The sequence below is a fragment of the Natronosporangium hydrolyticum genome (assembly GCF_016925615.1).
GTDB classification, from domain to species: domain Bacteria; phylum Actinomycetota; class Actinomycetes; order Mycobacteriales; family Micromonosporaceae; genus Natronosporangium; species Natronosporangium hydrolyticum.
Genome location: NZ_CP070499.1, coordinates 1,378,579 through 1,839,951, shown reverse-complemented (window position 1 = coordinate 1,839,951; position 461,373 = coordinate 1,378,579). Strand labels below are relative to the sequence as shown.

389 protein-coding genes, 2 tRNA genes and 6 pseudogenes (2 of these 397 cut by a window edge) are annotated in these 461,373 nt (G+C 70.0%); 145 read left to right on the top strand and 252 right to left on the bottom strand.

The annotated features are described in order from the left end of the window. The 5 genes from JQS43_RS08355 to JQS43_RS08335 form a co-directional block, all read right to left on the bottom strand. On the bottom strand, positions 1 to 1,462 hold the 5' portion of the coding sequence (locus JQS43_RS08355; protein ID WP_239678488.1) for a DNA polymerase Y family protein. The gene continues 140 nt to the left of window position 1, outside the view; 1,462 of the gene's 1,602 nt are visible here — the first part of the coding sequence; it begins with the start codon at positions 1,460 to 1,462; its stop codon lies off the left edge, out of view. Continuing rightward, positions 1,459 to 2,313 carry a hypothetical protein gene (locus JQS43_RS08350; protein WP_239678487.1) on the bottom strand — a complete coding sequence of 285 codons (855 nt, stop codon included), beginning with the start codon at positions 2,311 to 2,313 and terminating at the stop codon, positions 1,459 to 1,461. The genes JQS43_RS08355 and JQS43_RS08350 overlap by 4 nt, the downstream gene beginning before the upstream one ends. Positions 2,314 to 2,344: 31 nt before the next feature. After that, the gene (locus JQS43_RS08345; protein ID WP_239678486.1) at positions 2,345 to 2,830 is read right to left on the bottom strand and encodes an SAV_6107 family HEPN domain-containing protein; all 486 of its coding nucleotides are present in this window, start codon (positions 2,828 to 2,830) and stop codon (positions 2,345 to 2,347) included. Positions 2,831 to 3,358: 528 nt separating this feature from the next. Continuing rightward, positions 3,359 to 4,357, bottom strand: coding sequence for a ketopantoate reductase family protein (locus JQS43_RS08340; RefSeq protein ID WP_239678485.1), 999 nt, complete (start codon positions 4,355 to 4,357; stop codon positions 3,359 to 3,361). A gap of 39 nt (positions 4,358 to 4,396) precedes the next feature. After that, positions 4,397 to 5,200: an SDR family NAD(P)-dependent oxidoreductase gene (locus JQS43_RS08335; RefSeq protein ID WP_239678484.1), complete on the bottom strand. Its 804-nt coding sequence runs from the start codon at positions 5,198 to 5,200 to the stop codon at positions 4,397 to 4,399. A gap of 109 nt (positions 5,201 to 5,309) precedes the next feature. Between JQS43_RS08335 and JQS43_RS08330 the strand changes: the two genes are divergently transcribed. Beyond that, a complete protein-coding gene (locus tag JQS43_RS08330; RefSeq protein ID WP_239678483.1) occupies positions 5,310 to 5,801 on the top strand; it encodes a YbaK/EbsC family protein in 492 nt (163 codons plus the stop codon). A 3-nt stretch (positions 5,802 to 5,804) separates the two neighbouring features. Then, positions 5,805 to 6,389 (top strand): GNAT family N-acetyltransferase, encoded by a 585-nt coding sequence (locus JQS43_RS08325; RefSeq protein ID WP_239678482.1) that lies wholly within the window; start codon positions 5,805 to 5,807, stop codon positions 6,387 to 6,389. Positions 6,390 to 6,407: 18 nt separating this feature from the next. Here the strand turns inward: JQS43_RS08325 and JQS43_RS08320 are convergent, their stop codons facing one another. From JQS43_RS08320 to JQS43_RS08285, 8 genes are all read right to left on the bottom strand, one after another. Beyond that, positions 6,408 to 7,085, bottom strand: a complete 678-nt coding sequence (locus JQS43_RS08320; protein WP_239678481.1) for a CDP-alcohol phosphatidyltransferase family protein — start codon at positions 7,083 to 7,085, stop codon at positions 6,408 to 6,410. 86 nt (positions 7,086 to 7,171) lie between these two features. After that, positions 7,172 to 8,089: a methylenetetrahydrofolate reductase [NAD(P)H] gene (metF, locus tag JQS43_RS08315; protein ID WP_239678480.1), complete on the bottom strand. Its 918-nt coding sequence runs from the start codon at positions 8,087 to 8,089 to the stop codon at positions 7,172 to 7,174. Positions 8,090 to 8,220: 131 nt separating this feature from the next. After that, positions 8,221 to 8,985: an ABC transporter permease gene (locus JQS43_RS08310; RefSeq protein ID WP_239678479.1), complete on the bottom strand. Its 765-nt coding sequence runs from the start codon at positions 8,983 to 8,985 to the stop codon at positions 8,221 to 8,223. After that, on the bottom strand, positions 8,982 to 9,794 hold the full coding sequence (locus tag JQS43_RS08305) for a class I SAM-dependent methyltransferase (protein WP_239678478.1): 813 nt from the start codon (positions 9,792 to 9,794) through the stop codon (positions 8,982 to 8,984). The genes JQS43_RS08310 and JQS43_RS08305 overlap by 4 nt, the downstream gene beginning before the upstream one ends. Then, positions 9,791 to 10,906, bottom strand: a complete 1,116-nt coding sequence (locus JQS43_RS08300; protein WP_239678477.1) for an ABC transporter substrate-binding protein — start codon at positions 10,904 to 10,906, stop codon at positions 9,791 to 9,793. The genes JQS43_RS08305 and JQS43_RS08300 overlap by 4 nt, the downstream gene beginning before the upstream one ends. 74 nt (positions 10,907 to 10,980) lie before the next feature. Next, on the bottom strand, positions 10,981 to 12,237 hold the full coding sequence (locus tag JQS43_RS08295; RefSeq protein WP_239678476.1) for an ABC transporter substrate-binding protein: 1,257 nt from the start codon (positions 12,235 to 12,237) through the stop codon (positions 10,981 to 10,983). Between the two features lie 110 nt (positions 12,238 to 12,347). Beyond that, on the bottom strand, positions 12,348 to 12,608 hold the full coding sequence (locus JQS43_RS08290; protein ID WP_239678475.1) for a hypothetical protein: 261 nt from the start codon (positions 12,606 to 12,608) through the stop codon (positions 12,348 to 12,350). Positions 12,609 to 12,620: 12 nt separating this feature from the next. After that, positions 12,621 to 13,946, bottom strand: coding sequence for a helix-turn-helix domain-containing protein (locus JQS43_RS08285; protein ID WP_239678474.1), 1,326 nt, complete (start codon positions 13,944 to 13,946; stop codon positions 12,621 to 12,623). A 380-nt stretch (positions 13,947 to 14,326) separates the two neighbouring features. Here JQS43_RS08285 and JQS43_RS08280 point away from each other — a divergent pair, with 380 nt between their 5' ends. The 3 genes from JQS43_RS08280 (at position 14,327) to JQS43_RS08270 (ending at position 17,735) form a co-directional block, all read left to right on the top strand. Then, on the top strand, positions 14,327 to 15,109 hold the full coding sequence (locus tag JQS43_RS08280) for a glycerophosphodiester phosphodiesterase family protein (RefSeq protein WP_239678473.1): 783 nt from the start codon (positions 14,327 to 14,329) through the stop codon (positions 15,107 to 15,109). 97 nt (positions 15,110 to 15,206) lie between these two features. After that, positions 15,207 to 16,607 (top strand): helix-turn-helix domain-containing protein, encoded by a 1,401-nt coding sequence (locus JQS43_RS08275; protein WP_239678472.1) that lies wholly within the window; start codon positions 15,207 to 15,209, stop codon positions 16,605 to 16,607. Between the two features lie 51 nt (positions 16,608 to 16,658). Beyond that, a complete protein-coding gene (locus JQS43_RS08270; protein WP_239678471.1) occupies positions 16,659 to 17,735 on the top strand; it encodes a polyprenyl synthetase family protein in 1,077 nt (358 codons plus the stop codon). A 24-nt stretch (positions 17,736 to 17,759) separates the two neighbouring features. Here the strand turns inward: JQS43_RS08270 and JQS43_RS08265 are convergent, their stop codons facing one another. Continuing rightward, on the bottom strand, positions 17,760 to 18,113 hold the full coding sequence (locus tag JQS43_RS08265; protein ID WP_239678470.1) for an Rv2175c family DNA-binding protein: 354 nt from the start codon (positions 18,111 to 18,113) through the stop codon (positions 17,760 to 17,762). Between the two features lie 175 nt (positions 18,114 to 18,288). Between JQS43_RS08265 and JQS43_RS08260 the strand changes: the two genes are divergently transcribed. Together JQS43_RS08260 and JQS43_RS08255 are read left to right on the top strand one after the other, a co-directional pair. Beyond that, positions 18,289 to 20,271 carry a Stk1 family PASTA domain-containing Ser/Thr kinase gene (locus tag JQS43_RS08260; protein WP_239678469.1) on the top strand — a complete coding sequence of 661 codons (1,983 nt, stop codon included), beginning with the start codon at positions 18,289 to 18,291 and terminating at the stop codon, positions 20,269 to 20,271. A gap of 20 nt (positions 20,272 to 20,291) precedes the next feature. Then, positions 20,292 to 21,158: a deoxyribonuclease IV gene (locus tag JQS43_RS08255; RefSeq protein WP_239679361.1), complete on the top strand. Its 867-nt coding sequence runs from the start codon at positions 20,292 to 20,294 to the stop codon at positions 21,156 to 21,158. Here JQS43_RS08255 and JQS43_RS08250 read toward each other — a convergent pair. From JQS43_RS08250 to JQS43_RS08240, 3 genes are all read right to left on the bottom strand, one after another. Continuing rightward, a complete protein-coding gene (locus JQS43_RS08250) occupies positions 21,148 to 22,947 on the bottom strand; it encodes an ABC-F family ATP-binding cassette domain-containing protein (protein ID WP_239678468.1) in 1,800 nt (599 codons plus the stop codon). The two genes, JQS43_RS08255 and JQS43_RS08250, sit on opposite strands and share 11 nt — an antisense overlap. A gap of 11 nt (positions 22,948 to 22,958) precedes the next feature. Continuing rightward, positions 22,959 to 23,975, bottom strand: coding sequence for a hypothetical protein (locus JQS43_RS08245; protein WP_239678467.1), 1,017 nt, complete (start codon positions 23,973 to 23,975; stop codon positions 22,959 to 22,961). A 124-nt stretch (positions 23,976 to 24,099) separates the two neighbouring features. Next, positions 24,100 to 24,741, bottom strand: a complete 642-nt coding sequence (locus tag JQS43_RS08240; protein ID WP_239678466.1) for an ABC transporter ATP-binding protein — start codon at positions 24,739 to 24,741, stop codon at positions 24,100 to 24,102. Positions 24,742 to 24,843: 102 nt separating this feature from the next. On the opposite strand from JQS43_RS08240, the gene JQS43_RS08235 reads away from it, so the two are divergent. From JQS43_RS08235 to JQS43_RS08210, 6 genes are all read left to right on the top strand, one after another. After that, complete coding sequence (locus JQS43_RS08235) at positions 24,844 to 25,938, top strand: glucose 1-dehydrogenase (protein ID WP_239678465.1); 1,095 nt, start codon at positions 24,844 to 24,846, stop codon at positions 25,936 to 25,938. Between the two features lie 78 nt (positions 25,939 to 26,016). Continuing rightward, the gene (locus JQS43_RS08230; RefSeq protein WP_239678464.1) at positions 26,017 to 26,538 is read left to right on the top strand and encodes a PadR family transcriptional regulator; all 522 of its coding nucleotides are present in this window, start codon (positions 26,017 to 26,019) and stop codon (positions 26,536 to 26,538) included. 43 nt (positions 26,539 to 26,581) lie between these two features. Beyond that, positions 26,582 to 27,262 (top strand): ABC transporter ATP-binding protein, encoded by a 681-nt coding sequence (locus tag JQS43_RS08225; RefSeq protein WP_239678463.1) that lies wholly within the window; start codon positions 26,582 to 26,584, stop codon positions 27,260 to 27,262. Then, on the top strand, positions 27,259 to 29,580 hold the full coding sequence (locus JQS43_RS08220; protein ID WP_239678462.1) for an FtsX-like permease family protein: 2,322 nt from the start codon (positions 27,259 to 27,261) through the stop codon (positions 29,578 to 29,580). The genes JQS43_RS08225 and JQS43_RS08220 overlap by 4 nt, the downstream gene beginning before the upstream one ends. Positions 29,581 to 29,729: 149 nt before the next feature. Further along, positions 29,730 to 29,942 (top strand): hypothetical protein, encoded by a 213-nt coding sequence (locus JQS43_RS08215; RefSeq protein WP_239678461.1) that lies wholly within the window; start codon positions 29,730 to 29,732, stop codon positions 29,940 to 29,942. A 3-nt stretch (positions 29,943 to 29,945) separates the two neighbouring features. Further along, positions 29,946 to 30,359 carry a type II toxin-antitoxin system VapC family toxin gene (locus tag JQS43_RS08210; RefSeq protein ID WP_239678460.1) on the top strand — a complete coding sequence of 138 codons (414 nt, stop codon included), beginning with the start codon at positions 29,946 to 29,948 and terminating at the stop codon, positions 30,357 to 30,359. A gap of 18 nt (positions 30,360 to 30,377) precedes the next feature. Here the strand turns inward: JQS43_RS08210 and JQS43_RS08205 are convergent, their stop codons facing one another. The 6 genes from JQS43_RS08205 to JQS43_RS08175 all read right to left on the bottom strand — a co-directional run bounded on the left by JQS43_RS08205 (position 30,378) and on the right by JQS43_RS08175 (position 34,164). Continuing rightward, entirely contained in the window at positions 30,378 to 30,791 is a 414-nt protein-coding gene (locus JQS43_RS08205; RefSeq protein ID WP_239678459.1) for an Imm10 family immunity protein, read from the bottom strand. 36 nt (positions 30,792 to 30,827) lie between these two features. Further along, positions 30,828 to 31,220: a TA system VapC family ribonuclease toxin gene (locus tag JQS43_RS08200; protein ID WP_239678458.1), complete on the bottom strand. Its 393-nt coding sequence runs from the start codon at positions 31,218 to 31,220 to the stop codon at positions 30,828 to 30,830. Beyond that, complete coding sequence (locus JQS43_RS08195; protein WP_239678457.1) at positions 31,217 to 31,444, bottom strand: hypothetical protein; 228 nt, start codon at positions 31,442 to 31,444, stop codon at positions 31,217 to 31,219. The genes JQS43_RS08200 and JQS43_RS08195 overlap by 4 nt, the downstream gene beginning before the upstream one ends. Positions 31,445 to 31,543: 99 nt before the next feature. After that, on the bottom strand, positions 31,544 to 31,933 hold the full coding sequence (locus tag JQS43_RS26040; protein ID WP_338037175.1) for an RCC1 domain-containing protein: 390 nt from the start codon (positions 31,931 to 31,933) through the stop codon (positions 31,544 to 31,546). Continuing rightward, a complete protein-coding gene (locus tag JQS43_RS08180; protein WP_239678456.1) occupies positions 31,864 to 32,631 on the bottom strand; it encodes an RCC1 domain-containing protein in 768 nt (255 codons plus the stop codon). Before JQS43_RS08180 ends, JQS43_RS26040 begins: the two co-directional genes overlap by 70 nt. A gap of 486 nt (positions 32,632 to 33,117) precedes the next feature. Beyond that, complete coding sequence (locus tag JQS43_RS08175; protein ID WP_239678455.1) at positions 33,118 to 34,164, bottom strand: alpha/beta fold hydrolase; 1,047 nt, start codon at positions 34,162 to 34,164, stop codon at positions 33,118 to 33,120. 125 nt (positions 34,165 to 34,289) lie between these two features. Here JQS43_RS08175 and JQS43_RS08170 point away from each other — a divergent pair, with 125 nt between their 5' ends. Continuing rightward, the gene (locus tag JQS43_RS08170; protein ID WP_239678454.1) at positions 34,290 to 34,946 is read left to right on the top strand and encodes a winged helix-turn-helix transcriptional regulator; all 657 of its coding nucleotides are present in this window, start codon (positions 34,290 to 34,292) and stop codon (positions 34,944 to 34,946) included. Positions 34,947 to 35,044: 98 nt separating this feature from the next. On the opposite strand, the gene JQS43_RS08165 is transcribed toward JQS43_RS08170, so the two are convergent. Further along, complete coding sequence (locus JQS43_RS08165) at positions 35,045 to 35,677, bottom strand: class I SAM-dependent DNA methyltransferase (protein WP_239678453.1); 633 nt, start codon at positions 35,675 to 35,677, stop codon at positions 35,045 to 35,047. Between the two features lie 125 nt (positions 35,678 to 35,802). Here JQS43_RS08165 and JQS43_RS08160 point away from each other — a divergent pair, with 125 nt between their 5' ends. The 5 genes from JQS43_RS08160 to JQS43_RS08145 all read left to right on the top strand — a co-directional run bounded on the left by JQS43_RS08160 (position 35,803) and on the right by JQS43_RS08145 (position 38,209). Then, positions 35,803 to 36,672, top strand: a complete 870-nt coding sequence (locus tag JQS43_RS08160; protein WP_239678452.1) for a tyrosine-type recombinase/integrase — start codon at positions 35,803 to 35,805, stop codon at positions 36,670 to 36,672. Positions 36,673 to 36,768: 96 nt separating this feature from the next. Next, positions 36,769 to 37,059, top strand: coding sequence for a type II toxin-antitoxin system Phd/YefM family antitoxin (locus JQS43_RS08155; protein ID WP_239678451.1), 291 nt, complete (start codon positions 36,769 to 36,771; stop codon positions 37,057 to 37,059). 124 nt (positions 37,060 to 37,183) lie between these two features. Then, positions 37,184 to 37,351 carry a type II toxin-antitoxin system RelE family toxin gene (locus JQS43_RS26270; RefSeq protein WP_420847687.1) on the top strand — a complete coding sequence of 56 codons (168 nt, stop codon included), beginning with the start codon at positions 37,184 to 37,186 and terminating at the stop codon, positions 37,349 to 37,351. Between the two features lie 75 nt (positions 37,352 to 37,426). Next, on the top strand, positions 37,427 to 37,846 hold the full coding sequence (locus JQS43_RS08150; protein WP_239678450.1) for a GNAT family N-acetyltransferase: 420 nt from the start codon (positions 37,427 to 37,429) through the stop codon (positions 37,844 to 37,846). Between the two features lie 48 nt (positions 37,847 to 37,894). Beyond that, complete coding sequence (locus tag JQS43_RS08145; protein WP_239678449.1) at positions 37,895 to 38,209, top strand: hypothetical protein; 315 nt, start codon at positions 37,895 to 37,897, stop codon at positions 38,207 to 38,209. Positions 38,210 to 38,249: 40 nt separating this feature from the next. Here the strand turns inward: JQS43_RS08145 and JQS43_RS08140 are convergent, their stop codons facing one another. The 3 genes from JQS43_RS08140 to JQS43_RS08130 form a co-directional block, all read right to left on the bottom strand. Further along, positions 38,250 to 38,675, bottom strand: coding sequence for a hypothetical protein (locus JQS43_RS08140; RefSeq protein WP_239678448.1), 426 nt, complete (start codon positions 38,673 to 38,675; stop codon positions 38,250 to 38,252). Positions 38,676 to 38,717: 42 nt separating this feature from the next. After that, the gene (locus JQS43_RS08135) at positions 38,718 to 39,806 is read right to left on the bottom strand and encodes an epoxide hydrolase family protein (RefSeq protein WP_239678447.1); all 1,089 of its coding nucleotides are present in this window, start codon (positions 39,804 to 39,806) and stop codon (positions 38,718 to 38,720) included. A gap of 79 nt (positions 39,807 to 39,885) precedes the next feature. Further along, complete coding sequence (locus tag JQS43_RS08130; protein ID WP_239678446.1) at positions 39,886 to 40,062, bottom strand: hypothetical protein; 177 nt, start codon at positions 40,060 to 40,062, stop codon at positions 39,886 to 39,888. A gap of 2 nt (positions 40,063 to 40,064) precedes the next feature. Here JQS43_RS08130 and JQS43_RS26265 point away from each other — a divergent pair, with 2 nt between their 5' ends. The 9 genes from JQS43_RS26265 (at position 40,065) to JQS43_RS26260 (ending at position 45,726) form a co-directional block, all read left to right on the top strand. Then, positions 40,065 to 40,268 (top strand): DUF6985 domain-containing protein, encoded by a 204-nt coding sequence (locus tag JQS43_RS26265; RefSeq protein ID WP_420847686.1) that lies wholly within the window; start codon positions 40,065 to 40,067, stop codon positions 40,266 to 40,268. Between the two features lie 76 nt (positions 40,269 to 40,344). Continuing rightward, complete coding sequence (locus JQS43_RS08125) at positions 40,345 to 41,175, top strand: SDR family oxidoreductase (RefSeq protein ID WP_239678445.1); 831 nt, start codon at positions 40,345 to 40,347, stop codon at positions 41,173 to 41,175. Positions 41,176 to 41,496: 321 nt separating this feature from the next. Then, on the top strand, positions 41,497 to 41,886 hold the full coding sequence (locus JQS43_RS08120; protein ID WP_239678444.1) for a VOC family protein: 390 nt from the start codon (positions 41,497 to 41,499) through the stop codon (positions 41,884 to 41,886). 486 nt (positions 41,887 to 42,372) lie between these two features. Continuing rightward, positions 42,373 to 42,906, top strand: a complete 534-nt coding sequence (locus tag JQS43_RS08115; RefSeq protein WP_239678443.1) for a DUF6985 domain-containing protein — start codon at positions 42,373 to 42,375, stop codon at positions 42,904 to 42,906. A 94-nt stretch (positions 42,907 to 43,000) separates the two neighbouring features. Next, positions 43,001 to 43,780: a DUF3592 domain-containing protein gene (locus JQS43_RS08110; protein WP_239678442.1), complete on the top strand. Its 780-nt coding sequence runs from the start codon at positions 43,001 to 43,003 to the stop codon at positions 43,778 to 43,780. 94 nt (positions 43,781 to 43,874) lie between these two features. After that, the gene (locus JQS43_RS08105) at positions 43,875 to 44,060 is read left to right on the top strand and encodes a hypothetical protein (RefSeq protein WP_420847665.1); all 186 of its coding nucleotides are present in this window, start codon (positions 43,875 to 43,877) and stop codon (positions 44,058 to 44,060) included. An 82-nt stretch (positions 44,061 to 44,142) separates the two neighbouring features. Continuing rightward, complete coding sequence (locus tag JQS43_RS08100; RefSeq protein ID WP_239678441.1) at positions 44,143 to 44,718, top strand: GNAT family N-acetyltransferase; 576 nt, start codon at positions 44,143 to 44,145, stop codon at positions 44,716 to 44,718. Positions 44,719 to 44,737: 19 nt separating this feature from the next. Further along, positions 44,738 to 45,400 (top strand): class I SAM-dependent methyltransferase, encoded by a 663-nt coding sequence (locus JQS43_RS08095; RefSeq protein WP_239678440.1) that lies wholly within the window; start codon positions 44,738 to 44,740, stop codon positions 45,398 to 45,400. After that, positions 45,400 to 45,726 carry a phosphotransferase-like protein gene (locus tag JQS43_RS26260; protein ID WP_420847664.1) on the top strand — a complete coding sequence of 109 codons (327 nt, stop codon included), beginning with the start codon at positions 45,400 to 45,402 and terminating at the stop codon, positions 45,724 to 45,726. Before JQS43_RS08095 ends, JQS43_RS26260 begins: the two co-directional genes overlap by 1 nt. A 50-nt stretch (positions 45,727 to 45,776) precedes the next feature. On the opposite strand, the pseudogene JQS43_RS08090 reads toward JQS43_RS26260, so the two are convergent. Both JQS43_RS08090 and JQS43_RS08085 read right to left on the bottom strand, forming a co-directional pair. Further along, positions 45,777 to 46,022: pseudogene (locus JQS43_RS08090) on the bottom strand (SDR family oxidoreductase); the annotation flags it as partial. Positions 46,023 to 46,131: 109 nt separating this feature from the next. Further along, a complete protein-coding gene (locus tag JQS43_RS08085) occupies positions 46,132 to 46,866 on the bottom strand; it encodes an SDR family oxidoreductase (RefSeq protein WP_239678439.1) in 735 nt (244 codons plus the stop codon). 89 nt (positions 46,867 to 46,955) lie between these two features. Between JQS43_RS08085 and JQS43_RS08080 the strand changes: the two genes are divergently transcribed. Then, on the top strand, positions 46,956 to 47,807 hold the full coding sequence (locus JQS43_RS08080; protein WP_239679359.1) for a LysR family transcriptional regulator: 852 nt from the start codon (positions 46,956 to 46,958) through the stop codon (positions 47,805 to 47,807). 19 nt (positions 47,808 to 47,826) lie between these two features. Here JQS43_RS08080 and JQS43_RS08075 read toward each other — a convergent pair whose 3' ends face one another. The 3 genes from JQS43_RS08075 to JQS43_RS08065 all read right to left on the bottom strand — a co-directional run bounded on the left by JQS43_RS08075 (position 47,827) and on the right by JQS43_RS08065 (position 51,306). Continuing rightward, positions 47,827 to 48,858, bottom strand: coding sequence for a threonine aldolase family protein (locus JQS43_RS08075; protein ID WP_275581051.1), 1,032 nt, complete (start codon positions 48,856 to 48,858; stop codon positions 47,827 to 47,829). Positions 48,859 to 48,888: 30 nt separating this feature from the next. Then, on the bottom strand, positions 48,889 to 49,539 hold the full coding sequence (locus tag JQS43_RS08070; protein ID WP_239678438.1) for a slipin family protein: 651 nt from the start codon (positions 49,537 to 49,539) through the stop codon (positions 48,889 to 48,891). Between the two features lie 357 nt (positions 49,540 to 49,896). Further along, the gene (locus tag JQS43_RS08065) at positions 49,897 to 51,306 is read right to left on the bottom strand and encodes a class II 3-deoxy-7-phosphoheptulonate synthase (RefSeq protein ID WP_239678437.1); all 1,410 of its coding nucleotides are present in this window, start codon (positions 51,304 to 51,306) and stop codon (positions 49,897 to 49,899) included. Positions 51,307 to 51,433: 127 nt separating this feature from the next. On the opposite strand from JQS43_RS08065, the gene JQS43_RS08060 reads away from it, so the two are divergent. Together JQS43_RS08060 and JQS43_RS08055 are read left to right on the top strand one after the other, a co-directional pair. Then, on the top strand, positions 51,434 to 52,066 hold the full coding sequence (locus JQS43_RS08060; protein ID WP_239678436.1) for a thymidine kinase: 633 nt from the start codon (positions 51,434 to 51,436) through the stop codon (positions 52,064 to 52,066). A gap of 10 nt (positions 52,067 to 52,076) precedes the next feature. Continuing rightward, positions 52,077 to 52,568: a glutathione peroxidase gene (locus tag JQS43_RS08055; RefSeq protein ID WP_239678435.1), complete on the top strand. Its 492-nt coding sequence runs from the start codon at positions 52,077 to 52,079 to the stop codon at positions 52,566 to 52,568. A 45-nt stretch (positions 52,569 to 52,613) separates the two neighbouring features. On the opposite strand, the gene proC is transcribed toward JQS43_RS08055, so the two are convergent. From proC to JQS43_RS08040, 3 genes are all read right to left on the bottom strand, one after another. After that, the gene (gene proC, locus JQS43_RS08050; RefSeq protein WP_239678434.1) at positions 52,614 to 53,435 is read right to left on the bottom strand and encodes a pyrroline-5-carboxylate reductase; all 822 of its coding nucleotides are present in this window, start codon (positions 53,433 to 53,435) and stop codon (positions 52,614 to 52,616) included. A 29-nt stretch (positions 53,436 to 53,464) separates the two neighbouring features. Next, complete coding sequence (locus tag JQS43_RS08045; protein ID WP_239678433.1) at positions 53,465 to 54,490, bottom strand: 6-phosphofructokinase; 1,026 nt, start codon at positions 54,488 to 54,490, stop codon at positions 53,465 to 53,467. Positions 54,491 to 54,624: 134 nt separating this feature from the next. Continuing rightward, positions 54,625 to 55,146, bottom strand: coding sequence for a polyadenylate-specific 3'-exoribonuclease AS (locus tag JQS43_RS08040; RefSeq protein ID WP_239678432.1), 522 nt, complete (start codon positions 55,144 to 55,146; stop codon positions 54,625 to 54,627). A 259-nt stretch (positions 55,147 to 55,405) separates the two neighbouring features. On the opposite strand from JQS43_RS08040, the gene JQS43_RS08035 reads away from it, so the two are divergent. Next, positions 55,406 to 56,047, top strand: coding sequence for a Crp/Fnr family transcriptional regulator (locus JQS43_RS08035; RefSeq protein ID WP_239679357.1), 642 nt, complete (start codon positions 55,406 to 55,408; stop codon positions 56,045 to 56,047). A gap of 22 nt (positions 56,048 to 56,069) precedes the next feature. On the opposite strand, the gene JQS43_RS08030 is transcribed toward JQS43_RS08035, so the two are convergent. Then, the gene (locus tag JQS43_RS08030) at positions 56,070 to 56,267 is read right to left on the bottom strand and encodes a hypothetical protein (protein WP_239678431.1); all 198 of its coding nucleotides are present in this window, start codon (positions 56,265 to 56,267) and stop codon (positions 56,070 to 56,072) included. A 168-nt stretch (positions 56,268 to 56,435) separates the two neighbouring features. Here JQS43_RS08030 and JQS43_RS08025 point away from each other — a divergent pair, with 168 nt between their 5' ends. After that, positions 56,436 to 59,960 (top strand): adenylate/guanylate cyclase domain-containing protein, encoded by a 3,525-nt coding sequence (locus JQS43_RS08025; RefSeq protein WP_239678430.1) that lies wholly within the window; start codon positions 56,436 to 56,438, stop codon positions 59,958 to 59,960. A 32-nt stretch (positions 59,961 to 59,992) separates the two neighbouring features. Here JQS43_RS08025 and JQS43_RS08020 read toward each other — a convergent pair whose 3' ends face one another. After that, on the bottom strand, positions 59,993 to 60,751 hold the full coding sequence (locus JQS43_RS08020) for a lysophospholipid acyltransferase family protein (protein WP_239678429.1): 759 nt from the start codon (positions 60,749 to 60,751) through the stop codon (positions 59,993 to 59,995). A 167-nt stretch (positions 60,752 to 60,918) separates the two neighbouring features. Between JQS43_RS08020 and JQS43_RS08015 the strand changes: the two genes are divergently transcribed. Next, entirely contained in the window at positions 60,919 to 61,926 is a 1,008-nt protein-coding gene (locus tag JQS43_RS08015) for a chromosomal replication initiator protein DnaA (RefSeq protein WP_239678428.1), read from the top strand. A 16-nt stretch (positions 61,927 to 61,942) separates the two neighbouring features. Here JQS43_RS08015 and JQS43_RS08010 read toward each other — a convergent pair whose 3' ends face one another. From JQS43_RS08010 to JQS43_RS07985, 6 genes are read right to left on the bottom strand one after another with little or no spacing between them, the layout of a single operon-like run. Then, the gene (locus JQS43_RS08010; protein WP_239678427.1) at positions 61,943 to 62,749 is read right to left on the bottom strand and encodes an alpha/beta hydrolase; all 807 of its coding nucleotides are present in this window, start codon (positions 62,747 to 62,749) and stop codon (positions 61,943 to 61,945) included. Next, the gene (locus JQS43_RS08005; RefSeq protein ID WP_420847663.1) at positions 62,746 to 64,104 is read right to left on the bottom strand and encodes a flavin-containing monooxygenase; all 1,359 of its coding nucleotides are present in this window, start codon (positions 64,102 to 64,104) and stop codon (positions 62,746 to 62,748) included. Before JQS43_RS08005 ends, JQS43_RS08010 begins: the two co-directional genes overlap by 4 nt. 46 nt (positions 64,105 to 64,150) lie before the next feature. Beyond that, entirely contained in the window at positions 64,151 to 64,843 is a 693-nt protein-coding gene (locus tag JQS43_RS08000; RefSeq protein ID WP_420847685.1) for an endonuclease/exonuclease/phosphatase family protein, read from the bottom strand. After that, positions 64,840 to 65,802, bottom strand: coding sequence for an ROK family glucokinase (locus tag JQS43_RS07995; RefSeq protein ID WP_239678424.1), 963 nt, complete (start codon positions 65,800 to 65,802; stop codon positions 64,840 to 64,842). Before JQS43_RS07995 ends, JQS43_RS08000 begins: the two co-directional genes overlap by 4 nt. Beyond that, a complete protein-coding gene (locus JQS43_RS07990) occupies positions 65,799 to 66,350 on the bottom strand; it encodes a hypothetical protein (RefSeq protein WP_239678423.1) in 552 nt (183 codons plus the stop codon). Before JQS43_RS07990 ends, JQS43_RS07995 begins: the two co-directional genes overlap by 4 nt. Continuing rightward, positions 66,350 to 66,820: an SRPBCC family protein gene (locus JQS43_RS07985; RefSeq protein WP_239678422.1), complete on the bottom strand. Its 471-nt coding sequence runs from the start codon at positions 66,818 to 66,820 to the stop codon at positions 66,350 to 66,352. Before JQS43_RS07985 ends, JQS43_RS07990 begins: the two co-directional genes overlap by 1 nt. Positions 66,821 to 66,891: 71 nt before the next feature. Here JQS43_RS07985 and JQS43_RS07980 point away from each other — a divergent pair, with 71 nt between their 5' ends. The 3 genes from JQS43_RS07980 to JQS43_RS07970 are packed head-to-tail and all read left to right on the top strand — an operon-like array spanning position 66,892 to position 69,786. Beyond that, positions 66,892 to 68,541 (top strand): GAF domain-containing sensor histidine kinase, encoded by a 1,650-nt coding sequence (locus JQS43_RS07980; RefSeq protein WP_420847684.1) that lies wholly within the window; start codon positions 66,892 to 66,894, stop codon positions 68,539 to 68,541. Positions 68,542 to 68,590: 49 nt separating this feature from the next. Further along, on the top strand, positions 68,591 to 69,262 hold the full coding sequence (locus JQS43_RS07975) for a response regulator transcription factor (RefSeq protein ID WP_239678420.1): 672 nt from the start codon (positions 68,591 to 68,593) through the stop codon (positions 69,260 to 69,262). A gap of 11 nt (positions 69,263 to 69,273) precedes the next feature. Then, complete coding sequence (locus tag JQS43_RS07970) at positions 69,274 to 69,786, top strand: HIT family protein (RefSeq protein WP_239678419.1); 513 nt, start codon at positions 69,274 to 69,276, stop codon at positions 69,784 to 69,786. A 25-nt stretch (positions 69,787 to 69,811) separates the two neighbouring features. On the opposite strand, the gene JQS43_RS07965 is transcribed toward JQS43_RS07970, so the two are convergent. Beyond that, complete coding sequence (locus tag JQS43_RS07965; protein WP_239678418.1) at positions 69,812 to 70,237, bottom strand: DUF4395 domain-containing protein; 426 nt, start codon at positions 70,235 to 70,237, stop codon at positions 69,812 to 69,814. Continuing rightward, on the bottom strand, positions 70,234 to 70,764 hold the full coding sequence (locus JQS43_RS07960) for a TlpA family protein disulfide reductase (protein ID WP_239678417.1): 531 nt from the start codon (positions 70,762 to 70,764) through the stop codon (positions 70,234 to 70,236). Before JQS43_RS07960 ends, JQS43_RS07965 begins: the two co-directional genes overlap by 4 nt. Positions 70,765 to 70,875: 111 nt before the next feature. Here JQS43_RS07960 and JQS43_RS07955 point away from each other — a divergent pair, with 111 nt between their 5' ends. After that, positions 70,876 to 73,845, top strand: coding sequence for an AfsR/SARP family transcriptional regulator (locus JQS43_RS07955; RefSeq protein ID WP_239678416.1), 2,970 nt, complete (start codon positions 70,876 to 70,878; stop codon positions 73,843 to 73,845). A gap of 80 nt (positions 73,846 to 73,925) precedes the next feature. On the opposite strand, the gene JQS43_RS07950 is transcribed toward JQS43_RS07955, so the two are convergent. From JQS43_RS07950 to JQS43_RS07935, 4 genes are all read right to left on the bottom strand, one after another. Further along, positions 73,926 to 74,930: a hypothetical protein gene (locus JQS43_RS07950; protein ID WP_239678415.1), complete on the bottom strand. Its 1,005-nt coding sequence runs from the start codon at positions 74,928 to 74,930 to the stop codon at positions 73,926 to 73,928. Between the two features lie 107 nt (positions 74,931 to 75,037). Continuing rightward, positions 75,038 to 76,042, bottom strand: coding sequence for a Fic family protein (locus JQS43_RS07945; protein ID WP_239678414.1), 1,005 nt, complete (start codon positions 76,040 to 76,042; stop codon positions 75,038 to 75,040). Between the two features lie 137 nt (positions 76,043 to 76,179). After that, entirely contained in the window at positions 76,180 to 77,307 is a 1,128-nt protein-coding gene (locus JQS43_RS07940) for a glycosyltransferase family 4 protein (protein WP_239678413.1), read from the bottom strand. 81 nt (positions 77,308 to 77,388) lie between these two features. Continuing rightward, positions 77,389 to 78,681, bottom strand: a complete 1,293-nt coding sequence (locus JQS43_RS07935; protein ID WP_239679356.1) for an NYN domain-containing protein — start codon at positions 78,679 to 78,681, stop codon at positions 77,389 to 77,391. Positions 78,682 to 78,956: 275 nt separating this feature from the next. Between JQS43_RS07935 and JQS43_RS07930 the strand changes: the two genes are divergently transcribed. After that, on the top strand, positions 78,957 to 79,541 hold the full coding sequence (locus JQS43_RS07930; RefSeq protein WP_239678412.1) for an NUDIX hydrolase: 585 nt from the start codon (positions 78,957 to 78,959) through the stop codon (positions 79,539 to 79,541). Further along, positions 79,538 to 80,374 carry a nucleotidyltransferase family protein gene (locus tag JQS43_RS07925; protein ID WP_239678411.1) on the top strand — a complete coding sequence of 279 codons (837 nt, stop codon included), beginning with the start codon at positions 79,538 to 79,540 and terminating at the stop codon, positions 80,372 to 80,374. Before JQS43_RS07930 ends, JQS43_RS07925 begins: the two co-directional genes overlap by 4 nt. Before the next feature lie 88 nt (positions 80,375 to 80,462). Here JQS43_RS07925 and JQS43_RS07920 read toward each other — a convergent pair whose 3' ends face one another. Next, positions 80,463 to 82,382 carry a S9 family peptidase gene (locus JQS43_RS07920; protein ID WP_239678410.1) on the bottom strand — a complete coding sequence of 640 codons (1,920 nt, stop codon included), beginning with the start codon at positions 82,380 to 82,382 and terminating at the stop codon, positions 80,463 to 80,465. 63 nt (positions 82,383 to 82,445) lie between these two features. Between JQS43_RS07920 and JQS43_RS07915 the strand changes: the two genes are divergently transcribed. Further along, positions 82,446 to 83,288, top strand: coding sequence for an alpha/beta hydrolase family protein (locus tag JQS43_RS07915; protein WP_239678409.1), 843 nt, complete (start codon positions 82,446 to 82,448; stop codon positions 83,286 to 83,288). A 22-nt stretch (positions 83,289 to 83,310) separates the two neighbouring features. On the opposite strand, the gene trpD is transcribed toward JQS43_RS07915, so the two are convergent. The 3 genes from trpD to JQS43_RS07900 form a co-directional block, all read right to left on the bottom strand. Further along, positions 83,311 to 84,360 carry an anthranilate phosphoribosyltransferase gene (gene trpD, locus JQS43_RS07910; RefSeq protein ID WP_239678408.1) on the bottom strand — a complete coding sequence of 350 codons (1,050 nt, stop codon included), beginning with the start codon at positions 84,358 to 84,360 and terminating at the stop codon, positions 83,311 to 83,313. A 39-nt stretch (positions 84,361 to 84,399) separates the two neighbouring features. Further along, positions 84,400 to 84,747 carry a response regulator transcription factor gene (locus JQS43_RS07905; protein ID WP_239679355.1) on the bottom strand — a complete coding sequence of 116 codons (348 nt, stop codon included), beginning with the start codon at positions 84,745 to 84,747 and terminating at the stop codon, positions 84,400 to 84,402. Between the two features lie 181 nt (positions 84,748 to 84,928). Then, positions 84,929 to 85,879, bottom strand: a complete 951-nt coding sequence (locus tag JQS43_RS07900; RefSeq protein WP_239678407.1) for a cytochrome c oxidase assembly protein — start codon at positions 85,877 to 85,879, stop codon at positions 84,929 to 84,931. Between the two features lie 86 nt (positions 85,880 to 85,965). On the opposite strand from JQS43_RS07900, the gene ctaE reads away from it, so the two are divergent. The 4 genes and pseudogenes from ctaE to qcrB form a co-directional block, all read left to right on the top strand. Beyond that, positions 85,966 to 86,568: an aa3-type cytochrome oxidase subunit III gene (ctaE, locus tag JQS43_RS07895; RefSeq protein WP_239678406.1), complete on the top strand. Its 603-nt coding sequence runs from the start codon at positions 85,966 to 85,968 to the stop codon at positions 86,566 to 86,568. Between the two features lie 15 nt (positions 86,569 to 86,583). Beyond that, positions 86,584 to 87,453 carry a cytochrome bc1 complex diheme cytochrome c subunit gene (gene qcrC / locus JQS43_RS07890; protein WP_239678405.1) on the top strand — a complete coding sequence of 290 codons (870 nt, stop codon included), beginning with the start codon at positions 86,584 to 86,586 and terminating at the stop codon, positions 87,451 to 87,453. Beyond that, positions 87,450 to 88,598, top strand: coding sequence for a cytochrome bc1 complex Rieske iron-sulfur subunit (gene qcrA / locus JQS43_RS07885; RefSeq protein ID WP_239678404.1), 1,149 nt, complete (start codon positions 87,450 to 87,452; stop codon positions 88,596 to 88,598). Before qcrC ends, qcrA begins: the two co-directional genes overlap by 4 nt. Before the next feature lie 31 nt (positions 88,599 to 88,629). Next, positions 88,630 to 90,195, top strand: a pseudogene (gene qcrB / locus JQS43_RS07880) (cytochrome bc1 complex cytochrome b subunit); the annotation flags it as partial. A 313-nt stretch (positions 90,196 to 90,508) separates the two neighbouring features. On the opposite strand, the gene gcvT reads toward qcrB, so the two are convergent. After that, positions 90,509 to 91,678, bottom strand: coding sequence for a glycine cleavage system aminomethyltransferase GcvT (gcvT, locus tag JQS43_RS07875; RefSeq protein WP_239678403.1), 1,170 nt, complete (start codon positions 91,676 to 91,678; stop codon positions 90,509 to 90,511). A 44-nt stretch (positions 91,679 to 91,722) separates the two neighbouring features. Between gcvT and JQS43_RS07870 the strand changes: the two genes are divergently transcribed. Continuing rightward, positions 91,723 to 93,303, top strand: coding sequence for a leucyl aminopeptidase (locus JQS43_RS07870; protein ID WP_239678402.1), 1,581 nt, complete (start codon positions 91,723 to 91,725; stop codon positions 93,301 to 93,303). Between the two features lie 251 nt (positions 93,304 to 93,554). On the opposite strand, the gene JQS43_RS07865 is transcribed toward JQS43_RS07870, so the two are convergent. After that, positions 93,555 to 93,917 (bottom strand): hypothetical protein, encoded by a 363-nt coding sequence (locus JQS43_RS07865; RefSeq protein ID WP_420847662.1) that lies wholly within the window; start codon positions 93,915 to 93,917, stop codon positions 93,555 to 93,557. A gap of 169 nt (positions 93,918 to 94,086) precedes the next feature. Between JQS43_RS07865 and lpdA the strand changes: the two genes are divergently transcribed. The 9 genes from lpdA (at position 94,087) to JQS43_RS07820 (ending at position 103,690) form a co-directional block, all read left to right on the top strand. Beyond that, on the top strand, positions 94,087 to 95,472 hold the full coding sequence (lpdA, locus tag JQS43_RS07860) for a dihydrolipoyl dehydrogenase (RefSeq protein WP_239678401.1): 1,386 nt from the start codon (positions 94,087 to 94,089) through the stop codon (positions 95,470 to 95,472). A 43-nt stretch (positions 95,473 to 95,515) separates the two neighbouring features. Beyond that, on the top strand, positions 95,516 to 97,333 hold the full coding sequence (gene sucB / locus JQS43_RS07855; RefSeq protein WP_239678400.1) for a 2-oxoglutarate dehydrogenase, E2 component, dihydrolipoamide succinyltransferase: 1,818 nt from the start codon (positions 95,516 to 95,518) through the stop codon (positions 97,331 to 97,333). A 76-nt stretch (positions 97,334 to 97,409) separates the two neighbouring features. Continuing rightward, positions 97,410 to 98,330 carry a DNA-3-methyladenine glycosylase family protein gene (locus JQS43_RS07850; RefSeq protein WP_239678399.1) on the top strand — a complete coding sequence of 307 codons (921 nt, stop codon included), beginning with the start codon at positions 97,410 to 97,412 and terminating at the stop codon, positions 98,328 to 98,330. 107 nt (positions 98,331 to 98,437) lie between these two features. Beyond that, positions 98,438 to 99,064, top strand: a complete 627-nt coding sequence (locus JQS43_RS07845; protein ID WP_420847661.1) for a sigma-70 family RNA polymerase sigma factor — start codon at positions 98,438 to 98,440, stop codon at positions 99,062 to 99,064. Beyond that, positions 99,064 to 99,807, top strand: coding sequence for an anti-sigma factor family protein (locus JQS43_RS07840; protein WP_239678397.1), 744 nt, complete (start codon positions 99,064 to 99,066; stop codon positions 99,805 to 99,807). Before JQS43_RS07845 ends, JQS43_RS07840 begins: the two co-directional genes overlap by 1 nt. A gap of 94 nt (positions 99,808 to 99,901) precedes the next feature. Then, complete coding sequence (locus JQS43_RS07835) at positions 99,902 to 100,993, top strand: LacI family DNA-binding transcriptional regulator (RefSeq protein WP_239678396.1); 1,092 nt, start codon at positions 99,902 to 99,904, stop codon at positions 100,991 to 100,993. Beyond that, a complete protein-coding gene (locus JQS43_RS07830) occupies positions 100,990 to 101,232 on the top strand; it encodes a hypothetical protein (RefSeq protein ID WP_239678395.1) in 243 nt (80 codons plus the stop codon). The genes JQS43_RS07835 and JQS43_RS07830 overlap by 4 nt, the downstream gene beginning before the upstream one ends. Before the next feature lie 85 nt (positions 101,233 to 101,317). Further along, complete coding sequence (locus tag JQS43_RS07825) at positions 101,318 to 102,301, top strand: hypothetical protein (RefSeq protein WP_239678394.1); 984 nt, start codon at positions 101,318 to 101,320, stop codon at positions 102,299 to 102,301. 108 nt (positions 102,302 to 102,409) lie between these two features. After that, complete coding sequence (locus JQS43_RS07820; protein WP_239678393.1) at positions 102,410 to 103,690, top strand: multidrug effflux MFS transporter; 1,281 nt, start codon at positions 102,410 to 102,412, stop codon at positions 103,688 to 103,690. Between the two features lie 144 nt (positions 103,691 to 103,834). Here JQS43_RS07820 and JQS43_RS07815 read toward each other — a convergent pair whose 3' ends face one another. The 3 genes from JQS43_RS07815 to JQS43_RS07805 all read right to left on the bottom strand — a co-directional run bounded on the left by JQS43_RS07815 (position 103,835) and on the right by JQS43_RS07805 (position 108,922). Further along, positions 103,835 to 104,866, bottom strand: coding sequence for a hypothetical protein (locus JQS43_RS07815; RefSeq protein ID WP_239678392.1), 1,032 nt, complete (start codon positions 104,864 to 104,866; stop codon positions 103,835 to 103,837). A gap of 609 nt (positions 104,867 to 105,475) precedes the next feature. Then, positions 105,476 to 107,893, bottom strand: a complete 2,418-nt coding sequence (locus JQS43_RS07810) for an NAD(P)/FAD-dependent oxidoreductase (RefSeq protein WP_239678391.1) — start codon at positions 107,891 to 107,893, stop codon at positions 105,476 to 105,478. 123 nt (positions 107,894 to 108,016) lie between these two features. Next, positions 108,017 to 108,922 carry a ferredoxin gene (locus JQS43_RS07805; RefSeq protein WP_239678390.1) on the bottom strand — a complete coding sequence of 302 codons (906 nt, stop codon included), beginning with the start codon at positions 108,920 to 108,922 and terminating at the stop codon, positions 108,017 to 108,019. Between the two features lie 265 nt (positions 108,923 to 109,187). Here JQS43_RS07805 and JQS43_RS07800 point away from each other — a divergent pair, with 265 nt between their 5' ends. Beyond that, on the top strand, positions 109,188 to 109,922 hold the full coding sequence (locus tag JQS43_RS07800) for a DUF4142 domain-containing protein (protein ID WP_239678389.1): 735 nt from the start codon (positions 109,188 to 109,190) through the stop codon (positions 109,920 to 109,922). 109 nt (positions 109,923 to 110,031) lie between these two features. On the opposite strand, the gene JQS43_RS07795 is transcribed toward JQS43_RS07800, so the two are convergent. Then, positions 110,032 to 111,015, bottom strand: a complete 984-nt coding sequence (locus JQS43_RS07795) for a hypothetical protein (protein WP_239678388.1) — start codon at positions 111,013 to 111,015, stop codon at positions 110,032 to 110,034. Between the two features lie 184 nt (positions 111,016 to 111,199). On the opposite strand from JQS43_RS07795, the gene JQS43_RS07790 reads away from it, so the two are divergent. Both JQS43_RS07790 and JQS43_RS07785 read left to right on the top strand, forming a co-directional pair. Further along, positions 111,200 to 112,279 carry an ATP-dependent DNA ligase gene (locus JQS43_RS07790; RefSeq protein WP_239678387.1) on the top strand — a complete coding sequence of 360 codons (1,080 nt, stop codon included), beginning with the start codon at positions 111,200 to 111,202 and terminating at the stop codon, positions 112,277 to 112,279. A 10-nt stretch (positions 112,280 to 112,289) separates the two neighbouring features. Continuing rightward, positions 112,290 to 113,870: an alpha/beta hydrolase gene (locus tag JQS43_RS07785; protein ID WP_239678386.1), complete on the top strand. Its 1,581-nt coding sequence runs from the start codon at positions 112,290 to 112,292 to the stop codon at positions 113,868 to 113,870. A 24-nt stretch (positions 113,871 to 113,894) separates the two neighbouring features. On the opposite strand, the gene JQS43_RS07780 is transcribed toward JQS43_RS07785, so the two are convergent. From JQS43_RS07780 to JQS43_RS07760, 5 genes are all read right to left on the bottom strand, one after another. Next, positions 113,895 to 114,902 carry a GNAT family N-acetyltransferase gene (locus JQS43_RS07780; RefSeq protein WP_239678385.1) on the bottom strand — a complete coding sequence of 336 codons (1,008 nt, stop codon included), beginning with the start codon at positions 114,900 to 114,902 and terminating at the stop codon, positions 113,895 to 113,897. A gap of 64 nt (positions 114,903 to 114,966) precedes the next feature. Continuing rightward, a complete protein-coding gene (gene ligD / locus JQS43_RS07775) occupies positions 114,967 to 116,019 on the bottom strand; it encodes a non-homologous end-joining DNA ligase (protein WP_239678384.1) in 1,053 nt (350 codons plus the stop codon). Between the two features lie 104 nt (positions 116,020 to 116,123). Then, a complete protein-coding gene (locus JQS43_RS07770; protein WP_239678383.1) occupies positions 116,124 to 116,864 on the bottom strand; it encodes an SDR family oxidoreductase in 741 nt (246 codons plus the stop codon). 15 nt (positions 116,865 to 116,879) lie between these two features. Further along, complete coding sequence (locus JQS43_RS07765; protein WP_239678382.1) at positions 116,880 to 117,995, bottom strand: MFS transporter; 1,116 nt, start codon at positions 117,993 to 117,995, stop codon at positions 116,880 to 116,882. Positions 117,996 to 118,156: 161 nt separating this feature from the next. After that, positions 118,157 to 118,315: a hypothetical protein gene (locus JQS43_RS07760; RefSeq protein ID WP_239678381.1), complete on the bottom strand. Its 159-nt coding sequence runs from the start codon at positions 118,313 to 118,315 to the stop codon at positions 118,157 to 118,159. A gap of 50 nt (positions 118,316 to 118,365) precedes the next feature. On the opposite strand from JQS43_RS07760, the gene JQS43_RS07755 reads away from it, so the two are divergent. From JQS43_RS07755 to JQS43_RS07730, 6 genes are all read left to right on the top strand, one after another. Continuing rightward, positions 118,366 to 119,532 (top strand): ROK family transcriptional regulator, encoded by a 1,167-nt coding sequence (locus JQS43_RS07755; protein ID WP_239678380.1) that lies wholly within the window; start codon positions 118,366 to 118,368, stop codon positions 119,530 to 119,532. Between the two features lie 133 nt (positions 119,533 to 119,665). Continuing rightward, on the top strand, positions 119,666 to 119,962 hold the full coding sequence (locus tag JQS43_RS07750) for a type II toxin-antitoxin system Phd/YefM family antitoxin (protein ID WP_239678379.1): 297 nt from the start codon (positions 119,666 to 119,668) through the stop codon (positions 119,960 to 119,962). Further along, a complete protein-coding gene (locus JQS43_RS07745; RefSeq protein WP_239678378.1) occupies positions 119,959 to 120,360 on the top strand; it encodes a type II toxin-antitoxin system VapC family toxin in 402 nt (133 codons plus the stop codon). The genes JQS43_RS07750 and JQS43_RS07745 overlap by 4 nt, the downstream gene beginning before the upstream one ends. 126 nt (positions 120,361 to 120,486) lie before the next feature. After that, entirely contained in the window at positions 120,487 to 120,870 is a 384-nt protein-coding gene (gene msrB, locus JQS43_RS07740; protein WP_239678377.1) for a peptide-methionine (R)-S-oxide reductase MsrB, read from the top strand. A 164-nt stretch (positions 120,871 to 121,034) separates the two neighbouring features. After that, a complete protein-coding gene (locus tag JQS43_RS07735) occupies positions 121,035 to 121,292 on the top strand; it encodes a Prokaryotic metallothionein (RefSeq protein ID WP_239678376.1) in 258 nt (85 codons plus the stop codon). A 20-nt stretch (positions 121,293 to 121,312) separates the two neighbouring features. Next, complete coding sequence (locus JQS43_RS07730; protein ID WP_239678375.1) at positions 121,313 to 121,771, top strand: GNAT family N-acetyltransferase; 459 nt, start codon at positions 121,313 to 121,315, stop codon at positions 121,769 to 121,771. Between the two features lie 25 nt (positions 121,772 to 121,796). On the opposite strand, the gene hemQ is transcribed toward JQS43_RS07730, so the two are convergent. The 4 genes from hemQ to JQS43_RS07710 are packed head-to-tail and all read right to left on the bottom strand — an operon-like array spanning position 121,797 to position 125,593. Continuing rightward, positions 121,797 to 122,519 (bottom strand): hydrogen peroxide-dependent heme synthase, encoded by a 723-nt coding sequence (hemQ, locus tag JQS43_RS07725; protein WP_239678374.1) that lies wholly within the window; start codon positions 122,517 to 122,519, stop codon positions 121,797 to 121,799. After that, positions 122,516 to 123,907, bottom strand: a complete 1,392-nt coding sequence (gene hemG, locus JQS43_RS07720) for a protoporphyrinogen oxidase (RefSeq protein WP_239678373.1) — start codon at positions 123,905 to 123,907, stop codon at positions 122,516 to 122,518. The genes hemQ and hemG overlap by 4 nt, the downstream gene beginning before the upstream one ends. Beyond that, on the bottom strand, positions 123,904 to 124,944 hold the full coding sequence (gene hemE, locus JQS43_RS07715; RefSeq protein WP_239678372.1) for a uroporphyrinogen decarboxylase: 1,041 nt from the start codon (positions 124,942 to 124,944) through the stop codon (positions 123,904 to 123,906). Before hemE ends, hemG begins: the two co-directional genes overlap by 4 nt. Next, positions 124,916 to 125,593, bottom strand: coding sequence for a hypothetical protein (locus tag JQS43_RS07710; RefSeq protein ID WP_239678371.1), 678 nt, complete (start codon positions 125,591 to 125,593; stop codon positions 124,916 to 124,918). The genes hemE and JQS43_RS07710 overlap by 29 nt, the downstream gene beginning before the upstream one ends. A gap of 128 nt (positions 125,594 to 125,721) precedes the next feature. Here JQS43_RS07710 and JQS43_RS07705 point away from each other — a divergent pair, with 128 nt between their 5' ends. Continuing rightward, entirely contained in the window at positions 125,722 to 126,300 is a 579-nt protein-coding gene (locus tag JQS43_RS07705) for a DUF3000 domain-containing protein (protein ID WP_239678370.1), read from the top strand. Positions 126,301 to 126,307: 7 nt separating this feature from the next. Here the strand turns inward: JQS43_RS07705 and JQS43_RS07700 are convergent, their stop codons facing one another. After that, positions 126,308 to 126,946, bottom strand: coding sequence for a hypothetical protein (locus JQS43_RS07700; RefSeq protein WP_239678369.1), 639 nt, complete (start codon positions 126,944 to 126,946; stop codon positions 126,308 to 126,310). A 389-nt stretch (positions 126,947 to 127,335) separates the two neighbouring features. Further along, positions 127,336 to 128,334, bottom strand: coding sequence for a S1C family serine protease (locus tag JQS43_RS07695; RefSeq protein WP_239678368.1), 999 nt, complete (start codon positions 128,332 to 128,334; stop codon positions 127,336 to 127,338). Between the two features lie 106 nt (positions 128,335 to 128,440). On the opposite strand from JQS43_RS07695, the gene JQS43_RS07690 reads away from it, so the two are divergent. The 3 genes from JQS43_RS07690 to JQS43_RS07680 all read left to right on the top strand — a co-directional run bounded on the left by JQS43_RS07690 (position 128,441) and on the right by JQS43_RS07680 (position 130,865). Further along, positions 128,441 to 129,637 (top strand): HRDC domain-containing protein, encoded by a 1,197-nt coding sequence (locus JQS43_RS07690; protein WP_239678367.1) that lies wholly within the window; start codon positions 128,441 to 128,443, stop codon positions 129,635 to 129,637. A gap of 64 nt (positions 129,638 to 129,701) precedes the next feature. Further along, the gene (locus JQS43_RS07685) at positions 129,702 to 130,205 is read left to right on the top strand and encodes an NUDIX hydrolase (protein WP_239678366.1); all 504 of its coding nucleotides are present in this window, start codon (positions 129,702 to 129,704) and stop codon (positions 130,203 to 130,205) included. Between the two features lie 42 nt (positions 130,206 to 130,247). After that, positions 130,248 to 130,865 (top strand): CueP family metal-binding protein, encoded by a 618-nt coding sequence (locus JQS43_RS07680; protein ID WP_239678365.1) that lies wholly within the window; start codon positions 130,248 to 130,250, stop codon positions 130,863 to 130,865. Positions 130,866 to 130,907: 42 nt separating this feature from the next. Here the strand turns inward: JQS43_RS07680 and JQS43_RS07675 are convergent, their stop codons facing one another. From JQS43_RS07675 to JQS43_RS07665, 3 genes are all read right to left on the bottom strand, one after another. After that, entirely contained in the window at positions 130,908 to 131,879 is a 972-nt protein-coding gene (locus tag JQS43_RS07675; RefSeq protein WP_239678364.1) for a hypothetical protein, read from the bottom strand. A 33-nt stretch (positions 131,880 to 131,912) separates the two neighbouring features. Continuing rightward, positions 131,913 to 132,344 carry a large conductance mechanosensitive channel protein MscL gene (gene mscL / locus JQS43_RS07670; protein WP_239678363.1) on the bottom strand — a complete coding sequence of 144 codons (432 nt, stop codon included), beginning with the start codon at positions 132,342 to 132,344 and terminating at the stop codon, positions 131,913 to 131,915. 124 nt (positions 132,345 to 132,468) lie between these two features. After that, the gene (locus tag JQS43_RS07665; RefSeq protein WP_239678362.1) at positions 132,469 to 132,921 is read right to left on the bottom strand and encodes a hypothetical protein; all 453 of its coding nucleotides are present in this window, start codon (positions 132,919 to 132,921) and stop codon (positions 132,469 to 132,471) included. 375 nt (positions 132,922 to 133,296) lie between these two features. Here JQS43_RS07665 and JQS43_RS07660 point away from each other — a divergent pair, with 375 nt between their 5' ends. After that, complete coding sequence (locus JQS43_RS07660; protein ID WP_239678361.1) at positions 133,297 to 133,878, top strand: NUDIX hydrolase; 582 nt, start codon at positions 133,297 to 133,299, stop codon at positions 133,876 to 133,878. Here the strand turns inward: JQS43_RS07660 and JQS43_RS07655 are convergent. The 10 genes from JQS43_RS07655 to JQS43_RS07615 form a co-directional block, all read right to left on the bottom strand. After that, positions 133,860 to 134,951 carry an ABC transporter ATP-binding protein gene (locus tag JQS43_RS07655; protein WP_239678360.1) on the bottom strand — a complete coding sequence of 364 codons (1,092 nt, stop codon included), beginning with the start codon at positions 134,949 to 134,951 and terminating at the stop codon, positions 133,860 to 133,862. The two genes, JQS43_RS07660 and JQS43_RS07655, sit on opposite strands and share 19 nt — an antisense overlap. Next, positions 134,948 to 135,802, bottom strand: coding sequence for an ABC transporter permease (locus JQS43_RS07650; RefSeq protein WP_239678359.1), 855 nt, complete (start codon positions 135,800 to 135,802; stop codon positions 134,948 to 134,950). Before JQS43_RS07650 ends, JQS43_RS07655 begins: the two co-directional genes overlap by 4 nt. A gap of 19 nt (positions 135,803 to 135,821) precedes the next feature. After that, entirely contained in the window at positions 135,822 to 136,565 is a 744-nt protein-coding gene (gene modA, locus JQS43_RS07645) for a molybdate ABC transporter substrate-binding protein (RefSeq protein WP_239679353.1), read from the bottom strand. A 53-nt stretch (positions 136,566 to 136,618) separates the two neighbouring features. Further along, positions 136,619 to 137,041 (bottom strand): TOBE domain-containing protein, encoded by a 423-nt coding sequence (locus JQS43_RS07640; protein WP_239678358.1) that lies wholly within the window; start codon positions 137,039 to 137,041, stop codon positions 136,619 to 136,621. Positions 137,042 to 137,146: 105 nt separating this feature from the next. Then, the gene (locus tag JQS43_RS07635; protein ID WP_239678357.1) at positions 137,147 to 138,283 is read right to left on the bottom strand and encodes an NAD(P)/FAD-dependent oxidoreductase; all 1,137 of its coding nucleotides are present in this window, start codon (positions 138,281 to 138,283) and stop codon (positions 137,147 to 137,149) included. A 78-nt stretch (positions 138,284 to 138,361) separates the two neighbouring features. After that, entirely contained in the window at positions 138,362 to 139,240 is an 879-nt protein-coding gene (locus tag JQS43_RS07630; RefSeq protein ID WP_239678356.1) for an RNA polymerase sigma-70 factor, read from the bottom strand. A gap of 349 nt (positions 139,241 to 139,589) precedes the next feature. Beyond that, positions 139,590 to 140,330 carry a hypothetical protein gene (locus JQS43_RS07625; protein WP_239678355.1) on the bottom strand — a complete coding sequence of 247 codons (741 nt, stop codon included), beginning with the start codon at positions 140,328 to 140,330 and terminating at the stop codon, positions 139,590 to 139,592. A gap of 847 nt (positions 140,331 to 141,177) precedes the next feature. After that, positions 141,178 to 142,035 carry a hypothetical protein gene (locus JQS43_RS07620; RefSeq protein ID WP_239678354.1) on the bottom strand — a complete coding sequence of 286 codons (858 nt, stop codon included), beginning with the start codon at positions 142,033 to 142,035 and terminating at the stop codon, positions 141,178 to 141,180. An 11-nt stretch (positions 142,036 to 142,046) separates the two neighbouring features. Further along, entirely contained in the window at positions 142,047 to 142,154 is a 108-nt protein-coding gene (locus JQS43_RS26175) for a DUF2399 domain-containing protein (RefSeq protein WP_338037159.1), read from the bottom strand. A gap of 11 nt (positions 142,155 to 142,165) precedes the next feature. Then, the gene (locus tag JQS43_RS07615; RefSeq protein WP_239678353.1) at positions 142,166 to 143,122 is read right to left on the bottom strand and encodes an Rpn family recombination-promoting nuclease/putative transposase; all 957 of its coding nucleotides are present in this window, start codon (positions 143,120 to 143,122) and stop codon (positions 142,166 to 142,168) included. A gap of 91 nt (positions 143,123 to 143,213) precedes the next feature. Between JQS43_RS07615 and JQS43_RS07610 the strand changes: the two genes are divergently transcribed. From JQS43_RS07610 to JQS43_RS07600, 3 genes are all read left to right on the top strand, one after another. Beyond that, positions 143,214 to 144,032, top strand: coding sequence for an alpha/beta fold hydrolase (locus JQS43_RS07610; RefSeq protein WP_239678352.1), 819 nt, complete (start codon positions 143,214 to 143,216; stop codon positions 144,030 to 144,032). A gap of 88 nt (positions 144,033 to 144,120) precedes the next feature. Beyond that, the gene (locus JQS43_RS07605) at positions 144,121 to 145,311 is read left to right on the top strand and encodes a thiolase family protein (protein ID WP_239678351.1); all 1,191 of its coding nucleotides are present in this window, start codon (positions 144,121 to 144,123) and stop codon (positions 145,309 to 145,311) included. 64 nt (positions 145,312 to 145,375) lie between these two features. Next, positions 145,376 to 147,445: a 3-hydroxyacyl-CoA dehydrogenase NAD-binding domain-containing protein gene (locus tag JQS43_RS07600; protein WP_239679352.1), complete on the top strand. Its 2,070-nt coding sequence runs from the start codon at positions 145,376 to 145,378 to the stop codon at positions 147,443 to 147,445. A gap of 112 nt (positions 147,446 to 147,557) precedes the next feature. On the opposite strand, the gene JQS43_RS07595 is transcribed toward JQS43_RS07600, so the two are convergent. Genes JQS43_RS07595 through JQS43_RS07580 form a run of 4 tightly spaced genes read right to left on the bottom strand, consistent with a single transcriptional unit; the run spans position 147,558 to position 151,553 of the window. Beyond that, the gene (locus JQS43_RS07595; protein ID WP_239678350.1) at positions 147,558 to 148,613 is read right to left on the bottom strand and encodes a sensor histidine kinase; all 1,056 of its coding nucleotides are present in this window, start codon (positions 148,611 to 148,613) and stop codon (positions 147,558 to 147,560) included. Further along, positions 148,610 to 149,281, bottom strand: a complete 672-nt coding sequence (locus JQS43_RS07590; protein ID WP_239678349.1) for a response regulator transcription factor — start codon at positions 149,279 to 149,281, stop codon at positions 148,610 to 148,612. The genes JQS43_RS07595 and JQS43_RS07590 overlap by 4 nt, the downstream gene beginning before the upstream one ends. A gap of 59 nt (positions 149,282 to 149,340) precedes the next feature. Next, positions 149,341 to 150,726 (bottom strand): PQQ-like beta-propeller repeat protein, encoded by a 1,386-nt coding sequence (locus JQS43_RS07585; RefSeq protein ID WP_239678348.1) that lies wholly within the window; start codon positions 150,724 to 150,726, stop codon positions 149,341 to 149,343. Between the two features lie 59 nt (positions 150,727 to 150,785). Continuing rightward, positions 150,786 to 151,553, bottom strand: a complete 768-nt coding sequence (locus JQS43_RS07580; protein WP_239678347.1) for an aldo/keto reductase — start codon at positions 151,551 to 151,553, stop codon at positions 150,786 to 150,788. 82 nt (positions 151,554 to 151,635) lie between these two features. Here JQS43_RS07580 and JQS43_RS07575 point away from each other — a divergent pair, with 82 nt between their 5' ends. Continuing rightward, a complete protein-coding gene (locus JQS43_RS07575; protein ID WP_239678346.1) occupies positions 151,636 to 152,112 on the top strand; it encodes a VOC family protein in 477 nt (158 codons plus the stop codon). 49 nt (positions 152,113 to 152,161) lie between these two features. On the opposite strand, the gene JQS43_RS26255 is transcribed toward JQS43_RS07575, so the two are convergent. From JQS43_RS26255 to JQS43_RS07565, 3 genes are all read right to left on the bottom strand, one after another. After that, positions 152,162 to 152,419 (bottom strand): DUF4276 family protein, encoded by a 258-nt coding sequence (locus JQS43_RS26255; protein ID WP_420847683.1) that lies wholly within the window; start codon positions 152,417 to 152,419, stop codon positions 152,162 to 152,164. Between the two features lie 31 nt (positions 152,420 to 152,450). Next, complete coding sequence (locus tag JQS43_RS07570) at positions 152,451 to 153,404, bottom strand: sulfite exporter TauE/SafE family protein (RefSeq protein WP_239678345.1); 954 nt, start codon at positions 153,402 to 153,404, stop codon at positions 152,451 to 152,453. 104 nt (positions 153,405 to 153,508) lie between these two features. Next, positions 153,509 to 154,012, bottom strand: a complete 504-nt coding sequence (locus tag JQS43_RS07565; protein WP_239678344.1) for a DUF6328 family protein — start codon at positions 154,010 to 154,012, stop codon at positions 153,509 to 153,511. A 120-nt stretch (positions 154,013 to 154,132) separates the two neighbouring features. Here JQS43_RS07565 and JQS43_RS07560 point away from each other — a divergent pair, with 120 nt between their 5' ends. Next, entirely contained in the window at positions 154,133 to 154,744 is a 612-nt protein-coding gene (locus tag JQS43_RS07560) for a hypothetical protein (protein WP_239678343.1), read from the top strand. A gap of 68 nt (positions 154,745 to 154,812) precedes the next feature. Here the strand turns inward: JQS43_RS07560 and JQS43_RS07555 are convergent, their stop codons facing one another. Then, entirely contained in the window at positions 154,813 to 156,300 is a 1,488-nt protein-coding gene (locus JQS43_RS07555) for an alanine/glycine:cation symporter family protein (RefSeq protein ID WP_239678342.1), read from the bottom strand. A 232-nt stretch (positions 156,301 to 156,532) separates the two neighbouring features. Here JQS43_RS07555 and hypF point away from each other — a divergent pair, with 232 nt between their 5' ends. Next, positions 156,533 to 158,833 (top strand): carbamoyltransferase HypF, encoded by a 2,301-nt coding sequence (gene hypF / locus JQS43_RS07550; RefSeq protein ID WP_239678341.1) that lies wholly within the window; start codon positions 156,533 to 156,535, stop codon positions 158,831 to 158,833. A gap of 11 nt (positions 158,834 to 158,844) precedes the next feature. On the opposite strand, the gene JQS43_RS07545 is transcribed toward hypF, so the two are convergent. The 23 genes from JQS43_RS07545 to JQS43_RS07440 all read right to left on the bottom strand — a co-directional run bounded on the left by JQS43_RS07545 (position 158,845) and on the right by JQS43_RS07440 (position 181,014). Further along, complete coding sequence (locus JQS43_RS07545; RefSeq protein ID WP_239678340.1) at positions 158,845 to 159,090, bottom strand: hypothetical protein; 246 nt, start codon at positions 159,088 to 159,090, stop codon at positions 158,845 to 158,847. 93 nt (positions 159,091 to 159,183) lie between these two features. Beyond that, positions 159,184 to 160,386 (bottom strand): hydrogenase expression/formation protein HypE, encoded by a 1,203-nt coding sequence (gene hypE, locus JQS43_RS07540; RefSeq protein WP_275581049.1) that lies wholly within the window; start codon positions 160,384 to 160,386, stop codon positions 159,184 to 159,186. Further along, complete coding sequence (gene hypD, locus JQS43_RS07535) at positions 160,383 to 161,525, bottom strand: hydrogenase formation protein HypD (protein ID WP_239678339.1); 1,143 nt, start codon at positions 161,523 to 161,525, stop codon at positions 160,383 to 160,385. The genes hypE and hypD overlap by 4 nt, the downstream gene beginning before the upstream one ends. A 35-nt stretch (positions 161,526 to 161,560) precedes the next feature. Next, the gene (locus JQS43_RS07530; protein ID WP_239678338.1) at positions 161,561 to 161,830 is read right to left on the bottom strand and encodes a HypC/HybG/HupF family hydrogenase formation chaperone; all 270 of its coding nucleotides are present in this window, start codon (positions 161,828 to 161,830) and stop codon (positions 161,561 to 161,563) included. Between the two features lie 6 nt (positions 161,831 to 161,836). Continuing rightward, on the bottom strand, positions 161,837 to 162,205 hold the full coding sequence (locus JQS43_RS07525) for a hydrogenase maturation nickel metallochaperone HypA/HybF (protein WP_239678337.1): 369 nt from the start codon (positions 162,203 to 162,205) through the stop codon (positions 161,837 to 161,839). Positions 162,206 to 162,243: 38 nt separating this feature from the next. Beyond that, positions 162,244 to 162,348 carry a DUF6893 family small protein gene (locus tag JQS43_RS26250; protein WP_420847659.1) on the bottom strand — a complete coding sequence of 35 codons (105 nt, stop codon included), beginning with the start codon at positions 162,346 to 162,348 and terminating at the stop codon, positions 162,244 to 162,246. Beyond that, complete coding sequence (locus JQS43_RS07520) at positions 162,345 to 164,252, bottom strand: hydrogenase maturation protease (protein ID WP_239678336.1); 1,908 nt, start codon at positions 164,250 to 164,252, stop codon at positions 162,345 to 162,347. Before JQS43_RS07520 ends, JQS43_RS26250 begins: the two co-directional genes overlap by 4 nt. Next, the gene (locus JQS43_RS07515) at positions 164,249 to 164,890 is read right to left on the bottom strand and encodes a DUF6084 family protein (RefSeq protein ID WP_239678335.1); all 642 of its coding nucleotides are present in this window, start codon (positions 164,888 to 164,890) and stop codon (positions 164,249 to 164,251) included. Before JQS43_RS07515 ends, JQS43_RS07520 begins: the two co-directional genes overlap by 4 nt. Next, complete coding sequence (locus JQS43_RS07510) at positions 164,877 to 165,581, bottom strand: DUF5947 family protein (protein ID WP_239678334.1); 705 nt, start codon at positions 165,579 to 165,581, stop codon at positions 164,877 to 164,879. The genes JQS43_RS07515 and JQS43_RS07510 overlap by 14 nt, the downstream gene beginning before the upstream one ends. Beyond that, positions 165,578 to 166,153, bottom strand: a complete 576-nt coding sequence (locus tag JQS43_RS07505) for a NifU family protein (protein ID WP_239678333.1) — start codon at positions 166,151 to 166,153, stop codon at positions 165,578 to 165,580. Before JQS43_RS07505 ends, JQS43_RS07510 begins: the two co-directional genes overlap by 4 nt. Positions 166,154 to 166,161: 8 nt before the next feature. Continuing rightward, the gene (locus tag JQS43_RS07500; protein WP_239678332.1) at positions 166,162 to 167,973 is read right to left on the bottom strand and encodes a nickel-dependent hydrogenase large subunit; all 1,812 of its coding nucleotides are present in this window, start codon (positions 167,971 to 167,973) and stop codon (positions 166,162 to 166,164) included. Between the two features lie 28 nt (positions 167,974 to 168,001). Next, a complete protein-coding gene (locus tag JQS43_RS07495; protein WP_239678331.1) occupies positions 168,002 to 169,072 on the bottom strand; it encodes an NADH-quinone oxidoreductase subunit B family protein in 1,071 nt (356 codons plus the stop codon). Between the two features lie 33 nt (positions 169,073 to 169,105). Beyond that, positions 169,106 to 169,786, bottom strand: coding sequence for a D-sedoheptulose-7-phosphate isomerase (locus JQS43_RS07490; protein ID WP_239678330.1), 681 nt, complete (start codon positions 169,784 to 169,786; stop codon positions 169,106 to 169,108). Further along, entirely contained in the window at positions 169,783 to 170,016 is a 234-nt protein-coding gene (locus JQS43_RS07485) for a HypC/HybG/HupF family hydrogenase formation chaperone (RefSeq protein WP_239678329.1), read from the bottom strand. The genes JQS43_RS07490 and JQS43_RS07485 overlap by 4 nt, the downstream gene beginning before the upstream one ends. Beyond that, positions 170,000 to 170,626: a D-sedoheptulose-7-phosphate isomerase gene (locus JQS43_RS07480; protein WP_239678328.1), complete on the bottom strand. Its 627-nt coding sequence runs from the start codon at positions 170,624 to 170,626 to the stop codon at positions 170,000 to 170,002. The genes JQS43_RS07485 and JQS43_RS07480 overlap by 17 nt, the downstream gene beginning before the upstream one ends. 112 nt (positions 170,627 to 170,738) lie before the next feature. After that, positions 170,739 to 171,116, bottom strand: a complete 378-nt coding sequence (locus JQS43_RS07475; protein WP_239678327.1) for a nuclear transport factor 2 family protein — start codon at positions 171,114 to 171,116, stop codon at positions 170,739 to 170,741. A gap of 51 nt (positions 171,117 to 171,167) precedes the next feature. Then, entirely contained in the window at positions 171,168 to 171,920 is a 753-nt protein-coding gene (locus JQS43_RS07470; RefSeq protein WP_239678326.1) for a sirohydrochlorin chelatase, read from the bottom strand. Beyond that, a complete protein-coding gene (locus tag JQS43_RS07465) occupies positions 171,917 to 173,092 on the bottom strand; it encodes a uroporphyrinogen-III synthase (protein ID WP_239678325.1) in 1,176 nt (391 codons plus the stop codon). The genes JQS43_RS07470 and JQS43_RS07465 overlap by 4 nt, the downstream gene beginning before the upstream one ends. Then, positions 173,089 to 173,484 carry a nitrite reductase small subunit NirD gene (gene nirD / locus JQS43_RS07460; protein ID WP_275581047.1) on the bottom strand — a complete coding sequence of 132 codons (396 nt, stop codon included), beginning with the start codon at positions 173,482 to 173,484 and terminating at the stop codon, positions 173,089 to 173,091. The genes JQS43_RS07465 and nirD overlap by 4 nt, the downstream gene beginning before the upstream one ends. Further along, a complete protein-coding gene (gene nirB, locus JQS43_RS07455) occupies positions 173,481 to 176,057 on the bottom strand; it encodes a nitrite reductase large subunit NirB (protein ID WP_239678324.1) in 2,577 nt (858 codons plus the stop codon). Before nirB ends, nirD begins: the two co-directional genes overlap by 4 nt. Continuing rightward, positions 176,054 to 177,499, bottom strand: a complete 1,446-nt coding sequence (locus tag JQS43_RS07450) for an FAD-dependent oxidoreductase (RefSeq protein WP_239678323.1) — start codon at positions 177,497 to 177,499, stop codon at positions 176,054 to 176,056. Before JQS43_RS07450 ends, nirB begins: the two co-directional genes overlap by 4 nt. Then, the gene (locus JQS43_RS07445) at positions 177,499 to 179,565 is read right to left on the bottom strand and encodes a molybdopterin oxidoreductase family protein (protein WP_275581046.1); all 2,067 of its coding nucleotides are present in this window, start codon (positions 179,563 to 179,565) and stop codon (positions 177,499 to 177,501) included. Before JQS43_RS07445 ends, JQS43_RS07450 begins: the two co-directional genes overlap by 1 nt. A 57-nt stretch (positions 179,566 to 179,622) precedes the next feature. Then, positions 179,623 to 181,014, bottom strand: a complete 1,392-nt coding sequence (locus JQS43_RS07440; protein WP_239679348.1) for a NarK family nitrate/nitrite MFS transporter — start codon at positions 181,012 to 181,014, stop codon at positions 179,623 to 179,625. A 352-nt stretch (positions 181,015 to 181,366) separates the two neighbouring features. On the opposite strand from JQS43_RS07440, the gene JQS43_RS07435 reads away from it, so the two are divergent. Together JQS43_RS07435 and JQS43_RS07430 are read left to right on the top strand one after the other, a co-directional pair. Beyond that, a complete protein-coding gene (locus tag JQS43_RS07435; RefSeq protein ID WP_239678322.1) occupies positions 181,367 to 182,254 on the top strand; it encodes an AAA family ATPase in 888 nt (295 codons plus the stop codon). Further along, on the top strand, positions 182,251 to 182,454 hold the full coding sequence (locus tag JQS43_RS07430) for a hypothetical protein (protein WP_239678321.1): 204 nt from the start codon (positions 182,251 to 182,253) through the stop codon (positions 182,452 to 182,454). Before JQS43_RS07435 ends, JQS43_RS07430 begins: the two co-directional genes overlap by 4 nt. Before the next feature lie 376 nt (positions 182,455 to 182,830). Here JQS43_RS07430 and JQS43_RS07425 read toward each other — a convergent pair whose 3' ends face one another. Together JQS43_RS07425 and recO are read right to left on the bottom strand one after the other, a co-directional pair. Further along, positions 182,831 to 183,601, bottom strand: a complete 771-nt coding sequence (locus JQS43_RS07425) for an isoprenyl transferase (RefSeq protein ID WP_239678320.1) — start codon at positions 183,599 to 183,601, stop codon at positions 182,831 to 182,833. After that, positions 183,598 to 184,371 (bottom strand): DNA repair protein RecO, encoded by a 774-nt coding sequence (recO, locus tag JQS43_RS07420; protein ID WP_239678319.1) that lies wholly within the window; start codon positions 184,369 to 184,371, stop codon positions 183,598 to 183,600. Before recO ends, JQS43_RS07425 begins: the two co-directional genes overlap by 4 nt. Positions 184,372 to 184,454: 83 nt before the next feature. On the opposite strand from recO, the gene JQS43_RS07415 reads away from it, so the two are divergent. Both JQS43_RS07415 and JQS43_RS07410 read left to right on the top strand, forming a co-directional pair. Next, the gene (locus JQS43_RS07415) at positions 184,455 to 184,709 is read left to right on the top strand and encodes a hypothetical protein (RefSeq protein WP_239678318.1); all 255 of its coding nucleotides are present in this window, start codon (positions 184,455 to 184,457) and stop codon (positions 184,707 to 184,709) included. Continuing rightward, the gene (locus JQS43_RS07410; RefSeq protein WP_239678317.1) at positions 184,699 to 185,115 is read left to right on the top strand and encodes a PIN domain-containing protein; all 417 of its coding nucleotides are present in this window, start codon (positions 184,699 to 184,701) and stop codon (positions 185,113 to 185,115) included. Before JQS43_RS07415 ends, JQS43_RS07410 begins: the two co-directional genes overlap by 11 nt. A gap of 28 nt (positions 185,116 to 185,143) precedes the next feature. Here the strand turns inward: JQS43_RS07410 and JQS43_RS07405 are convergent, their stop codons facing one another. The 9 genes from JQS43_RS07405 to JQS43_RS07365 form a co-directional block, all read right to left on the bottom strand. Further along, positions 185,144 to 185,974 carry a hypothetical protein gene (locus JQS43_RS07405; protein ID WP_239678316.1) on the bottom strand — a complete coding sequence of 277 codons (831 nt, stop codon included), beginning with the start codon at positions 185,972 to 185,974 and terminating at the stop codon, positions 185,144 to 185,146. Next, a complete protein-coding gene (locus JQS43_RS07400) occupies positions 185,971 to 186,489 on the bottom strand; it encodes an RNA polymerase sigma factor (protein WP_239678315.1) in 519 nt (172 codons plus the stop codon). The genes JQS43_RS07405 and JQS43_RS07400 overlap by 4 nt, the downstream gene beginning before the upstream one ends. Positions 186,490 to 186,857: 368 nt before the next feature. Continuing rightward, entirely contained in the window at positions 186,858 to 187,463 is a 606-nt protein-coding gene (locus tag JQS43_RS07395; protein WP_239678314.1) for a bifunctional 4-hydroxy-2-oxoglutarate aldolase/2-dehydro-3-deoxy-phosphogluconate aldolase, read from the bottom strand. Beyond that, a complete protein-coding gene (locus JQS43_RS07390; protein WP_239678313.1) occupies positions 187,460 to 188,410 on the bottom strand; it encodes a sugar kinase in 951 nt (316 codons plus the stop codon). The genes JQS43_RS07395 and JQS43_RS07390 overlap by 4 nt, the downstream gene beginning before the upstream one ends. 5 nt (positions 188,411 to 188,415) lie before the next feature. Continuing rightward, complete coding sequence (gene era, locus JQS43_RS07385) at positions 188,416 to 189,336, bottom strand: GTPase Era (protein WP_239678312.1); 921 nt, start codon at positions 189,334 to 189,336, stop codon at positions 188,416 to 188,418. Next, complete coding sequence (locus tag JQS43_RS07380; protein WP_239678311.1) at positions 189,329 to 189,688, bottom strand: cytidine deaminase; 360 nt, start codon at positions 189,686 to 189,688, stop codon at positions 189,329 to 189,331. The genes era and JQS43_RS07380 overlap by 8 nt, the downstream gene beginning before the upstream one ends. Then, complete coding sequence (locus JQS43_RS07375) at positions 189,681 to 191,051, bottom strand: hemolysin family protein (RefSeq protein WP_239678310.1); 1,371 nt, start codon at positions 191,049 to 191,051, stop codon at positions 189,681 to 189,683. The genes JQS43_RS07380 and JQS43_RS07375 overlap by 8 nt, the downstream gene beginning before the upstream one ends. Positions 191,052 to 191,066: 15 nt before the next feature. Beyond that, complete coding sequence (gene ybeY / locus JQS43_RS07370; protein ID WP_239678309.1) at positions 191,067 to 191,531, bottom strand: rRNA maturation RNase YbeY; 465 nt, start codon at positions 191,529 to 191,531, stop codon at positions 191,067 to 191,069. A gap of 56 nt (positions 191,532 to 191,587) precedes the next feature. Continuing rightward, the gene (locus JQS43_RS07365; RefSeq protein WP_239678308.1) at positions 191,588 to 192,646 is read right to left on the bottom strand and encodes a PhoH family protein; all 1,059 of its coding nucleotides are present in this window, start codon (positions 192,644 to 192,646) and stop codon (positions 191,588 to 191,590) included. A gap of 156 nt (positions 192,647 to 192,802) precedes the next feature. Here JQS43_RS07365 and JQS43_RS07360 point away from each other — a divergent pair, with 156 nt between their 5' ends. Next, the gene (locus JQS43_RS07360) at positions 192,803 to 193,156 is read left to right on the top strand and encodes a histidine triad nucleotide-binding protein (protein ID WP_239678307.1); all 354 of its coding nucleotides are present in this window, start codon (positions 192,803 to 192,805) and stop codon (positions 193,154 to 193,156) included. Here the strand turns inward: JQS43_RS07360 and JQS43_RS07355 are convergent. The 8 genes from JQS43_RS07355 to hrcA form a co-directional block, all read right to left on the bottom strand. Beyond that, the gene (locus JQS43_RS07355) at positions 193,146 to 193,577 is read right to left on the bottom strand and encodes a TA system VapC family ribonuclease toxin (protein ID WP_239678306.1); all 432 of its coding nucleotides are present in this window, start codon (positions 193,575 to 193,577) and stop codon (positions 193,146 to 193,148) included. The genes JQS43_RS07360 and JQS43_RS07355 overlap by 11 nt on opposite strands. Beyond that, positions 193,577 to 193,807: a ribbon-helix-helix protein, CopG family gene (locus JQS43_RS07350; protein WP_239678305.1), complete on the bottom strand. Its 231-nt coding sequence runs from the start codon at positions 193,805 to 193,807 to the stop codon at positions 193,577 to 193,579. The genes JQS43_RS07355 and JQS43_RS07350 overlap by 1 nt, the downstream gene beginning before the upstream one ends. Positions 193,808 to 193,859: 52 nt before the next feature. Next, a complete protein-coding gene (locus JQS43_RS07345) occupies positions 193,860 to 194,777 on the bottom strand; it encodes a carbohydrate ABC transporter permease (RefSeq protein WP_239678304.1) in 918 nt (305 codons plus the stop codon). After that, positions 194,777 to 195,712: a carbohydrate ABC transporter permease gene (locus JQS43_RS07340; protein ID WP_239678303.1), complete on the bottom strand. Its 936-nt coding sequence runs from the start codon at positions 195,710 to 195,712 to the stop codon at positions 194,777 to 194,779. Before JQS43_RS07340 ends, JQS43_RS07345 begins: the two co-directional genes overlap by 1 nt. Positions 195,713 to 195,765: 53 nt before the next feature. Beyond that, positions 195,766 to 197,214, bottom strand: a complete 1,449-nt coding sequence (gene ngcE, locus JQS43_RS07335) for an N-acetylglucosamine/diacetylchitobiose ABC transporter substrate-binding protein (RefSeq protein WP_239678302.1) — start codon at positions 197,212 to 197,214, stop codon at positions 195,766 to 195,768. 197 nt (positions 197,215 to 197,411) lie between these two features. After that, entirely contained in the window at positions 197,412 to 198,140 is a 729-nt protein-coding gene (locus JQS43_RS07330) for a 16S rRNA (uracil(1498)-N(3))-methyltransferase (protein ID WP_239678301.1), read from the bottom strand. Positions 198,141 to 198,157: 17 nt separating this feature from the next. Then, the gene (gene dnaJ, locus JQS43_RS07325; protein ID WP_239679347.1) at positions 198,158 to 199,312 is read right to left on the bottom strand and encodes a molecular chaperone DnaJ; all 1,155 of its coding nucleotides are present in this window, start codon (positions 199,310 to 199,312) and stop codon (positions 198,158 to 198,160) included. A 98-nt stretch (positions 199,313 to 199,410) separates the two neighbouring features. Continuing rightward, the gene (gene hrcA, locus JQS43_RS07320; protein WP_239678300.1) at positions 199,411 to 200,445 is read right to left on the bottom strand and encodes a heat-inducible transcriptional repressor HrcA; all 1,035 of its coding nucleotides are present in this window, start codon (positions 200,443 to 200,445) and stop codon (positions 199,411 to 199,413) included. A 178-nt stretch (positions 200,446 to 200,623) separates the two neighbouring features. On the opposite strand from hrcA, the gene JQS43_RS07315 reads away from it, so the two are divergent. After that, positions 200,624 to 201,043 (top strand): DUF4870 domain-containing protein, encoded by a 420-nt coding sequence (locus tag JQS43_RS07315; RefSeq protein ID WP_239678299.1) that lies wholly within the window; start codon positions 200,624 to 200,626, stop codon positions 201,041 to 201,043. Positions 201,044 to 201,080: 37 nt separating this feature from the next. Here the strand turns inward: JQS43_RS07315 and hemW are convergent, their stop codons facing one another. Further along, a complete protein-coding gene (gene hemW / locus JQS43_RS07310; RefSeq protein WP_239678298.1) occupies positions 201,081 to 202,304 on the bottom strand; it encodes a radical SAM family heme chaperone HemW in 1,224 nt (407 codons plus the stop codon). Between the two features lie 35 nt (positions 202,305 to 202,339). Here hemW and JQS43_RS07305 point away from each other — a divergent pair, with 35 nt between their 5' ends. Together JQS43_RS07305 and JQS43_RS07300 are read left to right on the top strand one after the other, a co-directional pair. Continuing rightward, positions 202,340 to 203,128, top strand: coding sequence for an enoyl-CoA hydratase-related protein (locus tag JQS43_RS07305; protein ID WP_239678297.1), 789 nt, complete (start codon positions 202,340 to 202,342; stop codon positions 203,126 to 203,128). Positions 203,129 to 203,139: 11 nt separating this feature from the next. Then, positions 203,140 to 203,988: a hypothetical protein gene (locus tag JQS43_RS07300; protein ID WP_239678296.1), complete on the top strand. Its 849-nt coding sequence runs from the start codon at positions 203,140 to 203,142 to the stop codon at positions 203,986 to 203,988. Positions 203,989 to 204,061: 73 nt separating this feature from the next. Here the strand turns inward: JQS43_RS07300 and lepA are convergent, their stop codons facing one another. Continuing rightward, positions 204,062 to 205,924 carry a translation elongation factor 4 gene (lepA, locus tag JQS43_RS07295; protein WP_239678295.1) on the bottom strand — a complete coding sequence of 621 codons (1,863 nt, stop codon included), beginning with the start codon at positions 205,922 to 205,924 and terminating at the stop codon, positions 204,062 to 204,064. Positions 205,925 to 206,141: 217 nt separating this feature from the next. Here lepA and rpsT point away from each other — a divergent pair, with 217 nt between their 5' ends. Continuing rightward, the gene (rpsT, locus tag JQS43_RS07290; protein ID WP_239678294.1) at positions 206,142 to 206,411 is read left to right on the top strand and encodes a 30S ribosomal protein S20; all 270 of its coding nucleotides are present in this window, start codon (positions 206,142 to 206,144) and stop codon (positions 206,409 to 206,411) included. A 10-nt stretch (positions 206,412 to 206,421) separates the two neighbouring features. Here rpsT and JQS43_RS07285 read toward each other — a convergent pair whose 3' ends face one another. From JQS43_RS07285 to JQS43_RS07270, 4 genes are read right to left on the bottom strand one after another with little or no spacing between them, the layout of a single operon-like run. Then, on the bottom strand, positions 206,422 to 206,931 hold the full coding sequence (locus tag JQS43_RS07285) for a hypothetical protein (RefSeq protein WP_239678293.1): 510 nt from the start codon (positions 206,929 to 206,931) through the stop codon (positions 206,422 to 206,424). Continuing rightward, positions 206,928 to 207,923 (bottom strand): DNA polymerase III subunit delta, encoded by a 996-nt coding sequence (gene holA / locus JQS43_RS07280; protein WP_239678292.1) that lies wholly within the window; start codon positions 207,921 to 207,923, stop codon positions 206,928 to 206,930. The genes JQS43_RS07285 and holA overlap by 4 nt, the downstream gene beginning before the upstream one ends. Beyond that, positions 207,920 to 210,349, bottom strand: a complete 2,430-nt coding sequence (locus JQS43_RS07275) for a ComEC/Rec2 family competence protein (protein WP_239678291.1) — start codon at positions 210,347 to 210,349, stop codon at positions 207,920 to 207,922. Before JQS43_RS07275 ends, holA begins: the two co-directional genes overlap by 4 nt. After that, positions 210,346 to 211,221, bottom strand: coding sequence for a ComEA family DNA-binding protein (locus tag JQS43_RS07270; RefSeq protein WP_239678290.1), 876 nt, complete (start codon positions 211,219 to 211,221; stop codon positions 210,346 to 210,348). Before JQS43_RS07270 ends, JQS43_RS07275 begins: the two co-directional genes overlap by 4 nt. 573 nt (positions 211,222 to 211,794) lie before the next feature. On the opposite strand from JQS43_RS07270, the gene JQS43_RS07265 reads away from it, so the two are divergent. Beyond that, positions 211,795 to 212,964 (top strand): DDE-type integrase/transposase/recombinase, encoded by a 1,170-nt coding sequence (locus JQS43_RS07265; protein WP_239678289.1) that lies wholly within the window; start codon positions 211,795 to 211,797, stop codon positions 212,962 to 212,964. Positions 212,965 to 213,275: 311 nt separating this feature from the next. Here the strand turns inward: JQS43_RS07265 and JQS43_RS07260 are convergent, their stop codons facing one another. The 6 genes from JQS43_RS07260 to pepN (JQS43_RS07235) form a co-directional block, all read right to left on the bottom strand. Beyond that, positions 213,276 to 214,124, bottom strand: coding sequence for a DegV family protein (locus tag JQS43_RS07260; RefSeq protein ID WP_239678288.1), 849 nt, complete (start codon positions 214,122 to 214,124; stop codon positions 213,276 to 213,278). Between the two features lie 26 nt (positions 214,125 to 214,150). Then, the gene (locus JQS43_RS07255) at positions 214,151 to 214,549 is read right to left on the bottom strand and encodes a hypothetical protein (RefSeq protein WP_239678287.1); all 399 of its coding nucleotides are present in this window, start codon (positions 214,547 to 214,549) and stop codon (positions 214,151 to 214,153) included. 67 nt (positions 214,550 to 214,616) lie between these two features. After that, the gene (locus JQS43_RS07250; RefSeq protein ID WP_239678286.1) at positions 214,617 to 215,243 is read right to left on the bottom strand and encodes a histidine phosphatase family protein; all 627 of its coding nucleotides are present in this window, start codon (positions 215,241 to 215,243) and stop codon (positions 214,617 to 214,619) included. Continuing rightward, positions 215,240 to 215,665, bottom strand: a complete 426-nt coding sequence (rsfS, locus tag JQS43_RS07245; RefSeq protein WP_239678285.1) for a ribosome silencing factor — start codon at positions 215,663 to 215,665, stop codon at positions 215,240 to 215,242. The genes JQS43_RS07250 and rsfS overlap by 4 nt, the downstream gene beginning before the upstream one ends. A 71-nt stretch (positions 215,666 to 215,736) precedes the next feature. Beyond that, positions 215,737 to 216,333: a nicotinate-nucleotide adenylyltransferase gene (gene nadD, locus JQS43_RS07240; protein WP_275581044.1), complete on the bottom strand. Its 597-nt coding sequence runs from the start codon at positions 216,331 to 216,333 to the stop codon at positions 215,737 to 215,739. Positions 216,334 to 216,405: 72 nt separating this feature from the next. Next, positions 216,406 to 218,940 (bottom strand): aminopeptidase N, encoded by a 2,535-nt coding sequence (gene pepN, locus JQS43_RS07235; protein WP_239678284.1) that lies wholly within the window; start codon positions 218,938 to 218,940, stop codon positions 216,406 to 216,408. Between the two features lie 110 nt (positions 218,941 to 219,050). On the opposite strand from pepN (JQS43_RS07235), the gene JQS43_RS07230 reads away from it, so the two are divergent. Together JQS43_RS07230 and trpS are read left to right on the top strand one after the other, a co-directional pair. After that, positions 219,051 to 219,848: a RadC family protein gene (locus JQS43_RS07230; protein ID WP_239678283.1), complete on the top strand. Its 798-nt coding sequence runs from the start codon at positions 219,051 to 219,053 to the stop codon at positions 219,846 to 219,848. A 187-nt stretch (positions 219,849 to 220,035) separates the two neighbouring features. Next, positions 220,036 to 221,103, top strand: a complete 1,068-nt coding sequence (gene trpS / locus JQS43_RS07225) for a tryptophan--tRNA ligase (protein WP_239678282.1) — start codon at positions 220,036 to 220,038, stop codon at positions 221,101 to 221,103. Positions 221,104 to 221,150: 47 nt separating this feature from the next. Here the strand turns inward: trpS and JQS43_RS07220 are convergent, their stop codons facing one another. From JQS43_RS07220 to JQS43_RS07180, 9 genes are all read right to left on the bottom strand, one after another. After that, positions 221,151 to 221,555 carry a hypothetical protein gene (locus tag JQS43_RS07220; protein ID WP_239678281.1) on the bottom strand — a complete coding sequence of 135 codons (405 nt, stop codon included), beginning with the start codon at positions 221,553 to 221,555 and terminating at the stop codon, positions 221,151 to 221,153. A gap of 115 nt (positions 221,556 to 221,670) precedes the next feature. Further along, entirely contained in the window at positions 221,671 to 223,161 is a 1,491-nt protein-coding gene (gene obgE, locus JQS43_RS07215; RefSeq protein WP_239678280.1) for a GTPase ObgE, read from the bottom strand. Between the two features lie 45 nt (positions 223,162 to 223,206). Beyond that, positions 223,207 to 223,464: a 50S ribosomal protein L27 gene (gene rpmA / locus JQS43_RS07210; RefSeq protein WP_239678279.1), complete on the bottom strand. Its 258-nt coding sequence runs from the start codon at positions 223,462 to 223,464 to the stop codon at positions 223,207 to 223,209. Positions 223,465 to 223,476: 12 nt separating this feature from the next. Then, a complete protein-coding gene (rplU, locus tag JQS43_RS07205) occupies positions 223,477 to 223,791 on the bottom strand; it encodes a 50S ribosomal protein L21 (RefSeq protein WP_239678278.1) in 315 nt (104 codons plus the stop codon). 187 nt (positions 223,792 to 223,978) lie between these two features. Continuing rightward, positions 223,979 to 224,401: a hypothetical protein gene (locus JQS43_RS07200; protein ID WP_239678277.1), complete on the bottom strand. Its 423-nt coding sequence runs from the start codon at positions 224,399 to 224,401 to the stop codon at positions 223,979 to 223,981. 71 nt (positions 224,402 to 224,472) lie between these two features. Then, complete coding sequence (locus JQS43_RS07195) at positions 224,473 to 224,916, bottom strand: hypothetical protein (RefSeq protein WP_239678276.1); 444 nt, start codon at positions 224,914 to 224,916, stop codon at positions 224,473 to 224,475. A 79-nt stretch (positions 224,917 to 224,995) separates the two neighbouring features. After that, on the bottom strand, positions 224,996 to 227,662 hold the full coding sequence (locus JQS43_RS07190; RefSeq protein WP_239678275.1) for an Rne/Rng family ribonuclease: 2,667 nt from the start codon (positions 227,660 to 227,662) through the stop codon (positions 224,996 to 224,998). Positions 227,663 to 227,807: 145 nt separating this feature from the next. Beyond that, positions 227,808 to 228,548, bottom strand: coding sequence for a TIGR03936 family radical SAM-associated protein (locus JQS43_RS07185; protein ID WP_275581043.1), 741 nt, complete (start codon positions 228,546 to 228,548; stop codon positions 227,808 to 227,810). Positions 228,549 to 228,597: 49 nt separating this feature from the next. Beyond that, on the bottom strand, positions 228,598 to 230,520 hold the full coding sequence (locus tag JQS43_RS07180; RefSeq protein WP_420847658.1) for a TIGR03960 family B12-binding radical SAM protein: 1,923 nt from the start codon (positions 230,518 to 230,520) through the stop codon (positions 228,598 to 228,600). A gap of 418 nt (positions 230,521 to 230,938) precedes the next feature. Between JQS43_RS07180 and JQS43_RS07175 the strand changes: the two genes are divergently transcribed. The 6 genes from JQS43_RS07175 to JQS43_RS07150 all read left to right on the top strand — a co-directional run bounded on the left by JQS43_RS07175 (position 230,939) and on the right by JQS43_RS07150 (position 234,751). Then, positions 230,939 to 232,033 carry a DUF4037 domain-containing protein gene (locus JQS43_RS07175; protein WP_239678273.1) on the top strand — a complete coding sequence of 365 codons (1,095 nt, stop codon included), beginning with the start codon at positions 230,939 to 230,941 and terminating at the stop codon, positions 232,031 to 232,033. 106 nt (positions 232,034 to 232,139) lie between these two features. Then, the gene (locus JQS43_RS07170) at positions 232,140 to 232,481 is read left to right on the top strand and encodes an ArsR/SmtB family transcription factor (protein ID WP_239678272.1); all 342 of its coding nucleotides are present in this window, start codon (positions 232,140 to 232,142) and stop codon (positions 232,479 to 232,481) included. 3 nt (positions 232,482 to 232,484) lie between these two features. Then, on the top strand, positions 232,485 to 232,991 hold the full coding sequence (locus tag JQS43_RS07165) for an SRPBCC family protein (protein WP_239678271.1): 507 nt from the start codon (positions 232,485 to 232,487) through the stop codon (positions 232,989 to 232,991). Continuing rightward, positions 232,991 to 233,611, top strand: a complete 621-nt coding sequence (locus tag JQS43_RS07160; protein ID WP_239678270.1) for a dihydrofolate reductase family protein — start codon at positions 232,991 to 232,993, stop codon at positions 233,609 to 233,611. The genes JQS43_RS07165 and JQS43_RS07160 overlap by 1 nt, the downstream gene beginning before the upstream one ends. A gap of 62 nt (positions 233,612 to 233,673) precedes the next feature. After that, positions 233,674 to 234,210 (top strand): AAA family ATPase, encoded by a 537-nt coding sequence (locus JQS43_RS07155; protein ID WP_239678269.1) that lies wholly within the window; start codon positions 233,674 to 233,676, stop codon positions 234,208 to 234,210. Between the two features lie 16 nt (positions 234,211 to 234,226). Continuing rightward, the gene (locus JQS43_RS07150) at positions 234,227 to 234,751 is read left to right on the top strand and encodes a carboxymuconolactone decarboxylase family protein (protein ID WP_338037156.1); all 525 of its coding nucleotides are present in this window, start codon (positions 234,227 to 234,229) and stop codon (positions 234,749 to 234,751) included. A 39-nt stretch (positions 234,752 to 234,790) separates the two neighbouring features. Here JQS43_RS07150 and ndk read toward each other — a convergent pair whose 3' ends face one another. Further along, positions 234,791 to 235,213 carry a nucleoside-diphosphate kinase gene (gene ndk, locus JQS43_RS07145; RefSeq protein ID WP_239678268.1) on the bottom strand — a complete coding sequence of 141 codons (423 nt, stop codon included), beginning with the start codon at positions 235,211 to 235,213 and terminating at the stop codon, positions 234,791 to 234,793. 223 nt (positions 235,214 to 235,436) lie between these two features. On the opposite strand from ndk, the gene JQS43_RS07140 reads away from it, so the two are divergent. Then, positions 235,437 to 236,828, top strand: a complete 1,392-nt coding sequence (locus JQS43_RS07140; protein ID WP_239678267.1) for a VOC family protein — start codon at positions 235,437 to 235,439, stop codon at positions 236,826 to 236,828. Between the two features lie 155 nt (positions 236,829 to 236,983). Here JQS43_RS07140 and JQS43_RS07135 read toward each other — a convergent pair whose 3' ends face one another. Continuing rightward, positions 236,984 to 238,318 carry a bifunctional folylpolyglutamate synthase/dihydrofolate synthase gene (locus JQS43_RS07135; protein WP_239678266.1) on the bottom strand — a complete coding sequence of 445 codons (1,335 nt, stop codon included), beginning with the start codon at positions 238,316 to 238,318 and terminating at the stop codon, positions 236,984 to 236,986. Between the two features lie 72 nt (positions 238,319 to 238,390). Further along, positions 238,391 to 240,994 carry a valine--tRNA ligase gene (locus tag JQS43_RS07130; RefSeq protein ID WP_239678265.1) on the bottom strand — a complete coding sequence of 868 codons (2,604 nt, stop codon included), beginning with the start codon at positions 240,992 to 240,994 and terminating at the stop codon, positions 238,391 to 238,393. A 67-nt stretch (positions 240,995 to 241,061) separates the two neighbouring features. On the opposite strand from JQS43_RS07130, the gene JQS43_RS07125 reads away from it, so the two are divergent. Both JQS43_RS07125 and JQS43_RS07120 read left to right on the top strand, forming a co-directional pair. Further along, positions 241,062 to 241,280 (top strand): hypothetical protein, encoded by a 219-nt coding sequence (locus JQS43_RS07125; RefSeq protein WP_239678264.1) that lies wholly within the window; start codon positions 241,062 to 241,064, stop codon positions 241,278 to 241,280. A 43-nt stretch (positions 241,281 to 241,323) separates the two neighbouring features. Continuing rightward, a complete protein-coding gene (locus JQS43_RS07120) occupies positions 241,324 to 242,202 on the top strand; it encodes a GNAT family N-acetyltransferase (protein WP_239678263.1) in 879 nt (292 codons plus the stop codon). Positions 242,203 to 242,239: 37 nt separating this feature from the next. Here the strand turns inward: JQS43_RS07120 and JQS43_RS07115 are convergent, their stop codons facing one another. After that, on the bottom strand, positions 242,240 to 243,037 hold the full coding sequence (locus JQS43_RS07115; RefSeq protein WP_239678262.1) for a carbon-nitrogen hydrolase family protein: 798 nt from the start codon (positions 243,035 to 243,037) through the stop codon (positions 242,240 to 242,242). Positions 243,038 to 243,059: 22 nt separating this feature from the next. Further along, positions 243,060 to 243,896 carry a DMT family transporter gene (locus JQS43_RS07110; protein WP_275581042.1) on the bottom strand — a complete coding sequence of 279 codons (837 nt, stop codon included), beginning with the start codon at positions 243,894 to 243,896 and terminating at the stop codon, positions 243,060 to 243,062. A 40-nt stretch (positions 243,897 to 243,936) separates the two neighbouring features. On the opposite strand from JQS43_RS07110, the gene JQS43_RS07105 reads away from it, so the two are divergent. Further along, the gene (locus tag JQS43_RS07105; RefSeq protein ID WP_239678261.1) at positions 243,937 to 244,575 is read left to right on the top strand and encodes a helix-turn-helix domain-containing protein; all 639 of its coding nucleotides are present in this window, start codon (positions 243,937 to 243,939) and stop codon (positions 244,573 to 244,575) included. 569 nt (positions 244,576 to 245,144) lie between these two features. On the opposite strand, the gene JQS43_RS07100 is transcribed toward JQS43_RS07105, so the two are convergent. From JQS43_RS07100 to tig, 5 genes and pseudogenes are all read right to left on the bottom strand, one after another. After that, on the bottom strand, positions 245,145 to 245,822 hold the full coding sequence (locus tag JQS43_RS07100) for a GNAT family N-acetyltransferase (protein ID WP_239678260.1): 678 nt from the start codon (positions 245,820 to 245,822) through the stop codon (positions 245,145 to 245,147). Then, positions 245,819 to 247,093 carry an ATP-dependent Clp protease ATP-binding subunit ClpX gene (gene clpX / locus JQS43_RS07095; protein WP_239678259.1) on the bottom strand — a complete coding sequence of 425 codons (1,275 nt, stop codon included), beginning with the start codon at positions 247,091 to 247,093 and terminating at the stop codon, positions 245,819 to 245,821. The genes JQS43_RS07100 and clpX overlap by 4 nt, the downstream gene beginning before the upstream one ends. Before the next feature lie 159 nt (positions 247,094 to 247,252). Continuing rightward, on the bottom strand, positions 247,253 to 247,921 hold the full coding sequence (locus tag JQS43_RS07090) for an ATP-dependent Clp protease proteolytic subunit (RefSeq protein WP_239678258.1): 669 nt from the start codon (positions 247,919 to 247,921) through the stop codon (positions 247,253 to 247,255). 5 nt (positions 247,922 to 247,926) lie between these two features. Further along, a complete protein-coding gene (locus JQS43_RS07085; RefSeq protein WP_239678257.1) occupies positions 247,927 to 248,553 on the bottom strand; it encodes an ATP-dependent Clp protease proteolytic subunit in 627 nt (208 codons plus the stop codon). A 226-nt stretch (positions 248,554 to 248,779) separates the two neighbouring features. Further along, a pseudogene (tig, locus tag JQS43_RS07080) lies at positions 248,780 to 250,108 on the bottom strand (trigger factor); the annotation flags it as partial. A 243-nt stretch (positions 250,109 to 250,351) separates the two neighbouring features. Between tig and JQS43_RS07075 the strand changes: the two are divergent. The 3 genes from JQS43_RS07075 (at position 250,352) to JQS43_RS07065 (ending at position 254,768) form a co-directional block, all read left to right on the top strand. Continuing rightward, positions 250,352 to 253,045 carry a cation-translocating P-type ATPase gene (locus tag JQS43_RS07075; RefSeq protein WP_239678256.1) on the top strand — a complete coding sequence of 898 codons (2,694 nt, stop codon included), beginning with the start codon at positions 250,352 to 250,354 and terminating at the stop codon, positions 253,043 to 253,045. A gap of 9 nt (positions 253,046 to 253,054) precedes the next feature. Continuing rightward, positions 253,055 to 254,011, top strand: a complete 957-nt coding sequence (locus tag JQS43_RS07070) for a TIGR03885 family FMN-dependent LLM class oxidoreductase (RefSeq protein ID WP_239678255.1) — start codon at positions 253,055 to 253,057, stop codon at positions 254,009 to 254,011. A 76-nt stretch (positions 254,012 to 254,087) separates the two neighbouring features. Continuing rightward, on the top strand, positions 254,088 to 254,768 hold the full coding sequence (locus JQS43_RS07065) for a hypothetical protein (RefSeq protein ID WP_239678254.1): 681 nt from the start codon (positions 254,088 to 254,090) through the stop codon (positions 254,766 to 254,768). Positions 254,769 to 254,840: 72 nt separating this feature from the next. Here the strand turns inward: JQS43_RS07065 and JQS43_RS07060 are convergent, their stop codons facing one another. Together JQS43_RS07060 and JQS43_RS07055 are read right to left on the bottom strand one after the other, a co-directional pair. Continuing rightward, entirely contained in the window at positions 254,841 to 256,091 is a 1,251-nt protein-coding gene (locus JQS43_RS07060; protein ID WP_239678253.1) for an endo-1,4-beta-xylanase, read from the bottom strand. Next, entirely contained in the window at positions 256,081 to 259,035 is a 2,955-nt protein-coding gene (locus tag JQS43_RS07055; protein ID WP_239678252.1) for a helix-turn-helix transcriptional regulator, read from the bottom strand. Before JQS43_RS07055 ends, JQS43_RS07060 begins: the two co-directional genes overlap by 11 nt. Before the next feature lie 198 nt (positions 259,036 to 259,233). On the opposite strand from JQS43_RS07055, the gene JQS43_RS07050 reads away from it, so the two are divergent. Next, positions 259,234 to 260,316 (top strand): golvesin C-terminal-like domain-containing protein, encoded by a 1,083-nt coding sequence (locus tag JQS43_RS07050; protein ID WP_239678251.1) that lies wholly within the window; start codon positions 259,234 to 259,236, stop codon positions 260,314 to 260,316. A gap of 1,088 nt (positions 260,317 to 261,404) precedes the next feature. On the opposite strand, the gene cydB is transcribed toward JQS43_RS07050, so the two are convergent. The 7 genes from cydB to JQS43_RS07015 form a co-directional block, all read right to left on the bottom strand. Continuing rightward, the gene (gene cydB / locus JQS43_RS07045; protein ID WP_239678250.1) at positions 261,405 to 262,403 is read right to left on the bottom strand and encodes a cytochrome d ubiquinol oxidase subunit II; all 999 of its coding nucleotides are present in this window, start codon (positions 262,401 to 262,403) and stop codon (positions 261,405 to 261,407) included. A 9-nt stretch (positions 262,404 to 262,412) separates the two neighbouring features. Then, positions 262,413 to 263,825 (bottom strand): cytochrome ubiquinol oxidase subunit I, encoded by a 1,413-nt coding sequence (locus JQS43_RS07040; RefSeq protein ID WP_239678249.1) that lies wholly within the window; start codon positions 263,823 to 263,825, stop codon positions 262,413 to 262,415. A gap of 130 nt (positions 263,826 to 263,955) precedes the next feature. Further along, positions 263,956 to 265,725, bottom strand: a complete 1,770-nt coding sequence (gene cydC / locus JQS43_RS07035) for a thiol reductant ABC exporter subunit CydC (RefSeq protein ID WP_239678248.1) — start codon at positions 265,723 to 265,725, stop codon at positions 263,956 to 263,958. Then, entirely contained in the window at positions 265,722 to 267,452 is a 1,731-nt protein-coding gene (gene cydD / locus JQS43_RS07030; RefSeq protein WP_239678247.1) for a thiol reductant ABC exporter subunit CydD, read from the bottom strand. Before cydD ends, cydC begins: the two co-directional genes overlap by 4 nt. After that, a complete protein-coding gene (locus tag JQS43_RS07025; protein ID WP_239678246.1) occupies positions 267,449 to 268,357 on the bottom strand; it encodes a M56 family metallopeptidase in 909 nt (302 codons plus the stop codon). Before JQS43_RS07025 ends, cydD begins: the two co-directional genes overlap by 4 nt. Positions 268,358 to 268,362: 5 nt before the next feature. Continuing rightward, the gene (locus tag JQS43_RS07020; RefSeq protein ID WP_239679342.1) at positions 268,363 to 268,773 is read right to left on the bottom strand and encodes a BlaI/MecI/CopY family transcriptional regulator; all 411 of its coding nucleotides are present in this window, start codon (positions 268,771 to 268,773) and stop codon (positions 268,363 to 268,365) included. 91 nt (positions 268,774 to 268,864) lie between these two features. Beyond that, a complete protein-coding gene (locus JQS43_RS07015) occupies positions 268,865 to 269,455 on the bottom strand; it encodes a PH domain-containing protein (RefSeq protein ID WP_239678245.1) in 591 nt (196 codons plus the stop codon). A gap of 401 nt (positions 269,456 to 269,856) precedes the next feature. Here JQS43_RS07015 and JQS43_RS07010 point away from each other — a divergent pair, with 401 nt between their 5' ends. After that, positions 269,857 to 270,645 carry an RICIN domain-containing protein gene (locus JQS43_RS07010; protein ID WP_239678244.1) on the top strand — a complete coding sequence of 263 codons (789 nt, stop codon included), beginning with the start codon at positions 269,857 to 269,859 and terminating at the stop codon, positions 270,643 to 270,645. A 318-nt stretch (positions 270,646 to 270,963) separates the two neighbouring features. Here JQS43_RS07010 and JQS43_RS07005 read toward each other — a convergent pair. Then, positions 270,964 to 271,037 (bottom strand) — tRNA-Gly (locus JQS43_RS07005). A 41-nt stretch (positions 271,038 to 271,078) separates the two neighbouring features. Here JQS43_RS07005 and JQS43_RS07000 point away from each other — a divergent pair. The 3 genes from JQS43_RS07000 to JQS43_RS06990 all read left to right on the top strand — a co-directional run bounded on the left by JQS43_RS07000 (position 271,079) and on the right by JQS43_RS06990 (position 271,827). After that, positions 271,079 to 271,155 (top strand) — tRNA-Pro (locus JQS43_RS07000). Between the two features lie 44 nt (positions 271,156 to 271,199). Beyond that, the gene (locus JQS43_RS06995) at positions 271,200 to 271,373 is read left to right on the top strand and encodes a hypothetical protein (RefSeq protein ID WP_239678243.1); all 174 of its coding nucleotides are present in this window, start codon (positions 271,200 to 271,202) and stop codon (positions 271,371 to 271,373) included. A gap of 10 nt (positions 271,374 to 271,383) precedes the next feature. Next, on the top strand, positions 271,384 to 271,827 hold the full coding sequence (locus JQS43_RS06990) for a VOC family protein (RefSeq protein WP_239678242.1): 444 nt from the start codon (positions 271,384 to 271,386) through the stop codon (positions 271,825 to 271,827). A gap of 131 nt (positions 271,828 to 271,958) precedes the next feature. Here the strand turns inward: JQS43_RS06990 and JQS43_RS06985 are convergent, their stop codons facing one another. Further along, positions 271,959 to 272,471 carry a hypothetical protein gene (locus tag JQS43_RS06985; protein WP_239678241.1) on the bottom strand — a complete coding sequence of 171 codons (513 nt, stop codon included), beginning with the start codon at positions 272,469 to 272,471 and terminating at the stop codon, positions 271,959 to 271,961. A gap of 18 nt (positions 272,472 to 272,489) precedes the next feature. Between JQS43_RS06985 and JQS43_RS06980 the strand changes: the two are divergent. The 3 genes and pseudogenes from JQS43_RS06980 to JQS43_RS06970 form a co-directional block, all read left to right on the top strand. Next, positions 272,490 to 273,578: pseudogene (locus JQS43_RS06980) on the top strand (FtsX-like permease family protein); the annotation flags it as partial. Between the two features lie 351 nt (positions 273,579 to 273,929). After that, positions 273,930 to 274,379 (top strand): cold-shock protein, encoded by a 450-nt coding sequence (locus tag JQS43_RS06975; RefSeq protein ID WP_239678239.1) that lies wholly within the window; start codon positions 273,930 to 273,932, stop codon positions 274,377 to 274,379. Positions 274,380 to 274,415: 36 nt separating this feature from the next. Further along, entirely contained in the window at positions 274,416 to 275,033 is a 618-nt protein-coding gene (locus tag JQS43_RS06970) for a DUF1707 SHOCT-like domain-containing protein (protein ID WP_239678238.1), read from the top strand. Here the strand turns inward: JQS43_RS06970 and JQS43_RS06965 are convergent, their stop codons facing one another. The 9 genes and pseudogenes from JQS43_RS06965 to JQS43_RS06915 form a co-directional block, all read right to left on the bottom strand. Beyond that, positions 275,034 to 275,747, bottom strand: coding sequence for a class I SAM-dependent methyltransferase (locus JQS43_RS06965; protein ID WP_239678237.1), 714 nt, complete (start codon positions 275,745 to 275,747; stop codon positions 275,034 to 275,036). A gap of 31 nt (positions 275,748 to 275,778) precedes the next feature. Next, a complete protein-coding gene (locus tag JQS43_RS06960; protein ID WP_239678236.1) occupies positions 275,779 to 285,792 on the bottom strand; it encodes a type I polyketide synthase in 10,014 nt (3,337 codons plus the stop codon). 7 nt (positions 285,793 to 285,799) lie between these two features. Continuing rightward, positions 285,800 to 296,344 carry a type I polyketide synthase gene (locus tag JQS43_RS06955; RefSeq protein WP_275581041.1) on the bottom strand — a complete coding sequence of 3,515 codons (10,545 nt, stop codon included), beginning with the start codon at positions 296,342 to 296,344 and terminating at the stop codon, positions 285,800 to 285,802. Beyond that, positions 296,344 to 301,260, bottom strand: a complete 4,917-nt coding sequence (locus tag JQS43_RS06940; protein ID WP_239678234.1) for a type I polyketide synthase — start codon at positions 301,258 to 301,260, stop codon at positions 296,344 to 296,346. The genes JQS43_RS06955 and JQS43_RS06940 overlap by 1 nt, the downstream gene beginning before the upstream one ends. Next, a pseudogene (locus JQS43_RS06935) lies at positions 301,261 to 305,514 on the bottom strand (beta-ketoacyl synthase N-terminal-like domain-containing protein); the annotation flags it as partial. It lies immediately after the preceding gene. Between the two features lie 216 nt (positions 305,515 to 305,730). Beyond that, on the bottom strand, positions 305,731 to 306,981 hold the full coding sequence (locus JQS43_RS06930) for a nucleotide disphospho-sugar-binding domain-containing protein (RefSeq protein ID WP_239678232.1): 1,251 nt from the start codon (positions 306,979 to 306,981) through the stop codon (positions 305,731 to 305,733). A gap of 157 nt (positions 306,982 to 307,138) precedes the next feature. After that, positions 307,139 to 308,131, bottom strand: coding sequence for an NAD-dependent epimerase/dehydratase family protein (locus JQS43_RS06925; protein WP_239678231.1), 993 nt, complete (start codon positions 308,129 to 308,131; stop codon positions 307,139 to 307,141). Next, the gene (locus JQS43_RS06920) at positions 308,128 to 309,513 is read right to left on the bottom strand and encodes an activator-dependent family glycosyltransferase (protein WP_239678230.1); all 1,386 of its coding nucleotides are present in this window, start codon (positions 309,511 to 309,513) and stop codon (positions 308,128 to 308,130) included. Before JQS43_RS06920 ends, JQS43_RS06925 begins: the two co-directional genes overlap by 4 nt. 62 nt (positions 309,514 to 309,575) lie before the next feature. After that, positions 309,576 to 310,790 (bottom strand): FAD-dependent oxidoreductase, encoded by a 1,215-nt coding sequence (locus tag JQS43_RS06915; protein ID WP_239678229.1) that lies wholly within the window; start codon positions 310,788 to 310,790, stop codon positions 309,576 to 309,578. 351 nt (positions 310,791 to 311,141) lie between these two features. Here JQS43_RS06915 and JQS43_RS06910 point away from each other — a divergent pair, with 351 nt between their 5' ends. From JQS43_RS06910 to JQS43_RS06890, 5 genes are all read left to right on the top strand, one after another. Next, complete coding sequence (locus JQS43_RS06910; RefSeq protein WP_239678228.1) at positions 311,142 to 312,116, top strand: aldo/keto reductase; 975 nt, start codon at positions 311,142 to 311,144, stop codon at positions 312,114 to 312,116. Between the two features lie 14 nt (positions 312,117 to 312,130). Further along, a complete protein-coding gene (locus JQS43_RS06905; protein WP_239678227.1) occupies positions 312,131 to 313,432 on the top strand; it encodes a cytochrome P450 family protein in 1,302 nt (433 codons plus the stop codon). A 32-nt stretch (positions 313,433 to 313,464) separates the two neighbouring features. Then, complete coding sequence (locus JQS43_RS06900; protein WP_239678226.1) at positions 313,465 to 314,574, top strand: DegT/DnrJ/EryC1/StrS family aminotransferase; 1,110 nt, start codon at positions 313,465 to 313,467, stop codon at positions 314,572 to 314,574. A 166-nt stretch (positions 314,575 to 314,740) separates the two neighbouring features. Further along, a complete protein-coding gene (locus JQS43_RS06895) occupies positions 314,741 to 316,201 on the top strand; it encodes an NDP-hexose 2,3-dehydratase family protein (protein WP_239678225.1) in 1,461 nt (486 codons plus the stop codon). Positions 316,202 to 316,239: 38 nt separating this feature from the next. Continuing rightward, complete coding sequence (locus JQS43_RS06890) at positions 316,240 to 317,436, top strand: class I SAM-dependent methyltransferase (RefSeq protein WP_239678224.1); 1,197 nt, start codon at positions 316,240 to 316,242, stop codon at positions 317,434 to 317,436. A gap of 10 nt (positions 317,437 to 317,446) precedes the next feature. On the opposite strand, the gene JQS43_RS06885 is transcribed toward JQS43_RS06890, so the two are convergent. From JQS43_RS06885 to JQS43_RS06875, 3 genes are all read right to left on the bottom strand, one after another. After that, entirely contained in the window at positions 317,447 to 318,823 is a 1,377-nt protein-coding gene (locus JQS43_RS06885) for a carotenoid oxygenase family protein (RefSeq protein ID WP_239678223.1), read from the bottom strand. Positions 318,824 to 318,975: 152 nt separating this feature from the next. After that, the gene (locus tag JQS43_RS06880) at positions 318,976 to 319,809 is read right to left on the bottom strand and encodes an ABC transporter permease (protein WP_239678222.1); all 834 of its coding nucleotides are present in this window, start codon (positions 319,807 to 319,809) and stop codon (positions 318,976 to 318,978) included. Further along, positions 319,806 to 320,771 carry an ATP-binding cassette domain-containing protein gene (locus tag JQS43_RS06875; RefSeq protein ID WP_239678221.1) on the bottom strand — a complete coding sequence of 322 codons (966 nt, stop codon included), beginning with the start codon at positions 320,769 to 320,771 and terminating at the stop codon, positions 319,806 to 319,808. The genes JQS43_RS06880 and JQS43_RS06875 overlap by 4 nt, the downstream gene beginning before the upstream one ends. Before the next feature lie 175 nt (positions 320,772 to 320,946). Here JQS43_RS06875 and JQS43_RS06870 point away from each other — a divergent pair, with 175 nt between their 5' ends. The 6 genes from JQS43_RS06870 (at position 320,947) to rfbB (ending at position 327,786) form a co-directional block, all read left to right on the top strand. Next, positions 320,947 to 321,711 carry a TetR/AcrR family transcriptional regulator gene (locus JQS43_RS06870; protein ID WP_239678220.1) on the top strand — a complete coding sequence of 255 codons (765 nt, stop codon included), beginning with the start codon at positions 320,947 to 320,949 and terminating at the stop codon, positions 321,709 to 321,711. 84 nt (positions 321,712 to 321,795) lie between these two features. Next, positions 321,796 to 323,130 (top strand): activator-dependent family glycosyltransferase, encoded by a 1,335-nt coding sequence (locus JQS43_RS06865; RefSeq protein WP_239678219.1) that lies wholly within the window; start codon positions 321,796 to 321,798, stop codon positions 323,128 to 323,130. Beyond that, positions 323,118 to 324,413: an activator-dependent family glycosyltransferase gene (locus JQS43_RS06860; protein ID WP_239678218.1), complete on the top strand. Its 1,296-nt coding sequence runs from the start codon at positions 323,118 to 323,120 to the stop codon at positions 324,411 to 324,413. The genes JQS43_RS06865 and JQS43_RS06860 overlap by 13 nt, the downstream gene beginning before the upstream one ends. A 13-nt stretch (positions 324,414 to 324,426) precedes the next feature. Continuing rightward, on the top strand, positions 324,427 to 325,731 hold the full coding sequence (locus tag JQS43_RS06855; protein ID WP_239678217.1) for an activator-dependent family glycosyltransferase: 1,305 nt from the start codon (positions 324,427 to 324,429) through the stop codon (positions 325,729 to 325,731). Positions 325,732 to 325,901: 170 nt separating this feature from the next. Then, positions 325,902 to 326,798, top strand: coding sequence for a glucose-1-phosphate thymidylyltransferase RfbA (gene rfbA, locus JQS43_RS06850; RefSeq protein ID WP_239678216.1), 897 nt, complete (start codon positions 325,902 to 325,904; stop codon positions 326,796 to 326,798). A gap of 1 nt (position 326,799) precedes the next feature. After that, positions 326,800 to 327,786, top strand: a complete 987-nt coding sequence (gene rfbB / locus JQS43_RS06845) for a dTDP-glucose 4,6-dehydratase (RefSeq protein WP_239678215.1) — start codon at positions 326,800 to 326,802, stop codon at positions 327,784 to 327,786. A gap of 66 nt (positions 327,787 to 327,852) precedes the next feature. On the opposite strand, the gene JQS43_RS06840 is transcribed toward rfbB, so the two are convergent. From JQS43_RS06840 to JQS43_RS06750, 10 genes and pseudogenes are all read right to left on the bottom strand, one after another. Beyond that, positions 327,853 to 330,705 carry a helix-turn-helix transcriptional regulator gene (locus JQS43_RS06840; RefSeq protein ID WP_275581040.1) on the bottom strand — a complete coding sequence of 951 codons (2,853 nt, stop codon included), beginning with the start codon at positions 330,703 to 330,705 and terminating at the stop codon, positions 327,853 to 327,855. A gap of 541 nt (positions 330,706 to 331,246) precedes the next feature. Beyond that, positions 331,247 to 339,493 carry a type I polyketide synthase gene (locus tag JQS43_RS26030; RefSeq protein ID WP_420847682.1) on the bottom strand — a complete coding sequence of 2,749 codons (8,247 nt, stop codon included), beginning with the start codon at positions 339,491 to 339,493 and terminating at the stop codon, positions 331,247 to 331,249. A 98-nt stretch (positions 339,494 to 339,591) separates the two neighbouring features. Continuing rightward, a pseudogene (locus tag JQS43_RS26025) lies at positions 339,592 to 342,129 on the bottom strand (type I polyketide synthase); the annotation flags it as partial. A 4-nt stretch (positions 342,130 to 342,133) separates the two neighbouring features. After that, positions 342,134 to 358,237 (bottom strand): type I polyketide synthase, encoded by a 16,104-nt coding sequence (locus JQS43_RS26020; RefSeq protein WP_275581037.1) that lies wholly within the window; start codon positions 358,235 to 358,237, stop codon positions 342,134 to 342,136. A gap of 163 nt (positions 358,238 to 358,400) precedes the next feature. Continuing rightward, entirely contained in the window at positions 358,401 to 359,591 is a 1,191-nt protein-coding gene (locus tag JQS43_RS06775; RefSeq protein WP_239678213.1) for a cytochrome P450, read from the bottom strand. Beyond that, on the bottom strand, positions 359,588 to 360,985 hold the full coding sequence (locus tag JQS43_RS06770; protein ID WP_239678212.1) for a methylaspartate mutase: 1,398 nt from the start codon (positions 360,983 to 360,985) through the stop codon (positions 359,588 to 359,590). Before JQS43_RS06770 ends, JQS43_RS06775 begins: the two co-directional genes overlap by 4 nt. Next, complete coding sequence (locus JQS43_RS06765) at positions 360,982 to 361,440, bottom strand: cobalamin B12-binding domain-containing protein (RefSeq protein WP_239678211.1); 459 nt, start codon at positions 361,438 to 361,440, stop codon at positions 360,982 to 360,984. The genes JQS43_RS06770 and JQS43_RS06765 overlap by 4 nt, the downstream gene beginning before the upstream one ends. After that, positions 361,437 to 362,660, bottom strand: coding sequence for a type III PLP-dependent enzyme domain-containing protein (locus JQS43_RS06760; RefSeq protein WP_239678210.1), 1,224 nt, complete (start codon positions 362,658 to 362,660; stop codon positions 361,437 to 361,439). The genes JQS43_RS06765 and JQS43_RS06760 overlap by 4 nt, the downstream gene beginning before the upstream one ends. Further along, entirely contained in the window at positions 362,653 to 364,170 is a 1,518-nt protein-coding gene (locus JQS43_RS06755; protein ID WP_239678209.1) for an AMP-binding protein, read from the bottom strand. The genes JQS43_RS06760 and JQS43_RS06755 overlap by 8 nt, the downstream gene beginning before the upstream one ends. 120 nt (positions 364,171 to 364,290) lie before the next feature. Then, positions 364,291 to 365,922 (bottom strand): AMP-binding protein, encoded by a 1,632-nt coding sequence (locus tag JQS43_RS06750; protein ID WP_239678208.1) that lies wholly within the window; start codon positions 365,920 to 365,922, stop codon positions 364,291 to 364,293. A gap of 114 nt (positions 365,923 to 366,036) precedes the next feature. On the opposite strand from JQS43_RS06750, the gene JQS43_RS06745 reads away from it, so the two are divergent. After that, on the top strand, positions 366,037 to 366,285 hold the full coding sequence (locus JQS43_RS06745) for an acyl carrier protein (protein ID WP_239678207.1): 249 nt from the start codon (positions 366,037 to 366,039) through the stop codon (positions 366,283 to 366,285). Positions 366,286 to 366,344: 59 nt separating this feature from the next. Here JQS43_RS06745 and JQS43_RS06740 read toward each other — a convergent pair whose 3' ends face one another. Together JQS43_RS06740 and JQS43_RS06735 are read right to left on the bottom strand one after the other, a co-directional pair. Continuing rightward, positions 366,345 to 367,313, bottom strand: coding sequence for an ACP S-malonyltransferase (locus JQS43_RS06740; RefSeq protein WP_239678206.1), 969 nt, complete (start codon positions 367,311 to 367,313; stop codon positions 366,345 to 366,347). A 47-nt stretch (positions 367,314 to 367,360) separates the two neighbouring features. Continuing rightward, on the bottom strand, positions 367,361 to 368,260 hold the full coding sequence (locus JQS43_RS06735; RefSeq protein ID WP_239678205.1) for a proline iminopeptidase-family hydrolase: 900 nt from the start codon (positions 368,258 to 368,260) through the stop codon (positions 367,361 to 367,363). A 201-nt stretch (positions 368,261 to 368,461) separates the two neighbouring features. Between JQS43_RS06735 and JQS43_RS06730 the strand changes: the two genes are divergently transcribed. Continuing rightward, positions 368,462 to 369,220 carry a thioesterase II family protein gene (locus tag JQS43_RS06730; RefSeq protein ID WP_239678204.1) on the top strand — a complete coding sequence of 253 codons (759 nt, stop codon included), beginning with the start codon at positions 368,462 to 368,464 and terminating at the stop codon, positions 369,218 to 369,220. A gap of 45 nt (positions 369,221 to 369,265) precedes the next feature. Here the strand turns inward: JQS43_RS06730 and JQS43_RS06725 are convergent, their stop codons facing one another. Beyond that, a complete protein-coding gene (locus tag JQS43_RS06725; RefSeq protein WP_239678203.1) occupies positions 369,266 to 369,868 on the bottom strand; it encodes a DNA-directed RNA polymerase II in 603 nt (200 codons plus the stop codon). A gap of 341 nt (positions 369,869 to 370,209) precedes the next feature. Between JQS43_RS06725 and JQS43_RS06720 the strand changes: the two genes are divergently transcribed. Further along, positions 370,210 to 370,413 (top strand): hypothetical protein, encoded by a 204-nt coding sequence (locus tag JQS43_RS06720; RefSeq protein ID WP_239678202.1) that lies wholly within the window; start codon positions 370,210 to 370,212, stop codon positions 370,411 to 370,413. A gap of 78 nt (positions 370,414 to 370,491) precedes the next feature. Then, the gene (locus JQS43_RS06715) at positions 370,492 to 371,403 is read left to right on the top strand and encodes a sulfotransferase domain-containing protein (RefSeq protein ID WP_239678201.1); all 912 of its coding nucleotides are present in this window, start codon (positions 370,492 to 370,494) and stop codon (positions 371,401 to 371,403) included. A gap of 16 nt (positions 371,404 to 371,419) precedes the next feature. Here the strand turns inward: JQS43_RS06715 and JQS43_RS06710 are convergent, their stop codons facing one another. Then, a complete protein-coding gene (locus JQS43_RS06710) occupies positions 371,420 to 371,935 on the bottom strand; it encodes a hypothetical protein (RefSeq protein WP_239678200.1) in 516 nt (171 codons plus the stop codon). Positions 371,936 to 372,329: 394 nt separating this feature from the next. Between JQS43_RS06710 and JQS43_RS06705 the strand changes: the two genes are divergently transcribed. Then, positions 372,330 to 373,547 (top strand): GNAT family N-acetyltransferase, encoded by a 1,218-nt coding sequence (locus tag JQS43_RS06705; RefSeq protein ID WP_239678199.1) that lies wholly within the window; start codon positions 372,330 to 372,332, stop codon positions 373,545 to 373,547. Positions 373,548 to 373,551: 4 nt separating this feature from the next. On the opposite strand, the gene JQS43_RS06700 is transcribed toward JQS43_RS06705, so the two are convergent. Together JQS43_RS06700 and JQS43_RS06695 are read right to left on the bottom strand one after the other, a co-directional pair. Next, positions 373,552 to 374,037, bottom strand: a complete 486-nt coding sequence (locus tag JQS43_RS06700) for a ribose-5-phosphate isomerase (RefSeq protein WP_239678198.1) — start codon at positions 374,035 to 374,037, stop codon at positions 373,552 to 373,554. An 18-nt stretch (positions 374,038 to 374,055) separates the two neighbouring features. Then, positions 374,056 to 375,255, bottom strand: coding sequence for a DUF1015 family protein (locus tag JQS43_RS06695; RefSeq protein ID WP_239678197.1), 1,200 nt, complete (start codon positions 375,253 to 375,255; stop codon positions 374,056 to 374,058). A gap of 147 nt (positions 375,256 to 375,402) precedes the next feature. Here JQS43_RS06695 and pepN (JQS43_RS06690) point away from each other — a divergent pair, with 147 nt between their 5' ends. Together pepN (JQS43_RS06690) and JQS43_RS06685 are read left to right on the top strand one after the other, a co-directional pair. Then, a complete protein-coding gene (gene pepN, locus JQS43_RS06690) occupies positions 375,403 to 377,931 on the top strand; it encodes an aminopeptidase N (protein ID WP_239679338.1) in 2,529 nt (842 codons plus the stop codon). A 40-nt stretch (positions 377,932 to 377,971) separates the two neighbouring features. Beyond that, positions 377,972 to 378,556: a Uma2 family endonuclease gene (locus tag JQS43_RS06685; RefSeq protein WP_239678196.1), complete on the top strand. Its 585-nt coding sequence runs from the start codon at positions 377,972 to 377,974 to the stop codon at positions 378,554 to 378,556. Positions 378,557 to 378,625: 69 nt separating this feature from the next. Here JQS43_RS06685 and JQS43_RS06680 read toward each other — a convergent pair whose 3' ends face one another. From JQS43_RS06680 to JQS43_RS06610, 15 genes are all read right to left on the bottom strand, one after another. Continuing rightward, entirely contained in the window at positions 378,626 to 381,784 is a 3,159-nt protein-coding gene (locus JQS43_RS06680) for a S8 family peptidase (protein WP_239678195.1), read from the bottom strand. Positions 381,785 to 382,264: 480 nt separating this feature from the next. After that, a complete protein-coding gene (locus JQS43_RS06675) occupies positions 382,265 to 382,699 on the bottom strand; it encodes a DUF5130 family protein (RefSeq protein ID WP_420847681.1) in 435 nt (144 codons plus the stop codon). 124 nt (positions 382,700 to 382,823) lie between these two features. After that, on the bottom strand, positions 382,824 to 383,129 hold the full coding sequence (locus JQS43_RS06670; RefSeq protein ID WP_239678194.1) for a hypothetical protein: 306 nt from the start codon (positions 383,127 to 383,129) through the stop codon (positions 382,824 to 382,826). 35 nt (positions 383,130 to 383,164) lie between these two features. Beyond that, entirely contained in the window at positions 383,165 to 384,625 is a 1,461-nt protein-coding gene (locus JQS43_RS06665; RefSeq protein ID WP_239678193.1) for an amidase, read from the bottom strand. Positions 384,626 to 384,709: 84 nt separating this feature from the next. Next, on the bottom strand, positions 384,710 to 385,738 hold the full coding sequence (locus JQS43_RS06660) for an amidohydrolase family protein (protein ID WP_239678192.1): 1,029 nt from the start codon (positions 385,736 to 385,738) through the stop codon (positions 384,710 to 384,712). Beyond that, positions 385,738 to 386,262 carry a 3-hydroxyanthranilate 3,4-dioxygenase gene (locus tag JQS43_RS06655; RefSeq protein WP_239678191.1) on the bottom strand — a complete coding sequence of 175 codons (525 nt, stop codon included), beginning with the start codon at positions 386,260 to 386,262 and terminating at the stop codon, positions 385,738 to 385,740. Before JQS43_RS06655 ends, JQS43_RS06660 begins: the two co-directional genes overlap by 1 nt. A gap of 4 nt (positions 386,263 to 386,266) precedes the next feature. Further along, a complete protein-coding gene (locus tag JQS43_RS06650) occupies positions 386,267 to 386,692 on the bottom strand; it encodes a RidA family protein (protein ID WP_239678190.1) in 426 nt (141 codons plus the stop codon). Further along, positions 386,689 to 387,426 carry a 2-keto-4-pentenoate hydratase gene (locus JQS43_RS06645; protein WP_239678189.1) on the bottom strand — a complete coding sequence of 246 codons (738 nt, stop codon included), beginning with the start codon at positions 387,424 to 387,426 and terminating at the stop codon, positions 386,689 to 386,691. The genes JQS43_RS06650 and JQS43_RS06645 overlap by 4 nt, the downstream gene beginning before the upstream one ends. Further along, positions 387,423 to 388,445: a 4-hydroxy-2-oxovalerate aldolase gene (dmpG, locus tag JQS43_RS06640; protein ID WP_239678188.1), complete on the bottom strand. Its 1,023-nt coding sequence runs from the start codon at positions 388,443 to 388,445 to the stop codon at positions 387,423 to 387,425. Before dmpG ends, JQS43_RS06645 begins: the two co-directional genes overlap by 4 nt. Continuing rightward, positions 388,442 to 389,344 (bottom strand): acetaldehyde dehydrogenase (acetylating), encoded by a 903-nt coding sequence (locus JQS43_RS06635; RefSeq protein ID WP_239678187.1) that lies wholly within the window; start codon positions 389,342 to 389,344, stop codon positions 388,442 to 388,444. The genes dmpG and JQS43_RS06635 overlap by 4 nt, the downstream gene beginning before the upstream one ends. After that, on the bottom strand, positions 389,341 to 390,213 hold the full coding sequence (locus JQS43_RS06630; protein ID WP_239678186.1) for a 2-keto-4-pentenoate hydratase: 873 nt from the start codon (positions 390,211 to 390,213) through the stop codon (positions 389,341 to 389,343). The genes JQS43_RS06635 and JQS43_RS06630 overlap by 4 nt, the downstream gene beginning before the upstream one ends. Beyond that, complete coding sequence (locus JQS43_RS06625) at positions 390,210 to 391,715, bottom strand: 2-hydroxymuconic semialdehyde dehydrogenase (RefSeq protein ID WP_239678185.1); 1,506 nt, start codon at positions 391,713 to 391,715, stop codon at positions 390,210 to 390,212. The genes JQS43_RS06630 and JQS43_RS06625 overlap by 4 nt, the downstream gene beginning before the upstream one ends. After that, positions 391,712 to 393,040, bottom strand: coding sequence for an FAD-dependent oxidoreductase (locus tag JQS43_RS06620; protein WP_239678184.1), 1,329 nt, complete (start codon positions 393,038 to 393,040; stop codon positions 391,712 to 391,714). Before JQS43_RS06620 ends, JQS43_RS06625 begins: the two co-directional genes overlap by 4 nt. After that, on the bottom strand, positions 393,037 to 394,293 hold the full coding sequence (gene kynU / locus JQS43_RS06615) for a kynureninase (protein ID WP_239678183.1): 1,257 nt from the start codon (positions 394,291 to 394,293) through the stop codon (positions 393,037 to 393,039). The genes JQS43_RS06620 and kynU overlap by 4 nt, the downstream gene beginning before the upstream one ends. Positions 394,294 to 394,307: 14 nt before the next feature. Next, the gene (locus JQS43_RS06610) at positions 394,308 to 395,138 is read right to left on the bottom strand and encodes a tryptophan 2,3-dioxygenase (protein ID WP_239678182.1); all 831 of its coding nucleotides are present in this window, start codon (positions 395,136 to 395,138) and stop codon (positions 394,308 to 394,310) included. A 119-nt stretch (positions 395,139 to 395,257) separates the two neighbouring features. Between JQS43_RS06610 and JQS43_RS06605 the strand changes: the two genes are divergently transcribed. Both JQS43_RS06605 and JQS43_RS06600 read left to right on the top strand, forming a co-directional pair. Further along, on the top strand, positions 395,258 to 395,725 hold the full coding sequence (locus tag JQS43_RS06605; protein WP_239679336.1) for an Lrp/AsnC family transcriptional regulator: 468 nt from the start codon (positions 395,258 to 395,260) through the stop codon (positions 395,723 to 395,725). A 37-nt stretch (positions 395,726 to 395,762) separates the two neighbouring features. Beyond that, positions 395,763 to 396,419 carry a helix-turn-helix domain-containing protein gene (locus tag JQS43_RS06600; RefSeq protein WP_239678181.1) on the top strand — a complete coding sequence of 219 codons (657 nt, stop codon included), beginning with the start codon at positions 395,763 to 395,765 and terminating at the stop codon, positions 396,417 to 396,419. A 6-nt stretch (positions 396,420 to 396,425) separates the two neighbouring features. Here the strand turns inward: JQS43_RS06600 and JQS43_RS06595 are convergent, their stop codons facing one another. The 11 genes from JQS43_RS06595 to JQS43_RS06545 are packed head-to-tail and all read right to left on the bottom strand — an operon-like array spanning position 396,426 to position 410,418. Beyond that, positions 396,426 to 397,568, bottom strand: coding sequence for an alpha/beta hydrolase (locus tag JQS43_RS06595; protein ID WP_239678180.1), 1,143 nt, complete (start codon positions 397,566 to 397,568; stop codon positions 396,426 to 396,428). A 54-nt stretch (positions 397,569 to 397,622) separates the two neighbouring features. After that, entirely contained in the window at positions 397,623 to 398,618 is a 996-nt protein-coding gene (locus JQS43_RS06590) for an LLM class flavin-dependent oxidoreductase (RefSeq protein ID WP_239678179.1), read from the bottom strand. Further along, positions 398,615 to 398,941 carry a TIGR04076 family protein gene (locus JQS43_RS06585; protein ID WP_239678178.1) on the bottom strand — a complete coding sequence of 109 codons (327 nt, stop codon included), beginning with the start codon at positions 398,939 to 398,941 and terminating at the stop codon, positions 398,615 to 398,617. The genes JQS43_RS06590 and JQS43_RS06585 overlap by 4 nt, the downstream gene beginning before the upstream one ends. Further along, complete coding sequence (locus tag JQS43_RS06580) at positions 398,934 to 399,932, bottom strand: NADPH:quinone oxidoreductase family protein (RefSeq protein ID WP_239678177.1); 999 nt, start codon at positions 399,930 to 399,932, stop codon at positions 398,934 to 398,936. The genes JQS43_RS06585 and JQS43_RS06580 overlap by 8 nt, the downstream gene beginning before the upstream one ends. Then, positions 399,932 to 401,191, bottom strand: a complete 1,260-nt coding sequence (locus JQS43_RS06575) for an amidohydrolase family protein (protein WP_239678176.1) — start codon at positions 401,189 to 401,191, stop codon at positions 399,932 to 399,934. Before JQS43_RS06575 ends, JQS43_RS06580 begins: the two co-directional genes overlap by 1 nt. Further along, complete coding sequence (locus JQS43_RS06570; RefSeq protein WP_239678175.1) at positions 401,188 to 402,870, bottom strand: hydantoinase B/oxoprolinase family protein; 1,683 nt, start codon at positions 402,868 to 402,870, stop codon at positions 401,188 to 401,190. The genes JQS43_RS06575 and JQS43_RS06570 overlap by 4 nt, the downstream gene beginning before the upstream one ends. Beyond that, a complete protein-coding gene (locus JQS43_RS06565; RefSeq protein ID WP_239678174.1) occupies positions 402,867 to 404,915 on the bottom strand; it encodes a hydantoinase/oxoprolinase family protein in 2,049 nt (682 codons plus the stop codon). Before JQS43_RS06565 ends, JQS43_RS06570 begins: the two co-directional genes overlap by 4 nt. Further along, positions 404,908 to 406,941, bottom strand: coding sequence for a dipeptide ABC transporter ATP-binding protein (locus tag JQS43_RS06560; protein WP_239678173.1), 2,034 nt, complete (start codon positions 406,939 to 406,941; stop codon positions 404,908 to 404,910). The genes JQS43_RS06565 and JQS43_RS06560 overlap by 8 nt, the downstream gene beginning before the upstream one ends. Beyond that, positions 406,938 to 407,825, bottom strand: coding sequence for an ABC transporter permease (locus tag JQS43_RS06555; protein WP_239678172.1), 888 nt, complete (start codon positions 407,823 to 407,825; stop codon positions 406,938 to 406,940). The genes JQS43_RS06560 and JQS43_RS06555 overlap by 4 nt, the downstream gene beginning before the upstream one ends. Next, positions 407,818 to 408,834: an ABC transporter permease gene (locus tag JQS43_RS06550; RefSeq protein ID WP_239678171.1), complete on the bottom strand. Its 1,017-nt coding sequence runs from the start codon at positions 408,832 to 408,834 to the stop codon at positions 407,818 to 407,820. The genes JQS43_RS06555 and JQS43_RS06550 overlap by 8 nt, the downstream gene beginning before the upstream one ends. 18 nt (positions 408,835 to 408,852) lie before the next feature. Then, entirely contained in the window at positions 408,853 to 410,418 is a 1,566-nt protein-coding gene (locus tag JQS43_RS06545; protein WP_239678170.1) for an ABC transporter substrate-binding protein, read from the bottom strand. Between the two features lie 355 nt (positions 410,419 to 410,773). On the opposite strand from JQS43_RS06545, the gene JQS43_RS06540 reads away from it, so the two are divergent. Then, positions 410,774 to 411,274 (top strand): hypothetical protein, encoded by a 501-nt coding sequence (locus JQS43_RS06540; protein WP_239678169.1) that lies wholly within the window; start codon positions 410,774 to 410,776, stop codon positions 411,272 to 411,274. A 6-nt stretch (positions 411,275 to 411,280) separates the two neighbouring features. After that, entirely contained in the window at positions 411,281 to 411,862 is a 582-nt protein-coding gene (locus JQS43_RS06535; protein WP_239678168.1) for a class F sortase, read from the top strand. 7 nt (positions 411,863 to 411,869) lie between these two features. Here the strand turns inward: JQS43_RS06535 and JQS43_RS06530 are convergent, their stop codons facing one another. After that, positions 411,870 to 412,400 (bottom strand): HNH endonuclease, encoded by a 531-nt coding sequence (locus JQS43_RS06530; RefSeq protein WP_239678167.1) that lies wholly within the window; start codon positions 412,398 to 412,400, stop codon positions 411,870 to 411,872. A 128-nt stretch (positions 412,401 to 412,528) separates the two neighbouring features. Between JQS43_RS06530 and JQS43_RS06525 the strand changes: the two genes are divergently transcribed. The 3 genes from JQS43_RS06525 (at position 412,529) to JQS43_RS06515 (ending at position 415,561) form a co-directional block, all read left to right on the top strand. Then, positions 412,529 to 413,521 carry a mechanosensitive ion channel family protein gene (locus tag JQS43_RS06525; protein ID WP_239679335.1) on the top strand — a complete coding sequence of 331 codons (993 nt, stop codon included), beginning with the start codon at positions 412,529 to 412,531 and terminating at the stop codon, positions 413,519 to 413,521. A gap of 127 nt (positions 413,522 to 413,648) precedes the next feature. Next, complete coding sequence (locus JQS43_RS06520) at positions 413,649 to 415,133, top strand: MFS transporter (RefSeq protein WP_239678166.1); 1,485 nt, start codon at positions 413,649 to 413,651, stop codon at positions 415,131 to 415,133. Continuing rightward, positions 415,130 to 415,561, top strand: a complete 432-nt coding sequence (locus JQS43_RS06515) for a globin (RefSeq protein WP_239678165.1) — start codon at positions 415,130 to 415,132, stop codon at positions 415,559 to 415,561. The genes JQS43_RS06520 and JQS43_RS06515 overlap by 4 nt, the downstream gene beginning before the upstream one ends. 681 nt (positions 415,562 to 416,242) lie before the next feature. On the opposite strand, the gene JQS43_RS06510 is transcribed toward JQS43_RS06515, so the two are convergent. Continuing rightward, positions 416,243 to 417,454: an alpha/beta hydrolase family protein gene (locus tag JQS43_RS06510; protein ID WP_239678164.1), complete on the bottom strand. Its 1,212-nt coding sequence runs from the start codon at positions 417,452 to 417,454 to the stop codon at positions 416,243 to 416,245. A 169-nt stretch (positions 417,455 to 417,623) separates the two neighbouring features. Next, positions 417,624 to 418,718, bottom strand: a complete 1,095-nt coding sequence (locus tag JQS43_RS06505; protein WP_239678163.1) for a fatty acid desaturase family protein — start codon at positions 418,716 to 418,718, stop codon at positions 417,624 to 417,626. A 165-nt stretch (positions 418,719 to 418,883) separates the two neighbouring features. Between JQS43_RS06505 and JQS43_RS06500 the strand changes: the two genes are divergently transcribed. Then, on the top strand, positions 418,884 to 419,819 hold the full coding sequence (locus tag JQS43_RS06500) for a GntR family transcriptional regulator (RefSeq protein ID WP_239678162.1): 936 nt from the start codon (positions 418,884 to 418,886) through the stop codon (positions 419,817 to 419,819). A 33-nt stretch (positions 419,820 to 419,852) separates the two neighbouring features. Here JQS43_RS06500 and JQS43_RS06495 read toward each other — a convergent pair whose 3' ends face one another. Beyond that, positions 419,853 to 422,273 carry a Tex family protein gene (locus tag JQS43_RS06495; protein WP_275581035.1) on the bottom strand — a complete coding sequence of 807 codons (2,421 nt, stop codon included), beginning with the start codon at positions 422,271 to 422,273 and terminating at the stop codon, positions 419,853 to 419,855. 186 nt (positions 422,274 to 422,459) lie between these two features. On the opposite strand from JQS43_RS06495, the gene JQS43_RS06490 reads away from it, so the two are divergent. After that, the gene (locus JQS43_RS06490) at positions 422,460 to 422,831 is read left to right on the top strand and encodes an ArsR/SmtB family transcription factor (RefSeq protein WP_239678161.1); all 372 of its coding nucleotides are present in this window, start codon (positions 422,460 to 422,462) and stop codon (positions 422,829 to 422,831) included. Next, the gene (locus JQS43_RS06485; protein WP_239678160.1) at positions 422,828 to 423,373 is read left to right on the top strand and encodes a DUF2703 domain-containing protein; all 546 of its coding nucleotides are present in this window, start codon (positions 422,828 to 422,830) and stop codon (positions 423,371 to 423,373) included. The genes JQS43_RS06490 and JQS43_RS06485 overlap by 4 nt, the downstream gene beginning before the upstream one ends. 417 nt (positions 423,374 to 423,790) lie before the next feature. On the opposite strand, the gene JQS43_RS06480 is transcribed toward JQS43_RS06485, so the two are convergent. Next, positions 423,791 to 425,410, bottom strand: a complete 1,620-nt coding sequence (locus tag JQS43_RS06480; RefSeq protein WP_239678159.1) for an acetolactate synthase — start codon at positions 425,408 to 425,410, stop codon at positions 423,791 to 423,793. 135 nt (positions 425,411 to 425,545) lie between these two features. Here JQS43_RS06480 and JQS43_RS06475 point away from each other — a divergent pair, with 135 nt between their 5' ends. Further along, positions 425,546 to 426,511, top strand: a complete 966-nt coding sequence (locus tag JQS43_RS06475) for an endonuclease domain-containing protein (RefSeq protein WP_239678158.1) — start codon at positions 425,546 to 425,548, stop codon at positions 426,509 to 426,511. Here the strand turns inward: JQS43_RS06475 and JQS43_RS06470 are convergent. Beyond that, positions 426,498 to 427,271 (bottom strand): enoyl-CoA hydratase/isomerase family protein, encoded by a 774-nt coding sequence (locus tag JQS43_RS06470; protein WP_239678157.1) that lies wholly within the window; start codon positions 427,269 to 427,271, stop codon positions 426,498 to 426,500. The two genes, JQS43_RS06475 and JQS43_RS06470, sit on opposite strands and share 14 nt — an antisense overlap. Positions 427,272 to 427,375: 104 nt before the next feature. Here JQS43_RS06470 and JQS43_RS06465 point away from each other — a divergent pair, with 104 nt between their 5' ends. After that, positions 427,376 to 427,828, top strand: a complete 453-nt coding sequence (locus JQS43_RS06465) for a DUF6232 family protein (protein WP_239678156.1) — start codon at positions 427,376 to 427,378, stop codon at positions 427,826 to 427,828. On the opposite strand, the gene JQS43_RS06460 is transcribed toward JQS43_RS06465, so the two are convergent. Beyond that, positions 427,807 to 428,685: an RDD family protein gene (locus tag JQS43_RS06460; protein ID WP_239678155.1), complete on the bottom strand. Its 879-nt coding sequence runs from the start codon at positions 428,683 to 428,685 to the stop codon at positions 427,807 to 427,809. The genes JQS43_RS06465 and JQS43_RS06460 overlap by 22 nt on opposite strands. A 125-nt stretch (positions 428,686 to 428,810) precedes the next feature. Here JQS43_RS06460 and JQS43_RS06455 point away from each other — a divergent pair, with 125 nt between their 5' ends. Together JQS43_RS06455 and JQS43_RS06450 are read left to right on the top strand one after the other, a co-directional pair. After that, positions 428,811 to 429,806 carry a stage II sporulation protein M gene (locus tag JQS43_RS06455; RefSeq protein WP_239678154.1) on the top strand — a complete coding sequence of 332 codons (996 nt, stop codon included), beginning with the start codon at positions 428,811 to 428,813 and terminating at the stop codon, positions 429,804 to 429,806. A 294-nt stretch (positions 429,807 to 430,100) separates the two neighbouring features. Next, on the top strand, positions 430,101 to 432,887 hold the full coding sequence (locus tag JQS43_RS06450) for an ATP-binding protein (RefSeq protein ID WP_239678153.1): 2,787 nt from the start codon (positions 430,101 to 430,103) through the stop codon (positions 432,885 to 432,887). Positions 432,888 to 432,915: 28 nt separating this feature from the next. Here the strand turns inward: JQS43_RS06450 and JQS43_RS06445 are convergent, their stop codons facing one another. The 11 genes from JQS43_RS06445 to JQS43_RS06395 all read right to left on the bottom strand — a co-directional run bounded on the left by JQS43_RS06445 (position 432,916) and on the right by JQS43_RS06395 (position 446,188). Then, complete coding sequence (locus JQS43_RS06445; protein ID WP_239678152.1) at positions 432,916 to 434,652, bottom strand: S8 family serine peptidase; 1,737 nt, start codon at positions 434,650 to 434,652, stop codon at positions 432,916 to 432,918. Positions 434,653 to 434,845: 193 nt separating this feature from the next. After that, positions 434,846 to 436,162: a DUF58 domain-containing protein gene (locus tag JQS43_RS06440; protein ID WP_239678151.1), complete on the bottom strand. Its 1,317-nt coding sequence runs from the start codon at positions 436,160 to 436,162 to the stop codon at positions 434,846 to 434,848. Positions 436,163 to 436,169: 7 nt separating this feature from the next. Further along, positions 436,170 to 437,159, bottom strand: coding sequence for an AAA family ATPase (locus JQS43_RS06435; protein WP_239679333.1), 990 nt, complete (start codon positions 437,157 to 437,159; stop codon positions 436,170 to 436,172). 67 nt (positions 437,160 to 437,226) lie between these two features. Then, complete coding sequence (locus JQS43_RS06430; RefSeq protein WP_239678150.1) at positions 437,227 to 438,531, bottom strand: DUF4350 domain-containing protein; 1,305 nt, start codon at positions 438,529 to 438,531, stop codon at positions 437,227 to 437,229. Continuing rightward, positions 438,528 to 439,193 carry a DUF4129 domain-containing protein gene (locus tag JQS43_RS06425; protein ID WP_239678149.1) on the bottom strand — a complete coding sequence of 222 codons (666 nt, stop codon included), beginning with the start codon at positions 439,191 to 439,193 and terminating at the stop codon, positions 438,528 to 438,530. Before JQS43_RS06425 ends, JQS43_RS06430 begins: the two co-directional genes overlap by 4 nt. Beyond that, a complete protein-coding gene (locus tag JQS43_RS06420) occupies positions 439,193 to 440,086 on the bottom strand; it encodes a hypothetical protein (protein ID WP_239678148.1) in 894 nt (297 codons plus the stop codon). Before JQS43_RS06420 ends, JQS43_RS06425 begins: the two co-directional genes overlap by 1 nt. 126 nt (positions 440,087 to 440,212) lie before the next feature. Beyond that, the gene (locus tag JQS43_RS06415) at positions 440,213 to 441,280 is read right to left on the bottom strand and encodes an ABC transporter ATP-binding protein (protein WP_239678147.1); all 1,068 of its coding nucleotides are present in this window, start codon (positions 441,278 to 441,280) and stop codon (positions 440,213 to 440,215) included. Between the two features lies 1 nt (position 441,281). After that, complete coding sequence (locus tag JQS43_RS06410; RefSeq protein WP_239679332.1) at positions 441,282 to 442,811, bottom strand: ABC transporter permease; 1,530 nt, start codon at positions 442,809 to 442,811, stop codon at positions 441,282 to 441,284. A 134-nt stretch (positions 442,812 to 442,945) separates the two neighbouring features. Then, positions 442,946 to 444,004 carry an iron ABC transporter substrate-binding protein gene (locus tag JQS43_RS06405; protein ID WP_239678146.1) on the bottom strand — a complete coding sequence of 353 codons (1,059 nt, stop codon included), beginning with the start codon at positions 444,002 to 444,004 and terminating at the stop codon, positions 442,946 to 442,948. A gap of 112 nt (positions 444,005 to 444,116) precedes the next feature. Then, positions 444,117 to 444,872 (bottom strand): ABC transporter ATP-binding protein, encoded by a 756-nt coding sequence (locus JQS43_RS06400; RefSeq protein WP_476739037.1) that lies wholly within the window; start codon positions 444,870 to 444,872, stop codon positions 444,117 to 444,119. A 92-nt stretch (positions 444,873 to 444,964) separates the two neighbouring features. Beyond that, entirely contained in the window at positions 444,965 to 446,188 is a 1,224-nt protein-coding gene (locus JQS43_RS06395) for an ROK family transcriptional regulator (RefSeq protein WP_239678145.1), read from the bottom strand. A gap of 99 nt (positions 446,189 to 446,287) precedes the next feature. Here JQS43_RS06395 and JQS43_RS06390 point away from each other — a divergent pair, with 99 nt between their 5' ends. Both JQS43_RS06390 and JQS43_RS06385 read left to right on the top strand, forming a co-directional pair. Further along, positions 446,288 to 447,733 (top strand): glycoside hydrolase family 3 protein, encoded by a 1,446-nt coding sequence (locus tag JQS43_RS06390; protein WP_239678144.1) that lies wholly within the window; start codon positions 446,288 to 446,290, stop codon positions 447,731 to 447,733. 83 nt (positions 447,734 to 447,816) lie between these two features. After that, the gene (locus JQS43_RS06385) at positions 447,817 to 448,755 is read left to right on the top strand and encodes a hypothetical protein (RefSeq protein WP_239678143.1); all 939 of its coding nucleotides are present in this window, start codon (positions 447,817 to 447,819) and stop codon (positions 448,753 to 448,755) included. Positions 448,756 to 448,763: 8 nt separating this feature from the next. Here the strand turns inward: JQS43_RS06385 and JQS43_RS06380 are convergent, their stop codons facing one another. Further along, complete coding sequence (locus JQS43_RS06380; RefSeq protein WP_239678142.1) at positions 448,764 to 453,764, bottom strand: NAD-glutamate dehydrogenase; 5,001 nt, start codon at positions 453,762 to 453,764, stop codon at positions 448,764 to 448,766. A gap of 138 nt (positions 453,765 to 453,902) precedes the next feature. Here JQS43_RS06380 and JQS43_RS06375 point away from each other — a divergent pair, with 138 nt between their 5' ends. Continuing rightward, positions 453,903 to 455,801: a penicillin-binding transpeptidase domain-containing protein gene (locus JQS43_RS06375; protein WP_239678141.1), complete on the top strand. Its 1,899-nt coding sequence runs from the start codon at positions 453,903 to 453,905 to the stop codon at positions 455,799 to 455,801. A gap of 6 nt (positions 455,802 to 455,807) precedes the next feature. Here the strand turns inward: JQS43_RS06375 and JQS43_RS06370 are convergent, their stop codons facing one another. Beyond that, complete coding sequence (locus JQS43_RS06370; RefSeq protein ID WP_239678140.1) at positions 455,808 to 456,824, bottom strand: arginase family protein; 1,017 nt, start codon at positions 456,822 to 456,824, stop codon at positions 455,808 to 455,810. A gap of 23 nt (positions 456,825 to 456,847) precedes the next feature. Then, positions 456,848 to 457,771, bottom strand: a complete 924-nt coding sequence (locus tag JQS43_RS06365) for a tetratricopeptide repeat protein (protein WP_239678139.1) — start codon at positions 457,769 to 457,771, stop codon at positions 456,848 to 456,850. 144 nt (positions 457,772 to 457,915) lie between these two features. Between JQS43_RS06365 and JQS43_RS06360 the strand changes: the two genes are divergently transcribed. Beyond that, positions 457,916 to 459,802, top strand: coding sequence for an ABC transporter ATP-binding protein (locus JQS43_RS06360; RefSeq protein WP_420847655.1), 1,887 nt, complete (start codon positions 457,916 to 457,918; stop codon positions 459,800 to 459,802). 74 nt (positions 459,803 to 459,876) lie between these two features. On the opposite strand, the gene JQS43_RS06355 is transcribed toward JQS43_RS06360, so the two are convergent. After that, positions 459,877 to 460,380: a MarR family winged helix-turn-helix transcriptional regulator gene (locus JQS43_RS06355; protein WP_239678138.1), complete on the bottom strand. Its 504-nt coding sequence runs from the start codon at positions 460,378 to 460,380 to the stop codon at positions 459,877 to 459,879. A 77-nt stretch (positions 460,381 to 460,457) separates the two neighbouring features. On the opposite strand from JQS43_RS06355, the gene JQS43_RS06350 reads away from it, so the two are divergent. Continuing rightward, positions 460,458 to 460,823: a DoxX family protein gene (locus JQS43_RS06350; RefSeq protein WP_239678137.1), complete on the top strand. Its 366-nt coding sequence runs from the start codon at positions 460,458 to 460,460 to the stop codon at positions 460,821 to 460,823. A 101-nt stretch (positions 460,824 to 460,924) separates the two neighbouring features. On the opposite strand, the gene JQS43_RS06345 is transcribed toward JQS43_RS06350, so the two are convergent. After that, positions 460,925 to 461,373: the 3' portion of a response regulator transcription factor gene (locus JQS43_RS06345; protein WP_239678136.1), read on the bottom strand. It continues 322 nt past the right edge of the window; the window shows 449 of its 771 coding nt (coding positions 323-771); the start codon falls outside the window, past its right edge; its stop codon occupies positions 460,925 to 460,927.

Sequence of the window (461,373 nt, the reverse complement as noted above, 5' to 3'; positions counted from 1 at the left end):
GACCCGCCCAGGCGGTGATCTCGACCTCCTGCTCGTCGCCCAGTTGCAGCCGCGCCGGCGGGGCGCTGACCAGCAACCGGGCGCTGACCTGAACCGGCCGGCCGGCCCGGTCGCAGACCACAGCCGGGGTCGGGCTCCGGAACACGGTGGCCGGGCTGGGTGTTGGCAGCCGACCGGGCCACGGGGGCGCGGTCTCGGGCTCTTCCCGTTCGTCTCCCCACGGCACCCACCGCACCTGCTCGGCCAGGGAACGGCCGCCCTGCAACACCGCGGTGACCACCCCTTCGGGGCCGAGTAGCCCTTGCACCCGGGCCAGGGCACGGCCCGCGCGTTCCCGCTCCTCCCCCCATTCGCCCCAGAGCCCTGGCTGTAGCCCGGCATGGTCGAGAACACCTTCGGGCAGCAGCCGTAGCCGCCGGATACCGGCGGTTGGCCGCGCCCACTCCGCCGCGTTCCGCGTAGACGCCGCCGCGCCCGGCCCGCCCCGGCCCGCAGCCGCGCCACCTCGGGGGTGCGGTTGCAGCCATCCCGCCAACTGCCACCGCACCCGGTCGGCGATCGCTGCCGCCGTCAGCAACCCGTCGTGCCGCCAACTGCGGTGCAGCTCTTCGCCGTGGGCGGTGACCGCCTCGATGCCCAGTCGGGTGCAGGCCAGCCCGTGCGCGGCGAGCCGATCATGCAGCCGTTCGGCCAGTGCCCGCCCCGCGAAGGCCGCCTGGTCGATCCGTGCCAGTGGCTCTTCGTACTCGTCGGCGACGACCAGCTCCGGCGGTGGGCGCCGGACCGCCAACGGCTGCGGATCCTCCCCAGCGGCGAGCCGGTGCGCCAGCCCGGCGTCGAACCCGAACCGGGTCATCACGTCTCCGGCCGGCAGCGCGGCGAAGTCGCCGAGGGTGGCGATGCCGAGTCGCTGAAGTCGCGAGGTGAGTTCGGGTCGCGCCAACGCGGTCACCTCAACCCCGGCCAGGAACTCCCGGGTAGTGCCCGCGGGGACGATCTGGCCGGCGTGGGCGGCCAGCTCCGCGGCGAAGATCCCTTCGGCGATGCCGACGCGCGCCTCCACCGCACACTCCTGCGCAATCTGCTCCACAATGTGCTCGGCCGCCCGCTCCTCGGATCCGAAGTAGCGGGCCGGTCCCCGAGCGGCGACCGCGCAACTACCTGGGCGCAGCACCGCCACCCCCGCCACCACCTGCTCGACCGCCGCTAGCACTGGTTCGAACGCCCGCATGTCGCGCATCGGATCGTGCGCCAGCACGATCAGCTGCGGACAACGACTCTGCGCCTCGCGGCGCCGCAGCCCTGGCCCGACCCCCTCCGCCCGGGCGGCTACCGAGCAGGCGACCACCCGGTTGGCGTGCATGACCGCCACCGGCCGGCTCGCGGACACTCCGGCGAACTGTTCGGCAGCGATCACCGACCAGTCCGGGCACCAGATCAACAGCGTCCGCGGGGAGGTCATGCCGCCCTGCCTTCCCCGGGCACCGCCCCGGCCTGAACTGCCTGTGGCTGCCCGGGGGGACCAGCTGCCGGCCCGGGCGTCCGGTCCGGCGACGCCGCCACGGCTGCCCCGCTGGCGCCGCCGGGGAGCAGGGCCAGCACCGGCCGGGGCGAGCCGGCGCTCGACGGTGACCCGTTCGACGCTCCGGTGCGGGACGGTAGGGCGGTGACCGGCGCGGTGTCGGGCTGGCCGCTGGCGAGTCGACCAACCTGGTCCGGGAGCCGAACCCGGACCCGGCGGGGTTGACCGCCGCGGCGACGTCCCTGCGCCACCACTGTCACCTCTCGACAACGCAACCGGCCATATCCGGCGCTGATCCCCTCCCACTCGGCCGATTCGGTGGCGAGCACGAAATCCGCGCCGGGCCAGCAGCCGTATGGAAGGAGCACCGAACCCCGCTGCCGAGCCCGAGCCGCCAACCGGCTTGCGAGCCGGTCCGGAACCCCGGCCGGCGGGGCGACCGCCACCAGATCGACCCCGTCGAGCAGCGCCGCGACCACCGATGGCCACTCTGGACCTGGGTAGGGCACCAACGCCAGCCGGTCCAGCGCCAACCCCGCCTGGTGCGCCGCCAGACCATACAAGTCGGGCATCCCCACCACCGCAGCCCAGCTTCCCGCCGCGGAGGCCTCGGCCAACAGCGCCAGTAGCAGCGAAGTCGCGCCGGGGCCCACCGCCACTGTGCTGCCGCGGCGAAGCCCGGGCAGCAGCTGCTGCAACCCCTCGGCAACCGGCAGAAATCGACCCGGCTCACCGGCGGTCGCCAGCGAACTGGCCGACTGTAGCCCTGCCGCGGACAACTCCTGCGCCATCACCCGCAACCGCCCCCCGGTGCCAGCAGTGTCAAGCAGCAGCTAACGCCGCATGTCTGGCGGGCGGCTGGGAGACCGGCGCAGGCTGGGAGACCGGCACAGGCTGGGTGAGGCCGAGCCCCACCTCGACCACCGCGACGAACTGCTCGGCCGCCCGCAAGAGGTCGTCGGCTTCCCGGCCAGTGACCACACGGGGCACTCCCGCCTCCGCCGCCGCCCGTCGGGTAGCACCCGCCGCGAAGTAGGCGGCCCACTCCCCCAGCTCCGGAGCGACCCGGACGAGCAGCGCCCAGACACTGGTCAGCTGGTTACGGCGACGCGGCGCGGGCTGCGCCCGGATAGCCAACACCGCGGCGGCGGCCCGCAACGCCGCGAGGTGCGCCGCGGCGTACCGCAGGCCATCCGGGCGAGTGATCGACGCTTCAGCGAGCCCTTGCCGGGCCAGCCGGAGCAGCTCCGCGGGGCTGCGGTGGGGCAACACATGAGCGGGGATGGTGACCACCGAACTGGCAGGCATGACTCCTCCTCCGAGATCCGAGCGATATGTATGTGACCTACAGACATTCGCTGCGGAGGAAGGCGCAGCTCGGTGCCGGGCGAGGCGATGCTTCCCCTCACCGCCCCGCCCGACGGGGGGTCGCGGCTCGCCGCCCGGGGGTCGGAAGTGGCGAGCCAGCGACTCTCTGAGATTAGCACTGCCGTTCGAACTTGTCGAACACTCGTGCCAACGCGTCGGCAACATTACTCCGATCCACTGACTTCGGAGTCCTCCCGTTGACGTCGCCCGCACAAATCGGCTATATGCCTCTTCATCCACCTGCGGATCTCCGCGCCAGCGAGCATGTACTTCTTGGTTGGCTGGGGAGGGATCTTGCATACGGGAATGTCGGACTTTCCCGGGCACAAGATCCCTCCCTGGCCAACCAAGCCCGAAATGTCCGGACCCGGCGGGGCGCGGGCCGGGCAGGGCGCGGGCCGGACAGGGCGCGGGCCGGGCAGGGCGCGGGCGGGCGGGCGGGGTGGGGTGGGGTGGGGTGGGGTGGGGCTAACTGTCGCTGGCGGCGAGGATGGCCCGGAACTCGGCTACCGGGAACTGGCCGGGGGCGGTTCCGTCGTGGACCGCCCGCCGGACCGCCCGCTGCACCGCAAGGTTGGCCGGGGTCTCGACGCCGTGCCGCCGCCCCAGTAGAACGATCTCACCGTTGAGATAGTCGACCTCCACCGAGCCGGCGCCCCGGGCCAGGCTCTGCCGGGTCGAACTGCCGGCCCGGCGCTGGCCGGCCACCGGCCGCAGCTCCACCCGGTCCCCTCGCTCCGCGGCCTCCTCCGCCCGCGTGGTGTGCGGGGTTCCCGCCGCCCGCAGCACCGCCGCACCCTCATCGCGTACCTGGGTGAGCAGCTCCGGGTCACGTTCGTCGAAGAGGGCGTCGAGCCCGTTCGCCAGGTTCGCCAGCAGTTTGCCGTACTTCCACCGCATCGGGTCGGGCCGGACGCTGGCGGCGACCGCGCTGCCGGTCAGGTCGGCGGCGAGCTGCTCCAGCGCGGGACCGGGCGGGTCGGGTTCCGGATAGCGGCCCAGCTGTAGCTGCCCAGAGTATGGGTGCCCCTGGGCCGCGACCGTGCCCGCCGCCAGGTAGGTGGCCGGCAGCCACACGCAGGCCGCATACACCTGGGCGAAGCGGCGCAGCGCCGCCGGCTCGTTGGCGACCCCGTTCTGGGCGCAGACCAGCGGCAGCCGGTCGCCGGCGACGCCGCCGCCCCGCACCGGGACGTCCGCCCACGTGTCCAGTGCGGCGACGGTGTCTTGCGACTTGACGGTCAGGATCAGCGTGCAGTCGGGGGTCAGCTCGAGCTCCGCCGGTCCGGCGACCACCGGCACGGCCAGCTGGTGCTCCGCCACCGGCGTGGCCAGTCGCAGCCCCGCGTCGCGCAGCGCCGCCAGCTGTGCCCCGCGCGCCACCAGGGTGACTCGGTGTCCGTGCTGGTGGAGCCGTCCGCCGATGGTGCCGCCGACTGCGCCCGCACCGATGATCACGTAATGCATCGCGCCATTCTGCCCGATCGGCCCACGTCCTGGTCGCGATCAGCGGAGCGTGATCAGGTTCCCGGTGATCAGCTTCGCCGCGTCCGAGCAGAGGTACGCGATCACCTCCGCTACCTCCGCCGGGTCTGCCACGTGCACCAGCGCCGGGCTGGCCGCCACCGTTTCGCGGACCGCCTCGGTGACCCAGCCGGTGTCGGTGACCGGCGGGTGGACCATGTTGGCGGTGATGCCTAACGGCGCCAGCTCCACCGCCGCGGACATGGTGTAGTTGAGCTGGGCCGCCTTCGCCGCCCCGTACGAGACCTCCTCCGGGAAGCCGAGTTCGCCGCCGGAGTGCAGGCCGACGATCCGCCCCCAGCCACCGCCGCGGGCCGCGACCCGGCGGGCTAGTTCGGCGATCAACAGCGCTGGCGCCTGCGCGTCCACCGCGAACTGCTGCTGCCATGCGGCGGCAGTGACCGGCTGCAGGCCGCGGCCGAGCCGGTCGACGCTGGCGGGGGCGAAGGTGTCGGCCAACCAGCCGGTGGCGTTGTTGACCAGGATGTCCACCGGGCCGAGTAGGTGCTCCGCCCGATCGAACAGGCGGGCGGGTGCGGCCGGGTCGGAGAGGTCTTCCTCGACCGCCTCTGCCCGCCCGCCGGCCGCCTCGATCTGCGCGACCACTTGCTCGGCGCCGGCCGCGCGGTGCCGCCGGTGCGCCTCGGGGATCCCCTCATCCACCGGGTCCTGCAGCCGCCAGTAGGTACAGAGCACCGCGCATCCTCGGGCCGCCAGCGCGACCGCGGTGGCCGCACCGATGCCGTGGTTGGCGCCGGTCACGATCGCCACGTGAGATCTGGTCATGTTGCCTTCCTTCCCTTCGTCGGCCGACTATGGCAGCGGATGGTGGCACGCCAGCGACCGGCGTTCAACGGAGTTTGATCGTTGGCGCGGGGAGGGGCAGGATGGGCGCATGCCACAGCTGCATCCCAATGCCCAGGCAGTCCAGCAGGCGCTGGACGCCGCCGACGCGCGCGACGCTGCCGGATCACCCACCAGCATCCGGATTCTTCCCGCGGGGGTTCACACCGCCGCCGCCGCGGCCGCGGCATTGGCGGTGACCGTCGGCCAGATCGCCAATTCGCTCGTCTTCGACGCCGGCGGTGAGCCGCTGCTGGTGCTCACCTCCGGCGCCCACCGGGTCGACACCGACCGAGTCGCGACTACGGTCGGGGCGCCGTGGGTCCGCCGGGCCACGCCGGAGTTCGTCCGGCTGCACACCGGCCAGCCGATCGGCGGGGTCGCCCCGGTCGGCCACCCCAAGCCGGTGCGCACGTTGCTGGACGAGTCACTCGCCGGGCATGAGGAGATCTGGGCGGCCGGCGGCATCCCGCAGGCGGTCTTCCCCACCACCTACTCTGAACTCTTGCGGGTGACCAGCGCGACGCCAGCCGACGTGGCGTGATCGATGAGGTTGGTCCGCTGGACACCGGATGATCTGATCCGGCGTGTCGACGATGTGCTCGCCGTCTACTCTGACGCGATGGGTTACCGCCCGGAGGCGGTTGCGGCCCGCCGCGGCTATCTGGCTACGCACGTGCGCCGGCCCGATTTCCGGGCGGTGGCCACCCTGGACAGCAGCGGCGAGTTGATCGGGTTCGGGTACGGCTACCGGTCGGCGCCCGGACAGTGGTGGCACGACCAGGTGAGCGCCGCGATCCCGGCGGCGGAGCGGGGGCCGTGGCTGCGGGACTGCTTCGAAGTGGTCGAGCTCCATGTGCGCCCCGGCGGTCAGGGCCACGGGCTCGGCGCCGCGCAGCTGCGCGCGTTGCTCCGGCTAGCCTCCGGCAGCACCACATTACTGTCCACACCCGAGGCTGATGAGCAACGTTCCCGCGCGTGGCGACTCTACCGACGGTTCGGGTTCGTCGATGTGGTGCGCAACCTGACCTTTCCGGGCGATGTCCGCCGGTTCGCGGTGCTCGGCCGCGCCTTGCCATTGGAGGAGGAGCTGCTCAATCCGCCTCGTCGCTCCGAGAGCCAGCCGGGCTGACGCGTCGCTGGGCCGCCGTCAACGCTGGTCGGCGAGCGAGCGCCGCACCGCGGTGGTGAGCTGACCTGCGCCCACCAGCACCAGCGCCAGCCAGACGACGGTCGCCACCGCCAACAGCCCTGCCGCCAACGGTACCCCGACGGCGGCGAAGAAGGCCGCGAAGAGCAGACCTAGCGTGGTCACCCAGACCCGCATCGGGCGGTCGGCGACAGTGTGGACACCGACCCTGGTCATGCCGCCGGCGATGGCTTCCCGGGCGCCCGCTTCGTAGAGGAAGGTGACCGCACCGGTGATCACGACCAGCGTCACCGGCACTCCGACGAGCCAGAACCCAGTGAGCCAACCAACCTCCCCGAGCCGGTTCATCAGCACGCTCCGGATCGCCGCGCGGGCGGTGTCGCCCTGGTGCAGCACGGTGAGCGCACCGTCCAGGGTGCCGACGAAGGCGGACAGCGGGACCAGCACCGCGGCCAGCAGCAGCCCACCCGCGCCGCTGCCGGCGGCGGCTACCGCGACCGCCACCGCGAGCACTCCGCCCAGCCCGAACATCAGCCCGGGGCCGATCCGCAGCGGTTGCAGGATCCGCGCCACGCTATAGCCGGCCCGCAGCCATGCTCGGACCGACGGCGGCGCCCGGCGCAGGTCATAGCCGCCGTGCTGCGCGGCCCACGCCACGGCGTACTGGTGCCAACCCATCACCGCCTGCAACGAGTGAGCCCGCCCAACGGTACGCCGGGCGGGCTCACTCGGGGCCGGCCGTCGCCGGCCGGGTGCCGGGCGGCTCAGGCCGTGGCCGAGACTCCCAGGTTCTCCCAAACCTCACGGGTGGCGGTGGAACGGTTGAGCGTAATGAAGTGAATGCCGGGCACGCCCTCGTCGAGCAGCCGCCGGCACATTTCGCTGGCTTTGGCGATGCCCAGGGCCCGGACCGCCTTGGGGTCGTCGGCCACCTTCGCGAACTCCTCGCCGAGCTTCGCCGGGAACGGTGCACCCGAGAACTTCTCGGACATCTCGATGGTCCGCATCGAGGTCACCGGCATGACGCCCGCGACGATGGGGGTGTCGCAGCCGGCCGCCTCCACCCGGTCGCGCAGGCGGAGATACTCGGTTTCGTCGAAGAACATCTGGGTTACCGCGAAGTCCGCGCCAGCCTGGCATTTCTGTACGAAATGAGCGGTGTCCTCCGCCATGTCGGACGAGCGGGGGTGCTTGTAGGGGAAGGCGGCCACCCCGACGCTGAAGTCGCCGATCTGCCTGGCCAACTGGACCAGCTCTTCGGCGTAGCGGAGCCCTTCCGGGTGCTGGACCCAGTCACCCTCGGGGTCTCCGGGCGGATCGCCCCGGATCAGCATTAGGTTGCGGATCCCGGCCGCGGCCAGCCGCCCGATCACGTTGCGCAGCTCGGCGACCGAGTGGTTCACCGCGGTGAGATGAGCCATCGGCAGCAGCGTGGTCTCGGTGGCGACCTTCTCGGTCACCTCCACCGTGGTGTCACGGGTGGTGCCACCCGCACCGTAGGTGATCGACACGAACGATGGGCGAAGAGTCTCCAGGTCCCGAATCGACCGCCACAGGATAGTTTCCTGCTCCGGGGTCTTCGGGGGGAAGAACTCGAAGGAGAAGGTGGGTGCTTGGTCTCGAATCAGGTCGCCGATCGACGGATGTCGACCGGTAGGACCAGTGGGGGACGTAGCTACCATGCCCCCACCCTAGCCGGTGCGCTCCGACGACGGGTCAACCAGGCGCTGCGAAAGCGAAAAAAGGTACATAATCCGCAGCGGGTTTGGGTCCGCCGGTGCCGCTGGACCCGAGGCGCGGCACCGGCGGACGTCTAGGCTGCCGTGGCCCGCGCCCACGGCAGAAACAGTCGCTCCAACCCGGTCAACGAGTAATAGAGCCCGATACCCACGGCCGCGAGCAACCCGATCGCGGCGAAGGCCAGCGGCGTATCGGCAGACTGACCGGAGCGGACGATCACCGCCCCGAGGCCGGCGTTCGGCGTGGTTATCTGCGCGACCACCGCCCCGATCAACGCGAGCGAAACCGCGACCTTCAAGCCGGTGAAGATCTGCGGCGCCGCGTACGGCAACCGGACGCTTCGGAAGGTCCGCAGCCGCGAGCCGGAGAGGGATCGAGCCAGCTCCACCAACTCCGCGGGAGTAGCGCGGAGCCCCGCCAGGGTGGCCACCACGATCGGGAAGAAGCAGAGCAGCCCAACCAACGCCACTTTGGACTCGGTGCCGAACCCCAACCAAATGATCAACAGTGGCGCCAGCGCGACCTTCGGCACCGCCTGCAGCGCGACCAGCACCGGCAGCACCGTCTCCCGCAACCAGGTTGACGCCGACAGCATCCCGGCGGCGGCCAGGCCAGCGGCGGTGGCGAGGCCGAACCCGCCGAGGGTATGGCCGAGCGTCGCCCAGGTCTCCCGGAGCAGGTAGGGGCCCTGCCGACGAAGGGCATCCACCACGTCGGGCGGGGCGGGCAGAAAGAAGGTGGGCACGTCGAAGGCCGTCACCAGCCCCCACCAGACACCCACCGCGGCGGCCAGCCCGATCGCGGGCCGGACGACCACCCGGTACGGCCGCGGTCTCAACGGGCCCCGGCCGTGGAGTAGAGCGGATGACCGTGGACGACCAGCCGCGGATCGTCCAACCGCACCGAGAGCTCGGCCAGCTCCGCCTCGGTCATACCCGCGGTCACCAGCCGCGGCCGAAGCTGCTCGATCATCGCCCCGGCCAACCGGGCGCCCGCCGTACCGCCGGTCCAGTAGCGCGCGTGGACCGCGGTCTCTACATCCACCATCCCCTCATCCAGCATCGCCGCGTGAAGCTGCCGGGGCCACCGCCGATCCACCCCGGCAGCGTCGAAGGCGGCGGCGACGGCATCCTGGAACCGCTGGTAAAGCTCACCGGCGCGCCGATCCGGTGCCGCGATCACGACCTCCTCCCGGAGTCCGGCCCAGTCCTCGACGAGCAACACGCCGCCGGGGGCCAACAGCTGGGCGAGCCGGTGCAGGATGGTCCGGCGCAACGGCAGGTGGCCCAGGAGCAGTCGTGCCACCACCAGGTCGAACCGGTCGCCCAACAGCTCCGGCAACGGGGCGTCGGACTGCAGGTCGTGGGCGACCGTGACGATCCGGGGATGGTCGGCGATGTGTGCCGGCCGTAGATCGCACGCGACCACGTGTCCCCACGGCGAGATCTGGTCCGCCAGCCAGGCGACGATACTGCCGCCGCCGGTGCCGACCTCCAGGCAGCGCCGGATCTGCCCCAGCCGGACCCGTTGCCGGATCCGTTGCCGGGTCCACGGGTCGAGGAGTTCGGCTAGCGCGCGGTGATGGGCGGCGGCCGCGTGGTGCCGGTTGTCGAGCAGGTAGCTCGGCGATGCCGAGGCGGGGCTCACTCCGCCACCTCCGGCCCGGGTACGACCAGGTAGTCGACCAGGCCGTCGCGGTCGCGACCGGGGGTGCCCAGCGCAGCTCCGAAGTCACCCTCGATCTCCCCGATCCCGGCCAGCAACGCCATCCCGCCAGCAACCCGGGTGGGGTCGAGGAAGCCTACCGGCTCATCCGGAGCTAGTCCGGTGTGGACATAGGAGTGCATGAGCGACAGCTCCGCCGCCGCCACCACCGGATCCTGCGTCGGTTGCGCTGCGTGCAGGATCTCACCGGCCGATGCCGGGTCCGCCACCGCCTCGGCCAGCCCGCGCAGCAACGCCTCGGTGAAGCGCCGCACCAGATCCGGTTGGTCGGTGATCAGCTCCCGCTGCGCCACCAGCACCGCGCCGTACAGGTCCGCGAGGTAGTCCGAGAACGGCAACGACACCACTTCCCGGCCACCGCCAGCCGCCTCGATGCCGGGGGCGCCGACCACGAACAGCCCGATCGCGTCGAGCTGACCCGCCACCAGCTCCTGGACCTGGGTCTGCGGACTGGTGGGCACGGTCTCCACCTCCCCCGGGTCGAGGCCGGCGAGCTCGGCGTAGGTGGGCCACAACGTCTCCGCGATCGAGCCGGCCGCCAGCCCGACGGTGCGACCGGACAGGTCGCGGGGGCGCCGGATACCGCTGTCGGCGAAGGCCACCAAGCCGATCAGCGGCTGCTGATGGATGGCGGCGACGATCTGGAAACTGTCGTCGACGCCGTTGGCGTAGCGGATGAACGCGCCAGCGGCGTCGACCACGGCGAACTGGGCGGCACCGCCGGCCAACGCCTGATGGTTGGCGTCGCCGGCGGCGCCCGGCTCGATCGTCACCTCGATACCCGCCTCGGCGAAGTAGCCCCGGCGCTGGGCCACCCGGGCGTACGCGTCGCGTCCGCTCTCGCCGAACGCGGTCAGGTAGGTGACCTCGTCCGGGTCGCCGCCGTGGGCGGCGTCGGCCTCCCCGCCGCGGCAGGCCGCCAGCAGCGGGGTCATCGCTACCGCCCCGGCGGCGCCGAGGACACCTCGGCGGGACAGCTGGCGGCGGCGCCGCCCCGAATCGCGGGTCGGCGGGGTCAGCAAGCTTACGGTCATCAGCAACTCCTCACAGTAGATAGCTGGGCCGCGGGCAGATCGCCAGCGCGGCAGGGTTCTCACGTTCGAACGGCCTAGCTGGCCAATCGCCAGCGGTCGCCGGAGACGACCAACACCCGCAGCGCGAGCGGTTGCAGCCCGGAATGGTTCTGCGGAGTGAACCGGATCGGACCTGACAGCCCGTCGAGATTGGTGGACATGATGGTTTCCCGGACCGCCTCCCGGCCGGTCTGGTCGATTCGGTCGACCGCGGCGACCACGACATCGAGGGCATCCGCGGCGAACGATGCGTGGGCGTCGTAACCGCCATATGCGGCTACGTACTCGCGCCACCAGAGCTGCCGGGCGGTCCGCGCCGGCGACGTGGCGATCACCTCATCGATCACCAGCGTCTCGGTAAAGACCAACCGGGCGTCTCCGAACGCCTCCCGGGTCGCCGCGGGCAGCGATACGGGTCCGGCGGCCAGCGGCGGCAGATAGAGCTCGCCCGCCCAACCCGCCTCCCGGAGCATCGACGCCAGCGTGGCGGCGGGCGCCGGCGGCGCCCAGAGCACCACGGCGTCCGGGCCGGTCGACGGATCGACCGCGGCCGGATCCCCGGGGAAGAATCCGGGCGGGTCGACGGGCCGCCACTGGGCGACCCGCGTCGCCGCCGACGCCGCCGGACCGTCCCCACCATCGCTGTCGGGGTACCCGGTCACCTCCTCGTGCACCACGAGATCGAGGCCGGCGCCCGCGAGCGCCTGGCTCAGCTCCCGGGCGCCGTCGGCGCCGTCGCCCGGTGCTGCGAGCGTGAGCAGCCCGACCGTCTCGGCCGGGGCTTGGGCGAGCTCCGCGGCGAGCAGATCAGCGGCGGCGCTGGTCGGCGGGGCCAGCTGGAACACGAACCGTCCGGCACCGTCCGGTCCGGCGACCTGCTCGCCGGGCGCGAGCGCCACCACCGGCACTCCGGCCTCGTCCCATCCGGTCTCGGTCGCCGCCACACAAGCCGTACACCCGCCGCTGACGACCGCCGTCACGGCCGGGTCAGCGGCGAGCTCCGCCAGGTTCGCCGCGGTGGTGGCCGGCTCCGTCCGGTTGTCGAGCACCCGCAGCTCGACCGGGGATGCGCCGGCCGGCCGCTGCCGGTTGAGCTGCTCCACCCGCAGTTCGATCCCCCGCCGGTACACCTCACCCACGGCCGCACCGGGACCGGTGAGCGCAAGGTCTGCGCCCACCACAATCGCCGGTGGCGAGCCGCCGCTGCTGAGCGCACAACCGGCCAGCAATGCGGCGAGCGCGGCCACGGCGGGCGCGGCGAGTCGGGCACGGAACCGGTTGCGGGTCACCATGGTGGGTTGCTCTCTCCAAACTGGGGACTGCCGGGCGGGTAGATGGGGCGGGGAGCCGGCCGCCGACGCGCGAGACAGGGCGAACAGGTGGCGCGTCGGCGACCGGCGGCTCAGGTGGCCGGAGCCTCGGGTGCGACGCCGCCGCGCACCCAGAGGTCGCCGGGGGATTCGTAGCTGATCGGGTGGTAGACGCTGGCGACCATCCGCAACCCGGCCGGCGCGGGGGCGCAACGGACATGTTCGATGACGACCCAACCGGCGGCCCGGAGCCGGCGGCCGACGGCGAGCGCTTCGGTAACGGTGCGATACGGCTCGGCGAGGAGGTCCTCGGCGTCGACCGGGTGGATCTCCGGTTCCCGTGGTGTACGCATCTGTCCGCCACCTCATCCGCCGTACGGCTGCTCGGCGGTGATCAGCGCCGCGTCGATCTCCGAGGTGAGCTGCGCCATCCGGGTCTCTTCCGGATAGTCTCCGGCGGCCCGCCGCACCGACCCGACGCTGCGGGCGAGTCGGGCCGAGCGGACCTGGTCCAGGCCGGCCAGCGCCTGCCGCCCCCACCACTCTCCCGGTTCCAGCTCACCGGCCTGGAGGTGCAGCTCGGACAGCTTCGCCTGGCAGAGCGCCACCGCCCGGGCATGGCTGTCCGGGTTGAAGTCCGCCACCGCCTGCGCCAGCCGCCGGATGGCCTCCTGCCGGTCCGCGGCGGCGCCGGTGTGCTCGGCGAGCACCGCCAGCGCGTGCCCGGTGGTCGCGTGGAGGTGACCGCTCTGGCGCAGCGACACCACCCACGCTGGCGCCACCGGCGGGGTTTCGGTGAAAGCATGCTCGGCGAGTTCAAGGTGGCGGCGGCAGGTCGCCACCGCCCCGCTGGCCGCGTAGGCGCGGGCCTTGACGCCGTGAATGGCCATCCGGACCGGCGCAGCGACCCGTTCATCGCCCTCGACCACGCGGATCACGTCGAGCGCGTCGTCGTGGTAGCCGAGGTGATTGTGGTGGGCGGCGGCGTCGGCCATGATGTGCGCTCGCAGGTGCGGATCGCCCGACCGCACCGCGCAGAACAACGCCAGCCGGAACAGGCTGCGGGCGGCTTCGTGGCCGCCGGTGTCGAAGGCTGCCCACGCCGCCCGGGCGGCGAGCGCCCCGAGCGCACCGTAGAGCGGCTGGGCGTCCCGGTCGTAGACACTGGTCGGCTCCACCATCGGCACCGCCCACCGGAGGATGGTCTTGGCCAGCTGGCTAGTCATCGCCCCTCCGAAGCGGAGGTCCAGCTGGGTGAAGAGTTCTCCGAAATGGTGCAGCTGCTCGACATCGCCCTGGTCCGGCACGATCGGGGGCACCGGCCGGCCAGTGGTGTCCAGCAGCCGGCCCAGCGGCTCGCCGATCTGGCCGCCGATAGCGATGGCGCCGATCGCCGCGTTGAAGGCGAGTCGCCGCATGTCGGTCAGCTGGCCGGGACGCCAGGTGCGGCCACGCCGGCCGACCACGCTCTCGCGTTGTTCGGCCAGGGCCGCCGCGGCTTCCGCGAGCGAGACCCCGGTCACCTTCTCGTAGGCGGAGAGGATCGCCGGCGTGATCGGTCGGCCGTGTTCGCCGCGCTCCACCTTGCTCAGATGTCCATGGGACATACCTACCTGCCGGGCCACCCGGCGTAGCGGCACACCCATGCTCTCGCGGATCGCCCGCAGGGTCGGCCCGTCGTACCCGCTCATCGGCGCCTCCCGACCGGGTGCCGACGCGTGCCCGCATCCGTTGTGTGCACTGTGTTCCCTCCCGCCGAGACTGTCGTTCGAGCGGGTACGTTGCCGGTACGGCGGCCGCGCGCGCGAGTTTTCCAGTGCCGGAACCCGCCGCCTCGCAACATTCCCAGGCGCATCGACCGGCCCCTCGCTAGGAGACGCAACGGATCGGGCGCCGGGACCGAACCATCCCCGCTCGCGGCCCGACGGGTTTCGCCGTCGGCGCCGTACTCATCTAATGCGGCGCCGCGCGAGTGCGGAGGAGCCTGGAGGACGAAAGTCAGCGGTGCCAGCCCTCGCTGGCCCCTACCCCGGCGGAGGGGGCCAGCCCGACCGGGCGGATACTGCGGTCTGTGGGGAACCGGTTCGGGTACCTGGATGCGCCGCTGCCGCTGGCGATCGCGCACCGGGGCGGGGCAGCGAGTGCGGTCGAGAACACCGCCGCCGCGTTCGCTCGTGCGGTCGAGCTCGGCTACCGGTATCTGGAGACCGACGTCCGCGCCACCCGCGACGAGGTGGCGGTGCTGTGCCATGACGCCACTCTGGAGCGGGTCGCCGGCCGGGCGGTGGCGGTGTCCGAGCTGAGCTGGTCGGAGCTGGCCACGATCCGGGTCGATGGCGGCGCCGCGGTGCCGCGATTGGCGGAGATGCTCGACGCGTGGCCGAGCGCCCGGTTCAATCTTGATGTCAAGTCCGACGCTGCGGTCGCCCCGACCGCTGCGGTGCTGGCGCGGGGCGCTGCCCCGGGTCAGGTGTTACTGGCCTCGTTCAGCGACCGTCGGCTTTCGGTGCTGCGACGGTTGCTGGGGCCAGCGGTGCCGACCTCGCTGGGGCGCGGTGCGGTGACCCGGCTGCGATTGGCGGCGGTGGTGGGTCGGTCTGGCGGCCGACCCCGATGGCTACCGGAGTCGGCGGTCGCCGCCCAGGTTCCGGTCCGAGCGTACGGCGTGCCGGTGGTCGACCGCCGATTCGTCCGCCACGCGCACCGGCTCGGCCAACAGGTACACGTGTGGACCGTGGACGATCCGGCGATGGTGCATCGGCTGCTGGACCTGGGGGTCGACGGCATCATGACCGACCGGTTGGAGATGCTCCGGGATGTCTACCGGGCCCGGGGCTGTTGGTGGCCGGGTTAGGCGTTCGTCGGGCGCCGTTACCGTGACCGGCGCGACTTCTGGATTGGCTCGTACAGTTGTACCATTGCTGTCACCGCGGCACGGAGCGGAGGCGAGCATGACGGCACCAGCAGCGAGCAATGAGCCACCCGCACCAGTCACCGAGCCCATCGGGCCGTTGTTGACCACGCTCCGGCTGGCCCGGGGGTTGAGTCAGCTCCGAGTCGCCGAGCAACTGTGCGCCGCCGCGGGCGTGGCCACCGTCAGCCGGCACGAGGTCTCCCGGTGGGAGCGGGGCGAACGGGTTCCCGGCACCTTCTGGCTCGGCTGGTTGGCGGCGGTGCTGGAGGCACCGGTGGAGGAGCTGGAGCAGGCGGTGGCGCTCACCCGCGCCGGCGAGCAGCGCTCGGCCCACCCGGCAGAGTGGACGCCGGAGCTCCTCTGGCATCCGCCGACCGCCACCGAGCTGAGACGGGCGCTGGATCGCGACGGCGCCCAGGATTTACGGACGATGGCGCATGCCTGGCTGGCCGGCCCGCCGGAGCAGCCGCGGGAGACCCTGACCCTGGTGCCGTCGCCGACCACGACCCACCTGCTCGACGCGCGCACCCAGCGACTGGCCGAGCTACGCCGCATGGACGATCTGGTGGGCGGGGTGGATCTGGCGCCGCTGGTCCACCAGGAGGTGCACGAGAGCATCTCGGTGCTGACCACGGTCGGCAACGGCCAACCCCGGCGGCGCGCATTGTCGCTGCTCGGCGAGTACGCACAGCTGGCCGGGTGGGTCTTCGCGGACGCCGGCGACCCGGGCGCCGCCCGGCGGGCGTACCGGGTGGCGCTGCGGGCGGCCGCCGCCGCAGCTGACCGGCTCCTGGCCGGCTACGTGCTGGCTGGGCTCAGTCATCTGACCTTGGAGGATGGCGACCCGCAGGAGGCGCTGCTGCTCGCCCGCACCGCCCAGACCGGCCTCGGCGCTGACGCCACCGCTTTGACGCGGGCGCTGTTGCTGCATCGGGTGGCGCTCGCCGCCGCCCGCAGCGGCGACCGGCGCGGCGCCCACTCGGCCCTCCGCGCGGCGGATCGGGCCGCGCGCAGCGGCACGTCCGAGCCGGAGCCCACGTGGCTCTACTGGCTGGATCAGGCCGAGCTGACCGCGATGACCGGCCGTGCCCTGATGGCGCTGGGCCGGCCGCTGCGAGCGCTCGATCAACTGACCGCCGCCGGCGGTCGCCGGGGCCCGCGCGGCGCGGCGCTCTACGAATGCTGGATGGCGCGGGGATACCTGCAGGTGGGCGAGTATGAGCAGGCCGGTCGGCTGGCCCGGCGGGCGTTTCGAAATGCGGTTACCGCCGGCTCGCACCGGGCTGCGGCGCTGCTGCGCCGGCTCCACCCGATGTTGCTGCGCCACCGGGATCTGCCGACAGTGCGGGCATACGAACGAGTGACCGAGGGTTATCACGGCTTGCTGCCTTCAGCAGGGCCGGCCAGTTCGGGCGAGGAGGCCAATCCGGTCGGGTGATGCTGGCGGCCCGCCGCAACGTCGCCGCCCCCGGCTCGGTAGCGTCAGCGGGTGAGCACTACCGCCCGTCCTGACGAGTACGCTGGCCTGCGCGCGCGGATCGACGCCGCGCTCGCCGAGTTCCTGCGAGGCCAGCGGGAGCGGGCCGGTTCGCTGGATGCCGCCACCACCACCCTGGTGGCGGCGGCCGAGTCGTTCGTGCTCACCGGCGGCAAACGGCTGCGGCCGGCGTTCGCCTACTGGGGCTACCGGGCCGCTGGTGGCGACGACTCCGACGCCCTGGTCGCCACGGTCGCGGCGCTCGAGCTGGTGCAGGCCAGCGCGCTCGTCCACGACGACGTGATGGACGATTCGGACACCCGGCGCGGGGCACCGGCGGCCCACCGCCGCTTCGCCGCCGAGCATCAGGCGGCCGGCTGGCTCGGCGACCCCACCGATTACGGCACCGCCGTGGCGGTCCTGCTCGGCGACCTCTACCTGGTCTGGTCCGACGAGCTTCTTCACACCGGCGGGCTGTCGCCGACCACGCTGGCCCGGGCAAGGCCGGTCTTCGACCAGATGCGCACCGAGGTCACGCTTGGGCAGTACCTCGACGTGCTCACCCAGGCCACCGGCGAACCGTCGGTCGACCGGGCGCTGTCGGTCGCCCGGCTTAAGTCCGCCAAGTACACCGTGGAGCGGCCGATGCTGCTCGGTGCCGCGTTGGCCGACGCCTCCCCCGCGGTGCAGGCCGCGTACTCCGGCTACGGGCTGCCGCTCGGGGAGGCGTTCCAGCTCCGTGACGATGTGCTCGGAGTGTTCGGGGACCCGGCCCGGACCGGCAAGCCGGCCGGCGATGACCTGCGGGAAGGTAAGCGGACCTTCTTGGTCGCGGCGGCGTACGAGGGGGCCGACCCGGCCACCCGGGAGCTGCTCACCCGGCGGCTGGGCGATCCCGCCCTGGACGAGGCCGGCGTGCAGGAGCTGCGGGAGGTCATCATCAAGACCGGCGCGCTGGAGCGGACCGAGAGCCGCATCATCGAGCTGACCGAGGCGGCCCGGGCAGCGCTGGCGAGCGTAGCGTTGGCGGAGCCCGGTGTGGCGGCGTTGGCGTCGCTCGCCACTGCGGCGACCGCGCGCACCGGTTGAGCTGCTGGCCCACCGAGGGCCGGGTCAGAACCCCAACGCCTGCGCCCGCCGTTTGACCTCGGTGGCGCCACCGGTGCCGAGCGCGACCGCAGGCGTGCCCGGCAGGGTTTCGTCCTCAGTGTAGAGCCACCGGAGCAACTCTTCGTCGGTGTAACCAGCATCGCGCAGCACCGTAATCACACCCGGTAGATGTTTGAGCACGGTCTGGTTGGCGACCAGCTCCGCCGGGACCTGCGGCACCCGGTCGCGGCGCACCGCCAGCAGCCCACCGTCGCGGATCAACTGATTCACCTTGCTGACCGAGATCTCCAGCCGGTCAGCAACCTCCGGCAGCGACAACCACTCTCCCGGCGCTGGCGCGGGTCCACCCTCAGTCACCCGTACACCCTGCCACAGACTCCGCGGTCTCCGCTTCCGGTTCCAGGCTCGCCGGCATCCCCCGCAGGTCACCGAACCGGCGCCCGACCCGGCGATGGTGGCTACGACAAGCCAGGATGCGGTACGGGCGAGGTAGCAGCGACCCGCTGGCACGAACCTCGTAGACTTTGCGCCGATGAGCGACACACAGGTCGCCGACCCCCTGATCGGCACGCTGCTCGGCGGGCGCTATCGCGTCCGCGAACGGCTTGCCCGGGGGACGGTCGCCGCGGTCTATGTCGCCGAGGACCGTCGCCTTGAACGCACCGTCGCTATCAAGATTATTCACCGGCAGCACGCGGCCGATCCGCGATTCCTGGACAGCTTCGCCGAAGATGCCCGGGCGGTCGCCCGGCTCACTCACCCCCACGTGGTCGCCACCTACGACCAGGGCAGTCACGACGGGATGCCGTATCTGGTCATGGAGTATGTCCAGGGCCGGACCCTGCGGGATGTGCTGCGCTCCCGACGGCGGCTGACCAGCGCCGAGGCGCTGGCCATCACCGAACAGGTGCTCGCCGCGATCGCCGCAGCTCACCGGTCCGGCCTCGTGCACCAGGCCATCCGACCGGAGAATGTGCTGGTCGCCGAGGCGCCGGGCGGCGGCAACCTGATCGACAGCGTGGTAAAAGTCAGCGACTTCGGCCTGACTCCGACGGCCGGGCCCGGTGAGGGCGCTCGCTACGACTGGGGGCAGTCGCCGTCGGCGGCGGCGTATCAGGCGCCGGAGCAGGCCGACGGCCGGGCAGACCCCCGCAGCGACGTCTACGCCGCCGGCCTGGTCCTCTTCGAGATGCTCACCGGCCGGCTGCCCGAGCGGGCACCGGCCGAGGCCGGCCCGGCCGCAGCCCGCCCCTCCCGGTTGGCCACCGGCATCCCACCAGAGCTCGACGAGTTGGTGCTGCGCACCACCGACCCGGACCGGTACGCCCGCCCCAGCGACGCGGGTGCCCTGCTCAGCGAGGTGCAGACCCTCCGCGAGCAGCTCAGCGCCGCCTCGGTGCCCGCCAAACCGGCGGCCGACGCGACGGTGGTGCTGTCCCGCATCCCCACCAGCCCGACCGGCACCGACCCGGTGTCGCCGGCGACCCCCGACGGAGAGCGCCCCTCCTGGGCGCGACTCCCTTCTCCCCGCAGCCGGCAAGCCAGCTCTGGTCGCCGCGCCGCGGCCGCCACCGAGGTCATCGAGGTGGCGGGCAGCGGCGCCCGACGCAGCCGGGCCGAGGTCGATGAGGAGCCGCCCGAGGCCGACAAACGCCGCCGGCTCGCGACCGTCGCCGCGTTCCTCGCCCCGTTGGTGCTGCTGGTGGCGGTCGGCGGCTGGTGGCTCGGGTTTGGCCGCTGGACGCCGGTGCCCGAACTGGTCGGCGTGTCCGAAACCGAGGCGGTGGCGCTGGCCGAGGCGGAGGGCCTGCGGGTGCGGTTCGGCGAACCGCAGCACAACGACGACATTCCAGCCGGTCACGTGCTCACCCAGGACCCAGAGGGCCGGATCATCAACGGCGGCACGCTGCGGCTCACCCTGTCGCTCGGGCCCGCGGTCTACCCGGTGCCCGACATCATCGGGGCCGACCGAGACCTCGCGGTCCGGCAACTCGAGTCGCTGGGGCTGGTCGTGGTCGAGGGCGAGCCCGCCCACAGCAGCACCGTGCCCGAAGACCGGGTGCTGACCGTGGAGCCGGAGGTCGGCACCGAGGTGGTGCCTGGCGTCGAGGTCACTATCACGTTGAGCAAGGGCCGACCTCCGCTCAGCATCCCCTCACTCGTCGGCAAGCAGGTCGATGAAGCCACTGCGGAGCTCTCCGAGATGGGGCTCGAGGTCGCCGTCGAAGAGGTCGAGAACGACGCCCCCGAGGGCGAAGTGGTCAACCAGGACCCGGCCCCCAACACCGGCGCCGAACCAGGCGACGTGGTGACGCTTGAGGTCAGCCGCGGCCCACCGACCCGCCCGGTGCCGGATGTTTCGGGCGAACGGTGTAACCGGGCCACCGAGACGCTGGAGGAGGCCGGTTTCGAGGTGGACGCGATCGGTCGGCCCCGAGGGCGGGTGGCTTTGCAGAACCCGAGCCCCGGCACCGGCCTACCGCCCGGCTCCACGGTCCAGATCGTCTGCCCCTGAGCACGGAGACTCCGGTGACCATGCGGCCGCTCGGCGCTCACGCCCCCAGCTCGGGTGGGCTGGCCAAGAGCGCGCTGCCCTACCTCGACGCGGCCGGGGCGGAGGCGGTGCAGGTCTTCGTCGGCAATCCGCGCGGGTGGGCCCGGTCGGCCGGCGATCCCAAGCAGGATGCCGCGTTCCGCGCCGGCTGCGAGGAGCGGCAGATCCCGGCCTTTGTACACGCCTCGCTGCTGGTCAACCTGGGCTCCCCTACCCCGGAGACGGTACGCCGATCGGCCGAGGCGCTCGATCATGCGCTGACCCGGGCAGCCGCGATCGGGGCGCGGGCGGTGGTGTTCCACGCCGGCAGCGCGGTCACCGACGGCCACTATCCGGCCGCTATGCGCCAGGTCCGGGAGTCGCTACTGCCGATGTTGGACGACCTGGCCGGCCACGACGGTCCGCGGTTGCTGGTCGAACCGAGCGCGGGCGGCGGCCGTTCACTCGCCGCCCGGGTGGAACAGCTGGCGGAGTTCCTCGCCGCCGTCGACCGGCACCCGCAGCTCGGGATCTGCTTCGACACCTGCCACGTGTGGGCGGCCGGCCACGACGTGGCCTCGGCGGGTGGCATGGCCGCCACATTGGACGCCCTGGTCAGCGAGTGCGGCGCCGACCGGCTCCAACTGGTGCACGCCAACGACTCCAAAGACGGCTGCGGCTCGACCCGCGACCGGCACGAAAACATCGGGCAGGGCACCATCGGTGAGCCCGGCTTCGCCGAGTTGCTCGCCCACCCAGCCACCGCCGGCGTACCGGTGATCGTCGAGACTCCCACCGAGCGGCACCACGGGCACGCGGCCGACATCGCCACCCTGCGCCGGCTCGGCGCGGCGCGGGTCAGGAGCTAGGCAGCTGATCGGCGAGGGTGAGCCACGCCTCCTCGGTGGCGGTGCGCTGCTCCCGCACCTCCCGCAGCTGCTGATCCAGGTCGGAGAGCTTGGCGTAGTCGGTGGCGTGCGTCGCGAGCTGTTCGTGCAGCTCGGATTCGCGCCGCTCCAGCTTGCTTAGTTGCCGCTCCAACCGGGTCAGCTCCTTGCGGGCGGCCCGCTCCTGGGTCGCCGGCCGGGACGGTGCGGCCGGGCTCGGCTGGCCGGCGCCGCCGGCGGCAGCCGGCGCCGTGGACCCCGCCGCCCCGGCCGCCAGAAACTCGTCCACTCCCCCCGGCAGATGCACCAGCCGGCCGTCGCCGAACATCCCGTAGACCGTGTCGGCGACTCGCTCCACTAGATACCGGTCGTGGCTGGCGACCACCATCGTGCCCGGCCACGAATCCAGCAGGTCCTCCAGCGCCGCCAACGTGTCAGTGTCCAGGTCGTTGGTGGGCTCGTCGAGCAGCAGCACGTTCGGTTCGCCTGCCAGCAGGCGCAACAACTGCAACCGTCGCCGCTCGCCGCCGGAGAGGTCGGCCACCGGCGTCCACAGCCGATCCCCCGAGAAGCCGAACATCTCCGCGAGCTGAGAAGCGGTCAGCTCCCGATCACCTAACGTCACCCGTCGCGCTACCTGTTCGACGGCGGTCAACGTGCGTTGATCCGAGGGGAGTTCGGTGAGCTCCTGCGAGAGGTACGCCGGCTGCACGGTGCTACCCACCCGCAGCTGCCCGCTCGTGGGCGGCTGCACCCCGGCGAGCAACCGGAGCAGCGTGGTCTTGCCGGCGCCGTTGGCCCCGACGATCGCCACCCGGTCGCCCGGCCCGACCTGCCAGGTCAGGTCGGTCAGGATCGGCCGCGGCCCGGCATGGAGCGCCACCGACGTCAGGTCGTACACCTGCTTGCCGAGCCGGGCGGTGGCGAGCCGGCGCAGCGACACCTCGTCTCGCGGCGGTGGGACGTCGGCGATCAGCGCGTTCGCCGCCTCGATCCGGAACTTCGGCTTCGAGGTCCGGGCCGGCGGCCCCCGGCGCAGCCAGGCGATCTCTTTTCGGAGCAGGTTCTGGCGCCGAGCCTCGGTCGCGGCCGCCCGCCGCTGCCGCTCGGCCCGGGCCAGCGTCCAGGCCGCGTAGCCGCCCTCGTAGCTGTGGACCGTGCCGTCGGTGACCTCCCAGGTCTTGGCGCAGACCGTGTCCAGGAACCACCGGTCGTGGGTGACCACTACCAACGCGCCTCGGCGGCCGAGCAGGTGGGCGGCGAGCCAGTCCACCCCGGCGACGTCCAGATGGTTGGTGGGCTCGTCGAGCACCAGCACGTCAGTGGCGCGCACCAGCAGTGCGGCGAGCGCCACCCGGCGCCGTTCGCCACCGGACATCCGCCCGACCGGCGCGTCCAGGCCGAGCTCAGGCATGCCCAGCCCGGCGAGGATGGTGCGCACTTCGGCATCGCCGGCCCACTCATGCTCGGCGTCGAAGCCCGCCGCCAGCCAGCCGGTGCCGAGCACCACCTCGCCGACGGTCGCCTCGCCGGCCAGGTCCAGCGTCTGCGGCAACGAAGCCACCCGCAGCCCGCGACGGTGGGTCACCCGGCCGGCGTCGGGCTCGTCGGCGCGGGTGAGCAGCCGCAGCAGGGTGCTCTTGCCGGCGCCGTTGCGTCCGACCACGCCCACCCGGTCGGTGTCGTCCAGCCCGATCGAGACCTCGGTGAGCAGCTCCCCGGCGGCGTCGTAGCCCTTGCTTACCCGGTCAAGGTTGATGAGATTCGCCATCGCGACGAAGCCTACGGCGTCGGGCCTTCCCGCCCCGCCCCGGAGCCCCGGGACTCCTCGACCAGCGAATTGATCAGGCCCGCCAGCAGCTCCGGCTCTGCGGCCGAGACCACCAGATAGCGATCTTGCGAGAGCGTCACCCGGACCGCCGGCCCGGACCGGGTGATCACCGCCCGGCCGCCGCCCCCCTGCATCCGGTAGCCCCAGCCGCCCCATTCGGCGGCCGCCACCTCGGTTGGTTCGGCCCGCGCGATCTGTGCCACCGGGACCCGCAGCGCCGGCCACGCCCAGGGCCCGAACTCCACCCGGAGCCCGGTCTGGTTGAGCACCAGCCGGCCGAAGCACAGCGGGGTCAGCAGGGCGGCCAGCACCACCAGGAGCAGCCCCACCCAGACGTTGGCGGTGGCCAGTGTCAGCACCACCGCCGTCACCAGCAGCACCAGCGGGGCCGCCAGAATCACACGAGGCAGCCGGTACGACTCCCGCCACCCGCCGTCGCGGAGTTGCCCGGTGTCGGCCCGCAGCGCGTCCGCCGGCGGCAGCCCGGTGGCCGCCGGCCACATCGGGCTGGGCGTGACCCGGTAGGCGACCACCCCGAGCAGCCCGCACCCCACCAGCCACACCAGCAGGTGCCAGGTCGGCGCGCCGGCTTGCCGCGGGTCGGTGAGGTCGAGCGACAACCACGCGGTGACCACCCATAGTCCGGCCAGGAACGCACTCACCGTAGTGCCCACCGCGACCAGCACCCGCCGGGCCTGGTGCGGCAGCCGGCGGCCGACCGCCCCACCGATCGCCAACAGGGTTCCCAACGAGCCCAGCACGGTCACCACGGTGACCAGGCTGCTCAGCGCGACCGTTTCGGTGACCCGGCCGGCTCGCCCCCAGTGGCTGGGCATGGGATCCGGCAGCCGGTCGCCCCAGCCGAGCATGGTCAGCCCGATCACTCCGATCGGCGCGGCGGCCAGCCCGGCCCCCACCAGCCAGCGCCCCGGCCCCGAGCGTCGCGCGTCCTCGTCCACTCTCGCCATCGCCCACCCTCCACTACCTCACATAGTAGCGAGGGTACCGAGCACGACCCCAGAATGACCACAGTGGCCACCCCGGGGTCGGCTAGGCTACCGGATCGCGGCGTCGGCGACCGGCAGGGGCGGGTCAACGGAGCTGCTCAACCCGCCCGTCCCGGAGCCGTACCTCGGCGTCGCAGACCTCCGAAGCGGCCGGATCGTGGGTGGCGAGCACCACCGCCGCCCCCCGTTCGGCTTCGCTGCGCAGCAGCGACAACACCCGTTCCCGGTTTGGTTCGTCGAGTTCACTGGTGACCTCGTCGGCCAGCACCACGTCGGCGGCGAGGACCAGCCCGCGGGCCACCGCCGCCCGCTGCTGCTGCCCGCCGGAGAGCTCCTCCAGCAACTGGTCGCGCTGGTCGCGCAGGCCCAGTCGGTCCAGCGCCGTAGCCGCCGCCGACCGCGCCGCCGGCTCGACGTTGGCGGCGGCGAGCGCGACCAGCAGGTTCTCCTCGACCGTGAGGACCGTGGCCAGCCCATTGCCCTGCGGGATGAAGGCGACCCGGCCGGCGTCCGGTGCCGCGCGGCGGCTCTGCCCCGCCATCAGCACCTCGCCGGTGGTCGGACGCAGCAGCCCGGCCATGGTCCGCAGCGCGGTGGTCTTGCCGGCCCCGGAAGGGCCGGTGAGCGCGGTGAGCTGGCCTGGCGGCGCGGTCATCGACACCTCCCGCAGCACCGGCGGCCCGTCACCGTAGCCGACCGTCACCGCCGCCAGTGAGATCGATTTCATGTCGACGCCTTCATGACCAGCAGACTCTAACCGACACCGGGGGCGCGGCGGCTGCCGGCAGCCGCCAGGTGTGTACCGACCGGATGGGGGTACTGCCGGGGCATGAAGGCCATCGCGGTGTCGCCCAAAAAGATCGACAGTTCGCGGCTGATCGAGTTGCCGCGGCCATCGGTGACCGATGTCCCGGACGGACGGGGGGTGCTGGTCCGGATGTTGCGGGTGGGGCTCGACGGCACCGACCGGGAGATCGACTCCGGGGATTACGGCGAGCCACCACCTGGTGAGGACATGCTGGTCACTGGGCATGAAAGCTTCGGCAGGGTGGTGGAGGTCGGGCCGGCGGTGACCGAGCTGACGCCGGACGAGTACGTGGTCGCGCTGGTCCGGCGGGCCGGTCACAGCCGCTACGACCTGGTGGACTTGTTCGACCTGACCACCGACGACAGCTTTCAGGAACACGGCATCAGCCGCGTCCACGGCTTCCTCACCGAGTATCTGGTGGCCGAGCCGCGGTATCTGGTTCGGGTACCATCGCCGCTGGCCCATGTCGGGGTACTGCTGGAACCCGCCAGTGTGGTGGCGAAGGGGCTCATGCAGGCGTACGACGTGCAGCGGCGGCTGCGAGTGTGGCAGCCGCAGCGGGCGGCGGTGTTCGGGGCCGGCGCCATCGGGCTGCTCGCCGCGCTGCTGCTGCGGATCCGTGGACTGTCGGTGACGGTGTTCGCGCTGGAACCACCGGGGTCGACCCAGGCCCGGCTCGCTCGGGCGCTCGGCGCCGAGTATGTGAGCACCGCGGGGGCGCCCGGACCGGCGGCCACCCCCGCCGCGTACGACCTGATCTTCGAGGCGACCGGGTACGCGCCGGTGGTCTTCGACGCCATGACCGCGTTGGCGAAGAACGGCATCCTGATGCTCGCCAGCGTCACCAACGGAGACCGCCGGGTCGAGGTCCCCGTTGACGCGCTGAATCGGGACTTCGTGCTCGGGAACAAGGCAATGGTGGGCACCGTGAACGCCAACCGGGAGCACTTCGAGGCGGCGATCCGGGACCTCGCGGTGGCGGAGCTGGAGTACCCCGGTTGGCTCTCGCGCCTGCTCACTCACCGGGTCGAAGGACTCGACCGTTACCCAGAGGCGCTCACCGCGCTGGCCGCCCCCGACGCGATCAAGGTCTACGTCGAGGTGGCACCGGGCTGACCAGCCGCTACTCCGCTGCGACGGGAGCCGCGGGCGGGCTATACACATGATGTATAGCCCTCGTGTATAGTCGCGGTCATGGCAATCGGTCAGATCCTCCTCGGCTTACTCGAGTCCGGCCCACGGCACGGGTACGACCTCAAGCGCTCCTACGACGAACGCTTCGGCCACGCCCGGGCGCTGCACTACGGCCAGGTCTACTCGACCTTGGCGCGGCTGCTCAAGAACGGCCTGGTCGAGGTGGAGTCGGAGCCCGGAGACGGCCCCGACCGCAAGCGGTATGCGATCACCGCGGCCGGCGTCACCGACGTGGCCGACTGGCTGGCGAAGCCGGAGCAGCCCGAGCCGTACCTCCAGAGCACCCTCTACAACAAGGTTGTGCTGTCGCTGCTCACCGGGCGGAGCGCCGCCGACCTGCTCGACTCGCAACGCAGCGAACATCTGCGGCTGATGCGCGAGCTGACCCGCCGCAAGACCACCGGGGACCTAGCTGACCAGCTGATCTGCGACCACGCCCTGTTCCACCTGGAGGCCGACCTGCGCTGGCTGGAGCTCACCGCCGCCCGGCTCGACCAACTCACGGCGCAACTGCGGCCGTGACCGCCTCCCACTGCCCCTCCCCCAACTCCTGTCAGGAGATCCAATGACAACCGCCCTGCTCACCGCAGACGACCTCCACCTGAGCTTCGGCTCCACCCAGGCGCTCGACTCCGCGTCACTACAGGTGTACGCCGGCGAGGTGCTGGCCCTGATGGGCCCCTCCGGCTCCGGCAAATCGACGCTCCTGCACTGCCTGGCCGGCATCCTCACGCCGGATGCCGGCCAGGTGTCGTACGCCGGAAGAAACCTTTCCGGGATGTCGGACACCGAGCGCAGCGCCCTACGCCGTACCGAATTCGGTTTCGTCTTCCAGTTCGGCCAGCTGGTGCCGGAGCTGAGCTGCCTGGAGAACGTGGCGTTGCCGCTCCGGCTGGCCGGGGTCGGCCGCCGGGAGGCCCACCGCCGCGCGGCGGAGTGGCTGGAGCGGGTGGACGTCGCCGACGTGGCGCAGAAACGGCCCGGCCAGGCGTCCGGCGGCCAGGCGCAGCGGGTGGCGGTCGCCCGGGCGCTGGTCACGCAGCCCCGGGTGGTCTTCGCCGACGAGCCGACCGGCGCGCTCGACTCCCTCAACGGGGAACGGGTCATGGAGCTGCTCACCACCGCCGCCCGCGACAGCGGCGCCGCGGTGGTGCTCGTCACCCACGAAGCCCGAGTCGCCGCCTACTCCGACCGGGAGGCCGTGGTCCGCGACGGCCGGGTGCGCGAGCAGGAGTACGCCCGATGAGCGCCCACCCGCCGCAACAACGCGGCACGACGACTCGCTGGTGGCACGACCTGGCGCTCGGGCTACGGCTCAGCGTGGCCGGCGGCCGCGCCGGCTGGGCCCGACTGGCCCTGATCTGCGCCGGAGTGACCCTGGGCGTCGCGATGCTCTTCATCGCCGCCACCATCCCGGCGATCGCCGGGGCGCAGAACGCCCGGGTGGCGGACCGCACCGAGGTCTGGACCAGCGACCTGCCGCCCCGCGAGGACACGCTGCTGATCGCCGACGCCCGCACTGCCTACGGCGACCGCTCGATCCACGGCAAGCTGCTGCAGCCCGACGGCCTCAAGGCACCCCTGCCACCCGGGCTTGAGCAGCAGCCGGCCCCCCGCGAGATGGTGGTCTCGCCGGCGCTCGCCGACCTGCTCGACACCGAAGAGGGCGCGCTGCTGCGCGAACGATGGGACGCGCAGGTGGTCGGCACTATCGGCCCGGAGGGCCTGGAAGGGCCCGGAGAATACGCCTTCTACCTCGGCACCGACCAGCTCACCGAGGATGCCCTCCGGATCGACACATTCGGACGGTCAAGCTCCAGCTCCTCGCTCGACCCAGTGATGCTGCTGCTCAGCGCCGTCGGCGTCGCCGTCCTGCTGGTCCCGGTAGTGATCCTCGTGGCGACCGCCGTCCGCTTCGGCGGCGAGGCCCGCGACCGGCAGCTCGCCGCGATCCGGCTGGTCGGCGCCGACACCGCGATGACCCGCCGGGTCGCCGCCGGGGAGACGTTGGCCGGCGCGCTGCTGGGGCTGGTCGCCGGCGCAGCGCTATATGTCCTCATCGGCCTGGCCGCCTACCGGCTCGTCCCGCCCGGCCTGAGCTTCTACCTGACCGATCTCCGGCCGGTCCCGGCGCTGGCGGTGCTGGTCGCGGTCTCGGTCCCGGTCGGCGCGGTGCTGATCACCCTCACGACGCTGCGGCGGGTGCTGGTGGAGCCGCTCGGCGTGGTCCGGCTCAGCGGCGACCGGCGCCGCCGGCTGTGGTGGCGGCTGATCCTGCCCGCCGCCGGGCTGGCGCTGCTCTACCCGATGCACGCCGGGCTGGCCGACCAGCCGCAGGGTTTCGAGTTCCGGGTGGCGGCCGGACTGGCGGCGTTGCTGATCGGGGTGGCGCTGCTCCTGCCCTGGCTGGTCGAGGCGACCGTCCGGCGGCTCGGCGGCGGCGGACCCGCCTGGCAGCTGGCGGTCCGCCGGCTCCAGCTCGACAGCGGCACCGCGGTCCGGGCGGTCTCCGGCATCGCCGTCGCGGTCGCCGGCGTGATCGCCCTGCAGGGGCTGGTCGCCGCCCTCGACGCTGAGTACACCGTCGAGACCACCCGGGACACCGAACACTTCCAGGCCGAGGTGCGGCCCTTCGCCGCCGACCCGCAGGGCGAGTGGGCGGCCGCGCTCGCCGCCGACCCGGCGGTCCGCGCCGTCAGCACCACGACCACCACCGCCGCCGAGCCCATCGGCACAGTCACCGGCGACGCGCCCTACACCGACGTCACCATCGGTGACTGTGCGGCGCTTGAGGCCATCGCCCAGGTGGACGAGTGTGCCGACGGTGATGTCTTCCTGGTCGACAACCCGGAGCGGCAAGAGCCCGAACCCGGCGGCGACTACCTGCTCGGGTCGGAGCACTACGGCGCCGAGCCCGAAGACAAGGTGGAGTGGACCCTGCCCACGAGCGCCCGCACCGTGCCCGCCCACCCCGGTGACATGCACGGCGGCACCCGGATCCTGGTCACCCCCGCGGCGATCGACACCAGCTCGCTGCCGGCCAGCCCGGTCGACCTGCTGGTGGCGCTGGACTCCTCCCCCGACGCGCTGGATCAGCTGCGCAACGCCGCCGCCGCGGTGGACCCCAGCGCCTCGGTGTCGCTGATCGAATCCCGCAACCTGGTGGGCCTGTTCGAGGGCCTCCGGCAAGGGTTGCTGGTCGGCACCGTCGCGCTGCTCATCCTCATCGGCGCCAGCATGCTGGTCAATGTGGCCGAACAACTCCGGGAACGCCGCCGGTTGCTGGCCGTGCTGGTCGCCTTCGGCACCCGCCGCCGCACCCTGACCGGGTCGATCCTCTACCAGGTCGGCATCCCGGTGCTGCTCGGGCTCTCCCTCGCCGTGCTCACCGGGGTCGGGGTCGCCGCGATCCTGCAGCTGGCGGCCGAGACCCCGATCCGGCTCGACTGGCCCGGCATCGGCGCCACCGCCGGCACCGCCGCGCTGGTCGTCCTCGCCACCACAGCGGCCAGCCTGCCGCTGCTCTGGCGGCTGACCACCCCGGGCGGGCTACGCAGCGAGTAGCTCTACCCCGTAACCAACCGCCCCGCCGGGCCACGCACCTGCGTCGCCCGGCGGGGCGGCACCGCGTATGTTACGAACCCCGGGGAAGCCATGAGTGATCCAGCATGCACAAGACGTGAGGATAGCGGCAAGGCGACTACGATGAGAGCATGACCAATCGAGAGCAGCTACATCAGCTTGTCGATACGATCCCGGAGGAGCGCGCAGGCGACGCGCTGGAGGCGTTGCGCCTCATCGCGCGAACCCATGGAAAGCCCGGCCGCCCTGGCTTCGTCGGTATCGCTAACACCGGGGAAGCGGATCTTGGTCGTCGAGCCAAGGAGATACTCCGGGCGGAGTTCGGCGAGCCCGAGACCGCCTAACCAATGATCATTGTCGATACAGGGCCGCTCGTCGCCCTGGTCAACTCCAGCGACGCAGATCATGCGCGCTGCGTCCAGTGGGTCGAGGCGGCCAACGAGCCGCTGCTCGTGCCCAACACCGTGTTGACCGAGGTCTGCTACCTCCTGCAACGCCGGTGCGGCAGCAAAGTTGAGGCCCGGTTCCTGCGGGAGTTGGGCGCCGACGACCGGTTCGCGCTGGTCCCGATCCTGGGAGAGGACCTGCCGCGCGTGGCGGATTTGATCGAGACGTACCAGGACTTCCCTCTGGGAGGAGCCGACGCTTCGGTCGTCACGGTCGCGGAACGGCTGGGTGTTTCCCGAATCGCTACCCTAGACCGTCGGCATTCGGTGGTGCGGCCCCAGCACCTACCCAGCTTCACTCTCCTGCCAGAGTAGGCGCCGCCTCCGCACCAGTCAGACCACAAGTCGTTGCGGCGCGAGGTCATGGCGGCCGGAGGTCAGCACCCTGCGCAGTCCGCGAGAAAGCAGGCCAATCTGCTGGGCCGGGAGGTCCAGAACGAAACACTGCTCGATTGGCAGGCCAAGCGTGGCGGCCGCGTCCTCGGCGAGTACGAGCCGCAGTTCGGAGCCGTTGATTTCGCACTCACGCACGCCGCCGTAGCAGGTGACCTGGCCCGGGTCGACCACGAGGCAGTAAGAGTCCATCCCGGGATCGATCCCATGCTCGCCGCCGGCGTCGTAACACTCCATGAACAACATGGACCAGGACTCGGGGTCAGTGCTCTCACGAACACCCACCACATAACCGCCGCTGTCGTCCTCACCAGCGTCCCGTAGCACGCGCGGCACGGAGTCCTCGCCAGGCATTTTCACTTCCGATCCGTCGTGACTGCCGGAAGGTCATCAACGTACCAGCGTAGCCACGTCTGCGTGGAGCGCGACCAATCCTTTATCGAGCGTGGCAACCTTGCCACCTCGCCGTCGCGCCTGGTTGGCAAGGTAGGCATCGGTCACCTGACGGTGCCCGACCACACCCCGGAGCGTCTCGTTGGTGAATGGAAGATCGCCCGGCCAGAACTCGTGACGTGGGTGACCGGTCACGCTGCCCATTACCTCAAGCGCGTTAGCAGCATCCACACCTTCCCTGAGCAAGAAGCGTAATACCGAGCCCTGGGTGATCGGAGTCGTCGCGAACGGTTCCTGCGTCTGGGAAAACCAGGCTGAGGCCACCTCGTGGTGGACATGGTCGGCAGCGCACAGGGCAACCACGACGTTCGCATCCAGCAAGAACGTCACTCCTCGTCCTCCAGCGAACGAACGTCCTCGCTGGTGATCGGGCGGCCCAGCCGGACCACCCGGAGACCAGTGCGCTCGTCAGTGCTCATCGGCGGCCCGGCCGGCGGCGCCAATTGGCGGCGCAGCAAGTCGGCGATCGCCCGACTCATGCTCTTGCCTTCATCCCGAGCGACCGCTGTCACCATCTGGTGCAGGTCGTCAGGAAGATCAACAGTTGTACGCATGATGCCATCTTAGCATCACCTCATCATGATGCAGCGCCGGCCAGACTGCGGCGGCCGGCGGATCTGGCCCGCCGGCCGCCCCTTCGCAGCAAGGATTCGTCAGCCAACAGTCGCGAGGCTGTGCGCCCCACCGCCAGCGATGTCCGTGACGGTAGTCTGCGCCGGCAGGGAACTCGGCACCGGCACGTTGCGGGACACTGGATTGCCATTCCCCAGCTGGCCGTTGCCGGCTGCTCCCCAGGCGATGACCTGGCCGGTGGCGGTCACGGCCAGGCTGTGCACTGAACCGGCAGCGATGGCGGAGACCGTGAGCCCACCCGGCTGCGATACCTCAACTGGCACCACGTCGGAGTCATTGGTGCCATCCCCCAGCTGTCCGAAGCCGTTGGCGCCCCAGGCCAGCACCTGCCCGGTCGTGGTCAGCGCCAAGCTGTGTGCCGAACCGGCCGCCACCTGGGTGACGACGACGCCCGGATCGGTATCCACCAGGACGGGGGTATTGCTGTCCTCGTTGGTCGCGTCGCCGAGTTGCCCGGCTTCGTTGAGGCCCAGGCCAGCGCTTCACCGGTGGCGGTAACCGCCAAGCTGTGGGCGAAGCCGCCGGCCAACCCCGTGACAACAACCCCGGGAGGTAGCAGCACGTCAACGGGGACGTTGCTGGGGTCGTTGGTCCCGTCACCCAACTGACCGAAGCCGTTGGCGCCCCACGCCAGAGCCTCGCCGGTGGCGGTCACGGCGAGGCTGTGCGAGTCGCCCGCGGCGATCCCGGTGACCACCACCCCGGGGTCCAGTAGCACGTCGACGGGAAGGTTGCTACGGGGGACATTGGTTCCGTTGCCGAGTTGCCCCTGACCATTGAACCCCCAGGCGAGCACCTGGCCCGTGTCGGTTACCGCCAGGCTGTGAAAGGATCCGGCAGCGATGCTGGTCACTACGGTGTCCTCGGGCAGCATGACGTAGACCGGCACGGTGCTTGGGGAGAAGTTGCCGGTGCCCAGCTGACCGGCGAAGTTGTTACCCCAGGCGAGCACCTGCCCAGTGTCGGTCAACGCCAGGCTATGGCTGGAACCCGCGGCGACTTGGGTAGTGGTGACGCCGGCGGGCAGCGAGCTCGGGACGGGGATGTCTCGGTCGTTGGGGAGCCCGATGCCCAGCTGGCCGTCGAGGTTCTGCCCCCACGCGAGCACGCCACCTGGCGGCGGCGGCGGTGCCGGCTACGACCACCAGCAGGGCGGCGGCGCCCGCTACCAGTCTGCTAACGCGTCTCCTGGACATGGTCGATCCCTTTCTCTTGGGTGCGCGAGTCATCAACCTGTCCAGTATGAGACTTTTGCGACTTTTAGTGAAGATTACTCTTGATTTCCGCTGTTAACAAATTTCGGCGCTTTCAGCTGTTATGTTCGCTTCCCCGGAGCACGGGCGTCGGGACGCAGTGACTCGTCGTCCGCGCTGCGGCGGCCAGCCTGCCGCTGCTCTAGCGGCTAACCAACCCGGGCGGGCTACGCAGCGAGTAGCCCGAGCCAGCCACTCCACCGCCCCGCCCGACGCAGGCTGCCGCCCGTTCCAGCGCCGAGCTGGCCATCGTGAATGCCGGAAGCTGATCAACGTACAAGCGTGGCCATGTCTACGTGGAGCGCGACCAGTCCTTTATCGAGCGTGGCGACTTTCCCGGCTCACCGGCTCGATTGTTGTTCTCGCAAGAACGCCCGTACGGTGCGCTGGGCGTCCTCGGACCGAGGGCTCAACCAGAACCCGAGGTGTTCCTCGTCCGACATCCGGTGCAGCCACGCACCAGCGATCTGAGCGGCAGCATGCTCGGCGTGCTCGAACGGCACATCGCCATCGTGCGTCCCGTGGACGATCAGCGTCGGGGCGCTGATTCGGTCGAAGGCGATGCTCATGTCCCTGGTCCGCAGCAGGTCGTGGTCGGTACCCGGCATCCGCTTCTGGTATGGGAAGGTCGCATCGAAGATCGCCGTGAAGAAGCGACGGGCATCTTCCGTGTGCATGATGAAGTCCACGCGTTCCGCCTTCTGTTCGTCCGTGAAAGTGCTCGTCTCGTCGAGAGTGCCGGAGACGATCGTCCGGAGCGATATCGAAGCGGTCAACGTCGCCAGCTTCTGCCCGATTGCGTTCATGAAGGCGGTCTGTAACGGCGAGCTGGGCGAAGCGTCGATATCAGGCAGGCTCACACCACCGACAGATACCAACCCCCACACTCGTCCGGGATGGCGCGCCGCGAAGGTGTAGGCGGCCGGAGCGCCTGCCGAGACCGCGAAGACCCCCACCCGGTCGATGTCAAGTTCGTCGAGAAGGGCCGCCAGCAGATCGGCCTCCGCTTCGAGCGTCCGACCACTGCTCAGCGGGGTGCCGAGGTACCCGGGCCGCGACGGGCTGAGAATCCGGTACCCGTCGTCCTGTAGCCAGCGTGCAAATAGTCTGCCCTGGTCGGCGCCGCCCAATCCGGCATGCATCGACAGCACGACGGGGCCCTCGTCGCCGTACAGGTCATACTCGATCGGACCCCGGTCCGTCTCGGCAGTCCGCAGGTCGATCGCGACACCAGGCATCAGCTCCCGCTGCGGGTCGAGGTCGACTCCTCCGTCCCACAACGCCAAGCCGCCCACGAACAGCGCCGGAACCCCAATGACTGCCACCACTGTGATGACGACGATTTTACGGACCCGGTGCCGCCGTCGCGGTGGCCCTTGTTCCGACATTCACGCCTCCTCCGGTCCGGTTGGCGGCAGAGCTCCCCCTTCGGCGCTTCCGAAACTATTCGACGGGACCTATCCCGTGAAGCAGGCAAACTTATGTGACCATCCAACGGCGATAGGATGTGCCGATGCCCCGGGTGAAGAAGTCCTTGGTGTGCCCACTTGTCGGCGCTGGCGTCGGCGGCAAGTGGATGTTCTGGAGCATGTACCACCTGCTTGACGGCCCGAAGAGGTTCTCCGAGCTGCGACGGCTACTACCCCAGGCGACAAGGCAGACGCTCGTGTCGCAGCTTCGGGAACTTGAGCGCACGGGCGCCGTACGCCGCAACGTCTCGGGCCATGTGCCACCAAAGGTCGAGTACTCGCTCACGCAACTCGGGTCGGAGTGTGAGCCCATCCTGCGGCAGCTCCACGATTGGGGTGAGTGGTATAGCGAGCAGATCGGTCGCGATGTCGACTGGCTCGTAAGCCTCGGCGGACGATGGAAGGTGTGGGTCATCCACTGCCTCTTCGGCGGCGCCAGGCGTTTCAGCGACCTTCGGGAAATCCTTGCCCCGATCAGCGGGCAGGTACTGACTCGGGAACTACGTGAACTGAACGAGCTCGACCTGGTGTGTCGGCTGCCCGCAACGCCAGCGGCCCCCCGGGGTGCCTATGCGCTCACGCATACCGGGCGGAGTTCGGAGCCGATGTTCCGTCAGCTCTACGCCTGGGGCAAGTGGACGAGCAGGCAGATGGGCGTGGCATTCGACTGGCCCGTTGACGCACGTCCGGCCTGGGAGTGAGCTGACCATTCGCCGCGCTCGTGGCACGGCACGATCCCTGTAGGAAGGCGGCGGCTGGGCCCCGATCGGATCCCGTCACCGGGACCTCCTCCGGTGGCTCAATCGCCGGCCCTGGCCAGGATCCATAGATACTCTACTGTGGTATCGCCTTCCTGCTGCGGTTGCAGATCCTCCCGCAGGATCTCGAACCCACTCTCGACCACGAGGCGCCTGGTGATCGCCGGCCGGTACGAGCTGAAGAACATCGGCGCCCCGAGCCACTGTTCGACGGTCCCGGGCTGGTCCTCGGTCTCGACACAGAAGAGGAGCAGGCCGCCGGGGCGAAGCCAACCAGCGATCCGCGTGAAGAGCTCGCCCAACGCCTCCCGCGGCAGATGGTCGAAGGTGTAGTAGGCGGTCACCGCGTCGAACTCGCCGGTTGGATAGCGCAGCTCCGTCAGGTCAGCCACCACGAACTCGGCGCCGGGCACATTGCGGCGGGCGCGGGCGACCTGCTCGCTCGAGACGTCGGCGCCGATCACCGAGTGATCCTTGGCGAGCGCCGCGCACGCTGGTAGGCCATCTCCGCAGCCCAGGTCGAGGACACGGGAGCCCGCCGGCAGCCGACCCGAGAGTTCGCCCAGCCACTGCTCCCTCGGCCACTGGGACTCCGCCCGTTCCAACGCCACGTACGCGTCGGCGACCTGGTCATATCCGGCGGCGACCAGGTGCTGCCAGGGCTGCTGCGCCATCGCATCCTCCGTTATCTGCTGAATATCAGAAGCAGGAGGATCGTAGCAGCCGACTTCTGATATTGCGAAGCTGGCTCGATAGACTCTGCCCCAGGAGGAGGCCGGCGAGGAAGGAGCCCGTCACGGTGACCAGAGCCGCCGCGGTCACTGAGACCCGCGCCGCCGCGGTGCTAGCGGAGTATGAACGGGCGCTCGCCGGAGCGCCCCTGGCCGCCCATACCAGCAGGGCGTACCGCTCCCGGGTCGCCACCTACCTGCGCTGGCTCCAGACGGTAGACGCCCCGGAGGACCCGCTCGGCACGCCCGCCGGCCGGGACCACGCCGTCCGCGCCTACCAACAGTGGCTGCGGACCCGCCAGGCCCAGCCGACCACAGTGAACGCCGTACTGACCGCGCTGGACCACTTCTACCGGCAGCTGCGACTGGGCCCGGCCGCCACCGGCCGCGAGGAGCTGCCCGCCTCGGTGCGCCGGGCGCTCCCGCCTGAGGCACAGCAACAGTTCCTGGCTACGGCTGACGCGCACGGCTCCCCCCGGGACCGCGCGATCGCCTACACGCTGCTGCTCACCGGCGTACGCGTGGCCGAGCTGGTCGCCCTCGACCTGCCCGACATCCAACTCGCCGACGGCGGCCGCCTGGTCGTAGGTCGTCCGGGCTCGCCAGGGCATCGGGAGGTCCCGGTGGGCCGGCCCGGACAGCCGGTGCTGCGCGCCTGGCTCGTCGAGCGGCCCCGCTGGTCCGGTTCGGACGACTCCGGCGCGGTCTTCCTGAATCGGCGCGGCGGCCGACTCTCGACCCGGTCAGTGGATGAGCTGATAGCCCGGCTCGGCCGGCTGGCAGGGGTCGCCGACGCCGCGCATCCGCTCACCCCGCAGGGGTTGCGCCGGACCTTCGGTGCTGGCCTGCTGGCGACCGGTGCTGATCTGGCCGTCGTGGCCGCCCGACTCGGACACCGGCGGCTGGACACCACCAGACGACTACTCGCAGATGTCTAACGGTATGCCCGCGGCGCGGCCAGCATCAGCGACAACTCGCGATCCAGCGAACGGCGACTGCCCAGAATTCACGCCACTTTCTGGTACCCATGAGGCATGACGGTCATGCCCTTCACCGACGCCCGCAACCGGCTCTCGGAGCTGATCGAGGAAGTCGAACGCACCCACGAGCGGGTCGAGATCACCCGGCACGGGCATCCGGTCGCCGTCCTCATCTCCCCCGACGACCTGGCCGCCCTCGAGGAGACCCTCGACGTGCTCTCCAGCCCCGAGGCCATGCAACAACTCGCCGAATCCCGAGCCGCCATCGCCACTGGCGACGTGTTGGACGCTGATCAGCTCGCCTCGCTCATGGCCCAGCGCAACGAGCCACCAACCGACCAGTGAGCCTGCCTACCGATCCACAGCCGCACCAGCTCCGCATCACCCGACCAGCCGCCCGAGCACTTGCCGGACGGATTCCGGAGAAGGGTAGCCACCGCCGTCTACGAGTTTCTCACCGCCGTGCTGCCTGCAAACCCCTCACCGGGTCGGCAAGCAACTGCTCCTCCCGCCGTACGCGGGAACCTGGTCCGCCCGGCGTGGCGCGTACCGGGTCCTGTACGAGATCGACGATCAGCGGAGCGTAGTCACAGTTACCGCGGTCGAGTACCGCGGCGACGTGTATCGGTCCCGTTAACCAGCGACCACGGGCAACACCGAGCGTGCAAGCTTGCGGAGCACGGGCGATCACCTAATACCTACAATGCGCCAGATGATCGTACGGAAGGCCGGCGGGGCGGACGTCGCTGCGCTCGCGGAGCTGCGGGGCATCGAACCGGACAAGCTCGCGGCATACGCCGATTGGGTCGCTGCCCACGCGGAGACGCATCTCCCGTTCGTCGCCGAAATCGATGGCAATGTGGTCGGCTCCGCCTGGTTACTGCTCGCGGAACGCGTGCCGAGTAACGATTCGCTGGAGCGGTGGTACGGCGACGTCCAGTCCGTCATGGTCCGGGAGGAGTACCGCAACAACGGCGTCGGTCGTGCACTGATGGCCGCGATCCTGGCCGAGGCTCGCGCCCGACGCCTGCAGCACGTGACCGTCCACTCCGGTCGGCGCGCGGTCGACTTCTACCTTCGCACCGGGTTCAGCCACCACCGCCAGCTCCTCCACTGGGAGCCGGACTCGTAGGCCGGGGCTCGGCTGGCAACTGGGACCACGTTCGAGGAGACTGTTCGGGTGTCCGATGAAGTACGTGTCGAGGTTGCTCAGCTGCGGGCTGGACTGGCGCAGTTGCTCGATGAGGTCGAGCGGCGGCACGGAGACTGCGTTGATCTCGGTGCCGATTACTACTGGACGGTCTACCTGAACGCCGCTTATCGCTTCGACACCACCGATGATCCGCAGATCACCGTCGGTCAGCTCAGTGATGATGTGGCATCCCTGCGGGAGCTCCTCGAAGCCGGTGAGGAACGGCCCGTTGTGCTGTGGCACGACCTGTCCCATGTCGTTGGCATCCTCGCGCGCATTGCGGCCGTGGACGCACCCGCCTAGCCTCGGCGCCGGCCCGATCGGGATCGACCCTCGGAGCGCGCTACCAGTCGTCACCGGCGGCGAGCCGGAGCCGCAACAACTGGGCCAGCGGCATCGCCTCACCGTCGCGGCCGCCGACTCCCACATGCAACGGCGGGTCGACCGGGACCGGCCGCACCCCGCGCAGCCGCGACCGGAGGCTGCGGGTGGTGTCGAGCAGGTAGAACCCGCCGGCTGCATCGACCCCGAGCGAACGGTTACGCCGCAGATACCACCCCATCAGATGGGTGCGGTAGGTGGTCCGGGTCTCCGGCACCCGGACCCGCAGCCGGACTTGCGCGAGGCCCCACGCCACCGCATGCTCGATGAAGTCGGCGAGCAGCTCCCGGGCCTGCGCGGTCTCGGCCGCACGCTTCGCGTCGAGCGCCGCCGCGTGCGAGTTGATCGCGGCCCGGCGCTGCTCGTGCCATCGCTGCGCGTGGTCCATCCCCCGCATCCTGCCAGGCGGGCCGCTGGTCTTGCGAACGCCTCACAAGGGGTTCGCCTGCCGCTCAAGGGTGAGGATTGCGTCGGCGACCTCGCCCGGCGCTTCGAAGGCGGTGAAGTGTCCGCCCCGCGTGAGCCGAGTGAATGCCCGGATGTCGAGGTAGCTCTTCTCCGCCAGCGAACGAGGGTAGCCCGCTTCGTGGGTCTGCACGATGATCGAGGCCGGGACGGTGATGAGCGGGTGCTCGTCTCCGTCGGAGGGGTCGCAGTAGGCCCGGAAGCTGGTGCCGATCGAGCGGGTGACCCAGTACAGCATCGTGGTGGTGATCAGGTCGTCGGAGTTGACCCTCTCAAGTCGGTCACCGTCGCTCCAGGCCGCGAACTTCTCGCCGATCCAGGCGAGCAGCCCGGCCGGTGAGTCGGTGAGCGCGGCGGCGAGGGTGTCCGGGCGGGTGCCCTGCTGGTGGGCGTACCCGCTCTCCGCCGGACCCTGCAACGAGGCGTAGAAGGCCTCCTCCTCGTCGGTGAGCGTGACCCCCTCCTGGCTCCGGGCGGAGAACGAGGGGTGCGAGGCGACGATGCCGGCGACCGACTGCGGATAGGCTCCGGCGAGCCAGTCGCTCACCCCGGCGCCGACATCCTCTCCGTAGGTGAGGTAGCGGTCGTAGCCGAGCACCTCGGTCATGAGCGCCTGCCACCGGTGCGCCACCGCGGAGGCGGCGAACGGCACCGGCAAGACCTCGGAGTACGCGTAGCCGGGCAGCGAGGGCACCACCACGTCGAGCTCGCCGTCGATCGCGTCGAGAGTCGGGAGCATCTCCGCGAATGTGTACGGCCAGCCGTGGGTCAGCACCACCGGCAGCCGGCCCGGCGCGGAGCCGCGACGCCACAGTACGTGCACCCGGCAGCCGTCGAGGTCGACGGTGAACTGCTCGTAACCGTTGAGCGCCGCCTCCCGGGCCCGCCAGTCGTACCGCTCCCGCCAATGCGTCAAGAGCTCGCCCAGCACGTGTGGGGGTATCCCCCGAGACCAGTCGTCGCCCGGGGTCTGCAGCGGCAACAGCGTCGCCGCGAGCCGGCGGTGCAGGTCATCGAGGACGTCGGAGGGCACGTCGAGCCGGAACGGTTGCATGCCGGCCACCGTACTCAGCCCCACCGACAGCGGCGGGTAGCTGGAGCTATCCGCTCAACTACCGGCCAGCGCCCACGCGTCACGTCACGAGGCTACGGTAGCGGGCGTGCAGATCCCTGGGCTTGGTGCGGTCGTCGAGGATGCTGAGCTGGGCTGGTACCGCAGTGCGCCGCTGCCAGTACCGGTGTTGGGTGGCACACCGCGCCAGATCGTGGTCGACGGCTACGACGACGATCCGGCGCAAGAAGATTTTCACCGATCGTTAGTCGCGATCCTGGTCGCGATCAGCGGGTCTACGTCTCGATCGAGTGTGAGTGTGCCTGGGAGCCGGAGCACGGCTTGCAGATCGTCTTCCGGGATGGGGCTGCCGTGACCAAGGTCGGCCCGTACGATGGCCATCTCACCAACTCGGCAGCCTATGCCGACGACACGCTCGACGGTGTCGTCTACCGACGCCGCTGAACCTGGCAGGCGCGCAGTGAACGAACTGTCGGCGGTGGAGTGAGTCCGATGAACCGGGGTGGCATACGTTAGCTGGATGGATCTTCTGGTGCTCGGCGGCAGCGGCTTTCTCGGGAGCGAGGTCATCCGGCAAGCCCTGCGCGACCGGCATCGCGTAACGGCGACGTTCCACAGCCGTGAGCTACCCATAGCCGACGTGGACTGGCGACACCTCGACCTACGGCAGCGCGGCGACGTGACGGCGTTGATCTCGCGGATGCGGCCCTCTGTGATCATCAACGCCGCCTACCGCCAGTCCGATTGGGAGACCACGGCGGACGGCAGCGCACACGTCGCCCTCGCCGCCGCATCGTTCAACGCCAGGCTCGTTCACGTATCGAGCGATGCGGTCTTCGCCGGCAAGCTGCCACGCTACAACGAAACCCACCTGCCGGATCCCACGACACCGTACGGGGCCGCGAAAGCCGCCGCCGAGACTGCGGTCAAGGCCATCGCTCCGACTGCGGTCATCGCCCGGACCTCGTTGATCATCGGTGACGGCGGCTCACCACAGGAGGAGTACGTGCATGCGCTCGCCCGCGGTTCCCGGAACGGGGTGCTCTTCACCGATGACGTGCGGTGCCCGATCCACGTCGCCGACCTGGCTGGGGCGCTGCTGCAACTCGCCGAGTCCTCCTACTCGGGTGTGCACCACCTGGCCGGTGCAGACGCGGTCAGCCGGCACGAACTGGGTATGTTGATCGCGTGGCGAGATGGCCTTGACGCCACCGCGATTCCGGCCGGACTCCGCGCCGGGACAGATATTCCCGGACCCATCGACGTACGGCTTGACTGCGCCCGGACCCAGGCTCGGCTGACCCTTCCGCTGCGAGGGGCACGGGAGTTCCTCGCTCCCAGCCAGGACTGAAGGGCCTTCGCCGCGCGAGACCTAATCTTGTCAACACCGGCTGAAGTTGGCCCTGACGCGGCGAGGAATTGGGTGGAGCTGGGGTGGCCGCGAGTGGTTTGCTCCACCCAAGGGAATTCGAGTTGGCGGAGGTGATCGCGGTGGCTGGTTATCGGGCGCTCCCCGACGTATATGAGTGGCTGATCCCGGACGCCATGTTGACGCCGGCCGGCTCAGTCGCGGCACGACCGCGCCAGCGGACGGCTGCGGCGAGTTCATCGGCGAAGGTGGTCCTGCCTGATCCGTCCGGGCCGTCGACCGCAGCCAACTATGGTCTTCCTCATGGTTCGCGGCTTTCATCATGTCACGCTTAACGTCAGTGATCTCCAGCGATCGCGCCGATTCTACGAAGCTCTCCCCGGCTTCGTCGTTGACCAGGAAGTTCCTGGAAGGAAGCTACGCTTCCGCATCGGCGACGCGGCCGCCCGGCTGGTCCTTCGCCCGCCACTGCCGGGTACGCCCGAGGGCGATCAGTTCAGCGAGAAACGCATTGGCCTGGATCATGTGGCGATCGGAGTGTCCAGCCGCGAGGAGCTTGAGGCGATCCTGAAGGTACTGAACGACCTCGGCGCTGAGACTGACGGTATCCATCTTGATCGCGCAGGCGAAGCCGCCATGATCACGTTTCGAGATCCAGACCACATCCAATGGGAGTTCTTTGAGGAGCGCTAGCGAACGTCCGTCCCCCGCGACGCTCGGCACGCTGTCGAGCAGTCAGTCAGGGAGAGTCCGCCAGTGTCTTCGCCCATCGGCGGAGTCCAGAGTTCGGACCCAATAGCCGGTCAGCGTCGGCGATTTCGTCGTCGAGCCAGACGAGCCGACGCCCATCGGCCCACTGGGCCAGGAACCTCGTCTTCCAATGCAGTCAATGGCTGCGCGCCGCCCGCATCCCCCGCATGCCCACATAGCACACTTCGCCCCGGACGTTCGATGGCGGGCTGAGCAGCGATTGTCGCTTCGCCCCTCGCGTGAGCGAGCGCGCTGCGGCGCCTGGCCTGCCCGAGGGAAGCCATCGTCATGGGGACGACCACCTCAGTTTGCCGGCTCGGCCGCTAAGAGGGTCAATCTTGGAGAGTTGGTGTTCGCTGCGAACAGCAAATCTCCAAGATTGCTGCCGACGACAGCGCCGGGGCACGTCACGACGCTACGGTAGCGGGCATGCAGATCCCTGGGCTTGGTGCGGTCGTCGAGGATGCTGAGCTGGGCTGGTACCGCAGTGCGCCGTTGCCAGTACCGGTGTTGGGTGGCACACCGCGCCAGATCGTGGTCGACGGCTACGACGACGATCCGGCGCAAGAAGATTTTCACGACGCAATCCGCAGCTTTCTCTCGCTCGGCCGTTCGGCCTTGGACAAGGCCGCGCGGTCGATCTTCGCCTACTATTGCGACGTTATGAGCGACGTCCTGGCGGACGGCGACGATGAGTGGTACGTCCACATCGATGATCCGAGCAGTGTCCTTGAGTACGTCCGGTTCGGCGACGAGCCCATCGTTAGTCGCGATCCGAGTGGCGATCAGCGGGTCTACGTCTCGATCGAGTGTGAGTGTGCCTGGGAGCCGGAGCACGGCCTGCAGATCGTCTTCCGCGATGGTGCTGAAGTGACCAAGGTCGGTCCGTACGATGGCCATCTCACCAATTCGGCCGCCTTCGCCGACGACACGCTCGATGGTGTCGTCTACCGAAGCCGTTGAACCCGGCGGACACATGAGTGAAGAAGCTGTCGGCGGTCGAGTGAATTCGATGAAATGGGGCAGGAATCGGCAGGGGTCCGTAACAAGAAGGCGGGTGGCCGTCGGCGCCAGCTGGGTCCTCGCCCTCTTGGTTGGTGGCGCGGCCTACCAGGCGGCAGAGAATGCGGTGGACGAACGACTGGAAAGGCGTGTCACGACCGGCACGCCTATCGTGGCAGACGCTCTCGCGGTGGAGAAACCTTGGCTTCTAACCACACTCAGGGCCACCTCTATCAGTGCGCAGCGGGCAACCGTAACGTACTCCGTGGATGGTACGGAGTACGTTACGGAGGTGCTGTGGAGCGAAACCGACTCGGTGAGCAGGCTCGCCGTCGGCGATCAAGTGTTGGTGTATGCCGACCCGGAGCAACCGATGCTGGTGGCTACTGACACCGGAGGGGGCAGCGACGGCTTTAGATTGATCGCTCACCATATGGGCGTCGGGCTATGGGGTCTTGTCGCGACGATCGCGTGTCTGCTGGCGCTTCCCGCCTCCAAACCCCGTCGCTCACCACCCGGCACAGCCCTTGAATATCGGGATTCGACACCGTCCATGGTTTCTACCTCTGATGGACTTGGGAAGTCTACGAGCATGCGGCCGTCCTTCGCTGTGGTTCTGCGTGGATATCGACAAGCCGAGGTCGATGCAGCCGTAAGCGAGGCGATCGCGGCTATCACAGCCGAGGATGACACGACCCGCCTGGCGGCCGCAGGGAAGCTGCGGTCGCTCAGTTTTCCGACAGCCCTTCGTGGCTACGATCGCGAGCAGGTGAACACCACGATCGCGCTGCTAATCCAGCAACTCGACTCACCTGCCGGAGCCGGCGGCTCGTAATATTGGGTTCCGGTCGGGTGTACCGGTGCAGTGTCACGAAGCCCGCGCCGAGCAGGTCGGCGTTGAACCGATCGATCTGCCGTACGTTAGCTGGATGGATCTCCTGGTGCTCGGCGGCAGCGGCTTTCTCGGAAGCGAGGTCATCCGGCAAGCCCTGCGCGGCCGGCACCGCGTAGCGGCGACGTTCCACAGCCGTGAGCTACCCATAGCCGACGTGGACTGGCGACACCTCGATCTCTCGGCGAGGGCGGTTGCGGCAGGACGGCCGTCGCCGAGATGAAGCAGTTCGGCAAAGTGATCCAGTGCATCGGGTGGAATCGGAGGAGTAATCTGCTTGAGCCGGGACGTCTGCTGAAGCCAGTATGCCTGTCATGGCCCAGGCGACACTGCGGACTCCGCGGATTCGACTCGTACCGCTATGTGACGACCATCTGGACTATGAGGTCGAGTTGGATGCTGACCCAGAGGTGATGCGCTACCTGGGCCGGCCGCGGGGACGTGCGGAGGTAGAGGAGCTTCATCAACGGCGGCTGGCCGCCGCGACCTCGGTTTGTGGGCTTGGCTTCTGGGCAGGGTTCGTCGACGAGGCCTTCGTCGGCTGGTGGATTCTGGGCCCGCCGCACCGCACCGACCAGGGCCCGCTCGACGGTCAGGCGACGCTGGGTTACCGCCTGCTGCGCCGGTACTGGCGTCAGGGTCTGGCCAGCGAAGGCGCCCGCGAACTGGTCCGGCACGGGTTCGAGGAACTCGAACTGCACCGGATCTTCGCCGAGACAATGGCAGTGAACCAGGCGTCGCGGGCCACGATGGCGTCGGTCGGCTTGCGCCATGTTCGCACCTTTCAGCTGGACTTCGACGACCCGCTGCCCGGGAGCGATCAGGGCGAGGTCGAGTACGCGATCACTCGCGAGCAATGGCTGGCCATCACGCCCAGTTGAGACATTCGAGTCGACGGAGGTGATCGCGGTGGCTGGGTATGGGGCGCGCGTCCTCGACTGCGCATCTGGGACCGGCCAGCTCGCGGTTGGGCTCGCCGGTCTCGGCCTGGACGTGGTCGCGGCGGACGCGAGCCTGGGGATGATCCACCGGACCCGGCAACTCGCAGACGAAGCGGGTGTTCCGCTTCAGACACTGCACGTCAGCTGGGATGAGTTGCCCGACCATCTCGATGCCTCGACCTTTGACGTGGTGTTCTGCGTGGGCAACTCGCTCCATCACGCGCAAGGCTCGACCGGGCGGTTGACCGCGTTGGCCTCGATGTCGCGGCTCCTCAATCGCGGCGGACGCCTCGTGCTGACGTCACGCACGCGGGAGCTCGTGCGCGCTGGCGGCTCCCGGCTCGACATCCGTGATCGAATCATCCGCCGCAACGGCCGCGATGCGGTCGTCATCTACAACTGGCAGATCGAGCAACGCTGGGAGCAGGAGCACTCCTTGGAGATTGCTGTCGCACAGCTCGAGCCGGACGGGTCGCTCCAAACCTGCTCGGAGCGGTTGTCCTGCTGGCCGTTCCGGTACGAGGAACTCGTGGAGCAGTTGCACAGCGTCGGGCTCACGGTCCAGACCACCACTTTCGACCCCGATGCCGAGGGATACATGCTAGTCGCGGGCAGCGAGTAATGCGTGGGCAGGTTGCAACTCGTGTGATCGTGCTGAACGGCGGATCGAGCTCAGGTAGGTCTGGAATTGCCCGGTGCCTGCAGGCCGTACTGCCTGATCCGTGGCTCGCGGTCGGGGTCGACACGTTGCTCGGCTTGATGCCCGTGTCCATGCAGGAAACCGACGCTGGCATCACCTTCGCCGCGGACGGCGGGATCAGCGTCGGGCCGGAGATGTGGTCCACCAGGATGTCGTCTATGTCCTGGAGGTGGACAACCACCTCAGTTCGCCGGCTCGGCCGCGAGGAGAGTCAATCTTGGAGAGTTAGTGTTCGCTGCGAACACTAACTCTCCAAGATCGCCGCTGGGGCGTACGGTGCGCACCTGTAGATCGATGATCAGATGGTGAAACCGCCGTCGACGTTGACGGTCGCGCCGGTGACGTACCGCCCGTCGGGGCTGGCGAGGAAGGCCACAGCGGCGGCGACATCGGCTGGTGCTGCGTGCGGTGAACCCGTTGATCGTGTCTGCGTTGGGACCGTCGGCCGGGTTCAGTTCGGTGTCGGTCGCGCCCGGGTTCACCAGGTTCACTGCGATGGCCCGGGACCTAGTTCGCGTCCGAGTGCCTTGGTCAGGCCGATCAGAAACTGGGTGAGGGCCGCGCCGGCGACCTGCGGGGCTTCGCACCCGTCTCCGCCGCCTGCGAGGCCCTGACGAGCCCGGGCTACCCGTCAGGATGACGGCGATACGGCGTCACCAGGGGATGACGCCGTCGTCGTTGACGAATGAGCCGGTCGGGCCACCGTCGGGCAGCGTGGCGAGCCGGATCGCGGTCGCCGCGGCCTCCTGCGGTGGGCGCCCGTAGAAGCCGGTGAAGTCGGTCGCGACCAGGCCCGGGCAGGCGGCGTTGATGAGGATGTTGGTGCCGGCGAACTGTCGCGCGTAGTGCACGGTGACGGCGTTGAGGTAGGACTTGGTCGGCGAGTAGGCCGCCATGATCGGTCCGACCTCGATCTCCGGGTCGCTCTGCCAGGTCATCGACCCGACGCTGCTGGAGATGTTGACGATGCGGGGAGAGTCGGAGCGCCGCAGCAGCGGTAGCATCGCGTTGGTCACCCGGATCACGCCGTAGACGTTGGTGTCCACGACGGCGCGGACGACATCGAGGTCGAGGGTGGTCGGGTCCTGCCCCCACCCCGGTCCGGTCTCACCGGCGATGCCAGCGTTGTTGACCAGGACGTCCAGCCCGCCGCCCCGGTGTTCGATCAGGCGCGCGGCCTCGGTGACGCTGTGGTCGCTGGTGACGTCGAGCGGCACCGCGTACGCGTCCACTCCGGCGTCGGCCAGCGTCTTGACGGCCGTCTCTCCCCTGGCCTGGTCGCGGGCGCCCACCGCCACCCGGTAGCCCCGGGCGCCGAGCCCTGCCGCGATCTCAAATCCGAGTCCCTTGTTCGCGCCGGTCACCAGCGCGGTCTTTGTGTCGGTCATGACTGCGATGGTGGCGCGGCGGTGGGTGACCTCGTTACACCAGGTTGGTGCGCTGTCATACCCGGCCGGTATCACCGCAGTATCGTGGTCTGGTGGACACGCTAGAGACCCGCGAGCTGAGATACTTCGTCACGGTCGCCGAGGAACTGCACTTCAGCCGGGCGGCCGAGCGGCTCGGCATCGCCCAGCCGCCGCTGTCCCGGGCGATCCAGCAGCTCGAACGGCGCCTCGGGGTCACCCTTTTCGACCGTAGCCGCCGAGGGGTCGCCCTCACCGGCGCGGGCAAGACGCTGCTCGACGAGGCGCGTGACATCCTCGACGCGGCCGCCGCAGCCACCCGACGTACCCGCCGCGCCGCGTCGGCCGGGAATCGGCTGGTGCTGGTGACGAAGGCCGGTGCGGGTCACGACCTGTTGCGGAAGCTGCTCGACGCACACGCCGCCGCCCCGGACGCTGCCGAGATCGAGGTCGTGCTGTGCCGCATGGGAGAGCAGGGGCCGATGTTGCGCGACGGCCGCGCCGACGTGGCGCTCATGCAGCGGCCCTTCGACGCTCTCGCCGACTTCGACACCGAAGACTTGCTGACCGAACAGCAGATCGCCATCCTGCCCGCCGGGCATCCGCTCGCCGCGCGGACGTCGCTGACCATGGCCGAGATCAGCGACGTGCCGGATCTGCCGGTGGCCCGCTGGCCCCGGCAGGACGGCACCTATGAACCCGGCCCGGGTCCCGAGATCCACGACCAGTCGCAACTGGCCCAGCTGATCGCCCTCGGGCACACCATGGCCGTCCTCTGCGCCTCCTCCCGGGCCTGGTTGTGGAACGCACACACCGCCGTACCGCTGACCGACGCACCGCACGTCACGACCGTGCTCGCCTGGCTACCGCACAGCCGCTCCCGGGCCATCGCCGGTCTGGTCCGCACCGCGACCGCCCTGTGATGAGGGCCTATCGCACCGCTTACCGGGTTAGCAGCGGCAGCAGCACGTCGATGGCGCGGTCGAGGTCGGCGTCGGTCACGTCGAGGTGGGTGACGAGCCGGCCGAACCGCGGACCCAACACGGAGACGAGCACCCCCTGCTCCCGGGCCGCCGCCCCCAACGACGGGCCGTCGAGCGGCGCCTTGGTCAGGTCCAGCGCCACGATGTTAGTGCGCACCGCCGCCGGATCCACCACCCCGCTGGGGGCCAGCGCCGCCGCCAGCCGGGCTGCCCGGTCATGGTCGTCGGCGAGCCGGGCGACGTGGTGCTCCAATGCGTACTGCCCGGCGGCGGCCAGCACCCCCGCCTGGCGCATCGCCCCGCCCATCCGGGCCCGTATCGTGCGGGCCCGGGCGATCCGCTCCGCTGAGGAGATCACCAACGACCCGACCGGCGCCCCCAGCCCTTTGGACAGGCACACCGAGAGGGTGTCGAACTGCTGCCCGTAATCCGCCAGCGGCACCCCGTCGGCGATGTGCGCGTGCCAGATCCGGGCGCCGTCGCAGTGCAGGCCGACGCCGTGCTCCTCGGTGACCACCCGCAGCGCCCGCAGGGTGTCGAACGGGATGACGGTGCCGCCGGACCGGTTGTGGGTCTGCTCCACCGCGATCGCGGCGGTCGGCACCGCGTGGAAACCGTCGGGCCGGATCATGCCCGCCACCGCCGCCACGTCGATCGCGGCCCCGGCCGGCTGCCAGGTGCGGGTGGAGATCCCACCGTGCACCGCGGCGGCGCCGCCCTCGTAGGTGACCACGTGGGCGTCGGCGTCGCAGAGCAGCTCCTGCCCCGGCGAGACCAACAGCTGCAGCGCGATCTGGTTCGCCATCACCCCGCTAGGGGTGAACAGCGCCGCCTCCTGGCCGAACCGGATCGCCGCCGCCGCCTCCAGCGCGCCAAGGGACGGGTCTTCGCCGTAGACGTCGTCGCCGACCTCGGCCTGCGCCATCGCCTCACGCATCGCCGGGGTCGGCCGGGTCACGGTGTCGCTGCGCAGATCCACGGGTCGACTCACCCCGCCATGGTACGGGCGGGGCGGGCCGCCCTAGTCGCCGACGGTCAGCCGCAGCTCGGTGCCGGCCTGCTCGGCCACCTGGAGGGTCCGCAGCCGCAGCAGCGCCGGGTGCTGCTCCAGCAGCTTGGCGGAGTTCGCCATCGACCGCAGTGCCGCCGTCTCCGCCCGGGCCCGTTCCAGCTCCGCCCGACCCTGCTCGCGGGCGAGCACCGTCTGCGCGTACGCACGGCGCAGCTCACCAGGGAGCATCACGTCACGGAGGCTGACCTGGTCGACCGTCAACCCCACCCGCTCCCCCGCCGCCGCCACCTCCGGCACCAGCTGCGGGCCGAGGCTTGCCCGGGCCGCCAGCAGCGCCTCCAGGGTCAGCTCAGTGACCGCGGCGCGCACGGAGTGCTGGGCGGCGGTGTAGACCTCGTCGGTCGGCTGCTGGCTGACGGTCAGGTGGGTGACCGGGTCACTGACCGCGATCCGGAGCACCACGGTCACCCGTACCGCGACCCCGTCCGCGGTGAGCACCTCCTGCCCGGATACGGTCAGCAGCTGCGATCGGAGGTCAACCGGCAGGATCTCGGTGCGGGGCGGCCGGTAGCGGTACCGGCCCGGCGCCAGGACCTCGCGGGCCTCGCCGTCGACCAGCCGAACCGCGCGCTGGTACTGCCGGACGATGATGGTCGCCATGGTCTCCCTTCCGGAGGAGTGAATCCGGGACCCGTGCCGCCGTCGGCCCCGGCCGGCCGGCGGGGGCGTCCACCCCGAGAGGTGAGCCCGCAGAGCCAGCCGACCGGTCGCCCGAGGGCGGCCGGTGGCGGCACGGGGCCCGGTCTGGATTTGAACCAGGAGCGCCGGAGCGCCCGTGCCACAAAACTCGGATGCGCCACGGAACACGAGCCGGCGATGCCGGTGTGCCGTTAGTCGGCGGCACCCAAGGATGGCCACTCTAGACAAGACCGGCAACCGCGCGCACCCGGATTCTCCTCGGGTGGCCGCGCCCGGGTGGCCGCGCCCGGGTGGCCGCGCCCGGCTAGCCGCGCCCGGCTAGCCGCGCAGCATCTCGGCGACCAGGAACGCCAGCTCCAGCGACTGCTGGGTGTTCAGGCGAGGGTCGCAGGCGGTCTCGTAGCGGTCCGGCAGGTCGGTGTCCTCGATCGACTGGGCGCCGCCCAGGCACTCGGTGACCGGCTCCCCGGTGAGCTCCACATGCAGCCCACCCGGGTGGGTGCCCAGCTCCCGGTGCACCTCGAAGTAGCCCAGCACCTCGTCGACGATCCGGTCGAAGTGGCGGGTCTTGAACCCGTTGGAGGTCTCGAAGGTGTTGCCGTGCATCGGGTCGCACTGCCACACCACCTGGTGGCCGGCGGCGGTGACCTTCTGCACGATCGGTGGCAGCGCCTCCCGGACCCGCTGGTTACCCATCCGGGCCACCAAGGTCAACCGACCGGGGATGTTTTCCGGGTTGAGCTTCTCGCACAGCTCCACCGCCTGCTCCGGCGTGCAGCCGGGGCCGATCTTCACCCCGATCGGGTTGGCGATCCGGGAGATGAAGTCGACGTGGGCGCCGTCGATCTGCCGGGTCCGCTCCCCCACCCACAGGAAGTGTCCGGAGAGCCCGTACGCCCGGCCGCTGGCGGCGACCCGGGTCAGCGCCCGGTCGTACTCCAGGGCGAGCGCCTCGTGGGAGCAGAAGATCGTGACCGTCCGCAGCGCCTCGTCGTCGGTGAGGCCGCAGGCCTGGATGAACGCCAGCGCCCGGTCGATCTCCCGGGCGATCGCCTCGTAGCGCTCGCCGGCGGGCGAATCCCGCACGAAGCCCTTATTCCAGGTGTGCACGGCGTGCAGGTCGGCGAGGCCGCCGGCGAGGTAGGCGCGGAGCATGTTCATTGCGCTGGAGGCGTTCGCGTACGCCCGGACCATCCGTTGCGGATCGGCGACCCGGGCCTCCGCGGTCGGCTCCAAAGAGTTGATCATGTCACCGCGGTAGACCGGCAGGCCCAGCGCGTCGGTCGGATTCGACCGGGGCTTGGTGTACTGGCCGGCGACCCGGGAGACCTTCACCACCGGCAGCGAGGCGCCATAGGTCAGCACCACCGCCATCTGCAGCAGCGTGCGGGCGTTGGCGAGCAGATGGGGCTCGGTGTTGTCGGCGAAGGTCTCGGCGCAGTCGCCGCCCTGCAGCAGGAACGCCTCCCCGGCGCAGACCATCGCCAGCCGCTCCCGGAGCTGGTCGACCTCGTACGGCGCGACCACCGAGGGGACGGTGTCGAGGACCCGGCAGACATCGGCGACGGCGGCCTGGTCGGGCCACGGTGGGGTCTGCGCCCGGGGTAGCTCCCGCCAGGTGTCCAGGCCCAGCGCCTTGGCTTCGGTCGGGTCGGTCGCGGGGCGGGCGACCGCGAAGACCGGGGACTCGACCCCCGGGTGAGAGAACTCATGCCACTGGCGGCTCATGACTGACAAGCCTACGGCGAGTCACTGGCTCCGCCATCACCGAGCCCACCCTGTTCCGCCTACTGGGCGATGATCACCGGAGACCACCACCGGAGGGTACGGGCCCGGCCCCGTACCCTCCGGTGACATGACCGATGACCGAGGGCGGCCACCGGTATCGCCGGCGGCCGGTGCCGCGCTGCGTTTCTTCTGGGGCCCGATGGACTGCGGCAAGTCGACGCTGGCGCTGCAGCTGGACTACAACCACGCCCGGCAGGGCCGGCGAGGGCTGGTGCTGAGCACCTTCGACCGGGCCGGCCCGGCTCAGTTGTCGAGCCGGATCGGGCTCAGCCGCGAAGCGGTCGAGGTCACCGCGGAGCTGGACCTGCGGGAGCTGGTCGCCGGGCAGCCGGCCCCGGTGCACTACCTGATCTGCGACGAGGCGTCGTTCTACACCGTGGCGCAGGTCGAGCAGCTGGCCCAGCTGGTGGACGAGGCGGAGATCGATGTCTACGCGTTCGGGCTCGCCACCGACTTCCGGGCCCGGATGTTCCCGGGAGCGCAGCGGCTCTTCGAGCTCGCGGACGAGGTTTCGCGGCTGCAGGTCGAGGTGTGGTGCTGGTGCGGCCGGCGAGGACTACACAACGCCCGGATCGTCGACGGCGTGGTCGCCCGGGAGGGGGCCCAGGTGGTGATCGGCGACACCGACGGCGACGGAGTTCGCTACCAGGTGCTGTGCCGGCGCCACCATCAGCGGGGGCAGCTCGGGCCCGCAGGGTAGTCTCGCCGCCATGACTACCGTCTTCGACGTAGAAATCGACGCACTCACCGGCGGGTCGGCCGAGCTGTCACAGTATCGGGGCCGGGCACTGTTGGTGGTCAACGTCGCCTCCGAGTGCGGCCTCACCAACCAGTACGCCGGGTTGCAGGCGCTCTGGCAGGCCTACGCCAGCCGGGGGTTGGTGGTGCTAGGAGTGCCCTGTAACCAGTTCGGCGGCCAAGAGCCGGGCAGCGCGGCCGACATCGCCGAGTTCTGTGAGCGGAACTACGGCGTCAGCTTCCCCATGACCGCGAAGGTGGAGGTCAACGGGGCTGGCCGGCATCCGCTCTATCAGCAGCTGGTGACCACCGCCGACGCGGCGGGCCACACCGGTGATATCCGGTGGAACTTTGAGAAGTTCCTGGTGGCGCCGGACGGTTCAGTGGCCGGCAGGTTCGACCCGGGCACCGAGCCGGACGCCCCGGAGCTGGTCGCCGCGATCGAGAAGGTGCTACCGAACTGACCTCGGGTTTGGCCCGGCCGATCACGCTCGTGGTCGGCCGGGTCGTTAGCTCTTGGTGGCGGCGGCGAGTTCCCGGGCCCGGTCCCGGGCGGCCTCCAGCGCCGCGATCAGCGCCGCCCGCACCGCGTGCCGTTCCAGCTCCCGGATCGCCGAGATGGTGGTCCCGGCCGGCGAGGTGACCGCCTCCCGCAGCCGCACCGGATGCTCGCCGGAGTCGCGCAACATCACCGCCGAACCGACCGCGGTCTGCACGATCAGGTCGTGCGCGACCTGCCGCGGCAGGCCCAGCAGGATCCCGGCGTCGGTCATCGCCTCCACCAGGTAGTAGAAGTACGCCGGGCCGGAGCCGGAGAGCGCAGTCACGGCATCCAACTGGCTCTCGGGCAGTCGGATCGTCCGGCCCAGCGGGGTGAACATCTCCTCGGCGATGGCCAACTGCTCGCCGGTGGCGTGCGGACCGGCCGCGATCGCGGTCATCGCCGCGTCCACCACCGCCGGAGTGTTGGTCATCACCCGGACCACCGGTGTGCCGGGGGCGAGCCGCTCCCCAAAGAAGCTGGTGGGCAGCCCGGCGCAGAGCGAGAGCACCAGCTTCTCTGGCGGCACCTGCGGCCCGAGCTCGGCCAGCAACGCCGGAGCGTCCTGCGGCTTCACCGCGATCGCCAACACCGCCGCCTCGGTCACGGCGGTGGGGTTGTCCACCATCCGGATGCCGTACCGCTCGGCCAGCTCGGCAGCTCGTTCCGGGCGCCGGGTGGTGCCCAGCAGCCGGTCCGGTGGCCAACCGGCCCGCAACAAACCGGCGAGCACCAACTCACCGATCTTGCCGGCTCCGATCACCGCGACCGTGTGCACCCCCGGCGCCATTACCCACTCCTTCAGGTCGGGTCAGCTACTCAGCCGAAGAAGACCTCGGCCTCGGCGTACCGCTCGATCGGAACCGTCTTCAGCTCGGCGGTCGCCTCCGACAGCGGCGCCCGGACGATGTCGGTGCCGCGTAGCGCCACCATCTTGCCCCAGTCGCCGTCGTGGACGGCGTCGATCGCCTGCAGCCCGAACCGGGTAGCGAGCACCCGGTCGAAGGCGGTGGGCGTGCCGCCGCGCTGGATGTGCCCGAGCACCACGGTTCGCGACTCCTTGCCGGTGCGCTCCTCGACCTGCTCGGCCAGCCACTGGCCGATCCCGCCGAGCCGGACGTGCCCGAACGCGTCCCGCTCCTGGTTCTGCAGCACCATCTGGCCGGTCAGCGGGGTGGCGCCCTCGGCGACCACCACGATCGGCGAATATTCGGTCTCGAACCGCTTCTCGACGTACGCGGCGACCTTCTCCACGTCGAACTGCCGCTCCGGCAGCAGGATCACGTTGGCGCCGCCGGCCATGCCGGCGTGTAGGGCGATCCAGCCCGCGTGCCGGCCCATCAGCTCGACCACCAGGCAGCGGTGGTGGCTCTCCGCGGTGGTGTGGAGCCGGTCGATCGCCTCCATGGCGATGTTGACGGCGGTGTCGAACCCGAAGGTGTAATCGGTCGCGTTCAAGTCGTTGTCGATGGTCTTCGGCACCCCGACCACCTGCACGCCCTGGTCGTAGAGCTTGGCCGCAACCCCGAGGGTGTCCTCGCCGCCGATCGCGACCAGCGCGTCCACACCCTGCTCGGCGAGGTTGGCGGTGATCTTCTCGACACCGCCCTCGATCTTGAAGGGGTTGGTCCGCGAGGAGCCGAGGATGGTGCCTCCCCGCGGCAGGATCCCGCGTACCGAGCTGACATCCAACGGCCGGGTCAGGTTGTCCAGCGGACCCCGCCAACCGTTGCGGTAACCCACGAACTCGTGGCCGTACTCGGTGATCCCCTTTCGGACCACCGCCCGGATCACCGCGTTGAGGCCAGGGCAGTCACCGCCGCCGGTGAGCACGCCGATTCGCATGACGCTCGTCCTTCCCACAGGGTTGTCGAAGCTCAGCGGCCCGGCGCTGCGCGGGCGCTGAGATCAGGCCTTACATGTCGGCCCCGGCTGGCGACGGCCTCATTGCCGGCCCGGGGCGGGCCGTACTCGTCACCTTATCGCCACTGGCCTGGTCCGGGTTCGCGCGCCCCGGTCATGGCGCGCCAGCGCGCCAGATTGTGCCGGGCGTCCACCAGCGCGTCGTGGCGCCCCGCCTCGGGCGCGGGCAGCTTCGGCCGTTTCAGGTCGTCCCAGAGTTGGCGGAGGTCCTTGGTAAACCGGGGAATCTCCCGCGGCAGCTGTGGCATGGCCCCCCACAGTTGCGCCAGCACGACGTGGTCGTACGCCGCGTACCAGGCCCACAGCTCCAGCTCCTCGCCCGAGTCGCGGACCGGCTCGGTGAGGAACTCCCACAGTTGATCGCGGATCTCGCGCCGGGAGCGCCAGGCGCGGTCGGCGGGTGATGGCAGCTTCGCGAGCACATTGCGGCGCACCCAGGGCACCGCCGCGGCGGCGTCGAACTCGGTGGAGACCGCATAGAACTCCCGGCCGAACTCGTCCACCACTCCGATCGAGACCAGGTCGACCACGCGCCCGTCCTCGATGAACTCACAATCGTAGAAATACCGGTAAACCATCCGGACCATCATCACCCATCGGCGCCACCGCGGGCGAATCGCGGCGCCCGGTAGCGCGTCGTAGCGGACCGGGCCAGCCAGCCTTGGCAGCGAACTACTACCCTCGCCGCATGACTCGTGACACCCGGTCGCCCCGTCGGCCGCAACCCAGGAGCGCCGGAGCCCGCTCCGTGGCCGGACCCCGACTCTGGGAGGATAGACAGTCGTGGAGGTAAATTTCTCGCCAGATGGCGGCGGCGACGCGCTCGCCGGGGTGGAGATGTTCGCCGGCCTCAGCCCGGAGGCCCGGCAGCGGGTGATCGCCGCCGCGGTCCCCCGCACCTATCGCAAGGGCCAGGTGCTGTTCCATCAGGACGATCCGGGCGACTCGCTGGTGGTGCTCCGGCGCGGCGCGGTTGCCGTCTATCTGATCGCGCCGACCAACGAGCGTGCCCTGCTGTCGGTGGTACGCCCTCCGGATGTGCTCGGCGAGGTGTCGTTGCTGGACGGCTCGCCCCGCTCCGCCTCGGCCGAGGCGATCGAGGACTGCGCTGCGCTGGCGTTGTCCCGCGCCGCCTTCCTCGACCTGGTCCACTCCCATCCGGTGATCCTGGACGCGGTAATGCGCGCCCTCGGCGGGCTGATCCGCCGGCTCACCGAACAGAACGCGGACCATGTCTTCCTCGACCTGCCCGGCCGGGTGGCCAAAGCGCTGGTACGGCTGGCCGGTGACAGCCAGGCGGCGATGGTCACCATCGAACTCAACCAGAGCCAGCTCGCTGAGATGGCCGGCGGTTCGCGCCAGAGCGTGAACCAGGCGATCGGCTCGTTCTCAGCCCGTGGCTGGCTGCGCACCGAAGGCCGCCGGATCATCGTCACCGACCTACCGGCGTTGCGCCGGCGCGCGGGTATGACCGCTTGACCACCCGGGCCGGGGCATCGGTCTAGGCGTTCGACCCGCCGCCGTCAGGGCCGGCCCAGCCGGAGGTGTCCGGCCGCGGGTCACCGCTGCCGGGCTCGGTGACCGTGCCGTTGGCCTGCAACGACGCCAGCGTCCCGGCGTCGACGTCCACCATCGCCCCCGCGTCGTGCGTCGTCCCTGCCGAGTCCGTCCACGAACGCTCAAGCTTCACGTAAACCATACTTTCTCCGCTCCGTGTAATAGATGGTCAGCGGCCGGACGATGACCGACCCCCGCGCCAATCGAGGCTAGCCAGGTGGACGGCTGAGTGATACCTGCCGAGCGGCCAATGTCTGGTGGCCGACAGACGGGGTTCCGACAGTTTGCCCGAGACGGCATACTCGTCAAAGTGGTTTGCCCACGGTGTTCCCGAGCCGTCACCGACGATGACCGATTCTGCGGCGGTTGCGGCAGCGCACTTACCGACTCCTGCCGGCAGTGCGGCCGACCGTTGCGCCCGGGCACCGCGTTCTGCACCGGCTGCGGCCAGCCCCGCGACGAGCAACCGCCCAGCCGACCGAGCACCGAGGACCGCCGGCGGGTGAGCGTCCTCTTCGTTGATCAGGTCGAGTCCACCAGGTACGCCGAGCAGGCCGATCCGGAGCTGGTCCGGCAGTTGCAGAGCCGCTTCTACCAGGTCGCTCGTACCGTGGTCCACGAGCACGGTGGCGTGGTGGAGAAGTACATCGGCGACGCCGTGATGGCGTTGTTCGGTGCCCCGATCACCACCGAAGCTGACCCGCTGCGCTGCGTGCGCGCCGGCCTGGAGCTGCAACGGCTGCTGCTCGACCTCGCCGCCGAGCACGGTGAAGAGTTGCGTTACCGGGTGGGCATCGCCACCGGGGAGGCGCTGGTGGACATCGCCGCCGCCCGCGACGGTGGGCAGGCGATCGTCGCCGGCGACGTCGTCAGCACCGCCGCCCGGATCGAGGCGATCGCGCCGCCGGGGGGCGTGCTGGTGTGCGGGAACACCCAGGCCCAGACCGCGACCACCATCCGGTACGAGCCACACGCCGCCACTCAGCTTCGGGGACGGTCGGCGCAGACCGAACTCTTCCTGGCGGTGGCACCGGTCCAACGCCGGCCAGACGGTGGTGAGCCGGACGCCACGCCGTTGGTGGAGCGGGAGCACGAACTCGGCCTGCTCGCTGGCGCACTGCAACGGACCGTGACCGGCCAGACCGCCCAACTGGTCACCATCTTCGGGCAGGCCGGGATCGGCAAGAGCCGGCTGGTGCGGGAACTACGCCGGCGGGCCGACCGGATCGCCGGTACCGCGGTGACCTGGCACGTCGGCAACTGCCCACCGTTCGGCCAGAACGTGACGTACGCCGGCCTCACTGACATCGTCAAGGCCCAGGCCGGCATCCTGGACAGCGACTCGCCGCAGACCGCCCGGCAGCGGTTGGACCGCGCGGTACGGCAGGTGGCGCAGGGTGCGGAGGCGGACCGGCTGATCGAGGCGTTGCGACCGCTGGTCGGCCTGCCCGGTGCCGGACTTCCGGCCGAAGAGGCCGAGTCGGCGTGGCGGCGGTTCCTCATCCGGCTGGCCCGCCACCGCCCCACCGTGCTCGCCTTCGAGGACCTGCACTGGGCCGACGAGTCCATGCGCCGGTTCATCGAACTGCTCGCAGCCGCCGCTCGAGAGGTGCCGCTGCTGGTGTTGACTACGGCGCGGCCCGAGTTGGTGGAGCGGGACGCCAGCTGGGCCGGCACGATCACCGGATCGTTGACCATCACCCTGCCACCGCTACGCAGCGACGGCATGGCCGCGCTCTGCCGGCACATGCTCGGCAAAGCGTTCTTCACCGCCGAAGCGTTACGCCCGCTGGTCGAACTCGCCGACGGCAATCCGCTCTACGCCCAGGAGTACGTGCGGATGCTGGTAGAGCGCGGTGCGGTCGCCGCCACCCTACTGCCTGGGCAGACCGACACCGGTCTGAACAACGAGCAGCTTCCGATGCCCGAGAGCGTGCACGGCGTGATCGCCAACCGGGTCGATCTACTCGATCCGGCCGACCGGGCGGTGCTCCAGGCGGCTGCGGTGGTGGGCATGCAGTTCTGGCCGGGCGCGGTCGCCGCGGCCCTCGGCCGGGCCGCCGGCTCGGTCGAACGGTCGCTGCGCCGGCTGGAGCAGCGCGAATTCATCATCGAGCAGCTAGAGTCCACGATGGCCGGTGAGGGCGAGTTTCGGTTCCAGCACGTCCTGGTTCGCGATGTCTGCTACCAACGCCTCCCCCGTACCGAGCGGATCGCCCGGCACGAGCGCACCGCGGACTGGCTCGAAACCGTGTGGCAGCGCCACGACACCGACCTGGCCGAGGTGCTCGCCCATCACCGGTGGGCCGGTCACGAGATCGCCCGATCGCTCCGGATGCCCGTCGGCCGCTACGCCCTAGCCGCCCGGCAGGCGCTCTACCGCGCCGCGAAGCACGCCTACGCCCTGCACGCGCTCGACGCGGCCGCCCGGCACATCGCCCGGGCGCTCTCGCTCACCACGGACGACCCGGCCGGCTCCGCCGCGGATGCCGACGGCTTGGCGGCCGAGACCGAGCGGCTCCGGTTCGAGCTCTTCGCCGCGGAGATCGATTTTTACCGCGACCGGCACAGCTTCCTCGCTGGCGACGGCGCCAACCAGTTGCGCATCCTCGCCGAGCGGCTGAACGACCTCGCCGAGCAGGGGGCCCCGGGCGAGCCAGCGGCCGAAGCGGCCAGGGCCTACACCCTGCTCGCCCAGGAGGCCCGAATGCGCGCCGACCGCCACACCGGCTTCGAATTCCTGCACCGGGCGATCCAGCTCTCCGAACCGTTGCCGGACGACGCCACCAAGGTCGACCTCTACATCGAACTGGGCCGGCTTTATATGCTCAGCTACGAGATCGAGCCCGCGATCACCGCCGCCGAGAGCGCCGCGGTGATCGCCGACCGGCTCGGACTCGCCGAGGCCGCCGCGAGCGCCCGGATCACGATCGCTACCGCCCGTTACGAGGCGGGAGACGGCGGCGCCCTGCAGGTACTCCGGGAGATCACCGAGCAGTGCCGGCGCGACCAGATGGTGACCCTCCGCCGAGCCCTGCGCAACCTGTCCCACCTGGTCCGGGAGGAGGGCGACTGGCGCGCCTCCCAGGCGCTGTTCGCCGAGTCGCTCCAGCTCGACGGGCCAGGCGGCTACAACGCCCTGACCGACCACTCCGGGGAACAGATGCGGGCCTACTTCACCGGCGACCTGGATCGGATTCGGCAGATCACCGAGGTCGCCGCCGCCGGCCACTGGGAGGATGTGGACGATGTCGGGGTCTGCCTGGCGGCGCTGCGGCTCGACGCCACCGCCGCCGACACCGTCGCGGCCACGCTGCAGCTGGCTCGGGAGACCGGCTATCAACGGTCGGTCTGGGGGGCGCTCTCGGCCGCCGCACTGTACCGGGCGATGCTCGGTCAGCTGGCGGAGGCGGCGGAGCTGTTGGACGAACTCATCGAGGGCTGGGGCGCGGTCCCGGTGATGGCCAGCGGGCAATGGGTCAACAAGGCGGCGGTGGCGGCCGCCCTGACCGGGCGAAGACCGGCCGCGGCGTTCGCCACCCGGCTCCGCGCCCTGCGGCGTACCCGATGGTGCGAAGCGGCGCTCCACACCGCGGAGGGGGCGCTGGCCCCCGATGACCTGGCCGCTGGTGAGGCGCACCTGGCCGCCGCCGAGGTGCTGGCGGAGATCCCGTCGGTCCCGGACCGGATGTTGGCCCTGGCGCTGGCCGCGGCGGCGTTGCGCCGAGCCGACGACGAGGCGCGACTCGCGCTCCTGCGCACCGAACTCCTCGACTTCGCGCAGCCGAAAGGCACGCCGGGCTTGCTGCGGGTAGCCGGAATCACCCCCGGCTAGCGTCGGAGCTGCCAGCGCCGGGCGCAGCTGAGCTAGCGCCCCTGCGGCGCCAAGTGTCCGGACGACGGGTCTTCAGTCACCGACTCGTCCGCCTGCTCACCACGACGCTGGGCCCGCTCCTGGGCCGCCTTGATCTTCTGGGCGTAGACATCGACGTACTCGCGACCGGAGAGCTCCATGAGCTGGTACATGATCTCGTCGGTGACCGCGCGTTCCACGAACCGGTCCCCGGACATCCCGGCGTACCGGCTGAAGTCCATCGGTGGACCGAATCGGATCTTCACCCGACGGATCTTCGGCAACAGCTTGCCCGGCGGCTGCAGCTCATCGGCGTTGAGCATCACTACCGGAATCACTGGCGCACCGCTGTCGAGGGCCAACCGGGCGACCCCGGTCTTGCCCCGGTAGAGCCGGCCATCGGGCGATCGGGTCCCCTCGGGGTAGATCCCCGCCAAATGCCCCTGACGGAGCACCCGCAGCTGGGTGTCGAGGGCGGCCTGGGCGGCCCTGCCACCGGCCCGGTCCACCGGAATGGTGCCCGTACTCAGGAAGAACGTCTTCACCAACCAGCCCTTGATGCCTCGGCCGGTGAAGTATTCGGCCTTGGCGACGAAGGTCACCTGCCGCTTGACCACCAGCGGCATCCAGATCGAGTCGAGAAACGCCAGATGGTTGCTCGCGATGATCGCCGGCCCGTCGGCGGGCACGAAGTTACGGCCCTCCACGGCCGGGCGGAACAACACCCACAGCCATGGTCCGACCAGCACATATTTGAGCAACCAGTAGAGCACCCCGGTTCCTTCCCACGAGAGCGGGTAGTCAGAGCCTACGAAGCCATCGGGCAGCGGGCAACGCAGGCCCCGCGCTACGGTGCCGATGGTGGTGGCATCGTGTCACGATTGCCGGATAGGCGAGCGCCGGGGCACCCGACGTGGGCACCGGCGGGAGGGAGCGCGGCGTGGCAGCAGCCGAGCGGCGACGCGGTCGCCGCGACAACGGACTGGACGCGGCCGACTGGCGGGCAATTCACGACCTGGACCCACGCATGGCCGAGGATGTGCTGGACCTGCTCGCCACCGAGGGGATCGCGGCGTATGTCCAACCCGCCGTCGACGTGGATCCGGTCACCCGGAGCGCGGTCCTGCCGAGTCGCCCCTCCGATCGGCTCTTCGTCGACCGGAAGCGGGTGGAGGCGGCCCGGGACTGCGTCCGTCCGCTGCTGGGCGACCGCCCGGGCGGCGGAGCCGATGCGGCGCCGTCCGGCGCCGACCCGGCCGACCCCGGTGGCGACCCGGACCCCCCGGCGGAACGGCCGACCAGCGCCGCCGACCGTCCGGAGCTCCCCGGGGCAGACCAACCGGTCACCCCCGCCGGGGCCGGCGAGCCGGCTGCTGACCGGGAGCGGTCCGGGCACGACATCGACGCCACCTTCGCCGGCATCATCGCCGACTTTGACCGCCAGGTCGACCCGACCTCGGCGAGCTGGCCGGCCGCGGAGGACATCGCCGACCGGCAGTCGCCGCAGCCATGGGGCGAACCCCCGGACCCCGAGGTGGACGAGCCGAGCGGCAACACCGTCGTGATCGAGCCCACCTCGATCGAGCCGCCGTCCGAGCCCCGCCGCCGCGGGCCGGTGGACGGGCGCGATGTGACCGAGCCCTCGTTGCTCGACTCGCTCGACACCTTCGGCGCAGACCTGGCCGACCAGGAGCCGCCGGAGCGGTTCGTGCCACCGACCCCGCCACCGCTGCCCCGTTTCTCCCGGCAGACGGTGCTCGGCTGGGTGGCGATCGCGGTCGGCCTGCTGCTCCTGCTGGGCCGGCCGGCGGTGGTGCCGCTAGACCGCAGCAGCGCGATGCTGCTCGGCTTCGCCAGCATCCTCGGCGGTGCGGTGGCGTTGATCCTGCGGCTACGGCCCGGCACCGACCCGGGCGATCAGCAGCCGAACGACGGCGCCAAGGTGTGAGCCGCCGGCCAGCGGCTCACTCTTTGATCGTGGGCAGCTGATCCAACCAGTCCAGGATCGCGTCGACCGGTTCCCGCCAGCGGGCGTCGAGCATCATCAAATGGCCCATCCCGGGAAAGAGCAGCGGCGCGCCCCCGTACCCGCGCGCGGCCCGGTCCAACGCCCCGGCCGGCACCACGGCGTCATCCGGACTGCCGGCGACCAGCACCGGCGGCTCCCCCACCGGTGGCTCCGGCGCCCGGTGCAGCAGCAGCTGCCACTGCGCCAGCGGCGCCGCCCGGCCCGCCCGGCGGGCGTACTCCTGGGCCAGACCGGCGGGCACCTCGCGGCTGACCAGTTGCCGGCGCCGAAGCCGCAGCGGACCACCCACCAGCGCCGGCGCGGTGCCCAGCGGATTGCGCAGCAGCGCGCGCCCCAACGTGTCCAGACCGCCCAGCACCGGCGCGACCAGCACCGCCGCCCGGGCCGGATACCTCGCCAGTGCCCGCGCCACCACCAGAGCGCCGGCGCCGTGGCCGACCAGCACCGCCCGTTTGGGCAGGCTCGCGGCGACCTGGACCACATCATGGGTGTACGCGCGCAGGGTGGCCCGGGGTGACCTGCCGCTCTCACCGTGGCCCCGCAAGCTCATCGCGTGCGCCCGGAACCCCCGCACCGCCGCATGGTCCAACCAGTGCTCCGCGAAGACCCAGGCGCCGTAGCCGAACCCGGGCACGAACAGCAGCGGCGGCCGGGGTGAATCCAGCTCCGGAGTCGCGGTGAGCACCTCCCGGCTCACCGGCCGCACCGGCAACGCCGACTCCCGCCATCGGGTGATCTTCATGACCGTGCCAGCTCCTTCAGGGTCCCTTCCAGGGTGCGCAGGTAACGTCCGCGGCTGACCTGGAACCAGTGCCGGGCCGAACTTCGCGGCCGGGCATCCGACAACCGCCGGTCCACCTGGCCGATCAGCTGCGACCACACCGCACCGGCCCGCCCCGGCTCCCGCTGCCGCAGCCGCAGCCAGCGCGCCACCGCGACCGTCTGCCAGTGCACCAGTCCGAACAGGCCAGACTCTGGCTGCAGCAGCCCGGCGACGGCGAGGGTGGGGTGGCGACCGAACAGGTTCAGGGGCAGGTGCGGCCGGCCGCTCTCGTCGACGCCGAGCAGCTCGGCGTCGAGGAAGTCGAACCGCGGCGCGTAGCCGGTGGCGAGCACCACCAGGTCCGGCTCGATCTGCTCGCCGTTGGTCAACACCACCGACTCGGCCTGGAATCGCGCGACCTCCGGCACCGGCGTGATCAGGCCATGGCCGAGGTAGTAGACGAGCAGGCTGTTGACGATGGGGTGGGTCTCCCCGACCCGGTGGTCGGGCCGCGGCAGGCCGAACCGGCGCAGGTCACCGACGCTGAACCGAAGCGCCCGATGGATCACCCACTGCCGCATCCGCACCGGCAACCGCGCCGCCCGCAGCAGCTCGTGCAGCTGGTCCAGCGGGCGGCCCAGGAGGTACTTCGGGAGGTAGTGGTATCCGCGGCGGCTCGAATGCCAGCAGCTCTTCGCCCGCTGCGCGGCCTCCACCGCCACGTCGCAGCCGGTGTTACCGGCGCCGACCACCAGCACCCGACGGCCCCGGAGGGTCGCCGGATCGTTGAAGGCCGAGGCGTGGATCAGCTCGCCCCCGAACTCGGCCATCCCCTCGTACTCGGGCATGGCCGGGGACCAATGATGGCCGTTGGCGACCACCACCGCCGCGTAACGGTGGGTGCGCTCGGTGCCACCGCCGGTGGTGCGGGTGGTCACGTCCCACCGGCCGGCGGGATCTCCCGGCACCGGCTGCGCCCGTACCACTTCGGTGCCGAACCAGATGTGCGGACGCAGCTCGAAGTGGTCAGCGTACCGGTCCAGATAGGAGAGCACCTGCCGGTGGTGCGGATAGTCGGGCCACCAGTCCGGCATCGGAAAGTCCGGGATCTGGGTGGTCGATTTGCTGGAGATCAGGTGCAGGTTGGCGTAGACCGGGCTTCGGTCGTGCCGCCAGTTCCACAGCCCGCCGACTCCGGTGTCGCGCTCGTAGCAGTCGACCCCGAACCCGTGCTCAAGCAGGTTTTTGGTCGCCAGTAGACCACTGGCGCCGGCCCCGATGACGCAGACGTTGCCGCCGCGGTCGTAGTAGTGCCCGTTGCTCACCGCAGGCATCTTTCCCGGCCCGCTCGCGCCTGTCCAGCGCGGGGTCTGCCGGAGCCTAGAACTGCAGGTCGGCCACGACCGGCAGGTGGTCGCTCGCCTGGCGTACCGCGGGGGTGTCGACCACGGCGTAGGAGTCCACCGTGAGCCGCTCGTCGACCAGGACCGCGTCGATGCGTCGGCTCGGCCGCCCGGCGGGGAAGGTCGGCGCCGCCGGCTGTGCCCCGGCCGGGTCCCGCAGCCGACCGGTCAGCAGCGCCTGCCAACTCGGCCCGCCGGGCTCCTCATTGATGTCCACGCCGAGTAGCACCGGGTCCGATCGCTCGGCGATCGCCTCCGCCAGTAACCGGGCATGCCCGGGCCGTTCGGCCGGGTCGGTGCCGAGGTGGCTGGCGACCGCGTTGAACGGGGCGCCCGCCACCAGCCCTCGGACGAACGCGGCGCCCCGCAGATGCCGCCCCGGGGTGTGGGGAAACCGCATCGCTCCGCTGTCTTTTACGGTCACCCGCAGATCTACCAGGATCAGATTGCCCAACGCCGGTTGGCCGCCGGCGGCCACCACCAACCCCAACGAGTGGGCGAGCGCCGCGCACTTGTGCCGCCACCGCAGCCGGCGCGGCGCCTCCTGCAGCAGCAGAACATCCGGGGCCAGGTCCTTGATGGCGTGGTGCAGCGCGGCCAGGTCGTCACGCAGCCCGTGCACGTTGTACGAGATGACGCGCAGGTGGTGGCCGTGGCGGGGCGCCATCAGATCAGCTCCCGCGCCAGATCGGCGGCGCCCACCACCCCGGCGACGTTGCCCAGCTGCGCCGGGCGGATCGAAGCGGCCGGTAGCTCACCCCGCTGTGACAATGCCCGCTGGTACGCGTCGCGGGCCGGCGCGAGCAGCAGCTCGCCGGCCTCCGCGACCCCGCCGCCCACCACCAGCAGCCGCGGATCGAGCAACTGCACCAGGTCGGCGAGGCAGCTGCCGAGCCACCAGCCGATCTGCTCAAACGCCTCCCGGGCGAGCTTGTCTCCGGCCCGGGCCGCGGTGGTGACCAGCGGGCCGGTGATCTGTTCCGGGCTCCCGCCCGCGAGCTCCAGCAGACCTTCGGCCGCCGCCGGCTGCTCCACCGCCGCCTGCTGGGCCAACCGCACCAGCGCCTGCCCACTCGCGTACTGCTCAAGGCAGCCCCGGCGACCGCAGCCGCAGGGCAGGCCGTCAGGGACCGCCAGCTGGTGGCCGGGCTCCCCGGCGAAACCGTGGGCGCCGCGCAGCAGCCGGCCGCCGAGGATGAGCCCGCCGCCGATCCCGGTACCCACGGTGATCAGCGCCATCGACTCCCCAGCCGCCTGCCCGGCGCCGAATCGGAACTCCGCCCAGGCGGCCGCGTTGGCGTCGTTCTCCACCGCCACCGGCAGCCCGACCGCGGCAGCCACGTGGTCGCGCAGCGGCTCGTCCCGCCAGGCGAGGTGGGGCGCGAACCGGACTCGGTCCCGGGTCGCGTCGATCCATCCGGCGGCCCCGACTCCGACCGCGGTGACCTGGTGGGCGGCGCCGAGCTCCCGGATCATGTCCACGATCACGCCGCGGGTCCGGGTCGCGTCGTACGCCGGGGTGTCGGCACGGGTCAGCGTGAGCACCTGACCGTCCGGGGCCACCACCCCCCCGGCGATCTTGGTGCCGCCGATGTCGATACCGATGGTCAACTGGCCTGTGGTGCTCACTCGCTCCCCGTTCGTCCACCGGCGGCTTGGCCCTCGGCCACCTTCGTCGCCGCCGCCCACGGATCTTCCCCGGGCTGCGGCGAGTCCACCGACTCGCCCGCTGGCCCCGGCCGCGCAGCGTCACCGGCCTCGGCGGTCGGCCCGGCCACGGTGCGTAGGACCCGGGCGGCGCCCTCGGCGATCGTGCCCACCCCGCTCGCGAGCCGCTCGGCGAGCAATGGATTCGGCTCCCGCGCCGCCGTGATCACCTTGCAGACCGGGCACTGGCAGCAGACCGCGCTCTCGTTGGCGACGCTGTGCTGCCGATGGCGGGACCGGCCGAACAGGGCGTCGCCCAGTGCGTCGAAACCGGCCGCCGCGGCTCCGCCGCGCTCCCGGGTAGGTGCCCCGATCCGGTCGGCGGCCATGGAGAGCGCCGCCAGCCCGGCCGCGACCAACCGCTCGGCCTCCTCTCGCGCGGAGGCCGGATCCGGGACCGTCGTGCCCGATCGCTCGCCCGTCAGCTGCCAGGTGGTCGGGTCGTCCTCCGAACGCTGCTCCTCGTGCATCACGCCTCTCCCTCCGCGGCGCCGGCGGCGCGTGCCTCCACCCGCCGCTTCAGCTCCTTCAGCGCCGTATCCATGATGACCTTCTCTGCCTTCCGGCGGAACATGCCGATCATCGCGATCGACAGCTCCACCTCCAGGGTGTAGGTCACGGTGCAGCTGCCGTCACCATTGTCCGCGATGTCATACGAACCGGTCTGCACCTTCTGCACCGTCGACGGGGCCGCCAACCGCCACTCGATCCGGCTCAGGTCCTCGGCGTACTCGTAGACGAGGGTGTATTCGTCCCGTAACGGCCCGGCATCCAGCACGAACCGCACCTGGCTGGCGTAGCCGTCTTCATACTCCTCGATCACCTCCGCTTCCCGCAGCGCGCCGGTCCACTCCGGGTACCGCGCGAAGTCACAGATCGAGTCGACCACCAATTCCGGATCGGCGTTGATCACGATCGAACGGGTCGAAGAGTCCGCCATGGTTGGCAGGCTACCCGAGCGCACTTTGCCCGCTCGCCGTATCCTGCCTGGAGATCACCATGTACACAACCATCCCGGTCACCACCCGCCGCGCCCCGTACCAGCTGCTCGCCGTACGGGTGGTGCTGCTCGCGATCGTCACCGGCGTGACCCTGCTGGTCACCCAGGAGCTTCGGACGCTGTGGTGGGCGGTGCTACTCGCGGCCGCGGCCACCTTCGCGGTGCTCACCAGCCGGCACCGCTGGCTCGGCCCGACTGGGCGGCTCGCCGAGGTGCTCGTGGTCGGACTAGCCACCAGCGCCGTTGCCGCCGCCGCCGACCAGGCCGGCACCGTCACCATGGGTTTCGGGGCGTACGCCGTGTTGCCGTACCTGGCGGTGCCGCTGGTCGTCGCGGGGCTGCAGCGACGCGATGTGGAGGCGCTGCTGCTGCTCCTGGTAACCGCGGTGGTGCTGACCACTGCGGGCGCCGTGACCAGCGTCGACGGCGAGCCGCAGCTAGCGCAGTACGGCTACATCGGCGCGTGCGGGCAGTGGTTGCTGCTGGCGGCGCTGGGCACCGTCGCCACCGGGGCGCTGCAGCGGGTGATCCAGGCCGAGCACACCCCACCCCAGCCGTACGCGGAGGCGACCCGGCTGCTGACCCAGCTGCGCAGCGTCGCCCGTCAGCTCCCCGGCGCCACTCTGGACCCCGGCGGGATCGCCGAACACCTGCTCGATGAGGTCCGGGTCGAGGTTCCGGTAGATCGGGCAGCGGTGCTCACCGCCAGCGGCGGCGGCCGGCTGGTGGTGTTGGCGCAGGGCGGCGCCGACCGGGTGGACTGGGAGACCACCCTCGACGCCGACTCGGCGATCGCCGACGCCTGGGCGAGCCAGCAACCGCAGACCGAGTCCCGGTCGCAGACCCGCTCCCATCCGGGCGAGGAGGTCTCCGCGCTGGTCCTGCCGCTCGTCTCCGGGGTCCGCACGATCGGGCTGGTGGCGCTGGAGACCGACGCCCCCCATGCCTACCCCTCCGCGCTGGTCGAGCGGGTCGCGACGGTGGTGGCCCCGGCCGCGCTGCGACTGGAGGCGGCGCTGCTCTTCGATGAGGTGCGGTCGCTCGCCACCAACGAAGAACGGCAACGGCTCGCCCGCGAGATCCACGACGGGGTGGCCCAGGAGCTGGTGATGGTCGGCTACGGCCTGGACAACGCGCTGGCGGCGCTGCCCGACGGCGGCGACGAGGCGGGTGAAGAGTTGCGCACCCTGCGGGCGGAGGTCACCCGGGTCGTCACCGAACTGCGGATGAGCCTGTTCGAGCTCCGCAGTGAGGTCGACCGGCACGGTGGGCTGGCGGCGGCGATCGCGGACTATGCCCGAACGGTCGGCTCCTCCGCCGGTTTGCGGGTTCATATGTCCCTGGACGAGTCGAGCGCCCGATTGCCGGCGGCGACCGAGGCAGAGTTGCTCCGAATCGCCCAAGAAGCCATTACTAATGCCCGTAAACATGCTGGTGCCGCTAACTTGTGGGTAGCTTGTACAGTTGATCCACCGATGGCCCAGGTTGTGGTGTCGGATGATGGACAAGGCATCACAGATCAGCAACCAGATGGGCGGTACGGTCTTGCGATCATGGCCGAGAGGGCGGAACGTATCCGGGGCAGGCTGGAGATCAAGCCGCGGCATCCGAGCGGCACCACGGTGGCGGTGGTGCTCGGTGGCCGGGAGCCCGCGCGATGATTCGGCCCGCTCGCTAGCCTAGGGCTACCAGCAGATGGGAAGGCACTGGATGTCCACCAGCAACACGACCACCGCACGCACCACCCGGGTGCTGTTGATCGACGATCACGACCTGGTCCGGAAGGGACTACGGCACGCGTTCGACCGCGACCGGCAGTTCGAGGTGGTCGGAGAAGCCGGCACCGCGGCCGAGGCAGTCCGCCTCTCCGGCGCGCTCAACCCCGACGTGGTCATCACCGATCTCCGACTCCCCGACGGCAGCGGGCTCGACGTCACCCGGGCGCTGCGGAAAAACAGCACCACCATCGGGATCGTAGTGCTGACCATGTACGCCGGCGACGATCAGCTCTTCGGTGCGCTCGAGGCCGGCGCCAGTGCCTTCGTCCCCAAGACCGCCCCCGCCGACGAGGTGGTTGCCGCCGCCCGCCACGCCGCCTCCGCGCCGCAGGCGTTCACCGCCGCCGACCTCGCCGAGGCGATGAAGCGTCGGCTCGCGCCGTCCGGCCCGCAGCTGTCGCCACGCGAGAGCCAGGTGCTGAAGCTGCTCGCCGACGGCATGAGCGTCGCCGGCATCGCCAAACAGCTCTTCGTCAGCGAGTCGACGGCGAAGACGCACATCTCGAAGCTCTACGAGAAGCTCGGTGCGGCCAACCGGGCGCAGGCACTGATGACCGCGCTGAGACTCGGCCTGCTCGAAGCCCCCGACGCGCCCAAGTTCTGAGGTCGGGCGGCATGGGAGCCCACTCGGCGAAGATGTCCGGCGCCGACTCCTGGCGTGCCGACCGGGTCGGGGCCGCGCGACGCGGCGACAACCCGACCGTGATCGCGAAGCTACGGAGTGGTTTCGTCGCCATGGGAGATACCCAGTTCCTCCCTGGCTACTGCGTGCTGATCGCCGACGCCGACGAGGTGGACCACCTCACCGACCTGCCGCGCCCGCAGCGGCAGCAGTTCCTGACCGACCTGGGGCTGCTCGGTGAGGCGCTGATGGCCGCCTGCCCCGCCTGCGACCCGGCCTTCTCGCGGCTCAATTACGAGATCCTCGGGAACCAGTGGCGGCACCTACACGGTCACGTCTTCCCCCGCTACACCTGGGAACCCGTCGAGGTGCGGGACGGCCCGGTGTGGTGGTACCCGCAGCAGCGCTGGTCGGACCCGGCAGACGCGCTCGGGGGTGACCACGACCGGCTGGTCGAGGCGATCACCCGCGAACTGAGTCGGGTGCTCGCCGAGGCGTACCACTAACGCCGAGCCGCACCCCGCGGAGCCGCTACCCCGACGAGCCGGTAGCGACCCGGCGCGCCGCCAGGTAGACCTCACAGCCGAGGCAGAGCCCGAAGGCGGCGTTGAGGAACGCCGCTGCCAGGGCAGCAGCCGTGAACCCAAGCCCGAGCGCGGCCCACCCCGACAGGTAGCCCACCGCCGCCACCAGGATGAACGCCAGCCCGACCAGCTGCGCGAAGCGGACCGGCGCGGCCGGCTCGGCGGCGGCAGGCGGACCGAGCCAGCGCCGCACTAGCGCCCGGTAGAGCAGCGCGTAGGGCCCGTGGCTCGGCGAAGCCGCGGTGACCGCGAAGACCGCCGCCTGCGCGAGCGCCAGGTACCCCCAACCGGTTACCAGCACCACGACCAGCACCAGCGAGGTGATCGCCGCCGTGAACCGTACTCCGCGTGGGTCGAGCAAGCCGCCGGTCACGGCCGTACCTGCTCGGGTAGCAGCGGCGCCACCGCCTCGACCAGCTGGGACCGGGTGGGGGCGCCGGTGATCCGGCTGACCAACCGGCCGGTGTGGTCGACCACGAAGAGCGTCGGAGTACGCCACACCCCCAACGCCCGCACCGCCGACAACTGGCTCTCGGCGTCGACCTCGACATGCGCGACGTCGTCGTGCCGGTCGGCGAACTGGCCGCAGATCACCCGGGTGGCCCGGCAAGGCGCGCAGAACGCCGAGGAGAACTGCAACAGGGTCACCCTGTCGCCGGTGACCCCGAGGGACGCCAACAGCTCCGCGGTGGCCGGGTCGGCGGGCGCCTGCTGGTCGACTGCCGGCCGGGGCCGGCCCTGCCGAGACCGCCACCACAGGCCGAAGCCGGTGGCGACCGCCAGCACCCCGAGCGCTACCAGAAACGTGAGCCAGGAACTCGTCTGCACCGCCCTACCGTGCCACACCGCCCGTTCGGCCAGCACACCCTCACCCCGCGGACCGGCGAGCACTCCACCCATCGCCGTTGCGACCAGCGGGTAACGTGCACAACAAGCCGACGCCGCCCCCGGAGACCCCGTCACGCGTCGCAGGTCGGTGGATTCCCGTCGAATCGAGGCTGCTGGGACGCCATGGCACAGCACACTCCTCGGGTAGACATCCGCCTGCTGGGACCGCTGGAAGTGGCGGTCGACGGGCAGCTGCGGCAGATCAACGGGGCGGTCCGCCGCTCGGTGTTGGTGCTGCTGGCGCTTCACCCGGGCGCGGTTCTCGACACGCAACGGCTGGTCGACCTGGTCTGGGCAGCAGCGGCGCCAGCGACCGCGGTCAACACCCTGCGCGTCCATATCTCCCAGCTCCGGCGAGCGCTCGGCGCCGCCGAGCTGATCGAGCACGTCGGCACCGGTTACCGGCTGGCGCTGGCACCGGAATGCATTGACGTCTACCGATTCGAAGGGCAGGCCCGGACTGGTCGGGAACGACTAACCAACGGCGATACGGCGGGGGCGGTGCGCAGCCTCCGGGCGGCGCTCGAGCAGTGGCGGGGTTCGGCGCTGGCCGATGTGGCGTGCGAGCCGGCCACCCACGAGGCCCAGCGGTGGCAGCAGCTGCGAGACGAGGCCCGGATCGACCTCGCCGACGCCGAACTCACCCGCGCTGGCGCCGAGGCCGACCTCGCCGAACTGATGGCGCTCGCCGCCGAGCGGCCGTTCGACGAACGGGTATGGGCGTTGCTGATCAAGGCCGAGTACTGGCTCGGGCGGCAGGCCGACGCGCTCGCGACCTACCAGCGCGCCAGCACCGTGCTCGCCGACGAACTGGGGCTGGTGCCGGGGCCGGCCCTTCGGGCGCTGCAGAAGCAGATCCTCACCCAGGACCCCGCCCTCGATCCACCGCCGGCCGGCGAGGTGGAGCTGCCCGCGTTCCCTACCACCTTCGTGGGCCGCGGCGAGCACGTGAAGGTCGTGGCGGAGCTGCTGGTCGAGCATCGGCTGGTCACCCTTACCGGGTTGGGGGGCATCGGCAAGACCCGGCTCGCGGTCGCGGCGGCGACCACCGCCACCACCGCCGGCACCGTCGCGCACGGTGCCGTCTTCGCCTCATTCGAACGCATCAGCGATCCGGCGCTGCTCCCGGCACCACTCGCGGAAGCCCTCGGTGCCCGCAGACCGACCCTCGCCGAGGTGATCACCGCGATCGGGAACCGGGAAATCCTGATCATCCTGGACAACTGCGAACAGCTGGTGGAGCCGGTCGCCGACCTGGTCGCGGCGGTGATGCGAGCCTGCCCGGCGGTGAAGCTGCTCGCCACCAGCCGGATTCCGCTGTCGGTGACCGGTGAGTGCGCCTGGGCGGTGCCGCCGCTGGAGACGCCGCCGCCCGACCCCGACAGCAACACCCTCACCGAACTGCTCGCGGTCGAGGCGGTCGCCCTGTTCGTCGAACGGGCCCGCCAGGCCTGCCCGTCGCTGGCCCTGACCCCCGCTGACCAGGGCGACCTGGCCGAGGTGGTACGACTACTCGCGGGCTTCCCGTTGGGCATCGAACTGGCCGCCGCGCAATGCAGCGTACTCGCGATCGGGGACGTGGCCGAACGGCTACGAACCGCGGCGCAGGCCCCGACCACGCCGGAACGCGACCGGCCACAGCGCCACCACTCGATGGACGCCGCGCTCGCCGGCAGCCTGCAACTGCTCCCGCCCGCCGCGAGGACGCTGCTGGTCCGCATGACCGTGTTCCACCAGCCGGCCGGGTTGGCCGCAGTGGAGCAGGTCTGCGGTGGGCTGGAGACCGCCGACGTGCTCGACCTGCTTGGCACATTGGTACGTGCCGCAGTAGTCAACGCCGACCTGACCGGGCAGCGAGCCAGCTACTGGCTGCTGTCGCCGGTACGCCAGGCCGCGGCCGCCGCCGTTGGGCGACTCGGCGACGAGCCGGCCGATGTGGCCGCCACCGCGGCTCGCCACGCCGGCTACTTCGCCGACCTGGTCCGGGATGCCGCGCAGTCAGTCGGTGGCCCGGAGGAACCAGCGGCGCTCGCCCGGGTGGACGGCGCGCTGGCCGATGTCCGCGCGGCGCTGGAGTACTCGGTGGCGCATGAGCCGCTCCGCGCGATGCAGATGGTGGGCGGGTTGGGCGGGTACTGGCTTCGCCGTCGACTGCACGCCGAGGGGCGCCGGTGGGCCCACCGGGCGCTCACCGCCGGCCAGGCGGTCCCGGACCAAGCCGCCCGCGCGGCGGTGCTGCACGTCGCCGGCTCGCTGGCCTTCGACGACGGCGACCGGCCCGCCGCCGAGGAGTCCCTCACCGCCGCACTGGCGATCTGGCGGCAGCTGGACGACGGTCGCGCGACCGGGCGAACCCTGAACAACCTAGCCGGCGTCGCCTCCGACTCCGGCGACCACGACCGCGCCTACCGGCTGTGGCAGCAGGTCCTGGAGATCTTCACCGAGGTCCGCGACGAGCTCGGAGTGGCGAGCACTCGCACCAACCTCGGCATCGCCGCCGAGAAGCTGGGCCTGCCCGATGAGGCCGCCGCACACCTGGCGGCGGCGTTGACCGCGACCCGCGCGCTCGGCAACCGGGGCCTGGAGGCGCGGGTGCTGGAACGGCTAGCGATCGTGGCCGCGACCCAGGGGGACCACCAACGCGCGAAAGCGCTGAGCCGGGCCATGCATGAGGTATGCCGCGAAGCTGGCACCCCTGAGCAACGCTGGCGCAGCCACTGGACCCTGGCGATGCGCCACCGCGCCGTCGGTGAGACCGCCGACGCCCGACGCCATCTGGCGGCTGCGGCGCGAGGGGTGATCGACGGCGCCATGTTCGACGCCTGGTGGGTCGTCGGGCTGCTGCAGACCGCCGCCGCGCTGGTCGCCACCGACCAGCCGGCCCGGGCGGCGCGCCTGCTGGGCCTAGCCGACGCCCACCGCAGACGCCACCGGCACGACACCGGGCAGGCCACCATCGACGACCTGGCGACGGTGTCCCAGGCGGTGCGCGACGCGCTCGGCGACGCCGCCTGGGCGGAGGAGCTCACCGTGGGCGAAGTGGCGGCGGTGGCGGCCGTGCTCGTCGAACTCGCTCGCGAGTTCGACCGCTGAGCCGGGTCCCCTCCAGAACCCGGCAACGTCACGGCCCCACCGCCGCCTACCGGCCCGTACCCCCCGTACGGGTCGGTGGATCAGAGTTCGGAGTCGGGTACGCCCGGGCCTTCGTGGAGCGTGACCGTGATGGCCTCGTCGTAGTCATCGCCCCGGTGGCTCAGGTCCCAGCTGAAGGTGTATTCACCGGCGTAGTCGCCCTCCAGCAGAAAGCCGGTCGCGGCCTGCGCGGTCTCGCCGTTGACCGCACACCGGATCGAGACCCCCTCATCGACATACCCGCTGCCGTCGGCCGCTACCAGCGAGAAGTTCTGGCCAGTCCCGCGCCGATGGCACACTTGGGCGCCGGATTCGTTCTCCCAGGTGTAGCTGAGGTCGAGCAGCACCGAGCCGTCCTCCACATGGGAGTTGCCGTAGTTCCAGCGGATATTGGCGGTCTCGATGGTCATCGTCACCCCGGCAACCTCCAGAGTGCTACCTGCCAGATCCGGCTGCGGCACCGGGAAACGGTCGATCAGCTCCGCGTCCGCGCCCACGGGCACCTCGGCCGCGCTGCGTCCGGACTGGCCCAGGATGAGCCGGGCCGAGGCTTCGTCGAACACCTCCATGTCCGGCGGCCGGAGCGGGACTACGATCTCCCCGGAGGCGGAGGAGCCACCCGGCACCTGCCGGAAATCACCCCGGCCACCGACCTCGACGACGTTCTCGCTGCCCGGCTCGTCCCACCGCAGGCTCACCCCGGGCGACGCCATCGCCGGATCGTTGCCGGGGTTGCGGACATCCACGTCGAAGACCAGCTCCACCCCCTGCAGGCGGGCGTCGCTGCCCTCGTCCAGATCGACGACGGCCACCTCGCCGAACGTGTACTCCAACCCGTTGTAGTGCGCGTGCGCGTCGATCACCCGGCCATCGATCTCGACCGTCGCTCCGTCGCCCACCGCCGCCGATTGCTGCTCCTGGGCATCCTCCAGCTGATCGAGCCCTTCGCTGGCCCGGTCCACCAGATCCCTACCCTCACCGCACCCTACGAGCAGCAGGGTCGCCGCCGTACCCAACGCTGCCGCCGCACCCCGAATCGTTCGCACTAGTCACTCCTTGTCCCCGCAAACCCCGGTTACTTTCGGCACGAGGCTAGGACTCGGCGATGAAGCGACGATGAAATCAGCTCGGGTCGCCAGCGGCTACGGCCGACTCACCGCGGCCCGGCCGCCCGGCGCCACACCGCCGCCCGCCCGGCGCCGTCCGGGATGACCAGCCCTTGCGCCCGAAGCTGCTGCAGCACCAGCCGGATGGTCGGATCACTGATGCCTGGCAGCGCGGCTCGAACATCGGCCAGCCGAAACACCTGGGGCGCCTGCTGCTCGACATAATGTCGTACTCGTTCCTGTTTGGTCTCCGAGTTCTGTTCTGCAGCCGCCCGGCTGTTGAATCGCTGGTACGCGGTCGACAGGATCTCGACGAAGTAGGTCAGCCATGGCCAGGGATCAGCCGTGTCCTCGTGCCAATCGTGGGTGGCGCCTAGCAGCGCCTCATAGTAGGCATCGGCGGAGTCGGCGATGAGCTGTTCCAGGCTCACGTAGCGGACGACCGTATACCCCTCGTCCGCGAGTAGAGCGTTGGTCACGGTCCGGGTTACCCGCCCATTGCCATCCTCGAAGGGATGAATGATCGACAGATCGAGTGCGAACAGCCCGATCAGCAGCACCGGGTGGTGTCGCCGGGCGGCGACCGCCTCCCGGTACCGGGACACCAACTCGTCGAGGTAGTAATCGGTTTGGTTGGCGGGCACGGGCCGGAAACGGACGGTGGTCGTCCCGTCAGAGGCTCGATCGACGACCAGATTGTCATCGGTCTTGAGGCGGCCACCCGCCGCAGCGGTATGCCCGAAGAGCAGCCGATGCAGGTGCAGTAGCAGACCGACGTTGAGCGGGCGCCAATCCTGTTGGAAGAGGTAGTCGAGGGCGTCGCGGTAGCCCGCTAGCTCTTGCTCGCTGCGAGTCCGGAGCGTCTGTGATCTTCCGTCGATGATCGCCTCAGCCCGGCCGGCTTCGGGCACGATCACCCCCTCGATGGCGGAGGATGCCGTGATGCTCGCGACCCGCGCGCGATCTGCGAGGCTGTGCAGCAGCCCGGGTAGCTGATCCCGGTAGAGCGCCTCCGAGCCGCGACCGATGTCAACGGCTTGTAGCTGAACCACCACCTCGGCGGGGACCTGGCCGATAATCCGGTCAAGTGAGGAGAAACTTCGCAAAAGAACCTACTAACAAACCCGTAAACTACATAATCGGCGCTGGCTTTATATAGTTTACGGGTTCGGTTAGCGGATTCTGCGGCTCAGGACGACGGTTGCAGCAACGCGTGCAGCCGGTCCGCCTGCGTCTCCCACCGCCACTGCCCAGCTACCCAGGTGCGCCCGGCCGCGCCGAGCGTCGCCGCCAGTTCCCGATCGCTCAACACCCGGACCAGCCGGTCCACCAGCTGGTCGAGGTCCCGTCCCGACACCACGTAGCCGGTCTCACCCTCGCGGACCGCGTCCGGCGCCCCACCCGAGTCGCCGGCGATCACCGGCAGCCCGGTCGCCGACGCCTCCAGGTAGACGATGCCCAGCCCCTCCACGTCCAACCCGGCCCGGCGGGTACGGCACGGCATTGCGTAGACATCGCCGGCGGCGTAGTGGGCGGGCAGCTCCTCGGCCGGCACCGAGCCGGTGAAGACCACCGACTCGGTCACTCCCAGGTCGCGCGCCAGCCGGGTCAACCGGGGACGGTCCGGGCCGCCCCCGACCAGCAGCAACGCCGGGTCGGGTAGCTGTTTCCGCAACCGCGGCAGGGCCCGGATCAGCATGTCCTGGCCCTTGCGTGGCACCAGCCGGGAGACGCACACCACGACCGGCCGGTCTGCCAATCCGTGCCGGCGCCGAACCGACTCCCCGTCGACCTTCGGATGGTAGACATCGGAGTCGACGCCGGGGACCAGCTGGCGCAGTTCGGTGAGGCCCGACAGCGCCCGAGCCAGCCGCACCCGGGTGTACTCCCCCAGGTAGGTCACGACGTCCTGGCCGCGGGCGAGCCGCCGCAGCACCCCGCGGGCGCCCGGCAGCGCCGCCCAGCCCACCTCGTGACCATGGGTCAGCGCCACCGCCCGCGCCACCGCCGCCTCCCGCCGCAACCGTTGCGCGAGCAGACCCAGCGGCGCGGCGGCGCCGAACCAGACCGCCCCACATCCGTACGCGCGGGCCAGCTCCACCGCCCGTCGGCCGACTCGCCGGGTGGGCAGCAGCACCGAGGTATCTTCGCGAACCACTTCGAACGGCTGGACAGCGTCGAAGGCCGCCGCGCCCCGAAACGTCGACGCGTACACCACTAGCGAATCGGGCGGTTGCCGCCGCGCCAGCTCATGCACGAACGACTGGATCCCGCCGGGCCGGGGTGGAAAGTCATTCGTCACCAGCAATGTCCGCATCCAGCCCTCCGCCTGTCGCCGCGCTCCCGGAGTCGCCGATGAGGCAGCTCGGCGACCGGGCGAGGATAGCCGACCACCGGCTCAGCGGCTGGCGAGCCGCCGCAGCAGCGCGTCGGCCGGCAGCGGGTACGCGCCGGCCCGGCGCACCCCATCGGCGACCTCCCGGTCGGAGGAGACCACCACCACCGGCCGGCCGTTCGGTTCGGCCCGGACCAGCCGGCGGATCAGCTCGTCGGCGGTCTCCCCTTTGCTGGAGAAGAGCACCCGCACCCCCCGCGGCGGCGTCGGCAGGCTCGGCAACCGGTCCGACCCGTCGAAGGCGACGGTGACCTCCGCGCCGGTCTGCGCCGCAAGGCCGGACAGACCGCGCGCCAACCGTTGCCGTTGCTGCTCCAGATCCAGCTCACCGTAGCCCCGCTTGGTGACGTTGTAGCCGTCCACCACCAGATGCACCCGCGGCAACGCCAGCAGCTGGTCGAGCCGCGCCGGGTCGTCCTCAGCCATCGCCCGGGCCGGCTGCCGGGCAGCCTGCTCGGGTCGCTGCGCGTACTGGTCAGCGACCACGTCACCCGGAAGCACCTCGGCCGGGTCGAGCGCCAACTCCCGCCGCAGGCCGACCGCCGCCTGACCGATCGTCTCCAACAACAGCCACAACCTGGCCTCGTCGTAGCTGCGGGCCTCCCGGGCGGTGCTCCGCGCCTGACCCACCGCCTGCTCGGTCTCGGCCAGCTTGGCCCGGAGCCGGCGCAGTTCCGCCTCGTGGTCGGCGGTGGCCCGGTTGGCCCGGCCCTTCTCCGTCGCGTACAGCTGCTGCGCCCGGCGTTCACTGGCCTGGGTGTCGCGCAGCTCCCGCAAGGTTGCCCGGTGCTGCTCCCGGATAGCGCCGAGTTCGTCGCGGACCCGGGTGAGCTCGGCGCGCAGCTTGTCGACCTCTACCCGGGCCACAGTGCGGTCGTGCTCGGCCTGTGCGGCCCGGGCCTCTGCCTGATGCACCTGGTCTGCGACGGCGAGCCGGTCGGCCTCCGCGCTGAGCGCTCGTTCTGCCGCCTCGATCAGCTCCCGCCAGCCGGCGGGGCGCAGCAGATATGCCAACGCTGCCACCTCGACCGGGTCCGCCGCCGCTGGGCTACTGCCCTGGGCGACAGCCGTCCCCAACTCCCCCGCCTCCGAACCGGCCTGCGCGGCGACCCGCTGCCGGAAGAGGACATCGGTAGTCAGTTGCGCCGCGATCATTGCGCCACCGAGCCGGGCTCGGCGGTGGGGAGCGAACTTGGCCACCTTCCGCAGCGGCGGCGGCAGCTCGTCGACCGGCACCTCGCTCATCGCCGCCGCGACCAGCGTCACCACCCGGGTCCGGACCGGCTCCGGCAGCATCGGCTCGGGAGAATCAACCGCCTCATCCCGACTCAGGGGGCTATCATGATTATCAGGGCTTATGTCGGATTTGCCGCTCACGCCGGGCAGCCCGCCGCCGGAGACCGCCGACTCATCGGCGTTCCCCACTCCGGAGCCGGACTCGCCGACCGGCGGCTGTGCGGACATGTCTCAAGTCTCCCATTAATCAGGCGCGGTGACCCGCCCGATCAACGGCCGATCTCACCCACCGCCCGTCCCCCGGCCACCCCGGGCAATTGGCCTACGCTGACCGGATGCGCCCGACGGGCCCGCTGGCCACCATCCGTAATCGCGCCGCCGCCGTGGCGTACCCAGTCTTCTACCGACTACCCCGCGGCCTGCGCCGATGGCTGGTCCGACGCGTCGCCCCGACCTACACGGTGGGCGCGGTGGTGCTCCTCTACGACATCGACCAGGCCGGCGACCGGACCGGCCAACTCTTGCTGCTGCGGCAGCCCGGCAATCGGGGCTGGAGTCTGCCCGCCGGACTGCTGGATCGAGGCGAACGCCCGATCGACGGCGCAGCCCGCGAGCTCGCGGAGGAGACCGGCGTCGAACTCACCACCGGGCAGCTCACCCCGGCCACCCCCAACGCGGTCATCCACCACCACGGCAGGTGGGTCGACGTGGTCTTCGAAGCACAGGCCCCGGCGACCGAGACGACGCTGCGAGTCGACGGCGCCGAGGTCCACGACGCCGCCTGGCACCCGCTCGCCGACCTGCCGCCGCTGTCCCGGGCGACCGCACGACTGCTCGCCCACTACGGCATCAGCTCCCCACACACCCCGCTCGACCCGCAGCCCACCAGCGGCCAGCCCGACCAGCCCGGCCCGGCATGACCGAGCTCTGCGCCATCCTGCTCGCCGCCGGCTACGGCACCCGGCTCCGGCCGCTCACCGACCAACTGCCCAAGCCGTTGTGCCCGGTCGGCAACCAACCGATCCTCGGGCGCAGCCTCAACCTGGTCGAGAAGCTGGGCCTACGCGGCCCGACCACGGTCGCGGTCAACACCTGCTGGCTCGGTGACCAGGTAGCGCGATATCTCGCCGGCCGGGCCCACCTCTCCCCCGAGGACCCGCCCCCGCTCGGCACCTCCGGCGCCGTGGCGAAGCTGCGCGAGTGGACCGACGGCCGGGCGGTGCTGGTCGGCAACACCGACGCGTACCTCGCCGGCGTCGGGCTGGACCCGCTAATCGCCGGCTGGGACGGGCAGACGGTGCGGCTGCTGGGGGTGCCCGCCGCGCCGGGCGCGGACGCCTTCGGGCGACACCAGTTCGCCGGCTTCTCGCTGCTGCCGGCCAGCTGGGTCGCCCGACTCCCGACCACCCGCGCCGAACTGGTCCACACGGTATGGCGGCCGGCCGAGGCCGCGGGTGCGCTGGAGGTCATCGAATACCCGGGCTACTTCCAAGACACCGGCACCCCGGCGGACTACCTCGCCGCCAACCGCCACGCCGCCGCGACCGATCCCCGGCGGGACACGCGCGGCAACCTGATCGCGCCCGGGGCCGTGATCACCGGCGAGTGCCACGACTCGGTGATCGGCGCCAGCGCGAAGGTCTTCGGCCGGTTGACCCGGTCGGTGGTCTGGCCGGGTGGCTTTGTCGGCCCAGCGGAGCACCTGATCGACGCCGTCCGCGCCGGACCCGACCTCACCGTCGGCACCGGGTAGCCCCTGCCATGATCAAGTGCCCTGGAGCTGGACGACACGCTGCGTGTCCTACAGCTCCAGGGCACTTGATCTTCGACGCCACAAGCCGCTACAAGTGGCGGCCCCACCAATCGAGGATCGCCTCGAACCGGGCGAGCCGGTGCTTCGGCCGGCCGGTCCGGGACATCTCATGACCCTCGCCTGGGAAGAGCAACATCTCCACCGGCACCCCGCGACGCTTCAACGCCACATAGAGCCGCTGAGCCTGCTCGATCGGGCAGCGCCAGTCCTGTTCCGAATGGATGATCAACATCGGCAGGTCGATCTGGTCGGCGTAGGTCAGCGGACTCTGCGCCTGCTGCTGCGCCAACTCCGGCCCGTAGAGCGAATCAGCGAAGAACCAGCCGATATCTGACGAGCCGGTGAAGCTGTCGATCGCGTTCACCGCCCGCTCGCTGATCGCCGCCCGGAACCGGTCGCCGTGGCGCGCCGCCAACCAGGTGGTCATGAAACCACCGTGGGAGCCCCCCATCACCCCGACCCGACCCGGGTCGAGCGAGTCGTCCTCGGCGAGCGCGGCGTCGAGCAACGCCAGCAGATCGGTCGCCGACACCTCCCCCACGTTGCCCAGCACCGCCTGCCCGTGCGCCTCGCCGTAGCCGGCAGAACCCCGCGGATTACCCATCACCACCGCGTACCCGGCGTTCGCATACACCTGGGCTTCATCGAACAGCTGCCACCCGTACTGGAAGAACGGCCCACCGTGGATCAGCAGCAGCACCGGATGCGGGCCCGCGCCGTCGGGTCGCAGCACCCAGCCGTGCACAGGATAGCCATCCGGTGCCGCGGCGTTGAGCTCCACCATCGGCCGCACCGGGACCGCACCGTCCTCATTGAACGCCGTCAACGTCTTCAACGCGCCGCCCTGCACCACCGCCAGCTCCCCCGGATTCGCCGGCTCGGTGACGCTCACCACCGTGGTCCCCGCCGCGTGCGCCACCCCGATCACCTGCCGCTCGCCGTCGACCAGCACTGCCGGTTCACCGCCCTGAAACCCGAAGCGCAGCAGCCGGATCGCCCCACGGTGCTCCTCGGTGAAGAGCACCCCCTCCGGGGTAGTGGTGATCATGCCGGCTGGCCGGGCCAGGTTGTGCCACTCCTGATCGCTGAGCTGCCGCGGGGCCTGGTCGCCAGCGACCGGCACCGCCCACAGGCCGACGTGGCGCGAGACCACTGATCGCTCCGGCTCCGGGACCGCGGTGAAGTAGACGCTCTCACCGTCCGGGCCGAACCGCGGACTACCGGCCGCGAAGCCGCCGTCGGTCAACCCGCGCAACTCGGTGCCGTCCGGTCGGCAGACCCAGATATCCGACCGGAGATCGTCGCCGGCGGTCTCGTGCCGGGCGGCGGCGAAGGTCAGCAGCTCGCCGGTGGGGCTCCAGTCCGCTCCGGTGTGGTCGGCGTCACCGTCGGTAACCTGCACCGGCGGCCCGCCGGTGACCTCAACCACAAACACGTGGTTGCGCCGGTCGGTGAGGAACCCGAGGTCATCCATGCGGTACCGCAGCGTGGTGATCCGCCGGGGCGGCTCGGCCGCCGGCGACACCTGCTCATCGGTGCCGTACCGGCCGGGCTCGGGAACCCGGGCAGAGTAGGCGAGTCGGGTGCTGTCCGGGCTCCAGACCGGCCCGCTCACCCCCAGCGGGTGCTCGGTGACCCGTCGCGGCTCACCGCCGTCGACCGGCAACAGCCACAGCTGCGGCTTCCCCGCCGGGCCGGCCTGATCCCGCTCGGCGCGCAGGTACGCCAACCATCGGCCATCCGGCGACCAGACCGGCTCCGTGTCCCGGCCCCCGTAGGTGAGCTGACGGGCCGGGGCGGAACCATCGGTCGGCACCAGCCATAGGTAGGAGACGTACTCGTCGGCGTCCAGATCCGGATACCGGACGGCGACGGCGGCGAATCGGCCGTCGGGGCTCAGCGTGGGTCTGCCGGGCGCCCGCAGCGCGGAGATGTCCGAGGGTTTCATGTTCGGCACTCTACCGGTGGTGCGCCGCCGCAAGGGTTACCTGCCGGTAGCTACGATACTCGGATGACCGTCGCATATGAACAACGGTGGATCGCCCGAGGTAGCGAATGGCTCGGGCTGCAGTGGTACCCGCCACCAGCCGACCCGCAAGCGCCGATCGTGCTGATCCTGCCCGCGATGGGAGTTCCGGCCGGTTTCTACCGGCCCTTCGCCACCATGCTGCAGACCGCCGGGCTGGCGGTGGTGGTCGCCGACCACCGGGGCACCGGCGCCAGCACCCCCCGGGCGTCCCGGCGCTCCAGCTACGGGTACGCCGAGTTGGTCGACGACGTCGCCCAGGTACGCGCGACGGTAGCGACCGAGCAACCAAACCGGCCGCTGGTGCTGCTCGGGCACTCACTCGGCGGCCAGGCCGCGGTGCTCCACCTGGCGGCCGCCCACACCGCCGGCGCCGCCGACGAAGTAGCCGGACTGGCGCTAGTCGGCTCCGGCCTGCCGTACTGGCGGCTCTACCCGTGGTGGCGACTCGGGCTGCTCGGGTTCACCCAGGGCATCCACGCCACCAGCACGCTGCTGCGGGTGTGGCCCGGTTGGGGATTCGGCGGTCGCCAAGCCCGCGGGGTGATGCGCGACTGGGCCCACACCGCCCGGGTCGGCCGATTCCCGGAACTCGCCGGCATCGACCACGCCAGCGGCCTGCCGAAGCTGCAACTGCCGGTGCTCGCGGTCAGCCTAGAACGCGACACCTACGTACCCGCGTTCGCAATGGACCACCTGCTCAAACAGCTGCCAGCCGCCCCGGTAGAACGGGTCCACCTGACCGGTCCAGCGGATCACTTCAGCTGGGCCCGCAAACCCGAACCGGTCGCCACCGAGGTGGCCAGGTTCGTCGCGCAGCTGCCCTAGCGGGCTACCCGCGCCGTGCCGGCTAGGCGGTGGCGACGGCGAGCCAGCGCGCCAGCACCTCGGCGGCGGCGCCCGAATCGAGCGCCTCGGTGGCCCGCTCCAGACCCGCCCGTAGCGCCTTCGTCAGGTCGCCGGTCAGGTCCGCGCCCTCGGCCACCGCGACCGCGGCCCCCGCGTTGATCAACACCGCGTCCCGCACCGGTCCCGGCTCCCCCGCGAGCAGCCGGCGGGTCACGTCGGCGTTGTAAGCGGGGTCACCACCCCGCAGATCGCCATCGCCGCACCGGGCCAACCCCAGGTCGGCCGCGTCCACCACGGTCGCCTGCACCACCCCGCCGGCGGCGACCCACACCCGCGTCGGGCCGGCGGTCGAAAGCTCATCCAGCCCGTCCTCGCCGCGCATCACCAACGCGGTCTGCCCCCGGTCGGCGAAGACCTGGGCCATCACCGGCGCCATCCGGGCGTCGGCGCACCCGATCGCGCACGCCCGTGGCTGCGCCGGATTCGTCAACGGACCGAGCACATTAAACGCGGTAGGCACCCCGAGCTCCCGGCGCGGCCCGCCAGCATGACGCATGCCAGGATGGAACCGGGGTGCGAAGCAGAAACCGATGCCAGCCTCGGTGACACACCTGGCCACCTGCTCGGGGCCGAGGTCGAGCGGCAACCCCAACGCCTCCAACAGATCGGCGGCGCCACACGACGACGAAGCAGCCCGGTTGCCGTGCTTCACCACCGGCACCCCGGCCGCCGCCACCACCAACGCGGCCATAGTAGAGATGTTCACCGTATGCGCCCGGTCGCCGCCGGTGCCCACCACGTCGACCGCCCGGGCGCGCAGCTGCTCCGGCAGCTCCACCCGAACCGCGTGCGTGAGCATCGCCTCCACCAGGCCGGCGATCTCCGCGGGCGTCTCCCGCTTGGCGCGCAGCGCGGTGACGAAACCCGCGATCTGCGCACCGGTAGCGGCGCCCGACATGATCTCGCCCATCGCCCAGGCGGTGTCCCCGGTAGACAGTTCGTCGCCGCGCAGCAGCGCGGCGAGCAGATCGGGCCAGGTCCGGTCGACCATGGCGGCCTCCGCGATCTCGAAGCTGGGAGGAAGAAAGGCCTAGCGGGTCGGCGCGGTCTGGGTGGCGCGCTGCAGCAAGGCGGCGATGGTCTGCCCGGTGGTGACCGGATCAAGCGGATGCACCAGGGTGGCGTCGGCCTGGCTGTACGCCGCGAGCCACCGGTCGGCGGCGCGAGCGATCACGACACAGATCAGCGGGCAGTCGTCCAGCTCATCACGCAACTGGCGGGCGATCGCCATCCCCCCGGCCGGCTGCGCCTCCCCGTCGAGCAGGAGCAGATCAACCTCGTACGTCTCGACCAGCGACACGCACTCTACATAGTTACTGGCCTCAACGAACTGCAACTGCAGGTCCGGGGCCGGCCGGCTCCCGACCGACAACCGCATCCGCTCACGGATCTCCGGCCGGTCGCTGTAGAGCAGCACCGTCTGGGTAGCAGTCACAGCTCACTCCTCGCGTTACCGGTGTCACCTGGTTCGCGACTGCGGGGCTCGCTTCGCTCACTCCTCGCGCCACTGGCGTTACCTGGTTCGCGACTGCGGGGCTCGCTTCGCTCACTCCTCGCGCTCACGGCGCCATCCTAGCGCCTGTCTCCGGAGCCGGCGGCGGGGCGCCTCGAGCTGCGGCCGCCGCCTCCTGCCGGTCGAGTTCCCGGTCGATCCGCTGCGCCTCCCGCTCCGAGGCCCGGATCCACTGCACCACCATCAACGCCAGCACCGAGACGGTGATGATCTCGCCACCCGCCCACAGAATGCCACCGGCGAGATGCTGGTCAGCGGCCGGATCGGCCCAGTACAACCCGAGCGTCGGGTACCAGTCGCCGCCGAGAAGCCGCTCGCTCTGCATGATGGTCAGCCCCAGCACAGTGTGGAACGGCACCATCAGCAGCAGCAACAGGACCCGCCCCGGGTACGGCCACCGGCCGGGCAGCGGATCCAACCCGATCAGCGGCCAGAAGAACAGGCACCCGGCGATCAAGAAGTGAAGGTGCACGAGTTCATGCACCAGGACACTCTCCAGGCTCAGCCGGTAGAGATCGGTGAAGTAGAGCACGAACGGGCTCGCGACGAAGATCGCGAACGCCACCATCGGAAACGACAACACCTTGATCGGGCGCGAGTGGACCACCGTCAGCAACACCCGTCGAGCGCGGCGGGGCAGCGTCCGCAGCGCGAGGGTCACCGGCGCACCCAACGCCAGGAAGATCGGGGCCACCATCGACAGCACCATGTGCTGCACCATGTGCGCGGAGACCAGCGACGTGTCGTACGCCGCCAGCCCGCTGATGGTGGCTGCCGCGATGCCGCCCAGGCCCGGACCGAGGAAGGCCACCGTCCGTTGCATCGGCCACGGGTCACCTCGATGCCGCAGCCGCCACACCCCGTACAGGTACGCCGCCGCGGCCACCAGCAGCACCACCGTGAACCAGTTCAGCAGCTTGGCCTCGGTGAGCAGGGCGGCGGGCGTCAGCGGCGGAGGCGTCCCGTCGGCAGGGTGCGCGAGCAGATCGATCTCCACATCCGCAGGTTAGGTCATACGCTGCGGGAGGGCGTAAGAGCCCACCCCGGCGTCGACCGACACACCGTAGTAGCGATAATGAGCCAGTGACTGCGGCCCCAGCGCTTTCCCAGAGCCAGGTCCACTCGCTCAACCGACCGAACATCACCAGCGTCGGCGTGATCGTGTGGCTAGCCAGCGAACTGATGTTCTTCGCCGGCCTGTTCGCGATGTTCTTCTCCATCCGAGCAGCCGCGCCGGAGTTGTGGGCGGCGAACCATCCCAACCTGAATGTCTGGTTCGCGCTTCCGTTCACCACAGTTCTGCTGCTGTCCTCGATCACCTGCCAGATCGGGGTGTTCCGGGCTGAACGAGGCGACGTGCACGGACTCCGACGGTGGTTCGCGCTCACGTTCGTGATGGGCACCATCTTCGTGGTGGGCCAGCTGATCGAGTACGTCGAGCTGTCGAACAACTACGGCATCCGGATCGACAGCGACGGCTTCGGTTCGATGTTCTACCTGACCACCGGTTTCCACCTGCTACACGTGGTCGGTGGCCTGCTCGCATTCCTGATCTACCTGGCGCGTACGTCGTTGGGGCGGTTCACCCCGGCCCAGGCGACGTCAGCGATCGTGATCTCGTACTACTGGCACTTCGTGGACGCGGTCTGGATCGTCCTGTTCGCGATGATCTTCTTCCTTCCCTGATCGGAAAGGCTGGCGATGACCTCTGAGACCCCCGGCCGCAGAGCGCGACTCGCGCGGATGTGGCGCACGGTGCTCACGAGCCGGGCAACCCGCTCGCGCCCGGGTCGCGGGCAACGGCGGCTCGGCGCCTCGGTGAAGTTGGTAGGCGCGCTGCTGCTCGCCGGCTTCGCCTACACCGCGTTCGCGCCCGGAGTGGCGGCCCAGGAACAACCCCTGTCCCCGACCGCCGCCGAGGGCAAAGAGCTGTATGACAACAACTGCATCAGCTGCCACGGCCGCAACGCCCAGGGCGTCGACGAGCGCGGCCCCAGCCTGATCGGAGTGGGTTCGGCCGCGGTCGAGTTCCAGGTCGAGACCGGCCGGATGCCGATGTCCCGGCAGGAGGCCCAGGCACAGCCGAAGCCGCCGTACTGGAGCGGCGAGGAGCTGGAGCAGAACATCGCCGCGCTCTCGGCCTACATCCAGGAACTCGGCGGTGGCCCGGAGGTCCCGCAGAACCTCGGCGCGGTGCTCGACGACGGCGACTCGGCCGTCGGCGGCGAGCTTTACCGGATCAACTGCTCGTCGTGCCACGCCTACTCTGGCGGCGGTGGTCCGCTCAGCAGCGGCGCGTTCGCGCCCAGCATAATGGAGGCCACCGACCGGCAGATCTACGCGGCGATGCTCTCCGGCCCCCAGAACATGCCAGTCTTCGGTGACAACCAACTCACCCCCGAAGAGAAGGCCGATATCATTGCCTTCATCCGGGTACTCCAGGACGACGGCGACCCGGGCGGGGTGTTCAACCTGGGTCGGTTCGGGCCCTCCACCGAAGGCGTGGCCGTCTTCCTGGTCGGCATCGTGGCGCTCGTGTTCGCCACCCTTTGGATTGCAGGCAAGTCATGACCGTCCCGACCCAGCAGCCCACCAGACCGGAGAATGAGCCCGGCACCGAGGTGACCTCCGCCGCCCCGGCCGAGTCCCGCGAGGTCGACATTCACGACCCGCGGCTGACCAGGTTCGACCTGGTCCGGGAAGGCGCCCGCCGCGACGGCGTCGAAATCATGCTGTACGAGCCACGGTTCGAGCCCGGCTCCCGGGCCGAACGCCGGGTGGTTCGGGTCATCGCCATGCTCTTCTTGCTCGCGGGGGCGGCGGCGACCGCCTTCATGGTCGCGTACATTGCCTGGCCCTGGCAGTACGAAGCCGGCGCGGACGCGCTCAGCAAGTTCTACACCCCGGTGCTCGGGGTAACCCTCGCCATCGCCCTGTTCTGCGTCGGCGCCGGCATCGTCGCCTGGACGAAGAAGCTCCTCCCCCACGAGGTGTCGATCGAGCAACGCCACGACGGTCCGTCCGAGAGCGACGACCAGACCCTGATGGGGGCCACCCTCGGCGGCGCGTTGGAAGAGAGCGGGCTCACCCGCCGCCCGCTACTCAAGGGGGCGCTCGCGCTCGGACTGGCCCCGTTCGCGGTGGTAGCGGCGGCGCCGATCGTCGGTGGCCTGATCCGGGATCCGCACGACAGCCCGCACGGCCTGCCGCTCTCGCCGCAGGACTACACCGGCTTCACTCCGCTACTCAACAACGACCAGCCGGTCCGGCTGGTGCGGGAGGACGGCACGCCGATCCGCCCCGCCGACGTGAGCGTCGCCGGTCAGCTGACGGTCTTCCCCGGCGTGCCGGGCGGAGCCACCAACGAGTTCGCCGACTCCCCCACCCTGCTGATCCACCTGCGGGAAGAGGACGCCGAACTGCTCCGCGACAACCTGTACGAGATGAACGACGGCAGCATGGTCGGCAACTTCGTGGCCTACTCGAAGATCTGCACCCACGCCGGCTGCCCACCGAGCCTGTTCGAGCAGCAGACCAACCTGCTGCTCTGCCCTTGCCACCAGTCGCAGTTCCTGATCACCGACAACGCCCGTCCGGTGTTCGGTCCCGCCGCGCGGTCGCTGCCGATGCTGCCGCTGGCGTTGGACGCCGAGGGTTACTTCGTGGCGGCATCCGACTACAAGGTCCCGGTCGGACCTTCGTTCTGGGAGCTCTAACGAGATGACGACGACAGTCAAGCCCAGCGCACTGACCCGGCGGAAGCAACAGCTCAAGGAGCTACCGGCCAACGCCGGCAAGGGGGCGGACGAGCGGCTCCAGGTGGCGGGCCTGCGGGGCCTGTTCAACAAGGTCTTCCCGGACCATTGGTCGTTCCTGATCGGTGAGATCGCCCTCTGGTCGTTCGTCATCCTGATCCTCACCGGGACCTTCCTGACTCTGTTCTTCGACCCGTCGATGGAGCACATCGTCTACGAGGGCAGCTATCCGGCGTTGCGGGGCGTGGAGATGTCCGCCGCCTACGCGTCGACCCTGCACATCTCGTTCGACGTACGCGGCGGGTTGTTCGTCCGGCAGATGCACCACTGGGCGGCGCTGCTGTTCATCGCCTCGATCGTGGTGCACCTGCTGCGGGTCTTCTTCACCGGCGCGTTCCGGAAGCCGCGTGAGATCAACTGGGTAGTCGGGGTGCTGCTCTTCTGGCTGGCCTTCCTGCTCGGGTTCACCGGCTACTCGCTGCCGGACGACGCGCTCTCCGGCACCGGCCTCCGGATCGCCCACGCGATCATGCTGGCGATCCCGGTGATCGGTACCTGGGTGGCCAGTTCGCTCTTTGACGGGCCCTTCCCCGGCGAGATCATCATCGCCCGGGTCTACATCGCCCACGTGTTCATCCTGCCGCTGATCACCTTGGGGCTGATCGTGGTGCACCTGGGCATCATGTTCAAACAGAAGCACACCCAGTGGCCCGGCCCCGGTCGGACCAACAAGAACGTCGTCGGTGAACGCTTCTTCCCGCGGTATGCGTTGAAGCAGGGCGCCTTCTTCTTCATCGTCTTCGCAGTTATCGCGGCGATGGGCGGAATCTTCCAGATCAACCCGGTCTGGATGTTCGGTCCATACAAGGCAGCGGTGGTCTCGGTCGCCAGCCAACCGGACTGGTACGTGATGTTCCTGGAAGGGTCGACCCGACTCTTCCCCGCCTGGGAGATCAGATTCCCGCTCTTCGGTGAGACGTTCACCCTGCCGTCGCTGTTCTGGCCGGCGGTGGTCCTCCCCGGCATCCTGGTCTTCCTGATGGTCGCCTACCCCTGGTTGGAGGCCAGAGTCCGCAAGGACAAGGAGATCCACAACCTGCTCCAGCGGCCCCGCGACGTCCCGGTCCGCACCGGCCTCGGCGCGATGGCGATCACCTTCTTCATCGTGCTAACCATCTCCGGCGCCAACGACGTGGTCGCCCACGCCTTCGACATCAGCTTGAACGCGATGACCTGGGCCGGCCGGATCGGCCTGATCATGCTGCCACCGCTGGCGTACTGGGTGACCCACCGGATCTGCCTGGGGCTCCAGCAACACGACCGGGAGGTGCTCGCCCACGGGGTCGAGACCGGCATCATCCGGCGGCTGCCCGACGGCCGGTTCGTCGAGGTACACCAGCCGCTCGGGCCGACCGACGAGCACGGCCACGGCACGCTCGAGTACACCGGCTGGGTGGTGCCCAAGCGGATGAACCGGCTCGGTGCCCTCCCGCCGGGGGTGCGCGGGTTCTTCGTCCCGGTCGAGGAGGCCGCCCCGCCCGGGACCCCGGGCAAGCCGCTGGGCGTCGGGCAGCGACCCAACGGTGGCCCCAACGGTGGCCCGGACGGTCACGGCGATGGCGCCGCTCACCCGGACGGTCAGGACGAGGCGGCCGGTGACGGCCACCGGGACCGCGAGGAGCAGCCGAAGGCCGAGGTGGAGGCGGGCACCGCCGGCTCCACCGGCACCGCCGGCCCGGCCGAGACACCGGGTACCCCGGGCCGGGGAGCCTGACCACAGATTCCAACTGAAACCGGCCCGGTCTCCCTGCGGGAGACCGGGCCGGTTTCAGTTCCGCTCCCCGGCTGCGCCGCCCGGCGGCGGCCCGGGGTCAGCGCACCGACGGGGTCACGAACGGCGGCTTGACCACCCGCATCGGCAGCGACCGGCCGCGGACATCCACGGTCACCTCGTCGCCCTCGCCCAAGCCAGCGGCGGTGTCCAACAGTGCGAGCGCGATCCCGAGCTGCCGGGTGGGTGAGTAGGTGCCGCTGGTGACCTCGCCTACCTGCGCTTCACCGACGAGCACCCGCATCTGCGGCCGGGGCACCCCGCGGCCGGTCGCCTCCAGGCCCCACAGCCGCCGCCGCGGGCCGGCCGCCCGCTCCGCCCGCAGCGCCTCATGCCCCCAGAAACTCGGCTTCGACCAGCCGACCAGCCAGCCGCTGCGGCCCTGCACCGAGGTGATCGAGGGAGACAGATCCTGGCCGTGCAGCGGGTAGCCCATCTCGGTGCGCAGCGTGTCCCGCGCCCCCAACCCGCAGGGGCGGAGCGAGTACGGCTCACCCGCGGCGAACAGGGCGTCCCACACTCGGGCGGCGTCACCGGCCGGCACCACCACCTCGTACCCGTGCTCACCGGTGTAGCCGGTGCGGCAGACCACCACTTCACCACCGCCGTACGGGGCCTGGACGAAGCTCATGAAGTCGTGATCGGCGGGCAGGCCAACGGCGTCCAGGACCCGCTCGGACGCCGGCCCCTGCACCGCCAGCACCGCCCAGTCGGCGTGCTCTTCGGCGACCGTGACACCGGCCGGGGCGGCCGCCGCCAGCCGGCGCACCACCTCGTCGGTGTTGGCGGCGTTGGGGATCAGGAAGATCTCCTCGTCGCTCATCCGGTAGGCGATCATGTCGTCGATCACGCCCCCGGTCGCCTCGTCACAGCAGTGGGTGAGCTGCGCCTGCCCGGCTTGAATCCGGTCCAGGTCGTTGGTGAGGCACGTGTTGACGAACTCGACCGCCCCGGGCCCGGTGATCCGGGCCTTGCCGAGGTGGGAGACGTCGAAGATGCCCACCGACTCGCGGACCGCGCCGTGCTCGGCCTTCACGCCGCCGCCGGCGTACTCCAGCGGCATCTCCCACCCGGCGAAGTTGGCGAACTTGGCCCCCAGCGCGACGTGGCGGTCGTGCAGCGGGGATCGCAGGGGTGCGGAGCCACCACCGGAGGGGTGGTCGAGCGAACCGGTGTCGGTCGTGTCGGCGGCGCCAGCGCCTGATGCCATGGGTCGGACCTCCTGGCTGGAGAAGCGTGACTACGATCGGCGCCGTGACTTTACCTCGCCCGACGCCGCCATATCCGCTCCCCCGGCTGAGCCTCTTCGACACCGACCCCGCCGAGTACGCCGTGGACGCGGTCGTCATCGGCCTGCACCGGCGGGACGACGACCCCGCTGCCGACCCCATTGACCTGCTGGTCAGCGGCGGCGGCGAGAGCATCGTCGCCGCCTTCGACGGCCAACTCGTCACGGCGCTGCGAACACTCGGCGCCACCGGCAAGGCCGGGGAGGTGATCAAACTCGCTACGCTCGGTACGATCACCGCTCCGCTGGTGGTCGCGGTCGGGTTGGGGCCGGAGCCGGCCGGCGCGCTGCCGCCACCGGAGGTGCTGCGTCGCGGGGTCGGCGCCGCGCTCCGGTCGGTGGCCGGGCACCGCAGCGTGGCGCTGGCGATGCCGGTCTCCGACGACGACACGCTACCGGCGACCGTGCGCACCCTCGCTGAAGGCGCCTTGCTCGGCGGCTACCGGTTCGACCGGTACCGGACCACCCCCTCCCGGCAACGGCCGGTGGGCTCGGTGGCGATCCACGTACCCGACGCCCGCGACCGGGCGGTCCGCGCCGCGCTGAAGCAGACCCCGGTGACCGCCGGGGCGGTCGTCCGGGCCCGGGACTGGGTCAACACCGCACCGAACGAACTCCGGCCGCCGGACTTCGCCGACCAGGTCGCGCAGGCCGCGACCGAGGCCGGGCTGACCGCCACCGTGCTCGATGAGAAGGCGCTCCGCAAGGGCGGATACGGCGGCATCCTGGCGGTCGGTCAGGGCTCGCAGGCGCCACCGCGGCTGGTGCGCCTCGACTACGTCCCGAAGGGCACCCCACGGGCGAAGGTCGCGCTGGTCGGCAAGGGCATCACCTTCGACACCGGCGGGGTCTCGATCAAACCCGCGCAGGGCATGTGGGAGATGAAGTCGGACATGGCCGGCGCCGCCGCCGTCGCCGCCACCATGCTGGCGGTCGCCGAACACGCCCCGCAGCTGGCCGTCACCGGCTGGCTTCCGCTCGCCGAGAACATGCCCTCGGGCAGCGCCTACCGGCCGGGTGACGTGCTCACCATGTACAACAGCACAAAGGTGGAGGTGCTCAACACCGACGCCGAGGGCCGGCTGATCCTGGCCGACGCGATCGCCCGGGCCTGCGAGGAGGAGCCGGACTACCTGTTGGAGACCTCCACTCTCACCGGGGGCCAGATCATCTCGCTGGGCCGCCGGGTGGCCGGCGTAATGGGCAGCACGGAGTTGTGCGAGCAGGTCCGGCGAGCCGGCGAGGCGGTCGGGGAGCCCGCATGGCCGATGCCGCTGCCGGACGACGTCCGGCAAGGGCTTGAGTCGGCGGTCGCGGACATCAGCCACGTCAACACCGGGCTGGAGCGGGTCGGCACCATGCTGCAGGGAGGGATCTTCCTCTCGGAGTTCGTCACCGACCCGGTCCAGTGGGCGCACATCGACATCGCCGGCCCCGCCTACCACGCCGGTGAGGCGTACGGCTACATCACGACCGGCGGCACCGGGGTGCCGGTGCGGACGCTGCTGCATCTGCTCGACGAGCTGGCCAGCGGCGACCAGGCCTAACCGCCCCACCCACCAGCCCCGCCCCGCGCCTGGCCCGTCCCGCTCAGCCCGTCCCGCTCAGCCCGTCCCGCTCTTGGTTGGGCAGGGAGGGATCTTGCGTACGGGAATGTCCGACTTTTCCGTACGCAAGATCCCTCCCCAGCCAACCAAGGCGCGGCCGGCGGGTGAGCGCGGCCGGCGGGTGGGGGCGGCCGGCGGGTGGGGGCAGGCCGGCGGGTGGGTGGGGGCGGGGCAGGGCGGTGGGCCGCGGGTCAGTTGGGTTCGCGCTGGGTCTGTTGCTCGCGGGCGGCGCGCTTGCGCCGTTCGTTGTAGTCCCGCATCCGCTGCGGGTACCCGACCAGGGCCACGTCGTAGATCGGAATCGCCAGCTTGTGCGCGAACCGGCGCGCCCCCTCCGGCCCGGTCACCCGCCGGCGGGTCCATTCACCGTCGTGCGCGATCAGCAGCACGGTCGTCTCCGTCACCGCGGTCCGGGGCTCGATGAACGCCTCCACGCCCTGGCGGGTCTGGACAAACTCGGTCAGATGCTGCGCGTCCAGCTCATTCGCTGGGCGGTCCCCCGGCGAGCCTCCGGTGTCCGCGCGCCCCTTTTTCCGTCGCCGAAACCAGGCCACCGGGCATCTCCTCCACGGGCGAGAATCTGTTGCCGCCAGGGTACGTCGAAACCACAAAGTTTGCTTACGTGCCTGTTGTGACCGGGCGCCCAGAGTGTGTACCTGGCGTCGCCCCGCGGGTAGGCAGGTGACAAGATGACCCCCATGGGGACCCCCGGCGTGTTGGGAGATGGGTGTGAGTGACGAATTCGACGTAGTGGTCCTTGGCGGCGGTCCCGGCGGGTATGCGACCGCCCTGCGCGCCGCCCAGCTGGACCTGTCGGTCGCGATGGTCGAGAAGGACAAGGTGGGGGGCACCTGCCTGCACCGTGGCTGCATCCCGACCAAGGCGTTGCTGCACGCCGGGGAGGTCGCTGACGCCACCCGCGAGTCCAGCCAGTTCGGGATCCAGGCGGAGCTGACCGGCGTGGACATGACCGCGGTGAACTCCTACAAGGACGGCGTCATCACCAAGGGCTACCGGGGCCTGCAGGGCTTGCTCAAGGCCGCCAAACGCGTCACCACCGTCGAAGGCGCCGGCCGGCTCGTGGGCCCGAACACGGTCGAGGTGGCGGGGCGCCGGCTCACCGGGCGCCACGTCGTCCTCGCCACCGGCTCCTACTCGCGTACGCTGCCGGGGCTTGAGCCGGACGGCGAGCGGGTGCTCACTAGCGAGCATGCGCTCGCGCTGGACCGGGTCCCGGCCTCGGTAATCGTGCTCGGCGGCGGCATCATCGGCTGTGAGTTCGCCAGCGTTTGGCGCTCGCTCGGCGCCGAGGTGACCATCCTGGAGGCGTTGCCGCGACTGCTCCCCACCGAGGATGAAGACAGCTCCAAGCAGGTGCAGCGGGCGTTCCGCCGCCGCGGCATCAACTTCAAGCCGGACCGGCCCTTCGAGAAGCTCGAGCACACCGACTCCGGGGTCCGGGTAACGGTGGCCGGCGGCGAGACTCTCGAGGCGGAGCTGCTACTGGTCGCGGTCGGCCGTGGCCCGGTCACCGACGGGCTCGGCTACGACGAGCAGGGCATCACGATGGAGCGCGGCTTCGTGCGCACCGACGAGCGGTTGCGCACCAACCTGCCGAACGTCTACGCGGTCGGTGACATCGTGCCCGGTCCGCAGTTGGCACACCGGGGCTTCCAGCAAGGTGTCTTCGTGGCCGAGGAGATCGCCGGCCGGAACCCGGCAGTGATCGACGAGGACGGCATCCCGCGGATCACCTACTGCGAGCCGGAGGTCGCCTCGGTGGGGCTCAGCGAGGCCGCCGCGAAGGAGCGCCACGGCGCCGATCAGATCACGACCTACACCTACAACCTGGGCGGCAACCTCAAGAGTTCGATCTTGAAGACCCAGGGCTTCGTGAAGCTGGTGCGGCTCGCCGATGGGCCGGTGGTCGGGCTACACATGGTAGGCAGCCGGGTCAGTGAGCTGGTCAGCGAGGCCCAGCTCATCTACAACTGGGAGGCGTTCCCGCAGGATGTAGCGCAGCTGGTGCACGCGCACCCCACCCAGAGCGAAGCGCTCGGTGAGGCGCACCTGGCGTTGGCCGGCAAGCCGCTGCACGTCCACGACTGACCGCTCCCCCACACTGAGACCGCAATTGTAAGGAGAATCCCGAATGCCGGAGTCGGTCAAGATGCCCGCCCTGGGGGAGAGCGTCACCGAAGGCACTGTCACCCGTTGGCTCAAGAACGAAGGCGACCGGGTCGAGGCCGACGAGCCGCTGCTCGAGGTCTCCACCGACAAGGTCGACACCGAGATCCCCTCCCCCGCGGCCGGGGTGGTCTCGCAGATCCTGGTCCCGGTCGACGAGGTCGCCGAGGTCGGCGCCGAGTTGGCGATCATCAACGGGGAGGGTGACGGCGGAGCCCAGGGTGGCCAGGCCCAGCCAGCGGCCGAGGCGCCCGCTGAAGCGCCGGCCGCGGAGCCGGCTCCGGCCGAGACCGGTGGAGCGCCCGCCGCCAGCGGCACCGACGCCTCACCCGCCGGCCAGGCCGCCGCGGCGGCGAAGGAGGCCGCCGCGACCACCGACGCGGGGACCGAGGTCAAGCTCCCCGCGCTGGGCGAGAGCGTCACCGAAGGCACGATTACCCGCTGGCTCAAGAACGAAGGCGACCAGGTCGAGGCCGACGAGCCGCTGCTGGAGATCTCCACCGACAAGGTCGACACCGAGATCCCCTCCCCCGCCGCCGGGATCCTGCAGGAGATCCGGATCGGCGAGGACCAGGTGGCGGAGGTCGGCAGCGTACTCGCGGTGATCGGCGGCGACGCCGGGGGCCGCGCCGAAGCTCCCGCAGCCCAGGCCGAGCCCGCCAGTCAGCCCGCCGCCGAGGCAGCACCGGCCCCCGAGCCGGCCCCGGCACAGCCTGCCCAGCCGCAGCCGTCCGCGGCCCAGCCGGCCCCGGCCCAGCCTGCTCCCGCGCAGCCGGCTCCCGCGCAGCGGCAGACCGCCCCCGCGGGCGACGGGGCGACCCCGGCGGGTGAGGGCGGCGGCTACGTCACCCCACTGGTGCGCAAGCTCGCTGGCGAGCATGGCGTCGACCTCAACACCGTCTCCGGGACCGGGGTCGGCGGCCGGATCCGCAAGCAGGATGTGCTGGCCGCGGCCGAGGCGAAGCGCGCCGAGCAGCAACCAGCGCAAGCGGCTTCGGCCGCGGCGCCATCGACCGCCGCCGAGACCTCCCCGCAGCCCAAGCCGGAGCCCAGCCCGCTGCGGGGCCGCACCGAGAAGCTGTCCCGGATGCGGGCGCTGATCGCCCGGCGGATGGTCGAGTCGCTGCAGGTCTCCGCCCAGCTCACCACCGTGGTCGAGGTCGATGTCACCCGGATCTCCCGGCTCCGGGAGCGGGCGAAGCAGAGCTTCCAGAGCACCCACGGGGTCAAGCTCACGTTCCTGCCCTTCTTCGCGCTGGCGGTCGTGGAGGCGTTGCGGGTACACCCCAATGTGAACGCCTCGATCGACCTGGAGGCCGGCACCGTCACCTACCACGACGCCGAGCACCTGGGGCTCGCGGTCGACACGGAGCGCGGGCTCATCGTTCCGGTGATCCGCGACGCCGGGGACCTCAGCCTCGCCGGGCTCGCCCGGCGGATCGCCGACGTGGCCGGCCGGACCCGTGACAACAAGGTCAACCCGGATGAGCTCTCCGGCGGCACCTTCACGATCACCAACACCGGCAGCCGGGGCGCCTTGATCGACACCCCGATCATCAACCAGCCGCAGGTCGCGATCCTCGGCACCGGCACCGTCAACAAGCGGGCGGTGGTGGTGGACGACCCCAACCTGGGCGAGATCATCATCCCGCGGTCGATGATCTACCTGTCGCTCTCGTACGACCACCGGCTGGTCGACGGTGCCGACGCGGCCCGGTTCCTGACCACCCTGAAAGACCGACTCGAAGCCGGCAACTTCGAATCCGAACTCGGCCTGGCCTGACCGGCGGTGGGGTGACCAGGGGCTCCCGGGTCACCCCACCGCCGGCCGCCGCACCGGGCCGTCCCGGGAGGCTCCGGTGAGCGAGACGGCGTCACCTCCGCGGCGGTTGCCGCTCCCGACCGGTTACCGGTTCGCCGCCACCGTCGGTCAGCTCAGCCTCGGCCGCCACGACCCCTGTGCCCGGTTCGTCGACGGCGACTACTACTGGGCCACCCGTACCCCGGCCGGGCCGGCCACGCTGGTCCTGCGCCGGGAAGCAGACACGCTCCTCGCGACCGGGTTCGGTCCCGGTGCCGACTGGGTGCTCGCCCAGGCCGATGCGGTGGCCGGCCTCCGCGACGATCTCACCGGTTTCGCCGAGTGCGCCGCCTCCCATCCGGTGGTGGCTCGGTTGGCCCGTAGCCACGGCGGGGTTCGGCTGCCCACGACCCGATCGTTGTTTCCCCGGCTGCTCCGGGCCATCTTCGAACAGAAGGTGACCGGCATCGAAGCGTACCGGGCGTATGCGGCGACCGTGCGCCACTTCCGGCAACCGGCGCCCGGACCGCTCGGTGGCCGACTGTTGCTGCCTCCCACTCCGGAAGCGGTCGCCGCGACTCCATACTGGACTTTCCACCCGTTCGGTGTCGAACAACGCCGCGCGGAGACGCTCCGCCGGGCGGCTGCGAGCGCGGCTCGATTGGTGCGCTGCCGCGACTCGACGGAGGCGACCGCCCGGCTCACCGCTATCGCCGGGATCGGCCCGTGGACGGCGGCCGAGGTGGTCCGCACCGTCTTCGGCGATCCGGACGCGGTAAGCGTCGGCGACTACCACATTCCCAACACCGTTGCCTGGGCGCTGGCCGGCGAGGCCCGCGGCGACGACGCCCGCATGCTGGAGCTACTCGCGCCGTTCCGGGGCCACCGGGGTCGGGTGTGCACACTGCTGGCAGCGGCCGGGGTCGCCGCCCCCCGGTTCGGCCCCCGCGCGCCGCTTCGCTCATTCGCGAGTTACTGAATCCCGACTGATCCGAGCCGGCCCCCGGGCCGTACTACCTGGCAGCCGCCCCTGCGGGGGCGGTTGAACATGTTTACGGAGTAACCCGGCACGGGAGGAGACGGACAATGGTGTTGCCAGCACAACGTTCCGGACCTCTCGACGTGGCCCCGCGCAACCGCCATGATGGTCCCGTGGTTCGACGACCGGCTCACCGAAAGGCCGCCCCGCCGTCCCCGGCTAGCCACCGGGAGGACGCTCTGGTGCGGACACTCTACGATCAACACGCCGCTCCGCTGCTCGCCTTCGTGCTGCGGCTGACCGGGGGCGACCGGCAGCGCGCCGAGGACATCGTCCAGGAGACGCTGATGCGCGCCTGGCGAAACGCGCACAAGCTGCGCGCCCAGGGGCAGACCTCGATCCGCCCCTGGTTGGTCACGGTGGCGCGACGGATCGCGATCGACAACCATCGGAGCCATAAGGCTCGCCCACCGGAGACCTACGATCAAGAGCTGGATGGGTTCGCCGTCGCCGACGAGACCGACCACGTACTCCGGTCGATGACCGTGACCGAGGCGCTCCGCAGTCTCAGCTACGCCCACCGTGAGATTCTGCTGGAGACCTACTTTCGTGGCCGCACGGTGCCCGAGGCCGCCGATGTCCTGGGGCTGCCGCTGGGCACCGCGAAGTCCCGCGTCTACTACGCCCTACGCGCGCTGCGGCAGGCGTTGGAGCAGCGAGGAGTGACCGGCTGATGGCGAACCATCTGCGGCCGGAGCCGCCGGAGGCGGTGCACTGGGATGTCGCCGCGTATGCCTTAGGGGTGCTCGACCCGGCCGAGATTGAAGGCTGCGAGCGGCATCTGGCGGAGTGCCCGAGCTGCGCGGTCGAGCTCGAGCAGCTGCTGCCAGTCAGCTCGCTGCTCGCCGATGTCGATCCGATCTCGTTGCGGGAGCTGGACGATCCGGCGCTGCTGGACCGGTTGACCGAGTCGGTGCACGCCGACCGGCGCCGCTCTCATCGGCGGCGACGGCTGGTCTCGGCGGTGGCCGTCGCCGCGGCGGTGGCGCTGGCGGGCTTCTCGCTCTTCGCGGGCGTCAACTGGCTCGGCCCCGAGGGCGGTGCGCCGGTCGCTGGCCAGACCCAGGCTCCGTCGATATCTGGCGAGCGGGAACACTTCACCGCGGCCGATCCTGACTCCGGGGTCTCGGCCGAGGTGGTGCTGACCAGCCGCGATTGGGGCACCCACGTCGCTTTTGAGTTGTCGGCGTTGACCGGCCCGCTCGAGTGTCAGCTGCTGCTGGTCTACCGTGACGGCACCTCGGAGCCGGTGGGTAGCTGGCGGGTGCCGGTCGATGGCTACGGGACGGCGCAGCAGCCGCGTCCGCTGGAGCTGGAGGCGGCGGTCTCGGCCGACCGGGACCAGTTGACCGAACTGCGGGTCACCACGCACGCGCCGGACGGCGACACCGGCACATTGATCACAGTCCCGCTGTGAGCTGATTCATAGTCAAGCCGCTAGTGCGGGGCCGTACTACTCCCGTACTGTATCGATCTAGAGCCACTAGATCGATACAGAAGCGAGCACTGCCATGAAGGTGACCCTGCAGTCGGTAGCCGACGCGGTCGGCGTATCCCGCAGCACCGTCTCCAACGCCTACAGCCGGCCCGACCAGCTCTCACCCGAACTCCGGGAACGAATCCTGAGCACCGCCCGACAGCTCGGGTACGCCGGCCCGCACCCGACCGCCCGATCGCTGCGACGCGGCCGGGTCGGTGCGATCGGCGTGCTCTTCACCGATGTCCTCTCCTACGCCTTTACCGACCCGTACGCGGTGCAGTTCCTCCGGGGCCTCGCCGAGACCGCCGAGCAGCACGACACCGGCCTACTCCTGGTCCCACTGTCACTTGACGGCGGCGTCGACTCCGCCCGCGCCGTACAGGACGCGGCGGTGGACGGATTCTGCGTCTACTGCCTTCCCGACTGGCACCCGGCCAGGTCGGCGCTGGCGGGCCGGCAGCTCCCCACCGTCACCACGGACCTTCCCCGAGAGGTGACGCCGCAGTCGGCGTTCGTGCGCGTGGACGAAGCGGCCGCCACCCGCTCCGCCGGCGAGCTGCTGACCCAGCTCGGCCACCGACGAGTCGGAATCATCGTCGACTGGTGCCGCCCCCAAGCCCTCACCAAGCCCACCCCGTTGTCCTTCACCGACCCCGCAGAACTCGCGGCAATCGATGAATACGAAACCCGGGAACGGCTACGTGGCTACTACGAGGCGCTGAACGAGGCGGGTATCACCCTGCCGGAGTTGATGATTGTCAACGCCACCGGCAACTCTCGGGAAGCTGGCGAGGCCGCCGCAGGTCAGCTGCTCGACCGGCGGGACCGGCCCACTGCGGTGGTGGCGCTGACCGACCTGCTGGCCCTCGGTGTGCTCGATGCGATGACGATTCGCGGGCTCTGGCCGGGCCGCGACGTCTCGGTCATCGGCTATGACGACCTGCCGGAGGCCGAGGTCGGCGGGGTCACCACGATCCGCCAGGACCCACTTGTCCGGGGCCGGCTCGCCGGCCGGCTGTTGCTCGACCCGCCGGACGACCCCGCCGACCGACAACTAACTCTGCCCACCGAGCTGGTGGTCCGCGCGACGACCGGCCCAGCGCTCGCAGGAGACGACCGATGACCGACCCGATCAGCGCCGGCCTAGCGGTCCGCGCCACCGGCCGACTGGCCAACTCTGCCCGCCCCGACGCCCCGATCGTCGACGACCTGCTGGCCGCCGACTCGCCCGCCGCCGACCCCCCGCCACACCCGGCCCGCCGCGCTGTCCCTCGCCGGCCCGCCCGCCGGCAGGCGCTTCGCCGCTACGCCGCCAGCGGCCTGCGGCGCCTCGCCGACCGATTGGAGCCGGCCCTCCGCTGAGGCAGAGTGGGCCCCTCCGGCGGGGGAGCACGATCCCGCCGCGAGGTGATGTCCAGCCCGCCCGCCGGCTGCCATGGTGGGCGGCATGACCGGAACCCGCAGCAGTCTCACCTCCCCGCAGCGCTCCTCGCGGTTACGCCGGATCGGCGGCTACGGCGCTGCGCTGGCAATGACGCCGTACCTCATAATGAAGGTCCTGTGGACCTTCGGACTGCTCCTGCCGACAGCGGAGCTGGGTAGCGCAGAATGGCGCGCCGTCAACGCAGCCACGGTTGCGGTCGCGGCGATCGGTATCGGCCTGGCGTTAGCCTGCTGTCGACCGTGGGGCGAACGATTGCCGGCATCGCTGATCGCCCTGCCGGTGTGGATCGGCACCGGTCTGCTCGTACCGATGGTGTTGCTCGCTCCGATCCTGGCGCCGGCCGCGATACTCCGAGATCAGGCCGCAGGCGCCGCCGATGTCTGGATATATGAGCAGATCCTGGTCATAGTGTCGTTGATAGGGGCCGGCGCCGGCCTGCCGCTGGCGCTCGCCGGGTACGTCCGGGCACGGTGGCCAACCGTCGTGAGCGGCCCGCTGAGCCGCCCTACGATGCCTGAGTCCACCCGCGACCTGCAAATCTCGCTCGGTCGGCTCGCGGCCGTCGGTTGTCTCGCCCTCGGAACGGCCAAGGTGTACTGGGCCGCGGGCGGCAGCATCGGCCTGGACCAAGCGCAGCTGGCCGAACGTGACCTGTGGTGGCACGCGCTGTCGCTCAGCACGGGCGCGTGGTCGCTCGCTGGCGCGTGGAGTGTGCTGGTGTTGACCGAGGGTCGCGGCGCGCGACAGTTCCTGCCGCCGATGGTGGTCGCGTGGGTCTCCTCCGGCATGCTCTTCGCCTACAGCCTCTTCTTCGCACTCCGCCCTGACTCGGCCTACGCCCCGGAACATCCGGTGGCCCAGGTAATCACCACCGAAGCCGGCGTTGTCCTCGGCTTGGTAATGGGGTTGACCATCCTGCTGGTACTGCACGATCGTGACCGGGCTAGCCGAACCCAACCAGCCCGGACATCCGACGCGCGGTTGTGAGCTGCGGCACCTCCTGCCGGCGAACCGGAATGAGCGGCGGTCGGTGCCGCCTTAGAGGCTAGTGTGCCGGGGCGCCGCCCCGGCCGCTGCCGCATCAGAGGAGAACCGATGTCCGCCACCCTGGCCGCTGATCCGATCTCGCCGCCCGGAGACGAGCTCAGCGGTTCCAGACGGCTGCGGCTCATCCTCGTCCTCGGTTCGCTGGTCGCGATCGGTCCACTCACCATCGACATGTATCTCCCGGCGTTGCCGGCGCTCACCGAAGAGTTGCAGACCACCAACACCGCCGCCAAGATGACCCTCACCGGCACGCTGCTCGGGCTCGGCTTGGGACAGTTGGTGATCGGCCCGCTCTCCGACTCGCTCGGGCGCCGCGGGCCGTTGCTGGCCGGGCTGGTCGTCCACGTCCTCGCCTCCGCGTTGTGTGTGTTCGCCCCCACCATCGGCGCGCTCAGCCTGTTCCGGGTGTTGCAAGGTTTGGGCGTCGCCGCCGCCGCGGTGGTCGCCATGGCGGTCCTCCGGGACCTGTTCAGCGGCGCCGCCTTCGCCCGGCTGCTCTCCCGGTTGCTGCTGGTGATGGGGGCGGCGCCGATCCTCGCCCCCACGCTCGGCGGCGCCGTGCTGCGGTGGACCGACTGGCGCGGCGTCTTCGTGGTCCTGGCCGGATTCGGCGTACTGCTGATCGCCGTCGCCTTCTACGGACTGCCGGAGTCGCTGCCGCCGGCCCGCCGGCAACCTGCCAGCCTCCGTACCACTCTGCGCAGCTGCCGCACCGTGCTGCGCGACCGTACCTTCGTCGGGCTGGTCCTGGTCGCCGGCCTCGCGATGGCCGCGCTCTTCGCGTACGTCGCCGGCTCGCCCTTCGTTTTCCAGGAGGAGTACGGCCTTAGTGAGCAACAGTTCGCGGTGGCCTTCGGCGCCGGGGCGGTCGGCCTGATCGCCGCCACCCAGCTGAACGCCTGGTTGCTGCGCCGGTACAGTCCGCAGCGTCTGCTGGCAACGGCGCTCGTCGCCGGGAGCGTCGCCGGCCTGGTGCTGGTCGGGTTCGCCGCCACCGGCGTAGGCGGGCTCGTCGGCACCATGGTGCCGCTGTGGCTGGTACTCGCCGCCGCCGGCCTGGCCCTGCCCAACGCCCCGGCGTTGGCGATGTCCCGGCACGGTGAGGCCGCCGGCACCGCAGCGGCGGTTCTCGGGGCGGTGCAGTTCGGCGTCGGCGGGCTCGCCGCACCGGTGGTGGGGCTGGTGGCACCCGGATCGGAAGGGCTGGCGATGGCGGTGGTGATCGCCGGCGGCATGCTCGCCGCCACCCTGCTACTCGCATTCCTGATCCGACGGGGAATCCCGGATCTTCCCCCCGGAGACGGCCATCCAGTGGTGGTCGGCCACTAGCCGCGGACGGCGTCCCCCGCCACCGGCCACACACAGCAGCCGGTCGCCGAGCGGAGCCTCTCTCGGCTCCGCTCGGCGACCGACTGTGGGTGGGTTGGCCCGGACGGACGGGGTCCCGGGCCTTCCCCTAGTGCAGGTAGGTCACTAGCCTTCTTCGCCGTCGGTAACGGTGATGCGCACCGCGTCCACCGCGATCTGCTGGCGGGCGAAGGACATCATCGGCACCCGGTGCGAGCCGTCCCCGGCCCAGACCATGCAGCGGTACATGCCCGGCTCCGAGAGCCCCGGGATCTCCACGGTGACGAAGTCGACCCCGGCGCCGCCGCCGCCGTCCTCGATCGCGGCGAAGAACTGCGGGTCAAGGGTGGTGCTGGCGGCCGGCGCCTGATTGCCGTCCACCAGGTTCAGGCAGCCCGCGTGGAAGTGGCCACGGGTGACCCCGTTCTCGTCGAGGAAGCCCGGCTCCAGGTAGTAGCCGCCGTCCCCAGCGCCCAGGAACCGATCCCGGACCAGGTTGCGGGTGCTCACAGTGATAGTGAAGGTCTCATCGACCGCCACCCAATCGGGGAACTCGGTGATCAACAGGGTCGGGTTGTTATCCGCCGCGCTGACCTCGCCCATGTGCACGTCCACGCACTGCGGCTCGTCCGACTGGAAGCCGGTGTGCAGCGGCAGGTCGCTGTCGTCGCAGGTGCGGCCGAGTACGTCGAGGCCGTTGTTGTTGCCGTCGGCGCCACCGGGGTTGCTGCTGCCAGGAGCAGTGCCATCCCCGGAACCGTCGCCGGAGCCGTCCTCACCGCCATCGCCGGAGCCGTCACCCGAACCGTCACCGTCGCCCGGGCCGCTGCCGTCGCCCGAACCGTCACCGTCGTCGGACCCGCCGTCTTCGCCGCCCGAGCCGCCTTCTTCACAGTCCGGGTTGGTCACCGGCGGCGGCGGAGGCGCATCGTTGCCGCCCCGACCCTTCTTCCGGTAGTGGTAGTGCACGTGGCCTTCGGGGTCTTCCTCAATGTGGAGCTCAAGGTCCTCATCGGTCGAGACCTCCTCGACGGTGACCGTGGTCTCGCAGTCCGCCGCACCAAGACCACCCTCGGTGTCCTCCAGCGCGGACGAGGTCAGCTGGGTCACCGTGAGCAGGCCAGCGACCACACCGAGTCCGGCGAACACAGCAACCAAACGCCGACCCCCTTTGCGTGCCACTGCGGCCCGCCGCCGGCGCGCGTCCTGCCGCATCCGGCCCGCGAACACGCGCTCCCGCAAGGAGTCACGTTCTTGCACGATAGATCACCTCTCTGAAGTCCCTGGTGACAATGTCGATGGGGCGGAAGCTGCGACGCCGAATCGAAATTGTCGTGCGTACTCTTCGTCCAATGTCGGTGGGGTGGACGCACCAGCTCGACGGACAAAACCTAGAAGCCACCGTGGATCAATGTCAAGAAAGCAAGGAAGAATTAAAGTAGCAAAGCTTCCCTTAAACCACGCTTATACGAGGACAAAGAATGGGGCGCGGGAGGGGCCGCCCGGCGGGGCCAGAGTATGGCGTGACCCACAATCTCAGATTCTTCCCCAAGTCTTCAACCATACCGGCGCGGCACACGTACCAGCTGATGACAGGCTCAGGCCGTGGTTCCTCCTCCCGCCCACGGCCTGTGGGAACGCGGCGGCCGGTCGCTGCCCGTGGACAGCGCGGCCGGCCGCCGCCACTCTGCGCTCCCCGCCTAGACGCCGGCGCCGCCACTGCGAGCTTCCGGAATGACGGCGCCGCGAAAATGGTCCAGTCGAAACTTAACGAACAGCGGCGAACTCCGTGGTGAACCGATCTCTCGGCCCACCCGACCGGCCCGGCGATACCGGCCGGGGTGACGACGAAACCGGGCGCATCGGCTGCACTGCAGGCGATACCGGATAGTCGGCGGCCGGTCGCCAACGACCCGGTGGTTCATCGGCCGGACCGTAGCCGGGGTACGGCTCCGGCGGGCCGTAGCCGGGGTACGCCGGCTGGGGATAGTCGGGCTCGGCCGGATAGCTCGCCTGATGGTGCCGGTGTTCGTAACCGGGGTCATGCCCGTCGTACCCGAGCGTCTGCGGATCGCGCGGATAGTGGGGCGAAGCCTGCTCGGGCCCCGATCCGTAGCCAGGTGGCCGGTACCCAGGCTCGCCGCTGTACCCGGGCGGCCCGTAGCCAGCCTCGCCGTAGCCAGCCTCGCCGTACCCGGGCGGCCCGTAGCCGCCGGGGCCGAAACCAGGCTCGGGGCGGTAGTCCGGATAGGCCGGCTGACGCTCGGGCGTTGCCTGGGGCACGGGGCCCCGGTGCGGTGCCGCCGCAAGCTCGCGACGACGACCCGGCGGCGGCCCAGCCTTCGCCGGTTCACGTGGGTCGATCGACTGCCGGCGGGGCGATCCCCGGTACGGCGCGTCCGGGTAGTAGCGGTCAGGGTAGGCCGGCTCGGGATAGGCCGGCTCGGGGTGCCGTGACCGCCCGCGCGGGGCCTCGGAGTAGCGGGGCTCCTGGAATCGGGGCTCCTGGAATCGGGGCTCCTGGTACCGGGGCTCGGGGTACCGGGGCTCGGGGTACCGGGGCTCCGGGAATCGGGGCTCCTGGTACCGGGGCTCCGGGTACGGCGGCTCGGGGTAGCCGCGCCGTTCGCCCGGGGGCGGATGACCTGCCGCTGCCCGCCGGGGCCGGTATTCGGCGGGGGTGTGCGCGACCGGCTCCGGCGCTGGCTCCGCCCGCCGCCGGCGACCTGCCGGCAGCGCGAGCTGATCGCCGGCCGCCCGCCGGCCACCACCACCGCTGCGGGCGTACGCCGGAGCGTACGGTTCGTAGGAGACGTCCCGGACCGCGCTGGCGGGTACGTCGATGGTGTGCCGGGCCGGCGGTTCTGCCGGCGCCGCCTCGATCATGCGGGCGGTGACGGCGCGACGCGGCGGCGCCGGCGGCGAAAGCTTCGGCGGTTCCGCGAGCTGGGCCGGCGCCGCCAGCATCTCCCGAGCCACTGTGGTGAACGCCTTCAGCATGTTCACTGCCGCGACGCCGACCTGCTCGCCGCGCTTGTGGTAGTGGACGATCACGCCGTTGCGGGCGACGTTCTTGTTGCCGCCGCGGCGCTGCTCGACCGAGACCTCGATGTCGTCGCCGGTCGCGACCTCGCCACAGACCTGGATTCGTAGGCCGAACTGTTCGGACCAGTACCGCGGCACCAGCGCCGCCGGGCGGCTGGGATGATCGCTGCCGAGTAGTGACGACGCGGCCGCCCGCCCCTGCTCCAACGCCATGATCCACTGCCCGACCCGGCGCGGTTCGGAACGGTAGCGCAGGTTGGGCCAGCGGGCGATCGTGCCCGCGGCGACCACGTCCTCGCCGCCGACCACTCGCAGGTTCTCGTCGCAGAGGACGCCGTCGGAGATGTCGTAACCGGAGTCCGCCAGCCACTTGGTGTCGGGCCGCTCGCCGATGGTGGCGACCACCACGTCGGTCTCGATCTCCGAGCCGTCGTCCAGGACCACCACCCAGCCGCGCTTGTAGCGCTCCACGCCCTTCACCCGCCGGTTGGCCCGGAGGTCGACGCCGTCGCGGATGACCTCCTCGGTGACGTACTCACCCACCGCGTCCCCGAGCGTCTTGCCCATGACGTGGGCCTGGGTGTTGACCAGCACGCACTCCCGAGCCATCTTCCGGACCGAGTAAGCCACCTCACAGCCGGTCAGGCCGCCGCCGACCACCACGACCTTCTTGGCCCGCTGCAACGCTTTGCGGAGCTGCCAGGCGTCCTTGATGCCGTGCAGGGTGTAGAGGCCCTCTTCGCCTTTCAGCGGCCACTCCTTGGGCCACACTGGCCGGGCACCGGTGGCGATGACCAGACCGTCGTAGCTGAACTCCTCATCCGTGTCGGCGGTGACCACCCGCCGCTCCGGGTCCAGGTGCGCGGCCTTGCGCCCCATCAACCACTGCAGGGCGAGGTCGTCGCCCATCGGCATCTTGGCGTCGGCGGGCCGCTTGTGCCCGGTCAGCAGACCTTTGGAACAGGATGGCCGGTCGTATGGGGCCTCGGGTTCATCGGACATGATCAGGACTTCGCCGCCGAAGCCCTGCCGGCGTAGCTCCTCAGCGGCGGCTACACCGGCGCGGCCGGCGCCCACCACGAGCACCCGGCGGAGGCTGCGACGCTGTCCGGTCTCCCAGTTTCCGCGGAAACGAGTCATGAGTGAAGATGTCCAACCTTCGTCGGTCCGGTCGATCGATTCGGATGTCCCACATGTTCGGTGGCTCAGTCGGTCCGGATGGCTCAGTCGGTCCGGGTGGCCCGGTCGGTCCGGGTGGCCCGGCTAGTCGCGATAGCGGGGGGTACGCCGGCGGCGAGGACCGCCCGCTACCGCGGGCGAGACCGGTTCTTCGGGTGGCCCAGTGTCCCGACGGCCCGGCTCCGGCGGGCCCGGGGTGAGCATGCTGGTGGGGACCTTACTCAGGGTGATGGCGCGGGCCGGGCAGACCTCAGCGGCGCGCACCACCGGCGCGGCCTCCTCGGCCGGCACCGACGCCCGGTAGGCCAGCCGGCCGTCGCTGCGCAGCCGGAAGACGTCCGGGGCTTCGTGCTCGCAGAAGCCGAATCGGGCGCACCGCTGGGCGCTGACATCCACCGAGACGTCCTGCACCTTCTGCCGTGCCGCCTTCTCCTCTCCGCCGGAGAGCCAGCTGCGGATGGTGGCGACCGCCGGGGTGGTGAGTAGCCATACCACCACCGTGACCACCCAGGAACCGGCGACGCCGTAGGTGAGGAAGGCGATGCCGGTGTCCGAGCCGGAGATCAGGACGTGGGCGGTCACCAGAGTGAAGCCCACGTAGGTCATGGTGTGGAGCGCCCGCCACCGGCTGTACCCCAACCAACGCTGGATCATGATCGACATCGCCGCCGCGATCATGATGTACAGGCCGATGATCCCCACCCCGGTCCCGATCGGGTCCCGCCAGTGATAGAAGGGCACCAGTACATCGAGCACCGTGAACAGGTTCGCCGGCTTGGCTAGCTGCGCCGCGGCGTGAACCGCCCCGAGAGTGAGCCCGAGTAACGCCACCGTGGTGTGGGTCGCCAGTAACGTCGAGTGACGAACCCAGGTCAAGGCCCATCCGTTACGAAGGAACATTCCCCACATCACGGCGAGCCACATCAAGAAGAAAGATAGGAAGCCCACCGTGGCGGCGACGAGGTGCAAACTCTCCTGGACACTGCGCACCAAGCAATTATGGGCCACCGACACGGAATGTCAAGGAGTGTGGTCTGACTCCCATATCGGGGCCCTTACCGCAGCTCAGCAGGGTTATGCTAGGACCGGATACAGGCCCCCCACAAGCCCCTGGGCTGCACTTATAAGCCACTCTTAAGACAAGCCTAAGAGTGTCCTGACCCGCATTTTACGGTTGGCCTTTCGCCGCCGAACGCCTAACCTTTGTGGCGGTAATGTTCGGGGGGTTCAGACCAGCATCCTGGATGGAGGTGCCATGATTCCACGCCGGCCGCGTCGGGTGCGCTGGCAACGTTTCGCAGCTCTGTTGGCCGCCGCCGGGATCGGCTTGGCGGTGGCGGTGCTGCCAGCGATCCCCGCGCACGCACAAGAAGAGGGCTTCGTCGACACCGAGTGGGGGCCGCTCGGGCCCGCTGACCGGGACCTGTTGATCAAGGTGCGGTACGCCGGACTGTGGGAGATCCCCGCCGGCCGGATGGCCCAGGAGAAGGGCACCACCGAGCAGATCCGCGAGATCGGCCGGTTCATCGCCGAGGAACACATCGAGCTCGACGACGCCACCCGCGAACTCGCCGCCACCCTCGGCGTGCTGCTGCCGAACGAGGTGTACGCGGACAACCAGGTCTTCCTCGACCGGATGGAGCGGGCCTCGGGTGAAGACTTCGACCTGGAGTTCATCATGCGACTTCGGGAGGCCCACGGTGAGATCTACCCGCAGATCGCCTTCGTCCGGGCCGGCACCCAGAACGACCTGATGCGCGACTTCGCCGACACCGGCGAGCAGTTCGTCAACCGGCACATGGAGTATCTCGAGAGCTCCGGCATCGTCGACTGGCTGCACATTCAACCGCCACCCGAGCCGCACGGCACCCGGAGCCGCTTCCTGAGCGCCAGCCCTGCCGGGGTTGACCCGCTGTTCGTCTGGGGCCTGCTGGGCGTGGCGGCCGCCGCCGGCACCGTCACGGTGATCCGGACTGTGCGTCCTCGGTGATCGCCGGCGCCGGCCGCCTCACTGGTGGTGGCGCCCAGCAACACTCGGGCCCGGGCACCCACGGGGGTGCCCGGGCCCGGGCTGTCTCTCCGGTTACCCGAAAGGACAGTTACAGGTCGGCGGGTCCGGCCTCGGCAGCCTCCGTGGCCGCCTCCGCCGAACGGTCGTCGATCTGGCCCCGGATCTCGTCGGTCCGCGAGTCGGTGCTCAGCTCCGGGCTGGTACGACCGAAGGTCGCCATGGCCGGCGCGAGGTCCTCGCACTGGCCGACGCTCTCGCCCCGTACCCGGTTGTCCGAACCGGTCGGCGCCGACGTGTTGTCGACACAGACCAGGTCGCCCCGGATGACGTTGCCGCCGATCCGGATGTCGGCGTCGTTGTTCCGCAGGGTCACCCCGGCACCGAACACGTTGAACTCGCAGTCGGCCACCGCGGCACCCTCACCGAGCTGGATCAGGTCGCCGCTGTTGCGCAACAGCACCTCGCCGTCGACCTCGGACCGGCAGATCACCGAACCGAGCTGCGCCTGGTTGATGTTGACGCCGCCGGTCACCACGGTGTCCGACACGTCGGTGAGCAGATCCTCGTTGGTACGCACATCCGCGTCGACCCAGCTGGCGAGCACCACGGTCTGGCCGTTCCGCGAGAACAGCTCACCACCGTAGGTGGTCTCTTCGCTGAAGAAGAACCCGGAGTTACGCGCATCCACCCCACCGGCCAGCTCCGACCCCTCGGCCGAGAGCCCGAACGCCTGCCGCAGCGTGGTCACCCCATCCACACTGGAGTCAAGCACCAGGGCGAAGCCATCGGCCCGGACCGTCAGGTCACCACCAACGGTGGTACCGGCCAACGTCAGGTTGGCGTCGGCCCGGACCACCACGTCGCCGGTGACCGTCACGTTGGTCAGGCTGCAGGACTCACCGGCCGGCACCGCGAGGTCGCCGGCGATGGTGAAGTTCTCAGCCGTCCCGCTGCACAGGCTCACCGACTGCGCCTGTGACGGCCCAGCCACCAGCCCGACCGCCACCAGGTTGGCGGCGGCCACGATAGACAACGCGCGCCAGTGGCGACGCGAAGTCATCTTGTTTGTCATTCCCGTCCTCCGTTCGGATGGCACACGCGACCGTCCCGCCTGAGCAGCATTCACAGTTGGACTATGTGGGTGTCCTCCGTGAGGTCCGATCGCGAGTGCCGGGGGGGTTTCCGATGGTCAGGACGCTAGTCGCGGCCGAACCCCGGGGTCAAGGGTGGGCACTAAAGGTGGTTGACTGTTTACCGTGGAGCTACCGGTCAACCCGCCGCTCGAGCCGATGCTCGCCAAGAGCGTGCCCGAGATCCCCCACGCCGCCGGCATGACGTATGAGCCCAAGTGGGACGGCTTCCGCTGCCTCGTCTTTCGCGATGGTGACCAGGTGGAGCTGGGCAGCCGGGGCGGCAAGACCATGCAGCGTTACTTCCCAGAGGTGGTCGAGCAGGTGCTCGGCCAGCTCCCGCGCAGGTGTGTGGTCGACGGCGAGCTGGTCGTGATCCGCCGCGAGCCGGGCGCCCTGCCCCGCCTCGACTTCGAGCAGCTGCAACAGCGGATCCACCCTGCCGCGTCCCGGGTGCGGCGGCTGGCCGAGGAGACGCCGGCCGAGTTCATCGCCTTCGACCTGCTGGCGATCGACGACGAAGCATTGTTGACGGCCCCGTTCCCTGAGCGGCAGGCCCGGCTGGCCGGGGCGCTGGCCGGCGTCACCCCACCGGTCCACCTCACCCCGAGCACCACCGACCCGGCCGTCGCCGAGCACTGGTTCCAGATCTTCGAGGGCGCCGGGCTCGACGGGGTGATCGCCAAACCACCGGACCTGCCGTACGCCCCGGGTAAGCGATCGATGTTCAAGGTGAAGCACGCCCGTACTGCCGATTGTGTGGTCGCCGGCTTCCGCTGGCACAAGTCCGGGCCGGTGGTCGGTTCCCTGCTGCTCGGCCTCTACGACGAGCAGGGCGGCCTCCGGTTCGTCGGCGTCTCGGCGAGCTTCACCGCCGCCCGGCGCCGGGAGCTGCTCGACGAGCTTGAGCCGCACCGGGTGACCGATCTCACCGGGCATCCCTGGGCAGAGTGGGCCGGCGAGCCCGGCACCCGGATGCCCGGCGCGGTGAGCCGCTGGAGCGCCGGCAAGACGCTGGAGTGGCAGCCGCTACGGCCGGAGCTGGTGGTGGAGGTCGGCTACGACGCGATGGAGGGCGACCGGTTCCGGCACACCGCCCAGTTCAAGCGGTGGCGCCCCGACCGCGACCCGCGCTCCTGCGACTACAGCCAACTCGAGCAACCGATCCGGTACGACGTCGACCAAGTGCTCGCGGGCAACCAGTAACGTCGTACGAATGAGTCGCATCCGCCTCCTCGTCGCCCCGGCCACGCTCGTCGCCCTCCTGCTCGCTGGCTGTACCGGAGACTGGCCCGGCACCGACGACGACGCTGCGGGCCCGAGCGGCCCGGCTGCCGCCGACGAGAACGGCGAGGTCGACTGGGCGGCATGCCCGGAGCTGCTGGACGAGCTCTTCGGCGACATCGCCCCACCCGGGCTGATCGACCAGCTCACCGAAGCCACCAGCTACGACTGCGGCACGGTCACCGTGCCGCAGGACTGGGAGCAACCCGACGCTCCAGAGACGCACGAGATCGCGCTGGTCCGCGCCCGCAGCGCCGACCAGTCCGATCGGATCGGCTCGCTGCTGGTCAACCCGGGCGGCCCGGGCGGGTCCGGGATCGAATCGGCGGTGTTCCTGTCGTTCGGGCCGGTCTTCGGCGGGCTCGCCGATTCGGTGACGGCCCGGTTCGACCTGGTCGGTTTCGACCCGCGGGGGGTGGCCCGTTCCAGCCCGGTGGACTGCTTCTCCGATGAAGAGTTGGACGAGTCGTTCGGTGCCGACCCGGATCCGGTCACCCAAGGCGAATTCGACGAGGGGGTCGCCGAAGGTCAGCAGCAGGCCGAGGCCTGCGCCGCCGAGTACGGCGACGCGCTGCGGACGTACTCCACCAAGCAGACCGCACACGACATGGAGGCGATCCGGGTGGCGCTCGGCGACGGCGAGCTCAACTACCTCGGGTTCTCGTACGGCACGCTGCTCGGCGCCACCTACGCCCACATGTATCCCGACCGGATCCGGAGCATGGTGCTCGACGGCGCGATCGACCCCCGGGAGGATCTGCTCACCTCGGTGGAGGGTCAGGCTCAGGGCTTCGAGCGGGCGCTGGACAACTTCTCGCAGTGGTGCGCGGACTCGCCGGACGAGTGTTCGCTGCGGCCCGACGCGCGTACCGCCGTGAGCGACGCGATCGAGGCGGCGCGGGACGAGCCGGTGACCGGCCCGGACGGCCGGGAGGCGACCGCCGGCTGGGTCTTCTGGGCGGTGATCGCCACCCTCTACTCGCAGGATCTGTGGCCGCAGCTCGCCGCCGCCCTGGAGCAGCTTGACGCCGGCGACCCGGCGGTGGTCTTCGAACTCGCCGACGCTTACACCCGGCGCGACGCCGAGGGCAACTACGACAACATGTTCGACGCCAACACCGTGATCAACTGCGCCGACTCTGACACGGAGGTCACCGTCGAGCAGGTCCGCGACCTGCAGGAAGAGTGGCGGGACGAGTACCCGGTCTTCGGGGCACCGCTGGCGGTCGGCGTGGCCGGGTGCGCGCTCTGGCCGGTGCCGAGCGACCCCTACCCCACCGGGCCCGCCGAGGGGGCACCGCCGATCCTGGTCATCGGCACGCTCGGCGACCCGGCCACCCCGTACGAGGCGACCGCGGGGCTGGCGGAGCTGCTCGGCGTCGGCGTGGTGCTCACCTACGAGGGTGAGGGCCACACCGCTTATCCGGAGGTCAGCTGTATCGCCGACGCGGTCGACGCCTACCTGATCGACCTGACCGTCCCCGAGGAAGGAACCCGCTGCCCGGCGGAGTGACCGGCCCGGCACCGCCGGCCATGCTCACCGCGGCCGGCGGTGCTGGTAGATAACCCCGGTCTGGTAAGCGGCGAACCCTAACCGCTCGTTGATCGCCGCCATGTGGCCGTTGGTGTCGGCGTTGCCGGTGTGCACGTACCCCAGCTCCGGGAAGGTGTGGCGGGCCAACCGGTGAACCGCGATCTTCAACAGTATGCCGAGCCGGTGGCCACGGTGCCGAGGGTCGACCACCGTCAACGTCACTGACCCGCGGTCGCCCGTTGGCCGCACCTTGAGCTGGCTGATCCCCGCCAACCCGGTGTCGCGGTGCTGGGCCACCGCCGAGACCAGATGGCTGGTCCGGAGAAGCTCACGCTCCTCCGCGCGCACCCTGGGCGCGTCCAGGGTGCTCTGCACGGAGAGCTCGCCGGCCGGCGCGTCGGCCACGAGCCGGTTGCCCAGGTAGGCGACCCCGTCCAGGAAGCTTTCCGGAGTCTCCCCGGTCCAGCTGTGCAGCTGATATTCGGAGGCGTGGGGCTGACACTGCTCAGCCAGCTGCTGCTCGGCCGCCTCGTCCACGGCAGCGAGATCGAGCCGGCGCTGGACCAGGGTGAGCCCCGGTGAGAACTCGAGCCGCTCCAGGAAGCGGGCGCCGGCGTCGGGCCGGGCCGGGCCGTCCGGATGCGGCCGGATCGCGCCGCTGACCACCGTGGACCGCTCCGCCTCGTCGCTGCGACGGAAGGCGCGTTCCATGAGTGCCCGTCCGATGCCTCGGCGCCGGTGGCCGGGAGCCACCTCGACGAAGACCTCCGCCAGCTGGCGGTTATCGATCTGCGGCAACTTCAGCCTGGCGACGGCGACCAACCCGCCGTCCACCCGGGCGGCGAGCCACTGGCGTTGGTACTCCCGGCTGGGGTGAGCGATCTCCGCGAGCAGCTGGGAGCGCAGCGGCGGCGGCTCATCCGGTGTGTCGGCGGCGTGCGCTGCGTGCCGTAGCGCGAGCAACTCCTCGGTCTCGGCAGAGTCAGGACGGTCAATGAGGTCGATCTCCATGACGCCATAGTGACATCACTATAGGGTCATGCGCCAATCGGTGTCGGGGATCCGACGGATCGAGTCAGGACTCCGGTTGGCGGGCCCGGCTCGGCTGCACCCGCATCGGCTCCCCCGGCATCTTCGGGTGGTCCGGGGGATAGGGCAGGTCCCCGTCCCCGCCATGCTCGTCCCGCTCGGCCCACTCCAGCAACGGCGTAATGTCCCACGGGTGGTCGTCGATCCCGGCGTGCGGATCCCCCCGCTGCGCAAGCCGAGGCGGCACGCTCGCCAGGTCGAAGTCGTCCGGGTCGCACGCGGGCAGTTCCTCCCACGCCACCGGGGTGGAGACGGTGGCGCGCTGGTTCGCCCGCAACGAGTACGCGCAGGCGATGGTCCGATCCCGGGCCATCTGGTTGTAGTCGAGGAAGACGTGCTCGCCCCGCTGCTCCTTCCACCAGGCGGTGGTCACCAGATCCGGCCGGCGCCGGGCCACCTCCCGGCCGAACGCGATCACCGCCCGGCGTACCTCGGTGAACGTCCACCGCGGCTGGATCCGCAGGTAGACGTGGACACCCCGGCCACCGGAGGTCTTCGGCCAGCCCACCGCGCCCAGCTCAGCCAGCAGCGCCCGCACCTCGCCAGCGGCCTCGACCGCCTCGGCGAACCCGGTGCCCGGCTGCGGGTCCAGGTCGATCCGCAGCTCGTCCGGGTGCTCCACGTCGCCCTTGCGAACCGGCCATGGGTGGAACACGATGGTGCCGAGCTGGGCCGCCCAGGCGACATGGGCCAGGTCGGCCGGGCACAGCTCGTCGGCGGTCCGGCCGCTCGGGAAGGCGATCTCGGCCCGAGCCAACCAGTCGGGGGCGGTCTTCGGCACCCGTTTCTGGTAGAAGGCGTCGCCCCGGTTGTCCTGCCGGGTGGCGAGCTTCGCCCCCTCGATCACGCCCTGCGGCCAGCGTTCCAGGGTGGTGGGCCGGTCGCGTAGCGCCCGCATGATCCCCTCCGACACCGAGAGGTAGTAGGAGAAGACATCGCGCTTGGTGAACCCGCGCGCGGGAAAGTAGACCCGGTCGGGGTTGGTCAGCCGGATCGTCCGCCCGGCGACCTCGACCTCTTCAGCAGTTGCCTTAGCCACCCCCCGAACCTACGCCCCCCCACCCGGCTGATCATGGACTTAAGTACCTGAACCAGCGGGTTTTCCGCGCCCAACTCCATGATCAACCCGAAGGCGAGGGCGTTTCAGTCCATGTTGTGGCCGCCGTTGACGGTGATGCGCTGGCCGGTGATGAATCCGGCCTCGCCGGAGGCCAGGTAGGAGACGGCGCTCGCCACGTCTTCGGGGACGCCCATCCGGCCCAGCGGTACATCGGCGCGGTATCCGGCCACCTCGGCGTCGGACAGTTCGCCGTGGCGCTCCACCGGGATCCAGCCGGGCGCCACCAGATTCACGGTGATCCCGTCACCGCCGAGTTCCCGCGCCCACGATCGGGTAAGTCCCCACTGCGCGCCCTTTGCCGCCACATACGCCGAGCAAGCGGGCAGCGCCCGCTCGAACATGTCCGAGCCCAGCTGGATCACCCGCCCGTACCCCGCGCGACGCATGTCCGGCAGCACCGCCTGCAGCAACAACGTGGGGCTCTTCACGAAGAATTCGAGCTGGTCCAGGTGGTCCTGCCAGCTGAGGCGGTCGATCGGCACCTCCGGTTGGGGGCCGGTCGCGTTCGCCACCAGTGCCCCCACCGGACCGAGCGCAGAGCGTACCCGTGCCACCAGGTCGGCCACCGCCGCTTCGTCGGTCACGTCGGCGCCGAACCCGTCCGCAACACCGCCGGCAGCGCGGATGTCCGCTACTACCCGCTCCGCCGCCGCCCGGCTCCTGGCATAGTTCACCGCCACGGCCCAGCCATCCGCGGCTAGTCGCCGCGAGATGACCGCACCCAGGCCGCGGGAAGCTCCGGAGACCAACGCCACACCAACCATCACCGACCTCCTCGATCAAACGGGCTCCTGGCGGCGCTGCCGTGGGGACAGCACCACCAGCAGTAACAGCAAGGGAATGGGCAGCAGGAACGCCAACCGCAGGCCGATCGCCCCGTCCAGCCACGCCAGCACCGCTGGCGCGGCCAACACCGCGCTGCCGGATGCCAGCGAACCGATCGACGCCGCGTGGCGTGGCCGCAGCCCCGGCACGGCCACCAGCTGGGCCAGGGTGATCGGGTACAGCAGCGCGATGCCGAGACTGGCGATGGTGATGCCCACCGTCACCGGAATTGGATCGTCGCCGACAAAGACAACCACCGTGCCCGTCATCGCGACCAGGCTGGCGAGCACCAGCGCCCCCGGCCACTGTGCGATCCGGATCCCGCCGAGCCGGCCGACCGCCATGCCGAGGACGAACCCCGTGCTCAACACCGAGGCAGCCCCGAGCGACGCGCCAGTGTCCTGCAGTCGGGACACCGCCCAGACCACGAAACAGAACTCCGCCGCCACCGCCAGCACGATCCGCAACCACCCGATGGTCGCCGGAGCTGCCACCACCCGGGGGGCGTCGGTCACCGCTGCCCCCCACATCTGTTGGTGTGCGGCCGGCACACCCCGGTCGGGGACGACTCGCCGCGCAGCGGCGATTATCAGCACCGGCACGGGTGCCAGCAGCCCCCACCGACCAGACACGCCGACCTGTTGCAGGGCCCCGATCACCATCGGCGCGCACACCCCGCCAGCGCTCGCCGCGGCCACCGCCCGGGTCAGCCGCCGCGCTGCGTCCGGCCCTGCCAGCAGCGCCGGGGTGACCAGGACGATCGCCGCACAGCCGAGACCGACCAACACCGAACCCGTACCGGCCACTGGCAGCACTGGGGTCGCGGCCATGCCGATCGCGCCCACCGCCGTCGCGAACGCCCCCAGCCGCAGCAGCCGCCCGGCACCGACCCGCAGGACGGTGGGACCGAGCACCGCGGCCAGCACCAGACCACCACCGAAGGTGGAGGTCACCCACACCAGTTCGCCACGGGGACGCTCGAGTTCGTCTGCCAGCACCGCCAGGTACGCGCCGAAGGTGGCGACCAGGAATCCGAGCGCGACCTGCCCGGTGCAGACGGCCGCATCCACGTTGCCTCGGTTCGGGGCGGCCACTGGCCGCGGCGGCTCTGGTGGCGGGGGCTCTGGTGGCGGGGGCTCTGGTGGCGGGGGCTCTGGTGGCGGGGGCTCTGGTGGCGGCCCGCCGCTGGGGTGGCCCCGGCGCGGCCGTGCGATGGTCTGCCACCACGACGTCAGCACGTGCCGCGCCAGCGGTCGTGCTGCGGGTCCACCATCCACTCGACGCTCCAGCGCTGATAGGCCCTTGCCACCGCCGCGTCGGGGTCCCCCAGGGTGCCGTCCAGGTCGAGCAGAATGGCCTTGATCTTGCGGAGAAGCTCCATGTCGCCCATCCCGGATTGTATTAAGCTCGCGTGGCGAGGATAAGTGCGAGAAGAGGATCATGCAAGCCCGAACTAGGACCGGACGAGCCGCGACGGCTCGTTGGCTGGGCGCCCTTGACCTGCTACGCCTGGTACGCCGGCAGCCGGGCATTACTCGTGCCCAGGCCGCCCGGACGCTGGAGATCAGCAGCAGTTCGGCTACCGAGATCGCCGCCCGCCTCCGCGGACTGCAACTACTCGATGAGCGTCAGGCGCCACCCACGGGCCGGGGCCGGCCCACCACCACGCTGCACGCGCACGCCGACGGGCCGGTGGTGGCCGCCGTGGAGATCCGCCACGAGGACTGGCGGGTGAGCGTGGTCGACCTGGAGAGCCGCCTCCACAGCCCGGCCGCCGGCCGGCACCGCGACCAGCGCCCCGCCGCGGTGGCGGCCGGGCTGCGCGACGTCCTGGCATCGATTGCCGAGTCCTACGGCCACCGGCTGCGCGCCGTCTCGGTCTCGGTCGCCGCCACCGTGTGCAACGACCGGATCGTGCAGGCGAGCACGCTGGGCTGGGAGGAGGTCGACCTGGGCCGACTGGTGCCGGGAGTGCCCCAGTTCCTCGGCAACGACGCCACCCTCGCCGGGGTCGCGGAGGCCCGGCGGCACTACCCCGACCGCACCGTGCTGTATCTGACCGTCGAGGTAGGAGTAGGCGGTATCCTCGTACAAAATGGGCAAGCTGTCGCCGGAGCTACCGCGGCCGGCGGCGAGTTCGGACACCTGCCCTTCGGCGACCACGCCCTGACCTGTCCCTGCGGGGCTCGCGGCTGCTGGGACATCGAAGTGGATGGACGCGCTATGGCCCGTCACCGCGGCCACCCGGCGCCAGCTGACCCGCGCAGCTACGCCGAGGCCACCCTGGCCGACGATGGCGCGCCGGCCCGCGCAGCGGTGCACCGCTGCGCGGAGGCGTTCGGCCGAGGGACGGCCGGGCTGGTCAACGCGCTGGACCCGGCCGTGGTGGCGCTCGGCGGGCTGGCCACCGCGCTGTACCAGCACTCCGGCGCGGCGCTCACCGATAGTTACACCGCCGGGCTGATGCGGTTCCGCCGCTCGGCACCGGCCCCGCTGCGACCCAGTGAGCTTCGCGACAGCGGCTCGATGATGGGCGCCGCCGACGTCGCCTTCGATGCGATCCTCACCGAACGCGGCGTGACGGAGTGGTCTCCCGGCCGATCATGAGCGTGTTGACCGACACGCCGCGCGTGTCGGTCAACACGCTCATGATCGGCCGGGAGGGAGCGGGGACGGCCGGAAGCGACCAGCAGCGCCCGCAGAGCACGTTGTGGCCACAATACTGTGATACATTTTTCCCATGCCGACGACTAGCGACCACTCGGTTGGCCTGCGGGAGCTACGCCACCACACGAGTGAGGTGCTGGCTCGGGTGCGACACGGGGAGACCATCGACGTGACCGAGTACGGGCGGCTGGTTGCTCGGATCGTGCCGGTCGAGCAGCGGGAGCCCGCGCCGGTGCTGGACCGCATGATCTCCGCTGGTCGGGTGCGGTTGGCGACCCGCCCTGGTTACCGGCCCCGGATGCGGCCCGCGAGCGGCGCGGATCGACTCGGCGACGCCCTTGCCGATCTCCGCGCCGAGGAACGCTGGTGAGCGTCTACTACCTCGACACCTCCGCGGCGCTCAAGCTCCTAGCCGAAGAGAGCCATTCCCGCGCATTCGCGACCTTCTATGATGACCATGCTAACGCGTCATGGGTCAGCTCGGCGCTGCTCCAGATCGAGGTGATCCGCGCCGTCACCAGAGTCATGCCGGCCGTGCTACCCGACGCAAGGGACCTCCTGTCGGCGTTCGACTACGTGGCCATCGATGACGAGATCGTCGATGCCGCCATGAGCGAACCCGACCGAGGGTTGCGTTCACTGGATGCGATCCACCTCGCGACCGCCCGGGCGCTCGACCCCGACCTGACCGGCGTGGTCACCTACGGCGACCGGTTAGCACGGGCGGCGCAGGACGCCGGCATGACGGTGTTCGCCCCCCAAGACTGACGGGCCGCCAACCCTCACCAGACGGGTTGATCATGGGGTTTGGGACGTCAAATCGCCCCGACAAGGCACCTAGGTCCATGATCAACTCGGGGTGGCGGGGGGTGGGAGCGCGCGTAGGCTGGACGGGTGGAACGAACCGATACGCAATGGCGGGAGTTGCTGAACCCCGAGGAGTTTCGAGTGCTTCGGCAGGGCGGCACCGAAACCCCGTGGACCGGCGAGTATGTCGATACCAAAACCCCCGGCACCTATTACTGCCGGGCCTGTAATGCCGCCCTGTTTACCAGCGACACCAAGTTCGACTCACACTGCGGCTGGCCCTCATTCGACCAGGCGATCCCCGGCGCGATCCGCTACCTTGAGGACCGTTCGCTGGGCATGGTCCGGGTTGAGGTACGCTGCGCCGCCTGCGACTCACACCTGGGTCATCGCTTCGACGGCGAGGGGTTCACCCCCACCGACGCCCGCTACTGCATCAACAGCGTGGCGATGCGGCTAGATCCGAGCTGATCCGAGCGATCAGCCCGACCAGTGTTCTAGATCACAATAGCCCTTAATCGGAAACGGTATTCATTGCGCAAAGAGTAGCTTCGAGTTGTTTCTGGGGTTTCGGTTGCGCCCGGGCCGGGAAATCGCCAGGCTGAACACGGCGATATCTACGGGGGTGAACCGCCATGGCGACCTGTGAAGTGTGCGGTAACGAGTACTGGATGGCGTTCGAGGTCCGCACCTCGGGCGGCAACACCCACACCTTCGATTCTTTCGAATGTGCAATCCACAAGCTCGCGCCCGTCTGCGAGCACTGCGGGTGCAAGATCGTCGGCCACGGCGTCGAGGTCTCCGGCCGATTCTTCTGCTGCGCACACTGCGCCCGGATGGTCGAGGACCAGGGCAGTCAGCTTCGCGACACGGTCGGTGCTCACCCCGCGTGAGCGAGGGCTAATCTAGCGGGGTGCCAGCCACCTCGATCGATGGCGTCCGGGTCGCGAACTTCACCGACCTCGATGCCACCACGTTGTACGAACTGCTCCGGCTACGAGTTGACGTGTTCGTGGTCGAGCAACAGTGCCCCTATCCAGAGCTGGATGGTCGGGACATCGAACCCACCACCCGGCACCTGTGGCTGCCCGACCCAGAGCGGGCCGGGTCGGCACTGGCCTACCTGCGGCTGCTCGCCGAGCCGGACCAGACGGTCCGGATCGGCCGGGTGGCGGTTGCGCTGCGGGCGCGCGGCGCCGGCCTCGCCCGGCGACTCATGCCCGCCGCCCTCGCGTTGGTCTACCAGCGCACCTGCGTGCTGGATGCGCAGTCCCAGCTGGTCGACTTCTACCAGCAGTACGGCTTCCGTCCCACCGGTCCAGAGTATCTAGACGACGGCATCCCACACGTGCCAATGCGGCGCGAGCGGTGACAGCGCCGCATCAGCAGTGCCCGGCTCAGGGCAGCCCGGCGACCAGCTCTGCCACCGAGCGCCGACGACCGGTAAAGAAGGGGACCTCTTCCCGGACGTGCCGGCGCGCTGTCGACCCGCGCAGGTGACGCATCAGATCCACGATCCGGTGCAGCTCATCAGCCTCGAACGCCAACATCCACTCGTAGTCGCCGAGCGCGAACGAGGGCACGGTGTTCGCCCGCACGTCGGGGAACCCGCGCGCCATCTGGCCATGTTCGGCGAGCATCGCGCGCCGTTCCTCGTCGGGGAGTAGATACCACTCGTACGAGCGGACAAACGGATAGACGCACAGGTACGCCCGGGGTGGCTCACCGGCGAGGAAGGCGGGGACGTGGCTCTTGTTGAACTCGGCCGGCCGGTGCAGCGCCAGCTGTGACCAGACCGGCCGCAGCACCTGCCCCAAGCCGGTGCGCCGCAGCCGGGCGTAGGCGTCCTGCAGCGCGTCGGCGGACTCGGCGTGCCACCACACCATGATGTCCGCGTCGGCCCGCAGCCCGGCGACGTCGTAACTGCCGCGCACCACCACGTCTTTGTCGGCCAGCTGCCGCCACAGCTCGGTCACCTCGTGCACCAGCGGTTCCCGGTCGGCCGGCAGCGGCGCCGTGGCCGCGAAGACCGACCACATGGTGTAGCGGATGGTCTCGTTCAACTCGCGCAACCGGGCGGCGTTGGTGCCCGCCTGGTCGCCGCTGGGCTCACTGCTCATAGCGTCGATTCTTCCAGCACCGTCGAGACCTGCTCGGCGGCGGTCTCGCCGGACCGGACGCAGGCGGGGATGCCGACCCCGTCGTACCCCGCGCCAGCGACCGCGAGCCCGGCCGGCAGTGTCGAACGCACCCGGGCCATCCGGGCCGGGTGGCCGACCGGGTACTGCGGGAGCGCTCCGCCCCACCGCTGCACGTGGCTGGCGAGCGGATCCGGCACCCCACCGAGCACATCGGAGAGTTCGCGGCTGACCAACCGCACCAGCTCGTCGTCGGTCGACTGCAGCGGCCCGGGCTCGCCGTACCGGCCGATCGAGGCGCGGACCAGCACCGGATCGTCGTCGCCGTGGCGCTCCGGCCACTTCTGTGTGACGAAGGTAACCGCCTTCGTCGTCAACCCTTCATCGGCCGGGATCAGGAAGCCGGAGAGCCTGGGCAGCGGGGTCGCCGGTGGCAGCGCCACCGTCACCAGCGCCACGCTGGCGTAGTCGAGCTGGCCGACCGCCCCGGCCACCGCCGGGTCCACCGTCTCCAGCAGTCGGGCGGCGGGCCGCGCCGGCACCGCCAGCACCACCCCGTCCACCGTCACCCGCTGCGGGTCGGGGGTGGGGCCGACCGTCAGCCGCCACCGGTCCGCCGCCGGCACCAGTTCCCGCACCGGCAACCCGAGCCGGATCGTCGCCCCGCTCGCCGCGGCGACCGCTGGCGGCAGCTCCCCGATACCGCCGCGCAGGCTGCCGAAGACCGGCGAACCGGTCGGTCGCGGAGAAGCAGCCAGCGCCGCGCGGACCGCGCCGGTGAGCGTGTGCGCGTCGGTCGCGGCCGCTGCCAACCCCGGCATCGTGGCCTGCAGCGACAACTCATCCGCCCGGCCGGCGTAGACCCCGCCGAGCATCGGATCGACCAACCGGGCCACGACCTGATCACCGAGCCGCTGCCGCACCAGCTCACCAACGGTGGTGTCCCCGCCGCCGAGCACCGGGTGGCCACGGTCGAAGTCCCGCTCCGGCTGCACCGGTATCGCCGCCGGCAGCCGGGTGAGGTCCCCCGGCACCCCCAGCAGGGTGCCGCCGGGCATCGGCTCTAGCTCACCATCGAGCAGAATCGCCGGCGGCAGCCGCGACGGGTGCACCAACTGATCGCCGAGCCCGACCCGGCGGATCAGTGCCACCGCCGCCGAATCGCCGACCCCCCCAGGGTCCCGCATCAGGAAGGCGTCGGCACCGTACTCGGCCGGGACCCCGGCGAGCCGACCGGTGCGCAGCTTCCCCCCCAGCTCGCTGCCCTGCTCAAAGATGGTGATCTCGGCCGCCGGGCCGAGCCGGTCCCGCAGCCGCAGCGCCGCCGCCAACCCGGTGATGCCGCCGCCCACCACCGCCACGCTGGTCACTGCGTGGAGACCTCATGCACCAGCTCCACCACCCGGGTGAGCACCGACGGGTCAGTCTCGGGCAGCACCCCGTGGCCGAGGTTGAACACGTGCCCCGGCGCAGCCGCCCCCTCGGTCAACACCCGGCGCACCTCCGTCTCGATCACCGGCCACGGCGCGAAGAGCACGCACGGATCCAGATTGCCCTGCACCGGCAACGCTCCCCCGATCCGCCGCGCCGCCACGTCCAGTGGGGTGCGCCAGTCCACCCCCACCACGTCCGCGCCCGCTTCGGCCATCGCCGGCAGCAACTCCGCGGTATCGACCCCGAAGTGGATCCGAGGCACGCCGGCGTCGGCCAACCCTGCCAATACGTACGCGGAGTGGGGTGCGACGTAGCGCCGATAGTCGGCAGCCGAGAGCGTCCCCGCCCAGGAGTCGAAGAGCTGCACCGCCGCCGCGCCGGCGCTGACCTGGGTCTGCAGGAACTCGCGGGTGAGCTCGGCCAGCCAGGCGCAGAGCGCATGCCAGGTCTCCGGCTGGCCGTACATCAGCGCCTTGGTCGCCGCGTGGGTACGCGACGGCCCGCCCTCGATGAGGTAGCTGGCGAGGGTAAACGGAGCCCCGGCGAATCCGACCAGCGGAACGTCGCCGAGCTCAGCGGTGACCAGCCGCACCGATTCGGAGATGAAGCTAAGGTCGGCCTGCCCCCGCAACCGGGCGAGGTCGGCTTCGGTGCGGATCGGCTCGGCGACGACCGGGCCGGTGCCGGCCACGATCTCCACCCCCACCCCGGCGGCGGCCAGCGGCACCACGATGTCGCTGAACAGGATCGCGGCGTCCACCCCGTGCCGCCGTACCGGCTGCAACGTGATCTCGCAGACCAGCTCTGGCCGCCGGCACGACTCCAGCATCGGGACGCCTTCCCGGATCCGCCGGTACTCGGGCAGGGAACGGCCGGCCTGCCGCATGAACCACACCGGGGTGTGGGGCGTCGGGCGGCCCCGGTAGGCCGCGATCAGGGGCGGCTCATTGGTTTTGGAAGCTTCGTTGCTCATCACGGCTATCGTGCCACCCGGCATGATCGGCCGCAGTCGCCACCTCCTCGGCGAGCACCCGCGACTCCACGTCGGCGACCCCCAGCTCCGCGAGAGCGGTCCGTTCCCGATGCGCGGCCGCCTGGTACCGCAGGTGCGCTATCCGCAGCGCAGTCCGCAACGCCTGCACGTCACGCTCGGGTTCGGCCAGCTCCGACCCCCCGCCGGCGCCCCAGCTCCAGACTCGCCACAGCTGCTCCTGCGACAGGTCGCCGCGCCGGTAGGCGGCGAGCGCAGCATGCGCGACCACCGAGTCCGGACCGGCGAGCTTCGGCCCCTCGACGCGGCCGCTGACCTCCCGGTACCGTTCGACGGCCGCGGCGTGCGCCGCCTCGGCCTGCTCCAGCTCCTGCCAGGCCGCGGCCCGTTCGGCTTCGGCGACCGCCAACTCGGCCTGGGCGCTGCTGGTGCGGTCGGCTGCCTGCTGGACCCGGTCGGTCACCGCCGCGGCGTGCTCCGCCCACTCCGCCGCCTCGGCCAGGCGCCGGGCTCGGCTCGGCACCTCCCGACGGTGCTGCGCCCAGGCGATGACGCCCATAAGCACAAACAGCAGCACCGAGGCGGCGAGGAACACTGCCCAGCCAAGCAGAAAGGCGGACGGTACGGTCACCTTGGCACCCTCCGTTCGGCGGCGCGGGGTAGGGCCTTCGAACTAGCCACCGCGACGGTACCGCAGCCGCCGCGCCGAGGACCGCGTCGGTGACCGCCGGGTACGCGGTCACCGCCTAGGCTCGGGGCATGGCACCCTCGGCCGTGGTCCCCGACACCTTCTCGGCTGCGGTGGCGGCGCTCGGGTCGGTCCCCGCCCGGTCGGAGATCACCATCACCGAACTGCCGGCGCCGCAGAAGCTGGCCCCCTACACGTACGCGTTGGGGGCGGCGGTGCGCCCACCGGCGGCGGCGGAGGTAGCGTCCGGACGGTTGATCCTGCTCTACGACCCGGCCGGTCAGGTGGCCTGGCAGGGCGAGTTCCGGCTGGTCACCTACGTCACCGCGGAGCTGGAACCAGACCTGGCCGCGGACCAGCTGCTGCCCGAGGTGGGGTGGAGTTGGCTCACCGACGCGCTGGCCGGTCGGGCACCGAACTACACCGCGCTGGCCGGCACCGTGACGCAGACGATCTCTACCCGATTCGGTGACCTGACCGGCCCGCCACCCGCCGCCGATCTGGAGATCCGGGCCTCGTGGACTCCGGTCGGCGGCGGGCTGGATCGGCATTTCTCGGCGTGGTGCGCGTTGCTGGCCTCCGCCGCGGGGCTGCCCCCGCCGGGGGTGAGCGCCCTGACTGGGCGACTCACCCCGCTGACCGGCGGTTGACACCGGCTCAGAGGCCGAGGATGTCCAGCGCCTCGTCGCAGACTTCCTCGTGGGCCTGGAGCAACGAGCTCGAGGGCGTGTCACCCTCATCGATAATCAAGTTGATCTCGGCGGAGAGCAGGATGCAGTCCCGAACCGTCTCCTGCTGCTCTTCGAGCAGCTCGACCATGTTTTCGGTGCCCTCTAGCTGGGTCTCCGCGTCGGTGAGCTGGTCCTGGATGCCCTGCAACTCGTCGCTGATCCGGTCAATCTCGTCGTCGCGCTCGTCGACCGTCCCGTTGAGCTGCTCGACCTCGGCGGTGAGCTCGCTGCGGGTGTCGTCCAGCTCGTTGCTGGTGTCCCACCACAGGTAGCCCATCACACCGGCCACGCCGAGCAGGACCACGGCCACCGACGACACGATGATCATGCCGACCATGCCGCCTCTGCCCCCGGCGGGCTTCGCACCAGGCTGGTTCTGCTGCCACGGGTCAGTGCCCGGAGGCACCGGCCCGCCGCCGACGAACGCCGGCGGCGGGGCCTGGTCGTGGCCACCGACCGGCTGGCCAGGCACGGTGGCCGGTACGAACGGCCCGGGCGGACCCCCGGGTACGGCACCGGGCGGGCCGGAGGGCGTGCCCGCGGCCGGATAGTCCGGCGGCTCCATCGCCATCGGGTAGGCGGGCTGGGTCGGCGGGCCCGCGGGCGGTGACGCCGGGGCCGCAGCCGGCGAAGCGGGCGGTGCCCACTCCGACGGGGGCTGCTGCCCGGGCGGCTGCTGGCCCGGCGGCGGGGGCTGACCGGGCGGCGGGGGCTGCTGGCCCGGCGGCGGATAACCCGGCTGTTGGGCGGGCGGCTGCCCCGGCGGCTGCCCTGGCTGCCAGCCGCCGGCCGGCTGCGCTGGAGGTGAGGACTGCGGGGGCGGACTGTCCGCCGAAGGAGGTGGCGACGGCGGGCGGGCTGTACCGCGAGCAGGAGGATCAGCCGCGTGGTCGGGGTGGGACACCAGTCTCTCCATTCATGACAAACATCTTCACTTGCCGCCGTGCCCGGCGATCAGCAAATGTCGAACAGGTCGCACGCGACCTCGATCGGAACCGCGAAACCGATCCCCTCAGTCTCCCGCCCCTTGGCGGTCGCGATACCGACCACCTCCTGGGTTGAGTTGATCACCGGCCCACCGGAGTTGCCCGGGTTGATGGCCGCGTCGAACTGAATCCAGGGACCAGAACCATCCGACAGGCGTTGGGCCGGTGTGCTGACCACACCGCTGGTGACTGTATCGGTCAGACCCTGCGGCGCGCCTACCGCGATAATCGGCTGACCGGCTCGAACATCCTCGCTAGCCGGTGACAATCCGGGGAACGAACTGTCAGTGCGCAGCCAGGCGACGTCGTTACCGGGCTCCACATCGACGATCTCGGCCGGGTAGCTCTGATTGGTGCGCTGGAGCGTGACCCGGTTGTCGCCACGCTCCCAGGTCTCCTCGATCACGTGGTAGTTCGTGAAAAGGTTGGTGGCGCCACCGTCTTCGCTCGGGCCCATCGCGAAGGCGGTCCCGCTGAACTGTCCCGCGACCACCATGAACACGCTCGGCAACACCGCGGCGGCCACCGCCTCCGAGTCGAAGACCTCACCGGCGATCCGCTCCAGCTCGCCGGCCCGGTCCTCCAGCGCGTCCATCCGCTCGCCACCATAGGCCTGGCCCTGGGAGAGCTCGTCGAGCCGGTCGGTAGCCCGGTTGAGATCCTCCGAGACGCTGTGCACCTGCCAAGTCTGGAAGCCCACCGCCAGCGTGAGCACCCCCACCAGAATCAGCGCCACCAGACCCGGCCAGCCACGACGCTGCCCGGCCGGCGAGGGCGGCGGCGACGCGGGCGCGGCCGCCGGCGACGCGGGCGCCGCAGAACCGGGCGCCACCTGCGAGATCGGCGCGCGCTGATACGGCGGCGGGGCGGGAGCTGTCGGGTACGCGCCGGGCGCGGGGGGATACTGCGCGGGCGGTTGACCCGTGGGCGCGCTGGCCCGGCCGGCCGGCTGGCTCCACTGGTTCATCGTCGTACGCCCTTCTGTGCCGGGGACACTCTGGTCCAAGGTAACCACACTGGCGCAACCCACCACCTGTGCCGCCGGCTCCGGCGGAACACCGTACAGTTTCCAGGTGCCCGTACCGTTGACCGCGCCACGTGATGGGACGCCCGAACCGGTGACGACACCGGCCGACCTCGATACGGCGATCGATGCACTCGCCGGCGGGGTCGGACCGGTGGCGGTTGACGCTGAGCGAGCTTCAGGTTACCGCTACAGTCAACGCGCGTATCTGGTGCAGTTGCGTCGAGCGGGTGCCGGGACCGTCCTGATCGACCCGCTCCCCTTTGCTGACCTGCGCGAACTCAGTGAACGGATCGGCGACGCCGAGTGGGTTCTACACGCGGCGAGCCAAGATCTGCCCTGCCTCGCGGAGTTGGAGCTGCGACCGCAGCGGCTCTTCGACACCGAACTCGCCGCCCGACTCGCCGGATTTGAGCGAGTTGGTCTGGCGGCGCTGACCGAGCAGCTCCTCGGTTACACACTCGACAAGCACCACTCCGCCGCCGACTGGTCCACCCGACCACTGCCGGAGACCTGGCTCGCCTACGCCGCGCTCGACGTCGAGCTGCTCGTACCGCTGCGGGATCTGCTCGCCGCCGAACTCGACCGCCAGGGCAAGGCGGGCTGGGCCGAACAGGAGTTCGCTGCACTCGCCGCCTCCGGCGCCGCACCGCCGCGGCCCCGGCCGGACCCCTGGCGGCGTACCTCCGGCATCCACCGGGTCCGCGGCCAGCGGGCGCTCGCCCGAGTCCGTGCGCTCTGGTACGCCCGGGACGCAATCGCCGCCCGACGCGACGCCGCCCCGGGCCGGGTGCTACCCGACAGCGCCATCGTCGCCGCGGCCGACATCGACCCGCCGGACGAGCGGGCGCTGCTGGCGATCCCCGGCTTCGGCGGCCGGTCGGTGCGGCGACTCGCCCGCACCTGGTTGGCGGCGCTCACCGAAGCCCGGGAGCTGCCCGCCGACCAACTGCCGACCCCACCGCCGCAGGAGGGCCCGCCGCCACCCCACCGGTGGGCGGAGCGCGACCCGGCGGCCGCGGCCCGGCTCGGCCGGTGCCGGCAGGTGGTCACCGAGGTCGCGGCGGCGAACGCCCTCCCCCCGGAAAATCTGATCAGCCCCGATCACATCCGGCGGCTGGCCTGGCGACCGCCGGAAGAGCTCAGCCTGGCGGCGGTCAGCGCGGCGTTGGCCGGCTACGGCGCCCGCTCATGGCAGGCGGAGCTACTCGCCGCCGACCTCGCCGAAGCACTGCGCCAGCCGTAACGCCCCGCCGGGCCGGTCGGCAATTGGCTCGCCGGCCCCGATCGCCCCGGGTACGGTCCGGGGCGTGATCGAGACCTCCGCGAACCCACCCACACCGCTGCCGCCGCCGAAACTCGTCACCCTGATCTACTGCGTACGCGACGGGGAGGTGCTCCTCATCGAACGAGTCAAGCGCCCGTACCCCGGCTACTGGACCGGGCCAGGAGGGAAAGTGGAGCCGGGCGAGTCCCCGGCCGAGGCGGCGGTACGGGAGCTGCGCGAGGAGACCGGCCTATGGGCCAACCGGGCGGTGCTCCGGGGCGTGATCACCGAGTTCTCTCCGTTGGTTGACCACCAGTATCTCCTCTTCGCCTACCTGGTCGACGACTTCGAGGGCGAGGTGGTCAGCGACGGCCGGGAGGGTCAGCTGCGGTGGTGGCCGACCGATGGCTGGCAGCAGATCCCGATGCCCGGCCCGGACCTGCGGTTCTTCGGTCCGGTGGTGCTCGGCTCCGGCGAGCCGTACGAGGCCACCTTCCACCTCGACGCCGACCTGCAGGTCGTAGGAGAGGACCTCGATGGGCCCTAGTGCCCTACGCGACGCCGTTTCCGAGGCAGCAGAATCTCCGGCATGACGGTGCAGAGAACTCTGACGATCGCGGCCATCGCGATCCTGGCGCTCGCCGGCTGCGGCGCCGCTGACTCGGAAGATGATGCCGCGGGCCGGGCCGCCCCGGGGGTCACCGCCCCAGCGGACTCGTCCGCCGACTCGCTCCTGGCCGCGTACGGGCTGGCGGGGCTCGACGGGCGGGAGATCGTGGACCGCCTCGACCGGCTCCCGGTGGCGGAGCGGCCGACCGACCTGATGGCCTCGGTACGCTCCGGGGAGCTGCACCTGTCCGGGGAGCCCGACGAGCAGCCGGCGGTGGTGGCGCTGCCCACCGATGAGTTCTACCTGTCGGTCGCGCCATACGTCGACCACACCCACGACTGCTACTTCCACAGCCTGACCACCTGCCTGGGTGAGCTGGCCGGGGAGCAGCTCGCGGTGACCATCACCGACCTGGACACCGGCGAGGTGCTGGTAAACGAGGTCACCGAGGTCTACGACAACGGGTTCGTCGGTTTCTGGCTGCCCAGCGGCATCGACGCCACCATCGAGATCGAGCACGATGGCCGGGCCGGCACCGAACAGATCGCCACCGGCCCGGAAGACCCCACCTGCCTGACCACGCTCCAGCTGGCCTGAGGACGACCCCCTCATCGGCCGCCTGCCCGGACCCGGCTACGGTCAGCCCTCGCCCGCCGCGTACTGGTCTGCGACCGCGTGAAAGGCCTCCTTGGGCACCCACGAGGCGAGGTCGGCGGTAGGCCGCACCACCCCGAAACCCGCCGCGTCCAGGTCGAACGCCGGGTCCTCGTGGTGCGGGAAGTCCGGCATGGTGAACGTGAACACGAACGCCCCATGCACGCCGACCTCCTGGTACAGGTGTAGCAGCTCCACAAGGTAGCGGGCCTGCACCGACTCGTCCCGCACGATCCCCTTCCGCAGCCGAGGCGGGTCGGCGAACCAGTTCACCGCAAAGAACGACCCCGCCCCCCTTACCTCCGCACCCTGGTACGCACCGCAGCCGAACTCGGTGATCACCAGCGGCCGGTCGAGCCGGGCCGTCAGCTCCCGGAGCCGGCGCGCGTACCCCTCGGTGTCTCTACCCTGCCGGTACAGGTTGATCCCTGCCACGTCGAACCTCGACCAGTCGATGTCCTCCCAAGGACCCGCACCGTAGGTGAGCGGCCCGGAAAAGTGCTCCCGGGCGACCTCACACGCCCTCGCCAGCAGGGCCGCCAGCCGCCGGTTCATGCGCCGCTCGAAGAGGCGACGCAGCCGGGGCCGCCGGATGATCTGGATGCGAACGAACTCGCCGCGCCCCGGCAGCAACCCCGGGGCGGTCAGCGAAAACTCGGTACCCACGAGCAGGGTCACCCGGCCCGGGTGGGCGACGCGCAACTCCTCGGCCATCGCGGCGACCCCGGCCAGGTGCGCCATCTGCTCCCGCACCGGCCGGTTCGCACGCTGCGGCCGTATCCACACCGCCAAGCCCGCCGTCAGCGCGGCCTGCGACGCCGCGCGCAGGCGCGCCAGATCGGAGCCGATGGGCATCACCGCCGTGCAGTGCAGCTCCTCGCGGATCACACACATGTCCGCGGCGGCCCGCTCCTCCGAGAGGTGGTCGATGTGGTGAGAGATCCCGCGAACATCCACACCGACATGCTGCCAGTACGCCCGGGCGGCGGGTCAGCGGCGGCGTGGGTCGGGTGGAGTGACCGGCGCCCGGCCGGGCTGGGCGGCCTGGGCGGCGAGCAGGTCGCGGATCTCGGTCAGCAGTGCTGCCTCGTCGCTGGGCGGGCTCGCCGGCTCTTCGACGCCGCGCTTCCGGCGCTCGGCGAGCTTGTTCATCGGCAGCACTACCAGGAAGTAGAGGGTGGCGGCGGTCAGTATGAAGGCGATCAGCGCGTTGACGAAGGCCGCCCAGTCGAACGGTACCCCCCGGATCTCGACCGCGCCGGCGCCGATGCCCTCCCCGCCGGACAGCACTCGGATCAGCGGTTCCAGGAACGATTCGGTGAACTGGGTGACGACCGCGGTGAACGCCACCCCCATCACGAACCCGACCGCTAGGTCGACGACGTTGCCGCGCACGATGAAATCGCGAAAGCCCTTGATCATGGCGCTCACAGTAGCGCCCGTCGCGGGTTCCCACCGGCCGCGGTACGCTGACTAAGCTGGGCGGGTCGTGACGCGGTGACGGAGCGCCATTGATTCGGCGAGTCTCGCTGGTTCAGCCACCTGACTAGTCGAGGAGTTGGCTGACGAAGACCACGTCTCCGCTCCCCGGCACACAGCTCTCGGCTGCTTCCCATCCATCGAAGTCGACGTAATAATCCTCGGGGACCGAGTAGTAGCTCAGCCTGATGTCGTCGCGCTGCATGGCGATGCCATAGTCCGGCACCTCTACCCCGCGCTCGCCGTCTGTCAGGACCGGAGTCGTCCCCTCCGGCCAGATCAGGAGCTTCGCCCCTCGGTCCATTAAGAACATGCATCCCGTGTCGGCGTTGTACCGAAGGCTGCCGCCGATCGAGTGGTCGGGTCGCAGGAAGTCGTGCGAATCAAAGGCGTGGACGATGAGCCGCGGATCGTCGTCGACCACGGTGATCTCGTCAGCGGAGCACGCGACGAGCGCAGCGGCCGACGCGAGCAGAACGACACATCGTAGGGCCCGGGCAGGACGTAGGGCCGGGATCATCGACCACTCCTTTCTCGCTCCTCCTACGAGAGTTGCATCCCGGCCCCAGGGTTGTGGGGATGGGTTTAGCGGCCAGTGCCGCCAAACCCATCCCCACAACCCGATGGCGCACGGCGGAGGCGATGGAGACTAACATCGGCGGTTGGAATGGCAATAGCCCGTTGGTGGCTAGAAGTCGTACCCGGTACTCGTGCAGGCCGATCGGGTAATGCGGGACGTCGAGCCGGGCGGCGGCGTCGGCCGCCTACGCCTACGACACCGCCCATCGGATCGAACCTGCTGGGAGGCCATAATTCGGCAAGGCAGCGCCAGCGCGTTGGTTACGATGCTGCACGTGGATCACATCGATCTGGTGCCGGACGAGCCACCTTGGCCGTGACCGAAGCCCACGTCCGCTCGACCCTCGACGCCTATCTCGACCGGCACCCGGCGGACGAGGCCCGGCTGGAACCGCTCCGTCAGTTGCTTGACTCCGGGGCTGACCTCACCTCGCGCGTCGAGTTCCGCGGCCATGCCACCGCCGGTGCCGTCCTCACCGACCCGATCGGGCGCATCCTGCAGGTCCACCACCTCGCGCTGTCCCGCTGGCTCCTGCCTGGGGGCCACCTCGAAGCGGCTGACGGTAGTCTCTCCGCCGCTGCCCTACGCGAACTCGTCGAAGAGACCGGCATCGACCCGAACAGCGTTTGCCTTATCTCGGATGTCCCGGTCGACATCGATATCCACTTCATACCCAGCAGCCAGGCGAAGGGCGAGCCGGGGCACCAGCACATCGACTTTCGGTTCCGGTTCCACACCTTTGGCGACGTAGGTCTGTTGCAGTCCGAGGAGATCACCGCAGTTGCCTGGCGGCGCCCCGCCGACCTTGCGGCCACAGGCCCGGACCTTGCCCGCCTGCTGGTCCGGTGTGCTGATCATGGTGGGGGCGGTTGCGCAGGTCAGCCGCCGGCAGGGTAGGCGTGGGTTTCGGTGGCCTTGAGCGCCGCCCACACCCGGCTGCCCGGGATCAACTCCAAATGGGCGGCGGCGGCCGGGGTGATGTCGGCCGCGGCCGTGATCGGCCCATCGAGTTCGACGCGAAGGTTGTCGCCGTGGCGTTGGATGCCGGTGATGACCGCCGGCCAGGTGTTGCGCGGGGAGCCGTCGGGTTCGGTTGGGTGCAGCGCCACGGCCGCCGGGGGGAAGGCGACGAACACCTCACCGTCGACCGGTTCGGCGACGCTGAGCTGGAACCGGTCGGCCGACCCATCGCCGGCCGTGACCGTGACGGTGTGGCCCTCGCCGCGGCCGCGGTAGAGGTTCAGCCCGACCAGGCTCGCCACGTAGTCGGTGCGGGGCTGGGCGGTGATGGTGGCCGGGTCACCCTCCTGGACCACCCGGCCGGCTTCGACGATGACCAGCCGGTCGGCGAGCACCAGCGCGTCCAGCGGGTCGTGGGTGACCAGCAGCGTGGCGCCGGAGTGTGCCCGCAGGTGGCGCTGCAGCGCGGCGCGGGTGTCGAGCCGGGTGCGGGCGTCGAGCGCGGCGAGGGGTTCGTCGAGCAGCAGCAGCACCGGTTCTACGGCGAGGGCGCGGGCCAGCGCGACCCGCTGAGCCTGCCCGCCGGAGAGGTGACGTGGTTTGCGGTGGGCATGCTCGGCCAGCCCGACCCGGGCCAGCCAGGCGTCCGCGGCGGCGCGGGCCGGGCGGCGGGCGGCGCCCACGCTGCGCGGGCCGAAGGCCACATTGTCCCGGGCGGTCAGGTGCGGAAAGAGCAGGTAATCCTGGAAAACCACGCCGATCTTCCGCCGTTCCGGTGGCACCAGTATCCGCCGCTGCGGGTCGTCGAGGGTCCGGTCTCCGAGCTGGATCCGGCCACCGGTCAGCGGCAGCAGCCCGGCGAGGGCACGGACCGCGGTGGTCTTGCCGGCACCGTTCGGCCCGAGTAGGGCCACGACCTCGCCGGCGGCGACTGACAGCGCGGCGTCGAGCCGAAAGCTGCCCCGGTCGACCACCAGGTTCGCATAGAGCAGCGCAGATGCCTCGGTCATGTGGCTCCCAACCACCGCCCGCGCAGGCCGACCAGGATGGTGACCGACACCGCGAGCAGGATCAGGCTGAGCACGATCGCCGCCTCCAGATCGGTCTCTAAAGCCTGGTAGACCGCGAGCGGCATGGTCTGGGTCCGGCCGGGGAAGTTGCCGGCGAAGGTGATGGTGGCGCCGAACTCCCCCAGCGCGCGGGCCCAGCACAGCACCGCGCCGGCGGCGATCCCTGGTGCGACCAGCGGGATGGTGACCCGGGTGAAGGTGCGCCACCGGCCCGCGCCCAGGGTGGCGGCGGCCTCTTCGTAGCGCACGTCGGCGCCGCGGAGGGCACCTTCGACGGCGATCACCAGAAACGGCATCGCGACGAACGCCTGGGCGAGGATGACCGCGGTGGTGGTGAACGGCAGCGTGATCCCGAAGGTGGCGTCCAGCCAGCTGCCGACGATGCCGCGGCGGCCGAAGACCAGCAACAGCGCCACGCCGCCGACCACCGGTGGCAGCACTAGTGGCACGGTGATCAGGGCCCGCGCCAGCCGCCGGCCCGGCAGGTCGGTGCGGGCGAGTAGCCACGCCAGCGGCACGCCCAGCACAATGCAGAGTCCGGTGGCGACGGTGGCGGTGACCAGCGATAACCGCAGCGCGTCCAGCACCCCGGGGGCGGTCAGCCGCTCCGGCAGGGTCGACCACGGCGCCCGGATCACCAAACCGGCCAGCGGCAGCACCAAAAACCCGAGGCCCAGCAGCGCCGGCAGGAGCAGCAGCAGCGGCACCCGGTGACGGCTCCGGCGCTGGCGGCGCCAGCCCACGGACGGCGCGGCGGCAGCACCGGCGGCCGGTTGGTTGCGGGTGGACATCGCCTACGACACCTGCGTGCTAGGGGGTCTGGAAGCCGGCCTGCGCCAGCGCCGCCTGACCCGACTCGGAGAGTACGAAGTCGACGAACGCCGCCGCAGCGGGCGGGTTGCCGGCCCCGGCCAGGACCACGATCGGATAGTCATTGACTGCACGCTCCGATTCGGGAAAATCGACCGCCGCCACCCCGGCCGCCGATGCGGCGTCGGTGCGGTACACCAGTGCCGCGTCCACCTCCCCCAGCGTCAGCTTGGACAGGGTGCCGCGGACGTCTCGTTCCAGGGTGACCGGAGTGACCTCCACCCCCGCGGTGTCCAGCGCGGTACGCGCGGCGGCGCCGCACGGCACCTGCTCGCCGCAGAGCGCCACCTTCACCTCCGGATCGGCGAGGTCGGTCAGGCTGCCGATCCCGACCGGGTTGCCGTCGGCCACGGCGATGACGAGTTGGTTGCGGGCGAACCTGACCGGCTCGCCGTCGCCGCTGCCGGCATCGGTCACCGTCTGCATGGTGGCCGGGTTGGCCGCGGCGAAGACATCTGCGGGGGCGCCTTGGTTGATCTGCTGGGCGAGGATCGCACTGCCGGCGAAGTTGAACGTCACCGACACCGCGGGGTGCGCCGCCTCGAACTCGTCGCCGATCCGGGCGAACGACTCGGTCAGCGACGCCGCCGCGAACACCACCACCTCCCCGGTTAGCGGCCCGTCACCGCCGGCCGCGGCGGCCGGCTCAGCGTCCGCGTCCGGCGACCCGCCGCAGCCGGCCATCGCCACCGCCGCAGCGGTCAACCCCGCCACCAGGCCGGGTATCCGATGTGGGCTCACGTGGTGCTCCTCCCACTGGACAACTCCGCAGGGCTGGACCGCTCCACCACCACTGTGGTCGATTTGATCACCGCGACGGCGACCGAGCCGACCTGTAGGTCCAGCGCATCGACCGCCTCCCGACTCAGCAGCGAGACCAGCCGGAACGGGCCGGCCTGGATCTCCACCTGGGCCATGACGGTGTCCTTGGTCACCGCCGTCACGATGCCCCGCAGCCGGTTACGCGCGGAGGATGCCGCGACCGAGTCCGGCTCGCCGGCCTGGGCACGGACGAAGTCGGCGAGGTCCACCCCGGCGATCACCCGATGGCCATGCTCGTCGCGGGTTGCGACGAGCCGGCCCGAGTCGACCCATCGCCGCACCGTGTCCGCGCTGACCCCGAGCAGCTGCGCCGCCTCCCCGATCCGGAACACCGTCATGGCAGCCGAGTCTAGCTCCCCGCAGATGCGAGGCGAAAGCGCCGCAGCAACACTGTTTCGCCGCTGTGCGACACGATCACCCTCGCATCTGCGAAGCAGAAGATGCTACGCGCGCCCGGCGGCTCCGGCCGCCACCAGACCGGGGTAGCGAGGGAACACCACTCCGGTGGTACGGAGGATGAACCGCTTGAACGCCGCCACCGGCCGGCCGGTGCGCACCTTCCCCTTCGGCGTACCGTCGAGTTCGGTGGGCTGCAGGATGCCATCCCGCTGACCCAGGCTGATGCAGAGCGCGTCGTCCTTGACCCGCAACGGCTTCGGCGTACGCCCGGCCTCGCGGTCGGTGATCGCGTGGACCGCGCACACCGCGGCCAGCCCGCCGGGCCCGCAGCCCATCCGCAGCAGCCGCCCGTCGCGGTTCCGGATGGCCGCCACGTCCCCGATCCCGTAGATCTCCGGGTGCGACTCCGACCGCATGGTCGAGTCAACTACCAGCCGCCCACGCTCGTCCACCGCCAACCCGGCCGCCCGCGCCAGCGCCGGCACCGTGAACCCGGTAGTCCACGCCACCGCGTCGGCGGCAACGTGAGCCCCGTCCGCCAGCAGCACGCCGTCCGGGCCGACCTTGCCGACCGTGGCGTGCTCGAGCACCTGGATGCCGAACCGATCAGCCGCCCGGTGCAGATACTCCCTGCCCGGCTCGGACAGCTGCGCCCCCAGTGCCCCGCTGGTGACCAGGCGCACGGTCCGGTCGGGGTAGGTCTCGGCCAGCTCGGTCGCCACCTCGATGCCGGTCAACCCGGCGCCGGCCACCGCGACCGTGCCCGCGGTGCGCATCCGCTCATGCAGCCGCTCCGCCTGCTCGACGGCGGCGACGCCGTACGCGTGCTCGGCCGCTCCAGGAACGGTCGCCAGGTCGGCCTGGCTACCCATCGCGTACACCAACAGGTCGTAGCCGACCGGGTCAGCGGCGCCGGCCAGCACGACCTCCCGCGCCGCGGCGTCGATGCCGGTTACCTGGTCGACGAACAGCCGAATTCCGGTGCCCTTGAGCAGCCCTCGCAGGGGCAGCCGCCGCGACGGCCGGCCGCTGGCGACCTGGTGGTTGCGCATCCGCGGGACGAAGTAGTCACGGTTGTTGACCAGCGTGACCACCCCGTCGGTGCGATTGGCGAGTAGCTTGGCGGCGGCCAGGCCGGTATAGCCGGCGCCCAGCACCGCGATGCGTGGTGTCGTCGTCATTTTCGTTCCCCTCTCCTCGTCGTCAAGGAGTGAACGGGGCACGACGGCGATCCGTGACAACCCCGGGCGAGGAGGAGGTCACATTTTCTGGTTGCTGATGAAGGCGAGCTTGTCGGGATTAGTGACACTGCGGATGGCGACGATGCGGTCGCCGTCGAACTCCGGAAGGGTGATCGCGGTCAGGCGGTCGTCCAGGTAGACCACGACGGCGGGCTCGCCATTTACCACGTCGAGCTCGAACCGGAGCCGCTGCCGGAGTTCGCTCACGCCCAGCAAGCCACGCACGACCCGATCCCGGCCGACCACCGGGCGCCGCGCCGCTGGCGCCTTGCCGCCGCCGTCGGCCCAGGCGACCACATCCTCGGCGAGCATCCGCTCCAGCGCCGGCACGTCACCGTCCAACGCGGCCCGTATGAACTGCTCCAGGAGCTGCTGGCGCTGCTCCGACGTGGCGGCGAACCGCGGCCGCTCCGCGGTGATGTGTTGCTGCGCCCGCCGGTACAGCTGGCGGACGTGCGGCTCCGTTACCTCAAGGATCTCGGCGATCTCACGGTGGCTGTGCCCGAACGCCTCCCGCAAGACGAACACCGCCCGCTCCGGCGGGGTGAGCCGCTCCAGCAGCGCCAGCATCCCCAGCGACAACGACTCCCGCTGCTCCACGGTCTCCAACGGGCCGAGCGCACCGTCGCTGGTCGCCACCGGCTCGGGCAACCAGGGTCCCACATACTGCTCCCGGCGCGCCCGCGCGGAAGTGAGCCGGTCCAGGCACAGGTTCGTCACCACTTTGGTCAGCCACGCCTCCGGGGAGACCGCACTGTCGCTCCGCTCCCAGCGCAGGTACGCGTCCTGCACCACATCTTCCGCCTCGGACGCCTCCCCCAGCATCCGGTAGGCCACCCCGAACAGGCGCCCACGGTTTGCCTCGAACCGCTCCAGCCGCTCCTGGGTCACACCCATGACCAGCTCCCGACCGTCACCCTCGGTCCCCGCTGGGGCAGGCGAAGAGGGCCGCCGAAAGACAGGGAAACGGACATAACTGACACACCCTCCGTCCAGCTCCGGAAAGGTCGGATGCTCCCCAGCGTAACCGTCAGAAGGTGACCTCGCGGTCGACGCCCGCCACCACGATCGTGACGATCTCGCGGGCGAGCGCCGTGAGCACCGGTGCACAGCGATGCCGCGGGACTACGTTGCAATCAGCTCCTAACATCGCGCCGAGATCGTGACTCGGCAGACTGTATCGCCAGGCTTCTGCGCGACTAGTCCACGTACCGAGATCTTTCATGATCTTGAAACCGGCCGTGACCTATCGACTGAAAACGGACTTCGCGAGGGCCCTCTCGGCCAAACTAATCACCTCAACATCTTGCGCCGGCTCATGCAGGCTCGCAATTCCAGAACGCAGGAATCTCCCGAGTTCATGGCTGCGGTCAACAGATTGCTGAGGAGTAAGCCACCTACTCCATTCAACCACTTGACCAAGTCGTGAATCTAGAATAGCGGGCCGGGACGCAGGAGAAACAAAAATCAGCTTGATAGCAGCGGCCAGCCGATTCAACGGCAAGTCGTGCCCCGACAGGATGAGATCCAATTCGTCGGCTACTTCCATCTCCACGCCAGAGGCGACTGCCACCGAGAAGAGGGGGTGGCCTGCCACACTTGTAAGTTCTCTCTCTTCATGCACCTCACCGATCAGAACATCCACGCGAGAGGCAAGCCCCGGATCATCGACCGAGACTCTGATCGGGGTTGTTCCCAAGTCTCCGGCAGCGAAGGAATGCATGCCAACCTTCTCAATATCGAAGACGAATAGATACTGACTTGAAAGCTCCAATTTAGCTACAACGACCTCGGTGCCGACGCGAGGTCCAATACCGTTCCACAGGCGAACCCTCACCAGACCGGCCTGTCCGCGGGTTGCCAGCAGGACATGGGAGGAAGATACGGCAGCCGCACCTTGGAGAGTCACATCGGTATCGAGGTCCAGTTTATTCCCGATAACGAGAACTCCATGATTGGCGTAGACGTCCACTAGACCGATCTGCACAATTCTCCCTCCCATGGCTTAAGCCTGCGCAGCTAGCTGCTATATATGGTCGGGCAAGAGCTCGGGAACCCGAAGACCACCTACGAGCACTTCAGTTTCAATCGACTGCCTGGCGCCTACAGGCGCTAGCGGTTGCCGTGATTTCGGCCATTTACGCCTCGTGACATCCAGCTTGCGGAGAAGCCGCCCTCCTCAAAGAACATTGTGAAGCCGGCAGTCTCTCGCGAACCGCTAAAATGAAGTCGGGCCGCCGTATTAACCTCGAAGACCCGATATCTACGGTTGATCGAATGTAGCCAAGAGTAGGCGATACTCTTTATTCCCGGACTCGAGGGAGACCTCAATAACGAAATCCGACAGCGCGTTCGTCGTTGGCTTCCCATCTGGATCAGCAGCGCCAGACTCAGCCTTCCAATCGATCAAGTGGATGGTAACGGCGTAGCGCCCCAGGCCCGTAGGCAGCGCCACGGAATCTATGCCCGAATATTGACCCACAGCCTCTAGCCCACCAAGTGCAGTCCGCCCCTTAGCGATCAGCAAATATGGCTTCGACGAAACCAGTCGGTGCCGGCTTTCGCGCTCCGTCAGGCCGCCGGAAGGGTCCCCATATCGGACGGTGAATTGATAAGCACCACCTCCCCGATGTTGATCGGAACGAACACTCCTACCTCGATGTGACGGAGAAGCGCAACGTCGTCGGACACCTCGCTTTCCCATTCGTCCAAGCTGGCCACACCTACGAAGTGCTCGGGCTGCCAGACCCCGAACATCCCAGCGTCGGTCCTGATAGCCCGAGTCAACTCCCACCCGTCCGAAGGCACAACGGAGTGAGCAGGGGTTTGGGAGCTCACTGGAGAAGCTCGCGGTAGGCAGCCGGGTCGACCGTGTCGTGGTCGCAGCGTCTGATCAGATCGTCCCGGCGCTTGGCCACCTCGTAGGCGTCCATGCCCAGCCGGTCGCAGAGGTCGGCATGGACGCCGACCAGCGGCCCGCTGATCTCGTCCGGGTCGATGTTTCGCAGGTAGTAGGCGTCGATCAGGAAGCCTGCCAGCTCATCCCAGACCAGCAACGCCTCCTCGATCAGCTCCAACGCCTCAGGGGTCGCCGGATACGAACCGAGGATCTGCGCCTCGTCCACCAACTGTTGCCCCGCGAGTTCGATGTCCCGGATCTCCCAACGGCGCCTACCGGTCACGTCGGCGGCGGCCGACACCACCTCCGCGAACCGGTCGAACGCGGCGCGGTCGGGCGCCCCGAGCATCCCCGCCGCCGCAAGAAGGTCCACCGCGAACTGGCGGCCCGCGACCGCCTGCGCGGCCACCAGCTCCGCCAACTGTCGCGGCGGGACCCGCGCCACCGCGGCCAGGTAGTGCGCGTACTCATCAGACACCTCGATGGTGCTGGGTGGGCTCGCATCGCCGGACCATCGGATCTCTGACTCGATCGCCACCAGCGCTACCGCTGCCGCGTGCCCGCACCAGTCGCCAGGCGGCGCCGGGCAGTCGCACTCACGGGTCAACTCCTGGTCGACCACACCCACCCACGGCAGGAAAGCTCCCCGCTCCTCGCGTACCGCCGCCTGAGCCCCGCCGTTGACCGACTCGACCTCACCCACCGCACCGGCCCGCTGCAGCGCATCCGCCGCCTGCCGCACCTCGACCGGTAGCGAGTCGCCGAACGCCTGACCATCAATCACGACCGCCACGACCGCTGACCTTACGCTGTGCCTGCCAGGTCCGCGAATAGCAGCTCCACCACTCGCTCCTCAGGTACGGCCAGCCCGGAGGTACGCAACGCCTCCGCCAGCTCCAGATCCCACGGCACCTCGGTGACGACTAGTCCAAGGCCTGCGCGAGTGTGTCGGCGGTGGCGATCCGACCGGTCCAGGTCTTGAGCTGGTCGAGGGTGGCGGCGTCGAGACGGTCCCGCACGTGCTGCGGCAACGGCCCGAACCTGGCGGCCAGGAACTCCGCCAGCGCCTCGGCCCGCCCCCGGGCCTCGCCCCGGGCCTCCAGTTGTTCCGCGATGGTCATGAACGCCTCCTCTGCGGTGGGTCCCAGCTCGGCGACCAGGTCATGCAGCTCGTCAGCGGGTAACTCACCTACCCTCTGAATATAGCTGAGCAGGCAGACGAAATCGTCCCAGCCGCCGGGCCGGCGCAGCACCTCCGCCAGTTGATCGGACCACCGCCGCAGATCCTCGGCCAGACCGGGATTGCCCGGGGCGATCTTTAGCAACAGCAGGGTCAGCCGCAGCGGCGCGGTGACCGGCCGCGCCCGCAGTGCCGCCTCATCCACCACCGTAAGATCGTCGAGCAGAAACCGCAGTTGGGGGAGGTATTCGCTGGCGGCTTTGGCGGTGTCGGGGTCGAGGTCGATCAGGTCGGACAGGTCTCTGGGGGCGTGCCAGGCGCGACGGTTGTGGTGGACCACCAGCGGGATAACCGCCGGCAGCCGATCGGCCTTGGGGTTCGCGTCGAGGTGCTTGTCCCAGATCCGCATGATGTAGCGCAGCATCCGCAACGGCATGAGCTTGTCGCTGCTGCTCTGGTGCTCGATGAGGAGGTAGATGTAGGCGTCGTGGCCGGCCAACGGGGCGGTGAACAGGAGGTCGGTGTGGCGCCACCGCAGGGTAGGGTCCACAAAGCTGCCCGGATGCAGCGCCAGCCGGCCAAGATCCAGCTTCTCGGAGAGTTCGGCGGGCAGCAACGCACGAAGTTGTGAGGCGGCGTTGGCGGGCTTGCTCAGCATCCGCCGGAACACCGCGTCGTGAGGACTCGACTCAGCCGACATGCTCGGCAACCTACCGGCAGCCACCGACATCACTGCCTTGCGAGATGCCATCCGAGCCAGCCAGCGCCCGCCTCGAGGTTAGGCTGGAGAGATGAGCTGGTCCCCGCTGCCGGACCTGGAGTACGCAGTGGTGGGCGGCTTGCGGATCGCCTTCCGCCGGGTGGGCGCCGGGCCACCGTTGGTGCTGCTGCACGGGGCGCTCTGCGACAGCCGGGTGTGGCACGCCCAGCTGGCGGACCTGTCCGACGAGTTCACCGTGGTGGCGTGGGACGCCCCCGGCTGCGGCGGCTCCGCCGACCCACCGGAGACGTTCCGCCTGCCCGAGTACGCCGACCGCCTGGCGGAGCTCGTCGCCGCGCTGGGATTGACCAGGCCGCATATCCTGGGCCACTCGTTCGGCGCCGGGCTCGCGCTGGAGCTCTACCGCCGCCACCCGTCGCTGCCCAGCTCCCTGCTGCTCGCTGGCGGGTACGCCGGATGGGCCGGCTCGCTCCCCCCGGAGGCCGTCGAGCAACGTCGACACGCGGCGCTCGCGGTGGCGCAACAGCTGTCGCATGGACGGTTCTCACCCGAGTCGGTGCCTGGGTTGTTCTCTTCAGCGATGTCGGACGACCAAGCGGCGTACCTGGCTCAGATCATGTCCGACATCCGGCCGGCGGCGACCCGGGTCATGGCACACGGTTTCGCGGAGGCGGACCTACGCGATGTCCTGCCGCTGATCGAGGTGCCCACCCTGCTGCTCTACGGCAGCCTTGACGAGCGGTCACCGCTGGCGATCGCCGAGCAGCTCTTCGCCTCGATCCCCGATGCCCAGCTCGTGGTGCTTCCCGGCCTGGGCCACGAGAGCTACTTCGAGTCGCCGACCGTCTTCGACGGACAGGTCCGTCGCTTCCTGGCCGATATCCCGTGACCCGGTCGGCCCGGTGGCGCCCCGCCGAGGTTACTGACGGGTAGCATGGTGGCAAGAAGGTCCACGCCCCAGCTAGAGGAGGCGCGCAGTGCCACGAACCGCCCGGGATGTCGTATTTGTCGACGGCGTCCGTACCCCGTTCGGCAAAGCCGGCGGGATGTACGCCGAGACCCGAGCCGATGACCTGGTCATCCGCTGTCTACGGGAGCTGCTACGACGAAATCCGCAGCTACCGCCCGAGCGGGTCGACGAGGTCGCCATCGCCGCCACCACCCAAATCGGCGACCAGGGCCTGACCATCGGCCGGACCGCCGCGTTGCTGGCCGGACTGCCCAAGTCGGTGCCGGGCTTCGCCATCGACCGAATGTGCGCCGGCGCGATGACCGCGGTCACCACCGTCGCCGGCGGCATCGCCATGGGGGCCTACGACGCCGCGTTCGCCGGCGGCGTCGAGCACATGGGCCGGCATCCGATGGGTGAGGGGGTCGACCCCAACCCTCGGATCCTCGCCGAGCAGCTGGTCGACCCGTCAGCGCTGGTGATGGGCGCGACCGCGGAGAATCTCCACGACCGGCTGCCGCACATCAGCAAGCAACGCTCGGACGCCTTCGCGCTCGCCTCCCAGGAGCGCACCGCCAAGGCGTACGCCGACGGCAAGCTACAGCCCGACCTGGTAACGATCGCGACCCGCAACGCCGAGGCCGGCTGGGGTCTGGCCGGGGTCGACGAGGCGCCGCGGGAGACCTCGCTGCCCGCCCTTGCTGGGTTGAAGACTCCGTTCCGCCCGCACGGCAAGGTGACCGCCGGCAACGCCGCCGGACTCAACGACGGCGCCACCGCCTGCCTGGTCACCGCCGAGGAGGTCGCCCGCGAACTCGACCTGCCGGTGGCGATGCGGCTCGTCTCGTACGGGTTCGCCGGGGTGGAGCCGGAGGTGATGGGCTTCGGCCCGGTCCCCTCGACCGAGAAGGCGCTGCGACTGGCGGGACTGTCCATCGACGACATCGGCCTGTTCGAGCTGAATGAGGCGTTCGCGGTGCAGGTGCTCGCCTTCCTCGACCACTTCGGCATCGACGACGACGACCCGCGGGTCAACCCGTGGGGCGGCGCGATCGCGGTCGGCCACCCGCTCGCCGCCTCCGGGGTCCGGCTGATGACCCAGCTGGCCCGGCACTTCGCGGAACGGCCGCAGGTGCGGTACGGGCTGACCGCGATGTGTATCGGCATCGGCATGGGCGGCACCGTGATCTGGGAGAACCCGCACTGGGAGGGCCAGTGAGCGCGAACACCGCACCGTGCGAGGACCGCAGCCGCGAAGCAAGGAAGGAACTGCAGTGAGTGACGTGGAGTTCGCAGAAGAAGTCGTCACCAACGCGCTGCTGCGGCAGGTGACCGTACCCGGGCTCGCCAAGCCGGCAGCCCTGATCACATTGGACAATGGCCACGACCACACCAAGCCGAGCACCCTCGGGCCGGCCGGGTTGGCCAGCCTGGAGCAGGCGATCGAGGAGGCGCTCGCCGCCGACCCCGCGTTCATCGCGGTCACCGGCAAGCCGTACATCTTCAGCGTCGGCGCTGATCTGAACGGGATGCCGCTGATCCGCAGCCGGGAGCAGGCGTTGGAGCTGGGGCAGCTCGGCCATCGGGTGTTCGGGCGGCTCCGGGACTCGCCGGTACCGACCTTCGCCTTTATCAACGGCGCCGCGATGGGCGGCGGGCTGGAGCTGGCGCTGCACTGCCACTACCGCACCCTCTCCGGTGGCGCGCGGGCGCTGGCGCTACCCGAGGTGATGCTCGGCCTGGTACCAGCCTGGGGCGGCACCCAGCTGCTACCGAACCTGATCGGCATCATCGGCGCCGCCCAGGTGGTGATCCAGAACCCGTTGCAGCAGAACCGGATGCTCCGCGCCGACAAGGCCGCCGAGCTGGGCATCGCCGACGTATTGCTCGAGCCCGCCGACTTCCTGGAGCGCTCCCTGGAGTGGGCGGCCGGCGTCGTCCGCGGTGACGTCGCCGTATCCCGCCCGGAGATCGACCCGGACGCCTGGGACGGGGTGGTGGCCTTCGCCCGGCAGCAGCTCGACGAGCGGCTCCACCAGGCCGCACCGGCACCGTACCGGGCGTTGGAGCTGTTGGCGGCGGCGAAGGACACCTCGTTCACCGAGGGTGCCGCAGCCGAGGACGAGGCCCTGGCCGACCTGGTCATGAGCGACGAGCTACGCAGCGGCGTCTACGCCTTCGACCTGGTCCAGCGACGGGCCAAGCGACCCGCCGGGGCCCCGGACCGGAAGCTGGCCCGCGATGTCAGCAAGGTCGGCGTCGTCGGCGCCGGGTTGATGGCCAGCCAGCTGGCGCTGCTCTTCGCCCGCCGGCTGGAGGTGCCGGTGGTGATGACCGATATCGACCAGGACCGAGTCGACAAAGGTCTGTCCTACGTTGAGGGCGAGATTGACAAGCTGCGGGCCAAGGGGCGGCTCGACGAGGGTAAGGCGGCGAAGCTACGCAGCTTGGTCTCCGGCACGGTGGACAAGACCGAGGCGTACGCGAAGGCAGACTTCGTGGTGGAGGCGGTCTTCGAGGAGCTCTCGCTGAAGCAGCGGATCTTCGCCGAGCTAGAAGAGATCGTCAGCCCCGAGTGCATCCTGGCTACCAACACCTCGTCGCTGTCGGTGACCGACATGGCCGCCGGCTTGAAGCACCCGGAGCGGGTGGTCGGTTTCCACTTCTTCAACCCGGTCGCGGTGATGCCGCTGCTGGAGGTGGTACGCGGCGGGACTACCGACGATGCCACCCTGGCCACTGCGCTTTCGGTCGGCAAGCAACTCAAGAAGTCCTGTGTGCTGGTGGGGGACGCGCCCGCGTTCGTGGTCAACCGGTTGCTGTTCCGGTTCCTCGGTGAGGTCTTCGACGCGATCGACCACGGCACTCCGGTGGCGGTGGCGGACACCGCACTGGACCCGCTGGGCCTGCCGATGCGGCCACTGCGACTGTTGGAGCTGGTGGGCACCGGGGTGACCCACCACATCGCACAGATTATGCACGATGCCTTCCCGGACCGGTTCGGGGTTAGCGAAAACTTGGCCCGGCTCGCGGAGAGCGGCGCCACCACGCTACTCACCGAGGACGGCTCGCTCGACCCGGAGCTGGTTGCAAAGCTCAAGACCGGCGACGACCCGCGTACCGGCGAACAGGTACGCGACCGGGCGCTGGCCGCCCTGGCGCAGGAGATCCAGTTGATGCTCGACGAGCAGGTGGTCTCCGACCCGCGCGACATCGACCTGTGCCTAATCCTGGGCGCCGGCTGGCCGTTCCACCTGGGCGGGATTACTCCTTACCTGGACCGTGCCGGAGTGTCGGAGCGGGTCAACGGTGGCCGGTTCCTGCCGCCGGGGGTCGCGAGCGTGCCTGAGTAGACCCGACCCGAGTAGCCCAACTTGGTTGGCTGGGGAGGGATCTTGCGCACCGGAATGTCGGACTTTTCCGGGCGCTTGATCCCTCCCCAGCCAACCAAGAGGGCCGGGAGGGTCAAGCGGAGGCTACGGGCAGCCGGATGGTGACCTCCAGCCCGCCCTCGTCGAGCGCCACCGCGCTCACCGTGCCACCGTGGGCGTCACAGACCGCCCGTACGATCGCCAGCCCGAGCCCCGCGCCGCGGGCGCCGGTCCGCTCCCGGCCACCCCGACGGAACGGTTCGAACAGGCCGGGCACGTCCGCCTGCGCCACTTCGAAGCCGGTGTTCGCGACCACCAGCCAGGCATATTCCGGGTCGGCCCCGGTCTCCACCCACAATTGACCGTGGAGATGGTTGTAGCGGACACCGTTCTCAAGCAGGTTGCCGGCGAGCCGTTCCAGCAGGCTCGGATCGCCGACCACCGGGGCCGGATCGAGCGTGGTGGAGATGTGCAGGCTGAGCCGCTTCGCTTCGCGGTCGATGGCCGACAGCGCCGCGGCGGCGCCGTCGGCCAGGTCCGTCTCCACCTTGCGGACCAGCCGCCGCCCGGACTGGGCCTCGCTGCGGGCGAGCACCAGCAGCGCCTCGACCAGACTGTTGGCGCGCTCCGAGGCGTCGCGCACCACCCGCGCCATCCGCCGGTACTCGCCCAGGTCAGCATCGGGATCGTCGAGAGTCACGTCGACCTCGGTCCGCATCACCGCCAGCGGGGTACGCAGCTCGTGGGAGGCGTTGGCGACGAACCGTTTCTGGCTCTCGAACGACTCCGCCAGCCGGTCCAGCATCGCGTCGAAGGTGCCGGCCAGCTCCGCGACCTCGTCGTGGGCGCCGGCGTACCGGATCCGTTCGTCGAGGTTCTCTTCACCGAGCCGTTGCGCGGTGGCGGTGACCCGGTGCAGCGGTCGCAACGCCCGCCCGACAAGTAGCCACGCCATGCCCATCCCCAGCAGGGTGACCAGCAGCAGCGACGGCAGTCCTACCGTAAGCAGACCGGTGGGCTGTTCCCAACGCAGCGAAGCCAGTGCCCCGAGCAACAACCCTGAGCCGAAGAGCAGCGCCCCGTTGAGCAGAATCAGCCGCAGCCGCAGTGTGGGACGCAGCGGCACACGGCGCAGCCAGCGGCTGCTCATCCGGCAGCGTCCCGGGCGACCCGGTAGCCGGAGCCGACCACCGTCTCGATCAGTGGCGGGTCACCGAGCTTACGACGCAATGTCCGGACCGTCACCCGGACCGTGGTCGTGAACGGGTCGGCGTTGGCGTCCCACACCCGCTCCAGTAGCTCCTCGCTGGAGACCACCCCACCGCGCGCCGACAGCAGCGCTTCCAGCACCCCGAACTCTTTACGGGTCAGCTCGACCGGCGTGCCGGCGCGGCTGACGCTGCGCTTGGCGGGATCGAGCACCAAGTCGGCGACGGTGAACACCGGCGGTGCCGGAGGCGTCGCCCGCCGGCCCAGCGCCCGCACCCGGGCCGCCAGCTCGTTGAAGGCGAACGGTTTCGGCAGGTAGTCGTCGGCGCCCAACTGCAGCCCGGCCACCCGCTCATCGACGCTGTCCGCGGCGGTCAGCATCAACACCCGGGTGAGGGCGCCGGACGCCGCAAGCTCGGCGCAGATCTCGTCGCCGTGTTTGCCGGGTAAGTCCCGGTCCAGAACGACCACATCATACCGGGTCACATACGACATTTCGTGACCGGTGTCGCCGTCGTAAGCAACGTCGACCGCCATCCCCTGCCGCCGCAGGCCCCGCGCGATCGCATCGGCCAGGTTGCGTTCGTCCTCTACAACCAGCACTCGCATGGCCATAACCTAGCGCAGGCCCGGCCGCGCAGTGACGTTGATCATGACGTCGATGCGAGTTACCAGCGCCACACCCACAGCTGCTGGCCATACTGGCACGCCAGCCCGCCCGGGAAGCTCTCACACCGCTCGGGCTCGCCGGTCACCATCTCATGCACCACCAGCTCCAGCGTAGTGAGGTTCAACGTCGCCACCCGTGGTTCCTCGCCACGGACCAACGCCAGGCCATGGCCCGCCGCCCGACCGCGCAAGTCTCCGGCGAGTAGCGGCTGCCACTGCCAGCCCGCCAGCTCCACCACCGGCTCCCCGGTCGCCGGATCGTGCAGCGCCAACTCCCGACCGCCGGGCAATTGCACCAGCAACCAGTCGCCGACCGGGGCGACGAACCCGCTGTGGGCCAGCTCCCACGCCGGCTCCCCGGTCGCCGGGTCGAGCCCGAGCGTGCGGTGCCCTCCCGCAACAGGCGCCGACGCGTCATCAGCCGCTGGCGGCGCCTCCGCCGGGCCCGGCACCGTATGCAGGCAGAGCACCGGCCCACAGGGCTCCATCCGGGAGAACAGTCCCGCCGGCCGCTCCCAGCTCTGCCGCAGGGTGTCCAGCGGGTAGCCACGCACCGTTGCGCAGCGAAGTGGCGGGCCCGGGCTCGCCCCGTCATCCGGGCAATCGGTCCGCTGCAGCAGCACCAACGACTCTGCCGCCACCGCCGGCCAGCTATAGCCGAGCAGCTCGGCCGATACCACCGCGCCGCGGCCCTGTAGCTCCCCGGTCGCCGGGTCCCGCAGCGCCAACTCCCGGTCCTGGGAGATAGTCACCACCAACGGCGGCTCCGCCAACAGCCACGCGTACGCCCCCGCCGGGACGTCTGCCTCCCACAGCTCCTCGCCGGTGACCAGGTCGACGCCGACCAGTTCATGTGCGATCGGCTCCCCATGCTCCCCGAGGCTGCGCTGATAGCCGCTAAGCGACAGCGCGTGGTCGATGCCGGGCACTAGCTCCAGACCTGGACGGGACCAGCGCACCTGCCCGGTCGCAGGCTCCAGCCCGACGGAGCTCGCGGGGTCCACCAACATCCGCCCGTCGGTGGTCGGGAACAGCCCACGCCCTCCGGTGATCTGCCAGTCCCGCTCTCCGCTGTCTAGGTGGTACGCGGTCAGGTGGCCGGAGTCATGCTCGACCAGCAACCGCCCGTCCACCACTTGCAGGCCGCCCGACGCCTCTCCCGGCAGGTCCACCACGGTAAGTCGCGCGCCGTGAAACTGGCCCACCTCGCCGCCGAGCCCGAGCACCAACGCCAGCACCAACAGCGGCGCCAGCCAGCGCCGGTGCCGCTGCCAACCGGTCCGCAACTGCCGCGACCAGGCCGGCCGAGAACCTCCACTGTGGTAATCAGCGCCGACCGAGAGGTCGCCAAGATCGATCGAGGGCTCGGGGTGGGGCTTCACCACAATGGCTCCAGGCGCTCGGGCGGCAGGCCCGCTCAGGATACCGAGCGCCTACCGACGCCCTACAACGCGTCGATCCGGGACAGCTCCTCATCGGAGAGCTCGAAGCCCCACAGGTCGAAGTTGCTGGCGATCCGCTCCGGGGTAGCGGACTTCGGGATCACCGGAATCCCGTGCTCCAGGTGCCACCGCAACACCACCTGAGCCGGGGTGACCCCGCGCCGCTCGGAGATCTCCCGCAGCACCGGGTCCGACAGCCGAGTGCCTTTGAGCGGGCTGTAGCCCTCCAACACCACCGCCCGCTCCCGATGCTCGTCGAGCACGTACGGGTCGTGGCGGGCCGGGCTCCACGGCACCTGGTTGACCGCCGGCAGCTCACCGGTCGCCGTCGCCAGCAGGTCGAGCTGATCGACGTCGTAGTTGCTGACCCCGATCGACCGGACCAACCCTTCGTCGCGCAGCGCCAAAAACTCTCGCCAGGTCGGCACCCCGTCCTGCTCGATCGGCGGGGCGTGGATCAACCACAGGTCGAGGTAGTCGGTGCCCAGCGCGCGCAGGCTCGCATCCAGCACGCGCCGCTCCCGACCGGCGTCGCTCGGCTGTAATTTGGTGGTAAGGAAGACATCTTCCCGGGGCAGGCCACTGTCGCGTACCGCGCGCCCCACCTCCGCCTCGTTGCCGTACATGGTGGCGGTGTCGAGATGCCGGTAACCGACCGCCAACGCGTACGAGACCGCCTGATAGGCCGGTTCGCCACGGATCTGCCAGGTGCCGAACCCCACCATCGGCATCGTCACCCCGCCGGCGAGCGTCACGTTCTCATTGCCCATGCCGCCGATTCTCCCCGAGCCGTCGACCTCGCGCCCGCTGCTCCGATGTACCAGTAGCAACGATTCGAAGGGAGCACCACCCATGCAACAGATCACGACCTGCCTGTGGTTCGACCACCAGGCGGAAGCGGCGGCCAACTACTACTGTTCGCTCTTCGAAGACGCCCGGATCGTGGCGGTCCAGCGGACGGGAGAGGCCGGTCCTGGTGAACCCGGCTCCGCGCTGCTGGTCACCTTCGAGCTAGCGGGGCAGCGCTTCTTCGCCCTCAACGGTGGCGGCGACCGCGCGTTCTCCGAGGCGATCTCGCTCCACGTGAACTGCCGCGACCAGGCGGAGGTGGACCACTTCTGGGACCGGTTCATCGCCGACGGCGGCGAGGAGAGCCTCTGTGGCTGGCTGAAGGACCGGTACGGGGTCTCGTGGCAGATCGTCCCGGAGGCGCTGCCGACGATGCTGGCCGACCCGGACCCGGCCCGGGCGGGGCGGGTGATGCAGGCGATGCTGCAGATGCGCAAGCTCGACCTGCCCGAGCTGACCCGGGCCTACGAAGGCGCCTGATTACCGGGCGGTGGTGACTGAGCTACCGGGGCCACCACCGCCGGCTCAGTCACCCCACCCGCCGCTCAAGTTCAGTGAGCCAGGCGTCGAGGTGGGGGCAGGTCGCCCGCAACTTCGCCAATCCCAACTCCTGGATACACAGCGGGCCGTCAATCGTCTTGCTGTATCTCGGGAGTGCCGCGCTAATCCGTTTGGACGGCGCCGTGTCGACGCCATCGTTGACGAGTTCCGGGCCCCCGGCCGAGGTCACGACGTGGTGCAGACGGGACGCGGTTCTGCATTCCGGGAGCGTCGGCGGGGAACGCATGGCGGTGAGCCGGGCCGGATTCAACCACCGGTCAGCTGGGTGGCTGACCGCCGCCCACCGGGGCGGGTGAGCCGGCAGGAGTCGCCGCAGCCTCGGCGGCCCGCTGGGCCTGCTCGGCCCGCTGGGTCAGCCGGTGCGCTCGCGCCGACCAGCCGACCGCGCCGGCCCACAGCAACGCCAGCACGAGGTAGGTGGTGGCCCGGACCACCGGCGGGGCGGCGATCGTCTCGGTGACGAAGAGCGTCCGCACGTTCGTCACCACGATCAACCCGCCGGTGAGCGAGCCGAGCATTCGGGGCGGGATGTGCCGGGCCAGCCAGGCCGCGATCGGGGCCGCCAGCACCCCGCCGAGCAGCATCACCGCCACCCAGGCGAGATTGACCCCGCCCAGCCCGAGCCCGACCAGGAAGCCGGCGCTGCCCGCGACCACCACCGCGAACTCGGCGGCGCTGATGGAGCCGATCACCTTGCGGGGCTCCAGCCGGCCGCTGGCGAGTAGGGCGGTGGTGCCGACCGGCCCCCAGCCGCCACCGCCGGTGGAGTTCATGAACCCGCCGACCAGCCCGAGCGGGGTGAGAAACCGGGATCGCAGCGGTTTGCCGAGCTTGCCGCGGGGGGTGCCGCGCAGGGTGAAGCGGATCAGGATGTAGGTGCCGAGCCCGAGCAGGATGCCGGACATGATCGGGCGGGCATGCTCGGTGGCGAGCCAGCTGAGGAAGGTGGCGCCAGCGAACGCGCCCACCGCCCCGGGGATCGCGATCCGCCACACCACCTGCCAGTCGACGTTGCCGAACCGCCAGTGCGCGAGCCCGGACACGAACTGGGAGCCGACCTGCGAGAAGTTCACGGTGGCGGAGGCGAGCGCCGGGGCGGTGCCCAGGGTGAGCAGGAAGGTGGTGGAGGTGACGCCGTAGCCCATGCCCAGCGCCGAATTGATCATCTGCGCGCCGAATCCGACCAGTCCGAGCAGCAGCAGCGCCGGCATGCTCCACCCCCCGCCATTCCTACTTAACAGGTAGGAATGGTAGACGTAGCCGCTCCGACGGGTAAAGGCCAATTTCACTTCGTGGTACGGCGGCGTTCCGGCGGTCAGTCGCCGGCACGGCGACGCAGGAACGGAAAGACCGCCCAGAGCAGCACGAACCCGATGCCCGCGGCGGCGCTGACCAGCACCGCCACCACGCGCGGTAACACCACATCGGTAGCGAGCAGCAGCGCGCTGACGATCGACACCAGCACCATCATCAGCCCGCCGAACGCCATCCGGTGCGCGTAGACGACTAGCTCGGGCTTGTGTCCGCGGCGGAACAACACCCGGTGGTACGCGACCGGGGCGATGATCAGCGCCGCGGCGGCGGTGGCCGACAACAGCGCCACCAGGTAGGCGGAACGGGCGAAAGCGTCGGCGTCGGCCGCGAACCCCGGGGTGAACGCCAGGATCAACAGGAACGCGAAGAGGATCTGCACCCCGGTCTGAGCGACTCGCAGCTCCTGCAACAGCTCGTTGAAGTTGCGCTGCCAGCGCTGCAGGTCGGTCTCTCCGGCCGGGCCGGTCGACGCTGTGAGATCGGGTGGCTCTACCGGCTCGGTCATCCCTCCAGCGTGCCACCGCACCAGAAGGCCCTCACCACCAATGACAGAGGGTGACTTTCGACGTACCTTCGGTAGTGGGACCGGCGACCCATCCGCGTTCGCCGGCAAGGGGGGATCACCATGTTCGTACAGGTCATCCACGGGCACATCTCGGATCGGGACGAGATGTACGACGCTATGCAGAGCTGGGCCCGCGACCTCGCACCCGGAGCCGAAGGCTGGCTCGGCACCACCGCCGGAGTGACCGCCGACGACGAGTTCATCGCGCTGGTGCGATTTGAGTCGCCGGAGGCGGCGCAGCGCAACAGCCATCGGCCCGAGCAGCACCAATGGTGGATGGAGACGTCGAAGCTGTTCCTCGGCAGCGCCACCTTCCACGACTGCACCGACGTCGACACCTTCCTGCAGGGCGGCTCGGACCAGGCCGGCTTCGTCCAGATCCTGCAGGGCCGTTCCAGCGACCCGGCGCAGCTGGTGGCGCTCACCAAGCGGCACGAGGACGGGGTACGCAGCTACCGGCCCGACATCATCGGCGGGCTCATCGCACACCACGGCGACGCCGCCCGGTTCACCGAGGCGGTCTACTTCACGTCGGAGGCCGAGGCCCGGACGGGCGAGCGCAAATCGCCGCCGCCCGAGCTCGCTGACCTCTTCAGCGCCGACTCGGACCTCTACGCCGACCTGCGCTACCTCGATCTGCCGGAGCCCTGGCTCTACTCGCCGAGCGGCTGAGCCCGCCACCCCGGCGAGCATGAGCAGCGGCACGCCGCCGCGCTCATGCTCACCGGGGCATCCGGGTCCTAGACCGGTTCCAGCCGTTCCCGCGGGGCATCCGGATCGTCCGGATCGGCCCGGCCCTCGGTCACCGACTTCCAGTCGGGGCGTTCGAAGAACGCGCGGGTCCCCTTCGCCACCAGCACCGACAGCAGGATCAAGCCGATCAGGTTGGGCAGCGCCATCAGTCCGTTGAGCACATCGGCGAAGGTCCAGACCAACCCCAGCTCGAAGACCGCGCCCGCGAAGATCGCCAGGCAGAAGACCACCCGGTACGCCCCGATCGGACGCACCCCGAACAGCCGCTCCAGACACCGCTCGCCGTAGTACGCCCACCCGAGCAGCGTCGAGAAGGCGAAGAACACCACACCCAGCGAGACGATGATGCCGCCCTGATCACCGGGCAGGCCCTCCCGGAACGCACCAGCGGTCAGCGAAGCGCCGGTCAGCGCGTCCCCGGCGGCATCCACATGCTGCCAGGCGCCGGTGACCACGATCGTCAGCCCGGTAAAGCTGACCACCACCAGGGTGTCCAGGAACGTCTGGGTCATCGACACCAACGCCTGGCGTACCTCGTGAGTGGTCTTCGCCGCGGCAGCGGCGATCCCACCGGTCCCCAACCCGGACTCGTTGGAGAAGATGCCCCGGGCGACCCCCCAGCGCAACGCCGCCAGGAACCCGGCCCCCACGAAGCCACCGACCGCCGCGGTGCCGGTGAAGGCGTCGTTGAAGATGGTCTGTAGCGCTCCCGGCAGCTGATCGGCGTTGAGCACCAGCACCACGGTCGCGCCGAGGATGTAGAAGATCGCCATGAACGGCACGAAGGCGGCGGTGAACCGGCCGATCATCTTGATCCCACCGAGGATCACCAGCGCCGCCACCAGCATCAGCACCAGACCGGTCAGCCACGGCGCCACGCTCCACTCGGTGTGCAGCGCGTCGGCGACGCTGTTGGACTGGACCATATTGCCGATCCCGAACGCGGCGATCGCGCCGAAGACCGCGAACAGGACCGCCAGCACGGTGCCGAACCGGGCCATGCCCGGTCCGAAGTGGCGCCGCAACCCCTCGCTGAGGTAATACTGCGGGCCACCGCTCTGCTCACCCTTGGCGTCCAGCCGGCGGTACTTCACCCCTAGGAACGCCTCGGCGTACTTGGTGGCCATCCCCACCAGACCGGTGATCCACATCCAGAACAGCGCGCCCGGGCCACCCAGCGCGATCGCGGTGCCCACCCCGGCGATGTTGCCGACGCCGACGGTGGCCGCCAGCGCCACGGTCAACGCCTGGTAGTGGCTGATATCGCCGGCGGCGCCAGGCTCCTTGCGCTTGATCAGCGCCAGCCACAGCGCGTACCCCAGCTTGGTGAACTGCACCCCGCGCAGCATCCCGGTCAGGTAAACCCCGGTCAGCAGCAGTAACGGGATCAGCAGCCAGGGGCCCCAGATGAAATCGGAGGCGCTCGCCAGCCCCTCCTCGATCCCATCCAGGGTCCGACCGACCCAGTCGAACATGTGCCGTCTCCCTCCTAGAAACGTCCACGACCGAACGCTCCCCAGGACACCGCGCCGCCGGCAGACTACACCCGATCGAGAGATTTAGCAGTGGCGAACGGGCCCGGTTACCCAACCGCCTCGCCGATGTGACCTACCGGACCCACACCGATGTCCCCGAGACGGGTTACCCCCACCATCGACTCGGGCACGTCACTGCGGACCGCCGGGGGGCACGCTCGACAATCAGGCGATGTCGCAGCGTAAACGGGTACGGGCGCAGGTCGAAGGGCTGGTACAGGGGGTGGGGTTCCGCCCCTTCGTCCACGGCCTCGCCACCGCGCTCGGACTCGGGGGGCAGGTCGGCAACGACAGCACCGGGGTCTTCGTCGACGTCGAGGGCGACCAGGCCGCGGTGACCGAGTTCCTGAGCCGACTTCAACACGAACACCCGCCGCTGGCGCTGGTAGACCGGATCACGGTGACCAACCAGCCGCCGGCCGGAGCGACTACCTTCCAGATCGCCGCCAGCCGCGCCGACCCGCGGCGCCGCAGCCGGATTCCGCCCGATGTCGCCACCTGCCCGGACTGCCTGCGGGAACTCACCGACCCGGCCGACCGCCGACACCGGCACCCGTTCATCAGCTGCACCGACTGCGGCCCCCGCTTCACCATCGTGACCGGCACTCCGTACGACCGTCCGCAAACGACCATGGCCGGCTTTCCGCTCTGCCCAGGTTGCCACCAGGAGTACGACGATCCGGGCGATCGACGCTTCCACGCACAGCCGGTCTGCTGCCCGGCGTGCGGGCCGCGACTGACGCTGTGCGACGCCACCGGGGCGGCGTTGCCGGGCGAGCCGGTGGCGGCCGCCGCGGCGCTGCTACGCGCCGGGCGGGTGGTCGCGGTGAAAGGGCTCGGTGGCTACCACCTCGCGGTCGACGGCCGACAGGAGCCGGCCGTCGCCGAGCTGCGGACCCGGAAACACCGGGACGAGAAGCCGTTCGCGGTGATGGTTCCCGACCTCGTCGCCGCCGCCGAGCTGTGCCACCTCGCCAGCGGCGACGAGCAGCTGCTCCGCTCCCCCGCCCGACCGATCGTCCTGCTGCGGCGAAGGGACGACCTCATGCTCGCCAGCAACGTCGCCCCCGGCGACCGCCGGCTGGGGCTGCTGCTGCCCTACACCCCCGTGCACCACCTGCTGCTACAGGAGACCGCCGGGCCGATCGTGCTCACCAGCGGCAACCGCAGCGACGAGCCGATCGCCTACCAGGACGAGCCAGCACGGCGGGCGCTCGCCACCGTGGCCGACGCCTTCCTGACCCACGACCGCCCGATCCAGTTCCGGGCCGACGACTCGGTGGCCCGGACCTTCCGGGGGACCCCGCAGCTGCTGCGGCGTTCCCGCGGCTACGTGCCGAATCCGATCCGGTTGCCCCGAGCGGCGCGCCGGCCGGTGCTGGGGTGCGGGGCCGAGCTCAAGAACACCTTCTGTCTCGCCGACGGAGAAGCGGCGTTCCTCTCGGCGCACATCGGAGACTTACGGGACTACTCCACCCTGGTCGCGTACCGAGACGGGGTCGCGGCGTTTCAGCGACTGCTAGGGCTCACCCCATTACTCATCGCCCACGACCTGCATCCGGACTACCTGTCCACCCGGTACGCCCGGGAGCTGCCCAACGACGGACTCGCCGGGGCCGAGCTGGTGCCGGTGCAGCACCACCACGCCCACATCGCCGCCTGCCTGGTGGACAACCAGGAGACCGGGCCGGTGCTCGGGGTCGCGCTGGACGGCACCGGCTACGGCCCCGATGGCACGCTCTGGGGCGGTGAGCTGCTCGTCGCCGACCTGGTGGAGTTTCAGCGGGTGGGGCTGCTCTGCCCGGCGCCGCTGCCCGGCGGGATGAGCGCGATCCGGCAGCCGTGGCGGATGGCGGTGTCATATCTGGACCTGGCCTATGACGGTGCGCCGCCCCCGGATCTGCCGGTGTTGACCCGGCACGCCACCAGCTGGCCGCAGGTCCGCCGGCTGGCCCGCGGCGGCGGCAGCGCCGCCCCATCGACGTCCAGCGCGGGCCGGCTCTTCGATGCCGCCGCGGCGATCCTCGGTCTCCGGGACCAGATCAGCTATGAGGGCCAGGCCGCGATCGAGCTGGAGCAGCTGGCCGACCCGGCCGAGCTGGGTGATTACCCGATGCGGCTCGACGAGCCCGGCACCGGGGCGCCGCTGCGGCTACGGGGGGCGGATCTGATCCGGGCCGTCGCCGACGAACTGCGCCGCGCGGTGCCGCCGCCGGTGATCGCCGCCCGCTTCCACAACGGCCTCGCCGCCGGCCTGGCCACCGCCTGCCTGCGGCTGCGGGAACGCACCGGGCTGACGACCGTGGCGCTCTCCGGTGGCGTCTTCCAGAACGAACTGCTGCTCGCCCGGCTCGTGGACCGGCTGGCCGCCGCCGACTTTCGGGTGCTGACCCACACCGCCGTCCCACCCAACGACGGTGGGGTCAGCCTGGGGCAGGCGGCGATCGCCGCTGCCCAGGACCGCGCCGACTGACCTGGTCGGGCTCAGCCGGCCTGGTCCCCGGTGATCAGCCGCGGGCTCTCCGGATGAATCGGCCGGGGTGGCGCGATCCCGACCTGTTCCCGGTCCCGCCGACGGCGCCGCTCGCTGTGGTTCACCGCTCGGGCATTGCCCTGCGGCGAGTAGCTGATCCCCACCCCCCGTGCCGACCGCGCGCTCGTGTCGGTCGAGGGCACTCCGCGCCGTTCGATCCGGGAGATCCGCCGCTCCCGCCCGCGTCGTCCTGGCATGTCAGCTCCTCTGGCTCGCGCCACCGGGGGCTACCCGTAATCTACTGCCGCCAGCGCCACGATGTGGGAGTTCGCCCGAGACCCGTTCGGGTTTCAGCAGATCCGCGGCAACGGATCACCTACCAGCACGTCCACGATCCGGGTACCGCCGAACTCGGTCTTGAGTAGCACCAGCCCCGGTGGGTCGGCGGCGACCTGGCCGATCACCGCGGCCTGCTCGCCCTCCGGCCGCGCCCGCATCGCCGCCAGCGCCGAGTCCACGCCGGCCCGGTCCACCACGGCGACCAGCCGCCCCTCGCACGCCAGATAGAGCGGATCGATGCCGAGCAGCTCCCCCGCCCCGCGTACCGCCGGATGCACCGGAATGGCCGGCTCGTCGAGCACCACTGCCAGGCCCGCCGCCGCGGCCAGCTCGTTGAGCACCGTCGCGACCCCGCCCCGGGTGGCGTCCCGCATCACCCGCACCGTCGCCCCCGAGTTGAGCAGCCCTTCGGTCAGCTGGTTCAGGGCGGTGGTGTCCGACCGCAGCTCCGCGTCGATCTCCAACTCGCCTCGGGCGAGCAGGACGGTGACGCCGTGCTCTCCGATCGGGCCCGAGACCAGCACCGCGTCCCCGGCTCGCAACTCACCGACGCCCAGCCGGCGCCCGGCCGGGCAGCGGCCAAGGCCCGAGGTGGTGATGTAGCAACCATCGGCCTTGCCCCGTTGCACCACTTTGGTGTCGCCGGTGACCAGCTGCACCCCGGCGGCCGCGGCGGCGGAGCTCATCGAGGCCACGATCCGCCGCAGGTCCGCCAGCGGGAATCCCTCCTCCAGGACGAACCCGGCCGACAGGTAGAGCGGCTGCGCACCACAGACCGCCAGATCGTTGACGGTGCCGTTGACCGCCAGTTCGCCGATGTCACCGCCCGGAAAGAACAGCGGGGACACCACGTACGAGTCGGTGGTGAACGCCAGCTTGGCACCGTCGACCGACAGCGACGCCGCGTCGGCGAGCTCGGCCAGCGCCGGGTTGTCGAACTGGGCGAGGAAAACCGCCTCGACCAGGGTCTGAGTCGCCTTGCCGCCGGCCCCGTGGGCCAGTGTGATCCGGTCCTCGGTTACCCGGGGCCGGCGCCGGCGGGCCCGGTCGATCCGCGCCAGCACCTGCTGTTCCCGGCTCAAGGTCGGCGCCCCCACCACTGGCGGCACCGGCGGTGCGTCTACTTCGGTGAGTTCCGGTTCGGCGTGTTCACGTAGCGCCTGCTCCGCCCATGCCGCCGTGACCGGTGCCGCTTCTGTGGAATGCTCGGTCACACCGCCCCGCTCTCCATAGCTGCCGTCATCGTCGCCTCCTTGACGCGTTGCCGGGTGAACCGGCCGAAGTTGTAGTACGCCGCGCAGGCCCCCTCCGAGGAGACCATGCAGGTGCCGATCGGAGTCTCGGGCGTGCAGGCGGTGCCGAACACCTTGCACTCCCAGGGTTTCAATACGCCCTTGAGCACCTCCCCGCACTGGCACGCCTTCGGGTCGGCGACACGCAGCCCGGGCAGCTCGCTCCACTGCTCGGCGTCGAAGCTGTCGTACTCGGGCCGCATCCGCAGCGCCGAGTGCGAGATCGACCCCAGCCCTCGCCATTCGAAGTACGGGCGCAGCTCCATCACCTGCTGGATCGCCCGCAGCGCTACTGGGTTGCCCAGCTCCGGCACCACCCGGCCGTACTGGTTCTCCACCGCCACCCGGCCGTCAGCGAGCTGCCGCAACAGCATATAGACCGATTGCAGGATGTCCAGCGGTTCAAATCCCGCGACCACCAGCGGCTTCTGGTAGTCACGACAGATGAACTCGTACGGCCGGCAGCCGATCACCGTGGAGACGTGGCCGGGGCCGATGAAGCCGTCCAGCCGGAGATCCGGCGAGTCGAGGATCGCCTTGAGCGCCGGGATGATCGTCACGTGGTTGCAGAAGACCGAGAAGTTCGGGATCCCTTCGGCGGCGGCCCGCAGCACGGTCATCGCGGTGGCGGGTGCGGTGGTCTCGAACCCGATCGCCATGAAGACCACCCGCCGGTCCGGGTTGCTCCGGGCGATCTTCAGCGCGTCGAGTGGAGAGTAGACCATCCGGATCTCCGCCCCCGCGGCCTTCGCGTCCAGGAACGAGCCCCGCCCACCCGGCACCCGCATCATGTCGCCGAACGACGTCATGATCACTTCCGGTCGTTCCGCCAGGTGGATCGCGTCGTCGATCCGGCCCATCGGGATCACGCAGACCGGACAGCCCGGCCCATGCACGAGCGTGACCTGCTCCGGCAGGTAATCCTCCAGACCATGTTTGTAGATGGTGTGGGTGTGCCCGCCACACACCTCCATGAACTTGTACTCCCGACCCGGCTCGCACAGCTCAGCGATCTTCGCCGCCAGCGCTCGGGCCCGGTCCGCGTCGCGGTATTCGTCCACGAACCGCATCGTCCCCCCGCCTCTCTCCGTCCCGGTCACTCGATCCGCGACTCACGCAGCGCCGTCAGCTCCTCCTCGTACGCCTCACCGATGCTGACCAGGAAGTCCAACGCCGACCTGGCCTCCTGCTCGTCGATCGTCGACATGGCGAAACCGACGTGGATCAACACCCAGTCCCCGGGGCGCGGCGGCTCTTCCAGCAGGCCGATGTTGATCCGCCGGCGTACCCCGCTGACGTCGACCGTCGCCAGGTCCCGATGATCGGTCGACACCTCGACCACCTCGCCGGGGATGCCCAGACACACCCGGGGTCACCCCTTGGCCGGTGTCGGCTCGGCAGTCTCCGCCGAAGCCAGCGTGATCGATTCGAGCACGATCTCGTCGCCGCCGCTAAGCCGCAAGCCGCCCTCGAAGCACTCCGGACAGGTGGCGAGGGAATCGGTAACCTCGCCGTTATAGCCACAGTCCGGACAGGTCGCCGCCGCCGGCACCTGAACCAGCTCCACCACCGCGTCCGCGGCCGAGGTGCCGGCGGCGAGCAACGCGAACGCCTGGGCCAACGACGGCTCCACCACCCGCAGCAGCACGCCTGCCCGCACCCGGACCCGGGTCACTTCGCGCCCTTCGGCGCGCCGCTGGACGGCCGCCACAATGCCTTCGCACAGGCCAATCTCATGCACGTTCTATCAGCTCCATAATGGTTGGCCGATGGCATCGGCTACATCTTTCGGATCTTCAGGTATCGCACCAGGTCCGGCCAGGACTTGACCACGATCGCGGTTATGCCGGCCAGTGCTGCCAGCCCCAACGTTCGACGTATCACTCAGTCACCTCCGCTTCTAGGCTCTGCGGTGGCCGCGCCAGCTGCTCGGCCACCAACTCCCGCACCATCGGCAGCGCCCGCGCCACCGCCTCGGCGACCGGTTCACTCAATCCGATCCCATACCCGCTCTGGGCTGGTTCGCACGCCACCACCAGCACCCGACCCGGGTCGCCGCCGAGCGTGCGCAGCAGCCCCAGTACCCGGTCCGGCTGCATGCCGTGCCCGTCGAGCGCGGTTACCGCCTCGCCCGGGTCGACCGCCCGGTACTCGCCCACCTCCAGCACCGAAACCGTGCCGGGCGGCTCGCCCCGGGCCGCCGCGTCCAACAAGATCGTCGCCTCGTACCCACGGAGCAGGTCATAGGCGAGATGGACACCGCTGATGCCGTAGTCGGCGACCTGCACACCGGTGGGCAGCTCCTCGGCCGCCAGCCGGCGGGCCAGCTCCACCCCGAACCCGTCGTCGCCGAGAAAGATATTGCCCACCCCAGCGACCAGCACCCGGTCGGTGTGGACCGGTTCAGGCGACTCCGGCGACTCCGGCGCGGCCGCCGGATCCGGCTCGTCGGCGACCAGCGGCGCCACCTCATCCGGCGCGAAGTAACGGAACCGGCCGTGCGCCAGGTGCATGTCGACCCCGGGATCGTCATCGAGCGTCACCGCCAGATAGCAGTCACCGTCGACATCGCGTAGGACCTCGCGGACCGTGGCCACCCGATCCACCAGAAACATGTCCTGGGCGTCGGTACGCCGACCACCCGGCGCGAGCCGGACCCGGCTGCCCCGGCCGACCAGCTGGCCGGCCACCGCCACCGTCGGTCCGGTCGGCTGCGCCGGAGCCGCGGTCGCACCGTCCGTACCCGAACCGGGTCCGGGCACCGGCGTGAGCCCTCGGATGGTGCCGTGCAGCCTCGCGAGCATCTCCGGCGGCATCGCCGCCACCCGGTCGATGAGCTGGGCCGCGCGCGGGTCGGTCCGACGCGCCTCCTGCTTCTCGGCCTCGGTCAGGGTCAACGTCCGTAGACTCAACAGCTCGTCGATCTCGGTACTGTCGAAGAAATCGCCGGGGCTCTCCGGTGCCACCGCCGGGTAGTCGTACAAGATGATCGGCGACGCCAACACCGCGTTGCGCTCCGCCGGGTCGCCCACCAGCACCGGCCACGCACCCTGCTGCTGGCAGGCCTCCGCGCCCGGTCGCGCCCACGGCGGTGGGTCCAGCAACGAGTGGAACTGCCCGCCCGTCACCACGAAGAGCAGGTGGGTCGCGACCAGCGAACGCCGCAGCGCCACCGGCCGGGGCACGGGTTCACTACCCTCGCCGCCGGACCACGTCGACGTGTTCGAGACCTTGGCCCGCAGCCGGAGCAGCCCGTGCGGGCCGGGCACCGGCTCGGCCCGCAGCAGCAAATCCCCCCGCAGCTCCTCGCGGTCACCCACGATCCCGGATGTCGGCTCCTCCCCCGTACCCGCCGGCACCGTAAACGGGGTCAGCCAACCCTCGCCGAACAACCGGCTCACCGGCACCACGACGTCGATCTCGCGGGGCACCGCCTCGTCCCACCGCGCGGCCGCCTCGGCGACCGGGGCGGGCACTGGGTCGGACTCGGCGACCGGGCCGGCCACCGGCTGGGTCACCAGCTGCAAGAACCGCAGCCTGGCATGCAGCAGCGCCCCCTCCGCGCGGTCGAACAGACACTCGGTGCCCAAACTGGCCTGTTCGCCGGTCCCGGCGGCCGCGTAGGCCGGCGGCACCAGCACCCCGAACTGCCAGCGCAGCTGGTTCTTTGCCGCGCTCGCCCGATAGGGGTAGAGCAGGTACCCCTCATAGAGGACGGCGTCCGCGATCGCCTTGGCGGCGGCCATCGGATCCGTCACCGTCTCCACCGCCGCTTCGTCTGTCGTCACCGCGATGCTCCTTCCGCCTCGGCCACCAACCGGTTCAGCGCCTCGTCCCAGGTGGGAATCGCCTGTACCGCCTTGTAACGCAGCAGCGCGTCGAGAGTTTCGCGGCGCAGCCGAAGCCAGCCCGAGCCGGGAAAGAAGTGGTCCATCACCTCGCGCCAGATCCGTACCGGCAGCCGGAAGGTGGTCTCGCAGTGCCACGGCACCGGCTGGATCTGCAGCCCACCGCCGCCCCTGGTGAAGACGGTGCCGCTGAACAGCAACAGCAACGGGATCTCACCGGTCGCCAACGTGTGGAGGTACTTCCCGGCGGCCACCTCCAGGTCGTAGCTGCACGGCAACACCACCTCGAACTCGGCGCCACCGGTGAACCCCGGCAGCACCGTGGCCACCGTTGCCAGCTGCATCGGCTGCAGCGTCTCGCCCCACCGGGACGGATCGCCGAACAGGTACGCCAGCAGCTCCGACTCGCCTGCGGTGTAGTCACGCCGGTGTGGCTCGATCCGCACCTGGCAGCGCAGCGCCGCGGTGTGGACGGTCACACCGGTGGTCTCCGAGACCGCCATCCGGAGCCGGATCGCCGGCGCCGCCGCGTACCGGTCGACCGCCGCTGACCGGCACTCGAACTCACAGTCCAGCATGGTCCCCCGTCCGGATCAGGGTACTGCGCGCCCGGAGATCGGCGAGAAAGGCGTCGATCTCCCGCCAGGCCTCCTCGCCACCGTCGAAGCCGCGCCAATGGGTACGGACCAACCCGACCAACCGGTAGCAGGCATCGATCGGCACCACGAACCCTTCGAACCGGGTGTCCCCGATCGGCTCGGGACCGGCTCGCCGACCGGCCCGGTCGCCGCTGCCGAGCCGGTTCACCAGGAACGCGGTCACGTCCGGGGTGAGCTGCGACAGCTGTGGGGCCGCCGTAACCACCTCCGACCAGGCGTCCAGCGACAGCAGCGACTCGGTGGCCCCGGCCGGGCTCGGGTAGAGCGCCACCAGCTGCCCCAACCCTGAATTCTCAAAGAAGAACGCCAGGCCGACCGGGATACCCAACCGGTCCCAGACCGAGCGCCGTAGCGGCAGCGTCGGCGCGTACCAGTACTCGGCAGGGATCGCCTGGTAGCGGCCGGCGCCGCCCGCCCCGGTGAAGAGCAGGTAGCACGCGCGGCAGGCGCAGGCGAGGCGCCGGGCGGTACGGTCCACCAGGTGCCCATGGTCGCCCTCGGGCACCGGCACCGCGCACAGCTCACACCGCTCGCCGGCCGGCTCCGCCGGCTCGCCGGCCATCGTGGGAAACGGCGGCGGCACCGCGAAACGGCGAAGCCCGGTGGTCACCGCGGCACCCCCTCCGCCTGCGCGGCCGCCGGCTCCGCGGGGCACGCCGCACCCGCGTACGGATGCCGCGGGGCGGTCTCGATCTGCAGCAGCGGTGGCTGCGCCGCCACCCCCGCCACGGTGATCGTCTCGATCTCCGGCGCGGCCGAGGTCACCGCCGACTCGATCGCGTTACGGACCGTCTCCTGCGACGACGGGCACCCCTCGCAGCTGCCGGTCAGCCGCAACCGCACCGCCGTATCGGTAACCTCCACCAGCTCCACATCGCCGGCGTGCCGACCCAGGAACGGCCGGATCCGCTCGACCGCCTGCCGAACCCGCAGCTCGGTACTGGCCGGGTGCAGGTCGTGCAGCACCAGCAGGGCGGCGAGCAGCGGATCGCCGGTGATCCGGGTCAACAGCCCCGGCTGCTCGGCGACCACCTCGACCACCCGGGCCAGGCCGGTGCCGTACAGCTCGACCAGTGCCCGGACCAGCTCCTCGGCGAGCCCGGCCGCGACCGGCCCGGCGGCCTCGGTCAGCTCCGTGAGCAGCTGCTCGACCCGTTCTCCGGTGACCTCGACCGCGGGCATCGGGCGGCTCACCCCCCGTCCGCGGTGTACGCGTGCGGGCTGTGCAGTTTCTGCAGCGTCTTACCCTCGCCGAGGTACATGTGTACGCCGCATGGCAGGCACGGGTCGAAGCTGCGGACCGCCCGCATGATGTCGATACCCTTAAAGGTCTCCGGCGGATTCTCCTCGAAGATCGGGGTGTTCTGCACCGCGTCCTCGTAGGGTCCGGGCGTGCCGTAGGGGTCGCGGACGCTGGCGTTCCACGGCGTCGGCGGATAGGGATGGTAATTCGCGATCTTCCCGTTCCGGATCACCATGTGGTGCGACAGCACGCCACGGACCGCTTCGGTGAAGCCGACGCTTATCGCCTCCTTCGGGACTGTGAACGGCTCCCAGGTCTTGGTGTGCCCCGCCCGGACCTCCGCGAGCGCCTGCTCGACGAAGTAGAGCGCGGCGGCGGCGCTGTACGCCTGAAAGTAGGTCCGGGCCCGGTTCCGCTCGATCGCGTTGGAGAGCAGCTCCCCGTTGCGCCGCGGGATCTTCCACTCCACGGTCGACTCAGGTTTGGTCAGTGTCTTGGGCAGGTTGATGACCACACTGTCGCCGGTCGATCGCAGGTAACCGATGTCGACCAGGCCGTTCAGCGCGGTCGACCACAGCCGCGCCAGCGGACCGCCGCCGGTGTCCAGCGGCAGGTGCTGCTGGCCATCCCACCACCGCGGGGACATCACCCAGGAGTATTCGCGTTCGAAGTCACGCTTGGCCGGCTTCGGGATGGTGTGTTGGTTCCACGGGTGCCGCGGGTCGACCGGGTTGCCGAGCGGATCCCGGTCGACGAAGGTCTCCTGCCCGGCCCAGTCCTCATAGTAGGAACGGCCGAGCAGGATCCGCATCCCCAGATTGATGTCGACCAGATCGTTCGTGATCAGTTGACCATCCACGATGATGCCGGGGGTCACATACATCCGCCGGCCCCAGTCCGACATGGTCTCGTACTTGAAGTCGCAGTACGCCGGATCGTTCAGCGCCCCCCAGCAGCCCAGCAGCACCCGCCGCTGCCCGACCTGCTCGTAGCCGGGCAGCGCCTCGTAGAAGAAGTCGAACAGGTCGTCGTGCATCGGTACGCACTTCTTGACGAACTCGATGTAGCGCATCAGCCGGGTAAGGTAGTCGGTGAAGACTTGGATCGTCGCCACCGCCCCGATCCCGCCCGGGTAGAGCGTGGAGGGGTGGACGTGCCGCCCCTCCATCAGGCAGAACATCTCCCGGGTCACCCGCGAGACCTGCAACGCCTCCCGGTAGAACTCCCCCTCCAGCGGGTTCAGCGAGCGCATGATGTCGCCGATGGTGCGGAACCCGTGCTCGGCGGCGTGCGGGGCCTCGGTGCGGTTGGCTAGCTCCAGCACCCCGGGGTTGGTCTCCCGCACCATCTTCTCGCAGTAGTCGACCCCGACCAGATTCTCCTGGAAGATCGTGTGGTCGAACATGTACTCGGCGGCCTCGCCAAGGTTGATCATCCATTCGCCGAGCGGCGGCGGCGCCACGCCGTACGCCATGTTCTGCGCGTAGACCGAGCAGGTGGCGTGGTTGTCACCGCAGATGCCGCAGATGCGACTCGTGATGAAGTGGGCGTCGCGCGGGTCTTTGCCCTTCATGAAGATGCTGTAGCCACGGAAGACCGACGACGTGCTGTAGCACTCCGCGACCCGCCGGTTCTTGAAGTCCACTTTGGCGTAGATGCCGAGGCTGCCCACGATCCGAGTGATCGGGTCCCACGCCATCTCTACGAGTTCGGACCCGGCCTGCTCGGCTGCGCCGGCGGTGGGTTCCGTGATGGTCATCGTCTCCTGCCTCCTGCCCTGCGCCGGCTCACCAGGGTGCCCGGTAGCCGGTGAGTAGCTCGTCTCCTGGCTTGCGCCACCTGGGTTCCTTATCCACGGTGTCGAGGGTGATCCGGCGCAGCCGCCGGATCAACGCGCCGTAGCTCTGGCTCGCCAGGGACGACACGGTCGCGCCGGGCGGCTCGTCCATGAACGGCATGAACTTGTCGGGGAAGCCGGGCATCGTGCAGGCGATACAGATGCCGCCGACGTTGGGGCAGCCGCCGATCCCGTTGATCCACCCTCGCTTGGGGACATTGCACTTGACGACCGGCCCCCAGCAGCCGATCTTCACCAGGCACTTCTGCGACCCGTACTCGTGGGCGAACTCACCCTGCTCGTAGTAGCCGGCGCGAACACACCCCTCATGGACGGTGCCACCGAACAGCCAGGTCGGCCGGAGCTTGTCGTCCAACGGGATCATCGGTGCCTGGCCGGCGACCTGGTAGAGCAGGTAGGTGATGGTTTCGGAGAGGTTGTCCGGGTGCACCGGGCAGCCGGGGACGCAGACGATTGGGATGTCGGCGGTCGAGCGCCAGTCCCAACCAAGAAAGTCCGGCACCCCCATCGCCCCGGTCGGGTTGCCGGCCATGGCGTGGATCCCGCCGTACGTTGCGCAGGTGCCGGCGGCGATCACCGCGACCGCCTTGGGGGCGAGCCGGCTCAACCAATCGGCGGTCGGCATCGGCTGGCCGGTCTCGGGGTTGTTGCCGAACGCGGCCCAGTAACCCTCGGGCTTGATCTTCTCGTTCGGGATCGACCCCTCCACCACCAGGACAAACTGCTCCAACTCGCCTCGGTCCGCCTTCCAGAACCACTCGATGAAGGTGTCCGCTCCCTGCTCCGGCCCGCACTCGAAGTCGATCAACGGCCAGTGGACCTGCACCTTCGGCAGGCCCGGCAGCGCGCCGAGGACGATCTCCTCAATGCTCGGCTGGGTCGCGGCGGTCAGGGCGACCGAGTCGCCGTCGCAGCTGAGGCCAGCGTTGATCCAGAGGACGTGGAGCGGCTCACCACTGCCAGAGTTTGCCAATGCACTCTCTGTAGTCGAACTGGTCATGCCGTCGCTCCCCTCTCCGAGCCTCTGACCTACTCAGTCCTCGCGCAGCGCGGCGACGGTGAGTTCCCACAGCACGTGGTAGATGGTGGTCTGCGCCTCCTGGATCCGGTGCACCGACGCCGACGGGACCACGAAGAGATGATCAAGACTGTCCAACTCGGCCATCCGCCCCCCGGACGCGCCGGAGAGGCCGATGGTCAGCAGCCCACGCTCCCGGGCCAACGGGAAGGCGGCGAGCAGGTTCTCCGAGTTGCCGCTGGTCGACAGCCCGACCACGATGTCGCCGGACCGGGCAAAAGCCGCCAACTGCCGGGCGAAGACCTGCTCGAACCCCACGTCGTTACTCAACGCCGTCACCGCGGCGACATCGCCGGTCAACACATACGCCGGCAGCTGCCGACCTGCCGCGTCGGGCGCCACGAAGAGGCTCGCCAGCTCTGCCGCGTCGGTGGCGCTGCCCCCGTTGCCCATCGCAAACAGCCGACCTCCCGCCGCGAACGCGGCGGCCATCGCGCTAGCGCACTCGACGATCCGGGCCGCGTCGGCGGCGACCACCGCCCGGCGCAGCGCGGTGATCTCGCGCAGCTTCGCCGCGGTCGAGGCGGTGACCTCGGCGGTCAACTCCTCGATACGCTCCCCCGACGCGGGGGCGGTATCGGCACCGCTGTCGGCCAAGAACGGGTACAGCGCCGCCATTGGATCCGTGGTATTCATCGCCCCGCAGGCTCCTCAGCGTCGGGCAGGACGGCGATCGCCTCGCCGGCGTGCAGCAGTACCGTGTCACCGGGGACCGCCGTGACCAGGGCCACGCTCGCCTCGGCCAGGCCGTCCGCGCCGGCCACCACCGCCATCCCGTGCTCGAGCAGCCGCACCACCCGGGCCGGCACAGCCCGGTCCGAGCAGGTGAGGCAGACCTCGTCCCGGCACTCAGGCGGCTCGCTCATCGACCACCTCCGAGGTCGCGACCGTCCGGGCAAGGAACAACTGCACCAGCTCCCACACCAGATGGTAGGTCGTGACCTGGACTTCCTTCACCACCCGCGGATCGGTGCTGCGCGCCAGCAGCACGTGGTCGATCGCCGGGTCCAACGCGATCGGGCCACCGGTGCCGCCGACCAGCGCGACGGTCACCAGGCCCAACCTCCGAGCGGCGTTCAGACCGCGGCGGACGTTCTCGCACTCACCGTCTACCGAGATGCCCAGCGCGATGTCGGCCGGACCGGCGAGACGACGAAGCTGATGGGTGAAGATCTCCGCGAACCCATCCCGGTTGGCGACCTCGGTCAGGGTGGCGATGTCCGCGGTGAGGCTGATAGCGGGCAGGGCAGGCTTGCCGACGATCACCGGATGGACGAACTCGACCGCGACGTGTTGGGCGTCCGTGGCGGCGGTGCCGTTACCGAACACGAAGAGGGTGCCGCCGCCTCGAAACCGGTCCGCCATGGCGGCGCAGGCCCGGGTGATGGTCTCGGCGTCGGCGGCGAGGTCGTCGACCGGGCCGTGCCGACGCGCGAACAGCGTCTCGACCTGTTGGTCGTCTCGCTCACGCGTCAACACGGCAATCCCCCCAAACTTGGACATTCTAAACATAACCGTAGAGGCGACCAGGAGTCGCCGCAACCAGTTCGGGGTTTTCGGCGCGCCGCGCTGGGGCGACCGCGGACCGTCAGCTCGGCTCGGTGTACTTCTCCCGCCACGCCGGCACCGGATCGGCGCCGACCCCGATCCAGTATTCGCAGCCGCGGACGATCAGCCCTTCCCGTACCGTCCAGAACGAGGCGACCCGGAACAGGCCCAACTCCTCATGCGGCACCTCAACCTCGGAGACGACCTGATCGCCATCGGCGACGATCCGCAGCACCCGAATCGACCAGCCGGTCGGGTACTCGCGGTTCACCGCCACGAAGTTGGCCGGACCAACGATCCGCTCCCGGCTCGCCGGCCAGTCGATCACTGCGTCGGCGGCGAACAGCTCGGCAACGCCGGACCACGCCCGCGCCTCGATCCGATCCCACAATTCTCTGATCACGTGATGCGGTTCCATGCCGACACCCTCACAGCCGCCCCCGACAGCTGAGATACCGGGGCCGGCTGGCTAGCGAGCGGGCGAGGTAGTGGTGTAGCGCAACAGGATCAACTGCGCCAGGGCGTCGTGGTCGCCCAACGGGGCGGAGGTCACCCGGGCTCCGGCGGCCACCACCCGGTCGTGGAAGAACCCAGGCGCCAACAGGTACGACGCCACCGCCGCCCGCCCCTGCCAGGCGGCGACCGCCTCCGCCACAGTCGGGCGGGCCGCCGACGCGTACGCCGCCCGCACGCTCACCCCGAGCCGGCGCTCCAGCAGCGCGGCGGTGCGCTGTGCATCTCGGCGCGGGCGGCGATGGCTGGAGCCGGCCGCCGCGAGCACCACCGGTTCTCCGTTCCAGCCCGCCTCCAGCAGCCGCTCGTGCAGCGCGAGCGCGAGCAACGGATGCGGCCCCAACGCCGGTGCGAGCCGGGCCCCGCCGCCGCTCGCCGTGATCGCCGCGGGGAGGTCGACCTGGACGTGGTAGCCGGCGCCCAACAGTAGCGGCACCACCACCGCGGGTGCCGGGACCGCCGCCAGCACCGTCCGCAACGACGGCTCGGTAATCTCTACATAGGATTCATGGACCGAGAGTTCGGGGGCGAGCGCGTGGACCCGGGCCAGCAACGCCCGGGTCGCCTCGGCGCCGCGCGGATCCCGGGTGCCGTGAGCCACCCCGACCAACGCCGGCCCGGCCGCGGGCCCGCCGACCGGCCTGCCGATCGGCCCGCCGATCATGAGCTGGTTAGCAGAGCCGCCCGGCGTGTCGCGCAACAAACTCATGATCGGCCCTCTGGTTGGGCTAGGCAGCCCTGGCTCTCCCGTTCTGGCTCGAAGGCGAGCCGGTACCCCCGCTTCGTCACCGTCTGGATCAGCCGCGCCCCCAACGCTCCCCGCAACCGGGTAACCGCCATCTCCACCGCGTGGCCGGCGTTGTCCTGGCCGCCGGGGAGCGCCGCGAGCAACTCGGTGCGGGACCGCACCCGACCCGGCTGCCGGGCCAGCTCCCGCAACACCGCGATCAGACTCGGCGGCAACGCCACCAACTCACCGTCGAGCAACACCCCGTGGCCGCGTACCTCCAGCAGATGGCCGCCGACCGGCAGCCGCCGCGCCCGCGCCGGCAACACCTGCGCCAACTCCCGGACCAACGCACCGAGCCGGTACCGGTCAGGCTGCACGGTGGTGACCTCCAACCGGGCCAGCGGCCCGGCGGTCACCGGCCCTACACACGCCGGCACCACCTCATGCCGCAGCGCCGACAGCAACGCCGCCCGATGCCCGATCTCGTCTGCCACCTGCAGCAGGCTCGCCACTGCCGGAGCACTGGTGAACGTGACCGCGTCCACCTGCCCGGTGACGGTGAGCTCCACCAACCGTCGCAGCGGCGCCACATCCTCCGGCAGCACCCACCGATAGACCGGCACCGGGACCACAGTGGCGCCCGCGTCCTCAAGCGCCTCCACGAAATCGGGCAACGGTTCGCCGTGCAGCTGCACCGCGATCCGCTGCCCGGACACCCCCTGCGCCAGCAGATACTCGAGCACCTCGCTAGACGACTCCGACGCCGGCGACCAGGCGTCAAGCAGGCCCGCGGCGCGAATCGCGCCGCGGGCCTTGGGGCCGCGGGCCAGCAAGGTAGCCCGTCCGAGGTGAGCGACGAGGGCAGCCGCCTGCCCCCACCCCTCGGCCGCCTCCAACCAACCCCGGAAGCCGATGCCGGTGGTCGCCACCGCCACGTCGATCGGCGCCGCCAGGCACTGCTCGGTCGCCGCCCGCAGCTCCCGGTCGTCGGCGAGCGGGACGATCTGGATCGCCGGCGCGTCCACCACCCGAGCCCCGCGCCGCTGCAGCAACGCCCCGAGCTCGTCGCGGCGGCGAGCCGCAGTCACCCCGACGGTGTAGCCGGCGAGCGGCTCCTCCCGACCGGCCGCGCCGTCGCGGCCAGTGCTCACGGAGCCCGCTCCGGTGCGGGAACCTCGCGTATCTCGACCCGGTCGCCGCGCCGGCGGACCGGGAAGACCGGCAGCATCACCTCCGGCTGGTCCAGACAGCGCCCGGTACGCAGATCGAAGGCCTGCTTGTAGAGCGGTGAGGCGACGGTCGGCACCTCGCCGCGGCTACCCACGATGCCGCGCGACAGGACGTAGGCCCGCCCGACCGGGTCGTAGTTGCTGACCGCGTGCAGCTCACCGGACCACGTCCGGAAGACCGCAATCTGTTCACCGCCTAGCAGCACACAGACTCCCCGTTCCGGCATCAGATCCGAGAAGGCACAGACATCACGCCACACCTCCGCCCGGGGACGGGTCAGGACCGCGGCGGACGCGGTCTGTAGCTCGGTCATCGGTTCACCACCTCCAAGGTCGGGCCAGCGATCAGGGTCGGCGGGGGCGGCGCGCCGCCCTCCGGCGGCCGGGGTTGCCCCCGCTCCGGCACAAAGACGATGCTGGGGTCGGACACCTCCGGCTCGTTGACGAACGATACGAACCGGCGCAGCCGCTGCGGGTCCTCCAAAGTAGCCTGCCACTCGTCGGCGTACCCGCCGACGTGCCGGGTCATCGCCTCGTCCAGCTCCCCAGCGATCCCCAGCGAATCGTCCATGATGACCGCGCGCAGGTAGTCCAGCCCGCCGTCCAACCCCTCCACCCACGCCGCCGTACGCTGCAGCCGGTCGGCGGTGCGGATGTAGAACATCAGAAACCGGTCGATGGTCCGCACCAGCGTCTCGGTGTCGACATCGGTCAGGAACAGATCGGCATGGCGTGGTTTGAATCCACCGTTGCCACCCACGTAAAGGTTCCACCCGTGCTCGGTGGCGATGACCCCGACATCCTTGCTGCGCGCTTCGGCGCACTCCCGGGCACAACCTGAGACCGCCATCTTGATCTTGTGGGGTGCCCGCAGGCCCCGATAGCGCAGCTCCAGGTCGATCGCGAGGGTGGTCGAATCCTGCACCCCGTAACGGCACCAGGTCGACCCGACACACGACTTCACGGTCCGCAGCGCCTTACCGTAGGCGTGGCCGGACTCCATCCCGGCCGCCACCAGCCGCTGCCAGATCTGCGGCAGTTGCTCCACCCGCGCGCCGAACAGGTCGATGCGCTGACCACCGGTGATCTTCGTGTAGAGCCCGAAGTCGCGGGCCACCTCCCCGATCACGATCAGCTTCTCCGGCGTGATCTCACCACCAGGGACCCGGGGCACCACCGAGTAGCTCCCGTCGCGCTGCAGGTTGGCCAGGAAGTGGTCGTTGGTGTCCTGCAACGCCGCCTGCTCGCCGTCGAGGATGTGCCCGGAGCCGAGGCTCGCCAGGATCGACGCGACCGCCGGCTTGCAGATGTCACAACCCCGGCCCCGGCCGAACCGGTCGACCAACTCCGAGAAGGTACGCACCCCGGCCACCCGGATGATGTCGAACAGCTCCGCCCGGGTCTGGTCGAAGTGCTCACACAGCGCCCGGCTCACCGCCACCCCGCTCTCAGCGAGCAGCGTCTTCACCATCGGCACACAGCTGCCGCAGCCCGTCCCGGCGCGGGTGCACTCCTTCACACCCGCGACATCGGTCAAACCATGCTCGGTGATCGCGGTGCAGATCTGTTCCTTCGTCACCGCGTTGCAGGTGCAGACCTGGGCGTGCGGCGGCAGCTCACCGGGGGCCGCCCCGCGTACCCCCAGCAGCAACTCCTCCGGCGGGCCGGGCAACTCCTCCCCCACCAGCGGCCGCAACGAGGCGTACGCGGCCGCGTCACCGACCAGCACCCCACCCAACAGTTGGCGGGCGTCGTCGCTGACCACCAGCTTCTTGTAAACCCCGGCGACCTGGTCGGCGAAGACCAGCTCCAAGGCGCCGTCGGCGGTGCCGAACGCGTCGCCGAAGCTCGCAACGTCCACCCCGAGCAGCTTCAGCTTGGTGGCGGTGTCGGCGCCTGGGAAACTAGCACTACCACCGGCGATCCGGTCCGCCGCCACCTCGGCCATCGCATACCCCGGCGCCACCAACCCATACACCGCGCCGTCGAGGTTGGCGCACTCACCCACCGCCCAGATCGCCGGATCGCTGGTCTGGCAACCGGTGTCGACGACCACCCCGCCCCGCTGGCCGACCACCAACCCAGCGGCACGCGCCAACTCGTCGCGGGGACGCACCCCGGCCGAGAAGACCACCAGGTCCACATCGATCGGTTCCCGCTCCGTCAACCGCACCCGGGCCACCCGGCCCGCCGGGTCCGGTTCGATCTGTTCGGTGGCGGCACCCAGATGCAGCCGCACCCCAAGAGCTTCGATGTGCCGGGACAACGCCTGCCCGCCGCCCTCGTCGACCTGCAACGGCATCAGCCGCGGGGCCATCTCCACCACGTGCGTGGTCAGACCCAGCTGGCGCAGCGCGTTCGCGGCCTCCAGGCCCAGCAGGCCACCGCCGACCACCGCCCCCGAGGTGGCCCCGTTGGCGTACGCCTCGATCGCCGACAGGTCGTCCAGCGTCCGGTAGACGAAACATCCGGTCAGTTCGTGCCCGGGCACCGGCGGCACGAACGGACGAGAGCCGGTGGCCAACACCAACGCGTCGTAGTCGAGCACCCTACCGTTGCTAGTAGTAACGGTGCGGGCTGCCCGGTCGATCTCGGTCGCAGACTCCGCCAGGTGCAGCGTGCAGCCCGGCTCGTCGAAGAACCCCGCCGGCACCAGTGACAGCTCCTCGGCGGAACGACCTTCGAAGTACGACGATAGGGCCACCCGGTCGTACGCGGCCTGCGGCTCCTCACACAGGACGGTCACCCGCCAGTCGGTCGCGTCGGGCGTTGCCCGGAACGCCTCCAGAAACCGCTGCCCCACCATGCCGTTGCCGACAACCACCAAGCTCCTCACCGAATGATCCGCACTTCGCTGCGGTCCTCGCAAGCTGCGGTCCTCGCTCATTGGTAGACACCTCCGCTCGTGGTGTTGCTGCTCAACCGGGCGACGATGCCCGCTACCTGGCCTCGGCAGCCGCCGCAGCCGGTGGTAGCCCGGGTCTGCTGCGCGATCTCGGTCACCGTGTGGGCGCCCGCCCGCCAGCACGCCTCGATCGTCTCCGCGGCGACGCCGTTGCAGTGGCAGACGGTGACGTCGCCGGTGGGCGACTCCGGAGGGCCGCCGCCGTTGCGATGGCTGTGGAAGAGCAATCGGAGCCGGTCCGCCGGCGCCGGCGTGCCCCGGTCGTAGAGCTGGGTGACGGTGGCGACGGTGGAGATCTCCCCGAGCAGGATCGCGCCCACCACCCGGTCGTCCCGCAACACCAGCTTCTTGTAGGTGCCGCGGGCCGGATCGCAGAAGTGCAGCACCTCGGCGCCGTCCGGATCCTCCTCCCCCGGCTGGGTCTGGCCCATCGCCGCCAACTCGACCCCGGCCGCCTTCAGCCGGGTGACGATCCGGGAACCGCGGTAACGGGCCTGCGGGTCGGCGCCGCTGAGCTGGTCGGCCACGACCGTGGCCTGCTCCCAGGCCGGGGCGACCAGGCCGTAGACCTGCCCGTCGTGCTGCGCGCACTCCCCGACCGCATAGACCGCCGGGTCGTCGACCGACCGCAGCGCGTCGTCGACCACCACTCCGGTCTCCACGGTCAGCCCGGCCCGCCGGGCCAGCGAAACCTCGGGACGCACCCCACAGGCGAGCACCAGCAGATCGGCGTCGAGGACCGTGCCGTCGGCGAGCGCGACGCCGCGGACCCGGTCCGCGCCGCGGACCGCCTGCGCCCGGGCACCGAGCCGGACCCGGACCCCGAGCCCTGCCAGGGTGCGGGCCAACACCCGGCCGGCCGCCGCGTCGAGCTGCCGGTCCATCAGGTGATCGGCGGCGTGCAGCACCTCCACCGACAGGCCACGACCGGCCAACCCGCGGGCCGCTTCCAGCCCGAGTAGCCCGCCTCCGAGCACCACCGCCCGTTTCGCGTCCTGCGCGGCCTCGATGATGTTCTGGCAGTCCGCTACGGTACGAAACACCGCCGCGCCCGGCAGCAGCTCGCCGGACCCGTCGGTGACCAGCCCGGCCAGCGGCGGCACCACCGGCTGCGACCCGGTAGCGAGCACCAGCGTGTCGTACCCGGTGCGGCTACCGTCGTCGGCGACCACCTCGCGGGCGTCCCGGTCGATCTCGGTAACGGTGACGCCGGTGCGCACCGTCGTGGCCCCTGACGTGGTCGCCGCGAGCCGGATATCCTCGGCGCTGGCCTCGCCGGCCAGCACCCGGGACAGCAGCACCCGGTTGTACGCGGCGTACGGCTCGGCGCCGAAGGCGATGACCGGTTCGTGCTCGTTGCGGGCCCGCAGCTGTTCGACCACTCTGGAGCCGGCCATGCCATACCCGACCACCACGATCGTCATCAGTTCACCACCTTCTCCACCCGGACCGCACAGACCTTGAACTCCGGCATCCGCGACGTCGGATCCAGCGCCGGGTTGGTGACCAGGTTGGCGCGCCCGGCACCGGGCCAGTGGAACGGCATGAACACCGTGTCCGGGCGGATCTCGTCGCAGAGCCGGGCGGCGCCCTGCGCGGCCCCGCGCCGGCTCACCACCCGCACCGGGGCGCCCTCGACGATCCCGAGCTGCTCGGCCAACTCGGTGCTGAGCTGCACGAAGACCGCCGGGCTGGCGGCGGCCAGATCCGGCACCCGTCGGGTCTGCGCACCGCTCTGGTAGTGCGGCATCACCCGGCCGGTGGTCAGGTAGAGCGGGAACTCGCCGTCCCGCTCCTCCGCCACCGGCCGGTGCTCCACCGGCACCAGCCGGGCCCGGCCGTCGGCGGTGGCGAACCGTTCGGTGAACAGCCGGGGCGTGCCAGGATGGTCGGCGCTGGGGCACGGCCAGAAGACGCCCTCCTCAGCCTCGATCCGGGCCCAGCTGATCCCGGCGTAGTCGGCCGGCCCACCGGCGCTGGCCCGGCGCAGCTCGTCGAAGACCGCCTCCGGGTACACCTGGAACGGGGCCCGGCAGCCCAGCCGGTCGGCGAGCCCTGCCAGGACCGCCAACTCGCTGCGCACCCCGGGCGGCGGGGTGACCGCCCGGCGGCGCCGCAGCACCCTGCCCTCCAGGTTGGTCATGGTGCCGTCTTCCTCGGCCCACTGGGTGATCGGCAGGACCACGTCGGCGAGCTGGGCGGTCTCCGACGGGACGAAGTCAGCCACCATCAGAAAGTCGAGCGCTTCGAGCCGCTCGGTGATGTGGCCGGCCCGCGGCGCGGACACCGCCAGGTTGCTGCCGAAGACCAGCATCGCCCGCGGTCCGCCGGGGGTGCCGAGCGCGTCCAGCAGCTCGTACGCTGACCGGCCGGGGCCGGGCAGCTCCGCCGGATCGACCCCCCAGACCGACGCCACATGCGCCCGGGCCGCCGGGTCGTCGATCTTCCGGTAGCCGGGCAGCTGGTCGGCCTTCTGGCCATGCTCCCGGCCACCCTGACCGTTGCCCTGCCCGGTCAGGCAGCCGTACCCGGAGCCGGGCCGGCCGGGCAGGCCCAACGCCAACGCCAGGTTGATCCACGCCGAGACCGTGTCCACACCCTTGCTGTGCTGCTCGGCGCCGCGGGCGGTGAGCACCATCGCGCTCTCCGCCTCGGCCAACAGCCGAACCGCCCGGCGTAGGTCGGCCACGGGCACCCCGGTGAGCCGCTCCACCCGCTCCGGCCAGTAGCTCGCCACCACCGCGCGTACCTCGTCGAACCCGCTGGTTCGCGCGGCCACGTACGCCTGGTCAAGGTAGCCCTCGACGATCGCCAGGTGCAGCAACCCGTTGGCGAGCGCCAGATCGGTGCCCGGGGTGACCGGCAGGTGCAACGTGGCCGCCCGCGCGGTCGGAGTTGCCCGCGGGTCGACCACGATCAGATCGCCCTGCCGCTCGTTGAGGTGCCGCATCACCGGCGGCATAGTCTCGGCGAGGTTGCTCCCCACCAGCAGCACCGTCTGCGCTTCCCGCAGGTCCGGCAGCGGAAACGGCAGCCCCCGGTCGATCCCGAAGGCGCGGATGCCGGCCGCGGCCGCCGACGACATGCAGAACCGGCCGTTGTAGTCGATCTGCGAGGTGCGCAGCGCCACCCGGGCGAACTTGCCCAGCTGGTACGCCTTCTCGTTAGTCAGGCCACCGCCGCCGAAGACCGCCACCCCGTCGGGGCCGTGGTCGGCCTGCACCCGCTGGATCTCGCCGACCACCCGGTCGAGCGCACGCCGCCAACTCACCGGACGCAGCGGCGCGCCTCGATGCTCCCGCAGCAGCGGGGTGGTGAGCCGGTCGGGGGCGGTGAGCACCTGCGCCGATGTCCAGCCCTTCTGACATAGGCCACCCTGATTGGTGGGGAAGTCGCGACCGACCACCTCAACCTCGGCGGCGTCGCCGCCGCGGATCCCCATGCCGCACTGCAACGCGCAGTACGGGCAGTGGGTGGCGGTGGTACGCATGGTCTCTACCTTGTAGCGCACGGTTTGCATGGCGGGGTCCCCAATGTTTCGGGCCGGCTAAATGGCCCGCATCGACAACGCCGGCAGCTGTGCGGACAACCCGCTTCGCCGGAGGTAGTACCCCCAGGTCAGCACCGAACAGACCAGGTAGAACGCGAGGAAGCAGGTGAGCGCGGTCCCGACGCCGCCGGTGGCCGAGATCGATGTCCCGAAGCCCTGCGGGATCAGGAAGCCGCCGAGCGCGCCGATCGCCGACGTGAAACCGAGCACCGCCGCCCCCTCCCGGCGGGCCTTGGCCAGCGCACCTGCCCGCGCCTCCGGGTCGGTGTAGTCCACGCGCAGCAGCGCCTGCGCCCGGAAGATCGACGGGATCATCCGGTACGTCGACCCGTTGCCCACCCCGGTGGTGACGAAGAGCAGCAGGAACGCACCTAGGAACAGTGGGAAGCTGTGCACCTGCAGCGCCTGCCACACCCCGATGACGCCGACACACATGGTCAGGAAGGTCCACAGCGTTACCCGGGCCCCGCCGAGGTGATCGGAGAGCCAGCCGCCCAGCGGCCGCGACACCGAGCCGACCAGCGGGCCGAGGAAGGCCAGCCCGATCGCCGACAGCTCCGGGAACTGGGTGTTGATCAGCAGCGGGAACGCCGCCGAGTAGCCGATGAACGAACCGAAGGTCCCGATGTAGAGCACCGACATCACCCAGGTGTGCTCGCGCTTGGCGACCACCACCTGGTCCCGGAAGTTCGAGCGGGCGGTCGACAGATTGTCCATCCACCGCCACGCGCACACCGCGGAGATCAGGACCAGCGGGAGCCACACGTAGGCGGCGTACTCCAGCCGGACCGCACCACCGGCGACCCCGATCACGATCACGATCGGCACGACGAACTGCACCACGCTGACGCCGATGTTGCCGCCGGCGGCGTTAAGCCCCAGCGCGAGGCCCTTGCGCCGCTCCGGATAGAAGAAGGAGATGTTCGCCATGCTGGAGGCGAAGTTGCCGCCGCCCAGCCCGGCGGTGGCCGCCGCGACCAGGAACATCCAGTACGGCGTGGTCGGGTCGGTGACGCAGTAGATCAACAACCCGAGCGGGATCACCAGCAACAGCGCGCTCACCACGGTCCAGTTCCGGCCGCCGAACTTCGGCACCGCGAAGGTGTACGGGAAGCGCATCAGCCCACCGATCAGGTTCGGCAGCGCCACCAGCCAGAACAGCTGGCTGACCGAGAAGGTGAAGCCCGCCGCCGGCAGGCTGACCACGATCACGCTCCAGAGCAGCCAGACCGAGAAGCCGAGGTGCTCGGCGAAGATAGAGAAGATCAGGTTCCGGTTGGCGATCCGCCGACCGGTCCTGGCCCAGAAGCCTTCATCCTCGGGATCCCAGTTGGTGATCCACCGGCCGGGCCGGCGGCCGAGCAGATCCTCCTGGTGCGGTCTGACCATCACATCCACGGCGTCCTCCTCGATCGGATGCCGCAGACGTTAGGGCCGCCGTGTTACCGATCCCGGCGATCCGCCATTCAGCGCGGGTAACGTCTCCCGCACGCTCCGCCGACCCCCGCCGTGAACTCCGGCACCGCCGACCCGCTCGGCTAGGTAGATAGCATCTAGGTAGATAGCATCTAGGTAGCTGCCAGCTACCTAAGGCGGATCCCGACTGGTCCAGGAATTCTGCGATCGGGCGAGAGTCCCGTACCTCTACTACACCGCAACCAAGGGCGCTTCCCCGGTCGAGGCCGTCGGCGAGTTCTGCCAGGAACTACGGGACTCCTCCCTGCCCTCAGACCCGGACCTCGTGCCCATCCTCGACAACGGCAGCTGGCCCGACGCCCTGCGCCTGCTCGCCGCCGCGCTACCGGCTGGTCCTGCGATCATTGTCCTCGACGAACTCCCTTGGCTCGCCGAGCAGGACGAACACTTCGACGGCGTGCTGCAGACCACGTGGGACCGGCTGCTCCGGCAACGACCACTGCTGCTGCTCATGCTCGGCAGCGACCTGCACATGATGGCCCGGCTCACCGCCTACGACCGACCATTCTTCGGTCGGGCAGACAATCTGGTGCTCGGCCCGCTCACCGTCGCCGACACCGCCAAATCACTCGCGCTCGATCCGCCAGACGCCATCGACGCGCAACTGGTCAGCGGCGGACTGCCGGGCATCCTAGCGTCCTGGCCGGCCGGCGTACCGGCACTGCCCTTCCTCGCTGCAGAGTGCGAAGACCCGTCGGCACCTGTCTTCAGCGTGCCAGAGTCGTCGATGCTCGCCGAGTTCCCGATGCCTGACCTGTCCCGCCGGGTGCTGGCGGCGATCGGTAGCGGCGAACGCACCCAGGCGAACATCGCCGCTGCCGCGGGCAACCGCTCCGAGCCAGTCTCGTCCGGGTCGCTCTCACCACTACTTCGCCAACTCGCCATGCTGCGCGACGCCCAGAACCTCGCCCGGCGGGGCCGCCCTGGACCGGCGTACCAGTTGATTGAGCGGCGTTGGAGCGCGTGGCGCGGCCGGGCCGTCGAACCCTTGATCCGGGATGCGCTGGAGCTGGCCCTCGCCGATGGTGCGCTGCCGTCGCCAACGGCCGCGATCGTCGGTGGCTGGTGGAACCGCCGATTCGCCCCCGAGGTCGACCTGGTCGGCGCCGACCGGGCCCCGTCGCCGACCACGTCTTCTTTGCTGGTTCGGTGAAGTGGCTCCGCACCGCCTTCGACGACCATGACCTCCGGCGGCTGCGGGCCGATGCCGCTCAGGTGCCGGGCTTCGAGCCCGCCACCGGCGGTCTGCTGGTCGTCTCCCGCGCTGGCTGCGATCTACGGCGCGGTCAGGTCGATGTGGTCTGGGGACCGGCCGACGTCGTCGATGCCCACCTGCCCCCGCGTCGACCATGAGGTTAGGCACCCGCTGGGTACAACCGGTAAGGACAAGCACTGCCGCCAAACAGCAGCGCGGCAACCGACGGATAACGCGCCGGCATGCTGAGTCCTCCGCTCCGCGTTAGCCCGCTCTCGAAGCGGGCAACCTACCACGCCGAAGTATCCACCCTAGCCACTCTCCGGCCGGGCGGCAGGAAGATCAAGTGCCCTGGAGCTGTACGACCCGCTGCGTGTCGTACAGCTCCAGGGCATTGGATCACGGTCGGCCGGTTCGCCGCGCCCACGCCCGCCTTGTGATCATGGGGTTGGGCACCCGAGACGTGGTTCAACAGGGACCTAGGTCCATGATCGGCGCGGGTTCCGGCCGGCGCGGGTTTTGGCTGGCGCGGGTTCAGGCCGAGCCGAAACGTCGATCCCGTTTGGCGTACATCTCGCAGGCCTCCCACAGGTGGCGGCGGTCGAAGTCCGGCCACAGCGTGTCCAGATAGATGTGCTCGGCGTACGCCGACTGCCACATCATGAAGTTGGAGGTCCGTTGCTCGCCGGAGGGGCGCAGGAACACGTCCACATCGGGCACCTTCGGCTGGTAGAGATACTTCGCCACCGTCTTCTCGGTGATCTTCTCCGGCCGCAGCCGCCCCGCCGCCACCTCCCGGGCGATCGCGGCCGCCGCGTCGGCGATCTCGGCCTGCCCGCCATAGTTGACGCAGAACTGCAGCGTCAACACCGAGTTGTGGCGCGACATCTGCTCGGCGGTCTGCAGCTCCGAGATGACGCTCTTCCAGAGCCGACCCGGCCGGCCCGCCCACAGCACCCGGACCCCCAGCTCCACCAGCTGGTCCCGGCGACGGCGGATGACATCCCGGTTGAACGCCATCAGCCACCGGACCTCCTCCGGCGACCGCCGCCAGTTCTCGGTCGAGAACGCATAGGCGGACAGGTACGGCACGCCCAGCTCGATCGCGCCCTCGATGGTGTCGAAGAGCGCCTGCTCGCCCCGCTCGTGGCCCTTGGTCCGGGCCAGCCCCCGCTGCTTGGCCCACCGGCCGTTGCCGTCCATCACCACCGCCACGTGGCGCGGGACCAGGTCGGCCGGCAGCTTCGGCGGCCGGGCACCAGATGGATGTGGTGTCGGCGCCCGGAGCGGCGTCCGCGTCTTCACCGGCTCTCCCCTCGGTCGACCAGCGGCAGTGATCGTAACCCCCGCTCCAGATGCCACTGCAGGTGCGCGGCGACCAGCCCGGCGGCCTGCTTCCGCAGGCCCGGGTCGCTCGCGTCGGCGTACTCCCAGTCGCCGTTGGCCAATGCGATGAGCAGCGCCAACACCGTGGGCGGCGGGTGCGCGGCCCCCGGCGGTCGGCAGTCGGGGCAGACCGAACCGCCGGCCGGCACCGAGAAGGCACCGTGCGGGCCCTGGGTTCCGCAGACCGCACACTCGGCCAGCGCCGGCGCCCAGCCGGCGATCCCCATCGCCCGCAACAGGTACGCGTCGAGGACCAGCGGCGACGGGTGTGCTTCGGTCGCCAACGCCCGCAGGGCCCCCAGGGTCAGCCGGAACAGCTCCAGCGACGGCTCCCCCTCCTCCGGGGTGAGCCGCTCGGCGGTCTCGGCGATCGCGCTCGCGGCGGTGTAGCGGGGGTAGTCGTGCGCGAACGCGCCGCCGAAGAGCGACACCCCCACCGCCTGCGAGACGGTGTGCAGGGAGCGGGTCGACTGCTCGCCGGCCGGGGCGGCGAGCTGGAGCTCGACGTGGCCGAACGGCTCCAGCCTCGCCCCGAACTTGGAGCTGGTGCGCCGGACTCCGCGGGCCACCGCCCGGACCCGGCCGTGCCGGCGGGTCAGCAGCGTGATGATCCGGTCGGATTCGCCGAGCTTCTGGGTGCGCAACACCACCGCGTCGTCCCGGTAGAGCTGCCGCCGATACCCCGTCACCCGGTCATTGTCCACCTCTCCGCGGAACGGTCAATCAACCAGCCGACCGTGCTACACTGAACCCGTTCTACACGGAGGGTGTTATGGCGAGTCTGACTCTCAATGTCGACGAAGGGCTTCTCCGACGGGCCCGGATCCGCGCCCTTCAGCAGGGCACTAGCGTCAATCAACTGGTCCGGCAGTGGCTTGAGCACTACCTCGACGAGGATGCCGACCGCCAGATCGGCGAGTCGCTGGTGGAGACCTTCAACCAGGCCGCAGCCAACAGCGGCCCCGCCCCGTGGCGGTGGAGCCGCGAAGAGCTCTACGAGGAGCGGCTGGGTGAGCATGGCCGGTAGAACGTTCCTCGACACGAGTGTCTTCATCTACGCGGTCGACCAATCCGTCCCCGATAAGCAGAAGCGGGCCCAGGAGATCTTGCTGTCGACGGCGGGGATCACGATCTCCACGCAGGTGCTCAATGAGTTCTACAGCGCGGTGACCCGCAGGCTCAAGCCGGCCATGCCGCCCCCGTTGGCGGCAACCGCGGTGGAGACCATGGCCCGCTACCTCTGCGTGCCCACCGATGCCGAGCTGGTCGTCCGCGCCATCCGCAGCGGGCAGCGCTGGCATTTGTCGCATTGGGACGCGCTTGTGGTGGAGGCTGCCCGGCAAGCCGGCTGCACCCGGTTGTTCTCCGAGGATCTAGCCACCGGGGCGAGTTACGGCGGGGTCACCATCGAGAACCCGTTCGCTAACGGCTAGGGACGGCAGCGGCTAGGGACAGTAGCGGCTAGGGCCGGCCCGGCCCAGGGTGATCGGTGGGCTGGGCGCCGGGATTGTCGCCCGACCGGCCCGGGGCGTCGCCGGACCGTCCCGGCGGTTCGCCAGCCTCGCCGGGTGGGCCGGGCGGGGCCGGCGGCGGATCGGCGGGCAGCCCTGGCGGGGCGGCGGGCGGCCCCGGGTCGTCGTCGGAGTGGCCGGGCGGGTCGCCGGCCCGGCCTGGTCCAATATCCCCGGGCGGCGCCAGCCCCGGGGTCTGCTGTGGATCGGTCGGCGCCACCGGTGCTCCGGTCGGCGGGCTCCCCGGCACCAGCCCAGGCTCGTCGGCGGGCGCCGGCTCGCCGGTGCCGTCCGGGGTCCCCGCCGGTGTGCCCGCCGGCGAGTCCTCGTCGACCCGCTCGGCAAACCGGTACGGCGAGACCGATTCCACCACCGACTCGAACCGGGCCTGCGCCGGCGCCGGCAGCGTGCCGGCGAAGCCGGCGCTGCCCACCCCCACGATGCCCACGGCGAGACCCCCGGCGGCGAGCCGCGCGGCGAGCCGCAGCCCGGTGGCCCGCCCCAGCATCGCCCGTCGCAGCCGGGACGCTGCCCGCCGCATCCGGCCCGGGACCTCGGCGCCCGCGGCCGCATCCGGGAAGGCGCCGGCCGCCATGCTCGCCGCCAACTCGTCGCTGGGCGGGACCGGCTGTTGGGAGACGTCCCGCAGCGCCCGGACCACCGTGGCCAGCGGGTCCAGCTCAGGGTGCACCGGCCGGCCCGCGAAGAGCGCCTCCGCGGTCGGATCGTCGATTCGGGATGGTATGGGCATCTCGCCGGAGTAATCGTCGGTCGCGCTCACAGCGGTACGCCCTCCTTCGCGAGCTTCCGGCGCAGCGCATCGAGGGCCCGGCGCTGCAGCGCCTTTACTGCGCCCGGGCTCTTGCCGGTGATCCGGGCTACCTCCTCGATGGTCAGGTCGCCGATCACCCGTAGCAGGAGCACCGTTCGCTGGTCGGCCGAGAGCCGGCTACACAGGCCCACCACCCATTGTTCGCCCAACGACTCCAGCGCCTCCCGTTCAACATCGCCCGCAGGTGGGTCGGCCTCGACCGAGCCCGCCTGTGGCGGCGTCCGGGCCAGCCGTCGCCGCTCGTCCAGCAGTCGCCGGTGGGCGATGGTGAACACCCACGACCGGAACTGTGCCTCGTGGCCCTGGAAGCTCGCCAATCCGCGGAACACCCCGAAGAAGACCTCACTGGTCAGATCCTCGGGCTCGACGGCCCGCTGCACCCGCAGATAGCCCGCCACCACCGGCGCGAGATCCGCGTAGAGGCGCTCAAAAGCACGCGGCGCCCCACCCTGCGCCGCGGCCAACACCTCCGGAAACGCGTCCCCTAGCGGCAGCGGGTACCTCCTCGACAGGCCGGCGCCGGCGGCTGGAGCGCCGGCTGTCTGAGCGTACGGTGCGCGGCCTCGACCAGGAAGTCAGTGGCCGGGCCACGGGCGGACGGGTTGCCCGCGGCCCGGCCCCCGAGCGCCGGGCCGCGGACTACCCGGTTGTCCCGACTACCCGCGCCAGCGCCCGCCGCCCACTCACGAACCCACACACGCGGGTGAGCGGCGGTCCGGCCAAGCGGCAGCACGGCAGCGTAACCGACGCCGGCAGCCAGTGACCCCTCCTGTCACCGAGGTGACGTGGGAGTAATCGTCACCGGCCCGCCCGGGGGTACGGGCTCGCCCGGTCAGTTCGCAGAATTTTTCACGAGTTCGCCGAGGCGTTCCCGGGTCGACGGGTCGGCCAGCGCCGACCCCACGGCGACCACCTGGGCACCGGCGGCGAGGAACTCCGGGGCGGAGTCCACGCTGACCCCGCCGGTGGCGACGAACCGAATCGCCGGGAACGGGCCGCGGATCGCCCGGAACCAGCCGGGGCCGAGGGCGGCGGCGGGGAAGGCCTTGAGCCACCGGCAACCCGCGGCCTGCGCCCGCTGCACCTCGCTGGGGGTGGCGACACCCGGCAGGTGCGGCAGGCCGGCGGCGAGGCTCGCGGCGAGCACCGAGAGGTCCAGCCCGGGGGCGACGGTGTAACGGGCACCCGCACCGGCGGCCAAGGCCACCTGCTCCTGAGTGATCACGGTGCCGGCACCGACCAGTTTGCCGCGCTCGGCCCCGGCCGCGACCGCCGCTGCCAGCGCCGGGACCTGGTCGGCCGTGCCGATCGGCACCTCCAGCAGCTCCACGCCAGCGTCCCAGGCCAGCTGCGCCAGCGCCACCGTCTCCGCCGGTGGCAACCCCCGCAGGATGGTCATCACCCGGTGGTCACCGAACAGCTCCGTAAGGTTGGTCATCGCCCCTCCTGCATCGCCGCGGCAAGCTCCGCCGCGGTCGGTAGCTCCCCGATGTCGCCAGCGGTGCGTAGCGCGCAGCCGGCCAGCAGGTGTCCCAGCCGCAACCGCGCGGCGGGCGCCGCGTCGTTGAGCACACCCCATAGGTAGCCCGCCGCGAACGCGTCCCCGGCGCCCACCGGCTCGACCACCGTCACCGGCGGTGCCGGCACCGTGAACCGGTCATCACCGTGGTAGGCGGTCGCGCCGACCGGACCATCCTTGACGACCAGTGTCGTCGGCTCGGGCAGCCGCGCCCGGACCTCATCGACGGTGGCGGTGCCCCAGAGCACCTGCGCCTCATCCCGGCCGACGAAGACGAGATCGGCGGCGGCGGCGAGCTTGGCCAGGGCCGGCCCGGCCTGCGCCACCGGCCACAACGCCGGCCGATAGTTGATGTCGAAGCTCATCAGCGCCCCCGGCGCCGGCCGCTCCGCTAGGGCGTGGTGCAGCAGATCGGCGCAGCTGCCGGAGAGCGCCGCGGTGATCCCCGAGAGGTGCACGACCCGCGCCGCCGGGGCGTCGGCGAGGAGCCGGCGGTCCATCGCCGCCGCGGCCGAGCCGCGCCGGTAGTAATACACCGTGGTGGCGCCGTCGGCGGCGGGATCCTTGAAGTAGATCCCGGTCGGCGCCTGCTGGTCAACGACCACCTCGCTGGTGTCGACGCCGGCCGCGGCCAGCCGCGCCCGGATCAGTTCACCGAACGGGTCGGCGCCGAGCCGGCTGCGCCAACCGACCTTGGCCCCCAGTTGCGCCAGCCAGCTGGCGACGTTCGACTCCGCGCCCGCGACCTCCAGCCGCAACGGCGGACCGTGCCGCAACGGCGCGGGCGGGTCCGGGGTGACCAGACCCATCGACTCACCCACACAGAGCACGTCCCAGCTCATCGCCGCCCCGTCCGCCTCCGACATCGGGCTCAGAACCCCAGCTTGCGCAGCTGCCGCGGGTCGCGCTGCCAGTCTTTGGCGACCCGCACGTGCAGGTCGAGATAGACCCGGCCACCGAGCAGCTGCTCGATCTCGGCCCGGGCGCGGGTGCCGACCTCCTTCAGTCGGGCACCGCGACGACCGATCACGATCGCCTTCTGGCTGGGTCGTTCGACATACAGGTCGGCGAAGATCCGGGTCAGGTCACCTTCGGTGGTCATCTCCTCCACCACGACCGCGATCGAGTGGGGAAGTTCGTCGCGGACCCCCTCCAGCGCCGACTCCCGCACCAGCTCCGCGACGAGCACCTGGGTGGGCTCCTCGGTGAACATTTCGTCGGGGTAGAGCTGGGGGGACTCGGGGAGGTACGTGGTGACCACGTCGACCAGCGTGCCCACCTGTTCGCCGGAGACCGCGCTGACCGGCACCACCTCGGCGAAGTCGGCGAGGTCGGCGACCGCGCTGAGCTGTTTGGCGAGGCGGGACCGGTCGATCAGGTCGATCTTGGTCACCACCGCGATCACGGTGGCGCGCAGCTGCTCGATCTCGCCGGTGATGAACCGGTCCCCGGGGCCGATCTGCTCGTCGGCCGGCAGGCACAGCCCGATCACATCCACCTCGCTCCAGGTGGCGCGGACCAGGTCGTTGAGGCGCTCGCCCAGCAGGGTGCGGGGGCGGTGGAGCCCGGGGGTGTCGACCAGCACCAGCTGCGCCTGCGGCTGGTGCAGCACGCCCCGAATGACGTGCCGGGTGGTCTGTGGCTTGTTCGAGGTGATCGCGATCTTCTGCCCGACGATCGCGTTGGTGAGCGTGGACTTGCCGGCGTTGGGGCGGCCGACGAAGCAGGCGAAACCCGCCCGGTAGGCCGGCTCCGGAGCGTCCGGGGCGGCCGGCTGCGCCGGGTCAGTCACGGACCGTCGCCAGCACCTGGCCGGCCGGGCTGGCGACGTGGATCGGCGCCCCCATGCCCAGGTCCCGCACCGCCGCCCGACCGAGGTCGTCCAGCGTGGAGGCTTCGGTGACCACCGCCGCGGCCTCCAGTCGGGTGCCGCCCGCCGCCACCGCCGAGGCCACCGCCAGCTGCAGCGCCGCGATGGTCAACGAGGGCAGCCGCACCGTCACCCCGGTGTAGGTGCGGCCGTCCTGGTCCCGCACCGCCGCCCCCTCGACCGCGCCGACCCGCGCCCGCGCCGCCCGCGCCAATGTGACCAGCTTGCCGTCCTCCGCGTCCACCGCCGGCTGCTCCAGGTCCGCCTCAGGCATCCGCCGCCTGCCTCTCATCGGGTCGTGTCGGGCCAGGCCCGTCTTCAGGCTGCTCAGCACGGCGTACCAGCACCGTGCCGATCCGGTTCCGGCGGCCGGCGGTCCCCTCGGCCACCAGCCGCAGCCCCCCTACGGTAGCCGTCGCCCCCGGGATCGGCACCCGGCCCAACTGCTCAGCGAGCAGCCCGGCGACGGTGTCGACGCCTTCGGCCGGCAACACCGCGTCGAACCGCTCAGCCAGCTCGTCGATGGGCAGCCGCGCAGAGACCCGGACCGCCCCGTCGGGCAGCTCCTGGACCGGCGGCAGCTCTACGTCGTACTCGTCGGTGATCTCGCCGACGATCTCCTCCAGGATGTCCTCGATCGTGACCAGGCCGGCGGTGCCGCCGTACTCGTCGACCACGATCGCCAGATGCACCCGGGCCGCCTGCATCTCCGAGAGGAGATCATCCACCGGCTTCGACTCGGGCACGAAGACCGCCGGGCGCATCACCTGATCGACCCGCTCCGGGTCGGCTGCCTGCTCCGGCTCCCGCATCACCCAGCGGGTCAGATCCTTCAGATACGCCACCCCGAGGACATCGTCCACGCTGCTACCGATCACCGGAATCCGCGAGAAACCGGAACGTAGCGCCAACGCCAAGGCCTGCCGGAGGCTCTTGTGCGCCTCCACCCACACCATCTCGGTACGCGGCACCATCACCTCGCGGGCGACCGTATCGCCCAGCTGCACCACCGAGTGGAGCATCCGCCGCTCGCCCTGCTCGACCGCACCGCTCTCGCCGGCCAGGTCGACCAGCTCCCGCAGCTCCACCGACAAGTCTGACTCGACACCGTTCTGGCTGCTCACCACGAACGGACCTTCCCGGAAGCCACGGCCGGGAGTGACCACGTTGCCGATCCAGATCAGCAGCGACGCGAGCGGACCGAGCGCCCGGCCCAGCCAGCGCACCGACGGCGCCGAGGCGCGCCCGATCGGGTAGGCGTGCTGCCGGCCGAGCGTGCGGGGACCCACCCCGACCACTACGAAGCTGACCACGGTCATGGTGCCGGCCGTGACCAACCCCGCGGTCCAGCCCAGGCCGAACGTATCCACCGTCACCAGCGCCACCAACGTGGTGGCGCTCAGCTCGCACGCCAACCGCAGCAACAGCAGCAGGTTGAGGTAGCGGGGACGGTCGGCGGCGACCGCCGTCAACGCCTGCGCACCCCAGACTCCGTCCCGAGCCAGCGCTCGCGCCCGCGCCGCGGAGACCGCGCCCAGCGCCGCGTCGCTCATCGCGACCAGCCCGGCCAGCACCACTAGCCCGGTCGCCCAGCCCAGCAGGGCCAGATCAGGTAAGCCCGCCCCGTCAGCACCCATCGTGCAGCCCGTCCGTCAGCTGGTCCGCGATCGTCGCCAGCTGTCGAGCAGCTGGGATTGCAGTCCGAACATCTCCCGCTCTTCCTCTGGCTCGGCGTGGTCATAGCCGAGCAGGTGCAGCGCGCCGTGCACGGTCAACAGGGCGACCTCGTCGGCGGTGCTGTGCCCGGCGGCGGTCGCCTGTCGCCCGGCCACCTCTGGGCAGAGGACGATGTCGCCGAGCAGAGTCGGTTCGCCGCCGTTCTCCACCGGCCCGGGGTCACCGCCGGCTTCGTCTAGCGGGAAGGCGAGCACGTCGGTCGGCCCGTCGCCGCCCATCCACCGGTGGTTCAGGTCGGCCATGTACTCCGCGTCGACCAGCAGGATAGAGAGCTCCGCGAGCGGGCTCACCCCGGTCTCGGTCAACGCGTGCCGGGCAACGTCAAGAATGGCATCGGTGTCGAGCTCCATGCCGGACTCGTTCGCGATCTCGATGGACACCGGTCGTCTCGTACCTCTGGTCTCTGGCTCGTCGATCTGGCTCATGGATGCGGTGGTCAGCGCCGGCGTTGCCGGCCGCCCTGCGAACCCTGGCCGGGCACCGCACGCAGCTCCTGGTTGGCGTCCCACTTGGCGTACGCGTCAACGATGTCGCTCACCAGCTGGTGCCGGACGACATCGCCGCTGCCGAGCTGATTGAAGTGCACATCGCCTAGGCCGTCGAGGATCTCCCGCACCACCCGGAGCCCGCTCTGAGCACCGCCGGGCAGGTCCACCTGGGTCACGTCGCCGGTCACCACGATCCGCGAGCCGAAGCCCAACCGGGTCAGGAACATCTTCATCTGCTCGGGGGTGGTGTTCTGGGCCTCGTCCAGGATGATGAAGGCGTCGTTGAGGGTGCGACCCCGCATGTACGCCAACGGGGCTACCTCGATCGTGCCGCTCTGGATCAACCGCGGGATCGAATCCGGATCGATCATGTCGTGCAGCGCGTCGTAGAGCGGTCGCAGGTAGGGGTCGATCTTCTCGTAGAGCGTGCCGGGTAGGTACCCCAGCCGCTCCCCCGCCTCCACCGCCGGCCGGGTCAGGATGATCCGGGTGACCTGCTTAGCCTGCAGCGCCTGCACCGCCTTGGCCATCGCCAGGTAGGTCTTGCCGGTGCCGGCGGGCCCGATCGCGAAGACCACCGTGTGCTGGTCGATCGCGTCCACGTAGCGCTTCTGGCCGAGCGTCTTGGGGCGGATGTTGCGGCCGCGCCGCGAGAGGATGTTGAGCGTCAGCACCTCGGCCGGCCGCTCGCTGGTCCCGGCGTCCAGCATCCCTAGGGTCCGCCGGACGCTGTCGGCGGTCAAGGTCTCGCCGCGCTCGATCAGCTCCAGCAGCTCCGCGAAGAGCCGCTCGGCCCGCGCGTTGTCGGCCGGCGCGCCGGTGATGGTGATCTCGTTGCCGCGAACCATGATGTCGCTGGCGAGCGAACGCTCGACGAGCTTGAGGATCTCGTCCGCCGCCCCGAGCAGGCTCACCATGGCCTGCGGGTCCTCGATGGTGATCTTGGCCTGCGCGCGTGACGGAGACGGCGTCGTCGCAATCGTGGGTGCGTTATCTAGGTCGGTCATAGTCCGGCCGTACGGCCCCTGCCACCTGCTCTCCAGTCCAATTGATCCACGGGTGGTGGATCACTGCCTCCATGGTATCGGCTCCGGGCCGATCCGGTCAGCTCTAATCGCACCCGGGTGACCGGAGCGGGCCGAACGCTCGTCTAGCATGCGGGAGTGAGCATGAGTGACTGCCTCTTCTGCAAGATCGTGGCGGGCGAGATCCCGGCGACGGTGGTCCACGAAACCCCGCGGACCATCGCGTTTCGCGACATTTCACCCCAGGCCCCGGTCCACGTGCTGGTGATCCCCCGCGATCACCACGCCGACCTGGCCACGCTCACCGACGCCGACCCGGCGCTGGCCGGCGAGGTCTTCGCCACCGCTGCCGCCGTCGCCCGACAGGAAGGGCTCACCGACGACGGCTACCGGGTGATCGTCAACTCCGGGCCGCACGGCGGGCAAGAGGTCTTTCATCTGCACGCCCACGTGCTGGGTGGCCGCGCGTTGGGCCCGATGCTCAGCCGCTGACCAACGGGTTCACCCAGGTCAGCTTCGGGAACCTCGCAAAGTCACTGTCGGCGGAGTAGAGCTTGAGGCCGTGCTCGATGGCCAACGCGGCCAGGTGGGCGTCGCTGACCAGGTTGCCGCGTAGGTCATGCTCCACCACCAGGGCACCTAACACCTCGGCGTGGTGGTTGGTCGGCAAGGGGGTCCAGGCCACCTCGCAGGCGAGCCAGCTACTGACGTGCTCCCACGCCTGAGCCGGGGTGAGCGGCCGTTGGGCAGCGCGGGGGTGGGTGGCGATGCGCACGAACGCGGTCAGACACTGCCACGGGAGCCCCACTCGCTCCCGACCATTCAGCGCTCCGGTCAACCACTCCCGCGCCCGGTCATGGAACGGGCTGCGGGTGTCAACCGCATACAACAGCAGGTTCGCGTCAACCAGCATCAGCGGTGGTCCGGGCCGTCGAGCAGGTCGAGCGCCTCCGCGACGTTGGCGACGTCCACCTGGATCCCCAGATCCGAGGTCGACTGGACGAACGGTGGGCGCTCTTCCCGGTGACGGAGCCCAGCCCGGATCAGGTCGTTGACGATCTGGCTGACACCTCGCGCGCCGCTGCGCCGCAGTTGGTCGACCGCGGCCGCAGTGTCATCGTCGAAGGTGATCGTAGTCCGCATGCGGCAATCATAGCATATTGATGCGCGCCACCGCACATCTTGATGCGATAGATCATTTGAGGGTGGCGCCGGTCAGGCCGGTCTGCACCTGCCGCTGGAAGATCACGTAGACCACCAGGATCGGCAGCATCGCGATCGTCATCCCGGCGAACAACGCCGACCAGTCCGACCGGTACCCCTGCTGGATCGCCAGCGCCACCAACCCCTGCGCCAGCACACTGCGGTCGGCGTCGAAACCGCTCTGCTTCTGCATCAACACCTGCGGCAACACGAACTGGTTCCACTGCCCGACCAGGTTGAAGATGCCGACGCTGATCAGCCCCGGCTTCGCCATCGGCAGCATCACCTGGAAGAAGATTCGGGTGTGTCCGGCGCCGTCCACCGCCGCCGACTCGGCGACCGCGGTCGGCAGGGTCCGGAAGAACGAATGCAGGAAGAAGACCGTAAACGGCAGCGAGTAGCCGACGTAGACCAGGATCAACCCGTGGTACGTGTTGAGGCCGACGCTGTTGCGGACCACGAAGAAGAGCGGAATCAACGCCAGAAAGATCGGCACCGTCAGCCCGGCGACGAAGAGGTAGTAGATGAACCGGTTTCCGGGGAACGGATATCGCGCCAGCACATAGGCGGCCATCGAGCCCAGCAACATCGTGAAGAAGACTCCGCCGCACACCACGATCAGCGTGCTGAGGAAATAGTCGCCGATATTGCTCGTCGACCACGCCCGGACGAAATTGTCCCACTGCAGGCTCGTCGGCAGGCCCCACGGATCGGTAAGGATCTCCCGATCGGTGCGGACCGACTGCAGCACCGCCCACAGCAGCGGCAGCACCACCAGCACCGCCCAGACGATCAGGAAGGCGTGCGAGAAGACGTTCAGCACCCCGCCGCCAGAGGCGCCCCGGCCGGCAGGGCGGGCGCCCGCCGTCGGCCGGTCAGCAGGCGGGCGGGGAGGTGCGATAGCGGCCATCAGGCGTACTCGATTCGTTCCCGGCGGAGCACCCGCAGCTGGATGATCGCGAGGATCAGGGTGAACGTGGCGAGGGAGACCCCCATCGCGCAGGCGTAGCCGAACTGACCCGGCCGGAAGGTCCCGAACCCGGTCTCCACCACCTGGGTGGCCATCACCCGACTCGCCTCGTGCGCCGCCCCCTGCCGGGGGGTGAGCGCGTAGACCAGCGCGAACATGTCCAACGCCATGATCCCGAGGTAGACCCAGGCGACCGACACCGTATCCCGCAGCAGCGGCAGGGTGATCCGGAAGAACTGCTGGCCGCGGGCGGCGCCGTCCAACATGGCGGCCTCGAACAGATCCTTGGGGATCGACGCCATGGCCGCCGAGAAGAGCACCATGAAGAACCCGGTGGCCGTCCATACCGCCACCGCCAGCAGCAACCACCGCACCAGTCGGGGATCGCTGAGAAACAGCAACGGCCGGCCGGGGTCGACCACCCCGAGCGCCATCAGGAACGAGTTGGCGAGCCCACCGGAGTCGGTCCGGAGGACGTTGCGCCAGACCACGGCAACGATCGCGATCGACAGCACGAACGGGAAGAAGAAGACCACCCGGTAGAACGAGGAACCGACCACACCTCGTACCCCGGGCCGGTTCCCGCGGCCACCGACATTGAGCATGAACGCGAAGAACAGCGCCAGTGCGATCGTGGCGATCGGCAGCGTCAGAAAGAAGAACAGGCTGTTGGCGAAGGCGCCGCGAAACGCCTCGTCGGCGACGAGTTGCCGGTAGTTCGCCACACCGATGAACTCGAACTCCGGGCTACGGGCACCCCAATCGGTGAACGAATACCCGACCGTCTGCAGGTACGGCCAGAGCACGAACCCGCCGTACACCAGCAGCGGCAGCGCCAGGAAGCTGAAGATGAAGGGGTATCTGCCCCGTCGCATGGCTCTCCTCGGGTAGGTCGGGGCTGCGACCCACGCAGCCGGCGACCCGGCTCTCAGGCGTCGCGGGTGAACTTCTCGATCGAGTCGTCCTCGGCGACCTGATCCGCGGCCTGCTGGATCCGGTCGATCAGCCGCTCGGCGTCGCTGCGACCGGCCATCAGGTCGGCGATCTCCGGTAGCAGCGCGTCGTCCATCAGGTGGGCGCCGTACCAACCCAGGGCCTTCCAGTCCATGACCTCGGGGGCGGCCGAGGCCGCCTCGGTGGCCGAGGTCAGAGCGGTGGAGTCCACCCCGCCGGTCGCCCCCGCCACCACCGTCATCGAGCTGGTGAGCTCGGTGAACGCGCTCGCGGCAGCGCGGGAGAGCATCACTCGCAACAGCTCCAGGCCGCCGGCGGTATTCGCGCCGTCGGCCGGGACCACGAACGGCTCCCCGGCGCCGACCCGCATGGTGCCGTACGGGGTTGCAGGGCTGTTCGACGGCGCCCACGGCGGCGCGAAGGTCATCTCGAACTCCGGCGGCGTGGTGTCGCGCATCTCGTTCTCCAGCCACGACCCGTTCCAGATCAGGCCGGCGCCGTGGTCCAACCAGACCTGCTGCGACTGGGTGTGGTCCAGCCCTTCAGCTCCCGGGTAGACCAGTCTCCGGTCGACCAGCTCCTGCAGCCGCTGTGCCGCCAGCACCACCGCGTCGGCCCGCCAGGCGTCGGGCTCCAGATTGTCGATCGCCGCGATAACCGGCAGCCCGCCCTCCCGGTAGATCCACTCCATGAAGACGTTGTGGATGTACCACGGGTGTTCGCCGGTGTGGATAAAGGGTGCGATGCCGGCGTCGCTCATCTCCGCCGCCAGCTCCAGGAACTCGTCCCAGGTGGTCGGCGGGGCCCAGCCGTGGGTCCGGAACAGTGCGGCGTCGTACCAGATGCCGTAGGTGGAGTACGAGTAGTTGAGCGCGAACATCCGGTCGCCGAACATCCCGGCCTCGGCGGTGCCCGGCTGCAACGTGTCCCGTACCGGCACCTGTGGATCGTCCAGGCTCGGCGCGTCCAGCAGCGGCGTGAGATCCAGCACCGCGCCGTCGTTGACCAGGCCGGCCAGGTCCAGCTCGTCGCCGCCGGAGTTGTTCACCATGTCCGGTGGCGTGCCACCGGCGAATCGCGGCTGCACCACGGTGCCGATCGTCTCGGTCTTCAGCGCCCCCAGTTCGGCCTCTGGATAGTGGGCCGCGAAGGCGTCGCTGATCGCGTCCGGGTACTCCTCGCCGAAGCCACCGGTGAAGAAGACCGCGTCGATCTGGGAGGCGGGGTCGAACCCGAACGGATTGTCGTCGCTCCCCTCGGCCGCTTCCGAGCTGGCCTCACCGCTGCTCGCGCAGGCGGCCAGCAGGCCGGCCGCTGGCCCGGCGAGCAGCCCGGCCGCGGCGGCGCGGCCGAGGAGGCCGCGACGGGTCAGCTGGCGGCCGGGCGACCGAGCGGGGTCGAAGGGGGTCGGTCTGGTGGACATGGGGTCCTCCTTGGCGTCAGTCGCGGCTGGCCCACTGATCACTCGGTTCCGGTTAGTTGTTAGTAAGCCTTACTTACTGTTTAGGAAATAGTTCTTACTAAAAGACCGGAAGTCAAGACCCGCGCCGGGACTTTTCCGTACTCGACGCGGCGGCAAATGCTCAACTAACCCCGCAAATCACCGCAGAGCGGCGCGACCTACCAGCGGTGCAGGCGGGCCTGCAGCACCGAGAGCGCCGCCACCCCAGCGGTCGAGGTCCGCAGCACCGAGCCACCTAACCGGACCTGGTGCGCCCCGGCCTCGGCGAAGACGGACAGCTCCGCTGGCGCCACCCCGCCCTCCGGGCCGACCACCACGACCACCTCGCCGGTGGCGGGCAGCGGCACCCCACTCAGCCGGTCGGTCGCCTCCTCATGCAGGACCAGCGCGACCGCGGCGGTCGCCAGGCGGGCGGCGACCGCGGCGGTGTTCGCCGGGTCGGACAGCACCGGCAGCCAGGCCCGCCGGGACTGCTTGGCCGCCTCCCTGGCGGTACTCCCCCAGCGCCGCCACGCCTTCTCGCCCCGGTCACCCTGCCAACGCGTCACCGACCGGGCGGCCGCCCAGGGAACGATCTCGTCGACCCCCACCTCGGTCATCGCCTGCACCGCCAGCTCGGATCGGTCCCCCTTGCCGATCCCCTGCACCACCACAAGACGGGGGTCGGCCGGTGGCTCCTGCCACCGCCCATCGACCCGCAGCTCCAGCGCACCGCGCTCGGCCGTGATCACCGTGGCGGTAGCCACCCCGCCGCGGCCGTCGGCGAGCGAGAGCTGCTCACCCGGCCGCAGCCGCTGGACGTCGGCGGCGTGACGACCCTCCGGGCCGGCCAGCCTCGAGGTCTCGCCGGACGGCAGCTCGTCGACCAGAAACCGCGGCGCGCTCACCCCGCTCGCGCCCCGACCTAGTGGCCGTTGAACGCGTCACGCATCCGCGCGAAGAACCCGCCCTGCTTGCTGAGCTGGGCGACCTCTTCACCACGGGCCCGCGCGAACTCCCGCAGCAGTCGCTCCTGCTCCGGGTCGAGCTTGCTCGGTGTCCGGACATCGAGATGGACGAAGAGGTCCCCGCGACCGGTGCCCCGCAGGTGGGGCACACCCCGGCCACGCAACCGCTGGGTGGCCCCCGGCTGGGTGCCCGCCCGAACCTCCAGCTCCTCTTCGCCGTCGAGCGTCTTGATGGTGAGCCGGGTGCCCAGCGCCGCCGCGGTCATCGGCACCGTGACTCGACAGTGCAGATCGTCGCCCTTGCGGGAGAAGATGTCGTGCGGCTTCTCGTGGATCTCGACGTAGAGATCCCCGGGTGGCCCACCGCCCGGGCCGACCTCGCCCTGCTGCGCGAGGCGGATCCGCATGCCGTCCTCAACCCCGGCCGGGATCTTCACCGTCAACGACCGGCGGGACCGCACCCGGCCGTCACCGGCGCAGCTCGCGCACGGGCTCGGGATCACCGTCCCGGTGCCCTGGCAGGCCACGCAGGGTCGGGACGAGACGACCTGGCCGAGGAAGGTGCGCTGCACCGACTGGACCTGACCGTGCCCACCGCACGACTCACACGTGGCCGGCTGCGTCCCAGCGGCGGTGCCCGCACCGGAACAGGTGGTGCACAACACGGCCGTGTCCACGGTCACCGGCGCCTCGACCCCGAAGGCGGTCTCCGCCAGCTCCAGCTCGACCCGCAACACCGCGTCGGCGCCGGGCCGGGTACGCGGTCGGGGGCCGCGTCCGCCGGCGCCACCAGCGGACGCCCCGAAGAACGCGTCCATGATGTCCTGGAAACCGACGAACGGCCCGCCTGGCCCGTCCGCGCCGCCGGCCCCGGCACCGCCCAGGCCACCGCCCGGCGCGTACGGGTCACCGCCGAGATCGACTATCTGCCGCTTCTGGTCATCGGAGAGCACCTCGTAGGCGGTGTTGATCTCCTTGAACCGTTCGTGCGCAGACGGCTCCGGGTTGACGTCAGGATGAAACTTCCGGGCGAGCCGGCGGTAGGCGCGCTTGATCTCATCCGTTGACGCGTCCCGCGAGACGCCGAGAATCTCGTAGTAGTCCTTGGCCACTGCGTCGTGTGTCCTCATGATCGGTGCGTCTGGTCGTCGGTCTGCATAGTCGTTGCGGGCTGGTCAGGTGCTGCTGCGTGGTCAATTGTGCCGCGAGGTCAATTCTGCGCCAGCAGTTCGCCGACGTAGCGTGCCACGGCCCGGACCGTGGCGATGGTGCCGGGGTAGTCCATGCGGGTGGGGCCGACGATGCCCAGCCCCCCGACAATGGTGTCACCCGGGCCGTACCCGGTGCTCACCACCGAGGTGGTCCGCAGATCGACGAACTCGTTCTCGTCGCCGATCCGGACCCGCGGCAGCGCCAACTCGCCATCAGCCTCGATCTCGCCGATCAGCTTCAGCAGCACCACCTCCTCTTCCAGCGCCTCCAGCACTGGCCGGAGCGAACCCTGGAAGTCGAACAGCCCGGTCCGGGTCAGGTTGGCGGTGCCGGCCAGGGCGATCCGCTCGTCATGCCGCTCCACCAACGTCTCCAGCAACACCGAGCCGAGGGTGGCCATCGCTGGCCGCAGCCCGGGCGCCGCCTCTTCGACCAGCGCGGCCACCAGCGCGGGAGCCTCGGTCAGCTGCTCGCCGCCGAGCTTGGCGTTGATCAGCTGCCGCAGCTCGGTGACGTCGTCACCCGGGGTCGGGCCCGGCAACTCAACCAACCGCTGCTCCACCCGACCAGTGTCGGTAATCACCACCAGCAGCAGCCGGGTGGTAGAGATCGGGACCAGCTCCAGGTGCCGCACTGCCGAACGGGTCAGCGACGGGTACTGGACCACCGCGACCTGGCGAGTGAGCTGCGCCAACAGCCGCACCGTCCGGTGCACCACGTCGTCGAGATCGACCGCGCCGGCCATGAACCGCTCGATCGCCCGACGCTCGGCCGCGGAGAGCGGCTTGACCCGGGCGAGCCGGTCCACGAAGAGGCGATAGCCCCGGTCGGTGGGGACCCGGCCGGCGCTGGTGTGCGGCTGCCGGATGTAGCCCTCCTCTTCCAGGACCGCCATGTCGTTGCGGACCGTCGCTGGCGACACATTGAGCTGGTGCCGTTCCACCAACGCCCGGCTGCCGACCGGCTCCTGGGTAGCCACGAAATCCTCGACGATGGCGCGCAGCACATCCTGCTTTCGCTCATCGAGCTCCATGCACCACCTCCGACCGGTCGACCCGGCGGTGCCGTCACGGGGTATCCGGTACTGGCACTCTACCGTAGCGAGTGCCAGTTTACGCGGGGCAGGACCAGCTGGCGAGCTGAGAAATCATGGCTGTCCGGTTGATCCCCCATAGCCCCGCCAGCAGCACAAACCATCTAGGGTAAGCCGCATGACATCACCACCTCAACCACCACCAGCACCACCGCCCCCACCACCGGGCGGAGCCGCACCCCCGCCGGGGTACGCGAACGGCGAGGAAAAGACCTGGGCACTCGTCGCCCACTTCGGCGGCGGTGCCGGGATGCTCATCCTCGGCGGCATGTTCGGCTGGGTCGCGCCGCTAATCGCCCTGGTGGCGAAGGGCAAGGAGTCGCCGACCGTCCGCGCGCACGCGGTGCAGGCGCTGAACTTCCAGCTCACCTGGTCGATCGTCGGCTTGCTCGGTTGGCTCACGTTGTGCCTGGTGATCGGCGCCCTGTTGCTGCCCGCCGCGATCGTGGTCAGCGTGGTCTTCTCGATCATCGCCGGGATCAAGGCGAACGACGGCCACCTGTACAACTACCAGCTCGCCATCAAGATGGTGAAGTAACCCTGCCGCCCCGGGCGGCTGCTCGGCTGGCCGGAGGTCAGCCGAGCAGCCGCCGGGTAACCCCGTCCGCCAGCAGTCGCCCGGGCAGGGTCAGCACCGCCCGACCAGCCCGGTGAGGGGCCGGCTCCAACAGACCCTCCGCCACCGCCGCAGTCGCCTCGGCCCGGCCAGCGGCGGGGAGTTCCGCCAACGGCACCCCGTCGGCGAGCCGCAACCCCAGCATCACCCGCTCGGTCTGCCGCTCGGCGAGGCTCAGGACCTCCCGCCCGTGCCCCGGGGACTCCCCCGCGGCCAACCGGCCCGAGTAGCGGGCCGGATGCTTGACGTTCCACCAGCGCACCCCGCCGACGTGGCTGTGGGCGCCCGGCCCCAACCCCCACCAGTCACCGCCCGACCAGTACAGCTGGTTGTGGCGACACCGCCCCGCCGGTGTCCGGGCCCAGTTCGACACCTCATACCACCCGAACCCCGCCCCAGTCAGCGCCGCCTCGGCGGCCAGGTACCGGTCGGCCGCGACGTCATCGTCCGGCGCCGGCAGCTCCCCCCGGCGCACCCGCGTCGCCAGCGCAGTCCCCGCCTCGACGATCAGCGAGTACGCGCTAAGATGATCGACCCCAGCCGCGACCGCCGCCGCCAGCGAGTCGGCGAAGTCCTCCGGCCGCTCCCCCGGTGTCCCGTAGATCAGGTCCAGGTTGACGTGGCCGAACCCCGCCTCGTGCGCCTCAGCCACCGCGGCGGTGGCCCGACCCGGCCGGTGCCGGCGGTCTAGAACCGCCAAGACATGCGCGGCGGTGGACTGCATCCCCAATGAGATCCGGTTGAACCCGGCCCGCCGCAGCCGGCGCAGCGACGCCGGGTCGACCGACTCCGGGTTCGCCTCGGTCGTCACCTCCGCGTCGGTCGCCAACCCCCACGTGTCGTCGATCGCCGCCACGATCCGCGCCAGCTCGTCCGGCGGCAGCAGCGTGGGGGTACCCCCGCCGACGAAGACCGTGTCGACCCGCGGCGGCGGCGACTCCGCCAGCACCTTAGCTGCCAGCCCCAGCTCCGACAGCACCGCCGAGACGTACTCCGACCGGCCACCAGCGGCGCCGAGTTCACCCGGGGTGTACGTGTTGAAGTCGCAGTAGCCGCAGCGGCTGGCACAGAACGGCACGTGCAGGTAGACACCGAAGCCGAGGTGGCCCACCCCGGCACGGGCGTGGTCCGGCAGGGCGCCATCGGCAGGGACGGGCTCGCCGTCGGGTAGTGGTCCGGGCACAGCATCTAGTCTGCCTGGCTGACTACGCTGCTGGCATGACCGAGAACCCCCCGCTGGTGCAGACCGCCACCGATCGTGGCGTGGCCACCCTCACCCTGGACAGCCCCGCCAACCGCAACGCGCTCTCCACCCCGCTGATGACCCAGCTACGGGCCGGGCTCGCCGACGCGGTCGCCGACCCATCGGTACGCGTGATCCGGCTCGACCACACCGGGCCGGTCTTCTGCTCCGGCGCCGACCTGGCCGAGACCGAACGCGCCCGCGCCGCCGGGCAACTGCCGGTGGCGATGTTGGCCGACCTGCTCGCCGAACTGTGGGAGTGCCCCAAGCCGCTGGTCGCCCAGGTGGGCGGACCGGCCCGGGCCGGTGGGATCGGCGTACTCGCCGCGGCCGACATCGCGATCAGTAGCGACGCTGCCACCTTCGCCTTCTCCGAGGTCCGGCTCGGTGTCATCCCCGCCGTGATCTCGGCCACCGTGCTGCCGCGGCTGACCCCGGGGGCGGCGGCCCGGCTCTACCTCACCGGCGAGGTGGTCGACGCCCGTTACGCCGCCCAAGTCGGGCTGGTCACTGAGGCGGTGCCCACCACCGAACTGGCCTCGACCGTCGCCAACGTCTGCGACGCCCTGGTCCGGGGCGCCCCGGCGGCGGTGGCCGGCACCAAACAGCTGTTGCGCGAGCGGGCCGGTATCGACATCCGCGCCGACCTGGCGCACCTCTCGGCGGCCTCGGTCAGCTACTTTCAGTCCGCCGATGCCCGGGAGGGAGTCGCCGCGTTCCGGGAGAAGCGCGACCCGCAGTGGGTGGTGGCCGCCCGCCAGTAAGCTATGGAGCTATGCGGCGCGTGGTGGTCGTGGTGCTGGTGCTGGTGCTGGTGGCGGTAGCCGGGTTGTGGCTCTTCCACCAGCGGGACCGGATCCAGCTACCGGATCTGCAGACCGGTTGCCGGGTGTCGACCGACGAGGAGGTCCGGCTCGACCACGACCAGATGGCCAACGCCGCCACCATCACCGCGGTAGGGGTAACGCTCGACATGCCCGACCGGGCGGTGGTGGTGGCGCTCGCCACCGCCCTGCAGGAGTCCAAACTGCGCAACCTGCCACACCTCGGGTCGCGCAATGACCATGACTCGATCGGCCTGTTCCAACAGCGACCAAGCCAGGGCTGGGGCAGCGAGGCCGAGATCAGCGACCCCCGGTACGCCGCCGAGCGTTTCTACCTCGCGCTGCGGGAGGTGGACGGCTGGCAGGACATGCGGGTCACCGACGCCGCCCAACGGGTGCAGCGCTCTGCCTTCCCGGAGGCGTACCAGCAATGGGCCGAGGACTCCGAGGTGCTCGCCGCCGCCCTACTCGGCCACGTCACCGGGGCGGTGAGCTGTGCGGTCCCGAATGATCCGCGACAACGGGGCGAGGCCGCCGCGTCCGCGCTCGGCGACGCGCTCGCCGAAGACTGGGGTAACCAGACCACGACGGCTTGGGCAGAGACCACCCGACTGTCCATCAGCGCCGACGACCCGGCCACCGGCTGGCGCTACGCGCACTGGCTGGTCGCCCACGCCGCCGGCCATGGCGTCACCGAGGTCCACTTCGCCGATCAGCGGTGGTCCGCCGATGTCCGCGGCTGGTCGACCACCGAGACGGCGATCGACCACGTGCGGGCCGAGGTCGCGCCGGAGAGCTGACCGGCCGGTCGGCCGGCCGGCCCGCCGACCACGACGGTGGTGGCCCGGCGCACCGCAGCGCTCGGACCCGGGCTCAGCGGCCGGTGGACTTCGCCGTCGGGGCGCTGCTGTCGGTGGAGAGCGCGGCGATGAACGCCTCCTGCGGCACCTCCACCCGGCCCACCATCTTCATCCGCTTCTTGCCCTCTTTCTGCCGTTCCAGCAGCTTGCGCTTGCGGGTCACGTCACCGCCGTAACACTTGGCGAGCACGTCTTTGCGGATCGCCCGAATCGTCTCCCGCGCGATCACCCGGTTCCCGATCGCCGCCTGGATCGGCACCTCGAACTGCTGCCGCGGAATCAGCGAACGCAGCTTCTCGGCGATCGACAGACCGTACCGGTACGCCTTATCTTTGTGGACGATCGCGCTAAAGGCGTCCACCGTCTCACCCTGCAACAGGATGTCCACCTTCACCAGGTCGGACGGTAGCTCGTCGGTAGCCTCGTAATCCAGGCTCGCATACCCCTTGGTCCGACTCTTGAGCTGATCGAAGAAGTCGTAGATGATCTCGGCGAGCGGCAGCGAGTAGCGCAGCTCCACCCGCTCCGGCGACAGATAGTCCATGCCCTGCAGCTGACCCCGCCGGCCCTGGCACAGCTCCATCACCGCACCGACGTAATCGTTCGGGGTCAACACCGTCGCCTTGACCATCGGCTCATAGACGGTGGCGATCTTCCCGGCCGGGAACTCACTCGGATTCGTTACCGCCAGCTCGGTGCCGTCTTCCATCGTGACCCGGTAGACGACGTTCGGGGCGGTCGAGATCAGGTCGAGATTGAACTCCCGTTCCAGCCGTTCCCGGACGATCTCCAGGTGGAGCAGGCCCAGGAAGCCACAGCGGAATCCAAACCCGAGCGCGGTGCTGGTCTCCGGTTCGAAGGCGAGCGCGGCGTCGTTCAGCTTCAGCCGGTCCAATGCGTCACGCAGCACCGGATAGTCGGATCCGTCGAGCGGATAGAGGCCGGAGTAGACCATCGGTTGGGGATCCTGATAACCGCCGAGCGGCTCGCTGGCGGGCCTGGAGCTGATGGTGACGGTGTCGCCGACCCGGGACTGCCGGACATCCTTCACCCCGGTCATCAGATAACCGACCTCGCCCACCCCGAGGCCGCCCGAGGGGGTCGGCTCCGGGGAGATCACGCCCATCTCCAACAGCTCATGGGTGGCCGCGGTGGACATCATCCGAATCCGCTCCCGCGGCTCGATCCGGCCGTCCACCATCCGAACGAAAGTGACAACTCCCCGGTAGACGTCGTAGACCGAATCGAAGATCATTGCGCGGGCGGGTGCGTCCGGGTCACCGACCGGCGCCGGGACCTGCTCGACGATCCGATCGAGCAACTCCGTTACACCATCGCCGGTCTTACCCGAGACCCGCAGGCAGTCGGCCGGGTCGCCGCCGATCAGATGGGCCAGCTCCTCGGCGTACTTCTCGGGTTGGGCCGCGGGCAGGTCGATCTTGTTGAGCACCGGAATAATGGCGAGGTCGTGCTCCATCGCCATATACAGGTTGGCCAGCGTCTGCGCCTCCACCCCCTGCGCAGCGTCGACCAGCAGCAACGCTCCTTCACAGGCCTCCAACGAACGCGAGACCTCGTAGCTGAAATCGACGTGGCCGGGGGTGTCGATCATGTTCAGGACGAACTCGTCCCGCCACGGCATCCGGACCGCCTGACTCTTGATCGTGATGCCGCGTTCCCGCTCGATATCCATGCGGTCCAGGTACTGATCCCGCATCCGTCGCTGGTCGACCACCCCGGTCAGCTGCAGCATCCGATCCGCCAGCGTCGACTTGCCATGGTCGATGTGCGCGATGATGCAGAAGTTGCGAATCCGGGATGGGTCGGTGGCACCGGGGGTGCGGTTGACAGGTTCGGGCGTCGGTGGCACGGTCATCCGTTCGGTCGGGGCGACGGGTCGTCGGCGACGGGTTGTGGGTAGGAGTCTCCATGGTCCCATGCCGGCGGTGCGCCGGTCGCCACTGCGGCACCCGCTTCCGTGCGGGCACGCTGACCACCGGAGCGACGGTTTCCTCAGAAACTGGTATTGTCGGGGATTGCGTGCCCGCGAGCGCGCGATACCACCCACCCTAGCGAGTAGGACGAGGCTGTCAGTGGCGAACATCAAGTCGCAGATCAAGCGGAACCGGCAGAACGAGCAGCGCCGACTGCGGAACAAGTCCGTCAAGTCGTCGCTCAAGACCGCGGTCCGCAAGTTCCACGCGGCCCTGGAGACCGGTGACCTGGAGGCCGCCGCCTCGCTGCAGCGGGACGCGGCCCGCAAGCTGGACAAGGCCGCCAGCAAGGGCGTCATCCACCGTAACCAGGCGGCGAACCGGAAGTCCTCGATCGCCCACCGGTTGGACGGGGCCAGCGACAGCTGAACCTGGTCGGCTACCGATAGCGGCGGCGGGCCGACTGCCGGAACCGCTGCTCCGGCGAATCCACCGGCGCCACCGGCGCCACCGGCGCCATCGACTCCACCGGCGCCATCGAGCCGATCACCCCACGGTTCACCTGACGCACCGCCCGCGCCGCCGGCCGCAACGGCAGATGCGCCGGGCTGGTAGGCGGCTCGGTGGCGGGTCGGCGATGCTTTGCTCCGCTGCTCTTCGCGCCGTCGGCGGTGACCCGGTCGGCCTCCGCGCCGCCGGGCTCAGCCCTGCCGGCCTCGGGCAGCAGCCCACTTAGCACGTCATTGAGCTTCACCATCGCCGCCACCACCAGCGGCAGCACCGGCACCGCCCACCAGCTCGTCACCTCCGCCAGCGCCAGCAGCACCGCCGCCGCGATCACACCCTCAAACAAGGCGATACTGGCCAGGCCGGAGATCCGCATATGCCGCAGCCGCAGCAGGCGGGCGTAGAGCGGCCGCCCTGCCACCGCCGTCGGCGCCCCCGTCATCGGCGCCCTCCGGCAACCCGTTGCGCTCCATCGACCGCCCCGGCCCGGGCCGCGGTCATCGCCGTCACCGCCCGTTCCAGCGCGTAGCCACTATCCTCGCTGCCGCCCTTGACCGCCGCGTTGCACTCCGCCGCCGCCCGCATCGCCGCCACCAGCCCTTCCGGCGGCCAACCACGGGCCTGCCGCTGCCCACGCTCCACCTTCCACGGCGGCATGCCCAGCTTGCTCGCCAATTGGTACGCGTTGCCCCGGCCCGCCGAGGCCACCCGGGAGACGGTGCGGACCCCGTCGGCCAGCGCATCCGCGATCGGCACCACCGGCACGCCCAACTGCAGTGCCCACCGCAGCGCGGCCAGCGCACCGGCGGTGTCACCCACCATCACCGCGTCCGCGACGGTGAAACCGCTCACCTCGGCACGCCCCCGGTAGTAGCGGGCGACCGTGTCGGCGTCGATCCGGCCGTCCGTGTCGGCGACCAGCTGCGAACACGCTCCGGAGAGTTCTCGCAGGTCATTGCCGACCGCCGCCAGCAGCGACTCGGCTGCGTCGTCCGCACAGCGGCCACCGAACCGGCGGATCTCACCCTTGACGAATTCGATCTTGTCACGGTGCCGGGAGATCTTCGCCGCCGCGACCACGGCGGCCCCGGCCTTCTTGAGCCCGTCCGCGAAAGCCTTGCCCTTGGCCCCGCCCGCGTGGGTAACCACCAGGGTGACTTCTGGATCGGGATTGCCGGCGTACGCCAGCATCGCGGTGGTCAGGTCCTTACGCGCGTCCTGGCCGCCGCGCACCACCACCACCCGGGCACCGCCGAAGAGCGATGGGCTGAGAAGTTCGGAGAGCTCCCCGGCGCCGAGGGCATTGGCGGCCAGCTCTCGCACCTCGACCGAGGGGTCGGCGGCCCGGGCTGCCGCCACAGCGTCGGCGACCGCTCGGCTGGCCAACAGTTCCTCTTCACCCAGCACAAGCACGACACGATCCGCGGGGGTCACCTGGCAATCCTCGCACGTGCCGCTACGGGCCGACAGCTTTTCACGACGACGCGTTTCGGCAACGCACCGCCAGACCCGGGCGGCAGCGGGCGGGCGACCACGGCCAGCTCGCCGTTCGGGCGTACCACCGCCGCTATGTCCCCATCGGTGTCGGTCCGCAGGACCCGGGCGCCGCCCCGGGTCAGCGCCGCCAGGATCGCCGGGTGCGGATGCCCGTAGGTGTTGTCCGCACCGACCGGCACCAGCGCCACGGTCGGCGACACCAACTCGAAGAATTCGGGCTCCTGAAAGACACTGCCGTGGTGAGCGACTTTCAGCACATCGGCCCGCAGCAGATCGGGCGGCACCAGCTCGATCAGAGTGTGTTGCAGCTCCACTTCGGCGTCGCCGGTCAACAGGACAGAGACTCCCCGCACCTCGGCCCGGATCACCAACGAGTTGTTGTTAGGGTCCGAGCGGGTGCCGACATGCGGGTAGGCCGGCCCCAGCACCGTCAAAGACACCTCCCCGATCCGGTAGACACTGCCCGGTTCGGGCACGTGCACCGGCACCGCAGCGGCCGCGGCGGCCCCCACCACCAGGTCGTGGCCGAACTCCGGCTCCGGCACCCCGGAGGTGAGCACCGCCGTCACCTGGCGACCCCGGAACACGCCGTCCACCCCGCCCACGTGGTCCACGTGGAAGTGACTCACGATCCACATGGGTATGTGCCGGATTCGGAGGTCCCGCAGGCAGCGATCGGCGGCCGCCGGCTCCGGCCCGGCGTCCACCACGATCGCCGAACCGCGCCCCAGCGGCAGCACCACCAGGTCTCCCTGCCCCACCGCACACACCACGGCCACCGCCCCGGCCGGCGGCCAGCCGCTGGCGGTGGTCTTCACCGGCAACGCCCCGACCACCGCCGCCGCGGTCGCCACCGCCAGTAGCACCCGCACTCGGCGCAGCCGCACCGCCACCAGCGTCGCGACCGTCGCCGCCGCCAACAGCAGCGCCCCCGCGGCCCCCTCCGGCCACGGCGCCACCGCCCCCGGCACCTGCGCGGCGTACCGCGCGACCAGCACCAGCCACCAGGCCGGCCAGCTCGCCAGCCACGCCAGGAACCCCGCTGTCGCCGGCGAGAACGGCGCCGCCACCGCGGCCATCACCCCCAGCAACGTCGCTGGCACCATCACCGGGGTAGCGATCAGATTGGCCGCCACCGCCACCAGGCTGACCGTGCCCGACATCCCGGCGATCACCGGCGAGACCGCGACCTGCGCCGCCGCCGGGACCGCCAGCGCCTCCGCCAGCCCCCTCGGCACCCGCCGCCGGCGCAGCGCATCCCGCCAGCGGGGCGCCAGCAGCAACAGCCCGGCGGTCGCCGTCACCGACATGGTGAACCCCGGCGCCGCCGCCAACTGCGGGTCGGCGACGACCAGCACGGTCACCGTGGCGGCCAAAGCCGGCATCGCCGCCCGAAGCCGGCCGTTGGCCAGGGCCACCAACGCGATCAGCCCCATCACCCCGGCGCGCAGCACCGACGGGCTTGCCTGGCACAGCACCATATAGCCGACGATCGACGCCCCGCACCCCAGCGCCGTCAGCCACGGGGGCGCCCGGGCAGCCCGGGCGAGCAGAAACACGAACCCGACGACGATCGCCACGTGGGTGCCACTGACCGCGACGAGATGCGTCATGCCGGTCACGAAGAAGTCGTCGGACAGGCCTGGATCCAGCGCGCTGACATCCCCGACGGCGAGGCCGGGGACCAGCCCACCCGGCGCGGGTGGCAGCGGATCGGTCGCCGCCTGCAGCCCGTGTCGAAGATGGCTGGTGGTGGCCAAGTGCCACGGCGGCGGCGTCAGGAGCTCCGGCGCCCCCGCGCTCGACAGGACCGCGGCGGTCAGGTCTCCGCCCCGGGCCGGGCTCAACCGGCCCTGGGCGCGCACCCGCTGCCCCGGCGCCAACTCGCCCCACCCCGGGTCGCCGGTCAAGACCAAGATCCGCACCCGCACCCGCACCGGGGCCGGTTCCGTCACCGGGGTGAGTTGATGCAGCCACGCCGGGATCAGCCAGCTCGGTGGCCGGCCGACCTCCCGGTTCAGCTGGCGGGGGTCACGGCGGAGGGTCAGCTCCGCGGTCACGTGCGCCTGGGCGGCCGCGGTCGACGCCACCTCCGGTGCGTCCCGGCTGACTAGTCGGGCCGCGGTCGACGCCGTGCCACAGACGACGCCCAGCAGCACCGCCAGCGCCACCCCGGCCCAGCCCGCGGCCCGGCCCGCCATCCACCACAGCAGCAGAGCGGCTGCCACCGCGCCGCCCGCCACACCGAACGCCACCGGGGCTCGGGTATGGAGTGAGGCGTACGCCGACAGCCAGGTCGCCGTCGCGACCGCGACCAGCCGCAGGTCGACCGGACCGGCCCCGCCGAACCGGTGGCTGGTCATACCGTCACCAGCTCCTGCAACTCGGCGAAGCGCACCTCACCGATCCCCGACACCTGCCGCAGTTGGCCGACCGAGGTGAATGGGCCGTGGGTGTCCCGGTAGTCGATGATCCGCTGGGCGAGTGCGGGGCCGATCCCGGGCAGGCCCTGCAACTGCTCCAGCGTCGCGGTGTTGAGATTCACCGGCCCGCCGGTGGCCGCCCCCGAAGCCGCCCCCGCCAGCTCGTCCGGCGGCGGATCCACCCCGACCGCGATGAGTTCGCCGTCGCTGACCTTGCGGGCAAGATTGAGCTGGTCGATCTCAGCCTCCGGCAGCAGACCCCCGGCCGCCTCGATCGCGTCCGCCACTCGGGCCCCCGGTGGCAGCTCCACCAGACCGGGCTCGCGCACCAGCCCGGTAACCGCGACGACCAGCACCGCCGGCCCGGTCGGTGTGGCCACCACCGCGGCTCCGGTGGCTGACAGCTGTGGAGTCACCGGCTCCGGTTGCGGCCGCGACCACCACGCCAGCACTGCGGCGCCGACCACCACCGCGATCGCCACCGCCGCCAACGCCCGCAGACCCGGTCGGCCCGGGTCGAAGGCGTGCCCGGCGAGCCGGGCCAGCCGCCCGGGGCCGCCCTCCGGGTCGTCGGACCCCTCCGGCCGGCGAGCTGGTGGAGCCGTCCCGGCCGGCTCGTCGCGGGGCGCCGGACCGGCCGGCTCCGCCACGCCCGGTCGGTAGGGTCGCCAACCGCCATCCGGCTGCCGCAACGTGATCACGGGCAGCCCGGCGGGAGCCCCGCTGACCGCACCGTCGGCCGCCGCCGGGGCGGTCAACACCCGGGCAAGCCGCTCGCCGGAGCTCCATCCGGCATCACCCTCGTCGCGCACGGTGAGGACAGTAGGGCCGCCGGCACGTGGTCCGCCGGGAGCGGGCGGCCAGCTGTGGACAACTCAGCCCGCTGTGGACAACGTCCCGCCTGCTTGCTGCCGTGTGGTAGAAACCGAGTCGATCACCCCCGCAGAACGGTGATCGCCCGCCCTCCTGGGCTTTCCACCTGCGAAAACCCGCCCGTCTGGCGGTACGAACGAGCGAGGGTCCGCCACCACATTCGCCTCGACGCCGTTGCCCATGACCCGGACAATGACTTCCCGATAGATCGGGTTGGCGCGCTGGAACCCCGAACCCATCGACCACTTCGTGCGCCAACGCATTGACCCAACCAGGGCTGGCCCCAGGTCAACTCCACAATGCGGGCAACCGTATTGACTCGAAAATGCCCGGCCACGACGTATGGTCAGGCGGCATCTGGCTAGGTACGTGGGGTGAGTTCTCCGCCGGCCGAATCTTGTGCGGTTGTTGTCGCAGCTACGACTCTTCAGTCCCATGACATCTGTCGCAGTTTGTGTCCCGATACATGTGTCACCCTGTTCCTGCCGGGCAGCCGGGATGTGCTGCTGGGCATGGCTACTCGGCAGCACATCATGAAGCTGTTGGATGCACAACTCGCCGCGGGCGTGAGGGTCAGCGCGGCCCAGTTCGCACGAGAGCATGGAGTGTCGGCCCGTACGGTCTACCGGCATCGCGCGCGTATCCAGGCCGAGGGAGTCTGGCAGGAGCGGTCACGGCGGCCGCATCACAGTCCCACCACCACCCCCGAAGACCTGGACGCGTGGATCGTCAAGCTCCGAGCCGATCTTGGGGTGGACAACGGAGCGGACTTCATCCGCGACGCGCTGATAAGCATCCACGCCCGAACCAGCCCCACCTGGCAGGTGCCGTCCCGATCAACCATCAACCGGGTGCTCTCCCGGCACGACCTGCTGGTACGCAACCCGGCCAAACGACCGCGTAGCTCCTACCGGCGCTTCAGCTACGCCCGGCCCCGTGACTGCTACCAGATCGATGCCACCGAGACGAAGTTGGCCACCGGCGCCACAGCGGTGATATTCGATGTCCTCGACGACTGCACCCGCACCCTGGTGGCCTGCCACGCCGCGCCAGCCGAGACCAGCAAAGCCGCGGTCGCCGCGATCACCAAAGCCGTGGACGCCTACGGCGCCCCCGCAGTGGTGCTCTCCGACAACGGCGCCGCCTTCACCAGCCGCCTGACCCGCCCAGGCTCCCTGTCCGGCTTCGTCCGCACCCTGCTCAACTGGCGCATCAGGCCGATCAACTCCAGCCCCTACCATCCACAGACCTGCGGCAAAGTCGAGCGCCACCACCAGAGCCTCAAGAAGTGGCTACGCGCCCAGCCCGCACCGGCCACCATCACCGACCTCCAGCAACTGCTGGATCGCTACCGCACCCACTACAACCACCAGCGTCGCCACAGCGCCCTTCCCGGCCGGGCCACCCCCCAGCAGGCCTGGACCAGCGCAGCCAGCCTGGGCGGGCCCGACAGCCCACCCATCCAGACCGACGCCACCCTGCACCGCTGCACCGTCGCCGCCAACGGCAACATCCGAATCGGCCGCCACACCACCAGCGTCGGCATCGCCCGCGCCGGAGGCACCGTCACCGCCGTCCGCAACGGCGACCACGCCACCGTCTACAGCACCGACGGTCAACCCATCGGCTATGTCCACATCGACCCTGCCAAGAGATACGCCGCACTCACCAGAACCGAATGATCAGCTAACCATGACACATGTCCCGGGACATTAACTTGACACATGTCCCGGGACATGACAGTCGCAGCTACGACAACAACCGCACAACCTTACGGTTGTACGACGGCGATACGCCGGCCGTAACGGCCTCGACCCGGCGGCCGGGTTGGCGGCCGAGTTGGCGGCCGGCACCCCACTTTCACGCCACAGGGCGCTCGACACGAGCCCCCGATTGGTTGTGAACTCCTGTTCACCATCTTTTGTGTGCTGGTCATACAACTCCCGCACCTCGGTCGGCGGCACGCGCGGCCCGGGTTGGTGTCGCGACGCCGTCAACCGATCCGATGTACCACGACTCCGACCAGGCCTGGGCCGGCGTGGGCCGCCACCACCGCCCCAACCTCGGAGGTCCAGTGGTGGCGCAGCCGCGGCCCGAGCCGGGCGGTGATCGCGTCGCTGACCGCTTCGGCGCGGGCCGGCGCGGCGAGGTGGTGCACCGCCAGGTCCACCACGCCGTCTCCCTCGGCCGCGGCGACCGACAGGTCGACCAGTCGCTCCAGCGCCCGGCTCGCCGTGCGTACCTTGTCCCGGGCCGCGATCACACCGCCGGTGACGTGCAGGATCGGCTTCACCGACAGGGCGGTACCCAGCAGCGCTGACGCGGCGCTGATCCGGCCGCCGCGCCGCAGGAACTCCAAGGTGTCCACGTAGAAGTAGGTGGTGGTCGCCGCGGCGGCGAGCCGGGCCGCGGCGGCTACCGCGGCCTGCCCGGCGCCGCTCGCCGCCGCCTCCGCCGCGGCGAGCGCGCAGAAACCCAGGCCCATCCCGGTGGCTCCGGAGTCGACCACCGTGATCTGGTCGGGGGCGACCTCGTCGGCGGCCAGCACCGCCGCCTCGTAGGTCCCCGACAGGTGGGCGGAGAGGTGGACCGCCACCACCCCGTCGGCGCCGGCCGCGAGCAGCCGCTGGAAGGCGCTGGCGAACTGTGCCGGTGCCGGCCGCGAAGTGGTGACCGAGGTCCTCGGCTCCGCGAGCGCCGCCGCCACCTCGGCCGGGCCGACCTGCTCACCCTCGACACCGGGGCGACCGTTGATGACCACGGTGAGCGGCACCACGGTCACTCCGGTGGCGAGGACTTCAGGAAGGTAGGCGGTCGAGTCGGTCACCACGGCGACGGGCATGCCTGGACGGTAACCCACCGGCCCGGTCAGTCGACAATCTCCGCCACCTCGAACGGAACGCCCTGCTGGCAGGTGGAGGCCATACTGGGTTGGGCCTCCCCACGGATGGTCACGGGCGACTCGGCCCGCAGCTCCGCCACCGGGTCACCGAAGAGCAGGAACAGGTGCCCGTCTTCGGTCTGCAGCAAGATGCAGCTGGGCTCTACGCCTTCGACGAGGGTGCCGCTCACGGTGACCTCGCCCGTGGGTGGGGTCGGCGGAGCGACCGGCGGGTCCACCGGCGGGGCCGGTGGCGACTCCGGCGGCGTCCTCGGCGGGAGTGGGGTTTCGGCCGGCGGGCTCGTTGGTGGTTCGGGCTCGTCGACCGGGTCGTCGGCGCACGCCGCGAGCAGCAGCGCCGTCAACCCGGCGGCCAGTGTCAGCACGCTTCGAGTACGCATACCCGATCTGACGTAAAGCGCGGCCGGCCGGTTCCGCCCGAGGCCGGGTCGGTTATTCGTACCCGGGGCTGCCGCCCTTGACCAGGCCGACGTTGTGCGCCCGCAGCATCCAGCCACGCACCCGGTCCCGGTGTAGCTCGGTGTAGTGGCAGTTACCGAGGATCTCGATCGATCCGAGCTGCTCAATCGGCCAGCCGAGCAGGTCGAACATGCCGTAGCGGGCAGAACCGCCGTGGGTGACCACCACCGTGGTCTGTCCCTCGGCCGCGTCCGCGGCGGCCCGCAACGCCTCACCGACCCGCTTCATTACATCGGCCGGCGGCTCGATGCCGTGCCCCAGGTCGTGCTCGCCGGCGCGCTTGCGGGCGTGCGCCTCCGGGAACTGGGTCGCGATCTCGGTCATGGTCAACCCTTCCCAGTCGCCGTAGCAGCGTTCCCGCAGCCGCGGGTCCGGTCGCACCGCCGCGCCGGTGAGCTGGGATAGCGGCATCGCAGTGTCGGCGGCCCGGCTGAGGTCGCTACTTACGATGGCGGCCGGGGTACGGCGGGCCAGCAACGGGGCGACCCGGGCCGCCTGCTCGTGACCGAGCGCACTCAACGGGGCATCGGTGTGGCCCTGGATCCGGTGCTCGGCGTTCCACTCGGTGTTGCCGTGCCGCCAGAGGATCAGGGTGGTCACCCGGTGGTCTCCGGCCGGTCACCGCCGACGGCGGACTCGGCGCCGCTGGCCACCAGCGCCCGATCGGTGAACGGGATCGAGGGGCAGTCTTTCCAGAGCCGGTCGATCGCGTAGAACTCGCGATCCTCGGTGTGCTGGATATGCAGCACCACATCCACATAGTCGAGCAAAACCCAGCGGCCGCTGCGCTCGCCCTCGCGCCGGACCGGTTTGGCCGGCTCGGGAAGCGCCAGCAGCTGCGCTTCGACCTCATCGACGATCGCGCCGACCTGGCGCTCGTTGGGGGCCGAGGCGAGCACGAACGCGTCGGTGATGACCAACTGGTCAGTGACGTCGATGATCTTGATATCTTGCGCCTTCTTGTCGGCGGCCGCCTGGGCGGCGGTCAGCGCCAGTTCGCGGGCGCGCTCGGATGCGGGCACTCGCTTCCTCCCTCTCCTCGGAGTTCCAGCTTCTCACACCGGAACGGCTGCCGGCCGCCCGCTTGCGGCGGCTATTGGACCTGATGCCGGTAGAGTCCCTGTTTCGCGATGTACTGGACCACCCCGTCCGGGACCAAATACCAGATGTGCTTGCCGGTAGCCACCCGCATCCGGCAATCGGTCGAGGAGATCGCCATCGCTGGCACCTGCACCAGGCTCACCGAGTTCGCCGGCAGGTGCGAGTCGCTGAGCGCGAAGCCTGGCCTGGTCACGCCCACGAAATGCGCCAGCGAGAAGACCTCGTCGGCGTCTTTCCAAGACAGGATCTTGTCCAGCGCGTCGGCGCCGGTGATGAAGAACAGCTCGGTGTTCGGCCCGTAGCCCCGCCGCAGGTCCCGCAACGTATCGACGGTGTAGGTGGGGCCGCTACGGTCGATGTCGACCCGGCTGACCTGGAACCGAGGATTGGACAAGGTGGCGAGGACGGTCATCAGGTAACGGTCCTCCGCCGGGCTGACCGCGGTGTCTTTCTGCCACGGCTGGCCGGTCGGCACGAAGACCACCTCATCAAGTCCGTACCGCTCCGCCACCTCATTGGCCGCGACGAGGTGGCCGTGATGAATCGGGTCGAACGTGCCGCCCATGACCCCGATACGTTGAACCGTCACGCTTCCCCTCAACCTGTACCCGCTGGCCTTCTGCCGCATGATCCTACGACCAGGCGACCGGCCGCCACCGCGCTATCCCGCCGACGCCACTACCTCGGTCCGCGCTGCGAGCGCCCGCCGCAGGTCATCGGCCGCATCTCCCAACTCCCGGCGCACGATCGGGTGCAGGTCCCCGGTGGCCAAGCGTGCCTGCGCCGCCGCCAGTGTCTCGGCATCGACCGCATAGCTCGGGAAGGCGGCCTGAGTTACCGCCGCGAGCATCTGTTCGGAACGCCAACCGGCCGTCTCGTTGATCTCAGCGAAGTACCGCGCTACGTACGGCTGGGTCTGGGTCGCGTGCTCGGGGCGCCAGAAGCCGTCCGCGGCGGCCAGGACCAGCCGGTTGGAGAGCTCCCGGTCCGCAACGATCAATTGCCACGCGGCCGCCTTGGCCGCCGGGTCCGGTCGGGCCGCCCGAGCGCGGATCGCCTCCTGCCGCCCGCGGGCGCTGCGATCCCGGGCCGCTTCGGCGGTGATCTGCTCGTCGTCGACCACGCCCAGCACCGCGAGCCGGCACAGAATGCGCCAGCGCAGCTCTGCGTCGACCGGCAGCCCGGCGGGCGCCCCGCCGGCCAGCCACGAGCCCAGCCACGACTGGTCCTCGGGGCCGGCGCAGCGGATCAGCCCGCGGGCCGCCGCCAACTGCCAACCACTGCCCGGCGGCGCGGCCGCCAGCACATCCCGGCAGGCGGCCGCCACCGCCGCGTACGCCGCGGGTCGCTGCGACGGTGGTAGGTACCGGTCGGCGACGGTGTCCACAGTCACCTCGAGCATGGTCTCGAACAGCGGTAGCTCGGTCTCGGTAGGCATCGCCGAAGTCGCCACCGTCACCAGCCGGTTCGCGGGCAGCTCCGCGTCCCGGCAGGCGTCCCACAGGCTCCCCCAACACACTGCCCGGGCGAGCGGATCGGCCAGTCTGGACAGCAGTGAGGCGACCTCCTCGCCGGTCGCCTCCGGCAGCCGTACCTTGGCGTAGCTGAGGTCTTCGTCATCAACCAGTAGCAGCGCCCCGGCCGGCGTCGAAGCCAGTTCGGGCACCGGCGTGACCTCGCCGTCACGCTCCGGCGATAGGTCGACCAGCACCCGCTCCCGGCGCCGCAACTGACCATCGGCGCCCTCGTCGTAGACGCCGACGCTGACCCGGTGCGGGCGTAGCGTGGGATAGTCCGGCGGCGCCGACTGCCGGATCTGGCACCGCGCCAGCCGGCCATCGGCCCAGGCAAGCTCCGGCCGCAGCGTGTTGACCTGCGCTTCGCGCAGCCACGGCTGCGCCCAGCCGGCCAGATCCCGGCCGCTGGCCTCGGTGAGCGCCCCGAGCAGATCCTGCAGGGTGGCGTTGCCGTAGGCGTGGGCGTCGAAGTACGACCGGAGACCCGCCAGGAACGCGTCGTCACCGACCCAGGCGACCAACTGCCGCAGGACCGCCGACCCTTTCGCGTACGAGATCCCATCGAAGTTCGCCAACGCCTGGGCGGTGTCGGTGACCGCGGTGGCGGCGACCGGATGCGTCGAGGGCCGCTGATCCGCCGCGTAACCCCAGGTCTTGCGGCGCACCCGGTAGGTCGTCCAGGCGGTCCGCCAACGGGTCGCCTCGACCACCACCCGCCAGCCGAGGTAGTCGGCGAACGACTCGTTCAGCCACAGGTCGTCCCACCAGCGCATGGTCACCAGGTTGCCGAACCACATGTGCGCCATCTCGTGCGCCAGCAGCACCGCCCGGCGTTCCCGCTCGGTGTCGGTGACCGCGCCCTGGAACATCAGCTCGTCGCGGATCAGCACGCAGCCCGGGAACTCCATGGCGCCCCAGCTGAACTCAGGGGCGAACACCTGCCGGTAGGCGCCGAACGGGTAACGGACCCCGAATAGTCGGTGGAAGTGGTCGAGGCAGGCAGCGGTGATCTCCAGGATCTCCGGCGCCTCCCGGCGCAGATGCGCTCCGAGCGAGGCGCGGGCCAGCACCGCCAGCGGAATCCCGTCGTGCTCACCGGTCACCTCGTGGTACGGCCCGGCCGCCAGGGTGATCAGGTAGGTGGCGATCGGCGCGGTGGCCGCGAACTCCCAGCGCCCCGGCGAGACCTGCTTCCCGTCGGCGTTGGCCCGCACCAGCCACCGTGGGTCGGCGGTGACCCGGAGCGTGACCGTAGCCTTCAGGTCGGGCTGGTCGAAGCAGGCCATGAAGGCCGGCGCCTGGGTGATCGAGGGTTGCGCATAGACGTAGACCTCGTCGTCGGCCGGGTCGACGAACCGGTGCATGCCCTCGCTGGCGTGCGAGTACCGGTAGTCGGCCACCACTTCCAGCTGGTTCTCGGCGCGCAGCCGTGGCAACCGAAGCCGGCCCTCGCGTAGGGCGGTGGGGTCCAGCGCCTCACCGTTGAGGGTGGCGCGGTGCAGCGTCTCGGGCCGAAGCTCCACGAAGGTCTCGGCGCCGGGTTCGGCGGCGGCGAACCGGATCAGGGTGGTGCCGCGAAAGGTGGTATCCCCGCCGGTGAGGTCCACATCCAGTTCGTACGCGGTGACGGAGACCAGCGCCGACCGCTCCGCTGCTTCCTGCATGGTGAGACTTGGCACGTCGCCCATCCTGCCCGACGCCGCCGGGACGCGCACCCAGGGGCCCCTGCCGCCCCGTCGGAGAATCCGGTTGGACGCCGGTGTCATACCGCGCCACTACCCTCACGACCATGCGAATCGTCGATCTCCCAGTCTCGGAACGGCCCCGCGAGCGGCTCCGTGCGCTCGGCGCCGCCGCGCTCGCCGACCGCGAACTGCTCGCCGTGGTGCTCGGCACCGGCGGGGCACCCGGCGTCGGCGCCCACGCCCTCGCCGAGCGCCTGCTCGCCAGATTCGGCTCCCTGCGCGCGGTCGGGCGGGCCCACCCGGCCGAGCTGGCAGCCATCAGCGGGGTTGGGCCGGCCAAGGCCGCGGCGCTAGCCGCCGCGTTCGAACTTGCCCGCCGGGCGGAGCAGGGCGAGGCGGCCACCCGGGTGACGAGCGCCGCCGACCTGGCCAGCGTGGCGGCGCCGCTGTTACACGGGCGGACCAGGGAGCGGCTGGTGGTCGTCGTCTGCGACCGGGCCAACCGGGTGCTCGGCTGCGATGTGCTCTCGGAGGGGTCAGCCGATCGCAGTCTGCTGCCGGTTCGCGAAGTGATGGTGGCGGTCCTGCGCCGGGACGGCAGCGCCTTCGGGTTGGCGCACAATCATCCCAGCGGCAACCCGACCCCCAGTGAGGACGATGTGGCGGCCACGGTGCGGATCACGCAGGCGGCGGACTCCGCCGGCATCCGGTTCCTGGACCATGTGGTCGTGACCGACACCGGGTGGCAGCGGGTAACCGGCTCACCCCGCGACCACACGCAGCCGCTCGCCGACCCGGGCGCGCCGGTGCCCCGGACGGTCGCCGCCCGGCAGGCGATCGTCGCCCGCCGGGGCCGGGTGGCACAGCGTGCGCTGACGGCCCGGCTGCACCGGCGGCGATGACTGCGCCACCACGCTCCTCACTGATATGCTTACCGAATGCATGGGACGTTGAGCCAACTCCGCTGGTGGGCGCCGTAACCGGCGGCCACCGATCCCACGCAGCAGCTACCACGGCCGCCTCCGGGCGGCCGTTCTGCTGCGGCCACAGCGCCCGGCCAGGCGGCTCCCCAGAGAGGAGCCCACAGCCATGTCTCCACCAGTCCCCACCGCCGACCGGCCAGCCCCGACCACAGCCGGTCAACGCCCGCACCCCGACACCGGCCGGCGCGTCCGCCGACTGACCGGGCTCGCCCCGACCGGCCGGCTACAACTCGGCAATTATCTCGGCGCGATCCGGCCCATGGTCACCGCGCAGTCCACCGCCGACGACGACGCCAACCTGGTCGCCATCGTGGACCTGCACGCGCTCACCGTGGACCATCGCCCCCACGAGGTACGGGCGTACACGCTGGAACAGGCGACGACGCTGCTCGCCGCCGGGGTGGACCCGGCCAGCACCACCATCTACGTTCAGTCGCAGCTGCCGGAACACACCGAACTGCACTATCTGCTGGAGTGTGTCGCCAGCCACGGCGAGGTCCATCGGATGATCCAGTTTCGGCAGCGGGCACAGGCGTCGGGGACCGGCCACAGCCGGTTGAGCCTACTCACCTATCCGGTGCTGATGGCGGCCGACATCTTGCTCCACGACACCGACGAGGTGCCGGTCGGCGAGGACCAACGCCAGCACCTGGAGCTCGCCCGCGACCTCGCCAGCCGATTCAACAACCGGTACGGCGAGACGTTTACGGTGCCCCGCGCGGTGACCCCCCGGGTAGCCGCACGGATCATGGACCTCAGTGATCCGGGCGCCAAGATGGGCAAGTCACGCCGCAGCGGCCAGGGCGTGATCTACCTGCTGGACCCGCCCGACGTACTGCGGCGGAAGATCGCCCGGGCGGTGACCGACCAGGGCAGGGAGATTCGGCACGACCCGATCGGACAGCCCGGCGTCGCCAACCTGTTGGAGATCATCGCGGCCGGCGCCGACACCGAACCGGCCGAGGTGGCCGCCGGCCTCTCTTCCTACCGCCAGCTGAAGGAGACGGCGGCCGAGGTGGTAATCGATCTCCTCGCCCCGATTCAGCGGCGCTACCTGACGCTGGCGAGAGACCCGCATCAGGTGCGGGCGGTCCTCACCGCTGGTCGGGACCGTGCCCGCACCCGAGCCAGCGCGACCGTCGCCCGGGCCCGTCGGGCGCTCGGGCTGCTGTAAGCCCGCCCGGCCCGCCCGGACTGCCGGGCGGGCCACCGGGGACCGCGTCAGATCGCGTCATCAGGGTGGATCTCCCGATGGTCGGACGGAGTGAGCAGGTGTACGCCGATCACCCGGACCCCGTTCTGGGCGCACACTTCATGCGTGACCCGGAACCAGATCCGATCGAGGTCGTTGATCGTCCCAGAACCGGGACGGGTCAACGCCACGAGCATGCCGCCGCCTTCATCGCCCTCCGCTAATGCGGAGGCGAAGACCGAGACGAAATGGGTGCAGTCCTCCGAATCGACATCCGCGGGCACGTCGTCCACCGGACAGTGGACCATCACCCGGTTGTCGGCATCACAGAGCACGAAGCGCACACCGCGTTGACGCCGATCCGCCGGGTCGAGCGCGATCTCCAGATGCTCACGAATAGCTTCAGGGGTGTCCAGAACCGGGGTTTCGGTCATAGGCGGTCATCGTGCCACAACTTCTAGTCATCCGCAGCCCAGCAGCATCGGCGACCATCTTTACCATGCGTACGCAGCCGATCGCCGACCGAATTATGAGACGCCGCGGTTGCGGTTACTGCTCGTTGCCTTCGGCAGCGGTCTCTGCGGCCGCCTCGCCCGCCTCGCCCGCAGCCGCCTCGCCGGCAGTCGCCTCGTCGGCGGGCGGCCGCCGCCGCGCGTTGCGGGCCGCCAACCGCTCCGCCGCGGTGCGCCGTCGCGGCCGGTCGACCAGCCGCTCATCGGCGCCGCGCACCGCCGACACGTGATCCGGGTCGGAGTGGACAGTTGGTTGCCAGTCGAACTCGCGCTCGCCGATGCGGACCGTACAGCCCGGCTCCGCGCCCGCTTTCGCCAGCGCATCCTCCACCCCGAGCCGCGCCAACCGGTCCGCGAGGTAGCCGACCGCCTCGTCGTTGTCGAAGTTGGTCTGTCGCACCCAACGCTCCGGTCGGGCACCGGCGACCACGAACACACCATCCGGCGCCTGCGTGACCGCGAAGCCGCTGTCGTCGATCGGCGTCGGGCGCAGCACGGTGCGGGTCGGTTCGACCGGTCCGCGCGCTCCCCGGGAGGCCGACACCAACTCGGCCATGGCGTTGGTGAGCTCCCGTAGCCCTTCCCTGGTCGCCGCGCTGACCTCGAAGACCCGCAGGCCCCGCGCGGCCAGCTCGGGCCGCACCAGCTCCGCCAGGGTACGGCCGTCGGTGATGTCGACCTTGTTGAGCGCGACCAGCCGGGGCCGGTCGGACAGCCCACCGTAGGCGGTCAGCTCCGCCTCGATCGCGTCGATGTCCCGGATCGGATCCCGCTCCGACTCCATCGTCGCGGTGTCGATCACATGCACCAGCACCGCGCAGCGTTCGACGTGTCGGAGGAACTCCAACCCCAGCCCCTTGCCGGTGGCGGCGCCGGGGATCAGCCCCGGCACGTCGGCGACGGTGAACGTGGTGTCGGCGACCCGGACCACGCCCAGGTTGGGCGCCAGAGTGGTGAAGGGATAGTCGGCGACCTTGGGTCTGGCGGCCGAGACCGCTGAGATCAGCGAGGACTTACCCGCCGAGGGAAAACCGACCAACCCCACGTCGGCGACGCTCTTGAGCTCAAGGACCACCTCGCGGTGCTCCCCTGGCTCCCCGAGCTCGGCGAAGCCGGGCGCCTTGCGCCGGCTGTTGGCGAGGGCGGCGTTGCCGCGGCCACCCCGCCCACCGCGGGCCACCACATAGGTGGTGCCGGCGCCGACCAGGTCGGCGAGCACCTCGCCGGCGACGGTCTGCACGACGGTCCCGTCCGGGACCGGCAGGACCAGGTCGGTACCGGCGGCGCCGTCACGCTTGGCGCCCTGGCCCTGGGTGCCGTTGGGCGCCTTGATCCGGGGCCGGTAATGGAAGTCGAGCAGGGTGTGGCTGCCAGGGTCGACAACCAGCAGGACATCCCCGCCGTGGCCGCCGTTGCCGCCGTCCGGGCCGCCGAGCGGCTTGAACTTCTCCCGGTGGATCGAGACGCAGCCGTGGCCGCCGTCGCCAGCCTGGATCCGCAAGGCCACCCGGTCAACAAAGCTGGTCATCGCCGATGCGCCAGAGACCGTCGTGGTGAGGTGGTGGCGATTCGCCTACTCCGCAGCCGGAGTGACGTTTACCACCTTGCGACCGCGCCGGACGCCGAAGCGGACGTGGCCGGGCGCCAACGCGAAGAGCGTGTCGTCGCTGCCCCGCCCCACCAATTCGCCAGGGTGGAACTTGGTGCCGCGCTGCCGGACCAGGATCTCGCCGGCGTTGACGAGCTGGCCACCGAAGCGCTTCACACCCAGTCGCTTGGACTCGGAGTCGCGCCCATTCCGTGAGCTGGACGCACCCTTCTTGTGTGCCATGTCGGTTCGCTCCTACTTCCCGGTGGAGATGCCGGTAACCTTCACCTGAGTCAACGGCTGGCGGTGACCCTGGCGCTTGTGGTAGCCGGTCTTGTTCTTGAACTTGTGAATCCGGATCTTCGGCCCCTTGGAGTGGGCCACCAGCTCCCCGGCGACCGCCACCTCGGCGAGCCGCGCCGGGTCGCTCACAACCTGCTCTCCATCGACGAGCAGCACCGCGGGGAGCGACACCGCGTCACCGGGGTCCCCGATGAGCTTCTCCACCTCGATCACGTCACCTTCGGTGACCTTGTACTGCTTGCCGCCGGTCTTGACGATCGCGTACATCGGCTTTCCTGTCCGTGCTGGCATCGGTCGGTGTGCCGGGCCTTGCCCGCAGGCGGAACGCCGCGCAACAGCCACAAGTCATGAGCACACACAGAGTGTGGCGCACTTCCGCACGCCGTCGTACAGAATACGCCATGCCGGCGGGTGTACCCAACCCCGGGGGGATCGCCCGCCGGCACGGAACTGGCTACGTGTTGCAGTGCTCCCCGACCCGCTGGGCGGCCTCCTCCTGGCGGGCCAGGTCGGGAACCTCGCCGGCCACGACCGTAGCCACCAGGTCCTCGATCTCGGCGGCGTACTCCTCCAGCGCCTCGCTGAAGTCTTCATCTTCGGCGTCCGCGGCACCGTCCCGCAGCGCCGTCGTCACCTCGTCCACCACCTGGTCGAGCTGAATCATCGCCTCGGCGAGCGCCGCCTCGTCCTCGGTCGCCGCGGCGGTGCCAGCCGCGCCCACCGCCTCGTTGAAGTCATCCGTGAGCGGCTCCACGGCCTCGTCGATCTGCGCACAGACCTCTTCGGTGCTGGCCGAACCCCCGTCGTCGTCATCGCCGCAGCCGGCGACCGCGAACAAGCCAGCGGCCAACGCCGCCGCGGCGAGCTTTCGTCGCATGTCTGGTGCTCCTCCCATGGTCGAGTGTGACCATGGCAGGGTACGCGCCCCCGACAACCTCGACCGCGGGGCTACTCCTCGGCGCAGCGGTCGCTGACCCGCTGGCCCGCCTCGGCGAACTGGCCATTCGACATCAGCTCCGGGGCGGCGGTGACGTCGTCATAGGTCTCGATCTGCCCGGCGATCTCGTCCAGCCCATCGGCCGCCTCGCCGAGCGCCTCGGCCAACTCCTGGTCGTCGGTGCCGTCGGACTGCTCGCGCAGGTCACCGGCCATATCGGCGAAGAGCTCGCGGACCACCGCCACCGCGGTCTCCTGCCGGTCCTCGTCGCCGGCGGCGACCGCCTGCCCCACCGCACCCATCTCCGCCCCGTAATCTTTGCTCCAGGCGTTGATCACCTGGTAATACTCCTGACAGGCGGACTCGTCATCCGAGCTGAGCGAACCGGGGTCGGAGCCGCACGCGCTGGCCAACAGGATCACGGCACCGGCGACGGCGAGGAGCGGGCGTCGCATCGCGACCTCCTACAAGGGGTGTGGGAACGCTCCCACCATACCGGTGGCCAGCGTCGCGCGCGACCCCTTCGCCGGCCGGTCAGCGGGCGCGACCACCTCGCCGCCGGAGCCGCTTCAGCACCCCCGACAAGCCCGCCTCCTCAGTGACGGTCAGCGGCATCGCGGTAGCGCCCTGCGACGACGGGGCCGGCGCCACCGCCCCTTCCGGGCCGCCGCCGTACCGCGGCTCGACCGGGGCCGCGGTCGCCGGCTCGGGCCCGGCCGCCGCCACCTCTGACACCGGCCCGGCCGGTTGCTCGTACCGGGACAGGTCGTAGCCCATGGTGTCGTCGTCGGCGACCGCCGGCTCCGACGTCGCCGCTTTGGTGCTGCCGCCACGCCGGCCACGCCGACGGCCGCTACCGGTCCCCGACCCCGAGGAAGAGCCCGAGGCCGACCCCGCGGGCGCGGTCGATGCCGAAGCCACCGCCTTCACCTTCTCGCCGGCGCCGGCGCTCTCCGGTCGCGCCTTCTCCGCGACCGGATCGGTGCGCACCACCACGCCCCGACCCTTGCAGCAGTCGCAGGGCTCGCTGAACACCTCCAGCAGCCCCGCCCCGACCCGCTTCCGGGTCATCTGCACCAACCCGAGCGAAGTGATCTCGGTGACCTGGTGCTTGGTCCGATCCCGCCCCAGGCACTCGGTGAGTCGACGCAGCACCAGCTCCCGGTTCGACTCCAGCACCATGTCGATGAAGTCGATGACGATGATCCCGCCGATGTCGCGCAGCCGTAGCTGGCGCACGATCTCCTCGGCCGCCTCCAGGTTGTTCCGGGTGACGGTCTCCTCCAGGTTGCCGCCGGTCCCGGTGTACTTACCGGTGTTCACATCGATCACGGTCATCGCCTCGGTCCGGTCGAAGACCAGGTGGCCGCCGGACGGCAGGAAGACCTTGCGGTCCAGCCCTTTCAGGATCTGCTCTTCGATCCGGTACGCGTTGAACGCGTCGGTGGTACCGGTGTGCCGACGCAGCCGCGACACCAGGTCCGGGGAGACGTGGGAGAGGTACGCCTCGACCGTCTCGTACGCCTCCTGGCCCTCGATCACCAGCTCGCGGAAGTCCTCGTTGAACAGATCCCGGACCACTCGGACCACCAGGTCAGGCTCGGAGTAGAGCAACGCCGGCGCGGTGCTCTTGCCGGCCTTCTCCTGGATGTCTTCCCACTGCGCCTGCAGCCGCTTGACGTCCCGCTCCAGCTCGTCGGCGCTCGCGCTCTCCGCCGCGGTCCGGACGATCACCCCGGCGCCGTCGGGCACCAGGTTCTTGAGCACGTCCCGCAGCCGGCGGCGCTCGTTCTCCGGCAACTTTCGGCTGATCCCGGAAGCGTTACCGTGCGGGGTGTAGACCAGGTGACGACCGGAGAGCGCCAGGTTGCTGGTCAGCCTCGCCCCCTTGTGCCCGACCGGATCCTTGGTGACCTGCACCAGGACCGAGTCGCCGGAGCTGAGCGCCTGCTCGATCGAGCGGGACTTCCCCGCCAGGCCAGCGGCGTCCCAGTTGACCTCGCCGGCGTAGAGCACGGCGTTGCGGCCCCGACCCACGTCGACGAAGGCGGCTTCCATGCTGGGTAGGACGTTCTGCACCTTGCCCAGGTACACGCTGCCGACCATGGAGCTGGTGTTGGACCGGCTGACGTAGTGCTCGACCAGGATGCCGTCCTCAAGCACACCGATCTGGGTGGCGCGCTCCGGGCCCTGCTGGCGGATCACCATCACCCGGTCGACGGCCTCCCGACGGGCGAGAAACTCCGACTCGGTCAGCACCGCTGGGCGGGTCCGCCGCTGCTCCCGGCCACCCCGACGGCGCTGCCGCTTCGCCTCCAGCCGGGTGGATCCGCTGACCCCGCGGACCTCGTCCTCGGTGGCACGGGGCTCGCGCACCTTGACCACGGTGGTGACGCCGTCCTCAGATGTGGTCTCCGCGTCGCCGCCGCCAGCTCCCTTGCGACGCCGTCGCCGGCGACGCCGGGTCACCGAACCGTCACCGTTGTCGTCGCCGTCGGGCTCGTCGCCGTCATCGCCGGTCTCCGCGGCGGCGCCGCCGCCGGCCTCAGCCGGTTCGCCGGTCGCGTCCTCGCCCTCGGCCGACTCCGCGGTGCCCTTCCCCCGGCCCCGGCCGCGACGACCACGGCGGCGGGAACGCCCGGCAGCCGAATCGTCATCGGCCGAATCATCGGCCTCGTCGGCCGCCGCCGGCTCCTTGACGGTCTCCTTGGCGGCGTCTTTGTCGGCGTCCTTCGGCTTCGACTTCGCTTTCGACTTGGCCGGCGCCGACCCGCTGGACTCCGCGGGCTCGCTGCGCCCCGGTGCGGACTCCTCCTCGGCGCCCGCGCGCCGGCTCCGGCGTCGCTTCCGTGGCTCGGCGGCCGGTTCATCACCCGTCGCCGAGGCGCCGCCAGCGGCGGGCTCCGGCCGATCGGTCGGCAACTCCGCGGGAGGCATGAAGAGCACCGCAGTCTGGGGTGGCCGGGCCGGCTCCGGCTGGACCGGGGACGCCGCCGGCTCTGCCGGCGCTGCGGCCCCCGGCTGCTCGGCAGCGGCGAAGTCCAGCACGGGTTGGCTGCTGCGACGGCGACGGGTCCGCCCCTCGCGCGCATCGGTGGTCGGCGACTCCGACGGTGCCGCAGCCTCCCGTTGGTCGGCCCTACCGGGCTCCGTCGGTTCAGCGGCGGACGGGTCGGTCGCGCCTGGCTCGTGGTCGAGCATCCGGGCAATCTCCAGTTCCGGTTCCCCCCGGGCGCGAAGCACGCAGCCACGCAGGGGTTACCTCAGTTGTGGCCGGTCACCCCCCGCCGGGAGGCGGGTCGCGACCGAAGTCGGGAACGATGACGTCAAACCGTGCCCGACGGGCTCAGCCAACCCGGTCGGTTGGCCTTCCGGCTCGATCCGCCGCAAGCGGATCGACGATCTCCCCCTGTGCGGTGAGCTGGCCTTGCGCCAGCCGGGTTGCCCGCGGGGGCACCGGCGGGGCCAGACCGGCCACCACACGGAGGCCTGAAAGGACATCATCGGGTCGAACGGATGGTGTGACCTGCCGAACGACGCACTCCAGTATCGCACACGGTACGTCAGTGACCTCGGAAGGTGCCGCCACCGGCGGAACAGATGTGATCTTGATTACGGCGGGCCGGATGTCCAGGATCCGCTTACCCTGTTTGGTCAGCCGCTCCACCGAGATCTCCTCGGCCGCCGCGAACGCCGCCACCGCCGCCGCCAGCGCCGCCGGCTCAACCTGGGGCAACTCCACCCGCCACCGCGACGCCTCGATCCGGTCGGGCAGATTGCCCCCCTCCGCCACCACCGCGTCCAGCACATCCAGCCCTGGCGACAGCACCTCGTCGAGCGCCTTCACCAGCTCCGCCGGCAGCATCGGCGCCTGCAGCCCCAACTCGAGGTACTCGGCTTCACTCGCCACCCCGGTCGGGGCCGCGCTCGCGTACGAGATCTTGGGGTGCGGCGTGAAGCCCTGGGAGTAGGCGATCGGCACCCCCGCCCGCCGCAGCGCCCGCTCAAACGCCCGGGCGAAGTCACGGTGCGAGGTGAACCGCAGTGGGCCACGCTTGGCATAGCGCACCCGGACCCGCTGGACCACCGGCGCCTGACCGCCCGGTGGTTGCTTCTTTTTGCCGATGGTCTTCCCCTTACACCGGAGTGAGCGGCAACAGCTTCCGCCCGGTCGGGCCGATCTGAATCTCGGTGTCCATGCTCGGACAGACCCCGCAGTCGAAACACGGGGTCCACCGGCAGTCGTCCTGCTCGAACTCGCTCAGCGAATCCTGCCAGTCCTGCCAGAGCCAGTCTTTATCCAGGCCCGAGTCGAGATGATCCCAGGGCAGCACCTCGGTCTCGCCTCGTTCCCGGGTGGTGAACCAATCCAGGTCGAGACCGAACGCCGGCAGCACCTCGCCGGCAGCATCCACCCAGCGATGGTAGGAGAAGTGCTCACTCCAGCCGTCGAACCGCCCGCCCTGCTCCCACACCCGCCGGATCACCGCGGCTACCCGCCGGTCCCCGCGCGAGAGCAGGCCCTCCACCAGCGACGGCTCACCGTCGTGGTAGCGGTAGCCGATCGCCCGTCCGATCGAACGGTCGGCGTTGATCGCCTGCTTGAGCAGCTTGAGCCGGTGGTCGACCACCTCCGGCGAGGTCTGCGACGCCCACTGGAACGGGGTGTGCGGCTTCGGCACGAAACCGCCGATCGAGACCGTGCACCGGATGTCTTTCGTGCCGGTGGCGGCGCGCCCCTCCTCGATCACCCGGTACGCCAGCCGGGCGATCTGCAGCACGTCCTCGTCAGTCTCGGTCGGCAGCCCGCACATGAAGTAGAGCTTCACCTGCCGCCAACCGTTCTGGTACGCGGTGACGACCGTACGGATCAGGTCGTCCTCGCTGACCATCTTGTTGATGACCCGGCGAATCCGCTCGGAGCCGCCCTCCGGAGCGAAGGTCAAGCCGGTACGCCGGCCGTTGCGGGACAGCTCCTGGGCGAGCTCGACGTTGAACGCGTCCACCCGGGTCGACGGCAACGACAACGAGACGTTGCTGCCCTCGTACTGCTCCGCCAGCCCCGAACACATGTCCTTGATCTCCGAATGATCTGCCGACGACAGCGACAGCAGCCCCACCTCGGAGAATCCGGAGTCCCGCAGCCCCTGCTGGACCATCTCGCCGACGGTGGTGATGGAGCGTTCCCGGACCGGGCGGGTGATCATGCCCGCCTGGCAGAACCGGCACCCTCGGGTACACCCCCGGAAAATCTCCACCGCATACCGCTCGTGAACGGTCTCGGCGAGCGGCACCAGCGGCCGCTTCGGATAGGGCCACTGGTCGAGATCCATGGTGGTGCGCTTATGCACCCGGAACGGCACATCGGGCCGGTTCGGCACCACCCGCTGGATCCGACCATCGGGCAGGTAGTCCACGTCATAGAACGACGGGACATAGATCGACTCGGTGGCGGCGAGCCGTCGCAGCAGCTCCTCCCGACCGCCGGGCGCACCAGCGCGTTTCCACTCCCGCACGATCCCGGTGATCTCCAGCACCGCCTCCTCGCCGTCGCCGAGCACGGCGGCGTCGAGGAACTCGGCGATCGGCTCCGGGTTGAACGCGGCGTGCCCGCCCGCGACGACCAGCGGATGGCTATCGTCCCGGTCCGCCGCGGTCAGCGGGATGCCGGCGAGGTCGAGCGCGGTCAGCAGGTTGGTGTAGCCGAGTTCGGTGGCGAACGAGATGCCGAACAGGTCGAAGGCCGCGACCGGCCGGTGCGCCTCCAGCGTGAACTGCGGCACCCGGTGCTCCCGCATCAACTCCTCAAGATCGGGCCACACCGAGTAGGTCCGTTCGGCGAGCACATCGGGCTGCTCGTTGAGGACCTCATAGAGGATCTGCACACCCTGGTTGGGCAGGCCGACCTCATAGGCGTCGGGGTACATCAGCACCCAGCGCACCGTCGCCTCGTCCCACTCTTTGGCCTGGGCGCCGAGCTCACCGCCCACGTACTGGATCGGTTTACCGACTCGTGGCAACAGCTGCTCCAACGCTGGCCACACGGTCTCGACGCTCACACCCACCTCCGCTGCTGTCCCAGTCTCGCCGCTGGTCCAGCTCTCCAGCCTAACCAGCGGCCGACGACCAACCACCGCCGGAGGGGTCAGAGCGACCGGTCACCGAAGAACCTCGCGGAAAGTCTTGAACCTCGCAGACTTCTCGCCTAGACATAGTTCATGCGTACCCCCCGCGCCAGCCGTTTGAGACGGCGCAGCCGTCTCGCCGGGCTAATCGCCATCAGCCTTCTGGCCAGCCCGAGCGCCGGCGCCCTCGGCAGCCGCCACCTTGACCGGATCTGCCCCGACCGCCGTTACCGCGGCAACGGCAGCTGCCGCTACTGATCCTTGCTCGTACCCTCCAGTGGTCGGGGCGCTGGGCATGCCGGACTCCGCTCCGGGGTATCCAGCGCCCCGACCGAGATAGGACAATGGCGACGTGAACCTAGGCTCGCCCGGGCAGGCGCTGGCCCGCCGGTTTTACCACCGGCTGGTGGCGCCGCTGTTGATGGGGACTCCCCACGCCGCCGCGCTGCTCGGCGAAGGTTCCGAAGTGCTCGGCTACGACGACAAGGTCTCCACCGACCACGACTTTGGACCGCGGGTGCAGATCTTCCTGCCGCGCGGGGTGGACCCGGCACCGGCCGAACAGGCGCTCACCGGGCTGCCGCAGCTCTTCGAGGGATTCCTGGTCGGCTACTCCCGCACCCACCACCGCGACGGCCGCGCCGACCGGCAGGTCGACCTGACCACTGTGGAAGAGTTCTTCACCACCGCCATCGGGACCGACCCGGCGAGCGGGATGCAGCTGGCCGACTGGCTCCTCACACCCACCCAGCGGCTCGCCAGTCTCACCGCCGGCCCAGTGTTCCACGACCCGCACCACGCCCTGACCACCCGCCGGGACGCCCTCACCTGGTATCCAGATGACGTCTGGCGATATGTGCTCGCCGCCGGCTGGCTTCGGATCGGGCAGGAAGAATCGTTCGTGGGGCGTGCCGGCGCCACCGGCGACGACCTGGGCTCGCGAGTGCTCACTGCCCGCCTGGTCCGTGACCTGATGCGCCTGACCTATCTGATCGAACGGCGCTGGGCGCCCTACGGCAAATGGCTCGGGCGCGGCTTCACGGCGCTCCCGCTCGGCGCCGCGATCGGACCCGCCCTCGACGCCGCCCTGACCGTCACCGACTGGCGTGATCGGGAGGAGGCGCTGTGCGCGGCCGCGAGCGAACTCGCCGCCGCCACCAACCGGCTGCAACTGGCCGACCCGGTGGACCCCAGCCCACGTCAGTTCTACGGCCGGGACATCTGGACCCCGGGCGGGGAACGGTACGCGGCCGCGTTGACCGCCGCCATCACCGACCCGGCGGTGACCGCGCTACTCGCCCGGCTCGGCGAACGCCGCGATCCGGGCCCCGGGATGGCGCTCGTCGGGCGCCTGCCCGGCGCCATCGATCAGGCGGTCGACTCCGCCGATATCCTCTGCCACCACGACCGCTGTCGCGCCGCCGCCCCGGTGCTGGGCCTGGCCTGACCCGCCAACCGCCGATCCTCCCGTAAGCCCCGTTTGCGGCCGACTCGAACGAGCCGTCCCGCCCCCCGCCGGCTGACGCTTGCTCATATCGGCATATGATTGACCCATGGCACGAGCAGCGACGACGTCGGACGTCTTCAACGCGATCGCCGAGCCGCAGCGACGAGAGATCCTGGACCTGCTGCGGGCGGGCGAACAACCGGTGACCGAGTTGGCCCAGCAGCTGGGGATGACCCAGCCGGGCGCCTCCAAACACCTGCGGGTGCTCCGGGAGGTCGGGCTGGTGCGGGACCGCAAGGCAGGCAAACAGCGCCTGTACGGCCTCGACGCCGGTGGGCTGCGACCGGTTCACGAGTGGACCGGCGGGTTCGAGCGGTTCTGGAACGAGAGCTTCGACCGGCTGGACACATACGTGCAGGACCTCGAGCAGGCAAGGCAGGAGGAGTGACCGATGGCAGAAACCGGACGGGACGGCCCGACGAAGTCGGCGACGGCCGACCGCGAGATTGTGATCTCCCGGGTTATCAGCGCCCCCCGAGAACTGGTGTTCGAAGCGTTCACCGAAGTCCGGCACCTGTCGCAATGGTGGGGACCGGAGGGGTTCACCACCACCACGCGGGCGTTCGAGTTCCGCGTCGGCGGGGCCTGGGACTTCGTGATGCACGGACCGGACGGGACGGACTACCAAGAGTGGATCTCCTGGACCGAGATCGCCCCGCCGGAGCGGATCGCGCTGCGGCACGGCGAGTTTCGCGGCGACCCGGACGCTTTCGAGTCCATCCTTACGTTCACACCCGAAGGCTCCGCGACCCGGATCGAGATGCGCACGATCTTCCCCACCAAGAAGCTGCGCGACGAGGCGGCCGAGAAGTACCACGCGATCGAGGGCGGCGAGCAGACCCTGCGCAACCTAGCTACCTACGTCACCCAGATCCTCCGGAAGGGAGCCGAGAACTGATGGCCGGGAAGGTGTTCTTCAGCGTGACGATGTCCCTGGACGGGTTCATCGCGCCCAATTCCCCAGCAGACTTGATGGGACAGCAGTGGATGGAGCTGCAGCAGTGGCTCTTCCGGCAGCGGTTTCTCCGGGAGAACCTGAAGCTCGGCGAGGGCGGCGAGGAAGGTCGCGACAACGACATCGTGCGGGAGACGTTCGAGCGCACCGGCGCGAGCGTGATGGGCAAGCGCATGTTCGAAGCCGGCGAGCACGCATGGCCGGAGGAGGCGCCGTTCCACACGGCGGTCTTCGTCGTGACGCACGAACGGCGTGGTTCCTGGGAACGGCCGGGTGGGACCACCTTCCACTTCGTCGACGACGGCATCGAGTCCGCGCTCGACCAGGCCCGCCAGGCCGCCGGCGACCGAGACGTCCGCATCGCGGGCGGCGGTGCAACCATCCTGGAGTACCTGAACGCCGGCCTGATCGACGAGTTCTCGATCGCGCTCTCACCCATGCTGTTCGGCTCCGGAATCCGCCTCTTCGAGGGCGTGGACGCTGGCCGCCTGGCCCTGGAGCCGATCCGCGCGGAGCCGACGCAGCGGGTCACCCACCTGACCTACGCGGTCCGGGAGCGCTAACTGTCTCGGCCTCTGTAGCTTTCCGCCGAGGTCAGCCACCATTACCCGCTGACTCGCCCATAATGGGTGACGTGCAGGTGGTGCTGGTCTCCGGGGTGCCCGGAGCGGGAAAGACGACCATCGCCCGGAAGCTGGCCGAGCACTTTCCCCGGTCGGCGCATCTTGAGGGCGACCAGATCGGCGAAGGCTTCATCATCAACGGCCTAGTACGACCGGACGGTACGCCGACCGACGAGGCCAATGCCCAGCTCCTGCTCCGCCGAAAAAACATCTGCCTGCTGGCCGACTCGTACGCGGCGGCGGGGTTCACCCCGGTCGTCGACGACGTGGTGGTCTCGCAGGCGGTGCTGGACACCTACCTGACCCTGCTCACCACCCGTCCGGTCGGATTGGTGCAGCTCTCCCCCGACCTGGAGACCCTGCAGCAACGCGATGCCGAGCGAGACAAACAGGTGCTCGACCGGTGGCGCCACCTCTACGCCGAGCTGCGTCGGGACATGCCGCGGGTCGGGCTATGGCTGGACACCTCCGGGCTCTCCGCAGAGGAGACCGTCGCCCAGGTGGCGCACCGGCTGGGCGAGGCGGTCGTCGCCCGGTAGGTCGGGGGTGGCGGCTGTGTCCCGGGTCACCCACCGCGCCGGTCACACCATCCCCGCCCGCGCCGTCGGATTGGCGACCGACCCGAAAACGGAGGATGAGATGACCGAGCGGATGGCGATGGCAGAAGTGGTCCCCGAGGCGTACCAGGCGGTGTTCCAGCTGGAGAAGTACGTCCGCAGCACGGTGGCACACCAGCTGCTGGAGCTGGTGAAGCTGCGCGCCTCTATGATCAACGGTTGCGCATTCTGTGTGGACATGCACAGCCACGACGCGCTCAGCGCAGGCGAATCGACGCAGCGACTCTTCGCGGTCGCCGCCTGGCGAGAGGCGCCCTTTTTCACCGACCGGGAACGGGCCGCGCTCGCCCTCACCGACGAGGTCACCCGGCTCGGAGATCACGGAGTGACCGACGCGACCTGGGCCAAGGTGCGGGAGCACTACTCCGAGGAAGCGACAGCCAACCTGATCATGGCGATCGCGACCATCAACGTCTGGAACCGGATCGCCATCGCCACCCGGGTGGCGCCGCCGGTACGCTGACCCGACGCCACGGCTGATCCCCCGGCTACGGCTGGGGGATCACCCGTGGCCGGGGAACCAGAGCGCGATCTCGCGCTTGGCGCTCTCCACCGAGTCGGACGCGTGGATCAGGTTCTCGCGATTGGACAGCGAGAAGTCGCCTCGGATAGTGCCGGGGTCGGCCTTGCGTCCGTCGGTGGCGCCGCACATCGCCCGCACCACCGCGATCGCGTTGTCGCCGACGAGGATCATGGCCACCAGCTCACCGCCGGTCATGAACTCGCGCAGCGGCGGGTAGAAGGGCTTGGTCAGGTGCTCGGCGTAGTGCTGGTCCGCGAGTTCACCGTCCATCCGGCGCAGCACCATGGCCTCGATCCGCAGGCCCTTCCGCTCGAACCGACCGACCACCTCACCGACCAGGCCGCGGCGCACGGCATCGGGCTTGACCAGAACGAGCGTCCGCTCGCCACCCTCGGTGGACACGTGCGCCTCCTCTGCTGGGCGAACTCCGACGACCTGGTCAGCACCGGTCGACCGGGGGCTCGCAGACCGCGATTTGCGAACTGTTGGGCACAGACAGCGTATCGAACCGCCCGAACCTGGCTTCGCCGACTAGGCTAGGGGCGTCCAGGCGCGCGTCCGAAGGGAAGCAACCGTGGCGAGGAAACGGCCGGGTGTAGTCGCGGTTCGCCGAATTATCGCTGGGATGTGCATTTTTGTCGGACTTTTCGTCGCCTGCTTCGGGGTCGGCAACGGCCGACAGTCGTTGCTGGTGACGGGTATCGCGATCATGGTCCTGGCGGCGACCACCCGGGTCGTGATCGGCTTCCGGGGCACGCCGCGAGAGTGGTTGCAGGGGGTCGGCCGCGTCCTGGAGGTCAACGAACCACCGGCCGACGCGCGGATCGGCCGCTGCTCCCTGCAGCTGGTGGTGGTCGTCCCCGGCATGCCGGAAGAGACGGTGGTGGTGCACGACTCCCGGGTTCCGGTAGCACAGTGGCCGCAGCCGGGACAGCGGGTGCCGATCCAGGTCGCCGCGGACGACATCCGCGATGTCCGGGTACAGTGGCGGGACTTCGTCCCCGTGGAGCACCCGGTGGAGGCGGCCTGGCACACCGACGAACCGGTGCCGTCGCCCGCGGTGCCGCCCGGCTCCCATCTCGACCCGTCACCGGTCATCGACTTCGACCTGGACCACCCGCCGACCGGGCCGATCGAGCCGGTCGCCCCGGTCGACCGCACCACAGTCGACCCGATCCCCACCGTCGAACCCGCCACCGCCACGTCAGTCGCCCCGGCCGAGGCCAGCCCCGCCGACGAGGGCCGACTCGACCGGAGTAACCCGCTCGCCGACGACCCGGCCGACGCGGTCGAGCCGGCAGCCGGTGACGACGGCCGGGCCGACGTCGCCGCCCCACCCGACGAGGTCGCCCACCTCGCCCCGGCGCCGGCCGGCGGGCCCGAAGCGGTCCCCGCAGCGGTGCCGCGGCCCCGGCCCAGTCCTCGGCCCAGCCCCCGGCCCCGGCCGCACGCCCCCGCCCCGGCGGCCGGCGCCGCGGCCGCCACCGCAGGTGCGGCGATGGCCGGTAACGCTGCCGGCGCCGCCACGAACGGCACCACGAACGGCGGGACGACCGGTCCGCCGGTCAGCACCGCGGCTCCGCCACCGACCGGGCTCGGCGCCGACATCCTCGCCACCTACCCGAGCGCCCACCCCGGTCCGGCCGGAGCCATCAACGGGATCGGCATGACCCTGCTCGTCAGCGACCTCACCCGCTCCGTCGACTTCTACCGGGACCGGCTCGGCTTCTACGAAGTAGACAACGGCGCCGGCACGATCGTGCTCGGCTCCGGCGACACCAGACTCGTGCTACGCGCGGTCGCCAACCTCGGCGCGATCAAGCACCGGTTGATGCACCTGAATCTCGAGGTCAGCGACATCGACGCGGTCTACGCCGAGCTCAAGGCCAACGGCGTACGCTTCACCTCGCCGCCGCGAGCGGTGGAGGAGACCGCCCGGTTGCAGCTGTGGGCGGCCGCGTTCAAGGATCCGGACGGGCACGGCGTCGCGCTCACCCAGTGGCGCCCCGCCGGCTAGTCTCTACCATGCCATGCCACCGATGAGCTTCGATCCCACGTCCGCCCGAGCCGCGACGAGTGGTCACTGCGGCAGGGTTCACCCGGTTCCGGCGGGCTGCCGAGACCCCAACATTTATGGTCCTCGAAGCTTCCAGCTGACCGGTCACGACTGCGTCAACTACGGCGGAGCAGCTTGCGGGCGTCGGCGACGGTCACCACCGAACCGGTGATCAACACTCCCACTCCGGAGAGGATGCCGTCCGGGTCGGCCTCTGCCAGGTCCACCGCTGCCTCGATCGCATCGACCAACTCCGGCACCACCCGCACCCGATCCTCACCGAAGATCTCGACCGCGATCTCCCCCAGCTGCGCCGGTGACATCGCCCGGCTGCCACTGTTGCGGGTCGCGACGACCGCGTCCACCGCCGGCTCCAACGTCTCCAGCACCCCGGCGGCGTCCTTGTCCTCAAAGGTGGCGACCACCGCCACCAGCCGCCGGAAGCTGAACTCCTCGGTCAACGCCGCGACCGTAGCGGCCATCCCGTGTGGATTGTGCGCCGCGTCCAGCAGGATCGTCGGGGCGGTGCGGACCCGTTCCAACCGGCCGGGGGCCACAATCATGGCGAACCCCTCCCGCACCAACTCCGGCTCCAGCGCCTTGCCGCCGGCGCTCGCGCCCAAGAAGGCCTCGGTCGCCGCGAGCGCCACCGCCGCGTTCTGGGCCTGGTGGGCTCCGTGCAGCGGTAGGAAGACCTCGTCGTAGGTCTCCCCCAACCCTTGCAGCTTCAACACCTGCCCGCCGACCGCCATGCTCCGCTCGAGCACTCCGAACTCGGAGCCCTCCCGGGCGATGGTCGCCCCCACCTCCGCGCAGCGCTCCAGAATCGCCCGGGCAGCGTCTTCTTGCTGCGCGGCGGTCACCACCGTGGCGCCCTGGTGGATGATCCCCGCCTTGGCGTGCGCGATGTCGGAGATGGTGTCGCCGAGCCACTCGGTGTGGTCGAGTCCGATCGGGGTCAGTACGCAGACGCCGGCGTGGAGGACGTTCGTCGCGTCCTCCGCCCCGCCGAGCCCCACCTCGACCACGGCGGCGTCCACCGGTGCGTCGGCGAAGGCCGCGAACGCCATCGCGGTGGTCAGGTCGAAGTAGGTCAACGACTCCGGGTTCCGGGCGTCGAGTAGCTCCGCGACCGGGGCCACCTCCTCGTAGATCGCGACGAACCGGTCCTCGTCGACCGGCTCACCGTCCAGGCTGATCCGCTCCCGTACCGTCTCCAGGTGCGGGCTGGTGTACCGGCCGGTCCGCAGCCCGTGCGCCCGCAGCAGCGAGTCGATCATCCGCGCGGTGGAGGTCTTGCCGTTGGTCCCGGTCAGGTGCACCGACGGGTACGTCCGCTGCGGGTTACCCAGGGTGTCGAGCAACTCCTCGATCCGGCTCAGGTCGAAGACGTACCGGGTGAACCCGCGCCCGAGTAGCTCGGCGTCGATCCGGGCAAACTCCTCAGACACCCGCACTCCCTTCCTCGTCGATCATGGGGTTGGGGACCCCAAACCCGCCTGGCCATGTACCTAGGTCCATGATCAACTCGGGAGGGCGGTGAGGGCGACGTGGATCCGGGCAAGGTCCGCCTCCGCCACGGCCAGCCGCTCCCTAACCTTGGCCACCACCGGTTCGGGTGCCTTACTCAGGAATGCCTCGTTGCCGAGCTTGGCGCGGCAACCCGCGGCCTCCTTCTCGGCCGCGGCCCGATCCTTCTCCAGCCGCGCCCGCTCCGCCCCGACATCGATCGCGCCCCGGGTGTCGAAGGCGACTGTGACCTCACCGGTGACCGCCACCGTCGCGGTCGCTGCGAACTCCTCCGACGCCTCGTCGAGCCGGGTCAGCGTCCGGATCAGCAGCTCGTGTCCGGCCAACCCGACCGTCGCCAGCCCGTCGATCGTCGCCGCCACCCGCTGAGCCGGTCGCAGCCCCTGGTCGGCACGGAACCGACGAACCTCGGTCACCACCTTCTGCACCCCGAGCACCTCCGCCTCAGCGGCCGGGTCCCGCAACGACGGGTCCGCCACCGGCCAGGCCGCGGTCATCACCGTCTCGCCGCCGGTCAACGCGGTCCACAGCTCCTCGGTCGCGAACGGGATCACCGGATGCAGCAGCCGCAACACCTGGTCAAGCACGTGCCCCAGCACCCGCCGCACCGGCTGCGCCGCCGCCGGATCACCCATCAGCACCGGCTTGGCCAACTCGACGTACCAGTCGCAGACCTCGTCCCACGCGAAGTGGTAGAGCAGGTCACAGGCCTTCGCGAACTCGTACCGCTCGAAGCACTCGTCGACCTCCGCGACCACCTGCTGCGACCGCGACAGGATCCAGCGGTCGACCGCGGAGAGCTGGTCGGCGGCGGGCAGCGGGCCGGTGGTGTGGGCGCCGTTGATCAGCGCGAACCTGGTGGCGTTCCACAGCTTGTTGCAGAAGTTGCGGGAGCCGGCGCACCACTCCTCGCTCACCGGGACATCGGCCCCCGGGTTGGCGCCCCGCGCCATAGTGAACCGGGTCGCATCGGCGCCGTACCGCTCGATCCAGTCCATCGGGTCGACCACGTTGCCGAACGACTTCGACATCTTCTTGCCGTGCTCGTCGCGGACCATGCCGTGCAGGGCCACCACGTCGAACGGCTGCCGACCCTGCATCGCGTACAGCCCGAACATCATCATCCGGGCGACCCAGAAGAACAGGATGTCGTAGCCGGTGACCAGCACACTGGTCGGATAGAACGTGCGCAGATCCGGGGTGTCATCCGGCCACCCAAGCGTCGAGAACGGCCACAGCGCCGAGGAGAACCAAGTGTCGAGCACGTCCTCGTCGCGGCGCCAACCCTCGCCGGATGGCGGCTCCTCCCCCGGCCCCACGCAGACCATTTCGCCGTCGGGCCCGTACCAGACCGGAATCCGGTGACCCCACCACAGCTGGCGGGAGATGCACCAGTCGTGCATGTTGTCGACCCAGTCGAAGTACCGCTTGGTCAGCTCCGGCGGCTCGATCCGGGTCCGGCCGTCCCGCACCGCATCGCCGGCGGCCTCCGCCAACGGCCCGGTACGCACGAACCACTGCAGGCTCAGCCGCGGCTCCACCACCGTGTCGCAGCGCGAGCAGTGCCCCACCGCGTGCACGTACGGGCGGCGTTCGGCCACGATCCGGCCCTGCTCACGGAGGGCGGCGACGATCGCCGGGCGGGCCTCGAACCGGTCCAGCCCCTGGAACGGCCCGGCCGCCGTGACCACCCCCCGCTCATCCATCACGGTCAAGCTCGGCAGTTGGTGCCGCTGCCCGATCTCGAAGTCGTTCGGGTCGTGCGCCGGCGTCACCTTCACCGCGCCGGAGCCGAACTCCGGGTCCACGAACGGGTCGGCGACGATCGGAATCCGCCGCCCGGTCAACGGCAGCTCCACCTCGGTGCCGACCAGGTGCCGGTAGCGCTCGTCGTCCGGATGCACCGCGACCGCGGTGTCGCCGAGCATGGTCTCGGCCCGGGTGGTGGCGACCACCACCGCGCCCGCCCCGTCCCCGTACCGGATCGAGACCAGCTCACCATCGTCGTCGGCGTGCTCGACCTCGATATCCGAGATAGCGGTGAGGCAGCGGGGGCACCAGTTGATGATCCGCTCGGCGCGGTAGATCAGGTCGTCGTCGAAGAGCCGCTTGAAGATGGTCTGGACCGCCAGGGAGAGCCCTTCGTCCATGGTGAAGCGTTCCCGGCGCCAGTCCACCGAGTTACCGAGCCGACGCATCTGCCCAGTGATCATCCCACCGGACTCGGCCTTCCACCGCCACACCCGCTCGACGAACGCCTCCCGGCCCAGATCATGCCGGGAGAGCCCTTCGGCGGCGAGCTGCCGCTCCACTACGTTCTGGGTGGCGATGCCGGCGTGGTCCATCCCAGGCAGCCACAGCGCCTCGTACCCCTGCATCCGGCGGCGCCGGGTAATCGCATCCTGGATCGTATGATCCAACGCGTGCCCCATGTGCAGCGAGCCGGTCACGTTAGGCAACGGGATGACGATCGTGTGCGCGGGCTTGCCGGTGCCGGCGTCGGCGTTGAAGTAGCCGGCCTCGACCCACTGCTCATACCGACGCTGCTCGACCTCGGCCGGCTGGTACGCCGCCGGCAGGGCTGGTGTCTCGCTCACCCGGCAAGTCTACGGAGCCTGCCGGATCGAGGCATCGCGGCTTCGCCCGGCGTGCCACAGTAGCAGGATGGACCCCACCACGGACCCGCTCAGCCAGGACGCACTGCTGAATCTGCTGTTGCCCGTGTGGCAGCTGGCGATCGGAGTGTGCGTGGTGGCCGCCGTCGTGGTGGTCGGCTTCCGGTTGGCCAAACGCGGCCCCTCCCGGGTCAACACGGCACTGCTACTCACCGGCGGCGCGGTGATCGGCATCTGCGCCCTCGGCGTACTCCTGGAACGCCTGTAGGACGCCGGATTTCCGGTTGAGCCGGGGTCGCTCCGGCAGGAAAATGGCGGCCATGCGCTGCCTCGCCGAGCCCGACCTCGACGCGTACACCGGGGCGGTGCTGCCGTTCCTGCGCCTCGACCCGGTGCTGAACAACCTCGCCGCCACAATCATCGAATCGCGGTCCACCGGCCGCGCGCCGGTCACCCCGGCCGACCGCTGGCTACGGGTCGTCGACCGCGACGACACGGTGCTGACCGTGGCGGTCCATACCCCGCCGCACCCGCTGCTGCTCACCGACGGCCCCGGGCCCGCGATCGACGCCCTGGCGGACCACCTGCTCGCCGACGCGGAGACGGTGAGCGAGGTCAGTGGCCCGGAGGGCGCGGCGCAGCGGTTCGCGCAACGGTGGTCGACGGCCACCGGCGAACCGCCCCGGCTCACCATGCGGCAACGGTTGTTCCGGCTCGATGCGGTCACCCCGCCTGCCAGCGTGCCGGGCCAGCTCCGGCCCGCCGGCGAGCCCGACCGGAATCTTCTGATCGGCTGGTACGACGCGTTCGCCCGGGATGTCGATCCGGAGAGCACGCCCGCCGAGTCCGCCCCGCTGGTCGACCGGGTGCTGGCCCGCGGCGACGCGCTGTGGCTGTGGCAGGTCGCCGACGAGCCGGTCACCATGGTCGGGATCGCGCCGCAGGTGGCGGGGGTGGCCCGGATCGCGCCGGTCTACACCCCGCCGTCGCTGCGGGGACACGGCTACGGCACCGCCGCCACCGCGGCGGTGAGCCAGTGGGCACTCGATCAGGGCGCCACCGCCTGCATGCTCTACACCGATCTGGCGAACCCGACCAGCAACCGGATCTACCAGCGGATCGGGTACCGGCCGGTCGCCGACGCTACGCAGTGGCGGCTGCGGCCGGCGGCCGACTCGGCGGCGACCTAGCGCCGGCGCTGCCCGCCAGACCTAGCGGCGCGGCCGGCTAGAGCCGGCGGTTGGCCAGGCTGGGCAGCTCGGTCCGGACCCGGGCCAGCCGATCCAGATCAAGCTCGGCGACGGCGATCGTCACCTCGTCGGGCGCCTGCGCCACCACCGTGCCCCAGGGGTCGATCACCATACTCCTGCCAAAGCAGGTGCGTCCCGGGTCGTGGTCACCGATCTGGGCCGCGGCCAGGACGTAGCACTGGTCCTCGATCGCCCGCGCCCGCAGCAGCACCTCCCAATGGTCCCGGCCGGTGTGCAGCATGAACGCCGCCGGCACCACCAGCACCTGGGCGCCACCGTCGACCGCTAGCCGCCGGTACAGCTCCGGGAAGCGCAGGTCGTAGCAGATCGACAGCCCGACGCGTACGCCCTCGATCTCTACCGTGACCGGCTCCGCGCCGGCCGCCACCCGCTTCGACTCCTGGTACGAGACCCGACCGGGAATCTCCACATCGTAGAGATGGATCTTCCGGTAGGACGCGGCAAGATTGCCGCTGCGGTCGAAGACCATCGAGGTGTTGTACGTCCGGGCCGGGTCCGGGCCGCGCTCGCGGAACGAGCCGGCGTGCACCCACAGCTGGTGCTCGGCGGCGGCCTCGGCGAACGCCTGCGCCCATGGACCGTCGACCGACTCCGGGTCTGGTGCATCATCGGCAGGGCCCAGATAGTCGGTGTACTCCGGCAACACGGCCAGGTCGGCACCGGCATCAGCGGCCCGGGCGAGCAACTCCCGGGCGATCGCCAGGTTGGCGGAGCGGTCGGCACGGGAGTTGAGCTGGCACACCGCGACTCTCATGCCGACCACCCTACGAGACCGCTCAGGCGGCGGTCATCACCAGCGCGGTCGCCGCCAGACCCAACCCCGCGACCTGCACCACCCGGACCCGCTCCCGGTCCACCGCCAGGGCGAGCAACACGGTGCTGGTCGGATAGAGCGACGCGAGGACCGCGACGATGCTCAGATGCCCCTGTGCGGCCGCCATCAGGAAGAATGTGTTGCCCAGCAGATCGAGCGAGCCGGCGGCGCCCGCCCACACCAGCACCCGTGGCGAGAGTCGCAACGAGGTGCGGCTGCGAGCGGCGATCAGCAGCCCGAGCGGGATGGAGCTGAGCCGGATCCCGACCATCACCCACAGCCCGCTGCCCGGGCTGACCTGACCCAGGATGACGAAGAAGAAGCCGAACATCGCCCCGGCGGTGAGCGCCAGACCGAGCAGGCCGCGGGTGACGCGGCCGCCGCCACCCGCCCCCGGCGCAGCACTGATCAGGGCGATCGCAAGCACCGCGCAGACCGTGCCCACGAGCGCCAGCGCGCTGAGGATGCCGTCGAGCAGCAGGCCGATCACGAGCGGCACCACCGCCGCGGTCACCGCGGTGACCGGTGAGACGACCGACATGGCGCCGCTGGCGAGCCCGCGGTAGAGCAGAACAATGCCGATCAGCCCGGCCACGCCGCCGACCATCCCCCACGCCAGGTCGGCGAAGCGGGGCGTGCCGGCGATCACCACCAGCCCCAGCGCGAGCACCGGCAGACTCACGATCTGCGACATGACCGTGACCGCGAGCGGACTTGCGCGCTGCGACCCCTTGCCTCCGCAAAAGTCGGAGGCGCCCCACACCAGAGCAGCGGTCGCGGCTAGGAGAATAGTTGGCACCACACCTGTGTACACAATAATGACCGCGAAGGACAATGTGTTGACCGACACATCGGGCGACCGGGTCGCCGCGCTGACCGCCGCCGTGGCCGATCATGTCCGCTCGCTCCGGCAGGCGAGGGGCTGGTCCCTCGACGAGCTCGCCGGCCGCTCCGGGGTCAGCAAAGGCATGGTGGTGCAGATCGAGGGCGCCCGGAGCAACCCCAGCATCGGCACGCTCAACCGGATCGCCGACGCGTTCGGGGTGACCGTGGCCCGGCTCCTGGAGCCGTCGACCGAGCGGACCGTGCAGATCATCGACGCGGACCGCACCCCCGTGCTCTGGGAGGGGCCGCAAGGCGGCCTGGGCCGGATCCTGCGTGGCCTGAGTGATCTGGGCAGCGTGGTCGAGCTGTGGGAGTGGCGACTGGCCCCCGGCGAGGAGCACGACTCCAGCGACCACAACCCTCGCACCCGGGAGGTGCTGCACATCATCGCCGGCGAGGTGATCGTGACGGTGGCGGGCGAGGAGCACCGGGTCCGGGCCGGGCAGGTGATCGACTTCCGCGCCGACCGAGCCCATGCCTACCGCAACGGCGGTTCGGAGCCGGCGAGGTTCCTCATGGTCGTGGTGATGCCCGCGGACGAGTGGGACCGGCGCAGCGGCCAGCCCCCCGGCCGCGAGCCGCGCCCACACTGAGCAGCAATCCCGGCATTCGCTGCGTTGATCATGGACCTAGGTACATGAGCGGGGCGGATTCCGGTCCCAAACCTCATGGTCAACCCGGCTGGGCTCCGCCGGCCGCGTTTGCTTTGCTTACGCATACGCCATCGGCCGGGATGTCGCGCGGCAAGATCGGCGGGCAGATCGTCGCACCCGACTTGGTGGGTTGAGTGGCGCCTGATTTGCCAGTATGAGCATGGTTTGTCGCCGTAGTGGGATCACCACTCAACCGACCAAGCGGCCGACGGTGTTGACAGCCGGACGCAAGGGGGTCCTGCTGACAAGCCCGTGACCTGGTACAGACTTCCGTCTGACGCGATCCCGGCGCGAGCAGCCGGCGGCAGGGAGGACCGACGCCACAAAGTCGGCGGCCCGCAGACAGCTCAGCGGCCCTCCCAGCCAAGTTCTTGCTGTCACTGCCCTTCTCCAATCAGCCAGCAGAGAGTATGGGTAAGCAAAGCAAACGGTTGCGCGACAAAGCCTGAGCTGCGGCGATGCTTATTGATCAAGGTTGGGCGGGTGGCAGCGCTGGCGGTGATGCGACGTCACAGGCGTCCGGCGGGACCGGCGGAGCCACCCACAGCCGGGCCGGTGAAGAGGGCCTCGGCGCCCACCGGTCGGTAACCGGCGGCGAGGAAGGCGCGGACGCTGGCGGCGTTGCCCGGCGCGATCTGCGCCCACACCGGCCGGCCCGCTGGCACCAGCTGCCGGGCAGCGCGGGCTAGTCCCCGACCCAGCCCGCGGGCCCTGGCGTGCGGTGGCACCTCGACCGCGGCCTCCCAGCGGCCCGCGAGGCCACGGCCGACGATCAGAACCCCTTCGTCGGTGTGCCAGATCCGCAGCTCGGGCCGGGTCCGGCGGGCCCGGCGGACCCGCGGATGTGCGGAGTCGGTGACCTCGCGAAGGCGCAGCGACTCGGCTGGCGGGCCAGCCAGGGGCGAGGCCAGGTAGAGCCCGTCGAGATTGTTGACCCGCCGGCCCAGCTGCTGCTCGCAGGCGGAGAGAAACGGCGGATTCAGCGGCGCCGACAGATCCGCATCGGGCAAGAGTTGCCCGCGGACCCACTCCGGGTCGAGGCCGGTGGCGACCACGGCGTGGCCCGGGAAGGCGAGCACCACAGGAGTTCCCGCGGCGGGGAGAACGGAGAGCCAGGGGTGCGCGGGCAGCCGATCGCCGGACTCGATCCGGTGCACCAACTCCGGCAGACTGCCCGGAAGGGTCACGCGGCCCGGCGGGGTTTGTAGTCCCGGGGCACGATTGTCGGGTTGACGTTCTCCAGCACCACATCCGGGGTGATCAGCACCCGGGCGGCGTCCGGGTTACTCGGGACCTCATACATCACCGGCTGCAGCACCTCCTCCATGATCGCCCGTAGCCCACGGGCGCCGGTGCCGCGCTTCATCGCCTGATCGGCGATCGCCACCAGCGCCTCCGGCTCGAACTCCAGCTCCACCCCGTCCAGCTCAAAGAGGCGTTGGTACTGCTTGACGAAGGCGTGCCGCGGCTCGGTGAGGATCTGCACCAAGGCATCGAGGTCCAGGCTCCGGACCGTGGTGATCACTGGCAGCCGACCGATGAACTCCGGAATCAGCCCGAACTTGAGCATGTCTTCCGGCATCACCTGCGACAGAGTGGCGTCGGTGTTGCGCTCGGAGATCGAGCGCAGATTGGCCCCGAAGCCGACGCTGCTGTGCCCGACCCGACTGGTGATGATCTTTTCCAGGCCGGCGAAGGCGCCGCCGAGGATGAACAGGATGTTGGTGGTGTCGATCTGGATGAACTCCTGGTGGGGGTGCTTGCGACCACCTTGCGGCGGCACGCTCGCCACCGTGCCCTCCAGGATCTTCAACAGCGCCTGCTGCACCCCCTCACCCGAGACATCCCGGGTGATCGACGGGTTCTCCGACTTGCGGGCGACCTTGTCGATCTCATCGATGTAGATGATGCCGGTCTCCGCCCGCTTGACGTCGAACTCGGCGGCCTGGATCAGCTTCAGCAGGATGTTTTCGACGTCTTCGCCGACATACCCGGCCTCGGTGAGCGCGGTGGCGTCGGCGATCGCGAACGGCACGTTCAGCATCCGGGCGAGGGTCTGCGCCAGGTGGGTCTTACCGCAACCGGTCGGACCGATCAACAGGATGTTGGACTTGGTGAGCTCGATCGCCTCGGTGCCATCGGCGTGGCGGCGGCCGGACGGCTCGGCCTGCACCCGCTTGTAGTGGTTGTAGACCGCGACCGACAGCGCCTTCTTGGCCGGCTCCTGGCCGACCACATATTGGTCGAGGAAGGCGCTGATCTCTTTCGGCTTGGGCAGCTCGTCCCAGCTCACCTCGGCGGACTCGGCGAGCTCCTCTTCGATGATCTCATTGCAGAGATCGATGCACTCGTCGCAGATGTAGACACCGGGACCCGCGATGAGCTTCTTGACCTGCTTCTGGGACTTGCCGCAGAAGGAGCATTTGAGCAGGTCACCGCCGTCTCCGATGCGTGCCACTCAGCGTCTCCCAACTCCTCGAGCCCGCAGCACGTCGGCCCGACCAGTCTCGCCGAGCCACACCCCTCGCCGCGGGGTGTGGAAACGACGTTACCCGGTCGGGCCGACTTTCGCGCGTGCGCCGGTCGTGCGCGGACGGCGTGTCTCGCGTCGGAACGATCAGGCGGCGGTGCCCGTGAGCGCCGCCCGCTTCCGGCTGGAGATCACGTTATCCACCAGCCCATACTCTTGCGCCTCGGCCGCCGTCATGATCTTATCGCGGTCGATGTCCTTGCGCACCTTCTCCACCGCCTGGCCGGAGTGGTGGGCGAGGGTCTCCTCCAGCTGGGTCCGCATCCGCATGATCTCCCGAGCCTGGATCTCGATATCCGACCCCTGGCCGTAGCCGCCCTCGGTGGCCGGCTGGTGGATGATGATCCGGGAGTTCGGCAGGGCGTTGCGCTTGCCCGGCGTGCCCGCCGCGAGTAGCACCGCCGCCGCGCTCGCCGCCTGCCCCAGGCAGAAGGTCTGGATGTCCGGCCGGATGAACTGCATCGTGTCGTAGATCGCGGTCATCGCGGTGAACGATCCACCGGGCGAGTTGATATACATCAGGATGTCCCGGTCCGGGTCGGTGCCCTCCAGGGTCAGCAGCTGCGCCATCACATCGTTCGCCGAAGCGTCGTCGACCTGCACCCCGAGGAAGATGATCCGCTCCTCGAAGAGTTTGTTGTACGGGTTGGACTCCTTCACCCCGTACGAGGTGCGCTCTACGAAGGACGGCAGAACATACCGGTTGTGGACCGGCGTCGCCAGCTGCGCCGGGTCCGGGAAGGACAGGTTGGTCATCGGTGTCATCCCTCCTCGTTGCGGGTGCCGGCACCGGTCGGGATCTGCGCGGCCCCAGTGATCACCTGGTCGATGAAGCCGTAGTCGAGCCCCTCCTGGGCGGTGAACCACCGGTCCCGATCGGAGTCGGCCTCGATCTGGTCCACCGTCTGCCCGGTGTGGAAGGCCACCCGCTCCTGGAACATCTTCTTCGTGTAGATCATCTGCTCGGCCTGGATCGCGATGTCCGAGGCCGTACCGCCCATGCCGCCCGACGGCTGGTGCATCATGATCCGGGCGTGCGGCAGTGCATACCGCTTACCGGCGGTCCCCGCGCAGAGCAACAGCTGCCCCATCGAGGCGGCCATCCCCATCGCGGTGGTCACGATGTCGTTCTCGACGAACTGCATCGTGTCGTAGATCGCCATACCGGAGTGCACAGAGCCACCGGGTGAGTTGATCCACAGGTTGATGTCGCGCTGCGGGTCCTCAGCCGCCAGCAGCAGCAGCTGGGCGCAGATCCGGTTCGCTACCTCGTCGGTCACCTCGCTGCCGAGGAAAATGATCCGTTCCTTCAGCAGCCGGTTGTAGATCGAGTCGTCGAGGTTGGCCCCGAGGACATCGCTTCTGGACCGCGCATGCGCCGCAGTCATCGCACCCTCCCGTACCCGTACGTATTCATTACGTCTGACCCTAGCCGCGCGCACCGGAGCTAAGCCGGCGCAAGGCGTCCGTTTCGCTCACAGCGCACCACCCGCTCGCCGGTCAGCCGGCGGCCGAGGCCGGCTGGTCGCGCCGGTCAGCGTTCTCCTCCTCCGAGTCGGCCACAGCCTGCTCGTCGTCGGCCGCGGCGGCCGGCTCCTCGTCGACCTCCTCAGCTGCCGCGGCGGACCCGCCGGTGACCTCGTCGAGCGACACCGAGTTGCCGGCGCTGTCGGTGATGGTCACCCGCTCCAACAGCAGCTGCAGGGTCTTACCCCGGCGGACCTCGACGAAGACCGAGTTGGCGCCGCCCGACTGGACCAGCTGGTCGTAATACTGTTGGGGCGGCATCCCGGACTGCTGTGCCCGCCGGACCACCTCCTGGCCGAACTCCTCGTCGCCGACCTGGACCTCTTCCGCCTCGGCGATCGTGTCCAGCACCAGCTGGACCTTGACCATCCGGGTGGCCTCCTCGGTCAGCTCGGAGTCGAGCTCCTCCTCGGACTTGCCGTCGAGGGCGAGCAGGTCCGCCAGGGTGCGGCCCATCTGCTCCAGCTCCCGGGCCATGTGCTGCTTGCGGTGGGCGACCTCGTCCTGGACCACCCCGTCGGGGGCGGGCACTTCGGCGCGCTCGATCAGCTCGTCCAGCGCCTTGTCGCGGGCGGCGTAGAGCTGCTCGACCTTCTTCTGGCCGCTGAGCCGGTTACGGCTGTCGTCCCGCAGCTCGTCCAGGGTGTCGAACTCACTTGCCAGCTCGGCGAAATCGTCGTCGAGCGGCGGCAGCTCCTTCTCTTTGACGGTGCGGACGGTGACCACCACGTCGGCGTCGCGCCCGGCGTGGTCGCCGGCGACCAACGGCGTGGTGAAGGTGCGACTCTCGTCGGCGGACATGCCGACCAGCACCTCATCCAGGCCCGGCAGCAGCGCCTCACTGCCCACCTCGTGGGAGAGGTTGCTGGCGGTGCCGCCCTCGACCTCTTCGCCGTCGACCGTGGCCGCGAGGTCGATCTGGACGTAGTCGCCTTCGGCGGCGGCCCGCTCGACCGTCTTGAGCGTGGCGAACCGCTCCCGCAGCGTCGCCAACTGGGCGTCCACGTCCTCGTCGGCGACGCTGACCTCGTCGACGGTGACCGCGATCTCGCTGAGCTCCGGCAGCTCCAGCTCGGGGCGCACGTCGAGCTCCGCGGTGAACTTCAGCGGCTCACCCTCGCCGACCTCGACGTTGTCGACCTGTGGCCGACCCAGGGTCTTGACCTCGTGCTCCCGGATCGCCACCAGCAGCTGCTGCGGGATCGCCTCCTGCACGGCCTCGTTGAGCACCACCCCGGGACCGACCCGCTGGTCGATCACGGCCTTGGGCGCCCGGCCCCGCCGGAAACCAGGGATGTTGACCTGCTGGGCCACCTCGCGGTAGGCCTTCTTGAGGGTCGGCTCGAGTTCAGCGAACGGCACCTCGATCGCGAGCCTCACCCGGGTCGGACCCAACGTCTCGACCGTGCTCTTCACGCGTACTCCTTGAATGCTGGTGTGCGGATCGTCACTTGTCGGCCGCGTCGGTGGCCAGCGGCACGCCCACGATCCCGCCTCCGCCGTGGTCAGGGATCGGCCGTCTTCGCCGCTCAATCGTAAACCCCAGCGCCGGCTGTCCGGCCCGCAGGCTCGGCCCGGTCCAGCTGGGTCTTCCGGGCGGGTCCGGTTTGGGACCAACGACCCTGCCGGAACCCGGTCGAGCTGGCCGAGGGTGGGGCCATGACCGGCGAAGGGGTGACGACGGCCCAGCATCCGCCGCAGCCGTGGCATGCCCTCTCCGCCGACGAGGTCGCTGGCGTGTGGGAGACCGGCGAGCAGGGGCTGGCCGAGGCTGCGGTAGCGCGGCGACGGGCACAGTACGGGCCGAACCAGCTCGCCGAGGCACCGCCGCCCTCGCCGCTGGTCGTGCTCGCGCGGCAGTTCCGCAGTCCGCTCATCTACATCCTGGTGATCGCGGCAATCGTCACACTGCTGCTGCGCGAGTACCTGGACGCGATCGTGATCGGCATCGTGGTCGCGATCAACGCGATGATCGGGTTCTGGCAGGAGCGCAAAGCCGAACAGGCGGTTCGCGCCCTCGCCCAACTGGTGGTGCCGGTCGCCCGGGTGGTCCGCCACGGCCGGGAGCAGGAGGTCGACAGCCGGGAGCTGGTCCCCGGCGATGTGGTGCTGCTGGAGCCGGGCGCCCGGGTGCCGGCGGATCTGCGGCTCCGCGCGGCGACCGCGCTGGAGATCGACGAGTCACTGCTCACCGGCGAGTCGGCGCCGGTGCGTAAACAACTGGCGCCGCTGGCGCCGGAGACGGTGCTCGCCGACCGCCGCTGCATGGCCTACTCCGGTTCGGTGGTCACCAGCGGGCGAGGCCACGGCGTGGTCGTCGCCACCGGCCAGGAGACCGAGCTGGGCGCGATCGCTGGCCTGATCCGGCAGACCCGGGAGCTGGCCACCCCGCTGCAGGTACGGATGGGGCGGTTCGCCCGGTTCATCGGGTTGGCGGTGGCGGCCGGCTCGGCGCTGGCGTTCGCCACCGGGCTCGCGCTCGGCGGCGACCTGCAGCAGATGTTCCTGACCGCGGTCGCGCTGGCGGTGGCGGCGATCCCGGAGGGGCTGCCGATCGCGGTCACCGTCACGCTGGCGCTCGGGGTCCACCGGATGGCCAAGCGACACGCCATCGTCCGGCGGTTGCCGGCGGTCGAGACCCTGGGCAGCACCACCGTGATCGGGTCGGACAAGACCGGCACGCTCACCGAGAACCGGATGACCGTGCAGGAGCTGTGGGCCGGCGGTGAGAGCCAACCGGCCGGCCAACCGGCCACCCCGGGCACACCGCTCTACGAGGCGCTCCTCGCCGGCGTGCTCACCAACGAGGCGGAGATCTACGAGACCGACCGCGGCGGCCACAGCAGCGGCGACCCGACCGAGGTGGCGCTGCTGACCGCCGCAGCCGCCGCCGGGATCATCCCCGACGAGGTACGCGACGCGTACCCGCTCTTCGCCGAGATCCCGTTCGAGCCGGAGCGGCGCTACTCGGCGAGCATCCGGGAGCGCGACGGCGGCCACGTCACCTTCGTCAAGGGGGCACCGGAGCGGATTGCCGAGATGTGCACCCACCAGCTCGCCCCGGACGGCACGCTGGCGCCGCTGGACCGGGCCGCGGTGGCGGAGGCGGCGGCGGCGCTGGCCGGCCGCGGGCTTCGGGTGCTGGCGATGGCGGGTAGCGGGCCACACGACCGGCTGACCGATCCGGAGCAGGTGGCCGAGCCGGCTGGGCTGGTGTTGCTGGGGTTGCAGGGGATGCTCGACCCGCCCCGGCCGGGGGTCGCGGAGTCGATCGCTACCTGCCGCGGCGCCGGCATCCGGGTCGTCATGATCACCGGCGACCACGCCGCCACGGCGGCGGCGATCGCGGCCCGGCTCGGCCTGATCGACCCCGCGGCGCCGGCGGCGGTGCTCACCGGCGAGGAGCTCGCCCGGCTCGACGACGACCAGCTGCGCGCCCGGGTGCCCGAGGTGACGGTGTACGCCCGGGTCGCGCCGGAGGACAAGCTGCGGGTGGTGGCGGCGCTACAGGCACGGGGCGAGGTGGTGGCGGTCACCGGTGACGGGGTGAACGACGCCCCGGCGCTGAAGGCCGCCGCGATCGGGGTGGCGATGGGGCGTACCGGCACCGACGTGGCCCGGGAAGCCTCCGACATGGTGCTCACCGACGACAACTTCGTCTCGATCGCGGCCGCCGTCGAGGAGGGGCGGACCACCTTCGACAACATCCGGAAGGCGAGCTTCTTTCTGGTCTCGACCGGCGCCGCGACGATCATCGCGATCCTGGTGGGGTTGTGGTTGGGTTGGCCGCTGCTGATGCTGCCCGCGCAGCTGCTGTGGCTGAACCTGGTCACCAACGGCCTCCAGGACAAGGCGCTCGCCTTCGAACCCGGCGAGCAGGGCCTGCTGGAGCGGCCACCGCGACCGGTCGACGAGGGGGTCATCCCGAAACCACTGTGGGGGCGCATCGCCCTGGTCGGGGTGGTGATGGCCGCCGGCACGCTGGCGATGTTCAACTGGGAGCTGACCCGGAGCGGGTCGCTGACCTCGGCCCAGACGGTAGCGCTGACCACCATGGTGGTCTTCATGGCTTGCCACGTCGGCAACGCCCGGGTGGCGCACCATTCGGCGTTCCGGGTCAGCCCGCTGGCTAACCCGTTCCTGCTGGTGGCCACGGTGGCGGCGCTCGGGGTACACATCGCGGCGCTCTACGCACCACCGACCCAGTTCCTGCTGCGGGTCGAGCCGATCGACCTGGCCGCCTGGCTGCGGATCGTGCCGGTGGCGCTGACCGTCGTAGTCGCGGTCGAGCTGGACAAACTGGTACGACGGACGGTGGCGACGCGGCGATTGCGAAAGGCTTCCGGCGGGTAGTCCGACCAGATGGCTACCTACGGGTTCCACGCCTCGCATGAGCAGTTTCCGCCCGGCGAGTTGTTGACGCTGCTGCAAGCGGCGGAGGCGGCTGGCTTCGAGGCGGGGATGTGTTCCGACCACTTCGCGCCATGGAGCAGCCGGCAGGGCCACTCCGGGTACGCGTGGACGTGGCTGGGCTCGGCCCTGGCCACCACCTCGCTGCCGATGGGGGTGGTCACCTCGCCGGGCCATCGCTACCACCCGGCGATCCTCGCGCAGGCCGCCGCGACCTGCGCGGAGATGTTCCCGGGCCGGTTCTGGCTAGCGCTGGGCACCGGGCAGGCGCTGAACGAACACGTCACCGGCGACGCCTGGCCAGTGAAGCAGGTGCGGGATGAGCGGCTGGCGGAGTCGGTGGCGGTGATCCGGGCGCTCTTCGCTGGCGAGACCGTCTCCCATGACGGGCTGGTCAAGGTGGACCGCGCTACCTTGTGGACGTTGCCCGAGCGCCAGCCGCCCCTCTACGGTGCGGCGGTGACGCCGGCCACTGCGGGTCGGGTAGCGCGGTGGGCGGACGGGCTGATCACCATCAATCAGCCTGGGGACGCCCAGCGGGACGTGCTGGCGGCGTACCGCGAGGCGGGTGGCCAGGGCCCGGCGGTGCTGCAGGTGCATCTGTCCTGGGCTGCGGACCTGGCCCAGGCGCGGCAGGCCGCCCATGATCAGTGGCGGGAGCCGGTGCTGGGCAGCGATGTGGACTGGGAGCTGGCGCTACCCGAGTACTTCGAGCAGGTGTCCCGGTTCATCGATGTCGACCAGGTCACGCCGTTCGTCTTCACGTCGGACCAGCTGGCCGAGCACACCGAGTGGCTCGCGGCGCAGGTGGCCGCCGGTTTCGACCAGCTGATGCTGCACCAGGTGGGTGCCGATCAGCGGGGTTTCCTGACGGCGTTCGGCAATGAGGTACTCCCCCAGTTACCGTAGCTATCGGGTAGTTTGTACTGTTTGCCGTGCCCGGTCGACGAGGTGATCGCGGCACCGGCTGTCGAGAGGAGTATCCATGCCTACCCGTCACGCCCGGCCCCGCCCCTGGCGGGCCCTGGGCCTCACCGGCGCCGCCCTCACCTTGCTAGCGCCGGCGTTGGCCGCCTGCGGGGACGACGAGGAACCGGCCGCCACCGACCCCACCCCCACCGCATCGCCCACCGCCGGCACGCCGGTCGCCGGCGCGGTCGCCGACTGCGTCATCGGCGACTGGGGCAGCACCGAGGTCACCGGCGACATCGGCGACGACATCGCGCAGGTGACCCTCGCCGGCGGCGCCGATGTCGGGCTGAGCGTCGCCGACGACGGCGCGGCGGACCTCGACTTCGCCGACATGGCGCCGGTGACGGTCACCGGTGACCTGGCCGGGGCGGACCTCGCTGGCGAGATTACCTACTCGGGCACCGCCACCGGCAACATCGAAACCACCGGCACCACTTCCGGGGACTGGCAGCCGGCCGACGATGTGGACTGGAGCGACGTCCGGATCACGCTGGATCTGACCGAACCCTTCGAAGGCCGACCGCTCGACGACGTGCCGCTGGGTGAGGCCGTGGACCAGGCGGACGAGGTCACCGGCGACCTGATTGAGATCGACCCGGTGCTGGCCGAGGGCAGCTACGAGTGCCAGGACGACACGCTGGTGCTCAGCCCCCGCGATGACAACGGCATGACCTGGACCTTCACCCGCGCCTAACCCGTCACCCGCGAGCTAAGCAAGCCGCCGGGACCCCGCCGCGCCCGCGGCGGGGTCAAGCGGGCGGTCCACTCACAGCGCCACCGCAGCAGCCGCCTGCCCGGGCGTGTCGACGCTGACCGTGGCCGTGGTGTCGGCGACCGAGATGTCGTACTCGCCGAGGAAACCTCGGAACCGGACCTGCCCGGCGTCGTCGGTGACCAGTGCGGTCGGCGACACCCACCACTCGTCCTTGATCAGCTTGTGCAGCGCGTGGTAAGCGGGCTTGGGGGTGCCGTCGGCGCGCAGGAACCCGCCGGGCGCTCCGAGCCAGCCGCCGTCGGAGATCCCCCAGTAGGTCATCGCCTGCACCGACGGGTGCGACAGCAGCGTCCGATAGTGCCGGACGATCTCGTCGGCCTGCCGTGCCTCCCCCGCTTCCGTGCTCGGCCACTGCTCCGGCTGGAAGTCGTTGAGGTCCACGATCTCCGGCGGCATCGGCTCGCCGGAGACGATCGTCGTCTCGGTGAAGTGGATCGGCAGCCCGTACCGGGCGAACCGGTCCAGCGTGGCCAGGGTCTTCTCCTCGCCCCAGTAGCCCTGGTGCATGTGGCTCTGCAGCCCGAGTGCGTCGATCCGCACGCCCGCCTCGAGCACGCCTTCGATCAGGCACTCGTACGCGGCGGACATGTCGAAGTCGTTGAGCAGCAACGTCGCCTGCGGGTTGGTCTCCCGCGCCGCCGCGAAGACGTCCCGAATCAACCCGATCCGGCCACGGTCGCGGCAGACCCGGGTAAGCCCGTTGTCGTACCGGTCGAAGATCGGCATGATCACGACCTCGTTGATCACATCCCAGACGTCGATCACACCGGCGAACTCGCCGACCTCCCGCCGAATCCGGTCCAGCTGCGCGGCCAGGATCTCCGGGTTGGACAGCTCCCGCAACCAGTCGGCGGTCACCGTATGCCACGCCAACGGATGCCCCTTGACCAGGCAGCCGCGCTCGACGAACCACTCCGCGCACCGGCGCAGCCGCGCGGTGTCGGGACGGCCCCGCACCGGCTCGAACCTGCCCCAGTAGAACGGCAAGGTGGCGAAGTCGAACAGCTCCAGCCACCGTTCGGCGACCGGTTCCAGCGCCGCCGAGTCGGGCTCGCCGTTGGCGAGCGGGATGAACTCGAACCCGGTGCAGCCGAAGCGGAATGCGTGACTACGTTGCGCGACCGTCACCTCGCGGCCAGCCAACGGTGCGCCGTCGGCGGTGACGGTCAGGGTCACCCCGGCGGTGCGGTGCTCCGCGATCCGGGCGTCGATCGGGTCGTCAGTGTTCAGGTCAGTCGGCACCGCCGACCTCCTCCCCTGCCGTGGGCGAAGACAGTTCGCAGGCTACCAACCGGTGCCCAAGCGCCGCCCGCGACCGGATGTTCAGTTTGCGCATCGCCGCCGCGATGTGCCGGGCGACTGTGTGCACCGACAAGAACAGCTCCGCTGCTATCTCCTTATTGGATCGACCGGTCGCCGCCAGCTCCGCGACCTGCCGCTCCCGGGGCGAGAGCTGCGAGCCGTAGCCCCGCCGACCGCCCCGATGGCGGGTAGGCACCGGCAACCCGTGCCCCCGCGCGACCCTCGCCACCCGGGAAACGTCCCACTCCGCCCCAAGATCACGATACTGCGTCAGCGCCGCCAGCAGCGCTTCCCCGCTGGCCGCGAACTCGCCACCGGCTGTCGACTGCCCGGCGTAGCCCACCATGGCCGCCGCCTCCATCGCCTGCGCCGCCTCGTACGGGCACTCCTGCGCCCGATAATGCCCGGCGGCGGTGAGCAGGCTCGGCCCGGCGGCGGGTTCGCCGCGGGCCTGCGCCAGCAGCCCCCACGCGTGCGCGAGCGCCGCTGGCGCCAGCGGGGCGTCCAACTCCCGCACCGCCGCCTGCGCCTGTTCGTACAGCTCGGTGGCGCGTCCGGGCTCGCCAGCGGCGAGCAAAGCCGCCGTGGCCGGCGGCAACGCCCGCATCGCCGGTGCCCAGACCTCCTTCTGCGCTACCGCGGTGAGTAGCCGATCCACCGCCGCCACCGCCGCCGGCAACTGCTGCCGCGCCACCGCCAGCCGCAACCACGCCGCCAGCGGCAGCGGCAGCAGGTCAAACCCGCCCAGCGCCTCGATCTGCGCCACCACCGCCGACAACGCCGCCGACGCCCGATCCAGGTCACCGCGGGCGAGCGCCAAGCAAGCCGCGGCGACCTGCGCGTCGGCGACCGCCCGCGGGTACTCGGCGAGCTGCTCGGTGTAGGTCGAGATCCGGGGCACCAGCCCGTCCCAGCCGCCGCGACAGTAGTCCAGCAGCACCAGCCCGGAGCCGATGCTCAGCGTCAGCCGCGGGCTCTCGCCGGCCACCGCGCCCGCCATCGCCGCCGTCAACAGCCGGTTCGCCACCGCATGATGGCCGGCGTAACCGGCCTGGGTGCCGACCGACCAGTACGCGTTGACTTCGCTACGGTGCCGGGGCGGGTCCGCGGCCCGCCGCTCCACCCGTTCGATCAGTTCGCGCCAGCCTGGGTCACCCATCGGCGCCAGCACCATCGCGACCTTGCCGAGCAGGAACGCCTCGAAGACCGGGTCGGCCACCGCCGGCAGGAACTCCATGGCCCGCTGCAGCCATCGCCGATGCTCGGCCAGCGGCACCCCCTCGGTGGTGGGGATCCCCAGCACCACCGCGGCCCACGCCCGCAGGTCCGGCCGGTCGGTCAGCTCCGCCACCGCGTCGGCGACCAGTCGCCGCTCCCGGGCCGGGTCGTCACCCAGCTCGTGCAGCAGCAGCCCGAGCCGGAACCGCAACTCTCCCCGCACTGACGGCGACAGTTCCCGCGCCAACACGCTGCTGAGCAGGTCTGCGACCTCCCGGGTACGCAGCGCCTCGATCGATGCCTGAGCCAGCCGGGCGGCGAGCCGGCCGGCCCGGTCGGGCGGTAACGGCGCGTGCCGGAGCACCTCCTCCAGCAACCGGGCCGCCGCCACATCATGCCCCAGCGCCAGTGCCTGCACAGCGGCCTGTTCGGCGGCGTCCACCCACTCCGGTAGCCGACCGGCGTGCCGCAGATGGTGCGCGACCTGCCCCAACGGCACCGGCGGTAGCGCCGACAGCGCAGCCGCCGCCCGGCCGTGCAGATCTGCCCGGACGGGGCCGGCGAGCTCGGCATAGACCGCCTCGGCGGCCAACTGGTGCCGGAACCCGATCTCCTCCCCCGGCTCGGCCAGCAGCGCCGAATCCAGGGCCTCGTTGAGCGCGCTCAGCAGCTGCTCCGGCGCCACCCGGCAGGTCTCGGTGAGCACCGCGACGGGCACGCTACGGTGCAGCACCGCGGCCGCGGCCACCACCGCCCGGGCCGGCTCGGAGAGCCGGCTCACCCGCTCCAGCACCGACTCGCGGATGCTGCTGGGCACATCCAGCTCAGCCAGCGCGCGCCGCGCCCAGCCGCCGCCGCGCCGCACCAGCGTGCCGCGGGTACGCAGCAACGCCAGCAGCTCCTCGACCGCGAACGGCGAACCCGAGGAGCGTTCGCACAGGTACTCCGCGAACTCGTCCGAGACCTGCTCGACCCCGAGGATCGCCGCGGCGAGGATCCCGGTCTGGGCCGCGTCCAGCGGCGCGAGCACCACATCGGTACGGCTGGTGGCGGTGTGCCGGCCGGTGGTCAACGCCCGGACGGTGGGGTCGGCGTCCTCCGGGCGGTAGGTCAGCACCACCGACAGTTTCGGGTGCGGCTCGGCGAGCAGATAGCCGACGAAGTCCGCGGTCTGCTCGTCGGCCGCGTGCAGATCTTCGAGGATCAGCGTCACCGGCGCCAAGGCGTCGAGCACCGCGGTCAACGCCCGGAACACCCGGTGCCGTTCGATCCCCTGATCCGCGAGCGTGTCAGGTTGTGGCGGCAGCTGGTCGGCCAGCTCCGGCAGCAACGGCCGGAGGGCGCCGGTGACCGGTGAGAGCGCCACCGGGCCCAGCGCGTCGCCGAGGCCCCGTAGCGCCTCGACCACCGGCCCGAGCGGGAACGACTCCCGGATCGGATGGCAGCGGCCGACCAGCAGCCGCTGGTGCGCCAGCTCCGGCCGGCCGGCCAACTCCTGCACCAGCCGGGTCTTGCCGAGCCCGGCCTCGCCCTCGATAACCACCACGGCCGGGGGCATGGTGACCGCGGCGACGAGCTGTGTCAGCTCCGCCACCCGCCCGACGTACGCCGGGGAGACCACCCGCCTACCGGCGAGGTCTCCCGCGCTGTCCGCGTGCTCCGCCATGACCCTCGAGGCCCCCTCGGACCGCTACGGCGTCCCCGCTCTGGCCGCCCTGGGAACGCCACCGGGCAGCCTACCGCCGGAACAGCCGTCGGCTCTAGATCATTCGGCGCGGGCCCCGGTCGAAACCTGGGTACCCCAGGCGTGGCCGGCAGGTCGTACCCTGGTCCGGACCCGCCTGCGACGAGCCAAGGGACCCTTATGACCGACCCGGCCGGCGAGCCGCCGACGGAGCCGTCTCCGGACCCGATCCAGCGAAGCGATTCGAGCCCGCCCCCGACCACCCCGGCCTGGCTCGCAGAGCTTGGTGGGTTGGTGCCGGCGCCGCGTCAGCGCCGGTGGCGCCGCCGGCCGCGCAAGGAGGCGGCACCGCACCCGGAGGCGGCACCGCCCACGGAGGGGCCGACCGTGTCGCTCGGCGATGCGCCGACCGTCCCGCTCGCCAAGGTGCCGGCCGCAGCCCCGAACGCGCCCACCGGCCACCGCCGCCGGCTGGCCATCGCCGGCACGCTGGTGCTGGCGCTGCTACTGGTGACCGCCCCGGTGGTGGCGATCCAGGCGACCGGTTCGTTCGTCGGCCGCGGCGCAGCGCCCAGCCCGGACGCCTGGGCCACCGCGACTAGTCCGGCAACTGCTCCGAGCGCACCGCCGGAGCTGACCCCACCGACCGCGCCAGCGGCGGAAGCGCCACCACCACCGGCGCGGGGCGCCAGCGGGTTGGCCGCGTCACCGGTTCCGGACGAGCCGCCCGCGGCGCAGCCACCGCCGGCCGGCTCGGGCTCAGGCGGCGATCCCGGCTCCGGTTCCGGTTCCGGTTCCGGTTCCGGCTCCGGGTCGGGGTCGGGGTCGGGGTCGGACTCCGGCTCCGGCTCGACCGGCTGGTCCCAGATCGTCGACAACTCGTCCAACCGGTTCAGCGCCGGCGGCAACTGGCGGACCACCTCGGCCGGCGGGCAGTACGGGTCGAACATCCATTACGCCAGCCCGCAGACCGGCGTGAGCGACGCCGCCTGGTACCGGTTCGACGTCCCCAGTACCGGCACCTACCGGGTCGACGTCTGGTATCCGGCCAGCGGCAGCAACAACGATCGCACTCCCTATGTGGTGGTTACCACCGGCGGCAACCAGACGCTCCACGTCGACCAGCAGAGCGGCGGCGGGCGGTGGGTGACGCTCGGCCAGTTCTCGCTCGCCGGCGGCGACGCCAATGTGGTGGGAGTCAGCCGCTGGCGGGAAGCCGGCGGCCGGGTGGTCGCCGACGCGGTCCGGATCACCAGGCTCTAACGGCCGGAATCGCCAGCCGCCGCCCCGAGTCCTACCAGCGCAGGCGTATGCGACTCTGCTGACTGAATCGGGTCAATTGATCATCAGACATCGCCGCAGCTCAGGTAGTGCAAGAGGGAGCGTTTGCTCTGTGCATGCATACGTCATCAGCCAGGCTGTCGGGCTGTAAGATCGGCGGGCAGAACGTCTCACCCAACTTGGTGGGTCGAGTGGCGCCTGGTTTGCCAGTACGAACCCGGTTCGTCGCCGTGGTGGATCACCACTTAACCCACCAAGAAATACATGCCCGCTGGCGCGGGCACCCGCAGGTGTATGAAAGAGGGCATGACAAACCTGCCGAGTTCTAGTGATCTTGAACCCCGCAGCCCCACTTATGCCCAGCTATGCCCGATTCGTGTTGCTCGGGCGACCAAGCAACGGTCATCGTAACCCTCTTTCGCCTCAGCGGCCGACGGTGTTGACAGCCGGCGATGACGGAGGGGCCCCAGCCGCGTTCTTACTGTTCACAGCCCTTCTCGAAAGAGCCAGCAGAGTCGCATACGCCTGCGCTGGTCGATTAAGACAAGCCTGTGCCCTGGCGAGACGTTCTGCTACGACCAGGTCGGGTCCGGTGTGGACGAATGCCCGGGTCGCCGCTCGACCTACCGGGCGAGTTGAGCGGCGTCCCGCCCCGCCCCACCCCGACATGGTTGGGCAGGGAGGGATCTTGCGTACCGGAATATCCGACTTTTCCGTACGCAAGATCCCTCCCTGCCCAACCATGTCAGAAATGCCGTCGTCCCGCGGCAACGCGGCGGCCGGGTTGGGGTGTCGAGCTGAAGATCCAATGAGTGGGCCGGCGGCCTGGACACCAGCTCAGCGGATCCGGTAGCCGCCTTCTGCGCTGCCGCAGGCCTTCCTCAATTAACCAGCAGGCGTATGCGTAAGCAGCGCAAACGCTCGGGCAACGCCACCAGGGATGCGAGGCGCCTGATGATCAAGAGCCGCGAATGCGCCAGCCGGGTCGGCGGCAGCACCGGGTCGGCACGGGATAGGCGCGGGACACCCCGCCCGCCCGAGCGACTCGCCCGTGCTAGGCAGGGATCGCGCTAGGCAGGGATGTTACTGACCCCGATCCGCTTCCGGAACACCCAGTAGCTCCACGCCTGGTAGCCCATGACGAGCGGCAGGAAGATCAACGCGACCCAGGTCATGATCCCCAGGGTGTACGGGGTGGAGGCAGCGTTCGTAGTGGTGAGGCTGTGCGCCGGGTCGAGCGTGGAGGGCAACACATTCGGGAACAGCGCGAGGAACAGCGCGGTCACCGCCAGACCGATCGCCGCCGCGGTGCCGGTGAAGGCCCAACCTTCCCGCCGGACCCGGTTCGCGGCGAGGCCGCCGAGCAACGCCGCCGCTGCGGCCGCCATCACCACGCCGGTGGCCAGGTCCGCTCCCACCTCGGCGAGCGTCCAGCCGAGGAAGCCGACGGCGATCGCCGCGGTGGCCGGTCCGACCCGCCGGGCCAGCCGGTTCGCCCGGTCACGGACCTCACCGGTCGTCTTCAGTGCCAGAAAGACCGCCCCGTGCAGCACGAAGAGTGCCAGCGTGGTCAGCCCACCCAGCAGCGCGTACGGGCTCAGCAGGGTCCAGAGGTTGCCGACGAACTCGCCACTCGCGTCGAGTGGTACGCCGCGAACGATGTTGGCGAAGGCGATCCCCCACAGGACCGCCGGCAGCAACGAGCCGACCACGATGGTCTTGTCCCAGCGGGCCCGCCACTGCGCCTCGTGGCGCTTGCCGCGGTACTCGAAGGCCACCCCGCGCACGATCAACGCGGCGAGGATCAGCAGTAGCGGGAGGTAGAAGCCGGAGAAGACGGTCGCATACCACTCCGGGAAGGCGGCGAACATCGCTCCGCCCGCGGCGATCACCCAGACCTCGTTGCCGTCCCACACCGGCCCGATGGTGTTGATCACCACTCGCCGCTCCCGGTCGTCACGGCCCAACACCGGCAACAGGATCCCTACCCCGAAGTCGAACCCTTCGAGGACGAAGTAGCCGATGAACAGGATCGCGATGGCGATGAACCAGAAGGTGGTCAGCTCCACAATGCCCTCTCAGTACGCGAAGTCCAGCGCGCGGTCCTGGTCGTCCTCGGAGTCGGGCTCAGGGGGCGGTGACACCTCGGGCAGCCCTTGTTTCGCGTACTTGAGGAGCAGTTTCACCTCGATGACCGCGAGCACGCCGTAGAGCAGCGTGAAGGCGGCGAACGAGGTAGCCACCTCGCCGACCGAGACCGCTGGCGACACCCCGTCGGCGGTACGCATCTCACCGAAGACCACCCACGGCTGCCGGCCCATCTCCCGCAGGATCCAGCCGAAGCTGTTGGCGGCCAACGGCAGCAGCGGCAACACCAGACCGGCCCGCAGCAGCCATCGCGAGGTCGGCGTACGGCCGCGGCGTTGCGCCCACAGCGCCCACAGCGAGATCAGCACGGTGAGCGCGCCGAGCCCGATCATGAGCCGGAAGCTCCAGTAGGTGACCGGCAGGTTCGGCGCGTACGAGCCGGGGCCGAACATCTCCTCGTAGCTGACCTGGATGTCGGTGACCCCCTCGACCTCGCCGTGCGGATCGCCGGTGGCCAACCAGGAGAGCAGGCCGGGCACCCGCAGCGAGAAGACCTCCTCGGACCCGTCCAGGGTGCCGACGGTGAAGAGCGAGAACGACGCGGGCGATTCGGTCTCGAAGAGCGCTTCGGCGGCCGCCATCTTCATCGGCTGGGTCTCGGTCATCACCTTCGCCTGGATGTCGCCGCTGACGACCAGCACCACGCTGGCTACCGCCGCGGTGATCGCGCCGAGCCGCAGCGCCGAGCGCCACGCCGGGTCGGTGTCGGCCGCTGGCCGCCGGATCAGATGCCAGAGCGCGACCGCTACCAGCACCGCGCCGGAGACCAGGAAACAGCCGGCGAGTACGTGCGGGTAGGTGACGAGCGCGACCGGGTTGGTCAGCACCGCACCGATGTCGGTGAGCTCGGCCCGACCGGCCTGCTCGTTGATCCGGAACCCGACCGGGTTCTGCATCCAGGAGTTGGCGGCGAGGATGAAGTAGGCGCTCAGCGCGGTGCCGACCGCCGCCGCCCAGATGCAGGCGAGGTGGACGCGGCGGGGTAGCCGGTCCCAGCCGAACAGCCACAGCCCGATGAAGGTGGATTCGAGGAAGAACGCGAGCAGCGCCTCGATCGCCAGCGGGGCGCCGAAGACGTCGCCGACGAAGCGCGAGTAGCTGCTCCAGTTCATGCCGAACTGGAACTCCTGCACGATCCCGGTGACCACACCCATGGCGAAGTTGATCAGGAACAGCTTGCCGAAGAGCTTGGTCAGCCGGAGCCACTTCTCGTTGCCGGTGCGGTGCCAGGCGGTCTGCAGGCCGGCGACGAGAAAGACCAGGCCGATCGTGAGCGGCACGAAGAGGAAGTGGTAGACGGTGGTGACGCCGAACTGCCAGCGCGCCAGTTCGAGCGCGTCCATGCGGGACCTCCTCCACGAAACCGGGCACGGCGCGACGGCGCAGCCGAAAACTACGCGGCGTCGTAGGTAAATCTACTACAGGAGGTAGTAATCATCGCCCGGAGCGGTGCGGCCAGTTAGGTGGTACTCGTCACGGCGAGGCTGGCGACGGGTACCCCGCCGCGGCAAGCTGCTGCGCCGCGTACTGATCGGCGTACCAACCCGGGGTCGTAACCAGGTCGGCAGCCCGGCCCCGCTGCGCCACCCGGCCAGCCTCCACCACCAACACCTCGTCAAAACCGGCCAGACCGGGCAACCGGTGGGTCACGACCACCACCGACCGGGCCGGGCCGGCGGCGGCCAACACCCCGGCCAGCACCCGGTCGGCGGCCGCCGGGGCGAGCCCTTCGGTCGGCTCATCCAGCAGCCACACCGCCGGATCCGCCAGCACCGCCCGGGCCAGCGCCAACCGCTGCCGCTCGCCACCCGAGAGCTGCGCACCGTCCTCCCCCACCACCGTGTCGTAGCCCGCAGGTTGCCGCGCCAGCCACTCAGTCAGGCCGGCGACCGCCACCGCCCGATCCAGCTCGGCCACCGTCGCCTCCGGACGGCCGAGCAACAGGTTCGCCCGTACCGTGGCGTGAAAGACGTGCGCCTCGGCGAACAGCCCGCCCACCAGCCGGTGCCGCTGCCCGACCGGGTACGCGTCGACGGCGACGCCGTCGACGCTGACCGTGCCCGCAGCCGGCGGATGCAGACCCGCGAGCACCGCCAGCAGGGTGCTCTTGCCCGCACCGCTCGGGCCGACCACCGCCACCCGGGACCCTGGGCGCAGCGTCAGATCCACTCCGGCCAGCGCCGGCGCCGCGCGGCCCGGGTAGCCGGCGGCGAGCCCGGCCGCGGTCAGCGACACCGGGCCGGCCGGTGCCGCGGCAGCGGCCGGCTCAGCAACCCCGCCGGCGGCGGCCGGCTCAGCAACCTCCCCGGCACGGCCGGCCAGCAGCGCGGTCACCCGGGCCAGCGGCTCCCGCAGCTCGGCGAAGCGCCGGGCGGCGGCTAGCACCCCCAGGCACACCTCCACCGCCACCAGCGCCGCCACCGCCACCACGGCGGTCGCGACCCCGTCCACGCCGGCTCGGCCGGCGACCACCACCACCCCGGCCGCGGTCAGGCCGGCCGCTAGCAGCCCGACCGCGTCCAGTGCCGAGCCGACACCGGCCAACCGGGACTCCACCGTGGCCAGTCGGGCGGCGCTGCGCCGGGCCTGGTCGGTAGCGGCGCCGGTCGCCCCGGCAGCGGCCAGCTCGGCGGCCCCGTGGGTGAGGTCGAGCGCCTCGGTCGCCACCTGCGCCCGCAGCGGCGCGACCAGCCGCCCGGCCCGACGCACCATCGCGTACCCCAGCAACGGCAGGACCACCGCGGCGACCAGCACCCCGGCCGCCACCACCGGGGCGGTCGGGCCCGCGTAGACCCCGGCGGTGATCACCACGCCCACGCCCACCACAATCGCTGCCGCGGCCGGCACCACCACCCGCAGCAACAGATCCTGCACTGCCTCCACATCGGAGACAACCCGGCTGAGCAGATCTCCGGTGCGGTACCGGGCCACCGCCGGGTTCCGCCGGTCGCTGGCGAGCACCGCGAAGATCCGGGCCCGAACCGACGCAAGCAGCCGTAGGACCGCGTCGTGGCCGGTGAGCCGTTCGGCGTACCGCAGGGTGCCGCGGGCCACCGCGAACCCGCGGACCGCCGCGATCGCCACCGTCAACGCCGCCAGCGGCGGCTGGCCCGCCGCGGTCACCAGCAGCCAGGTGGCGGTCGCCAGCAGCGCCAGCCCGGCGAGTTCGGTGCCGGCGGCGAGCAGTCCGGCCAGCAGCAGCCGCCCCGCGTACGGCTTGGCGAGCGTCAGCAGCGGGCTCACGCCGCGACCTCCGCGCCGTCCCCTGCCGGGGTCGACGCGAGCGAGTCGGCGGGCTGCGTCACTGCCTCGACCCGCCCGTCGGCGACCCGCACCACCCGGTCGGCCACGCTCAGCAGCGCGGGCCGGTGGGCGACCAGCAACGCCGTCCTACCGGCGACCAGCTGACCGGCGGCGGCGCAGACCGCCGACTCGCTGACGCTGTCCAGCCGAGCGGTGGGCTCGTCCAGCAGCACCACCGGGGCGTCCCGCAGGAACGCCCGGGCCACCGCAACCCGTTGCCGCTGCCCGCTGGAGAGGCCATGCCCCCGCTCGCCGAGCATCGTCGCCAATCCGTTCGGTAGTTCGGCCACCACCTCGTCGAGCGCGGCGGCGGTCACCGCCGCCGAGACCGCCGCTGGCGTAGCGTCGGGCACCCCCAAGACCAGGTTGTCCCGCACCGAGGCGGCGAACAGGTACGGACGCTGCGGCACCCACGCCAGCCGGCGCCGCCAGTCAGCCGGCTCGATACTGGTCAGGTCGACCCCGTCCACCAGCACCCGACCGCTGGTCGGAGCGACGAACCCGAGCAACAGGTTGAGCAGCGTGCTCTTGCCGGCGCCGCTGGGACCGATCAGCGCCACCCGCTCACCCGGTTCGATCCGCAGCGACACCTCCCGCAACACTTCGCCACGCGGGTAGGCGACGCTCACCCGGTCGAACTCGATAACTGGGCCGGCCTCGGAGGCGCCGGTGCCGGGCGCCGGCCCGGGCCGGCGCGCCGCTGGTTTCCCGACCGGCGGCGCCGGAGTCAGGGTGCGGAACGTCTGGTCGAGGGCGGTCAGGCCCTCCAGACTGGCGTGGAACCGGGCCCCGGCCGCCCGCAGCGGCGCGAACGCCTCCGGCACCAGAAACAGCACCAGCAGTGCGGTCTGCAGCGTCATCGCCCCGGCCAACAGCCGCAGCCCGATCGGCACCGCCACCAGCGCCACCGCGATCGCCGCCACCAGCTCCAACACCAGCGCGGTGAGGAACGCGATCCGTAGCGTCCGCATGGTCGCCGACCGGTGCCGGTCGGCCATCCGGCGCACCGTCTCGACCTGGGCACCGGCCCGGCCGAACGCCCGCAGCGTGGCCAGCCCGGCGACCATGTCCAGGAAGTGGCCGCCGAGCCGGGTCAGCCGCCGCCACTGCCGTTCGGTCGCCGCCCGGGTCTGCCAGCCCACCAGCGCCCCGAAGATCGGGATCAGGGGTAGGGTCACCGCCACGATCACCGCCGAGGACCAGTCCGCCACCCCGAGTTGGATCAGCACCGCTACCGGCACCGTCACCGACAACACCAGCTGCGGTAGGTATCCGGTGAAGTAGGAGTCCAACCCGTCGAGGCCCCGGCCGGTGAGGGTGGCGAGCTCGCCGGCGCGTTGGCCGGCCACCCAACCAGGCCCGCGACGACCCACCGCCGCCAGCAGTTCGCCGCGCAGCTCCTGCTTCACCCGGGCGGCGGTGCGCGCCGCCACTACCCCCGACAACCACAGCCATCCGGCCCGCGCCGCGATCGCGGCGACGAAGCCGGCGAGCGCCCCGGCCGCGAACCGGCCCTCGACCGCCTCGGCGAGCAGGGTGGCGAGCGCCACCGCCTGGCTGATGATGATCGCTGCCGCGACCGTCCCCAACAGACCTAGCGCCACCAGGTGGCCACGGACGGCCGGGACCTGGCGCAGCAGCCGGGAGTCGAACGGGCGCGTGGTCACCCTCCGAGCAGCGCCAGGCCGACCGGGGCGACGGCCAGGGTGAAGGCGCCCGCGAAGGTGACCGCTCCGCGCAGCCACGGCCGCCGGCGGCGATCGTGCAACCGCCGCACCCGCACCTCGACCGCCCGGTCACCGACTCCGAGCGCCCCGGCGGGGGCGCCGACCGACGGCGCGGCGGCGAACCGCCGCAGCGCCGCCACCAACCCGTCCGGGTGGTGCTGCCGCGCCCGATCGTCGGCGCGCATCTCCACCAGCAGCGCCACCGCGTCGTACGCGGCCCGGAGCCACCGGTCCAGCGGCAACGCCCGCCGTAGCGCGGTGAACGGCAGCAGCACCAGGTCGTGCCGCTCCGCGGCGTGGGACCGCTCGTGGCTGAGCACCGCCGCGAGCTCGCTGCCCCGCAACAGGTGCAGCGTGCCGGCGCTCACCACCACGGTCGGGCGCAACCCGGGCAGGCAGTACGCGGCGGCGCTGGGATGGTCGAGCACGGTGGCGCCGGGGGCGGCCGGGTCGGCCCGGCCCACCAGCGCCAACAGCTCCCGGTGCCGGCGCTGCGCCCGGAGCGTATGCAGCAGGTACGTGACGGTAACCCAGCAGAGCCGGGCGGCGACGAGCGCACCGGTCAGGATGGCGAGCAGGTGGAACGAGCCGAGCCCCGCCGGCAGCTGCCCTTGCCCCAGCTCGGTGCCGAACTGCGCCAGCGCCGGCCCGAGCGGCGCGCCGTACGGGGCCAGGCCGGCCGCCAACGGCAGCCCGATCAGCGCCAGCCCGAGCGCCAGCCCCAACGCCTGCCAGCTGGCGATGCCCACCCGCGGGGTCCGCCACACCCACTGGCTCCGCGCCAGCCCGACGATGCCGACCGCACAGGCGATCAGGACGGTGGCGTGGCCGACGACATAGGTCATACCGGTCACTGCTCCGATCGCGGGTGGCGGGCCTGCTCCTCCAGCGCCTCCCGCAACAACGCGGCCTCATCACCGCTGACCGAGCGGGCGAAGTGCACCAGCGCGGCTCCCCGGTCGCGCGCCTCGGCCGACCGGTCCCCGCCGGCGCCGGCGGCGTCGCCGGCCTCCCCCGGCTGGGCAAGGTCGAGCGCCTCCAGCATCAGCTGGGCGATATAGGCCTCGCGGGGGGCGGCGGGCTGGTAACGCCACGCCTGACCGTCCCGCTCCCGCACCACCATGCCTTTGCCTGCCAGCCGGTCCAGCACCGTCATCACGGTGGTGTACGCGAGGTCGCGGCTGGCCAGTGCGTCGAGCACCTCCCGCACCGTGAGCCCGCCGGCGCCGTCGCCGACGCCGCGGCCCCACAGCACATCCATGACCGCGCGTTCCAGCTCGCCGAGTCGAGGTCTGACCACGGAGGCTAGTCTACTACTTATCGTCGTACGGCTGGTGTGGGCATCCTCACCACTACCGGCCAGGATGCGCCGGAAACCGGTGGTCGGCCGGCCGCCGACGATACTCCTCAACCGTATCGACGAGCGTGCTGATCGGCAGCCCCGGATTGCGGATCCGCACCCCGTACGCGGAGTGCGCAGGCGCCCAACCCCGCCGCGACGTGACCCCGGCCTGGGCGAGAAAAACCGTCAGCCGGCCATCGGGGGCGCTCAGCGCAGCCACGGCCGGCCACGGGATCAGATACCGGCCGAGACCGCGCCGGATCTCCAACCGATCCGGAAAGAGCGCGACTCTCGGCCCGAACCCGGCACCGAGCACGCGGAGCATATTCACCGAGGCGATCAGCGTGACCGCGACCACCGCCGCAGACCAATCGGGGCGCAGCTGCTCGGCGTACCCGGCCGCGCCCGCGAGCACAAACCACCACCCGACGCCGACCAGCACGGCCAGCCGACCAGACTGCCACGCGTCGGTCCGCCCCGGCGGACTCACCAGGGCGATCTCCCGGCGCACCACCGCCGGCGTCAACTGTGGCGGCGCCGGCGGCTGGGCCCGCTCCCGGAGCCGGTGCAGCAACGTCAGTGTGAGCTCCGCCGCGGCCACGGCACCGACCGAGCACAACCCCAGCACCCAGGTCGCCGCCCCAAGCCGACTCCCAGTCGCCGGTGAGCCACCACCCCAGCCCCAGCCCGGCCAGCGCCAACAGCCACGTCCGGAGCGTATGGCCCAGCTCACGCCGCAGCCCACGGCACCACAACCGGGCGTAGGTCACGACGCCACGCTCTGGCACCAAGCTCATTCGGCCCCCCGCGCAGCCGCCCACCCGTACACGTCGAGACCCTACGACCCGCGGCGGGTGACCACCCCCGGAGGGCCGAACCGCACGGGTCGCGATCTCACCCTGTGTTCTCTAGACTGCGCACGGCGGTCGACGCCTGAGCCACGCACATAGGAGCCAGGAACATAGGAGCCACGGGAGCGGAAGGCTGAGGATGATTGGACGGATGGTGCGCCGAGGACGGCACCGCGGGTCGGATCGGCCGCTCGGATGGGACGCCCCGACCCGGTTGGCCAGCTCGCTGGCCGCGGCGGCGGTGCTAGCGAGCGTCCTGGTGGTGACCGTGGCCTGGCAACCCAACCAGCTGCCGCTGCGCTTCACCCCCGGCGACGGCGCCGCGGCGACCGGCCCTCCCAGGCCTGCGGAGCAGGCTCACCCCACCTCGACCGACCGCCCCGGGGACCGGGGCGGGCTGACCGCCGCCCAACCAGCCGAAGCGAAGCCGCTCCCGTCGACAGCGCCCGACCCCACCCCCGACCCGCCCGCCGCCGACGAGGCCGCCGAACCGACCAGCGAGCCGGCACCACCGGCCCCGAGCGCGGTCCTGCTGATCGCGGCGCACAGCGGAAAATGCGCCGAGGTCTTCGGGCTCCGCACCCACGACGGCGCCCGAGCGGTGCAATGGGACTGTCACGGCGGGGACAACCAGCACTTCCAGCTCCTCGACGCTGGTGCCGGTCACGTCACGATCCGCGCCGGCCACAGCGGCAAGTGCCTCGGCGCCAAGGACGGGTCGCGTCGCGACCAGGCACCGGTCGTCCAAGTCAGTTGTACCGGGGCGGCCAGCCAACAGTTCCGCCGCGACGACGCCGGCGGTGGGCAGGTCCGGTTCGTACTCCGGCACAGCGGCAAGTGCCTGGATGTGTTCGGCGCCTCCCAGGAAAACGACGCGCCGCTGATCCAGTGGCCCTGCCACCACAACCCCAACCAACGCTGGGAACTCAACCCGGCATAAGCCGCCGCGCCCTTCGGCCGGTGCAGGGCACGGTAGGGCAGACCAGCGGCAGAAAGGCGACGCGGGCCGGGCAGGCAGGGCTCCCCGGCCCGCGCCGGGTGTAGAGCCAGGTCGGCAGGGTCCTGCTCACCCGCCACCTCACGGCACCTACATGCTGCGTGTTGTAGGCCACAACGCTGAGGATGTGGGGCTGAAGACCACCCGCCCAACCCGCGCGGCTACAGGCCAACGGCACGCTAATGGCACGGAGCACTAGTTGATCAAGAACCGCGGGTCGCGGGCGACCCGCAAGCTCGCCCGTGAACTGCGGTTTCGTGGTGGAGCGGGTGACGGGAATCGAACCCGCATGACCAGCTTGGAAGGCTGGGGCTCTACCATTGAGCTACACCCGCGCGCTGCCCCTATAGAGTACAAGTAGACTTCAGCGCGGCAACGGGGTGTGGCGCAGCTTGGTAGCGCACTCGCTTTGGGAGCGAGGGGCCGTCGGTTCGAATCCGGCCACCCCGACCAAATCAACGCCCTGACCAGCAACCATGCGGTCAGGGCGTTGACTCTTGTCTAACCGCTGGTTCACCCATCGCGAGATCCTCACCCGCGAGACCGAGGAGACGTTCCTGCCTCCCGGCCTGGGCGGGCTGCTCACCGACGTACTTGACGACGCGGTGCGGACTCCGGTCCCGATCCCGGGTGAACACAGCCCGGCGAGCAGGACCGGGGCGAACGAGTAGGTTGCAGGGTGTGGAGCAGCGCATCAGCATGGTCACGCTTGGGGTCGCCGACGTGGGTCTCGCTCGGCGTTTCTACGAGCGGCTCGGCTGGCGGGGCCAGGAGATCGAGAGCACCGTGTTCTTCCAGGCCGGCGGCATGGCGGTGGTGTTATGGGGGAGAGAGAAGCTTGCCGGCGACGCGGGAGTGGCGGACGGGGAGGTCGACGGTTTCGGCGGAGTGGCCCTGGCACACAACGTCCGGTCGCGGGCCGACGTTGACGCGGTGCTGCAAGAGGCCGCACACGCGGGAGCCGCGATAACCACGACGGCCAGGGAGACCTTCTACGGCGGGTACGCGGGCTACTTCACCGACCTGGACGGCCACGTCTGGGAAGTCGCTTACAACCCCCACCTGCCGATAGCGCCCGATGGCGCCATCACGCTCCCCGACCTCGGTGAGTCCCCGTCCGGTTGACGGGACCGATCCGGCAGCGCCACGGCCGCGATCAGCCGGCGGTCCCCAGGCCGGGGCGGGCGAGCGTCGCGCGGAGCTGGCTGAGCCACTCGGTGCCGAGCTGCCGCCCGTTGGCGTCGTCAGCGGGCAGGTCACATGATGACGCGATCGACCTGGCGCCGGACACCGCCCGCCGGAACTCTGAGGCCTCCATCGCCGCTACATTCCGGCGTCGGCCACAGCTGCTCGCCTGCCGAGGCGAGTAGGGCGGCATCGGCGGGGTCGACCAGGTGGGGTGCTCCGAGCGCCATGGCGGCGTCCAGGAGCGCCAGGCGCGCCGTCGCCAACGGCTCCCTGAGCGCCTCCTCACCGTCCTCGTCAACAGTGAACACCGCTGGACCTGCCGACCGCTTCGCGCTGTCGGTCACCAACCTGTCCAGGACCATGAAGCCGTCGCCGATCGGCGAGCCGGCCGGTCCGGCCCCGGGGACCGCGAGTAGCCCGCTGTTATCGCCGCCCCGGTACAGTGCGCCGTCGGGCTGCTCGTCCAACCAGGATTGCCAGGCCCGGCCGTATGCGTGATCAGCGTCGGGCGCCCGGGCGGCGGCCAGCTTCGCGGCGACCGGTTCGGGGAGTGACCGTGCGCGTTCCAGGACCTCAACCACTGAGTCGCCCGCCGCCGGCGGGAGTCGGGACTGCTGCGTGCGATCGGTGCGGAACGACGCCAAGTGCTCGGCGGAGTACTGATCGAGGCGGCGTTCGTCGGAACGATCGCCACACTGGTCGGCAGTGTATGCGGGGTCGCGGGAGTGGGCGCGCTGCGCTGGGTCGTCGGACTCACCGGGGTCAGCCTGCTCACCGGGCCATCGATCGTGAGCCCGACCTCGATCGCGGTCGCCGCGACCGTCGGTATCGGCGCAACGATCCTCTCGGCATGGATCCCGGCTCGCCGCGCGGCGGCGACACCACCGATCGAGGCGCTGCGCGAGAGCGCGGCGGAACCCCGGGTCGTGAGCCGAGCACGGACTGCGAGCGGACTCGTGCTCGCCGCGGCGGCGATCGCTGGCGGAGCTGTGGCTGTGGTGGGCTCGAACCCAGTGTGGCTCGTGCTCGCTGCTGCCATCGTCCCGGCGCTCGTGCTGGGCGGCCCGGCGATCGTGACAGCTTCAGCACGGGGGAGCTCTCCGGCGGCCCACCGCGCCGCCGGTGTGTGCGGCTCGATCGCAGCGGGCAACCTGGCCGCGAGCCCTCGTCGATCGGCGTCAACGGCGCTCGCGCTCATGCTCGGCACTGCGATGGTGACGATGTTCGCGATCTTCGCGAGTTCACTGACGAGCGGGGTCGGGAGCGACGTCCGTGAAGGGCTGCACGCGGACCTGGTGGTCACGTCGGCGACCCCCGATTTCCCGACGGTCGACCCCACCCTGGCCGGCCGGATCGCAGCGCTGCCCGACGTCGACACGGTAGCTGCGCTGTCGATCGCCGAAGGGATCGTGGCAGGGAAAGCCGAGGCGCTGCGTCGCATCGTGCGGCTCGAGGTGGCACTCCTGTCGTTCGTGGCAGCATCGATCGGTATCGCCGTCGCAGTCGGCTTCGGCTGGGCGCTGATCGACGTCGCCGGTGGCGCAGAGATCCCATCCGTCGTCGTACCCTGGCCCCGCCTCGCAGTGACGCTCGCCGTTGCGGCCGCAGCCGGCATCGTCGCTGCAGCGTGGCCCGCGTTCCGGGTCTCCCGGGTACCCGTGCTCGAGCTGGTGGGCCGGGACCGCTGATGCGCAGGACCTGCGCCTGGACCGGGCGGCCAACTCTGAACCGCCCTCGCCTACCTCGGGTCGGCTGGTTTCGCCGACCCCGCTGTCACCGTGCTGGCCTACCGCCGCGGCGGCTGGGCTTCGCGGCTCACTGTGGTGGGGCAGCGCCGGGCCGCGCGCTCGGCCCGGGCGGAACCCCTATTGCGTGGTCATCATGCCCCTGATCACTCATCAGGTGGCGGCGACAACGGGGGGAGTCGTGTAATCTACGGCCGGACGGCGATCGTTGGACACCGGTGTGAGCGCCGGCCACGGCTCCGGTCGACGATCACAGGACATAGCGGCGAGGCGCGGACGCGGAGAGGTGCGGATATGCGTACGGGAAGAATCGTTCAGTTCGACGAGGCTCGAGGCTTCGGTTTCATCACGCCGGATCAGGGTGGCGAGGATGTCTTCGTCCACGTGAATCTGCTCGGCAACGACCGGTGGCTGCTCGCGCCGGGCGTCGCGGTGGAGTTCGAGTCGACCGAGGGTGAGCGCGGTCCGAAGGCGCTGGCGGTACGCGTGTTGCGCAGCGACACCAACCAGGTCAACGGCGGTGTTGTCCCGTCGGTGGCGCCAGCGGTCAGCCGCCCGGCAACCAGTGGGAATGCCGACGATAGTGACGAGCTGTGCGACGTGCTTCAGGAACAGGCGTTCCTCGGGGAGATCACCGAGGTGCTGCTCACCTCGACACCGGACCTCAGCGCCGGCCAGGTGGTCAAGCTGCGCCGCGAGATCCTCAACCTGGCCCGGCGCCACGGTTGGGTCGAGGACGACTAGTCGTCTCGGGCGACGTCGCGACATAGGACAGGAAACGTGACAAAGCTCCCGGACGAGTCGCGGCAGCCCGACCTTCGCGCCTCTGACCAGGACCGGGAGGCGGTCGCCGACGTGCTACGGGGCGCCGCCTCCGAGGGGCGCCTGGAGCTCGTGGAGTTAGACGACCGGCTCCGCCAGGTCTACGCCGCGCGGACCTACGGTGATCTTGCCGGGTTGACGCGGGACCTCCCCGCCCCGACCGCAGCCACCGAGGATGCGCCGCGGCCGGCCGAGCGGTCGAAACCTCCCCGCTGGGGGTTCGGGATCATGAGCGGTTTCGACCGTCGGGGACGCTGGATCGCGGGCACGTCGTTCCGGTGCCTGGCACTCTGCGGCGGCGGCAAACTTGATCTCCGCGAGGCGATCCTGGAGCGCAACCAGATCACCGTCCGGGCCTTCGCATTGATGGGCGGAGTCAAGGTCATCGTGCCGGACGACGCCGACGTGACGGTCACTGGCGTCGGCCTGATGGGCGGATTCGACCAGCGCGCCAGCGGGCAAGGGCAGCCGGGCGGGCCCCGGATCCACGTCAGCGGAGTCGCGTTCTGGGGCGGGGTGGTGGTCAAGCGTCGGGGCCGACCAGAGCGATCCCCCGAGCCTGACGCCGGCCCGTAGTCATCGGCGCCGGGCCACGAACAAGCCCCGCTGCCCAGGCGCTGAGTCCGCATACGATGGGGTAAATCCGGCCCGTTCGAACGCCTGCTCGTACTCCCGCTGGCTGAACAGCGTGATCAGGGTGGACTCGTGGACGTGCCGCACCCCGTGCTCCGGGTCGGCCACCAAGTAGTGAACCTCCATCCGGGTGGCGTTGCCCGCTACCGACGAGTGAGAGACCCGGGCGACGGTACGGTGGTCGGTTCGCACCACGTCCGCGGCCACGTAACCGGGCAGGAATGTCTCCGGGAACCACCACGGGTCGACCACCGCGACCCCGCCCGAGGTGGTGTGCCGGCCGAAGCAATCGATCGCCGCCTGCAACTCGGCGACCGAACGCATATGGCCGATTGAGCTGAACATGCAGGTCACCACATCGAACTTGCGATTAAGGGTGAAGTCGCGCATATCCGCCTGGTGCAGCGGCACACCAGGCAACAGCGCCTTCGCGGTGGCGAGCATATCCTCGGACAGGTCCACCCCCGCCACCTCGGCGAACTCGTCGGCGAAGTAACGCAGGTGGTGACCCGTCCCGCAGGCGATATCGAGCAGCGAATGCGCGGCCGGCGCCGCCTGCCGCGCCAACGCCACGACCCGGGCCGATTCGGCCGCGTAGTCCTTACCGCGCCCTTGATGCACCAGGTCGTACAGTTCGGCATCCTCGGCTTCGTACATGTCCTCGCTCCGGCTCGGTGGGCGGTCGGGGTCAGTCGGCTACGACCCCATCGGTCGCGTCGCTTACCGGCTTGGCCAGCCAGTCCGCGATGGTCTCGGCGGTGGCGGCGCTCTGTTCGTCCAGGATGCTGAAGTGATTTGCCGACACCATCCGCGCGGTGTGCGGGAAGGGCCACCGGGCCGCCGCCACTTCGGTGCCGGCGACCGGCTCCGCACAACCGACGTAGAGCACCGGGGCGGAGGTGGCGTCGAGTTCGAACTCCGGCAGCAGGTCGACGTACCAGGCCATCGCCGACAGTTGGGCGGCGTCGAACTGCCCGTACGCCGGCTCCAGCTCCAGCAGTCCGCGCACCAGCTCCGGCATGGCCGCTCCGTTGCCCCCGTCGCCGTCGCCCTCAGCCACCGCCGACCCCACCGGATAGGTGTCGAGAAGCACCACACCCACCGGGGCGACCCCCGCTCGTTCCAGGTGACCGGCGGTCGCCTGGGCCAGGATGCCGCCCGCCGAGTAGCCGAGCAGGACGAACGGCTCCCCCGCCGCGGTCTCGCGCACCGCGGCCGCGAGCAGCTCCACGACCACCTCCGCGGAGCTGGGCAGCCGCTCTCCCCGTTGGAAACCGGGCACCGGCAGGGAAACCACCTCCCGCACGCCCCGGAAGTGGGTCGCGAGCTTGGCGTACTGGTACTCGTTGCCCATCCCCATCGGGGTGGCGAGACAGATCAGCCGCGGCATGGCCGAGCCGCTGGCGAGGCGGAGCGGCGCGAGCTCCCGGCCGCTGGACTCCCCACTGGTGAAGGTGGGGCGCAGCCGGGCGGCGGCGCCGAGCAGGTCCAAACCTTCGTCGAGCTTGCCGGCGAACACCGCCTCGCGGAACAGGTCTCGCAGCCCTGCCTCGGGCTGCTGACGCGGCGCCGTGGCCGACGGGTGAGTCCCCGGGTCGGCCGACGCCAGCTGGTCCAGGACGAAGCGGGCCAGCTCAGCAGGCGTACGGTGATCGAACGCCACGTTGTTCCCGAGCGACAAGCCGGTGACCGCGCCCAGATTCTCACTCAGCTCCACGGCGGTCAGCGAGGTGAAGCCCAGCTCCAGGAAGTGCCGGTGCGGATCGACCGCGTCTCCGCCCGGGTAGCCGAGCAGCGTCGCGATCTGCTCCCGGACCACCCCACGCACCATCCGTTCCCGGTCGCCGGGCGACATCGGCGCCAATCGTGGCCACAGCGTCGTCCCCTCGGAGGCCGAGTCGGTGACGGCACGTGGCCGCGGCACCCGCGCGGCACTGGTCGCCGGCGAGGGTAGGTCACCAGCCTCCGGCACTGCCGGTTCGGCGGCGCCGAACCGGATCTGCTCCACAGCGGCCACCGGTGATCCGGCCGGATCCCACATCGTCACCGCGGCCTGCGACGCTTCGGTCGGTTGGATCCGGACCCGCAGTACCGACGCCCCGACCGCGTAGAGCTCGACCCCGGACCACGCGGTCGGAGTTCCCGGCGGGCGGTCATCGCCCAGCGCCGCGAGTTGCTGCCAACCAGCCGCCAGCAGCATCGGGTGCAGCCCATACCCAGCCGCGTCCGCAGCCGGGCCGTCGGGCAGTGCGAGTTCCAGGTAGAGCTCGGCGCCGGAGCGCCAGGCCGCCTGCACCAGGTCCACTTCGTCCGGGCTGGCCGCCGCGGTACGCAGCAGTCCGAGGTCGAGCGGCGTGGCCCCGGCCGGCGGCCACTCGACCAGAGTCTCCGCAGCACCGATCGCCGGGCGCAGCACACCGGTGGCGCGACGGCGCCAGCCGGCCTCGCCCTCCTCCTCCGACCGGGCGAACACCGCCACCTCACGCGCCCCAGACTGGTCCGGGGAGGCCGCCACCACCTGCAGCACCACTGCCGCCTCGGCGGGCGACGGCAACGGATCCACCACCGTCAGCTCCGCGACCCGGCCGCAGCCGACCAGATCTCCGGCGTGCAGCGCCAGCTCCACCAGGACGGCTCGCAGCAGCAGGCTCCGCTCGCCGCCGGCCGCTGCGGCGAGCCACGGTTGGCGCTCCCGCGACAGCCGCCCCGTCAGGACCACCGTGTCGGTTCCGGCCACCGGCACCGACGCGCCGAGCAGCGGATGGCCGACCTCGGTGAGACCGGCGGCGGTCAGTTCGTCGACTGCGAGCGCGTCCATCGCCACCCAGTAGCGGCGGCGGGCGAACGCGTACGGTGGCAACGGCACTGAACGGGCTCCATGACCGGCATAGAGCGCGCCCCAGTCCGGTGTGGCGCCGCTGACCGCCAGCTGCGCCAGCGCGGTCAACGCCGCGACCGGTTCGGGGGCACCCGCCGGGGTCGCCGCGACGACGGTCACCGGGTCCGACGCGTCCGCTGTGGTGGTGCGGATCGCGTCGGCGAGGTGGTCACCGCCGGCGAGCACAAGGTACCGGTGAACCCCCTGGGCGGCCAGGTATTCGATGTCGTCGACAAACCCGACCCTGGCCGGGAGGTATCGCTCCCAGTATTCCGGGTCGGCGAAGTCGTCGGTGGCGACTGGCTCACCATCCAGGTGAGCCACCACCGGAATGGTCGGGGTACCCAGGCTCAGCCGCTCGGTCAGGTCGGCGATGTCGTCCAGGAGCTCTGTCACCAGCACCGAATGGAACGCGCGGCGAACCCGCAGCCGTTGGGTCGCCCGACCCTGTCCGGCCCACTGCTCGGCCAACGCCAGGACCTCGGCTTCGGGACCGGTCAACACCACCTGGTCGGGGGCGTCAACGGCACCGATCGTCACCTCGTCGGACAGCGTCGGCGCCAGCTCCGATTCGCTCGCCGCCACTCGCACCATCGCCCCCGTGCCGGGCAGGTCCTGCATCAGTTCGCCGTACCCAGCCACCAGCCGCACCGCGTCGGCCAGCGGCAAGGCTCCCGCGACGTGCAGCGCCGCGACCTGGCCGATCGAGTGTCCCACCACATAGTCTGGTCGCAGGCCCCACGACTCCAGCAGCCGGTACTGCGCCACCCCGACCGCGAACAGCGCCGCCTGCGTGAACGTAGTCTGGTCGAGCAGGTTCGCGGCGAGGCTGTCGGCGGGCGCGAACACCACCTCCCGCAGCGATCGGTCGAGGTAACGGTCGAACCTCGCCGCCACCGCGTCGAACGCCTCCGCGAAGGCCGGGAACGCCTCGTACAGCTCGCTGCCCATCGCCGGGCGCTGCGATCCCTCACCGGCGAAGACGAACGCGGTACGCCCTGGCACGGCCACACCGCGCGCCACCGCTGGATCGGGGCGGTCCGCCGCGAGTGCCCGAAGCCCACCCAACAGCGACGCGTGGTCGCGCCCGATCAACACTGCCTGGTGGTCGAAGGGCGTGCGGGAACACAACGAGAACCCGACATCCACCAGTCTCAGCTGCGGATCTTCGGCCAGGTGTGCCAGCAGCCGCTCCGCCTGCAACGGCAGCGCCTCCGGTGTCCGCGCGGAGAGCAGCCACGGTAGCGGTGGTGCGGTGTCGGTCGTCGCCGCGACGACCTGGCTGGGCTCGGTCGGCGGCGATGCCGGCGACGCCGCGTCGGCTACCGCCTGCTCCAGAATGACGTGGACATTGGTGCCGCTGAGGCCGAACGAGGAGACGCCGGCCCGGCGGGGCCGATCTCTAGCCGGCCACGAGATCTGTTCCCGCAACAGCGACACCCCGGCGCCCGCCCACTGGACCTGGTCGGTCGGCTCATCGATGTGCAAGGTCGCCGGCAGCACCCCGTGCTGGAGCGCCTGCACCATCTTGATCACGCTGGCGACTCCGGCGGCCGCCTGAGTATGGCCGATGTTCGACTTCACCGACCCGAGCCACAACGGCTGGTCTGGCGGGCGGTCCGCGCCGTAGGTCGCGGCGAGCGCCTGTACCTCGATCGAGTCGCCGAGCGGGGTACCCGCGCCAAAGCCTTCCACTACGTCCACATCGGATGTGGTCAGGCCAGCGGCGGCGAGCGCGTGCCGGAGCACCCGTTCTTGCGCGGGACGGTTCGGGGCGGTAATGCCGTTCGAGGCCCCGTCGGAGTTGACCGCGCTGCCGCGGATCACCGCCAGGACGGTGTGGCCACGCTGTCGCGCCGCGGACAGCGGCTCCACCAGGAGCACACCCACACCCTCGGCCCACCCGATTCCGTCGGCCCCGGCCGCGTAGGCCTTGCAGCGGCCATCGCTGGCCAGCCCGCCTTGATTGTCGAAGTCGACGAACGGGCTCGGGGTGGCGATCACCGTCACGCCGCCGACCAGCGCCATCGTGCAATCGCCACGTTGCAGCGACTGGATCGCCCAGTGCAGCGCCACCAGCGACGACGAACAGGCGGTGTCGACCGAGACCGCCGGGCCCTGCAGACCCATCGCGTACGCGACGCGGCCGGAGACGATGCTCTGCGACACCCCAACCCCGCGGAACCCGGCGGCCTGCCCGAGCGTGCCGAACATCCCCGGGTCGTAGTCGCCGGCCATCACCCCGGCGAAGACCCCGGTCTGGGTACCGTGCAGTGACCGCGGATCGATACCTGCCCGCTCAATCGCCTCCCACGACGCCTCCAGCAGCAACCGCTGCTGGGGATCCATCACCACCGCCTCGTTCGGGCTGATGCCGAAGAAGCCGGCGTCGAAGTCCGTGGCGTTGCTGACGAAGCCTCCCTGCCGGGAGCCGCTGCCCGAGTCCAGACTGAACCAGCCGGTGAGGTCCCAACCGCGGTCGTCCGGGAACGGCGAGATGCCGTCACCGCGGTCGAGCAGCAGCCGCCACAGCTCTGCTGGCGAGTCGACCCCACCGGGGTAACGACAGCTCATTCCGACGATCGCGATCGGCTCGTCGGATACCACCCCGGCGACCGGCACGGCCGGTTCAGGCGGTGGCTCGACCCCATCAACGAGTTCTTCCTGCAGGTGGGCGACGACCGCCATCGGCGTGGGATTGTCGAAGACCAGGGTGGGTGACAGCTGCAGACCGGTCACGGTGGCGAGGTTGTTCCGCAGCTCCACCGCGGTGAGCGAGTCGAAGCCGAGGTCCTGAAAGGCGCGGTCCAGCTCCACCGGAGCGCCGCGGTCACGCCCCAGCACCGCCGCGATCTGATGTCGCACCAGCTCCTGCAGCGAGGCTTGCTGTTCCTCCGGGGCCATCGCTGCGAGCTGGGCGGCGTATGTGGCGGTCGCCGGCGCGGACGCGGCGGTCGCCGCAGCGAGCGGCGCCAGCGTCCGCAGCACCGCCGGAAGTTCGGCCGCCCGTTGCCGCAGCACCGCCAGGTCCAACGGGCTCGGCACCAGCACTGGGTCGGTCGCCGCCCCCGCCCACACCGCGTCGAACAACGCCAGCCCCTGCTCCGCGGTGAGCGGAACGAACCCGCTGCCGGCGATCCGGGCCAGCTCAGCGTCGGAGCGCCCACCCGCCATGCCGGCGTCGATCGCCCACATCCCCCACGCGAGCGAAGCCGCCGGTGCTCCGGCGGCGCGGCGCTGCTGAGCGAGCGCGTCCAGCGCCGCGTTGGCGGCGGCATAGTTCGCTTGCCCAGCGGCGCCAAGTATTCCGGACAGCGAGGAGAAGAGCAGGAACCGGCTGATCGGCTGGTCAGCGCAGAGGTCGTGGAGGTGCAGCGCGCCGTCCACCTTCGCCCGCAACACCGATTCCATCCGGGCCTGGTCCAGATCGCTGAACATCGCGTCGTCGAGCACCCCCGCGGTGTGGACCACCGCGCCGATCTCCCGGTCCGCGAGCAGCTCCGTTACCGCCGCCCGGTCAGCTAGGTCGCAGGCGACCAGCTCCACCTCCGCGCCTTCGCCCCGCAGTCCGGCCACGAACTGCTCCGCGTCGGGCACCGCCGGGCCACTCCGGCTCAGCAGCAGCAGCCGACGCACCCCGTGCCGGCTCACGAGGGCCTGGGTGATCAGCCGTCCAATCCCGCCGGTAGCGCCGGTGACCAGCACCGTACCGTCGGGCGGTGGCGCCGCCGCTGGCGGCGGCGTGGTGGTCGCTCGCTGCAACCGGGGCACCCGCGCGGCGCCGTCGCGCACCATCAGCTGCGGCTCGCCGAGGCCGAGCAGCTTCGGGATCAGCGCGAGAGCGTCGCGGGCCGCCGCTGGCTCGGGGTCGACGTCGAGCAGAACTATCCGGTCGGGGTGTTCGATCTGGGCTGCCCGCAGCAGTCCCCACACCGCCGCACCCGCCAGATCGACCGGCTCGTCCGCCACCCCCCCGGTCGCGGTGCTGGTCACCACGACCAGTGTGGCGGCGCGGGTACGCGGATCGGCCAGCCAAGCGTGAGCCGCATCGACCACCTGCTTGGTCAGGCTCCGGATCCGCCCGGCCGGGTCAGCGCCCGCCGCCGCTGCGTCGCACCGTAGTACCGCGACATCGGGAAGGTCGGAGACCTCGGCGAGGCTTCCCGGATCCGGCGCCTCCCCGACGCTGACCGCACGCGGCTCCGGCAGCGCCACCGGCACCCACTCCAACCGGAACAGCGAGTCCCGGGCCACCGGCGATCCGTGTGGCTCCCGGAACGGGCGGAACAGGAGCGACGAAACCGACCCCACCGGACGACCAACGGTGTCGAGGAGAGTGACTCCGAGCTGCCCTGGCCCCAGCATCCGGACCCGGGCCCGGGCAGCGGTCACCCCGGCCGCGGCAAGTTCAACGCCGTGCCACTCGAACGGCAACCGTGGCCCCACCGGATCATCGGCCCGGTCGCCGGCGCCCCCGAGCAGAGACGCCCCGTGCAGTGCCGCGTCCAGCAACGCCGGATGCAACCGGTAGCGTTCGGCTTCGGCCCGCTCCTGCTCCGGCAGGCTGAGTTCCAGGTAGAGCTCCTCCCCCGCTTGCCAGGCCATCCGCAGCCCCTGGAAAACCGGCCCGTACCGCATCCCAGCCGCGGCGAAATCCGCGTACACCTGGTCGATCGGGAGCTGCTCCGCTCCCGGTGGTGGCCAGTGACCGACCTCGGCGCCCGGGCTATCCACCCCACCGGGGACCAGCCGCCCGGTGGCATGCCTGACCCACTCACTCTCCGCGCCCTCCAGCCGAGAGTGAATCTGGACCGACCGAGCCCCGTCGGGCTGCGGCGCGTCCAACACCAGTTGCATCGCGACCCCGTGATCGGCTGGCAACCGCAACGGTTCGTGCAGGGTCAACGAGTCGATCCGGCCGCAGCCCAGCCGTTGACCGGCGCTGAGCGCCAGTTCGACGAAGCCCGTCCCGGGGAACAGCACCCCACCGCCGACCAGGTGGTCGGCGAGCCATGGCTGGGTGGCAAGCGACAGCCGCCCGGTCAGCACCATGCCATCTGAATCGGCGAGCATCAATGCGGCGCCGAGCAGTGGATGCTCTCCGGCGGCCAGTCCCATGGAGGCGGGGTCACCACTGACCGTGGAAGCGGTCATCCAGAACCGTTCCCGCTGGAAAGCGTAGGTCGGCAGGGACACCGGAGCCACGTCACCGGACCCGACGACAGCTGCCCAATCCGGCGTGATCCCCCGCAGATGCAGCCGCGTCAACGCCGCCACCAGCTCCGCCGCCTCGGGCCGTCGGCGCCGCTGGCAGGCGACCGTCACCTCCGGGTCGGTGGCGGTGAGCGCGGCGTCCGGCCCGACCTCGAGCAGCGTAGTCACACCGGAGCCCACCAGCTGCTGCACTGCTTCGTAATAGCGCACCGGCCGTCGAATCTGCTCCACCCAGTACTCGGGGGTCGCGAACCGGGCCGGATCCACCGGCTCACCGGTCACGGTGGAAATGACCGGCAGCCGCGGCGGATGGTAGGAGATCCCCTCCGCGACCGCCCGGAACTGCTCCAGCATCGGCTCCATCAGCGGCGAATGGAACGCATGCGACACCCGCAACCGGATGGTCGGCCGGCCCGACTGTTCAAACGCCTCCGCGCATGCCAGCACCGCGGCTTCGTCACCCGAGAGCACCACCGATCTCGGTCCGTTCACCGCCGCGATCGCGACCTGGCCGGAACTCGGCAGCTGCGCCACCACTTCAGCCTCGCCAGCGGCCACCACCACCATCGCCCCGCCGGGCGGTAGCGCCTGCATCAACCGGCCACGCGCGGCGACCAGCGCGGCGGCGTCGGCGAGACTGAACACGCCGGCCACGTACGCCGCCGCCAGCTCTCCAATCGAGTGGCCGGCAACCGCGTCCGGCCGCAGCCGCCACGACTCCAACAACCGGAACAGCGCCACCTCCACCGCGAACAACGCCGGCTGCGCGTACTCGGTGGTGTCGAGAAGCGCCGCGTCCACGGACTCCGGGTCAGCGTGCATCACCTCCCGCAAGGGCCTGTCCAGCAGCGGGTCCAGCACCGCGCAGACCTCGTCCAGGGCCTCGGCGAAGGCCGGGTAGGCGGCACCCAGTTCACGGCCCATCCCCACCCGCTGCGCGCCCTGGCCGGTGAAGACAAACCCCAACCGCCCCGCGAGCCGGGCCACCGACTGCTGGACAGTGCTCGGCTCACCACCGGTTGCGACATCCCGCAACGACGCGATCAGCTCAGCTCGATCGGCAACGGTGAACACCGCCCGGTGCTCGAAGTGGGACCGGTGCGCCGCCAACGTCACCGCCACGTCGGTCGGGTCCAGCTGCGGAGCCGCGACCAAGGCGTCCGCCAGCCGGCCGGCCTGCGCCCGCAACGCCGACCGGGTCCGCGCCGACAGGAGCCACGGCACCGCCACCGATGGCGCTGCCCCCGACGCGGTCGCCGTGGGCTCCGGCGCCTGTTCCAGAATGACGTGAGCGTTCGAACCACTCAACCCGAACGACGACACGCCCGCCCGCCGGCGCCGGCCGGTCGCCGGCCAGGTCCGGCGCTCGGTCAGCAGCTGGACCGTACCGGCCGACCAGTCGACATGCGGCGACGGTTCGGTGACGTGCAACGTCTTCGGCAGGACGCCGTGGCGGAGCGCCAGGACCATCTTGATGACCCCGGCCACGCCGGCTGCTGCCTGGGTGTGACCAAGGTTCGATTTGACCGACCCCAACCACAGTGGCTGGTCGGCGGGCCGCTCGCGACCATAGGTGGCCAGCAGCGCCTGGGCCTCGATCGGATCCCCGAGCTCGGTGGCGGTGCCGTGCGCCTCGACCGCGTCGATCTGATCTCCGGAGAGCTGCGCGTTGGCCAACGCTTGCCGGATCAACCGCTGCTGCGCCGGACCGTTGGGGGCGGTGAGTCCATTGCTCGCCCCGTCCGAGTTGGTGGCGCTACCGCGCATCACTGCGAGGATGGGATGACCCTGCCGCACCGCGTCCGACAACCGCTCCAACACCAGCACCCCGACACCCTCGGACCAACCGGGGCCGTCGGCGTCGGCCGAGAACGAGTGACAGCGTCCATCCCGCGACTGCGTATCCTCCCGGTTGAACTCCACGAAGGTACGAGGGCTGGACATCACCGACACCCCGCCAGTAACCGCCAGTTCACACTCGCCGCGTCGTAGCGACTGCGCCGCCAGGTGCATCGTTACCAGCGATGACGAGCAGGCGGTGTCGACCGTGACGGTCGGCCCTTCAAAACCGAAGTGGTAGGCGATCCGGCCGGAGAGAATCGCGGAGGAACCGTAACTGCCAGGGTAGTTGTGATACATGACTCCAGCGAAGACACCGGTGGCGCTGCCCTTGATCGTCTCCGGCGGAATCCCGGCTCTCTCCAACGCTTCCCAGGTCGTCTCCAGCAGCAGCCGCTGCTGTGGATCCATCCACAGCGCGTCGCGGGGAGCGATGCCGAAGAAGTCGGCGTCGAAATCGGCGGCATCGTGCAGAAAACCCGCCTCCCGCACATATGTCGTATCGGGACGGCTGTTGTCTGGATCGTAGAGACGGGCCAGGTCCCAACCCCGGTCCGTGGGGAATGGCCCTGCCGTGTCGACCTCGTCGGTTACCAGCTCCCACAGCTGTTCAGGAGTCGCTACCCCGCCCGGGAAGCGACACGCCATACCCACGATAGCTATCGGTTCGCGGGCACTGGCCGCCAGTTTCTGGTTCTGCTCACGGAGGCGTTCGGTCTCCTTGAGTGACGCGCGGAGAGCGTCCACCAACGTCGGATTGGAACTGTCCATGTCGCCCTCACGCCTCTCGCGCCGGATCGTCCTGGCCGGATGACTGCAGTGCCATGCTGATCAGCTTATCGGTGTCCATTGTGTCAATCTCGGTCGCTGCTGCCGGTCCAGTGGCCGATCCCGCTCCGGGATACCCGCCGCCAGCCAGCTCCAGCAGATTGTCGAGCAAGCCTGCCTCCCGCAACCGGGACAGCGGAATGGCGCTCAACAACTCCCGGATTTGCGCCTCCTGCCCGGCTGCGTCGTCGCTCGGCTCGTCCGGCACCAACAACGAACGCAGGTACTTCGCCAGCGCCCGCGACGTGGGATAGTCGAAGATCAACGTAGCCGGTAGCCGCTCGCCGCTATGCAGGCTCAACCGGTTCCGGAAGCCGACTGCCGCGAGCGAGTCGAAGCCGAGGTCGTTGAAGGCCCGGTCCGGCTCCACCGCCTCCGGCCCGTCATAACCCAGCTGTTTCGCCGCCTCGCTGCGCACCAGCTCCAGCAGAGCGCTGTCCTGCTCCGGACTGGACATCGGCGACAACCGTTGCCGCAGAGACTGCGACGGTGCTGCCGAGGTCGCCGCGGTCTGCCGCGCCGGTGCCCGGACCAGCGTCCGCAACAGCGGTGCCACCGCACCCGGATCAGCCGCGGCGAGCGCGGCCTGGTCCACTGCCACGGGCAACAGCAGTGGCTCGTCCCGCGCCCGGGCCGCATCCAGTAGCGCGAGCCCTTCCTCAGGGGTGATCGGCGCGATAACGGCATCGTCCCGGTGGTGCCGCCCGCCATCGGCCACCGGTGTCGCCATTCCCCCGGCCTCCGCCGACCACAGCCCCCACGCCAGCGACTGCGCTGGCAGCCCCTGCCCGCGGCGGTGGCTGGCGAGCCCGTCGAGGAACGCGTTAGCGGCCGCGTAGTTCGCCTGCCCGGGCGCACCGAGCACACCTGCGGCCGAAGAGAACATCACGAACGCCGACAGGTCATGGTCACGGGTCAACTCGTGCAGGTACCATGCCGCGTCCACCTTCGGGCGCAGCACCGCCGACAACCGGTCCGGGTCGAGGTTGCCGACGACCCCGTCGTCCAAGACTCCCGCAGCGTGGACAATCGCACGTAGTGGTTGATGCTCGGGCAGTTCCTCCAGGACTGCGGCCAGCTGGTCACGATCGGCCACGTCGCAGGCGACCAGGGTCACCTCCGCGCCCCGGTCGGCCAACTCGGTCCGCAGCTGCTCAGCCGCCGGGGCCGCCGCCCCCCGCCGGCTGAGTAGCAGGAGCCGTCGGACTCCGTGAGCGGCGACCAAATGGCGGGCGACCAACTGCCCGAGCGCCCCGCTCGCGCCGGTAACCAACACGGTGCCGGTCGTCGGCCACGCCGACGAGTTGGCGGTCACCGCAGCGCCCGAGGTCCGGACAAGACGGGGGCGCCACAGCGCACCGGCCCGCACCGCCAACTGCGGTTCTCCGCTGCGCAACGCAGCCGACAGCAACGGCGCCGACACCGGATCACCGTCCACGTCCAGCAGCACGACCGGGGCGGCGTCTTCGGCCTGCGCGGCCCGGACCAGCCCCCAGACCGCGGCGCCGACAAGGTCGCTCACTGGTTCACCCGCGCACGACACCGCCCCACGGGTCACCACGACCAGCGGAACCGCCGGGTCCGCCGAACTCGCCTGCCACTGCTGTAGATACTTGAGCACCCGCCCGGCCTCGGCATGCACCGCCGCCGGTTCGGCAGCGCCGCTTGGCGCCAGGTCGGCGGGGTTGCCCGGCGCCGGTGCCGCGCCGGCCGGAAGCACGTGGACCACCGACGCCGCTGCCTCGATGTCGTCGCCTGTCGACGCTGCCAGCGACGCCACCATCGCCCACCGGTCGTCGCCAAGCACTCGCCAGGCCCCGACCGGCTCCGATGCTGGAGCCGGAATCGAACGCCATTCGACCCCGAACAACCGCTCCGGCTGGGATGCGGCCGGCACACTGACCGGGTTGGCCTCACCCGGCCGCAGCGTCAACGACCCGACCGAGGCGACGAGCTGCCCGGCCGGATCCCACGCATCGATCGCGACCGTGGTCCCGAGACCGTCGCCGGGCGTCTCAACCGGCCGTATGCGGACCTGTAGCTCCGAGGCGCCGGTCGCATAGACCTGCACGTCCGACCAGGCGAACGGACGAAGCGGGGAGCCGCCAGTCGCGAGCTGTGCGATCGGGTGTAGAGCAGCGTCGAACAGCGCCGGATGCAGCGTGTAGGAGTCCACATCCGCCAGCGCGGCCGCGGGCAGCTCGATGTCGGCGACCAGCTCGTCACCATCCCGGAAGAGGCGTCGCATCCCCCGGAACGCCGGTCCATACTCCAGCCCGCTCGCGGCGAGCACGTCATACCAGTCCGCCACCGGAACCGGCTCAGCGGTGGCGGGCACCGGCACCGGCCCGGCCTCAGCCGAGAGCGCCGCCTCCGCCAACAGTCCGGTGGCGTGCCGAAGCCAGGTGCCGTCATTCGCACCGTCGAGCCTGCTGTGCACTGAAAACTGGCGGGAACCCGGCACATCGGCCGGTTCGACAGCCAGCTGCAGCCGCATCCGACCGCTCGGCGGCAGCACCAGCGGCGCGTGCAGCGTCAACTCCGCCACCCGCGCGCAGCCGAGCTGCTCCCCGGCTCGGATCGCGAGCTCCACGAAACCGGTCCCCGGAAAGACCACGGCACCGTCCAGACAGTGGTCGGCAAGCCACGGCTGAGTACCGAGCGACAGCCGGCCAGTGAAGATGCTCCCGCCCGATTCGGCCAGGTCGACTCCGCCTCCCAGCATCGGGTGCCCGTCCGATTCGGCACCGGTCACGCTCGCCGGCTCCATCCAGTAACGCCGCCGTTGGAAAGCGTAGGTAGGCAACTCCACCAGTTGCGGCCGCCACGGGGCGAACATCCGCTGCCAAGCCGGTGACCGGCCGCTGACGTACAGGGATGCCACCGCCTCGACGAAAGCTCGGGGCTCCGCCCCCGGCTCGAGTACCCCCAGCAGCACCGCTGGCGTCACGGTGCTCGGCAGACAGTCCGGCACCAGGCCCGTGAGCACAGGCGCCGGGCCGAGTTCCACGAACCGCGTGACGCCGAGATCGTGCAGTCCTCGGACCGCGTCGGCGAACCGCACCGGCTCCCGGAGCTGGCGCACCCAGTACTCGGGCTGACGCAGCTCCTCGTCAGCGAGTTCGCCGGTCAACGTCGAGATCACCGAGTACTGGGGCTCGGCGTACCGCACGCTCGCCGCCACCGTGGTGTACTCATCGAGGGCAGAGTCCATATGGGGGGAATGGAACGCATGCGAGACCCGCAGTGGCGTTGTTGCCCGTCCCTGCTCGGAGAAGTAATCAGCCACCTCGCTGACCGTCGCCTCGTCCCCGGAGATCACCACCGACCTCGGCCCGTTTATCGCCGCCAAGGAAACACCGGCCCGCCCGCACAGCTGTTCGCGCACCTCTTCCTCGGAGGCAGCGAGCGCCACCATCGCCCCACCAGAGCGAGCCGCCTGCATGAGCCTTCCCCGGGCTGCGACCAGCCGGCACGCGTCCGGCAACGAGAGCACCCCGGCACAGTGAGCAGCCGCCAACTCTCCGATCGAGTGTCCCACCAGCAGATCTGGTCGCACCTCAAGGTGCTCAAGGAACCGGAACAGCGCCACTTCCACAGCGAACAGCGCTGGTTGCGCGTAGGCGGTCTGATGCACCAGCTGGGCATCATCGGAGCCGGGAGCGGCGTCGAGCACCCGCGCGAGCGGCACCTCCAACTGGGGGGCCAGTTCGGCGCACACCGCCTCGAAGGCCGCCGCGAACGCCGGGTACGCGTCGGCGAGAGCCCGACCCATCCCCAACCGTTGAGCCCCCTGGCCGGTGAAGAGGAATGCGGTGCGGCCGGTGGTGGAGGCCACGCCCTGCACGAGCCGCCCAGGATCCGGTTCGCCATCGACGAGCGACACGAGACCGAGCAGCAGCTCCTCCCGGGTTCCCCCGTTGATGACCGCCCGATGTTCCAGCGTCGCCCGCCCGACCGACAACGAGTAGCCGACATCGAGAATGTTGAGATTCGGATCGTCGTCAACGTAGGAGAGCAGCCGCTCGGCCTGCGCCCGCAACCCGTCTGCGCTGCGGCCCGACACGCACCAGGGCACCGTCAACGCCGCCGGCCGATCTGGTCGAGGCGAGTCCGCCGGCTCCGAATCGGCCTCTTCGATGATCACGTGTGCGTTCGTGCCGCTGACCCCGAACGATGACACCCCCGCCCGCCGGACCCGACCCTCCACCGACGGCCACTGCCGACCCTCCACCAACAACTCCACCTCACCCGACGACCAATCCACATGCCCCGTCGGACGACCCACATGCAACGTCGGCGGCAACCAACCAAACCGCAACGCCATCACCATCTTGATCACACCAGCCACCCCAGCCGCCGCCTGCGCATGACCAATATTCGACTTCAACGACCCCAACCACAACGGACCCACCCCACCCCGACCCCGCCCATACGTCCCCAACAACGCCCCCACCTCAATCGGATCCCCCAACGACGTCCCCGTCCCATGCCCCTCCACCACATCCACATCCCCCACCCCCACACCAGCCGACCCCAACGCCGCCCGAATCACCCGCTCCTGCGCCGGACCATTCGGCGCCGTCAACCCATTCGACGCCCCATCCTGATTCACCGCCGAACCCCGCACCACCGCCAACACCCGACGACCCGCCGCCCGCGCATCCGACAACCGCTCCAACAACAGCACACCAGCGCCCTCCGCCCACCCCGTACCATCCGCATCCGCCGAAAACGACTTACACCGACCATCGGCCGCCAACCCACGCTGCCGACTGAACTCCACAAAGCTCTCCGGCGTCGCCATCACCGTCACCCCACCCGCCAACGCCATACCGCACTCGCCACTGCGCAACGCCTGCACCGCCAGATGCAACGCCACCAACGACGACGAACACGCCGTATCAACGGAGATCGCCGGACCTTGGAGGCCAAGGGTGTAGGCGATCCGACCAGCCACGACTGACCCGGTGCTGTTGCTTGCGAAATAATCGTGGTACTGAACTCCGGCGAAGACCCCGGTCTCGCTACCCCGCAACGACGACGGGTCGACCCCGGCCCGCTCGATCGCCTCCCAACAGATCTCCAGCAGCAGCCGCTGCTGCGGGTCGACCGTCGCCGCCTCCCGCGGCGAAACCCCAAAGAAGCCGGCGTCGAAGTCGCCCGCGTCATACAGGAAACCGCCGTGGCGTACGTATGAACTCCCCGGCCGCTCCCCGGTCGGATCAAAGATTCGGTCGGTGTCCCAACCCCGGTCGACCGGGAATGGCCCGATCGCGTCCACCCCGTCCGCGACCAACCACCACAGATCCTCGGGCGACTGGACTCCGCCGGGGTAGCGGCAGGCGACCCCGACGATCGCGATCGCGTCGTCGTCGCCCACCTCCGGCGGCCCGGTCCGGGGCGCCACCGTTACCTCGGCTTCGGTCGCCACCGACACCTCGGCCAGCTGCGCCACAAGGTAGTCGGCGACAGCGTTCGCGGTGGGGTAATCAAACACCAACGTCGCCGGCAGCCGCACTCCGGTAGTGGTGGCGAGGCTGTTCCGGAACTCGACCGCGCTCAGCGAGTCGAACCCCAGGTGCTGAAACTCCCGACGGGGGTCGACAGCAGCCGGGTCGGGGTAACCGAGCACCGCCGCCACCTGTTCCCGCACCAGTTCCAGGGCCGCCTCCCGCTGTTGTTTGCCGCTCAAGCGCGCGAGTTCGGTCGGACGCTCGGCGGCGGTGCCCGAACTCCGCGGCGAAGGCGGCGCGCCGCCACCGAGATCGCGCAACGCCGCTGGCCTCGCCGCTCCCAGATCGCGGAGCACCGATGGATCGAAACGCGCCGCCACGATCGGCCCGGGCTCGGTGGCCGCGAGACAGGCGGCATCGAATCTCGCCAAGGCTTCCGCGGTGTCCAAGGTCAGCAGCCCGTCGCGGGAGAGCCGGTCCAGGCCAGACTGACCGAGCGCAGCGATCATACCGCCGGCCGCTGCCTCCCACGGTCCCCACGCCACCGAGGTGGCGGCGGCGCCGGTCGAACGGCGGTGGGTCGCCAGCGCGTCGAGCACCGTGTTGGCGGCGGCATAGTTAGCCTGCCCCGCGGCGCCCAGGATACCGGAGAGTGACGAGAAGACGATGAACGCCGACAGGTTGTAACCCTGTGTGAGTTCATGCAGATGCAGCGCACCGTGAACCTTCGGCCCCAGCACGGCCTCAATGTCCTCCGTCGTCAGGCTGGTCACCGTACCGTCGGCGAGCACACCGGCAGTGTGGATGACGGCGCTTAGCGGTGGCTGCGGCAGTGCGGTGAGCGCCTCCGCCAAGGCTGCCCGGTCGGATAGGTCACATGCGACGAGCCTGACTGCCGCCCCACTAGCGGCTAGCTCGGCCCGCAGCGCCTCCGCCCCGGGCGCCGCGGGGCCCCGGCGACTCAACAAGACCAGGTGTCGTGCGCCGTGGACCTGGACCAGATGGCGTGCGACCGCAGCACCGACACCGCCGGTACCGCCGGTCACCAGCACCGTGCCATCGAACGCTCCGGCCGGGACGGGAAGCGCACCTGCCGCCGGCTCCGCGCCACGGGTCATAACGTCGACTCGGGGAACGTGGGGCACCCCGCCCCGGTAAGCGATCTGCGGCTCGTCCGCGGCGAGGGCCCTAGCGGCGGCCTCGCCAAGCCAGCAAGAATCGGCCTGCTCATCATCGATGTCCAGGAGCAGAAACTGCCCCGGATGTTCGGTCTGCGCCGACCGGACCAGACCCCAGACCGCCGCCCCGGCGAGATTCGGAACTTCCTCTCCCGCCACCGAGACCGCGCCGCTCGTCAACAGCGTCAACGTCGAACCGGCTGCCCGCGGCTCAAGGAGCCAACCTTGCACTGCGTGCAACGCGTGTCGGGTCGCTGCCGTCACCGCGTCCGGATCCGAACCGCCGGGTACCCGCAGCCCGACGAACGGGGGCAACGCGCCGGCGGCCGGCACCTCCGCAATCCGGTCGACTACTGCCATTTCCTTAAGCGGAACGTCACTGGTCGGCAACGCCGGCCGCCACCGCAGCTCATGTAACGGCGGCTCCGACAACCCGGCGCTGGTCAAGGCAGGCCGGAACGCCACCGATCCGATCGTGGCGACCGGCCGACCGTTGCCGTCGGCGATGTCGCCTCGATACGCCTGCTCCCCAATCCGGCTAAAGTGGACTCGGAGCTGATCCGCTCCCGCTGTGTGGAGGGTTACGCCGGACCAGCTGAACGGTACGTGGGCGGAACCGGATCCGTTCCCCGGAGCGGCCGCGAGCACCTGGGTCGCCGCGTCCAACAATACCGGGTGGATCCCGAACCCGCCCGTGGTCACTCCGGCGCCGCTAGGCAGCCTCACCTCCGCCCACATTGCATCCGCACCGCGCCAGGCTGCACTGAGCCCACGGAACGCAGGACCGTAATCGAGCCCGCTGGCCGTCAGCTCCCGGCCGAGATCCTCCACATCGATGGGCTCGCCCGCCGACGGTGGCCATTCGGCCAGCGCTACACCACTCTCGATGCCGTCGGCGGCCAGCAGTCCAGATGCGTGCCGCTGCCACTCCGGCGCCGGATCGCGTTCGTCCTGGGCGAAGACGTCGATCGTACGGGTGCCAGGTCCGGCAGTGTCCCCGACGACAATCTGAATCCGTGTCCCGTCCGGGGAGACTGGGAGCGGGGCATGCAGCGCCAGGTCAACTAGTTGTCCATAGCCGGCGGATCGCCCTACCCAGAGTGCGAGGTCAACCAGCGCAGCACCGGGGAGAATCGGCTCTCCATGCACGACATGGTGACCCAACCAGGCCGGTTTCCAGGTAGCGACCCTTCCAGTGACCACCAGGTTGCCGGAGTCGGCGACGGTGGCGATGGCACCGAGCAGCGGATGGTCCGCCTCGTCCATTCCCCACGCGTGGGCTCCGCCGGAACTTCGTTCCTCAAGCCAGTAGCGCTTGTGTTGGAACGCATACGTCGGCAGATCCACCCACCGACCACCAACCAACACCCGAGACCAATCCACCACCCCACCCCACACCCACACCCGCGACACACCCACCAACAACCCCTCCACCTCACCCAACCCACCAACCCCACCCCACAACGACCCAACCACCAACCCACCACCATCACCCGCCACACCACCACCATCACCCTCACGAACCACCCCAGCCCACACCCCACCCGGCCCCACCTCCACAAACCGCGACACACCCAACCCCCGCAAACAACCCACCACATCACCAAACCTCACCCCAGCACCCACCTGCGACACCCAAAACCCCGGATCCGACCACTCCCCACCCACCACCCCACCCAACACCGACGACACCGCCACCACCCCACCCGAAACCCCACCCAAACCCAACCCACCAACCAACTCACCAAACCCACCCACCCCACCCGACTCCACAACCCCCGCCCCACCAACCACCAACCGACACGCATCCTCCAACCCCAACACCCCCACCACATACGCCGCCGCCACCTCACCCACCGAATGCCCCACCACCACATCCACACCCACACCCCACGACTCCAACAACCGAAACAACGCCACCTCCACCGCAAACAACCCCGCCTGCGCAAACACCGTCCGATCCACATCACCACCCACACCCTCAAACACCACACCCCGCAACCCACACCCCAACAACCCATCAAACACCCCACACACCTCATCAAACACCTCACGAAACACACCAAACGCCCCATACAACCCACGACCCATACCCACCCGCTGCGACCCCTGACCCGAAAACATAAACACCGTCCGACCACCCACCACCTCACCCAACACCACCGAACCACCCACACCCACCACCTCACCACCACCACCAGCAACCCCCGACAACAAACCCACCACCCCACCAACACCACCACCATCACCATCAGCCACCACCACCGCCCGACACCCCAACCCCGCCCGACCCACACCCAACGACCAACCCACATCACCCAAACCCACACCCCCACCACCCACCAAACCCACCAACCCACCCAACTGCCCCCGCAACCCACCCCAACCCACACCCGACACCGGCAACACCACCGGCACCTCCCGCGGAACCTCCCGCGGCACCGCAACCGAACCCTCAACCGGCGCCTCAACCGGTGACTCTTCGATGATCACGTGTGCGTTCGTTCCGCTGACCCCGAACGATGACACCCCCGCCCGCCGGACCCGACCCTCCACCGACCGCCACTGCCGACCCTCCACCAACAACTCCACCTCACCCGACGACCAATCCACATGCCCCGTCGGACGACCCACATGCAACGTCGGCGGCAACCAACCAAACCGCAACGCCATCACCATCTTGATCACACCAGCCACCCCAGCCGCCGCCTGCGCATGACCAATATTCGACTTCAACGACCCCAACCACAACGGACCCACCCCACCCCGACCCCGCCCATACGTCCCCAACAACGCCCCCACCTCAATCGGATCCCCCAACGACGTCCCCGTCCCATGCCCCTCCACCACATCCACATCCCCCACCCCCACACCAGCCGACCCCAACGCCGCCCGAATCACCCGCTCCTGCGCCGGACCATTCGGCGCCGTCAACCCATTCGACGCCCCATCCTGATTCACCGCCGAACCCCGCACCACCGCCAACACCCGACGACCCGCCGCCCGCGCATCCGACAACCGCTCCAACAACAGCACACCAGCGCCCTCCGCCCACCCCGTACCATCCGCATCCGCCGAAAACGCCTTACACCGACCATCGGCCGCCAACCCACGCTGCCGACTGAACGCCTCGAACGGCCCAGGTGTCGACATCACCAGCACGCCGCCAGCCAACGCCATACTGCACTCGCCACTGCGCAACGCCTGCACCGCCAGATGCAACGCCACCAACGACGACGAACATGCGGTGTCCACAGTAAAAGCAGGCCCCTGGAGCCCGAGCTCGTAGGAGATGCGACTCGAGATAACCGATCCGGCATTGCCGGTGCTCAGATAGTTGGCAACGGATTCGGCGGCATTCGGAGCCAGGTCGTCGTAGTAGTCTTGACCGCCCGAGCCGACAATGACACCAACCGACTCGCCACGGAGGCTGTCGGGAGCGATTCCGGCCCGTTCGAAGGTTTCCCAGGCCAACTCCAGCATCAACCGTTGTTGTGGATCGGTAGCCAGGGCCTCGCGGGGAGAGATACCGAAGAGCTCGGCGTCGAACATCGCCACATCGTCCACAAAGCCGCCTTCGCCGACGAAGGCCTCAACTCCGGTCTCCGGATCGGCGTACCCGAACCCGTCGATTGCCCATCCCCGATCGGTTGGGAACGGACCAATAGCGTCTCGCCCTTCGCTTACGAGCTCCCAAAGATCCTCCGGGGAACGGACACCCCCGGGATAACGGCACCCCATTGCGACGATCGCGATCGGCTCGTTGCCGGCCTCCTCGACCTCCCGGAGCCGTTGCCGGGTCTGATGCAGGTCCGCGGTGACCCGCTTGAGGTAGTCGAGTAGCTTCTCGTCGGCCGCCATTACGCTACTCCCAGCTCGTTGTCGATGAAATCGAAGACATCGTCGGCGCTCGCGGTGCCGAGCCGGTCCGCGACTTGCTCCTTACCGGCTTCCTCAGCACCCGCCGCGCGGGCCGCCAATGCCCGCAACCGGGTCGCCAAGGCGACCCGCCCGGGTTCGTCAGGGCCGAGTTCGGCGATGCGGGCTTCGATGAGGTGCAGCCCTTCTTCGAGCGTCGACTCGGTATGGTTGGTGTCGAGTTCGCTACTGAGGAACCTCGCCAGCGCCTCGGGCGTCGCATAGTCGAAGATCAGCGCCGCCGGAAGGTGTCGGCCCAGGACGGAACTCAGCCGATCACGAAGATCAACTCCGGAGACCGAGTCGAATCCGAGCTCCTGGAAGGTGCGGTTGGTCGCGACCGCGGAAGCCCCGGAGTGACCAAGCACCGCCGCGGCATGCTCCCGAACCAGCTCAACGAGTTCCCGATCACGCTCTCCAGCGGCCAGCTGGGCCAGGCGGGTAACCCGTGTGCTGTGCTCCTCCGCGCTGGTACCCGGAGCCGGCCCGGTCATCGTCACCTCGGCGAGCTCACGGATCAACGGTCGCGGCCGAGCAGCGGAGTAGATCGGCCCGTAGGTAGCCCAGTCGATATCCGCCACCACGAGGTACGGGGCAGCGCCGGCTCCACCGGCGAGGCTCAACACGTTCACCGCCTGTTCCGGATCGAGCAACCCGATGCCGAGCCGTGCCAGATACCCGTGCGCGGTCTCGTCAACCATTCCGCCACCCGCCCATGGCCCCCAGGCGATAGCGGTGACGTTTCGGCCGCGTTGCCGATGAGCGTGAGCGAGGGCGTCGAGGGACGCGTTGGCGCACGCATAGGCTGCCTGCCCATCGCTGCCCCAGAGCGCGGCGCCCGATGAGAAGAGGACGAACGCATCCAGTTCGACGTCCGAAAGAAGCTCGAGAAGGTGCCGGGCACCGCTGGTCTTGGCCGCCACGACTGGCGCGAACTGCGCCAGGTCGGTTGTCTCGAGCCGAGAGTCGGCCGGCATCACGCCGGCCGCGTGGACGACCGCCGTGAGGTCGCCGCCAGCCCTGACTCCATCGAGCAACTCAGCCAGCGCCGTCCGGTCGCCGACGTCACACGCGGCGATGGTCACCCGGACACCGTGCGTACTGAGCTCGTCCCGCAACGACTCCGCCCCGGGAGCATCCGCGCCCCGTCGACTGAGCAGCACGAGATGCTCGGCCCCGGTACGGGCGAGCCACCGCGCGGTGTGCGCGCCGAGCGCTCCGGTACCACCGGTAACCAGGATCGTCCCACGTGGTTGCCAGCGACCTCCCCGCACCGCTAGGTCCGCCGGCGCCCTCCGCAGCCGGCGGCCGAAGATCCTGCTGCCGCGGATCGCCACCTGCTCCTCGGACTGCTCCGACCCGCGCCCGCGCAGGACTTCCACCAGCCGCGCGGTGACCACATCGTCGACCACCGGAGGAAGGTCAATCATGCCGCCCCACAGCACGGGACACTCGAGGCTCAACACCGACCCGAGCCCCCAGACCGATGCCTGCGCAACGTCGACCACAGGGTCGTCAGACTGCGCCGCGACGGCACCGGTGGTGATACACCACAGCGACGTCGGAGTGCCGGCGGTGATGAGGCTCCGCGCCATCGCGACGGTGCCCACCAGCCCGCGGCTGAGCGTGGGGTATGTCTCGTGTGGCTGGTTGTCCAGAGCCAACAACGACAGGATCTGCGCGACGCCACTGAGCTCGGCTTCCGGCACCGAAGAATCGGCGCCATCGACATCGACTTCCACGGATCGCACGGTCAAGCCAGCAGCCCGCAACTGGCCGACCAGCGACATCGACAGCTCAGCCGCGATCCCCCGGGGTCGGAGGATCAGCCAGTCCCCGCCGGCGCACTCCGCCGGCGCCGGCACACTGGTGGCAACCCACTCGGAGTCGTAAACGAGCGGCGCGATCCTCGCCACGCTGACCCGCTGACGACGCCAGATGGCCAGCGCTGGCAGGACGTCCCTGATCGCCGCACCCGATAGCCCCAGCATGTCGCTGAGCGCTGTGGCGTTGCCGGATTCGACGTGGTGCCAAAAGTCATGCGAATCATCGGCGGGTAGCGCCGCACGCGGCGGCTCGCCCTCTTCCCTACCGTCCCACCAGTACCGCTGGTGTTGGAACGCATACGTCGGCAGATCCACCCACCGACCACCAACCAACACCCGAGACCAATCCACCACCCCACCCGACACCCACACCCGCGACACACCCACCAACAACCCCTCCACCTCACCCAACCCACCAACCCCACCCAACAACGACGCAAACACCAACCCACCAACCCCACCCTCAGACCCCTCCACCACCCGCCGCGCCAAACCACCCAACACCCCACCCGGCCCCACCTCCACAAACCGCGACACACCCAACCCCCGCAAACAACCCACCACATCACCAAACCTCACCTCAGACCGCACCTGCGACACCCAATACCCCGGATCCGACCACTCCCCACCCACCACCCCACCCAACACCGACGACACCGCCACCACCCCACCCGAAACCCCACCCCAACCCAACCCACCAATCGCCTCCCCAAACTCACCCAACATCGGCTCCATCAACCCCGAATGAAACGCATGCGACACCCGCAACCACGACACCCGCGCACCCAACCCCTCCAACACCCCCACCACCGACACCACACACTCCTCCACACCCGACAACACCAACTCACCACCACCATTCACCGCAGCCACATCCACACCATCCACTAACAAACCCCGCACCCGCTCCTCCCCCACACCCGACACCGCCACCATCACCCCACCCGACGGCAACCCATCCATCAACCCACCCCGCACCGCCACCAACCGACACGCATCCTCCAACCCCAACACCCCCACCACATACGCCGCCGCCACCTCACCCACCGAATGCCCCACCACCACATCCACACCCACACCCCACGACTCCAACAACCGAAACAACGCCACCTCCACCGCAAACAACCCCGCCTGCGCAAACACCGTCCGATCCACATCACCACCCACACCCTCAAACACCACACCCCGCAACCCACACCCCAACAACCCATCAAACACCCCACACACCTCATCAAACACCTCACGAAACACACCAAACGCCCCATACAACCCACGACCCATACCCACCCGCTGCGACCCCTGACCCGAAAACATAAACACCGTCCGACCACCCACCACCTCACCCAACACCACCGAACCACCCACACCCACCACCTCACCACCACCACCAGCAACCCCCGACAACAAACCCACCACCCCACCAACACCACCATCAACACCACCACCATCAGCCACCACCACCGCCCGACACCCCAACCCCGCCCGACCCACACCCAACGACCAACCCACATCACCCAAACCCACACCCCCACCACCCACCAAACCCACCAACCCACCCAACTGCCCCCGCAACCCACCCCAACCCACACCCGACACCGGCAACACCACCGGCAACCCACCACCAACAGCAGCAGCCTCCCCCGCCGACACCTCCACCGGCGACCCCGCCGACACCCCCGCCTCCACCGGCGGCGCCTCCTCAACGATCACATGCGCATTCGTCCCACTAATCCCAAACGACGACACCCCCGCCCGCCGCACCCGACCACCCACCGAACGCCACTCCACCGCCTCCCGCAACAACTCCACCCCACCAGACGACCAATCCACCTCACCCGACGGCACATCCACATGCAACGTCCGCGGCAACCACCCAAACCGCAACGCCAACACCATCTTGATCACACCAGCCACCCCAGCCGCCGCCTGCGCATGACCAATATTCGACTTCAACGACCCCAACCACAACGGACCCACCCCACCCCGACCCCGCCCATACGTCCCCAACAACGCCCCCACCTCAATCGGATCCCCCAACGACGTCCCCGTCCCATGCCCCTCCACCACATCCACATCCCCCACCCCCACACCAGCCGACCCCAACGCCGCCCGAATCACCCGCTCCTGCGCCGGACCATTCGGCGCCGTCAACCCATTCGACGCCCCATCCTGATTCACCGCCGAACCCCGCACCACCGCCAACACCCGACGACCCGCCGCCCGCGCATCCGACAACCGCTCCAAAACCAGCACACCAGCGCCCTCCGCCCACCCCGTACCATCCGCATCCGCCGAAAACGCCTTACACCGACCATCGGCCGCCAACCCACGCTGCCGACTGAACTCCACAAACAGACTCGGGGTGGCCATCACCGTCACCCCACCCGCCAACGCCATACCGCACTCGCCACTACGCAACGCCTGCACCGCCAGATGCAACGCCACCAACGACGACGAACACGCCGTATCCACCGTCACCGCCGGCCCCTCCAGACTGAAGCTGTAGGCAACCTGCCCGGAGACGAGACTGCCGGTGGGCCCTCCGCCGGCATAATCGGCGTGCATAACACCGGTGAACACACCGGTTTCGGAACCAGCCAGCGTGGTCGGATCGAGGCCAGCGTTCTCGAACGCCTCCCAACTCGCCTCGAGCATGATGCGTCGTTGCGGATCGGCCCGCCTGGCTTCGTTGGGACTGATGCCGAAGAAGTCAGCGTCGAAATCGCCGGCGTTGTAGAGGAAGCCGCCATGACGGACATAGCTCCGTCCCGGCGTGCCCGGCCGCGGGTCGTAGATGGAGTCGAGGTCCCAACCCCGATCCCGCGGAAAGTCGCCGACGGCATCAGTACCTGACCACACCAGCTCCCATAGATCCTCCGGGGAGGCCACTCCGCCCGGTAGCCGACACGCCATGCCGACGATCGCGATCGGCTCGGCATACCGCGCCTCCAACTCCCGCACCCGACGCCGCGCCTGCTGGAGATCCGTAGTCGCTCGCCGCAGATACGAGCGGAGCTGCTCCTCGTCCGCCATTCAGTCGTCACCTCGCACGGAGTCGCCGAGTTCCTGGTCGAGCACAGCGAAGAGTTCGTCGTCGCTCGCGGTGTCGTACGAGATGGCGTCCGCCGTCTCCTGCGCGCCCGCTACTCGCCATGCCCGCGCCAACTCCTCCAACCGCCGCCCTACCCGCGCTCGCTCATCGTCACTGGCGAGGTTGCTGTCGATCCTGGACAGTGCGTGGTCGATCTCAGCGAGCATCGGCGACACCCGGTCTGGATCGTCCGGCGCGAGCATGCTGAGTAGCTGCTTGCTAAGGGCCGTGACGCTGGGGTAGTCGAAGATGAGGGTGGCCGGTAGGGCTAGGCCGGTGGCGGAAACCAGTGTGTTTCGTAGCTCGATGGCCGCCAGTGAGTCGAACCCCAGGTCCTGAAACGACGTCTCCGGCTTGACTCTGTCGGTTGAGCAACCGAGGACGGCCGCTACCTGGTGAGTTACTAGGTCGTGCAACAGCCGTTGTCGCTCGTTCTCCGACAACAGCCCCAGTCGGTCCGCCAGCGTGGGCGATTCCCGACCAGCATCGGCTGTGGTCATAGACGTCGGCTTCCCGGCCAGGAGCGCAGGGAGGTCAGCTACGTCGCGGCTCGTTACGGTCGCCTGATCGATGTGGATGGGGACGAGTACCGGCTCGTCGGAGCTGGTCGCGGCGTCGAATAACCGACGGCCGATATCAGGGCGCAACGGCGGGAAGCCCAGGCGGGTCAGCCGCTGGATTGCCCCGTCGTCGAGCTGTTCGGAGAGCCCGGTCTCGGTCCGCCACAGCCCCCACGCCAACGACTGCCCCGGCAGCCCCAACGCCCGACGATGCACCGCCAACGCGTCCAGGAACACATTCGCCGCCGCATAATCGCCCTGACCAGCCGCCAACACCAATCCACCCGCCGACGAGAACAACACAAACGCCGACAACTCCAAATCCCGCGTCAACTCATGCAAATACCACGCCCCACACACCTTCGACCGGAACACCTCACCCACCCCACCCGCATCCAACACATCAACCGTCCCCCCACCAGCCACCCCAGCCGCATGCACCACCCCCGATAACCCACCACCAACCTCACCCAACAACCCCACCAACGCCTCCCGATCACCCACATCACACCCAAACACCCGCACCCGCGCACCAACCGACTCCAACTCCCCCACCAAACCCTCAACCCCCACCGCACCCCACCCACGACGACTCACCAACACCACATCCCGCACCCCACACCCAACCACCAAATGCCGCGCCACCAACGCCCCCAAACCACCCGTACCACCAGTCACCAACACCGCACCACCACCAAAGGCCGGCTGGTTTGCTACCGGCGGGACCGGAATAGCTTCCAGTCGCGGGACATACGTCCTGCTGCCCCGGATCGCGAACTCCGGTTCGGAGCTGGCCAGTGCTGACGAGAGTTGCTGATCGGCCTCCGCAGTTCCGTCGACGTCGATCAGCTGGAAACGCCCCGGATGTTCGGCCTGGGCGGCCCGGACCAGTCCCCAGACCGATGCCGTCGCCGGGTCCACGTCCGCGGCACCAACCGCGGCACCGAGTCTGGTGACGATCGCCAACGACGTCGACGCCAGCGCCGGGGTAGCCAGCCAGGTCTGGATAGCGCCGAGCGCGGCGATGGTGTTGGCGGTAGCGACAGCCGCGGCATCGCCTGGCGTCGCAGGTTCGATCGGCAGCACGGCGTAGCGCGGGGCCGGTTGACCCGCGGCGACCGCGGCTACCAGCGCCGCAACGCTCGCCGGATTCGTAACATAGTCGCCCCAGTCGGCGGCCAGAGCAGGACGGGCATCGCCGATGACCGCCACCGGGCACGATGCTCGGTGCGACGGGTTGGCCAGTTCGGTCGCCGGGTGCCAGCCGATCCGGTGCAGCGAGTGGCGGAGATCAGCGAGTTGATCCTCGGCGACAGTGCGGGTAGCCAGAGTTCCGACCTGGCCGATCACCGCACCGGTGTCGTCGGTCAGATCGACCGACATCTCACTCGCGGAGGTCTGCCGTATCCGAACACGAAGCCGCCCGGCACCGGGTCGCCTGATCTCCACGCCTGACCAGCTGAAGGGCAATCGAGTGCCGTCGGCGACGGAGGCTCCCTCTGGGGTGGCGACGCTGATGCCTGCGTGCAGCGCAGCGTCCAAGAGTGCCGGGTGCAGTCGATACCGCGCGGCATCGACGTTAGCCAGAACGACGTCGGCGTATACCTGGTCTCCTAGCTGCCAGGCCGCCTCTACCCCGCGGAAGGTGGGCCCGTAGCGGTAGCCGTGTTCGCCCAGCTCGGCGTAGGCGGCGGCGACATCGAGCGGCTGGGCATCGCGCGGTGGCCAGCCGCCGACGTACCGTCCTGACTCTGCAGACCCGGAATACGGGTCCGACGGACCGGCACTGGGCTCCAGGACACCGCTCGCGTGACGTACCCAGCCAGTGTGGACTCCGGGTGCGGTCTCCTCCCGAGAATAGATCGCGAGCGTCCGGGGTCCGTGCCCGACTGCGACCACCACCTGGATCTGCAGTGAAGACTGAGTCATCGAAGCGGGAGTCTCCTGAACGAGCTCCCGGATCGTGGGGTAGCCCACCCATTCCCCCGCTACCAACGCCAGCTCGACGAAGACTGAGCCGGGGACCATTACCACCCCATGGACGACATGGTCACCGAGCCATCGGTGCGTCGACAAGGACCATCGCCCGGTGAAGACCACCGAATCGCCCTCAGCGCTCGGCACCGCCGCCACCAATAGTGGATGTTCCATCGCGATCTGCCCCATCGCAGCGGGGTCCCCGCCAACGACTACGGAGTCCAGCCAGTACCGCTGTCGCCGGAACACGGTGGCTGGCGCCGGCACCCGCTGGTGGGGAACCGGGTCTGCCTCGGCGTGCGTGTCGACCGATGACTCCGCCGGCGCCTCCTCGATGATCACATGCGCATTCGTCCCACTAATCCCAAACGACGACACCCCCGCCCGCCGCACCCGACCACCCACCGAACGCCACTCCACCGCCTCCCGCAACAACTCCACCCCACCAGACGACCAATCCACCTCACCCGACGGCACATCCACATGCAACGTCCGCGGCAACCACCCAAACCGCAACGCCAACACCATCTTGATCACACCAGCCACCCCAGCCGCCGCCTGCGCATGACCAATATTCGACTTCAACGACCCCAACCACAACGGACCCACCCCACCCCGACCCCGCCCATACGTCCCCAACAACGCCCCCACCTCAATCGGATCCCCCAACGACGTCCCCGTCCCATGCCCCTCCACCACATCCACATCCCCCACCCCCACACCAGCCGACCCCAACGCCGCCCGAATCACCCGCTCCTGCGCCGGACCATTCGGCGCACTGAAACCACTTGACGCCCCATCCTGATTCACCGCCGAACCCCGCACCACCGCCAACACCCGACGACCCGCCGCCCGCGCATCCGACAACCGCTCCAAAACCAGCACACCAGCGCCCTCCGCCCACCCCGTACCATCCGCATCCGCCGAAAACGACTTACACCGACCATCCCGCGCCAACCCTTGTTGCCGACTAAACTCCACAAAGGTCTCCGGTGTGGCCATCACCGTCACCCCACCCGCCAACGCCATACCGCACTCGCCACTACGCAACGCCTGCACCGCCAGATGCAACGCCACCAACGACGACGAACACGCCGTATCCACCGTCACCGCCGGCCCCTCCAGACCAAGGTGATACGCCACCCGACCAGAGACCAGACTCCCCATGCTGGTGCCCTGGCCATAGTCGTGGTACATAGTGCCGACGAACGTGCCGGTCGCGCTTCCGGCCAGCGTTGCCGGGTCGAGACCCGATGCCTCGATCGCCTCCCATGCGACCTCCAGGAGGATCCGCTGCTGCGGATCCATTGCCAAGGCTTCCCGTGGGCTGATGCCAAAGAACTCGGCATCGAACTCGGCTGCCTCGTATAGAAATCCACCCTCGGCAACGTAGCTGGTCTCAGGTCGCTCTTGCTGCGGGTCAAACAAGCGGTCGAGGTCCCAACCCCGGTCCCGCGGGAACGGACCCACCGCATCCACACCCGCCCACACCAGCTCCCACAGGTCCTCCGGGGAAGCCACCCCGCCCGGCAGCCGGCACCCCATGCCCACGATCGCCACCGGCTCGGCATCCCGTGTCTCCAGCTCCCGCACCCGGCGCCGCGCCTGCTGGAGGTCCGAGGTCGCCCTCCGTAGGTAGTCGAGGAGCTTGGCTTCGTTCTCCACAGGTCATCCAATCTCAACCGCGCTATGGATCTCCACCGCGGTGTCGCCGCGACGGCGAAGGCTGTGGGCACGCTCCGGGTAGGACTCTCATGGCACTGGCCCTCCCGGGAATGGAGGAGCTGCGGCCGAGCTTATAGAAGGCGGGTACCTGGCTGAACCCCTAATCGACGTTGCCCTCCCCTAGCGCGGGTGGTCTGCCGAAGACATCCTTCACGCCGTCGCCAGGGCTGCCAACGACTCCAGCTGTGGCACCAGGTCACGCGGGCTCGGGCGACTCAGCATTTCGTCCCGAATGCGGAGCGCCGATTCCCGGAAGCTGTCGTTGTCGAGGATTTCCCGGAGCTTCTCGACCAGGTTGTCGGGGTCGGCTATGAGGCCCGCCCCCTGCGCGGAGACTGCCTGCATAATGCCCCGCTCACCCCAGATGTTGCCAGGGATACTGAGCTGCGGAACGCCGTGCGCAACCGCGACATTAACGGTCCCCATCCCGCCGTAGTGGATCACCGCGGCGCAGCTGGGCAGCAACGCGTTGAGGGGTAGGTAGTCGAAGAGGCGGACGTTGTCCGGGATGCTCGTGCCGGCCGGTATCTGGGAAGCGTTGAGCGTCGCGACGATTTCGACGTCCAGCGAGGCCAACGCCTCCAGGAACGCGACTGCGGGGGCCCGATCGTCGTTGTCGCCAACGGCCGAACCGAGCGAGCGCCGGGTCTGGCCAAGCGTGAGGCAGACTCGACGGCGGCGGGGCTCTTTGCGCAGCCAGGCTGGGATCACACTCGGCCCGCTGTAGGGGATGTGCCTTACCGGCCAGTGGTTGGGCTCGACCGGAATGCCCAACCAGCTGGGGAGCGGATCGATGGTAGCCCGCCCGAATACGACGCTCTCGTCGAAGGCGCACCCGTACTTGGCCAGCTTCTCGCCGAAATAGCCGGCGAGCGGATCGTCGTCTCCGGATCCCCCGCCGGTCAGCTCGAGGAAGCGGGTCCGCAGCCGCGCCCAGTGATCGGGCGCGGGTAGCATGCGGGCATCGGCGATTCCCAGCGCCCGGGAGGCCACCGAGCCGGCGTAGGTGTGTGCGTCCCAGAGCAGCAGGTCCGGCCGCCAGGCCCGACCGAACTCGACAAGATCATCGAGCACCGCCTGGTTTGAGGAGTATTCGCAGACCACCGAGGTGTAGTCGGCGAAGACACCGCGGATGTACTCAGCGGTCAGAGTCGCCGGATCGGTCTCGGTGATGTCGTGAGTCAGGCCGTACGGCGTGTCGGCGGTGTCGAGCTCACCGCGTGCCGCTGGCAGCTCGTCCCCGACCGCCACCGCAGTCAGTCCGGTCCGCTTAGCCTCTTCCAGCAGGTTCGGCTGGGTCGCGACGCAGACTTCGTGTCCAGCCGCTCGCAACGCCCACGCCATCGGGACGATGTTGTACAGGTGGGAGTTGACTGCCTGGGTGGCTACCATCACGCGCATTGTTCTCTCCAGCGGGGTCCGTCGACGAACGGGCGAGATGCCGGCGTTGCGGCGCCGACGCGACGCTAACACCGGGACTGGGCTGCGCGGACCCCTATCCGCGCCGCAGCCCCGGCGGCAGGGGTCCGTTAGGGGAGCTGGCGTTGGGCTGCCGTGGTCATCCGGCCGTAGGACGGGGCCGGTTCCGATACCAGGCCACGGTCTCGCGGAGCCCTTCGACCAACGGACGCGGGGTGAAGTCGATGATCTCGTGGAGCCTGCTGACGTCGAGGGTGCGGCTGGGCCGCCCCCCGGACTTGCTCTCGTCGATCCGGATCCGTTCCGGCTCGCCGAGCGCCGCGCAGACGAGCTTCGCCAGTTGCAGGACCGATACGGTTTCGCTGGTGCCGACATTGAGGGTGTGATACTTGCCCTTCTCGACCATCTGGAGGACCGCTCGCACTAGGTCGGTGACGAACATGTAGGTACGAGTCTGGCTACCGTCGCCCCAGATTTCGATCGGCTCCCCCGCCACGACCTTGGCGAACATACTAGGCACGACTCGGTCGGTATCCGGCTCGAAGTTGTCCCTCGGACCATACACACTGGTCAGCCGGGGTAGGTAGATGTTCATACCGTACTCGGTGCGGAATGCCTCCGCGAGGATCTCGGCGAAGTTCTTGGACAGGTAGTACCCGTCCGGGGAGTAGCGCATCTGTTGGGTAAAGTCGTCCTCTTCCCGGATCGGCTGCTCGCTAGCCGTGAGGTAGATATCGCTGGAGCTCAGGAGTACCAGGTTGGTAATGTCCAAGCGGCGAGCGGCGTTGAGGATATTCGATGCCACCCGCATGTTCGCGTCGAGGATGTGCGCGGGTTGGTTCAGCCGGACGGGCATCGGCCCGGAGACTACCGCGCAATGGATGATCATATCGACGTGCGGCTTGACCGAATCCAGCACCTCGGCGAGCGCCGCTTCATCGAGCAGGTCGACCCGGACCGCCCGCAACCGGTCGGACTCCCCCAACTGCGGCAGCACCCGTCGGTTGTCCCGGCGATAGAGGCAGCTCACGGCCGCCCCCCGGGCGAGCAGCTCCTCGACAAAGTGGGAGCCGAGCAGGCCGATCCCACCGGTAACGACCACGTTCTTGCCAGCCCAGGTCTCTGTTGTCACGATGGTCCTTCCGATACGTGCGGGGATGCGGGGATTCTTCCGCGGGCAGCTCCGGCCGCACCGGAGGCTCCACCGTGGTGCTTCGCGGCGAACTCCTCCAGGACCGGCACCAGATCGTTCGGGCTCGGGGTGCTACGGAGTTCCGAGCGGATCTGCCGGGCGTTGCCTAGGTAGCCGGGGTCGGCGAGCAGCTCCGTAAGCTTCTCGCGGAGCGCTTCGACCGAGAGCTTGCTCTTGAGTGCGTCGCCAGCCATCCGGTACGGGTCGAGGTAGAGACCGGCGCCACGGCTGTCGAGGAGGCGGCCGAAATCCACCTCGTCCCAGTACCGCCCGGGCACGATCAGGTGGGGCACCCCGTGCGCCATGGCATTACCGAGGCTGCCGAAACCGCCATGATGGATGATCGCGGAGCAGGTTGGCAGGATTTCGTTAAGTGGTACGAAATCCACCACCCGGACGTTGTCCGGCGCTTCGTAACTTCCCAGCTGGTCGGCGGTGAGCGTCGCCACCAGCTCTATGTCGAGACTGGCGATCGCGTCGAGGAGTTCGCCGATCGAGACCAGGTCACCGCCGAGGTTCTCGCGGCCGGTCATGCCTAGCGTCAGGCATACCCGGGGCCGCTCAGGCCGGCGACGGACCCAGTCGGGCACCACGGTCATCCCGTTGTACGGCACATACCGCAACGCCACGTACGGCAGGTCCAGCGGTAGCCGCATCCACTCCGGAGTGGGATCGATCGTCCACTGCCCGGTCATGAGCTCTCGTTGAAGCGCTGGGTCATACACCGCCCCGAAGCGGTCGAGCCGGCCGGCAAGCCAGTCACCGATCGGGTCGTCACGGCGTTGCGGGTGCTGGGCTTCGAGTAGCCGGTGGTAGTCGCCGTACATTCGAGCGATGTAGTCGAGGCCGAAGAGGAACCTGGCATGGGCGGCACCGCACACCTGCGCCGCGACCGGACCGGCAAAGGTCATGGCGTCCCAGATCACCAGGTCAGGGCGCCACCGTTGCGCGAACTCGACCACGGCGTCGAGCATCGACCGGCCACCTGTCATATGCTCGTAGTGCAGTGAGCAGGCCACGGTGAATGCACCCAGCACGTAGTCCCAGGTCAGTTCCTCGGGGCGCGTCTCGGTCATGCCCGCGGTGAGACTCTGCCAGGTGCCGGTGCTGGTCACGTGGTCACTACCGGTGGCGTGGTCGGGGTCCGGTTCCGGGCCGTCGCCGGCTGGGACCACCGGCAACCCCGCATTGGTAACCGCCGCCACCAACTCTGGCGGCGTGGCCACGCACACCTCATGGCCGGCTGCTCGTAGGGCCCAGGCCAGCGGCACCATGTTGTAGAAGTGCGTCTTGGCTGCGTAGACCGTAAACAGAACACGCATCGGCTACCAGGCCTTGCGCCGGGGCTGGGAGCACGATTCGGCGCAGCGACGGCCGCTGCGCATCACGGTACTGTGCTGTCGGCGGCCACCGGCGAGTCCCAGTCGACGCGGTAGTCGTAGAGCCAGCTCATCTTTTCGAGGTCTTTCTCAGCCCCTTTCTGGTTGAAGACCAACGGCAGAAAGATGTCCCGAAAGACCCGACGGGCCTGCCCGTTCACCGCGATCGACCGGCTGGCGTCCCGGCCGAACTCGACCACCTTCTCGACCCGATCCCGGCGGAGCCGCTCGTAGGTGTTCAGCGCCTCCTCGATCGACTTGATGTCGCGCAAACACTTGCCCAGGACCAGCGCGTCTTCAATCGCCATCGAGACACCCTGCCCGCCGGACGGCGACACCGCGTGGCAGGCGTCGCCGATGATCACCATTCGGCCGTTGTGCCAACGCGGTACGTGAGGAATGTCCTGGATCGGTCGCGGCGGAGTAATCTCCTCGGCAGCCTGGATGATCGTCTTCGCCGGGCTGTCGTCGGCAGCAAACAGGTCGAGCAGTTGCTCTCGCCACTGCTGTGGTGTGAGCGCAGAGAGTTCGTCGGCGGTGGGCTCCTCTGGCCAGGTAGGCGCGGCGTACCACCAGACGACGCCGGCCGGGTCGTGGATATAGCAGAAGAACGCCCGCTTCCCCAGGTACATGAACTCGGTACCCGGTTCGCCTGGCACCTCGACGCCGCTGGTGTAGCCGCTGGTCGTCACCAGCCCGCCATAGCGCAGCTCCAACTCCGTAGGATCGATCAACCGGCGTACCGTCGAGTGCAGACCGTCGGCACCGATCAGCAGGTCGCCCTCCGCCTTACTGCCGTCGGCGAAGTGCGCCACCACGCCATCGTTGGTCAGTTCCGCGTTAACGAGTCGCTTTCCGAATTCGATCTGGACACCTCGGCTGATCGCCTCGTCGCGGAGCCGACGGTAGAGATCGGAACGAGTGATTGCGTGGCCCACCGTGCCGTCGGCGAGTGGATTGCCGTTGTTGACCTGGGCCAAAGCCTTGCCGCTGCCAATGTGGTACCGATAACGCGGAACGTCGAAGCCGTCCTCAAGATGTTTGACACCAAGTTCTAGCAGCGCCCGGTAGCCGTTGACCGCAAGGACCAGGTTGGCACCGATGCCGTCCGCGCCACGGTCGTAGGCCTCGTAAACCACGGCTTCGACTCCAGCCTTCTGCAGCGCGATCGCACTGGTTGGCCCGGCGACGCCCCCGCCAATGATCAAAGCAGTCGTCATGTCGCGTCTCTCCATATGCGGTCGATGGTCGCGGGCAGCACCTCGGGCTCGCGCGCTTGCGGCGGCAGGACTGGGGGCCGCGCGTTCACTGTCTCACGAGCGTCTCCGGCCGCCAGCCCCTAATGCCGGTGGGCGCCTCCGATCGCACCGGATGTGGGGTAAGCATAGGGGTGTTCACGCCTGATCACACACGCTATACAGGGACGGGCCTCATCGTGGCGACCTCCCCGACGGGTGGCTGCCACGCCGCGACGATCGACCCGTCACGGTGCTCACGCCAGGTTCGCAGGCGAACTTTGCTTCGAAGGGGTGCCGGCAACGCGAAGAAACCGACGATCAGAGGTGTTGGGGATGGAGTACGTACGGCTCGGCCGCACGGCCCTCAAGGTCAGCCCGCTGTGCCTCGGCACACTGAATCTCGGGGTACGTACCACCCGGGAAGAGGCGTTCGAGCTAATGGACGCCGCACTCGAGCATGGAATAAACTTCTTCGACACCGCCAATCATTACGGCTGGCAGGTCCACCGTGGGCTCACCGAAGAACTGATCGGCGAGTGGTTCGCCCAGGGCGGGCGCCGGCGGGAGAAGGTAGTCCTCGGCACCAAGGTCTACAACTCGATGAGTGACTGGCCCAACGACCAGGGCCTGTCGATTCGGCACATTATCGCGGCGTGCGATGACTCGCTTCGACGGCTGAAGACCGACTGGATCGACCTCTATCAGATGCACCATGCCGACCCGGATACCACCTGGGACGAGGTCTGGGAAGCGATGGAGCTCTTGGTCCAGCAGGGAAAGGTCCGGTACGTCGGATCGTCAAACTTTACGGGCTGGAGCCTGGTCGCCGGACAGGAGGCGGCGCGGCGACGGAACCGGTTGGGTCTGGTGTCGGAGCAGTGCCTCTACAATCTGATCAACCGGCAGCCCGAACTCGAGCTGGTGCCGGCAGCGACCGCATACGGCACCGCGCTACTGGCGAGTTCGCCGCTGCATGGCGGCTTGCTGGGTGGCGCGTTGAAGAAGTTGGCAGACGGGACCGCAGTCAAGTCCGCACAGGGCCGGGCCATGGTCGCGATCGAGACCCGCCGCAGCGATGTCGCCGCCTACGAGCGGCTGTGCGAAGAAGCCGGCTTGGCGCCCGCAGAGGTGGGCCAAGCGTGGCTACTGAGCCGGCCCGGAATCACCTCGGTCATCATCGGACCGCGGTCGATGGCGCACCTGGACAGCGCGGTCTACGCCATGAAGCTTGAGCTGGACCAAGCGATGCTCACGGAGCTGGATGAAATCTTCCCGCCGATGGTCAGCCAGATCCCGCAGGCCTGGTAAGCGGAGGCGCCGCCGTGACCCGACACCAGATCGATCCCCGCCAGGTGCGGGACAGCGACCTCTCCCGCCATCTGCTCGCCGCCCGGGGTATGCAGTGGATGCGGGGCAACCGCGGGGACCCGTACGCGCTACTACTCCGAGCCCAGGGTGTGGATCCGCACATGCTCTTCCGCGGGATGCGGGGGGATCCGCGGCTGCGCCAGAGTGAGGTGGACGTCTGGGTCACCACAGATCTCTCGGTCGGCACGACGATCCTCACCGACCCCCGGTTCTCCGTCGTCGATCAGGCTAGCGCTCGCCGACGGAAGCGGCCGTTCTCGATCGACGCCCAGACCACTCTCAAACATGTCCTGACAATCGATGAATGTCTGGCGCGCGAACGCCCGGAGCTGGAGCGACTCACCGCGGTGGCGACGCCCGCGTTCGGCACTGCGGCGTTGGTAGACCGCCGGAGCACGGCTATGAAGCGTTGCCAGGAACTGGTGGACGCCGCGGGCCACGAATTTGATCTGGCCCGGGACGTCGTCGGGCCGCTGGTCACCGGCTTCCTCGCGGAACTACTCGGGGTGCCGAACGAGCAGCGCGCCCGGTTCGTTGCCCGCTGCGACGAGGTCAGCGGGGCCCAGGACGCGCTGCTGTGCCCGCCCACCCTCGCCGGCGCTCGGCGCCTCACCACCGCACTGGATGACCTCCAGGCACTGGTTGACGACCTCGTGGCCGCCCGCCAACAGACATTCGACGGCGACGATGCGCTTGCCGAACTGTCCCGGCTCCCCAATGGCTCCGACTCCCGCAGCGACGACGCCCGGACCATTGCCCTCCTCACGACCATCGTAGGGGTGGAGGTCACGGTAACGGCCATCTGCGATGCGGTGCTGACCACGGTCGCCCATCCTGACCATTGGCGCCGCCTCCACAGTGATCCTGACTACGCCGGAGCAGTGGTCGAGGAGAGCCTCCGCTACGAACCTCCGGTGCGCATGGAGAGCCGGCTCGCCGCCGAGGGGTTGGAAATACTTGGCCAGCCGGTGCGCAAGGGCGACCAACTGGTGGTCTTGGTGGATGCGGCCAACCGTGACCCGGAAGTGTTCGAGGATCCGGAGCAGTTCGACCCGGATCGCACGTCGCGGCGACACCTGTCCTTGGCTGACGGCACGAACTCCGGTTTCGTCGCACCGTTCACCCGGCTGCTGGCCACGGTCGGGCTGTCAGTCCTCGCACAGGCGGCACCCGCGCTGCGGCCGGCGGGTGATGTCGTCCGCCGGATGAGATCCCCGGTCGTGCGCGGGGTCGCGCGCTGCCCGGTCGCAAAGTGATAACCGTCGGGTCTGGTGTAGATGGAGCGCTTATGACCACGCAAGTGTGGAACTACCTCGCCGAGTACCAGCAGGAGCGGGAGGACATCCTCGATGCGGTCGATACGGTCTTCAGCTCGGGCATGCTTGTGCTCGGCGAGAGCGTGCGCCGTTTCGAGTCCGAGTTCGCCGCTTACCACGGCGTGTCTCACGGTGTTGGAATAGACAACGGGACAAACGCGATCAAACTGGGACTCCAGGCGATCGGCGTAGCACCCGGAGACGAAGTCATCACCGTCTCCAACACTGCGGCCCCGACCGTGGTGGCGATAGACGGCACCGGCGCCACACCAGTATTCGTAGACATCCATGAAGAAAACTTCCTCATGGATACTGCTCAGGTCGAAGCTGCGATCACGCCCCGAACCCGGTGCATTCTGCCGGTACACCTGTACGGGCAGTGCGTAGATATGGCGCCGCTGCGGGCGTTGGCGGCCCGGCACGATCTGGTAATGCTCGAAGACTGCGCGCAGTCTCATGGCGCCCGCCACCACGGCCAGATCGCCGGCAGCATGAGCGACGCCGCCGCCTTCTCCTTCTATCCGACCAAGGTGCTCGGGGCGTACGGCGACGGCGGAGCAACCATCACCGACAGCGACGAGACCGCGGCTAACCTGCGGCGGCTGCGTTACTACGGCATGGAGCAACACTACTATGTGGTACAGACTCCAGGCCACAACAGCCGACTCGACGAGGTACACGCGGAGATCCTGCGCCGCAAACTCGGCCGGCTTGACAGCTACATCGCTGGTCGGCGCGCCGTCGCCGCCCGTTACGCGGAAGGGCTGGGTGACACCGAGCTGGTGTTGCCGTCGCTGGCTCCAGGCAACGACCACGTCTACTACGTCTATGTGGTCAGGCATCCCCGTCGTGATCAGATTATCGACGCGTTGAAGGCGTACGACATCCGGCTCAACATCAGCTATCCCTGGCCAATCCACACCATGACCGGGTTTGCCCATCTCGGATACCAGACCGGTTCGTTACCGGTCACCGAGCGCCTCGCCGACGAGATCTTCTCGTTGCCGATGTACCCGTCGCTCTCCAAGGACCTCCAGGACAAGGTGATCGACGCCGTACGCGAGGTGCTGCGGACCCTGTAGCCGGTGAAACGCAGGCAGCGGGCTCCGGATGTGAACTCCGGAGCCCGCTGCCTGCACAAACTCTCCCCCTTACACCCCCTACGATCCCACCACCGACAGTTATACGGGTACTCGGCCCACGAGCGTCCCACTAGCGTCGAGGAGACGCCGTCGGCTAGGAGTTTCCATGCGTGAACGCACCTCTCCGAGCTCGTCCACTCCGCCTTGTCCTCGAGATGGCCGAGTAGGATCGGCGCTGGCTGAATCGGCGCTGGCCCGGCACACTCCGCTGACTGACCTGGCCGGCTTCCACCCCTGGTTCGCACAGCTTCGTGCCGACTGCTACACGGAAACGCAGCAGCTGCCGCTCGACGAGTTGGCGGGATGGCGCACCGATGCCGATACCGGCGATCTCCAGCACGACAGTGGCCGGTTTTTCAGCGTACGAGGTTTGGATGTCGAGGTCGCCGATGGCCCGGTGCCACGCTGGCAGCAACCCATCATCTACCAACCCGAGGTCGGGATTCTCGGTCTGCTGGTCCGCCGGTTCGACGGCGTCCTGCACTGCCTGATGCAGGCAAAGGTCGAGCCGGGAAACCAGAACGGGCTCCAGCTTTCGCCGACGGTCCAGGCAACTCGTAGCAACTACACCGGCGTACACCGCGGCCGCGCGGTGCCCTACCTCGAGTTCTTCCGCGGTTCCGGCCGAACCCGATTGATCACCGACGTTAGGCAGTCTGAGCAGGGCTCATGGTTCTATCAGAAGCGCAACCGGAACATGGTGGTTGAGACCACCGACGACGTGCCGGCAGCGGCGGGTTTCTGCTGGCTCACCCTGGGGCAGCTGCACCAGCTGCTACAGGTCGAGGATCTAGTCAACATGGATACTCGAACCGTGTTGTCCTGCCTTCCGTGGCCGGGTGAGGAGTTGGCTTCCCGCCTGCCCGACGCCGACGACTTCCAGGCGAGCCTGCTGCGTTCCTGCTCTGCCGCTGCCGGAGCAGTGCACGCACTGGACGAGATCCTCAACTGGATCACGGAGATCCGCAGTAGTGCGGAGGTTCGGACCACGCCGGTTCCGCTACGAAGCCTGGCCGGCTGGCAACGCCAGGACGGGGTCATCCACCATGAGACCGGCGCCTTCTTCGACGTGATCGGAGTGCAGGTCCAGGCCGGTGGCCGGGAGGTGCGGCAGTGGAGTCAACCGATGATCCGCCCGAAAGACACTGGCGTCATCGCCTTTCTCGCTAGCCGCATCGATGGGATTCTCCATGTCCTGGCCCGTTGCCAGGTTCAGCCGGGTTGTCTGGACGTCGCAGAGGTCGGGCCGACGGTCCGGTGCACCCCGGCGAACTGGGAGCACCTTCCGACCGGCCCCCCCGCCTTCCTGAAGGAGGTGCTCGGCGCCGACCCGGCCCAGATTCGCTACGACGTGCTGCTGTCGGAAGAAGGGGGCCGCTTCTACCGAGCTGTCAACCGGTATGTGATCGTCGAGGTCGACGCGGCCCGCACGCCTGAGCACCCAGAGTTCCGATGGCTGGCGCTACACCAGTTGGCTGACCTACTTCGGCACAGCCACTATGTCAACGTCGAAGCTCGCAGCCTGGTCGCCTGTCTGCGTAGCTTGTTGGGCTCGGACAACCCGTGAGCATCCTTCCACCGCGAGTATGGGAGCGACCAGGAGCCATGTCTATCTGTAGGGTGTGCAGCGGGGCGGTTCGGGAGTTCTTCGACTTCGGATTGCAACCGCTCTCGTCGGCCTTCGTTGACCCAGCAGGCGTCGACGACGAGTACTTCTTCCCGCTGTCGATCGGAGTGTGTCAGTCCTGCACCATGGTGCAGCTGCTGACACCGGCGCCAAGGGGACAGGCTAGCCACGAAGGCTATCCGTACCACTCCTCCGGCTCGCGGGTGATGCACAAACACTTCCAACAACTGGCGCACCGCCTGCTGGAGACCGAACTCTCCGGGCCGGACCCGTTCATCGTAGAGATCGGCTACAACGACGGTGTCGTACTCAAGACCGTCCGGGACGCCGGGGTGCGGCACCTGGGTGTCGAGCCCACCGGCCGCGGCGCGGTCCGGGTACACAGCGCCTTCTTCAACGCGGGTTCCGCCGCCGAGATTCTCGCTAGTGAGGGGCCAGCGGACGTCGTCTACGCGGCCAACACGATCTGCGAGGTGGCCGAGATCGCCGAGATCTTCGAAGGCCTGAAGGTGCTGCTCGCACCGGACGGCGTGCTGGTTTTCGAGGACCCCTACCTAGGCGAGATCCTGGAGCGCACCGCATTCGACCAGATCTACGACGAGCACTTCTACTTTTTCAGCGCCAGCGCGGTCAGTGGCATGGCCGAGCGCTTCGGCTTCGCACTCGTCGATGTGGAGCACCTGCCGGTACATGGCGGGCAGATCCGATACACGATCGCACGGCGAGACCGCCGGCGGCCTACGCAGGCGGTAGCCGACCTGCTCGCGCGGGAGCGTGAACAGCGGTTGGTCGAGCCAGAGAAGTTGCAGGCGTTCGCCACCGCGGTCGATCGGATCCGGGACGATCTGCTGGAACTGCTGACCCGGCTACGGGCCGAGGGTAAACGGGTGGTCGGTTATGGCGCCACCGCCAAGAGCGCCACCGTGACTAACTACTTCGGCATAGGTCCTGATCTCGTCCCATTCGTGTGCGACAGCACACCGTCGAAGCAGGGCCTCGTGACCCCAGGATCACACATCCCCGTCCGACCGCCGGCCGACTTCGCCGACCCGTACCCCGACTATGCGCTCCTCTTCGCATGGAACCACGCCGAGGAGATCATGGCCAAAGAGCGGGCCTTCCGGGACGCCGGCGGCCAGTGGATTCTCTACGTCCCGGAAGTCCATGTGTTGTGACCGCCAGTGGTCATCCGCAACCGGCAGTACCGCCGTCAGGTAGCCAGCTTCCGTGCAACCCGAGCGGCACCCTGCCTGGCAGGTGAACCCTCGCCACGGGGCCGCCGCCGAAGTCCTGGGCGGCGAGGATCACCAGGTCCGCCGCGCCGCGGTCAGGGTTGTGCACATACGCCATCACGTACCCGTCGTCCTCGGCGGGGCCGCCAGCGGCGGCGAACACTGCCTCGCCGACCGCGGCGTTACGACCGAAGTGGTGGGTCTCCACCCGGTCCTGGACGAGATCGTGCTTGATCAGTGCGTTGGTGAACGCAGCGTCTGGTAACGGCTCGCCGGGCAGGACATACGCCTCGTAGAGCGCGGCAGTCTCCGCGGTGTAGCCGAACCGGTGGGGCCGGGAGACGAACGTTTCGTTCAGTCGCGGGAACTCCTGCGGCCGGTCATCGAGGCGGGTTTGGGCCACGCGGCCACTGGTGAGGTCGATCGTCCAGCGGTCGAGAGCACCCCAGCGTTCTGCGGTGAGTTCGGGGACCAGGAACCCGGCCGGCAGGGTAACCACGTCGACCACGATGGTGTCGCCGGCGTCGTGGGCATTGAGGGTGTGCGAGGCGAAGCAAGGCTCGATCGGAAACCATCGGGGGTGGTCGCCGTCGCGGGGCAACACCCCTACCCGGGCTGGCCGGTCCGGGTCCCAGATGAACGGGACCTTCGACCCGGCGGCGGCAGCCTGCGCGCTGAAGACTACCGGTGTGTCGTAAAGGATGACGTGGTGCTGGGACAACGCGAAGTCATGCATCATCGGATTGCCGTCGAGCGGCACACCGACCGTATGCTTCACCGACCCGGCTGGGTCGACCACTATGTACTGCACCTGCTCCACCCCGGTCAGGTAGGCCACGACGTGCAGGTCGCCGGTGATCGGATCGAGCTTGGTGTGGGCGGAAACGTTGAACCCCGGTGGTACCCCGCCATACTTGAGGGGACCAACAGTGTCGAGGTCCTCGGTCAGCTCGTACGGCAGCGGCCAGTCTTCCTGGACCGCCAGCAACCGCCCACCGTGCCGGATGATGTGGGTGTTGCAGGCGAAGTCGGAGCCGAACGGTTGCGTCTGCCCGGGCGGGGTCTCGCCTAGCTTCTCGCGGACCATTGGCGAGCGGACCCACCGGTTTCGGTACCACTCGGCTTTTCCGTCACGTAGCCGCACCCCGTGGACCATCCCCTCGCCCAACATCCAATGGTGGGCGGCCGGATCGTCGACCCCGAGCGCGTTCGGGCCGATCCGCACGTACCGCCCGTTTAGCTCGGTGGGGAGCTGCCCGGTGACGGGCAGGTGGAAAGCGGTCAGCTCCTCGGTGACCGGCGCGAACGGGCCTTGCAGGAATCTGGCCATGGTGGCCGCTCGGCGGCCGGGCGAGGGGTCCTCGCCTGGCCGCCGAGTCCGTCGCGATCGGAGCCACTCGTTCACGGTGTGGAACGGGTCCGGCACGTCGTCACCCTCCTCGGGTCGCTGTGGGAGCGGAATTCCGGCCGCGACGGTTAGCCTCAGGCGAAGCGGCGCCGGTAAAGCCGGGTGGCGAGGGGCGCGGCGATCGCGAGCACCGCCACCCACCAGATGATCGCCTGCCAGGCACTGCTGCCCACCGGTTCGCCTAGCAGCAGCGCCCGGACGGTGTCGACCACCGGGGTGACCGGCTGGTATTCGACGAACGCCCGCAGCCCGCTGGGGACGGTCTCGACCGGAACGAAGGCGCTGCTGGCGTACGGACTGAACATGAGGATGAGCGCGAGCCCGCTGGCCCCCTCGGTACTCTTCGCGATGAGTCCGAACAGCGCCGACACCCACGACAGGGCGAACGCGAACAGCAACAGCATTGCGATCGCCCCGATCCATTCGAGGACCCCCCCGGCGGGGCGGAAACCGACCAACAGTCCGAGTCCGATCATCACCACGAAGGCGACCCCACCGCGGATCACCGCAGCGACGATATGCCCTGTCAACACCGCGGCATCGAACATGGGCATGGCACGGAAGCGGTCGACTACTCCCTCTTGCATGTCGGACTGGACGGCCAGAGTGGTCGAGGTAGAGATCAGCGTGATGCTGACGACAAGGATCCCGGGAGCCAGGAAATTGACGTAGGAGGTGTCCGAGACAGAGATGGCGCCGCCGAACATGTACCGGAACAGCAGCAGCATCACCGTAGGCAGCATGATCGCGGTGAAGATCTGATCCGGGTTTCGGGTGAGATGGTGAATGTGCCGCTGGATCATCACCACCGAGTCGTTGAAGGCCCAGTACGCCTTGGAGCGGGTCGGAACGACCGGCCGCGCTGGCGTGGGGCTGGGCGCCGTGGTGCCTACCGTCGACGTACTCACTGGGCTACTCCTACTTCTTCCGGGGTGGCGTGGGCGGTCCGGTTGGTCAGGGCGAAGAAGACGTCGTCCAACGTCGGGGTGGTCAACGCGAAGCTCTCTACTTCGATGCCGTGCTGGTCGATCAGGTCAAGCATCTGCTTGACGTGCCGTGGACCCTTCGAGACCAGGCCGATCCGGAGCGCTTCGTCGTCACTGAGCAGACTCTCCCCCTCGACCACTCCGAGCGCCTTGCTGTAATTGTTGATGTCCGCGAAGACCAGCTCCAGGCGGTCCTTGCCGACCCGCTGCTTCAGCGTTTCGGCCGACCCCTCGGCGATCACGGTACCGCCGTCGATCACCGCGATCTTGTCCGCCAACGCGTCGGCCTCCTCCAGATACTGGGTGGTCAGCAGGATCGTGGTGCCGTCGGCCAACAGCTGCTGGATTGCCTTCCACATCACCGCCCGGCTGCGCGGGTCGAGTCCGGTGGTGGGCTCGTCGAGGAAGATGATGGACGGCCGCACGATCAGGCAGGCCGCCAGGTCGAGGCGACGCTTGTTGCCGCCTGAGTAGATCTTCACCCGTTTGTCCGCGAGCTCATTAAGATCGAACTGTTCGAGAAGCTCGGCGGCGCGGCGCTTGGCGTCGGCCTTGCTGAGGTGGTAGAGCCGCCCGAGCATGACTAGGTTCTCGCGACCGGTGTGCATCCAGTCAAGCGCCACGAACTGGTTGGTCAGCCCGATCTCAGCTCGCACCTTACTGCGCTCTTTGACCACGTCGTACCCGTTTACCCGGATGTCTCCGCCGTCGGGCAGGCTGAGCGTACTAAGGATCTTGACCAGGGTGCTCTTGCCGGCGCCGTTGGGGCCGAGCAGCGCAAGCATGCTGCCCCGCCGCACCGTCAAGTCGACCCCTTTCAGGACCTCGTTGCTGCCAAAGGACTTGCGAAGTCCCGTAATCTCGATCGCGTTCTCGGTCGTCACGTCAACCTTCCTCTGCTCCTTCGCCGCGCATGCGGGTCACCCACCGCCGGGGACGGGCCGCGCCCGACAGGGCCGGCGGGCTCCCGGCCGACCGAAACCCCTAGCTGTATAGGGCATAAACTGTAACTATATGATATACACAGTTCTGGGCCTGGCGTCAACGGAGAGGGACGAGGTGACCGACGAAAAGCCGGGGAGCGCACTCTCACGCAGCGTCGACCTGCTCTGGCAGCCGCCGGAGCGCCCCCGCCGCGGACCGAAACCCTCGCTCAGCATCGAACGCATCGTGGCCGCCGCGATCGAGATCGCCGACGCGGAAGGGTTGGAGGCGCTCTCCATGCAGCGGATGGCCGGCCAGCTCGGCTTCACCGCGATGTCGCTCTACCGCTACGTCCCCAGCAAGGACCACCTGATCGACATCATGCTGGACGCCGCGTCCGGGCCGGCGCCGGAGCTGGCATCGGTCGAGGGCGACTGGCGGACCCGGATCGAAGCCTGGGTGACCGCACTGTGGGAGAGGTTCCAGCGCCATCCCTGGATGCTCCGGGCTCCGATCAGCAGCCCTCCGATCGGCCCGAACCAGCTCGCCTGGTTCGAATCCTGCCTGCAGGTCCTCGCCACCACCGGCCTGAACGAAGACGAGATGGTCTCGCTCACGTTGTTCCTCAACAGCGCCACCCAGGGGTTGGCACGCACCTCGATGGACCTGGCCCAAGCCTGGGCGGAGGGGGAACCCGACCACGACTACGGCGCCGTGCTGGCGAGACTCACCCGCTCCACGCACTACCCGACGCTCTCCCGGCTGGTGGCCGCCGGCGCCTTTCGGCCAGCCGACGGCGGCGCCGGCAACACCGTCGCCCCCAACCTGCAGTTCGGGATCCGCCGACTCCTCGACGGCCTAGAAGCATACGTCGACCGGCGCACCGGTAGGGGCGCATAGGGGTTGTCCGGCCCGGCCCCGCCGGATACGTTTCTTCGCAATTTGGTGCGCTATCGGAATCGGGTTGCGCTGGTGGGAGCGGTGATGCGGGTACTATTCACAGTTTTCGCCGCCAAACCACATTTCTACAATCTGGTCCCGCTCGCTTGGGCGCTTCGCGCCGCCGGCCACGACGTGGTCGTCGCCAGCCAACCCGACTTGACCGAGATCATCACCGCTACCGGGCTCACGGCTGTCCCGGTCGGCGACGAACTCCAGCTAGTCCGGGCCTTCCAGGGCGGTCCCGACGATTCCGGGGCCAGCCCATGGCAACGGCTCACCGGCCTCAACGAACTCGACCCCCAGCGGCTCACCTGGCCGTACGTCCTCGGGGTCTTCACCATCGGCTGCGCCATGGAGTACGAATACCTCGCCGGCCAGCGGCTGCTCGACGACCTAGTGGAGTTCGCCCGCGAGTGGCGCCCCGACCTGGTGATCTGGGACGCGCTCACCTTCGCCGGCGCGATCGCCGCCCACGCCAGCGGCGCTGCCCACGCCCGTGTGCTGTTCGGCCAGGACCACGTGGCTCGGATGTTCGCCGTCTACCGGCAACACCTCGCCGCGCAACCTCCCGAGCACCGCGACGACCCGGTCAGCGACTGGCTCGCCGGCCGGCTCGACCGGTACGACCACCGCTACTCGCCCGCGCTGGACCACGAACTCATGACCGGCCAGGTCACCATCGATCCGACCCCGCCCTGGATGCAGCTACCCCTCGACCTCTCCTCGCTGCCGGTGCGCTACATACCCTTCAACGGGCCCACTAGCGTGCCCGGTTGGGTCCATCAGGCACCGGGCCGCCCCCGGGTGTGCCTGTCACTCGGGGTCTCGGGACGGGAGCTCTTCGGTGCCGGTGTGGTCAGCGGGCCGGATGACATCGTGACCGTCGCCGACGTCGTAGCAATCCTCGCCGAGTTCGACGTCGAAGTGGTCGCGACCCTCACCGAGGCCCAGCTCGGCGCCGCGGGCACCGCTCCGGACAACGTCCGGGTAGTGGAATTTGTGCCGCTCAACGAACTACTCCCGAGCTGCGCACTGATCATCCACCATGGTGGTTTCGGCACCACCGGAAACGCCGTGGCGCACGCGGTCCCGAGTATCATCATCCCCGCGCCATGGTGGGACGCGGCTAGCCTGGCCGAGCTACTGGAACAGCGCGGCGCCGGCTTCCTGGCCGACGACACGGTCCTCACCCGCGACGGCCTCCGCGACCGGATCGCCCGGCTGCTCGCCGATCCGTCCCACCGTGCCGCCGCAGCGGCGATCCAGGCCGAGCTCTCGACCGCCCCGAGCCCGCACGACCTCGTACCTCAGCTGGTCGCGCTGGTCGCGAGCCACCGCCGGCAACCCCGCCCGGAGGTGGCCCCGTGCGCGTCCTGATTTCGGTGTTGGCGGTCAAGACCCATCTCTACAACGTGGTTCCCCTGGCATGGGCCCTCCAAGCCGCCGGCCACCAGGTACGAGTCGCCAGTCAACCCGACCTCGCAGCGGCGATCACCGACGCCGGTCTCACCGCGGTGCCGGTCGGCGACGAACTCCGGATGGGGACAGCGCAAGGGCCCCGAAGCCAGACCTTCCGGGCCCACGAGGGCATCATGACCTCGCCTCATCCGGAACAACTCGAATGGCAGGAGGTACTGGGCGCCTTCACCGTGGCCTGCGCGGTCGAGTACGAGTACTTCGCCGGCGGGCAGATGCTCGACGACCTCGTCGACGTTGCCCGCGAGTGGCGCCCCGACCTAGTGATCTGGGACGCGCTCACCTTCGCCGGTGCCATCGCCGCCCGGGCCTGCGGCGCCGCCCACGCCCGCCTGCTCTTCGGCATCGACTACATATCCCGGATGCATCAGCGTTACCGTACGCTACTCGCGTCGATGCCGGCCGAACAGCGCGACGACCCGGTCCACGACTGGCTTGCCGCCCGGCTCGACCGGTACGGTTGCGCCACTGACCTCTCCGGCTCGGACACCGTCGAGCTGATGTCGGGGCAGTGGACGATCGACCCCACCCCGGAGTGGATGCAGCTGCCACTCGGACTCCCCCGGTTGCCGGTACGGATCGTTCCGTTCAACGGGGCCCGGCCAATCCCCGACTGGGTCTACGAGCCACCGCGCCGGGCCCGGGTGTGCCTGTCACTCGGCATGTCCGGGCGCGACCTCTTCGGCGGAGATGTCGTCTCGGCCGACGACCTGCTGGCCGCGCTCGGCGAACTCGACATCGAGCTCATCGCCACCCTCAACGCCGACCAACTCACCACCACCGACAACCTGCCCCCCAACATCCGCATCGTCGACTTCATACCCCTCAACGAACTCGCCCCCACCTGCGCGGCAGTCATCCACCACGGCGGCTTCGGCACCCTCGGCAACGTCCTCGTCCACGGCATACCCAGCCTCACCATCCCCGCCCCCTGGTGGGACGAAGCCGACCTAGGCCAACACCTCCACCACCGCAAAGCCGGCCAATACCTCCACCCCACCCAACTCACCACCGAAACCCTCACCACCGCCCTCAACCACCTCCTCCACGACCCCAGCTACCGCCACAACGCCCAAACCATCCAAACCGAGATCCGCCACACCCCCAGCCCCAACGACCTCACCACCACCCTCGAAAAACTCACCCACCAACACCGAAACCCGGCGCCACGCAGGCTGCCCTGAAGGAGCGACCGCCATGCGGATCTTGGCTACCGTCTTCGCCACCAAGCCGCACCTGTACAACCTGGTTCCGCTCGCCTGGGCGTTGCAGGCTGCCGGCCACGAGGTACGCGTCGCGAGCCACCCGGATCTGACCGAAGCGATCACCCGTACCGGGCTGACCGCGGTCCCGGTCGGCAACGAGCTGAACATGATGTCCTCGCTGCAGGAGCAAGCCGTCGACCCCGCGAATGCCTCTGCCGCCTGGGAAGACCTCACCTCCGGCATGCTCGAGACCCGACCCGAGCGACTCACCTGGCCGTACCTGCTCGGCTCGTTCACGATGGCCTGCTCCACCGACTACGAGTACCTCACCGACCAGGTGATGCTCGAAGAGCTGGTCGAGTTCGCTCAGTGGTGGCAGCCGGAGCTGGTGATCTGGGACGCGCTCACCTTCGCCGGCGCGATCGCCGCCCGGGCCTGCGGCGCCGCCCATGCCCGCATGCTCTTCGGCCTTGACCACATCTCCCGCATGTACTACCTGTACCGGCGCCATCTCAGTGAACAGCCACCGGAGTTGCGGGACGATCCGGTCAACGACTGGCTACAGGGGAGGCTAGACCTCGCCGGGGAACCCTTCCACCCTGACGACGCCGACGAGCTGATGACGGGGCAGTGGACGATCGACCCCACCCCGGAGTGGATGCAGCTGCCGCTGGAGGTGCCCTGCCTCCGAGTTCGCTACGTTCCGTTCAACGGGCCGGGCAGCCCCCCGGCCTGGGTCTACGAACCACCGCGCCGACCTCGGGTGTGCCTGTCACTCGGCATGTCCGGGCGCGACCTGCTGGGCGGAGACCTGATCTCGGCCGACGACCTGCTGGCCGCGCTCGGCGAACTCGACATCGAGCTCATCGCCACCCTCAACGCCGACCAACTCACCACCACCGACAACCTGCCCCCCAACATCCGCATCGTCGACTTCATACCCCTCAACGAACTCGCCCCCACCTGCGCGGCAGTCATCCACCACGGCGGCTTCGGCACCCTCGGCAACGTCCTCGTCCACGGCATACCCAGCCTCACCATCCCCGCCCCCTGGTGGGACGAAGCCGACCTAGGCCAACACCTCCACCACCGCAAAGCCGGCCAATACCTCCACCCCACCCAACTCACCACCGAAACCCTCACCACCGCCCTCAACCACCTCCTCCACGACCCCAGCTACCGCCACAACGCCCAAACCATCCAAACCGAGATCCGCCACACCCCCAGCCCCAACGACCTCACCACCACCCTCGAAAAACTCACCCACCAACACCGACGGCGCCGTCCTTCTGGCTGAGTCGGGTTGGTCACGGCACAGTGGCCACTACGGTCGAGACCCCTATTCAGCCGCTGGCCGCCCCTACCCGGCGATCACCTGGTGGTGGTGTGAAGGTCTCGGCTTTAGGCTCAGCGGAGATAGCTTCTGGTTACACGCTCCGCTATCCAATCGAGTAGGCGGGAGTCCGCGTGAAGGGCATCATCCTCGCTGGCGGGTCAGGATCACGCCTGCATCCTGCGACCGTCACAGTGTCCAAACAGCTGCTTCCCGTGTACGACAAACCGATGATCTACTATCCGTTGTCGGTGTTGATGCTCGCCAACATCCGAGACATCCTGATCATCACTACACCACGGGACCTGCACCAGTTCCGTTCCCTGCTCGGCGACGGCGCTACGCTCGGCCTCAACCTGGACTACAACGTCCAGCCTGAGCCACACGGCCTAGCCGAAGCCTTCCTGATCGGCGCCGGGCACATCGCCAACGACCCGGTCGCCCTGATCCTCGGCGACAACATCTTCCACGGTTACGGCTTCTCAGACCTGCTCCAGGCCAACACGACCGACATTGAGGGATGTGTCCTGTTCGGTTACCCGGTACACGATCCGTGGCGCTATGGCGTCGGTGAGACCGACGGATCGGGACGGCTGACCTCGATCGAGGAGAAACCGACGCAGCCCAGATCGAATCGGGCGATCACCGGGCTCTACTTTTACCGTAACGACGTGGTCGACATCGCGAAGAACATCCGGCCATCGGCACGCGGCGAGCTTGAGATAACCGACGTCAACCGGGTGTACGTGGAGCGGGGGACGGCGCGCCTGGTTGAGCTGGGTCGGGGCTTCGCCTGGCTGGACACGGGAACCCCGGATGCGCTTCTGCAGGCTTCCCAGTATCTCCAGACACTCGAACAGCGTCAGGGGGTACGAATCGCCTGCCTCGAGGAAGTGGCATTAAGGATGGGCTTCATCGACGCGGACACCTGCTACTCGCTCGGCCGGGCCCAAGCCCACTCACCGTACGGTCAGTACATCATGGATGTGGCGAGCGAAGTCGACCCGTCACCGATCCACCCAGGGACGTGACATGCGGATTCTGATCACCGGTGGTGCCGGGTTCATCGGCAGCCACTTCGTACGACAACTCGTCGGGGGCGCCTACCCAGAGCTATCCGGCGAGGATGTGACAGTCCTGGACAAGCTCACCTATGCAGGTAATCTCGCCAACCTGCGAACCGTCCTCGACCTCTCCGGCGTGCGCTTGGTGCAAGGCGACATCTGCGACGCTGCTCTGGTCGACTCACTGATGGCCGGTGTCGACCTGGTGGTCCACTTCGCAGCCGAGTCACACGTCGACCGCTCCATCCTCGATCCTGCTGGCTTCGTCCAGACCAATGTCGTCGGCACCCAGGTTCTGCTCCAATCGGCGCTCACGCACCAGGTCACCAGGTTCGTCCATGTCTCTACCGATGAGGTGTACGGGTCGATCGAGAGTGGCTCCTGGGACGAACAGTTCCCGCTCGAGCCGAACTCCCCCTACTCGGCTTCAAAGGCCGGATCGGACCTCCTAGTCCGCGCCTACCATCGGACCCACGGCCTGGATGCCTGCGTAACCCGGGCCTCAAACAACTACGGACCATACCAGTTCCCGGAGAAGGTGATCCCGCTCTTCGTGACCAATCTGCTGAACGGGATCCCAGTGCCGCTCTACGGAGACGGGCAGAACGTGCGGGACTGGCTTCACGTTGACGACCACTGCCGCGGCATCGCCCTGGTAGCGGCTAAGGGGAGGGCTGGCGAGGTCTACAACCTCGGAGGCGGAACAGAGCTGACTAACCGAGAGCTCACCGAGCTGCTCCTTCGCATCATGGGCTTTGACTCCTCGATGGTTCGTCCGGTCGCCGACCGCAAAGGGCACGACCTGCGCTACTCACTCGACATCGGCAAGGCCAGCCGGGAACTCGGTTACGCCCCAGCCATCGATGTGACCAGCGGCATCGAGCAGACGGTGGACTGGTACAAGCAGAATCGGGCCTGGTGGGAGCCGTTGAAAGCTTCGCCCACCGAGACCTGATCTACTCAGGTCCGCTGTGGACTGTCGTCTCCGATCGCGCCGGGGCTCAACACCAATGGCTGATCGCTACATCGCGTGGGCCGAGACGCCGTGCCGAGAGAGCTCTGATGGCAGATCGGTTCGCCGACTCACTTGGAGTTTCCGGTACACCCGGGTGAGATGCTGCTCGACCGTGCTGACAGTGATGTAGAGCTTGCGGCCGATCTCGCGATTGGTGTGTCCCACCGCCGCCAGCATCGCCACCTTCAACTCGGCCTCACTTAGGTTGTCGCCGGCGGTGGCAGGCGGCGGCGACGACTTCGCTGGTTTTCGGGCTTCCTGGTCCGCCCGCCCCGGCGGCTGGCCGGTGTGGAGCTGCGCGCCGCACTCCTTCGCCTCCTGGCCTGCCCGTCGGAGCACCAGACGGGCGCGACCGAGCTCGCCAAGTTCCCGATGGGCCTGCCCGAGCTCGGTGAGCGCTCGCGCGAGCTCCAGTCGGTCCCCGCTGCGCTCGAGCGTCGAGACGGCATCGCGCAACAGCGGCACCCGGTCCTTCAACTCCACACTGGCGGCCTGTAACCGCAGGGCAACCCCTCGGGCGCGAACTCCAAGCATCGATGCGGGCCGCTCCAACTGCTCGGTCACCAGGTCCCGGGCGCTCTTTCGCCGGCCGAGGCGGAGCTGCGCGAGCGCCAGGTCGCTGCGCCACGGCAGTGCTACCGGCAGGTCGACGCCCCACTTCCGGCTCAACGCCGCCGCCCGTTCGAAGTCGTCGAGCGCGGCGAGAGTACGTCCGGTGGCGAGCTGGTGGTGACCGCTAGCATGCAGGTACCTAGCGCCGAGCGGACTCTCGTAGAGCCGCTCCGGCACCGGTCGCTCCAACAGCTCGGCTGCTCGGGAGTGCCGGCCCATCGCTGTGTTCGCGAGGACCGTGACCGACAACGGCAACGCCACGAGGATTCCCCAGCTCTGGTTGTGCAGCAGCGCCAAGGCCGACTGCCCATCGGCGCTCGCACGCGCGAGATCGCCCTGCCGCCAGGCGATCTCCGCTCGAACCGCGCCAACCAGAGCCTGCCAGGTAGTGGCCCTGCGCCGCACCGCCTCATCCTGCAACATGTCGCACCAGTAAGTTGCCCGCCGCAGCCGGTCACCGTAGACCAGCGCCAACAGCGCAACGGCACCGACCTCCGGCGCCACCTCACCGAGGCATCCCTGCAGGATATGCTCGGCCGAGCTGACTACTTCGTCGGTCGGACCGCGGCTCCACATGGTGCTCAAGGACGAGGCTGCACGCAGCCACGGGTTACTCGCCAGCCCGCCCCGTTCCGGCGCGTGCAGTGTCGTCTGCAACTCGCCGCAACAGCGCTCCCCCGCTGGCCCGAACAGCCAGCCGACAGAGATCTTCAGCTCGGCGAGCGTCCAGACATCCGTCGGCCCCGCCGAGGTGTGGGCGAGCGTGAGTTGCTCGGTCGCGGCGGCCAGTTCCCCCTGCCACAACAGATGCCGAATGATCGGGACCGCATCCCGATAGGCGAGGTCGCCCGCACAGAGCGCGTCGTGCAACGGTTTCACATGGCGGGCGACCGCAGTCGGGTTGGCCCGCCAGGCTAGCCGCACCAGCGCCACCCGGAAGGCGAGCTTGTCACGTTCGTGCTCGCACGCCTGCATCGCCAGCTCTAGGCTCTGGGCAGCGAGCTCCGCGTCGTCGCCGCTGCTGTGGTCCGCCGCCTGCCGCAGCACCCGGACTGCCCACGGCCCAGGTACGGCATCAGCGACGACGAGGTGGCGCGCCACCTCGACCGTATCGGCTCCGGTCTCGTACAGCAGTTCCGCCGCGCGTAGATGGAGCCATGCCGCCTCCACCGCCGACAGGCTATCCAGCACGATCGTCCGCACCGGGTCACAGCGGAAGTTGCCGTCGACCAGAAGCCCGGCGGCGGTGAACACGTCGAGTGCCTCTGCGACCAGGTGGACCCGGATCACAAGGAGCTTACTGACCAACTCCGCATCGGCGGCCCGGCCCAGCACCGCCAGCCCGTGGGCGATCCGCAGAAACCGTGGCTCCCACCGGTGGAAGCAATCGAGCACTGCAGCCCGGTATGACTGGCCGAGCACCGGACCGGTGGCTGCGGCATCAAGGGATGCCGCGGCACGGGTCAGCTCCCGCCCATCGGTGGGTTGGCCGGCGGACCGCTGGTCCTCGACCAACGCGCTCAGCAGCAGTGGGTTTCCACCGCTGACATCGAAGCAACGCCCGACGAAACCGGTCGCCGAATCCAGGCCGCCCTCCTGGTCGAACAGGTCGGACACGCCCGCGCGCGACAACGGCCCGAGGGTGATCCGCCGCTGGGGTTGCCTGGTCACCTCGGCCCGTAGCAACGGCCGGGCCAGACTCGGCCGTTGCCACTCAGTCATTACCAGCAGCACCCGCGCGGACCGCATCCGCCGTCGGAGACTCAGCAGGACCTGCAGCGAATCGGCGTCTACGAACTGGATGTCATCAACGAGGATCACCAGCGGGTTGTCGTTGGCCAAGCCGAGCAGCGCCGAGGTCAGACTCTGCACCATCCGTACGTCCGCATAGCGCAGCACCGTACGATCGGGGTGGGCCTCGCCCACCTCCTCGGCACCGCCGGGGCCGGTAGGCTCCGACTCGGAACTGGCAAACTTGGCCAACCGGTCGGCGAGGTCGGGCTGAAGGGCCACGTCAAAAAGCAACTGACCGATGACACCCATGCGGAGTGCCCGTTCAGCGTGAGCGCCGGTCGCGCTCAACAGGGTCGACCCGGATTGGATGACCTGCTCGGTGAACGCCTGCAGCAACTCCGTCTTGCCGCTGGCGAGCCCACCACCGATGACCACTGTCTGGCCCCGGCCGGTCTCGCACTCCTTCAGGGAGTCACCCAAGCACCCGAGCTCGACATCTCTTTCTATCAGCATATTGGCAAACTCAATCCTTGGTCAACCAGTTGCTTCAAGATCACTCGCGGTCGATTTTAGAGTAGATCAGCGACGAGAGCAACTCTCGCGTTGGATGTCCGACAGCCCTATCGCCGGCCGATACCGTCCAGATAACCAGCGACGAGGATCGACACCGGGCCACCGTCAACTGCTGACGAAACAACAAGACTCCGCGGTCGCCGCGTCAACCGCCGGTGGAGCGCGCCACCCCAGGCTCGGGCGTCCACAGTGCTCACGGCGATTGTGGATCAGGAACAGGCAATACCGACTGCCTTCGATTCATAATGCCTGCCGGCACGCGACACCGCAGCAATAGCTACTATTGATTGATGGCCATGCCGACATGTCGCCACCCAGATTGGTGACGGGGGCGCGATCGGCCAGAGCAAACATTCCTTTACACGCCAGCAAACCGGGCAAACACGAATGCAATCACCGCGCCGCCATACATTCACCTCAGCAAACGTTCAGAGTACGATGACAATGGACATGTCATAATAATCAGACAAAAAACCGAAGATCACGGAGCGCCAGGACCAAGCTCCTCGTCGAGGATGTCGAAGAGTTCGACCGCGCTCGCGTCTGCGAGCCCCGCCGACTGCGGTTCGCGCTCCGAGGTCGAGTCCCAGCGCGTCACGAGCGCGCGCAGCCGGGCCACGAGCGCCGACCGCTGCTCGGGCGATGACCCCGAATCCGCCAGCAGCCTCTCTAGCCGAGCAAGCGGCTCCGCGGCCCCGTCAGCATCGCCGGCATTGTCGGCAGGATCTGCGAACAGCCGTGACTCGAGCCAGGTCGCCAGTGTCTCTACCGACGGGTGGTCGAAGATCAACGTCGCCGGCATGGGCTCACCAGTGACCGACGCCAGCCGGTTCCGAAGTTCCAACGCGGTCAGCGAGTCGAACCCAAGGTCCAAGAAGCCGCGTCCTAGATCGACCGCGCTCGGATCGCGATGGCCCAGTACCTGCGCAGCCTCCGCCTGGATCAGCGCCCGGAGCCGCTCCTGACGCTCCGCCGCGGAGAGATCGGCGAGCAGTTGCCACCCTTCTTTCCCGTCCCCGGGAGCGGCGTCACCCAACTCCTCGGCAGCCCTCGGGCCGCGATCCCCTAAACCGACCAAGTCCCGAAAGACCGCAGGCACCGGCTGGCCGGAAGTCCGCACCGCCGCCACATCGATCCGGGCCGGCACCAGCGCGGCATAGTCGCTGGTGAGGGCCGAGTCGAACATCCTCAGCCCGTCCTCGACCCGTAACGGGGCGATACCCCCGCGGGCAAGCCGTGCGAGATCGGCTTCGCCCAGCCGCCCCGCCATCTGGCTACCCACCGTCTCGGGGTTCTCCCACAGCCCCCACGCCAGCGAGACAGCCGGCAGCCCCTGTGCCCGGCGATACTCCGCCAACCCGTCCAGGGCCGCGTTCGCCGCCGCATAACCTCCCTGACCAGCGGCTCCCGCTATCCCCGCGATCGAGGAGAAGAAGATCAGCGGCACCTCCCCCAACAACTCGTGCAACCCCCACGCACCATCCACCTTCGCCGACAAAACCCGCCCCAACCGCTCCATCGACAACCCACTCACCACCCCGTCATCCACCACTCCAGCCGCATGCACCACCCCCGACAACCCACCACCAACCTCACCCAACAACCCCACCAACGCCTCCCGATCACCCACATCACACCCAAACACCCGCACCCGCGCACCAACCGACTCCAACTCCCCCACCAAACCCTCAACCCCCACCGCACCCCACCCACGACGACTCACCAACACCACATCCCGCACCCCACACCCCACCACCAAATGCCGCGCCACCAACGCCCCCAAACCACCCGTACCACCAGTCACCAACACCGCACCACCACCAAAACCACCAACCGACCCACCACTGCCCACCGACCCCGCCACCTCCGACACCCGCACCAACCGCGGCACAAACACCCCACCACCCCGTACCACCACCTCAGGCTCACCCTCACCCACCAACCCCCCAACCACACCCGCAACATCCCCCACACCATCCACATCCACCAACCCGAACCGACCAGGATTCTCCGCCTCCGCAGCCCGGACCAACCCCCACACGGCGCTGTTGATGATCTCGGTCCGCTCCCCGTTGCCACCGCGAGTCATCACCATCAATCTCATGCCCACGAAGCGGCCGCCGGCGAGCCAGGCTTGGATCATCTCCAAGACCTTGGACAGACTGTCCCGAAGCTGCTGCTCGAAACCGTCCGTACCGGTCGCGTCACACTGCCACCAGACGAGTTCGGGGGCCGCGCCCCCGGCCAGGGCAAGACCGAGCGAGTCCAGGTCCGGGTAGACCGCGGCCATACGCGCCTTCGACCCCATGCCGCTCCAGAGGTCACGCTCACCCAAGAACACCAGATTCCCAGGTTGCGGTGACGACGAGGCGGGTCGGCGAGGCACCAGCGCAACCCGGTACATCGACTCCGGCCGCTGCGACCGAAACATCTCCCGGTCCACCGGGCGAGCAACGACCGAACCCACGCTCGCCAACAACTGCCCTTCCGAGTCCCGAAGCTCGATCCCGATCGAGTCGTCAGCGTGTCTGGTCACGGCGGCGGAGACGACACCGTGCGAAGCCCCATGAACCTCGACATCGTTCCAAACAAACGGGAGCTCGACGGCGCCGCCGCCACCACGGGACACCAGCGGATGCATGGCGGCGTCCAGCACCGCAGGGTGCGGACCGCACCATTGCCCTGAACCGCCACCATCACCGTCCAGCTCGACGAAGGTCCAGGCGGCGGTCGCACTGGCAGAACGGACCCGACGGAACTCGACGCCGTACGCCAGCCCTTCCTTCGCCAAGCCGGCGTACATATCAGCCGCCGTACCGATGGTCGGCTCGGCCGCCTCCGAGCGCTCCGACGCCGTTGTTGCGGCGAGCGCAGCCACCCCATTCGGGGCCAGGCTGCCCCTGGCATGTTGAACCCATTCAGAAGATCCTTCGGGCCGGGAGCACACGACAAACCCGCGTTCACCCTCCCCGCCCGGGTCGGCTACCACTACCTGGACCGCGACTCCGCCCGACTCCGGCAGCAGCAATGGGGACTCAAGCACCAACTCACGTATGGCGGAGCAGCCAACCCAGGCACCAGCGGCCAGGCCCAACTCGACGAAGACGGTCCCGGGAACGACGACGGTTCCGTGGACCTGGTGATCAGCAAGCCACGGGTGCGTCGTCATCGACCACCGACCTGTCAACACCAGACCATCGTCGACAGCGCTGGGCACGGCCGCCGCCAATAGCGGGTGCCCGACCGCCTGCTGGCCAACCACGGTGACATCGCTACCACTGGGCATTGGGTCCAGCCAGTACCGCTGGTGTTGGAACGCATACGTCGGCAGATCCACCCACCGACCACCAACCAACACCCGAGACCAATCCACCACCCCACCCGACACCCACACCCGCGACACACCCACCAACAACCCCTCCACCTCACCCAACCCACCAACCCCACCCAACAACGACGCAAACACCAACCCACCAACCCCACCCTCAGACCCCTCCACCACCCGCCGCGCCAAACCACCCAACACCCCACCCGGCCCCACCTCCACAAACCGCGACACACCCAACCCCCGCAAACAACCCACCACATCACCAAACCTCACCTCAGACCGCACCTGCGACACCCAATACCCCGGATCCGACCACTCCCCACCCACCACCCCACCCAACACCGACGACACCGCCACCACCCCACCCGAAACCCCACCCCAACCCAACCCACCAATCGCCTCCCCAAACTCACCCAACATCGGCTCCATCAACCCCGAATGAAACGCATGCGACACCCGCAACCACGACACCCGCGCACCCAACCCCTCCAACACCCCCACCACCGACACCACACACTCCTCCACACCCGACAACACCAACTCACCACCACCATTCACCGCAGCCACATCCACACCATCCACTAACAAACCCCGCACCCGCTCCTCCCCCACACCCGACACCGCCACCATCACCCCACCCGACGGCAACCCATCCATCAACCCACCCCGCACCGCCACCAACCGACACGCATCCTCCAACCCCAACACCCCCACCACATACGCCGCCGCCACCTCACCCACCGAATGCCCCACCACCACATCCACACCCACACCCCACGACTCCAACAACCGAAACAACGCCACCTCCACCGCAAACAACCCCGCCTGCGCAAACACCGTCCGATCCACATCACCACCCACACCCTCAAACACCACACCCCGCAACCCACACCCCAACAACCCATCAAACACCCCACACACCTCATCAAACACCTCACGAAACACACCAAACGCCCCATACAACCCACGACCCATACCCACCCGCTGCGACCCCTGACCCGAAAACATAAACACCGTCCGACCACCCACCACCTCACCCAACACCACCGAACCACCCACACCCACCACCTCACCACCACCACCAGCAACCCCCGACAACAAACCCACCACCCCACCAACACCACCATCAACACCACCACCATCAGCCACCACCACCGCCCGACACCCCAACCCCGCCCGACCCACACCCAACGACCAACCCACATCACCCAAACCCACACCCCCACCACCCACCAAACCCACCAACCCACCCAACTGCCCCCGCAACCCACCCCAACCCACACCCGACACCGGCAACACCACCGGCAACCCACCACCAACAGCAGCAGCCTCCCCCGCCGACACCTCCACCGGCGACCCCGCCGACACCCCCGCCTCCACCGGCGGCGCCTCCTCAACGATCACATGCGCATTCGTCCCACTAATCCCAAACGACGACACCCCCGCCCGCCGCACCCGACCACCCACCGAACGCCACTCCACCGCCTCCCGCAACAACTCCACCCCACCAGACGACCAATCCACCTCACCCGACGGCACATCCACATGCAACGTCCGCGGCAACCACCCAAACCGCAACGCCAACACCATCTTGATCACACCAGCCACCCCAGCCGCCGCCTGCGCATGACCAATATTCGACTTCAACGACCCCAACCACAACGGACCCACCCCACCCCGACCCCGCCCATACGTCCCCAACAACGCCCCCACCTCAATCGGATCCCCCAACGACGTCCCCGTCCCATGCCCCTCCACCACATCCACATCCCCCACCCCCACACCAGCCGACCCCAACGCCGCCCGAATCACCCGCTCCTGCGCCGGACCATTCGGCGCCGTCAACCCATTCGACGCCCCATCCTGATTCACCGCCGAACCCCGCACCACCGCCAACACCCGACGACCCGCCGCCCGCGCATCCGACAACCGCTCCAACAACAGCAGTCCAACCCCTTCAGACCACCCAGTCCCGTTGGCGCCCTCCCCGAAGGCACGGCAACGACCATCCGGGGACAGCGCCCGCTGTTCGGAGAACTCCACAAACATCGCTGGTGTGGCCATTACTGTTACCCCACCCGCCAACGCCATACTGCACTCGCCACTACGCAACGCCTGCACCGCCTGATGCAACGCCACCAACGACGACGAACACGCCGTATCCACCGTCACCGCCGGCCCCTCCAGACCAAGGTGATACGCCACCCGACCAGAGACCAGACTTCCCCCGCTGCCGTTCGGGCCATAGTCGTGGTACATCACCCCGGCGTACACACCGGTAGCACTACCCCGCAGCCCCGAAGGATCTATGCCAGCTCGCTCGATTGTCTCCCACGCGGTTTGCAACACAAGCCGTTGCTGCGGGTCCATCGACAAGGCCTCACGCGGGCTGATCCCAAAGAACTCCGCGTCGAAGTTCGCGGCATCGTACAAGAAGCCGCCTTCGGCAACATAGCTCGTGCCCGACCGCTCTGCCTCTGGGTCGAAGAGCCTCTCAATGTCCCAGCCTCGATCCCGAGGGAATGGACCCACCGCATCCGCACCCGACCACACCAACTCCCAGAGATCTTCGGGCGAGGTCACACCTCCCGGCAACCGACACCCCATCCCCACAATCGCCACCGGATCGTCGTGGTCGGGCTGCGCTGAATCCGTCGCTGGGGCGACGTCTGGTGCGACCTGGCCGTACAGTTCGGCCGCCAGATGGGAAGCGACTTCACGACAGGTTGGATAGTCGAATATGAGCGTCGCCGGCAGCCGCAATCCAGTGGTCGAGCCGAGCTGGTTCCGCAGTTCAATTGCTGCCAGCGAATCGAAGCCGAGCTCTTTAAAAGGTCGGTCCGGTTGGATCGCAGTGGTGTCACCATGGCCCAAGACGGCTGCGACCTGCTCGGTGACAAGCTTCATCAGGTCCACACGCTGCGGCGAGGAAACATCGCGATCGCTCAGTCGCTCCGGAGTGGCGATCGCCGCGCTCCGCCGCTGCGACGGCACCAGTCCGCGAAGCGTGGCGGGCAGGTCAGCAGAACGACTCCGGAGCGCTGCTCCGCTCAGTTCCACAGGGACGATCACCCCCTGGGGCATCGACAGCACCGCGTCGAACGTCGCCAGCGCCACTGCGGTGCTCATCGGCGGAGTCCCGAGCCGAGCAAGCCGTTGCCGGCCGGACTCGCCCAGCTCGCCCGCCATACCGCCCGCTTCGGCCCAGGGCCCCCAGGCCAATGCCAGCCCCGGCAGTCCGTGGAGAGAGCGGAACTCCGCTAGGCCATCCAGGAACGCATTAGCGGCCGCGTAACTCGCCTGCCCGGCAGCCAGAACGCTACTGGCCGCGGAGGAGAAGAGGATGAAAGCGCTCAGGCTCATCTCCGCGGTCAATTCGTGAAGGTGCCATGCGGCGTCGACCTTGGCCCGCAGTACATTTCGAATCTGGGTGTCCGTGACGCTGTCGATGGGGGACGCATCGGACACGCCGGCGACGTGGATCACGGCGGTAACGGGATGCTCAGCGGGGACAGCTTCGATCGCCCGCGCCAGCTCCTCACGGTCGGCCACGTCGCAGGCGAGGATCGCGACCGACGCGCCTGCCGCGGCAAGTTCATCGCGGAGTTCAGCGGCACCGGGCGCCGCTGGACCCCGCCGGCTGAGCAGCATCAGTTGTCGAACCGAGTGCTCCGACACCAGGTGACGAGCCAGCGCCCCGCCTAGGCCACCGGTGCCTCCAGTGATCAAGACCGTACCTTCAGCACCCAACCTCGCGCGGACGTCAGATCGGGGCTGGGCTTCGCCCAGCCTCGGCACCAGGATCTCCCCCTCGCAGATGGCGAGCTCGGGTTCCCCACCGTGACCGATCGCGGCCAGGACACCCCGGATTGACATCTCGTTCTGGTCGATGTCCAGCAGCGTGAAACGGCCCGGATGCTCAGCCTGAGCGGCTCGTACCAGTCCCCACACTGGGCTCTGCGCGGGAGAGATGTCACTGCCGTCGATGGCGCGGGTGGCGCACCGGGTTACGATGACTAGTCTGGTGTTTTCCAGTCGAGCATCACGGAGCCATGCCTGCAGTTCCGCTACGACTACAGACACAATTCGCTGGACCAGGCTCGGCAACTCGACGTTCGGCCCTGCAGGAGCATCGCTGGCGTCCCCGCGAGCGGCCTCTTCCACAGCGGATACATCGAGCACTGCCCCGACCGGAGGCGCTGCACGACCATCAAGGGAGTGGATGAGCGCCCCGACCGAGGGGTAGGTGCCAACCTCGCCGAGAATGCTTCGGCGAGGTCCGTCGGTTGCGCCGCTGGCAATCTCGACCCACCCTGCGCTGTCCGCCGGAAGGGCTGGTTCGCTCACGTGATGCCAATTCATCCGGTAGAGATGCCCCGACCTGGTGCCAATGTCGTCAATAGCCACTGGCCGGCTCACCACTGAGCGGACAGACACGACAGGGTCACCGGCCAGGTCATAGGCGACAAGCGAGGTTTCCTCGTCGCCCCGAAGACGACGAACGCACGCCCGAACCGCCCGCGCACCGTGAGCGTGCAGACGCACATCATTCCACACAAACGGCATCAAAGCGGTCTGTTGGTCGAGATCCTCAACAAGACCGGCATGGAAAATTGCGTCGAAGAGTGCCGGATGCAGACCAAACCCGGAACCATCAACCCCCTCCGGCAACACCACCTCCGCAAACACCTCATCACCACGCCGCCACGCCCCCCGCAAACCCCGAAACACCGGACCATAGCCATAACCCCGAACACCCAACCGCTCATACGCATCACCCACCTCCAACCGCACCCCACCCACCGGCGGCCACTCACCCAACACACCAACCCCACCACCCAAACCACCCGAACCCAACACACCCACCCCATGCCGAACCCACTCCCGCCCCACAACCCCATCCTGAACACACGAATACACAGCCACCGACCGACCACCCACACCATCCACACCACCCACCACCACCTGCACCGCCACACCACCCGACTCCGGCAACACCAACGGCGCCTCCAACGCCAACTCCCGCACCACCGAAGCCCCAACCCGCTCACCCGCATGCAAAACCAACTCAACAAACGCCGTCCCCGGCACAATCACCCGCCCCTGCACCACATGATCAGCAAGCCACGGATGCGTCGCCAACGACCACCGCCCCGTCAACACCGCACCGTCCGAGTTGGGATCCGGGATCGCGGCAGCCAGCGCCGAATGGTCGATCGGCGCCAGGCCTGCTCGCTCAAGGCCCGCATGTGACGTGGTTGAGGAGGCGTTCCAGTACCGCTGGTGTTGGAACGCATACGTCGGCAGATCCACCCACCGACCACCAACCAACACCCGAGACCAATCCACCACCCCACCCGACACCCACACCCGCGACACACCCACCAACAACCCCTCCACCTCACCCAACCCACCAACCCCACACCCAACAACGACGCAAACACCAACCCACCAACCCCACCCTCAGACCCCTCCACCACCCGCCGCGCCAAACCACCCAACACCCCACCCGGCCCCACCTCCACAAACCGCGACACACCCAACCCCCGCAAACAACCCACCACATCACCAAACCTCACCTCAGACCGCACCTGCGACACCCAATACCCCGGATCCGACCACTCCCCACCCACCACCCCACCCAACACCGACGACACCGCCACCACCCCACCCGAAACCCCACCCCAACCCAACCCACCAATCGCCTCCCCAAACTCACCCAACATCGGCTCCATCAACCCCGAATGAAACGCATGCGACACCCGCAACCACGACACCCGCGCACCCAACCCCTCCAACACCCCCACCACCGACACCACACACTCCTCCACACCCGACAACACCAACTCACCACCACCATTCACCGCAGCCACATCCACACCATCCACTAACAAACCCCGCACCCGCTCCTCCCCCACACCCGACACCGCCACCATCACCCCACCCGACGGCAACCCATCCATCAACCCACCCCGCACCGCCACCAACCGACACGCATCCTCCAACCCCAACACCCCCACCACATACGCCGCCGCCACCTCACCCACCGAATGCCCCACCACCACATCCACACCCACACCCCACGACTCCAACAACCGAAACAACGCCACCTCCACCGCAAACAACCCCGCCTGCGCAAACACCGTCCGATCCACATCACCACCCACACCCTCAAACACCACACCCCGCAACCCACACCCCAACAACCCATCAAACACCCCACACACCTCATCAAACACCTCACGAAACACACCAAACGCCCCATACAACCCACGACCCATACCCACCCGCTGCGACCCCTGACCCGAAAACATAAACACCGTCCGACCACCCACCACCTCACCCAACACCACCGAACCACCCACACCCACCACCTCACCACCACCACCAGCAACCCCCGACAACAAACCCACCACCCCACCAACACCACCATCAACACCACCACCATCAGCCACCACCACCGCCCGACACCCCAACCCCGCCCGACCCACACCCAACGACCAACCCACATCACCCAAACCCACACCCCCACCACCCACCAAACCCACCAACCCACCCAACTGCCCCCGCAACCCACCCCAACCCACACCCGACACCGGCAACACCACCGGCAACCCACCACCAACAGCAGCAGCCTCCCCCGCCGACACCTCCACCGGCGACCCCGCCGACACCCCCGCCTCCACCGGCGGCGCCTCCTCAACGATCACATGCGCATTCGTCCCACTAATCCCAAACGACGACACCCCCGCCCGCCGCACCCGACCACCCACCGAACGCCACTCCACCGCCTCCCGCAACAACTCCACCCCACCAGACGACCAATCCACCTCACCCGACGGCACATCCACATGCAACGTCCGCGGCAACCACCCAAACCGCAACGCCAACACCATCTTGATCACACCAGCCACCCCAGCCGCCGCCTGCGCATGACCAATATTCGACTTCAACGACCCCAACCACAACGGACCCACCCCACCCCGACCCCGCCCATACGTCCCCAACAACGCCCCCACCTCAATCGGATCCCCCAACGACGTCCCCGTCCCATGCCCCTCCACCACATCCACATCCCCCACCCCCACACCAGCCGACCCCAACGCCGCCCGAATCACCCGCTCCTGCGCCGGACCATTCGGCGCACTGAAACCACTTGACGCCCCATCCTGATTCACCGCCGAACCCCGCACCACCGCCAACACCCGACGACCCGCCGCCCGCGCATCCGACAACCGCTCCAAAACCAGCACACCAGCGCCCTCCGCCCACCCCGTACCATCCGCATCCGCCGAAAACGACTTACACCGACCATCCCGCGCCAACCCTTGTTGCCGACTAAACTCCACAAAGGTCTCCGGTGTGGCCATCACCGTCACCCCACCCACCAACGCCATACCGCACTCGCCACTACGCAACGCCTGCACCGCCAGATGCAACGCCACCAACGACGACGAACACGCCGTATCCACCGTCACCGCCGGCCCCTCCAGACCAAGGTGATACGCCACCCGACCAGAGACCAAACTTCCGTCGCTGTTGCTTCCGGCATAGTCGTGGTACATCACCCCGGCGTACACACCGGTACGGCTCCCCCGCAGCCCCGAAGGATCAATACCCGCCCGCTCCAACGCCTCCCACGACACCTCCAACAACAACCGCTGCTGCGGATCCATCGCCAACGCCTCACGCGGACTAATCCCAAAAAACTCCGCATCAAAACCAGCCGCGTCATACAGAAACCCACCCTCCACCACATAACTCGACCCCGCCCGCTCCCCATCCGGATCAAACAACCCCTCCACATCCCACCCACGATCCCGCGGAAACGGACCCACCGCATCCACACCCGCCCACACCAAATCCCACAAATCCTCCGGAGACCCCACACCCCCCGGCAACCGACACCCCATCCCCACAATCGCGATCGGCTCGGTAGACGCTGCGGTCAAGCGATCGTTCTGCCGACGCAAACGTTCGTTTTCAAGCAGTGATTCACGGAGAGCTGCGACAACCTGGTCCGCGGAGGTGCTCATTGATTCACTCCTCTGGAAGGGTGTTATCCCGCTGGGCGAAGGCGGCACGGACCAGGTCGTCCACGTCCATCGACCTGATCGCTTCGGCACTCTCCTCGGTGGTGGCTGCCCCGGTGGCTGACTCGGCGGAGTCGCCGGATTCGGCTTCCGTGGCAGCAAGCGCCAACAGACTCTCTAACAGCCCTGCTTCCTGGAGCCGGGACACCGGGATAGAGCGGATGGCCCGGCGGCAGGCTTCCTCGTCTGTCTCCTCAACATCCTGCCCAGCCTCCGGGCAAAGCTCCGTACGAATCAGCTCGGCTAGCGGACGAGGCGACGGATAGTCGAAAATCAATGTGGCGGGAAGACGGAGGCCGGTGACCTTGGCCAGGCTGTTTCGAAGTTCCAGCGCGGACAGTGAATCCAGCCCCAGGTCCAGGAACCCCCGGTCCACATCAATCTTCTTGGGATCGACGATGCCGAGCACCGTCGCGACGTGGGTGCAGACCAGCTCCAGGGTGAACCTAATCTGATCGTCTCTCCGAAGACCGGCGAGCTGCTCAGCCATTGAGAGCTCGGTCGGTGCCGAGTCCGAGGCCGGCGTCAACGCCGCCGCAGCCGTCGGGTCCACTCCGGCGAGACTACGCAGTGCTGCCGGGACCTCCCCGATCCGTAGCCGGAGCGCATCACGGTCCACCGGCAGCGGGATGAGTACGGGAGCACCATGCGCGATGGCCACGTCGAAGAGCGCGAGCCCGTCGGCTGAGCTGAGCGGCAGCGTCCCCAACCGTCGGAGCCGTTCCAGGTCGACCTCGGTCAGCTGACTGGTCATGGCGCTCGCCGGCATGTGATCATCGACCTCGTCCGGTTGCCAGAGTCCCCAGGCCAGCGACACAGTCGGCAGCCCCTGCGCCCGGCGATACTCCGCCAACCCGTCCAGGGCCGCGTTCGCCGCCGCATAACCTCCCTGCCCAGCAGCGTCGACCGTGCCGGACGCCGACGAGAAGAAGATCAGCGGCACCTCCCCCAACAACTCGTGCAACCCCCACGCACCATCCACCTTCGCCGACAAAACCCGCCCCAACCGCTCCACCGACAACCCACTCACCACCCCGTCATCCACCACTCCAGCCGCATGCACCACCCCCGACAACCCACCACCAACCTCACCCAACAACCCCACCAACGCCTCCCGATCACCCACATCACACCCAAACACCCGCACCCGCGCACCAACCGACTCCAACTCCCCCACCAAACCCTCAACCCCCACCGCACCCCACCCACGACGACTCACCAACACCACATCCCGCACCCCACACCCCACCACCAAATGCCGCGCCACCAACGCCCCCAAACCACCCGTACCACCAGTCACCAACACCGCACCACCACCAAAACCACCAAATCCGCCCTGGCTGGCGCCTGCTGGAACCAGCCGAGGTACGGTCACTGTGCCGTCCGGAGTCACGAGAAGCTCCGGCTCGTCGGCGGGGAGCCGCCGGGGCAGCGCTGCCGAAGGTGACTTGTGCAGCATTGCGAACTGCCCTGGGTTCTCCGACTCGGCGGCTCGAACCAGTCCAGCCACGGCACGAGCGATCACGCCGATGGGGGACGGCTCCGGGCATTCGGCGACCAGCACTAGCCGCGACTCGACCAGTCGAGGGTCGCTCAACCACTCCTGAATCAGCTCGAGCACCTCTGCCAACACTCGACGCAGCCGCTCCGGCAAGGTAGCTGACGTATCGTCAATCAGTTCCGTGGCGATGGTGTAGGCGACCAGCTCCGGTGAAGGCTGGCCATTGTCCAAGCTGGCGCGTAGGGCGGCGAGGCTAGCCGGTTTGGCAAAGCCCGCTGTCGACTCTTCAGAGCCGCCTCGCCCGATCATTGCGGAGCTCACAGCCACACCGTCAGGCAACGTGGCTGACTGCCACTCGATCCGGAAGAGCGAGTCGGGCGGGGCCCCGCCCGAGGCAAGCTGGGCGGCGGTTACTGGACGTAGCGACAACGAGCCGATACTCGCGACCGGTTGCCCCGCAGAGTCGAAGAGTCGCAGCGAGATCGCTCCGTTGTCGCCGCAACGGCTGACGCGAACGCGCACCGCTGCCGCACCACCCGATTGGAGCACCACGTTCTGCCACGCGAAGGGAACCAGAGTAGTCGCACTCGGATCGGACTCATCTGCGACGAAGCCCGCGGCGTCAAGCGCAGAGTCGAGAAGGGCGGGGTGAAGACCGAATGACCGCGCCGCCGTTATCTCACCGTCGGGCAATGCCACTTCGCCATAGACCTCGTCGCCGACGCGCCACGCCACGCGTAGCCCTTGGAACAATGGCCCGTAGCCGTAGCCATCTTCGGCGGCTCGCTGATATGCGCTGGTGATGTCCAGGGGATCGGCGCCCGGCGGCGGCCACACGCCGACGTATAGCTCCGGCTGGCCGCTTCCGCTACCAAGCAGGCCGCTAGCGTGCCGTGCCCAGGCGCCCGGGTCGTCGGCCCGCGTTTCGTCTCTTGAGTAGATAGTCAAGGGCCGTTTCCCGTCATCACCCTTGCCTCCGACGATCACCTGCACGGTCACTGCGGCGGCGGAGTTGAGCAGGAGTGGAGCCTCCTGAGTCAGCTCACGTAGCTCTCCCGCGGCGAGTCGCTCTCCGGCAGTCAACGCCAACTCCACGAAGAGCGATCCGGGCACCACAACCGTCCCGTGAACCATGTGGTCGCCGAGCCACGGATGCGTCGCCAGTGACCAGCGCCCCGTCAACACCACACCATCGTCGACAGCGCTGGGCACGGCCACCGACAGCAACGGATGCTCAACCCCGGTGAGTCCCACTTCGGCCAAGTCGCCCGACGTTGTAGCTCCGTCCATGAGCCAGTAGCGCTGGCGTTGGAACGCATACGTCGGCAGATCCACCCACCGACCACCAACCAACACCCGAGACCAATCCACCACCCCACCCGACACCCACACCCGCGACACACCCACCAACAACCCCTCCACCTCACCCAACCCACCAACCCCACCCCACAACGACCCAACCACCAACCCACCACCATCACCCGCCACACCACCACCATCACCCTCACGAACCACCCCAGCCCACACCCCACCCGGACCCACCTCCACAAACCGCGACACACCCAACCCCCGCAAACAACCCACCACATCACCAAACCTCACCCCAGCACCCACCTGCGACACCCAAAACCCCGGATCCGACCACTCCCCACCCACCACCCCACCCAACACCGACGACACCGCCACCACCCCACCCGAAACCCCACCCAAACCCAACCCACCAACCAACTCACCAAACCCACCCACCCCACCCGACTCCACAACCCCCGCCCCACCAACCACCAACCGACACGCATCCTCCAACCCCAACACCCCCACCACATACGCCGCCGCCACCTCACCCACCGAATGCCCCACCACCACATCCACACCCACACCCCACGACTCCAACAACCGAAACAACGCCACCTCCACCGCAAACAACCCCGCCTGCGCAAACACCGTCCGATCCACATCACCACCCACACCCTCAAACACCACACCCCGCAACCCACACCCCAACAACCCATCAAACACCCCACACACCTCATCAAACACCTCACGAAACACACCAAACGCCCCATACAACCCACGACCCATACCCACCCGCTGCGACCCCTGACCCGAAAACATAAACACCGTCCGACCACCCACCACCTCACCCAACACCACCGAACCACCCACACCCACCACCTCACCACCACCACCAGCAACCCCCGACAACAAACCCACCACCCCACCAACACCACCATCAACACCACCACCATCAGCCACCACCACCGCCCGACACCCCAACCCCGCCCGACCCACACCCAACGACCAACCCACATCACCCAAACCCACACCCCCACCACCCACCAAACCCACCAACCCACCCAACTGCCCCCGCAACCCACCCCAACCCACACCCGACACCGGCAACACCACCGGCAACCCACCACCAACAGCAGCAGCCTCCCCCGCCGACACCTCCACCGGCGACCCCGCCGACACCCCCGCCTCCACCGGCGGCGCCTCCTCAACGATCACATGCGCATTCGTCCCACTAATCCCAAACGACGACACCCCCGCCCGCCGCACCCGACCACCCACCGAACGCCACTCCACCGCCTCCCGCAACAACTCCACCCCACCAGACGACCAATCCACCTCACCCGACGGCACATCCACATGCAACGTCCGCGGCAACCACCCAAACCGCAACGCCAACACCATCTTGATCACACCGGCGACACCACCTGCAGCCTGCGCGTGACCAATATTCGACTTGATAGAACCCAGCATTAGCGGACGTTCCCGACCCTCGCCGTACGTCGCCAACAGCGCCTGAGCCTCGATGGGGTCCCCGAGTCTCGTGCCAGATCCGTGGGCCTCAACCGCGTCGACATCCTGGGTCGACAGACCTGCCGAGGCCAAGGCCTTTCGGATGACCCGCTCCTGCGACGGACCATTCGGAGCGGTCAAACCGTTCGACGCCCCATCCTGATTCACCGCCGAACCCCGCACGACCGCCAAAACCGGATGATCGTTTCGCCGTGCGTCGGAGAGACGTTCCACCAACAGCAGGCCGACGCCCTCGGCCCATCCCACACCATCGGCCGCCGAAGCGAAGGACTTGCATCGACCGTTCGGCGATAGAACCCCCTGCCGGCTCGAATCGACGAAAAGATCCGTCGTGGAGAGTACGGTAACGCCACCGGCCAAAGCCATACTGCACTCGCCGTTCCGAACCGACTGGGCAGCTAGGTGAAGCGCGACAAGCGATGATGAGCACGCGGTGTCGATAGTCATTGCCGGGCCTTCCAGTCCCATAAGGTAGGAGACCCGACCAGAAACGACGCTGCCTGAGCTTCCGTTCGCCAGGTAGCCGATAACGTCTTTAGGCGGTTGCTTCAACCGCGGCCCGTAATCGTCATACATGACACCAGCGAAAACGCCGGTGTTGCTTCCGCGCATTGACGTCGGATCAATGCCCGCCCGCTCGAATGCCTCCCAGGCCGCCTCTAGCAGGAGTCGCTGCTGTGGGTCCATGGCGAGCGCTTCCCGGGGGCCAATCCCAAAGAACTCCGGGTCGAACGCGGCGGCATCGTGGAGAAAGCCACCTTCGCGGGTGTAACTCTTGCCGGCCTTCCCAGGCTCCGGGTCGTAGATCCCGGCGATATCCCAACCCCGATCTTCGGGGAACGAGGTAATCGCATCGACCTCGTCCATGAGGAGCTGCCACAGCTCCGCGGGCGTCGCTACCCCGCCGGCATACCGGCAGCTCATTCCGACGATCACCACCGGATCGTCGGTGGTCGCCGATGCTATCGGTACAGCCGAGACAACCTCGGCTTCAACCCGTTCACCGACGAGCTTCTCACGCAGGAACTCGGCCACCGACTGAGCGTTAGGGTAGTCAAATACAAGGGTCGCGGGGAGACTCAGGCCGGTCGTAGCACCCAGTGCATTTCGAAGTTCAACCGCAGCCAATGAGTCGAAGCCCAGCTCTTTGAAAGCCCGACGGGTGTCAAGCTCCTGAGCGTCCTCATAGCCGAGCACGGTGGCGACCTGGTCCCGAACCAGCTGCAGCAAGGTCCGGTCGATCTCGCCATCGGCGAGCGCGGAGAGCTGGCGGCCCAGTTCGGTCGCTGATCCACTCGCGCGGCTCGCTCTGCGCCGGTGCGGCTTGTGCGCGATGGACCGCAACATGGCTGGTATCGCGTCTGGTCGCCGGCCGATCGCAACCGGATCAACGCGGAGCGGCACCAGCACCGGCTCCTCCGAGCTGATAGCCAGGTCAAATAGTTCGATTCCCTCGGCCCGGGTCAGCGCGGGCATGCCCAGCCGCGCCATACGTCGAAGGTCACCGGCGGTGAGCTCGCCACCGAGCCCGGTGTTCTCCTGCCACATCCCCCACGCCAACGACTGCCCCGGCAGCCCCAACGCCCGACGATGCACCGCCAACGCGTCCAGGAACACATTCGCCGCCGCATAATCGCCCTGACCAGCCGCCAACACCAAACCACCCGCCGACGAGAACAACACAAACGCCGACAACTCCAAATCCCGCGTCAACTCATGCAAATACCACGCCCCACACACCTTCGACCGGAACACCTCACCCACCCCATCCGCATCCAACACATCAACCGTCCCCCCACCAGCCACCCCAGCCGCATGCACCACCCCCGACAACCCACCACCAACCTCACCCAACAACCCCACCAACGCCTCCCGATCACCCACATCACACCCAAACACCCGCACCCGCGCACCAACCGACTCCAACTCCCCCACCAAACCCTCAACCCCCACCGCACCCCACCCACGACGACTCACCAACACCACATCCCGCACCCCACACCCCACCACCAAATGCCGCGCCACCAACGCCCCCAAACCACCCGTACCACCAGTCACCAACACCGCACCACCACCAAAACCACCAACCGACCCACCACTGCCCACCGACCCCGCCACCTCCGACACCCGCACCAACCGCGGCACAAACACCCCACCACCCCGTACCACCACCTCAGGCTCACCCTCACCCACCAACCCCCCAACCACACCCGCAACATCCCCCACACCATCCACATCCACCAACCCGAACCGACCAGGATTCTCCGCCTCCGCAGCCCGGACCAACCCCCACAATGGGGCTCGGGCCAGTAGCGACCGCTGATGTGCTTCCTCGTCACCAGGTTCGTCCTGCGGCAGCATCACTCCGTTCTGAGTAACCACGATCAGCTGACAACTTGCCAGTCGGGGATCGGCAAGGAATTCTTGGATTGTCGCCATCACCGCCGCGGTCGCCGCCGCCGCTTCAATCGACGGGTCGAAGTCTCCCGCCGGGTCCGCCGGAGGCAGCCCAAGCAGCGCCAGCTCCGGTGCTACTCCGCCTTGATCCAGGGTCGCCCGCAATTCAGCCACGTCAGCGACCTGATGAGAGCCGTATTCGCCGAAGAGTGGCGCCCCGATGGTTACCAATCCCGCGGGGAGAGGCGTCCTCGTCACCGGCCTTGGCTGCCAGTCGATGCGCAGAAGGGACTCATGCCCGGCCGCCGGTCCGGCGGAGAGCTGGCCTTCCGAGACCGGACGCGAGACCAGCGAGCCAACCGCTGCAACCGGATTCCCCGCAACGTCGAAGATTTCTATCTTGGACAGTTCGTCGCCACGCAGGCGTCTGATTCGGACTCGAAGTGCTTGAGCGCCCTCAGCATGGAGTCGAACGTCATTCCACACAAACGGCATAAGTGTGGGTCCGTCACCGAGGAGATCCGCGTGCATAGCCGCGTCGAAGAGTGCCGGATGCAGACCAAACCCGGAACCATCAACCCCCTCCGGCAACACCACCTCCGCAAACACCTCATCACCACGCCGCCACGCCCCCCGCAACCCCCGAAACACCGGACCATAGCCATAACCCCGAACACCCAACCGCTCATACGCATCACCCACCTCCAACCGCACCCCACCCACCGGCGGCCACTCACCCAACACACCAACCCCACCACCCAAACCACCCGAACCCAACACACCCACCCCATGCCGAACCCACTCCCGCCCCACAACCCCATCCTGAACACACGAATACACAGCCACCGACCGACCACCCACACCATCCACACCACCCACCACCACCTGCACCGCCACACCACCCGACTCCGGCAACACCAACGGCGCCTCCAACGCCAACTCCCGCACCACCGAAGCCCCAACCCGCTCACCCGCATGCAAAACCAACTCAACAAACGCCGTCCCCGGCACAATCACCCGCCCCTGCACCACATGATCAGCAAGCCACGGATGCGTCGCCAACGACCACCGCCCCGTCAACACCACACCATCGTCGACAGCGCTGGGCACGGCCGCGGCCAATAGCGGGTGCCCGACCGACTGCTGGCCCGCCCCGGTTACATCGCCGCCACTGGGCAGGGACTCCAGCCAATACCGCTTGTGTTGGAACGCATACGTCGGCAGATCCACCCACCGACCACCAACCAACACCCGAGACCAATCCACCACCCCACCCGACACCCACACCCGCGACACACCCACCAACAACCCCTCCACCTCACCCAACCCACCAACCCCACCCCACAACGACCCAACCACCAACCCACCACCATCACCCGCCACACCACCACCATCACCCTCACGAACCACCCCAGCCCACACCCCACCCGGACCCACCTCCACAAACCGCGACACACCCAACCCCCGCAAACAACCCACCACATCACCAAACCTCACCCCAGCACCCACCTGCGACACCCAAAACCCCGGATCCGACCACTCCCCACCCACCACCCCACCCAACACCGACGACACCGCCACCACCCCACCCGAAACCCCACCCAAACCCAACCCACCAACCAACTCACCAAACCCACCCACCCCACCCGACTCCACAACCCCCGCCCCACCAACCACCAACCGACACGCATCCTCCAACCCCAACACCCCCACCACATACGCCGCCGCCACCTCACCCACCGAATGCCCCACCACCACATCCACACCCACACCCCACGACTCCAACAACCGAAACAACGCCACCTCCACCGCAAACAACCCCGCCTGCGCAAACACCGTCCGATCCACATCACCACCCACACCCTCAAACACCACACCCCGCAACCCACACCCCAACAACCCATCAAACACCCCACACACCTCATCAAACACCTCACGAAACACACCAAACGCCCCATACAACCCACGACCCATACCCACCCGCTGCGACCCCTGACCCGAAAACATAAACACCGTCCGACCACCCACCACCTCACCCAACACCACCGAACCACCCACACCCACCACCTCACCACCACCACCAGCAACCCCCGACAACAAACCCACCACCCCACCAACACCACCATCAACACCACCACCATCAGCCACCACCACCGCCCGACACCCCAACCCCGCCCGACCCACACCCAACGACCAACCCACATCACCCAAACCCACACCCCCACCACCCACCAAACCCACCAACCCACCCAACTGCCCCCGCAACCCACCCCAACCCACACCCGACACCGGCAACACCACCGGCAACCCACCACCAACAGCAGCAGCCTCCCCCGCCGACACCTCCACCGGCGACCCCGCCGACACCCCCGCCTCCACCGGCGGCGCCTCCTCAACGATCACATGCGCATTCGTCCCACTAATCCCAAACGACGACACCCCCGCCCGCCGCACCCGACCACCCACCGAACGCCACTCCACCGCCTCCCGCAACAACTCCACCCCACCAGACGACCAATCCACCTCACCCGACGGCACATCCACATGCAACGTCCGCGGCAACCACCCAAACCGCAACGCCAACACCATCTTGATCACACCAGCCACCCCAGCCGCCGCCTGCGCATGACCAATATTCGACTTCAACGACCCCAACCACAACGGACCCACCCCACCCCGACCCCGCCCATACGTCCCCAACAACGCCCCCACCTCAATCGGATCCCCCAACGACGTCCCCGTCCCATGCCCCTCCACCACATCCACATCCCCCACCCCCACACCAGCCGACCCCAACGCCGCCCGAATCACCCGCTCCTGCGCCGGACCATTCGGCGCCGTCAACCCATTCGACGCCCCATCCTGATTCACCGCCGAACCCCGCACCACCGCCAACACCCGACGACCCGCCGCCCGCGCATCCGACAACCGCTCCAAAACCAGCACACCAGCGCCCTCCGCCCACCCCGTACCATCCGCATCCGCCGAAAACGACTTACACCGACCATCGGCCGCCAACCCACGCTGCCGGCTGAAGTCCACGAAGGTGTCCGGTGTGGCCATCACGGTCACCCCACCCGCCAACGCCATGGCGCACTCGCCACTACGCAACGCCTGCACCGCCAGATGTAACGCCACCAACGACGACGAACACGCCGTATCCACCGTCACCGCCGGCCCCTCCAGACCAAGGTGATACGCCACCCGACCAGAGACAACGCTGGCCAGGCTCCCGTTACCGAGATATCCCGCGATGTCCTCGGGAACGGAGCCGAGGCGGCTCGCCCAGTCGTGGTACATCACCCCGGCATAGACACCGGTACGGCTCCCCCGCAGCCCCGAAGGATCAATACCCGCCCGCTCCAACGCCTCCCACGACACCTCCAACAACAACCGCTGCTGCGGATCCATCGCCAACGCCTCACGCGGACTAATCCCAAAAAACTCCGCATCAAAACCAGCCGCGTCATACAGAAACCCACCCTCCACCACATAACTCGACCCCGCCCGCTCCCCATCCGGATCAAACAACCCCTCCACATCCCACCCACGATCCCGCGGAAACGGACCCACCGCATCCACACCCGCCCACACCAAATCCCACAAATCCTCCGGAGACCCCACACCCCCCGGCAACCGACACCCCATCCCCACAATCGCGATCGGCTCGTCGGTCCCACGGTCGTGGACGACTACGGAAGGCGGGGGTGCCTCGGCCCCGACGACCCGCTCCAACACCACGGCGGCGACCGCATTAGGCGTTGGGTAGTCGAACACAAGCGTGGGAGGCAACGTAATCTTAAGCACCGAGCTGAGAGCGTTGCGGAGTTCGACGGCTGCGAGAGAGTCGAAACCCAGCTCGTTGAACGCGCGATCGGGATCGACCGCCTCCGGGTGGGCGTGGCCGAGCACCGCGGCGGTGTGTCCGAGCACAAGGGTGAGCGCCGCGCGCCGGCGCGCGGCGTCGGCCAGGTTCGACCAGCTCCGCGCGAGCGTCGGCCCCTCCCCGTCGACGCTTACCGTCGTTGCATGACGTGCCCGGTTGGAAACCCGAACAAGGCTACGCAGCAGTCCGGGGAGCTTCTCGCCCCGGGTCCGTAGCGCGGCCTCATCGATACCGACCGGGACATAGCAGCCGGAGTCTTCGGCCAGTGCTGCGTCGAGCAGTGCCAGGCTCCGCCGGGTGCGCAGCGGAGCCAAGCCAAGCCGGTCGATCCGCCGTCGGTCGCTGGCAGCGAGCTCGGCGCCCATGCCGTCCGCGTCCGACCAGAGCCCCCACGCCAGCGAGTGCGCCGGTCGGCCGGTGGCACGCCGATGCCCGGCCAGGGCGTCGAGGAAGGTGTTGGCGGCGGCATAGTTGGCCTGTCCCGCTCCGTCCAGCAGGCCAGCTGACGACGAGAACAGGACGAAGGCAGCCAGGTCCTGGTCAGCGGTGAGCTGGTGAAGGTGCCACGCAGCCGCTGCTTTGGGGGCGTGCACGGCGCGGATCTGCTCCGGGGTAAGGGATTCGACGAGTGCGTTGTCGAGGACCCCGGCGGCGTGGATGACGGCGTTGAGCGGCCGGTGCGCCGGGATGGTCGATAGCAGCGCCGCGAGCGCGCCCGGGTCGGTGAGGTCACAGGCGGCGACCGAGACCTCGGTGCCATAGGTCGCCAGCTCGGCGAGGAACTCGGTGGCGTCGGGCGCGGCCTCGCCCCGGCGGCTCACGAGCAGCAGGTGGCCGGCGCCATGCTCCGAGGCGAGGTGTCGGGCGACCGCCCGGCCCAGGCCGCCAGTGCCCCCGGTGATGAGAATCGTGCCGTGGCTGGCCCAGTCCGTCGGCAGTCGCCGCTGCGCCGGCTCCTCGTCGGCGGACGGCGCTACCCGGCCCAGCCGGGCGGTAAGCAGCGCGTTGTCTCGGTAGGCGAACTCCGTCTCGCCGGCACCGACCGCCTGTGCGAGTAGACGCCCCAGCCTGTCACCCGCCGGTACCGGCGCGCTCTCGTCGAGATCGAGCAGCAAGAACGCGCCGGGATGTTCGGCCTGGGCAGCGCGGACAAGACCCCACACACCCGCCTGCGCGAGCCCGGTGAGCTGGTCGGTGTCGGCGGCCGCGACGGCACCACGAGTGGTCACCACGAGCGGGGCATCGACCGTCCTCGGCCGCGACAGCCACTCGTGCAGCACCGCGAGCACGGTCGTCGTCGCCGCCTCGGCAGCGTCAGCGGTCGAGGCGCCGGGGGCCGGCTCCGAACAGTGGTAGACGGCCACCGTCGATGCCGGTTTGGTCTGCGCCTCCGGCTCCCAGTAAGCCCAGCCGACCGGTGTGGAGGGTGGGTCGGTCGGCACCGGCAACCAATTCACCTGGTACAGCGCACCGTCTGCCGGGTCGATGGCCGAGTCGGCAACCGGCTGCGCGGCGGCGGGCCGGGTGACGAACGCACCGACGCTCGCGACCGGGACACCGTTGATATCGGCCAGTTCGAGCTGAACCCCATCGCCGGCTTCAACTACCCGCGCCCGCACACTGGTAACGCCCAGGGAGTACCACTGGACGTGCTGCCAGGCGAACGGCAGTTGGATCCCTGGAGCCCCGTCGCCGCCGGTGAGCAATTCCGTCGACTGTAGGACGCCGTCGAGCAGGACCGGGTGCACGCCGAAGGAGCGGCCGTCGTGGACAGCCTCCGGCAGCCCGACATCGACGAACAACTCGTCGCCGCGGCGCCACGCGCCACGGAGGCTCTGGAACGCGGCCCCGTACTCGTATCCTTGCCGGGCGAGCGTCGGATACCAGTCGGCCAGGTCGATGGCGGCTGCCCCAGGGGGTGGCCACTCCGCCGCCCAGGCGGAGGTCACCGGCTCGGACCGGCTGGGGGTGCCGCCCAGGACGCCGCTGGCGTGGCGCACCCAGGTTGCCGCCGGTTCGGACGCGCTGGCGGACGCGTATATCTCGATGGCGCGTCGGCCAGTTTCGTCAGCGGCCCCGAGCACCACCTGCAGGACGGCAGCTCGTCCGGCCGGCATCGCCAACGGAGTCTGAAGCGTGAGCTCCTCAAGGTACGGTGTGCCCCCGGGTTCGCCCGCCTGGCGGGCCAGTTCGACGAACAGGGTGCCGGGCAGCAGTGGCTGCCCTGCGAGCACATGGTCGGCCAGCCACTGGTGGCCGGTCAGGCTGACCCGTCCGGTGAGAACGAGTCTGCCGTCGTTGGCGAGCTCGAGCTGGGAGGCGAGCACCGGGTGGTCGACCGGGGTCTGGCCGATGCCGGCTGCGCTTGCGGTGCTACCCGGTCCGAGCCAGTACCGTTGCCGCTGGAACGGGTAGGTCGGCAGGTCGACGAAGTCGGTGTCGCGGTGAGGGAAGAACCGTCGCCACGCGACTGGACGGCCCCGCAGGTGGAGCAGGGTGAGGGCTTCGACGATCTGCCGTGGTTCCTCGTGGCCCCGGCGGACCGCCGGGGTGAGCAGCGCCGTCTCCTGCTGGTCACCGGTAGTGGTCGGGCCCTGCGCCGCGAGGCACGCTCGCCCGAGCGTGGTCAGCACCGCGTCCGGGCCGAGTTCAAGGTAGGTGGTGACGCCGGCAGCGGCCAGCGCCCGCATCCCGTCCTGGAACCGGACCGCCCGGCGTACATGGTGAACCCAGTAGTCGGGCGAACTGTGTTCGCCGTCGGTGGCCCGCTCGCCGGAAACGTTCGAGACGATCGGGAGGCGAGGCTCGTGGAAGGTCAGGGTGCTGGCAACCCGGCGGAGCTTCTCCAGCATTGGTTCCATGAGCGGCGAGTGGAACGCGTGGGAGACGCGCAGCGGCAGGCAGCGACGTCCGTCGGCCTCAAGTTCGGCAGTTACCCGGGCGACCGCCGCTGAGTCGCCGGAGACCACGACCGCGGCTGGCCCGTTTACCGCGGCGATGTCGACCGCGCCGCCGGTGACTGCCAGCACGCGCCGGACATCGTCTTCCGGGGCGCTGATCGCCACCATCGCGCCGCCGGCCGGCAGCGCTTGCATCAGTTGGCCCCGGGCCGATACCAGCAGGGCCGCGTCGGGCAGGTCCAGGACACCGGCTACGTGGGCGGCGGTCAGCTCGCCGAGTGAGTGCCCTAGCAGTAGGTCGGGAGTGACGCCCCAGGATTCGAATTGACGGTAGAGTGCCACTCCGACGGCGAACAACGCCGCCTGGGCGTACTGGGTCTGGTCCAGCAGGGCCGCGGTGGCGGAGCCGGATTGGGCGAAGAGCACGTCGCGGACGGGTTGTTCGAAGTGGATGTCAAGATGGTCGAGCACCTCGTCGAGCGCCTCCGCGTAGACCGGGTAGGTCTGGTAGAGTTCGCGCCCCATGCCGGGTCGCTGCGCACCCTGGCCGGTGAAGAGAAACCCGAGCTTGCCGCCGCTCGGCGTAGCGGTGAGTAGTTCGGGGCCGGATCCGCCGTCGGCAACGGCCCGCATACCCCTTAGCGCCTCGGCGTGGTCGGCGGCGAGCACGGCGAGGCGCTCGGGTAGCCCCGCCCTTGCTTGCGCCAGCGTCCAGGCCAGCGCACCGGGTTCCCGCTCGGCTGCCAGGACCGGCGCGAGTTGTGCCGCCTGGGCTCGCAGCGCCTGCGGGCTGCGGGCCGAGAGAAGATAGGGAGCGACCGTTGGTGATCCGGGGGTCGGCGCCGCGTTCGTCGATGGGGGTGCTTCCTCGATGATGACGTGCGCGTTGGTACCACTTACCCCGAACGACGACACCCCGGCCCGCCGTCGACGATCTGTACCGGGCCATGGTTGCGCCTCGGTGAGGAGCTGTACCGCGCCGCTCTCCCAGTCCACGTGCGGGGTCGGTTCGTCGACGTGCAGGGTCCGGGGAAGGGCGTCGTGCCGCATCGCCAGAACCATCTTGATTACGCCAGCGGCACCGGCCGCCGCCTGTGCATGCCCGATGTTGGACTTGACCGATCCGAGCCACAACGGCGGCCGCTGCGGGTCTCGTCGCCCGTAGGTAGCGAGCAGCGCTTGCGCCTCGATCGGATCGCCCAGCCGGGTGCCAGTGCCGTGTGCTTCGACCACATCGACCTCGCCCACCGTGAGGCCGGCGTCCGCGAGCGCTTGCCGAATCACCCGTTGTTGCGACGGACCGTTCGGCGCGGTGAGGCCGTTGCTGGCACCATCCGAATTGATCGCCGAGCCACGGACAACCGCGAGCACCCGATGCCCATTGCGATGGGCGTCAGAGAGTCGCTCCAGCACGAAGATGCCGACGCCTTCGGCGAATCCGGTCCCGTCGGCCGCCGCTGCGAATGGCTTGCAGCGGCCGTCCGGGGCCAGCCCTCGTTGCCGGCTGAACGCCGTGAACGTTCCGGGGCCACCCATCACCGCCACGCCACCGGCGATCGCCAGCGGCACCTCACCGCGGCGGATCGCCTGGCAGGCCAGGTGCAGCGCGACCAACGAGCCGGAGCACGCGGTATCCACGGTGAGTGTGGGCCCTTCCCACCCGAACCAGTACGCCACTCGTCCGGAGATCACACTCGGGGCGTTGCCGGTGAGCAGGTAGCCGTCAAGGCCGGCGGGGGCCTCATACAGCCGCGGGCCGTACTCTTGCGGTTCGGCGCCGACAAAGACCCCGGTCCGGGATCCGCGCAGCGACGTCGGGTCGATGTTGGCCCGTTCGATCGCCTCCCAGGTGGTCTCCAGCACGAGCCGCTGCTGTGGATCCATCGCTGCTGCCTCGCGCGGTCCGATCCCGAAGAACTCGGCGTCGAACTCTGCCGCATCAGGTAGGAAGCCACCGGCACGGACGTAGCTGGTGCCCGGCTGACCCGGGTCGGAGTCGAAGAGCGAGTCCAGGTCCCAGCCCCGGTCCTCGGGGAACGGCTCACTGACGTGACGATCGTCGGCTATCAGCCGCCACAGTTCCTCGGGTGAGGTAACGCCGCCGGGGAAGCGGCACCCGATCCCCACAATCGCGATCGGCTCGTCGAGGCCGGTGCCGATGGGTACCGGCCCGACTTTCTCCTCCCCGATGTCCGGCTCCTCCCCGAACGCCACGGCGAGTAGGAAACGAGCGACCGCAAGCGGCGTGGGGTGGTCGAACACCAGCGTCACCGGGAGATCCATGCCGGTCGCGTTGGCCAACCGCGCCTGCAGCTCGACCGCGGCGAGCGAGTCGAAACCCAACTCTTGGAAGGCGGCATCCACGTCGACCGTCGAGACTGGCTCCGGCAGGATCCCGTTCAGTACCGCGGCGGTCTCGGTCCCGACCAGGTCGGTGAGCCAGCCGAGCCGCTCGGGCGCCGGGAACGGCTGCAGCCGCTGTCGCAGCAACGTGGGCTCCTCGTCCACGGCGTGGTCGAACGCGCTGTCGGCAGGCTGACTCATCGAAGCGCTCCACTCTCTGGTCCGACACATGGCATGGCCAAGACCGAATCGTATTCAGGGACGATGCCCATACCAGACCCCTACAGACCCTTACCTGACACCCGAAAATGGCGGCACTGCCGGTCGGCGGCGCCGGCCGATCTCGCTCACCCAGCCGGTCGGCTCACCAGGTCACCGGCATCGTCGCCGGCCCCCGGACGACCACACCGAATCTCCAGCGCACCCCATCTGCTAGCCGCAGCCGGGGGAACCGGTCGAGCAGTGTGCGCAGCGCCACTTGGAGCTCGATTCGCGCCAGCTGAGCTCCGACGCAGTGGTGCGGGCCGTGACCGAAGGTCAGGTGCGGGTTGCGTGCGCGACGCAGGTCGAGTTCGTCGGGCCGGTCGAAGACCTCCGGGTCCCGGTTGGCCGCCGCGATCGAGGGCAGTACCGGCTCGCCGGCTCGCACGGTGACGCCGGACAGCTCCACGTCCTCCAGCGGGTAGCGGGGGAACATGGCCGCTGTGTTGATCGGGGTAAATCGCAGCAGCTCTTCGACGGCCCCCGGCATGACGTCGGGCTCTTCGCGTAGCAGCGCCAACGCTTCTGGTCGCCGCGACAGGACGAAGATCATGCTGGGAAGTCCGGCGGAAACGGTCTCAGTTCCCGCGGTCAGCAGGCCCGCACCGGTAAAGTCGATCAATTCAGTCTCGGTTAGTTTGTCCCCTTCGTCCCGCGCCCGGACGAGCGCTCCCAGGAGGTCGTCGGTGGGCCGCTCCCGCCGCTGGGCGATCAGGCGGGACATATACCGGTCCATCTCGGGCCCGATGGTGGTCATCACCTCTGCCATCGCCGACTGCTCATTGGTGAACGCCTCTGTCCAACGGCTGAACATTGGGTAGTCCTCATAGGGCACGCCGAGCAACTCGCAGATGACCGAGACCGGCAGCGGCCGGGCGAAGTGCTCGACCAGGTCGGACGGCGGCCCCTGCGCCTGCATGTCATCGCTGAGGCGGTCGGCCAGCCGCTGCACGTTCGCGCGCAGCTTCTCCACCCGACGCGCGGTGAAGGCCTTGGCGACCAGTGACCGCAGGCGGCTGTGGTCGGGCGGGTCCATCCCCATAATGCCGTCGTTCATATTCTCGGCCCGCATCCGCGGCTGGTCGAGCCCTTGCGCGATCGCGCGGCTGAACCGCGGGTCGGTCATCACGGTCCGAACATCCGCGTACCGGGTCACTAACCAGCCGGGTTCACCATAAGGCAGCTTGACCCAAGCGACCGGTTGCTCGCGGCGAAGTTCGGCGTAGTTCGGAGATACTTCTGCCTCCCGGAACGCGAACGGGTATGCGCGCGGTGGTTCGGCTCGCGTGGTCATGGCTGGCTCTCCTCTTCAGCTGTGGCGCCAATCGGCACCCGAGCCGGGTTCGATTTCGGTCTCGCCGGACCGGACAGCTCGGGCACCTCTCCGGGGTAGCCCGACGCACCGTCGTATTTCTGTCTCATATAGGACAGTGATGCCATCAACGTCGCGCAGTCGACCCGCTCTCTACGGCCAACGTCGACGACTGTGCCCAACGGCAACTTGCCGATGTCTGCCCAGCGCAACCTCCCCGAATCGTCGAGATAGCTCCGGGTCTGGCCACGGTTGTCCGGGTGGAGGCAGAACGGGATGTCGAGGTAACCCCGCAGGAATGCCACCCGCAGTGCGGCGCCGACATCGGTGTCCAGCTCCAGCACCGCCTCGATCAGGGCGACCGCTTCCTGATAGATCTGCGAATCCGCCCCCGGCTCGTCATCGGAGCCGACCCGGGCGGTGGCACGGGCGGTGGCCGCAGCTACTTCGAGCGCGTCACGGTTCTCCTCGATAGTGGGGATCCGCACCGCCTCGACCACCGTTTTGACGATCAACCGCTCGGCGCCGCTCTCCGCCGCCAGCTCCGCAGCGTGCGCCAGCAGCCGACGGGCACCCGACGGCGACGTGGGGTACACCCCCATGTACGCGTAGATCACCACGTGCCAGTTCAGGTCCGGCAGGAGCCGCCGGCACAGCCGCCGCAGCGCGGCTACCGCCTCCCGGTCCTGCGCCTGGTTGGTCTGCTGGGCGTAGCTCACTGAGACGCAGCGCAGCCCGTGCTGCCGGAAGAACATCGCTTCCAGCACGCTGAGGGCGATCAGCTGGCTCGGTGGGCACAGTTGCCCGAGCATGCATCCAGCGAAGGTCTCGAGGTGCGGCTCCACACCACGGTCCTGGAGTCGGGCGAAGAGTTCGCAGCAGTCCCGCCAGTGGCGGACCGAATCCACCAACGGCACCCGGCCGTACGGCAGGCAGTAGGATACCGGCCCGCCTTCGGTGGCGTCGAGACCGGCGGCGATCAAGGCGGCGAAGATGTGCCGCGGGTTCGCCGACCCGTGACGGACCTGGACCGGAAACCCGTCGCCCGCGATACCGGCGAGCATCGCGCGGGTGGTGTCGATCGGGTGGCTGGCGAGCGGGTAGCCGTTGAGGAGTTGACCCGTCCGGATCGACTCTGCCGCCGCGGCCAGCTCGCCTAACCGGGTGTAACTGTCCACCGTGATCGTACCGACGGTGGTGGCCGCAGCAGCCCGGGTGGCGGCGAGTCCGGACCGCATCCGGGCCGGCTCACCAAAGCCCATCCGGGGCTGCACCACCAGTTCGCCACGGTGGTTGGCGCGGCGAACGAAGTCACCGAAGCTTCGCCGGGCGGGCGGTCGGCGTACGGTCGAGAGCAGCTCGCCGGTGGTGGTCACGTCGTGGCCCGTTCCGGCAGCGAGCGGACGAACTGGTAAAATGATGTGATCGCGTCGATCCCATCCTCGAAGACCGCGTCGGCGCCAGCGGCGATCAGGGCCTCGCGTCCGGCCGAGTCGACGCGACCCGCAACTCCCAGTTTTCCGCCGATCACCAACGGGACGGTGGTGAGCCCGGGCTCGCTGCGCACCGCCCGAACGGCCGCCAGGCCGTCCCGGTAACCGTGGCCATTCACGCTGCTCAACACCACTAGGTCGGGCGGTTCCCGGTGGCACTCGGCTACGAGCTCCCGCGCTGGTACGCACGGCCCGAGGTTGCGTACCCGACACCCAAGCTCCTCCAGCAGGAGTTGCAGAAAGACCAGGTTCCAGGTGTGTGCGTCGGAGGCGACCGAACTCACTACCGCGGCCAGCCACGGCTCCGGCTCCGGGAGCGACCGTTCCGTAGCCGTCATTGAACTCCGTAACGCCGCTGCTGCTCCAACCGGGACACTGACACAACACGGTTACCGCGGATCGATACCTCGGTCGGGGCGGGCCGCCCCAGGAACGCGAGCAGGCTGGCGGTGACTCCGTAGGCGCCCGCGTTCGGGATTTCGATCAGATCCCCCTCAGTCAACTCCGGGAGCGGCACGTCGCGGCCGATCACGTCGCCGGGGGTACAGAGCGGGCCTACCAGTGTGGCCGGTTCGACAGCTGCGTCCTCGGCTACCCGCACCGCGGGCGGAAGTAGTCGACCCAGCCCGGACATGCCACCGAACGAGTTGATCCCGCCATCGAGGATTACAAATCTTCGCCCCCGACTGACCTTGACGTTGACCACCTGGCAGACCAAGGTGCCGGCCGAACCGACAAGGTAACGGCCGGATTCGACGGCGACCCGCGGGTTACCCTCCCGCCATTGGGCAAAGTGGATGTCCAGTGCCGCTTCCAGTTCGGAGCGAAGCTTGTCATATCGCGGCCGTTGCCCGGGAACGGCGTAGGGCGCGGCGAACCCACCACCAATGTCCACCAGCTTGAGCGGTAGCGCCAGCTGCCGATCGAGGTCGGCGGCGACTGCGATGGTGTGCTGGAACTCGCCGACCAGGCTAGCCTCATCCGTGGCGTTGCTGAGCGGGAAGAAGTGCGCACCGGTGAGGCGGGCTCCGGGCACTTCCCGCAACCGGGGTAACGCTTCGGCCAGCGTCTCGCTGTCGAAGCCGAACTGGGAGGGCGCTCCGGTCATCCGGATACTGGTCGATGCTCGGGCGGCAGCACTGTTGATCCGGAGGAGACAGTCAACGACCACCCCACGAGCCGTCGCGACCCGGCCAATCCGTCGCAGGTCGCCTTCGGACTCTACAGAGAACAGAGCGACTCCGCTCCCGATCACCTCATGCAGCTCAGCGGTTGTCTTTCCGGGGCCGGTGTAGAGGCATTCGGAGGCAACGTAGCCAGCCTCCAACGCAGCTGCCAACTCGCCGGTTGAGCTGATCTCGGCCCGACAGCGCCGTCCTTCACCGTCGCGGGTGGCCCGCACCACCTCGGGATGCGGGTTCGCCTTGATCGCGTAGAAGAGGTCGGCGGCCTCGGGCAGCGCGGCGAACAGGTCCCGCCGGGCCTGCCGCACCTGGTCGAGGTCGTAGATATAGGTCGGAGTGCCGTAGCGCCTCGCAAGCTGCGAATTCCTACTCATCGGACCCTCCTTCGAGCATCGTCACCAGGTCGGCACGGGAGTTCTTGCCGTGCGGAGTCAGCGGGAGCTCCTCGACCACCCGGCAGACCCCCGGCACTTTGGCCGGCTCAAGCCGCCGGGACAGTTCCCACAACACCCGCTTGGGGGTCAGGTCGGCGACGACGTAGAGCGCCAGATCCCGGCTCTCGCTCGGAGGGACGACCGCGGCGGCGTGAACCTCGGGGATGTCCATCACGGCCGCTTCGATCTCAAGGGTGCTCATCCGGATGCCCTTGCGTTTGAACATGTCGTCCCGTCGGCCCTCGAAGTAAAGGTAACCCTCGGAATCCAGCCAGCCGTAGTCACCGGTGTGCAGTTGTGGGCCGGATCGGTCCGGGCCGACCCGGAAGGTGTTCGCGCTGAGCTCCGGCGCCCGCCAGTATCCGGGCATCACATGCGGGCCACGGACCACGATCTCGCCGACCCCACCGGTCGGTACCTCCCGCCCTTCGTCGTCGAGGATCATCACCTCGGTCCCAGGTAGCGGCCGGCCCACTGACCCGGGCCGTTGCTGGTCCTCCGCCGGCGGCATGATCGAGACCCGCTTACACTCGGTCTGCCCGAACTGCCGGACCACCCGTACTCCGGGGAATACCTCCCGCAACGCGTCGATGGTGGCGGCGGGCAGCGCCGCGCCGGTGTTTGTGATCATCCGAACCGGTGGCGGTGGGCCGCTGTCCCGCTGCGCCGAGGCGGCGATCATCGTCGCCAGCGACGGCACCACTGGGACGATGGTCACCCCGGTCTCCCGCATCCTGGGCAACAACAACAAGTCAGACTCGCCGCTGGCCAGCACCAGCTCGCTGCGCCCCACGGTGGCGAGTAGGACCTTGTAGAGGCCGTAGTCCCAGGACATCGGGAACCGACAGAACACCACGTCGTCCGGGCGATAGTCGAGGACTGCCTGAATCGCCCGGGTAGCGAAGATCGCCTGCCGGTGCGGGGTCACTACTGCCTTCGGCTCGGCAGTGCTCCCGGAAGTGAAGATCAACGCAGCGATGTCATCCGGGGTGGCCGCGGCCGTCAATCCTCCGTCGGCGGGAGTCTCCTCGACCTCCCGCCACACCTGCGAGGCGTCGTAGGCCCCAGGCGCCAGCGCGGCTACCGCCTCGAGACCATCCGGGGCCACGAGGACTGCCTGCGGCTGCGCACTCCGCAGCACCCCCCGAAGCTGGAACTCCCGCATAGCGGGGTTCACCGGCACGAAAGTCGCGCCGTGGCGAGCGCACCCAAAGAACATGGCCACCAGCTCCCGGGTGCTCTTCGCTTGCACCAGGACTCGGTCGCCCGGGCGCACCCCGTGCTGGTCGAGCCACTCGGCGAACCGCTCGGAGTAGCTGGCGGTCTCGACGTAGGTCCAGCGACCGCCCGAATCGCGCACCGCGTAGGAGTCCGGCGCATCGGCCGCCGCCGACGCCAGCAGGGAGAATATCGACTCGCAATTTTCCGACACGTCCGAGAAGCTCTGCAAAACGTTCTCCCGTCCCCGGAACCAGCCCGTACCGGACACCTCAGGAAACAGCTAGAAACCAAACTCCCGTCGCGTTCAGGCTAGCTAGCCGCCACAACCATGCCCCACCCCTAGCACCCCCTACCGCGGCGTCGGCCCCGGCCGCCCATCGTTTCGCGTCGCGGAGCCGAGCAGCTCCTCGGCCCGGGAACGGAGGAGTGACCGGTCGACCTTTCGATTCGAATTCAGCGGGAGTTCAGCGACGTGCTGAAAACGACGCGGAATGAAACCGGCCGGCAGCAGCTCGCGCAGCCGCCGGGTCAGTTCGGCCGGCCCCACCCGGTCACCGGTGTAGAAGGCGATCAACTCGGTCCCGTCCTGGTTAGCGACCCCGACCGCCACCGCCTCCGTCACCCCGGAGCAGCCCCGGAGTGCGTGCTCGATCTCGGCGAGCTCGACTCGCCAGCCGTGGACCTGCACCTGCGAATCGAGCCGCCCCCGGTAGGCGAGGCCGGCTGCGCCGATCCGACTGACCCGGTCCCCCGTCCGGTACCAGCGCCGGCCGGCATACTCGACGAACCGGCCGGCATCGTCGGCCGGGTCCAGGTATCCCGTGGTCAGCTGCGGACCACTGAGCCACAACTCGCCAAGCTCCCCGGGCGCGGCCACCACCGGATCAGCATCCCCGTCCTCACCGACGATCAAGTAGTCATGGCCAGGGTGGACCTCGCCGATCGGCACTACCCCGTTGATCGCCACCTCCGGCGTACGCGTCGGGCACCACTGGTAGCCGCTGATCGTAATCGTCAGCTCGGTCGGGCCGTACAGGTTCTCCACCGTGCTGTTCACTGCGGCCGCGCTCCACCGTTCCACGTCGTCGCAGCGCAGCGCCTCACCTGCAAAGAAGCTCCAGCGCAGGCCGGGCATGGCCGAGGAGGTGAGAGCACCCATCCGCCGGGCGAGCCCGATGGAACTCGGAGTCGAGAACCACACCGTCACCCCATGGTCGGCAAGAAATCCGGGCAGACCCAGATAGGCCGACGGCGGCACCGACAGCACCGTCGCGCCGGCCCCCCAGGCACAGAACAGGTCGAACATCGCGCAGTCGAAGTTGAGGTCGAAGGTCTGGCTGAACACATCACCGGGGTGGAAGTCATACCGCTGGTCCAGCACCGTGAAGTAGTGGTACAGGCTCGCATGGCTGATCGGCACCCCCTTGGGCCGTCCGGTGGAGCCCGAGGTGAACAGCATGAGAGCCGGAGTGTCGCCGTTGACCGGTACCGGCTCGGCGAGCGGCGCGCCGGCCACCGGCAGCCACCGCCCCCCAGCGCTGGCCCGGTCAGCTGCGTCGGCCGACGGCGCGAGCACCGCCAACCGCCCAACCAGCTCGGCGAGCTCCGGCACGATGGCCGCGCCGTCCGGGTCGGCCACCACCAACTCGGCGCCGGCGGCCCGCAGCATCTCGGCGGTACGCCCCACCGGGAACGCCGGGTTGAGGGGCACCACCGGGGCCCCGGCGTAGAGGCCGGCCAACAGCCCCAGGTACGCGGTAACGCTACGGGCCGCGAGCACCGCCACCGGATGTTCCGGACCGGCGCCGGCGTCGACCAACCGGTGCGCCCAGCTCAGGGCGGTCTGGTGCGCGTCCGGGTAGGTGACCTCGGTTCCGCCCACTCGCAACGCGGCACCGGCCCGACCCGAATTGTCCCGGGATGCCGACTCCAGCCCTCGCATGAATCGCGAGTACAGCGCGACTCCGGCTAATTCGGCCATTCTTCCTCCGTGCGTAATGGTCCGTCGAAAAGGGCGAACAGGGTTGTCACCGACGTGTCCGGCGATGCTAAAGTCAGGGCACCCGTCGGGTATTCACCGCGAATGGAGGCCACGATGTGGGACGACAGTTTTGAGCAGGCCCTGAGGCAGTACCTTCCGTTCCTGGAAGCCGAGGATACCCTCGATTCGGATACCGACCTGCGGGACTTTGGCCTCGATTCGCTGGCGACGGTGGAGCTCCTCGGCCGGTTGGAGAACGAGTACCAGGTCCGATTCACCGAAGACGCCCTTTCGCTGGACTCGTTCCGCACCCCGGCCACGCTCTGGGACGCGCTCTCGGCGGCGCAGCGCGTGGCCGGCTGAGCTCTGCCCCGGCCCGGCGGCCCGAGGACGCAGCCCAACCGGGGCGCCGCCACCCGGCGTCAACGGGCCGCGACCTGAGCTGCGGCGGGTTGGCTCGCCCGCCGCTCCCGAGCCCGCCGGGGCTGCATCGCCAATCGCGGAGTCACCTGTGTGATCTGAAGGCTCGAGCTGGTGACCTGTACTCGCCCGAACAGGGCGTCGGGGCCGCAGACAAACCCGGTGACCGCTCCTTCCCGACGCAGCGCTGCGACTGTGTCGGGCCAGCGCACCGGCGCCACGAAGCTGTCCAACAACATCCGCCGCACGCCGTCGGCGTCGGCCACGACCGCGCCGTCCTGGTCGGCGATGATCGGCAGCCGGGGGTCGGCGAACGAGAGATCACCGAACACTCGGTCGGCCACCAGGTCCCGCAGCCCGGTAAAGACCGAGCAGTGCATCGGCGGTCGCATGGTATAGAGCGGAAGTCCGCCGGCGCTGCGGATGCGTTGCTGGAACCACTCCAGGTCGCGCTCGGGCAACGACACCATATGTAGATCATGGTCGACATAGCATGAGATCTCCGCCCAACCGCCCAGCTGGTGCAGGATGTCAGCCAGCCGCTCCGGCGGGGTACGGGCGAACGAGTGGGTCACGATGTCCTGGTGTGCCGAAGCGAAGTACTCGGTGAGGCACCTGGCGATCCCGGCGGTCATGGTGACCGCGTCCTCGATGTCGATAGCGCCGGCATAGGTCACGGCGACCTTGCCACCGAAGCTGGCGCCGGTGCAGACCCCGGCGCTCATGCCGAGTTCCCGCTCCGCCCAGGACGCCAGGGCGAGGCTGCTGATCAGGAAGGCCACCTGCGCGGCTTCACTGTAGTCGCCTTCGCCCCGCTGGAACTCGTCGAGCAGATCATAGCCAAGGACGGTGTCGGCGCTTTCGGCCAGCCGGCGCGCAACCGGATCGGCCACCAGAAAGCGGCCCAGGTCGGCGAATCTGGTCGGCCCCATGCCGGGGAACAGCACCGCCATTTCGGTCGCTGCGGACATGGTCTCCTCCTCACCGTCGCACTGGTCGGCCACGCTCTCCGCACCCCCTAGGTCAGCTCGTTGAGGAACGCCAGCAGAACCGCATCGAACCGCTCCGGCTCCTCCAGGTGCGGGACATGGCTGGACTCCTCGAAGATCTCCCACCGGGCGGTCGGGATCAGATCCTGGTAAGGCTGGACGGTCGCTGGGGTCGCCTCGTCGTGTCGCCCGGAGAGCAGTAGCGTCGGCACGGCGATGCGCGGCAACAGTGGCTCCACAGTCCAGTCTCGAAGGGTCCCGGTCACGTGGAACTCGTTCGGCCCGTTCATGGTGAAGTAGACAGTCGGATTGTTGTAGATCTCCATGAAGGATGCGTAGTAATCGCGCGGCCAGGGGTCGATCCGGCAGACGTGGCGATCATAGAAGACCCGCATCGCCGTGAAGTACTCGGCGCTGTCGGTGGTGCCGGCGACCTCGTGGCGGCGCAGCGTCTCGTTAACCCCCGGCGGCAGCGCCGCGCGCAACCGTTCCGCCTCCCGCAACCACAGCGAGTAGGACGCCGGGGCATTCGCGATCACCAGGCCGCGAAGGCCAGCGGGTCGACCGGCGGCATGCGCGGCGGCGAGCATTCCACCCCACGACTGACCAAATAGGACATAGTCGCTGTCGACACCCAGCTGCTGGAGCAGATTATCCAACTCAGCAAGGAAAAGCTCGACCGTCCAAAAGTCGCTGGCCTGGTCCTTGATATGGCTTGAGCCACCGTTACCCAGCTGGTCGTAGTGTACGACCGGCCAGCCATGCCGGGCCAGCCCTGCGAGGCTCAGCAGGTAGTCGTGGCTGCTCCCCGGGCCGCCGTGGAGCACCACCAGCACCGGTCGGCCGTTCCGCTGGTCGCCAGTGATCCGATACCACGTCCGGTAGCCACGGAAGGAGACGCTTCCCGTCACTGTCGACGCTACCGTCACCGGAACCACCTCTCGCGCCGCTGCTCGGTCGGCACCGGTGAAATCGACGGTGCCGGTCCGCATGCCGCACGGCAACCCCACATTCGATCGGCGCAACAACTGCTAGGGGACCGTAGGGGTTGCTGCCACGTACGAGCTCGAGGAGTGTAGTCCATCGAGAGCGGAGGCCACCAGGTCGGCGGCGACCACCGGAGAGGCGTGATGAACGCGGTCACTGAGCAGAGCAGTGCCTGGATTCGACGATTCCAACCGGCGCCGGCGGCCGGCACCCGGCTGGTCTGTTTCCCTCACGCCGGGGGCTCAGCAACCTTCTACCTACCAGTAGCCCGCTCGCTCGCACCCGCCGTAGACGTCCTTGCCATCCAGTATCCGGGTCGACAGGACCGCCGGACCGAACCAGGCATCGACGACCTTCATCAACTCGCCGACCTGGTGGCCGAGGAGCTACGGGCGTGGCAGGATCGACCGGTGGTCTACTTCGGCCACAGCATGGGCGCCACCCTGGCCTTTGAGGTGGCGCGCCGACTCCAGCCGGAAGGTCTCGGACCCACCGCGCTGGTGGCGTCCGGTCGGCGCGCACCGTCCTGCTACCGCCCCGGCGCTGTCCATCTCGGCGACGACGCGCACGTCGTCGCCGAGCTCCGTAAGCTCAGCGGTACCGCCGGAAACCTGCTCGACGACGACGAAGTGCTACAGATGATCATGCCGGCGCTCCGTAGCGACTACCGCGCGGTGGAGACGTATCGGTACCAGCCTGGCCCAGCGCTGAGCTGCCCGATCCTGATGCTGACCGGTGACTCCGACCCGGAGGTCACACCAGCGGAGGCACGCGCCTGGGCGGTGCACACCACGGCTGGTTTCGAACTTCAAACCTTCCCGGGTGGTCACTTCTACCTCAACGAGCAGGCTCCGGCGGTGCTGGCGGCGATGGCCGACTACCTCCACCCCGAGTCAGCCTGACGCTAACGCGCCCGGCGGCGACCAGCGCCCGCGGCCGGTCCGGCCTCAGAGCGGCCAGAGCCCGACCAGCCACTCCCACCCGTCGGTGAGCCACTGCCAGGTGTCCCCAAGCCATCGGCCGGACTCCAAGACCCACCAGGTCTGCTGCAGAAACGCCAGCCCGGCCATGGTGAGGAAGACGCAGACCGTCAGGTGGGAGGGCCAGGCGCTGTGGCGTTCCCGGTTCAGCACCCGCTCGAACCAGGCTCGGCCCAGCAGGCGGGCCACCACGAACAGCAGCAGACCGGTGAGCAGGACGAGGCAGAGCCCGATCACCGGGCCCAGCAGCTCGGTCCCCCGGACCGAGATCGTCCAGATGCCCCAGCAGATCAGCACGATCGTCAGGCCGGTCCAGCTCCAACCCGCGCCTGCCCGTAGCTGTCGCCAGCGGCGCCGGACCACCATGCCGCGGGGGGCAGCCAGCCGGCCCGGCGACTGCGCGTCGGGCAGCGTCGAGGGCAGCGCGTCGATCACCGGCAGATCGGTGGTGTCCCCGAGATCGGTGCGCCGCCGGTGGTGGACCTGCGCCACCCCGCGAAAGTTGTGTTGCTGACCGGACGACCGCGCTGGGCCCTCGGGTGACCCGGCCGTCGGTGACCATTGCGCCATCACCCCTCCTCTCCATCGAGGTTAGCGGTTGGGTGCCACCGCCGGGCCCGTGGTGGGGGTTGCGGTCGCCACCACCCCTGGGTACTGTCTGCCATCAAGATCCGGAAAGATAGTTTCCGGTTGTATCACTACTACCGGGCGGGGACCCCGGCAGGGTTCGGGTGGCTGGACGGAGTAGCAACCTACGCTCCGACCGCATCCGGAGGCAGACCACGCCCGCGCCTTCGTCTCCGTTCGCCACTGAGCTCAGCGTGGCGTGGACCGTCACCTCCGAGTACGCTGCCGGACCCCCGGTGCAGCTGCCCACCTAGGTGGTGCGGTTCACGCCTCCGGTGGATGGTATGAACAGCGCCCCCGCCGGCCAGCACGTGATCGTGCCCTTCACAGTCGAATCGCCACCGGGCAGCGGCGGGTCGCCGGTGGTGTCCAAACTGGTCGAGGTGTCCGAGCCGGCCGCCGCCGGCTCGGAGCGCCCACCGAGCGCGCTGGTCCTCCAATTTGGCCACTGCGCAAAGATAGAGGAATCTATGGTTGTGGACGACTGAGCAGACCCCGCATTACACTGCACCCTACGTGGACCCCACGACCACCGCTCGTCGACGGACCACCGATAGGGAGCCTTCGTGACCCAGCCCTCCGTCCGCTATGCCAACGCCTTCATGGACAGCTCCCGCTGGGAAGAGATCACCCTTCGCCCAGGTGACATCGTTATCTCGACCCCGGCGAAGTGCGGGACCACCTGGACCCAGATGATCTGCGCACTGCTGATCTTCCAGCGCCCCGACCTCCCCGCCCCCCTCGACGAGCTCTCGCTCTGGGTGGACCTGCTCACCCGCCCCCGAGGTGAGGTGCGGGCAATCTATGAGTCGCAGACCCACCGCCGGTTCTTCAAGACCCACACTCCGCCGGACGGGCTGCCCTGGCACGACCAGGTCACCTACCTCTGCATGGGCCGCGACCCCCGCGACGTCGCGATCTCCTGGGACCATCACCTCAGCAACTCCAACATCGACCTGATGATGGCGATGCGCGACCAGGTGGCGGCCGTGGACGGGCTGGCCCCCGACGTGGCCGAGGCGCCGCTCCCGCCACCGCCACCGGAGGATCCAGCCGAACGTTTCTGGGGCTGGATCGACGATCCCACCCCCGGGCTTACGCTGGCCGGCCTCGTCGCGCACGTGGCCGCGTTCTGGCGGCTCCGCCAACACCCCAACGTCATCCTGCTCCACTACGACGACCTGCAGACCGACCTTGCCGCACAGATGCGACTGTTGGCGAGCCGGCTCGACATTGAGGTGCCCGAAGATCGCTGGCCGGAGCTGGTCGAGGCGGCCCGTTTCAGCTCGATGAAACGACGCGCCGCCGACGTTGCGCCGGAACACCAGGTCTGGCACGACCCGGCCGCCTTCTTCCACTCGGGGACCAGCGGGCAATGGCGGGAGCTGCTGGACGACGCCGGGTTGCGGCGCTACCAGGCGCGGGTCGCCGAGTTGGCCGACCCCGAGCTGCGCAGCTGGCTCCACCGCCGACCCTGACCCGCACCCGGCCAGCTCACGCCCGCGCCGCCAGGAAGCCGATGACCACCGCGCTCCACCAACCGAGCTGCGAAACCCCACCGGCCATCGCTGCCCGGACCAGCAGCGGCCGACTCGGCGTGGCCCCGGCACCTGCCAGCTGCTGCTGGAGCCGCGCCGCGTACACCCCGTTGAGCGCGACCAGCAGGACGGCGCCCAGCTTGATCGTGCCGGCGACGGTCGGCTGCGCCGGGCTCAGCAACATCCCGCTGGCGGTAAGCCCCGCCAAACCCAGCCAGATCGGCAAGTGCGCTCCTTGCGCAACCTGCGTCACCGCCGACAACGGCCGCCGCCCGAGCAACCACAGCAGGCCGAACCACTCCACAGTCAACGCGGCGCCGAAGCCCAACACCAGCGCGGCCAGATGACCAAACCGGACCAGCTCCCGCAGCCCGGCCGTGACCTGGAGCTGCGGCGATAGCCACACCACCACCGACCACAGCAGCACCACCCCGACCCCGATCAACAGCGTGAACCGGACCGAGGGCGTCACCCGGCCAGTGGGCGTCCGCTGGCGCCGGTGACGAGGCGCGGTCGAATCCGTCGGAGTAGCACCGGCCGGAATCGACCGGGCCGAGATCGTAGGGGCGGCCGAGGCGACCGAGGACCCGTCGGAGGCGGGGCGGGGAACGGCACGGGACACAGCAAGGCTCCAAAGGCATCACAGCGCCCGGGCCCTGTCATGATGCTGCGGAGCCCCACCAGCCCGGGCGACGTCACGAGCAAAGCACCGCGGTGAGCTGTGAAATCCCGCCCGCTCGCTGCCCGTGGTCCCGCCCACACAGTCTACCCAGCTCGATTGAGCTACGTCACTAGCAATTCCACAGGCTGCGACGACCGCCCAGAAACGGCTCGCCGCACGACCACGACCAGGGTATCCATGAGCCATGACTGAACTGCCGATCCGGGAATGCACCACCGATGACATTCCCGCCGTACACCAGCTCCTGCAAGAGGTCTTCCTCAGCCCAGACCCCACCGACGCACGCCGAGAGATCTACCGGGCTAACTACGAGCCGGAGCGCTGCCTGGTCGTGACCGACGAGGGGGCGGTGATCGGCCACACCGGCACCTTCACCCGGCAGCTGTCGGTCCCCGGCGCGGTCCTGGCCGCCGCCCACGTCTCCCAGGTCGGAGTGCGGCACACCCACCGCCGGCAGGGAGTGATGAGCCGGCTGCTCCGCGAGCAGCTGGCCCAGTTGCCAGAACCGATCGCGGTGCTGTGGGCCTCGGAGGGGCCGATCTACCCCCGGTTCGGCTACGCCCCCGCCACCGACCAAGTGTCGCTGACGATCAGATCCCGCGAGGTACGCCTGCCGGAGCCTTCCGAGCCGGGGCGGGTCGCCAACGGCACCTCCGCAGACCTGCTGCCGGAGCTGGTCGGGATCTACGACGCGGTGCGGCCGCACCGGCCCGGTTGGTCCAGCCGAGACGAGGCCTGGTGGCGCCGGATCGTCTTCGACCCGCCGGAGGAACGGCACGGCGCCACCCCGTTGAAGACCACCGTCTACCGGGACCCGAGCGGCGCCGCGACCGGCTACGCCCTGTGGCGCGCGACGCCGGGCTGGGGGCAGACCGGGCCCGACGGGACAGTGACCGTCAAAGAGGTGGTCGCCACCACCCCCGCCGCCCACCTGGCGCTGTGGCGGTTCCTGCTCAGCATCGACCTGACCCGGACCGTGCAGCTGCGGTTGACTGGACCCAGCGAGCCGCTGCTTCGGCTCGCCGACGCCCCGAACCAGCTCGGCGCGGTGCTCGGCGCGGGGCTGTACCTGCGGATCGTCGACCTGCCGGCGGCGCTGGCGGGTCGCCGCTACGCCACCCCGGTCGACCTGGTGATCGAGGTGACGGACCCGATCCGGGCGGGCAACTCCGGCCGGTGGCGGCTCACCGGCGACACCACCGGGGCCCGCTGCGAACCGACCACCGACCCAGCCGACCTGCACAGCTCGATCGCCGCGCTGGGCGCGGCCTACCTCGGCGGGGTCCGGGTCGCCGACCTCGCCGGCGCCGGCCTACTGACCGGACACACCCACGGTGCGGTCGCCGCGGCGACCGCCGCCTTCGGATGGCACCGTGCCCCGGAGGGGATCGAGATCTTCTAACCGCTCAGTCGACGGTCGACGGGGCCGGCAGCGGGGGCAGCTCGCGGTCGGCCTCGTACCGGACGATCTGCTCCAGCCGCCGGGCGTGCCGCTCCCCACCGCTGAACCGGGTGTTCAGGAACGCCGTGACGATCTCGGCCGCCTCGTCCAGCCGGTGCATCCGGGCGCCGATGCCGACCACGTTGGCGTCGTTGTGTTCCCGCGCCAGCTGCGCAGTCGCCACCGACCAGGCGAGCGCGGCGCGCACGCCGGCCACCTTGTTGGCGGCGATCTGCTCACCGTTGCCGGAGCCCCCGATCACCACTCCGAGGCTGCCCGGGTCGGCCACCACCCGAGCCCCGGTGTGCAGACAGAATGCCGGATAGTCATCGTCCGGATCGAAGCTGGCCGGCCCGACGTCCCGCACCTCGTAGCCGAGGGTGGCCAGGTGCGAGGCCAGGTGGACCTTGAGTTCGTACCCGGCGTGGTCACTTCCCAGATAGACGCGCACGCTCAGCAGTGTGGCAGGTCAGCGCAGCGCCGTCAGCACCAGCCCGGCCCGGGCCTTCGGGGTGAACCAGGTGCTCTTCCGGGGCATCTTTTGCCGGGCCAGGTTGACCGCGACGAAGTCGGTCACCGTCACCGGCGCGATCACCACCGCGAGCTGCGCCCGGCCGGCGTCCACCTCGTCGACCAGCCACGACGTCGGGTAGTCGCCGCCGACATACACCAGCCGCTTGTCGGCCGGGTCCAGCTCGAAAGCGGTGCGCACCAGCGTCCGCTCCACCCGGGCGTGGTCAAGGTTGTCGACCGGCGCCGCAGCCGGGTCCGCCGGCAGCTCCACCTCCAGGAACTCTCCCCCGACATAGAGGTGGACGCTGCCCTGGGGTGGCGACGCGATCGGCGGCGAGGTGAGCGGGCGCACCCGCGCCCCGGCCTCGGTCATCCGGTCCGACAGCTGAGCCAACGGGTACGGAAGCTCGGTGACCAGCCGGTTGTACGGCTGGATCGCCACCGACTCGGGGGTGGTGATCACGGCCAGGAACCGCGGCAGCCCACCGGACTGCGCCGCCAGACTACGGTGGTTACCGTCGGCAACCACCAGCTCGCCACCGCTGGCCAGGTCGCACAGCATCTCCGCGGTGGGGCCGGCGGCCAGCGGCCAGATCTCGTGCCGCCGGCCGGCCGCGTCCTGGTCGACCGCGGTGGGCTCGCCGGCCACCTCGCACGCCTGCGCCAGCGCCTCCTGAAGCTGCGCCCCGCGCGCGCTCTGCAGCAGCAGCACCGGGGAGAGCAGGTGGCCGGTGGCCTCGGCCAGCGCCACCCGCTCGCGCACCTTCTCCTCGAACACGTCTTCGTTACGGATCACCAGCCCGGGCTCGTCGGCGCTGGTGGAGATCTGGTCGGTGTCGACCATGGCGAACATCCCGTAGGCAGACTCCGAACCAGGTCCGGAGATGCGGTACAGCACCAGCACCCGCTCCGCGGGCGTGTACGCCCCAGCCGACTGGGCCTGCGCCAATCGGGACGCGGCCGTCGCCAACGAGTCCCGGAAGCTGGTGCCGAGCGATTCGGGCGCCCGATGGGGCATCTCCACCGCCAGCGCACTGCGTGGGTTGGCGGCGATGATCGAGGTAATCTCGGCGTCGTCGGCGAACTCGTCGTAGTTCGGCGCACCGGTGCCACCGGTGCTCAGCCAGGCCTGGTCGATCGGATGCACAACTGCCATAGCCGGACGCTATCGCACCCCGGCCCGGTGCGGAGCGGCGCGCCGGCCAGGCGTGACAAACTACTCACCAGACCCGCGGCGGCGGGGTGAAAAGGCGCCGCGACCAGGCAGTACCCGACGAGAGGGAGCAGCAGAACCGTGGCCGGAGTGCGGAACCTGACCCAGACCGAGGCGATCGAACGAGCCCGCCTGCTCGATGTGACCTCCTACGACATCACGGTAGATCTCACCACCGAAGCCAGCTTCCGCTCGGTGACCGAGGTCAATTTCCGCTGCCACGAGCCGGGCGCGAGCGTGCTCATCGAGGTCGCCGCCGAACAGCTCCACTCGGCCACACTCAACGGTGACCCGCTGGACCTCAGCCAGTGGTCGGCCGAGGCCGGGCTGCGGCTGCCTGGGCTCGCCGCCGATAACCTGCTCCGGATCGACGCCGACTTTGGTTACTCGCAGAGTGGGCAGGGCCTCACCCGCAGCGTCGACCCGGTCGACGGCAGCGTCTACCTGCACAGTCAGTTCGAGATCGCGGACGCGCAGCGGGTCTTCGCCTGCTTCGACCAGCCCGACCTGAAGAGCGTCTACACCTGGCACGTGGTGGCGCCGTCGGCGTGGCGGGTGGTCTCGAACTCGCCGATCCGCGAGGTCGAGACCGGATCAGACCGACAAATCGTCCACTTCGAGCGGTCGGCCCGGATGAGCACCTACATCACCGCGCTGTGCGCCGGGCCACTGCACGAGGTGCGCCGTAGCCACGACGGCATCGACCTGGGCTACTTCTGCCGGGCCTCGATGGCGCCTTATCTGGACGTGGACGACCTGCACGAGACCACCATCCAGGGCTTCGACTTCTTCCACCGGATGTTCGGCATCCGGTATCCACTGCCCAAGTACGACCAGCTGTGGATGCCAGACTTCAACCACGGCGCGATGGAGAACTTCGGCTGCGTGGTGCACGCCGAGGCGCTGTTCCTGTTCCGTTCCCAGGTGACCGACGCCGAGTTGGAGCAGCGCTCCAACACGATCCTGCATGAGCTGGCGCACATGTGGTTCGGGAACCTGGTCACCATGCGCTGGTGGGATGATCTCTGGCTGAACGAGTCCTTCGCCGAGTGGGCGGCGCACTGGTGCAACGCCGCCGCCACCCGATACACCGACGCCTGGACCACCTTCCTCTCCAAGCGCAAGGTGTGGGGGTACCGGCAGGACCAGCTCTCCTCCACCCACCCGGTCTACTGCGACATGCCCGACATCGCCGCGGTAGAGGTAAATTTCGACGGCATCACCTACGCGAAGGGCGCTAGCGTCCTCAAGCAACTCGTCGCGTACGTCGGCGAAGAAGCGTTCGTGGCCGGGCTACGGGACTACTTCACCGCCCACGCCTGGGGCAACGCCAGCTTCGACGACCTGCTGGCGTCGCTGTCGGCCGCCTCCGGCCGAGCGCTGCGCGGGTTCGCCACCGACTGGTTGACGACCTGCCAGGTCAACACCCTGCGCCCGGAACTGGCAGTAGCACCGGACGGGACCTACCAGCAGGTCACGATCGTCCAGCAGGCGCCCGCCGAGCACCCCACCCTGCGTACCCACCGGATCGCGGTCGGGCTCTACGATCTCGACGACGGCAAACTGGTACGCCGGGAACGGTTGGAGCTCGATGTCGCCGGGGAGCGCACGGAGGTGCCGGCGCTGACCGGGGTGAGCGCGGCCGACCTGGTGCTACTCAACGACGACGACCTCTCCTACACCAAGATCAGGTTGGCTGAGCGTTCGCTGACCACCGTGGTCGACCACCTCGCCGGGTTGGCGTCGCCGCTGCCCCGAGCGCTGTGCTGGGCGGCGGCGTGGGACATGCTGCGCGACGGCGAACTGCCGGCCCGATCCTGGCTCTCGCTGGCGTTGCGGGCGCTGCCCACCGAACCCGACATCAACCTGGTCACCACCACCCTCTCGCAGGCCCGCGGCGCGCTGGGCTACTACGCCGACCCGCAATGGGCCGACGCCGGCTGGGCCGAGTTGGCGGCGACCGCCCGAACCCAGGCGTACACCGCCGCCCCCGGCAGCGGACACCAGCTCGCCTGGGCCCGGGCCTTCGCCGCCGCCGCCCACACCGAAGCCGACCTGGCCACGGTCGCGGGCTGGCTACACGGCGCCGACGTACCGGACGGGTTGGCGGTCGACACCGAATTGCGCTGGTCCCTGCTGCAGTGCCTGGTCGCCGCGGGCGCCGCGGGCGATCCCGAGATCGACGCCGCGCTCGCCGCCGACGCCACCGCCGCCGGCGAACGCGAAGCAGCGACGGCCCGGGCGCTGGTGCCCACCGCCGAGGCCAAGCGGCGGGTGTGGCAGGAGTTGACCAGTGAAAAGGCGCCGGCCAACTGGTGGCAACGGGCCAGCCTGCACGGCTTCTGGCACCCCCGGCAGCTCCCGCTCACCGAACCCTACGTAACCGCGTTCCACGAGGTCGCCGCGGACATCTACGCCCGCCGCGACGGTGAGCAGGGCCGCGAGTTCCTCACCCTGGCCTACCCGCTGTACCACGTGGCCGAGCAGACGCTCGCCGCGAGCGAGACGTGGCTGGCCGACCCGGCGCACCCCGCCCCGGCGCGCCGAATGGTCGCCGAGGGCCGGGACTCGGTACGCCGGTCGCTGACCGCCCGCGCCGCCGACGTCGCCGCTGGTTGATCCGGCTCCGAGCCCCGCCCGGAGTGCGTACGCTGGAGGGATGCCGCAGCACACCACGCTGTCCCGGCAGCCGCTGTACCCGTGGCCCGCACCCGGCGGTCGGTTCACCGTCGACGACCTGGCCGACCTGCCGCACGACGGCCACCGCTGCGAGATCATCGAGGGGGGTCTGCGGGTGGCACCACCAGTGGAGATCAGCCATCACGTCATCGCCGACCAGGTCGCGATGCGGCTGGCGGCGGCCGCGCCGGCCGGCTGGTATCCGGTGCGGGAGGCGGGGCTCGGGATCGGAGACAGCGCGGTCGTCCCGGACGTCACGGTGCTCCGCCCCGGGGCACCGCTGACCTCGGTCTGGGCCGACCCGTCGGACGTGGCGTTGGTCGTCGAGGTCGAAGCCGCCGGCAGCCGGCGGCTGGACCGGTTCACCAAACCAGCGCTCTACGCCGAGGCGGGGATCGAGTCGTACTGGCGCATCGAACCGACCCAGGCCGGTCCGGTGACCCACCTCTACACCCAGGCGTCGGGCGGGCACTATCGCCAACACCGGTCGATCAACCCGGGGGAGACCGCCGTCGTCGAACTGCCCTTTCAACTCCAACTCGCCCCCGCGAGCTGGCTCGACTAAAGCTGGCAAGCCCGGTAGCGGTAGACACACGGGATGTCGTACCGCTACCGGGCACCTGGAACGGTCTGGTTACCGCACCGTGATGACGCTAGCCTCCTTGCCGATCAGCCCGTCGCGCCACAACAACAGCACGCCGGTCTGCGACGGCGATGCCTCGGCCCCACCGTCGACCTCGGAGATGGTGAACCGCTGCACCCCGGGAGTCGGCACCTCGACCGTGTCGTCCGAGGCGTACCGAGGCTGACCGACCGTAAAGGTCATGTCCTCGATCGCGTCGGTGACCTCCCCGGAGAAGTAGGTGTCGACTCCGCGGACACTGAAATCGAACTGGTCCCCCTCGGCCAACCCCACCGCCGCCAACGGCACGGTCAGGATGGCGTTCGCCGAGTTCAGGTTCGCGTCGGTGAAGAAGAACGCCGACAACGCCCCGGAGGATAGATCTTCCACCCAGACCACGTTGCGACCGTCACTCAGCGTCGGGTAACCCAGATCCCAGTTGAAGATCAGGAAGTCGGCCTCTCCGTCCTGATTGGCGTCAATATCGATCTGGAACTCCGCTGGCGCGTTCGGGTGCGCCCGCTGCCCGTGCGTGGTGACACCGAACTGCAACACCTCGGCGTCGCCCCGGACCCCGACCGCGGCCAGGTCCACCACCGCGAACCCGTCACCCTCACCGGGCAGTTCGTCCTCGGCCAGCGGATCGCTGGTGCCGGTGAGCGCGAACGCCTCACCCACCCCGGCCTGACCGCTGGTGGCGCTGTTGACCAGGTTCGCCGAGGCGCTGCCCTGCCGCATCGTCACCTGGGCGGGTGCCCGGACATCCGATGCCTTGTGCGGCAACACGTGCCACGGCATGGTGATCTCGTCCCCACCACCGGTGATGGTCAGGTAGCCGTCGAACTCGTTCTCCTTCAACAGCGCCCCGTTGTCACCACCGAGGCCGCCGTCGAGCACCCACTCGGGCAGGTGGCGCGGGTCGATCCGCAGGATCACCGGTACGTCCGCGCTCCGGCCCGCCGGCACCGCGACGGTACGGGGCACGGTGAACCTGACCGCGCCGCTCGCCTCGTCGTCGGCGTGCCGGAACGTCGGCGCCACCTGATAGATCCGCAGCTGGTCGCTGTAGTTGTGGACCGTCACGGTCTTGCGGAGCACGGTCATGTGGTTGACGGTGTGGTAACCGAACGACAGCCCTGCCGACTGGTCCTCACCGCTCCACGCCGCGGTCTGGCTGGCGAAGGCCCGGTTGACCCGCACCTCGCCACCCCCGATCCGGGTGATCTCGGCCAGCTCACCTGGGCGCAGCGCCGGCTGGATGAAGATCTCGGTCTCCGCGGTGTTCATCAGCACCGCCTTGACCTCCAGCGGGCTACGTTCCGGGTAGGCCTCCAGCAGCAGCGCGGCCGAGCCGGCCACCATCGGCGCCGCCCCGGAGGTGCCGCCGAACGGCGAAGCACCGGTGCCGCTGCCCGAGTCGGCGGTCACCGAAGCACCGGGGGCGCCGATGTCCGGCTTGATCGCAACCTCGGAGACGCTCGGCCCCCGCGACGAACTCGGGTTGATGGTGTTCACCAGCGGCGTGCCCTCGGTCGGGTCCACCGCCACCTGCACCGGCTCACCGGTGGCCAGCCCGCTGCGCAGGGTGTCACCGACCTCCAGGCCGACGACCAGGGTCTCCTGCTCGTTGAAGTCGTCCACCGGACCGAACGAGAACGACGGGGCGGCGCCGCCGACGTTGTTCGCCACGACCACCCCGACTGCGCCGGCCTCGGCGGCCAGATGGGTCTTGTAGCTCACCGCGCACACGCCCCGATCCACCAGGGCCACCGCGCCGTCGAAGAAGCCCGGCTCGTACGGGCTGTGGTCGGTGACGCTGTCGGACGGGTTACCGTCGGCGTCGACGAAGCAGCCGAGCTGCTCCGCTTCGCTGTCGCCGTAGATCAGCTCACCGTCGAAGCCGTCGACGATCGGCGCCCACGGCACGGTGTTGGTGTTCTGGTAGATGCCCTCGATCTCCGCCGGCTCCAGCACCGCCAGCTCCAAGTGGACCGCGCTGGGCACCTCGGTCCAGGCCACCGAGATAACCTCCGGAGTGGAGGCTGGCGACCCGGTGATGTACGGCTTGTCGGCGCTGTTACCGGCCGAGGCGACCACGGTCACGCCCATCCGGGCGGCGTTCGCCGCGGCCCCGGACGACGGGTTCTCGATCTGACCGTAGAGGGCGCCGAGCGACAGGTTGATGATGTCGACCGCGTCCTCGATGTCACCGGTGCCGTACGGGTCGAGCGACGCCTCGAACGCCTCCAGGATCGCCACCCCGTTGCAGCTCGACGCGACCGAGCTGCAGACCTTGTAGCCGTAGAGCAGCGCGTCCGGGGCGACCCCGCCCTCGCCGGCGATGATCCCGGCGACGCTGGTGCCGTGGCCGCCGGTGCAGGGCGGCGGGGTACCCGACGGTCCGCAGTCGATCGGGTCCGGGTTCGGGTTGAGCTCCCCGTTGGGCCAGAACTCGCCCACGAAGTCGTACCCCTCGACCACCTTGTCGGTCGGGAACAGGCCATTGCGCTCAGTGTTGGTCGGGTCGTCTGTGGCGGTCCCGTACGCCGCCTCGTACGCCTCCTGCGTGCCTTCCCCACCGAAGGCGGCGTGGGTGTAGTCGATGCCGGTGTCCAGCACCGCCACCCGCACCCCCTCGCCGGTGACGCCGTCCGGCAGGTCGTGCAGCTCCCCGGCGCCGATGTGCGGCACGGTCTCGGACAGGTGCAGCTCGTGATCGATGACCGGCAGCACCTTGACCACATCGGGGTCTGCCGCCAGCGTCGTCACCTCGGCGGCGTCCACCTCGACCACCACCAGGTTGCCGGCCAGCTGGGTGCTGATCACCTCGGTGGCGCCGGTGTCGGAGATCCGCTCCACTAGCTCCCGCTGCTTCTCCTTCAGCGCCTCCCCGTGGCTGCGTTGCTGGTCGCGGTCGAGGGCGGCGCCTTCCTGCTTGGCCCGGTCACCGACCGCCTCGGCGACCGACGGATCGGAGAGTTCCAGCGAGACCGTCACGGTGCCGGTGGCCGAGAGCAGCGAGGGCTCGATCTCAGTCGCGGTAGCGCTGACCGGTCCGTCCGGAATCGCCAGTGAGTCCGCCAGGGTTGCTGACTCCTGGGCAGCGGACGGCGCCGCCACCAGTGCGAGCACGGCGCCGGTGGTTACCGTCGCCGTAGTGGCCCGAAGCACGGTTCGGCTTCTGACCGAATGGGGCCGGGGGATTTTCCATTTCACAGTTGCGTCCTCCCTGGGCGCAGTGGCATGGCTTGCTATTGCCGACGAAGCGTCAGACCGAATCGGGGGTGAAGCGCGTCCCGCCACAGTGCCGGCCCCGGCACCGTAACTCGGCTCATCGCACCGAGTCAACGCCCACCACGCTGCGTCATGCAGCGTAGACAGTCGTGATAGAACAGTTTTGTCCGACCTCACCAGAAGGGCCGGATGAACACCGGACGAAGAACGCACAACCCGGATAGTCGGGCATAGCGCAGTTCTTCGGGATTCTCGGCTTCAGGATTTCGGGTCCGGGATTCTCGCGTCGATGACCACGACCGGCCACCCGCTGAACATAAAGCAGGGCCGATCCGCGAGGCGGATCGGCCCTGCCCGAAGCTCTGGTCGATGGTTGGCCGGTGCGACCGGCTAACCGGGTTGGCTGGTGCGCGCGGATCAGGTCCGCGCGCGCTGGGCCAGCTGTGCCAGGCCGGCGACGATCCCGCCGGCCAAGTCGCCACCGCCGAACGCCGCGGCCATCGACATCGCCGCCAGCTTGCAGTCGCGGTCCGGCAGCCGGTGACGCGCCCGCGCTCCGGTCACAATCTCCAACACTCGCTCATTCGGAGAGACCGCCACCAACACCGACTCGGCCGGCTCCGAAAGCCGGCGATGCAGCTCTTCGGCGTGCTCCCGCGGCGACTCGGTCAACTCCCCGACATACACGCTGAAGGTCAGTCCGGTGCTGTCGTCGGCGGTCCGCAACGCCTCGTCGAGCCGCAGCAACTGCCGGGTACTGAAGGGACCTTCCAACGCCTGCCGATCCGGCCAGCGCTGCTCGCTGGCCCGGCCCGGCCGGTCAGCCTGCTCCCCGACGGCCGCCTGGTCCACCCCGGCGCCGATCGGCGTCTTTTGCTGCTGCTCGTCGGCGGGCCGCACCTGCCCGCTCTGCTCGTCGGTCATCGCCCGCCCGTCGGTCGTCGCCTGCCCAGAGGAGTCCGTGCCCCGGGCGATCTCACCAGCGGTCACTCGCGCCTCCCGTCGCCTGCTGCCGGGGCCGTGCTTCGCCCGACCCGCTATCGGCGGCGGCAAGCTCCCGGCTCGCCGAGCGACCCGCCAACGCGGCCTGGTCGGCCGCCCCGCCGGCACTAGCGCCACGCCGGTGATTCGCTACATACCAAACCGGGGCGAATGAGTACGGCCGACCGGGCCGGTAACGCTGCTGGGCCTTGGGGCCGCCGATCGCAGCCAGCGCCCATACGACCGCCACGATGGCGGCCGGCACGACGACGAGGAAGAAGAACTGCTCTGTACCCGACACCTCAGCTCCCGCTGTCTCGCACCGCATCTGATCGACTAGCCGCCGTTCACGGTAGCGGAACCCTCGCCCCACCACTGCGCCGGGTGCCGGTCAAGCCATGACGCCTGCTGTTCCAGCTGGGCCGCGACCTGCAACAGCAGACCGTCTTCCCCCGGCAGGGCCGCCAGCATCACGCCGACCGGGGCGCCCGCCTCGGTCTGCCCCAGCGGCAGCGACACCGCGGGCGCGCCGGTCAGGTTGTAAACCGCACAGTACGGGGAGAACCGGGACTGGGCGGCGAAATCCTCGGCCGGGCTGTTCGCCGCCCGGAAATGGCCCACCGGCGCCTGCGGCGACGCGAGCGGCGGCGACAGCAGCAACTCCACGCCCTGCGCCGCCAACCGCGCCGCGCCCTCCCGGACCGCCCCCTGCAGCGCCGACAACGCCCCGAACAGGTCGGCCACGCTCACGCTGCGCGCCTGTTCCCGCAACCACCGGGTGATCGGAAGCAGCAGCTCCTCCCGGTCGGCCGGCACCGGGTTCGCCAGCGCCAACGCCCGCCACACCTCCCCGAACCGTTCCCGTACGCCCGCCCCGACCGGCGGCGCCACCGGCACCACCTCGTGCCCCAACTCGGTCAGCTGGTCGACCGCGTGCGCCAGCACGGCGCGGCACGCCGGCGCCAACTCGGCGTCGGCGAGCACCGGCTCCGCCCAGACCCCGATCCGCCGTCGCCCCGGCTCCGGGCGCAACGCCGCCGCCAGATAGCCGCCGGGCGGCCCCGGTGGCCGCGGTAACGGCTCGCCCGGCACCGGCACCGCCATCGCGTCGAGCAGCGCCGCCGCGTCCGCCACCGTCCGGGTGAGCGGGCCGTCGGTCGGCAGGCCGAAGCCGCCGAAGCCCACCGGCCCGCCCGCCACCACCCCCCGGCTGGGCTTGTAGCCGACCAGGCCACAGAGCGCCGCCGGGATCCGGACCGAGCCCCCGCCGTCGTTGCCGTGGGCCGCTGGCACCAGCCCGGCCGCCACCGCCGCGCCGGCACCGCCGCTCGATCCGCCCGCGGTCTGCGTGGGATCCCACGGGTTTCGGGTCGGCGGGCCGACCTCGGTCTCGCAGTAGAGGGAGATGCCGAACTCGCTCGCCGCGGTCTTGCCGAGACTGATGGTGCCGGCACCGCGCAACGCCACCACCACGTCGGCGTCGCGGCGCGGCACATGGTCGGCGAACGCGAGCGACCCGAAGGTCGTGCGCACGCCACGAGTCAGCACGAGGTCTTTGATCGCGATCGGCACCCCGGCCAACGGCGGCAACTGTTCGGCGTCGCTAGCCGCGAGCGCATCCACCTCATCGGCGGCCGCGAGCGCCGCCTCCGGGGTGAGGGTGAAGAAGGCCCCCAGCGCCGGGTCGTGTGCCTCGATCCGGCGCAGGTAATGCTCCACCAGCTCCCGTGCCCGCAGTTCCCGCCGCCGGATCGCCGCGGCCTGCGCCAGCACGGTCAGATCGTGCAGTTCCCCCATCCCCCCACCGTAACCGCGCGGCAACCGGGCCGATCATGGACCTAGGTACATGGTCTGGGCGTTTCCAAGCCCCAAACTCCATGATCAGCGCAGGTCTGCGGTGCGGGCGCCATCGAGAAACCGCAACGGATTCGCGGACAGCAGCTTGCCCCGCTGGGCGTCGGTGAGCACCGCCGCCTCCCGAACCACCCCACCCGCCGGACGTTCCCCCAACGGGTACGGGTAGTCGCTACCCAGCACCACCTGGTCCTCCCCCATCGCCGCGACCAGCAACCGCAGCGGCTCCGGCTCGAACACCACCGTGTCCACGAAGAAGCGGGCCACGTAGTAGCTAGGGGGGTGCTGCGACGCCCCGCGAACCGCGTCGCCCCGGCGATGCCAGGCGTTGTCGGCCCGGCCGAGCCAGAACGGAAAACTACCCCCGCCGTGGGCGAAGCAGATTCGCAGACTCGGCGGCAACCGATCGAAGGCGCCCCCCAGCACCATCGCCAGGATCGACAAGTGCGTCTCAGCCGGCATGCTCACCAGCCACCGCGCCATCCATCGGTCCAGCCGGGGCCCGGCCGGCATGTCCCACGGATGCACCAGCACCGGCGCCCCGACCGACGCACAGTGCTGCAGAAACTCCACGATCCCCGGATCGTCGAGGTCCCGGTCGCCGACGTGGTTGCCGATCTCCACCCCCAGGTGGCCGGCGGCCAGGCAGCGATCCAGCTCCGCCACCGCGCGTACCGGATCCTGCAACGGCACTTGGCAGAACGGCAGCAGCCGGGCCGGATCCGAGGCGGTGAACTCCAGGGTCAGATCGTTGAAGATCCGGCAGACCTTGGCCGCCTGGTCAGCCGCCCGGTCGTACGAGAAGAACAACGGCGTGGGCGAGACCACCTGCCGGTCCACCCGGTCGGTGTCCATGTCACCAAGTCGGGTCGCCGGATCCCACGCCGATCGGCGGACGGGTCGAAACTCCTGCTCGCCGACCATGAGCATCGCGGCGCGCTCCGAGTCGATCCGCAGCCATGGCCAGCCGTCGCCGCCGCAGACCGACGCCAACTCCGGCCAACCCTTGGGGACGAGGTGAGCGTGGACATCGACCACCGGGGTGGCGGCGGTCATCAGCCCTTGCCCGGGTGCGTCGCTCCGCAGCTGTCACAGGTACGCGCCTGCTCGTCGGCGTAGAAGGCGTTGAAGACCGGCGGCAGATCGGCCACGATGTCACGTACCTGGAGCTCTACCTCGTGGACGAGATGGTTGCACTCGAAGCAGTACCACTGGAACTTCTCCAGCTCACCCTCCTGCCGTACCTTTTCGATCACCAGCCCGATCGAGCCGGCCTCGGGCCGCTGCGGGGAGTGCGGCACGTTGCCCGGCAACACCCACATCTGACCCTCGCCGATGTGGACGTCCTTGGGCTCACCATCCACCATGGTCTTGACGTGCATGTTTCCCTTGATCTGATAGAAAAACTCTTCGTACGGGTCGACGTGGTAGTCGGTCCGCTGGTTCGGACCTCCCACCACCATCACCAGAAAGTCGTCGCCGGTTGGGAAGACCTGCTTGTTGCCGACCGGCGGCTTCAGCAGGTGCTTGTGCTCCTCGATCCACTCCGGGAAGTTGATGGGGGAAGCCGGTTCACTCATCGCGTTACTCCTCTCTGGGCTTCGGGTCTACCGCGGTGGCTTGGGCTTCAAGCAGTAGCTGCGGGTGGGGCAGCTGATGCACCGCGACAGTGGTCCGAGTCGGGCCAGTCTCGTCGAAGTACCCAGCCCACACCTCGTTGAACCCGCCAAAATCATTCATGTTGACCAGATAGACCGTGACCTGCACCAGATCGCTGAGCTCAGCACCGGCGGCGGCCAGCAACTCCCGCAGGTTCTCGATCACCGCCCGCGTCTGCACCCGAATATCCAGACTGGTCGTACCAAACTCGTCCGCATCGGCACCAGCGATGCTGTTGTCCGGCCGACGGGCCGAGGTCCCCGACACGAAAATGAACCCGCCAGCGGACTTCACATGCGGAAACCGACCCCGCGGCACCGCCTTACCAGCAACCACCTTCGCGTCGCTCACGGCCGCACCTCCAAACTGGCCCCACCCAACTGCTCCACCACCGCCCGCACATGACCAGCCCCCGGCAGCGGCACCGCCGCAGTCGCCGCCCCGGCCAACAGCACCCAACCCGGCTGCGGCACCAACCCCGCACCACCGGCCAGCTTCAGACCACGCTGCAGCGCCCGCCACGGGTCACCCAGAATCGCCGCGGTCGACCCGGTCTCCACCACCTGCCCATCCACCTCCAACAACACCCCAAAATTGGCAAGCCCAGCAGGTATCGGCCGCCACGGCCCCAACACAAACCCGGCCGCGGACGTGTTGTCGGCGACCACATCCGGCAACGTGAACCGAAAATCGGCGTACCGCGAATCGATCACCTCCAACGCCGCAGCCACCGCCACCGGCTCACCACCAGCACCCAGCCGGAACGCCACCTCCGGCTCCACCCGCGGATGGATCAACCCCCCGGTCGACACCGCATCACCGTCGGCGATGCTCATCGCGTCGGTCAGCCGCCCCCAGATGACCTCATCAACCCCCATCTGGGCCATCTTCGCCGCACTGGTCAACCCCAACTTCACCCCCACCAACCGCTCCCCGCGGCCCAGCCGCCGCGCCACCAACGCCTCCTGCACCCGATACGCATCCGCAACGGTCAACTCGGTGCCGGCGGTCAACTGCTCAACCGCCTCCCCCGCCACCGCCGCCTGGTCGACCCGGGCAGCCAACGCCGCGAAATCCACGCTCATGCCACCGGCTCCTGCCACTGTCGAGCCAAATCCAACGCCACATCCACGATCATGTCCTCCTGACCACCGACCATGCCCCGCCGGCCCAACTCCATCAAAATCGCCCGAACATCCAACCCGAAACGGTCAGCGGCCCGTTCGGCGTGACGCAGAAAACTTGAATACACCCCGGCGTAACCGAGTGAGAGGGTCTCCCGATCCACCCGCACCGGCCGGTCCTGCAACGGCCGCACCACATCATCAGCGGCGTCCATCAACGCGAACACGTCACAACCATGCTGCCACCCGTGCAGATCAGCCACCGCGGCGAACACCTCCAACGGGGCGTTACCCGCGCCGGCTCCCATCCCAGCCAGCGAGGCATCCACCCGGGTAGCACCATGCTCCACCGCCACCACACTGTTCGCCACCCCCAACGACAGATTGTGATGGGCGTGGATCCCCACCCCGGTGGCCGGATCCAACACCTGCCGATAGGCATCGACCCGGTCCGCCACATCCCGCATCGTCAACCGACCACCCGAATCAGTCACATACACACAATGCGCCCCCGCCTGCTCCATCAGCTTCGCCTGCGAAGCCAACTCGGCCGGCGAGGCCATATGCGCCATCATCAAAAACCCAGCCACATCCATCCCCGCATTACGGGCCCACTCAATATGCTGGGCGGCGATATCCGCCTCGGTGCAGTGGGTCGCGACCCGGACACTGGCCACCCCCACCTCCCGAGCCGCCTTCAAATCGGCGATCGTGCCGATCCCCGGCAACAACAACGTGGTCAGCTTGGCCCGGGTCATCACCTCCGCCGCCGCCGCCAACCACTCCAGATCGGTAGCGGCCCCAAACCCATAGTTCACACTCGAGCCGGCCAACCCGTCACCATGCGCCACCTCGATCGCCGCCACCCCCGCCGCGTCCAACGCCGCCGCAATAGTCCGCACCTGCTCCACCGTGTACCGATGACCGATCGCGTGCATCCCATCCCGCAACGTCACATCCTGCACATACACCGAAGTCACGACACCACCCCCACCGTCACACCGGCCGCCACCCGCTCCGCCGTCCGCAACGCCGCCGACGTCATAATGTCCAAATTCCCGGCATACGCCGGCAGATAATCCCCGGCACCGGCCACCTCCAGAAACACCGACACCAACAACCGCCCCGACCGCTGCTCAAACTGCACCGGCTGCGCCAACCGATACCCCGGAACATACTGCTGCACCCGGGCAACCATGCCGGTGACCGCAGCGGTGATCGCCGCCTGGTCAGCCTCCCGATCGTCGCAGAGACAGTAGACAGTGTCCCGCATCAACATCGGCGGCTCGGCCGGGTTCAACACAATCACCGCCTTACCCCGCCGCGCACCACCCACCACCTCGATCGCCCGCCCGGTGGTCTCGGTGAACTCGTCGATGTTGGCCCGAGTGCCCGGCCCGGCCGACCGGGACGCGATCGCGGCCACGATCTCCCCATACGCCACCGCAGTCACCCGCCCGACCGCCGCCACGATCGGCACCGTCGCCTGACCACCACAAGAAACCATGTTCAGGTTGCCCGCCCCCAACTGCTCATCCAAATTCACCGGCGGCACCACATACGGACCCAACGCCGCCGGCGTCAGATCGATCAACGTCCGGCCGGTGCCCCGCAACGCCTCATCATGGCGACGATGCGCCCCCGCCGAGGTAGCGTCGAAAACCACCCGCACCCGCGCAAACTCCGGCATCGCCAACAACCCAGCGACACCATCGGCGGTGGTGGCCACACCCAGCCGGCGCGCCCGAGCCAACCCGTCCGAGTCCGGGTCGATCCCCGCCATCGCCACCATCTCCAACGACTGCGAACGCCGCAACACCTTCACCATCAAATCGGTGCCGATATTGCCCGACCCCAACACCGCAACCCCGCTGCTCATACCGCCCCCTCCCGTAGTTCGAAGCAAACCCGCACCGACCCCAACCCAGAAATCCGCGCCTCAAACGCCTCACCGCCGGACACCGGCACCATCGGCCCCAACGCCCCCGACAGCACCAGGTCACCCGCCCGCAGCGGCGCCCCAGCAGCAGCCCGCACCCCCGCCAACCACGCCACCGCGTGCAGCGGATTGCCCAGGCACGCCGCCCCGGCACCGGTCGACACCGGCCGACCGTTGCGCTCCAACACCATCCCGCAGCCACGCAGATCCACAGCAGAAACCGGTCGAGGCGCAGTGCCGAGCACAAACCGGCCGCTGGACGCGTTGTCGGCCACCGTATCCACGATCGAAATATCCCACCCCGCCACCCGGGAATCCACAATCTCGATCGCCGGCAGCAGGTAATCCACCGCCCCGATCACCTCGGCCACCGTCGGATCCGGAACGGTCAGATCCGCGCCGAGCACGAACGCCACCTCGGCCTCCACCCGCGGCGCCAACAGACCCTGCCAACCCAGCTGCTCACCATCCGGGACCGCCATGTCAGCCAGCAACACCCCAAAATCAGGCTGATCCACACCCAGCTGCGCCTGAACCACCCGACTGGTCAAACCGATCTTCGCGCCGACCGGCCGCCGGCCCGCCGCCGTCCACTGCACCAGCTGCGCCTGCTGCACCGCATACGCCGCCGCCATCTCACCGGCCGGCAGCAACCGCCCCCGCAACGGTGGGCAGCCAACACCGGTCTGATACGCCGCCGTCAACTCCCCCACCGCCGCGACCACCCACTCCGGTTGACCATGGGGTTGGGGACCGGAAACCGCCCCCACCCCGTACCTAGGTCCATGATCAACTCGATGGGGGGTCATGAGAACTCCACGCAGACGTTGGTCAACTCGGAATAGAAATCAAGCGAATGCCGGCCACCTTCCCGACCCACCCCCGAGGCCTTCACGCCGCCGAACGGGGTCCGCAGATCCCGCAGGAACCAGGTGTTCACCCAGACCAGCCCAGCGTCAAGTCGCTGCCCGGCCCGGTGCGCCCGCCCGACGTCCCGGGTCCACACCGCCGCCGCCAGCCCGTAGTCACTGTCGTTCGCCAACGCCCACGCCTCGTCCTCCTCGTCGAACGGCGCCACGTGTACCGCCGGGCCGAAGATCTCCTCCCGGTTGGTGCGCGCCTGCGCCGGCAGCCCGGTCCAGACCGTCGGCTGCACATAACAACCCTCATCACGCTGATCACCAAAGACCGGCACCCCACCACCGGTATGCACCGTCGCACCCTCAACACCCGCCAGGTCGTAACAACCCAACACCTTCTCCCGATGACCCGCCGAAATCAACGGCATCGTCACCGCCTCCCCAGCATCCGGCCAACCCCACCCCAACTGCTGCGAAGCAGCCACAAACCGCGACACGAACTCGTCAAACACCGGCCGCTGCACCAACAACCGCTCCGTACACAGACACACCTGACCACCATTGGTGAAACTCGACCGCACCGACCCGGCCACCGCCGCGTCCAGATCCGCATCGGCGAACACCACCCCGGCGTTCTTACCCCCCAACTCGAACGACACCGGCTTCACCGTTGACGCCGCCGACCGCATAATCGCACTACCAGTCGCCGACTCCCCCGTAAACGTCACCGCATCCACCCCCGGATGCGACGTCAACCACTCCCCCGCCGCCCCCGCACCGTGACCATGCACCAGATTGAACACCCCATCCGGCACCCCCGCCGCCGCCAACGCCTCCGCCAACACCGTCGCCGACGACGGCGTCTCCTCCGACGGCTTCACCACCACCGCATTACCACACGCCAACGCCGGCGCCACCTTCCACGTCAACAACAACAGCGGCAGATTCCACGGCACCACCACCGCCACCACCCCCACCGGCTTGCGTACGGCGTAGTTGAGCGCCCGCGCCCCGTCGGCGGTAACCGTCTCAAACGACTCCGTGCCAGCGGTACTGATCAGGTCGGCAAACGCCCGGAAGTTCGCCGCCCCACGGGGGATGTCCAACCGCTGCGCCTGCCCGACCGGTTTGCCGGTATCGGCCACCTCAGCCGTCACCAAATCCTCGAACCGCCGCTCCAACTCGTCGGCGACCCGGCGCAGCAGCGTCGCCCGCTGCTGCGCGGACAACCGCCCCCACGGCCCCCGCAACGCCCCCCGCGCAGCCGCCACCGCCTCATCCACCACCGACTCCGACGCCTCCGGCACCTCGGCGACCACCCGACCCGTCACCGGGCTGCGCTTAGCAAACCCGGACCCGTCATCACGCCACCGGCCACCCACCAAATGCCGCAGACCCACCGGACCACCAGCGGGAAACCCACGACGGAGTTCAATCGGCCACTCGGTCATCGCCGCCACCGCCGAACCGCGGCGAGCCCGGCGAGCAGCAGCCCGGCCCCGGCGACGGCGCCCGCGGCGAGCACCGCCCGCTGCTGTCGACGTACCCGCTGCCGCACCTCCGCGTACGGGGTGCTGCTGAACGAGACCAGCTCGTAGCGGGACACATACCGGCCCGGCAGCAGCCGCTCCAGTCCGTGCTCGACCTGCTTGCGCAGCTGGTACGCCGGGGAGGCGACCCGGTCGCGCATCTCGACGAAGTTGTCCAAAGCCATCTCGGCGATGGCTTCGGTGTGCTCCCGACGGCGCTGCTCGAACAGCGGCAGGGCGTGGGACCAGTCGTCGCCGGTCTCCTCCAGACAGTGGTCCAGCCACACCACGTCCTCGAAGGCACAGTTCGCACCCTGGCCGTAGAAGGGCACGATGGCGTGGGCGGCGTCGCCGAGCAGGCAGACCCGTCCGTGTGCCTGCCAGGGGGCGCACCGCACCGTCCCGAGCAGGCCGACCGGGTTACGCCGGTAGTCGTCGACCAGATCGGGGGCGAGCGCCGGCACGTCCGGGTAGTGGGTGGCGAAGTGTTGCTCGATCGCGGCCGGGCTGGCGAGCGAGGCGAAGCTGCTGACCCCGCCGGTCGGCCAGAACAGGGTGCAGGTGAAGGAGCGGTCCGGGTTCGGCAGCGCGATCATCATCGAGGTGCCGCGGGGCCAGATGTGCAGGGCGCCGGGGTCGAGCGCGAACTGGCCGTCGCGCGCCGGGATCGTCAGCTCCTTGTAGCCGTAGTCCAGGAAGTCGAGTTCCTCGGTGAGCAGGCCGTGGCCGAGCAGTTGCCCGCGGACTGCGGAGCCGGCGCCGTCGGTACCGAAGACGACGGCGGCGGTGGCCTTGCGGTCACCGGCAGGTGTTTCGAACCGGAGGTCACCGGTGGCCGGGGCGAGGCCGACCAGCGTGTGCTCGAAGTGGACTTCCACGCCGGCGGCGAGCGCCGCGTCCAACAGCGCCTGGTTCAGCGATCCCCGGCTGATCGAGTTGATGGCGCGATCCTGGTCGGAGCTGTACGGCTGGAAATCGAGCTCCCCCTGGACGGGGTGGATCATCCGGCCCCGCATCGGCAACGCGTCGGCCAGCGCCACCTCGGCGAGGCCGATCCGGCGCAACGCGTCCAGCCCTCGCTCCGAGAGCGCCAGGTTGATCGAGCGCCCGCGTTCGGCGGCGCCGGTCCGGGGGTCGGCGCGTCGCTCGTACATGGTGACCCGGCGGCCACGCCGCGCCAGGTAGCACGCGAGCAGGCAGCCGGCGAGCCCGGCACCGACGACCGCCACGTCCTCGTCGCGTTTCATGCTCCCACCCCTAGGTCGGCTAGCGCCCGGGCGGCGCGCCAGCAGTCGTGGTATGTCGAGTAGAGCGGCACCGGCGCCAGCCGGACCAGGTCGGGCGGGCGGGCGTCGGCGACCACCCCGTGCTCGGTGCGCAGCCGCTTGGTGAGGCCGCCCGAGTCGGCGACCCGTACCGAGAGTTGTGCGCCGCGCCGCTGCGGATCGCGTGGGGTGACCATCGGGGCGCCGATCTCGTCGAGTAGGTCGGCGAGGTAGCCGGTGAGCCGGATGCTGCGGGATCGTAGCGCCGCCATCCCCACCTTGTCGAAGATCTCCAGGGAGGTGCGGACCGGGCCCATCGCGAAGATCGGCGGGTTGGAGATCTGCCAGGCGTCGGCCGCGGCGGGTGGGCGCGACACCGGGGCCATCTCGAACCGGGTCGCCGGGTCGGTGCTCCACCACCCTTCGAACCGGGGCAGGTCGTCGCGGCCGAGGTGGCGTTGGTGGATAAAGACGCCGCCCAGCGCGCCGGGGCCGGCGTTGAGGTATTTGTACGAGCACCAGGCGGCGAAGTCGACGCCCCAGTCGTGTAGCCGCAGCGGCACATTGCCGGCGGCGTGGGCGAGGTCCCATCCGACCACCGCGCCCGCCTCCCGCCCGGCCGTGGTGATCGCCGGCAGGTCGAGCAGTTCGCCGGTCAGGTAGTTGACGCCGCCGAGCAGCACCAGCGCGACCGTCTCCCCTTCGCGGCGCAACAGCTCCACAATGTCTTCAGTGCGCAGGTGGGCTTCGCCGGCGCGGGGGGTGAGCCGGCGGACCGTCTGCTCCGGATCGAGCCCGTGGTAACGGACCTGGCTACGCACCGCGTAGCTGTCCGAGGGGAAGGCGGTGTCCTCGATCAGGATCCGGTTACGCTGCCCGGCCGGCCGGTAGAAGGAGACCATCAGCAGGTGCAGGTTGACCGTCAGCGAATTCATCACCACGGTCTCGGCGGGCAGCGCGCCGACCAGCCGCGCGGCCGGCTCGGTGAGCTGCTCGTGGTAGGGAAGCCAGGGCCGTTCACCCACCAGGTGCCCCTCCACCCCGAGCTGCGCCCACGCGTCCACATCGGCCAGTAGTTCGGCGCGGGTGGCGCGAGGCGGCAGGCCGAGTGAGTTACCCGCCAGGTAGGCGGCCTCCGGATAGTCGCCGCCCTCGGCCGGCGGGATGTGGAACCAGGGGCGGTGGCCCGGGTCGGCCTCGTCCCGTTGCTGGGATTCGCTCTCGGGCTGGTCCATCGCGCCTCCGCCGGTCACATCTCGGTACGCGCGGACCACAGCTCCGGGAAGACCGGCTGCGCCGCGCGGTTCTGCAGCCAGGCTAGACCGGAAGAGCCGCCGCTGCCGGCCTTGGCTCCCATGGTCCGGCGTACCGCGGTGACGTGCTGGTCGCGCCAGTGCCCGTACTTCTCGACCAGGTCGGTGAGCGCCTCGCCGAGCAGCCGGAGTTCGTTGTCGGGCCGGTCGTCGTGGTAGATCTTCACCCAGGCCGCTTCGACCTCGGCGGACGGTTCATACTCGGCGGCGAAGTCGCGGTCGACCAACTCCTGGGGGATGGCGTAGCCGCGCCGGCCGAGCAGCGCCACCACGTCGTCCCACAGGCTCGGCGCGGCCAGCCCATCGGTCAGCGCCTGGTAGACATCGCGTTGTCGCTTGAACGGCCGGATCAGGGTCGCCGACTTGAGCCCCAGCAGCATCTCCAGGTGCCGGTACATCGCGGACTGGAAGCCGGAGGCCTCGCCCAGCTGCTCCCGGAACCGTTGGAAGTCGACCGGGGTCATCCAGCCCAGCCCGCGCCAGGCGGCGTTCAGCCCGTCCAGGTGGAGGCTGGCGCGACGGATCGGGGCCAGCGCCCCCCAGACGTCGTCGGCGCGTAGCCGATCCTGGATCTGCTGGAGCTCGAAGCGGATCAGCCCGAAGTAGAGCTCCATCACCTGGCTGATCATCAGGAACGACATCTCGCCCGGATCGGAGGTGACCGGCCGCTGCAACGAGTGCAGCGTGGTGGCCCTGACGTACTGGTCATACGGCACCTGCTGGTCGAACTCGACCTTGGGCCCCCCGTTGCGTACACCGCTCGCCATGCCCTTCATGATCTCGTCGGCGACCGGGAAACGGAAGTACGGATCAACGGTCGGATAGCCTGGTGGCTTGTCATCCGAGGCCGGTGACGCTGGTGGACTTTTGGAACGGAAACCGAATGATGGATTCGACCGACTGGGCGCTACTAACCGAATTGCAGGCCGACGCCCGATTGTCGTACAGCGAGCTCTCCCGCCGGGTGCACCTCTCGCCGCCGGCGGTCGCCGAACGGGTACGCCGGCTGGAGCAGACCGGGGTGATCACCGGGTACCACGCCCACGTGGACCGGGCCAAGACCGGTTGGTCGGTGCTGGCGATGATCCGGATGTCCTGTTATGGCCCCCGCTGCGTGCTGCGCGACCCGCAGGTCGCGCAGTGGCCGGAAATCCTGGAGATCTACCGGATCACCGGCGACGCCTGCAGCCTGTTGAAGGTTGCGGCCGGGTCGATGGACGCGTTCGAGCGGGTGATCGACCAACTGGCGCCCTACGGCCGCCCCTCCAGCACCATGGTGCTCTCGACACCGCTGAATTGGCGGCCCGTGACCTCCGCGGATCCGGAAAGTTTAGATACCATCGAACACGAGTGAAGCGCCAGCGACCAAGACCAGCAGGAGGTCTCCCCCGGTGCGCAGTTCGTCGGACCACCGCCCTCACACCGAGGCAGCCAGCCCTGACCTGATCGGTGCCCGGATGCGGCAGTTCCGCACCGAGCAGGGCCTCACCCTGCGCGGGCTCGCCGCCCGTTCCGGGCTCTCGATCGGTTTCCTCTCCCAGGTCGAGCGGGGCATCTCCTCGATCGGCCTGACCGCCCTCGGCAGCGTGGCCAGCGCGCTCGGGCACAGCGTCGCCGAGTTCTTCCACGACGACTCGACGCCCACCGGCGGGGCCGGCGGGCAGCCCCCCAGCCGGCCACAAAGCAATCACCAGGCCGAAGACCTGCCGGTCCACTTCACCCTGACCCGCCGGGAGGTCGCCGGCAGCCAGTACGTCTCGGGCCAGCAGACCTACCGGATGCTCTCCGACCGCGGCCGCAACCTGGTGTTGGAACCGATGCTGGTGCACATCGCCCCGGGCGGCCGCAAGGAGGACGCGTACGGCCACCCGGGCGAGGAGTTCGCCTACGTGGTCGAGGGCGAGCTGCTCTACGAGGTGGAGGGCGTCGAGCACCGGCTCTACCCGGGAGACAGCCTGCATCTGCGTTCGACGGTGTCGCACCGGCTCTACAACGACACCGATCAGGTCACCACCGTGGTCTCCGTGGTGACCCCGCGACTCTTCTGAACCTGTTCACTGAGACTTAACTTCCAGCTGCTCGGCGAGCCGGGCAAAGGTCGTATGCCAGATCGGCGCCGCCGGGTCGATCACCGAGAAGTGGTCGCCGGCGGACTCCAACACCGTCACCCGGTCCCCGGCCGACCGCGCCGACTCCGCGTACCGACGGTTCAGGTCCACCAGGTCCGGATCGTCCTGCCGCCCCTGCACGATCAGCTGCGGTACCCGCAGCGGCAGCCGCGCCGCCGGGTCCGCCGCCGCGTACTGCGCCGGGACCTGCTCCGGGGTGCCTCCCAGTGCGGCCGCCACCGCCCCGGTGCCCAGCCACCGGCGCTGCGCCTCGACCAGATCGACCACCCCGGCCAGCGACACCGCCACCGCCACCCGCACCGGCCCATCGGTGGCGCTGTCGGCCGCCGCCCGCAGCGCCAGCTGCCCACCGGCGGAGTGCCCCAGCACCGCGACCCGGTCCAGGTCGAGCCGGTCCGGGCGGTCGGGGAACTCGGGCAGCGCGGAGAGCGCCGCGATCCCGGCCGCCACATCGGCGGCGGTGGCCGCCCAGCCGTGCTGGTCCGGTCGCCGGTACTCCAGGTTCCAGGCGGCGTAGCCCCGGTCCGCGAGGTCGATGGCGAGCGCGTCCATCAGGTCGGCCGCCCACTGCGATCGCCAGAAGCCGCCGTGGAGCAGCACCGCCACCGGGGGCGGGTCGCCCCCGGGCCGCGGTCGGGGTAGCCGCAGCTCGGCCCACTGCTCCGGGTCCGGCCCGTAGCGGAACCGCCGCGCCGGCCGGCGGAGCCGGTGCACCGCATGCCGGATCGCCCAGCACAGGCCCCAGACGCCCCGCCCGTACAGGTGGACGGCGTCACCGGCGACCGGCACCGGGCCGGTGCGGGTCAAGTCGTACCAGACCGTACGCGCGGCGTGCGGCCCGTCGCTGATCAGCAGCTCCCGGGTCGCCGGATCGTCTCCGGGCAGCACCACCAGGGCCCCGGGGATCTGCTCCAGCGACGCCGCGACCGCCGCCGCGTCCGCCGCGATCTCGACCCGCCCGACCACTCCAAGCTGCGGAAACTCTGCCTCGGCGGTCTCCCGGAGCAGGTCGGGGTCGGCCCGCAGCCCGGGTCCGACGATCACCGTCACTGTCAGGTCACTCATCATCCTCCGATCGTGCCCCGCCCCCGCCCCGCCCGCCCCGCTTGGTGGGGCGGGTGGTCATGGCCGCAGTAGTGGCAGCACCCGGGTCCCCAGCAGGTCCACCCCGTGCGGGCCGGTCAGCCCGTGCGGGGTTCCGAACTCGACCCGCCGGACCCCGGCGTCGAAGAGCGCCCGGGCGTGCGCCGCCACCTCCGCCGGGGTGCCCGCGAAGGCAAACCGGTGCAGCACATCGTCCGGGATCAACGCGCCGGCCGCCGCGTCGTCGCCGGCCGCCAGCGCCTGTTGCACCTGCGCCAGCAGCCCTGGTGGCAGCGCCACGGTCGGGTCCAGCTCCGCCACCACCGCGAGGTACATCGCCACCTCGGTACGCGCGGTGGCGCGGGCCGCATCACCGTCGAGATCCACCACGGTTACCGCGCCGAAGACCAGGCCGACCTCGTCCAGGCTCCGGCCGGCCCGCTCCGCGCCCGGTCGGATTCGCTCCCGGATCACCGGCACCAGCTCGGGGTTGGCGCTACCGCCCACCTTGATCTCCTGGGCGAGCCGGCCCGCCAACGCCGCCCCCCGCGGCCCCCAGGCACCCAACAGCAGCGGCGGATCGGGTCGGTGGATGGGGAAGCGCAGGGCGGTGCCCGGGGCCAGCCGGAACACCCGACCGTCGACACCGGTGGTGTCGCCGCCGAGCAGCCGGTAAATCACGTCGACCGCCTCAGCCAGCCGGGTCACCGGCCGCGCCTGGTCGATACCGACCGCGTCGAGCCAACTGCCGCGGGCCAGACCCAGGTACGCCCGGCCGCCCGAGACCGCGTCCAGGGTGGCGATCTGGCCGGCGATCTCGTACGGCGCCAACGAGTACGGGTTCAGGCAGGCCGGTCCGAGCCGGATCCGGTCGGTGGCACCGGCCATCTCCAGCAGCGGCCCGAGCGGCGGCTGGTACATCAGGTCGCCGTAGACACTGACCACGTCGAAGCCGTACCCTTCGGCCAGGGCGGCCAGGGCGGCGTACTCGCCGGGGCGTTTGTCGCTCTGCACCCCCAGCCCGATCTCGCTCATGTGAGCTCCGAGGTCGGTAGCCGCCGCCGGCCGGTCCGCTCTACCTTCATGACCAACCCTTCTTCCGGGTCGGGGCAGCAGAAGTGGGCATCCTGCGCCAGCCAGTCGCCGGCCGGCAGCTCCCGCTGTTTGGCGGCGAGAAACGGCAGCACCGCGGCGAGCGCCCAGACGCAGAACGGTTTGCCGTCGGGCAGGCGCAGGTGCGCGCTCTCCACCAGCTCAAAGCAGTCGCCGACCGCCATGCCGCAGGCCGACCGGCCGTCGATCCGGTCCACAGTGACCCGCAGGTCGTACACCTCAGTCACGTCCGCTTCGTCAGCCATCGTCCGCTCCTACCTGGACCACCAGCTTGCCGGTGGTACGCCGGGCGCCGAGGTCGGCGAGCACCTGCGGGGTCTGCGCCAGCGGCACCACCCGCGACACCGGCGGTCGGATGTCTCCACTGCGGTACAACGAGAACAGCTCCTGGTACGCCTTGGCGACCGCGGCCGGCGCGTGCCACGGGTAGGCCGATCCCCACGCCACACCGATGAGCGACAGGTTGGCCCCGACCAGCTCCATCGGATCCACCTTGGGTGGCGGCGCGGCGGCGGTGCCGACCGGCACCATCCGGCCCTCGAAGGCGAGGCACTCGATCGAACGGGTAAAGACTTCGCCGCCGACCGGGTCGACGACGACGTCGACGCCCCGGCCACCGGTCGCCTCCTGCACCGCGGCCACGAAATCTTCCCGCTGATAGTCGATGGCGAGGGCGGCGCCGTGGGCACGGCAGACCGCGGCCTTCTCCGGACCACCGGCGGTGCAGAAGACGGTCGCGCCCCGGGCCACCGCGAGTTGGGTGGTGGCGATCCCGACGCCGCCGGCACCAGCGTGGATCAGCACCGTGTCGCCGGCGCCCACCCAGGCGCGCTCCAGCGCGAACCAGCCGGTCTGATAGATCACCGGCAACCCGGCGGCCTCGATCGCCGGCACGTCGGCGGGCCGGCGTACCACCAGGTCGGCGGCGACGGTCACGGTCTCCCCCAGCGCCCCACGCGGCAGGGTCGGGCAGGCGATGACCTCCTCGCCCAGCAGCTCCGTTGCCCCCGCACCGGCGGCCACCACCCGGCCGGCGACCTCCACTCCCGGGGTATAGGGCGGATCGGGCAGCATCGGGTAGTTACCCCGGCACAACGAGACATCGAGGAAGTTCAGCCCTACCGCGTGGACCGCCAGTTGCACCTCGCCAGCGCCCGGTGGCGGGTCGTCGGGTAGGTCGGCGACGGTGAGCACCTGCTCCGGCTCACCGTGCTCGTAGGCCACTAGTCGTCGCATCAGATACTCCATCCCGCCCGGTCGTCACGGACGACCCGGCCACCCTTCATGACCCACCGGACGCCTCGGAAGGCGCCGGTGTCCGCGGTCGGGTCGCCGTCCATCGCGATCAGATCCGCGTACTTTCCGGATTCCACTGTGCCTAGATCCGCCTCCGCGGCCAGCCACCGCACCGGCCCGAGCGTGCCCGCGTAGAGCGCCCGCGCCGGGGGAAGGCCGGCTTCGGCGAGATACTCCAGTTCCCGAACGGTGGCGTTGGTGCCCTCGAACGGCCAGAACGGCGGCATGTCGCTGCCGAGCAGAATCTCCACCCCGGCCCGCAACGCCGCCTGGTAGCTCTCCAGATGCCGGGGTCCGGCACCGAGTGAGCGGCACTGCATCCACTCTGGCACCCCGAGCTCGTCGAAGAACTCCTTGCACCGGGTCACTAGCAGCGTCGGCACCAACGCCGTGCCCCGCGCCGCCATCTGCTCGGCGATTTCGTCGGTGAGCTGATACCCGTGCTCGACACAGTCCAGCCCTTGCGCCACCGCGTCGGCGATCACCGAAGCTGGGCCGGCGTGCGCGGTGACCTTCCGACCCCAGGCGTGGGCGGTCTCGATGACCGCGGCTAGCTCGTCCGGGAAGAGCTGTCGAGTGTCGATCTGCTCATGCTCACCGGCGATCCCACCCGAGATCATCACCTTGATCAGGTCGGCGCCGGCCCGGACCTGGGTCCGGACCCCCCGGCGGAAACCGGTGGGGCCGTCGCACTCCAGCGTCTCGCCGCCGCCGTGGCCGTGGCCACCGGTACAGACCAGCGCCTGGCCGGCGGTGAAGATCCGCGGACCGTACGCCCGGCCGGTCTTGATCGCGCGCCGCAGCGCGAAGTCGGCGTGGTCCTTCTCCGCGACACAGCGCACGGTGGTGACGCCGCCGGCGAGCGTGCGTCGGGCGCCGTCGGCCATGTAGAGCGCCAACTCGTGCGGACTCAACCCCCGGATCCCGTCTCCCCGCCGGCCGGGCAGCGACAGCGACAGGTGGGTGTGCATGTTGACCAGGCCGGGGGTCAGATAGGCGCCATCCAGGTCCACCTCGGTCACGTCGCCGGCGGCGCGGGCCTGGTCGACGACCTTCTCCGCCGGTCCCACCTCGGCGATCCGGCCACCGGTCACCCAGACCGCCGCCTGCGGCAGCGGCGCCACCCCGTCGAGCACCCGGGCATCGATCACAGTGCAGTTGGTGAGCACCACCGGCGCGGGCTTCCCGGGGCGGGTCACGGCGCCACTCCGTAGATCTCCCGCGCGGCCTCGGCCGACACGTAGCCCTCCGCGACATCCCGGCGTACCGACTCCGGGTCGCGTTGACGTGGGTCACCGTGCCCACCACCCCCGGCGGTGAGCACGGTGACCCGGTCACCAGGTTGTACCGGGGTACGGGTGGTGCTGACCCGCGCCTCCCGGTCGGTACCCGGGTGCACAACGAACTGGTTCGGCTCCGGCTCCTCGCCGCCGAGCAGCGCCCAGGGCCGGGTCCGGGTCTTCTTGATCACCGAGAGGAACTCGCCCGGGCTGACGAACGTGATATCGCGCCGGAGCCCGGCACCGCCGCGGAACTGGCCGGCCCCGCCGGAGTCCGTCCGGATCTCCCACCGCTCGATGAACATGCCGGTCCGCGCCTCCATCACCTCGACCGGGGTGGCCCGGCCGGTACAGGCGGCGACGTGGCTGGTGGCGTTCGCCCCGTCGTGTTCCGGGGCACCGCCCCAGCCGACCGGTTCGTTGTTGCTGACGGCGAAGAGCTGCCCGGTGTCGGGGTGTACCCCGACCATCATGAAACCGGGCAGATCGCCGCCCGAGCTCGCCGGCAGCTGCTCGGCCATGCCCTGGGCCAACGCCTTGTAGATCAGCTCCAGTGCGACGTTGCCGGTCCACAGCGTGAAGGTCGGCTGCGGGTAGACCGCGTGGAACAGCGTGCTCGGCTCGGCGCGGACCCGCAACGGTGCCGTGGTCCCCTCGTTGGAGGGCTGGTCCCGTGAGGTGAGCGACTTCAACACCACTTTGCAGATCGCCTCGGTGGCACCGAAGGGCATGTTGACCGGCCCCCGCACCGCCGCCGAGGAGCCGGCGAAGTCGACGGTGAAGGTGCCGTCGGCGATGGTGACGGTGGCCTGCATCCGCACCGGCTCGTCGCCGACCCCGTCGTCGTCGAGCCAGTCGACGGCGGTCCAGCTACCCTGCGGCAGCGTCGCCAACGCCGCCGAGGTCCGGGCCTTCCCGTCGGCGATCATCCACTCGATCGCCGACGCCACGGCCGGCTTGCCGAACTTGCCCAGGATCTCCAGGAACCGCCGCTCGCCGGTGCGCAGCGCCGCGATCTGGGCGTGCAGATCGCCGAGGGTCTCCCCCGGCATCCGCGAGTTGAACCGGATCAGCTCGTGGATCGCGCGCACCGGCTCGCCCCGCTCCACCACCTTGGTCCCCGGAAAGAGTAGCCCCTCCTGGTGGACATCGGTGGAGTCGAGGACGTAGCCCGGGTCCTTCGCGCCCAGGTCCATCCAGTGTGCTCGAATGCATAGGAACGCCACCAGCTCACCATCGCCGCCCGGGTCAGCCGGATCGGGTTGGAACACCGGCGCGAACAGCGTGGCGTCGTACGAGTGGGCAGCGTTCCAGTAAGGATAGTTCAGCAGCACCACATCACCCGGGTAGAGATTCTCCCGGCCGACGTACTCGACTCCCTTCCGCAGCGAGTAGTCGTTCGCCCCGAGAAAGATACCCAAGCCGGTGGCTTCGGCGATCAGCCGCAGCTGGGCGTCGTACATCGACATGCCGAAGTCGTGGACCTCGTAGATGACTGGGTTGAACGAGGTGCGGATGAGGGTCGCCCGCATCTCCTCGGCCGCCGACAACAGGTAGCTCCGCACCACTTCGGCGGTCGCACCATCCAGGGTCGTCACTGGTTCTCCTCCCCGATCAGGAGATGGCCGTAGCCATCCACCGCAACCTGCTGTCCGCTGACCACCACGGTGGTGGCCGTGCCCTCGTCGACCAGCGCCGGCCCGGCGAACCGGTCACCAGGGGCCAGCCGGCCCCGGTCGTAGACCGCGAACGAGGTGACCGCTCGCCGCCCGAAGTCGTAGGCGTCGCGGTGACCGCGCAGCGCCCGCGCTGGGTCGCCGTCGCCCGCCGGGTGCTTCGCCAACTCGGGCCGGTCGGTACGGCCCACCGCCCGCACCCGCACGTGCAGCACCTGCAACGGATTGTCCATCGTGTGCCCGTACCGGGCCCGGTGTAGCTCCTCGAAGCTGCCGCGGATCGCGGCGGCGTCGAGATCGCTGCCGACCGGCACCACCATCGAGTGTTCCTGGCCCTGGTAGCGCAGCTCCAGCGACCGTTCCAGCGCCGCCCGCTGCGCCGGCACCTGCTGCGCCAGCAGCGACTCCGCGGCGCGCTGCTCGACCTCGGCGAAGACCTCAGCCAACCGCGGCACCGCATCCTCGGTCAGCGGCGCCATCACGGTTCGGGAGAAGTCGTCGACGATGTCCGCACTGAGCATGCCCCACGCCGAGAAGCCGCCCGGCGCCAGCGGCACCACCACCTCCCGGATGCCCATCTCCCGAGCGAGCAACGGCGCCAGCAGCGGCCCGGCGCCGCCGTAGGCGAGCAGGCTGAACTCCCGCGGGTCGTGGCCCCGCTCCACAGTGATCTGCCGAACCGCGCCGACGGTCCGGGCCAGCGCCACGTCGTAGATGCCGGCCGCCGCCTCGATCGGCGACCGGCCGAGTGGTTCGGCCACCTGGCGAGTGATCGCATCCTGGGCCGCGTCCGCGTCGAGGCTCATCTGCCCGCTCAAGAAACGGTCCGGATCCAGGTATCCGAGCACCACCGCGGCGTCGGTGACGGTGGCCTGGGTGCCGCCGCGGCCGTAGCAGACCGGGCCCGGCTCGGCCCCCGCGCTCTGCGGCCCCACCTTCAACAGCCCACGGTCGAGCCAGGCGATCGAGCCGCCGCCGGCGCCGATGGTGCGGATGTCGTAGGCCGGGATCAGCAACGGGAACTGCTCCAGATGGGACTGGAAGGCGGCGACCGCGGTGCCCCGTTCGATCACACAGGTGTCCAGCGAGGTTCCGCCCACATCGAAGGTGAGCAGGTCGTCCCGGCCGAGCAGCTCCGCGAGGTAGGCGGCGCCGGCGATCCCGCCGGCCGGCCCCGAGAGCACGGTGTGGGTCGGCGAGGTCCGCGCGGTCGCCGCGGTCATCGCGCCCCCGCCGGAACGCATGATCAAGAACCGGGAGTCGAAGCCCTGCTCGGCCAGGCCGGCGGCGAGCGCGTCCACGTACCGTTCGAAGATCGGCCGCAGGTACGCGTCGAGGACGGTGGTGCTGGTCCGCTCGTACTCCCGGTATTCGCGCACGATGTCGGTAGAGACCGAGACGCTCACCTCCGGGTACGCCTCCCGGATCAGCTGCGCCGCCCGCTGCTCGTGGCTCGGGTCGATGAACGAATGCAGGAAGCAGACGGCGATCGACCGCACCCCCTGCTCCTCCACCAGCGTGCGGGCGGCCGCCCGGACACTGGCCGGGTCCAGCTCGGTCACCACCTCACCGCGGTGGTTGAGCCGGCCGACGACGCCCGCGGTGTGCCGGCGCCGCACCAGACTCGGCGGTCGCTGAAACTGGAAGTTGTACATGTGCTCGGGGGGAACATCACCCCGACCGATCAGAAAGACATCCCGGAACCCGTCGTTGGTGATGATCCCGGTGGTGTCCCCGCGCCGCTCCAGGACCGCGTTCAGCCCGAGCGTGGTGCCGTGGATAAACAGTTCGACATCGGCCAGATCGACGGCCAGTTTGCCGACCGCGTCCAGCACGCCCTCGGCCGGGCGCGAAGGCGTGGTGGGCGCCTTCTCGAACCGCAGCGTGCTGGTCTGCGGATCGAACGCCATGGCGTCGACGAAGGTCCCGCCGATGTCGACGGCGAGCCGGAACTTCGAGTTAGACACGGGTCTCCTTCAACAACTCAGGCAACTCCGGAACCCGCCAACAGGCGGCCCGGCTCTGGCCGTAGGGCACCAGCTCCTGGGGCTGGGTCCGGCAAGGGTCAAGCGCGAACGGACACCGGGGGGCCAGCGGACAGCCCCCCCCGACCAGGTCCGCGTCGCTCTCCTCCAGATCCTTGGTGAGCACCACCTTCGGCCCGGCGAAGCCGGCCCCCAGGCTGGGGACGCTGGAGAGCAGCGCCCGGGTGTACGGGTGGCGGGGGTTGCTGAAAACCTCGGCCACCGGCCCTTCCTCCACCACCTGTCCGAGGTAGAGCACCACTACCCGATCACAGAACCCCCGGACCGTGGCCAGGTCGTGGGAGATGAAGACCGACCCGCGAGACCGGTCACCGGTCACTTCGCCGATCAGCCGCAGAATCTGTGCCTGCACGGTGACATCGAGCGCCGAGGTGGGCTCGTCGAAGACCACCAGCTCCGGGCTGGCCACCAGCGCCCGGGCGATGCCCACCCGCTGCGCTTGACCACCGGAGAGCTCATGCGGCCGGCGAGGCAGAATCGTCGAGTCCAGGCCGGTCCGGTCGATCGCCTCGGCGACCCGCTCGGCGCGCTGCCGCGCGGGCACGCCCTGCGCCCGCAACGGTTCGGCGACCGCATCCGCCACCGTCCGGCGAGGGCTCAGCGAGCCCACCGGGTCCTGAAAGACCAGCTGTGCCCGGGCCCGCAGCTCCCGCAGCCGCCGCCCCCGCAGCCCGGCCAGGTCGTCCCCGCCGACGGTGACCCGGCCCCGGCTGGGCCGGACCAGCCCGAGCATCAGCTTGGCGAGCGTGCTCTTGCCGCAACCGCTCTCGCCGACGACGCCGACGGTCTCGCCGGCGTGCACCCGCAGGCTGATACCCCGGAGCGCGTGGTGACCGCCGCCGCCGAACCGGCTGCGGTAGACCACATGGGCGTCGGCCACGTCGAGCACCACCGGCGGCGCCTCCCGGGGGGTGGCCGAGCCGGCCGGGGGACGCGTCCGGACCGGCTCGGCCAGAGTGGAGTCATTGGTGGCGGGGCGCTCCCGCACCGGACCGTGCTGCGGATGGAAGCAGGCGGCGCGCCAGCCCGGCCCTTGCTCGGCCAGCTCCGGCCGGCTCGCGGTGCACTGCTCGTCGGCGTGGTCGCAGCGGGGGGCGAACGGGCACGCAGCCGGGGGCGCCTGCAGCAACGGCATCCCACCGGCGGTCGCCACCACCGGCCCGCCCGCCAAGTCCGGCACCGAAGCCAGCAGCGCTCGGGTGTACGGATGGGCCGGGTCATGCAGCACCTGCCCGGCCGGCCCGCTCTCCACCACCGTGCCGGCGTAGAGCACCACCACCCGGTCACACACCTGCGCGACCGAGGCGAGATCGTGGGAGATCAGCAACACGCCACGGTGCTCGATGTCGGCGGCGGTCCGGAACTGGCGCAGGATCTCCTTCGCCAACGTGACGTCAAGCCCGGTAGTCGGCTCATCGGCGATCAGCAACCCGGGTGCGCAACCAGTAGCCAGCGAAATCATCACCCGTTGCGCCATCCCGCCGGACAGCTCATGCGGGTACGCGTCGAGCCGCCGGGCCGGATTGCGGATACCCACCGCCGCGAAGAGTTCCTGGGCCGCACCGCGCGCCGCCCGCGCGGACATCTCCTGGTGGGTGACGAGCCGGTCGATCAGCTGCCGGCCGGCGGTCCGGGTAGGACTCAACGCGGCCGACGGCTGCTGGAAACACAACGCCGCCCCGCGCCCCCGATGCGCCCGCAGCGCCGCCGGATCCATCCGGAGCACGTCCGCACCATCGAAGTCGACCCGGCCGCTGGCGGCAGCCCCGTCCGGGAGCAGGCCTACCACTGCCCGCGCGACCATGCTCTTGCCGCCGCCGCTCTCCCCGACCAGCCCGACCACCTCGCCGGGCGCGACGGTAAACGACACCCCGCTGAGCGCAGCCACCTGCCGCCCCGGCCGATGGATCAGCACCGACAGGTCCTCGACCGCCAACAATCCGCTCATGCTCGAACCCCCGCCCGCTCTTGGAGACCCTCGCCCAGCAGGCTGAAGCCGAGGACGCTGACGAGCAGGAACAGCCCCGGCGGCACCGACGTCCACCAGCGGCCCGCCACCACATCACCGGCACCGAGGCTGATCATGGCGCCCCACTCGGCGGTCGGGACCGGCACGCCGAGGCCGAGGAAGGACAGCCCGGCCAGGGTCAGCATCGCCCAGCCACAGTTGAGCGGGGCGATCACCCGGACCGGGGTGAGGCAGTTCGGCAACACATGCCGCCACAACACCGCCCAGGTCGGCGCGCCCGAGGTGACCGCGGCGGCGACGAACGGCAACTCCCGCACCGACCGCGCCTCGGCCCGCACCAGCCGGGCGTACGCGGGGGCGTTGACCAGGGCGATCACCAGCACCAGGTTGAACGCGCCGCCGCCCAGCAGGGCCGCCACCACCAGCGCCATGATGAAGGTCGGGAAGGCCTGGAAGATGTCGAGCAGCCGCATCAGCGCGTCGTCGAGCCGGCCGCCGAGGTAACCGGCCACCAGGCCGAGCGCGCTGCCGGCGACCACTGCCACCGCCACCGCACCCACCGCGATCCCCAGGTCCAGCCGGGCCGCGTGCAGGACCCGGCTCCAGATGTCCATGCCGTTGATGTCGGTGCCGAGCAGGTGTGCACCGCCGGGCGGGGCGAGCGACGCGTCCGGATCGATCTCGTTCGGCCCCCACGGGGTGAACAGCGGTGCCGCCACCGCCAACACCACCATGATGCCGAGCAGCGTGCCACCGGTGACGATCAACCCGGTGGAGAACCGGCGGGCACGCTGCGCCGCCAGCACCCGGACGACCGGGCCGTCCGGGGCGGCGGGGCGCGGCGCGGCGCTCAGCTCAGCCATCGACTCGCACCCTCGGGTCCAGCATCGCCTGCACCACGTCGGCGATCAGGAAGACCAGCACATAGCAGGCGGCGATCACCAGCACCGACGCCTGCACCACCGGGTAGTCCCGGAAGAGCAGCCCGCGGAGCGCCCACTGCCCGAAGCCCTGCCACGAGAAGACGAACTCCACCAACACGGTCGATCCGATCCCGAAACCGAAGACCAGGGCAGCCAGCGGCGGCAGCCGGACCAGTGCGGCGCGTACCAGATAACCGCGGCGCAGCAGCCGGTCCGGCAGCCCATGCGCGGCGGCGGCGGTGTACGCCGGCGAGTGGAGCACCTCCAACGCGGAGGCGCGGACACTGCGCAACAGCGGGGCGGTGATCACGATCGACAGGGTGGCCACCGGCAGGATCAGATAGCGCAGCGCGGACAGGAACGCTTCGCCGTTGCCGGTCAGCGTGGCGTCGACCAGCTCCGCCCCGGTGATCGTGGTGAGCCCGGTGCCGGGTTCGATTCGGCCAGCCGGCGGTGGGAACCAGCCGAGCATGCTGTAACCCACCAGGATCAGCACCAACCCCAGCCAGAAGTCCGGCAGCGAGTTGCCGGCCAGCGCCACCACCCGGATGCTGTGGTCCCCCAGCCGGTGCGCCCGCCGCGCCGACCAGATCCCCAACGTCGTGGCGAGCAGCAACGCCACCGCCAGCGACAGGATCACCAGCTCCAAGGTCGGCCCGATCCGGACCGCCAACTCGGCGCCGACCGAACCGCCGCTCTGGATCGAGGTGCCCAGGTCCCCGGTCGCCAGCCCCTGCAGGTAGTCCAGGAACTGCCGCCACAACGGCTGATCCAGCCCGTACCGGGCCTGCGCCGCCGCCACGTCGGCCTCGGTGGCGGCCGGGCCGAGGATGCTGCGGATCGGGTCGCCCGGCAGTACCCGCACCAGCAGGAAGGTGACGATCACTACCCCGAACAACACCGGCACCAGCTGCAACAGCCGCCGGGCGACGAACCGCAGAAGCCGCATCGACTCTCCGTACCCAGCTCAGGACGAGCTGCTCAGGTGCTGCAGGCGGGCCAACCCGTCCACGGGCTGCACCCAGCCCGTCACGTGGTCGCGTACCGGCAGGTTGAAGTTCGGCTGGCAGATGATCGCCCATGGCACGTCCTCCGCGAGCAGCTCCTGCACCCTTAGCCAGAGCTGGTTGCGCTCGGCCTCGTCCACTACCGTGTGGGACTCCTCGTAGATCTGCTCGATCTCGGAGTTGCGGTAGTTCGAGTAGTTCAGCGCGGCACCCTCGGTCAGGCTGGTGGCGAGCAGATACTCCACATCGTTGACCCACATCTGGCCCGAGGTGATCTGCAGTGGAATGTTCTTCTGATTGCGCCGCTCGGCCAGCGTCCCCGGGTCGAGCGGGGTGAGCTCCAGCTCGATGCCGACCTTGGCGGCCTCGCTCTGCACCAGCACCGCCAGCTGTTGCTGGGTCTCGTTGTCGGTCTCGAAGACCAACTCGGCCTGCACCGAATCCAGGCCAGCTTCGTCCAACGCGGCCCGGGCGGCGTCCAGATCGTAGGTGTACGGGTAGCCGCGCTCGTCGTAGCCGGGCATGTCCAACGGCACCAGGCTCTGCACCGGCCGGGCATCACCACCGTACACATTGGCAATAATCTGCTCGTACGGCACCGCGTAGGCCAGCGCCTTCCGGACGTTGACATCGTCGAAGGGCGCGGTCTCCACCGACATCTGGATGGCCACCTGCTCGTTGCTGGGCGCCGAGATGACGGCGACGCCGTCGAGTTCCCGAAGGTCCGCGACGTCCCGCTGACTCATGCCGAGCGCGACGTCGATATCGCCGTTCTGCAGCTGCAGTCGCTGGTTCGACGCGGCGGGGACCACGGTGAGCCGGATCTGGTCGATCTGCGCCGGGTCGGGCCCGGGGTAGTCGGGGTTGCGACTCAGCAACACCTCCTGCCCCTGGGTGGCCGACTCGACCCGGAAGTACCCACCGCTGGGCGGGTTGCCGGCGATCCAGTCACTGGCCCACGGGTCGTCGTCGGTGGCGTGTTCCTGCGCCTCCTGCGAATCGAAGACGTAGAGCGAGATCGCCTGGATTTCCCGGGTCAGCGCGCTCGGGAATGCCTGATGGAACTCCACTGTATAGTCGTCGATCACCCGGACCTGGTCCGGCTCGGTCAACCCGATGAGCCGGTAGATACCGGCCACGTTGGCCTGTGCGGCGAAGGCCCGGTCCTTGGACCACTTGACATCGTGCGCGGTCAGCTCGTTGCCGCTGGCGAAGGTGACCCCTTCCCGCAGCCGCAGCGTCCACACCCGGTTCTCCGCGTCCGGTTCGAACGACTCCGCGAAGGTCGGGATGATGTTTTCGGTATCGGAGATCTCGGCACCATCGACGGTGGTGACGCCGTAGTCGATCAGGTATGGAAAGACATTCTTGTAGAGCATCAGCGCGATCGGGTCGAACCCGACGAAATCCTGGTCCCAGCTGCTGGGGTAGCTGGGAACCGCGATCCGGAGAGTGCCGTCGCCGGCCGCTCCGGTGCCGTCGGCGTCGTCGCGGGCGCACGCGCCGACCGCGACCAGCAGCGCCACGCCGCCGCCTAGCTGCAAAACCGATCTACGCGACAAACCCGATAAATCGCCCGGCGGGCGATGTGAGGAGATTGACTGAGCCATGAGAGTCCTCCGTAGCCAGGGAGGCGGAGAGTCGACTGGTATTCGCTTGTTCTATCAGGCCCGAGTTCTGTGAACAAGACCTCAGCGGGCGTTCACCCAGAAGATCCTGCTTATAGCGGCTCGCCATCGGCTGAACGGCGGACATCCGAACGCCACTGTTCATCAGCGTTCACACACACGATACAACCTTGGGCGTTCGTAGCTCCACCATGAACGAGGCTTTTTCAGGATTTTCCGGCTCTCGCCATCTTTGAGGCTAGATACTCGGCCTATGTCGGCACTACGACGGGTCGGGTGCGCTGCCGTACTACTGCTCGCCGCGCTGCTGGTGCCGGCGACCCCCGCAGCCGCCGAACCGGCCCATACGTCGATCTTCATCGAACTGAACCCGAGCACCGTGCAGGCGGGGGTACAGATCGAGATCCGAGCCAGCTGCGCCGGCCACCCGAAACCCGCCACCGTCCGCTCCCGGGCCTTCGGAGACATCACCCTGGCGGCCCACCATGAGGACGAACTCCGCGGCAGCGTCACCGTGCCCACCGGCACCCGCGCCGGCGAGTACCGGGTCGATCTTCGCTGCGGCGATGGCTCCCGCGCCCGTACCGACCTGGTGGTGCTGGAGATGAAACGGCCGACCCGCGGCCCGGAGACCGGCGGCGGCGGCGCCGCCGGTGAGCAGCTGACCCCACCGGTGCTGCTCGCCGGCGCTGGCGCCGCCGTACTCGCCGCCGGGGCTGCGCTGCTGCTGCGGCAGCGCCGGCGGACCGGGTAGCCGCCGGTGTCCCGGCGCGGCATGGTGGCGGCGGTGCTGCTGCTGATCGGGGTGTTCACGCTGGGCATCGCGCTCAGTCAGCTGCGCCTGCCGCTGCCCGACTGGGCCACCAGCAGCACCCCACCGGCGGGCAACGCGCTCTCCCCCAGTGACCCGGTGGGGTTGGTGATCCCGACACTGGCGGTGCGGGCGCCGGTCCATGCGGTGGGCATCGACGAGCACGGCGGCATCGAAGCCCCGGCGATGCACCGGGCCGACGAGACCGGCTGGTACGCGGCAGGGCCCACCCCCGGTCAGCACGGTGCGGCGGTGATCGTGGGCCACGTCGACGACAACTACGGGCCGGCGGTCTTCCATGAGCTGGAACGGCTCCGCACCGGTGACCGGATCGAGGTCTCGCGGCAGGACGGCAGCGTCGCCGCCTTCGAGGTGACCGACGTGCGCAGCTTCGACAAGACCGCGCTGCCGCCGGAGGTGTACGGCGACTTCAGCGCCCCGGAACTGCGGTTGATCACCTGCGGTGGGCGCTGGGACGACAGCCTGGGCTACCCCGAGAACCTGGTGGTCTACGCGACCCTGGTCGAGTGATCGGCGCTCAGAGCACCGGGACGGGCGGGGTGAGGAACGCTTCCCACCGGGGGTCCGGGGCGCGGTGGCCGAGCACCCGCCAGGCGGCCCCGCGCGGCACCGACGGCACGGTGTGCAGCCGCCAGCCGAGCTCGGCGGGCGTACGGTCGCCCTTGCGGTGGTTGCACTTGGCGCACGCCGCGACCACGTTCTCCCAGGCGTGCCGGCCGCCGCGGCTGCGCGGCATGATGTGGTCGACTGTCTCGGCGGCTGCCCGGCAGTACGCGCAGCGGCCACCGTCCCGGGCGAATACCCCCCGGCGCGACAGCCCCACCTGCGAACGGTATGGAACCCGGACAAAACGGGTCAGTTTAACGACGGAGGGGACGGGGATCGCACGCCGGGCGGAGTGCAAGATACCGTCTCCGTCGGCGACACAGATCGCCTTAGCGGACAAGATCAGGATGGCGGCCCGCCGCACTGACACGACTCCCAGCGGCTCGTACGTGGCGTTGAGGATCAACGCAGCCGAGTGCGCTGGGCTTCGTATCTCAGGCATCGCAGGTCCGCCCCTTCCTCGGCGGCGCACCCGCCGTACCGCAATAATCCCCGATCCGACGAGTTTTCGCACCTACTTATGCTGTCGAACTGGTGAACCCGCCGAGACTGGAGCACCTCGTGGAACCGATGCTCGCCCAGGCCCCGCTGCCGGACTGCCTGGAGGACAACCGCCTCTGCCGATGGCTGTGGGAGCTCAGCGGCCAGGTCTGGGTCGCCGAAGGCGGCACCGCCGCGGTGCTACCACTCCGGATCGCGCTGATCGTGCTGATGGCGATCATCTTCCGGTGGCTGCTGCGCCGCGCGGTCAACCGGCTCGTCCGCCGGACCAGCAACGGCAACGTGCCGACGCTGCTGCGACCACTGCCCGAACGGGTCCGCACCACCGTGCATGAGGCGACCACCCTGATCTCGCCCGAGCGGCGCCGGCAACGGGCCGAGGCGATCGGCTCGGTGCTGCGCAGCGCGGTCACCATCGCCATCTTCGGCATCGCCGGTCTGTTGATCCTCAGCGAGCTCGACCTGCACCTGGGGCCGCTACTCGCCGGCGCCGGCATCGTCGGGGTGGCGCTCGGTTTCGGTGCCCAGTCGCTCGTCAAGGACCTGCTCGCCGGCCTGTTCATGCTGCTTGAGGACCAGTACGGGGTGGGTGACCTGGTCGATGTCGGCGAGGCCAGCGGCACCGTGGAGGCGGTCGGGCTACGGATCACCACGCTGCGGGATCTCAACGGCGTCTTCTGGTACGTCCCGAACGGCGAGATTCGCCGAGTGGGCAACCGAAGCCAGGGATCGGCGACGGTCGTCGTCGACATGCCGATTGGGTTCGCGCCGATGGCGGCGGCCGCCGAGGCGCTGCGGCAGGGCGCACAGCGCCTCGCCGACGATGTGGAGTTGCGTGGTCAGTTGGTCGAACCGCCGGAGGTGCTCGGCGTCGATCAGGTGACAGTAGAGGGCGCGGTGGTCCGAACCATCGTCAAGACCACTCCGGACGCCCAGTGGCAGATCGGTCGTGAGCTGCGCAGACGGCAGACCGAAGCGTTGGAGGAAGCGGGCTTGGCGGAGAAGATCCTCGCCGCCAGGGTCTACCCACGAGACCCGGGCGGCGCCGGCAATCAACCATAGGATCATGCTCGGCTATCCACCTAGGGCACCCTAACGTCCGTTAGCACTGGCGCGTTGTCATTCGATCGGGCAGAATCCCTGGCACAACCGCTTCACTACGCGAAGTGATCAGTGAAAGGTTCCTGGGGTGTCCGACGATCGTCCGTCCGAACGGAAGGTCACGTTCGGCGAAGTGTTCGCCATCGGCGAGTATCGCGCGCTCTTCGCCTCCACCCAGCTCGCCTGGCTCGGCGAATACATGGCGAAGGCCGCGGTGATGGCGCTGGTCTTCGCGCAGACCGGCTCGGTGGCGATGTCGGCGGCGGCGTTCGCGATCTCCTTCGCCCCCTGGCTGCTCGGCGGCCCGTTCCTGGCCACCCTCGCCGAACGGTATCGATACCGCTCGGTGATGGTGGTCTGCGACGTGATCCGGGCCGGGCTGATCGCGCTGGTCGCCCTGCCGGGGATGCCGCTGCCGGCGATGCTGCTGCTGGTCTTCCTGGTGGCGCTCGCGGCGCCGCCCGGTCAGGCGGCCCGCTCGGCCACCCTGCCGCTGGTGCTCACCGGCGAGCGGGTCGTGCTCGGATTGGCGATCAACCAGAGCAGCGGCCAGGCCACCCAGGTCCTCGGCTACTTCGCGGGCGCGGTGATAGCGATCATCGACCCCCGCGGGGCGCTGCTGATCAACGCGGCGGCCTTCATACTCTCCGCGATCATCCTCCGGTTCGGCGTAAAGGATCGCCCCCCGCAGATGCGGGCCGAACACCGCAGCCACCTGCTGCGGGAGACCGGGGAAGGGTTCAAGCTCGTCTTCGGCACCCCGGCCCTGCGGGTGATCGCGCTGTTGGTCTTCACCGCCATGCTCTTCTCGATGATCCCCGAAGGGCTGGCGATCGGCTGGGCCAGCGAACTCGCCGAGGGCGAAGAGACCCGGCAGGGGTTCTATCAAGGCTTGATCATGGTCGCCAACCCGATCGGGTTCGCCCTCGGGGTGCTGCTGGTGGCCCGGTTGCTGCTACCCACCACCCGCCGCCGGCTGGTGCCGCTGCTCGCGGTGCTCGGCCCGCTGGCGCTGGTGCCGGCGCTGTTCAACCCGCAGATCGCCGTCGTACTCCTGATGGCCATGGTCAGTGGCCTGGCGATGGCGGGTATGTTGCCCACCCTGAACGGGATGTTCGTCCAGGCCCTGCCGAACGGCTTCCGGGCCCGCGCCTTCGGGGTGATGAACTCGGGCATGCAGGCCATCCAGGGGTTTTCGGTGCTCGCCGCCGGTGCGCTGGTGGGCGTCTTCGGCAACCAGCGGCTGCCGATGGTGGTCGGGTTCTGGTGCCTGGTCGGTGTTTTGATCATGGTCTTCTTCGCGGCCCGGTGGCCGAAACCAGCGTTCTTCGAGGCGGCGATCGCCCGTACCGAAGCGATCAACCAGGCGGCCGCAGCCGAGCAGGCCGCCACGGCAGACCAAGCGACCGCGGCCGAGCCGCGCCCCGCGGCGGACCACGCGGCCGAGCCGCCAGCCGACGGCGCCACCGCGGACCCGGAGCCCGCCTCGCCCGCTGCCGGGGTGCCGCGGCAGCCGGCCGGCCCGGAGCAGGTGGGGCCGTCGGCGAATGAAGCTGGCACCATGGAGCGGTGACCGTTCCGATTCCGGTGGGCGGCGTGCCCGACGCCGGCTCCTTCTACGATCTGGTCGGCGGCGAGCCGACCTTCCGCAAGCTGGTGACCGAGTTCTACGCTGGTGTCGCCAATGACCCGTTGCTGCGTCCGCTTTACCCGGAAGAGGATCTGGGCCCGGCGGCGGAGCGGCTGACCCTGTTTCTGATCCAGTACTGGGGCGGCCCCACCACATACTCGCAGCAGCGGGGGCACCCCCGGCTGCGGATGCGGCACGCGCCATTCCGGATCGGCACCGCCGAACGCGACGCCTGGCTGCACCACATGCGCCGGGCGATGGACACGCTCGATCTGCCTACCGAGCAGGACGAGAAGCTGTGGGGATATCTTCGCCACGCCGCCCAGTTCCTGGTCAACAGCCCGGACCAGAGCGAGCCGCTGCCCGACTGACGCCGGCCCGGTCTCCTGCCCCGTCCCATTCTTGATCATCCGGCACCGCCGCAGGCCAGGTGGTGTTGCCGGCACGTTTGTTCTGCGCACCTATACGACTCTGTTGGGCAATTCGGTTCTGGCGGGGTTTCCCCAGCCCGATTTGATGATCTCGGAGTGGGGCGGGCGGGTGTAGGTCCCGTTTCGTGGCCTACGAGAGCTGCTAGCACAAACGGTGCGGTGCCGGCCGGGTGGGGACGGCGCCGCGCCGCTGCCCGGACCCGCCTCGATCCCGCGAGGGCCGCCACAGTGCTGAGGGCGCCGCGACTGGCTCCCAGGTCAGAAGCGTCCACCCGCCGGTCGGCCGGTGTTGACCGGGCGCCGTTGTCCAGGGGTTCGCCGCCGGAACCCGGCCGGCACCGGCCCGGCGCCGGCCGGGCGCTGCTCCGTTTGTGCTCGCAGGTCTCGTAGGCCACGAAGCGACCCGCCCTCTACACAAGTCAAGATCATCAACTGGGATAGGAAGAGTTCGCCAGAACTGAATTGGCCAGCGCGGGCGCATGGGACTCTGCTGGCTAATTAAGACAAGCCTGTGAACTGGCAATCTGCTGCCACCAGGCTAGTCTAGTGTGGACGCTGGCCGAACCCACCCCTCGACCTACCGGGCGAGCGGCATCGCGGCCGTGCCGACAGTGGCCAAGGTCAACGGGCTAGGACCTGGTCCAGCCAGTCGAAGACCCGCTGGTCGTACCGGGTCCGATTGAGCAGCTCACAGTGCATATCGGCACCCTCGGCCTGGCTGAACCGCACCAGCCGCCGCTCCCCGACCAACTGGTCGTAGGTGGCCGGGCCACCGGCGGCCAGCGGATCGTGCTCGGCGACCGTGATCAGCGTCGGGCAACGGATCTGCGACACCCGCCCCGCCAGGGTGAACGGCGCGACCGCCGCCAGGTAGCCGGCCAGGTCGGTGACGCCGTGCGCCCAGAACCCCCGCTGCTGGATCTTCCAGCGCTGCCCCCGGTCCTGCTCGATCGCGGCCGCGACCGGTCGCAACACCGATTCGCTGAGCTGAGGGAAGTGCTCCAGCGCCGAGTCCGGGACGCCGGCCGCCCGCAGCGCCCCGATCATCGGAGTGGCGATGCTGTATAGCCCGGGGTCGGCGACGCAGGCAGCGAGGCGCGGTTCGCCGCTGGCCGCCCGCAGCGCGAGGTAGCCACCAAGACTCCAGCCGACCAGCGCGACCCGGTCCGGGTCGATGCCGTCACCTCCGATCACGGCGTCGAGCACGGCAGCCACCACGGTCTCCCAGTCCGGCCGCAGCGGCACCCCCTGCTCGTACAGCACCGCCCCCTGCCCGGGACCATCGAAGATCAGGCAGTGGTAGCCGCGGCGCACCGCCGGGACCGCATGCGCGAAGTACATCTCGTGGAGAGTGGCGTCGTACCCGTTCGTCGCCACCAGCAGCGGCCGGCGACCGGGCAGCGGGCTCCGGCACAGGTACGCCGGCAGCCTGGCTCCCTCGAACGGGATCCCGATCGGTTCCGGGGGTGGGTCCAGGTGCGCCACCGCCCGGCTGAACGCGTTCCGCTGCCGGTCGAAGGCCGAGCGCAGCCGCTCGTCGACCGGTGGCCCGCCGAAGAGCGGGTGGTAGCCGATTCCGTAGTAGAGGGCACCGATCAGATACGCCTCCCGGGCGCTGACCGAGCGGCCCGCTTCGGCGGCGGTGTCCCCGGTCGCCACCAGCCGGTCGGCCGCCCCGGTCCACTGCTCGTACCAGGAGTCGTCGTCGCCGTCCCGGATCCGGGCGCAGATGGCGCGGACCTCCCCGGGCTCGCCGCCACCATGCGAGATCAGCCCAAGCCCCAAACCGGTCGCGAACTCCTCATGCAACGGATCGTCGAAGAACCACCCCACACCGATGTCCCTTTCATCCCGTTACATCCAGTATAGGCACCTTCCGCCGATCATGAGCGTGTTTACAGACTCGCCAGGCGTTTCTGCTAACACGCTCATGATCGGCCGGGCGGCCGGGCGGCCGGGCGGCGGGGCGGCGGGCCCGGCGGGCCGGCCCGCCGGGCGGGGGTCACACTGGGCGGTACTGGGCGGCGAAGGGGCAGTCGAACGGGTCGGCGTACCCGAGCCCAACGCGGTTGAGGTAGCCGACGACGATCCCGTACGCGGCGGCCAGCCCGGTTTCGGTGTAGGGGATGTCAAGCTCAGCGCAGAGCCGCCGGACGGTCGGCTGTGCCCGGCGCAGGTTCATGCTCGGCATCCGCGGAAACAAGTGATGCTCAATCTGGAAGTTCAGGCCGCCCATGCCCCAGGTCAACCACCGACCGCCCCGGATGTTGCGAGAGGTCAACACCTGCCGGCGCAGGAAATCCATGGTGACCTCTTTGCCGAGCAACGGCATCCCCTTATGGTTAGGCGCGAAGCTGGCACCCATGTAGACCCCGAAGGTGGCGAGCTGGATCGCCAGGAACGCCAGCCCCAGCGCCGGCCCGAGTAGGACGATCACCAGCGCCGGGAATCCGAGCAGCCGAACGCAGATCAGCGCCGCCTCGGTTGCCCGGTGTTTTACACCGCGCTGACCGACGATGGTCCGGACGGCGCCCACGTGCAGATTGAGCCCTTCCAAGGTCAACATCGGGAAGAAGAGCCACCCCTGGCGGCGGGTGATCCACCCGAGCAGGCCGGTACGGGCGGGCGCGTCGGCGGGGTCGAAGACGAGCGCGCCGGTGGCGATGTCGCCGTCCTTGCCGATGGTGTTGGGGTGGGCGTGATGCTTGCTGTGTTTGCGGCTCCACCACCCATGGCTTAGTCCGACGACCAGGTTGCCGACGATCCGGGAGAACCACTCGTTGCGCCGCCCCGAGGCGAAGACTTGGTGGTGCGCGGCGTCGTGGCCGAGGAACGCGGTCTGGGTCAACAGCACGCCGACGAAGACCGCGACCGCGAGTTGCCAGGGGCTGCGTCCGAGCGTGAACAGCAGCACGCCAGCGGTGGCGAAGCCGGCCACCAAAAGGCCGGCGCGGCCGGCGTACCAGCCGAGTCGGCGGTTCATCAGGCCGTCGTCCTTCACCTGCCGGGAGAGTTCGAGAAAGCTCGCAGCGGAGGGGTTCCGGGGGGATCGGGACGGGGAGACAGTCGAGGTGGCTGACCCGGGATCGATGGACATAAGCAAGATTCTCCGAATACACTGTACGTCGCTTCTGCGTCGAACCGCAGCAAGCGCCGCTTGAACTGCAAGTACACTGTCTATCTGACCTAGGACAGTCAACCCCCAACCGGTTCGTGGGACGGGGCATCTGTCGTAGCACAGATCGAGAGAGAGGGGGCTGCCGTGCCCGGTCCGACCGAGCCGCCGTACGCCCGCATCGCCGCCGAGCTGAGCAGGCGGATCGCCGATCGGGAGCTCACCCCGGGTGACAAGGTCCCGTCCACTCGTCATATCGCCCGGGAATTTGGTGTGGCACTCGCCACAGCAACGAAGGCACTTGAGGTCCTCCGCGCCGATGGCCTGGTCGTCACCCGTCCGCGTTCCGGCACGGTGGTGGCGCCCCGCCACGGCTATCGTACGCCGGGTGAGGCCGGGGGCGAACTCGACCGTGACCAGGTGGTACGCGAGGCGATCGCGATCGCCGACGCGGACGGGCTCAAAGGGGTCTCGATGCGGGCGGTGGCCGGCCGGTGTTCGGCGGCGCCGATGTCGCTCTACCGCTTCGTCGACAGCAAGGACGAACTGCTGAGCGCGATGGCCGACCGGGTCTACCGGGCGATGCCGCTCGCCGAGGAGGTGGCCGGCTCGTGGCGGTCGCGGATCGAGGAACTGAGCCGGGCGCTGTGGCGGGTGCACCGGGCTCATCCGTGGCTGGGTCAGATCCAGCCGCTGACCCGGCCGCTACCGCTGCCCGGCCTGCTCACGGTGACCGACCGCATCTTGGGTGCGCTCGCCGACCTCGGCTTGCCGCCGAAGCTGCGGTTCGACGTGCAGGTGCTGCTGTACAACCACATTGTCGGCCTGTCCGCCAACTTCGAGCGGGAAGCCGAGGCCGCCTCGCAGACCGGCATCTCCGCGGAGGAGTGGGCCGACCTGCAGTATCTACCGCGCACCGGCGACCCCGAGTTCATGTCGGGCGTCCCGCACTTCGCCGAGATCTTCGGCCACTTCGGTTCGCTGCCCGGCTACGACCTGGACCTGGACGACCTGTTCGAGCTCGGCCTGGAACTCCTGCTCGACGGCGTCGAGGCGGTAGCCCGACGGCGGCCCGCCCAGTAGCGGCCCGTCAACTACCCTGAGCGGCTCCCCCGGTCAGCGGCGCGGCGGCTGCGAGCCGCCGAGGCCCGCCCGGCGCAGCGCGTCCGCGAGCGCGGTGTCCGGCGGCGCGCTCTGCTGACCCCCGCCACCCTGCCGGCCGCCACTCTGCCGACCACCGCCACCCTGCCGGCCGCCCGACTGTCGCTGCCGGCCAGGCTGACCGCCGCCGCGGCCCCGGCCGCCGGCGTCCTGACCGTCGCCGCTCTCCTGACCCGCGGTCACCTCGTCGTCGAGCCGCAGCGTGAGCGAGATCCGGGCGCGCGCGACGTCGACGTCGAGCACCTTCACCTTCACCACGTCGCCCGGCTTGACCACCTCGCGCGGGTCCTTCACGAACTGCTTCGACATCGCCGAGACGTGCACCAGGCCGTCCTGGTGCACCCCGACGTCGACGAAGGCGCCGAACGCCGCGACGTTGGTGACCGAGCCCTCCAGCACCATGCCGGGCTTGAGATCTGCGACCTTCTCTACTCCGTCGGCGAACTCCGCCGTGCGGAAGGCGGGTCGCGGGTCGCGACCGGGTTTGTCCAGCTCGGCCAGGATGTCGGTGACGGTCGGCAGCCCGAACGCGTCGTCGACGAACTCCTGCGGCTTCAGCTTGCGCAATACCGCGGTGTTGCCGATCAGCTGCTGCACCTCGCAGTTGGTGACGGCGCTGATCCGCCGCACCACCGGGTACGCCTCCGGATGGACCGCGGAGGCGTCGAGCGGGTCGTCGCCGCCGGTGACCCGCAGGAAGCCGGCGCACTGCTCGAATGCCTTGGGCCCCAGCCTCGGCACCGCGGCGAGCGCCTTCCGGGATCGGAAGGCGCCGTTGGTGTCGCGATGCGCCACGATCCCCTCGGCCAGCCCAGCGCTGACCCCGGAGACCCGGGCCAGCAGCGGGGCGGAGGCGGTGTTGAGATCCACCCCGACCGCGTTCACACAGTCTTCCACCACCGCGTCGAGCGAGCGGGAGAGCTTGGTCTCGGTGATGTCATGTTGGTATTGCCCGACCCCGATCGACTTCGGGTCGATCTTGACTAGCTCAGCGAGCGGGTCCTGCAGCCGCCGGGCGATCGAGACCGCCCCGCGCAGCGACACGTCCAGATCCGGCAACTCCCGGGAGGCGTACGAGGAGGCGGAGTAGACCGACGCCCCCGCCTCGGAGACCATCACCTTGGTCAGGTTTGCCTGCGGAAGCCCTTTGACCAGGTCACCGGCGAGCTTGTCGGTCTCCCGGGAGGCGGTGCCGTTGCCGATCGCGATCAGCTCGACCTGATGTTCCTGGACCAACCGGGCAAGCGTCGCCAGCGACTCCTGCCAGCGGTTCTGCGGCTGGTGCGGGTAGACCGCCTCGGTCGCCACCACCCGGCCGGTAGCGTCGAGCACCGCCACCTTCACCCCGGTCCGGTACGCCGGGTCCAGGCCCATCGTGGGCCGGCTGCCCGCCGGCGCGGCCAGCAGCAGGTCGCGCAGGTTGGCGGCGAAGACCCGGACGGCTTCGTCCTCGGCAGCCTGCCGCAGCCGCAGCCGCACATCCACCGACAGCCGGACCAGGACCCGGGTACGCCACGCCAGCCGAACCGAGTCCGCGAGCCACCGGTCGGCGGGACGCCCCTGGTCGGAGATGTCGAAATGGCGGGCGATCTCCCGCTCGTAGCTGGTCGGCCCGGCCGGCGCCTCGTCCGGCACCTCCTCCGGCTGCAGGGTCAGCTCCAGCGCCTCTTCTTTCTCACCCCGGAACAGCGCCAGGATCCGGTGCGAGGGCAGGCTGGTGAACGGCTCCTGAAAATCGAAGTAGTCGGCGAACTTGGCCCCGGCCTGCTCCTGGCCATCTTTGACCTTGGCGACCAACTGGCCCTGCTCCCACATCCGCTCCCGCAGCCCACCGATCAGGTCCGCATCTTCGGCGAAACGTTCGATCAGGATCGAACGGGCCCCGTCGAGGGCGGCGGTGGCGTCGGCCACCCCCTTCTCGGTGTCGACGTACCCGGCGGCGAGCGAGGCTGGCTCCTGCCCGGGGTCGGCGAGCAGCGCGTCGGCCAGCGGCTCCAGCCCGGCCTCGATCGCGATCTGCGCCTTGGTCCGCCGCTTGGGCTTATACGGCAGGTAGATGTCCTCCAGCCGGGCCTTGGTCTCGGCCGCCATCAGCTGGTTGAGCAGCTCGTCGGTGAGTTTGCCCTGCTCCCGGATGGAGGCCACGACCGCCTCCCGCCGCTCGTCCAGCTCCCGCAGGTAGCCGAGGCGTTCTTCCAGCGTACGCAGTTGGGCGTCGTCGAGGCCGCCGGTGGCTTCCTTGCGGTAGCGGGCGACGAACGGCACGGTGGCGCCCCCATCGAGCAGCGCGACCGCCGCCGCCACCTGCCGTTCCGGGACGGACAACTCCTCGGCGATCCGCTGCGGCACGGACTTGGGCGGGCTCGCTACCGTCACGATTCTGGCTCCAAACACGACTGACACGACCGGTGGCCGGCGATCGCCGCCGAGCGGCCATCACCGGACCGCCGCACAGTCTATTGGTGCCGACCGACACAAGGGGCACGGCACTCGCCCGATCCCAGCCGGAATGTCTCGGAAACCGGGTTGCCCCTCGGCGACTTTGCTTGCATACTTGCACAAGTGAGCAAAGATAGCCTCGAGGGCGGCGACCTCGGAACAGTCCTGTCCCACCACCTCTTCCGAGCGCTCGGGGATCCGACCCGGGTCCGATTGCTCGACCTGCTGGCCGAGCGTTGTCGCGCCTGCTCCGTCTCGGAGCTGGCCGAGTGCCTCGACGTAGACCTGTCCGTGGTCTCCCGGCACCTGGCGCTGCTGCGCGCAGCCGGCGTACTGAAGGCGACCAAGGCGGGCCGCTCCGTGCTCTACGAAGTCCAGTTCGACGCCGTCGCCGAGGTCCTCCGCGGCATCGCCGACGCGCTGGAACGTGCCCGCGACGACTTTCACGGCCACGACACGTGTGCCGCCACCGCTACCGAAGGAGAAGACCGATGACCCTCACCACCACCGCAGAGCCAGTCACGGCCGGGCCGCCGGCGAAGACACCCACCGTCGGCCGGTTGAGCGTCGAGTACTGGACGGTCGCCATGGACGGTCAGGACTCCTGCGGCTCCTGCGATGCCACCCTCACCGCGGTGACCGACGCGATCGACGCCGTCCGGCCGGTCGCCGAACGACTCGGCCTCGCCATCGAGGTCGCGCCGCGGGCCGTGAGCACATGGGCCGAGGCGCTGCAGCACAGGATCGTCGCGTCGCCCACCATCCGCGCCGAGGGCCTCGAACTGACTCCGTCGCATCAGGACGAGTCGGAGACCCGGCAATGGCACTGGCGCGGCGGAGAAACCGCCTCGACCCCGTTCCCGGCGGTGGTGGACCTCCTGGTGCAGGCGTTGGCCGCCCGCAGCCGAGCGGTAAGTGACTACCTGACCAACGGTGGGCCCGCTCCGTATGTCCGCCGCTACCTGCAGACTGCTCCGGCCGCCGAGCCGTCGGCGACCGGAGCAGCATCCTGCGGCACCAGTTCCGGATGCGGCTGAGTTACCGCGCTCCCGACGCGACCCCGGCGGTCTGGGGATGGGTCTGGTGGCTCTGACCGCCACTCCCATCCCCAGACCGCGCCCGCCCTAGGCACCGGACTAACTGAGCAACGCCGCGGCCAGTAGGCTGCCGACCGCCAGCCAGAGTGCGGGCACAATTCCGTCGGTGAACGCCTGCGGCGGCGCTGACTGCCGGGTCGGCGACCAGAGCGAACCAGCCGAGCCCGGCCGCCATGGTCAGGAATCCAGTGATGACGAACGGCCGCCCGCCGTTGGTCGGTGAGCGCCCCGAGCAACGGCGTTACCAGCAGCGGGCGCGGCGGTCCAGGGAAGCATCCGCAGGCCTGCCTGCTGCGGCGAGTAACCTTGGACGATCTGTAGGAACTGGGTCAGCAGGAAGATCGATCCGAACGCACCTCAGGCCAGGTTCGAGGAGCGGGGGTAGGCGTCGGCCGGGTCGGTCAGTACGTTCACCAGGTACGGCACCCCGGCGTCGAACGCCCGGCGCAGCGCGGGACCAAGCTCCGAAGGCTTCGACACCGTCTCCCCCGCGCCGCCCAGCGCCGCCACCACCTGGTCGTAGCGCAGGCCGGGCTGCAGGTCGGCGGCGACGTCGTAGCCGTACAGCGCCTGCATCGGATGCTTCTCCAGCCCCCACACCCCGTTGTTGCCGACCACCATCACCACCGGCAACCCTTGCCGGACCAGCGACTCCGCGTCCAGCAGCGAGAACCCGGCGGCGCCATCGCCGAGCAGGACGCAGATCTGCCGGTCCGGGTGGGTGACCCGGGCGCCCATCGCATACCCCATGCCGGTGCCGAGGCAGCCGTACGGGCCGGGGTCGAGCCAGCTGCCGGGGGTGGCCGGGGTCAGGTACCGGCCGGCGTAGGAGACGAAGTCGCCGCCGTCGCAGATGGTGACCGCGTCCGGGTCGAGCACCTTGCGCAGCTCCCCGTAGACCCGAGCCGGTTTGATCGGGTCGGTGTCGGCCGCCATCTCCTCGGCGTGTTTCACCTCGGCCGTCTCCTCGGCGGCTCGCAGCTCGGCCAACCAGCCGTTCCGGTCCCGGCCGCCGCTGTGGTCGGCGAGCGCGGTCAGGATCAGCCGCAGGTCGCCGACGGGCGCGGCAGCCACCGAGACGTGCTCGGCGCGCTGCGAGGGCGCGTCCACGATGTGAATCACCTGCGCGGCGCCGAAGTCGCCGAAGCCGAGTCGAAAGTCGAGCGGGGTCCCCACCACAACGACCAGGTCTGCGCCGGCGAAGGCCGGCCGCCTAGCCTTCGAGAAAGCCTGCGGATGCCCCGGCGGCAGCGCGCCACGCCCCATGCCGTTGGTGAAGACCGGCACCTTCGCCGCCTCGGCCAACTCCCGCAACGCCGCGACCGCGTCACCAGTGTACACATCGGAGCCTGCTAGGATCACCGGACGCTCGGCCCCGGCGAGCAGCGCCGCTGCTTTCGCCAACTCGGCCGGGTCCGGCTCGATCACCGGCACCGGTGCCGCCTCGGGTGCCGGCCCCGCACCGGTCGAGAAGATCACCTCGAGTGGCGCGTCCACGAAGGCCGGTCCCCGGTGCGGGGTGAGCGCGACCCGCAGCGCCTCGACGATGGTCGTCGGGACCTCCTCGACCGAGGGCGCCGTGGCTGCGTACTTGGTGACCGGTGCGACGATCGGCAGGTGGTCGATCTCCTGCAGGCTGCCGGCGCCCCACCGGAACTGCGGCGCCCTGCCGGCCAGCACCAGCACCGGGGAGCCGTTGAAGGAGGCGCTGGCCAGGCCGGAGATGCCGTTGGTCACGCCGGGGCCGGCGGTGAGCACCGCCACGCCGGGTCGCCGCTGCAGCTTCGCCACCGCTTCGGCGGCGAAGACCGCGGTCTGCTCATGCCGCACGTCGTAGATCGGCACCCCGGTGGTGTGCGCCGCGTCGTAGACCGGGAAGACGTGCCCGCCGGAGAGGGTGAAGATCTCTTCGACGCCGTACGCCCGCAGCGCCGCCAGCGCCAGCGCTCCGCCATGCCCTTCGATCTGCTCTCCCATCCGCGCAGCCTACCCGGTCACCGGAGGGTGGAGCCGGCGAAGCCCGCCGTGGAGATCTTGGAGAGTTGTCGTTCTATATGAACAACAAGTCTCCAAGATCCCAGTGGGGTGGCGGGCATCCCGGACACTCGGTAGGTGGCCAATCACTGGCGGATACCGGGGCCGGAAGCCGGCGAACTCGAATGGCTCATCTTTGAGCAGTCTGGAGTGCTCACGCACGCCCAAGCGGTTCGCCACCTCTCCCCCGGCCGGGTTCGGGGGCGGGTAAGCAGTGGCCGCTGGCGCAGCCTCGCCCGGGGCATCCTGCTGACCAGCAACGGCGACCTCACCCGGCCACAGCAGCTCTGGGCTGCCGTCCTAGCGGCAGGGCCGGGGGCGGTGCTGGCGGGAGCCACTGCCGCGACCGAAGGTGGCGTCCGAGGACTCCGGAACGACCCGATCCATGTGCTAATTCCGGCTCAGCGACGGCGGGCGACCACCCTCCCCCGGCTGCCGCCGGACATGGCCGGCGTGGCGGTCCACCGCACCACGCTGCTGCCAGCCGCGCATCTGCAACGGGGCCGACCGACCCGGACAAGCCTGCCGAGGGCGGTGGCGGACGCCGTCGCCTGGGCCCGAACCTCAGACGAAGGCCGGGTGGTGCTCGCGTCGGCGTTTCAGCAGCGTCGGGTCACCCTCGCCGAGGTCCAGGCGGTGCTCTCCGAGCTGCCCCGCTCCAAGCGGCGGGCGCTGGCCGTGGAGACGATCGGCGATCTGGCGGGCGGCTCGGAGTCGCTGGCCGAGATCGACCTGGTCCGGCTGTGTCGACGTTACCGGCTGCCGCTGCCGGAACGGCAGCAACGCCGCCGGGACCAGTCCGGCCGGCTCCGGTTTCTGGACGCGTACTGGCCCCGGTGGGCCCTGCAGGTCGAAGTGGACGGTGCGCATCATCTTGAGGTACGCCACTGGGAGGCGGACATGCGCCGCCAGAATGACGTCTGGGTCCGCGGCGATCGGATTCTCCGCTTCTCGGCGTACCAGATCCGGCACCGTCCGGCTGAGGTCGCCGAACAGATCGCTCGGGCGCTCGCGGCGGCCGGGTGGGAGGCTACTCCCCGGTGAAGTGGGGTGGCCGCTTCTCGACGAACGCCGCCATCCCTTCACGCTTGTCCGCGGTCGCGAACAGGCCGGCGAAGAGCTGGCTCTCCCAGGCCAGCCCGGCGGCGAGATCCATCGACAGGCCACCGTCGATCGCCAGCTTCGCCGCCCGCAGCGCCTGCGCCGGGCCGCCGACGTACGGCCGGACCATGGCGACCGCCTGCTCGTAGACCTCGCCGGCCGGCGCTGCCCGGTCGGCGAGCCCGATCGCCAACGCCTCGTCCGACTCGACCATCCGACCGGAGAAGATCAGCTCTTTGGCGCGGGCCGGGCCGACCAGCCGGGCCAGCCGCTGGGTGCCGCCGGCGCCCGGGATCACCCCCAGCTTGATCTCCGGCTGGCCCAGCTTGGCGTCGTCGGCGACCACCCGCCAGTCGCAGGCCAGCGCAAGCTCGCAGCCGCCGCCGAGCGCGAACCCGGTCACCGCCGCCACCACCGGCTTCGGGATCCGGGCCACGGCATCGAAGGCGCTGGAGAGGGCCCCGGCCCGGGCGGACATCGCCGCGTACGACATGTCGGCCATCTCCTTGATGTCGGCGCCGGCGGCGAAGACCTTCTCGCCGCCGTACACCACCACGGCGGCGACCTCCGGCGACGCCGTGGCCTGCGCCGCGGCCGCTCGGATGCCTTCCTGGACCTCGGTGTTCAGGGCGTTCATCGGTGGCCGGGCCAACCGGATGGTGCCGATGCCGTCGTGGATCTCCAGCCGTACGGGGTCGCTCACGCTCGCCTCCTCAGATCGTGAATGTGGCGTCCGGACAGCCTATGCGACAGCTGATCAGCGACCGTTAGGCTGTTTCGGGTCATGCCTCCTCTTCTCGCTACCTCATGATCGTTTACTACCAGGACCCGGCTGTCCAGGTGACCTCCACCGCCATCGAAGTGGACGGCCGGCGCTACCGGCTCGACCAGGTACGGCGGGTGTGGTTCGAGCGGGACCAGCGGTCGTGGCGGGAGATCGTCGGCCGGGGCGGCTGGAGCCTCACCTACGTGCTGCCGCTGATCGGCGCCCTGCTCGGGTTCGTGGCCGCCTTCACGCTCGACGTCTCGTTCGGCACCCGGATCACGATCGCCGCCGCGTCGGTGCTGCTCGGCGTGCTGGGCATCGGGCCACTGTGGGACCCGGTGCTGAGCAAGCTGGACGACTCATTCGACCGGGGCCTCTACCGGCATGAGCTGTGGGTGGAGCACAACGGGGTGGCGGTGCGGCTGTTGGAGACCCGGGACGCGGCCCGGTTCGGCCGGATCTACCGGGCAGTTCAGCGCGCCGCGGGCGCCTGACCAGCCGGGTTCGGGCTGGTAGGGCTCGGCGGGCGGGGTGGGGCGGTAACCGCCAGCAGCTCCGACCAGACCGGGTGACCGGCTCCCGGCACGCCCCGGACTCGCCGCATGGCGCGGTCGTGCCGCTCCGCGTGCACCGCCGCCAAATACTCCCAGCCGGCCGTGCCGGCCGGCGGCGGCGGGCTGGTCGCCTGGGCGATCTCCCGCGCCAACTGCTCGCCCAACCGGCTGCGGGCCGGCTCGGCGAGCGACCGCGTCCGGCCCAGAAAGTGCCGCACCGTGAGCGCCAACTCGTCGTCGACCCGGGAGAGGTCCAGGGTGGCGGCCCAGATCGCCATCCGGGGCGGCATCGCCGGCAGCCATTGCCCGGTGGGGGGAGTTCGCTCGTGGATCACGAAGGTCCCGGCGGCGTGGTCGCCGAGCCGTTTACTGCGCGGATGCGTGGTCATCAACAGCACGCTGAGGATCCAACCGCCGAACGGCAGCACCACCGCGGGGAACTCCACCGCCACCCCGACCAGGGTCCGGGTGAAGCTGTGCCGGAAACCCACCGGTCCGCCGTCGTCGCGTACCACCCGGAGCCCCAGCGCGAGCTTGCCGAGGGTCCGCCCACGGGTGAGCGTGAGCATGGCGGTGGGGTAACCGACGAAGACCACCACCGTGATCACGATCGCCATCGCCTGCCAGAGCGGCCACTCGGCCAACCCCAGGCTAGCCAGCAGCAGCAGCACGAAGACGCCCAGCAGCTGCAGCGTCAGCCACAGCAACACCTGCGCGAACAGGTCGACCAGGAGCGCGAGGGCCCGGGAGGCGGGTCGGGCGACCCGGATCTCCATCGCGACTGCGTCCCCGGTCATCACCGACACCGCCGCCCCCTCCCGCCGTGACGCTCTCGCGGCCATTGTCTCGCATCGGTACCCTGCTGGGGCGCGCACCATCGCCGGCCGGTCGCTACCGTGCCGCGGGACCGGGAGGAGACCGGGTGGACCTGGACGCCTTCGTCACCGCTCACAGCGGCGAGTGGCGCCGGCTGCAGCAGCTGACGCGCAAGCCCCGCCGCCGGTTGACCCCGGCCGAGATCGACGAGCTGGTGGCGCTGCATCACCGGGCCGCCACCCACCTGTCCACGGTGCGCAGCCAGGCACCGGATCCGGCGGTGGTGGCGCGGCTGTCGCAGCTGGTCTTCGCGTCCCGGGCGGCGTTGACCCCGACACGGCGGCTGGCGCCGGCCGATGTCGCCAGGTTCTTCCTGGTGACCTTTCCGGGTGAGGTCTTCCGGACCGCCCGCTGGTCGCTCGGCGTGGCGGCGGCGTTCGTGGCGCTCAGTGGGGTCCGGATGGCGACCGTCGCCGCCGATCCGGGCCGCTTCTTCGCCGCCCCGGCGCTGCAGGAGCTGGTGGATCACCGGTTCGAGGATTACTACAGCACCTACCAACCGCAGAATTTCACAGTCGGGGTGTGGACCAACAACGCGTACCTAGCCGCGATCTGTCTGGCCGGCGGCATCCTGATCTTCCCGGTGTTGCTGCTGCTCTGGTATAACGCCGAGAACCTCGGGCTGGTCGGCGGCGCGATGCTCGGTAGTGGCCGCGGCGACCTGTTCTTCCAACTGTTGCTGATCCACGGGCTGCTGGAGCTCACCGCCATCTTCATCGCCGCCGGGGTGGGGCTGCGGATCGGCTGGGCCTGGATCGCCCCTGGCGCCGACTGGAGCCGGACCGAGGCGGTGGGCGCCCGTGGCCGGGCCGGGATGGCGGTGGCGCTGGGGTTGGTGCCGGTGCTGTTCGTCAGCGCCTTGGTGGAGGCGTTCATAACGCCGGCGCCGTGGCCGATCGAGCTGCGGTTGGCGATCGGGACGCTGGTGTGGCTCGGATTCGTGGCCTACGTCTGGTGGTTCGGGGCGGCGGCGGTCCGGGGCGGGGCGAGCAGCGACGTAGACCGGTTCGACCGGCCCGCCGCCGTCCCCGCGAGCAGCTGACCACTGTGTCGCGGTCGTCGCCCCAGCGGCACATCGCCCCACACCGGCCCAGGCAGAGCCGGGACATATCCGGGCAACCTATCTGTTCGGCCGATGCGGCTTGACTAAACCGACCATGGTGAGCAACCGTTAAGCTGGCGACCGACCACGGGGGAGCCGGCATTGCCGGCAGTACGGACATGTCTCGCAACCCTGGTGGGAGGGCCGATGCCGCTCATAAGCGATTCCCCTACGCCACTCTGGCCTCGGCCAACGGGACCTGCCCACGCCCCGCCCACCCGGCTGGTCTCGCCGGTGCTGGTCGGGCGCGAACCACAGCTCGCGGAGCTCCGGAAAGCCGCCCGCCAGCCACCCGCAGTCGTGCTCATCGAGGGCGAGGCCGGGGTAGGCAAGACCCGACTGATCAAGGAATGGCTCGCCGAACCGGAGCTGCGCGGCACCGCCGTGCTCACCGGCCAGTGCAGCCCGCTGCGCGAGCCGCTCCCGTTCGGCCCGGTCATCGAGGCGCTGGCCGACGCGGGCAGATACCTGCCGGAGTCGACGCCGCTCTCGCCCGTCACCGGGGCGCTCCGGCCGTTGCTGCCCGAACTGGCCGATCGGCTCCCGCCGCCGCTGGCGCCGCTCGGCGACCGACGGCAGGAGCGGCACCGGGTCTTCCGCGGTCTGCGCGATCTGCTCGCCGGCCTGGGGCCGGCGGTGCTGGTCCTTGATGACCTGCACTGGCTCGACAGCGGCACCCGAGAGCTACTGCGGTTCCTCGCCGACCGGCTGCCGGAGCACCTACGACTGGTGCTGAGCTACCGCCGCGAAGACCTGGCCGACCCCGACGCCCCCACCATCGTGCTCCCCGCGGCCTGCTCCCCGCTGCGGCTAGCCCTCACGCCGCTCACCGTCGACCAGGTCGCCGAACTCGTCGCCGCCGTCGACTATCCCGCCCCCACTGGCGGGTTCGCCGAGTACCTGCACGCCCAGACCATGGGGCTACCGCTCGCGGTCGAGGAGTCGCTCGGGCTACTCCGGGACCGGCAACGGCGAGCCACCGATCCAGCGCTGGTGCCGCTACCGGATGCGCTGACCGTCCCCACGGCGCTGCGCGACGCCCTGCTGGAGCGGTCGAGCCGGCTCAGCCGCTCCGCCCGGCGGCTGCTGTACGCCGCGGCCATCTTGACCAACCCGGCGACCGAGGGCACCCTGTGCCGGGTAGCCGGCGTCACCGCCCGTCACTGCCCCGCCGCGCTCGCGGAGCTGATCGGCCGCGGGCTCCTGGGCCCGGGCCCGGGTGATCGGTACGGCTTCCGGCACGGCCTCGCCCGCCAGGCGGTCCACGATTCACTCTCCGAGCCGACGCGACGCGCGCTGCACCGCCGCGCCGTCGCCGCCCTGATGAATCTGGATCCGCGCCCGCTCGGGCAACTGGCCCATCATTGTCGGCACGCCGGCCTGCACACCGAGTGGCAACACTACGCCGAGGCCGCCGCCGACCAGGCGATCGACCTCGGCGACGATGAGACCGCCGCGCAATTGCTGCAGGAGGTGGTGGCCCGGGCCGACCTGGACCTCGACGCCCGGGTACGGATCGCGCTCAAGCTCGGGCAGGCGGCGCTGACCGGGCTGAACCACAGCGAAGCCATCACTATCCTCCGCCACACCCTCGCCGAGGCCGACCTCCCCACCGCAGCCCGCGGCGAACTCCGGCTCTACCTTGGGGTGCTGCTCCGCAATCAGGTACGGCAGACCGAGGCGGGCCGGGCCGAGCTGGAGCAGGCGGTCGACGAACTCAGCCACCGTCCCGAGTTGGCGGCCCGGGCGATGGCGAGCCTCGGCGCCCCGTACCTGACCGACCGGCAGCAGCTTCCGGACCATCTGCGGTGGTTGGCCCGGGCCGGCGAGACCGCAGCGCACGCTAGCGACTCGGACGTGACCGCGGTAGTGGTCGCCAACCGGGCCGCGGCGCTGATCTCCACCGGCGACCCGGCCGGCTGGCGCCTGCTCGACGCTGAGGCGCAGCCGCTGCTCTATGTCAACGGTGCTTGGGCCGCGGTCTGCGTCGGGCGGTACGCCGACGCGCACATGCTGCTGGACGCCGCCGGCCGGTTGGTGACCGACTCGCCCGGCAGCTACCTCGGCTGCGCCCTGACCGGCACCGCCCTGATGCACGACCTGGCGACCGGGCAGTGGGAAGGGCTCTCGGCCCGTGCCCGCCAGGTAGCGGCGGAGAACGCCGACGTTCCCGCGGTCGCCGCCGAGGCGAGGCTGGTGCTGGGCAGTCTCGCCATGGCCACCGGCGACCTGCGCGCCGCCCGCGACCATCTCGGACAGTGCGCCGGTTCGATCCCGGTCGCGGTGGCGGGCCACGGCGGGCTGGCCCGGCTGGCCACCGTCGAGGGTGATTGGCGGCGGGGTTACCACCAGATCAGCCGGGGCCTGGCGCTGGTACGGGACAAAGGGGCCTGGTGCTGGGCGGCGGAGCTGCTGCCCATCGCGGTAACCGTCGTCGCCCGGGCCGGCAACGGCCACCGGGCGGCCGAGAAGCTACTGGCGGAGGTGGCCGAGGGGCTCGCTGGCCGGGAGACGCCGCTGGCGGACGTGGCGCTACTCGCCGGCCGGGCGCTAGCCGCCGAGGCCGCCGGCGAGCTGGCGACCGCCGCGCAACAGCACGCGGAGGCTGCCCGCGGGTACGACGCGCTCCCCCGACCGTACGCGGCGGCGCTCGCCTACGAGGCGCAGGGCCGGTGTCTCGTGGCGCTGGGGGCGGACGGCGATGCCCCGCTCGCTGAGGCGGTGCGCCGGTTCGAGTCGCTGCGGGCGAGCTGGGACCTCGGCCGCTGTCGGCAGCTGTTGCGAAGCCTCGGCGGCCGGCTGCCCCACCGCCGCGGCCGCCGCGGGTACGGCGGCCAGCTCTCCCCCCGGGAGGAGGAGGTGGTCCGCCTTGTCCGTAGTGGATTGACTAATCGTGAGGTGGCCGAGGCGCTGTTCCTGTCACCGCGGACGGTGGAGGCGCACGTGGCCCGGGTCCTCCGCAAGCTCGGCCTGCCCTCCCGGCGGACGCTCACCGAGAGCGGGCCGGACGCTGACGGATAGCGCCCGGCCCGCGGTACGGTATGCCGGGCTACGGCACCGGCACCGACTGGGTGAGCGAGTCGCTCTCACCATCGGCGTTGGCCACCGTCAGCGTCACACTGTAGGTACCCGCAGAGCTGTAGAACCTCGTTGTGGACTGCCCGGCACCGGTGCCGCCGTCCCCGAAGTCCCAGCTGTAGCTGGTGATGTCGCCAGTGGACGCGCTCGCGTCGAAGGAACACCACCAGATGATCAGGAATCCGCCGCAGGAGTGGCTGAACTGTGCCTCCAGCGACGGTGGGTCACCGGGGTCGCCCGGGTCACCGGGGTCACCCGGGTCGCCACCGGTCGCGGCGGTCACCGCGGCGAGCGCGTCGAGCCGGCCCTGACCGAACACGTTGTTGTTGTCATCGGTGCCGCCGCACTGACTGTTCGCGGTGCTCTGGGCGGTGGTGTCCAGGACCTCCCGGGTACCGTCGATGTCCCCGTGCAGGTCGGGCGCGGCCGACCACACCAACGCGACCAGCCCGGCCGCGTGCGGGCTCGCCATCGAGGTACCGCTGAGGCTGGAGTAGCCGTTGGTCGGCACCGCGCTGCGGACGCTCACCCCGGGGGCCGAGGCGTTCGGCTTAACCACACTGCTGTCCATACCGGAGGCGCCCCGGCTGGAGAAGCTGGCGATGCTGTTGTTGACATCGTGGGCGCCGATCGCGTACGCCGGGATGTTGTCGCCAGGGGAGTTCGCGGTGTTGCAGGCTGGACCAGCGTTGCCGGCGGCGAACATGGGGAAGATACCGGCGCTGATCCAGGCGTCGATGGTCGCCTGGTACCAGGTGTCACCGCGACCGCCGCCCCAGGAGTTGTTGACAATGTCGGGGGCCATCGACGGGTCCGGATTGTTCCCGTCGACGTCGGTCGGCGCCACCATCCACTGCCCGGAGGCGAGCAGCGAAGCGCTCGAGCAGGAGCTGGATTCACAACCCTTGGCAGCGATCCACTGTGCCCCCGGCGCCACCCCGATCTGGTTGCTGCCCCCGTCGTCACCGACCATGGTGCCGGTGACGTGGGAGCCGTGGCCGTTGTTGTCACACGGCACCCCGGGCGTACACATGCCGGCCGGGTCGAACCAGTTGTAGTCGTGGCTGCCGGTGGCGGTGCCGCGGTACTGGTCGACCAGCGCCGGGTGGTCGTACTGGGCTCCGGTGTCGATGCTGGCCACGACCACCCCCTCACCGGTGATCCCGTCGGCCCACACCTGGTCGGCGTTGATGTTCGCTACGCCCCACTCGACCTGGTTGATCGCGGCTTCGGTGTCCGCTTCGATCGCCACCGGTTCGATCAGTGCGAAGTCGCGGTGCGGCTCGATCCGCGCCACGTCCGGGTGCTCGGACAACTCGGTCAGTAGCTCCCGATCCCCGGTCACCAGCAGGGTGTTGGCGATCCAGAAGCTCGTATACGGTGCCTCTGCGGCGTCGAGCGTGGCCCGCACGTCGACCTGGCTGCGTTCGGCCACTGTGGTTAGCTCGTCGTAGACGTAGCTAGCCTTGTCTACCTTGTTGTCGATGGTACGAGCCGCGGAGAGATCCGCGGACTCGGTCAGGTAGACGAAGAATTCCGTTACCTCGTCGGTCTCCAGTGCGGCGTAGACCTCGGGGTCTACGTTCGCTGGCGCGAACCCCGGGTTGGCGCTGGCGTGGGTGGTGCCAGCGGTCAACCCGGCGACGACGAGGCCGCTGGCGGCTCCCACCGCCAGTAGCCGGCGCCGAACGCCGGTTCGTCCACGCATCGGAACGTGGCTGCGCATGTGGCTTCCCCTCCTCGGGACGGACAGTGGGCACCCATCGGCTTGGGGCGCGTGGTCTGACGCGTCCTACCCGGCGGGCTCCCGATGTAGGGTCACCGTCGCCCGAAATAGACGAGCATGCAATCAGTAGTAACTACCTAAAAAATGCCGGTCGATGCGATCGAGGGCTCCGGAGTCACAGTCGGCCCGCGGCCTTTAGGTCAAGGTAGACATCGGCGACCGCGCTGGCGAAGCGTTCCGGTGGCGCGCTGACCACCGGTACCCCGTATCGGTCGAGCGCCCGGTGCAGCCGGTCCGACGTCGCCAAGGTCCGGGTCGCGGCCGCGGCGGTGTAGATGTCGGCCACCTCCCCCCGCTGCGCGGCGAGGGCGGGGACCGCCGGGTCGGCGACCGACGCAACCACCACCAGGTGGCGGGCGCGCAGCGACGGCAGCACCGGCAGCAGCCCGGCAGCGAACGCGGCCGGCTCGAGCGTAGTGAAGAGCACCACCAGGCAACGGCGGGGAGCGCGGGAGAGCACCTCCGCCGCCAACCGCCGGTAGTCGGTCTCGACGAGCGTCGGCGACAGCGTCGCCAGCCCGTCCATCAGCGCCGCCACCGTCGACCGGTGGCCCCCCTTGAGGCTGGCCCGCAGCTGCTGGTCCATCGCCAGCAGGTCGACCCGGTCGCCGGTCGTGACCGCCAGGTTGGCCAACAACAGGGCGGCGTCGATCCCGGCGTCCAACCGGGGTTCGTCACCGACCCGGGCGGCGCTGGTGCGGCCGGTGTCGAGTACGCACAGCACCCGCCGGTCCCGCTCCGGCCGCCAGGTCTTGACGGTCACATGTTCGGCCCGGGCGGTGGCGCGCCAGTCGATCGACCGGATGTCGTCGCCCACGACGTACTCGCGAAGCGAATCGAACTCGGTGCCGTGGCCCCGACCATGGGTGGTGCGCAGCCCCTGCAGCGCCCGCAGCCGCGAGAGCTTCTCCGGGAGCAGCCGCCGGGAATGGAACGGCGGCAACACCCGCAAGCTCCACTGCGGAGTGAGCCGCGCCGATCCCCGCCGGCTGGTCTGCCGGTACGCCAACCGAAGTGGGCCATAGGAACGGACCGTCACCCGGCCGGCCGGCCGTTCGCCCCGGCCCCGGGGGCGCAGCACGGTCGTCACGGTCAGCACCTCCCCCGGCGGGATCAGCACCGGCTCGGCCGGGGCGGGCGTGCTCGCCGCTCCGGCCGAGGGCACCCACGCGTCGCGCACCCGGCCGAAGACCGGCCGCACGCCGCGGTTGTGCAGCGTCAACGTCACGGTCGCCGACTCCCCGGACCGTACCCGGCGATCGCCGGCCCGAGTTGCCCGCAGCTGGCCCACCGCGCCCGCCAGCAGCAGGTCGCCGCCGATCGCCACTGCCGTCACCGCCACCGCCGCCAGCAGCCACCACCACGCCACCGGGGTAAACAGCCCCGGTGCGGCCAGCAACAGCAGCACCAACGGTGCTCGCAGCGTCAGCATCGGACGCCTAGCGTGGGGTGGGGACGGTGGCGAGGAGCGCGTCGAGGACCGTGTCCACCGAGGTGCCCTCCAGCGTCGCCTCGTGGCGCAGCCTGATCCGGTGCCGCAGCGCTGGCCGGGTCACCGCCTTCACGTCGTCAGGGGTGACGAAGTCCCGACCGGCCAGCCACGCCCGCGCCTTCGCGGCGGCCAGCAGGGCGGTGGCGCCCCGCGGTGAACTGCCCAACTCGATCGACGGTGCGTTCCGGGTGGCCCGGCACACGTCGACCACGTAGCCGAGCACCTCGTCGGCGACGAAGACCGTACCGACCGCCGACCGGGCAGCCGCCAGGTCCGCCGCCCCGGCGACCGGGCGGACTCCGGCCCCGGCCAGGTCCCGCGGGTCGAATCCGTGATGGTGGGCGCGGAGCACGCCGATCTCCTCGTCCCGGTTGGGCAGCGGCACGGTGACCGTCAGCAGGAACCGGTCGAGTTGCGCCTCCGGCAGCGGGTAGGTGCCTTCGTACTCGATCGGGTTCTGGGTGGCGGCCACCAGAAAGGGCTCCGGCAACGGTCGGGCGCGGCCCTCCACCGTCACCTGCCGCTCCTCCATCACCTCCAGCAGCGCCGACTGGGTCTTCGGTGGCGTGCGGTTGATCTCGTCGGCGAGCAGGATGTTGGTGAAGACCGGCCCCTGCCGGAACTCGAACGCGGCGGTCCGCGCGTCGAAGATCAGCGACCCGGTGACATCTCCCGGCATCAGGTCAGCGGTGAACTGCACCCGCTTGGCGTCCAGCTGCAGGCTCGCCGCCATCGCCCGGATCAGCAGCGTCTTGGCGACCCCGGGGACGCCCTCAAGGAGCACATGACCACGGCACAGCAGGGCCAGCACCAGGCCGGTCACCACCGACTCCTGGCCCACCACCACCTTGCCGATCTCGGCCCGGACCCGGTTCAACGCGGCCCGCGCCTGCTGCGCCTCGCTCGCCTCCCCGCCGGCGGGCGGCGCCGCCGGCATCGGCGGCACCACCACCACGCTCCCCCGCGCCGGCCCCGCCGCCGGCTCGGCTGCGGATTCAGTCACGTCAGCTCCTCTCGAAATGGTTCGGACCGGACCGGTCGTCACCGGCGCGCGGCGCGACTGTGGCAACCAACTCGTCCACCGCCGCCACCGCGCTGGTCAACTCCTCGTCGCTGGCCGGCGCTGGACCGTACAGTCGGCGCTCGACCTCCGCACTGCTCATCCCACAGTGGGCGGACACCGCCGCGACCACCGCCGCGCGCTCCGGTGCCGAGGGTAGCCCCAGGCCGCGCGCCAACCGTTCGACCGCCGCCGCCTGCAGCGTGCGCAGCGCCGCGGCGCGACCCCGGCTGCGGTGATAGAGCCGGCCACGACCGACGACAGCCTCCACCGCCGGCACCGACACCGGTAGCGGCTCCCGGACCGGTGCGCCGAGCCGGCGGGCGCGGGCCACGGCTACCAGTACCGCCAGCAACAACGCCAACGTCAACCCCGCCAACACCCCGGCTGGGTAACCGTTGACCAGGCCGGCGAATGCGTTGCCACCGCTGCGATCCAGCTCGCCCCGGGACCGGGGTTCCGGCTCCGACTCGGGATCGGCGGGCGGCGGAGCCTCGGCCGGTTCGGCGGCGAGCGCGTCGAACCAGATCACCCGGTCCCGCCCGGTGAGCAGTTCCAGGGCGAGCCGCTGGTTGCCGGCCTCATCGATCCGGTCGTTGCGGAACGGGTCGCTGGCTCCGACCACAAACGCCTCCGAACCAGAGTCGCCCACCCGGACCAGGCCACCGCCGTAACAGATCCCCGCCGGGTCCGGGGCCGAATACCGACGGCGTTCGACCGCGGCCGGACCGGCCGCGACCGCCTCCGGCACCTCGCACTCCGGCGGCGCCGCGCGAGCTGCCCAGCGGGACGGTTGGTACCGCGCCGGTAGCCCGCTCCACCACAGCTCGGCGGGGCTGGGCGCCACCAGCACCACCCGGTCGCCCTCGGCCCGCCAATACTGGGTCCGGACCAGTTGGGCCGCCTCGATCGTCGGCTTCGGCACGAAGAGCACGGCCGCGCCGTCTCGCCGCAGCGCCGTGTCGGCTTCCCCCCGGTCCGTGACGAACTCGACCCGCACCCCCTCGGCGGCCAGCCGTTCGGCCAGCTGGCTGGAGCCGTCCGGCCCGGCGCCGGTTGGGGTCAACACCTGCGGATCCGCCAGCGAGGGGGTCTCGGCCGACCACGCCACCAGGGTCGCGACGACCAGCGACGCGAAGACCGCAGCCGGGATCGCCAACCGGTACCACCGGCGGCGGAACCGACCGGGGCCCCGGCGCTCTTTCGGGCCCACCGCCGGCCGGGCCGGCGTAGCTGGCGGTGCGCTCACACCGGCACCTCCCGCGCCGACAACGCCGCCGTCACCTCGGCAGCATAGTTACGCATCGCCGCATCCTCGGCCGGCCCGGCCGGGCGATGTCCATACCAGATCCGCGAGAAGGTCTCACTCGCCGCAGCCAGCGGTGCCGCGGCGGCCGGCACCGCCGCCCCGCCCGCGGCCGCCAACTCGGTGACCGTCCATCCGGCCTGGTACCCCAGCACTTGGCGCTCCACCAGCTCCCGGACGATCGCGCGCAGCCGTTCCCGCACCGCCTCCGCGTACCGGCCCTGTGCGGCCAACTGATCCGCGCTCACCGCCAGCTCGGCGGCGGGGGTCAGCGGTAGCTCGTCGGCCGGGGCCGGCTCGGCCGGCGGCGGCTCCGCGGTGCGGCGCCGACGCCGCCAGCGCAGCCGGAACCGCCCCCACCGCCACAGGCCCCGCCACCGCCAGCGGGGGCCGGACCGCTCGGTGCCCCGGCGCCGCCGCCACCGCCACCGCCGCCGATCGCCGCGCTGCCGCGCCGGCCGTCGCCAGCGCGGCAACCACTCCGGGTAGAAGAACCACAGCGTGGTACCGAGCACCGTCACCAGGGTCAGGATCACCCCCAGCACCGGCACCCCACCGGGCACCAGATCGCCGACGGTCGCCACGGACTCGTGCCACCAACGCATCAGGGCCCCGCTCCGGCGGTCGGCGCCAACACCGGCGTCGGATCGACCCGGCGGGCAACCGCCCGCCGCAACGCCAGATCGAGCCCTTCAGTGCGGACCCGCGCAGCGACGTACAGCGACGCGTCCAAGCTCCCCAGCATCGGATAGGCGAGGACGTTGATCAGTAGGAAGACCACGCCGGTGAGGATGTTGTCCATCGTGGTGTGCGGGGAGACGTAGAACAACCCGATCAGGCCGAGCAGGCCGAAGCCCCACGCCACCCTGATCACCCCCCAGGCGAGGTAGGCGAGCACCCGGATCAGCAGCACCCGCAGCACCCCACGGTGTGCCAACACCAGCGAGCGACCCAGCGCCGCGACCGGGCCGCGCCGCTCGACCATCACCACCAGCGGCGCCGACCCGGCGGCCCCGTAGACCCAGGCGCAGAGCCCCAGCGTCAACGGCGCCAGCAGGTAGAGGGTCGCCGGCCAGCCGAAGATTGTCGCGGCGGCGAGCCCCAGCAGCAGCGCCACCGAACCCGCCACCAGCAACAGCGCCAGCACCGGCCGGGCGCCGGTCGGCGGCGCTGGCGCGCCGCGGCCCAGCAGCGCCCGCGGGATACCCCGCCCCGCCGCCCCGGCCAGCAGCGCGATCACGAACGCCTCGGTGGCCAACCCGATCACCACCAGCAGCATCCAGCTGTGCCACCGATCGTCGGCCGGCAGATACCGCAGGTCCAGGTCGGCCAACCGGCGCAGCGGGAACAACACCAGCTGCTCCACCGTGGCCAGCAGCAGCCCGAACGGCAGCAGCCACCGCCACCGGGTACGCAGCACCGCCACCCCGGCGTCGAGCAGTTCGCCGAAGGTGCCGGGGCGCAGCGGCACCTCCCCCGGCTGGCTAGCCTGGCTCACGGGTCCTCCCGACAACGGTCGGCTCATCCTGGCACAGCCCCGCCAACCATCCCTGCTCCGGCCGTCGCCGGCCGGGCCGCGCCGGGTCGCGCCGGGCCGCAGCCGCCCGGCCGGCCTGCGGCTGCCCTAACCGACCCCGGCCGGCTGCTCCCGGTATGCGAGCACCGGGCCGCGTACCGTGACGCCCACCCGTTCGCCCGGGGCGAGCGCGTGGCCCGACCGGTCGAAGACCCGGGCCGCTACCTCGATCTCGCCCTCATCCAGCCGCAGCGACAGCAACGCGTCGTGGCCGAAGAAGTCCCGCCGGGTCACGGTCGCCGCCACCTGACCCGACCTGGCGTCGGCCAACACCGCGACCTGCTCCGGGCGGATCAACACCGTCGCCGCGCCGTCGCGCTGATCGAGACTGGTGGCGCCGGTCAACGCCAGCTCTCCCAACACCGTGCGGGCGACTCCCGCGGCGACCGTAGCCGGCAGCAACACCGCCTCCCCCACGAAGTCGGCGACCCAGGCGTCGGTGGGCCGGCCGTAGATCGCGGCCGGGGTGCCGCTCTGGACGATGACCCCGTCGCGCATCACCGCCACCTGGTCCGCCATCGAGAGCGCCTCCCCCTGGTCGTGCGTGACCAGCACGGCGGTCGCCCCGTCGGCCTGCAACGCCTGCCGCACATCCCGGCGCAGATCCGCCCGCAGGCCGGCGTCGAGGGCGCTGAACGGCTCATCCAGCAGCACCAGCGGCGGTCGGGGGGCGAGCGCGCGGGCCACCGCCACCCGCTGCTGCTGCCCACCGGAGAGTTCGTGCGGCATCCGGTCGGCGTAGCCGGCCAGCCCCACCAGCTCCAGCACCTCGTGGACCCGGCCGGCGCGGCGAGCCGCCCGACCCAGGCCGTACGCCACGTTGTCGCCGACCGACAGGTGCGGGAACAGCGCCCCCTCCTGCGGCACCACCGCCACCCGGCGGCGCTCCGGCGGTAGCTGCCGCCCCGCGCTGGCGACCAACCGGCCACCCACCTCGATCTCCCCGGCGTCGACGCGTTCGAAGCCAGCCACACACCGCAGCAGCGTGGTCTTGCCGCAGCCGGACGGGCCGAGCACCGCGCTCAGCTGACCGGAGGGCACCGCCAGTGCCACCCCGGAGAGCGCCCGCACCGCCCCGTATCGTTTGTGGACCGCATGCACGGCGAGATTCGCCACGCTAGCCACCTCCCTTGCCCATGATGCCGCTACGGCTGACCAGCAGCCAGGTCGGCACCGCCGCGATGACCACCAGCAGCGCCGCGTACGGCGCGGCGGCGGCGTACTGCACCACACCGGTGTGCGTCCACAGCCGGGTGGCGAGGGTGTCCATGCCGGTCGGCCGCAGCAGCAGCGTCGCCGGCAGCTCCTTCATGCAGGTCAGGAACGCCAACGCCAGACCCGCGCCGATCCCCGGCGCGGTCAACGGCAGCGTGATCGTCCGGAAGACGGTGACCGGCCGCCGCCCCAACGACCGCGCCACCTGCTCAAGCTGGGGCGGCGCCTGCGCCGCCGCGGCGGCCACCGCCCCGACCGCCAGCGGCAGAAACAGCACCGCGTATGCCAACGCCAGCAGCCACACCGACTGGTACAGCGGGTAGAGCACATAGATCCCGAACGAGACCAGGGACAGCCCGACGACGACGCCGGGCAACGCATGCGGCAGGTAGCTGAGCCGCTCGATGATGGTCGACAGCGTGCCCGGTGACCGCGCCGCCAACAGCCCGATCGGCAGCGCCAGCAGCATTGTCAGGCCGGCCCCGAGCGCCGAGACCCAGAGCGAGTTCACCGTCGCCGAGGTGATCTCCGCGAGCGAGCCGGGGCGCGACACCCCCTCGACGAACCACCGGGAAAGCGACACCGCGGGCACGCCCAGCGCGGCCCCGGCGACCAGCGCCAACCCGCCGGCGGCGGGCCACCGACCGGCCCGCAGCCGCAGCCGCGACGGTGGCCGCCGGGCACCGCCACCGACCCGCGCGAACCGTGCCCCGCGCGCCCGGGTCACGCTCTCACCGGCGAGCAACAACACGGTGAGCATGATCAGCACGGTTGAGAGCACCAGTGCCATCGTACGGTTGAAGCCCATGTTCAGCGCGGTGAAGATCTCTCGGGTGAAGGTGTCGGTGCGGACGATCGAGACCGCGCCGAAGTCGCTGAGTGTGTAGAGCGCCACTAGCAGCCCGCCCGCGGCGATGGCCGGCTGCACCTGCCGGACGGTCACTCCGGCGAAGGTCCGCCACGGGCCGCGCCCCAGCGACCGGGAGACCTCCTCCGCGGCCGGGTCGGCGCCGACCAGCGCCGCCGCCACCGGCAGGTAGACGTACGGGTACGAGCACAGGATCAGGACCAGGGCGGCGGGCCAGAACCCCTCGAAGACATGGCGGGGATCGACCAGGTGGACCGCGGAGATCCAGGCGAACGCAGCCACATAGGACGGGATCGCCAGCGGCAACGCGGCGAGCACCCCGAAGAATCGGCGCCCCGGCACGTCGGTTCTGGTCACCAGGAAGGCCGAACCGACCCCGAGCACCACGCACCCGATCGTGACCACCGCGGCCAACCCCAGGCTCCGGCCGGCGGCGCTCGCCACCCGCTCGGTCAGCAGCGCGTCGAAGACCTGCGCCCACCCCGCCTCCACCGTGTGGATAACCAGGTAGACCACTGGTGTCAGGGCGACGGCCACGGCGAGCAGTGCGGCCAGCAGCAGCACCGGCCGCGGCGCCCATCGGTGCCACCGCGCCCGCAACGCCGCCAGGGCGGACGCGCCACGAGGCGCCCGCCCTGATGGGTGTGCCGATGCCGCCGGCGGATCGTTCGCCGACGGCGGCGGCAGGGTTCGGGTGCTCAGGCGAGCCCCGACTCGGTGATCATGACCACCGTCTCTTCCAGACTGTCGAGGTCATTCAGGTTGATCTCCGGCGCTTCCAGCCCGGCCAGCTCCGGCAGTTCGGCCGGTGCGTCGACCTCCGCCACCATCGGGTACTCGGAGGTCTGTTCGGTGAAGAACGCCTGCCCCTCGGTGGAGAGCAGATAGTCGACGAAGGTCCGCACGTCGGCATCCTCGATGGCGCCAGCGAGCACCCCGATACCGGAGATGTTCATCAGCGCCCCGGTGTCGCCGGCCGGGAAGTAGTAGTTCTGCGCGGGCATCTCCTCGAACGGGACACCCTCTTCCTTGGCCAGCTCATGCAGGTAGTAGTGGTTTACCAGGCCGACTTCGATCCGCCCCGCGTTGACATCGTCCAGGATCTGGCCGTTCCGCTCGCGGATCTGCGGGTCGTTGTCGGCGATGCCGGCCAGCCAGTCGGCGGTGGCGTCGTCCCCGTGCTGCACCCGCATGGCGGTGACGAAGGCCTGGAACGAACCGTTGGTCGGCGCGACACCCACCCGGCCCTCCCACTGCGGCTCGGTCAGCTCGAAGACCGAATCTGGCAGCTCGGACTCGTCCACCAGCTCCTGGTTGTAGACGAGCACCCGGGACCGGCCAGTGACCCCGACCCAGTCGCCGCCCGCGCCCTGGTACGCCTCGGGCACCACCTCGAGCACCTCGTCCGGGAGCGGGTCGAACATGCCAGCTTTGGACACCGCGCCGAGCGCCCCAGCATCCTGCGCCAGGAAGACCTGGGCCGGGCTCCGGTCACCCTCATCCAGCAGCTGGGCCGCCATCTGGGCGGTGTCGCCGTACCGGACGTCGACCGTGATCCCGGTCTCGGATTGGAACTGCTCGATCAATGGCTCGATCAGATTCTCATTGCGACCGCTGTAGAGAGTGAAGCTCCCGGTCGAACCGTCCTCCGCCGGGCCGCTGTCGTCATCGTCGTCACCAGCACACGCCGCCGCACCCAGTAGCAGGGCGCCGGCCACCGCCAGAGTCGTGACCGCTCGCAGGCGCGAACCACCCATGAGTAGAATCTCCATCCTGTAGGGCAGGTTAGGACCCCCTAACCTAATGAGGTGAGGCTAACCTAATCCCTAGCGGCGGCGCAACCGGCCCCCGAACTACTCCGAGATCGGCTCAGGTCGCCCGGGCGGCGTACCGGCCATCGACCGAACTGACCCGCAACGAAGTCCCGAAGGTCCGGGAGAGCAGCTCGTCGGTGAGCGTGTCGGCGAGTAGTCCCTGTGCGACAGTGGCGCCGTCCCGCAGCAGCAGGGCGTGGGTGAAGCCCGGCGGGATCTCCTCCACATGATGGGTGACCAGCACCAGCGCCGGCGCGTCCGGATCGGCGGCCAGCGCGGCGAGCCGGGCGACCAACTCCTCCCGGGCCCCCAGATCGAGCCCTGCCGCCGGCTCGTCCAACAACAGCAGTTCCGGATCCGGCATCAGCGCCCGCGCGATCTGCACCCGCTTACGCTCACCCTCCGAGAGGGTGCCGAACCAGCGATCCGCCAACCCTCCGACCCCCAGCTGCGCCAGCAACAACTCGGCGCGCGACCGGTCGACCGGGTCGTAGTCTTCCCGGAACCGGCCGACCACCGACCAGGCCGCCGTCATCACCACATCCAGCACCCGCTCGTCGCCGGGGATCTGATCCGCCAGCGCCGCCGTAGCCAGCCCCACCCGCGCCCGCAACTCGTGCACGTCGGTCCGGCCCAGCCGCTCCCCCAGCACCGCGACCGAGCCGGTGGTCGGATGCAGCCGACCGGCGGCGAGGCTCAGCAATGTGGTCTTACCAGCCCCATTCGGACCGAGCACCACCCACCGCTCGTCCAGCTCCACCCGCCAGGTGAGCTCCCGGAGCAGCGACGACCCGGACCGGGTCAGACCCACATCCTCGACAGCGATTACCTGATCTGCGGAGAGCTGGTCGGCGAGCACCGTTCCATCCAACCATGGCGCCGGCCGGTCACCCCGGCCGCCGGTCACGACGTGGCGCCGAACACCTCGTCCCGCGCCGCCGCCAGCGCTGTGTGCAGCGCACCGGTGAGTACCGGCTCCGCCCCCACCTCGGTCGGCACCACCCGCGGTGACACGACGGTGATCGCGGCCACCTCGTGCTGCACCCGCTCGGCGAGCGCCATCCCACCGGCCCGACCGACCTCCCCAGCGATCACCACCAGCGGTGGGTCGATCACCACACTGATGCAGGCCACCCCGAGCGCCAGCCGGCGAGCCAACTCGTCCAGCACCGCACTGCCGGCGGTGCCGGCCGCCACCGCGGCCCGCACCCCATCGGCGCCGGCCCCCGCAAAACCGTGCGACCGCGCCACCTCCCGTACCGCCGCTAGGCCCGCAAGCTGGTGAAACCCGCCGTCCAGACCGGCCGGTGGGGTGCCGGCGTCGGGGGCGGAGTGCGGCGGCGACCACCGCCGGCCGGGGTCACGGACCACCGGAGCGCCCGGCACCGGCATGAAACCGATCTCACCGGCGGCCCCAGTGGCGCCCCGGTGCAGCCGGCCGTCGAGCATCACCGCCAGGCCGATCCCGACATCCACCCAGATCAGGATGAAGTCCCGGGCCTCCCGCGCCGCGCCCAGCCGCGCCTCGGCCACCGCCGCCAGGTTGACGTCGTTCTCGAACGCGACCGGTGCGCGGAGATCCTCCCGCAGGGCGGAGAGTAGGCCACGGTGCCACCGCGGCAGGTTGTAGACGTACGCGATGTCTCCGGATGCCGGGTCCACCAGGCCCGGCGTGCCGATCACCACCCGGCGCACCCCCGACAGCTGCGCCTGCCCCTGCTCCAGCGCCCGAACCACCGCCCGGTGGACCACTCCGACGGCCTGGTCATCCCCGCGGATCGACTCCTCGACCCGGCCCACGACGGCCCCGGTGATGTCGGCGCAGGCCGCGGTCACCTTGTCCGACTCCGAGCTGACCTCCACCCCCACGACGTACGCGGCGGTGGGGTCCACGGCGTAGAGGGCGGCGTTCGGGCCCCGGCTACCGGCCACCTCCCCGACCCGTACCACCAGCCCTCGTTCCTCCAACCGTTCGACCAATTGGGAAGCGGTTACCTTGGAGAGGCCGGTCAACTCACCGAGCTTGGTACGGGTCAGTGGGCCGTGGGTCATCAACAGCTCCAGGGCCGCCCGATCGTTGAGTGCCCGTAACAATCGGGGGGTGCCGGGCTGACGGGTGCCGCGCATCATCACCTACCGCAGGTTTATTAATAAAGTTTACTGTACAATGCTAGCCACTTAACGACTACGATTCAGCGTACGACCCACACACCACAGGGAGGCCCCGTGGCGACCGACCCCGGACTACGCCGACTCGCACTACGCACGCTGCTGGCGGCCTTCCCCGGCACCACCGCCCCAGACTGGGCCCGCCGCCTGCTCGAAGACGGGCTCACCGGCTACACCTTCTTTGGTTACAACGTCGCCGACGCCGACCAGCTCAGCCAGCTCACCGCCCAGCTCCGCGACGCCCGCAACGACGTGCTGATCGCGATCGACGAAGAGGGCGGTGACGTCACCAGGCTCGCCCACCGTACGGGCAGCCCCTACCCGGGCAACGCCGCGCTCGGCGTCGTCGCCGACCCGGCCGTCACCCAGCAGGTCTACCAGGCGATCGGCAACGACCTGGCCAGCGTCGGCGTCAACCTGGACCTCGCCCCCACCGTCGACGTCAACACCGCCGACGACAATCCGATCATCGGTACCCGATCGTTCGGCGCCGACCCCGGCGAGGTCGCCCGCCACACCGCCGCCGCGGTCGCCGGGCTCCAGCGCACCGGCGTCGCCGCCTGCGCCAAGCACTTCCCCGGCCACGGCGCCACCGTGACCGACTCGCACCTGACCCTCCCCCGGGTCGACGCGACCCCGGCCGAACTGCGCCGCCGCGACCTGCCCCCGTTCGCCGCCGCGATCGAGGCCGGCGCTAAGTCGATCATGACCGCGCACATCGTGGTCCCCGCGCTGACCGGCCAGGACCCCGCCACCTTCAGCTCGGCGGCGCTGGTCACGCTGCTCCGCGAGGAGTACGGCTTCACCGGCGCGATCATCACCGACGCGCTGGAGATGGCGGGCGCCGCCGAGACCGCCGGCTCGGTCCCGGCCGCCGCGATCCGCTCCTTGGCCGCCGGCGCAGATCTGCTCTGCATCGGCGCACAGGTCGACGCGGCCCTGGTCGACCAGGTGGCCGACCGGATCGCCGCCGCGATCACCAGCGGCGAGTTGCGCCGGGACCGGGTCGAGCAGGCCGCCGCCCGCGCCGCCTCCCTGGCGGAGTGGGCCAGCGTGCCGAACCCGGCCGACCCGCTCCCCGCCGACCTCGGCTACCGGGCGGCCCAGCGGGCGGTGCAGGTCTCGGGCGAGCTGGCCACCACGGCCGCACCGGTGGTGGTGCAGTTCGACGCCGCCGCCACGATCGCCGAGGGTCGGGTGCCGTGGGGCCCGGATGGCCACCTTCCCGGCGTGGTGCGGCTCGACCCGGCCCACGCCACCGTGGACCACCTGCGCAAGCTCGCCGGTGACCGGCCACTCGCGCTGGTCGGCCGGCATCTGCACCGCGACCCGGCGACCCGTGCCCTGATCGAGGAAGTAGCCCAGCAGCACCCCACTGTGGTCGCCGAGATGGGCTGGCCCTCGACCTGGCGGCCCGCGGACGCCCACGCCTTCATCACCACGCACGGTGCCAGCTACGCCAACAGCGCCGCCCTAGCCTCAGTGCTCCACCCCAGTGCATGACCACTATGGATGACGGAGCCGGGTGAGCCGGGAACGCAGCGCCTGACCTGCCGCGGGTGGCGAATATCGGCTAGCCTATGCCGATGAGCGTGACCGACTGGTTGCTCGACGGCGACCCCGCCATCAGGTGGCAGGTGGGGCGCGACCTCACGGCCGCCTCCCCCGACGTCATCGAGGACGAGCGGGCCCGAGTCGAGCACGAAGGGTGGGGGGCACGCCTACTGGCTTGTCGGGGTCCCGACGGGCTCTGGGACGGCGGTGCCTGTTTCCCTGCCGCCTACACCGGCGGTGAGCCTGGGCAACCCTGGACGCCCACTATGCATACGCTGCAGACGCTGCAACTGCTCGGGCTCGACCCGGCCTCGGCCTCCGCCCGCCGGACGATCGCGCTGGTCGCTGAGAACGGGCGTTGGGAGCACGCCGGGCAGCGCTACTTCGATGGCGAGGTCGAGCCGTGCATCAACGGCCGCACGATCGAGACCGGGGCATACTTCGGAGCGGACGTCGCGCCGATCGTCGATCGCATCCTCGGCGAGCAACTGGACGACGGCGGCTGGAACTGCGAGGCCGAGAACGGCTCCACCCGTTCATCTTTCGACACCACGATCAATGTGCTGGAAGGGCTCCACGAGTTCGAGCGCACAGCCGGCGGGTCCCCCGCGCTGCACCGGGCCCGGCAGGGCGGCGAGGAGTACCTACTCGAGCGGGCGCTGCTCCGCCGCAGGAGCACCGGCGAGATCGTCGACCCGGCGTATCTCGAGTTCGCCTTCCCCTACTACTGGCACTACGACGCGCTGCGCGCGCTCGACTACTTTCGTCGCCGTGGCGCCGCCCCGGAGTCCCGGATGGCAGAAGCCGTCACGGTGGTGCGGTCGAAGCAGCAGCCCGATGGTCGATGGCTACTCGACCGTATCCACCCGGGTCGTGTCCACTTCGACCTCGAGGCCGGCGTGGGGACGCCGAGCCGCTGGAACACGCTCCGCGCTCTCCGGGTGCTCCGCTGGTGGGACGCCGCGGCCTAGCCCTCGGGCTAGGCCGCGGTGGTCCGGACCAGGGTGCGGATCTGGCGCAGTAGCACCGACAGCGCCGCCAGGTCGGCGGCGGCGTCGCCGAACTCGCCGATGGCGTTGCGGGCCCGGGCGATCGACGCCGCGTTCAACTGCTCCCACTGGAACACCCGGCTCGCCGGCTCCGCCGTCGGCGCGGTGGCGGCGAGCACCTCCCAGGTGAGCGCCGCCAACGCCGCGTAGAGGTCGTACCGCAACGCCATCCGGGCGAGGGTCTGCCAGCGGTCCTCCCGCGGCAGCGACGAGATCTTCGACAGGATCGAGTCGACCCGGAACCGCTCCGACAGGACGAAGTAGACCTCAGCGGTCTCGTCCAGCGACTCCGGCTCCGACGTGTCGGCGCCGCGTTTGGTGACCTCGACGATGTCGAGCAGGCCGAAGCTGTAGCTGAGCCGGCCGGTCCAGTCCGCCAACTCCGCCGGCAGGCCCGCCGCCACATACTGGGTGACGCTGTCGCGCAGCGCGTCGCGCTCCACCCCGCGGAACAACCCACCTAGCTGCGGCAGCAGCCGGGCGACCCCGGGCTGGAGAGCCGCGATCTCCCCGGCGACATCCAACGGTGAGCGCCGGTTCTGCAGCAGCCACCGGACCGCCCGGTCGAGCAACCGTCGAGTGGCCAGGTAGACCGCGGTCTGGGCGGCGATCGGCACCTGGTTGTCGAGCGCCTCCACCGCCCGCCACAACTCCGGCAGCCCGTACACCTCGCGTACCACGATGTACGCCCGCAGCACGTCCGCGGCCGACGCGCCGGTCTCTTCGACCGCCCGGTAGACGAACGACGTGCCGCCGCGGTTTACCACCTCGTTGACCAACACCAGCGAGCTGATCTCGCGACGGAGCCGGTGGCCGCGCATCTGCGAGCCGAAGCGCTCCGCCAGCGGCGTCGGGAAGTAGCCGGCCAGCAGGTCGTAGGTCCACGCCTCGTCGGGAAGCTCCGAGTCGGCGACTTCGGCCTTGAGGAGATTCTTGACGTACGCCATCAGCACCGACAGCTCCGGAGTGGAGAGTCCGCCCTTGCCGGCGGCGAGCCGGGCGGTGATCTCGGCGTCGGTGGGCATCGCGGCCAGGCTCCGGTCGAGCGCCCCGGACTCTTCGAGGTCGGACAGCATCCGCCGGTGCACCGGCAGCAGCGGCACGGCCTGTGCCCGGGCCCGCCCCAACGCCCACGCCTGGTCGTAGTTGTCGCGTAGCACCAGGGCGGCGACCTCGTCGGTCATCTCGGCGAGCAGCTCGTCCCGGGCTGGCTGCGGCAGATCCGCCGCCGCCAGCAGGATCTTGATGTTGACCTCCCGGTCCGAGCAGTTTACGCCACCGGCGTTGTCGATGAAGTCGGTGTAGATCCGGCCACCGGTGCCGCCGACGCCCGCCAGCGCGTACTCGACCCGGCCGGCCTGGGTGAGGCCGAGGTTGCCGCCTTCTCCGATCACCCGGCAGCGTAGTTGGGCCCCGTTGACCCGGACCGGGTCGTTGGTTTTGTCCCCCACCTCGCCGTGTGACTCGGAGCTGGCCTTGACGTAGGTGCCGATGCCGCCGTTCCAGAGCAGGTCGACCGGGGCGAGCAGGATCGCCCGGACCAGCTCGGCCGGGGTCATCGCGGTGGGTGGGTCGATCAGCCCGAGCGCCGCGCTGACCTGCGGGGTCACCGGGATCGACTTGGCGTGCCGGGAGTAGACCCCGCCGCCGGTGGAGATCAGCGAGCGGTCGTAGTCGTCCCAACTGGACGCCGGGAGTCGGAAGAGTCGTTCCCGCTCCGGGTAGGAGGTCGCCGGGTCGGGCTCCGGGTCCAGGAAGATGTGCCGGTGGTCGAAGGCGGCGACCAACCGCAGGTGGCGGGAGAGCAGCATGCCGTTGCCGAAGACGTCACCGGACATGTCGCCGACCCCCACGGCGGTGACCGGTTGCTGTTGGATGTCCAGGTCGAGCTCCCGGAAGTGGCGCTTGACCGACTCCCAGGCGCCGCGGGCGGTGATCCCCATCTTCTTGTGGTCGTAGCCGGCGGAGCCGCCGGAGGCGAAGGCGTCGCCGAGCCAGAAGTCGTAGCCGCGGGAGATTTCGTTGGCGAGGTCCGAGAAGGTCGCGGTGCCCTTGTCGGCGGCGACCACCAGGTACGGGTCGTCGCCGTCGTGGCGGACCACCGCGGGCGGCGGCACCGCCTGCCCGCCGACCAGGTTGTCGGTGACGTCGAGCAGGCCGGAGATGAACTGCCGGTAGCAGGCGACCGCCTCCGCCCGGCGGGCCTCGCCGTCGGCCGGCGGCTGCTTGAGCACGAAACCACCTTTGGCGCCGGCGGGCACGATCACCGCGTTCTTGACCTCCTGGGCCTTGACCAGCCCGAGGATCTCGGTGCGGAAGTCGTCGCGCCGGTCGGACCAGCGCAGCCCGCCCCGGGCCACCAGCCCGAACCGCAGGTGTACGCCTTCGAACCGAGGCGAGTAGACGAAGATCTCGAACCGTGGCCGGGGCTGCGGCAGCTCCGGCAGGGCCCGGGGGTCCAGCTTCAGCGCTACATAGGACTTGGGCCGGCCGTGCTGCCCCCGCTGGAAGAAGGAGGTACGGACGGTGGCCTGGATGAGCCCGAGATAGGACCGGATGATCCGGTCCTGGTCGAGGCTGTGCACCTCGTCGAGGGAGCTCTCCAGCTCGGCGGTCAGTTCCCGCACCCGCTGCGGTCGGGGCTGCTCGGCCTCGTCGTACCAGGGGTCGAAGCGAGCCTCGAAGATCGCCACGAGGAGCGCGGCGACCTTCGGGTACGCGCAGAGGGTCGTCTGCAGATACTCCTGGGAGAAGACGGTGCCCGCCTGCCGGAGATACTTCGCGTACGCCCGCAGCACCACTACCTGTCGCCAGCTCAGCCCGGCCCGTAGCACCAGCGCGTTGAAATCGTCCACTTCGGCCTCGCCGCGCCAGGCGGTGGAGAACGCGTTCTCGACCTGGCCCCGCACGTCCGCCGGGCGGCGGGCGTCCGGGGGCAGCTGCAGCCCAAAGTCGTACAGGTAGGCGATGCCGTCGTCGCGGGTGATCTCGTACGGGTGCTCGTCGGTCACCCGTACTCCGAGCGAGTGCAGCACCGGCAGCACCGCCGAGAGGCTCATCGGTTCGCCGAACCGGTAGATCTTGAATCGGACGCTGTCGTCGCCGCGCCGCTGGAACAGGTGCATCTCCAGCTGCCCGGAGTCCTCCAGCAGCTCCAGCTTGGCGAGGTCCTTGACCGCCTCATGGGGGGTATGATGATCCTTATAGGACTCAGGGAACGCATCCCGGTAGCGAGTGAACAGCCACTTGGTCTGTTCGTCGCCGAGTTTCCGGCCGAGCACCAACGCCAGGTCGTCATACCAGAGCCGGGTGGCCTCAGCCAACCGTTCGGCGAGCGCGTCCGGGTCGACGTGCGCTGGCGGCTTCGCCGGATCGGTCCGGACGATGAAGTGGACCCTCGCCAGCAGCGACTCGGTGACCCGGGTGGTGTAGTCCACCCCCACCCCGTGCAGCTGCGCCAGCAGGATCTCCTGCATCTTCAGCCGATTGCTGGTAGTGAACCGGTCCCGAGGCAGGTAGATCAGGCAAGAGATGAACCGGCCATAGTGGTCCTTCCGGAGAAAGACCCGCAGCTGTCGCCGACCGGCCATCCGCAGCACCCCGATGACCGCCCGGTAGAGGTCGTCGGTCGAGATCGAGAAGAGCTCGTCACGGGGGTAGCTCTCCAGAATCTCCAACAGGTCCTTGCCGGAGTGGCTGCGCGGCGAAAGACCGGAGCGCTCCAACACCTCGGCGACCTTCCGCCGGACCACCGGCAGATCCTGCACACTGCTGCGGTACGCGGACGAGGTGAACAGCCCGATGAATCGACGCTCCCCCACCACAACCCCGTCGGCGTCGAACATTTTTAGTCCGATGTAGTCGAGGTACGCGTTGCGGTGGACGGTGGCGCGGGAGTTCGCCTTGGTGATGATGAGCAGGCGCCGTTCGAAGACCTTCGCGTACGCCTCCGGGCTCATCGATGAGAGCACCCGCGGCCGGGTCTGGTCGTTGCGGAGTATCCCCAGCCCGGTGCCGCCGGTGGCGACCAGCATGGTGACCGGCTCACCGGTCGACTCGGTCGGGTCCGGCTCCTCGACGAGCTCATACTCCCGGTAGCCGAGGAAGGTGAAGTGGTCGGCGGCGAGCCAGCGGAGCAGCGCGATCGAGTCGCTGATGTCTTTCTCTGGCACCGGCGGACGGGGCACACTCGCCAGCTCATCCGCGATCGCGAGCGCGGCGGCGCGCATCTTTGGCCAGTCCTCCACCGACTCTCGTACGTCGGTGAGCACCTGATGCAGCTCGGACTCGAGCGCGGCGAGCTCCGCCGAATCCCGGACCGGGTCGATCTCCAGGTGGATCCAGCTCTCGACCAGGTCGCCGGCGATCGCGTCGTCCGGCTCGACCTCCGCCGCCGCCTCCTGCAACGCGCCGAGCGGAGTCCGGCGAACCACCACCAGCGGATGCACTAGCAGATGCACGTCCAGGTTGCGGGCGGTGATCGCGCCGGTCACTGAGTCGACCAGGAACGGCATGTCGTCCACGACGATGTCGATCACGGTCCGCGAGTCCTCGCCGGGTGCGCTGACCCGCAGCTTCAGCTGCCCCGCTAGCCGCTGCCGGGCCAGCTCCAGGTGGGCCACGGCCGCGTCGAGCAGCTCTTGCGGCTCCCGGTCCACTAGCTCTTCGTCAGGGGCGAATCGCCAATATCGGGCGATGAGTCGGGCGGTCTCAAGATCGTCGCCAGCGGCGGCGATCGCCGCGCTGATCAGTTGTTCCGCGCTCGACACGGCGGGCACGAGACCGTCGCCGAACTCGTCGTCGAAACCGGCCCCGCCGGAGACGTCGGTGTCCTCGTAATAGGTGTGGACCGAGCTACCCGCGTGGAAATCTTCGGTGCCCAGCTCGCTGGGCACCCCACGACTGGACTCGGTGGCCGCACGCTGGACCATCAGCCCTACTCTCCTTAGCGCCCACGCCGTTGTGGGCTCCACCTGCCCAGCTTAGCCAGGTCCCCGATACACCTCACGCATACCAATGACGGACACTAAGCGCAACGACCCCGCCGCTCACTGAGTTAAGGAGCTCCGATGCGTCGCCGACTGGCCGCTTCGTCCCTGGTCATCTGCCTGGTCGCCGGCCTCGCTGCGGCGTGCAGCCGAGACAGCGGGGCGGAAGCGACGCTGTCGGCCTTCCTCGACGGCTGGTCGGAGGGGCGAGCCGCAGACGTGCCCTTCGTCACCCCGACTGGTGAGCCGGTCGCCGCCGAGCAGGTGACCGAAGCGCTGGCCGAGGCCAGCGGCGATCTGCACGAGCAGCCACCCGAACTGACCGCTGGCGAACTCGATGAATCAGGCGAGAACGCCACCGCTCCGATCACCGTGGCGTGGCCCCTGCCGGGCGGCGCGAGTTGGGCGTACGAGACGTCGGTGCGGCTCACCGAACGGGACGGTGACTGGCACGTGATCTGGCAGCCGGCAGTGCTCCACCCGGAGCTGCTCGACGGGGACCAGCTGCGGCTGCGCCGGCTCGCCGCCGCCCGCGGCGAGATCCTCGACGCCGCCGGCGACCCGCTGGTGACCGCCCAGCCGATCACCGAGGTCGGGATCTGGCCCAGCCAGGCCGACGAGGTTGCCGAGCTGGCCGACCGGCTCACGTCAGCCCTCGCCGAACTCGGGCACGAGCTGGACCTGTCAGACCTGCCGGACCGGGTGGACGAAGCCCGCGACGATGACCTCTTCGTCCCGGTCATCACGCTCCGCCAGGACGAGTACGACGAGATCGCCGACGAGATCGGCGACCTGCCCGGGGTCCAGACCCGGGAGGAGGAACGGCACCTCGCCCCCACCCGTACCTTCGCCCGGGCGTTGCTGGGCACCGTCGGCGAGGTGACGGCCGAGGTGATGGAACAGCAGCCGGGAGCCTTCGCCCCCGGCGACCAGGTGGGGTACGGCGGCCTGTCCGGGCACTATGACGAGCAACTGCGGGGGGTGACCGGGCAGGCGGTGGTGATCGCCCGGCCCTCGCCCGGCGATGAGGTGACCGAGATCGAGCTGGACCGGGTGGACCCCGAATCGGGCCAGGACATCGCCACCACCCTCGACGCCGATGTTCAGAGCGCCGCCGAGGCGGCGCTGGCCGCCGAATCGAAGCCGGCGGCGCTGGTCGCGATCCGGATCAGCGACGGGTCGGTGCTGGCGGTCGCCAACACCGAGGGCGACGAGGCGCACCCGGTCAACCTGGCGCTGACCGCGTCGGTGCCGCCGGGCTCCACTTTCAAGATGGTCAGCGGCTACCAGCTGCTCGCCGCCGGCGAACTCGAACTCGACAGCGAGGTGCCCTGCCCGGAGGAGCTGACCATCGACGGGTTCACCATCAGCAACGCGTTCTCCGGGGGCCGGGGTGAGGTGCCGTTCCAGGAGGCGATGGCGATCTCCTGCAACACCGCGTTCGCCACCGTCGCGCCGCAGCTGGGCGACGACGGCCTGGCCACCGCCGCCGGGTCGCTCGGGCTCGGTGGCGATTGGGACCTCGGGCTGGAGACCTTCACCGGCTCGGTTCCGGCCGGCGGGTCCGCGCTGGATCAGGCAGTGGCCGCGTTCGGGCAGGGTCAGACCCAGGTGTCGCCAGCGGCTATGGCCGCCGCCACCGCGGCGGTCGCCCGCGGTGCCTGGCTGCCCCCGACCCTGGTGGTGGACCCGGCGGCGGACCAGCCAGCGCCGGCGGACCTGTCGGACCCTGCGGTGGCCGACCTCCATCGGGCGCTGCGGGCGGTGGTGACCGGCGGCACCGCCGAAGCGCTGGCCGATGTCCCCGGCGGCGACGTCTTCGGCAAGACCGGCACCGCCGAGGCGGGAGAGGAGACCCACGGCTGGTTCGTGGGTTGGCAGGACGACCTGGCGGTGGCGGTCTTCGTCGTCGACGGCCGATCCGGTTCCGGGGCGGCGGTGCCGCTAGCGGGTGAGTTCCTTCGCACCCTCGCGGAGTGACCTGGCTCAGCTGGCCGGTTCCGGCTCCGCGCTGCCCGGCGGTGGGCTGCCCGGCGGTGGGCTGCCCGGCGGCGAACTCGCCGGCGTGGCGCTGACCGGCGTGACGCTGGCCGGCTGTCCGGCGGTGAGCGCAGCCACCAACATGTCCACCACCTCGCCGGCGTAGCCGCCGGCCGGGTCATGGTCCGGATCGAAGACGGTCAGCTCCAACCCCAGGCACGACACATCGCTGACCAGCCCGGCGATCAACAGCTCCAGCTCCCGGTGGGCGATGCCGCCGTCGTCCGGGGCGTCCACCGCCGGCATCACCGCCGGGTCGAGCACGTCGATGTCGATGTGGACCCAGAAGCCGACGCAGTCGGTCAGGCGCTCCCGCGCCCAGGCGGCGGTCCGGGCCGGCCCCTCGGTGCGCAGCTCCGGCACCGGCCGGACCGCCATGCCGGCCGCCTGCAGATCCATCCGGTACTCGTCGTGGCCCCGGATCCCGAGCACCACCACATCGGTATCGCGCAGGTACGGCCGCCGATGCTCGATACCGGCGAGCTCCACCTGGCCGCGGCCGGTGACCAGGGCAAGATCTTCCCCGGCCGCGGCGCCGACGTAGGCGGCGTTGCCCGGGTGCCGGAAGTCGGAGTGGCCATCGACGAAGACCAGACCGGGCCGGCCGTCCAGCTCGGCGGCGAGCCGGTGCGCCGCCACCGCCGCCCCGATCAGGATCGAACAGTCCCCGCCGAGCACGAGCGGGAACTCGTCGGCGTCGAGGATCGCCCCGATCCGGTCGGCTAATCGGGTCGAATACTCGCTGATCTGTTCGGCCTGGCACACCCCGTCCCCGGGCCGCCAGCCACTCGGGTCGTACCGGGGCGGGGTGACGCAACCGGCGTCCCGGGCCCCGAGCCGCGCCACCAGCCCGTGGTCTCGCAACGCCCCGGGCGCCTTGGCGCAGCCCGGCACGGTGCCCGGGCTCGGCGGGCGCAGGCCGAGATTGGACGGGGCGTCAAGGACAGCGATGCGGCGGTTCATCAGGGGTGGCCGGGGCGTCGGGGTTAGAAGAGCGCGCTGGCGAGGGCCCGCCGGGCCGCCGCCACCGCGGGATCGTCAGGGCCGGCGATGGCGAAGAGCGAGACCAGATGTTCCCGGATCCGCTCCCGCTGCGCTGGTTCCACGCGGCGGACCAACTCCACCAGCCGCCGGTAGGCCGCCTCTGCCTGGCCACTGAGCACCTCGACGTCGGCGGCGAGCAGCTGTGCGTCGACATCGTCGGGCGTAGCCTGGGCCGCGGCGAGGACCGCCGTGGGGTCGGCGCCGTCGGTCCGCCGGGCGAGCGTGACCTGCGCGACACCGGCCTCCGCCGCAGCGTCGCCGGGCGACTCGGACAAGATCTTCTGGTACGCCCGTTCGGCGCCGTCCAGGTCGCCGGCGAGCAGTGCCTGGTCGGCCTCGTCGAGCCGGGGGTCGGCTGCGGGCTCCGGCGCGGCGCCGCCGCCGGCCTTGAGCACGGCGTCGAGCCACTGCCGCAGCTGCGCCTCGGGCACCACCCCGCTGAAGGCGTCCAACGGCTGCCCGTTGACGACCGCATACACCATCGGGATGCCCTGCACCCGGAACATCTGCGCCAGTCTTGGGTTGCTGTCAACGTCGATCTTGGCCAGCACCCAGGCGCCGTCGTGTTCGCTGGCGAGCTTCTCCAGCACCGGCGAGAGCTGCTTACATGGCCCGCACCACTCCGCCCAGAAGTCGATCACCACCGGGGTGGTGAGCGAGCGTTCCAACACCTCGGTCTGGAACGTGGCCTCGGTAACGTCGATGATCACTGCACCGGCGCCGCCACCGGTTGCGGCGCCACCCGCCGCCGAGCCGGCGGCGGGCGGGCGGGACGGCGCCGCCGGAGCGGTCGCCTGGGCCCGGAGCGCACTGAGGTCGACGGCGCCACGCGTGAAGATCGACTGGCTGTCTCGTGGGTCGCTCATGGTTGTCTAGTCTCGCACGCGCGCCGCGGATCGGCTCTCGACACCGGGCGCCACCGATGCTAATGTCCCGCGCCCTCGCGTCCTTGCCTTGAAGTCGGCTTCACCTCCTACGGTAGGCAGGCCACTACCGGAGGGAGCTCGGCAATGAGTATAGAGACCGCCGCCTGGAATTCGCTCTACCACGCGATGCACCAGGAAGAGCAGCGCCGCCCGGTGACCCGGGCGGTGCTCCGGCGCATCGTCGGGTTCGCCCGCCCGTACCGGCGGGAGCTGCTGGTCTTCCTGGCGGTCACCGTGGTCACCGCCGCACTGGCGGTCGCGACGCCGCTGCTCGCCGGCCGGGTGGTGACCGAGATCGTGGCCGGCAGCGAGCCGGCGGTAGTGGTCGGGCTCGCGCTGGCGATCGCGGCGATCGCGATCGCCGAGGCCGGGTTCGGGATGATCAGCCGCTGGCTGTCGGCCCGGATCGGCGAAGGGCTGATCCTGACCCTGCGCAACGCGGTCTTCGCCCACGTCCAGCGGATGCCGATCGCCTTCTTCACCCGGACCCGCACCGGTGCGCTGGTCAGCCGACTCAACAACGACGTGATCGCGGCCCAGCGGGCGTTCAGCGAGACTCTCTCCAGTGTGGTTGGCAACGTGGTGGCGCTCGTGCTCACGCTCGCGGCGATGCTGCTGCTCTCCTGGCAGCTCACGCTGCTCGCGCTGGTATTGCTGCCGATTTTCGTAGCGCCGGCGCAGCGGCTCGGCCGGCGGGTCGCCGGCCTGGAACGGGAAGCCGCGCGGCACAACGCCACCATGACCACCCAGATGACCGAACGCTTCTCCGCCGCCGGCGCCACCCTGGTGAAGCTGTTCGGCCGCCCCGATGAGGAGGCTGCCGCGTTCGACGCCCGCGCCAGCCGGGTACGCGACATCGGAGTCCGCACCGCCATGGTGCAGTGGACCTTCATCACCGCCCTTACCCTGGTCTCGGCCCTGGCGTTGGCCCTGGTCTACGGCCTGGGCGGCTTCTTCGCGTTGACCGGCGCCCTCGACGCCGGCACCCTGGTGGCGCTGGCGTTGCTGCTCACCCGGCTCTACGCGCCGCTGACCGGGCTGGCCAGCGCCCGGGTCGAGCTGATGACCGCGCTAGTCAGCTTCGAGCGGGTCTTCGAGGTGCTGGACCTCAAACCGCTGCTCACCGAGCCGGCGCAGCCGAGGTCACTGCCGGCCGGCGCGGTTCCGGTGGAGTTCGACGAGGTCCGCTTCAGCTACCCGGCCGCCGAGGAGGTCTCACTGGCGTCGCTGGAGGAGGTGGCGGTGCTGGACCAGCGCGGTGGGGTGCAAGTGCTGCACGGCGTCTCCTTCCGGGCCGAGCCGGGCCAGGTGGTGGCGCTGGTCGGAGCCTCCGGCGCCGGCAAGTCCACGATCGGCGCGCTCACCAGCCGGCTCTACGACGTAGACAGCGGGGCTGTCCGATTGGGCGGGGTGGACCTCCGGGAGCTGTCGTTCGAGACCATCCGCCGGACCGTCGGGGTGGTCACTCAGGACGGGCACCTCTTCCACGACACGGTCGCGGCGAACCTACGACTGGCGAACCCGGCGGCGACCGACACCGAGCTGTGGCAGGCTCTGGACCGGGCCCGGCTGGCCGATCTGGTGCGAGAACTGCCCGACCAGCTCGACACGGTCGTGGGCGAGCGCGGCTACCGGCTCTCCGGCGGGGAACGCCAGCGGCTGACCATCGCCCGGCTGCTGCTGGCGCAGCCTCGGGTGGTGGTGCTGGACGAGGCGACCGCGCACCTGGACGCCGAGTCGGAGGCGGCGGTCCAGGCGGCGCTGGCCGAGGCGCTGGCCGGCCGGACCGCACTGGTGATCGCGCACCGGCTCTCGACGATCCGGGCCGCCGACCAGATCCTGGTGATCGACGAGGGGCGGATCGTGGAGCAGGGGCGCCACGCCGACCTGATCGCCGCCGGTGGCCGCTACGCGGAGCTGCACCGGACCCAGTTCGCCAACCCAACGGAACCGGCCCTGCCGGTGGGTTGATCCTCGGCGACGCTCGCCGACCGGGCGGGCGGCGCTCGCCGGATCGCTGGCCCGAAGGATCCCTGGCCCGAAGGTCAGCGAGCGTGGACCTCGTCCGGCAGGTCGACCCCCGGCTGCGCTGCCGACAACGCCCTCGCCTGGCACTGCCCGGAGCGGGGCACGACCCGGCGCAACAGCTCACCGAGTAGCCCTCGCTCCGCCGCCGAGAGGTCGCTGAACAGCTCGTCTTCGACCTCCGCCAGCACCTTCGCGGTGGTCGCGAGCGCCTCACCGCCGGCTGCGGTCAGCTCGACGATGTGCCGGCGCCGGTCGGTCGGATCGCGCCGGCGCCGGAGCAGATCGGCGCTCTCAAGGTCGTTCAGGATCGCGACGAGCACACTCGGGTCAACCTCAAGCAGCTCGACCAGCTGCTGCTGGCAGGTCGGCTCGGGCTCGAGATGGGCCAACACCGTCACGTGCCGCGGCGACAGTTTGGTGACGCCCAGCGCGCCCCGGAGCCGGGCATCGGTCAGTAGGCCACGTTTAGCCAGCAGCAAGGAGAGGCTGTCGGTGATGCCTGCCCCTCTGACGCTCTCCACTTCTACACAATAACAGGGGGACGTCTGTAGACACCGCTTGATCGTTGAGTTAGGCTAACGATTGATTTATCAAGACTATGGAGTGGGTAGCAATGTATATCGCGTATATCGTCACCGCGGTCCTCCTGTCCGCCTTGCTGGCTTTCACCGCGCGAAACAAGCTCGTCCGAGAGAAGGAGGTCACGGCGATCCTGACCCGGCTCGGCGTCCCGGATCGGATGTTCCCGGTGCTGGCGACGCTCCAACTGCTCGGTGCGGCCGGCCTGCTCATCGGGATCTTCTTTCGGCCACTGGGCATCGCGGCCGCCGCTGGCGTCGTACTCTTCTTCGCCGGCGCGGTCATCGCCCACCTACGGGCCAACGACGCGAAGGGCACCCCGGTGCCGGCCGTCTTGACAGCCTTCTCGGTCGTTCCGCTGGCCCTCGGCGCCGCCACACTCTGAGCGGCGCCTGCCCTCCCCTGGCGGGCGTCGCCGCCGGAGGGCAGGGTGAGCCCTGACTGTCCCCGTCACCGATATCCGAGATGCCAACCATGTCAGAGTTATTACCCATGTCCGAGCTGGAAGCCGATCCCCCGCACGGTGATAACCCAGCTGCTGGCGCCGAGCTTTCGTCGCAGCGTCCCCACGTGAGTGTCGACCGTGCGACGAGACCAGGAGCCGCCCCAAATCTCGAGCATGAGCCGCTTGCGCGGAACCACCGTGCCCGGATTGGACGCCAGCACGTAGAGCAGGTCGAACTCTTTTCGAGTGAGATCAACGGGCTCGCCCCCCAGTCGAACCCTCCTGGTGTCAACATCGATCTCCAGGTCGCCCCGGCAGAGAACCCGGGGTTCCCGCGGCCCACGGTGCCCGGTACGCCGCATAACCGCGTCCATTCGAGCGAGCAACTCCCGAAATCCGTACGGCTTCACCAGGCAGTCGTCGGCGCCGGCTTGCAGCCCGAGGACACGGTCAAGTTCGGCCCCCCGCCCCGTTACCAAGATGATCGGAA

Bases quoted from the DNA above. Each gene is read 5' to 3' on its own strand.
- JQS43_RS08350 (WP_239678487.1), bottom strand. From the start codon at position 2,313: ATGGCGCAGGAGTTGTCCGCGGCAGGGCTACAGTCGGCCAGTTCGCTG.
- JQS43_RS08345 (WP_239678486.1), bottom strand. From the start codon at position 2,830: ATGCCTGCCAGTTCGGTGGTCACCATCCCCGCTCATGTGTTGCCCCAC.
- JQS43_RS08340 (WP_239678485.1), bottom strand. From the start codon at position 4,357: ATGCATTACGTGATCATCGGTGCGGGCGCAGTCGGCGGCACCATCGGC.
- JQS43_RS08335 (WP_239678484.1), bottom strand. From the start codon at position 5,200: ATGACCAGATCTCACGTGGCGATCGTGACCGGCGCCAACCACGGCATC.
- JQS43_RS08330 (WP_239678483.1), top strand. From the start codon at position 5,310: ATGCCACAGCTGCATCCCAATGCCCAGGCAGTCCAGCAGGCGCTGGAC.
- JQS43_RS08325 (WP_239678482.1), top strand. From the start codon at position 5,805: ATGAGGTTGGTCCGCTGGACACCGGATGATCTGATCCGGCGTGTCGAC.
- JQS43_RS08320 (WP_239678481.1), bottom strand. From the start codon at position 7,085: ATGGGTTGGCACCAGTACGCCGTGGCGTGGGCCGCGCAGCACGGCGGC.
- metF (WP_239678480.1), bottom strand. From the start codon at position 8,089: ATGGTAGCTACGTCCCCCACTGGTCCTACCGGTCGACATCCGTCGATC.
- JQS43_RS08300 (WP_239678477.1), bottom strand. From the start codon at position 10,906: ATGACCGTAAGCTTGCTGACCCCGCCGACCCGCGATTCGGGGCGGCGC.
- JQS43_RS08295 (WP_239678476.1), bottom strand. From the start codon at position 12,237: ATGGTGACCCGCAACCGGTTCCGTGCCCGACTCGCCGCGCCCGCCGTG.
- JQS43_RS08290 (WP_239678475.1), bottom strand. From the start codon at position 12,608: ATGCGTACACCACGGGAACCGGAGATCCACCCGGTCGACGCCGAGGAC.
- JQS43_RS08285 (WP_239678474.1), bottom strand. From the start codon at position 13,946: ATGAGCGGGTACGACGGGCCGACCCTGCGGGCGATCCGCGAGAGCATG.
- JQS43_RS08275 (WP_239678472.1), top strand. From the start codon at position 15,207: ATGACGGCACCAGCAGCGAGCAATGAGCCACCCGCACCAGTCACCGAG.
- JQS43_RS08260 (WP_239678469.1), top strand. From the start codon at position 18,289: ATGAGCGACACACAGGTCGCCGACCCCCTGATCGGCACGCTGCTCGGC.
- JQS43_RS08255 (WP_239679361.1), top strand. From the start codon at position 20,292: ATGCGGCCGCTCGGCGCTCACGCCCCCAGCTCGGGTGGGCTGGCCAAG.
- JQS43_RS08250 (WP_239678468.1), bottom strand. From the start codon at position 22,947: ATGGCGAATCTCATCAACCTTGACCGGGTAAGCAAGGGCTACGACGCC.
- JQS43_RS08245 (WP_239678467.1), bottom strand. From the start codon at position 23,975: ATGGCGAGAGTGGACGAGGACGCGCGACGCTCGGGGCCGGGGCGCTGG.
- JQS43_RS08240 (WP_239678466.1), bottom strand. From the start codon at position 24,741: ATGAAATCGATCTCACTGGCGGCGGTGACGGTCGGCTACGGTGACGGG.
- JQS43_RS08235 (WP_239678465.1), top strand. From the start codon at position 24,844: ATGAAGGCCATCGCGGTGTCGCCCAAAAAGATCGACAGTTCGCGGCTG.
- JQS43_RS08230 (WP_239678464.1), top strand. From the start codon at position 26,017: ATGGCAATCGGTCAGATCCTCCTCGGCTTACTCGAGTCCGGCCCACGG.
- JQS43_RS08225 (WP_239678463.1), top strand. From the start codon at position 26,582: ATGACAACCGCCCTGCTCACCGCAGACGACCTCCACCTGAGCTTCGGC.
- JQS43_RS08220 (WP_239678462.1), top strand. From the start codon at position 27,259: ATGAGCGCCCACCCGCCGCAACAACGCGGCACGACGACTCGCTGGTGG.
- JQS43_RS08215 (WP_239678461.1), top strand. From the start codon at position 29,730: ATGACCAATCGAGAGCAGCTACATCAGCTTGTCGATACGATCCCGGAG.
- JQS43_RS08210 (WP_239678460.1), top strand. From the start codon at position 29,946: ATGATCATTGTCGATACAGGGCCGCTCGTCGCCCTGGTCAACTCCAGC.
- JQS43_RS08205 (WP_239678459.1), bottom strand. From the start codon at position 30,791: ATGCCTGGCGAGGACTCCGTGCCGCGCGTGCTACGGGACGCTGGTGAG.
- JQS43_RS08195 (WP_239678457.1), bottom strand. From the start codon at position 31,444: ATGCGTACAACTGTTGATCTTCCTGACGACCTGCACCAGATGGTGACA.
- JQS43_RS08175 (WP_239678455.1), bottom strand. From the start codon at position 34,164: ATGTCGGAACAAGGGCCACCGCGACGGCGGCACCGGGTCCGTAAAATC.
- JQS43_RS08170 (WP_239678454.1), top strand. From the start codon at position 34,290: ATGCCCCGGGTGAAGAAGTCCTTGGTGTGCCCACTTGTCGGCGCTGGC.
- JQS43_RS08165 (WP_239678453.1), bottom strand. From the start codon at position 35,677: ATGGCGCAGCAGCCCTGGCAGCACCTGGTCGCCGCCGGATATGACCAG.
- JQS43_RS08155 (WP_239678451.1), top strand. From the start codon at position 36,769: ATGACGGTCATGCCCTTCACCGACGCCCGCAACCGGCTCTCGGAGCTG.
- JQS43_RS08150 (WP_239678450.1), top strand. From the start codon at position 37,427: ATGATCGTACGGAAGGCCGGCGGGGCGGACGTCGCTGCGCTCGCGGAG.
- JQS43_RS08140 (WP_239678448.1), bottom strand. From the start codon at position 38,675: ATGGACCACGCGCAGCGATGGCACGAGCAGCGCCGGGCCGCGATCAAC.
- JQS43_RS08135 (WP_239678447.1), bottom strand. From the start codon at position 39,806: ATGCAACCGTTCCGGCTCGACGTGCCCTCCGACGTCCTCGATGACCTG.
- JQS43_RS08125 (WP_239678445.1), top strand. From the start codon at position 40,345: ATGGATCTTCTGGTGCTCGGCGGCAGCGGCTTTCTCGGGAGCGAGGTC.
- JQS43_RS08120 (WP_239678444.1), top strand. From the start codon at position 41,497: ATGGTTCGCGGCTTTCATCATGTCACGCTTAACGTCAGTGATCTCCAG.
- JQS43_RS08115 (WP_239678443.1), top strand. From the start codon at position 42,373: ATGCAGATCCCTGGGCTTGGTGCGGTCGTCGAGGATGCTGAGCTGGGC.
- JQS43_RS08105 (WP_420847665.1), top strand. From the start codon at position 43,875: ATGGATCTCCTGGTGCTCGGCGGCAGCGGCTTTCTCGGAAGCGAGGTC.
- JQS43_RS08100 (WP_239678441.1), top strand. From the start codon at position 44,143: ATGCCTGTCATGGCCCAGGCGACACTGCGGACTCCGCGGATTCGACTC.
- JQS43_RS26260 (WP_420847664.1), top strand. From the start codon at position 45,400: ATGCGTGGGCAGGTTGCAACTCGTGTGATCGTGCTGAACGGCGGATCG.
- JQS43_RS08085 (WP_239678439.1), bottom strand. From the start codon at position 46,866: ATGACCGACACAAAGACCGCGCTGGTGACCGGCGCGAACAAGGGACTC.
- JQS43_RS08070 (WP_239678438.1), bottom strand. From the start codon at position 49,539: ATGGCGACCATCATCGTCCGGCAGTACCAGCGCGCGGTTCGGCTGGTC.
- JQS43_RS08065 (WP_239678437.1), bottom strand. From the start codon at position 51,306: ATGAGCCGCCAGTGGCATGAGTTCTCTCACCCGGGGGTCGAGTCCCCG.
- JQS43_RS08060 (WP_239678436.1), top strand. From the start codon at position 51,434: ATGACCGATGACCGAGGGCGGCCACCGGTATCGCCGGCGGCCGGTGCC.
- JQS43_RS08055 (WP_239678435.1), top strand. From the start codon at position 52,077: ATGACTACCGTCTTCGACGTAGAAATCGACGCACTCACCGGCGGGTCG.
- proC (WP_239678434.1), bottom strand. From the start codon at position 53,435: ATGGCGCCGGGGGTGCACACGGTCGCGGTGATCGGAGCCGGCAAGATC.
- JQS43_RS08045 (WP_239678433.1), bottom strand. From the start codon at position 54,490: ATGCGAATCGGCGTGCTCACCGGCGGCGGTGACTGCCCTGGCCTCAAC.
- JQS43_RS08040 (WP_239678432.1), bottom strand. From the start codon at position 55,146: ATGGTTTACCGGTATTTCTACGATTGTGAGTTCATCGAGGACGGGCGC.
- JQS43_RS08035 (WP_239679357.1), top strand. From the start codon at position 55,406: ATGTTCGCCGGCCTCAGCCCGGAGGCCCGGCAGCGGGTGATCGCCGCC.
- JQS43_RS08030 (WP_239678431.1), bottom strand. From the start codon at position 56,267: ATGGTTTACGTGAAGCTTGAGCGTTCGTGGACGGACTCGGCAGGGACG.
- JQS43_RS08010 (WP_239678427.1), bottom strand. From the start codon at position 62,749: ATGAAGATCACCCGATGGCGGGAGTCGGCGTTGCCGGTGCGGCCGGTG.
- JQS43_RS08005 (WP_420847663.1), bottom strand. From the start codon at position 64,104: ATGCCTGCGGTGAGCAACGGGCACTACTACGACCGCGGCGGCAACGTC.
- JQS43_RS07990 (WP_239678423.1), bottom strand. From the start codon at position 66,350: ATGCACGAGGAGCAGCGTTCGGAGGACGACCCGACCACCTGGCAGCTG.
- JQS43_RS07985 (WP_239678422.1), bottom strand. From the start codon at position 66,820: ATGGCGGACTCTTCGACCCGTTCGATCGTGATCAACGCCGATCCGGAA.
- JQS43_RS07975 (WP_239678420.1), top strand. From the start codon at position 68,591: ATGTCCACCAGCAACACGACCACCGCACGCACCACCCGGGTGCTGTTG.
- JQS43_RS07970 (WP_239678419.1), top strand. From the start codon at position 69,274: ATGGGAGCCCACTCGGCGAAGATGTCCGGCGCCGACTCCTGGCGTGCC.
- JQS43_RS07960 (WP_239678417.1), bottom strand. From the start codon at position 70,764: ATGGGTGGAGTGCTCGCCGGTCCGCGGGGTGAGGGTGTGCTGGCCGAA.
- JQS43_RS07955 (WP_239678416.1), top strand. From the start codon at position 70,876: ATGGCACAGCACACTCCTCGGGTAGACATCCGCCTGCTGGGACCGCTG.
- JQS43_RS07940 (WP_239678413.1), bottom strand. From the start codon at position 77,307: ATGCGGACATTGCTGGTGACGAATGACTTTCCACCCCGGCCCGGCGGG.
- JQS43_RS07935 (WP_239679356.1), bottom strand. From the start codon at position 78,681: ATGCTGCCGGAGCCGGTCCGGACCCGGGTGGTGACGCTGGTCGCGGCG.
- JQS43_RS07930 (WP_239678412.1), top strand. From the start codon at position 78,957: ATGCGCCCGACGGGCCCGCTGGCCACCATCCGTAATCGCGCCGCCGCC.
- JQS43_RS07925 (WP_239678411.1), top strand. From the start codon at position 79,538: ATGACCGAGCTCTGCGCCATCCTGCTCGCCGCCGGCTACGGCACCCGG.
- JQS43_RS07920 (WP_239678410.1), bottom strand. From the start codon at position 82,382: ATGAAACCCTCGGACATCTCCGCGCTGCGGGCGCCCGGCAGACCCACG.
- JQS43_RS07915 (WP_239678409.1), top strand. From the start codon at position 82,446: ATGACCGTCGCATATGAACAACGGTGGATCGCCCGAGGTAGCGAATGG.
- trpD (WP_239678408.1), bottom strand. From the start codon at position 84,360: ATGGTCGACCGGACCTGGCCCGATCTGCTCGCCGCGCTGCTGCGCGGC.
- JQS43_RS07905 (WP_239679355.1), bottom strand. From the start codon at position 84,747: ATGCGGTTGTCGGTCGGGAGCCGGCCGGCCCCGGACCTGCAGTTGCAG.
- qcrC (WP_239678405.1), top strand. From the start codon at position 86,584: ATGACCTCTGAGACCCCCGGCCGCAGAGCGCGACTCGCGCGGATGTGG.
- qcrA (WP_239678404.1), top strand. From the start codon at position 87,450: ATGACCGTCCCGACCCAGCAGCCCACCAGACCGGAGAATGAGCCCGGC.
- gcvT (WP_239678403.1), bottom strand. From the start codon at position 91,678: ATGGCATCAGGCGCTGGCGCCGCCGACACGACCGACACCGGTTCGCTC.
- lpdA (WP_239678401.1), top strand. From the start codon at position 94,087: ATGGGTGTGAGTGACGAATTCGACGTAGTGGTCCTTGGCGGCGGTCCC.
- sucB (WP_239678400.1), top strand. From the start codon at position 95,516: ATGCCGGAGTCGGTCAAGATGCCCGCCCTGGGGGAGAGCGTCACCGAA.
- JQS43_RS07845 (WP_420847661.1), top strand. From the start codon at position 98,438: ATGGTGTTGCCAGCACAACGTTCCGGACCTCTCGACGTGGCCCCGCGC.
- JQS43_RS07840 (WP_239678397.1), top strand. From the start codon at position 99,064: ATGGCGAACCATCTGCGGCCGGAGCCGCCGGAGGCGGTGCACTGGGAT.
- JQS43_RS07835 (WP_239678396.1), top strand. From the start codon at position 99,902: ATGAAGGTGACCCTGCAGTCGGTAGCCGACGCGGTCGGCGTATCCCGC.
- JQS43_RS07830 (WP_239678395.1), top strand. From the start codon at position 100,990: ATGACCGACCCGATCAGCGCCGGCCTAGCGGTCCGCGCCACCGGCCGA.
- JQS43_RS07825 (WP_239678394.1), top strand. From the start codon at position 101,318: ATGACCGGAACCCGCAGCAGTCTCACCTCCCCGCAGCGCTCCTCGCGG.
- JQS43_RS07820 (WP_239678393.1), top strand. From the start codon at position 102,410: ATGTCCGCCACCCTGGCCGCTGATCCGATCTCGCCGCCCGGAGACGAG.
- JQS43_RS07810 (WP_239678391.1), bottom strand. From the start codon at position 107,893: ATGACTCGTTTCCGCGGAAACTGGGAGACCGGACAGCGTCGCAGCCTC.
- JQS43_RS07800 (WP_239678389.1), top strand. From the start codon at position 109,188: ATGATTCCACGCCGGCCGCGTCGGGTGCGCTGGCAACGTTTCGCAGCT.
- JQS43_RS07795 (WP_239678388.1), bottom strand. From the start codon at position 111,015: ATGACAAACAAGATGACTTCGCGTCGCCACTGGCGCGCGTTGTCTATC.
- JQS43_RS07785 (WP_239678386.1), top strand. From the start codon at position 112,290: ATGAGTCGCATCCGCCTCCTCGTCGCCCCGGCCACGCTCGTCGCCCTC.
- JQS43_RS07780 (WP_239678385.1), bottom strand. From the start codon at position 114,902: ATGGAGATCGACCTCATTGACCGTCCTGACTCTGCCGAGACCGAGGAG.
- JQS43_RS07770 (WP_239678383.1), bottom strand. From the start codon at position 116,864: ATGGTTGGTGTGGCGTTGGTCTCCGGAGCTTCCCGCGGCCTGGGTGCG.
- JQS43_RS07760 (WP_239678381.1), bottom strand. From the start codon at position 118,315: ATGGGCGACATGGAGCTTCTCCGCAAGATCAAGGCCATTCTGCTCGAC.
- JQS43_RS07755 (WP_239678380.1), top strand. From the start codon at position 118,366: ATGCAAGCCCGAACTAGGACCGGACGAGCCGCGACGGCTCGTTGGCTG.
- JQS43_RS07750 (WP_239678379.1), top strand. From the start codon at position 119,666: ATGCCGACGACTAGCGACCACTCGGTTGGCCTGCGGGAGCTACGCCAC.
- JQS43_RS07735 (WP_239678376.1), top strand. From the start codon at position 121,035: ATGGCGACCTGTGAAGTGTGCGGTAACGAGTACTGGATGGCGTTCGAG.
- hemQ (WP_239678374.1), bottom strand. From the start codon at position 122,519: ATGAGCAGTGAGCCCAGCGGCGACCAGGCGGGCACCAACGCCGCCCGG.
- hemE (WP_239678372.1), bottom strand. From the start codon at position 124,944: ATGAGCAACGAAGCTTCCAAAACCAATGAGCCGCCCCTGATCGCGGCC.
- JQS43_RS07705 (WP_239678370.1), top strand. From the start codon at position 125,722: ATGGCACCCTCGGCCGTGGTCCCCGACACCTTCTCGGCTGCGGTGGCG.
- JQS43_RS07700 (WP_239678369.1), bottom strand. From the start codon at position 126,946: ATGGAGCCGCCGGACTATCCGGCCGCGGGCACGCCCTCCGGCCCGCCC.
- JQS43_RS07695 (WP_239678368.1), bottom strand. From the start codon at position 128,334: ATGAACCAGTGGAGCCAGCCGGCCGGCCGGGCCAGCGCGCCCACGGGT.
- JQS43_RS07680 (WP_239678365.1), top strand. From the start codon at position 130,248: ATGACGGTGCAGAGAACTCTGACGATCGCGGCCATCGCGATCCTGGCG.
- mscL (WP_239678363.1), bottom strand. From the start codon at position 132,344: ATGATCAAGGGCTTTCGCGATTTCATCGTGCGCGGCAACGTCGTCGAC.
- JQS43_RS07665 (WP_239678362.1), bottom strand. From the start codon at position 132,921: ATGATCCCGGCCCTACGTCCTGCCCGGGCCCTACGATGTGTCGTTCTG.
- JQS43_RS07655 (WP_239678360.1), bottom strand. From the start codon at position 134,951: ATGACCGAGGCATCTGCGCTGCTCTATGCGAACCTGGTGGTCGACCGG.
- JQS43_RS07650 (WP_239678359.1), bottom strand. From the start codon at position 135,802: ATGTCCACCCGCAACCAACCGGCCGCCGGTGCTGCCGCCGCGCCGTCC.
- modA (WP_239679353.1), bottom strand. From the start codon at position 136,565: ATGGCCGGCTGCGGCGGGTCGCCGGACGCGGACGCTGAGCCGGCCGCC.
- JQS43_RS07640 (WP_239678358.1), bottom strand. From the start codon at position 137,041: ATGACGGTGTTCCGGATCGGGGAGGCGGCGCAGCTGCTCGGGGTCAGC.
- JQS43_RS07635 (WP_239678357.1), bottom strand. From the start codon at position 138,283: ATGACGACGACACCACGCATCGCGGTGCTGGGCGCCGGCTATACCGGC.
- JQS43_RS07630 (WP_239678356.1), bottom strand. From the start codon at position 139,240: ATGGGTGTGACCCAGGAGCGGCTGGAGCGGTTCGAGGCAAACCGTGGG.
- JQS43_RS07615 (WP_239678353.1), bottom strand. From the start codon at position 143,122: ATGTCGGCTGAGTCGAGTCCTCACGACGCGGTGTTCCGGCGGATGCTG.
- JQS43_RS07610 (WP_239678352.1), top strand. From the start codon at position 143,214: ATGAGCTGGTCCCCGCTGCCGGACCTGGAGTACGCAGTGGTGGGCGGC.
- JQS43_RS07595 (WP_239678350.1), bottom strand. From the start codon at position 148,613: ATGAGCAGCCGCTGGCTGCGCCGTGTGCCGCTGCGTCCCACACTGCGG.
- JQS43_RS07590 (WP_239678349.1), bottom strand. From the start codon at position 149,281: ATGCGAGTGCTGGTTGTAGAGGACGAACGCAACCTGGCCGATGCGATC.
- JQS43_RS07580 (WP_239678347.1), bottom strand. From the start codon at position 151,553: ATGGGCAATGAGAACGTGACGCTCGCCGGCGGGGTGACGATGCCGATG.
- JQS43_RS07575 (WP_239678346.1), top strand. From the start codon at position 151,636: ATGCAACAGATCACGACCTGCCTGTGGTTCGACCACCAGGCGGAAGCG.
- JQS43_RS26255 (WP_420847683.1), bottom strand. From the start codon at position 152,419: ATGCGTTCCCCGCCGACGCTCCCGGAATGCAGAACCGCGTCCCGTCTG.
- JQS43_RS07570 (WP_239678345.1), bottom strand. From the start codon at position 153,404: ATGCCGGCGCTGCTGCTGCTCGGACTGGTCGGATTCGGCGCGCAGATG.
- JQS43_RS07565 (WP_239678344.1), bottom strand. From the start codon at position 154,012: ATGACCGAGCCGGTAGAGCCACCCGATCTCACAGCGTCGACCGGCCCG.
- JQS43_RS07560 (WP_239678343.1), top strand. From the start codon at position 154,133: ATGTTCGTACAGGTCATCCACGGGCACATCTCGGATCGGGACGAGATG.
- JQS43_RS07555 (WP_239678342.1), bottom strand. From the start codon at position 156,300: ATGTTCGACTGGGTCGGTCGGACCCTGGATGGGATCGAGGAGGGGCTG.
- hypF (WP_239678341.1), top strand. From the start codon at position 156,533: ATGTCGCAGCGTAAACGGGTACGGGCGCAGGTCGAAGGGCTGGTACAG.
- JQS43_RS07545 (WP_239678340.1), bottom strand. From the start codon at position 159,090: ATGCCAGGACGACGCGGGCGGGAGCGGCGGATCTCCCGGATCGAACGG.
- JQS43_RS07515 (WP_239678335.1), bottom strand. From the start codon at position 164,890: ATGCTGGACTGTGAGTTCGAGTGCCGGTCAGCGGCGGTCGACCGGTAC.
- JQS43_RS07505 (WP_239678333.1), bottom strand. From the start codon at position 166,153: ATGCCCGCGGTCGAGGTCACCGGAGAACGGGTCGAGCAGCTGCTCACG.
- JQS43_RS07500 (WP_239678332.1), bottom strand. From the start codon at position 167,973: ATGACCATCACGGAACCCACCGCCGGCGCAGCCGAGCAGGCCGGGTCC.
- JQS43_RS07495 (WP_239678331.1), bottom strand. From the start codon at position 169,072: ATGACCAGTTCGACTACAGAGAGTGCATTGGCAAACTCTGGCAGTGGT.
- JQS43_RS07490 (WP_239678330.1), bottom strand. From the start codon at position 169,786: ATGAATACCACGGATCCAATGGCGGCGCTGTACCCGTTCTTGGCCGAC.
- JQS43_RS07485 (WP_239678329.1), bottom strand. From the start codon at position 170,016: ATGAGCGAGCCGCCTGAGTGCCGGGACGAGGTCTGCCTCACCTGCTCG.
- JQS43_RS07475 (WP_239678327.1), bottom strand. From the start codon at position 171,116: ATGGAACCGCATCACGTGATCAGAGAATTGTGGGATCGGATCGAGGCG.
- JQS43_RS07470 (WP_239678326.1), bottom strand. From the start codon at position 171,920: ATGAGTTTGTTGCGCGACACGCCGGGCGGCTCTGCTAACCAGCTCATG.
- nirD (WP_275581047.1), bottom strand. From the start codon at position 173,484: ATGACCGAGCTACAGACCGCGTCCGCCGCGGTCCTGACCCGTCCCCGG.
- nirB (WP_239678324.1), bottom strand. From the start codon at position 176,057: ATGAGCGAGGACCGCAGCTTGCGAGGACCGCAGCGAAGTGCGGATCAT.
- JQS43_RS07450 (WP_239678323.1), bottom strand. From the start codon at position 177,499: ATGACGATCGTGGTGGTCGGGTATGGCATGGCCGGCTCCAGAGTGGTC.
- JQS43_RS07445 (WP_275581046.1), bottom strand. From the start codon at position 179,565: ATGCGTACCACCGCCACCCACTGCCCGTACTGCGCGTTGCAGTGCGGC.
- JQS43_RS07440 (WP_239679348.1), bottom strand. From the start codon at position 181,014: ATGGTCAGACCGCACCAGGAGGATCTGCTCGGCCGCCGGCCCGGCCGG.
- JQS43_RS07415 (WP_239678318.1), top strand. From the start codon at position 184,455: ATGGCGAGTCTGACTCTCAATGTCGACGAAGGGCTTCTCCGACGGGCC.
- JQS43_RS07410 (WP_239678317.1), top strand. From the start codon at position 184,699: ATGGCCGGTAGAACGTTCCTCGACACGAGTGTCTTCATCTACGCGGTC.
- JQS43_RS07395 (WP_239678314.1), bottom strand. From the start codon at position 187,463: ATGACCAACCTTACGGAGCTGTTCGGTGACCACCGGGTGATGACCATC.
- JQS43_RS07390 (WP_239678313.1), bottom strand. From the start codon at position 188,410: ATGTCGGAGGCGGACGGGGCGGCGATGAGCTGGGACGTGCTCTGTGTG.
- JQS43_RS07380 (WP_239678311.1), bottom strand. From the start codon at position 189,688: ATGCCTGAGGCGGACCTGGAGCAGCCGGCGGTGGACGCGGAGGACGGC.
- JQS43_RS07375 (WP_239678310.1), bottom strand. From the start codon at position 191,051: ATGGGTGCTGACGGGGCGGGCTTACCTGATCTGGCCCTGCTGGGCTGG.
- JQS43_RS07365 (WP_239678308.1), bottom strand. From the start codon at position 192,646: ATGACCGACCTAGATAACGCACCCACGATTGCGACGACGCCGTCTCCG.
- JQS43_RS07355 (WP_239678306.1), bottom strand. From the start codon at position 193,577: ATGCTGGTTGACGCGAACCTGCTGTTGTATGCGGTTGACACCCGCAGC.
- JQS43_RS07350 (WP_239678305.1), bottom strand. From the start codon at position 193,807: ATGCGGACTACGATCACCTTCGACGATGACACTGCGGCCGCGGTCGAC.
- JQS43_RS07345 (WP_239678304.1), bottom strand. From the start codon at position 194,777: ATGGCCGCTATCGCACCTCCCCGCCCGCCTGCTGACCGGCCGACGGCG.
- JQS43_RS07340 (WP_239678303.1), bottom strand. From the start codon at position 195,712: ATGCGACGGGGCAGATACCCCTTCATCTTCAGCTTCCTGGCGCTGCCG.
- ngcE (WP_239678302.1), bottom strand. From the start codon at position 197,214: ATGTCCACCAGACCGACCCCCTTCGACCCCGCTCGGTCGCCCGGCCGC.
- hrcA (WP_239678300.1), bottom strand. From the start codon at position 200,445: ATGGAGCTCGATGAGCGAAAGCAGGATGTGCTGCGCGCCATCGTCGAG.
- JQS43_RS07315 (WP_239678299.1), top strand. From the start codon at position 200,624: ATGACATCACCACCTCAACCACCACCAGCACCACCGCCCCCACCACCG.
- JQS43_RS07305 (WP_239678297.1), top strand. From the start codon at position 202,340: ATGACCGAGAACCCCCCGCTGGTGCAGACCGCCACCGATCGTGGCGTG.
- JQS43_RS07300 (WP_239678296.1), top strand. From the start codon at position 203,140: ATGCGGCGCGTGGTGGTCGTGGTGCTGGTGCTGGTGCTGGTGGCGGTA.
- lepA (WP_239678295.1), bottom strand. From the start codon at position 205,924: ATGACCGTGCCACCGACGCCCGAACCTGTCAACCGCACCCCCGGTGCC.
- JQS43_RS07285 (WP_239678293.1), bottom strand. From the start codon at position 206,931: ATGACGGGGGCGCCGACGGCGGTGGCAGGGCGGCCGCTCTACGCCCGC.
- JQS43_RS07275 (WP_239678291.1), bottom strand. From the start codon at position 210,349: ATGACCAGCCACCGGTTCGGCGGGGCCGGTCCGGTCGACCTGCGGCTG.
- JQS43_RS07265 (WP_239678289.1), top strand. From the start codon at position 211,795: ATGGCTACTCGGCAGCACATCATGAAGCTGTTGGATGCACAACTCGCC.
- JQS43_RS07260 (WP_239678288.1), bottom strand. From the start codon at position 214,124: ATGCCCGTCGCCGTGGTGACCGACTCGACCGCCTACCTTCCTGAAGTC.
- JQS43_RS07230 (WP_239678283.1), top strand. From the start codon at position 219,051: ATGCGAATCGTCGATCTCCCAGTCTCGGAACGGCCCCGCGAGCGGCTC.
- trpS (WP_239678282.1), top strand. From the start codon at position 220,036: ATGTCTCCACCAGTCCCCACCGCCGACCGGCCAGCCCCGACCACAGCC.
- JQS43_RS07220 (WP_239678281.1), bottom strand. From the start codon at position 221,555: ATGACCGAAACCCCGGTTCTGGACACCCCTGAAGCTATTCGTGAGCAT.
- obgE (WP_239678280.1), bottom strand. From the start codon at position 223,161: ATGACCAGCTTTGTTGACCGGGTGGCCTTGCGGATCCAGGCTGGCGAC.
- rpmA (WP_239678279.1), bottom strand. From the start codon at position 223,464: ATGGCACACAAGAAGGGTGCGTCCAGCTCACGGAATGGGCGCGACTCC.
- rplU (WP_239678278.1), bottom strand. From the start codon at position 223,791: ATGTACGCGATCGTCAAGACCGGCGGCAAGCAGTACAAGGTCACCGAA.
- JQS43_RS07200 (WP_239678277.1), bottom strand. From the start codon at position 224,401: ATGCGACGAAAGCTCGCCGCGGCGGCGTTGGCCGCTGGCTTGTTCGCG.
- JQS43_RS07195 (WP_239678276.1), bottom strand. From the start codon at position 224,916: ATGCGACGCCCGCTCCTCGCCGTCGCCGGTGCCGTGATCCTGTTGGCC.
- JQS43_RS07190 (WP_239678275.1), bottom strand. From the start codon at position 227,662: ATGCTCGACCACGAGCCAGGCGCGACCGACCCGTCCGCCGCTGAACCG.
- JQS43_RS07170 (WP_239678272.1), top strand. From the start codon at position 232,140: ATGGCACGAGCAGCGACGACGTCGGACGTCTTCAACGCGATCGCCGAG.
- JQS43_RS07165 (WP_239678271.1), top strand. From the start codon at position 232,485: ATGGCAGAAACCGGACGGGACGGCCCGACGAAGTCGGCGACGGCCGAC.
- JQS43_RS07160 (WP_239678270.1), top strand. From the start codon at position 232,991: ATGGCCGGGAAGGTGTTCTTCAGCGTGACGATGTCCCTGGACGGGTTC.
- JQS43_RS07155 (WP_239678269.1), top strand. From the start codon at position 233,674: ATGGGTGACGTGCAGGTGGTGCTGGTCTCCGGGGTGCCCGGAGCGGGA.
- JQS43_RS07140 (WP_239678267.1), top strand. From the start codon at position 235,437: ATGTGCATTTTTGTCGGACTTTTCGTCGCCTGCTTCGGGGTCGGCAAC.
- JQS43_RS07125 (WP_239678264.1), top strand. From the start codon at position 241,062: ATGGACCCCACCACGGACCCGCTCAGCCAGGACGCACTGCTGAATCTG.
- JQS43_RS07120 (WP_239678263.1), top strand. From the start codon at position 241,324: ATGGCGGCCATGCGCTGCCTCGCCGAGCCCGACCTCGACGCGTACACC.
- JQS43_RS07115 (WP_239678262.1), bottom strand. From the start codon at position 243,037: ATGAGAGTCGCGGTGTGCCAGCTCAACTCCCGTGCCGACCGCTCCGCC.
- JQS43_RS07090 (WP_239678258.1), bottom strand. From the start codon at position 247,921: ATGACCAACCTGTCCTTCCCGGACCCGGCGCAGCTGGCGACGCCGGTC.
- JQS43_RS07085 (WP_239678257.1), bottom strand. From the start codon at position 248,553: ATGACTGCGGCGCATGCGCGGTCCAGAAGCGATGTCCTCGGGGCCAAC.
- JQS43_RS07075 (WP_239678256.1), top strand. From the start codon at position 250,352: ATGACCGGCGAAGGGGTGACGACGGCCCAGCATCCGCCGCAGCCGTGG.
- JQS43_RS07070 (WP_239678255.1), top strand. From the start codon at position 253,055: ATGGCTACCTACGGGTTCCACGCCTCGCATGAGCAGTTTCCGCCCGGC.
- JQS43_RS07065 (WP_239678254.1), top strand. From the start codon at position 254,088: ATGCCTACCCGTCACGCCCGGCCCCGCCCCTGGCGGGCCCTGGGCCTC.
- JQS43_RS07055 (WP_239678252.1), bottom strand. From the start codon at position 259,035: ATGGCGGAGCACGCGGACAGCGCGGGAGACCTCGCCGGTAGGCGGGTG.
- JQS43_RS07050 (WP_239678251.1), top strand. From the start codon at position 259,234: ATGACCGACCCGGCCGGCGAGCCGCCGACGGAGCCGTCTCCGGACCCG.
- JQS43_RS07040 (WP_239678249.1), bottom strand. From the start codon at position 263,825: ATGGACGCGCTCGAACTGGCGCGCTGGCAGTTCGGCGTCACCACCGTC.
- JQS43_RS07025 (WP_239678246.1), bottom strand. From the start codon at position 268,357: ATGACCTATGTCGTCGGCCACGCCACCGTCCTGATCGCCTGTGCGGTC.
- JQS43_RS07020 (WP_239679342.1), bottom strand. From the start codon at position 268,773: ATGGATGTGCTGTGGGGCCGCGGCGTCGGCGACGGCGCCGGCGGGCTC.
- JQS43_RS07010 (WP_239678244.1), top strand. From the start codon at position 269,857: ATGGTGCGCCGAGGACGGCACCGCGGGTCGGATCGGCCGCTCGGATGG.
- JQS43_RS06975 (WP_239678239.1), top strand. From the start codon at position 273,930: ATGCGTACGGGAAGAATCGTTCAGTTCGACGAGGCTCGAGGCTTCGGT.
- JQS43_RS06965 (WP_239678237.1), bottom strand. From the start codon at position 275,747: ATGTACGAAGCCGAGGATGCCGAACTGTACGACCTGGTGCATCAAGGG.
- JQS43_RS06960 (WP_239678236.1), bottom strand. From the start codon at position 285,792: ATGGACAGTTCCAATCCGACGTTGGTGGACGCTCTCCGCGCGTCACTC.
- JQS43_RS06955 (WP_275581041.1), bottom strand. From the start codon at position 296,344: ATGGCGGCCGACGAGAAGCTACTCGACTACCTCAAGCGGGTCACCGCG.
- JQS43_RS06940 (WP_239678234.1), bottom strand. From the start codon at position 301,260: ATGGCGGACGAGGAGCAGCTCCGCTCGTATCTGCGGCGAGCGACTACG.
- JQS43_RS06930 (WP_239678232.1), bottom strand. From the start codon at position 306,981: ATGCGCGTGATGGTAGCCACCCAGGCAGTCAACTCCCACCTGTACAAC.
- JQS43_RS06920 (WP_239678230.1), bottom strand. From the start codon at position 309,513: ATGCGTGTTCTGTTTACGGTCTACGCAGCCAAGACGCACTTCTACAAC.
- JQS43_RS06915 (WP_239678229.1), bottom strand. From the start codon at position 310,790: ATGACGACTGCTTTGATCATTGGCGGGGGCGTCGCCGGGCCAACCAGT.
- JQS43_RS06910 (WP_239678228.1), top strand. From the start codon at position 311,142: ATGGAGTACGTACGGCTCGGCCGCACGGCCCTCAAGGTCAGCCCGCTG.
- JQS43_RS06900 (WP_239678226.1), top strand. From the start codon at position 313,465: ATGACCACGCAAGTGTGGAACTACCTCGCCGAGTACCAGCAGGAGCGG.
- JQS43_RS06895 (WP_239678225.1), top strand. From the start codon at position 314,741: ATGCGTGAACGCACCTCTCCGAGCTCGTCCACTCCGCCTTGTCCTCGA.
- JQS43_RS06890 (WP_239678224.1), top strand. From the start codon at position 316,240: ATGTCTATCTGTAGGGTGTGCAGCGGGGCGGTTCGGGAGTTCTTCGAC.
- JQS43_RS06885 (WP_239678223.1), bottom strand. From the start codon at position 318,823: ATGGCCAGATTCCTGCAAGGCCCGTTCGCGCCGGTCACCGAGGAGCTG.
- JQS43_RS06865 (WP_239678219.1), top strand. From the start codon at position 321,796: ATGCGGGTACTATTCACAGTTTTCGCCGCCAAACCACATTTCTACAAT.
- JQS43_RS06855 (WP_239678217.1), top strand. From the start codon at position 324,427: ATGCGGATCTTGGCTACCGTCTTCGCCACCAAGCCGCACCTGTACAAC.
- rfbB (WP_239678215.1), top strand. From the start codon at position 326,800: ATGCGGATTCTGATCACCGGTGGTGCCGGGTTCATCGGCAGCCACTTC.
- JQS43_RS06840 (WP_275581040.1), bottom strand. From the start codon at position 330,705: ATGCTGATAGAAAGAGATGTCGAGCTCGGGTGCTTGGGTGACTCCCTG.
- JQS43_RS26020 (WP_275581037.1), bottom strand. From the start codon at position 358,237: ATGAGTCAGCCTGCCGACAGCGCGTTCGACCACGCCGTGGACGAGGAG.
- JQS43_RS06775 (WP_239678213.1), bottom strand. From the start codon at position 359,591: ATGACCACGCGAGCCGAACCACCGCGCGCATACCCGTTCGCGTTCCGG.
- JQS43_RS06765 (WP_239678211.1), bottom strand. From the start codon at position 361,440: ATGACGGCTACGGAACGGTCGCTCCCGGAGCCGGAGCCGTGGCTGGCC.
- JQS43_RS06760 (WP_239678210.1), bottom strand. From the start codon at position 362,660: ATGAGTAGGAATTCGCAGCTTGCGAGGCGCTACGGCACTCCGACCTAT.
- JQS43_RS06750 (WP_239678208.1), bottom strand. From the start codon at position 365,922: ATGGCCGAATTAGCCGGAGTCGCGCTGTACTCGCGATTCATGCGAGGG.
- JQS43_RS06745 (WP_239678207.1), top strand. From the start codon at position 366,037: ATGTGGGACGACAGTTTTGAGCAGGCCCTGAGGCAGTACCTTCCGTTC.
- JQS43_RS06740 (WP_239678206.1), bottom strand. From the start codon at position 367,313: ATGTCCGCAGCGACCGAAATGGCGGTGCTGTTCCCCGGCATGGGGCCG.
- JQS43_RS06730 (WP_239678204.1), top strand. From the start codon at position 368,462: ATGAACGCGGTCACTGAGCAGAGCAGTGCCTGGATTCGACGATTCCAA.
- JQS43_RS06725 (WP_239678203.1), bottom strand. From the start codon at position 369,868: ATGGCGCAATGGTCACCGACGGCCGGGTCACCCGAGGGCCCAGCGCGG.
- JQS43_RS06720 (WP_239678202.1), top strand. From the start codon at position 370,210: ATGAACAGCGCCCCCGCCGGCCAGCACGTGATCGTGCCCTTCACAGTC.
- JQS43_RS06705 (WP_239678199.1), top strand. From the start codon at position 372,330: ATGACTGAACTGCCGATCCGGGAATGCACCACCGATGACATTCCCGCC.
- JQS43_RS06695 (WP_239678197.1), bottom strand. From the start codon at position 375,255: ATGGCAGTTGTGCATCCGATCGACCAGGCCTGGCTGAGCACCGGTGGC.
- JQS43_RS06685 (WP_239678196.1), top strand. From the start codon at position 377,972: ATGCCGCAGCACACCACGCTGTCCCGGCAGCCGCTGTACCCGTGGCCC.
- JQS43_RS06665 (WP_239678193.1), bottom strand. From the start codon at position 384,625: ATGGGGGAACTGCACGATCTGACCGTGCTGGCGCAGGCCGCGGCGATC.
- JQS43_RS06660 (WP_239678192.1), bottom strand. From the start codon at position 385,738: ATGACCGCCGCCACCCCGGTGGTCGATGTCCACGCTCACCTCGTCCCC.
- JQS43_RS06655 (WP_239678191.1), bottom strand. From the start codon at position 386,262: ATGAGTGAACCGGCTTCCCCCATCAACTTCCCGGAGTGGATCGAGGAG.
- JQS43_RS06645 (WP_239678189.1), bottom strand. From the start codon at position 387,426: ATGAGCGTGGATTTCGCGGCGTTGGCTGCCCGGGTCGACCAGGCGGCG.
- JQS43_RS06635 (WP_239678187.1), bottom strand. From the start codon at position 389,344: ATGAGCAGCGGGGTTGCGGTGTTGGGGTCGGGCAATATCGGCACCGAT.
- JQS43_RS06630 (WP_239678186.1), bottom strand. From the start codon at position 390,213: ATGACCCCCCATCGAGTTGATCATGGACCTAGGTACGGGGTGGGGGCG.
- JQS43_RS06625 (WP_239678185.1), bottom strand. From the start codon at position 391,715: ATGACCGAGTGGCCGATTGAACTCCGTCGTGGGTTTCCCGCTGGTGGT.
- JQS43_RS06620 (WP_239678184.1), bottom strand. From the start codon at position 393,040: ATGAAACGCGACGAGGACGTGGCGGTCGTCGGTGCCGGGCTCGCCGGC.
- kynU (WP_239678183.1), bottom strand. From the start codon at position 394,293: ATGGACCAGCCCGAGAGCGAATCCCAGCAACGGGACGAGGCCGACCCG.
- JQS43_RS06610 (WP_239678182.1), bottom strand. From the start codon at position 395,138: ATGGCGAGCGGTGTACGCAACGGGGGGCCCAAGGTCGAGTTCGACCAG.
- JQS43_RS06605 (WP_239679336.1), top strand. From the start codon at position 395,258: ATGGATTCGACCGACTGGGCGCTACTAACCGAATTGCAGGCCGACGCC.
- JQS43_RS06595 (WP_239678180.1), bottom strand. From the start codon at position 397,568: ATGATGAGTGACCTGACAGTGACGGTGATCGTCGGACCCGGGCTGCGG.
- JQS43_RS06590 (WP_239678179.1), bottom strand. From the start codon at position 398,618: ATGAGCGAGATCGGGCTGGGGGTGCAGAGCGACAAACGCCCCGGCGAG.
- JQS43_RS06585 (WP_239678178.1), bottom strand. From the start codon at position 398,941: ATGGCTGACGAAGCGGACGTGACTGAGGTGTACGACCTGCGGGTCACT.
- JQS43_RS06580 (WP_239678177.1), bottom strand. From the start codon at position 399,932: ATGCGACGACTAGTGGCCTACGAGCACGGTGAGCCGGAGCAGGTGCTC.
- JQS43_RS06560 (WP_239678173.1), bottom strand. From the start codon at position 406,941: ATGAGCGGATTGTTGGCGGTCGAGGACCTGTCGGTGCTGATCCATCGG.
- JQS43_RS06555 (WP_239678172.1), bottom strand. From the start codon at position 407,825: ATGGCTGAGCTGAGCGCCGCGCCGCGCCCCGCCGCCCCGGACGGCCCG.
- JQS43_RS06550 (WP_239678171.1), bottom strand. From the start codon at position 408,834: ATGCGGCTTCTGCGGTTCGTCGCCCGGCGGCTGTTGCAGCTGGTGCCG.
- JQS43_RS06540 (WP_239678169.1), top strand. From the start codon at position 410,774: ATGTCGGCACTACGACGGGTCGGGTGCGCTGCCGTACTACTGCTCGCC.
- JQS43_RS06530 (WP_239678167.1), bottom strand. From the start codon at position 412,400: ATGCCTGAGATACGAAGCCCAGCGCACTCGGCTGCGTTGATCCTCAAC.
- JQS43_RS06525 (WP_239679335.1), top strand. From the start codon at position 412,529: ATGCTCGCCCAGGCCCCGCTGCCGGACTGCCTGGAGGACAACCGCCTC.
- JQS43_RS06505 (WP_239678163.1), bottom strand. From the start codon at position 418,718: ATGTCCATCGATCCCGGGTCAGCCACCTCGACTGTCTCCCCGTCCCGA.
- JQS43_RS06485 (WP_239678160.1), top strand. From the start codon at position 422,828: ATGACCCTCACCACCACCGCAGAGCCAGTCACGGCCGGGCCGCCGGCG.
- JQS43_RS06480 (WP_239678159.1), bottom strand. From the start codon at position 425,410: ATGGGAGAGCAGATCGAAGGGCATGGCGGAGCGCTGGCGCTGGCGGCG.
- JQS43_RS06465 (WP_239678156.1), top strand. From the start codon at position 427,376: ATGATCGTTTACTACCAGGACCCGGCTGTCCAGGTGACCTCCACCGCC.
- JQS43_RS06460 (WP_239678155.1), bottom strand. From the start codon at position 428,685: ATGACCGGGGACGCAGTCGCGATGGAGATCCGGGTCGCCCGACCCGCC.
- JQS43_RS06445 (WP_239678152.1), bottom strand. From the start codon at position 434,652: ATGCGTGGACGAACCGGCGTTCGGCGCCGGCTACTGGCGGTGGGAGCC.
- JQS43_RS06440 (WP_239678151.1), bottom strand. From the start codon at position 436,162: ATGCTGACGCTGCGAGCACCGTTGGTGCTGCTGTTGCTGGCCGCACCG.
- JQS43_RS06435 (WP_239679333.1), bottom strand. From the start codon at position 437,159: ATGCCGGCGGCGCCGCCCGCCGGCGGGGAGGCGAGCGAGGCGCAGCAG.
- JQS43_RS06425 (WP_239678149.1), bottom strand. From the start codon at position 439,193: ATGCGTTGGTGGCACGAGTCCGTGGCGACCGTCGGCGATCTGGTGCCC.
- JQS43_RS06405 (WP_239678146.1), bottom strand. From the start codon at position 444,004: ATGGGTGGTTCGCGCCTGCGAGCGGTCACGACTCTGGCGGTGGCCGGC.
- JQS43_RS06395 (WP_239678145.1), bottom strand. From the start codon at position 446,188: ATGCGCGGCACCCGTCAGCCCGGCACCCCCCGATTGTTACGGGCACTC.
- JQS43_RS06385 (WP_239678143.1), top strand. From the start codon at position 447,817: ATGAGCGTGACCGACTGGTTGCTCGACGGCGACCCCGCCATCAGGTGG.
- JQS43_RS06380 (WP_239678142.1), bottom strand. From the start codon at position 453,764: ATGGTCCAGCGTGCGGCCACCGAGTCCAGTCGTGGGGTGCCCAGCGAG.
- JQS43_RS06375 (WP_239678141.1), top strand. From the start codon at position 453,903: ATGCGTCGCCGACTGGCCGCTTCGTCCCTGGTCATCTGCCTGGTCGCC.
- JQS43_RS06370 (WP_239678140.1), bottom strand. From the start codon at position 456,824: ATGAACCGCCGCATCGCTGTCCTTGACGCCCCGTCCAATCTCGGCCTG.
- JQS43_RS06365 (WP_239678139.1), bottom strand. From the start codon at position 457,771: ATGAGCGACCCACGAGACAGCCAGTCGATCTTCACGCGTGGCGCCGTC.
- JQS43_RS06360 (WP_420847655.1), top strand. From the start codon at position 457,916: ATGAGTATAGAGACCGCCGCCTGGAATTCGCTCTACCACGCGATGCAC.
- JQS43_RS06350 (WP_239678137.1), top strand. From the start codon at position 460,458: ATGGAGTGGGTAGCAATGTATATCGCGTATATCGTCACCGCGGTCCTC.